This window comes from Streptomyces finlayi (genome assembly GCF_014216315.1).
GTDB lineage: Bacteria > Actinomycetota > Actinomycetes > Streptomycetales > Streptomycetaceae > Streptomyces > Streptomyces finlayi_A.
Window position 1 is genome coordinate 4280452 of sequence record NZ_CP045702.1, and the last position, 459359, is coordinate 4739810.

The window sequence follows — 459359 nt, forward strand, 5'->3', positions numbered from 1 at the left end:
TGCCGGCCTCGCCCCAGCACCGCTGGCCCTGCCGGTAGGACTGCAGGATCGTCATCGGGATGACGCCTCGGCTGCCCAAGTGGCTGTACAGGTCCGGGAGATCGCTGATCTTGCACACATTCGCGGCCTCGTCGAGCACGCACAGCGCGGGGGGATCCAGCCGTCCGCCGGAGCGCTCGGCGACGACCACGGCCGCGCGCATCACGGCGTCGGCCGCTGCGGCGATGATCGCGCTCGCGCTGCCGCCGCCGTCCTTGCTCAGTAGATACAGGGTGTCGCGGGACGTGGCGAAGGCGAAGGGCTTGAACTCGGGGAGATCCTTGGCGGGCGTGACCCAGGCTGCAACGTCCGGGTCGAGCAGGCAGCTCGCGTACTGCCGCGCAGTCTCATAGATGCCGTCGCGGGTCTCGGTCGCGCCGGAGACAGTGCCCTGGAGCTGGGCGGCGACCGCGTCGTGGCCGGCATCGGTGAGGAGGTCGACCGGGGTCCGGTCGGCGGGGGAGGCGAGCCAGGCCAGGACATCGGTGATCGGGCGGCGGTGACTGGCGGCAGCGAGGAACAGCGCGCCGAGCGTGTTGCTCGCGGCGGTCGACCAGAAGTCGGAGCCGTTCGACTCGTCCACGCTGGCGGCGACGAAGTGTCCGGCGAGGCGTTTCGCCCCGGCCAGGTCGCGGGCGTCGGCCAGGATGTCCCACCACATCTCGCGCGGGTGGTGGGCGATCTGCTGGGGGTCGAGGGTCCAGATCGTGCCGACCTCGGCGCGAGCGTCCACCGTCGCGGTGAAGGCGTCGTTCGCGGCCTTGTTACTGGTGAGCAGGACGGGGCCGGGCGCGGCGAGAATCGCGGGGATCGCGAGGCCGGAGGTCTTACCGCTTCGCGGAGCCATGATCGCGACGATCACGTCCTCCCAGGACGCGCGGACATTGGCCCGTCCCGGGGAGAGGGTGCCGAGAAGGATGCCGCGGTCGGCAGGGGCGACCTCTTTTACACTCCCGGTCGCTGAGGGACGGCCGCAGGCTCCTGGCCTTGGCGGTGATCTCCTTGTCCAGCAGCGGGGCGAGGTCGGCCTTCCGGGCGAGGCCGTTCTTCGGGCCACCGCGCAGGCGCATCCACAGAACCAGGCCGAGGATGGTGAGGCAGACGGACAGCAGGCCGGGGATGATCCGCGCGCCGACCAGCAGGGCGGTGGGGCTCAGGTTCGGCCACAGCGCATCGGGGTGAAGCAGCGCATCCGTGGCCCTGAAAGGACCCCAAGACCCGCTCTCAAAGAGCGAGTTGGTGAGATTGCCGCTCAGCCAGGCCAGTGAACCGAAGGCGAGCGCGATGCCGAGTATGCCGAAGAGGAGGTAGAGGAGCGCGTCCGACCCGGTGGTGGTCGAGGGCGCGCTGGTACGCGGTACGGGCATGGTGGGTCCTGGAAGTGAGCGCAGGCGATTGATGGAGGCGGGGCACGCGGCGCTCTTCTGCTGGTCATCGAGGAAGCTCCTGTTTAGGAAGGGGGTCGGCGGTCAGGGCTATCGGGTACGAGGGGCTCGGGGCGGCGGAGTGCTCGGCACCGCGTCGGAGCTGGCCGGGGAGGCCGGGCGCTGGGCGGCAGCCTTCGGCGAGGAGGTACGGGCAGCGCGCTGCCGGTTCGCTTCCGCGTTGCCATCGGCGGCCGGCGGGGCCGGAGCGACCGGACCAGCACCGAGGACGTCGCTGAGCAGCTCCCTGGTCCGCAGGACGTTAACCATCTCGTGGTGCCTGGGATCGGTGAGTTCGGCAGGACACGCGGCGATCCCGTCCTCGGCGATCTCCAACTGCTCCTGGACGTCCAGGAGCATCCCGTGGGCAGCGGCCAGCCGTGTCCAGGTCTCGAAGGTGGGGTTGTGATTCGGGTCGTCAAACGTCAGACGGACACGGGTCCAGTCGGCGGCAGCGGCGACGAGTTCGGTCAGCTGCGGGAGAGCCCCGACCAATGCGCCGTTGACCTCCTCGATGATTCCGGCGACCTCATTGGGCGTCGCGGTCTCGGTGAGCCGGGCGATCATCCCGGGGACGGAGTACGGGTCGGAGGAAGGGTGGGGCAGGTGGCGGACCTGCAGAGGCTTGTCGAGGCCCGGCGTTTCGTTGCCATGGGCGAGCCGGATGTTGTGCTTCATCGCGGCGCCGACGGCCTCGCCGATACTCGGGTAGAACTCGGGCACGGTTGCTCCTCGGTCGTGCGCTGGACTTCCGGGATGGGTGGGGGCACGAGGCTGACGTGCTCCCCACCCGGATGGACGGACGCAGGTCCGCATGCCGGTCTTGTGGCGGAGGAAGGCAGCGGAAGGTTCACGGGGTGATCGACATAGTCACAGCGTCGGCGAGGCACGAGAGAGAGTCCTGGGCCTCTTCGGCGCTGTCGGCGGTGACGATGACGAAGCCGACCCGGCTGGTGTCGAGGTTGCCCGACGGCGGCAGTACGACCCGCTCCCCGACGTCTCGGAGCCAGGTCACCTGGTGAAGCCACGGGTGCTCCGGACCAGGGTGGATCGCCAGGTCGCGCGCGGCGATGGTGCCTGTGGCCAGGGGATAAATGATCTTTATCGCGGCGGTGGTGTGCGCCGTGGGCGTCAGGTCGGGAATCTGTCCGCAGGCGATGTCGGCCGCGATCCGAGGTAGGTCGAGGCCGGTGGCAAGGCGGACGAGCTGCCCGATCAGGTCGCCGCCGATCCGGGAATTGACCTCGATGATCCGCGGACCGGACGCGGTGAGGCGCATCTCAACGTGCTGGACGCCAGCCGTGACACCCAGCGACCGCACGGCCTGGGCGGCAATGGAGGCGACTTCGGGCAAGAGCGGGTCGCCTGCAGTCACGGTGTGGCCGACCTCCTCGAAGTACGGAGGGAAGGCGACCTCCTTGCGGGTGACGGCCAGTGCGGTGGTGACGCCGCGCTGAGTGACGCACTCCACCGATATCTCCGGGCCGGACAGGTACTCCTCGACCAGGACACCGCTGCCTTCCGGGCCTTGCTCACCGGCTCCGGCGGCAGCGAACTCCCAGGCGGCAGGCAGTTCCTCGGGCGTATCGACGCGGATGACGCCGATGCTGGCAGCATGGGAGGACGGCTTGAGGACGACCGGGAAACCGGTGCGGAGCGCGGCGACTTTCGCGTCGGTCAGGTTGTCGACGCGGGTGGACGTGGCTGAAGGCACGTTGTGCTCGGCGAACAGGCGTCGGCTGGTCGCCTTGTCCCGGCAGGCAGTCATCGCCGCCGGACTGTTTCCGGGCACGTTGAGGCGTGCGGCGAGTTCAGCGGTCGGCACGAGCGTGTACTCGTCCCAGGTGACGACTCCGGCGATGGGATGCCGAGCGGCCAGGGCCAGGCCGGCAGCGACCACGGCCTCCGGGTCGAGAGTGTCGGCGACCTCGTGGTCGACCACCAGGTGCTCCTGCCTGGACGGCGGCTTGGTGTCGATCAGCGCGATCGGGTACGCGGCGGCGGCCTGTTCGACGCAGTAGCCGCGATAGACGGAATCGGTGCCGCCGACGACGATCAGCAGCGGGCGAGTAGATCGGGACATGGGGAGCCTCCGTGATGCGGTGGTGGGTATGAGGAGGAAGGGCAAGGTGCACTGGGCCGCTCAGCGACCGTTCACACGGCATCCGCTGCTGGGGCGGGCTCCTTGCGGAGCGGAGAGACCTGTGGGTGGGGCAGGTCGCAGGCGGCGCGGTGCCGTCGCAGACCGGCGAAGCATGCGCTCAGCGCCAGGCCCTGAAGAGCAGCGCACGCCAGCAGCAGGTGCGGAATGCCAGCAGGGGGTACGAGCGCGATCAGGACTCCGGCCAGCGGCAACGGCAGCAACACCAGGATGATCGTCACCGCCAGGGTGGAGCCGAACGCCTGCGCCGGGATGAGACGGGACCGCAGCGTGCGCAGGACGACGGTCATCGCGCCTTCGCCAGCCATGACCGCCGCCACCGCCACGGTGTACGTGGCGAAGCTCGGCGCTAGGGCGGTCGCCAGGCACGCCGTGGTTGAGACAGCAGCCGTCACCGCGCCGACCGGCCAGATGCCGAAGCGATCGATCGCACGACGACTGATCCACACGGCAATCAGGGAGGCAACGGCTGCCGCGCTCCAGACCGAGCCCACGGCGACGGTGGAGTAGTGGAAGTGGTCGATGACCGTGATCGGGGCGGCGGCCTGCAGGACGCCGGTGGCCAAGTTGGAGGCGGCCAGGCCGCCGACCAACCAGGCGAGTGCTGGGGTACGGCGAAGGGTTGCCCACCCGGTCAGAAGACTGCTGGGCTCCGGGCTGTGACCCGTGGCGCCGACATCGCCAGATGTGGTCACGGCAGCGGTCAGGGCCAACAACGCGACCGCGGTCAGGAGCAGGGCGGGGCTGGCCAGAAGCAGCAGGCCGCCCAGAAGCGGACCGACGAGCATCGCGCCCTGGTCGATCCCTGTCTGTGCGGCCTGCACCCGGTGGGCCGCATTGCCCAACCGGCGGCTGGTCTCAGCACCAAGAGTCTCCATCGCGACGAAGGAAACCTCCGCGAGCAGCCCGGAGACAGCACCGAAGGCCAGGACCACACAAGTTGTCATCGTCCCGGCGCCGGGCAGGACGAGCAGCACCGCACCGGCCAGGGTGACCACAGCGGTACGGACCAGGTTGGACTGCCGGAAGACACGGCCGGCACCCCACCGGTCGACCATCGATCCGGCGAAGGAGAAGGCCGCCAGGCGAGGTGCCCATTCGAGAAGGAACGCAAGACCGGTCAGGGCAGTGGAGCCGGTGGTGACCAGGACCAGGAGCGGGATGGCGTAGGTGGCCGTCGCACTGGCCAGGGCGTCGGTGGCCCGCATGAGATAGGTGCGCGGCAGGCCGGCGATGGGAGCGCGTGAAGAGATCATCTGGGTCACCGCGCCCGAGGACCAGGGGCCTGCGACGGACGTACGGCCGCGCTGGCGTCCGATGCCCCAGCACCGGAGGTTGAGGAGACCTTGGCCTTAGCCGCTGCGGGCGATGTGGCGAGAGCTGCGCTTCGGGGGTCGGGGAGCCTCGGAGGGTGCGTCTGCGTCTGGTCCTGGGGCTGCGGCGCAGGGCCGACACGAAACAACTCGGCTTCTGAGCCGCTGAGTTCCGACCGTGCTGCGCTGACGAACTCGGCCGCGACGTCGAACCGGTCGGCGAGCCGGTACGACTCGTCGTCGAGGTCTGTGATCTGCTCGCCCGCCGCCTCCAGCGCTTCGCGGACACGCTCCAGTGCGCCGTGTTCGGGATGAAGAAGGTGGTCGACCGCTCGTCGGAGGTCCTCACCGTTCTCGGCAGACCTGATCTGGTCGGTGAGTCGGAGGAGTTCCGCTCCGGCGGTGTAGGGCCCGAGCGGGTTTGCCGGGGTGGCCGTCCGGGCGGTGTCAAGGGAGGGGTCGAGGTCGACGCCGTAGCGGGCGGCGCGGAGCATCTCGGCCGCGTGGGTGGCGATGGCTGCGCGATCAGAGGCCGGGGTGGTGGTGGGAAGGCGATGGCGTCGGCCGTACCAGTCCTCGATCTGCTGGAAGCCGGCGTGCTTGAGGAGCGTGGCGGAAAGGTCGTCGCTGGCGCCCTTCGCCGAGACGCTGCCGCTGGGCTCGGCGGTGATGGTGATGGAGGGGGCAGGCACGTGGGTCTCCTGGGCGCGGGTTGTCGGGTGCGGAGCGATGGGCAGATGGCCCAGCTCGGTGGCGAGGCGGTGGCACTCGGTCTGGAGGCGGAAGGCGTCGCGGTAGGCGTTGTGGAGGCTGCCGTCCTCACGAGCGAGGGTGGCCACGACGTGCACCTGCCGGGGCTGGTTGCGCAGGGCGATCCACCGGCAGGCGTCCGGATCGCCTTCTGGGGCGATGCCGGTGACGGCCACGAGGCGGCGGGCGACCGTGGCCCACTGCGAGTCGGTGAGGTCCGGTCGGCGAGGGTTGGAGCGGACCGAGCAGATCCAAACCGGCCGTTCGGGTGCGCGGGCCCCGAGGCGTTCGACGGGGGCGTCGAGGGCACGGGCCAAGTACGGCAGCGAGCCAGACTCGGCGAGCAGGTCGATCGGGGCTCCGTGGCCGTCGCCCGCGATCAGCCGGGGGCTGGTGTGGTTACCGCGTTCGCCCGGCCCGTACAGGTACGAGAGCAGGCCGGCGGTGTTGCTGGCGCGCTGCAGGTGGGCGATCACGGCGTCTACCTCGAAGGGGAGTGGCGAACAGGAGCCCGGTCTTCGGGCTGTCAGGGAGAGAGGATCCGCAGAATCCGCGATTTGGCCCGGCCGGAGATCACTGGTAGACGCCGCTCACCCCGGGACGTCGAGGCCGTGGTCGTAGGTAAAGTTCGCGCAGGCGGCGCGAGCGAAGTAGGCGTCGTTGTGCAACCGGGCCCAGCGGCCGTCCTGGCGGATGACGGTCGCGACGATGTCGAGCCCGCTGGCCTGGTTGCGCATGGCCACCCATCGGCAGGCCGCCGGATCGGCGTCCGGCTCAATACCTGTGGCGTCGAGAACCTCGCGCGTCAGCTCGAACCAGTCGTCGTCGTCGAGTTCCACGTCGGTGGTGTTGCGAATGGCGCAGTGCCAGGTGAGCCGCCGGGACGCGGTGTGACCGCTCCGCGGTTTCCGCAGCGCGACCGGTTCATCGAGCAGCGATGCCAGGTGCGGCAGGACGACGGTCTCCTGGGCGGTCAGCTCCGGGGACCAGGCGGTAAGCAGGTATGGGGCGAAGCCTGGCTCGCTGCGGTGGAGGTGGCCGAGGAGGTCCGTGGTGCTCTCGGTGCGCCGCACATCGCAGCGCAGGGGGTACTCGGGCATGGGGTATCCAGGTCCTTGATAGGGGAGCCGGTGCCCCGCCGAAGCGAGGCACCGGGCGGTCAGAAGTGGGGGTTCTCGGTCGGCCGGTCGGCTTCGGTGGCTGCCTGGAGCAGTTCCGAGAGGTCGTCGGGCTCGGAGGAGCGCTGGTCGATCCACCACCCGGCACGGGTGACGGTGCGAGCGGCCTCCTCGATCTCCTCCCACTCCGTCTCGCTGGTCTCGCCTTCGAGGACCAGGGCGGTGTAGGCAGCGGCGAGGACCTGGTGGCGACAGCGCACACCCCAGGCGACCGCTCGCTCGGTCCCCTCCAGAGGAGGCATCCGGTACTGCTGAGACCAGGCGTCGGATTCGGCCTGCTCTTCGGCCCGCTTGACCTCCAGCCAGGCGGCCTTGTCCTGCTCGTCGCCGTCCTTGGCGGCCCGCCAGCAGTCGGTGCACTCCTGCTTTGCGAGCCATTCGGCGAAGCCCGCGCGACGGTCGGCTGCCCGGTCGGACAGGTCGCGCTCGGCCTGATGCCCGCAGGAGTGGGTGATCTGCCAGATGGTCTTCACGGCCATGGGAACTGCTCCTTACGGAAGTTGGGTCAGCGATTGCGGGAGAACGCGATGCGCGGGTCGACCGGCCGGGCCGCCGGAGCGGACGCGGCGGGAGCGGGAACCGGCGCCTTGCCCGGGAGGCCGGCGCGGGCTGGGCTGGCGGCGAGCGCGGCGGCGCTAACGGGGAACTTGCGGGTGGTGAAGCCCTGACTGCGCTCGTGGCGCGCGGCTGGCGCGGGTGCAGGAGGGCGGCGCGCACTCACCTCCTGGGCGAGACGGGGCTGCACCGCGACCTGGAGATCGGATCGGTGCATCGACACCGTGGCGCTGGCGACCTTCTCCAGGGCCTCGCTTCGGTCGGCGGTGATGGGCAGCGTGTAGATATCCAGGTTCGGGTTCAGCCGCCAGCCGTGTTCCTCCAGGATCAGTCGGCCGCCGAGCGCGGAGGAGTGGTCGCTGGTGGCCGCGACGATGCCGAGCCGCGGATGCTCGGCGAACGCGACGTCGGGATCTATGCGCGGGGGCCGGTCACGGACGGGAGTCCCACCGGAGGCCAGCGAGGGGTCAAACGCGGCATCCACGTCGACCTGGTAGCCGGCCTTGCGTAGCAGTGCGACGGCCCGGGTGGCGCGACCCTGTCCGTCACGCTGCTGGTCGGCCAGCGCGTATAGCGTCGGCTGGTCAGGGACCGGGTGAAAGTCGAAGCCCTTCAACATCCATGTGCTGGCAGCGAGTTGTTTCGGGTTCGCAGCGACGATGCCGTAGTCGGGGTGGCGGCCGATTGCGATGTCGGGAAGCGAGTCGTAGTGGGTGGGCATTGCTGATCCATCCGGTGCAAGCTCGGGGGCAGAGGCGGTCGAGGGCCGGGATGGTTCTGCTGGTGCGGGACAAGGCGCACTCCAAGGCGGGAAGCGGTCAGCGACCGGGTACGGACGGGGGACGGGCGGCCGGCAGCGCGGGGCGCACGGCCGAAGCGGCTGGCAGTGGTGCTGGGCTCGTGCGCTGAGCGGTCGGCGAGAGCGCGAGGGCAGCAGTCACGCGCGGCGAGGCAGAGCCCGGCCGTGGAGGGACGTCGAGCTGATCAAGACGCGCGTCGACGGCGGCGAGCATCTTCGGGACACTGCCGCCGTGCCGTGCGTGGGGACCGGCTGGCTCCGAGTCGTAGATCACTTCGTGGAGTGTGGAGTCGTTGGGATGCCCGCGGGTCACCAGCCAGCTCTCGGGATGTCCGGGTGGATGGTCGGTCGACGGCTCCTGGGGTGGCGAGACGATCAACGAACTGCCGTCAGGGAGCGCGACGTGGACGATGTAGTCGCTGAGGCCGTACTCGACGGTGCACTCCAGGCCACGCTGCCGAAGGGGAGCGGTGAGGTGCCCGTACCCGTGCTCCCGTTCCGGGGCGCTGGCAGTGGAGTGCAGAGGAGGAGTGCTGGTGCGAGCGGTTACGGCGGCGACCTCCCGTCGGAGGGAGGACTGGTCGGGGTGCATGAGGCTTCTCCATGGCGGGGTGCCCCAGCAGCCGACGACGCGAGCCGCAGGCGCTGGGGCGATGGGGGTAGCGGCGTTCCATGAGGATCCGGCGAATGACCGGTTTGGTACCGCCAAGAATCAGTGCTAGAGGCGTCAGCGGGAACGACGCGGGGCCGCCGGGTTCGACGCGGGCGGTGCAGGAGGCGAAGCAGGGGGAGTCCCGCAGTTGCCTGGTGTGGACCGCGCGAGCGCTACCTGGGCACGTTCAGCCTGCGGAGGCTGATCTGTGTCCACCCGGTTGGCCAAGTAGTCGCCAGCCCGCGCGAGCGCCGGCCCTTGGTATGACAACTCGTCGGCGTAGTGCCAGCCTTCGGAATTGCGGATTTCCTCCGCCCGGCTCGCGTACATCTCTCGCGAACCGGGTTGTGAGGCGTCCATGAGCGCCAAGACCTGGTCCCACTCGTGCCGGATCTGGCCTGCTCGTTCCAGGCTGGTGTCGATGCCGCGTAGCCGCCGGAGGTCCTCGCTGATCGGCCCCTCGACGTAATCGGCACCGCTGGCGGCGGCGCGGACACCGGCCAGTACCTCGGGGCCGTGGGCGAGGAAGACCTCAACGTGCCTCCACGCCTCGGCGTCACGCTTCACCTTCCCGTCCGCATAGCCCTTCTCGTCGATGGGCCAGTTGTCGGTTCCGCAGAAGGAGTCCGAGACTGCATCCCAGGCGTCGGACGCCTGACCGATGCCGGTGGCGGCAGCAGCTAGGGCCGGGACATGCTGCCGCCACGCCAGGTGATCGGCGGTCGATGCTGGCTGGTCTTCATGGAGTGCGGGAATTTCGGGCACGATGGGTCCTTGTTCTTGTGCCTTTGCTCACCGCGAGCGCGGCAGTGAGCGGACGGCGGAGGGTGGGATGGGTGCAGGAGCCTGGGTCTGCTGGCCGACGGAAGGCCCGCTGACCGCCACGGCCGGGGAGATGCGAGCCGCCGCTGCCGCGCGGTGCGAGCGGGAGTGGATCTCGTGGCCCAGGCCCTCCCCCACGAGGTGCAGCTCGTCGCCGAGATCGGTTAGGCGGTCGGTCAGGGCGTCCAATTCGGAGGCGCTGCCACGGGCTCCGTGGGCGCGGCACCATTCCGAGGCGGTTTCGAGCATCTGGTGCAGCCGGGCCACCGCCCCGAAGTCGTCCGTGAGCGCCTCGTGGAACAGCTCGGCGAACTCCTCGGGACGGGCGGCAGCAAGGCGGTCGACCCAGCCACCAGTCGGTGCGATGGTGCGTGGACTCGCGCCCGAGGCGGCACCTCCCCCGTGGACTCGGTGGTCTGGTCGCGGTACGGTTAACGACACGGCTCAACTCCCTTGTTCAGTGCGGTAGTTGAGCTAGGCCGACATTCGGGCGTCGGTGTCGAACAGCTCTCGCTCGGCGGGGTGCAGGATGTGCTGGGTGATGAAGCTCCGGCCCGCGACCTTCCACAGGCCCCGGCCCTTGGTCAGGGCAGACACGGCCTGGGTCTCTACGCCGGTCAGGCCGAGCAGGGAAGCCGCAGCAGCGAGCTGGTCTGGTTCCTGGCGGTAGATGATGCGGGTGGAGCAGTCGGCCAACAGGCCCTCGGCCAGCACTCGGCCGCGCGAGCCAGCATCGCCTGCGCTGAGCAGGTCGCTGAGGCGGTGGATAACCATCAAGTTCGCGATGCCGAGTCCGCGAGAGAGCTTCCACTGCGACTGCATGCGTTCCAGCAGACCGACGTGCCGCATCACCCGCCACGCCTCGTCGTAGATCACCCAGCGCCTGCCCCCGTCCGGGTCGGCGAGCGCGGATTCCATCCATGCCGAAGCGCAGGTCATCGCCAGCACCAAGGCGGTGTCGTCACCGGACCCGCCGAGACGGGAGAGGTCGATGGACAGCATCGGGGTGGTCGGGTCGAAGGCCACCGTCGAGGGAGCGTCGAACATTCCGCTCAGGTCGCCGTGCACCAGCCGGCGAAGCGCATGCGCGAGGTCCTGTGCAGCGGGCCCCATGTGTCCGACCTGGTCGCCGAGGGCACGGTCGAGGCGCTCGGGCGAACCGAGGGCATGTGCGATCTCGCCGAGCAGCGGCACCGTGCCACAGGCGTCGGCCTCGGCGACGACCAGGTCGAGAGCAAGGTCCAGGGCGGTGTGCTCCATCGGCAGGAGATCGCGCTTCAGCACGGTGCGCGCCAGGCCCGCCAGGAGAAGGAGGCGGCGCTTTCGAACCTCGGTCGACCAGTCGCCCTCGCTCACCGAAGCGGGCCGGGCCGGAGCATCAAGCGGGTTCAGTCGACCCGGAAGCCCTGGTCCCAGCGCGATGCTGTAGCCGCCGAGGGCCTGCGCGACGGCCGTCCACTCTCCCTTGGGATCGCAGGGAACATAGACCCGGTAGCCATGGGCAATCGCTCGGGTAGCTATCGACTTGGCCAGCGCGGACTTGCCCATGCCGATGATCCCGGCCAAGACGGCGTTCGGATTCGTGAAGCCCTCGATCCGCCCGCTGCTGTACAGCGAGAACGGGTCGTAGCAGAACGCCGCCTCCGCGTGTACGTCCCGTCCGATGAAGATCCCTTCGGCGCCCAGGCCGCCCTCTGCGAGAAACGGATAGGCGCCGCTGACGGTGGCGGTGGTCATGCGGTGGGAGGGGAGGTTGAGCTTGCCGCCCCGGGCCGAGGAGGAGCCGGGGCGTCCGGACGGCGGGTAGGTCGGCCGCAGTTCCGGGTCGAGGTGTTCCTCGGCGCGGTGCTTCGGTGAGGCTCCGGCGAGGCGGGCCTGGCGGCGGGCCTCGGCGAAACCTGCGCGGGCGGCACGCTGCTCGGCGCGTGACGCTTTGCGGGGGACGAACAGGTGGGAGGCGCTGGCGCGGGTGCGGGGCATGAACGTTTCTCCAGACGGAAGGCGGGTCAGCGGCGGACGAGACCCGTGAACGGCGCGTGCAGGTCGGCCGGGGTGGTGCGGCGGCGCACCAGGTGCGCGGTGCGCTGGTGGCGCTGGCAGATGGTCAGCTCCGGCGCGCCCTCGGGCAGGCCCGCCTGGCACGCCTCGCGTTCGGGCACCTCGCCGGAGTCCGGGCGGGGTGCCGCGTGGTACGCGGCGTGGACGTGGTCGGCGGCCTGCCAGATCCGGGTGCGGGTGGCGCGGAGCTGGTCTCCTTCGACCGGCACGAGCTGGCCGGTGCGGGCGGCATGCGCATCGAGCAGGCCGTGCAGCGAGACAAGATGGGCGTGCAGGGCGTCCAGCTCCGCGCGCGTGGTGACTAGGGGACCACCCGGAATGTTGAGCGCTCGGTGGAAGTCGAGCGCGGCGGTGGCGAAGGGCACGAAGTCCTGCGCGGTCGGGCTAGCGGTGCGGGACATGGGGGTGCTCTTTCGGGGGGAAGGAGGGCCGGCATCAGGCGGCGAGGCCGAGCGGCATGGCGGCGACGGTGAACGCTTCGGCCTGCTGCCAGGTGAGTGGCCGGAGGTCGAGCTGGGCACCGACGGCGGCGGTCTCTACGACGGCGCAGGCGGAGCGGAGTTCCTCCTCCGAGTCCGCCGAAACGGTCAGTAGGCCGGTCAGGGCGACATCCGCGTGGCCCGCGATGAGCTGACGCTCTCGGGACTTGATGTCCTGGTACTCGATCGAGTCCGCCTCGGAATCGACCTGGCCCCGCCGGGCTCGCTCGGCGGCGTCGGCGATCACGCTGGACTTCTTGCGCTGCACGTCGCGCAGGGCGGCGTCCAGTCCCTTCGGCTCGTACGACAGCGACAGCGTGCGCCGGACCCCGGCGGTGAACAGGAGCTGGTGCAGGAAGCCCGCGCTGGTTTCGGTGCGGGGCCAGTTCTCCACCCAGTACGTGGCGTGGACGGCCGAGTCAGTCATGATGTGATCCGACTTCTCGACGACCACGACCGGACCGGCAGCAGCGGGCTCAGCCTCGGGGCGTCCTGCGGTAGACCAACGGTCGAGCGGTGCAAGGGCCTTGGGGTCATACGCGGTTCGCACGACGGCCGCGATCTCGCGGGCGGTGAGCCAGCCAGTGGGGTTGAGCCCGGCGGTTCGCGCGGCCTGATCGAAGGTCGAGGTCAGTTGCGCCAGGACGCTGAAGGACCCGGTGAGGCCGCCACCGGCCTGATTGATCAGCCGCCGTGCGGCCTTGGCGTCCAGGGACACCGCGACGTAAGCCTCGTGCGGTGCCGCCGCCGGGCCGGCGCTCTGGATCAGCTCGCTGTAGATCGCACCTGCTACGGGAGCATGGGGCTGGCCGTGCTCCTCCCAGTACCGGCGCAGCGCGTCACCAGAGTCCGGGACGGTGCGCTCGATCACCTGGATCCGGGCGACCTGACCGGTACGGGCCAGCGCGGCTATGGCACGCCCCCAGCCGTTGACGTTGGCGTTCTGGGTGCCCGGGTCGAGCAGCGCGTAGGCGCGGGAGGACACCTTGACGACGGCGGTCAGCGTGCCGGTGTGGGGGTTGTGGACCGCGCCGTACCGGCGGTCGGGTGCGGTGACCACGCGCAGGCTGGCGGCGGTACCGGGCAGGTGGAGGAGTCCTTCGCGGACCGGGCGCCGGGAAGGCCGGGTGAGCCAGATCAACTGGCCCCGCATTCGGCGCAGGACGTACCGGGTGACGATCGGAGCCCAGTCGGCCAGGGCGCGGCCTCGGTAGCGGACGAAGACGAGGAGGGCGATGGCGGCCCAGACCGGAATGAGTTCGAGGGCGCCGACCACGCCGCGGGTGAGGATCACGGCGAGCAGAAGAAGGCCGGTGAGGCTGACGACGATCAGTTGCGAGGCGGTCAGGCCGAGCAGGATGCCGCGCCGCGAGCGGTGCGGAAATTTGACGCTGGCCGTGGTGGCTTCGGCCTGGGGCTTGTCGGACATGGTGATTCCAGACGGTGGGAGCGGGCGGGGGCGGGGCGCGCGGCGCTCTTCTGGAGGTCATGGCAGGGCTCCGTTTCTGGTGATCGGTGGTGCGGGGCGTGGGGGCGGGCTGCGGGCGCAGCCCGCCCCCGGATGTGAGGGGTCAGGAACCCGACGGCGGCTGGCTGGGATAGATCCAGTTCGTCGGCGTCGGAGAGCCGGTTGCCGACGGCCCTGTGGAGGACGGCGGCGGTGCTGCAGAACCTGCCGGCGGCGCGGTACCAGCGCGGGTCACGCTGCTGCCCGCAGCCGAAGCGGCAGCGAACTGGCCACCCGCGGAGTCTCCTTCGGAACCTCCCGATTCGCCCTCGCCGGATCGGGTGATGAGCGGCGGGATACCGGGGCGCTGGATCAGGGCTCGACCCTTGTCACCGGAAGCGTTCGAGTCTTCGCCGTACCGGAAGCTGGTCTGCGGCTTGGACGGTCCGCCGTCGATGCCCTCCTTGCTGAGGTTGCCGCCGGAGGGGCTGATGCCGGAGGCGACACCGTCGCTGCCCGCGCCGGGGACCTGGCTCGGTCCCTGCGGTGCAGGCGTGCCGGTGCTGGCCTGCATCGCCAGACTGCCCGCGGTCTTCGCAGCCCCTGCGGCGACCGCCATGCCAGCGACGCCGGTGCGGTGCAGGTCGTCGTGGCCTCCGCCGTCGCTGGCCCAGTGGACGAACTTGTATGTGGCGTAAGGGCACAGCAGGACCAGCACCATCACGACGATGCCTGCCATCGCGTCGGACAGCGCGGCCATGCCGTCGTGGGCATCCGACTTGCCCATCGCCGAGACGCCGATGAGGAAGACCACGGTCATCAGGAGTTTCGAGACGACCAGCGTGGCGGTGGCCTCGATCCAGCCGCGCCGCCACCGCTTGGCGACCTCCCAGCCTCCACCGGCTCCGGCGAAGACAGCGAGGGCGACCAGGACCAGGACGCCGACCTTACGAGCGACCATGACGCCCCAGTACATGAACGCGCCGATCGCGCATCCTAGGGCGACCAGAGCTGGGACTCCCCAGCCGAGGCCGTACATCGCCCCCAGTTCGTTGACCTTCACCACACGGCGGATCGCATCGTCGACTGAGCTGTTGGCTGCTTTGAACAGGCCGTCGGACAGGGCGTCGACCACGGTGATGGCCACGGTCGTGAAGGCGATGGCGCAGAAGCTGAAGAGGATGCCCGTCATGGTGCCGATGGCTGCCTGAGCCAGGGCGCGTTCGTCCCGCCGCCAGGCCGCGAACATCAACTGGATGCAGAACGTACCGACGGTCAGCGCGAGCCCGATGGGAAGCAGTAGTTCGTAGTTGTCCCGGAACCAACCGGCGTTGAGATCGATGGCGGTGGTCTGGTTGACGGCCTTCGCAGCGAGGTCTGCAGCGCTGGCTGCCAGTTCGCCCGCCGACTTCGCGATCCATGCTCCGATGCCGTCGGTGACGGCCCCGGCGGGGTTGGTGGCGAAGTCAACAGCACCGCACACCTTGTCCATCAGCGGAAAGTCGCAGACTCCCATGGCGATACCTCCTTTCTGGATTGGTGGTCACGGCGCGACGGACGGCATGACGCCGGCCAGTGCACACGGGTGGGAAGGGCGGCACTGGACCGCGAGGGTGGTGACGCGGTTCTCCGCACCACCGGCAGACGAGCCCTTCCAGGCGATCGACTGCTTGCCGGAGACGGTCACGGCGTAGACGTACGCCTGTGTGATCGTTCCGGGATTCGCCTGAAGGGCCTGGGTGAACGAGTTCGGGAAGTGACCCTCGTTGACCTTGGCGGTGGCGAACTGGTCGTTGGCGGCCATTTCCTTCCACAGCACGGGCGAGGGAACGACCGCGTCGACCGAGGCGGGGTCGGCGTACTTGGTCTCGGTGGTCAGCCACCGGTGCAGGGCGGTCAGCAGCTCTGCCTGGGAGTACGCGCGGGTGTCGTAGGACCACAACGCCTCTGCAGCCGCCTTGCCGAACGCGATCGGATCGTGGGTGTCCGGTGGAGTCGGGAGGGAGCGATGGTGTGACCTCGGCGAGGGTGACCCGGACGGCGAAGCAGCCGACGAGGAAGGAGAAGACGAACTCGCGGGTGGGGCTTCAGCTTTGGAGGAGCCCCTGCCATCGCGGGTGAGGTAGGCAGCCAAGCCGGCGAGGGCGACGAGCACCACCAGAACGGCAGTGCCGAGCAGCGCCCGGCGGCGCACGCGAGATGCGCCGCCGGGGTTCGAGGAGTGGGAAGGCATTAGTGGACCTGCGTCCCCAGCGTGCTGAAGAACGCGACCACGCCGTTTGCGGCACCCAGCAGAAGGGCCGCGCCAGCGCTGACCAGCACGCCCTTCTTGCCGTTGGCCTCGGCCTGATGGCCGCCGGAGTGGTGGCCCCAGGCCCACACGCCCGCGCTGACGGCGAGCGCGCCGACCACTGCGATGATGCCGAAGAGGTTGACGGAGCCCATCACCTGCTTGAGGACGGCGAGGCCCGGCAGCCCGCCCTCGTTCGGCTTGATCCCCGGGTCGTAGGCGAGCTGGATGACCTTGTCGGCGAGATACATAACGAACTCCAGTTCGATTCATGGCACGCTGAAGCCCGAGCGGGCGGAGCGGCGATGCGAGAAGAAGGGGATGAGGGAAGAAGCGCCGGTCAGACGACTCGGCGGGCCGCGAGAATCTGCGATTTCCAGGACGCGAGAGTCGCGATGCGGACCACGTCACCGGTATGTGGGGCGTTGATGATCAGCCCCTGTCCGATGAACATGCCGACGTGTTCAGGGACGTCCGCCGTTCCTTCGGTGAAGACGAGGTCGCCGGGCTGGAGAGCGTCGGCCGAAGCCGCCTTACCCTCCTTGACCTGTGTGTATGTCGTCCGCGTCAAGGTGACCCCGGCGGCCTTGTACGCCTGCTGCATCAGGGAGGAGCAGTCGCACCGGCCCATGGGGTCGGGCCCGTGAGAGTCGGTGCAACTCCCGCCCCACTGGTACGCCGTGTTGAGCTGGCCGAGCGCCCAACGGATCGCTGTCTGGACCTTCGCCGGAGCATCGGCCCCGATCTTGTATCCGGCCGGCACCGCGCCTGCCGGGATGGTCCCGAAGTCGGTTCCGTCCCCGCCGGTCGTACAACCGCCCGCGGTAGTGGAGGCAGGGGTGCCGGCAGAGCCAGACGGAGAAGGGCTCGGCGACGCGCCGCCGGTCTTCGACAGCAGGGGTTCGATGGCCTTCTGCAGGGCGGTGGCCAGGGGCTCCCACTTGGCGTATGCCTCCGGGAAGCCTGACCGCTGTACCGCCTGAGCGGCCTGGGTGACAGACAGGGACTGCCAGCCGGAGACCTTCTGCAGCCCCTCGTAGAACTTGGTCGAGGAGTGGACCGGATCGAGGATCTCGTTCGCCGTGCCCCATCCCTGCGACGGCCGCTGCTGGAACAGTCCCAGCGAGTCGCGGTCACCGTAGGTCAAGTTCCGAAGGCCGCTCTCCTGGAGGGCGGTTGCCAGGGCCACGACCTGCCCCCGGGCCGGAATGTTCATCGCGACGCCTGTGGCCTGGATCGTCTTGGCGTTGGGTACCTGGCCGGCTGGATCATCCAGACCCGGCACGGAGACTGCACCCTTGTCGCCACCGTCCAGGATGGCCTTCACCTGTGAGGCAACGGCCGCGGTATCCACAGACTGTGCATCGCCGGTCGAGCAAGAGGCCGAAGCCGTACCGGCACCGATGGCGAGGATGGGAACGGCCAGCAGTAGCGGGCCGGAGGCGAAGAGACCGACGACGGCTCCGGTGGTCTTCTTCATCGCCGCTGCCGTTCACCGGCACGGCGGTGCCAGTCGGGCAGCGGTATTGGGTCGGGGCGCGGGGGTGTCAGGGCATGCTGCATCGCAGCGGCTCCTCGTGGTTCGTAGGAGGCGCGGTGCCGACTTCTCGTGCAAAGCCGTCGGCACCGCGCCGATGTGAATCCGCCTCTCAGGGCGGGCCCGGGTCAGGGGAGTTGGTAGCTCCCGGACGCCGGTCTCGGGTCAAGCGCGGCAGCCAGCCGCGCTCGTAATCTCAGGCGGAACACCGGTTCTCCTCACGGCTTCTCGGACGAAGGGCTAACGGGCCTGCCGTGCTGCCCATTCGGACGAGACAACACGGATAAGCACAGGTCAGCGAGGGTGGAGCGCTGCTCTGCCCCGGTGACATGGCGAGACAGTAGACCCGGATTCCGGCCGCGCCAAACGGCTCCCGGGCTCGGCCTCGGACAGAGACAACGGCTCGTTAGGCGCGGCCGGAATTCGCGACTAACCTCCGGCGCAACCCCGCTCGAAACGACCGCTGTTGAGCGACGCCCGGAGCGGGTTCAATCCCGCCGTGCCCTGAAAGAGGCCCCGCACATGAGCTACACGCTGCACCGAGGCGATGCCCTCACCGTGCTGAAGACCCTCCCGGACGAGAGCGTCAACGCCGTCATCACCGACCCGCCGTACAACTCCGGCGGGCGTACCAGTTCGGACCGCACCGGTCGCACCGCGCGAGCCAAGTACGTCACCAGCAACAGTGCGCACGACCTGCAGAACTTCCCCGGAGAGAACCGCGACCAGCGTTCCTACCGATCCTGGCTGACCGAACTGCTCACCGAGGCGTACCGGGCCTCGACCGAGCACGCGGTCGCCATGGTCTTCACCGACTGGCGACAGGAACCGACCACCTCGGACGCCCTGCAGATGGCCGGGTGGACCTGGAGTGGCACCATCCCGTGGATCAAGCCCTCCAGCCGGCCCCGCAAGGGCGGGCCGAAGCAGGACTCGGAGTTCATCATCTGGGGCGTCAAGGGATCCCTCGACAACACCCGCGACCTCTACCTGCCGGGTCATTACATCGCCTCCCAGCCCCGCAAGGGCCGTGTCCACATCACCCAGAAGCCGGTCGAGGTCATGCAGCAGCTCGTCCAGGTCTGCCCCGAGGGCGGCACTGTGCTCGACCCGTTCACCGGCAGCGGCTCCACGGGGGTCGCGGCCCTGCGCGAGGGACGCCGCTTTGTGGGCGTCGAGCTGTCCGCGCACTACGCCGACGTCGCCGAGGAGCGGCTGCGCGCCGAACTGACAAAGGACGACTTCGAGCTGGCCGGTCCGGAGGCATGAGCATGAGAGCGGAGAGCCCGGGGTCCGCGGACCGCAGACGCCAAAGGGCGGCTGGAGCATCGAGTAACCGATGCTCCAGCCGCCCTTCTGTTTGCGTCAAGCCGCCTCGAATGCCCGCCGGATCAACGGCACCGCCTTCTCCAGGTCGGCTGCCGAAGCGAGGCGTACCTCCAGGTCCCCGGTCCCGAGGTGCCCGATGCCGCGCATGTCCCGGGTGAAGCCCTCCTCCAGCGCGACCGAATCCGGGTCGAGTCTGAGATAGACCAGGATCGCCTCGTGCTTTGGGCGGAAGAGCACCGACGCCACGTTCACCAGCCGCCGGTAGGCGATGTAGTGCCGCAGCGGCGCCACCTCGACCTCGCCCCATGCCGTGAGCGCGTCGTCCACCTCCGCGTACAGGTCCCGCAGGCACTCCGGTACGAGGCTGGCATCCGCCGGCGAAGGAGCCACCGGGGCCGCCGCCGCGACGTCGACCGCCGCCTCCCGCTCCCGATTTCGCCGGGACGAAGCGGCGGCCGGGAAGCCGGGCGAGGAGTCGACGAGCAGCAAGCTCAGCAGGCCGCCTTCGAAGATCCGGTAGCGCACCAGGTCGATCCGCTCGGGCAGCCGCTGCACGGCCACACGGTCGTGGTGGGAGAAGCTAGCCGCGATACAGACCATCCGAGGTCGACGCCAGTCAATCGACCCGGCAGCCTCCGCGCCCAGCACCTTCCGCACGAGTGCCTCGAACTCGTGGTGCGCCGACTCCAGCCAGGACAGGTACGAGACGGCCTGCGACAGCACCCCGCTGTCGGAGCCCTTTTTGAACTCGATCACTACAGGGCTGCCGTTCTCGTCCAGCCCGAGGGTGTCGATCCGGCCCCGGTGCCACGGACCGGTCGGGTACTCCGACGCTAGGAACCGGATACCGAGCATCGCCTCCAGGCCGGCCTCGACCCGCCGCTGCAGTTCGACCTCCAGCGCCACCGTCGAACCGGGCAGCTCGACGTCCCGCCCGCCTGCGTCTCGCCGGAACAACATCAGCTCGGCCATCACCGTCCCCCTCCCGTGATCGGTACAAGAGAAGCAATCGAAACGGGCAGAGGGATATTCCAGAGGGAAGGGAGCCGACGGCCTCGGGACGGTGGACCGCACTCGCGCAGCATCACCCACGGTGACGAGAGCGCGGCGTCGCATCAGTGGCTACCCTCCTCAACCCGCGCTGCTGGATGATGATCAGTACAGAGGTCAGGCTGGAATTGACTAGGGGTAGTGGGAAGCATGCGGCAGACCGGGTTGTACTACCCGTACGTGCACGTCCAGAACGATGACTGGATGAAGGTGGCGGCCTTGTACTGGCCGCAGTTGGCTCGCGTGGTTCCCCGGGACTACCCCGTCCGGGATTCAGAGACAGGCAAGGCCCTGGCCGATGGACTCGACTTCTTCGTTCCGGTTGAGCCCGGTGCGGCCCCCGCAGCCGTGGAGGCCCCCTTTCTGGAGACCATCCGCGAACACGCCGGGACGTTGCGCCGGTACTACGAGATCCGCGAATGGCAGATCCGCGAGAGCACGGTCGTACCGCCGTCCTTGCGGCGTACCAACCTCTACGTCCCGAACGCCCATAGAGATACCCATTCCGACGGCCGCCCTGGTGGGTACATCGCTCATTTGTACTGGCAGGAGGTCTCACCGGTCCTACGTGAGGCGCTGATCGCTGAAGGGCTGGCCATCAACGCGGACCGCCCCACGTTCGAGGGGCGGGAGACGTCCGGCACGTGGATCTCTATGGACCCGATGCTGGCGTGGGTCTACAAGTGTGCGCTGACCGATGAGCTTGCGCGGCGTAACCACCTGGTGCCGACAACGGACCAGATGGCGGCGCACCGGGCGAGCCAGGAATGGGACACCGAACGTGTCAGGACCGTTCTGCTGCGGGGCCGGCAACCGCGGGCCGACCAGTCCGTGTCCGCGGTTCTGGGAGAGCTGGCCGTCCGGATGGTCCTGCCAGCAGACCTGGCGAATGTGTCGGTCGGTAAGGTGATCGAACTCCGGCAGAAACACGGGGCCGAGTTCGAGACCTTCATGGATGAGGTCGACAGCGTTGCACGTGAGATGCAGGAGCACCTCGCGGAGATCGAGGATCGCGAAGTTCTCGCCGCCCGCCTGCGACAGTTGCACCGGACCCGCTTCGAGCGCCCACTGAACGACCTCAAGGCCGCGATGAAGAGCCTCAAGATCGACGCGGCCACTGGAGTGCTCAACGTTCAGACGGAAGCGCCTGCAGTCTTGGGAGCCGTGGGCGGCTATGCGGCGGGAGGGCTGCCCTACGCCTCCGCCCTTGGCCTCGCTTTCGGCCTGGTGGGCTACCAGCGGCAGATCAGCAAGCAGCGCGACGAGGCCCTCAGCAATTCCCCGGTTTCCTTCCTCCTTCAGGTGGAGAACGGCCTGCGGCCCACAAGCGTGATGCGCCGCCTCACCCATCGTGCCCCCCGCGTGCTCGGGGCGTGACGGCGGATGCGCGCTGCCTGGAGGTCAGGGCGTTGGGTGAGGTAGTGGCTGTGTCGGCAGGGCGTCACGTCGCAGAGTCCCGCCCGCCGCTTCTGCCGGCAGCGGTACGAGCATGCACGGGGCTGGCCGGAGGAGGAGTACACGGTGTGGCCTGTAGGAGTCCGACAACCCCATCGATACGGCGTCTTGTCGTCTGCTGGGCCAGTCTCGGTGGCCAGCCGGTGGCCGGATGCCTTTGGACAGTGCATCACGAGGTAGCAGGGGTCAACCCGTCGCATGTGCTCTGATCAGGCACGACATCACCCGACGGCATCACGCAGCATCCGGCGGCATGATCGCTCACGGTCTCGTAATGCGTAGGTCTCGGGTTCGAATCCCGAAGGCGGCTCCAAGGTGAACCCCAGGTCAGGCCTCTGACCTGGGGTTTCTTCGTTTCGTTGACCTTGGGATTCGGGCTAATCGGATGCTCATGGTCTACGCATCGTAATGCGTAGGTCTGAGGTTGACGGTCGGTAGTGATTCTGCCCTGCAAGGCTGTGAACTGGCCTTTTGTCGCTCGCCGTCGATCCGCCTCGGCCTGTTCGGAATGGCGTGGTGGCCATTTGGTGGCCAAGCGTGCAGCCACCGTGCAGACCGGCTCCTGCTCAGCCGCACAACTGGAGGCACACAGGGGAACGGCTGTTGTGCCAACCCGATAACCGCGCGTTCCAACTGAGCTGCACCGAAGGACTACTTGCCAGTTCCGCTGAGGTGAGCCGCCCATGGGTAGTAAACGTAGTCGAATGCTGACGGCGCCCCGGTGATCTTGCTCCCGAGCCGCACGTCGTTCGTCAGCTGGATGCCGGAGAACATCGGATTCATCTCATCGTGCAGCTTCTGCTCCATCTGCACGACCAGCTTGGAGCGGGCGCTGTCGTCCTTCGTGCCGATCGCTTTGGAGTAGAGCCCGTCGATGCCGCTGTAGCCGGACTGGTTGAAGGTGCCGCAGGTTCCGCAGCCGGCCGATGGACTCGGGCAGCCCGGTCAGCTGTGCCCCGGCCAGGGTGAGTTCTTCGAGGGAGGCCAGCTCGCCGATCCGCGGGTCGATTGTCTTGAGCTCGGCGTTGCCCGCCAGGGAGAGGACCCGCAGATTGGGGAAGGAGAGGAGTTGCTCGGGGAAGTGCCTCAGCTTGCGTTCGGACAGGTCGAGTTCGGTCACCTCTTCCGCCCGGCCCAGCAGCGCGTCCAGCTCCTCCAGGGTGGCCAGGTGGCTCGGCCGCACCCCCGCCCGCAGCACCTGCCGCCCCTCGCGCAGGGCCTCCTGGATCTTCCGCGCGTCGGCCATGCCGTGGTCGTCGAGGAGCTCGGGCAGCAGGACGGCGTCCAGGGCCTGCGGCTGCTCGGCGAAGACCAGGTTGAAGTACAGCATGCCGATGACGAGTTGGGCGCGGGTGCGGCCGCGCACCGTGAGGATGCCGCCGTCGTCCCCGTGCGAGGTGCAGACGCCGCCCGCCACCTCCAGGTCGCCGTGCACCACTACGTTCGGGCAGCCGGACAGGAACACGTTGCGGGCCCGCAGACTGCCGCTCACCACGTAGAAGTTGCCGCCGCTGTCGTCCCACCAGTCCAGGTCGCCGCGACGGTGAGATCACCGTTCACGATGGTGTTGTACGGCACCCAGTCGCTGTCGCCCTCCGGCTCCAGATGACCCGTGACGTGCAGACCACCCTCGTACAGCCTGATCTCCTGATCTCCTGATCTCCTGATCTCCTGCTCGCCGGCGAAGTCGGCGTACGGGTAGCCGACGTCGGCGGAGACCCGGAACCGCTGCTCCGCCTCCTCGACGGTGATGACGCGGTACCCCGGCGGTGCGTGCACGGTGGTCATCGGGATGGACGCCGGATCGCTGATCCGAGGCTCCTCGTGGGTCATCTGCGGCTGCTCCATGGGCGACGGGTCTGACAGGGGGGCGAATGCGGTGGGGAATGAGGTGGCCGGCGTATGGCACGCGGTGGGCTGTCGCGCCCGGCGGATGCCGTACCGGGGGGCCGCTCGTTCAGTGGCCCTCGGGAGCCGCGTCCACGCGGAAGACGGGCAGCCCTTCGCTCAGCCGGGTCATGAGCAGCCTGCTGTCGAGCATTTCTTCGTCCTCGTCCTCGTCGGCGGCGAAGACGTCGTCCACGAGGAGTTCGCGCAGCTGCTCCTGTACGCCGTCGCCGTACCCCTGCTGGTAGTCGTCTTGGTCGAAGTAGAGGTCCGCTTCCACGGTCGCGATGGTCTCGTGGTCGTCCTCGATGACCAGGCGGGCGTGGATCCTGCCTGCCTGGAGCGTGTGGTCGTTGTAGAAGCCGTAGACGACCTCTGCGTGGATGTCACCGCATTTCACGTCGCCGTCGGTGAACACCCCGCGGGCGGTGACATCGCCGCAGACGGCCACGACCGAAGCGGGGCCGCAGTCCGCCAGCACGCCCTCGACGGTCAGTGAGCCGGTCAGCACGAAGGGCGCAGCCACACGGAGATGTCCCTTCACCACCAGGTCACCGTGGTGGAAGAACGGCGTGTCCACGAGCCGGTCACCGAGCAGGGTGCGGGTGGCCCCGGTGTCGCCGAGGGCCTTGGCGCACATCTCCGGTACTGAGCCGAGCAGGTCGGGGTCGATGCCGTCACTGAACCGGGCGGCGAGCTCCTGGTAGCTGTCGAGGTCCGGCTCCACGAGCTCGGCAAGCCAGCCACTGTCGTCGGGGATCCCGGCGGCCTCGCATACCGCGGCCCGCTCGGCACGCATCACCCCGGCCACCTGACGGACCGCGCCCATGTCGATGGGCAGCGGCCCGCCTTCGACGACGGGGTAGCGCACCCGCGCGGGGGCGCCCGCCGCCTTTAGTACGGCCACGGTCTCCGCCTGTGCCTGGCGCTCCGCGAACCCGAGGGGCGTCCGGCCCAGGCCATCGACCGCGGCGGTGTCGGCGCCGCGCTCCAGCAGCAGCTTCACCAGCTCCGGCCTGCGCGAACGGACGGTCGCGTGGAGCGGGGTGTCACCGCGGTCGTCGACCGCGTCGATCGGTGCGCCGTGGTCGAGCAGGAACGCGTAGACCTGCTGGGTCACGTCACTGTGGTGGGCGAGCGATCCGCCGGTGCGCAGTCCGCTGGGGCCGTCAAGCCGGGCACCGTGCTCCACGAGCAGTGCCAGCACCTCCACCGAACGCCGCACCCGCTGTGCCTCCGCCTCCGCACCGCTGCGCGCGACGACCCATCCAGCGGGCGTGACACCCTTGCTGTCCGTGGCGTGCACATCGGCGCCGCACTCCAGCAGCGCGCGTACGACCTCCAGGGACGGCAGCGGGCCATCGCCGTCGTACGGCGCCTCCACGGCCCGGTGCAGCGGGGCGGCCCCCTGCTCGTCGCGTGCCGAGACATCCGCCCTGTCCGCGATCAGGGAACGGACCAGGGCTGCCCGATCCGAGGCATCGCCGCCATGGGCAGGGGTGACAGCAGCAAGAAGGGATTCACTCATCGATTCACTCATAGTGAGGACCGTAGGACGTACCTCTGACAGTGGGCCGGGCCTGCCGGCCGACCGGCCCTTCACCACGTAGAGCACATCAAAGTCGGCCGTAGGCCGCGATCAGGCCGGTTCCGCGAGTTTCCGTAGCCGATTGGGTAGTTCTACTGATGCTCTCGCCGGACGTAGTAGGGGAATCCCCCGTACTCGGCCGCATGGCCGAGGTCGGGACCGGGGAGGGTCCGGGGCCGGTAAGGGAAGGACGATCGGTTCGCGCAGGGCACCGCGTCCCGGTCATATCCCGTTGGGGGAACGGATCCTCCTGCCGGGCGCGGTCGAGCACTTCGCGCAGGAACTCCACGAAGGTGATGCCGCCGTCCATCCGGTCGGTCCGGGCCTTGTCGTGGTACCAGACGTGGACGCGGTCGTCGTCCTCGGGAGAGCGCAAACGGTATACCGGTGCCCGGTACGCACGTCGTCGATCTCCAGTTCCCGCAGGGCGTCTTCGACCATGACCGCGGTCTCCTGCCGCAGCCCTTCGGTGTCCATCCGCCGCGCACGGCCGTGCCGTGCCGAGCCCGGGCTGTCGAGGAGGGCGACCGCCAGCCGCCCCACGTCCGCCCGCAGTCCAGGCCGCTCGGCGAGTAGGGACTCGAGTACCTGCCCCTTCTCGGCCGCAGTCAACTGACCGTCGTGTCCGGCGGATCGACCGTGTCCGCGTCCCGCGCAGGAGCCGGCGCCCAGCGGAGACCGGAGCGATGGCGTCGAGAGCGAGTGCCACCGCGTGCGGGCAAAGCGTGGTGACCCTGGCATCCGCGCAGTGGCATTCGCCGGTCAGACGGCGGTCGACCAGGCCCACCCAGACGTCGTACGTTCCATCGTCCGTGGTCACCGAGCCGCTCGCGCCGCCGTCGGCGGCCACGGTGTCGGAGACCGTGGCCGCGTCCCGCGTCCCGCAGCCGCAGCCGCGTCCCGCAGCCGCAGCCGCTGCCCGGCGCGGAAGGATTCGTCGGTCGTGGACGTCTTCACGGCTGTCTCGTTCACTACCGCTGCCATGTCCGCCATGCAACAACACCGCCACCGCACGACGCTACCGCGCCCGGTGCCACGGGGGGCATGACGGTGCGAGGCGTACGGCCAGGCAGGACAGTGGCCCGGGTGGGAGGTCTGACAGGATCCCGGGGCGACCCGTTTCCGCTCCGTGCACACTGATCATCTGCGCGATATGCCGGCCCAGGCCCTCGCCGACGTGCTCCGGACCCGTCCCGATGTCGCGGCCCCACCACTGCCCGGACTCCCCGAGCACCTCGCGGTCCGGCTTGCCGATCCTGACCGTGTCCAGGCCGCCGAAGAGTGCCTGGGCCGCCCCGAGGCGCAGGTGCTCGAAGCTGCCAGGGCCTGTGCCGCCGAGATCGTGGCCCCGCGCGCTCCCACCGGCAGGAGGCGTCGTCCATGGATTGACGATGTCGCACGGCGACACGGGCACATTCGCGCGGCCAGCGCACCCAGTTGACTGTGGAGCGAGGACCAGGCGCTCATCTCGGAACTGTCGGCGAACCGGGCGCTGGCTTCCCTGGGACTACGCCGGATCGCCCCGACGGCGCTGCTCGGCGCGCGACCGCTGGGAGAGGCACCGCTCAGCGCCATCCGGAATGATTTTGCGGGCCCCTCGTATGCGTAAGTCTCGGGTTCGAATCTTCCTGTTCGGCCAAAGCCCAACTGGTCCGCGCCGGTGCACCGCGTCAGACATCTCATCGGAGGTGGGGAAGGCCGGCATTCTCATCAGTCGGCGCTGCCTGGCGGGACGACCCATTCGGTGGGTTGGCCGGTGAGGGAGGCGATCATGTCGAAGTCTCCGTCGTAGTGGAGGACCGTTCGCCGGTTCAGTTCCGCTGTGGCGGCGATCAGCAGGTCGGGGAGGGACAGAGCGCGGTGGAAGCCTGCATTGAGGGCATGGCGCTGGATCTCGAGAGCGCGGGTGAAGGTGTCGTCGTCGGTGCGGAGGTAGTCGAAGGCGTGGAGCCAGGTGCTGATCCGTGTTGCTTCTGAGCTGCCCCGTGCGGAGTGGATCATCTCGAACTCGGTGGGCTGGCATACGGCGAGGAGGTAACGCTCATGCAGGGGCTTGAGCACCTCCTTGACACTCGGTTTCGTCCAGCGGGCGAGGGCGGACTTGTCGATCAGGTAGCGGTCCCGCATCAGGCGGCCTGGCCCCCGCTGTGGTCACCGTGGTGCTTGAGGGAGCCGTCGGCGTTGCGGGGGCCGGTGCTCTCGACGATCTCGCTGAAGTCGAGCTCGCCGGCATCCATGGCGTCGAAGAACTCCTGTCGCAGGTGTCGCTTGACGGCGTCTTCCATGGCGAGGCGGACGGCTTTGGCCTTCGTTTTGGTCCCGAAGATGCGCATGGCCTCGGTGACCATGTCTTCATCGAGGTCGATGACGGTTCTGGCCATGTGGATGGTCCCTTCGCAGCTGCTCCTGTCAGTGAAACGATACCATTTATCGGCTATGGTAGATATCGTTTCAAGCGGAGGTCTCGTCGCGGATGGAGGCTGCGGCGTTCGTGGTGAAGTGCCGCGTGGTCGCCCCTTGGGGGAAATGGACAGTCGTCCTCATGCCGGCCTCCGTCCCTGCCAGGGGTCTCGTCAGAAGCGATGGGACGGCGAGGGGTAGCCAGCCAAGCAGCCCGGCCGGTGGACAGCCGGTGGACAGACGCCTTTGGACGGTGCATCAGGGGGTAGTGCAGGTAGACCTGTTACACGTGGCCTGATCAGGAAAAACGTCACTGGGCGGCACAACGGGGCACCTCGCAACATGATCGCTCATGGTCTCGTAATGCGTAGGTCTCGGGTTCGAATCCCGAAGGCGGCTCCGTTGAAGCCCCAGGACTCACTAACCGTGACCTGGGGCTTTTGCTTTTACTGGATGCGGCGACGACGCCGAGCGCGGGCCGCGCGAGTGTCGACGGTCTCAGTTCTGGTCTCAGTGGGGCCCGGATCCGGCTTCGTTGGCGAGGGGACGAAGAACTCGCCCATGCGACGCATGGCGTCCTTCGATAGGTGAGACCGCCCCTTCACGTACCGCCGGGTTTGACTGATCTGGGTGTGCCGAAGGATCTCCATGATCGTGGGCATGTCCACCCCCAACTCGTTCAGGATCGTGCCGGCCGTGTGGCGACTGCCGTCAAACAGGCGGCGGTCGTCGATACCCGCTTCCCCAAGCAATTGCTTGAACTCTTCGTAATCGGCGCGTGGGTCGAGGGGGCGCCCATCCGGCCGTGAGAACACGACGTCCTACTCCTGCCACAGCTCGCCCGCTGCGGCCCGCATTGCCTCCTGCCGGGCCCCGTGGTCGTGAAGGAGGGAGATGAAGACTGGCGGAATCGGGACAGCATTCCGGCTCTTCTTTGTCTTGGGGCGCGTGAAGACGAGACCACCCCCCTTGCGCTGCGGGCACGCGCTCGCATGGCTCGTGCACGTCTTGGGGCATGGCTTCGGGCAACCGCGCTTGTAGCCCTTGTGCGTGGTGCAGGCCGGCGGGCATGGTTCGAAGCGGTGAAGGCGCGCGCCGCAGACGTGAGCCCCGCCGCAGCCGTGGCGCCAGGTGAGGCGCTGAAGCTGCCACTCGGGCCGGAAAAGCTCCGCCTCCAGGTCCACGTACGACCACCGCAGACCGAGGGTCTCGCCCTGCCTGAACCCCATGCCGACGCCCACGATCCACCGCATGAAGGTAGGACGCTGAGCGGCGGCTTCGAGGAACGCTTTGGCCTCTTCCTTGGTGAAGGGATTGGCCTCCGTCTCGTCGACGCTCGGGGGATCCACGAGGGTCGCGACGTTCTCAGCGATGATGCGGCGGCGGTGGGCAATCTTGAGAGCCCTGGACAAGATGCGATGCCGTCGAACCTGGCTGGCACGCCGGTTGCCTCGTCCAGGGAGGGAGCATGCCATGTCGTCATTGCGTGTGACATAGGAGGAACATAGAGACGGCCCGAATACTGGGCGGGCTGGCATTCACCGCTTCGATGGGATGGCATGAACCCGAAAAGACGCAACGTCACGTTACTGGCCGCGACGTTCCTCGCCGCCTCCGCAGTGACTGGCATCGCACCGTCCGCCCAGGCCGCCCCTCAGGCCGCTGCCCAGGCCTGCGCGTACAAGGCGACCCACCTGCCGGTGCCGGAGGGCATCAAGGCCGGGGCCGTGACGGCGACGGCCGGGGCCGGACTGTACGCGGGGGAGGTCGAGTTCCCCGGGGAGGACTCGCTGCAGCATGCCGTCCTCTGGTCGGGCGGTAAGGTCACAGACCTGGGGCCCGCGGCCGGCGCCGACTTCGACCTCATGATCAGCGACGTGAACACCAGGGGCACCGTCGTGGGGCAGGGCGCCGAGATCACCGGTGTGACGGAGGGCTTCCCGTCCTGGTCCTGGTTCCCGGTCGTCTCCCGCAACGGCAAGCTGGAGAAGCTTCCGGTGCTTCCCGACACCCACGACGTGCACACCAGCGCGATCACGGAGAACGGGGACATCTACGGCCACGGCTACGGCGCCGACCCGAACTACACCGAGGTCTACAAGTGGCCGGCCGACCAGCCCGGCACCGTGGTCAAGCTGCCCGGGCTCCCCCGCGGCAGCCAGGTCGAGGGCGTCGACAGCGACGGCACGGTGGCGATCACGGTCGTCGACAACCGAAAGGGCACCTGGCTGCCGTACCTGTGGAAGGACGGCGTCGCCAAGCAGTTGCCGATCCCGGCGGGCGCGGCGCACGCCCAGGTCACGGGGATCTCGAACGGCTATGTCATCGGTAAGGCCTTGACCTCCGACTTCGACCCGTCCGCCGTCCTATGGAACAAGGACGGCAAGGCGACGGCCCTGCCGACGGGGCAGAGCGCCTCCGCCATCAACAGCCAGGGCCTGATCCTCGGTACCGACAAGAAGCTGGTTCCCAGCCTGTGGCAGCTGACCACCGGCGTGGGGGCCGCCCCGAGCGACGGCATGTTCTACGCGCTCACCGGCGACGGGACGCTGGCGGGCGCGAAGGCCCGCACAGGCAGCACCTTCCCGCGGTTCCCGGCCGTGTGGCGCTGCAGCTGATCTGCACCACCACCAGAAGGGCGTCTCGCCGGTCGGCGGGCGCCCTTCGCCGTTCCATGGGCCCGTTGTTGCATGTGCTCACTCCACGAAGCAGTTGACACCTCGCTCTAGCACCTGCAAGTATTTGTTTGCAGATAGAGGAGGGGCATGGAGCTTTCCGAAGTGACGGGTGACCGGCTGGTGCAGATCCTGGCCACGCTCGCCAACCCGCACCGGATGCGCATCCTGGCCACCCTGGCGGGCGGCGAGGACTACGTGAGCCGGCTGGCGCGCAAAATGGGGATCAGCCGTGCGCTGCTCCAGGTCCACCTGCGCAAGCTGGAAGCGGCAGGGCTGGTCACCTCGAGACTCGTGCTCTCCGAGGACGGCAAGGCCATGAAGTACTACGACATCGAGCCGTTCTCGCTGCACCTCACGCCCGAGGCCCTCGCAGCGGCCGCGCTCTCACTCACCGCTGACCAAAGTAAAGGAGACCGTAAATGAGCCCTGTGCGGCTGGCCGCTTACGACGACGGCATGATCTGGTCCTTCGGGTCCATGGGATTCATCCTCTTGTGCGCGGTTCTCGTGATCTGGCCGACGATCGCGGTGTGGCGTGCCAAGACCATGATGTCCAGGGAGAGCGACTACAAGAGCATCGCGGAGAAGGCGGTGATCGCCCAGCAGGACATGGAGCGGGAACTGGTCGAGGTGCGCCTCCAGCTCAACGACGTGAGCGACCGGGTCAAGACCGTCGAGCGGGTCCTCAAGGACGTCGAGTGACTCGACGCCGCCCGGTTGTACGTCTCCGGGAGTCTCTTGAAGATCTTGCTCCGGCCGCCCGGTTCACCCTGGATCGCCGGTAAATGTCAATCCGGTTGAACCGGTGCAAGCCGGACGCATTTTCAAGAGCGTCATCAGACTCCTAGGGGCTCATCCTCAGAGCCCCTCACCCGCACCCCCGGCTGGGCGGACAACTCCGTGTTCAGGAACGCCGTAATGACCGAGACGCCGACGGCCGCCCTGGCGGTGGCCCCCGAGCCGGCGGCCGAGCCCGCACCGCGCCAGGGCGGAGTCCGTCCGCCGGGTGCCGGCGGTGACCTGGTGCTGGCGAACAGCGGCATCGTGGTCCGGCTGGTTCCGAACCCGGCTTTCGACGGCCGCCCCGCACTCGCCCTGCTGTCCGATGACGAACCGGTGGCGCTGACCCCGGCCCTGGCCGGTTCCGGCCGAGTGCTGGCCGGGGCGCTGCACGGCCGGCGCGGTGAGCGGCCGTGGTCACTGACCTGGGGCCGGTTGCTCGCCGGTGAGTTCAGCGTCTGCGCGGAGTTCGTCGGCGAGACGCAAGGAGGCGCCCCGCGCACGGCACCGGACTGATCGCGCGGTACATCCACACCTACCTCACGGGCACCGACTGGTCCTTCGAGGAGACCGGGCCGTACGACCTGTCCGCGGAGTCCGCCGAGGGCTTCCGCTCCTACCTCGGAAGCACCGGCGACGACAGCCGGGTCACTGTGCACGACAGCGTATCTCCCGGACCAGCGACCGATTGTCGTCGCGCTTCCTGCGTTCCTGGAAGTCCCGGCGGATCAGCAGCAGGGTGAGCAGCGACAACAGCTGACCGAGGGCGGCGAAGGCGAATGGCAGCCAGCGGGTCAGGGCGAGCGGCGCGGTCCTCAGCGGCCCGCCGATGAGCCCAGCAGCTGGTGCGACCCGTGCGGCTGAACCCGGCGGATCTGCTCGACGTAGTCGTCGGTCATCTCCTCGATCGTCCGCGAAGTCGGGCCTGGCGCTGGAGCAGCACTGCGAGTCGGCGCTGCGTAGCCGTCTCCTGCTGGAGAGCCGAAGCGCGCATGCCGGCTGTTCTGGCGTCCAACGTGCTGGGAGCTGAGACAGTACGCTGAGCTCAGCGGGATCGGGCCCGCCCGCATGGTGTCCGGGAGGTGCGTCATGACTGCCGAGATGGCAGCCCCTGCGTGGATGCACGAGCAGATCACCGCGGAGCAGTACGACTCCTGGTCCGAGGAGCAGTGTGCGGGGATCGAGATCGTGGACGGGATGGTTGTTGTGAGCCCCAGTGCGTCCAAGCGCCACAACCGGCTTGCTCGGATCCTGGCGAATTCCTTGGAGGAGGCTGCGGGGGCTGAGTGGAATGCCGATACCGACTTCGATGTCCGTCTCCAGGACGTCCCGCTCACGAATCGGCGCCCGGATGTCGTTGTGTACCGTGCGGACTCGATCGACATCACGCCCACCCGTCCTGAGCACGTGCTGCTCGTCGTGGAGGTCGTCTCGCCGGGATCGGAGACCACCGATCGGATCGTGAAGACGGACCAGTACGCCAAGTCCGGTATCGCCTTCTACTGGAGGGTCGAGCAGGCCGCGACCGGCGTCCCTCTCGTCTACACCTACGTTCTGGACCCTGCTGCCAGGGTCTACCGGGACGGGGAAGTGTTCACCGGCGTCGTCAAGGTTTCGGCGCCCTTCGCGGTGGAGGTCGACCTCGGCAGGATCTGATCGCCTTCTGAAGGCGACCCCGGTTCGCGTGAGCGCCGCGTGAGCGGACTGGGTGGCCCTAGGGTGGACTCAGCGTCATAGTGATCAAGGTCAGGCGTCTGTGACCTGGGGAAACGAGATTCTGTGGCACCGCCCGGCACCAACTGGGATGATTTTGTGAGCCCTCGTGATGCGTAGGTCTCGGGTTCGAATCCCGAAGGCGGCTCCATTGAAAGCCCAGCTCGGACTCTGTCTGAGCTGGGCTTTCCTGGTTCTGGTGACCTTGCAGTCCGCTGCCGGTCGTCGCCCCGTGGCCGTGGACGCCGGGAGGGCGACCGGTCGGCCGCCGGGGGTGATCAGGCCGGCACGGGCAGCGTCGCCGTCGTGACGATGATTCCGCGGCGGACCAGCCACCGGCCGCTGAACCCGGACACCGGGTGGCCGTCCGGCGTTTGCCCCTGGAACCGGATGCGTGCGGTGAAGCTCCCCGTTGCCTCTCCGGCGGAAGGTGCGGCCGTGGGCCGGGGGTCCGCCACGGCGTGGACGGTGGCGTCGGCGAAGTCGAGTTCGATGCCTGTCATCGGGAACCACGCCTTGTAGACGCTCTCCTTGGCGCTGAACAGCAGCCGGGGCCAGTGGACCACGCCGTCCCGGGGGGCGGCGTCGAGATGGCGGAGGTCTTCGGCCGTCGCGATCGACCCCAGAACTCCGTCCGGCAGCGCCTCGTTGGGTTCGGCGTCGATGCCGATCGCGTGAAAGGCGGTGCTGTGGGCCACCGCCGCGGCCCGGTAGCCGGCGCAGTGGGTGAGACTGCCGACCACGCCCGTGGGCCACTGCGGGACGTTTCTGACGCCGGGGAGTATGGGCACGGGAGGCAGCCCCAGTCCGGACAGTGCGGCGCGTGCGCAGGCCCGCGCGGTGGCGAACTCGCGCCGCCGGGATTCCACCGCGTTCCGGACCAGCGCCCTTTCCTCGGGGTAGAGGGCGTCCCAGCCGTGGTCCTCGAAGGAATCGGCCGAGGACACGGCCGGGGGTACCAGCTGCGCGATCACCGTCCCACCCCGGTCCCGTCGTAGGGCAGGACCTGCCGGAGCAGCCCCTTGGGGTGGCCGCGACGCCGCCACTCGCGTGGGTAGCCGACGGAGACCTCCTCGAACCGGACGCCGTCGTACCAGGTGGTGCGCGGGATGTGCAGGTGTCCGTACACGACGGCGGTGGTGCTGAACCGGGTGTGCCAGTCCGCCGTCGCCTCCGTGCCGCACCACTGGGCGAACTCCGGATGGTGCAGGACGTCCGTCGGCGCTCTGAGCAACGGGAAGTGGTTGACCAGGACCAGCGGTACGGCCGGGTCGTGGGCTTCGAGCCGCCGTCGTGTCGACTCGACCCTGGCGCGGCACCAGTCCTCGCGGCCCAGGTACGGCTCGGGGTGCAGCAGGTACTCGTCCGTGCAGACGATCCCGCGCTCGTGTGCGATCCGCAGGGCCTCCTCCTTGGTCGCCGCGCCGGCGGGACGGAAGGTGTAGTCGTACAGGAGGAAGAGGGGGGCGACCGCGACCGGACCGGCGGGGTCCGCCCAGACCGGGTACGGGTCCTCGGGCGTGACCACGCCCAAGTCGCGGCAGATGTCCACGAGATGCCGGTAGCGCGCCTCACCGCGCAGCTGTACCGGATCGCTCTTGACCGTCCACAGCTCGTGGTTGCCGGGCGTCCAGATCACCTTGGCGAAGCGCTGCGCGAGCAGCGCGAGGGACCGCTGGATGTCGGCGCACAGCTCGGCGACGTCCCCGGCCACGATCAGCCAGTCATCGCCCGTCGTGGGCCGCAGGGACTCCAGGATCGGGACGTTGTCCGCCACCCCGGTGTGCAGATCGCTGACGGCGAGCAGCCTCGGTACGGGCGCCGCCATCAGCGTGCGCCGAGTTCTTGTAGTGATTCATGGCGACATGTCGATTTCGCGACCATCGGTAACGGCTCCCCCGTGAAACGGCTGGGCTTCCTGGTGCCCAAGAGGTGGTCTACCGGAGCGCATGGGAGAAGCACAAGGTCCTCCTGTCTGCCGGACAGGCCTGAACAGGACCATGGTGATGGCCCTTGTACCGTGGGCGGCGTGTGGGTGGAGCCGTGAGGGCAGTCCGCCCAGGGGAGGTCGAACACATGCGTGCGGTGGGGCTTTCGGCGGATCGTCCCGGGCCTCTGGTCCCGGTGGAGTGGCTCGCGGAGCGGCTCGGTTCGCCGGGCCTGGTAGTGCTCGACGCGTCGGTCAGTGCGCACCGGAGTCCGGACCGGGGTGCGCACCGGGCTGTCGACCGGAGTGTCGACATGGGTGCGGACCGGCGGATCCCGGGGGCGCGGGTCTTCGATCTCGACGGTGCGCTGTCCGACCACTCCGGACCGCTGCCGCACACCATGCCCGGTCCGGAAGCCTTCGCGCGCGAGATGCGGGCGGTGGGCGTCCATGACGCCGACACCGTGATCGTCTACGACGCGGCAGGCGTCTACTCGAGTGCCCGCGCCTGGTGGATGCTGCGGGCGATGGGTTTCGACCGCGTCGCCGTGCTCGACGGCGGGCTGCCCGCATGGTCAGGAGCCGGGCTGCCATGCGAGAGCGGGGACGCGGCCGCGTGGCCGGAGGGTGACTTCACCGCCCGGCCGCGTCCCGGGCTCGTCGTCGGGAGCGATGAGGTCGCGGCGGCACTCTCCGACCCGGAGGCCGTCGTCATCGACGCCCGCGCCCGGGGGCGGTTCACCGGGACGGCACCCGAGCCCCGGGCGGGGCTGCGGGGCGGCCATATGCCCGGGGCGGTGAATCTTCCCTTCGTCGAACTCCAGCGGGAGGGGCGGATGCTTCCGGTCCCGGAGCTGCGAGCCGCCTTCGCCGGCCTCGTGGGAGAGCGCGAGCGGCTGGTGTTCAGCTGCGGGTCCGGGGTCACCGCCTGCGTACTGGCGCTGGGCGCCGAACTGGCCGGATACCGCGCGCTGTCCGTGTACGACGGGTCCTGGAGCGAGTGGGGCCTCCCGTCGGAGCGGCCCGTGGTGACCGGAGAGCGCAACTGACGGTACGTCACTCACTCGCGCATGCCGCCGAGTTCGACGGGCCGGGTGCGCAGGGCCGCCAGCGCCGGAAGTACGGCGGAGACCGTGGCCAGGGCGGTGCTCGCGGCCAGGAGGGCGCTCACGGCGCCCCAGGGCACGAGCACCGGTGAGCTCACGGAGAGCAGTTCCAGGGCGCCCTTGACGCCCAGGAGGTTCAGAGCGGCGACAGCGCCGCCGAGGACCGCACCCACGACCACGACGACCAGGGCCTCGACGGTGACCAGCCACAGGACCTGCGGTTTCGTGGCACCGGTGAGGCGGAGCACCGCAAGGTCGCGGACCCGGTCGGTGGTGGCCATCACCAACGTGTTGGCGAGGGCGATGCCCGTGTACAGAAGGGCGATCCCGAGGATCAGCAGCATGCCCATGCGGGTGTTCTCGCTGGTGCGCGGGTAGTGCTCGCTCACCCAGGTGTCCTTCGTCAGGACCGGGGTCGCGGTGTCCCGTCCGGCCTCCTCCAGGAGGGCGGCTGTGGCCGAACGGTTCGCTTCCGTACGGAGTTTGATGTCGATGCGGTCGATCGCTGCGCCGGCCGCGTTCTTCGGGGTCACATACACCCCGTTCGAGCCGGTGCCGACGCGCAGGACCGCCGCGATGCGCAGGGACGTCTTGCGGCCGTCGCCGAGCCAGACGCTCACCCGCTGTCCGACGGCGCGGGTCTCCCACTCCTGGTTGACGACGATCGAATCGTCGTCGAGGTCGGCGATCCGGCCGGAGACCACGGGCAGACGGGCGACCTGGGCCAGGGCGGCCGGGTCGACGGCCCTCGCCTCGGACCGGATGAGCGCGGTGCCACCTTCCAGGACGGTGACCGCGCCGGAGCGCGAGGCGCTGGTGACCACTCCCGGGATGTTCTGGGCCCGGGCCAGGAAGAGGGGGTCCAGCGTGCGGCCCTCGTCGGCCGCCACGACCCAGTCCGCGCCGGTCTGCGCCGCAGCTTCGGTGGCCTTGGCCCCGTTGACGGTGGCGACGGTGCCCAGCAGAGAGACGGCCAGGGCCACGGTGATCAGGACAGGCGCCGCGACGGCCGCGGTGCGGCGTACCGAAGTGGAGGCGTTCTGCCGGGCCAGCAGGCCCGTAGCGCCCGGGAGCCGGGCGGGCAGCCAGGTCAGGAGACGGGTCAGCGGGCGCACCAGGAGCGGGGCGAAGAGCGCGAAGCCGACGATCAGCCACATCGGCTGGAGGATGTACGTCTTCCGCTTCAGTACGTCCCCCGGGTCGGTGACCAGTGCCCAGACGAGCAACCCGAGGCCGGTCAGCAGGACGGCGGAGCCGCACAGGAGCCCGGGCTCCAGGGGGTGGCCGACCGCGTCTCGGTACTGGACGGCCGCCTGCTATTGTCCAGCCCGCCCGGAGGGCCGACCGTCTTCCGGCTGGACGTTCCCGTGTCCGCCCCGAAAGCCATGTCCCGTACGCCCACTGCCCCATGACATCGAGGATCTGATGGTGCGCATCGTGCTGGCCGAGGACAGCGTGCTCCTGCGCGAGGGCCTCGTCGGTCTGCTGGAGCGGTTCGGCCACCAGGTCGTGGCGGGTGTCGGCACCGCCGGGGAGCTCACCGCCGCCGTCGAGGAGCACGGCCCGGACATCGTCGTGACGGATGTGCGGATGCCGCCGGGATTCTCGGACGAGGGCCTGCGGGCGGCTGTCGCCCTGCGTGAGTCCCGGCCGCGGCTGCCGGTACTCGTGCTCAGCCAGTATGTCCAGCGGGCCTACGCGGAGGAGTTGCTGGACTCCTCCGACGGTACGGGCGTCGGCTACCTCCTCAAGGAGCGCATCGGCAACGTGGAGGAGTTCGTCGACGCCCTCCGGCGGGTCGCCGACGGCGCCACCGTCGTCGACCCGGAGGTCGTACGCCACCTGCTCAGGCACCGCCGCGATCCGCTGTCCCGGCTCACCGCCCGCGAGCAGGAGGTGCTGGCGCTGATGGCCGAGGGACGCTCGAACGCCTCGGTGGCGCAGGCGATGTCGGTGAGCGAGGGAACGGTCAGCAAGCACTTCGGCTCGATCCTGACGAAGCTCGACCTCTCGCTGACGGACGGGACGAACCGCCGGGTGCTGGCCGTACTGGCCTATCTGCGGGGGTAGGTAAGGCGTCGGGTCGGTCCGGCCGTGCCCGTCCGCGGGGGCGGGTACGGCGTCGGGTCAGCCGGCCGCCGAGGCGACCAGCTCGGCCGCCGTGTCGAGTACGTCCAGCTCGGCCCCGGTCAGGCACGGGTCCGCCGCCCGGAGCCTCTTGGCCCGGGCGAGAGCTTCGGGGGGCACGCCGCCGTCCTCGACGAGCAGGCCGACCAGGTCCCCGAGCAGGGCCCGGAGGGCCGGCCACGCAGGGAACGACGGGTCGAGCGATACCTGGGCCAGGATCAGGCACGACATGGCCCGGTCCAGTTCCGGTGGCCCCTCCGAGGCATTGCTCCAGTCGATCACCACCGGCCCATGGGGCGTCAGCATCACGTTCTCGGGATGCAGATCGAGGTGGAGGATCCGGTCGTCGGGGTCGTGGGACAGCCGGGGCGGGATCGTGTGCAGCTCGCGCAGGAGCCGCGCCAGCGTCTCGGCGCCCTCCGGCCCGCTGAGTGTGCCCGTGAGCAGGGCCTCGGCCATGGTCGGCCCGGTCAGCCGTTGCAGGACCAGATCGGAAGCCGACATCGCGGGTCCCACGGGCGGGCCTATGCGCGGGACCGGGAATCCGGTGGCGGCGAGATAGGCCATGACGGCCAGTTCGGGGGTGGCGTCGGTGCCGTCGCGGTAGCGGCGCAGGACCCAGGACTCGTCGATCGCGTACACATCGGCGGTGCGTCCTGAGCCCAGTGGTTGGCCTGTGTGCATGAGGGGAACCTACCCGGGCCGCCGCCGGAGGGGGAGCCCGTACCGCGCCACAGTCCTGCCGGCCGAGTCCGGCCACCACCTGAGCCGCCCGGGCCGCTACCTGAGCCGCCCGGGCCGCTACCTGAGCCGCCCCGGTCGCCTCGGTGGCGCCCCCGAACGCGAAGTGAGGGGGCGGACGGCATCTCCTTTGGCGTCCAACGCGCGGCTACGTTTTCGGCGATCCCTGACCGGACTCCCCGCCCCGGAGCCCGACACCCCTCGCACAAGCAGAGTTACCTGGAGATCACCACACTGCGCAGACGCGCGCTCATCGCGTGCACCGCCACGGCGGCCGTGGGCGCTCCCGCCCTCGCAGGTCTGACCGGAACCGCGTCCGCCGACCCCACGGGCACGGCGACCACCCCCTCCGCCGCCGAGGCCGAGCAGGTGTCGCCCGGGGGTGGACGGCCTACACCATGCGTCCCGACGGCATGCGCGTCGTGGTCACGGCCTTTCGACTCCGGCGACCAGTCTTCGGCCGCGACCCGGCCCGAGCCCGCGGTGACCATGGAGCAGCTCACCACTCCGGCAACCAGCGGGGAGTGGCTGAAGCTCCAGGAGTGCCCACCGGGGTGGCCTCACTTGGCGTCGGAGTACCGCTCCACGACCGCCGTAGTGAACGGGAACCGCACCGGTGTCTCCCCGAAGGCGGTCCGCCCGGCCAGTTCTCCGGCCGCGCGGATCGCCTCAACCACACGCGCGGTCTCTTCTGCCGGACAGTGCACGATCACCTCGTCGTGCTGGAAGAAGACCAGCTCGGCCCGCAGCTGTCCGGCGGCGAGCGTCCGCCGCAACGCGGCCAGGAGCAGCAGTGCCCAGTCGGCGGCGCTGCCCTGGACCACGAAGTTCCGTGTGAAACGGCCCCGGGCGCGGGCGTTCGACGAGGCGTAGCCGGGAGTGGACTCGGTGTGCACCGAGTCCCCGCCCCCGCCGGGCGCCTCCCCTGTCTCCTGGGGAATGCCCGCTTCCTCGGCCTCCCCGGCCCCGGCGGCCGGTGGGCTCGTCCGGCCGAGCCAGGTCCGTACGAGCCGACCCTCCTCGCCCGCCTTCGCCGCGTCGTCGACATACGCGACGGCCTGTGGGAACCTCCGGCGCAGCGCGGCCAGGTTCTTCAGTCCGTCGCCGGACGTCTGGCCGTAGATCGCGCCGAGCAGGGCGATCTTCGCGTGGTCGCGGTCGCCGTGGAACGCCCGGTCGGACAGGGCCTTGTAGAGGTCGCCGTCGTGCCCGGCGACCTCCATCAGCCCCCGGTCGCGGGAGATCGCGGCGAGGACGCGCGGTTCCATCTGGTCGGCGTCGGCGACGACCAGCCGCCAGCCCTCGTCCGCGACGACGGCCTGCCGTATGACCTTGGGGATCTGGAGGGCACCGCCGCCGTTGGTCGTCCAGCGGCCGCTGACCGTGCCTCCCGGCTGGTACTCCGGCCGGAACCGGCCGTCGCGGACCCAGTCCTGGAGCCAGCTCCAGCCGTGTGCCGTCCAGATCCGGTACAGCTTCTTGTACGCGATCAGCGGCTCCACTGCCGCGTGGTCCAGCTCCTCCAGCTCCCAGCGCCGCGTCGACTTCGCCTTGATCCCGGCCTGCGCGAACGCCTTCAGTACATCGGCGGGCAGATCGGGCCGCACCCGTCGGCCGAAGGCCGCCGACACCTCGTCCGCCAGCTCGGCCAGCCTGCGGGGCTCCCCGCCGCCCGCGTACCGCTCGCCCAGCAGCTCGTGCAGCAGGTCCCGGTGCACATCCGCCCGCCAGGGCAGGCCCGCCCTGTTCATCTCGGTGGCGACGAGCATGCCGGCCGACTCGGACGCGGTGAGCAGCCGCATCCGGCCCGGATGTTCCGCCGCCTCATGGCGGCGTACCTGCTCGGCGTAGACGGCGAGGAGCGCGTCGAAGGGCACGTCCGTCCCGGACTGCGGCTCGAAGAGGGAGGACTGCGATCCCGGCTCGGCGGACCGGGGCACAGGGTCCGGAGGTACGGCGGCGTCGTGGAGGCGGGCGAAGGCGGCGGCCGCTGACCTCGGCTCCCCGAAGCGCCCCTCGTGCCCGAGCAGCAGCAGCTCGGCGCACTCCACGTCGTAGCACCGCTCGACGCGGACGCCGGCCGCGAGCAGCCGTGGATAGATCTCGGCGGTGGACCGCCAGACCCAGCGGGCCACATCGGGCCGCGACCGGACGGCCTCCACGAGATCGGGCTCGGCGAGAACGGGACCGGTGGGCAGCCCGTCCGGGCCCAGCGGTGCGAGCAGTGCGCCGCCGCCCTCTGCCGTGGCCAGAGCCCAACGTTCGGTCATGGCCCGAGTCTGGCACCCACCACTGACAACGGCCCGGAGGCGGCCCTGACACGTCCGGGACTCCTCCCCGGACCCCGGCCCCCCTCGCCTGACAGGCACGGGTTACTACCCTGACCTCATGGAACCGGTGATCGACCAGGCATTCGCGGCGGCCCTGTACGCGCACGACGACACGGGCCTGGACACCGGCGCCTCCCTCCTCGCCGCCGCCCCCACCGCCGACGACGAGGCGCACGCCCGCGGCGAGGAGTTCGTGCGGCGTGCCTGGGCCCGTGGCTGGCAGCCCGCCGACGTCATCCGGATCGTCCGGCGGGAGCTCGACGAGAGCGGGGCCGCTCTCGCGGCGGCCCTGATCGCCACCGAGACCGCCAGGTACCCGCACCTCCCGCCCCGCTGGGCCGACCAGCTCGCCGCACTTCCCGCCCCCGCCCCCCGGAACCGGCCCGACCGCTTCTCGTACGCCTCCGCTCTCCTCGGCCTGTACCGCCTGCTGCTGGGCCTCCCCTCCATCGAACCCGTCGGCCCGGCCCCCGGGACCGCCGCCGACCGTCTGTACCAGCCGCCCGCCCACGGCGAATCCCGGATGCTCACACGCATCCGCGCCCTCCTCGCGAAGGCGGAGGGCACCGGCTTCCCGGAGGAGGCCGAGGCCCTCACGACCAAGGCGCAGGAGCTGATGGCCCGGCACAGCATCGACGAGGCGCTGATCGCCGCCCGCACCCACAGCGACGAGACACCGGGCGCCTGCCGGGTCGGGGTCGACGCCCCGTACGAGACGGCGAAGGCGATCCTTCTCGACGCCGTCGCCACCGCGAACCGCTGCCAGGCTGTGTGGAACAGCGAGCTCGGTTTCACGACCGTCGTCGGTTTCGAACCGGACCTGGAGGCCGTGGAACTGCTCTTCACCTCCCTGCTCGTGCAGGGCACGTCCGCGATGACGAAGGCCGAGGCCGGTCAGCGGGCCGGCGGGCGCAAGCGGACCAAGGCGTTCCGGCAGTCGTTCCTGATGGCGTACGCCCAACGGCTCGGCGGCCGCCTCGCGTCCGACACAGCCCGGGTCACCGCGGCGGCGGACGCGGGCGGCGCGGCCGACGACATCCCGGGCGCCACGGAGCACGCCGCTCCCGGCAGTCTCCTGCCGGTCCTGGCCGCCAGGGACGTGGCCGTCACGGACACGGCCGAGCGGATGTTCCCGAAGACGACCACCACCCGGGTGCGCGGCGCCACCGATCTCGACGGCTGGACCCACGGAACGGCCGCCGCGGACCGGGCCCGGTTGGGAAGAGGCGGCCCGGGAATCGACCGCTGACCCGGGCGGAAGCCGCCGAGTTCCGGCAATTCCCTCAAGTCGGCCTTGTCGGATATTGCCGCTAGGCTCGGCCCATGAGCTGGCTCCGGGCGCTGAAGGAGACCGCCCGCTCGGTGCTGACGGTTCGAGCGGCGGCCGCCCGCAGCGCGGCCGCAGTCACCCCCCCGTCAGGCCCGCCGCCGACCCGCCGAACTGCACGGGGCCCGCGGGGTCGCCGAGCGGATCAGACCCGTGCTGGCCTCGCTCGCGGACCCCGCGCTGGGCGTCCCGGTGGAAGGGGCCGAACTGGCCGCCGCCCTGCGGAAGGCGACCGAAAGGAGTGCGAAGGCGGTACGGGAACGCCGCGTACCGGAGTGGGAAGCGGTGCGCGAAACGGTGGCGTACTGGGACAGCGAGGAGTCGGGCTCGCACGCCGTGACGGCCGAGGGTGCCACCGAGGCGATCCCCGCCCCGGTGACCGACCCCGTCGTACGCGAGGGTGCGGGCCTGCTCCTCGAAGCGCTGGAGGAGTTCTCCCGAAGCCTCGACGCACCGGTCACCTCTGACCCACCGGCTACCTCTGACCCACCGGTCACCTCTGACCAGCCCGTCAACCCTGACCGACCCGTCAACCCTCAGGCGCCGGCGCCCTGAGGATGCACAGCCGTCAGGGCGTCGGCATGCCCGGCAGCTCCGTCGGCAGCTGCGTGCCGTCGGTCTTGGTCAGGGTGTCCTTGGCCCCGGCGTTCCACGAGACGACGATGGTCCGGCCGTCGTTGGACTCGACGGACCCCGAGGTGCGGTCGGTGTTGCCGTCCACGCACGTCAGCGTCAGCGTCACCTCGCCCCGGCCCGTCACCTTGCCCTGACAGACGTGTTGTTCCGCGACGAGGGCGGCCTGACCGGAGGCGACGGACAGTGCCACGGCCTTCCCGTCGGTCAGCCCCGCCCAGGTGCCTTCGAGTTTCGCCGCACCGGCACCTGGATTTCCGGCCGAACCGGAAGCCGAACCGGAGGAACCGGAACCGGAACCGGAACCGGAGCCGGAATCGGAACCGGCCCCCTTGCTCGAACCGCCCTTCCGGCCGCCTCCTCCGTCCCCGTCACTGCCGCAGGCCGTCAGTGCGAGTGCGGCCACCAGACTCGCGGCGACTACGGATCCGGTACGTACAAACCTGCCCATGCGGACTTCCCCCTGTTGGTTTTCGGTCGAAAGACCGCGCCAAACTACCAGCGGGGAAGAAGCAACTCCCTTATCAAGGAGCCGAAAAGACCTCCCGTTCGTCTCCTCGGCGGGAGGGTGTGCAGGTGGAGAGGAAAGCTGTAATCAAAGGAACACCCCCCGTGCACGTGCATCTGCTCATGCATTGGCATATGAACACAGCTATGATCCGAGCTAGTTGACACTTGCACCTTGCAACTCGGGGAGCGTCCTGTGCACCACGTGTACAACGGCATGGCAGCCACAGAGCTTCGCGGAGTCGTCTGGCAGAAGAGCAGACACAGCAACTCCCAGGGCTCCTGTGTGGAGTTCGCCAAACTGCCCGGAGGGAATGTGGCGATGCGGAACTCACGCCACCCCGACGGGCCCGCCCTGGTCTATACGCCGGCCGAGATAGAGGCGTTGCTTCTCGGCGTCAAGGACGGGGAGTTCGACCACCTGGCGACAGGCGGCTGACGCACCCACGCGCACAGCTGCCCGTCCGCCCGCACCGCCCTGTCCCGCACGGCCGGCGCCACCGCCGACGCGCTCGCTACGCGCTTCAGCACCCAGCGCTCTGTCGCGCGTCGTCGGCCGTTCCGTCACCCGGCAGCCGGAACAGTGCCCAGACCACCTTCCCCCGCAGGGCCCCGGAGGGCAGTTTCTCCCCGGCCAGTACGGGGGAGGGGTGCCAGCCCCACGAGTCGCTGAAGGACTCCACGAGGAAGAGGCCACGCCCCGACTCCGCCGAGTCCGCCGCCTGACCGGCGACCGGACCGCTCCGGCTGGGATCGCGCACCGCGCACACCAGGCGGGACGTCCAGTGCATCAGGTGCAGCCGCACGGGCGGGTCCTGCGGGTCCCTGGGAGTATCCGTCGGCAGGGCGTGGCGCAGTGCGTTGGTGACCAGTTCGGAGACGACCAGGGCGACATCGTCGAACCGCTCGGTCAGCTCCCACTGGGCGAGCGTCTTCCTGGTGAACCGCCGTGCCCCGCCCACCGCCTCGTAGCAAGCCGGCAACGTGCAGGAGGCCGACCCGGCGACCGCCGAGGGGTCGGTTGGTGGAAGCCCCTGCCGTAACGGCTCGAGCATCGTCGATCCATTCGTCCCCATGCGAGGCACTCCCGGGATTCGCGGCTGTAGCGGCACTGCCTGTAGCGGTACTGCGGGGGGTACAGCGGCACAACACGAACGAGCACGCAGGTGCGCGATGGCCATGGTTCCGAATGCGCACGGCAGATGCAAGGGCAGATGCACGTGCACGCGCCTGACCTGCCCGACAGCGTGCCGGTTCTTACTCATTTCTTCCCCTGGGCAGATTCGCGGCTTTCTGCAAGTCTTCTCATTTCCGTAATCGAATGAGTACGGGCTGAAGCGTTTTGGTGGCAGAATCCGGCACTCGGGGTTCGGGGGAACCTCGGTGTCCGGGAAGCGATGGGGAGGGTTGGACCAGTGCCGGCAGGCGAGTCGAGTGGTTCTGTGGTGCGGCGCATCCTGCTGGGCTCACAGCTCAGGCGCCTGCGCGAGTCGCGCGGCATCACGCGTGAGGCGGCCGGCTACTCCATCCGTGCCTCCGAATCGAAGATCAGCCGCATGGAGTTGGGACGGGTGAGCTTCAAGGCCAGGGATGTCGAGGACCTGCTCACGCTCTACGGTGTCGCCGACGAGGTGGAGCGCGACTCCCTCCTCGGGCTGGCCCGTGAGGCCAACGTGGCAGGCTGGTGGCACAGTTTCGGCGACGTGCTGCCCGGCTGGTTCCAGACGTACATCGGTCTGGAGGGGGCGGCGTCGCTCATCCGGATCTATGAAGTGCAGTTCGTCCACGGTCTGTTGCAGACCGAGGCGTACGCCCATGCCGTGGTCTCCCGGGGTATGCGAGGAGCTCCCGCGGCCGAGATCGACCGCCGGGTCGCGCTGAGGCTGGAACGGCAGAAGGCGCTCGTCTCCGAGCGGGCCCCCCGTTTCCACGCCGTGCTCGACGAGGCGGCGCTGCGCCGTCCGTACGGCGAGCGCGAGGTGATGCGTGCGCAATTGCGGCATCTGATCGATATGTCGGAGCAGCCGAACGTCACGCTCCAGGTGATGCCCTTCAGTTTCGGCGGGCATGCGGGAGAGAGCGGTGCGTTTACGATGCTGCGATTCCCGGAATCCGATCTGTCGGATCTGGTCTATCTGGAGCAGCTGACAAGTGCGCTGTATCTGGACAAGGCCGAGGAAGTCGCCCAGTACGAAAAGGCCATGATTCGGCTCCAGGGGGACAGCCCGGGTCCGGAAGAGAGCCGGGATCTGCTTCGCGGACTCCTCCAACTGACGTGATTTATCGGTACGATGACGCCGTATCAGCCGTAACGGGAGTCTGCGTCTGCAGTAAGGGATTGCATGTCCTACTTCAATGAACTGGCCCACCAGTACATCGACGGCGAGTGGCTGACCGGCAGCGGCTCGTGGGACATCATCGATATCAATCCCTACAACGGTGAGAAGCTGAGCTCGATCACCGTCGCCACCTCGCTGGAAGTGGACAGGGCCTACCGTGCCGCCGAACGCGCGCAGCCGGAGTGGGCCGCTTCCGGTGCGTACGAACGCCGTGCCGTGCTGAGCCGCGCCGTGGACATCATCGCGGAGCGCGCCGAGGCGATCGTCGAAACGATCGTCGACGAGCTGGGCGGTACCCGCTTCAAGGCGGAGTACGAGGTCCGTATCTGTCAGGAGTTCCTGCGCGCGGCGGCCGACCAGGCGCTGCGCCCGATGAGCAGGCTGCTGCCCTCACCGGTTGACGGCAAGGAGAACCGCGTCCACCGGGTGCCCGTCGGGGTCATCGGTGTGATCTCCGCATTCAACTTCCCTTTCCTGGTGACGATGAAGTCCGTGGCGCCCGCCCTGGCTCTCGGTAACGCGGTCGTCGTCAAGCCACACCAGAACGCGCCCATTGTGGGAGGCACCCTGGTGGCCAAGATCTTCGAGGACGCGGGCCTGCCGGCCGGACTGCTCAATGTGGTGGTCACGGACAGCGCGGAGATAGGCGACGCGTTCATCGCGCACCCCGTGCCCAAGGTGATCTCGTTCACCGGATCGGACCGCGTGGGCCGTCATATCGCCGCGACGGCGGGCGGTCTCTTCAAGCGGGCCATCCTCGAACTCAGTGGCAACAGCGCCCTGGTCGTGCTGGAGGACGCGGACATCGACTACGCGGTCCAGGCCGCCGTCTTCAGCCGCTTCCTGTACCAGGGGCAGGTCAGCATGGCAGCCAACCGCATCCTGGTGGACCGGGCGGTCGAGGCCGGCTTCACCGAGCGGTTCACGGCGGCGGTGGCCGGCCTCAGGACCGGCGATCCGCGCGATCCGGAGACCCGTATCGGCCCTGTCATCAGTGACTTCCAGGCGGACGCCCTGACCTCCCTGGTCGACCAGGCGATCACCGACGGTGCCACGGCGCTGGTACGGGGCCGCACGCGCGGCAACCTCGTCGAGCCGACGGTGCTGGCCCGGCTGCCCGAGGACTCCCCGCTGCTGGTCCAGGAGATCTTCGGCCCGGTGGCGCTGCTGGTGCCGTTCGACGGCGAGGACGAGGCCGTACGGATCGTGAACGACAGCCCGTACGGGCTGAGCGGTGCCGTGCACACGAAGGACGTGGAGCGCGGTGTGCGCTTCGCGCGGCGCATTGTCAGCGGGATGTTCCACGTCAACGACTCCACCGTGCAGGACGACCCGCTCGTGGCTTTCGGCGGCGAGAAGATGTCGGGGATGGGCCGGCTGAACGGTGAGGCCGCGGTGGAGGCGTTCACCACGCAGAAGTGGATGTCCATCCAGCACGGACGGACCCGTTTCCCCTTCTGAACCCGCCGCCACTCCCCGTCCTGCGTCCCCGTCCTGAACTCCCCGTTCCGCACCTCACAGTTGAGGACGGAAGCTGACCGCAAGGATTCGTAACCTGGTCGGTGTCAGGAAGCAGGGCACCGGCACGATCCCCAAGGCGGTCACCATGGTCACCCACGTACCTTCCGCGGCGCACGGCGACGAGCGCGGCGCACTTCTGGCCTTCGTCGAGGCGCAGCGCGGCGGCCTCCGCCGCGCGCTCATCGGTCTCTCCGAGGAGCAGGCCGCGAGTCGGCCCAGCGCCAGTGGGCTGTCCCTGTCCGGACTGCTCAAGCACGTGGCCGAGACCGAGCTGAACTGGCTCCGGATGGCTCAGCGGCGACCGAACGAGAAGGAGCGCACTGCGGAGACCTGGGCCGACAGCTTCCGGCTGGTCGAGGGGGAGTCGATCCCCGAAGTCCTCGCCTTCTGGGCGAAGGTCGCGGCGGAGACCGAGGAGTTCATCGCCTCGGTGGACAGCATGGACGACACCTTCCCGCTGCCCGAGGCGCCCTGGTTCCCGAAGGAGGGCCAGGTCTCGATGCGCTGGATGCTGGTCCACCTCGTGGAGGAGATCGCCCGGCACGCCGGGCACGCGGACATCATCCGGGAGACCCTCGACGGCAGGACGGCCTTCGAACTGGTCGCCCTGGCCGAGGGCTACGCTGAGGATGCCCCTAGTCAAAATTGAATAGAAACACTGATGAGAAAGAGTGTGGGAATGTCCGCGATCCGGCTGCTCGTCCTCGGCGCCGTGCGTCAGCACGGCCGTGCGCACGGCTATCAGGTCCGCAACGACCTGGAGTACTGGGGCGCGCACGAGTGGTCCAACGCGAAACCCGGATCGATCTACCACGCTCTCAAGCAGATGGCGAAGCAGGGCCTGCTGGTCGCGCACGAGGTCGCGCCCTCGACGGCCGGCGGCCCGCCCCGCACGGAGTACGAGATCACCGAAGAGGGCACCCGGGAATTCCTGGGCCTGCTCCGCGAGGCGGTCGTCTCGTACGACCAGAAGATGGACGTGCTCTCGGCGGCGATCGGCTTCATCGTCGATCTGGAGCGGTCCGAGGCGCTCGCGCTGCTGCGGCGGCGGATCGCGGCCATCGAGGCGTGGCGGACCGCGGTGACCGAGCACTACACCCCCGAGGACGGCCCGGAAGCACTCGGGCACATCGGCGAGATCATGCACCTGTGGGTGTACTCGGCGGATTCGGGTGCCGAATGGACGCGCGGCCTGATCGCCCGGATCGAGGGGGGCGCCTACACCTTCGCGGGCGAGGGGGAGCCGTTCGTCGGGGTGCTCGGCGAGGGTGAGGAGAACCCCTACGCCACCGGCGTTCCTGATCCCGGAGACAACCACTAATCAAGTTTGACGAATGGATTCGGGTGGGATACCTTCCTCCAGCTAGTCAAATTTGACTACACGAGGGCGGGTGGAGAGTGTGACGGACGCGATCGTCGTGGAAGGCGTGCACAAGCGATACGGGGACAAGCACGCGCTGGAGGGGCTGGACCTCACCGTCCGCCGGGGCACCGTGCACGGCGTGCTGGGCCCCAACGGGGCGGGCAAGACCACGGCCGTACGCATCCTGTCGACGCTGCTCAGGCACGACGAGGGCCGGGCCGAGGTGGCGGGACTCGACGTACGCACCGATGCGCGCGAGGTCCGGCGTCGGATCGGTCTGCTCGGTCAGCACGCGGCGGTGGACGAGGAGCTGGGCGGCCGGCAGAACCTGGAGATGTTCGGCCGGCTGTACCACCTGGGCGCACGCCGGGCGGGCGTACGGGCGGACGCCCTGCTGGAGCGGTTCGGGCTCGCCGACACCGGCCGCAAGCCCGTCAAGCAGTACAGCGGAGGCATGCGGCGACGGCTCGACCTGGCCGCCTCGCTGATCACCGACCCGCAGGTGCTGTTCCTGGACGAGCCCACGACCGGGCTGGACCCGCGCGGCAGGGCCGAGGTGTGGGGCGCGGTGCGCTCCCTGGTCGGCGCCGGTACGACCGTCCTGCTGACCACGCAGTACCTGGACGAGGCGGACCAGCTGGCCGACCGCATCTCGGTGATCGACCGGGGGCGGGCCATCGCGGACGGGACGGCCGACGAGCTCAAGGCGATGGTGGGCGGCGACCGGATCGACGTGGTGCTGCGCGACACGGCCCGGCTCGGGGAGGCGGCGCTGCTCCTCGGGGGCGGGGTGGTCGTGGACGAGGACCGGCGGCTGCTCAACGCGCCGGCCCCGGACCGGATGGCAGCACTGACCCGGGCCGTACGGGCGCTGGAGGACGCGGGGATCGAGGCGGAGGACATCGCGATTCGCCGCCCGACCCTCGACGAGGTCTTCCTCTCCCTCACGGACAAGACGGCGGACGACACGGAGGTGGCGGCATGAGCGCGGATACGGCTACGGCGGCGGCGACGACGAGGATCACGGTGCAGGGGCGCGTCGGCTGGGCGCTGGCCGACTCCTGGACGATGACCCGGCGCGAACTGGCGCACTGGGCGCGGCAGCCGGTCCAGATGGCTGTCGGTCTGGTCTTCCCGGTGATGCTGCTCCTGATGTTCAACTACCTGGTCGGCGGCGGCCGGGGCGTCGAAGGCGACACCGCCGAGTTCCTGGTGCCGGGCATGCTCGCGCTCACGATGGCCTTCGGCCTGGAGGGGACGATGCTCGCCGTCACCCAGGATCTCGGAAAGGGCGTCATCGACCGCTTCCGCTCCATGCCGATGGTCTCGGGTGCGGTCCTGGTCGGCCGGAGTGTCGCGGACATGCTCCAGTCGGTGGCGGCGCTCGCCGTGATGATCGGCGTCGGTTACGCGGTCGGCTGGCGCTGGCACAACGGCCTGGCCGCCGCTCTCGGCGCGATCGGACTCCTGCTTCTGTTCCGGTTCGCGATGCTGTGGGTCGGCATCCAGCTGGCGATGGTGGCGGGCAGGCCGGAGATGGTGCAGGCGGTACAGATCCTGGTCTGGCCGGTGGGCTTCCTCTCCAACGTCTTCGCCACCCCGGCGTCGATGCCGGGCTGGCTGGGCGCGGTCGTCGAATGGAACCCCATGTCGGCGACGGCGACAGCGGTACGTGACCTGTTCGGCAACCCGGGCGCGGCGGGCGGCACGTGGGCCTCGGACCACGCCGGACTCCTGGCGGTGGCCTGGCCGCTGGCTCTGACGGCGGTGTTCTTCCCCTTGGCGGTGACCCGCTTCAAGAACCTCAGCAACTGAAGGCGAGAGCCCGGCCGTCCTCGCAGGGGAGGCCCCCGCAAGGGAGCCCCCCGTCCGGCCACCCCCGCCCGTCCGGCGTCGGAGGACAGGAGCCGGCCACCGGACGTCCCGCCCCCACCCCGCCTCTCAGTGGTGGAACGCCGTGGCCGCCCCCCGGTCGCGGCTCATCGGCCACCGCTGTGCCCGCAGGTCCGGCAGCACTCTCCGCACGTCCTCCACCAGCGACTCCGCGAGATCCGAAGTGAACCCGTTCCGGCACACCACCCGGAGCACCGACAGATCCTCCCGGTGGGGCGGAAACGTGTACGCCGGCACCAGCCACCCGAACTCCCGCAACCGCCGCGACACGTCGAACACGTCGAACGCCGTCACATCCGGCGCCGTCGTGAACGCGAACACCGGCAACTCCTCTCCCCGCGTCAGCAGGTGGAAGTCCCCCAGGCCCTCGATTCCCAGCGCGAGCCCCCGCGCCACGTCCCGCGACGCCTGCTGCACCGCCCGGTATCCCTCCCGCCCCAGCCGCAGAAACGTGTAGTACTGCGCCACCACCTGCGCACCCGGCCGGGAGAAGTTCAGCGCGAACGTGGGCATGTCGCCGCCGAGGTAGTTGACACGGAAGATCAGCTCCTCCGGCAGTTCCGCTGCCGTGCGCCACAACGCCCAGCCCACGCCGGGATACACCAGCCCGTACTTGTGCCCGGAGGTGTTGATCGACGAGACGCGGGGAAGCCGGAAGTCCCACACCAGGTCCTCGTCGAGGAACGGCGCGACCATCGCCCCGGACGCCCCGTCCACATGGACGGGGATGTCCAGGCCGGTGTGCTCCTGGAGCTCGTCCAGTGCCGTGCACAGCTCCGAGATCGGCTCGTACGATCCGTCGAACGTGGAGCCGAGAATCCCGACCACCCCGATCGTGTTCTCGTCGCACAGTTCGGCGGCGGCCTGCGGGTCGAGATGGAAACGGCCGCCCTCCATCGGGACCTGCCGGGCCTCGACCTCCCAGAACGTGCAGAACTTCTCCCAGCACACCTGCACATTGACGCCCATCACCAGATTGGGCCGTGCGGTGGCCGGGTACCGGTCGGCGCTCCGGGCCGCCCAGCGCCGCTTGAGCGCCAGCCCGGCCAGCATGCACGCCTCGCTGGAACCCGTCGTCGAACAGCCCACGGCGGCTACCGGGTCCGGTGCGTGCCACAGATCGGCGAGCATCGACACGCACCGCCGCTCCAGCTCGGCCGTGCGCGGGTACTCGTCCTTGTCGATCATGTTCTTGTCGCGGCACTCGCTCATCAGCACCGCGGCCTGCGGCTCCATCCAGGTGGTGACGAAGGTGGCCAGGTTCAGCCGCGCGTTGCCGTCGAGCATCAGCTCGTCATGCACGAGCCCGTACGCGGTCGACGGCGGCATCGGCCCGTCCGGCAGCCGGTGTCTCGGCGGCGCCGACGTCATCCCCGCCGTCGGATCGGCCTCGCCGAAGAACGGGTTGAGGGCGAGCCTGCGCCGCTCCTCCGGGGGTTCGTCCTCGTACCCGTGGGCACCTTTGTGCAGCGGCATCGGCGGGCAGCCCTTCTCGGCTCGCGGCGGTCGGGGGTCCGCGCCCGGCGGCGTACCGGACGGACGAGACCGAATGAAGCAGACGATACGGACATCCGTCCCAACCGGCGCGCCGGACGGCAGCGACCTGCGGCCACCTCCGCGATCCCTCACCTCAGCGGCGTACCGTCCTCCCGCACCCGCCTCCGCTGCCGACGCGATGTTCGCGGTCGATTCGGGCTTGCACCTCACGTGACGTCAGGGCCCAGGCTGAGGGACGTACCGACCGACAGAAGGGAGCGGGGAGCCGTGAGCCACTCCGTGGGCCGGGTCGCCGAATTCGCCGGGATCACCGTGCGCACGCTGCACCACTACGACGGAATCGGCCTGCTGTCACCCAGCGGGCGCAGCCATGCGGGCCACCGCCGTTACGACGACGGGGATCTCGACCGGCTGCAGCGGATCCTGTTCTACCGGGAGCTCGGATTCCCGCTCGACGACATCGCGGCCCTGCTCGACGACCCGGAAGCGGACCCGCAGGAACATCTGCGCCGGCAGCACGCGCTGCTGTCCGACCGGATCGCCGCACTGCGGAAGATGGCCGCCGCCGTCGAAACAGCCATGGAGGCGAAGCAGATGGGCATCAACCTCACACCCGAGGAGAAGTTCGAGGTCTTCGGGGACAAGGACCCGGAGGAGTACGCGGAGGAGTCCGAGCGCCGCTGGGGAGGCACCGCGTCCTACGCCGAGTCGCAGCGCCGGGTCGCCCGCCGCACCAAGGACGACTGGAAGCGGATGCAGGTGGAGGCCGCCGACTGGGGCGAGCGCTACGGCGCGCTGATGGAGGCGGGCGAGCCGGCCACCGGCGAGCGGGCGATGGACCTGGCGGAGGACCACCGGCAGCACATCTCCACGTCGTTCTACGACTGCACGCTCGCGATCCACCGCGGACTGGGCGAGATGTACGTCTCCGACCCGCGGTTCCACGCCCACTACGAGTCGATGAGGCCGGGCCTGGCCGAACACCTGCGGGACGCGATCAACGCGAACGCCGAACGTCAGGAGTAGCCGCGCCCGTGGGTACGGGGGCGGGACACCCCGCCCCCGTACCGCTCACAGCTTGCTGATCACGGCGGCCGTCCCGTAAGCGCAGACCTCGGTCCCCACGTCCGCGGCCTCGCTCACGTCGAAGCGCATCATCAGCACCGCGTTGGCACCGCGCGCCCTGGCCTGCTCGACGAGCCGCTCCATCGCCTGGTTGCGGGTCTCGACCAGGGTCTTCGTGAGCCCCTTCAGCTCGCCGCCGATCATCGACTTGAGCCCGGCACCGATCTGGCTGCCCAGGTGACGCGAGCGAACCGTCAGGCCGAACACCTCGCCGATCACCTGGGTCACCTGGTGTCCGGGGACATCGTTCGTCGTGACGACGAGCACATCGGCCTGAGCCGTCTGTCCGCCGCCGTAGTTCTCAATGCCCATGGTGGTGGCACCTCCTGCGGGACAGCTTTGCCCCGGTTCGCCCGCTGTGCATTTCCGCGTACGCCGTTGGAACCCGGAGAGGGCCCGCAGCGTTGATAGCTTGGGGCGGCCACGCAGCCGCCAACGAACGATCCTGGAGCCCGGACCCTTGAATACGCTTGCGCTCGGCCCGAGCTGGCTGGACCCGGACTATCTGCTCAACACCTTCGGACTCCCCGGCCTCCTCGCCATCGTCTTCGCCGAGTCCGGACTGCTGATCGGCTTCTTCCTGCCCGGTGACTCCCTGCTGTTCACCACCGGTCTGCTGGTGACGACGGGGGACCTGAAGTACCCGCTCTGGCTGGTCTGCACCCTGGTCGCGCTGGCCGCGATCATCGGGGACCAGGTCGGCTACCTCTTCGGCCGGAAGGTGGGCCCGGCCCTCTTCAAGCGCCCGGACTCCCGCCTCTTCAAGCAGGAGAACGTCGAGAAGGCCCACGAGTTCTTCGAGAAGTACGGCCCGAAGTCCCTGGTCCTGGCCCGCTTCGTGCCGGTGGTGCGTACGTTCACGCCGATCATCGCCGGTGTGAGCCGGATGAACTACCGCTCGTTCATCACGTACAACGTCATCGGCGGCATCGTCTGGGGCGTCGGCGTCACGGCCCTCGGCGCCGCCCTCGGCAAGATCGACTTCGTGCACGCGCACATCGAGAAGATCCTCATCCTGATCGTGCTGATCTCGGTCCTGCCCATCGCTTTCGAGTTCCTGCGCGCCCGCGGCAAGTCGAAGAAGGAAGCCGCGCGCGGCCGGGACGGCCAGGGATACCCCAGTGACGGCGGCCAGGGATACCCGACCGACGGCGGCCCGGGACACCCGGGATACCCCAGCGACGGCGGCCCCGGATACCCCACAGACGGCCCTGGCCACTCCGGTGGTCCCGGCCATTCCGGTGGCGGCCCCGGGCGCTCCGACGGCGGCGGCCCGTCCTCGGGCCAGCGCGGCCGGCACGCCAAGCGCTGACCCGCTCGCCCCCGGGCGGGCCACGGCCCGTCCGGGGCCCCGCCCGCTGGTGTACGGGCTCAGAAGCCGCGCGTCCGCTTGGCCGCGCGGCGCCCGGCACCCCCGACGGCCCCCGGCACCCGCATGAACAGCCGGGAGATCTCGCTTCCCAGGTTCACCCCTATCGCGATGGCCAGCGCCGTCGCCACCGCGGTCGACAGGGAGGCGAGACCCGCGTCCAGCTCCCCCTGCGCCACACCCAGCAGACCGAAGTACGTCGCGGAGCCCGGCAGCAGCGGTCCGATCGCCGCCGTGATGAACGGCAGCGACGAGGTGTACCGGTAGCGCGAGAGCAACTGGCCGAAGAGCCCCACGAGACCGGCCGCCACAGCCGTCGCGGCGACGGGTGAGATCTCGCCCGTGCGGGCCATCGCTCCGTAGATGATCCAGGCCACGCCTCCGTTGAGGGTGACCATGAGGACGGTGGAGCGCTCCTGCTGGAGCAGCAGCGCGAAGGCCAGGCTCAGCGCCATCGACGCCAGGATCTGGAGCACGGGCCGGTCGACGGCCACGAAGCGCGCCTCGGGGTTCAGCCCGACACCCAGCTGGACGCCCAGATAGAGGATCAGCAGCACCCCGGTGACGATGCCGATGAAGAAGTACATGACTTCCAGGAGCCGGGCCGCAGCGGTGATGTAGTAGCCGGTCAGACCGTCCTGCACCCCCGCCACCAGGGCCCGCCCCGGCAGCAGGGCGAACAGCCCACCGGTGATCACCGCGGAGGGGCGGATGTCCGTCGAATGGGTCAGCGTCAGCAGGACGCCCATGGCGGCGGGCGGCATCGCCGCAACGAGGAACTGGTAGAACTCCGGCAGCCCGCGGCCCGCGCAGAGCCAGGCCAGCCGGTCCCCGAGCATCGCGCCGGCGGCCGCCACGAAGAAGACCAGCGCACCACCGCCGACCAGTACCGATGCGGAGCCGGCCAGCAGACCGGCCGCGCACGTCAGCACCCAGCCCGGATACGGATGCCGGTTACGCCGGATCTCCGCGAGACGCCCGTACGCGTCCTCCAGCGAGACCTCGACGCCCTCCGTCGTGATGTCGTCGACCAGCCGGAACACAGCGGCCAGCCGGGTGTAGTCCGTACCCCGTCGGCGTACGGTCCGGCTCGCCGTCACCGGGTCGTCGACCAGCGACGGCTGGTGCGAGATCGACAGCAGCGTGAAGGTGACGGTCGGCTCGGACCGGTCGAGGCCGTACGAACGCGTCACCGCGAACATGGCGGCCTCGACGTCCTCGGCGCCCTCGCCGCCGGCGAGCAGCAGCTCACCGATACGCAGCGTCAGGTCGAGCACGCGCGGTACGGCCGGCCCGGTGTCGTCGGTCTTCTGGACGATCTCGGGCGCGGGCCGTTCGGTCACCGGCATCCGCAGCATGGTGCGCATCCGGTCCTGCCAGGGGGCTTCCTTGGTCAGCCGGATCACCGGGCTGCCGTGCGCCGGGGTGAAGGCGGGCGGAGGATGCTGCGCGCTGTAGGAGCGCGGAGGTACGAAGGCGGACGTCAGCGTGTCCGAGCCGGCACCTCCTCCGGAGCCCCCTCCCGGCGTACCCGAGGGGTCCGTGTGCAGGCCGGGCGGAAGGGCGAACTCCGACGTCGGATGGTCGTCCTCGGCGGGCACGGCGTGCTGACCCACCCCCGCGGGTGGCGCGAAGGCGCTTCTTGCCTCGTCGGACTGGGGCTTCTGGTCCTCCGGACCGCCCTGTTCCGCCACCACTCGACCTCGCTCCTCATCGGCTGCACTTCCTCGGCTGCGCCCAGGGCTCTGTCCGTGCCCAGTATGTGCACGGACATGGCCGGGGACGTGAAACGGGCGGCGCACCGGTGAAGGTGTGCCGCCCGTACGCCGTTCCCGTCCGGGCCGACGGGCCCGGACGGGAACGGAAGCGTTACGTCAGTGCGCGCCGCCCTGCGCCTCAAGGCGCTTGTAGGAGGCCTCGATCTCGGCCTCGGCCTCGGTGCGGCCGACCCAGTCGGCACCCTCGACGGACTTGCCCGGCTCCAGGTCCTTGTAGACCTCGAAGAAGTGCTGGATCTCCAGGCGGTCGAACTCCGACACGTGGTGGATGTCGCGCAGGTGCTCCACCCGGGGGTCGGACGCCGGGACGCACAGCAGCTTGTCGTCGCCGCCGGCCTCGTCCGTCATACGGAACATGCCGATGGCGCGGCACTTGATGAGGCAGCCGGGGAAGGTCGGCTCCTCCAGGATGACCAGCGCGTCCAGCGGGTCGCCGTCCTCGCCGAGGGTGTTCTCGACGTAGCCGTAGTCGGCCGGGTAGCTGGTCGAGGTGAAGAGTCGACGGTCCAGGCGGATCCGACCGGTCTCGTGGTCCACCTCGTACTTGTTCCGCGAACCCTTAGGGATCTCGATAACGACGTCGAACTCCACGAGTGGCTCCTCCATGATCAACACATACGACTGGTGGTTAAGTGTCCCCCACGCAGATGGGTGCTCGCGAAAGGGGCTGGTCAACGGTGGCCGAGCCGGTGGAAAGACCGTCGATCCGTCCGTCGAACCTGTGGGACAGGCTGAAAGACCCGAAGAACCGTACACGGCTGATCGGGTCGGGCAGTCGGCAGTTCGTAGCAGGCTCCGTGGTGCTCGGCCTGCTCGTCGCCACCGGCGCCGTCGTGGCCGCCGGTCCCTGGGACTCCGGTCAGCGTAAGGCCGAGCGGGACCGGGTGGTCGCCCGGGACCACACAGGTGGCGCACATCACCAGCCCAGGACACCCGCCGGGCCCAAGGCCGCACCCAGCGCCCCGGCCGTGCTCACCGCACTGGGCGGCACCGTGACCCGGACGGCCCCCCAGGACGCGGCCGGCCTCACGGCGGCCCTGGAGCCCCTCCTGAACGGCCCCGCTCTCGGTACCCGTTCCACCGGCGTCGTCATCGACACGGCCACCGGACAGCAGCTGTACGGGCAGGGCGCGGGCGCCCCGATGACACCCGCCTCCACCGTGAAGATCGCCACCACCGTCGCCGCGCTCCGGGCCCTCGGCCCCGACCACCGCATCGCCACGACCGTCCGGGCATCCGCGGACGCGCGGACCGTCACCCTCGTCGGCGGCGGCGACCCCACCCTCGACAAGGCCGCCCTGCGCCGTCTCGCCGACGAGGCGGCGGACACCCTGCGGGAGCGGGAGGTCAGCACGGTGAAGCTCACCTACGACACCTCCCGCTACACCGGGCCGCCGCTGCACCCGATCGGCCCCAACGAGAACATCGCCCCCGTCAGCGCCCTCATGATCGACGAAGGCAGGCTCGACGGCTCCGCCTACGGGCCCGCCCCACGCACCGCCGACCCGGCCGGAGACGCCGCGCGCGTCTTCGCCCGCCTGCTCGACGACGCCGGGATCGCCACCGAGGCCGCGCCCGCCCACCACCGCGCCCCGGCCACGTCCCGCACCGTCGCCACGCACCGCTCGAAGCCCCTGTCGGCCCTCGTCGAGCGGGCCCTGACGAACAGCGACAACGACATCGCCGAGGCCCTCGTCCGCGAGACCGCCCTGGCGACGGGCGAGCCCGCAGACTTCGAGGGCGGCCGACGGGCCGTCACCGCGCAGCTGAAGAAGCTGGGCGTGCCGACGGCCGGCGCGAACCTCGCCGACGGCAGCGGCCTGGACCGCGACGACAGGGTGACCGCCGGCCTGCTCGCCGGTCTCCTGGCCCACGCCGCGGACCCCAGGCACCCCGAACTGCGCTCCGTCCTCACCGGCCTCCCGGTCGCCGGATTCAGCGGCACCCTGAGGGGCCGCTACACCGAGACGTCCCCGGGCACCGGCCTGGTCCGGGCCAAGACGGGAACCCTCACCGGGGTGAACGCACTCGCCGGGACCGTCGTCGACACACGGGGCAGGCTCCTGGCGTTCGCCTTCCTCGCCACCGGCACGACATCCCCGTACGAAGCCCAGTCCGCGCTCGACACCCTGGCCACCGCTCTCGTCGACGGTTCCCGCTGAGCGGCCCAACACCCCACCACCGAGCGACCCCCTCACGTACGGTTGACGCATGACGAGCATCGGTGGAGCCGAGATGGTCGACTGGAATCTCGCGGTGGCGACCGCGACCCGACTCGTGCGGCCGGGGCCCGAGATCAGCCGCGAGGAGGCCCGCGCGGTCGTCGCGGAGCTCCGTCGGCATGCCAAGGCTTCGGAGGAGCACGTCCGTTCCTTCACCCGGATGATCCCGGAGGGGCACGAACCGGAGGACACGCCGGTCCTGGTCGTCGACCGGGCCGGCTGGATCAAGGCGAACGTGGCGGGCTTCCGCGAACTGCTCCGGCCCCTCCTGGGGAAGATGCAGGACCGGCGGCCCGGCGGTCCCGGCGGCGCCGTGCTCGGCGCGGTCGGCGGCAAGGTGACCGGCGTCGAGCTGGGCATGCTGCTGTCGTTCCTGGCCTCCCGGGTGCTGGGGCAGTACGAGACGTTCGCCCCCGCCACGCGGGAACTCCCCGCCTCCGCCAAGGGCGGCGGCCGGCTCCTGCTCGTCGCCCCGAACATCGTCCACGTCGAGCGCGAACTCGACGTCGATCCGCACGACTTCCGGCTGTGGGTGGCTCTGCACGAGGAGACGCACCGCACCCAGTTCACCGGTGTGCCGTGGCTCAGGGACCACCTCAAGGGCGAGATCCAGTCGTTCCTGGAGGAGACGGACGTCGACCCGATGACCGTCGTGGAGCGACTGCGCGAGGCCGCCCAGACGCTGTCCGGCGCGGGCCGCCCCGAGGGCGAGAGGGGTGAGGGCGAGGGCCGCAGCCTCGTCGAGATCGTCCAGACTCCCGCCCAGCGGGAGATCCTCGGCCGCCTCACCGCGGTGATGTCCCTGCTCGAAGGACACGCGGACTTCGTGATGGACGGCGTGGGGCCCGAGATCGTCGGCTCCGTCGCCGAGATCCGCGAGAAGTTCCAGCAGCGCAGGGCCAAGGGCGCGAGCCGTCTCGACCAGGCGCTCCGCAAGCTCCTTGGGCTCGACGCGAAGCTCCGGCAGTACCGCGACGGGGAGCGCTTCGTCAGCGCCGTCGTCGGCGAGGTCGGTATGGACGGCTTCAACCGGGTCTGGACCTCGCCCAACACCCTCCCGACGAAGGCGGAGATCGCCAGTCCGGCGGACTGGATCGCGAGGGTGCACCGTAAGCCAGAGTCGTGATCTTGACCGGCCCGCAGCCCGAAGAATGCCCCCTCAATCACCCATCCGAGGGACCATAGGGGCATGGGAAGGCGTGCAATGCTCGATGAACAGCTTGGCTCTGTCACCATCGACGCACTCTGAGTGACGGGACTCACGTTCTGTCTCTTCGAGGCACCCCCCGAAAAACCTTCACGAAGGGCACCGGACATGGGTCCCCATCCTGCGGTCGCGGCGATACGCCTGGCGGTTCGCCGCGTACTCCACGACGTACTCACCGAATACGACCGACACACCGACAAGCCCGGCCGGGCCGAGTTCGCCGAAGCGGGCGTCGGCAGGCAGCGCGCCACACTTCCCGAACGACCCGATACCCCACTCGTGCTCGTGGCATGCTCCGGCGGCGCCGATTCCATGGCCCTCGCCTCAGCCCTCGCCTTCGAGTCCCGCAAGCTCGCCGTCCGCGCGGGCGGAATCACCGTCGACCACAACCTCCAGCCGGGGTCGGCCCTGCGCGCCGCCGAGGTCGTCACCCGGCTCGGTGCCATGGAACTCGACCCGGTCGAAGCGGTCTCCGTGCACGTCGGCCGCGAGGGCGGCCCCGAAGCCGCCGCCCGTGACGCGCGCTACGCGGCCCTGGACGCGGCGGCCGAGCGGCACGGCGCCGCCGCCGTCCTGCTCGGTCACACCCGCGACGACCAGGCGGAAACCGTCCTGCTCGGCCTCGCCCGCGGCTCGGGCATCCGCTCCTTGTCCGGGATGGCCGCCGCCTCCGGCCGTTACCGGCGCCCCTTCCTCCAGCTCGACCGGCAGACCGCCCGCAAGGCCTGTCTGGTCCAGTCGCTGCCCGTCTGGGACGACCCGCACAACATCGACCCGGCCTACACCCGCTCCCGCCTGCGCCACGAGGGCCTGCCCGCCCTGGAGAAGGCCCTCGGCAAGGGCGTCGTCGAAGCCCTCGCCCGTACGGCCCAGCTCTCCCGCGACGATGCCGACGCCCTCGACACCTGGGCCGCCGAGGCCGACCGCTCCGTACGCGACGACGCGGGGCAGCTGGAGTGCGCGAAGCTCCACGTCCTGCCGCCCGCCGTCCGCCGCAGGGTGCTGCGCAGGGCGCTGATCGAGGCCGGAGCCCCCGCCGGTTCGCTGTTCGCCCGTCATATCGAGGAAGTCGACCGGCTCATCACCGGATGGCGCGGCCAGCGCGCCATCAACCTGCCGGGCCGCGTCGAAGCCCAGCGGCAGGGTGGCAGACTGGTCATCCGGCAGAGCTGTAGCGCAAGCGGCTGAAGTGCAGGCGAAACGGCCCACCGGCCCGGGGCACCACTCCGGGACCGGCGGGCTAAGAAAGAGACGCGGGTGAACGAGAAGGACATGGGCACCGACCTTCAGTCGGTGCTCCTCACCAAGGAAGAGATCGACGCGAAGCTCGTCGAGCTGGCCGCGAAGATCGACGCGGAGTACGCGGGCAAGGACCTGCTCCTCGTCGGCGTCCTCAAGGGCGCGGTGATGGTCATGGCGGACCTGGCACGCGCCCTGTCCACTCCCGTCACGATGGACTGGATGGCCGTCTCCTCGTACGGAGCGGGCACCCAGTCCTCCGGGGTCGTCCGCATCCTCAAGGACCTGGACACCGACATCAAGGGCAAGCACGTCCTGATCGTCGAGGACATCATCGACTCCGGCCTGACGCTGTCCTGGCTGCTCTCCAACCTCGGCTCGCGCGAACCCGCGTCGCTGGAGGTCTGCACCCTGCTGCGCAAGCCGGATGCCGCGAAGGTCGCGATCGACGTGAAGTGGATCGGCTTCGACATCCCCAACGAGTTCGTCGTCGGCTACGGGCTGGACTACGCGGAGAAGTACCGCAACCTCCCCTTCGTCGGCACCCTCGCCCCGCACGTCTACGGCGGCTGACGGCATCGGCCACCCGCCCTGCCCGGCCGCCCGCCCAACCGGGACGGGCGGCGGGGAACCCTCACCGGCTTCCCGCCGTTGGAGCTTCGAAGACGGGATTTGTCAGACGTCCCCGGCGGTCGCGGGTGACAATGCTGGGGTACCGTCCGAAGAACAGTCTTTTCTCACAGCAGCATTCACCTACGGGCAGGAGGGACGGGGCGACTTCGCTCCGTATGGATGGACGTGAAGCGATACTTCCGTGGGCCGGTCATGTGGATCGTGCTGGCCGTCCTCGCCGTGGTCGTGTTGATGCAGGTCGTCGGCTCGTCGGGCGGCTACAAGACGGTAGACACCGGCGAAGTGATCCAGGCGATCAGTAAGAACCAGGTTGAGCAGGCCAAGCTCACCACTGGTGACGAGCAGATTCTCAAGATTGAGCTGAAGGACGGCCAGAAGCTCGAAGGCGAGTCCGGCAGCAAGTTCCAGGCGAGCTACATCGGCAACCAGGGCGTCGAGCTGGCGGACACCCTGCAGCAGAAGTTCGAGAGCGGTGAGATCGAGAAGGGCTACACGGTCTCGCCGTCGAAGCAGTCACCGTTCGTCTCGATCCTCCTCTCGCTGCTGCCCTTCGTTCTGATCGTGGTCGTCTTCCTGTTTCTGATGAATCAGATGCAGGGTGGCGGTTCCAAGGTCATGCAGTTCGGCAAGTCCAAGGCGAAGCTGATCACCAAGGACACGCCGAAGACGACGTTCGCCGACGTGGCGGGTTCGGACGAGGCTGTCGAGGAACTCCACGAGATCAAGGAGTTCCTCCAGGAGCCGGCGAAGTTCCAGGCCGTCGGCGCCAAGATCCCCAAGGGTGTCCTGCTGTACGGGCCTCCCGGTACGGGCAAGACGCTGCTGGCCCGAGCGGTCGCCGGCGAGGCGGGCGTCCCGTTCTACTCGATCTCCGGTTCCGACTTCGTCGAGATGTTCGTCGGTGTCGGTGCCTCCCGAGTGCGTGACCTCTTCGAGCAGGCCAAGGCGAACGCCCCGGCGATCGTCTTCGTCGACGAGATCGACGCTGTCGGCCGGCACCGCGGTGCCGGTATGGGCGGCGGTCACGACGAGCGCGAGCAGACCCTCAACCAGCTGCTCGTCGAGATGGACGGCTTCGACGTGAAGGGCGGCGTCATCCTGATCGCCGCCACGAACCGGCCCGACATCCTCGACCCGGCGCTGCTGCGCCCGGGACGTTTCGACCGGCAGATCGCGGTCGACCGTCCGGACATGCTGGGCCGTCTCGAAATCCTGAAGGTGCACGCCAAGGGCAAGCCGGTGACGAAGGACGTCGATCTCAACGCCGTCGCCCGCCGCACGCCCGGCTTCACCGGCGCCGACCTGGCGAACGTGCTGAACGAAGCGGCGCTCCTCACGGCGCGCGGCAACCAGACGCAGATCGACAACGCCATGCTCGACGAGGCCATCGACCGCGTCGTGGCGGGACCGCAGAAGCGGACCCGGATCATGTCCGAGAAGGAAAAGAAGATCACCGCGTACCACGAGGGCGGCCACGCCCTGGTCGCGGCGGCTTCTCCCCAGTCGGACCCGGTCCACAAGATCACGATCCTCTCCCGCGGCCGCGCCCTCGGTTACACGATGGTGCTCCCGGAAGAGGACAAGTACTCCACGACCCGCAACGAGATGCTCGACCAGCTCGCGTACATGCTGGGCGGGCGCGCGGCCGAGGAGCTGGTCTTCCACGACCCGACCACCGGCGCTGCGAACGACATCGAGAAGGCCAGTGCCACGGCCCGCGCGATGGTCACGCAGTACGGAATGACGGAGCGGCTCGGCGCGATCAAGTTCGGTGGAGACAACACCGAGCCGTTCGTGGGCCGGGAGATGGGCCACCAGCGCGACTACTCGGAAGAGGTCGCCGCGCTGGTCGACGAAGAAGTCAAGAAGCTCATCGAGACCGCGCACAACGAGGCGTGGGAGATCCTCGTCGAGAACCGCGACATTCTCGACGCCCTGGTCCTCGAACTCCTCGAGAAGGAAACGCTCGGCAAGGAGCAGATCGCCGAGATCTTCGCTCCGATCGTCAAGCGTCCGGCCCGCCCGGCCTGGACCGGCTCCTCGCGGCGCACGCCGTCGACGCGGCCGCCGGTCCTCTCTCCCAAGGAGCTGGCCCTCACCAACGGCATCACCACCGCCAATGGTTCGGCCGCCCCGGCGGAGATCGCCCCGAAGGACATCGCCCCGGCGACGGAGTCGATTCCGGAAGAGCGCCCGGAGAGCTAGACCCGTACCGACACCCGGTGTGGCCCCCGTCACGGGCGCCTCACCAGGCCCGGAATGGATGCCGCGCCCCCCAGGTTTTAGCCTGTGGGGGCGCGGCTTTTCCGTATGCCTGCGAGGTGTGCGCGAGTACGCGCACGCGACAGCACGAGGAACGAGGACAGATGACCGACCCGGTGACGCTGGACGGCGAGGGCACGCTCGGCGAGTTCGACGAGAAGCGGGCCGAGGCCGCCGTACGGGAACTGCTCATCGCGGTCGGGGAGGACCCGGACCGCGAGGGTCTGCGGGAGACGCCGGGGCGGGTGGCGCGTGCGTACAAGGAGATATTCGCCGGGCTGTACCAGGTGCCCGAGGACGTCCTGACTACGACGTTCGACCTCGGGCACGACGAGATGGTGCTGGTGAAGGACATCGAGGTGTTCAGCACGTGTGAGCACCACCTGGTGCCCTTCAGGGGGGTCGCGCACGTCGGCTACATCCCGGCGACCTCCGGCAAGATCACCGGTCTCTCGAAACTGGCCCGGCTGGTCGACGTCTACGCGCGCCGCCCGCAGGTCCAGGAGCGGCTGACCACGCAGATCGCCGAGTCGCTGATGGAGATCCTGGAGCCACGGGGGGTCATCGTCGTGATCGAGTGCGAGCACATGTGCATGTCGATGCGGGGAATCCGCAAGCCGGGGGCGAAGACGATCACCTCGGCGGTCCGCGGCCAGCTCCGCGACCCCGCGACGCGCGCCGAGGCCATGAGCCTCATCATGGCCCGCTGACCTCGATCGCCGGACGGGCTCGGCTTCCCGAGCCCGCCCGGCGATGAAGGGTGAAGCGGTGATGGAGGGCGAAGCGGCGATCGGACGACCCGGTGGGGCAATCCCGGGCACAGCGCCCTACGCGGACGCCGCGCTCCGGTCGCCGTTGCCGTCGTTCTTGTCGTCCGGGAGCTTGCAGACGCGCTCCAGGAACAGGGCGGCGGCGATGACCGCGATGCCCGCCAGGACCGCGAAGCCGGCGTAGATCGCCTGCTCGCGGCGGGGCGGGATGTCCAGCGAGCCGAGCAGGAAGACACCCGCGCCGCCGTACATTCCGGCGACCAGAGCGGTGACGAGGGCACTGGCCTGGCCGAAAACGACCGCGCGGGCCGCCATCAGCGGCTCGACGCCCTTGGCGCCGGGCCGCCGCTCCCGCTGGGCTCGCAGCCGCGTACGGATCGAGAGCGCCGTCGCGAGCAGGATCACGGCGATCGCCGCCAGGACCACCGGGGCCGCGAGAGGGACGCTCGGCAGGGTCCCCAGGGAGTCCCAGAGCCGGGCCGCGCCCCAGGACAGCACGCCGGCGGCGGCGAAGAGTCCGGCCAGTACCCCGAGCCGTAGTTGCTTCACCGAGAGAGCCGCCCTTCGCCGCCGGGTGTCCTTGGACCGTCCGTGCCGGATCGCCTGTGGATTACCTGTGCTGGATTACCTGTGCCGGATCGCCAGCGCGTCCGTCGAGCCTAACGACTACTCGGGCAGACGGAGTTCCAGGTCGGCCCGGGGGAGTACGCCCGCGTCGCCGATTCCGGTCAGCAGGTCGGCGACCGCACCTGCGCCCGGCAGCTGGGCGTCGGGATCCACGTCGTGCCAGGGGGCGAGCACGAAGGCGCGCTCACGGGCGCGGGGGTGGGGCAGGGTGAGCTGCGGGTCGTCGGAGACCACATCGGCGTACGCGACGATGTCGACGTCGATGGTGCGCGGACCCCAGCGTTCCTCGCGGACCCGGTCGAAGGCCTCCTCGATGGCCTGACCGCGCTCCAGCAGGGAGGACGGGGGCAGCGTCGTCTTCACGACGATCACCGCGTTGAAGTACGAGGGCTGGGAGCCGGGAGCGACGCCCCAGGGCTCCGTCTCGTACACCGGGGAGACCGCCTTGACCCGGAGGCCCGGCGTGTCCTCCAGGGCGTCGATGGCGCCCTGGAGGGTCTCCAGGCGGTTGCCGAGGTTGGAGCCCAGGGAGAGCACGGCCCGCTTCGGGTTCGAGAGGGTCGTGTCCGCGGCGTCCACCTGTTCGACCACGGCGGCGGGAACGGGCTGTACGGTCGGGTCGCTCTGCCCCTCGGTGGAAAACGCAGTCATGCTCGGCTCCGGGTGATGGTGATGGTCACGTCGTCGAACGGGACGGTGATCGGAGCGTCCGGTTTGTGGACGACCACCTCGACCTCCTGGACGCCCTCGTGCTTGAGGCACTGCTGGGCGATACGTTCCGCGAGGGTTTCGATCAGATCGACCGGGTCGCCCTTGACCACGTCGACGACCTCCTCCGCGACCACGCCGTAGTGCACGGTCTTCGTCAGGTCATCGGTGGCAGCCGCGGGCCGGGTGTCCAGACCGAGCACCAGGTCGACGATGAACGTCTGGCCCTCTTCCCGTTCCCTGGGAAACACACCATGGTGCCCACGGGCCTTGAGGCCGCGCAGCGCGACACGATCCACGCGAATCACTCCTGCTGTCGTTGGTCTTGGGGCACCCGGCTGCGTGCGGGCGGCGAAGTGCCATCTTTCGAATCTACCTGCGGGCACCGACAGTGCCCGCCCGTGGGGCTCCGGACAGGGCCCCCCGGAGGGCTGGTAGCCGCCTGTACCCCCGGACCGTGGACCAAACCCCTCATGAAGGCGTACCCACTCAGGCGGGGGTTTCTTCGTCCTCGTCCTCACCGGTTTCGGCGAGTACGGGAGAGCCGTGGTGGGACCACAGCTTCCAGCCGTCGGGTGTGCGGCGGAACACGTTGGTGGCGACGACGAGCTGGCCGACGAGCGGCCCGAGCGCGTTGCCCTCCTCGGCCGGGCCGCCGCTGAGGATGTTCTCGGTGCAGGTCACGAGGGCGGTGTCGCCGGTCATGGAGATGCCGACGTCGGTCAGGAAGAACTGGATGTACTCCGTGTTCGCCATGATCAGCGCATAACTGCGCAGCACGTCGCCGCGTCCGGTGAGCACCGGCCACCCCGGATGGACGCAGGAGACGGTGAGGTCCTCGCCGGGCAGCCAGAGGCCGGTGAGCGTGTCGTAGTCACCGCGCTCCATCGCCTCGTAGAAGGCGGTGTTGGCCTGTTCGACGGCCTCGATGTCGGCCGCTGCCTCCGCGTGCTCGTCGTGCCGTCCGCTCACGCCGCTCCCTCGATGGCGCGGGCGACCCGTACGGCGTCCGCGGTGGCCCGTACCTCGTGCACCCGTACGGCCCACGCGCCCGCCTGGGCGGACAGGGCGGAGACCGCGGCCGTGGCGGCGTCGCGTTCGCGGGCGGGCGGCGGGGCGGCCCCCTCGCCGGCCAGGACGTGGCCGAGGAACCGCTTGCGGGAGGCGGCCACGAGCAGCGGGCGGCCCAGGATGTGCAGCTCGTCGAGGTGGGCGACGAGCGAGAGGTCGTGGGAGGCGTCCTTGGCGAATCCGAGACCGGGGTCGATCACGATCCGTTCGGGGGACACGCCGCCCGCGATCACGGCTTCCATGCGGGCGCGCAGTTCCGCGACGACCTCGGCGACGACGTCGCCGTACACGGCTCTGCTGTTCATGGACTCGCTGAAGCCGCGCCAGTGCATGACGACGAACGGCACGTCCGCCGCGGCGACGACCGGGACCATGTCCGGGTCGGCGAGGCCGCCGCTCACGTCGTTGACGAGCGCCGCACCGGCGGCGACGGCCTGCTCGGCGACGCGGGCGCGCATGGTGTCGACGGAGACAGTGACCCCCTCGGAGGCCAGACCCCGTACCACCGGGACCACGCGCCGCAGCTCTTCCGACTCGTCCACCCTGCTGGCGCCGGGGCGGGTCGACTCACCGCCGACGTCGATCAGGTCGGCGCCCTCGCCGGCCAGCACGAGGCCGTGCTTGATCGCGGCCGTGGTGTCGAACCACCGGCCTCCGTCGGAGAAGGAGTCGGGCGTCACATTGACGACTCCCATGACCGCACACCGGTCCCACTCCGGCAGGTCCTGTACCGTGCCGCGTCCGCGCAACGTACTCATACGCCCAGCGTAGGCCCGCCGGGAGCCCCGTCGCGCCGCGCCGCCCGCGGGCCCGGGGCGCGCCGGGAGCGGGTTGGTGCGGTCATGGGGCCGCCGTCGTCACGCTCGCCACGGTCTCCACCGCGACGGTCGCGCGCGGTACGTCCTGGGCGTCCGCGTCGATCGAACGGCGCAGGGCCTCGTGGAGGCGGGCCGGGGTGAGGACGCCGAGGAAGCGTCCGGTGCCCTCCTTGTCGGTCACCGCGATCCAGCCCGCGTCGTGCTGGAGCATCGTGGCGAACGCCTGCTTGAGCGGCGCGCCCAGGGGGAGCCATGCCTCCATTCGGCGGGCGTGCTCGCGCACGGTGCCCTGGGAGGCGGCCGTGGCGGTGTCGGCCGCCGGAATCCAGCCGTGCAGATTGTCGTCCCGGTCGAGTACGACGGCCCAGCGCGCGCCCTCGGCCCGCAGCCGTTCCGTCGCCTTCGCGAGGGAGTCGTCGAGGTGGACGACCGGCGGCTGGTCCAGGTCGCTCTCCTCGACGGGGGTGACGGAGAGCCGCTTCAGGCCGCGGTCCGCGCCGACGAAGTCCGCGACGTACGGGGTCGCGGGTGCGCCGAGGACGGTGGCGGGGGAGTCGAACTGCTCGATGCGACCCTGCCCGTACACGGCGATCCGGTCACCGAGCCTGACGGCTTCCTCGATGTCGTGGGTGACGAACAGGACGGTTTTGCGGACCTGGGCCTGGAGTTTCAGGAATTCGTTCTGCAGATGTTCCCGTACGACGGGGTCGACCGCGCCGAATGGTTCGTCCATCAGCAGCACCGGCGGATCGGCGGCCAAGGCGCGTGCCACGCCGACGCGTTGACGCTGACCGCCGGACAGCTGTTCCGGATAACGGTCACCATAAACGGAGGGATCGAGTCCGACGAGATCGAGGAGTTCGGCCGCCCGCTCACGCCCCTTTCCGCGTTTCCAGCCCAGGAGATGGGGGACGGTGGCGGTGTTCTCCAGAACGGTCCGGTGCGGGAAGAGGCCGACCTGCTGGATGACATAGCCGATGCGGCGCCTGAGCCGGACGGGGTCGATGGCGGATATGTCGTCCCCGTCGAGGAGTATCCGTCCCCCGGTCGGTTCGATCAGCCGGTTCACCATCTTCATGGTGGTCGTCTTGCCGCAGCCGGACGGTCCGACGAGCGTGACCAGTTCACCCTCGCCGACCTCGAAGGAAAGGTCGTCCACGGCGGTGGTGCCGTCGGCGTACCGCTTGGTGACGTGCTCGAAACGGATCATGGTTCCCCATTGTGACGCGCGTTCTGTGAAGGCCGTGTTGCCGGAATGCGAACGGCCTCGGCGATTGTCAGTGGTCGAGGATAGGGTCGCCAGACATCAGTTCGGTACAAGAAGCGCGAAGGCGAATCAGGGGGTGGGACGGGTGGCCGGTGAGAACTGCCTCGTGGCGAACGACTGGATCTGCGGCGAGTATCTGCGTTCCCGCAGCCAGGAGTTGACCGACGCGACCGTCGAGCACATCTGGATCACGGCTGTCTCGGTCCTGATCGGACTGGCCGTGGCCTTTCCGCTGGCGCTCCTGGCCCGCCGCGGCCGGCACTTCGCCGGGCCGGTCCTCGGGCTGACGACGGTGCTCTACACCGTGCCGTCGCTGGCGATGTTCTCGCTGCTGCTGCCGCTGTTCGGGTTGTCGGCGGCCCTGGTGGTCACCGGCCTGGTGCTCTACTCGCTGACCATCCTCGTACGGAACGTCCTTGCGGGCCTCGAGGCGGTTCCCCCGGAGGCGAAGGAGGCCGCGAAGGGCATGGGCTACGGCCCGGCCCGGCTGCTGTGGGAGGTCGAACTGCCGCTCGCGCTGCCCGCGTTGATGGCCGGCCTGCGCATAGCCACCGTGTCGACGGTCGCGCTGACGACCGTCGGCTCGCTCGTCGGCAAGGGCGGTCTCGGCAACCTCATCGAGGACGCGCTGCCGAGCCTCTTCAAGGCCCAGGTGCTCACCGCCTCGGTGCTCTGCGTACTCCTCGCGGTCGCCGCCGACCTGCTGCTGCTCGGCGTGCAGCGCCTGCTCACGCCCTGGACCCGCATACGCGCGACGGCCGGACCGGACCGGGGAGCCCTCATCGCGAAGGTGGAGGCGGGCTGACCCGTGGGAGTCGTGGGAGACGCCTGGACCTGGCTCACCACCGGGTCCAACTGGTCCGGGGAGAGCGGTGCCGCGCACCGGCTCGCCGAGCACGTGTACGTCAGCGGCGTCGCGCTCGCGCTGGCCTGCGCGATCGCCCTGCCGGTCGCGCTGTATCTGGGACACCTCGGAAAGGGGGGCGCGCTCGCGGTCAACATCTCCAACGTGGGGCGCGCGGTCCCCGTCTTCGCGGTGCTGGCCCTCTTCATGCTCACGCCGCTGCGCAACTCCGGCTACTGGCCCACGATCATCGCCCTGGTGCTGTTCGCCGTGCCCCCGCTCCTCACCAACGCCTACGTCGGGATCACGGAGGTCGACCGCGCCGTGGTCGAGGCGGCCAGAGGCATGGGGATGTCCGGCCCGCAGCTCTTCGCCCGGGTCGAGCTGCCACTCGCCTACCCCCTGATCATGACCGGGCTCCGTTCCGCCGCCGTCCAGGTGGTGGCCACCGCCTCCATCGCGGCGATGGTCGGCCTCGGCGGCCTGGGCCGGATCATCACCGCCGGATTCAACACGTACGACACCGCCCAGGTCTTCGCGGGCGCGGTGCTGGTCGCCGGGCTCGCCCTGGTGGCCGAGGGGACGCTGACGGCGCTGGACCGGCTGCTGTCCCCCCTGCGCCGCCGACGGAGAGCCTGACGCGGTGCAGCTGTCTGTCACCTTTTTTCGCTGTGGACGGAGAACATCATGAGCAGGACCTCGCGCATAGCGGGTGCGGTCGTCGGAGTGGTCGCGCTGGCCGGTTCGCTCGCCGCGTGCGGCGGCGACAGCCTGGAGAAGGAGAAGAGCGGTCCGGGCACCGCGTCGGACTCCAGGAAGGGCTCGCTCGTCGTGGGCGCCGCCTCGTTCACCGAGTCCAAGGTGCTCGCCGAGCTCTACGCGCAGGTGCTCGCCGGCGCCGGGTACAGCACCTCCGTCACCACGGTGAAGAACCGCGAGCTGTACGAACCCTCCCTGGAGAAGGGTGAGATCGACGTCGTACCGGAATACGCGGCGACGATCGCGGAATTCCTCAACGCCAAGGTGAACGGGGCGAGCGAGGCGGCGAAGAAGCCCGTGGCCTCCGGGGACGCCGCCGCCACGGTCGCCGCCCTGGAGAAGCTCGCCACGCCGCTCGGTCTGAAGGTGCTCCCGGCGGGCAAGGCCGTCGACCAGAACGCCTTCGCAGTGACGAAGGAATTCGCCGAGAAGAACAAGCTCACGACCCTTTCGGACCTCGGCAGGTCGAAGATCAAGGTGAAGATCGCCGCCGGGGACGAGTGCGAGGTCCGGCCGTTCTGCGCTCCGGGGCTGAAGAAGACGTACGGGATCGATGTCACCGGAATCGACCCGAAGGGCGTCGGCACTCCGCAGTCGAAGCAGGCGGTCAAGGACGGCAAGGTCCAGCTGGTTCTGACGACCACCACAGACGCGGTACTGGACAGTTACGGCCTGGTGTTCCTGGAGGACGACAAGAAGCTCCAGAACGCCGACAACGTCCTTCCGGTGCTCAATGCCAAGGACGCGGGCGCGCCGGACATTGCCGAGGCGCTCGGGAAGCTCACCGGGGTACTGACCACGGAGGACCTCGCGGAACTGAACCGCAAGGTCGACGCCGAGCGTGCCAAGCCTGCCGATGTGGCCAAGGAGTATCTCCTGGCGAAAGGCTTGCTCAAGAAGTAGAGGCGAGGATTCCGGTCCTTCGGGAGGCCGTCAGGTAACCGGCGGGGAACAGATTGCCGGGCGGTCTCCCAAGTAACCCGTACGCACGGTAAATTTCGAGCCATGCCACGTGGACGTCACCGCCATTCGCCACCCCTGCACAGAATCCTGCCGCCTTCCCTGGTGGCCGGAGTGTCGGTCGTATGTGCAGCCGGCGCCTGGCTGCTCGCCGAACCGCTCGCCCTGCGCGCTCTGGTGGCCGCCACCGCGGCCGCCGCCGTCTCCGGCGCGTATCTGATGCGCAGCTGGGACCGGGCCGCGGGACTGCGCGTCGCGGAACTGACGCGCGCCCGCGCCGGCGACGAGTGGAAGGCCGAGGAGCGCATAGCCGAACTGGAGTCCGACCTCGAGGAGTCCAGGGAGCTGCGTACCCGGCTGGAGACGAAGCTGCGCCGCAAGCGGGTCGAGCTCGCCGGGCTGCGGGGCGAGCACGCCGCGCTGCTGCGCCGGTACGCGAACGCCGAGACCGAGCGGGCCACCGCGCTGGAGGGCCGCAGGCAGCTTGCGCTCGAAGCCGCGGCCTCGCCCCGGGAGCTGCCCGCCGCACGCTCCACGCCCACCCCGGCCGCGTATCTGCGCGCCTCCCAGGCGCTGCGGGACCTCACGCGCAACGCCGCACTCCAGGAGGCGCGTCGCACCGCCGACGGGGCCGGACGGCGTGACCTCGCCGAGCGGGCCAGGACCCGGGACGTGGAGGCGGACGGCCCGAAGGGGAAGCACGCGGCGGCCGCCGGGGCGGGCGGCCACCAGCACCGCCGCCCGTCGACCGCCCTGCCGGCCCCGCAGCTCTCGCCGGTGCCGATGCCGGTACCCGCGCCGCGTCCGATCCAGGCAGCCTCCGCCATCGTTCCGTACGCGGCCGCGCGCCGGCATCTCGTCCCGCAGGGCAGCTTCGACTTCTTCGGTACGCAGAAGGCGAACGCCGCGATCGAGGCCGTACAGAACGAGGACCTGGCCGACGTGGTGGGCGAGGAAGCCCTCGCCCACCACCGGACGGGTGCCACGGAGAACCGGGCCGTGGGCAAGGTCATCGACCTCACCGCACACGACGAGACCGAGCAGCTGGACGTGGCCGGGCTGCGCAGCGCCGTCTCCTCGTAGCTTCGGGCGCCGGCCCCGCGCCTACTTGTCGATGTCGCCGACGACGAAGAAGAGCGATCCCAGGATGGCCACCATGTCGGCGACCAGCGTGCCCGGCAGCAGTTCGGTCAGGGCCTGGATGTTGTTGAACGAGGCGGAGCGGAGCTTCAGCCGGTACGGGGTCTTCTCGCCCTTGGACACCAGGTAGTAGCCGTTGATGCCGAGCGGGTTCTCGGTCCACGCGTAGGTGTGGCCCTCCGGCGCCTTCAGCACCTTGGGCAGCCGCTGGTTGATCGGACCGGGCGCCAGACCAGCCATCCGGTCCAGGCAGGCGTCCGCGAGATCAAGCGCGTTGTGCGACTGCCCCAGCAGGCACTCGAACCGGGCCAGGCAGTCGCCCTCGGTGGCGGTGACGACCTTGAGCGTGTCCTGGAGCTCGCCGTACGCGAGGTACGGCTCGTCGCGCCGCAGGTCGAAGTCGACCCCGGAGGCGCGGGCGATCGGCCCGGACACCCCGTACGCGTGCACGGCCTCGGCGGAGAGCACACCCACCCCGCGGGTACGGGCCCGGAAGATCTCGTTGCCCAGCACCAGGTCGTCGTACACGTCCATCCGGGACCGCACCGAGGCGATCGCGTCCCTGGCGCGGCCGAGCCACCCCGCGGGAAGGTCCTCCTTGAGCCCGCCGACCCGGTTGAACATGTAGTGCATCCGGCCGCCGGAGACCTCCTCCATCACGGCCTGGAGTTCCTCGCGCTCGCGGAACGCGTAGAACACCGGGGTGATCCCGCCGAGTTCGAGGGGGTAGGAGCCGAGGAACATCAGGTGGTTCAGCACCCGGTTCAGCTCGGCGAGCAGGGTCCGCGTCCACACCGCACGCTCGGGGACCTCCATGCCGAGCATGCGCTCGACGGCCATGACGACACCCAGCTCGTTGGAGAACGCCGACAGCCAGTCGTGGCGGTTGGCGAGCATCACGATCTGCCGGTAGTCGCGCGCCTCGAAGAGCTTCTCGGCGCCCCGGTGCATGTAGCCGATGACCGGCTCCGCGTGCTGGATGCGCTCACCGTCCAGGACGAGCCGCAGGCGGAGCACCCCGTGGGTCGAGGGATGCTGGGGGCCGATGTTGAGCACCATGTCGGTGCTCTCTGCCGCGCCGCCGATGCCGACCGTCGTCTCCGTCATGCCGGACAGTATCCCCCGGGTACCCGAGGCTCCGCCCGGGACCCCGGTCCATGACCGCCGGACGGGCTCGAAGACGCCCTCAGCCGCCGGGCGGGCCGGACGCGGGGTGCACCCGTTGCAGCAGCCAGCCGAAATCGCCCAGTCCGCCGCGCGCCGTGAGCTCCGCAGCCTCGCCCGAGGCGGAAAGCGCCCGGACGTACCCGGCGGGGTCGGCCGACGCCAGGGCCAGCGGCGGCCGTTCACCGCTGACACCGAGCTCCCGGAGCACCGCGCGCTGGTCACGGACCTCGGCCGGTACGCCGGCCACGGCGCTCCCCGCCTCCGCGCACGCGTCGAGGGCCACATGGGACGTGAGGTCGCACGTGCCGTCCGGCACCGGACGCACCTCGCGGCCCGCCCGGAATCCGGTCAGCGTCCCGAACGGCGGCCTCGCCTCCCGTACGTGCCCGTAGTCGACCGCCACCGCCAGCCCCCCGGCCAGCGACGCGACCGCCCGCGCCCACGCCTCGTCGCGCGGCCGTCCGATCTCCGCGCGGCCGCCTGGCCCGGCCGTCGGCCACCAGCGCCGCAGCCACTGCGCGTCCGCCCCGCTCACCGGGTCGCCCAGCCGTTCCGTGCCGTCCGCCCGTACGAGGACCCGGCGCGCCACCCCGTCGGCGTCGGCCTCCGCGATGTCCACCGGAACGTTGTCCAGCCACTCGTTGGCGAAGAGCAGCCCGGTGACCCCGTGCGGAGGCTCGGCGCACCACTCGATCCGTGGATCAAGGCCCGGCGGACGCCCGGCGATCTCCACCGCGTACGCCCGCACCTCCAGCCCGGCGGGCACGGCCGCCAGCACCCCCGTCAGCAACTCGCCCCGCCCCGCGCCCACATCCACCAGGGCGACCTCGTCCGTGTCCAGCTCCCGCGCCGTTCCTGCCAGCAGCCGGGCGATCGCGGAGGCGAACAGCGGCGAGGCATGCACCGACGTGCGGAAATGCCCCGCGGGCCCTTCCGGCCTCCGGTAAAAGCCCTCGTCCCCGTACAAAGCGGTCTCAGCCGCTTCTCGCCAACCGCGCCAGTCATCCGTCACGTAGGCAAGTCTCCACCTTGGGGAGTACGGTCCCAGGACCTGGATCGGCCCTCCGGCTGACCCGGGCACCGATCTGCTATCCCTACGCTGGGTTACGTGCAGCGCCTCTACGACTTCATCCGCAGACACCCGACGGGCGTCGACAGCTTCTGGGCTGTCTTCCTCCTCGGGCTCTCCGGCGTGTCGATCGTGGCCGGGCAGTACGGCAGCGGCCGCGAGGCCGTGCTGGCTGTGCCGGTCACGCTCGGTCTGTGCACGGTCGTCGCGCTGCGCCGGCGCGCGCCCGAGAAGATGCTGCTGCTCGCCGTCGCGATGGGCCTCGTGCAGCTGGCGCTGGATGTCAGGCCGGGCATCGCGGACTTCGCCCTGCTGGTGATCACGTACACCGTGGCCACCGTGGGGGAACGCTGGGCGTCCCGGCTCGCCCTGGCGTGCAGCCTCGTCGCGGCCGGCCTCTCGCACCTTCGCTGGCCGGAGGGCCGGCAGGAGCACTGGGCGCAGGCCGTCTTCGTCGTGGTCGTCATGACGGTGCCGTTCGTACTCGCCTGGGTGCTCGGCGACTCGATGCGGACCCGCCGGGCCTACTTCGACCAGCTGGAGGAGCGCGCGGCCCGGCTGGAACGGGAGCGAGAGGCGCAGTCGAAGGTCGCGGTCGCCGCCGAACGTGCCCGGATCGCCCGCGAACTGCACGACGTCGTCGCCCACAACGTCTCCGTGATGGTGGTGCAGGCCGACGGCGCCGCCTACGTCATGGACGCGGCACCGGAGCAGGCGCGGCAGGCGCTGGAGACGATTTCGAGCACCGGCCGGCAGGCACTCGCCGAGATGCGCAGGCTGCTCGGCGTGCTGCGCACCGGCGACGCTCCGGAGAGCGGGGAGTACGTACCGCAGCCCGACGTCGGGCAGATCGAGGACCTGATCGACCAGGTCAGGCAGACCGGTCTGGCGGTGGACTTCAAGATCGAGGGCACGCCGCGCCCCCTGCCCACCGGGGTGGAACTGACCGCGTACCGCATCGTGCAGGAAGCCCTCACCAACACCCGCAAGCACGGTGGTCCGGACGCCGGTGCCAGCGTGCGGCTGGTCTACTTCGACGACGGCCTGGGGCTCCTCGTCGAGGACGACGGCCGGGGCGCCGCGCACGAGTTGTACGAGGACGGCGGCGCCGACGGAGCCGGTCACGGCATGATCGGTATGAGGGAACGGGTCGGCATGGTCGGCGGCACGCTGGACGCCGGACCGCGTCCCGGCGGCGGATTCCGGATCAGCGCCCTGCTGCCGCTGAAGCCCGGCCATTAGGCACCGCCCCTGACCCGTAGGAAGCCCGACCACCCCACTGACCAGGAGAACAGGACACCTCATGGCGATCCGCGTGATGCTCGTCGACGACCAGGTGCTGTTGCGCACCGGATTCCGGATGGTGCTCGCCGCCCAGCCGGACATGGAGGTCGTCGCCGAGGCCGGTGACGGCGCCGAGGCGATCGAGGTGCTGCGCGCCACCGCGGTGGACGTCGTGCTGATGGACGTGCGCATGCCGAGGCTGGACGGCGTCGAGGCGACCCGGCGCATCTGTGCGCAGACCGATCCGCCCAAGGTGCTCATCCTGACCACGTTCGACCTGGACGAGTACGCCTTCTCCGGGCTGAAGGCGGGGGCCAGCGGCTTCATGCTGAAGGACGTGCCGCCCGGCGAACTGCTGGCCGCGATCCGTGCCGTGCACAGTGGCGACGCGGTCGTCGCGCCGTCCACCACGCGCCGGCTGCTGGACCGTTTCTCATCGAGTCTGCCCACCAGCGGCAAGGACCCCAAGCACAAGCACGTCGAGAAGCTCACCGGGCGGGAACGCGAAGTGATGATGCTGGTCGCGCAGGGCCTGTCGAACGGTGAGATCGCCGCGCGGCTCGTGCTGTCCGAGGCGACCGTGAAGACGCATGTCGGCCGCATCCTGACGAAGCTGAACCTGCGCGACCGGGTGCAGGTCGTCGTCCTCGCGTACGAGACGGGCCTGGTCCGGGCCGGCGGCGGGGCGGGCTGAGTACGCGCCGTCTCAGCGCAGGACCCCCTCCAGGAAGTCGCTGCCGAGCCGGCTCACCGCGGTCAGGTCCAGCTGGTGCAGGACGTACCGGCCGCGCCGCCGGGTGGTGAGGAGACCGGCCCTCTTCAGTGCCGAGAGGTGGCGGGACACCTCGGGGGCCGTGATCCCGTGCGAGTCGGCGAGTTCGCCGGTGGAGTACGGGGAGCGGGCGAGGTTGCGGCACAGACGCATCCGCATCGGATGCGCCAGGGCCTCCATCCGGAGCTGGAGCAGCTCTACGGAGGCGGGGGGCGGCAGGTCGGGCCGGTGCACCGGGTAGTGGATCACCGGGCGCCAGCCCGGGGCGTGCAGAGCCGCCCCCGTACGCAGCCGCGCAGGCGACCACCACGCGGCCCGTCGCCCGGCGGCCGCGAGTGCTCCTTCTGCCCATCGGTGTCCGCCATGGGACGATCAGTACCCGGGCGACCGACATCGCCGGACCGGATTTCGCCGGAGCCGCAAAGTTACCCACAGGCTGTGGACGACCGTCAGGTGGCGCGAAACGCTGGCGTAGCATGCAGAGAAATCGTCCGGTACCCCCCGCGGACTGGAACGGAAGGCCATCGCCGCGTGAACACGACAACTTCGCAGGACCCCCTCGACGCGAGGGACCGCCCGGCCCGCCTCACGGTCGGCGTCGTCGGCGCGGGCCGGGTCGGCCCCGCCCTCGCCGCCTCGCTCCAGCTCGCCGGGCACCGCCCGGTGGCCGTATCGGGCGTCTCCGACGCATCCGTGCGCCGGGCGGCCGCGCTGCTCCCCGACGTACCCCTGGTGACGCCCGCCGAGGTGCTGGCGCGCGCGGACCTGGTGCTGCTGACCGTCCCCGACGACGCACTGCCCGGCCTGGTCGAGGGGCTGGCCGAAACCGGTGCCGTACGGCCGGGACAGCTGATCGTCCACACGTCCGGGCGGTACGGGGCCAAGGTGCTCGACCCCGCCAGGCGGGCCGGGGCGCTGCCCCTCGCCCTGCACCCGGCGATGACGTTCTCCGGCAGCTCCGTCGACGTCCAGCGGCTCGCGGGCTGCTCCTTCGGCGTCAGCGCCCCCGTGGAGCTCAGGCTCGCCGCCGAGGCGCTGGTCATCGAGATGGGCGGTGAACCCGAATGGATCGCGGAAGAGTCCCGTCCGCTGTACCACGCGGCGCTCGCCCTCGGTGCGAACCACCTGGTCACGCTCGTCGCGCAGGCCATGGAGCTCCTGGGCAAGGCCGGCGTCTCCGCCCCCGACCGGATGCTCGGCCCGCTCCTCGGGGCGGCCCTCGACAACGCCCTGCGCTCCGGCGACGCGGCACTGACCGGACCCGTCGCCCGAGGCGACGCGGGCACGGTCGCGGCGCACATCGGCGAGCTGCGCGCCCACGCCCCCGAGACGGTGGCCGGATACGTCGCCATGGCCCGCGCCACCGCCGACCGGGCCCTGGCGCACGGGATGCTCAAGGCGGAGCTCGCGGAGGACCTGCTCGGCGTCCTGGCCGACGGCGGACGTACGGCTCCGCCCGGCGGAACCGAGGGCACAGGACCGGGGGAGGCCCGATGAACGCCCAGGACTCCGGGACGAGGGGCACCACCCCCTCCCTCCTGCACACCGCGGCCGAGCTCGACGCCCTGCGCCGCCCGGCCGGGGCACGGCGCGTCGTCGTCATGACGATGGGCGCGCTCCACGAAGGCCACGCCACCCTGATCCGTACGGCGCGGTCCGCCGCGGGACCGGCCGGCCAGGTCGTGGTCACCGTCTTCGTGAACCCGCTCCAGTTCGGCGAGGCGGCCGACCTCGACCGCTACCCGCGCACCCTCCACGCCGACCTCGTGGTCGCCGCCGCGGCGGGCGCCGACGCGGTCTTCGCGCCTTCCGTCGACGAGGTCTACCCCGGGGGCGAACCCCAGGTCCGCATCACGGCCGGCCCCATGGGCGAGCGCCTCGAAGGCGCCGCACGCCCCGGGCACTTCGACGGCATGCTCACCGTCGTCGCCAAGCTGCTCCATCTCACCCGCCCCGACGAGGCGCTCTACGGGCAGAAGGACGCCCAGCAGCTGGCGCTCATCCGCCGTATGGTGCGCGACCTGAACTTCGGCGTCGAGATCACGGGCGTGGCCACCGTCCGCGACCCCGACGGCCTGGCGCTCTCCAGCCGCAACCGCTTCCTCTCCGCCGAGGAGCGCCGCACCGCGCTCGCACTGCCCCGGTCACTGTTCGCCGCCCGGGACCGGCTGGCCGCCCAGCAGGCGCTGCACGAGCGCGCGACGGCCACCACGGCCAACGCGAGCCGGGTCGCCGGGCTCGCCGCGCTCGGTGAGTCCCGCGCGGCCGCCGACACCCAGGCGGTGACCCTGGCCCGGCCGAGCGGCGGCCCCGCCGCGGTCCGTGCCGCGGCCCGTCTGGTCTTGGAGGACGCGTCCAAGGAGCAGCCGCCGCTCGCCGTGGACTACCTCGCGCTCGTCGACCCGGCGGACTTCACCGAGATCCCCGACGACCGCGAGCACGGCGAGGCGATCCTCGCCGTGGCGGCACGCGTGGGCGCCACCCGCCTGATCGACAACATCCCGCTGACCTTCGGAGCCCTCACGTGACCGGAATACGGCTGACCGCCCCCGCCCCCGGCTGGGCCATCGACGCGGACGTCGTCGTGGTCGGCTCAGGCGTGGCCGGTCTCACCACCGCACTGCGCTGCGCCGCCGCGGGCCTCGCCACCGTCGTCGTCACCAAGGCGCGGCTCGACGACGGCTCCACCCGCTGGGCACAGGGCGGCATCGCGGCGGCACTCGGTGAGGGAGACACCCCCGAACAGCACCTGGCCGACACCCTCGTGGCCGGCGCGGACCTGTGCGACGAGACAGCGGTACGGGCCCTGGTCACCGAGGGACCCGACGCCGTACGCCGGCTGATCGAGACGGGCGCGCTCTTCGACAAGACGACGAGCGGCGACATCGCCCTGACCCGCGAGGGCGGTCACCACCGCCGCCGCATCGCGCACGCCGGAGGCGACGCCACGGGCGCGGAGATCTCCCGCGCCCTCGTCGAGGCGGTGCGTTCGGCGGCCCTGCGCACCGTCGAGAACGCCCTGGTGCTCGACCTCCTCACCGACGCCGAAGGCCGTACGGCGGGCGTCACCCTGCACGTCATGGGGGAGGGCCAGCACGACGGAGTGGGCGCGGTCCGCGCCCCCGCGGTCGTTCTCGCCACCGGCGGCATGGGCCAGGTCTTCTCCGCCACCACCAACCCGTCGGTCTCCACCGGCGACGGTGTGGCCCTGGCACTGCGGGCCGGGGCGGAGGTCTCCGACCTGGAGTTCGTCCAGTTCCACCCGACGGTCCTGTTCCTCGGCGCCGACTCGGAGGGCCAGCAGCCCCTCGTATCGGAAGCGGTACGGGGCGAGGGCGCCCATCTCGTGGACGCGTCCGGCACCCGCTTCATGCTCGGGCAGCACGAGCTGGCGGAGCTGGCCCCGCGCGACATCGTCGCCAAGGCCATCACCCGCCAGATGCACCGGCACGGCACCGAGCACATGTATCTGGACGCCCGGCACTTCGGCGCCGAGATGTGGGAGCACCGCTTCCCCACGATCCTGGCCGCCTGCCGGGCCCACGGCATCGACCCGGTCACCGAGCCCATCCCGGTCGCCCCGGCCGCGCACTACGCCTCGGGCGGCATCCGTACCGACCTCACCGGCCGTACGACGGTCCCCGGTCTGTACGCCTGCGGCGAGGTCGCCTGTACGGGCGTGCACGGCGCGAACCGGCTGGCCTCCAACTCCCTCCTGGAGGGGCTGGTCTTCGCGGAGCGCATCGCGGCGGACATCGTGCGGGACCGGCCGGAGCGGACCGAGGCGGTGGAGCCCGTCGGTGGCAGCACCTCGCCGCTCCTGGTCGCCGAGTCCCGGACCGAGATCCAGCGGATCATGACGAAGGGCGCCGGAGTCATCCGTTCCGCGGCCAGTCTCGCCACCGCGGCCGAGGAGCTGGAAGCCCTCCAGCGCACGGCCGCCGACGAGGCGGGCGCGGCCGAACCCAAGGTGGCGGTGCCCGGCGTGGACGCCTGGGAGGCCACCAACCTCCTGCTGGTCTCGCGGGTCCTGGTCGCCGCGGCCCGTGAGCGCGAGGAGACCCGCGGCTGCCACTGGCGCGAGGACCGGCCCGACCGGGACGACGAGCACTGGCGCCGCCACCTCGTCGTACGGATCGCACCCGACCGGCGGCTGGTCGTCAGCCGTACGGAGACCGCCGCGTTCCCGCCCGTACGCGCCACCGAGACACCAGACTGCCCGAGCACCACGAACCACCCCGCCGACGCCCCCGAGGAGCCGCGACCGTGAGCACGCCCGAAGAGAATCCGCGCCCCACACCCGTGGACGTACCGCTGATCCATATCGGCGCGCCCGCTCCCGCCACGGACGGCTGCGGCGACGGCTGCGGCTGTGGTGACGGTTACGACCCCGACGGTCTGGAGTGCGGCCTCGATCCCGCCCTCGCCAAGCTGCTCGCCGAGGCGGGCCTGGACCCCGTCCAGGTCGAGGACGTCGCCCACGTCGCGATCGAGGAGGACCTCGACGGCGGCGTGGACGTCACGACCGTGGCGACGGTCCCCGAGGACGCCGTGGCGACCGGTGACTTCACCGCGCGCGAGGAGGGCGTCGTCGCGGGCATCCACATCGCGGAAGCGGTGCTCTCGATCGTCTGTACGGACGAGTTCGAGGTCGAGCGGCACGTCGAGGACGGCGACCGCGTCGTCGCGGGCCAGAAGCTGCTGACGGTCACCACGCGCACCCGCGACCTTCTCACCGGCGAGCGCAGCGCCCTCAACCTGCTCTGCAGGCTCTCGGGCATCGCGACCGCCACACGCGCCTGGGCCGATGTGCTCGACGGCACGAAGGCCAGGGTCCGCGACACCCGCAAGACGACCCCCGGACTGCGCGCGCTGGAGAAGTACGCGGTGCGCTGCGGCGGCGGGGTGAACCACCGCATGTCGCTCTCGGACGCGGCGCTCGTCAAGGACAACCACGTGGTCGCGGCGGGCGGCGTCGCGGAGGCGTTCAAGCGCGTCAGGGCCGCGTTCCCGGACGTACCGATCGAGGTCGAGGTCGACACCCTGGAGCAGGTCCGCGAGGTCCTCGACGCGGGCGTCGACCTGATCCTGCTGGACAACTTCACGCCTGAGCAGACCCAGGAGGCCGTCGCCCTGGTCGCCGGCCGCGCCGTGCTGGAGTCCTCCGGCCGGCTCTCGCTCGCTTCGGCCCGCGCCTACGCGGAGGCGGGCGTCGACTACCTGGCCGTCGGGGCGCTCACCCACTCCTCGCCGATCCTCGACATCGGCCTGGACTTCCGCGAAACCGACGGGGCCGGCGTCTGATGCTGCTCACCATCGACGTCGGCAACTCGCACACGGTTCTCGGCCTGTTCGACGGCGAGGAGATCGTCGAGCACTGGCGGATCTCGACCGATTCCCGGCGCACGGCCGACGAGCTCGCCGTGCTGCTCCAGGGCCTCATGGGCATGCATCCGCTGCTCGGCGTGGAGCTCGGTGACGGCATCGAGGGCATCGCGATCTGCTCGACCGTCCCCGCCGTCCTGCACGAGCTCCGTGAGGTCACCCGCCGCTACTACGGTGACGTCCCCGCGATCCTCGTGGAACCGGGCGTCAAGACCGGTGTGCCGGTCCTGATGGACAACCCGAAGGAGGTCGGCGCGGACCGCATCATCAACGCGGTCGCCGCGGTCGAGCTCTACGGCGGTCCGGCGATCGTCGTGGACCTCGGTACGGCCACCACCTTCGACGCGATCTCCGCACGCGGCGAGTACACGGGCGGCGTGATCGCACCCGGTATCGAGATCTCGGTGGAGGCGCTGGGGGTCAAGGGCGCCCAGCTCCGCAAGATCGAGCTGGCCAGGCCGCGCAGCGTGATCGGCAAGAACACGGTCGAAGCCATGCAGTCCGGCATCGTCTACGGCTTCGCGGGCCAGATCGACGGCGTCGTGACGCGGATGAGGAAGGAGCTGGCGGCCGACCCGGACGACGTCACCGTCATCGCGACGGGTGGCCTTGCTCCGATGGTGTTGCAGGACGCCACGGTCATCGACGAGCACGAGCCCTGGCTGACGCTCATCGGTCTGCGTCTCGTGTACGAGCGCAACGTCACGCGGCTCTGAGGAACGCGCCCGCACCTGCGGGAATGTCCGGGGCGGCACGGCGGGACACGCCGCGCCGCCACGGCCAGTTAAGAGGATTTTGTCCGTTTAACACGTATTGTCGCGCCATGCCCACGCCCTACGGATCACGCGGCGGCATGGCGTTCAGCGCGGACGAGCTGCGTGTGCTCCGACGCGTCCTCGCCATCGCCCTGCACCCCACGCCCCTGCCCGAAGAGGATGTCCAGGACTGCCTGCGGCTCGCGGAGGCCGTGGACGAGGCGGTCGGTGAGGCGGGCAGGCTGCGCGCCTTCCTCCTCGCCGACCTCGCCCGCTACCGCGAAGCCCTCCCCGGTTCCGTCTCCGGTTATCTGGAGCTCCTCCAGGACGCCCTGGCCGCCGGATACGACCCGCGCCCCGACGATCTGGCCGCCCTGCGCGCCCTGCGCGGGAAACCCCTCGCGGCGGCCCTCCTGGACCGCTGCCAGGTACTCGCCGAACGTTCCGTCCGCGCCCGCCTCGCCGGACGCGCCGTATCCGTGACGGCCCCGGCCCCGCGCAGCCGCCTGACGGCCCTGACCGGCGGCCTCGCCCTCGCGAAGGAGCCCGACCGCCCCGACCGCCCGAAGGCCCCGCCGGTGCCGGCCCGCCCGCCCGCCCCCGGGGAGCGACCCATGCCGAAACCGTCCGAGGTCTTCCCGCCCCGCCGCCGCCCCGTCACCCCGTCCGAGGAGCGCGCCGCGGGCTGATAGCCCGTCGGCCGGGCCCGGACCGGTCCGCCGCGCCCTCCCCGGGAGGGCGCGGACTCCGGCCGCACCGGGCTCGCTACTCTGGACGGTATGGACTACGTATCCGCGCTTCTGCCCCCCGTGGTGATGGCCGCCTTCTTCATCGGCCTCGTCGTGACGATCGTCAAGAGTCAGGGCGGTCCGAACAAGAACAAGGAAGACGCGGCCGTGGACGCCGCGCTCGCCCGCGCGGAGTCGGTCCAGCAGACACCACGGGCCGGAGGCGCCTGACCGCGCCCCACCCGACCCGAGAAGGGCGTACGACTCGTGAGTGACGAGCTGTACGCCCTTTTCGTTGTGCAAATAACCGCTCATTCCAGACATCTAGCACTAAGGTGACGCTGTGCCTCGCCAATTGGGAGAGCTGGAAGACGCCGTGATGACACGGGTCTGGCAATGGAACCGTCCGGTCACCGTCCGGGAAGTTCTCGAGGACCTTCAGCAGGAACGGTCCATCGCGTACACGACGGTCATGACGGTAATGGACAATCTCCATCAGAAGGGCTGGGTGCGCAGGGAAGTCGACGGCCGCGCATATCGATATACGGCGGTCTCCACCCGAGCCGCCTACTCGGCCGCACTGATGAACGAAGCCTGGTCCCGCAGTGACAACCCGGCTGCCGCGCTGGTCGCGTTCTTCGGCATGATGTCGGCCGAACAGCGCGAAGCTCTGCAGGACGCCATGCGCATGGTTCTGCCCACCTTCCCCGAAGCGCCCGCAAGTCCGGCCGGTGAGACGACCCCGGCCGATGACACGGAGCCGGAGACCGGGCGATAGCGTCTGGGCATGTCCTCAGAGCCGTCGCAAACCCAGCCGGATACCGAGTTTCATACCGACCCGTCGGTAAATAGGCCGGCGATCACCGTCCGCCGTGCCAGGACGACCGACATGACGTCGGTGCGCGGTCTCCTTGACGGGTACGTCTCCGAAGGCATCCTGCTCGACAAAGCGACGGTCACGCTTTACGAGGACATCCAGGAGTTCTGGGTCGCCGAACGGGACGCGGACGCCCGGGTCATCGGCTGCGGCGCACTCCACGTGATGTGGGAAGACCTCGCCGAAGTGCGCACTCTCGCCGTCGATCACAGCACCAAGGGTGCCGGAGTGGGGCATCAAGTGCTGGACAAGCTCTTGCAGACCGCGCGCTGGCTGGGGGTCCGCCGGGTTTTCTGTCTCACCTTCGAAGTGGACTTCTTCGCCAAGCACGGCTTCGTCGAGATCGGAGAGACGCCGGTCGACACAGATGTCTACAGTGAGCTGCTCCGTTCCTATGACGAGGGTGTCGCGGAGTTCCTGGGTCTCGAACGAGTGAAGCCGAACACCTTGGGCAACAGCCGGATGCTTCTGCACCTGTGACCGGCAGAAGCAGCCGTAGGTCTATGTCCGAATCGCGCACGTTTCCCGCGTTCTTGCACTCCCGGACCTCTCCCAGGGGTTTGTGTTTTCCGGGGAAAAGCGGTTTCCTTTCCGCGTACTACATTTTCGATGAAAGGAAATCCAGTGGCACAGAAGGTTCAGGTCCTTCTTGTCGATGACCTCGACGGTGGCGAGGCGGACGAGACAGTGACGTTCGCACTTGACGGCAAGACGTACGAGATCGACCTCACCACGACCAACGCGGACAAGCTCCGTGGTCTTCTTGAGCCGTACACCAAGGGTGGCCGTCGTACCGGTGGCCGCGCCGCGACGGGCCGTGGCAAGGGCCGCGCCGTCACCGGTGGCAACAAGGACACCGCCGAGATCCGCAAGTGGGCGCGCGAGAACGGCCACAACGTGAATGACCGTGGCCGCGTTCCCGCGGAGATCCGCGAGGCTTACGAGAAGGCCAACGGCTGAGCTGTCGACCTCTTGGTCAGCAGCCCGGTCCGGGCTCGCGTCAGCCGCGCCCGGTGGCATTCCGTCGCGGCCACGTCCACCAGCCGTGCGAGATCGGGAACATCCCCACACCTGTTCCCGAAGCCGACGAGGGCCGGCAGTACCGGCCCGACCTCCTGCCTCGGCTCGGGGGGCCGCAGCCACAGTGCGGCCCCCGGCGAGCCGACCGCACAGCCGGGCGGTGCCGGGGCGGTGATCCGCCCGCCGGTACCGACGGCGGTCAGGTCCAGAGTGATTCCGCCCCACTCCAGCCAGTCGAGCAACTCCGGCAGCTCATCGGCGCCTCCCGCGGCCACCAGCAGCGCCATGCGCTGCCCGGCCAGTGCCACCGGACCCGTGCGCCCCAGCCTCCGCAGCACGGCGTGTCCGGCATCGGCGGGCAGCTCCAGCACGTCGAAACGCAGCCCGGTCAGCAGGCACACCGGCGCGCCCGCGGTCGCCCAGCCGAGTTCCCGCTCGTACCACAGCGCCCAGTCGTCGATGTCGGGCGACGAGCGGGGAGGCGGAACGGTGAGGGCCATGCCCGATGAACCGTCGAAGCACCTCCGGAGTTACGCGGTGTCCGCGATCGATTGCCGGGCGTGACCGTCGCCGGGGCGTGCGGACGCGTCGGGGAGCGCGAAGATGTTCGCCCGTAGCTGAGGGAACCGGGTCGCGCCGCATGGACTGTCAGTAGTTGCGGGTAAGACATCCCTAGTGGGAGGGGGCGACACGCAGGCCGATACGTCTCACGTTCGCCATCGGCGTACTGGCGAAAGGGGTATCTGTCTGGCCTGCGGGAACATCGTCTCCCACCATCGGGTTGGAGCAGTTGTCGGCGTTCCGGGCAGGAGGCCAAGAACGGGTGTCGGCAGTTGGAATGAGCGGTCCCCGCTTGCGGGACTAAGCTGCGGAAGGACAGGGAGGGGACCGACCCCTTACTGCCTGACCGCTCTGAGGAGCGATTAACGATGTTCGAGAGGTTCACCGACCGCGCGCGGCGGGTTGTCGTCCTGGCTCAGGAAGAAGCCCGGATGCTCAACCACAACTACATCGGCACCGAGCACATCCTCCTGGGCCTGATCCACGAGGGTGAGGGTGTCGCCGCTAAGGCCCTGGAGAGCCTCGGGATTTCGCTCGAGGCGGTCCGCCAGCAGGTGGAGGAGATCATCGGTCAGGGCCAGCAGGCCCCGTCCGGACACATCCCCTTCACCCCCCGAGCCAAGAAGGTCCTGGAGCTCTCGCTCCGCGAGGCCCTTCAGCTGGGCCACAACTACATCGGCACCGAGCACATCCTGCTCGGCCTGATCCGCGAGGGCGAGGGCGTCGCAGCCCAGGTCCTCGTGAAGCTGGGCGCCGACCTGAACCGGGTGCGGCAGCAGGTCATCCAGCTGCTCTCCGGGTACTCGGGAGGCAAGGAGGCGGCCACAGCAGGCGGCCCCGCGGAGGGCACGCCCTCCACGTCCCTGGTGCTCGACCAGTTCGGCCGGAACCTCACCCAGGCCGCTCGTGAATCCAAGCTCGACCCGGTGATCGGGCGTGAGAAGGAGATCGAGCGGGTCATGCAGGTGCTGTCCCGCCGTACCAAGAACAACCCGGTTCTCATCGGCGAGCCCGGCGTCGGCAAGACGGCGGTCGTCGAGGGCCTGGCACAGGCCATCGTCAAGGGCGAGGTGCCCGAGACCCTCAAGGACAAGCACCTCTACACGCTTGACCTCGGCGCCCTGGTCGCGGGTTCCCGCTACCGCGGTGACTTCGAGGAGCGTCTGAAGAAGGTCCTCAAGGAGATCCGCACCCGCGGCGACATCATCCTGTTCATCGACGAGCTCCACACCCTGGTGGGTGCGGGCGCCGCCGAGGGCGCGATCGACGCCGCGAGCATCCTCAAGCCCATGCTGGCGCGAGGCGAGCTCCAGACCATCGGTGCCACGACGCTCGACGAGTACCGCAAGCACCTGGAGAAGGACGCCGCTCTCGAGCGACGCTTCCAGCCCATCCAGGTCGCGGAGCCGTCGCTGCCGCACACCATCGAGATTCTCAAGGGCCTGCGCGACCGTTACGAGGCCCATCACCGGGTCTCCATCACGGACGAGGCGCTGGTCCAGGCCGCGACGCTGGCCGACCGGTACATCTCGGACCGCTTCCTGCCGGACAAGGCGATCGACCTGATCGACGAGGCCGGTTCCCGGATGCGCATCCGCCGGATGACCGCGCCGCCGGACCTCCGCGAGTTCGACGAGAAGATCGCGGGTGTCCGTCGCGACAAGGAGTCGGCGATCGACTCCCAGGACTTCGAGAAGGCGGCGTCTCTCCGCGACAAGGAGAAGCAGCTGCTGGCGGCGAAGGCCAAGCGCGAGAAGGAGTGGAAGGCCGGCGACATGGATGTCGTCGCCGAGGTCGACGGCGAGCTCATCGCCGAAGTCCTGGCCACGGCCACCGGCATCCCGGTCTTCAAGCTGACGGAGGAGGAGTCCTCCCGTCTGCTGCGCATGGAGGACGAGCTCCACAAGCGTGTCATCGGGCAGAAGGACGCCATCAAGGCCCTTTCGCAGGCGATCCGCCGTACGCGAGCCGGCCTGAAGGACCCCAAGCGCCCCGGTGGCTCGTTCATCTTCGCCGGTCCGTCCGGTGTCGGTAAGACCGAGCTCTCCAAGACGCTCGCCGAATTCCTCTTCGGCGACGAGGACGCACTGATCTCCCTCGATATGTCGGAGTTCAGCGAGAAGCACACGGTTTCCCGTCTCTTCGGTTCGCCCCCCGGCTACGTGGGGTACGAAGAGGGCGGACAGCTCACCGAGAAGGTGCGCCGCAAGCCGTTCTCCGTCGTCCTCTTCGACGAGGTCGAGAAGGCCCACCCCGACATCTTCAATTCCCTGCTCCAGATTCTGGAAGACGGTCGCCTGACCGACTCCCAGGGCCGGGTCGTGGACTTCAAGAACACGGTCATCATCATGACGACCAACCTCGGGACCAGGGACATCTCCAAGGGCTTCAACCTGGGCTTCGCCGCCCAGGGCGACGTCAAGACGAACTACGAGCGGATGAAGGTCAAGGTCAACGAAGAGCTCAAGCAGCACTTCAGGCCCGAATTCCTCAACCGCGTCGACGACACGGTCGTCTTCCACCAGCTGACCGAGGAAGACATCATCCAGATCGTCGACCTCATGGTCGACAAGGTGGACGAGCGTCTCAAGGACCGCGACATGGGCATCGAGCTCAGTGCCGAGGCCAAGGCGCTCCTCGCGAAGAAGGGCTACGACCCCGTGATGGGCGCCCGGCCGCTGCGCCGGACGATCCAGCGGGAGATCGAGGACATCCTCTCCGAGAAGATCCTTTTCGGTGAGCTGCGCCCCGGTCACATCGTGGTCGTCGGTACGGAAGGCGAGGGCGAGGAGAAGAAGTTCTCGTTCCGCGGCGAGGAGAAGTCGGCACTGCCCGACGTTCCTCCGATCGAGCAGGCGGCAGGCGGCGCCGGCCCGAACATGACGAAGGACGTCTGACGGCGTCGTAGTCAGCAGGTACGAAGGGGCTGCCCCGGACCGTTCACCGGTTCCGGGGCAGCCCCTTTTCCGTGGCTGCCCGGTCAGAGCGTGACGTCGACGCCCTCGTCGCCGACGATCTCCGAATGCGCGCCGTTGACGGTGACCCGGCAGCCGGGCAGGGCCCGGAGGGGAGCCAGATCGAGTGGGTGCGGCGGATTCGGTCCGAGCCGTATCCGGAGCGAGGTCAGGGACGGAAACGTCCTGACGATCGCATCGAGTTCGCTGCCGTGCAGGGACTCGAAGCCCAGGCCGGTGATGTGGGGGAGGGGCTCCCCGGCGAGGAGCTGGTGCAGCGCGGGCGCCGAGAGTTCGAGGTCGGAGAGGCCGGGACTGGTGCTCAGGGCCCTGGACAGCCCGGTGGTGGGGGATTCGTTGTGCAGTTTGAGCGAGGTCAGTCCCTTCCACGCATCGAGGCCCGCCATCTCGAACGGCCGGTTGAGCTGGAGCGTCAGGCTGGTGACCAGCGGATGCGTGGGGAGGTCGCCCAAACGGTCCGCCGACATCGAGGTCAGCGTCAGTGAGCGCAGGCTGCTGAGCGAGCCCAGCGGCTCCAGAGCGTGATGGGGCAGCTCCTGGGCGTCCAGTAGTAGATCTGTGAGCGCACTGAGACCGACGAGGGGCCCCAGGGTCGCGATGCGGGGGCACTCCTTGATGGACAGCACGGTGAGCCGGTCCCCACAGGCGTTGAGGAAGGACAGGTCCGTGAGTACGGAGTTGAACGCCAGGCGCACCAGCCTCGGACGGACCGCCTGTGCGAACGATCCGAGATCGGTGTCCGTGAAGGGGCCGAGCAACTCCACGAAGACCAGCGCGGGCGTGTGGCGCAGCGAGGCGAGCTGGGTCGTCGTGGCGACCGGCAGCACGGTGCTCCGCGGATCGATCCGGGTCAGGACCTCTCTCGCGTACGGCTCCGCGGGGTACTGGGACCAGCCCCGCGCGAAGTCCGGACCGGTGGACGGGTACGCCTCCACCCACTCCCGCGCGTACGGGACGGCTTCGGCCCCGCCGACCGCGTTGATCAGACGCGTCACCTGAAACAGGGTGTCCGTGTCCTCCGGGACACTGCCCGGCGCCGGTAAGAGGGCCAGGGCCGCCGTCTCGAGCCTGGCCAGGACCGGCACGTGCTCGAATCCGTGGGGCGGGAAGAGGTCCGCGGTGTGCCGGCGGACGCGTTCCCTGACCGACCCGTCCAGCCAGGTCGCATGCTGCTCGCACAGGGCCGCCAGCACATGGAGCTGTGTACGGGCGAGCGAGCCCTTCGCCTCCGCCAGGCCCGCATCGAGCAGCCCTGTGACCAGGAGCGGCAGCTCGCGCCGTCCGCAGTGCCCGGCGGCCAGCAGGATCACGTCCTGCCACTGTTCCTCGGCCGCGTGCCCCAGCAGCTCGTTGAGGTGGTCGTCCTCGACCAGCTCCTTCGAGGCCAGGAAGTCCTGGAAGGTGCGGTGGGCGAACTGGTAGGTGTCGTCGGTGCGTTCCTGGAGGAGACCGCTGCGGTTCAGCAGGTGCGTCAGGATCGCCTCCGGGGGGCCCTGCGCGCGTACGCGTTCCATGCCGGACAGGGCGCGGGCGAGCTGGCGCAGGGCCTGGTCGCGGGAGAACTCCGACTGCCCCTCGCGCACCAGCCACACCGCGATGCGCTGGAGCAGCTGGATCTGCTCCTCGACATCCATCGTGATGCCCTCGGGGGCGTCGATCTTCCGGCGTTTGTCGCGATTGCCGAGCAGCATGTCGAGCGCCGAGCGGTAGAGCTTCCAGCGAGTCTCCGGCAGGAATCCCTGGCGCCTGCGGTGCAGGGCGCAGATCACGGCGCAGAGCAGGGGAGTGCGGGCGAGGTCGCGCAGGGCGGTGTTCTGGGTGAAACGGTGCGTGAGGTCCTGCTCCAGCTCGGTCAGGTGCTCATGGTCGTCACCGTCCAGCCGGGCGGCCCGGTGCCACGCCCCCACAAAGGACCGGATGTCCTCGTTCCGCATCGGCAGGAGCCGTAGCTCCTCGAAGTCCTGCGACCTCAGCCAGTCCGGAGCGACCGCCAGTGGGCGTACGGTCGCCACGCACCGGACGTCGGGGTAGCGCTCCAGTAACTGGGCCAGCCAGTCGCGGGCCTCGTCGCGGTCGTCCGGCGGGACCTCGTCCAGGCCGTCGACCAGCAGCAGCGCGCGGCCGGACGCCAGGACCCGGCCCGCCCAGCCGTCCGGCGGGTCGTCGATCACCAGCCGGGCAGCGGCGGGCAGCCCGGCCGGCCCGGGGAAGGTGCCGCCCCGGGCGCGCAGGGTGCGCAGGGGGACGACGACCAGCCGTCCGGCGGGTCGTCGATCACCAGCCGGGCAGCGGCGGGCAGCCCGGCCGGCCCGGGGAAGGTGCCGCCCCGGGCGCGCAGGGTGCGCAGGGGGACGACGAAGGGCACCAGGCCGTTCAGGGCGTCCAGCCGCCGGGGGAGGGTGCGCGCCGCGGCGTGTGCGGCCAGCCACCAGATCAGGGTGGTCTTCCCGGCGCCGGCGTTGCCCCGCAGCAGCACCCGGGGGCGGTCGGAGAGCAGGGCGTCGATGCGTTGCGGCACCGACGGCGTGTGCTGCCCCGCGCTGTCGTCGGGAGGCTGGGCCTCCAGACTCAGATACGCGGTGTCGAGGTCCCACTCGGTCTCGTTCCTGTTCAGCTCGTCGAGACCGAACACCTTCGTACGCCGGTAGGCGGCACCGACCGAGGCCGCGTACTCCTCCTCGTACTGCCGGTCCCTGGGGTGCTGGCCGTGCACCTTCTCGTACCGCAGGCGCGTGCCGGTGGTCTGCTCGTACAGGGTGTGCAGTGGCCGGGAGGAGAGCGAGGAGAGCGGGACGCACTCCACCCGGCTGCCGCCGCGCTGCCGGGGGATCTGGCGGGCCACCCCGAGGAGGACGTCCCCGGCGAAGACCGGGCCCCCGGACAGGCCCCGCAGCGCGGGGACACCGTGCTCGTCGGTGGCCGGGGGCGGGCCGTCGAGTTCGCAGACCATCAGGCTGCACATCCGGCCCGCCATCGGCAAGACCGTGGCCGTGTACTGGTCGGTCTCCAGATGGCCCCCCGGGCCGTACCGCTGGACGGCGGGGAAGCCGGTGATCTCGCAGTCGTGGAGCGCCTGGCCGCTGTCGAGGGTGCCCATCCGTACGGGTGGGACGGCCAGCACCGGTTCCGCGGTGAGGAGGAGGGCGGCATCCCGGTCGTGGTCGATCCAGGCGACCGTCGCCTCCCTGTGCCCCGTCAGGCCGGGATGCGCCACCCGGCTCCGGCCGCTGCCCCTGACCACATGGGCGCAGGTCAGCACCAGCCGGCCGGTGAGCAGGACCCCGCTGCCCTGGACGGAACCGGTGCCCAGCACCACGACCGTGCGGTCCCCGGGCTGTACGTCCCTCACGGGCGGCCCTGCCCGTGGCCCCGGCCGAAGTGGTCCGTGCCGCCGGGGTCCTCGTGCCCGATCTCCCAGGCGCCGCCGGTCACCGCGTTGCGCGGGGTCAGCGTGAACGCGACCTTGTGGGTGCGGGCCGTCGACAGGGACGCGTCGGTGCCCGCCTCCACCACCCACGCCTTGACCTTCGCGCCGCCCTTGGCCTCCTTGCGCAGCTCCAGCGTGAACTCCATCTGGATGTCACCGACCTCGAAGGAGACGGGCCGCCCCGTGGCGCGCGTGGCGGCGTCGATGAGCTGGTTGCGGATGGACTCGACGGCGTCGGCGAGTTCGATGCCGTGGGCGTCGTGGGCGTCGTGGGCGTCGTGGATGTCGTCGGTGTCGCCGTCGGCCATGGTGTCCCCCCGCGCTTGCCTGCTTTTCCCGTCAGCGTAGTCAGCCCGCAGGCCGAAGGTCCCGAAACGGACAGCCTTTGGGCCCACCGGCGGTGACAAGGCGCACAGCCCCTCAGGGGCCTACTAGCCGCCTTAGGAGGAGTGGCCGTGTCGCGGGAGGGGCTTTCGGCCCGGATGGCGAGGGATCGTCGGGCGAAACAGCCTGATGTGCCCGGAAGGCCGCCCCTTGTCCGTTTGGGGCTGTTTCGAACTGGGCTTAAACCCGATCCCGACCATAGTTTCCGGAGCGTCGCGAGGGGCTGCCGATGGGACCGTCGGCAACGAATTCCCGGCCCCCCTGCTACGGCTTTTCTTCGTAGATGAGGTGTTTGAACCGGGATGGGGGTGCGGGTTACCAAGGTGGAGCACGTCCGGCAGAACGCCGGTTCACCTCACCACCGGAGGACTTCCCCGTATGTCGAAGCGCGTTACGTTCCAGCAGTCCGCCCGCCCGTCCCTGTCCCGAGTCCGTGGCACCGTGGTCGCCGCTTCCGTGGGTGCATCGATGGTGCTCGGTGCGGGCGCGGCGTTCGCGGCCTCCGGTACGGCCAACACCACCGGTACCGCGGTTCTCGCGGGTGCCGCCGACTCCGTCGCCAGGCAGGCCGAGGCGCAGAGCAAGGCGGCCTCGTCCGCGAAGAAGGCCGCGGCCGAGAAGTCGGCGAAGGCGAAGGAGGCGGTGGAGAAGAAGGCCGCCGCCGCCAAGAAGGCCGCCGCCGCCAAGAAGAACGCCGCCGCCAAGAAGAACGCCAAGAAGAAGAACGCTTCCTCCTGGGAGGCCCCCGTCGAGAAGTACACGCTGAGCGCCAGCTACGGCACCGGCGGCGCCCGCTGGGCCGCGAAGCACTCCGGCCAGGACTTCGCCGTCCCGGTCGGTACCAAGGTCGAGGCCGCGCACGCCGGCACGGTCGTCAAGGCAGGCCCGAACGGTGGCGGCGACGGCCCCGCGTACGGCAACGCCGTCGTGATCAAGCACTCCAACGGCAAGTACTCGCAGTACGCGCACCTGTCGACGATCAACGTGAAGATCGGCCAGACCGTGAAGACGGGCCAGAAGATCGCCCTGTCCGGCAACACCGGAAACTCCAGTGGTCCGCACCTCCACTTCGAGATCCGGACCACCCCGAACTACGGTTCCGCGCTCAACCCGGTCGCGTTCCTCCGCTCGGTGCAGGTCTCTCTCTGACGCGGACCTATGCGTGAGGACCCGGGTCGTGTGCCTGGGTGACCAGTTCGAAGGCGACCTCGAGGACAGCACTTCGCTTCTCCTCGGGGTCGCCTTCGACGTCTCTGAGGGCGAACATGCCGGCGTGCATCGTCAGGAGGTCGCTGATGGGCGCACCCGGGAAGGTCACCGGGCCCGCCCGGTCCCCGTTTTGCCCTCGGTCTCCGGACGGGCCCGGTCCTTCGAGCCCGCCCGCTGCCTCCGGACCCGGTCCCGCTTACGGAGACCGTCGGGACGGCGCTGCTCCACCGCCTTGAGGACCGGGAAACTGCCGGTGTCCGTCGGCGCGTGCTCCGGAAGCCACAGCACGGCGACCGCGCCGCCCGCCCCCTCGGCCCCGTCCTCCCGTGCCGTGTTGCGGAACGTGAGCCGCGCGCCCAGGACCCGCGCCTGGCCCGCCGCGATCGTCAGCCCCAGCCCGTGCCCCTGCCCTGCCCGGTCGCTGCTCCCGGTACGGAACCGGCTCGGCCCCTCCCGCAACAGCTCCCCCGGGAACCCCGGCCCGTGGTCGCGTACCCGCACCACGCGGCCCTCGACCGTGACCTCCACCGGCGAGGCCCCGTGCTTGGCCGCGTTCCCCAGCAGGTTGCCCAGAATGCGTTCCAGGCGCCGGGGATCGGTGGAGACCCACGACTCGTGGATCACCCGCACCACGACGGCGGGGCCCAGCAGGGCGATCCGCCGGGTGACGAACTCCCCCAGCTGCAGTTCCTGGAGCTCCGCCCGTTCCGACGCGCTGTCCAGCCTGGCGACCTCCAGCACGTCCTCCACCAGCGTCCGCATCGCCTGCGCCCGGTCGCGTACGAGCTCGGTGGGGCGCCCCGGCGGCAGCAGCTCGGCCGCCGTGAGAAGCCCCGTCACCGGCGTACGCAGCTCATGGGCGATATCCGCGGTGACCCGGCGCTCCGCCTCGATGCGCTCGTTCAGCGCGTCCGTGAGCGCGTCCACCGCCCCGGCCAGCTCATCGGTCTCGTCGCGGACGACCCCGCCGACGGCCTCCCTGACCCGTACCTCCGTATTGCCCTGCGCCACCTTGCCCGCCGCCGCGGCGGCCTTGCGCAGCCGGCGCGACAGCTGTCCGCCGATCAGCACACCCAGCGCGGAGCCGCCCACCACGGCGGAGAGCGAGCCGATGATCAGAGCCCGGTCGAGGTCGCTCATGATCGTGGCGCTGCGGTCGGCGAAGGAGGTGTGCAGCGAGAGGATGTCGCCGTTGGCCAGGGGGACGGCCGCCCAGACGTCGGGCACGCCGTTGTCGTACTCGTCGACATGGGTGGCACGGCGGTTGCCGCGGACCTCGTCGCGCAGGCTCGGCGGCATCGACGGGTCGTTGAGCTTCGCACCGAACTTGGGCGTCTTGTTCTTGGCGTTCGTCGCCTCGTACAGCCGCTGCGCGAACAGGAGCCGCTCCAGCTGGACCTCGCGCGCGTTCTCGATCATCGAGACACGTGCCGCGTTGTGGACGACCAGGCTCAGCGACACCGCGACGAGCGCGCCGACGGCGGCGATCGCGATGCTGATCTTCCAGCGGACTCCGGTCCGCAGGGCCCGCCCCGTCATGCTCTGAGCTTGTAACCGAAGCCGCGGACCGTCTCGATCCGGTCCTGCCCGATCTTGGTCCGAAGCCGTTGCACATGGACGTCGACGACCCGGGTGTCCCCGCCCCAGCCGTAGTCCCATACCCGCTCCATCAGTTTGTCGCGCGAGAGCACGGTGCCGGGTGCGGCGGAGAACTCCAGCAGCAGCCGCATCTCGGTGGGCGTGAGGCCCACCTGCCGGCCCTCGCGGCGTACTTCCATGCCCTCGGTGTCGATCTCCAGGTCACCGAAGACGAGCAGTCCGCCGACCCCGTACGGCGACTCGGTGCCCGTGCCGCCCTGCTGCCCGCCCCTCCCGGCCGCATGACCGAAGCGCCGCAGCACGGCACGGATGCGGGCGACGAGCACCGCGCCGTCGAACGGCTTGGTGACGTAGTCGTCCGCCCCGGCCTCCAGGCCGAGCACCACGTCGATCGAGTCGGCGCGTGCCGACAGCATGATCACGGGCACGGTCGACTCGTCCCGGATGCGCCGGCACAGGCTCACCCCGTCCAGCCCCGGCACCATCACGTCGAGGAGGGCGATGTCCGGGCGGTCGGCCCGGAACGCCTTTAGTCCGGAGAGGCCGTCGGGCATCGCGGTGACGACGAAACCGTCCCGCTCCAGCGCGAGCTGGGTGGCCTCGCGGATCACGTCGTCGTCCTCGACGAAGAGGACGTGGGTCTCGGCCATGCGACTGCTTTCCGTACGGTCGGTTGTCGGTCAGTTCCTGGACGGCTCGACCTGCGCGGGGAGCTCGCCCACCCCACTGCTGACGGCCCGGTTGAAGTCGTTGTGCACCCGGTCGCGCTCGCTGAACCGGTCGTCCGCCCAGCGGTAGGTGATCACTTCCTCGCCGGACGGGTACGCGACCGAGTCCTTCGATCCGTACACCTGCGTCGTCACCACCAGATCACCGCGGTCGATCGTGCCGTAGACCGCGGGCATCTCGGCCGCGAAGACGTTCTCGTACGAGCCGTCGTCGCGCGGCCGGTAGACATAGGTGCCGAGGCCGACCGAATCACCGCAGGTCAGCACGTTGACCACGACGTCGGCCGCAGGGCCGTCGGTCAGTGATCCGTACGAGGTGTCGACGGGGTACTCATCCCCGGAGCAGGGCCGCAGATCGCCCCTGACCGGAAAACTCAACGGTCAGGTGGGTATGGCGGGGTAGCCCCTCGGCGGTGACGGTCGGGGGGCTGTTTCGGTGCGGTGCGGGTGGGTTCGTGTGTCAGGCGGTTGCCGGGGTGAGGGTGACGTCGTGGCCGAGGGCCTTGAGTTGGCGGACGAGGTCTCGGCTCTTGCGGTTCGGGTCGAGATTGCGGGTGTGGAAGTCGGCTCCGAGGTCTCGGTAGCGGGCGGTCGGGTCGTTCATGAGGTGCCAGACGGACACCAGGATGGAGCGGGCGACGGCGACGAGGGCTTTCATGTGGCCTCGGCGTTTGACGATCCTGCGGTAGCGGGCGCCGAGGAAGGTGTCGGTCCGTGCGGCGGAGATCGCTGCTTCGCCGAGGGCGCCGCGGAGCCAGGGGTTGCCCTTGCCGGTGGGCCCGGAGGTGTTCTTGCCACCGGACTGGAGGGTGCGCGGGGAGAGTTTCGCCCAGGACACCAGGTGTCCGGCGGTGGGGAAGACCGACATGTCCGGGCCGATCTCGGCGAGGATGACCTGCGCGGTATGGGGGCCGACGCCGGGGATCTCGTCGAGGCGCTCGGTGTCGGTGATCGGCATGAGGGTGCCCTGTCCGGGGCCTTCGCCGTCCTCGGCGGTGGACAGCTCGGCCAGGCGCACGGTGATACGGGCGGTGAGCTTGTCGATCTGCACGGTGAGGTAGTCGACGGTGTCCAGCAGCATCCGGCACATGAACCCGTGATGCTCTTCGAATCGGCCGGTCAGGGCCTCGGCCAGGGTGGCGTGGCTGGCCTTGATCGTGCCGTGGGCGAGGTCCGCCAACGCCTTCGGACTGCGTTCGCCCGCGATCAGGGCTTCCAGCATCGCGCGTCCGGAGACGCCGAAGATGTCGGAGATCACGGTGGACAGCTTGATCTGGGCGTCCTCGAGGAGTTTCTCGGTGCGCTGCTTGTGGCGGGTGCGCTCATGGGTCATGACCGCCCGGGCCCGGGTCAGGTCGCGCAGTTCACGGACTGGTTTCGGGGGCACGAACGAGGGCCGGAGCATGCCGCGTTCGGTGAGTTTGGCCAGCCAGACCGCGTCCAGGCGGTCGGTCTTGGGCCGGCCGGGGACGTTCTTGACGTCACGGGCGTTGACCAGCCAGCACTCCAGACCACGCGATTCCAGCAGAAAGAAGTACGGCTTCCAGTACGTCGAGGTGGCCTCCATCACCACCCGGGTGACGCCCTGGCAGATCAGGTGGTCGGCCAGGTCCAGGATCGCGCCGCTGGTCGCGACGGTGTTGAAGACCCGCTGCACGCGCTTGCCGGGCTTGTCCTCGTGCGGCATCCGCACACACACCATGCCCGACGCCTTGGCGATATCGATCGCCGCGACACGGGCCACGAGCTCCTCGGCCTGCTCGATCTCCTCCATGCCACCACTGTCGTCGGTGTCCCTCATGCGCCACTCCCAAGCCTTGATCCGTACGGGATGACGCCTGCCCAAGGGGCCGCGGGGGGAGCGAGAATCTGACCGGCGTGCTCGATGGCAACAGTGCGTGGCCCCTCTGCGGCCCCGGCACCAGACTGACCTACGGGCTCAACGTCCCAACGAGCTACCGGCATCGGCGGGCAGGCGCCGCAGCCATGTTTTCACGCCAGCAAGGCGCACCCGAAGGGAACAGAGAGACTGACCTGTGGGCTCACCTTGGAGTCCCGCTTCAGGAGCGCCACGGCGTTCACCCGCCGGGTGGGCTGCGCCGTCGTCGCGGGCGAGGCGAGCGAGGGCGAGACCTGGGCGACCGCCTGCGAACCGGCCGGTCCCTCGTCCCGCGTGCCCGTACCGCCCGCGGAGCAGCTGACGCCGAACAGCGCGAAGGCGGCGAGCCCGGCCATCGCCGTGCTGCTCGCCGCCAGTCCGGCACGGACCCCGGTGCGCCCGCGCGCCGCGCGGGCCGTTCCACGCCCGCCGTCCGGTGCGCCGCCGCCGTCCGTGCCGTCAGCGCTGTGTCTCAGGCCGCGCACCGCTCCCGCCCCCGCTCGTCGTGACGCCCGTCGTGCGGCGCCGGTGTGTGCGCACGCACCGGCGCTCCGGCCGTACGGTTCGCGGCTGCCTCGCGGCTGCGGGCCTCCTGGCTCGCCGCCTCACGGCTCTCCAGTTCCTGACGAAGTCGCGCCAGCGCCCGGTGCAGCGTGCTCTTCACCGTACCCGCCGACATCCCGAGAGCCGCGGCCGTCTCCTCCGTGCTCATCTGCTCCCAGTGTCGCAGTACGACGACACTGCGCTGCTTGGGAGCCAGCACGCCCAGGACGTCCATGAGCAGGGCACGGTCGGCGCGCTGCTCCGAACCGTCCTCGACGCTCGCGTCGGGAAGCTGCTCGGTGGGGACCTCTTCGAGCTTGCGGGCCCGCCACCACTCCGTACGCGTGTTGATCATGACGCGGCGCAGGTAGGCGTCGGCGAGGGACTTGTCGGCGATGCCGTCCCAGCGGCCGTACGTACGCACCAGAGCGGTCTGCAACAGGTCCTGGGCGTCCACGGGGTCGGGAACGAGACGCCGTGCACTGCGCAGCAGGGCGTCCTGCCGGGTACGTACGTAGTCCTCGAATGCGAGCACCTCGCCCTGCGCCATTACAACCGCCTCCGTCCCCGTGGATCCCCGTCTTCACTGCTGTCGGAGACGCTACGGAGGCGTTGTCACGAGGCTGTCCGGAGCAGCCATACGCGGACGCACGGCTGCCCATCGGTTGTGTAACAGCGACAGGTTCGATCCGGCTAGGTCAGCGGCAGCCGGTACTGGCCGTCCGCCAGCGGTTCCACCAGTCCGTCGGCGACCAGTCCGTCGAGTGCCCGCGCCCGCTGTACGGGCTCGTCCCACACCGCGTCGAGCGCGGACTGCCCGACCGGTGCCACCGTCTCGCGCAGGACGGCAAGGAGCCGTCCCCGAACCTGCCGGTCCGTACCGGCGTACGTCTGCCCGCGGCGCGGCGGCCCCTGGTGTGCGGGCTTACCTGCCAGCAGCCAGGCGCACTGCCCGGAGATGGGGCACTTCGAGCAGTCCTCGTTCTTCGCGGTGCACACCAGCGCACCGAGTTCCATCGTCGCGGCGGCCCAGCGCGCCGCACGCTCGTCCTCCTCGGGGAGCAGCGCCCGTGCGAGCTTGCGCTCGGCGGCGGTGGTCGCGTTCGGCGGGTACTGGATGCCGGCCGCGGCGCGGGCGAACACCCGGCGGACGTTCGTGTCGAGCACCGCGTGGCGTTGTCCGTACGCGAACGAGGCCACGGCCGCCGCCGTGTACTCGCCGATGCCGGGCAGTGCCAGCAACTGGTTGTGCCCGCTCGGTACGTCGCCGCCGTGCCGTTCCGTTATCGCCTGTGCGGCCCCGTGCAGGCGCAGGGCCCGGCGGGGGTAGCCGAGGCGGCCCCAGGCACGGACCGCTTCCCCCGGCGCGTCGGCGGCCAGGTCGGCGGGGCGCGGCCAGCGGGCCACCCACTGCTCGTACACGGGGAGAACGCGGCTCACCGGGGTCTGCTGCAGCATGAACTCGCTCACCATCACACCCCAGGCGCCCGCTTCGGGGCGGCGCCAGGGGAGATCGCGGGCGTGCTGCTCGAACCACCCGATGACGGGGGTGTGGAGGGATGCGGGGGGCGTGTGTGTCGAAGTCGTGGCAGTCATCGCACCGACGATCCTGGCATGGAAGGGCGGGCGATGGTCACGGGCGCAGGGGTGTCGCACTCCCGGAGCGCCCAGCGGATGACGACGCCACCCGTTCTGTCCCCCTGTGCCCGCGCCCGGCACCTCGTTTTGAGACGTTCCGTGATGATGATCAGCAAAACTTGGTGATCGGAGCGGCGGGTGGGGCGGGAGTCGGGCCGGATCTCTCGTAGAGTTTGCGCCGTGGGATCTATGCGCAATCCGGTCGGGCCGCTTCCCTCCTCCATCTACTGGCGACGGAGGGCAGTTGCGGCATCGCTGATCGCGCTGCTCGCCTTGCTGGTCGTATGGGCCGTCACCTCCGGCGGAGGCAACGGGGACACGGGTGACGCGAAGGCCAACGGCCCTGATCCCGCCCCCTCGATCACACCCGGACCTTCGGGCTCGGGCCCCGCGATCAGCCAACAGCCGGGCGGACGTGACGAGTCCGGCTCCGGCGAGGACGCGGGCTCGGACGGCAGCAACGGCGATACGGAGCCGCGCGGTTCGGGCGGTGCGGCTGGTTCCGGCGGTGCTTCGGGCAGCGCTTCCGGCTCTGCTTCCGGCGGCTCATCGGGGTCCGCCTCGGGGTCCGCTTCGGGTGCCGAACAGGTGCCGGCCGGTTCGTCGCTCCCCGACTGCAAGCCCGCGGCGCTGACGCTGAGCCTGAAGTCGGCGGTCAGTTACGGCCCCGACGACAAGCCGGTGTTCCGGCTGATCGCCAAGAACACCTCGGCCTCCGCCTGCAAGGCCGACCTCGGCCCGAAGAACACGGTGCTCACCATCACGGAGGCCGGCGGCGAGGACGACCGGATCTGGTCCTCCGAGGACTGCCCGGCCGGGCCCGGCCACCTGTACCTGAAGGTCCCGGCGGGTGCGACGATCGTCCACACGGTGGAGTGGGACCGCAGGAAGAGCAGCCCCCGGTGCGCGTCCGCCCCGACGACGGAGGCGGGCCCCGGCACCTATCTCCTGGAGGCCAGGGCTCCGGGAGAGCCTCTCCAGCGAGCGTCTTTCGTCCTGCCGAAGGACTAGCCCCAATGCCGTTCGGTTAGGGGTTCGGTCAGCGGCGCAAACTCTCGGCGTTTCGGCTGGTGATACGGGTGCAGCCCCTGTAGTGGTTCTCGGGTCCGCCAAGACTCGTGTTCCTCCACAAGGGCTGCAGTGTCTGATTCTGTCATTACGCATGCCCCCGGTGTCTTTGCCGTGGGGCACTTGGGCGAGTTGACCCAGGTTGTCCCGTTCGATCTCGTCGACGAGGCACTCGCATCCGCAGGTGGTCTGCAGCAGCGGGTTCGACGGCTGCCGTCGCGGGTGGTGGTCTACCTCCTGCTCGCAGGCGCACTGTTCACCGGGCTCGGCTGGACCGGGATCTGGTCCCGGCTGACCGCCTCACTGCCCGCGCCGCTGCCCGTGCCAGCGGGTTCATCGATCACGGCCGCGATGCGACGGGTCGGCCCCAAACCATTGAAAGCACTGTTCGACCTGGTCAAAGGCCCCGCAGCGGTGACCGCGACACAGACGACACGGTTCGCGGGCAGGCTGGTCGTCGCGATCGACGGAACCCAGCTCGCCCTGCCGGACACACCCGCGAACCTCGCGGTGTTCCCCAAGGCGAAGGCAGGACAGAACGGGCCGGCCGGATACCCGATGCTGCGCCTGGTCACGCTGGTGGCCTGCGGGACCCGAACCCTCATGGACGCCGTCTTCGGCACCGACGCGACCGGCGAGCTGACCTACGCCCGAGACCTGATCACCACCGCGGGCACGACCGGAGCACTACGGCCCGGGACGCTGCTTCTGGGTGACCGGAACTTCTCAGCCACCGCCTTCGTGCGCACGGTCGCGTCCACGGGCGCGGACTTCCTCATCCGCGCCAAGACCCACAGCACCGCGCTCAAGCTGCCGATCCTGCGTCGTCTGCCCGACGGAACGTTCCTGTCCCGCATAGGCGAAGTCACCGTCCGCGTCATCGACGCCACCATCACCCTCGCCCCCACCGACGGCGCCGACAAGCGTCCCGCCACCCACAGCACCTACCGGCTCGTCACCAGTCTGCTCGACCCCGACGAGGCACCCGCCACCGCTCTGGTCAGGCTCTACCGCGAACGCTGGGAGATCGAGACCAGCTACTGCGAGCTGAAATCGACCATCCTCGGCGGCAGAGTCCTGCGCGGCCGCTACCCGGCAGCCGTCACCCAGGAAACCTGGGCGCTTCTGGTCGCCTACCAGGCACTACGCACCGCGATGAGCGACGCCGTCCTGCACCGGCCCAACATCGACCCCGACCGCACCGCATTCACCATCGCGCTGAACACGGCACGTGACCAGATCATCCGTGCCGCCGGCATCATCCCCCACACCAGGATCGACCTCGTCGGCCGGATCGGCACCGCCATACTCAACGGCCTCCTACCCGCCCGCCGAGACCGGTCCCGGCCCCGCGTGAAGAAACGAGCGATCAGCTCCAAGTACCGCGCCGTCGGCCGCAACATCGACCACCGCACCCACAGGACCACCGTCCACATCGAGATCAACGCATTGCCAAGCCCACCGGACGGCTAACCGAACGGCATTGGGACTAGGTCCTGTCTGGAGTTCCCCCGCGGCGTCGCGGCGTCCGGCACCGCCGCCTCCGGCGTTGTCGTCAGTCGCGAGGGCTCCGCCATCGCTCCCTCCTCCGCCTTGGATTCGACGGCACCGGACGCCGCTCCTTCTCCCGCGCTGGAACTCCAGACAGGACCTAGCGCCGGCCGAACCGGCCCGGCCGGGGCTTCCAGGACGGAGGCGGCTGCCGACGCACCGGCACCCGCCTCACCCCGCCGCTCCCTCGGACGCACCGCTCAAGAACCGGACGCCGCTGAAGAATCAGGCGCCCGCTCAAGTACCAGGCGCCCGCTCAAGTACCAGGCGCCCGCCCAAGAATCAGACGTACCGCTCGAGAATCGACGACTCCGCAAGCCGCGAAAGCCCCTCGCGCACGCTCCGGGCCCGCGCCTCCCCGACCCCGTCGACCGTCTGCAGGTCGTCCACGCTCGCGGCAAGCAGCTTCTGCAGACCGCCGAAGTGCTCCACCAGCCGCTCGATGATCGCCCCCGGCAGCCGCGGCACCTTCGCCAGCAGCCGGAATCCGCGCGGCGACACCGCGGAGTCCAGCGTCTCGGGCGAGCCGCTGTACCCCAAGGCGCGGGCGACGACCGGCAGTTCCAGCAGTTCCGGATGGGACAGCGCGTCCAGCTCGGTCAGCGCCTCGGCGACCGTACGGGATCGTTTCGCCGTCGGTTCCGGCACGTAGTCGCGCACGACGAGCTCCCGCTCCGGCTCCACGCCCGCGATCAGCTCGTCCAGCTGGAGGGAGAGCAGCCGGCCGTCGGTGCCCAGCTCCACCACGTACTCGGCGATCTCCGTCGCGATCCTGCGGACCATCTCCAGGCGCTGGGCGACGGCCGTCACGTCCCGGACGGTCACCAGGTCCTCGATCTCCAGCGCGGAGAGCGTGCCGGCGACCTCGTCCAGCCGGAGCTTGTACCGCTCCAGCGTGGCGAGCGCCTGATTGGCACGCGACAGGATCGTGGAGGACTCCTCCAGGACCCTGCGCTCCCCGTCCACGTACAGCGCGATCAGACGCATCGACTGCGACACCGACACGACCGGGAAACCGCAGGCCTTCGAGACCCGGTCCGCCGTGCGGTGCCGGGTGCCGGTCTCCTCCGTGGGGATCGACGCGTCCGGAACCAGCTGCACGCCGGCCCGCAGGATCTTCGTCATGTCCTTGTCGAGGATCAGCGCACCGTCGAGCTTGCACAGCTCACGCAGCCGCGTAGCGGTGAATTCCACGTCCAGCACGAATCCGCCGGTACACATGGATTCGACGGTCTTGTCCATGCCGAGAACGATCAGCCCGCCGGTATTGCCCCGGAGGATGCGCTCCAGACCGTCCCGCAGGGCCATTCCGGGCGCGACCGCGCTCAACGAGGCGCGCATCAGCGCCTCGTTACCGGTGCCTTGGCCGGACTTTCCGGGCGATGCCGCCCGGTCGTTGGCTGCCACTGCACTCCTCCGGTCACAGGTTTGCGATGCCCTTGCGTCCCTCATACCGTTCGTACGGGCGGGCGAGACCAGGGCAAAGTCTACCGGCGCGCGTTGTCCTCCTGTGGTCCCTCCGGACGAGACCGGCGCGGGAGCACTCTGAGGGCATCGCCTATATCGGCGACTTCCGTGACTTTCATACCGGACGGCACCTTCCCCGGGTCGCTCGGCACGAGTGCGTGCGTGAATCCCAGGCGGTACGCCTCGGCCAGTCGTCGCTGCACCCCCGTCACCCGTCTGACCTCGCCCGCAAGGCCCACCTCACCGATCGCGACGAGGTTCTTGGGGAGCGGGGTGTCGCTCGCCGCACTGGCCAGGGCCAGGGCGATCGCCAGGTCCGCGGCGGGCTCGGTGAGCTTCACACCGCCGACCGTCGCACTGTAGATGTCCCGCTTGCCGAGGGCGCTGATCCGCCCCCTCTGCTCCAGAACGGCCAGCATCATCGACACCCGGGACGTCTCCAGACCGGAGGTCGTGCGCCGGGGCGAAGGGATCTGGGAGTCGACCGTCAGCGCCTGCACCTCGGCGACCAGCGGCCGCTTGCCCTCCAGTGTGACCGTCAGGCACGTCCCGGGAACCGGTGCGTCGCGACGTGTGAGGAAGAGGCCCGAGGGGTCGGCGAGGCCGGTGATCCCCTCGTCGTGCAGTTCGAAGCAGCCGACCTCGTCCGTGGCCCCGTAGCGGTTCTTGACGCCCCGGACGAGACGGAGACGGGCGTGGCGGTCGCCCTCGAAGGACAGCACCACATCGACCAGGTGCTCCAGGAGCCGGGGCCCGGCGATCGTGCCGTCCTTCGTGACATGGCCCACCAGCAGCGTCGCCATGCCACGCTCCTTGGAGGCCCGGATGAGCGCCCCGGCCACCTCCCGGACCTGCGCCATACCGCCGGGCGCACCCTCGATCTCGGGGGAGGCCACGGTCTGTACGGAGTCGAGGACGAGCAGGGACGGCTTGACCGCGTCGAGATGGCCGAGGACGGCCGACAGGTCGGTCTCCGCCGCGAGGAAGAGGTGGTCGTTGATGGCCTTGATCCGGTCGGCGCGCATCCGCACCTGACTCGCGGACTCCTCGGCCGTGACGTACAGCGTGCGGTGGTCCGCGCTCGCAGCCTTGGCCGCCACGTCCAGCAGCAGTGTCGACTTCCCGACGCCCGGCTCACCCGCGAGCAGCACGACGGCGCCCGGCACGAGCCCCCCGCCCAGGACGCGGTCGAGCTCACCGACGCCGGTCGAACGGGCGGTGGCCTGCCGGCTGTCGACCTGGCCGATGGGGACGGCGGCGGTGGAGACGCGTCCCGCAGCCGTCGTGCGCACGGCAGGGGCACCGCCGAATTCCTCGACCGTCCCCCATGCCTGGCATTCGGGGCAGCGGCCGAGCCACTTGGCGGTCGTCCAGCCGCACTCGGTGCAGCGGTAGGACGGCCGGTCCTTCGCGGATTTCGTACGGGCAGCCATGGCGCCACCGTATAGGTGGGGTCCGACAGTCCCGACCGGCGCAGGGGCGCACGCGGGGCTTCCGCCAAAAACCGGAACCGCTGTCCTCTTTTGAGGGATACGTTCACCCGTAAGGATTAAATGTGGTCAAGAGGTACTAAGGGTGTGCCTCCCCCTGCCTACGGTCGCCAGGTGACGAGCACCAGGCTGGAGACCCCCGCACACACCACCGGCGCACACCGGGCGCACCGCCGCGCTCCCCACTCGTCGGCTCAGCGACCGCCCGCACGTTACGAACCCTGTCTCGACGGCCTGTTCACCTACTGCCTCTCCGTCCTGTGCGATCACGAGGCGGCTACGGAGGCGCTCGGCGAGGTCCTCGTCGTCGCCGAACGGCAGGAAAGCCGGTGCCCGGCCGGTGAGGAGGAACGTAAATCCTGGCTGTACGCCCTGGCCAGATGGATGTGCCTGCGCAAGCTCGCCGAGCGCAAGCGCGGCCGCCAGGCCCACCGCCGGCCGGCCGGAGGGGGAGCGCGACCCACGCGCCGCGCGTCCGGGAAAGCACCGGAAGTCCCCGCGCCCGCCCCCTCGGGACCCGAGGAAGCGGCCGTACCCGCGCCTTCCGAGTCCCCCGCCGCCGAAGCGCGCCGCCGCGAACTCGCCCAGCTGGCCTGGCCCGAGGCCGCGGGCACCACCCCCGAGCAGCGCGAAGCACTGGAACTCGCGGTGCGCCACCAGCTCACCCCGCGCGCCGTAGCCGCCGTCCTCGGCCTCGACCCGGTCGTCGCCCGGGAACTCCTGGCCGCCGCCGCCTGCGAGGTGGAGCGGACCCGCGCCGCCCTCGCTGTCGTCGAGACCTGCAACTGCCCCACCGTCGCCAGGCTCACCGGCGACCACCAGGTCCTGCTCTCCGCCGCCCTGCGCCGCGAGCTCGTCCGGCACGTGGACGACTGCCCCCGCTGCCGCCGCGCCGCCGAACGGGCCGACGCCGGGGGCCCCTGGCCCGGTGCGGCCGTCGGCCCCACCGCCGCGCTCCCGGTCGTCGGGGCGCCGCTTCCCTCCGTCCAGGTCGCCATGGCGCACGCCCAGCGGTCCAGGTCGGGCGGCCCGCGCTTCGACCGGGCGGGTTTCCCGCTCGACCCCAAGGACCACGCCGCCCGCCGGGACCGGCTGCGGGCCCGGGTCCTGACGACCACGGTGGTCGCGACCGTCGTCGCCGCACCCGTGATCGCCCTCTGGGCCGCGTACCGGGGGGCGCCGCAGACCGGCGAGGGCCATGCCGGGTCCTCGGTCGCCGCGACGGAGAGGGACGGCGCGGGCGGTCTCGAGGGCGAGGCGTACGACCAGTACGAGAACGCGGGCAACGCCCGCCCCGACAAGAACGGCCGCTTCACCCCCGGCGCCCGCACCCCGGACGTCTCCGCCGAGGTGATCAGCGCCGACGGCCGGCACGGTCCCGGCAGCCTGGCCGTCACGGCCCGTACGTCCGGTGACCTCACGACGATCACCCTCACGGCCTCCGGCAGCGAACAGGTCTCCTGGACGGCCTGGGTGGACGCACCCTGGCTCCACCTCAGCAGCGCGTCCGGCACGCTCGCCCCCGGCCGGAGCGTCACGCTCCGGGTCACCGTGGACCACGCCGCCGAGCCGGACGGACCGTGGCGCGCACGGGTCGGCCTCGACCCCGAGGGAACCGTCGTAGTGATCGACGGGTACGGGGCCACGGCGCCGCCCTCGTGGGACCCGACAGGCCCCCCGAAGCCCCCGCCGTCCGGGCCGACGGAACCCACGCGGACTCCCACGCCCACCGACCCGACGCCGTCCCCGAAGCCCCCGCAGCCCCCGACTCACACGGACCCGGCACCGACGCCCACGCCGACGGAGCCGACCGACCCGCCGTCGTCACCCGGCCCGAGCGACACGACCACGCCCACGGACCCCGGGGACGAGCCCGACGACCAGGGATGATCCCGCGGGCTGACACAGAGCCCGCGAATCACCTCAGCCCGTGGGGTCCGCCGGGTGCGGCGCCATCGGCAGGAGCGAGGAGAGCCGCTCCTCGCACAGCTCGACCAGGCGGTCGTACGCCTGCCTGCCCATCAGCTCGACGAGCTCCGGCCGGTAGGTCACGTACACCGGATCCCCGGCCCCGTGCGCGGACGTCGCCGAGGTGCACCACCAGTGCAGATCGTGTCCGCCCGGCCCCCAGCCCCTGCGGTCGTACTCACCGATCGACACCTGGAGTACCCGGGTGTCGTCGGGCCGGTCGATCCAGTCGTACGTACGCCGGACCGGCAGCTGCCAGCACACGTCCGGCTTCGTTTCGAGGGGCTCCTTGCCCTCGCGCAGCGCCAGGATGTGCAGGGAGCAGCCGGCGCCGGCCGCGAAACCGGGCCGGTTCTGGAAGATGCAGGAGCCCTCCCAGCGCCGGGTCTGCCGCTCACCGTCCTCGTCGACGCCGACCCAGCCCGTCTCCGTGCCGACGTCGTGGAACTGCCACAGGTCAGGCGTCAGCCGGGCGACGTGGCCGGCCACCCGCTTCTCGTCGTCCTCGTCGGAGAAGTGAGCGCCCAGCGTGCAGCACCCGTCGTCCGCGCGGCCCGCCTGGATGCCCTGGCAGCCGCTGCCGAAGACGCAGTTCCACCTGGACGTCAGCCAGGTCAGGTCGCAGCGGAAGATCTGCTCGTCGTCCGCCGGGTCGGGGAACTCGACCCAGGCCCGCGCGAAGTCGATCCCCGTCTCATCGGACCCTGCGGGTCCCTTGGTTTCTGGCTGCTGCGTCTCCCGCTTCGTCTTCTGTTTCTTCGTGACTTTGTCCGGCTTCGCCTTTTTCGTCTTTGGCACGCGCCAAGAGTAAGTCCGTGGGAGCAGTAGCGTTCCGGCTATGAGACTCGGAGTCCTCGACGTGGGATCGAACACTGTTCATCTGCTGGTGGTGGACGCTCACCCCGGCGCCCGCCCGCTGCCCGCGCATTCGCACAAGGCGGAGCTCCGGCTGGCCGAGCTTCTCGACGCGGACGGGGCGATCGGTCCGAAGGGCGTGGACCGGCTCGTGTCGACGATCGCCGGAGCCGTCCTCGCGGCCGAGGACAAGGGCTGCGAGGACGTGCTGCCCTTCGCCACCTCCGCCGTGCGGGAGGCGACCAACGCCGACAAGGTCCTGGCGCGGGTACGGGACGAGACGGGGGTGGACCTCGCGGTCCTCAGCGGTGAGGAGGAGGCGCGCCTCACGTTCCTCGCGGCCCGCCGCTGGTTCGGCTGGTCGGCGGGGAAACTGCTCGTCCTGGACATCGGCGGCGGCTCGCTGGAGGTGGCGTTCGGCATCGACGAGGAGCCCGACGCCGTGGTGTCGCTGCCACTGGGCGCGGGGCGCCTCACCGCGGCCTGGCTGCCCAGTCACCCGGCGGACCCGCTGGAGGTCAAGGCGCTGCGCCGCCATGTGCGGGCCAGGATCGCCCGGAGTGTCGGAGAGTTCACCCGTTTCGGCGGCCCCGACCATGTCGTCGGCACCTCCAAGACCTTCAAGCAGCTCGCCAGGATCACCGGCGCCGCCCGCTCCACGGAGGGCCGGTACGTACAGCGCGTCCTCACCCGCAAGGCGCTGGAGGAGTGGGTCCCCAAGCTGGCGGCGATGACGATCGAGCAGCGGGGCAGGCTTCCCGGGGTCTCCGAGGGCCGCTCCGCGCAGTTGCTGGCCGGGGCTCTGGTGGCCGAGGGGACGATGGACCTGTTCGGCGTCGAGGAACTGGAGATCTGCCCCTGGGCGCTGCGCGAGGGCGTCATCCTGCGGCGGCTGGACCACCTCCCCGCAGAACGGGTCGCTTTGAACTGACAGGGCCACCCGCCATGGCCCTGGTCACTTTCGGTCAAGATCTCCTGGCGACACGCACCGCTGCCCGTACCCTGTTCTGGTGGCAGAACCAGTGGTGCGCGTTCCGGATGCGAAGGTCGCCCTGTCGACTGCTTCGGTCTATCCGGAGTCGACGGCGACGGCCTTCGAGATCGCCGCGCGCCTGGGCTACGACGGTGTCGAGATCATGGTCTGGACCGACCCCGTAAGCCAGGACATCGAGGCGCTGAAGCGGCTCTCGGACTACCACCAGGTGCCGATCCTCGCGGTGCACGCCCCGTGTCTCCTCATCACGCAGCGGGTCTGGTCCACCGACCCCTGGGTGAAGCTCCAGCGGGCGAAGGCGGCGGCGGAGAAGCTCGGGGCGTCGACCGTCGTCGTGCACCCGCCGTTTCGTTGGCAGCGCAACTACGCACGCGACTTCGTCACCGGCATCTGGCGCATGGCCGACGAGACGGACGTCCGCTTCGCCGTCGAGAACATGTACCCGTGGCGCTACCGGGACCGCGAGATGCTCGCGTACGCCCCCGACTGGGACGTCACCAACGACGACTACCGGCACTTCACGGTGGACCTCTCGCACACCGCCACCGCCCGCACCGAGGCGCTGGCCATGGTCGACCGGATGGGCGACCGGCTCGCGCACATCCACCTCGCCGACGGCAAGGGGTCGAGCAAGGACGAGCACCTGGTGCCGGGCCGCGGCGACCAGCCCTGCGCTCAGCTGCTGGAGCGGCTGGCCCACACCTCCTTCGACGGCCATGTCGTCATCGAGGTCAACACCCGCCGCGCCATGTCCTCCGCCGAACGTGAGGCCGACCTCGCGGAGGCGCTGGCCTTCACCCGGCTGCACCTGGCGTCGGCGGCGCGGGCACCCCGCGCATGACACCGGACACCCCCGCCCCCCGCCGCCGGGGGCGTCCCTCGCGTACGGCGGAGACCACCGGCCCGGACGCCCGTACCCGCATCCTCGAAGCCGCCCGCACCGAGTTCGCCGAGCGCGGCTACGACAAGACCTCGGTCCGGGGCATCGCCAAGGCCGCGGGTGTGGACGCCGCACTGGTCCACCACTACTTCGGTACGAAGGACGAGGTCTTCGCCGCGGCCATCGAGGTCTCCTTCGAGCCCGCCCTGGTGATCCCCGCCGTCCTCGGCGGCCCCCCGGACGAACTGGGGGAGCGGCTGGCCCGCTACTTCATCTCCGTCTGGGAGAACCCGGTGACGCGCGCCCCCCTGCTGGCGGTCATCCGTTCCGCCCTCACCCACGAGGCGGCGGCGAAGGTGCTGCGGGGCTTCGTGCTGCGGCGGCTGCTGGAGCGGATCGCGGCGGAGCTGGACGTACCCGATCCGACCTTCCGCGCGGAGCTGGCCGCCTCACACATGATCGGCATCGCGATCCTGAGATACGTCATCCAGGCCGAACCGCTGGCGTCGGCGGACCCGGAGAAGATCATCGAGATGGTGGCCCCGACGCTGCAGAGGTATCTGACCGGGCGCTGAGCGTTTCCAGCCCCGCGCAGCGGCTCGGACCGCCGCCCATCCACCGGGCACCGCATCCCGCATTCCGGACATGCTGTCCAGATCGTGGAGCCGAGGCGTACGCTCGGAGACAGTCTTTTCTGTCGAAGGAGCGAGCGCGATGCCCCAGCTGAGGTCCCGCACTGTCACCCACGGCCGCAACATGGCGGGCGCCCGCGCCCTTATGCGGGCCTCGGGCGTAGCGAGCGAGGACATCGGCAAGCCGATCATCGCGGTGGCCAACTCGTTCACCGAGTTCGTCCCGGGCCACACGCACCTCGCCCCGGTCGGCCGCATCGTGTCCGACGCGATCCTGGCGGCGGGCGCGGTCCCCCGCGAGTTCAACACGATCGCGGTCGACGACGGCATCGCGATGGGCCACGGCGGCATGCTCTACAGCCTCCCCTCCCGCGACCTGATCGCCGACTCCGTCGAGTACATGGTCGAGGCGCACTGCGCGGACGCACTCATCTGCATCTCCAACTGCGACAAGATCACGCCCGGCATGCTGATGGCCGCCCTGCGCCTCAACATCCCGACGATCTTCGTCTCCGGTGGCCCGATGGAGGCAGGCAAGGCCACGCTGGTCGACGGCACGGTCCGCAGTCTCGACCTGGTCGACGCGATGTCCGAAGCGGTCAACGACAAGGTCTCGGACGAGGACATGCTCCGGATCGAGGAGAACGCCTGCCCGACCTGCGGCTCCTGTTCCGGCATGTTCACCGCCAACTCGATGAACTGCCTGGCCGAGGCCATCGGCCTGGCCCTGCCGGGCAACGGCTCGGTCCTCGCCACGCACACCGCGCGCAAGGCCCTGTACGAGAACGCCGGCCGCACGGTCGTCGAGATCACCAAGCGCCACTACGAGCAGGACGACCTGAGCGTCCTGCCGCGCAGCATCGCCACCCGCGCCGCCTTCGAGAATGCCATGGCCCTCGACATCGCGATGGGCGGCTCCACCAACACGATCCTCCACCTGCTGGCCGCCGCCCAGGAGGCCGAGCTGGACTTCGGGCTCGCGGACATGGACGCCGTCTCGCGCCGCGTCCCGTGCCTGGCCAAGGTCGCGCCGAACGTGGCCCCCGGCGGCACGTACTACATGGAGGACGTGCACCGGGCCGGCGGCATCCCCGCCATCCTCGGTGAGCTCCACCGCGGCGGCATGCTGAACGAGGACGTGCACACCGTCCACTCGGCCACGCTCACCGAGTGGCTCAAGACGTGGGACGTGCGCGGCGGTTCCCCGTCCGACGAGGCTGTCGAGCTGTGGCACGCGGCGCCCGGCTGCGTCCGCTCGGCGACCGCCTTCTCGCAGTCCGAACGCTGGGACACCCTGGACACGGACGCCGAGGGCGGCTGCATCCGCTCCGTCGAGCACGCGTACTCCAAGGACGGCGGACTGGCCGTCCTCAGGGGCAACCTCGCCGAGGACGGCTGTGTCGTGAAGACCGCCGGAGTCGACGAGTCGATCTGGACCTTCGAGGGTCCGGCCGTCGTCTGCGAGTCCCAGGACGAGGCCGTCGACAAGATCCTCCGCAAGGAGATCACCCACGGAGACGTGGTCGTCATCCGCTACGAGGGTCCGCGCGGCGGCCCCGGTATGCAGGAGATGCTCTACCCGACCTCGTTCCTGAAGGGCCGCGGCCTCGGCAAGACCTGCGCCCTCATCACGGACGGCCGCTTCTCCGGCGGTACGTCGGGCCTCTCCATCGGCCACGCCTCGCCCGAGGCCGCGTCGGGCGGCACGATCGCGCTCGTCGAGAACGGTGACCGGATCAGGATCGACATCCCGAACCGTTCCATCGAGCTCCTCGTCCCCGAAGCCGAGCTGGCCACCCGCCGCGAGGCACTGGACGGGGTCTACGCGCCGAAGAAGCGCGAGCGCAAGGTCTCGGCCGCCCTGCGCGCCTACGCGGCGATGGCGACGAGCGCGGACCGGGGCGCCGTGCGCGACGTCTCCAAGCTCGGTTGACCAGGAGCCGTACCAGTCGGCGGCGACGGCCCTGGGGCACCGGTCGGACCAACCGGGCTCCAGGGCCTCACCACTCCGTGGGCCTCACCAGTTGGCGGCCTCACCACTCGGTGGGGCCTCGCCCGTCCACCGCGAACACGGAACCGTCGGGCGCCATGCCGTACACGGTCCGCCCGAGGGCCACGGGCGCCGGCAGCGTCGATGCGTACGTGAGCTTTCCGGCCCGCAGCCGGGGCCGCGTCTGGCCCAGCAGCGTCCCGTGCTCCGTATCGACGGCCAGCAGGCGGCCGTCGGCCGCCGAGAAGCACAGCCGGTTCCCCCCTGCCAGTACCGGCCGCGAGGTCCGCCCGGCCGCGGTCGCCAGGCGCCACAGCTCGGCCTTCCCGCCTCCGGCGGTCGTATCACCGGGCCGGCCGGTGTCCATGGCGAGGAGCGTTCCGTCCCGGGCGAGCAGATACGCCGTGTCCCCGCCCATCACCACTTCCGGTTCGTTCATACGGAACGGGAGCGCCAGCCGGGTGACCGCCGTACGCGCGGGCTCGTAGCGGACGAGCCCCACGGTCTGGGCCGCCGCGTTCATGGCCGCCAGCACCAGCGCCCCGCCCGGCGCGCCCACCGGGGTGAGCGTCCCGTCCAGCCGGTGCTGCCAGGCGGTGCGTCCCGTAGCGGCCTCCAGCGCGGTGACCAGAGTCGTCGCGCCGTCGGCCGCGTGCTCGAAGGCGTACGCGATACGGGAGTCCTCGTCGTACAGCGCGTAGTCGGGCCGCAGATGGCCGGGTACCTGCCGCGCCCAGCGGGACTTCCCGGTCCTGCCGTCGAGTCCTTCGGCGGTGCCGTTCTCCCGGGTCATCAGCAGGGTGTCACCGGCCGAGAAGGGGACGCCGAGGTACGCGGACAGGTCCAGGTCCCACAGCTCCCCGCCCTTGTCCGCGTCGTACACCCGGAGCCTTTCGCCGGGATCGGAGGCATGGACGACTCCGTCGGACAGCACCCCCACCGACGGGGACTCCCCCGAGGGTGCGGGACGGGACCAGATCACGCGGCCGTCCACCGGATCGAGCAGCGCCGTACCGAACCCGGCGGCCCCGCAGTACAGCCCGCGGTCCGCTCCCGAACAGACCGGCGTCGCCCCGCCCGCCGACGGCAACGGAGTCACCCACGGTACGAAGGCAGCCGGCGCCGCCCGCCGGGCCGCGCTGCCCGCCCGCACCGAACGGTCCGCGGAACCGTCCCCGCCCCAGAGCCCCACCGTGCCCGCGGTGCCCAGTACGAGCAGCACCGCGCCCGCGGCAGCCCACCGGGACCGGCGGCCCCGCCCCGTCCACCGCTGCGCGAAACCGGAGCCGGACCGGGAGCCGGAAACCGCACCGACCGCCCGTACATGCGTCGACGTCTCCGCCCCCGAGCCCGCCCCCGAGCCCGGCACCAACGTCTGTACCGGCCCGCGCACCGGAGCCGCCCGCCGCTGCGCCGGTATGAACGCGGAGGCCTCGTACGACGGAGGCTGCAACGCGAGCGCCGCCATGATCTCGTCCGGAGTGGGCCGCTCCGCCGGGTCCTTGGCCAGACACCGCGCGACCAGCGGCGACAGATCCGCCGGCACCCCGGCGAGATCGGCCTCGTCGTGCACCACCTGGTAGGCCACGATGTACGGACTGTCCGAGTCGAAGGGCCCCCGGCCGGTCGAGGCATGGACCAGCACGGCGCCCAGAGCGAACACGTCGGCAGCGGGCCCGACCTCGCGGGGCCGCTGGAACTGCTCGGGAGCCATGTACGGCGGCGAGCCGATCAGCTTCCCGGTCTCCGTGCGCAGATCACTGTCGTACGGCCGGGAGATCCCGAAGTCGATGACCTTGGGCCCCGAGTCGGAGAGCAGCACGTTGCTCGGCTTGAGGTCGCGGTGGATGACACCCGCGCGGTGGATGTCGCGCAGTGCCTCGGCCAGGCCCGCGGTGAGCCTGCGGAGCTCGGCGGGGGCCAGCGGTCCGTTCCGCTTCACCTGTTCGGAGAGCGTCGGGCCGGGGACGTACAGCGTCGCCATCCAGGGCAGGGCGGCGGTCGGATCGGCATCGACGACCGGCGCGGTGAAGGCGCCGCTGACCCGTCGGGCCGCCGCCACCTCCTGCCGGAAGCGTGCCCGGAACTCCGGGTCCGCCGCATGCTGGCGGTGCACGATCTTCACCGCGAGCTGGAGCCCGGACGGGGAGCGCGCCAGGTGGACCACACCCATGCCGCCCGCTCCGAGACGTGCCTCGAGCCGGTACTTCCCGGCGTACTCAGGATGCTCCGCTTCCGGATCGAATCCGGTCCCTCGCAGCGGCGGCATCGCCCACCCCCGTGTGTTCGTGCGCAAGCGCGACGCACGGAGCCTAGTCGATGGTGTGTGCGATGGGGGTGGGGCTTGTTAGCCTGCGCGTCGCACGAAATGTTTCCAACGGGGGAGGCCCACATGGCCATTGAAGAGAACGTCGCCGAGGAGAGCGCGACCATCGCGTCGGACGGCGTGACGCGCTATCCGATCGCACCGGGATACCGGGTCAACGTCCGGCGCGGACCGGGCACCAAGTACGGGATCGTCCGGACGCTGCCGTACGGAATGAGCGTCCCGGTCTACTGCCAGAAGCCGGGGGAGTGGATCAGCGGCCCCTACGGCACCAGCAACCTCTGGGACAACATCGCGGACGGCCAGTTCGTCGCGGACGCGTACGTCAAGACCGGCAGCGACGGCTACGTCGCCCCGCGCTGCGACTGACGTACGGCCGCCCGCGCTGCGACTGACGGGTACCGGCTCCGCACGGGGATAATCGACCTCGTGAGCGAGAACAGCGAGACCGGCGCACCATCCGGTACGAGCCCCGGTACGAGCCCCGGTACAACCCCCGGCGCGGCCCCCGGCCCCCGGCCCGCCGGCTCCACCATGGCCGGCCCGCAGCCCGAGCCCATCCGTTTCTTCGGCACGACCTGGGTCGGCCACGACGGCGGTTACGGGCTGCGGCGGGCCGGCGTCGCCGTCGGCTCGCTCGCCGCGGCCGTCGCCGCCTGCTTCGTACTCCGGTTCGCCTACCAGGGCCTGGAGATCGCGGACGTCGGCAGCTTCGTCGGGCTGCTGGTCATCCTGATGTTCGCGATCTGCAGCGCCATCGCCTTCCGCAAGACCTGGGAGGGCTTCGGCAGCCGGCCCGCGGACCCGGCCCGCGAGGACAACCTGCGCGGCCTCAAGTCGATCGGCTTCATCGGCTCCCTGCTCGCCTACTTCTTCCGCTCGCTCACGGAGGCTCCGGGAGAGAAGCTCCGGCGTACGGAGTACGAGACCGCGCTCGCCCAGTACGCGAAGCGCCGCTCGACCCGCACCGGAAACCCGGCAGCCCGAAAGCGCCCCAAGCGCAAGTAGGGGCCACCCCGGTCCGGCCCTATCCCCCGGGCACCACACCCACGCCCGCACCCCGCACCCGCACACCTGCCGCCCGCGCCCCGGCCCACGTCTCCAGTGCGGCCGCGCTCGCGTGGTCGGTGTGCCGCAGCCCGCTCAGATCCAGCTCCACACTCCGCTCACGGGGGAGTGCCTCCAGCGCGTCGAGCAGCTTCGGCAGCCGGAGGAAGGTCGCGTTGCCCACCACCCGTACCCGGAGCGTGCCTCCCGCCTGCTCCACGCCCGTCACCTCCACATGGACATGGCTCGTGTCCCACGCGGTCTTGGCGACGGCCAGCAGCAGTCCGGCGATCACGCCCTCGAAGAGGTTCGTGGCGACGATGGTCCCGGCGGTCGCCCCGAGAACCAGCGCCTCACCGCGATGCTCACGCCAAAGCGGACCCAAGGCCCGCACGGGTACGAGCTTGCAGCCCGCGTGCACGAGCACCCCCGCCAGAGCCGCCACGGGGATCACACCCAGCGCCGAGGGCAGGGCGGTGACGAACACCAGCAGCCACACCCCGTGCAGCACCCGAGAGGCCTTGGTCCGCGCCCCCGCGTTCACATTGGCGGAGCTGCGCACGATGACGGCCGTCATCGGCAGCGCACCCAACGCCCCGCACACCGCGTTCCCCGTGCCCTGGGCGATCAGTTCCTTGTCGTAGTCCGTACGCTTCCCGGCGTGCAGCCGGTCCACGGCCGCCGCGCTGAACAGCGACTCCGCCGAGGCGATCAGCGCGAAGGCGAGGACGGTACCGATGACTCCCGCCTCCAGGAGCCGGGCCCAGTCACCGGGCCCCGGAAGCCGTACGGCGTCGAGCAGCCCGCTCACCTCGACCCGCCGCACCGGCAGCCCGAACAGTGCCGTCACCCCGGCCGCGAGCCCGACCGCGACCAGGGGAGCCGGCACGATCCGCGCGGCCCGCCGCCACTTCGGCCACACGACCAGGACGACGACGGTTCCCACGCCGAGCGCGGCGGCGGTGCCCGTCACCCCCGTACCGAGCAGCAGACCGGGCAGGCCGGTGAGCTTCTCACCCATGGAGCCGGGAGCCGTCGCGTCCGCGAGTACGTACAACTGCCCGGCGACCAGCACGAGCCCGATCCCCGCGAGCATCCCCTGCACCACCGAAACAGATACGGCCCGGAACCACCGCCCGAGCCGCAGCACCCCCAGTGCCACCTGCACCACCCCGGCGGCGAGCACCAGAACCCCGAGTGCGCCGATCCCGTACAGCTGAACCGCTTCGTAGACCAGGACGGTCAGCCCGGCGGCCGGCCCGCTGACCTGGAGACTGCTGCCGGGGAGCACTCCGGCGACCAGCCCTCCGACGATCCCGGTGATCAACCCGAGCTCGGCCGGGACCCCGGAGGCGACGGCCACGCCCACGCAGAGCGGCAGGGCGACGAGAAAGACGACGAGCGAAGCGGTGAAGTCGGCGCGAGAGACCGGGAAGCCACGCACGAAAAGGGCACCTCCATCAGCGGAAGCCATCAAGGACGACGGGTGGGAGATGCGTCGAAAGCGGGCCTGAGCGGTGAAAACGATTCTCCTTCACGGAAGCCGACCACAGGGCTCGTAAGGCGGAGCACCGGACGCGCAAAGGAGTGAATCGATCTCCTCCGCGCACGCCCCCCGGCATCGCACTCCGCCGTTCCCTTGACGAGCGGGCCGGCCGGAACCAAAATTCATCGCATGATGAATTCTATTCACGCCGGTACCCCCGAACCATCCGGGGGACCACCCGCCCCCGCCGTCGAGGCCCGCGCCCTCACCGTCGTACGAGGAGACCGCTCCGTCCTGCGCGACCTCTGCTTCTCCGTCGAACCCGGCAGGATCACCGGCCTCCTCGGCCCCTCCGGCTGCGGCAAATCCACCCTCATGCGCGCCGTCGTCGGCACCCAGGCCAAGGTCACCGGCACCCTCGACGTCCTCGGCCACCCGGCCGGACACCCCGCACTCCGCCCCCGCGTCGGCTACGTCACCCAGGCCCCGTCCATCTACACCGACCTCACCGTCCGGCAGAACCTGGACTACTTCGCGGCCGTCCTCCAGCCCGGCCGACGCCACCGTGACGCCCGCCGCGAAGCCGTCACCCGCACCATCGACGACGTCGACCTCGCCTCCCACACCGACGTCCTCGCCGGCACCCTCTCCGGCGGCCAGCTCAGCCGGGTGTCCCTCGCCGTCGCCCTCCTCGGCACACCCGAGCTCCTGGTCCTGGACGAGCCGACCGTCGGACTCGACCCCGTCCTGCGCCGCGACCTGTGGAACCTCTTCCACTTCCTCGCCGCCGAGCGCGGCACGACGGTCCTCGTCTCCTCCCACGTCATGGACGAGGCCGAGCGCTGCCACCGCCTGCTCCTGATGCGCGACGGCGAGATCCTCGCCGACGACACCCCCGCCGGCCTGCGCACCCGCACCGGCTCCGACACCGTCGAGGCAGCCTTCCTCCGCCTGGTCGACCAGGCATCGGCGACCGACACCCGCCAGGAGACGACCCGATGAACACCGCCGCCCCACGCGCCCTGACCCCCGCCCGCACCACGGCCACCGCCGCCCGCGTCCTGCGCCAGCTCGGTCACGACCCCCGCACCATCGCGCTGATGCTGCTCGTTCCGGTCCTGATGATCACGCTGCTCCGGTACGTCTTCGACGGCAGCCCCCGGACCTTCGACTCCACCGGAGCCTCGCTGCTCGGCATCTTCCCGCTGATCACGATGTTCCTGGTGACCTCGATCGCCACCCTGCGCGAACGCACCTCCGGCACCCTCGAACGCCTCCTCGCCATGCCCCTGGGCAAGGGCGACCTGATCGCCGGCTACGCCCTCGCCTTCGGCGCGGTCGCCGTCGCCCAGTCCCTCCTGGTGACCGCGCTCTCCGTCTGGGCGCTCGGCCTCGACGTCACCGGCTCACCCTGGCTGCTGCTCCTGGTCGCCCTGCTCGACGCGCTGCTCGGAACGGCCCTCGGCCTGTTCGTCTCCGCCTTCGCGGCGTCCGAGTTCCAGGCCGTCCAGTTCATGCCCGCCGTGATCTTCCCGCAGCTGCTGCTCTGCGGCCTGTTCACCCCGCGCGACCAGATGGCCCCCGCACTCGAAGCGATCTCGAACGTCCTGCCCATGTCGTACGCCGTCGACGGAATGAACGAGGTCCTCCTCCACACCGACATCACCGCCGACTTCGTCCGCGACGTCCTCGTCGTCGCGGGCTGCGCGCTTCTCGTCCTCTGTCTGGGCGCTGCCACCCTCCGTCGCCGCACGCCCTGACGGCCCGATGCGAGGATGACGCCGAGAAGACGAACGAGCACCGCCCGGAGGATGAACCCATGACCCAGACAGTCGCAGTCCTCGGCACAGGCAAGATCGGCGAGGCCCTGCTCAGCGGCATGATCCGGGCGGGCTGGCGCCCGGCCGACCTCCTCGTGACCACACGCCGCTCCGAGCGCGCCGAAGAACTCCGCACCAGGTACGGGGTCGAACCGGTCAGCAACGCCGACGCCGCCAAGAGCGCCGACACCCTCATCCTCGCCGTCAAGCCGCAGGACATGGGCAAGCTGCTCGACGAACTGGCCCCCCACCTCACCCCCGACCGCCTGGTCATCAGCGCCGCGGCCGGCATCACGACCGCGTTCATCGAGGAACGCCTCGCCGCTCACACTCCAGTCGTACGCGTCATGCCGAACACCCCCGTTCTGGTGGACGAGGGCATGTCCGTCATCTCCGGAGGCAGCGACGCCACCCCGGAGCACCTCGCCCACACCGAGGAGATCTTCGGCAGCGTCGGCAAGACCCTCCGCGTCCCCGAATCCCAGCAGGACGCCTGCACGGCACTCTCCGGCTCGGGCCCCGCGTACTTCTACTTCCTCGTCGAGGCGATGACCGACGCCGGAATCCTGCTGGGCCTGCCCCGCGCTCAGGCACACGACCTGATCGTCCAGGCCGCCATCGGCGCCGCCGTCATGCTCCGCGACAGCGGCGAACACCCGGTCAAGCTCCGCGAAGCCGTCACCAGCCCCGCCGGCACCACCATCAGCGCCATCCGGGAGCTGGAGAACCACGGCGTACGGGCCGCCCTCATCGCCGCCCTGGAAGCCGCCCGGGACCGCAGCCGCGAGCTGGCCACCGGCAACGGCTGACCGTCACCCCGCGGCGGCCACCAGCTCCGCACTCCGTACCACCCGCGCGAACCCACCGCCGTGCAGCGTCACGGCGGTGGCCCGCGCCAGCTCCCGCGCGCTCAGCTTCCACCCCCAGGGCCCCACCGCGTCGAAGGTGTACGTGGCATCCAGCGGGAAGAAGACCTCGTACCCGAGATTCCCGCCCATGCGCGCCGTCGTCTCCGCGCACATGTTCGTCTGGATCCCGGCCACGACGATCTGCCGCACCCCGGCTTCCCGCAGCCAGGAATCCAGATCGGGCGTTCCGTAGAACGCGGAGTTCACACTCTTCGTCAGGAAGAGCTCCGGCCCGCTCCCCTTCCCCCGCCGCTCCTCCACATAGCGCTTGAAGCCGTTCCCGGGATACCCCGTCCGCAGCGGCGAGCCGGGCTGGGACGAGTCATGCCGTACGAAAACGACGGGCCGCCCGGTCGACTGCCAGACATCGATCAGCCCGGCAATGTTCCGATCGGCTTCGGGATTGTTCCGTGGCCCCCAGTACGCCTCCTCCTCGAACCCTTCCTGTACGTCCACCACAACCAGCGCCGCGTTCTCCGAAATCTCCATGCCCCCGATCCTGCGCCCCCGCACACCGCCCGCACAGAGTCGCAGATGCCATCGATCGATGGTTTACTGCCACGATGTCCGCCGCCACGCGCATCGCACTCCTCACCTTTCCCGGTATAAGGGCCTTCGACGTCTCCGTCATCACGGAGGTCTGGGGCGTGGACCGCACCGACCGCGGCGTACCCGCCTTCGAGTTGCGCCGCGCGGCAGCGGACCCGGCACCGGTCCCGCTCCGCGGCGGCCTGACCCTCACCCCCGACCGCACCCTGGCCTGGCTGCCCCGCGCCGACCTGATCGTGGTCCCCGGCCTCGACGACCACGTGACACCCGCCCCGGCCCCGGTTCTCGAGGCCCTCCGCCGCGCACACACCGCAGGCACCCCGATCGCGGCGCTCTGCGGAGGAGCGTTCACCCTGGCCCAGGCCGGTCTGCTCGACGGCCGCCGAGCGGTCACCCACTGGCATCTCACCCGCCTCCTCCGCATGCACCATCCCCACGTCACGGTGGTCCAGGACGCCCTGTTCCTCCACGACGACAACATCTGGACCTCGGCCGGCACGGCAGCCGGTATCGACCTGTGCCTCCACCTGGTGCGTACGACCCAGGGCGCCGAGGCCGCCGCGACGATCGCCCGCTCGATGGTCACCGCCCCCTTCCGCACCGGGACCCAGGCCCAGTTCATCGAGCACCCCACCCCTCATACCGGTCGAGACGCCGACACCCTGGCCGAAGTACGCACCCACGCCCTGAGCCGGCTGGCCGAACCGCATACCGTCGCGACCCTCGCCGGCCACGCCGGCATGTCCCCGCGCTCCTTCGCCCGCCACTTCCGGGCGACGACGGGCACGACGCCCCTGCGCTGGCTGATCACCCAGCGCATCGCCGCAGCTCAGAAGCTCTTGGAGCGCACGGATCTGCCCCTCCCCGAAGTGGCCCGCCGTACGGGCTTCGGCAGCGAGATCACCATGCGCCAGCACTTCGCCACGCACCTCTCCCTCAGCCCCCGCGACTACCGTCTGGCCTTCCACGACGCGGTGCCACAGCCGGGGGTTGACACCCCCCGCACAGATCCGTAACATGCTCCGAGTTGTCCGACGTGAGCGCCGACCCCGGTCGGTCCCCGGACAGCCATTCCGCAAGAACCAGTCGAGCGAGCGACACCCCGTCGCACGCCTTTCTGTGTGCTTTTGCGAAATGAAGAATCCGCGTTCGAGCGAGCGTGACCCGATTAGCTTCGGGGCCCGGGATTCGCTAAAGTCTCACTCGTCGGAACGGCCCAACAGCCGGGAGGACAGCCCCACTGACTGGGAATCAGGCCCGAAAGGATCTGGTAGAGTCGGACTCGCCGGAAAGGGAAACGCGAAAGCGAGGAACTGGAAAGCGAATCCCGCTTCGACCGGGAATCGGACGCGAAAGAGTCTGATAGAGTCGGAAACGCAAGAACGAAGGGAAGCGCCCGGAGGGCCCCGGTGAAACGGGACCGAAGGAAGCGTCCGTTCCTTGAGAACTCAACAGCGTGCCAAAAGTCAACGCCAGATATGTTGATACCCCGGCCTGCTTCGGCAGGTTGGTGGTTCCTTTGAAAAGTCCTATTCCGGGCCCTCGTGGTCCGGGTAGGCAACACTAGCGAGGACGCTGTGAACGACCGGTCATATTCCGACTCGGTCGTTCCGCTCTCGTGGTGTCGTCCCGATTACGGGAAAACATTCACGGAGAGTTTGATCCTGGCTCAGGACGAACGCTGGCGGCGTGCTTAACACATGCAAGTCGAACGATGAAGCCCTTCGGGGTGGATTAGTGGCGAACGGGTGAGTAACACGTGGGCAATCTGCCCTTCACTCTGGGACAAGCCCTGGAAACGGGGTCTAATACCGGATAACACTCTGTCCTGCATGGGACGGGGTTAAAAGCTCCGGCGGTGAAGGATGAGCCCGCGGCCTATCAGCTTGTTGGTGGGGTAATGGCCTACCAAGGCGACGACGGGTAGCCGGCCTGAGAGGGCGACCGGCCACACTGGGACTGAGACACGGCCCAGACTCCTACGGGAGGCAGCAGTGGGGAATATTGCACAATGGGCGAAAGCCTGATGCAGCGACGCCGCGTGAGGGATGACGGCCTTCGGGTTGTAAACCTCTTTCAGCAGGGAAGAAGCGCAAGTGACGGTACCTGCAGAAGAAGCACCGGCTAACTACGTGCCAGCAGCCGCGGTAATACGTAGGGTGCGAGCGTTGTCCGGAATTATTGGGCGTAAAGAGCTCGTAGGCGGCTTGTCACGTCGGATGTGAAAGCTCGGGGCTTAACCCCGAGTCTGCATTCGATACGGGCTAGCTAGAGTGTGGTAGGGGAGATCGGAATTCCTGGTGTAGCGGTGAAATGCGCAGATATCAGGAGGAACACCGGTGGCGAAGGCGGATCTCTGGGCCATTACTGACGCTGAGGAGCGAAAGCGTGGGGAGCGAACAGGATTAGATACCCTGGTAGTCCACGCCGTAAACGTTGGGAACTAGGTGTTGGCGACATTCCACGTCGTCGGTGCCGCAGCTAACGCATTAAGTTCCCCGCCTGGGGAGTACGGCCGCAAGGCTAAAACTCAAAGGAATTGACGGGGGCCCGCACAAGCAGCGGAGCATGTGGCTTAATTCGACGCAACGCGAAGAACCTTACCAAGGCTTGACATATACCGGAAAGCATCAGAGATGGTGCCCCCCTTGTGGTCGGTATACAGGTGGTGCATGGCTGTCGTCAGCTCGTGTCGTGAGATGTTGGGTTAAGTCCCGCAACGAGCGCAACCCTTGTTCTGTGTTGCCAGCATGCCCTTCGGGGTGATGGGGACTCACAGGAGACTGCCGGGGTCAACTCGGAGGAAGGTGGGGACGACGTCAAGTCATCATGCCCCTTATGTCTTGGGCTGCACACGTGCTACAATGGCCGGTACAATGAGCTGCGATGCCGCGAGGCGGAGCGAATCTCAAAAAGCCGGTCTCAGTTCGGATTGGGGTCTGCAACTCGACCCCATGAAGTCGGAGTTGCTAGTAATCGCAGATCAGCATTGCTGCGGTGAATACGTTCCCGGGCCTTGTACACACCGCCCGTCACGTCACGAAAGTCGGTAACACCCGAAGCCGGTGGCCCAACCCCTTGTGGGAGGGAGCTGTCGAAGGTGGGACTGGCGATTGGGACGAAGTCGTAACAAGGTAGCCGTACCGGAAGGTGCGGCTGGATCACCTCCTTTCTAAGGAGCATCTAGGTTTCCTTCGGGGAATCCAGAGACCATTTCGTCGGCAAATGTTCGACGGTGGTTGCTCAAGGGTGGAACGTTGACTATTCGGCACGACAGGTTGTTTTTGATGAGTACTGCTTCGGCGTGGAAAATTGAAGGTGATCGGTCGGGTCGGGCACGCTGTTGGGTATCTGAAGGTACGGGCATTTTTTTTGTCTGGATCTTCGGTGCCGGCCCCAGTGAACTCGCCTGTAAGGGTGGGGTGATGGGTGGCTGGTCGTTGTTTGAGAACTGCACAGTGGACGCGAGCATCTGTGGCCAAGTTTTTAAGGGCGCACGGTGGATGCCTTGGCACCAGGAACCGATGAAGGACGTGGGAGGCCACGATAGTCCCCGGGGAGCTGTCAACCAAGCTTTGATCCGGGGGTTTCCGAATGGGGAAACCCGGCAGCCGTCATGGGCTGTCACCCACTGCTGAACACATAGGCAGTGTGGAGGGAACGCGGGGAAGTGAAACATCTCAGTACCCGCAGGAAGAGAAAACAACCGTGATTCCGGGAGTAGTGGCGAGCGAAACTGGATGAGGCCAAACCGTATGCGTGTGATACCCGGCAGGGGTTGCGCATACGGGGTTGTGGGATCTCTTTTTCATAGTCTGCCGACTGTGAGACGAGTCAGAAACCGTTGATGTAGGCGAAGGACATGCGAAAGGTCCGGCGTAGAGGGTAAGACCCCCGTAGCTGAAACATCAACGGCTCGTTTAAGAGACACCCAAGTAGCACGGGGCCCGAGAAATCCCGTGTGAATCTGGCGGGACCACCCGCTAAGCCTAAATATTCCCTGGTGACCGATAGCGGATAGTACCGTGAGGGAATGGTGAAAAGTACCGCGGGAGCGGAGTGAAATAGTACCTGAAACCGTGTGCCTACAAGCCGTGGGAGCGTCGCTGTATGTGCTTGCACATGCAGTCGTGACTGCGTGCCTTTTGAAGAATGAGCCTGCGAGTTAGCGGTGTGTAGCGAGGTTAACCCGTGTGGGGAAGCCGTAGCGAAAGCGAGTCCGAATAGGGCGATTGAGTTGCACGCTCTAGACCCGAAGCGGAGTGATCTAGCCATGGGCAGGTTGAAGCGGAGGTAAGACTTCGTGGAGGACCGAACCCACCAGGGTTGAAAACCTGGGGGATGACCTGTGGTTAGGGGTGAAAGGCCAATCAAACTCCGTGATAGCTGGTTCTCCCCGAAATGCATTTAGGTGCAGCGTCGTGTGTTTCTTGCCGGAGGTAGAGCACTGGATAGGCGATGGGCCCTACCGGGTTACTGACCTTAGCCAAACTCCGAATGCCGGTAAGTGAGAGCACGGCAGTGAGACTGTGGGGGATAAGCTCCATGGTCGAGAGGGAAACAGCCCAGAGCATCGACTAAGGCCCCTAAGCGTACGCTAAGTGGGAAAGGATGTGGAGTCGCAGAGACAACCAGGAGGTTGGCTTAGAAGCAGCCACCCTTGAAAGAGTGCGTAATAGCTCACTGGTCAAGTGATTCCGCGCCGACAATGTAGCGGGGCTCAAGCGTACCGCCGAAGTCGTGTCATTCACACATATAGGGCCAACGCCCGTGTGGATGGGTAGGGGAGCGTCGTGTGCCGGGTGAAGCAGCCGCGGAAGCGAGTTGTGGACGGTTCACGAGTGAGAATGCAGGCATGAGTAGCGATACACACGTGAGAAACGTGTGCGCCGATTGACTAAGGGTTCCTGGGTCAAGCTGATCTGCCCAGGGTAAGTCGGGACCTAAGGCGAGGCCGACAGGCGTAGTCGATGGACAACCGGTTGATATTCCGGTACCCGCTTTGAAACGCCCAGTACTGAATCAGGCGATGCTAAGTCCGTGAAGCCGGCCCGATCTCTTCGGAGTTGAGGGAAGTGGTGGAGCCGATGAACCAGACTTGTAGTAGGTAAGCGATGGGGTGACGCAGGAAGGTAGTCCAACCCGGGCGATGGTTGTTCCCGGGGTAAGGGTGTAGGCCGTGTGATAGGTAAATCCGTCACACATCAAGGCTGAGACCTGATGCCGAGCCGATTGTGGTGAAGTGGATGATCCTATGCTGCCGAGAAAAGCCTCTAGCGAGTTTCATGGCGGCCCGTACCCTAAACCGACTCAGGTGGTCAGGTAGAGAATACCGAGGCGTTCGGGTGAACTATGGTTAAGGAACTCGGCAAAATGCCCCCGTAACTTCGGGAGAAGGGGGGCCATCACTGGTGATCCGATTTACTCGGTGAGCTGGGGGTGGCCGCAGAGACCAGCGAGAAGCGACTGTTTACTAAAAACACAGGTCCGTGCGAAGCCGTAAGGCGATGTATACGGACTGACGCCTGCCCGGTGCTGGAACGTTAAGGGGACCGGTTAGTGCACTTTCGGGTGTGCGAAGCTGAGAACTTAAGCGCCAGTAAACGGCGGTGGTAACTATAACCATCCTAAGGTAGCGAAATTCCTTGTCGGGTAAGTTCCGACCTGCACGAATGGCGTAACGACTTCTCGACTGTCTCAACCATAGGCCCGGTGAAATTGCACTACGAGTAAAGATGCTCGTTTCGCGCAGCAGGACGGAAAGACCCCGGGACCTTTACTATAGTTTGATATTGGTGTTCGGTTCGGCTTGTGTAGGATAGGTGGGAGACTTTGAAGCGGCCACGCCAGTGGTTGTGGAGTCGTCGTTGAAATACCACTCTGGTCGTGCTGGATGTCTAACCTGGGTCCGTGATCCGGATCAGGGACAGTGTCTGATGGGTAGTTTAACTGGGGCGGTTGCCTCCTAAAGAGTAACGGAGGCGCCCAAAGGTTCCCTCAGCCTGGTTGGCAATCAGGTGTTGAGTGTAAGTGCACAAGGGAGCTTGACTGTGAGACCGACGGGTCGAGCAGGGACGAAAGTCGGGACTAGTGATCCGGCAGTGGCTTGTGGAAGCGCTGTCGCTCAACGGATAAAAGGTACCCCGGGGATAACAGGCTGATCTTCCCCAAGAGTCCATATCGACGGGATGGTTTGGCACCTCGATGTCGGCTCGTCGCATCCTGGGGCTGGAGTCGGTCCCAAGGGTTGGGCTGTTCGCCCATTAAAGCGGTACGCGAGCTGGGTTTAGAACGTCGTGAGACAGTTCGGTCCCTATCCGCTGTGCGCGTAGGAATATTGAGAAGGGCTGTCCCTAGTACGAGAGGACCGGGACGGACGAACCTCTGGTGTGCCAGTTGTCCTGCCAAGGGCATGGCTGGTTGGCTACGTTCGGAAAGGATAACCGCTGAAAGCATCTAAGCGGGAAGCCTGCTTCGAGATGAGTATTCCCACCCCCTTTGAGGGGTTAAGGCTCCCAGTAGACGACTGGGTTGATAGGCCAGATGTGGAAGCCCGGTAACGGGTGGAGCTGACTGGTACTAATAGGCCGAGGGCTTGTCCTCAGTTGCTCGCGTCCACTGTGTTAGTTCTGAAATAACGAACAGCTGTGTTCATGCCAGCGTTCAAATTTCATAGTGTTTCGGTGGTCATTGCGTCAGGGAAACGCCCGGTTACATTCCGAACCCGGAAGCTAAGCCTTTCAGCGCCGATGGTACTGCAGGGGGGACCCTGTGGGAGAGTAGGACGCCGCCGAACAATTATTCCGGGAAAGCCCCGTGCCCTTGTGGCACGGGGCTTTTCTGCGTTCTGAGCGTCTAGGCTCGAACCATGCGCTACGAACTGGTCATCTTCGACAACGATGGTGTGCTCGTCGACAGTGAGCCGATCGCCAACACCATCCTCGCCGGCTACCTCACCGAGCTCGGTCACCCCACCTCGTATGAGGAATCCGTCCACGACTACATGGGGTCCGCCGTGCACCGGGTGCACGATCTCGTCGAGGAGCGGACGGGGCAGAAGCTTCCCACCGACTTCGACGCCACGCTCCACGCACGGGTCTTCGCCGCCTTCGAGCGGGAACTCGTCGCGGTGGACGGGGCAGCGGACCTTCTGGGGAAGCTGGTCGCCGACGGGGTGGCGTACTGCGTCGCGTCGTCCGCGACCCACGAGCGGATCAGGGTCGGGCACCGCAAGACCGGCCTCGACCAGTGGTTCGAGGAGGAGTGGATCTTCAGCGCCGAGGACGTGGGCCAGGGCAAGCCGTCACCCGACCTGTTCCTCCTGGCCGCCGAGCGGATGGGCGTCGCCCCCGAGCGGTGCGTCGTCATCGAGGACAGCCCGCTCGGCGTCGAGGCCGCCCGTGCCGCAGGGATGGACGTGTACGGATTCACCTCTATGATGCCGGCGGAACGGCTCGTCGGGGTGACGGGGTACTGCTCCGACCTCTCCCAACTCCCGGAACTGCTCTCCTGAACCATCTACCCACCGGTAGACGGTGGCCTTACGCTCGCGGCCATGACAGACGCGCGGCTGCGGCACGGCAGGGCCTCCTTGGTGCTGAGCTTTCTCGTGCAGGGAGTCGCCTTCGCCCTGCTCGTGACGCGCATCCCCGCGATTCAGGACCGATACGGGATATCCGACGGGCTGCTGCCCGCCTTCCTGGCCGCTGTGCCGATCCTCGCGGGGGTCGGCAGCGTCGTCACCGAGAAGGTGGTCGCACGCGTGCGGCCCGGGGTCGTCCTGCGGTGGACTCAGCCCGTCGTACTCCTGTCGCTGCTCGCGGTCGGTGCCGGCGGGGAGCTGTGGCAGGTGGCTGTCGCGCTCGGTGCCTTCGGGCTGGCCGTGGGGGCGCTGGACGCATCCATGAACATGCTGGGCGTCAGCCTTCAGCGGGCGTACGGGCGCAGCATCATGCTCGGTTTCCATGCCGCGTACAGCCTTGGTGGCATCGCCGGGGCGACGATGGCGTGGGCCGGGGCGCACTGGGATCTGTCCCTGCTCGTGTCCTATCTGCCCGCCGTCGTCGTGCTGTTGCCCGCCGCCCTGGTGGGGAGTCGCTGGTACACCGACGGCAGGACCCAGGACACGGTCGCGCCGGCCGGTGAGAAGGGGACACGGGCGGCTGTCTCGTTCAAGCTGATGATGCCGCTGTGTCTGGTGATGTGTTTCGCGTACATCGGGGACTCGACCGTCTCCAACTGGAGCGCCAAGTACCTGCAGGACGTGCTGGGCAGTTCGGAGCAGATGTCGACGCTGCCGTACAACGTCTACATGGTGACGACGCTGCTCGGGCGGGCCGTCGGGGACATCGGGGTGCGGCGGTTCGGAGCGGTCACGGTCGTGCGGTGCGGCAGTGTGCTGGCGGCCGTCGGTTTCGCGGTGGTGGCTGTGGCGCCCGGGGCCTGGACGGGGCTGTTCGGGTTCACTCTGCTGGGGCTCGGGCTGTGTGTCATCGTGCCGCAGACGTTCGCCGCCGCGGGGCGGATGTTCCCGGGGGCCAGCGACGTGGCCGTGGCGCGGCTGAACATCTTCAACTACGTGGGGTTCCTCGTGGGATCACCGCTGGTGGGGGCGCTCGGGGACGTGTGGAGTTACCGCGGGGCGATGCTCGTCCCCATGGTGCTGGTGCTGGCGACGCTCGTGTACGCCCGGTCGTTCGGCCCGGAGCCCGCCCGATACGGTGGCGGGCATGAGCGGCCGCGCACAGTTGATGTGGGATGACGCAGTAACGGGATACGACTTCGGCGACAGCCATCCCATGGATCCGGTCAGGCTTGCCCTGACGATGGCTCTCGTGCGGGCGTTCGAGCTCGACGGCGCGGTGGACGTGCGCGGGGCGAAGGCGGCCGGGGACTCCACACTCAGACTCGTGCACCGCGAGGACTACGTGTCAGCCGTGCGGGCCGCTTCGCGCGACCCGAAGTCCGCCGATCAGGCCTACGGCCTGGGGACCGTGGACGATCCGGCCTTCGCCGGGATGCACGAGGCGTCGGCCCTCATCGCCGGACTCTCCGTGGGGGCGGCCGAAGCGGTGTGGCGCGGTGAGACCGCTCACGCCGTGAACTTCACCGGTGGTCTGCACCACGCGATGCCGGGTGGCGCCGCGGGTTTCTGTATCTACAACGACCCGGCGCTCGCGATCGCGCGGATGCTGGAGCTCGGCGCGGAGCGGGTCGCCTACGTCGATGTGGACGTCCACCACGGGGACGGGGTGCAGGCCGCGTTCTGGGAGGACCCCAGGGTGCTGACCGTTTCCCTGCACGAGCATCCGCGGACGCTGTTCCCGCAGACCGGGTGGCCCGAGGAGACCGGGGGCGGGGCCGGTGAGGGGGGTGCGGTGAACGTGGCGCTGCCCGCCGGTACGGGGGACGCGGGGTGGCTGCGGGCCTTCCACGCGGTGGTGCCCGAACTGCTGGCGGACTTCCGGCCGCAGGTCCTGGTGACCCAGCACGGGGCGGATACGCACTTCGAGGACCCGCTGGCTCATCTCGCGGTCTCTCTGGACGCGCAGCGGGCTGTCATGGAGGCGTGTCACGATCTCGCGCACAAGTACGCGGACGGGCGGTGGGTGGCGCTCGGCGGTGGTGGGTACGCGGTGGTCGATGTGGTGCCGCGGTCCTGGACCCATCTGGTGGGCATCGCCGCGCACGCGCCGGTCGACCCGGAGTCGATGATCCCGGCGTCGTGGAAGGACGAGGTCTACGCGCGGACCCGGCAGTTGGGGCCGGCCCGGATGACGGACGGCCGTACGCCGTCCTGGCAGTCGTGGGAGGCCGGTTACGATCCGGCGGACCGGCTCGACCAGGCGGTGCTCGCGACCCGGCGTTCGGCGTTCCCGCTGCGGGGGCTGCTGCCCTGACGGAGCGTCGGTTGCTCGCCGGCTGGCCGGAGCGCGGCGCGGCGCGAGGCGTGGAACGGTTACGCCAACGGTGGGGCTGGTTCGGGCTTTTGCGGCCGTGGGCCGGACCGGTGCGGGAGCATCGGGAGGGTGTTGAGCATCGGAGCGCTGCGCGCTCATCTGCTGGCGGCCCGGCTGGCCGGACCCGTGGCCACCACGCGGGAGAACAGTCTGCGGAGCTATCGGCTCTTCGCGGCACGGGACCCCAGGGTCACCCTCGGGCTCGACGCGGAGTGGGTCTGGGGCGAGCGGGATCTGCTGCGGCTCATGGCCGACAAGTGCGGGGTCTCGCCCGATCCCGCGTGTGTGTCGGGTTCTGACGTGATCGATCCGGAACTCACCCTGGCCGGCCTGGAGGCGTTCGCCGACCGGTTGGCGGCGGCCGCGAAGCGCCGGGCTCCGGTGTTGTTCGGGACCGGTCATCCGCATCGGCTGCTCGGGTTCTACGCCGAGTTGGCAGACGCCTTGTCGGCGGTGGGGTGCCCCGTACTCACCCCCGCGCAGGGGCGATGTGTCGACATAACGACCCGGTTCGGCGTACGTACGTACAGCATCGACTACGTACGACGAGTCGCGCTGGTGCGCGAACCCGGCGTGCGGGGCGCCGATGATGTAACCGGCGCACACACCCACTCGCCGCTGCCGGTTCGGGCCGTGCTCGAAGAAGCGGCGGACCGGCACGGGCTGCTGCCGGAGCTCGTCATCGGGGACCACGGATGGGTCTGCGGGGCAGGTCAGCTGGGCATCGAGGCGATCGGGCTGGCCGATACGGACGACCCCGCGCTGTTCGTCGGGGAGGCCGAGGGGCGGGTGTCCGTCGCCGTTCCGCTTGATGATGCCGTGCACTCCGACTACTACCGGCCGTTGACGCGCTATGTGCTCAATCAGGCGCGTCTGTCACATTAGGCGCCCGATGGTCTCTCCTCTTCCCCACTCGCATCACCCGCCCCTAATCTGGGGAGTGAGCGCACATCGACGAAGAGTCACCGGAGGGGAAGCCGGTGCGCGTCGCGTGCGGAAGGTACAGGTGGGTCATGGCTGCTGGCAGCGAGGTACCTCTCAACGAGGTCAAATTTCTGACCGTGGCGGAAGTCGCCTCGGTCATGCGGGTGTCGAAGATGACCGTGTACCGCTTGGTGCACAGTGGTCATCTGCCCGCGATCCGGGTGGGAAGGTCCTTCCGGGTCCCGGAGCAAGCGGTGCACGCGTATCTCCGCGAGTCCTTCGTGGGGGTGGATTCGGCCTGACATCGCCCTCGGATTACGCCCCTCACCCAGTGGCGGGTAGGCTAGGCCGACGTAGGTCGTGTGGGCCCAGACGCCCCGCACCAGTGAAGAAGAAGTGAGCGAGGGTAGTCGTGGGCTCTGTCATTAAGAAGCGGCGCAAGCGGATGGCCAAGAAGAAGCACCGCAAGCTGCTCAAGCGCACGCGCGTTCAGCGTCGCAACAAGAAGTAAGCGAACGCAGTTCGTGAAACCGCAGCCCTCCCGCCGATCCGGCGGGGGGGCTGCGGCGCTATTCGGGCCAAGGCTTCGGCAAGGCCCGCCATGGGGTCGTCACAGGGCGACCATCACCCGCTACGGTGACGTTCAGGGGAGTGCCCCGATTCGCAGGGCACCCGCTTCACGTACCGACGGAAGGCGCTGATCTTGGGGAAGGTCGTGCTCGTCACAGGAGTGGCCCGGCAACTGGGAGGCCGCTTCGTGCGGCGTGTCCAGCGTGATCCCGGGGTCGACCGGGTGATCGCCGTCGACGCCGTCTCGCCCGGGCACCGGCTCGGTGACGCCGAGTTCGTCATGGCGGACATCCGGCAGCCCGCCATCGCGAGGGTTCTGGCCGAGCACTCCGTCGACACGGTCGTCCATCTGGACGTCTCCGGGAAGGCGCTCGGCGTGGGCGGCCGGACGGCCGTCAAGGAGAACAACGTCATCGGCACGATGCAGCTGCTCGGTGCCTGCCAGAAGTCGCCGACCGTCCAGCGGCTCGTCATCAAGTCCAGTACCAGCGTCTACGGCTCCGCGCCCCGCGACCCGGCGGTCTTCACCGAGACGACGCCGGCCAAGTCGCTGCCGAGCGGGGGCTTCGCCAAGGATGCCGTCGAGGTCGAGGGGTACGTACGGGGCTTCGCGCGCCGCAGACCCGATGTCGCCGTCTGTGTCCTGCGGTTCGCGAACATCCTGGGGCCCGACCCGGATTCTCCGCTGGCCGACTATCTGGCGCTGCCCGTCCTGCCGACGGTCTTCGGATACGACCCGAGGCTTCAGTTCGTCCACGAGGACGACGTCATCGACGTCCTGCGGATCGCCTCGCACGAACCGCGGCGCGGGACGCTGAACAGTGGCACCTTCAACATCGCGGGCGACGGGGTGCTGCTCCTGTCGCAGTGCTCGCGGCGGCTGGGGCGGCCGACGGTGCCCCTGCTGCTGCCGGCCGTCACCTGGGTGGGCTCGGCGCTCCGCACGATCGGCATGACGGACTTCTCCCCGGAACAGATCAGGCTGCTGACGCACGGGCGGGTGGTCTCCACCGTGCAGATGCGCGAGACGCTCGGATTCCATCCGCGGTTCAGCACCGCGGAGACGTTCGCCGAGTTCGCGCGCAGCCGGGGCCCGGGGCTGCTGCCGCCGGAGACGGTGGGCAGGGCCGTCGACCGGCTCGCGGAGTCGCGCCTCGCGGGCGGGCCACATTCCACGCACGGCGCCAATTAGAGGAGCGCATCGACGATGGCGGATGCCAAGGTCATTCCGTTCGACGACGACCGTACGCGGCCGGGGGGCGCGCAGCGTCCCGCACGGCGCAGGTCGGTGTCCGCAGCGGCCGGTGCGGCGCCTGTGAGCGCCCTTCCGGGCGGAGAGGTGCCCATGGGTGCCGAGGAGGCCGAAGAGGGAGCGGTGACGCCGCAGGAGGCCCAGGAGGCGGCGGGGCGCGGCGACTGGGACCGGCGGATCGCCGGTGGGCTGGCGTTTCTGCGCCGGCGGGTCACCGGTGACTACGAGGTCGACGAGTTCGGCTACGACAAGGAGCTGACCGACCAGGTCCTCATGTCGATGCTCCGGCCGCTCGCGGACAAGTACTTCCGGGTCGAGGTGAAGGGCATCGAGAACATCCCGTCCGACGGCGGGGCGCTCATCGTGGCCAACCACTCGGGGACACTGCCGCTTGACGGGCTGATGCTCCAGGTCGCCGTGCACGACAACCATCCGGCCAACCGGCATCTGCGGCTGCTCGCCGCGGATCTGGTCTTCATGCTGCCCGTCGTCAACGAGCTGGCCCGGAAGGCCGGGCACACGCTGGCGTGTGCCGAGGACGCTCAGCGGCTGCTGGAGAGGGGCGAGGTCGTGGGGGTGATGCCGGAGGGCTTCAAGGGCATCGGGAAGCCGTTCGGCGACCGGTACAAGCTGCAGCGCTTCGGGCGGGGCGGTTTCGTGTCGACGGCGCTGCGGGCCGGGGTGCCGATCGTGCCGTGCTCGATCGTGGGCGCGGAGGAGATCTACCCGATGATCGGCAACTCGAAGACCCTGGCGCGGGTGCTGGGGATTCCGTACTTCCCGATCACGCCGACGTTTCCGTGGCTGGGGCCGCTGGGGGCGGTGCCGTTGCCGACGAAGTGGACGATTCAGTTCGGGGAGCCGATTCCCACGGACAGCTATCCGCCGGAGGCGGCGGAGGATCCGATGCTGATGTTCAATCTGACGGATCAGGTGCGGGAGCAGATCCAGCACACGTTGTACAAGTTGCTGGTGCAGCGGCGGTCGGTGTTCTTCTGACCGGGTGCGCGGAGGGGTGCCGGAGGCGCCCGAGGGGCGCCACCGACCTCAATCGCCGGACGGGCTCGATGCGGCCGGACCGGGATTGCCGGGCTGGGCACGGCCCAGCCCGGCATGGTTCACGGCTTCAGGTCCTCGCCGTTGATGCCGAGGCCCGGGAGCAGGCCGGGGAGCAGGGGCGGGAGGGTGACGTCGGGGGACGGGGGCATGCTGACCTCGCCGCCCGGGGGCGACGGGGTGACCTCGTCCGTCGGGAGGTCGTCGAGCAGGCCGTCCGTGCCGCCGCCGAGCAGACCCTCGGCCGGGCCGCTGCCGGATCCGGACGGTTCGGGCTGGGTGCTCCGGTCCGTGCGGTCCTGCGGTGCGGTGGGTGAGGACGGTGCCGGTGCGCCGCCGCCGGACGGGGCGGTGGCGTCCTGGGGACTGCTGGTACGGCGAGGTTCCTCGCTCCGCTCCGGGGTACGGGGCAGCAGTGACTGGAGGGGTGCGACCTCCTCGTCCATGGCCTCGAAGACCGAGCTGACCTTGTCGCTGATGTCGGTCAGCTGTACGGGCAGCCGGTCCCGGAGGTTGCTCCAGCTCTCGCGGTGCGAGCGGGAGAAGGAGTCCAGGGTCTGGATCGGGCCGATGGAGCCGTCCCGTTGGTAGGCCGTGTGCAGAAGGCGGTGGCCTTCCGTGGCGTCGTGGCTCATGCGGTCGAGCGTGCGCCTGACCTCGCCGAGTGATTCATGGTCCATTTCGCCCGAGCGGCCCCGCTCCATGAGGCGTCGTGCCTCATGGAGCCGGGTGGACGCCTGGTCGAGGTATGCCTCGCCGCGGTCGGCGTCGCCGTTGGCCATACCGAGGTTGATGTCTTCCATGCCGCGCTTCAGCCCGTACAGGGAATCACCCGGCAGGGCGTCCGAACTGGCAGCGGCCACTCCACCGAAGGCTCCGGCGGCCACACCTACGGTGAGTCCGCCGGCGGTGAGTCCTTTCGCCCAGCGTGAGCGGGGGCGCAGTTTCCGGAGCGGGGAAGCCCGGTGGGCTCCCTTGCCCCGTTGCTCGGGCACCGTAGGGCCCGTGGACGCACCGCCCTCGGCGAACATGGCCTCCATGGCGGCGACGAGCTGGGCTCGTTGCGCCACTTTGACCTCGGGGTCCAACTTGGGCTTCGGTAGCTCACCGAGGCCGTTCGCCAGGGCCAACAGCGCTCCGTGGTCGGCCTGTTCGGCCGGCTCCTCGGGCTGTACGGCCGCCGCACCCTGGAGCGACTGCTCCTCCATGGCCTGGGCGAAGGCGTTCGCCCGCCGGTGTGCCGAAACGTTTGCGATCACTGGCGGCACCTCCTCTCGTCATGACGGTCGACTCCCCTGAGCGTCCGGAAGGTTGCATACCTTGAGCGTTTCCACTCGATCGAGTGAGTGGAAGCGGTCATGGTGTGACGACAGGGGGCCTGCAACCGGCACAACGAGCGTCGCGGCACTTGGGTTACGCGCGAAGGATGATCGGACCAGTGCGTGACGGGCCGGTCACCGTGGGCCGGTCTAACGGGCGTCGTCCGGCAGGAGCCGGGCGAGTGTGCGGACGGCGCGGTACTGGAGAGTCTTGATCGCGCCCTCGTTCTTGCCCATCACCCGGGCGGTCTCGGCGACCGAGAGCCCTTGCAGGAAACGAAGGGTGACGCACTCCTGCTGTTGTGGATTGAGTCGGCGCACGGCCTGGAGCAGTGCGGCGTTGGAGAGGGACTCCAGGACGGAGTCCTCGGGGCTTCGCTCGACCTCGTTGGCGTCGAGCATTTCGCCGGTGGTCACTTCCAGTCGGAATCGACTGGATTTGAAGTGGTCGGCGACCAGGTTTCGAGCGATGGTGACCAGCCAGGCACCGAAGTCGCGGCCCTGCCAGGTGAACGTCGAGATACGGCGGAGTGCGCGCAGGAAGGTCTCGCTGGTGAGGTCCTCCGCTGTCGCCTTCCCTCCTACGCGGTAGTAGATGTACCGGTACACGGTGTCGCTGTACTGGTCGTACAGGCGGCCGAAGGCGTCAGCCTCACCGGCCTGTGCGCGCTCGACAAGATCCATCATGCGAGCGCTGTCGCTGTCGGCCGTCGGCCGACGAACGGTTGACGTGGTCGTGGCGCCGCGGTTGCTGCGTCTTCCGACCGCCGCACTCCGTTCGGCCAGGGCATAGCAGGGGCCGACAGGTGCAGGGGCGGCAAAGGCGGGGACGGCGTACGCGGTGGGGACGAAGCCGCGCAAGCGGTCGGCGACCGTTGCGCGCAGCGTAGCCAGGCCCGAGGCGTCAACCCCGACATGTGGGTACACGGGACTCCCAGAGGCAGAGCTTCCATCACGTGCAGTTCGAAATCCGTCACTCGTCGTAGCGGGTGAGGGGCTCCGTCATGCGTCTGAGGAGAATAACGCTTCGTACAGGCGGCACTACACCCAGTTGCTCAAATCACCGGTTACGTCGTTTCCGTGACCTCTAAGTGACTGTTTGAGTAGCGCATGGTGATCGGTTGTTGATCGAATTCCTTCGAGATCTGCCTGTAGGTGCGACGGGTTGTGGTCGGAGGATGGCGATCCGACTGGCCGGAGCGGTGGGTGGGGAGGCGCGGTCCGGCGTACCGATTGGCGGAACAAGCCCGGGCGTGGCCCATGCGGGGCCCGCCGGGCCGCTTTCCGGGGTGCCGGGCGCGGCTGCGCCGGGGGCCCTTCCGTAGCAAGGAGAAGCGGACGGCGCGGGGGAGGGTGCGGCCCGCCGGGTCCCGCTGGGTCAGCGGTGGGTCAGCGGTGGCGGCGGCGCAGGGCGACCGCGGCGACGGTGCCGCCTGCCAGGGCGCCCACGCCGGCGGCTGCCGGGATGCCGACCTTCGCCGCCTTGCGGCCGGTGCGGTAGTCGCGCAGCCGCCAGTCCAGGGCGCGGGCGTGCTTACGGAGCTTGGTGTCCGGGTTGATCGCGTACGGGTGGCCGACCAGCGAGAGCATCGGGATGTCGTTGTGCGAGTCGCTGTAGGCGGCGCAGCGCTCCAGGTCCAGGCCCTCGGCGGCGGCCAGGGCGCGTACCGCCTCGGCCTTCGCGGGGCCGTGCAGCGGCTCGCCGACCAGGCGGCCCGTGTAGACGCCGTCGACGGATTCGGCGACCGTGCCCAGGGCTCCGGTCAGGCCGAGGCGGCGGGCGATGATCGTGGCGGTCTCCACCGGGGCGGCCGTGACGAGCCAGACCTTCTGTCCGGCGTCCAGGTGCGCCTGGGCGAGGGCGCGGGTGCCCGGCCAGATGCGGTCGGCCATGTATTCGTCGTAGATCTCCTCGCCGATGGACATCAGCTCGGAGACCCGGTGGCCCTTGACGATGGACAGGGCGCTGTCGCGGGCGTCCTGCATGTGGTCGGGATCTTCGACGCCGGCCAGCCGGAACCACGCCTGCTGCCAGGCGAAGCGGGTCAGCTCGCGGCGCTGGAAGAACTGCCGCTTGTACAGGCCGCGGCCGAAGTGGAAGAGCGCGGCGCCCTGCATCACGGTGTTGTCGAGGTCGAAGAATGCGGCGGCACGGTCGTCCCCCGCGACCGGGAAGGCGGGTTCCTCGGTCCCGGAGGGAAGAAGGGACTCGTCGGCGGAGTATTCGGCGGCGAGCGACGACTTCCGCGCCGCCTCGGCTGCTGCCTCGCCTGCCAGGACGCTCCGTGCTGTCGCGGAGCGCCTACGGGGTGTGAGCCATCCAAGAGCGGCCATGCCGTGAGCATAGCCAGTCTGTATGTCACTGCCCGACCTGCTGGGACGCGAAGTCGTGAACTCTCCGGAACGGCTTGGTGGAACGGGTGATCCGGGCGCCGGTGGGGCGGGTGCGGACGGGAGCAGAATGTAGGCATGAGTGCACTGCTGCGTCGTACGAAGAAGAAGCCCGCGGACCGCGTGGTGACCCTGGTGGGCAAACCGGGCTGCCACCTCTGCGACGACGCGAGGCTCGTGGTGCGCACGGTCTGCGAGGAGACGGGCGCGTCGTGGGTGGAGAAGGACATCACGCAGGACGAGGCGCTGTACAAGGAGTACTGGGAGCAGATTCCGGTGGTCCTCGTGGATGACGAGCAGCACACGTTCTGGCGGGTGGACCCGGACAGGTTGCGCAGGGCGCTGGGTACCTGACTGAAACCCGGTTAACATCATGGGCGTTTTGAGTGGTCTCGGGGGCGTCGACGTGAGGAGTGTGTACCGCCTTGCCCCCTTCGCGCCCGCAACGGGCTGATGCGGTCCAAGGTTCCGGGATCGCGCAGGGAATGCGCGTGACCCCGGTCACTTTGACCGGACAAAACGGACATCATCTTTGTGCACGCGTTCACAAAGACATAGCCTGCATTCGACGGGGCGGTCCTGGGACATACGGCCGCCTGCAGCCCCGCTCATCCCGCAGGAGCACCGTGGCAACTGGCCGAACTCACCGACCGGCGACCCGTAGCCGAGGAATTCCCGAGGCCACCGTCGCCCGACTTCCGTTGTACCTCCGCGCGCTGACGGGGCTCTCCGAGCGCTCGGTTCCCACGGTCTCGTCCGAGGAACTCGCCGCGGCGGCGGGGGTCAACTCCGCCAAGCTCCGCAAGGACTTCAGCTACCTGGGCTCCTACGGAACGCGTGGTGTCGGGTACGACGTGGAGTATCTCGTCTACCAGATCTCCCGCGAGCTCGGGCTCACCCAGGACTGGCCGGTCGTCATCGTCGGCATCGGTAACCTCGGTGCCGCCCTCGCGAACTACGGCGGCTTCGCCTCCCGTGGCTTCCGCGTCGCGGCCCTGATCGACGCCGATCCCGCCATGGCGGGTACGCCGGTCGCCGGGATCGCCGTCCAGCACAGCGACGAGCTGGAGAGGATCATCAGCGACAACGGTGTGTCGATCGGTGTCATCTCCACCCCGGCCGGTGCCGCGCAGCAGGTCTGCGACCGGCTCGTCGCCGCGGGTGTGACCTCCATCCTGAACTTCGCCCCGACGGTGCTCTCCGTGCCCGACGGCGTCGACGTGCGCAAGGTCGACCTCTCCATCGAACTGCAGATCCTCGCCTTCCACGAGCAGCGCAAGGCCGGCGAGGAAGCGTCGGGGAGCAACGCCGAGCAGGACGACGCGCCGCCCCTGCGTGCCACTCCCGCGAGCCGGAAGGGACCCGACGGGGACATTCCCGCCGTGATGCCGGCATGAGCCTCCTCGTCGTAGGTCTGAGCCATCGCAGCGCCCCCGTCTCCGTACTGGAGCGGGCCTCGCTGGCCGCCGAGATCCAGGCCAAGCTGTTGCAGGACACCCTCGCCGCGGAGCCCGCGACCGAGGCGGCCGTCCTGGCGACCTGCAACCGCATCGAGCTGTACGCCGACGTGGACAAGTTCCACGCGGGCGTCGCCGAGCTGTCCACGCTGCTCGCCCAGCACAGCGGGGTCGGTCTCGACGAGCTCACTCCCTATCTCTATGTGCACTACGAGGACCGGGCCGTCCACCACCTCTTCTCGGTGGCCTGCGGCCTCGACTCGATGGTCGTCGGCGAGGGCCAGATCCTCGGCCAGATCAAGGACGCGCTCGCGCTGGGGCAGGAGCACCACACCGCCGGCCGTCTGCTGAACGACCTCTTCCAGCAGGCCCTGCGGGTCGGCAAGCGCGCGCACAGCGAGACCGGGATCGACCGGGCCGGGCAGTCGCTCGTCACCTTCGGTCTCCAGCAGCTGGCCGACGGTGCGGACGTCACCGACTGGGCGGGCGGCAAGCGCGCCCTGGTGATCGGCGCCGGCTCGATGTCCTCGCTGGCCGCCGCCACCCTGGCCCGTACCGGTGTCGCCGAGATCGTCGTCGCCAACCGGACCAGGGCCCGCGCCGACCGGCTCGTCGAGATCCTCGGGCAGGGCGGTACCGCTGCCCGCGCCGTGGAAATGGCCGCGGTCTCCGGCGAACTGACACGTGCCGACGTCGTCGTCTCCTGCACCGGTGCGACGGGTCTCGTCCTGACCGCCGAGGCCGTCGCCGAGGCGCTCGGAGTGGCGTTCGACGCCGCAGCCGAGGCGCCCGCCGCGCCCTTCGCCGCCACCGCGGAGCTGGACCAGCACGCCGTGTGGGTGGAGAACGGTTCCGCCACGGCGCCGGAACGGACCGTCCGCCGGGCCACCGTGCCCGCCCAGAACTCCGGCCCCGCCCGGCTCGCCCTCCTCGACCTCGCCATGCCGCGCGACATCGACGGTGCGACCCACCGCATCGACGGTGTGCGTCTCGTCGACATCGAGTCGCTCGCCGAGGCGTCGGCGGACGCCCCGATGGCCGTCGATGTGGACCAGGTGCGCACCATCGTCGCCGACGAGGTCGCCGCCTTCGGCGCCGCCCAGCGCGCCGCCCACATCACCCCGACCGTCGTCGCCCTGCGCACCATGGCCGCCGATGTGGTGGCCGGCGAGATCGCGCGGCTCGACGGACGCCTCCCCGACCTGGACGACAAGCAGCGCGCAGAGATCACACAGACTGTGCGCCGCGTCGTCGACAAGCTCCTGCACGCGCCCACCGTGCGGGTCAAGCAGCTCGCCAGCGAGCCCGGCGGCGCCGGGTACGCCGATGCGCTGCGGGAACTCTTCGACCTTGACCCGCAGACGGTCGCCGCCGTCTCCCGGGCAGACCTGAACGACCCGAATAGAGGGCGGTCATGACCGACAACTCATCCCTGGGCGCGCCGGCCCCGGCGCCGCTCCGGCTGGGAACCCGCCGCAGCAAGCTCGCCATGGCGCAGTCCGGCCTGGTCGCAGAAGCGGTCAGGGAGGTGACCGGGCGTGCCGTCGAGCTCGTCGAGATCACCACGTACGGAGACACCTCCAAGGAGCACCTCGCGCAGATCGGCGGGACCGGCGTATTCGTCGCCGCTCTGCGGGAGGCGCTCCTGCGCGGCGAGGTGGACTTCGCGGTCCACTCGCTGAAGGACCTGCCGACGGCCCAGCCCGAAGGCCTCGTCCTGGCCGCGGTGCCGGAGCGCGAGGACCCGCGTGACGTGCTGGTGGCGCGGGACGGGCTGACCTTCGAGCAGCTGCCGTCCGGTGCCCGCATCGGCACCGGCTCGCCGCGCCGCATGGCGCAGCTCAACGCGTACGCCCGGTCCCACGGCCTCGACATCGAGACCGTGCCGATCCGGGGCAACGTCGATACGCGCATCGGATTCGTACGGAGCGGGGAGCTCGACGCGGTGGTACTCGCCGCCGCAGGGCTCAGCCGCCTCGGCCGGACCGGTGAGGTGACCGACTTCCTGCCGGTCGACACCATTCTTCCCGCTCCCGGTCAGGGAGCACTGGCGATCGAATGTGCTGCATCCAGCACGGACCTCGCCGCAGCGCTCGCCGAGCTCGACGACCCGTACACCCGGGCCGCCGTGACCGCCGAACGCGCCCTGCTCGCCGCCCTGGAGGCCGGCTGCTCCGCACCTGTGGGTGCGCTGGCCGACCTCCTGGCCGACGGACAGACTGTCAACGAACTGCGTCTGCGCGGGGTCGTCGGTTCGACCGACGGTTCCTCGCTGGTGCAGTTGTCCACCACCGGTCCCGTCCCCACGTCGCACGACGACGCGGCGGCCCTCGGTCGCGAGCTCGCGGCCGAGATGCTCGCCAAGGGTGCGGCCGGTCTTATGGGGGAGCGAGCACTTTGAGCCCCACCGGCCCCGCCGCATCCGATTTTCCTGTCCTGCCCGCAGGGCACGTCACCTTCCTCGGCGCCGGTCCCGGCGACCCGGGACTGCTGACTCTGCGCGCCGTCGAGGCGCTCGCGAGCGCGGACGTCCTTGTCGCGGAACCACACGTCCTCGACATCGTCCGCTGCCATGCGCGGGCAGGCGTAAGCACGCCTGAGCTGACGGTTGTTGACGTGTCGTCAACAGCCGTCGGGGTGCCCGTTCTCAGGGATGCGGCCAATCTTGTCATGGAGGCCGCCAAGGGCGGCAGGCGGGTCGTGCGAGCCATTTCGGGTGACCCCGGGCTGGACGGGTCCGGGGGCGCGGAGATGCTCGCCTGCGCCGCCGCCGGCGTGCCCTTCGAGGTCGTGCCCGGTGTCGCCAACGCCGTGGGCGTGCCCGCGTACGCCGGCGTGCCGCTGCGCGACGCGCAGGGCGCCGACGTCCGTTTCGTCGACGCGCGTACGGCTTCGGACCGCTGCTGGGCCGAGGTCGGCGCGAGCGACGCCACGGCCGTGGTGTCCACCACGCTCGACTCGGTGGCCGCAGCCGCCGGTGAGCTGGTCTCGGCGGGTCGCAAGCCCGACACCCCGCTGACCGTCACGATCGCCGGTACGACGACCCGCCAGCGGACCTGGACGGCGACGCTCGGCACGATCGCGCAGCTGTTCAAGCAGACGAAGGTGCTCCCGTCGCCCGACGGGCACCAGCCCGTCATAGCCGTGGTCGGCGAGCGCAGCTCCGCCGCCCAGCGCGAGCAGCTCGCGTGGTTCGAGTCCAAGCCGATGTTCGGCTGGAATGTGCTCGTGCCGCGCACCAAGGAGCAGGCGGCTTCGCTCTCCGACCAGCTGCGTTCCTACGGCGCGGTGCCGCACGAGGTGCCGACGATCGCCGTCGAGCCGCCGCGTACGCCCCAGCAGATGGAGCGCGCGGTCAAGGGCCTGGTCACGGGCCGCTACGAGTGGATCGCCTTCACGTCCGTCAACGCGGTGAAGGCCGTCCGGGAGAAGTTCGAGGAGTACGGGCTCGACGCCCGTGCCTTCGCCGGGATCAAGGTCGCGGCCGTCGGTGAGCAGACGGCCGCCGCGCTGATCGACTTCGGGGTGAAGCCGGACCTGGTGCCGTCCGGCGAGCAGTCCGCCGCCGGGCTGCTGGAGGACTGGCCGCCGTACGACCCGGTCTTCGACCCGATCGACCGTGTCTTCCTGCCGCGTGCCGACATCGCCACCGAGACCCTGGTGGCCGGGCTCATCGAGCTGGGCTGGGAGGTCGACGACGTCACCGCGTACCGCACGGTCCGCGCCTCGCCGCCGCCCGCCGACACGCGTGAGGCCATCAAGGGCGGCGGGTTCGACGCGGTGCTGTTCACCTCGTCGTCCACCGTGCGCAACCTCGTCGGTATCGCGGGCAAGCCGCACAACGTGACGGTGATCGCGTGCATCGGCCCGGCCACGGCGAAGACCGCCGAGGAGCACGGCCTGCGGGTCGACGTGCTGTCCCCGGAGCCCTCGGTGCACAAGCTGGCCGAGGCGCTTGCGGCGTTCGGCGCGCAGCGCCGGGACGCGGCCAAGGAGGCCGGTGACCCGGTGACCCGGCCGAGCGAGCGGCGTCCGGGTGCCCGGAGGCGTCGTACGACGACCTGACCGGTTCCGTTGTTGCAGGTGTGGGGGTCCGGTCGCTTCGGCGGCCGGGCCCCCACACCGTTTTCCGGCTCGGGTGTCGGTAAGACGGTGTTGTGTGCGGGTCTATCGTCGAGGGATGACTGTGTACGGAAACTTCCCCGGCTCCCGCCCCCGGCGGCTGCGGACGACGCCCGTGATGCGGCGCATGGTCGCCGAGACCCGGCTCCACCCGGCGAACCTGATCCTGCCCGCGTTCGTACGCGAGGGCATCGCCGCGCCTGTCCCGATCTCGGCCATGCCCGGTGTGCAGCAGCACACCCTGGACACCCTGCGGAAGGCCGCCGTCGACGCGGTCGCGGCCGGTGTCTCGGGGATCATGCTCTTCGGTGTCCCGCTGGACGAGAAGAAGGACGCCACGGGCACAGCGGGCACCGACCCGGAGGGGATTCTGCAGATCGCGCTGCGGGCGGTGCGGGAAGAGGTGGGCGACGACCTCGTGGTCATGTCAGACCTCTGTCTGGACGAGTACACCGACCACGGGCACTGCGGCGTGCTGACGGAGGACGGGCGGGTCGACAACGACGCCACGCTGGAGCGGTACGCCGAGATGTCGCAGGTCCAGGCGGACGCGGGCGCCCATGTGGTCGGCCCCAGCGGCATGATGGACGGCCAGGTCGGCGTCATCCGTGACGCGCTGGACCAGACCGGGCACGAGGACGTGTCGATCCTCGCCTACACCGCGAAGTACTCGTCCGCGTTCTACGGGCCGTTCCGTGAGGCGGTCGGTTCCTCGCTCAAGGGCGACCGCAAGACGTACCAGCAGGACCCGGCGAACACCCGCGAGTCCATGCGCGAGCTGGCGCTCGACCTCGACGAGGGTGCCGACATGGTCATGGTCAAGCCGGCCGGACCGTACCTCGACATCCTGGCGAAGGTCGCGGAGTCGGTGGACGTGCCGGTGGCCGCGTACCAGATCAGTGGTGAGTACGCGATGATCGAGGCCGCCGCGGAGCGGGGCTGGATCGACCGGGACGCCGCGATCCTGGAGAGCCTGACGGGGATCCGGCGGGCGGGTGCGCAGATGATCCTGACGTACTGGGCTACCGAGGTCGCGCAGCGGCTGGGGCGCTGAGCGGGTGGACTGGAGCGGGTCACGACGAGGGCGTGGCCCGCTTTTCAGGTTCTCGACAGATTTCTGCGGTTAGTGAGAACCCGGCTTCTCACAAGTACGCGCTCATATAGCTTCACATCTGGCAGGGGAGGCGCTAGATTGATCTCATCGCGGTGAGGGAGCGTCAGCTCGACTCTCACAGCAGGAACAGTGACGCCCTGCACTGCCTAATTGCGGTGGGCAGTACAGGGCGTATCACCAGGCTCTGCCCTGGGCTGTGTGCTATGCGGCGAAGCAAGCGGTGACAGGACTCCAAGGCGTACCCGGGAACCCTAACACGGTGGCCGGCTGGAAGGAAGTGCGGACGATGACGGAGAGCAGTGAGGAGCAGTTAGTCGAGGCCATCTCTCCGGAGCGGTTCCAGCCGTTCCTGGAGGAGTGCCACGGCGACGTGGTGGTGGCGCTGCGCCTGTACGCCTGGGACGCGGAGGCGGCCCGGGCGCTGCACAGCCCTCTGCGTGACCTGGAGGTGAGCCTGCGCAACAGGATTCACCGCCAGCTCACCGGCAGGTTCGGCCAGAGCGACTGGTGGAACCTGCGGCGGGCGGAGCCCAACCGCTGGGCCATGGAGGACATCCGTGACGCCGAGGCCCGGCTGGCGCGACGCGGAAACGGCGCCGCCCCGTGCGATGTCGTCGCCACGCTGTCGTTCGGCTTCTGGGTAGGGCTGCTCAGCAGGGGCGGCCACGGCAACTACGACATGAAGTACTGGAACCCGGCGTTGCGGCACTGCTTCAAGGGAGTGCGGCGCCAGGACCTGCACGACCGGCTGGAGGTCATGCGGACTCTGCGCAACCGCATCGCGCACCACGAGCGGGTCTCGCACCGCCACCTGGAAGAGGACTTCCGTACGGCCATCGAGCTGACGGCCCTCGTCGCTCCCGAGCTGGCGGCGCGCCACGAGAAGTACAGCCGGGTCCCTGCGGTCCTGGCCCGCAAGGCCCGGGTTCTCTCGGGTGAGGAGGAGATTGTGCTGTGACGGAGCTACGGCGGTACGAGCCGGTCACCCTCGGCGAGATCAAGGAACTCGCCGAGGTCGGCCGGCCCACGGTCAGTAACTGGCGACGCAGGCACGCATCTTTTCCCGACGCGATCGGTGGCACCGAGAGCAAGCCTCTGTTCGACGCGGAGGAGATCGGGAAGTGGCTCGACGAGAGGCCGGTGCCCACTAGCGAGCCGCAACCGGACGGCACACTGCCGACCTACGGGGCGCGATTCCGCGACGGGCTCCGGCTGCGGAGGCTGGTGACTCTCGCACACGGGACACTCGGGGCCGACGAGCTGATCGTCCAGGCGCTGGCTGTCGCAGCGATGGAGGGGGAGGGCGGGGGCAGCATCGAGGAGAGCTTGCCTGCGAGCCTTCTGCCTGATTTCGACCGTGCGGATTCCGAGCTGGTACGTACCGTGCGCGATCTCGTCGCGGAGCTGGGGAGCGCCGGCGCGGCGGCTGAAGCGGTGCTCCAGCTGGCCGGCCGGCTTGAGTCCGACCTTGCGATGGACGCGACGCCTCGGCCGGTTGTCGAGCTGATCGACGCGCTCGCGGGGCCCGTTCTGTCGGTTGCGGAGCCGACGGCTGTGCTCAACCTGTGTGCCGGCACCGGAGACGTACTGCTTGCCCTCGATGCCGATGACGGCGAGAACCGTGTCGCCGCGGTGGAGTCCGACCCGGTGAGGCGGAAGGTACTGGAATACCGGCTGCTGGCGCATTGGGCCGCGGGAGAGATCTTGGTCTGCGCCGAGCCATGGGAGCTGGACGAGCTCCGTCCACGTGCCGAGTGGTCGCTGGTTCCGGGGGCCGCGGACCCGGCGGCATCGAGTTTTCCCGACGGGGACTTCGTGGTCGCCGATCCGCCGTACGCCTCGGGAGAGCACGAACGCGATGAGGAGGGTCCCCTGCGGTGGGCGTGGGAGACGATTCGGCGTCTGGGGCCGGAAGGCCAGGGGCTCGTGGTCGTTCCCTCCTGGACGCTCTCCCGCCCGCGTGGCGGAGTCGTGACGGCCAACGCGCGGATGCGTGAGGATCTGTTCAAGCTGGGTGCTGTCGAGGCGATCGTCCAACTGCCCCGCCGCATCCATACCTTCCGCACCGGCGCCGAGCACGCCCTGCTGGTGCTGCGAGGAGAAGCCCGGCGCTCGCGCGAAGCCGCTCAGGTGCTGCTGATCGATGCCGACCGCCTGGCTCGCAGGGTCGGCGATGCCTGGCCGGAGAATGTCGTGGGGCTGCTGCGGAGCAAGGAGACTCCGGTGTCCCAGGAGGCGCAGTGGATGCCGACGGCCGCCCGCTCCGGCAGCCCATCCCTGTTGGACGGGCGTTCCGTGCTGCCCGCGCATCGGCTCGCGTCCCCGGAGAAGGGCCTTGATCATTTCGCGGCGACAGTGGAGGCACGACAGAGCGCCTTCGCGGCACTGCCCCATCTGAAGCAGTGGATCGGCGATCTCGGGGTCGGGAAGAGGGAGCATCGTGCCGAGCACTTCAAGATCGGTGGGCAGCTGAGGGCAGGGCAGCTCAGGCTCCTGTCCGGGCATCGCATCAGGGAAAGCGACATCGGTGACGCGGGTGTCCCGGTGATCGGCCGGGAGGAGATGCTGGGCGCCCTGCCGATCGGGGAGCGACGGATCATGCTGGAGGATCTCGCCGCCTATCCACAGAGCCTGATGACCGAGCAGGGCGACGTCTTTCTGCTCACCGAGCACGGTGTGCGCACGCAGGTGGACGACGCGGGCGGCTGTGTGTTGCTGGCGCCGGTGCAGGGGCTGCGGATCGCTGCTTACCGGAAGTATCTGATGGACCTGGCGGAGGGTGAGACGGTCCGTCCGGAGCGCCTGTGGATGCGCCCTCATGCGCTGGCCCGCCTGCTGGCCGCACCTCGCAACCAGCAGCGCGGCAGCGGATCGCTCGTACGGCGGGTGAGCGTGAAGGACATGGACCTGCCGCAGCTGCCGGTGGAGGAGATCGCCGACCTCGAAGCCGTCCTGGCCGAAACGGAACGTCACCGTACCGAGGTACGGCGGCAGCTGACGGCGCTGGACATGCTGGCCGAGCGGCTGGCGGCGGGTGTCGCGGACGGCGACCTTCGACTGCGCAAGCGGTCCGATCCGGGACCCCGGGTCTGACGCACCCTTTTGTGAACCACGAGAGAGACGAGTGCCCCGTGCCACCCCGTAAGAAGACCGAACCCGCCGACATGAAGCAGATCCTTTGGCAGGCCGCGGACAAGCTGCGCGGAAGCCTGGACGCCGCCGCCTACAAGCACTTCGTACTGGGCCTCGTGTTCCTCAAATACGTCTCGGCCGCGATGAGCGAGAAGCGCGCCCAGCTGGAGGCAGAGCTGCGGGAGGAGGGCGGCTGGAGCGAGGAGGACATCCTCGTCACGCTGGAGGAGCGGCGCGAGTACACGGGCGCCGGCATCTTCTACGTACCCCAGACCGCACGCTGGGAGGCTGTGCTCGAACGGGCCGGCACGACCGTGGAGGGCCAGACCGTCGGCGAGGCGATCGACGCGGCGATGCTGGCGATCGAGGCGCAGAACCCGGCGCTGAAGAAGACCCTGCCCAAGATCTACGCCAGCGGCCGGGTCGATGAGGAACGTCTCGTCGGACTGATCAGGCTGCTGGACCGGCTCGCCTTCCAGGAACAGCTCGGTGACGACGGCCGCCGCAAGGGCGCGCGGGACATCATGGGGGAGGTGTACGAGTACTTCCTGGCCGAGTTCGCGCTCAAGGAGGGCCGCAAGGGCGGGGAGTACTTCACCCCGGAGAGCGTGGTGCAGCTCTTGGTGGAGGTCCTGGAGCCGCAGCCGGGCGAGCGGGTCTACGACCCGGCGTGCGGGTCGGGCGGCATGTTCGTGCAGGCGGAGAAGTTCATCGAGTCGCACGGCGGCAACCCGCTGAACGTCGCGGTGTACGGCCAGGAACTCAACCAGACCACCTGGCAGCTGGCCCATATGAACCTGGCCATCCACGGAGTCGAGGCCAACCTCGGGGACGAGCCGGCCGACACCTTCCGCAACGACCAGCACCCGGCGCTCAAGGCGGATGTGGTGATGGCCAACCCGCCGTTCAACATCTCCGACTGGGGTGGGGAGATGCTCGGCATGGACCGGCGGTGGGTGTACGGGGCTCCGCCCGTCGGCAACGCGAACTACGCGTGGCTCCAGCACATGATCAGCAAACTCGCGCCGAGCGGCCGGGCGGGCGTGGTCCTGGCCAACGGCTCGATGAGCAGTAAGCAGTCCGGCGAAGGTGACATCCGCCGGGGCATGGTCGAGGACGACCTGGTGATGTGCATGATCGCCCTGCCGGGACAGCTCTTCCGGTCGACCCAGATCCCGGCGTGCCTGTGGTTCCTCGCGGAGGGTAAGGGGCGGCACTCGGAGTGGGTGCGGGGGCGTAAGGGCGAGGTTCTGTTCATCGATGCGCGCGAGTTCGGCGTGATGAAGAACCGGACTCTCAAGGAGCTGACTCAGGAGGAGATCGTCGGCCGCATCGGGGATGTGGTGCGGGCGTGGCGGGGCGCGGAGGGGGCGGGGGCGTACGAGGACGTGCCCGGTTTCTGCGCGAGTGTGGGCCTGGGGACGGTTGCCGAGCACGACTTCGTGCTGACGCCGGGGCGGTACGTGGGTACGACGGAGGTAGAGGTCGATCCGGAGGCGGAGCCGGTGGAGGCGAAGATCGCGCGGCTTTCGGCGTTGTTGCGGGAGCAGTTCGCGGAGTCGGAGCGGTTGGCGAAGATTGTAGATGAGCAGCTGGGGAGGGTGTGATGGGGGAGTTCAGCTTCGTTCCCTTCGGCTCGTTGGCCGCTGCTGCACGGGGAGCTTTCGCTATGGGGCCATTCGGTTCGAAGATCACAAAAGAAAATTACACCACGGTCGGTGTGCCGGTGGTGCGAGGTGTAAATCTCGCGAAAGGCATCTTCGTTGATGAAGAGTTCGTCTATATCTCACATGAGAAGGCTGATGATCTGGCGTCGGCGAATGTTCAACCCGGCGATCTGATTTTCACGCACAGGGGAACAATTGGGCAAGTTTCGATGATCCCGCGCAATCCGCGATTTTCGCGATATGTGATCGGATCGAGTCAAGTGAAGTCTCGCTTGGATGAAAGTCGAGGATGTCCAGAATTCTATTACTACTGGTTTAAGTCTCAGTATGGAAAAAGTAGCATTCTGGCGCACGCGTCGACAGTTGGGGTTCCGGGTATTTCAACTCCTCTAACCTCGATCAAAGGTTTGAATGTCCCGTATCCGCCTTTCGGTGAGCAGCGAGCGATTGCCGAGGTGCTCGGCGCGCTGGACCACAAGATTGCCCTCAATGAGGGCATCCGGAACACCTGCCTGAGCCTCGCCGCAGCCTGCTACGAAGATGCAGAAAAAGGCAGTGCATCGGAGGTGCTCGGCGACCTGGCCAAACTCTTCGATGGTCCGCATGCAACCCCTCAGAAGACGCCAACCGGCCCCTGGTTTCTCAGCATCAGCAGCCTTAAGAAGGGCTACTTGGATCTGGCTGAGTCCGCTCATCTCTCAGAGGGTGACTTTCCTCGCTGGACTCGTCGCGTGCAGCCGCAAGGGGGAGACGTGCTCTTCTCCTACGAAACGCGCCTTGGCGATGCGGCTCTCATGCCGCCGGAAGTTAGGGGAGGCCTCGGGCGTCGTATGGCACTTCTGCGCAGCAAAACGCCGTCGGTCAGTGGCACGTTGCTCCTCCATGCGTACTTGGCGCCCTCGTTCCAGGAGGAGATCAAGCGGCGCACGATTCACGGCGCAACCGTCGATCGGCTGCCGCTCAAGGAAATGCCCGGCTGGCGAATTCGTCTACCTGTCGTCGGTGAACGTGAACGGCTGTCGGCGGAACTCGACGCGCTGCACGCCACCGTAATGCAGACTGCCAACGAAAACCGCACCCTCGCCGACCTCCGCGACACCCTCCTCCCTCAGCTCGTCACCGGAAAGCTCCGTGTCAAGGACGCGACCCGCGTCGTAGAGGGGGCCGTATGAGGAACGCCCACCCCACCGGCGAGCCCCCCATCGACCGGCTCACCGAACAGGAGTTGGAGCTGCACGCCCTCGGGGTGCTCGGTGAAATCGGGTGGCAGCACGTGCCCGGGGCCGAGTTGGGGCCCTCGTACGGGGTGCGGAAGGGGTGGGTGGACCTCGTCCTTTACCCGAACCTCCGCAAGGCGATCCGGCGCCGCTACCCGCAGTTGCCCGAGAGCGTGGCCGACGACGCGATACCTCTGCTCCTCACCCAGCTCACCCAGCACGACCTGCGCGAGAACCACCGGTTCTACGAGCGGCTGACCGGTGGCGTCTCTGTCCCGTACGACGACCCCGCCACCGGCGACACACGGCACGCCGTCATCCGGCCCGTCGACTTCGGCGATCCGCATGCCAACGACCTGATCGCCGCCAGCCAGGTCCGGGTCAAGAGCGTCAAGGACCGGACGTTCATATTCGACGTCGTCCTGTATGTGAACGGTCTGCCGCTCGCCGTCATGGAGTTGAAGAAGGCCGACGGCAACGACAGCGCCCGCACGGCATACGACCAACTCCAGGGCTACCGGCGCGAGCTGAAGCAGACCGGTACGTTCGCCACGTTCCTCGTCATGCTCGCCTCCGACGGGATCACCGCTCGCATGGGCACGCCGTTCACCCCCTGGCAGCACATGGCCCCCTGGCACGCCGATGACCACGACCGCATGTTGCGCAAGCACGAGCGCCAGGACGGGCGGGCCCTGGAGCGCATGTTGTACGGGGCGTTCGAGCCGGCCCGTCTCCTGGACCTGATCGGGCACTTCCTCTCGTACTCCGCCGAGAAGTCAGGCGACGTCAACACCGTCAAGCTCGCCAAGGCGCACCAGTACTTCGCCGTGAACGCGGCTGTCCGGGCCACCGAGTCGGCCCTCGCGACCGACGGCAGGGCGGGTGTCGTCTGGCATACGCAGGGGGCGGGCAAGAGCGAGGAGATGCTCTTCTATGTGGGAAAGGCGGCATCGACGCCCGAGCTGTCCAGCCCTACCTTCGTCATGCTGACGGACCGGATCGACCTTGACGACCAGCTGTACCGGACTTTCATCGCCAGCGACACCCTCCGTAAGAGGATCAAGGAGGAGCCGCAGACGGCCGACGACGCGGGGCAGCTCCGAGAGCTGCTGAACAGCCCGGAGAGCAACGGCGGGGTCGTCTTCGCGACGCTCCAGAAGTTCCGGCTGACCGAGGCCGAGCGCAAGGCCGGTGTCCGGCATCCGCAGATCTCGCCGCGCCGCGATGTGATCGTCGTCGTCGACGAGGCTCACCGCAGCCACTACGACTTCATCGACGGCTACGCCCGCAACCTGCGCGACGCCCTCCCGAACGCCACCTTCATCGCATTCACCGGCACTCCCATCAACAACGGCACGGGTAGCACGCAGGGCGTTTTCGGCGGGAACATCCACACCTACGACCTCACGCAGGCCGTGGACGACGGGGCGACCGTGCCCGTCTTCTACGAGCCCCATCTCGTCAACGTCGATCTCATCAAGGACGTCGACCTCGACGATCTCGACGCCCGCGCGGAGGGGTTGATCGAAGGGCTGGACGAGGACGAGAAGCGAGCCGCCCGTCAGCAGTTCGGGCGGTACGAGGACTTGATCGGTTCGTCCGGACGTATCCGCGAACTGGCCGAGCACCTACTGGATCACTGGGACGCGCGCAGCACAGAGATGAGAAAGCTGACCGGCCGGCCGGGCAAGGGCATGGTCGTCTGTGCCTCCCGCGCGATCGCTGCCCGGCTGTTCGAGGAGGTGATCCGGCGTCGTCCGGACTGGGCCGGGGCACGCGACCCGAAGTCGCAGCTGCTGACCGACGACACCGGGCGCATCCGCGTCGTCTTCACCGGCAACTCCGCCACGGACGGCGAGGAGGTCGCCGACTACGTCCGCACATCCACCCAGCTGAAGAAGATCCAGGAGCGGGTGACCGATGCTGACGACGAACTGGAGTTGGTCATCGTCCAGTCCCTGTGGCTGACCGGCTTCGACGCGCCGCCTCTGCACACGCTCTACCTGGACAAGCGCATGCGCGGGGCCGCACTCATGCAGGCCATCGCCCGCGTCAACCGCACCTGGCCGGGGAAGCCGTCCGGGCTGGTCGTCGACTTCCAGGGCGTCATGCGGGAGATCAAGGAAGCCCTAGCCGAGTACTCCGAACAGGATCAGGCGGACCCCATGCTGGGCGCTGACCTTTCGGGGGCCGTCCAGTTGGTGCGGGAGAGCCATCAGCAGATCGTTGATGTCCTGCACGGTTGCCAGTGGCGCCGTGTCCTCGCGGCGGGTGGCTCGCGTGCCTACCGGGAGGCGCTCACCGCGGTACTGGAGTTCCTGATCACGCCGGAGCCGGGGCTGGAGCCCGAGCAGGCGACGCGCAGACAACGGTTCATGTACCACGCGGGTCTGCTCCGTCAGGCGTTCTCGCTCTGCCCGACCGATCCGCGCGTGCAGGACCTGCTGCCCGACATCCGGTTCTTCGAGACCGTGAGCAAGTCGCGGGAGAAGTACACCGCCGAGGAGAGGGAGGAACAGGGCACCGCAACGGCGGCGGACGTCGAGCTGCTGATCGCCCAGCTCAATGCCTCGGTCGTCGCGGCCGACGGGGTGGTGGACATCTATGACGCGGCCGGGCTCACCAAGCCGGATCTGTCGCATCTGGACGCGTCGATGCTGCAGAAGCTCCAGGCGTCCAAGCATCCGAACCTCGCCATCGAGGCACTGCGGCGGGCGTTGCTCAAGGAGATCAGGGACGCGCATCCCCGCAACCTCACGCGGCAGGAGACCTTCACCAATCGGGTGGGGGCCGCGATGAACAGGTATACGAACGGGCTTCTGACAGCGGCCGAGTTCATGAAGTTCCTCGTAGAACTGGCGCAGGAGGTGTCCGCCGACCGGGGCCGGGCCAAGACGCTCGGTCTGACGGAGGACGAGTTGGCCTTCTACGACGCGCTGGCGGCCGATCCCTCGGCGGTCGAGCAGATGGAGGACTCAATCCTCGCGCGGATCGCGCACGAGCTGTACGAGCAGATCCGCAAGGACGTCACGGTCGACTGGAGGATGAAGGAGCAGGCCCGGGACCGGATCATGGCCCGCGTGCTCCGGCTGCTGCGCAAGTACGGCTATCCGCCGGACAAGCAGCCCGCGGCGATCGAGCGAGTCCTGAAGCAGGCGGAGGACATGGCGGAGTCGCTGGCGTGACTCGAGTGTCACGAGCCATGGGTATCGGCCCCACAGGCGTCGGGCGTCCGGTTCCCGCGTGGGTTCCTTACGGCCAGTCGATCAGGGCCGCGAACGTCACGTAGGTGAGGAACACCGAGGCGGGCGCGAGCACGGTGATGAGCACCCGGCGGGCGGCGTTGCGTTGCTGCCACGGGACTGCCCAGGCGACCACCAGCAGGATCAGTGAGAGCACCAGGCCGCAGCAGAGCACGGTCCATGCCGGGCCGAAGCTCGCGTCGAAGCGGTCCGATTCCGTGTCCGAGCAGGAGTCGCAGGCCATCGGCGAGAGTCCGCCGAAGACGATGGCGAAGAACGCGAGCGGCAGCGTGACGAGCGTGGAGACGAGCGGGGCGATCCAGGCGCGGGAGTCGCGGAGGTCCGTGAGGTCATCGAGCATGCGTACGAGTCAACTCGGCGCCCAGGATCGCCGCATGAGCTGTCGTACTCAGCGCACGAGGACGAATACCGTGCGTGCCTCGGTGCCGTCGGGCAGGGGCGCGTCCGCGGTCACGTGACCCAGTGCCTGGCCTTCGGCGGGGCGGCCCGGCTGGAGTACGCGGTTGATGTGGAGGGTGAGCCGACGGCCGTCCGGCGCGGTCTCCACGACGACGTCCGTGCCGTCCGGGTCGTCGGTCGTGGCCGAGGACGTGATCGACGCGGTGGCGTCCGGTTCCGCGCACCAGCCGCTGACGGACGGGTCGGGGGTGTTTTCCAACAGGCCTTTCGTGTCCTCGGTGTTGAGGGCCTGGGTTCGCAGCATCGCATATTTCTGCGCCAGGATGCTGACCTCATCCGGGTCCGCGACGATCTGGCTGCCCCGCTGGGTTTCGGTGTACACGAGGTGCTGGAAGTTGGGCGTTTCCAGCAGGATGAAGGGACCGGCGAGTGCCGCGTGAGTCTGGCGGCCGAGCGGCATCACTTGGAGTGTGATGCCCGGCAAGCTCGAACACGTGCAGAGGTGGCGCAGGGTTTCTGTGTACACCTCGTTGCCGCCGAGACGGTCCCGGAGAATGGCCTCCGAGATGATGAAACTCGTAGTCGGGGGTACCGGGCGGTGCAGGATCTCCTGGCGCTCCAGTCGGGTGGCCGCCTGCGCGACGATGTCGTCTTCGCTGATCACGGGGACCTTGCTACGGAACACCGCCCGCGCATAGTTCTCGGTCTGGAGCAGGCCCGGCAGAACCTGGTTCTCGAACCAGGACAGCGCCAGTGCCTCCCGTTCCAGATCCAGATACTCCTCCGCCCACGCCGGGATCAGGTCGACCTCCGGCATGTTCTCCACCGCCGTCTCCAGCAGCCGGTCCAACTGGCGTGCCAGGTCCGGCAGCAGGGCACGTCTGCCCTGTTCGATGGAGGCGATCGTCTCCGCCTGGTGGCCCACCAGCTCCGCCAGCTGGGCCTGGGTCAGGCCGGCCGCGGTGCGGAACACGCCGACCAGCTTGCCCACGAGTTTCATCGCCGACGCGCTCTTGCGCTGCCGCTTCCTGGGGTGCATACGGTCCCCACTCCCACCCTCGTCCGTACTTCACGCATGGGCGGCCCGTACAAGAAATCTGTACGGGTGCGCGTACTGCGTCAGCGTAGTCACAGAGTGTGACTGTCGTCCCATGAACGAGACGATGCAACCCTCGCTGCTGCGCGAGCGGTTCTACCGCCGTGAGCGCCGATCGGTACCTGCGGCACGGGAGTTCGTGCGGGCGGCCGCCCTCGACTGGGGGTTCGGGGCGCGGCTGGACGACGTGGTGCTGTGTGTGAGCGAGCTGGCGACCAACGCGCTGGTGCACGGGGTGCCGCCAGGGCGCGGGTACCAGGTGCGGATGCTGTTGCGGGAAGAGGGCCGGGCGCTGCGGGTGGAGGTCCACGACAGCGGTGACGGTGAGCCGGGGGTGCGGGTGCCCGAGGGGGAGTCGGGGCGTGGGCTGCTGCTCGTGGCCGCGCTCGCCGACCACTGGGGGTGGGCGAGCGCGACCCGGGCAAGGTCGTGTGGTGCGCCTTCTCGAAGCCCCGCTCCGGGTGACGGTCAGTGCATCAGGGCGTCGTCCATGGAGGTCTGCCAGTGGGTGACGAACGCGGAGCTGTCGACGTACACGTCCTTGCCGAGCGTGATGTCCGTGGACGGGCCGCTGGAGCCGGATCCCTCGCGGCCCTGGAAGCTGACGGTCACGTCCTTGGTGGAGTAACCGCCAGTGCCGCTTCCGTCCGCGGATTCGGTCATGACACCGGCGTAGGCCGTGGCGCCGGGCGCGAGGGTGACGACGGCCTGCGGCTTGCTCGCCTCGACGGCCCGCGGGGCCGACTGGGCGTCGCCGAAGCGCAGGAACGGGTAGTGGTAGGCGTTGCAGGCCTTCGAGCCGGTGTTGGTCACGGTGAGCAGCATGTGGTTGACGGGGCGGGTCACGGGGGCGAGCGTCACCCTGGTGTTCCCGCCGTCGCAGGCGAGGGTGGCGGGGCCGCTGTCGCCGGTGTTCCGCGGCTGCTTCGCGGCGGGCTGTACGGAGCCCGGACCGGAGCCCTTGGCGTCACCGGAAGCGGAATCCGAACCGTTCGTGTCCTTCGCCGTGTCGGGTGTCTTGGTGGGCGTGGCGGGGCTCTTCGCCGGCTGCTGGGATGCCGAAACCGTCGGTTCGACGGCGGCGTCGTCCGCCGCTGTCGTGCCGTCACCCTGACAGGCGGTCAGTGAGAGGGCGGTGATCAGTGCTGCGGTGCCCAGGGCGGAGGTGCGGGCGGCGCGGCGGAGGCGAAGGTTGCGCATGAGGTGGTTCTCCCCGTTCGAAGGCGTATATGCGGGGCGCCGTTTGGCGCCTTGAGGTGTGGGCGGGTGTACTGGCGTTCAGAGGAGTGCGGTGACGACCGCGACGCAGGCGATCAGCACGCAGGTGGCGAGTACGTCGGTCAGGCCGAAGGCAGGTCGAGTACGCACGGCGGCTCCCGGGACGATGATGGTGGGATGTACGGGTCGCGGGGAACGCCGCGGTGTGTCCACATCATTGCCAGGCCCGGAATTCGGTCGCAACGGTTGCCGGGCCATGCGGGACGCTGGAACGTTCGCACCTCCTCTGACCTGCGCGAACAGCACCTGCCTGGAACGCCGTTCCGGGAAGGAAACAGAGGGGAACGGTCGGGGTGGGCACAGAGATCCAGGACTTCGCGGCGCGGCTGAGGGGGCTGAAGGAGCGGTCCGGACTCAGCTACGGGACGTTGGCCCAGAAGCTGCACATGAGCACCTCCACCGTCCACCGGTACTGCAACGGGGACGCCGTTCCGCACGACTACGCGCCCGTCGAACGGTTCGCGCGGGTCTGCCGTGCGTCGGGGGACGAACTGGTCGCGCTGCACCGGGCATGGATTCTGGCGGACGAGGCGAAGCGGCGGAAGGCACCGGGGGCGGTAGCGGAGGCGGAGGCGGAGGCGGAGACGGAGGCACCGGAGGACGCGGTGTCCGGTGCGGCCGCATCGGAACCGGAGCCCGAACCCGTATCGGAACCCGTACCGGAACCCGAACCGGCCCGTGCTCCTGGCAGGCGCAACCGGCCGTTGCGCCTCACGCTCGTCGCCGCGGCCGTGGTGGCGCTCGCCGTCCCCACCACCGTGGTGCTCACCAGGACGGCGCCCTCGCAGGGCAGCGGAACGGTCGCCTCGGGCAAGGGGCAGGAGACGGGCGCCGGCGCTCCGAGCGGTGAGGGGAAGCCGTCCGGCACGGCGACGGCGGGCGGGAAGGCGTCGGGAAGCCCCTCGCCCTCGGACGCGGGCGCTTCCACGTCAGCTTCCGCGTCGGCCGAGCCGTCCCGGACGGTCAAGCCGGAGACGTCCGGCGGCGCCGGAGCGAGGACCGGCCTGCCGCTCGCCGCGCACATCCGCCCGGAGACCTGGGAGGACAAGTGCGACCAGACCTACATGCTGGACCGGAAGCCGGAGCGGGTGCCGCCGCCGCCCTACGAGCCCGACGCGGGGGTGTGGGCCGGTGCCCTCGGAGCCGTACCTGGCGGGCTGAAGCGCATCGACGTGGTCGTGCAGGGGAAGGAGGCGGACGCCGTCGTCCTCCAGGCCATGCACGTACGGGTCGTGGGCCGCACGGCCGCGCCCGCCTGGCAGGCCTACTCGATGCTGCAGGGCTGCGGGAGCGGGGTGCTGGTGTCCACGTACGAGGTCGATCTCGATGCGGCGCGGCCCCTGTTCAAGGCCGTCCCGACGGACAACGGGGAACGCACGCTGCCCGCGAATCCACTGCCGCTCAAGACGTCCGCGAACGACCCGGTGGTCCTGGTGGTGTACGCCCGCACCCAGACGTACGACGCCCGCTGGCATCTGGAACTGGACTGGAGCAGCGGCGACCGTAGCGGCACGATGCGCATCGACGACAACGGGAAGCCCTTTCGGACGATGAGCCTGAACGACCGGCCGCTGTACGACTACTGGGCCGAGAAGAAGACCTGGGTGCTGCGGGACTACTGAGAGTGACGATGGAGGAGGGAGAGGGCGGGAGTAGAGTCGGTCGGCATCCCCCTTTCCGCCCCCCCTTTTTCTCCACGGCAGGTGGACGATGTCCCGCAGCTCAGGTGAGAGACCGGACCCACTCTTCGCGGAACGCATACTGCGCCTGCGGCGAAGGCTGGAGCGACTGATAGGTATCGCCGCCACGGAGGGTAACGGCCTGCTTCTGCTCCGCAACGGGGACGAGATCTTCCCCGCGATGCTGGGTGCGATCCGAGCCGCGCAGCACACGGTGGACATGATGACGTTCGTGTACTGGCGCGGTGACATCGCCCGTGAGTTCGCCGAGGCGCTTGCGGAGCGGGCGCGCGCGGGAGTACGGGTGCGGCTCCTCCTGGACGGTTTCGGCAGCCGTCTGATCGAGAAGGACCAGCTGGCGATGATGGAGGAGGCGGGCGTCCAGGTCGCCTGGTTCCGTAAGCCGCTGTATCTCTCGCCCTTGAAGCAGAACCACCGCTGCCACCGCAAGGTACTCGTCGTCGACGAGGAGACGGCCTTCACCGGTGGGGTGGGGATCGCCGAGGAATGGTGCGGTGACGCCCGTGACGAGCACGAGTGGCGTGACACGCATGTCCGGTTGCGTGGGCCGGCCGTGGACGGTCTCGCGGCGGCGTTCGCCCAGAACTGGGCGGAGTGCCATGACGAACTCTTCGACGCCCGGGACCGTTTCGTGGAGAGCACCCGGCACGGGGACGCGGTGGTCCAGGTGGTGCGGGGTTCGGCCAGTTTCGGGTGGCAGGACATGCAGACCCTGTTCCGGGTCATGCTGGAGTCCGCCGAGGAGCGCGTGCGGATCTGCACCGCCTACTTCGCACCCGACGCGTACTTCGTCGAACTGCTCTGCGCGGCCGCGCGGCGCGGTGTCACGGTGGAGATCCTGCTGCCGGGGCCGCACACCGACAAACGGGTCTGTCAGCTCGCCGGACAGCACTACTACGAGGAACTCACCGGCTGCGGGGTGAAGATCTTCCAGTACCAGCCGACGATGATGCACGCCAAGGTGGTGACGGTCGACAGCGTCGCCTCGCTGATCGGCTCGACCAACTTCAACCGGCGCTCGCTCGACCACGACGAAGAAGTCATGCTGGCCGTGCTGGACCCGGAACTCACCGCCACGCTGGACGGTCACTTCGAGGACGACCTGCGGCAGAGCGAACTGATCCGGCCGGGCCGGTGGAAGCGCCGGTCATGGACGCAGCGGGCCCGTGAGGCCGCGGTCGTGCCGATACGCCGGTACCTGTGACCCAGGGGCCTGGTACGGGGGTGGCCGGCGCGGGTGTGTCCGGACCGGTGCCGGGCAGATGACGTGCGAAAGTGCGCGCCATCGTGCTCTCGTATGGAAGGGATACCCGTGAGCGAGTCCGCCGGGACATCGCAGGACTGGACATCGGTGATCACCGAGCCGGTCCCCGATCTCCAGCTTCAGCTGCTGATCCAGCTGCTCGACCGTGAGCTGCGGTCGAGCCTGCCGATCACGCTCAACGTCCCCAGCGGAGTGCTGTACGGCGACATCATCGGCCACGAGGCGTGGAAGGCGGAATGGGCGAGGAGCGTGCGTCAGGCGGCGGGCGATGCGGCGAACCTGATCGCCGAGTTTCCCGAGACGGTGGACCAGGGGATCAAGGAACTCCGGGCCGAGGACGACTCCCAGCTGCCACGGTGGATTCACCTGCGGAACGCGACGCTGGTGGTCGGTGCCGTGAATTCCGTGTCGATGCCGCTGTGGCGCGGCCGATTGGCCGATGTGTCCGGCTGGGGGCTGGGACAGCCCCAGTAGCCGCCCGTTCATGGCCGAAGGCCCCGCACGTGCGGGGCCTTCGGTATCCAGCCATGAACAGGGTGAGCACTCAGAGACGCTCGGGGGTGCGGATGCCGAGGAGCTTCATGCCCTGGTGGAGCGTGCGGGACGTCAGCTCGACGAGGAACAGCCGGTTCTCGACGACCTCGGCCGGATTCTCGTCGCTCAGGACCTGGCACTGGTCGTAGAACGTGGTGAGGTGCGACGCCAGCTGGTAGAGGTAAGCGGCCAGCTTGTGCGGCTCGTACCCGGCGGCCACCTCGGACAGGACCTCGCCGAACTGGTCCAGGTGCAGACCCAGCGCGCGCTCGGCCGGGGCCAGTTCCAGCTCCGGGTGCGCGACCGGCTTCGCGTCGCCGGCCTTGCGCAGGATGGAGCGGATACGGGCGTACGCGTACTGGAGGTACACCGACGTGTCGCCGTTCAGCGACACCATCTGGTCCAGGTCGAACTTGTAGTCCCGGACCGCCGAGGTCGACAGGTCCGCGTACTTCACGGCGCCGACGCCGACGTACCGGCCGTTCTCCACGATCTCGTCCTCGGACAGGCCCACCTTCCCGGCCTTCTCCCGGACGACGGCGGTGGCCCGCTCGACTGCCTCGTCCAGCAGGTCCTCCAGCCGGACGGTGGTGCCCTCACGGGTCTTGAACGGCTTGCCGTCCTTGCCCAGGACCGTGCCGAACGCCAGCTGGTGCGCATGGACGTCCTCGTTCAGCCAGCCCGCCCGGCGGGCCGTCTCGAAGACCATCTTGAAGTGCAGGGACTGCCGGGCGTCGACCACGTAGACGAGGGAGTCGGCCTTGAGGTCCTGCACCCGGTCGCGGATCGCGGACAGGTCCGTCGCCGCGTAGCCGTAGCCGCCGTTGGTCTTCTTGACGATCAGCGGGACCGGATTGCCGTCCGGGCCCTTCACGTCGTCGAAGAACACGCACAGCGCACCCTCGGAGCGGACGGCGACACCCGTCTCCTCCAGGATCCGGCAGGTCTCCTCCAGCATGTCGTTGTAGCCGGACTCGCCGACGATGTCGGCGTCGCGGACCTCCATGTCGAGCTTGTCGAAGACCGAGAAGAAGTAGATCTTCGACTCGTCGACGAAGCCCTGCCAGAGCGCCAGCGTCTCCGGGTCACCGGCCTGGAGTGCCACCACCCGGTCCCGAGCGCGGGTCTTGAACTCCTCGTCGGAGTCGAAGAGCACCCGCGACGCCTTGTAGACGCGGTTGAGGGACGACATCGCGGCCTCGCCGTCCGCCGCCGTGCCCTGCTGGTGGCCCAGCTCGCCGGGGTGCTCGATCAGGTACTGGATGAGCATGCCGAACTGCGTGCCCCAGTCGCCGATGTGGTGGCGCCGGATCACGTTCTCGCCGGTGAACTCCAGGATCTGCACCATCGCGTCGCCGATGACAGCCGACCGCAGGTGGCCGACGTGCATCTCCTTGGCCACGTTGGGCTGGGCGTAGTCGATGACCGTCGTGCCCGGGTGCGCGGCGCGCGGCACGCCCAGGCGGCCCTCGCCGTCCGTGGCGCGGGCGGCCAGCGTCTGGATGATCGCCTTGTCCGTCAGCGTGATGTTGAGGAAGCCGGGGCCCGAGACCTCGATGTCCTTGATCAGGTCGCCCGCCGGAAGGGCGGCCGTGACCTGGGACGCGAGTTCACGCGGGTTGCCCTTGAGCTTCTTGGCGAGCGCGAGGATGCCGTTGGCCTGGAAGTCGGCCCGCTCGCTTCGGCGCAGCAGCGGGTCCGCGGTGCCGGCATCCGGCAGCGCTGCCGTCAGGGCGTCCGCCAGCTGCTGCTGGAGCGTGGAAGCGAGGGAATTGACCGAGGCCATCAGCTGGCTGCCGTTTCCGTAGGGGTACAAGGGATCGTCCAAGTATCCCACGGGGTGTAAAGCCGTTTTCGCGCTGTGGGGGGTACCTGGGAGAATGGGCGGTGCCCCCCCCGATGGGATCTACCCGAGAGAAGGACGTGCCGACCGTGGCCGAGAGTCAGACCAGCACCGAGACCGACTGGGTCTCCCGCTTCGCGGACGATGTCATCGCCGAATCGGAGCGTCGTGCGCCTGGCAAACCGGTCGTCGTCGCCTCCGGTCTGTCCCCGTCGGGCCCGATCCACCTCGGCAACCTCCGCGAGGTCATGACCCCGCACCTGGTCGCCGACGAGATCCGCCGCCGTGGCCTCACCGTCCGGCACCTGATCTCCTGGGACGACTACGACCGCTACCGCAAGGTCCCCAACGGGGTCCCCGGCGTGGACACGTCCTGGGCCGAGCACATCGGCAAGCCGCTGACCTCGGTGCCTGCCCCCGCGGGCTCCGCGTACCCGAACTGGGCCGAGCACTTCAAGGCCGCCATGACCGAGGCGCTGGACGAGCTCGGTGTCGAGTACGACGGGATCAGCCAGACGGAGCAGTACCTGGCGGGCACGTACCGCGAGCAGATCCTGCACGCCATGAAGCACCGCCGTGACATCGACGCCGTCCTCGACGGCTACCGGACCAAGAAGGACCCGGCCGGGGCGGCCAAGGGCGGCAGGAAGCCGCAGCAGCAGAAGAAGGTCGACGAGGCCGAACTCGAGGCGGCCGAGGGCTCCGGCGCGGCGGACGAGGACGACGGCAGCGGCAACACCGCCGGCTACTTCCCGTACAAGCCGTACTGCGGCAACTGCGAGAAGGACCTGACGGTCGTCACCTCGTACGACGACGACACGACCGAGCTGAACTACACCTGCTCGTCGTGCGGCTTCGCGGAGACCGTCCGGCTGAACGAGTTCAACCGCGGCAAGCTGGTCTGGAAGGTCGACTGGCCGATGCGCTGGGCGTTCGAAGACGTGATCTTCGAGCCGAGCGGGGTGGACCACTCCTCGCCGGGCTCCTCGTTCGTCGTCGGTGGCCAGATCGTGCGCGAGGTCTTCGACGGCGTCCAGCCGATCGGGCCGATGTACGCGTTCGTCGGGATCTCCGGCATGGCGAAGATGTCCTCCAGCAAGGGCGGCGTCCCGACACCGGCCGACGCGCTGAAGATCATGGAAGCGCCGCTGCTGCGCTGGCTGTACGCCCGCCGCAAGCCCAACCAGTCGTTCAAGATCGCCTTCGACCAGGAGATCCAGCGGCTGTACGACGAGTGGGACTCGCTGGCGCGCAAGGTCGCCGACGGCTCCGTCCTGCCGGCGGACGCCGCCGCGTACGCACGGGCCGTCGGCACGGCCGCCGGCCCGCTGCCGAGCACCCCGCGCCCGCTGCCGTACCGGACCCTCGCCTCGGTCGCCGACATCACGGCCGGGGCCGAGGACCAGACGCTGCGCATCCTCAGCGAACTGGACCCGGAGAACCCGCTCACCTCGCTGGACGAGGCGCGGCCGCGGCTCGACCGTGCCGAGAACTGGATCACCAGCCAGGTACCGGCCGAGGCGCGCACCATCGTCCGCGACGAGCCGGACAATGAACTCCTCGGCTCGCTGGACGAGCAGGGACGGGAGTCGCTGCGGCTGCTCCTGGAGGGGCTGGACTCGCACTGGTCGCTCGACGGGCTGACCACGCTCGTCTACGGCGTTCCGAAGGTGCTGGCCGGTCTCGAGGCCGACGCCAAGCCGACGCCGGAGCTGAAGGTGGCCCAGCGCTCGTTCTTCGCGCTCCTGTACCGGCTGCTCGTCAGCCGGGACACCGGGCCGCGACTGCCCACGCTGCTGCTCGCGGTGGGGGCGGACCGGGTGCGGAAGCTGCTCGGCGCGTAGGGGTGTGAGCGCAGGGCCGTCACCCGGGGAACCGGGTGGCGGCCCTGCGGCGTGCCGGGCCGGACGTCAGTCGCCGGACGGGCCGGGCTTTTGTCGGTTACGCGATGTGCTCCGCTTCGAGTACCGAGTGGTAGCGGTTCTTGAACTCCGGCATCAGGCGGCGGATCAGAGCCGCGCTGCGCGGGTGCGACACGTTGTGGCTGTCCCCGACGTATATGTCCAGGGCCTCGACGCTCGGGTACTCGTTGTTCTGCTGCACGAAGGCGGAGAACGCCTCGTACGCGAGTGCGGCGAAGTCCTCGTCCTCCTGCGCCCATTCCGCCGGATCCTCCTCGGGCTCCTGCGGCTGCTGGGCCTGGGCCTGGGCCTGATCCTGGGGCTGCTGGGCTTCCGCGTTGCGAGGGTGAGGGACCGCGCCGATCGTGCCCACGTCGCCGAGGGGACGGGTGCGGCCGCCGGGGCCCGAGGGGATCATGACGGGGGTCGGTTCGAGGCCCTCGACGTACTGCGGGTTGTACGAACCCTCGTACGCGCCCTCCGGCACCGGCGGCGCCGCGAACCAGGGGCTCTCGTGCCCGTGTTGCCCCTGTTCCTGCGGCAACTGCTCCTGGGGCGACTGCTGGGGGTGGGGCGCGCCGTGCCGCTGCTCGTAGGCCCGGCCGAAGTCCTGCTCGAAGTCCTGGTCGTTCCCCTGCTGGTGTTCCAGGGGGTGCTGCTGGAGCCGCTGGTGCTCCTGGGGTGCGGCGACGGGCAGCTCGGCCTGGGGCTGGGTGGCGGCGACCGGCGGCAGCAGGGCCGGTTCGATGCCCGCGGCGGCGAGTCCGGCCGGGGCGGTCTCGGCGAGCGGGACCCCGTACTTCGCCAGGCGCAGCGGCATCAGCGACTCGATCGGGGCCTTGCGGCGCCAACTGCGGCCGTACCGGGCCTGGAGACGGGCCTGATAGATGAGCCGGTCCTGTTCGAGCTTGATGACCTGCTCGTAACTGCGCAGCTCCCACAGCTTCATCCGGCGCCACAGCTTGAACGTGGGGATCGGGGAGAGCACCCAGCGGGTGAGGCGTACGCCTTCCATGTGCTTGTCGGCCGTGATGTCCGCGATCCGGCCCACGGCGTGGCGCGCGGCCTCGACGGAGACGACGAACAGGATCGGGATGACCGCGTGCATGCCCGTGCCCAGGGGGTCGGGCCAGGCCGCGGCGCCGTTGAAGGCGATCGTCGCGGCGGTCAGCAGCCAGGCGGTCTGGCGCAGCAGTGGGAACGGGATGCGCATCCACGTCAGCAGCAGGTCGAGGGCGAGCAGCACGCAGATGCCCGCGTCGATGCCGATCGGGAAGACGTACGAGAACGACCCGAAGCCCTTCTCGACGGCCAGCTCGCGCACGGCCGCGTACGAGCCCGCGAATCCGATCGCGGCGATGAGCACCGCGCCGGCGACGACGATTCCGATGAGTATCCGGTGCGTGCGTGTCAGCTGCATCGCGGCCACGCGCGATCCCCTCCCCGACTTGTGCCCTGGGCTGCTGCCCGCGCCCGACCAGGACGTCCGGCGCGGGCACAGCCTGGCACATGCGTAGGGCACGCGTTACGCGGGGAGGGGGGAAGCCCGGCTCCCGAGGGAGAGCCGGGCTTCGTGAAAACGTCTGTGGGCAGGGGGGTTGGGGGTTCCGCCGGGGCTACGTCACGATGTGCGGACGGTTTTCGGGCGGCCCGGTTCCTAGGTCCTGGGCTTGGCGGTCGACTTGGAAGGCGCCTTGGACGAGGTGGTGTCCGGCGCTGTCGAGGACTTGCCCTTCGAGGGCACCTTGGTGCCGGCGGAGTCCACGTCGTCGGCCGCGTTGGCGGTGGCGACCGCGGCGACCGCTTCCTTCGCCGCCTTCTCGGCACCCTTCAGGATGTCGGAGGCGGACGGCGACTTGGCGCCCGCGTACCCGGCACCGTTGTAGGTCAGGGTGACGACGACGTTCCCCGTGCGGGCGACGACCGTCGCGTACTCGAAGTCCTCACTCGTCTTGGTGAGGTCGTACGTGATGGCGGTCGCCTGCTCGCCGACGCCGTCGAGGGCCGTCGTCTCGAGCTTCTTCGCGTCCTCGGTGGCCTGGGCCTTGGCGACCTGCTTGGTGTAGTCCTCGGTGGCGCGCGCGGCGCCACTTCCGAGGGACGGGTCCGAGGCGAAGCGGGTGTAGCCGACGTCGAGCCAGCGGTACTGGGAGCCCTTGACGCCGTTGTCGTCCAGGCCGTTCCAGGAACAGCCGGCGCGGGCCTGGACGTCGCTGGACTTGCCCGGTGTGCCGCCCTTGACCTTGGCCTTGGGGACCAGGGACGAGATCGTCTTCTTCGCGAGCGCCTTGCAGGGGTCGGGAAGCTGGGTGAACTTCGCCGGCTCGACCGTCGGCACCGTCGGCTTCGCGCTCGCCGAGGCGGACGCGTCCGCGTCCTTCTTGCCGTCGTCCGACGAGCAGCCGGTGACGACGAGCATCAGCGGGACGGCGGCGCAGGCGAGTATGCGGGACAGGCGCGGAGCTGATCGGTGCATGGTTCCTTCACTCGGATGGCACGGCGGTCTCGTGCGGGTCTTCGGGCGGTTCGGTCGGTTCGGGGCCGGCTTCGGTCCGTCTTCGGGCCGACTTGGGTCCGGCTTGGGTCCGGCGGTGGTGGTCCGGAGGGCCACGGTACGACGGACGGCGGCCGGATGCCGCCTCGGTCGGGGAGCCCGCGAGGGCGTACGGAACGGGTCGCGGGCTGTCGGACGGCGGCTACTCGCTGAGTGTGTCGGCCAGCTTCCGGGCCAGTGCCCGGGCCTTTTCCTGCAGTTCCTTGCTGTCGGGGACCTTGGTGACGAGGGCCGGCTGCTCGCTGTACCGGACGGTCACGATGACGTTCGATGTGCGGAATACCACGCTCACCGTGCGGTGCTGGGCGGTGGAACCTGCCCGTGTGAGTACATCGTCCAGAAACGCCGCATCGCCCAGGTTGTCCAGGATGCGCGGCTGGAGCGCGTCGGCGGTGGCGCCGGAGGCGCCCGTGGGGCCGCCGGCGCCGGTGCCGTTGCCGGCCGACGGGGTCGTGGGCGTCGCGCCCGGGCTCGTCTCCTTCTGCCCGTCGGGGGTGGAGGCGACGGGCAGATCGGCGGCGGTCTCCTTCTTCGTATAGACCTCGCCGGCCCGGTAGTCGTCGCTCACCGCCGGGTCGTACGACACGACGCGCTCGAAGTCGATGACGAGGTTCCGGGACATGTCCGGGGAGTCGGCCTTCCAGCGGCAGCCGACCTTGCGGTCGGTGTCGTAGGTGACGGCGGCCGTGCCTTCGTACACCTTCTCCTGCTGGTCCACGGGCAGTTCGGCGGCGCCCGGCAGCAGGTCCTTCAGGGTGGACAGAGGAACCGCGCGGCAGGGCTCGGGCAGTGTCCGGTACCTGCCGGGCGGGGCGGCCGAGACCGTCGGGCTGCCCGGCTTGCTGTCGGGGTCGTCGGCAGTGCCGTCCGAGCCCGCGCTGCAGCCGGCGACGAGCACTGCGAGCAGTGCGACGCCGGGTGCATACGCCATGTGTCGCACGGTTCCAGGCTCCCTTCGGAACGAAAACAGGTTGCCGCTCGATGGCGGCCGGTGGACACAATGTGTATCGCACGCGCAGCTGTGAATGCCGGTCGACCGACGTGTTTGCCGATCTTGGCGCCAGTTTTGCGTTTTCAGTCTTTACGGGGGAATCGAGGGGTTATGTCGTATGTAGAGGTGCCGGGTCAGCAGGTTCCGATTCGGATGTGGGCCGATCCGGCCTCGGTCGAGGACGGGGCGATGCAGCAGCTGCGCAACGTGGCGACGCTGCCGTGGATCAAGGGCCTCGCCGTCATGCCGGACGTTCATTACGGCAAGGGCGCGACCGTCGGTTCGGTGATCGCCATGCACGGTGCGGTCTGTCCGGCGGCGGTGGGTGTGGACATCGGCTGCGGAATGTCGGCGGTGAAGACGTCCCTGACAGCCAACGACCTGCCGGGGGATCTGTCGCGGCTGCGCTCGAAGATCGAGCAGGCCATTCCGGTGGGCCGGGGGATGCACGACGAGATCGTCGAGCCGGGGAAGCTGCACGGCTTCCCGACGGCCGGCTGGGACGATTTCTGGGGGCGGTTCGACGGGATCGCCGATGCGGTCAAGTTCCGTCAGGAACGTGCCACGAAGCAGATGGGGACGCTCGGAAGCGGAAACCACTTCTGTGAGATCTGCATCGATACGGACGGCTCCGTGTGGCTCATGCTCCACTCCGGTTCGCGGAACATCGGCAAGGAGCTGGCTGATCACCACATCGGTATCGCGCAGAGCCTGCCGCACAACCAGGGTCTGATCGACCGCGACCTCGCGGTCTTCATCTCCGAGACCCCGCAGATGGCGGCGTACCGGAACGATCTGTTCTGGGCGCAGGAGTACGCGAAGTTCAACCGCGCGATCATGATGGGGCTCCTGAAGGACGTCGTCCGCAAGGAGTTCAAGAAGGCCAAGGTCGCCTTCGAGCAGGAGATCAGCTGCCACCACAACTACGTGGCGGAGGAGCGGTACGAGGGCCTGGACCTGCTCGTCACCCGTAAGGGAGCGATCCGCGCCGGGTCGGGGGAGTACGGGATCATCCCGGGGTCCATGGGGACGGGCTCGTACATCGTGAAGGGCCTAGGGAGCGAGAAGTCGTTCAACTCCGCCTCGCACGGTGCCGGCCGCCGGATGAGCCGTAACGCGGCGAAGAAGCGGTTCACGACGCAGGACCTGGAGCAGCAGACGCGGGGTGTGGAGTGCCGCAAGGACTCCGGTGTGGTGGACGAGATCCCGGCCGCGTACAAGCCGATCGAGCAGGTCATCGAGCAGCAGACCGATCTGGTCGCGGTCGTCGCGAAGCTGAAGCAGGTCATCTGTGTGAAGGGGTGAGACCGGCACGGCCGCCGACAGGCGGGTCCGGCGGTCCAGGCGGTCAGGCGGGTCGGGTGGGCAATGGGCCGGGGGCCGGATGCCGTGGCTTCCGGTCCCCGATCCTGTTTCACGGGGTGCGGTGGACCTTGGAGTTGGATGCCTGGGCGCGGGGGCGGACGACCAGGAGGTCGATGTTGACGTGGCTGGGGCGGGTGACGGCCCAGGTGATCGTGTCGGCCACGTCGGAGGCGGTGAGGGGGGCGTCGACGCCCGCGTACACCTTGGCGGCCTTCTCCGTGTCGCCGCGGAACCGGGTGGTCGCGAACTCCTCGGTCTTCACCATGCCGGGGGCGACCTCGATGACGCGGACCGGGGTGCCGACGATCTCCAGGCGGAGGGTCTCGGCGAGGACGTGCTCTCCGTGCTTGGCCGCGACGTAGCCGCCGCCGCCCTCGTAGGAGGAGAGTGCCGCGGTGGAGGAGAGGATGACGATCGTGCCGTCGCCGCTCGCGGTGAGGGCGGGCAGCAGGGCCTGGGTCACGTTGAGGGTGCCGATGACGTTCGTCTCGTACATCTGGCGCCAGTCCGCGGGGTCGCCGGTGGCGACGGGGTCGGCGCCCAGTGCGCCGCCCGCGTTGTTGACGAGGACCGCGAGGGAGCGGAAGGCCGTGGCGAACTCGTCGACCGCTGTGCGGTCGGTGACGTCGAGGGCGTACGCCGTCGCTTCGTGGCCCGCTTCGGTGATCTCGGCGGCGAGCGCTTCGATGCGGTCCTTGCGGCGGGCGGTGAGCACGACGCGGTAGCCGGCGGCTGCGAGCTGCCTGGCGGTCGCGGCGCCGATACCGCTGCTCGCGCCGGTGATGACGGCGATGGGGGTGGCGGCCATGGCGATCTCCTCGGACGGCTGATCGGTACGGGCCAAGGATAGGCAGGCCGGTGGGGCGGGCCTTCACCGGCCGTGGGCGCCCGGACAGGCGGGGCGCGGGGCAGGGGCGGGCGCGGGGCAGAGTTGGGGGAATGCGCGGAGCAGGCGCGGGCAGGGCCTACCGGCCGCGGGGTGCGTACATGATCAAGGCCATCCCGGCCAGGCAGACCAGCGCGCCGATCACGTCCCACCGGTCGGGGCGGTATCCGTCGGCGACCATGCCCCAGGCGAGGGAGCCGGCGACGAACACGCCGCCGTACGCGGCGAGGATGCGGCCGAACTCGCCGTCCGGCTGGAGCGTCGCCACGAATCCGTAGAGACCGAGGGCGATGACACCGGCGCCGATCCAGACCCACCCCCGTCCGCCGTGCGTGTCGCTGCCCCGGACGCCCTGCCAGACGAGCCAGGCTCCGCCGATCTCGAAGAGGGCGGCGACGGCGAAGAGGGCGATGGAGCGCGCGACGAGCATGGGAGGAGCGTTTCACGTGGGGCCCGGGTGGGCCGTGCGGGTGGGGTGAGGCGCGTCGAACCGGTCATCAAATAGGGATGATTGGGGATGATCGGTATATTCGCCGCATGGTAGCGACGCGTAGAGCTCTGCTGGTGGTGTCCGCCGCGGCGGCGATGGCGGCGACCGTGCTGTGGGGGGCGGGGGCCTCGGCCGCAGTCCCGTCCGCAACCCCGCCCGTGCCCCATGGTGTGGTGCCGCAGGCGGATGTGTCCCATCACGGGCATGTCTCCCTCTGGGGTGATCGGCTCGGAATCTGGCTGGAGAGCACGAACAGCGGTCCGTGGGATCTGGTGGACACCACCGTGCGGCTGCGGTTCTCGGCGCCGCTGGAGGGGCGCCAGGGGCTGCCGCAGGGCTGTCTCTGGGGTGACCGCAGCACGGTGCTGTGCCGGACGGGCCCGTTGTCGGCGGACGGGGGGACCCTGCGGGCCGTACTCGATCTGCGGCTCGGGGCGCGGCCTGCGGAGGTGGTCGTGCGGGTCGACACCCTGTGGAGCGGTGGTGTGCCGGACCGCGATCCGCGCAACAACGAGCACGAGGTGCTGGCGCCGGCCACGGGGGACGCGTACGTCTTCTGACGGGGGCTCGGTACGGCCTTCAGCGGCGCATGCCGAGCGCCTTGTCCGGGACCGCGCCAACGGCGGTCGGCAGGTGGGTGGCCGTCCTTATGCCTGGGCGGTCGGGGCCTCGGTGCTCAGTCCGCCGAACTCGCGGACGGCGTCCGCGACGATGGTTTCCAGGTGTGCGTGGTGGGCTCCCCGCCAGTACGCCCGGCCGCACTCCGTGCACTGGGCGAACACGTCGTAGGACTGTCGCGTGCCCTGTTCCAGCTGGGCGCTCACCGAGCTCTTGTCGGCATCCGCCAGCTTCCCGTTGCAGGCGGTGCACCGCGTCCACGGCGCGAGGACCGGGGCGAAGCGCCCCAGTACGTCGCGGAGCTGTGCCTCCGGACGGTCGCTGTAGATGTACGCGCCCGCCCAGATCTCCCGACGCCGCAGCAGCCCCCGGTCCCGGGAGAGCAGCACCCGCTGCTCCTTGGCCGAAAGGGTGGCCAGTGCCGCGTCACCGATGTCCTCGCTCTCGTACGCGGCGTCGACGCCCAGCAGCCGCAGGCGCCGGGCGAGCGTGCCGAGGTGGACGTCGAGGAGGAAGCGCAGCGGGGCGCCGGGTACGCGCTGGGGGCGTTCGACGGGGCGCACCTCGACCAGTTCGCCCGCGCTGGGGATGTGCGACACGGGCACGGGGCGGCCGTCCACGACCAGTTGTCCGGCCTCGGTGAGCGGGACCCCGAGGGACTCCACGACGTGGCCGAGCGTCGACGAACCGTCGGTGGTGACGCTCGTGCGTCCGGCCCGGCGGTCGTGCGCGACGAAGAGTCGCAGCTCAGGGGCGACTTCGAGATCGATCTCCGGTCCGTTCACCTCGTCAGGATGCCATTGCGGGGACGCGGCGGCGAGGGCTTTCCGGGTCCTGGTCAAGGCCCCTGGACAGCCGCGTGAGAGGCGGTGGCGGTGGGTCCGACCGCTGGAGGCGGGGACCGGTGCGGCTCCGCAGAGTGCGGCGGACGGGCCTCCGTCCCTACCCCCGCCCCGTCAGCGGGCGCGGCACCGCTCCCGTCAGCGCGGGGCGAAGGCCGTCGGAGGTGCGCCCACCGTCGCGGTGAAATCCCTGACCAGGTGTGCCTGGTCGCTGTAGCCGAGGTCCGCGGCCAGGGCCGCCCAGTCGGTCTTCGGGTCCGACTCGGCGCGTTCCAGGGCTTCGTGGATGCGGTAGCGGAGGATGACCCACTTGGGGCCGACCCCCACGTACGTCGAGAAGAGCCGCTGAAGCGAGCGAACGGACAGGCCCTCGGCGCGGGCCAGTTGTCCTACCCGGAGCAGTGAGCGGTCAGCACGCACGCGTTCGGCCACGGCCATGGCCCGGTCGGCCCCGGGATCGGGGTGGGGGCCGAGCGACAGCAGACAGCGGTCGAGTGCGGCGATCCGGGCGTCCTCGTCCTCCGGGTCCAGTACGGCTGCCGGAGACGGTGGCGCGGACAGCACCTCGTCTGCGGGAAGCCGCAGGCCTGTCCACTGCGAGACGGGCCGCCCCGGGGCGAACGGGCGGAATCCGCCGGGCCGGAACTGGACGCCGCAGACACGCCCCCGCCCTTCCAGTTTCTGGGCGAAGAGACCGAGGCCGAGGCCCGAGACCTCCGCGAAACCGGCCCGTTCCCCCTCGTCGCCGCTCTCGAACCGCTGGAAGACGAGGTTCACCGAGGGGTGGGGCACCACGTGCGACACGAACGGCTGGGTCAGGTCCCAGTCGATCAGCCAGTAGTGCTCCAGATAGGGCCGCAGAGCGGGGGCGGGCTCCCGGCGGCGGAAGCGTACGTGCGTGAACAGGTCGGAGGCTTCGACGATGCCCCGGGTATCGGGTCGAGGTGCGGCCATGGGGGCGATCCTAGGAGTGCTCCGGGCCCGTGACGCGTTTCTTCAAGACGTCGGCCGCCGCCCGGTGCACGGTCAAAGGCATGCAGAAGATGAGCGAATTGCTGGCAGCCGCCCGCGCACAGGCCCTTCCTGTGGTGGCGGGCATCGATGACGAACGGCTGGGGGACCCCACGCCGTGCAGCGAGTACGACGTCCGCGCCCTGCTCAACCATCTCTTCCACGTGGTCGTCAACTTTCAGGCGCTGGCCGCCAAGCAGCCGACGGACTTCGGCCTGACGCCCGATGTCGTGACGGGCGACTGGCGCGGCGCGTTCGCGCGGGAGACGGGGCAGCTGGTGACGGCATGGGACGCGTCCGGTGCCGAGGACGGCGTCGCGGGCGCGATGGGGCTGCCCGCCAGGACCGTGGGACTCATGGTGCTGGGGGATCTGACCGTGCACGCCTGGGACCTGGCGCGGGCGACGGGCCAGGACTTCCTGCCTGCCGGGGCGGCGGTGGACGAGGCGGGTCCCGCGTTCGCGGCGCTGGCACCGCAGGCCCGGGAGGGCAAGATGTTCGGCGAGCCGGTCCCCGTACCGGCCGGAGCTAGCGCCTTCGAGCAGCTGCTGGCGCTGACCGGCCGTGATCCCGGCTGGCGTCCGCCCCGGGTGTGACGTCGGCGGTCGCCCGGGGGCTGTGTACGCCAGGGGGGTCGTAGAGGGGTGCGAGGGCCTCGTACGCCCCGTCGACGATGCCCTCGGCCCGCGTCAGCATCGCGCGCTCGGCCAGTCGGGCGGCCTGATGGGTGTACGGGGACGGCGGCGCCGGATGGCGGCGCCGCCACCAGGTGTCGCACGCCCCGTAGATGCCGCTCGCGAAGACCAGCACGGGGATGGACAGTGCCAGCAGGGTGTCGTCCATGATGGGCCTCCCTCAATGCCGATGTCCCTTGCATCGGCATGTTCGGCCGGTCAGCTGAAGACGGTTCTTCGGCCAATGACTGGCCGGATCGGGCTTCAGGGGGCGTGCGCCGGGCTCAGGACCGCGGAGCGTGCAGCGCCCAGAGGTGCAGCGCGCCCCCGTCGGGCGACGTCGTGTGCGGAGCGCCTTCGGCGTCCAGGTCGACGACGGCCACCTCGGTGTCACCGCGCTGAACCAGCAGCCGACGGCCGGTCGGCCACCGGAGCACGGAGGGGGCGTCGACCGTGTCCCCGGCCGGGCCCAGGGGCGCCGTGAACGTGGTGACGGGCCGAACGTGCACTGCGCCGGTCATTGGGTCCCCTCCCGAAGTGCCTGATGATCTACGGGAACTGTAGGGCGTGGGTCCGACAGCGGCGTCCGGCGGCGGGGACGGTGACGGTGACGGTGACGCGAGGATTCAGTCGCGCGCAGTGAGCAACTGCCCCATGGCCGCGACGACGGAGGGTTCGACCCGGTAGTAGACCCAGGTGCCGCGGCGTTCGGAGGTCAGCAGGCCCGCGTCCTTGAGCTTCTTGAGGTGGTGGGAGACGGTCGGCTGGGAGACCCCGACGTCGGAGATGTCGCACACGCACGCCTCGCCGCCCTCGTGGGACGCGACCATCGAGAAGAGCCGAAGCCGTACCGGATCGCCGAGCGCCTTGAACATCGTGGCCGTACGGACGGACTCCTCGGCCGTCAGCGGGCGCTCGGAGAGTGGCGGGCAACAGGGAGCGGCGGGGGACTCCAGCAGGGGCAACGCCTTCGCATTCGACATATATCTATGTTGACACACGTCGAATCAGGAGGGGTGTGGAGCGCCTGCGGGGGGAATGTGGCGCGGGCCGGTCAGGGCCACACCAGGCAGTACGCCTGATGGCCCGCGTCGTGCAGGCGGTAGGAGAAGTCCTGCCACTCGTGGAGCAGCTGGTAGACGTTGTACGCGTCGCGGGGGCCGCCCCGGTCCGGGACCGTGGACCAGATGAAGGCGGCAGCGCCGACCGACTCCTCGCCGACATCGCGCAGGGGGTCGACGACGGTCATGGGGAGCTTGACCACCGCGTAATCGGGGTGCAGGACGACCAGTTCGAGCGGAGGGACCTTGTGCAGGGGTATGCCCTGTATGCCGGTCAGGACCATCGCGGCCACCGTCTCCGGCTTGATCTTGCTGAACATGCCGCCCATGCCCAGCTCGTCGCCGCCGAGCTCCTCGGGGCGCATCGAAATGGGCACACGTGCTGCCGTGGCCCCGTCGGGGGCCCCGAAGTACTTGTAGGTCACCCCCACGCGGCCACTGCTCCTGCTTCCGGAACTCCTCGCGTTCCCTGCCTGCGTGCCCTGTACGCGCTCAGCCTCACGCCGGTGCCGCCCTCGCCGGGCAGGCTCGGGCCCCAGGTCGTCGGTCCCTTCGCCCACTCCGCCACCGCGATGCATATCTCATCCACCCGACTACTTCTTAGGAGACGCGGCCCCGGCCGCGCAACCCGATCATCGTGTCAGTGACCTCCCCCACGGGCGTGCGGTGAAACACCTGTCCGCAAGACCGTCCGTGCCTCTGACACCATGGCATGTGTGAGCTTTCCCTAATGTCGCCCCAGTTTCGCAGACGCGAGGGGGCTGTCGCCCTTTCGTGATACGAGGAGAGTGCGCTCCTTGCTCACTGTTGGCCAGGACTTCCGGCCCGGCCCTCCGACCCCCGAATCGCAGATCAGGACCAAAGTGGCGTATTCATACGAAGCCCCAGTTTCACAGTCGCTGTTCGACCGTGCGTCCGTTGTGACGCCCGGCGGCGTGAACTCTCCCGTGCGTGCCTTCCGGGCCGTGGGCGGTACGCCCAGGTTCATGGTGTCCGGTACGGGTCCGTACCTCACAGATGCCGACGGTCGCGAGTATGTCGACCTCGTCTGCTCGTGGGGACCGATGATTCTCGGCCATTCCCACCCCGAGGTCATCGCGGCCGTCCAGGCCGCGGTCACCAAGGGCACCTCCTTCGGTACGCCCGGTGAGGGCGAGGTCGCGCTCGCCGAGGAGATCGTCGCGCGGATCGAGCCGGTGGAGCAGGTGCGGCTGGTGTCGTCCGGCACCGAGGCGACCATGTCCGCGATCCGGCTGGCCCGCGGGTTCACCGGCCGCGCGAAGGTCGTGAAGTTCGCCGGGTGCTACCACGGACACGTCGACGCGCTGCTGGCCGCCGCCGGCTCCGGTGTCGCCACGTTCGGGCTGCCCGACACCCCCGGGGTCACGGGCGCCCAGGCCGGCGACACGATCGTGCTGCCGTACAACGACCTGGAGGCCGTGCGCGCCGCGTTCGCCGCGCAGCCCGGCGAGATCGCCTGTGTGATCACCGAGGCTTCGCCGGGCAACATGGGCGTCGTGCCGCCGCTGGACGGTTTCAACGCCGGCCTCAAGGAGATCTGCGCGGCGAACGGCGCGCTGTACATCTCCGACGAGGTCATGACGGGCTTCCGTACGTCGAAGGCCGGCTGGTACGGCATCGACGGGGTCCGCCCCGACCTGATGACCTTCGGCAAGGTCATGGGCGGCGGCTTCCCGGCCGCGGCCTTCGGTGGGCGCGCCGACGTCATGGCGCACCTCGCCCCCGTCGGCCCCGTCTACCAGGCGGGCACGCTGTCCGGGAACCCGGTCGCGACCGCCGCCGGGCTCGCCCAGCTGCGGCTGCTGGACGACGCGGCGTACGTGAAGATCGACGCGGTCTCCGCGGAACTGCGCGGTCTGGTGGGCGAGGCGTTCACGAAGGAGGGCGTCGCGCACACGGTGTCGGCGGCGAGCAACATGTTCTCCGTCTTCTTCACCGACCGGCCGGTCCGCACCTACGAGGACGCGAAGAAGCAGGAAGCCTTCCGCTACACCGCCTTCTTCCACTCGATGCTGGCGCAGGGCGTGTACCTGCCGCCGTCCGCCTACGAGTCCTGGTTCGTCTCGACCGCCCACGACACGGTGGCCGTCGAGCGCATCGCGGCTGCCCTGCCGGCCGCGGCGCGCGCCGCGGCGGAGGCGACGGCATGAGTGGGAGCGGGAGCGGGAACGCGAGCCGTGACGAGATGACCGTGGTGCACCTCGTGCGCCACGGCGAGGTGCACAACCCGGACGGCGTCCTGTACGGGCGGCGCCCCGGCTACCACCTCTCCGAGCTCGGCCGGCAGATGGCCGACCGGGTCGCCGAGTACCTGGAGAAGCGCGACATCACCCATGTCGCCGCCTCCCCGCTGGAGCGGGCCGAGGAGACGGCGGCGCCGGTCGCCGCCTCGCACGGCCTGGACCTGGCCACCGACGAGCGACTGATCGAGGCGGCCAACGTCTTCGAGGGCAAGGCCTTCGGGGTCGGCGACGGCGCCCTGCGCAGGCCGGGGAACTGGAAGCACCTGACCAACCCGTTCGCCCCGTCCTGGGGGGAGCCGTACGTCGAACAGGTCGTACGGATGATGGGCGCGCTGGACGCGGCCCGGGACGCGGCGCGGGGGCACGAGGCGGTGTGCGTCAGCCACCAGCTGCCGATCTGGATCGTGCGGAGCTTCGTGGAGCGTCGCAGGCTGTGGCACGACCCGCGGCGGCGGCAGTGCACGCTGGCCTCGCTGACCAGCTTCACCTACCAGGGCGACAAGATCGTCTCGGTGGCGTACACGGAGCCGGCGCGGGATCTCGTCCCCGCGCATCTGCTGGCCGGCGCCAAGCCGGTCAAGGGGAAGTCGAAGGCGTTCGGCGCGTAGGGGGTGGCGGGGGCGGATGAGGCGGTGCCCGAGTGCGTCCGGGTGCCGCTTCGTCCTCGATCGCGGACGGGCCCGATGTGGCTGCTGTGGGTGTCGGCCCCAGGCGTTCGGGCGGCTCGAGTTGTGGGGCTGATCTTTCTTGTGTGCGGATTCCGTAAGGGTCCGGTCTCGGCGCGATATTTGTTCCCGTTCTCGGAACCTCCCTGATGCTCTGCTCATCTAAGCCTTCGCCGGTTTGTATGGGCATGAGGTGAACGAGGCGGATGGGGACGGTATGCGGGAGATCAGGCGACGAGGTCTGCTGGGGGCCGGGCTGGGAGCCGCGGCCGCAATCGGGATCGCCGGTTGTGGTTCTACCGGTAAGGGCGAGCCGAGGGCCGGGAAGAGTGCCGGTGGTGGCCACGGAACCGACGGGAACGCTCCGGGCTCCGGGGCGCCGCAGAAGAAGATCAAGCTGATCGGTGACGGTTCGACCGCGGATACCGGTAAGCAGCCGCATCAGCCCTCCGCTCCTGTCCCTCTCGAACCCGGCCAGAAACCCCCGCAGTTCGTGATCTTTTCCTGGGACGGCGCAGGCGAGGTCGGCAACGGGCTCTTCCCGCGCTTTCTCGGACTGGCCAGAGAACACGACGCCGCGATGACCTTCTTCCTCTCCGGACTGTATGTACTGCCCGAGTCGAAGAAGTCGCTGTACCGTCCGCCGAACAATCCGCGCGGTGCCTCCGACATCGGCTACCTCACCGACGGCCACGTGAAGGACACGCTGAAGTACGTCCGTGAGGCCTGGCTCGACGGCCACGAGATCGGCACCCACTTCAACGGCCACTTCTGCGGAGGATCGGGTTCGGTCGCCAACTGGTCGCCGGCGCAATGGCAGAGCGAGATCGATCAGGCGGTCTCCTTCGTCACCGAATGGAAGACCAACACCGGCTGGGAAAACCTTGATCCGCTTCCGTTCGACTACCGCAAGGAACTGATCGGCGGACGTACTCCCTGTCTGCTCGGTCAGGACAACCTCCTGCCGACGGCGAAGAAGATGGGATGGCGTTACGACGCCAGTTCACCCGGCGGCCGTCAGATGTGGCCGGAGAAGCGCCGGGGCGTCTGGGATCTTCCCCTGCAAGGCATGCCGTTCCCCGGCCACTCCTTCGAAGTCCTCTCCATGGACTACAACATCCTCGCCAACCAGTCGCTGAATTCGACCAAGGGCATGCCGTCCCGCTATCCGGGCTGGCGCAAGCAGGCGGCCGGTGCGTATATGAACGGTTTCCAGCGCGCTTACGATTCGAATCGCGCACCCTTCTACATCGGCAACCACTTCGAGGAGTGGAACGGCGGAATCTATATGGACGCCGTCGAAGAAGTGATCAAGCGAATAGCCGGTAAGCCGGACGTCCGGCTGGTCTCCTTCCGGCAGTTCGTCGACTGGCTCGATGCCCAGGACCCGGCGGTGCTCGCGAAGCTCCGTACGCTCGACGTCGGTCAGTCACCCGCAGGCGGCTGGAATGCGTTCTTTAAACAGCCTTGACAAGGGGCTTTACGGGCACCGAGGGGGGTGCGCAAGATCCCCGAAACCCTCATGCGAAACTTTTCACATGAGCCCAGGCCGCGCACCCCGACGCCGCTTCATCCTGCTCGCCGCCGCCACCGCGGCCGCGACACTGACCCTGTCCGCGTGCGGCGGAGAGGGCAACAAGACCGGTGGCGGCGGCAGTACGAACTTCGTGACCGGCAGCGGCGGAATCTCGACCGTGGCCAAGGGTGAGCGCGTCGCCGCACCGAAGCTCGACGGCACCAGCCTGGCTGACGAGCCCCTCGACGTGGCCGACTACAAGGGCAAGGTCGTCGTCCTGAACATCTGGGGATCGTGGTGCGGCCCGTGCCGCGCCGAGGCCAAGCACTTCGCGAAGGTGTCCCAGGAGACCGCGGACCAGGGCGTCCAGTTCATCGGCATAAACACCCGGGACGCACAGAAGTCGTTGGCGGTGAACTTCGAGAAGGACTTCGGCGTCAGCTACCCGAGCATCTTCGACCCGACCGGAAAGCTCATGCTCCGTTTCCCCAAGGGGACACTGAACCCGGTGGCCATCCCGTCGACCGTCGTCCTCGACCGGGACGGGAAGATCGCGGCCCGTACCCTGCAGGGCATCAACGCCGAGGAACTGCACACGATGATCGACCCGCTGATCGCGGAGAAGTGACCCGGTGATCACCCTCGCCGCGTACAACGAGACCGTCTTCAGCGGCGCCCTGCTGGTGGCCGTTCCCATCGCCCTGCTCGGCGGTCTCGTCTCGTTCTTCTCGCCCTGCGTCCTGCCGCTCGTGCCCGGCTACCTGAGTTACGTCACCGGGGTCAGCGGGACGGACCTGGCGGAGGCCAAGCGCGGCAGGGTGGTGGCGGGGGCCTCGCTCTTCGTTCTCGGCTTCACCGTCGTCTTCGCCTCCACCGGCGCACTCTTCGGCTACTTCGGCCAGGAGCTCCAGGTGCACGCCGGGGTGCTCAACAAGGTACTCGGCGTCCTGATGATCCTCATGGGGATCTTCTTCATGGGGCTGCTGCCGGGAGTGACGCAGCGCGAGTTCCGCTTCCACAAGAGGCCGGTGGCCGGGCTGGCCGGCGCTCCGCTGCTCGGCGCCCTGTTCGGGATCGGCTGGACACCCTGCATCGGCCCGACGCTCGCCTCCGTCCTGTCTCTCTCGGCCCAGCAGGCCACCGCCGGACGCGGGGCGATACTGACCGTCGCGTACTGTCTGGGACTCGGTGTCCCGTTCGTCCTGGCGGCGGTCGCCTTCCGCAGGGCACTCGGCGCGTTCGGCTGGGTCAAGCGGCACTACGCATGGGTCATGCGCATCGGCGGCGGCATGATGATCGTGACCGGAATCCTCCTGCTGACGGGTGTCTGGGACACGCTCATGCAGGAGATGCAGGTCTGGTCGACCGGCTTCACTGTGGGGATCTGAGTCCATGAGCAACACGAACACCACGCAAGAGCGCGAGCTCGGCGCGGCCGGGGAGCAGCTCTCCACCGCGCCTCGCGAGGAGTCCGCCGGCACGGTTCCCGCGATGGGTGTCATCGGCTGGGCCCGCTGGTTCTGGCGGCAGCTCACCTCGATGCGGGTCGCGCTGATCCTGCTGTTCCTGCTGTCGCTCGGCGCGATCCCCGGCTCGCTGATCCCGCAGAACAGCGTGGACGAGCTGAAGGTGCAGGACTTCCAGAAGGCCCACACCACGCTCACGCCGGTCTACGAGAAGCTCCAGCTGTTCGACGTCTACAGCTCGGTGTGGTTCTCCGCGATCTACATCCTGCTGTTCGTCTCCCTCATCGGGTGCATCGTCCCGCGCACCTTCCAGTTCGTCGGCCAGCTGCGCAGCCTTCCGCCGGCTGCTCCGAAGCGGCTCACCAGACTTCCCGCGTACACGACATGGCGTACGGACGCCGACCCCGAGCAGGTCCGCGAGGCCGCCGCCGGCATCCTGGGCAGGCGGCGCTTCCGCTCGCACACGGTCGGTGACGCGGTGGCCGCCGAGAAGGGCTATCTGCGCGAGACCGGGAACCTGATGTTCCACATCGCGCTGATCGTGATGCTCGTGGCCTTCGCCGCCGGACAGCTCTTCAAGTCCGAGGGCGGCAAACTGATCGTCGAGGGCGACGGCTTCTCCAACACGCTCACCCAGTACGACGACTTCAAGTCGGGTTCGATGTACGACACCGACTCGCTCGCCCCGTTCAGCTTCACCCTCGACGACTTCGTCGGTACGTACGAGAAGAGCGGCCCCCAGCGCGGCACCCCGCGTACCTTCGAGGCCCGGGTGACGTACGCCGAGGGCGTGGACGGTAAGCCGAAGAAGTCGGTCATCCGCGTCAACGAACCGCTCGTCGTCGACGGCACCAAGGTCTATCTGATCTCGCACGGCTACGCCCCCGTCGTCTCCGTCAAGGACGGCAAGGGCAAGGAGGTCTACCGGACCGCCGTACCGCTGCTGCCCATCGACAACAACATCACCTCGACCGGTGCGATCAAGGTGATGGACGGCTACCGCGACCGGAACGGCGAGAAGACCCAGCTGGGCTTCGAGGCCTTCTTCGTGCCGACGTTCGCCGGTGCGGGCAAGGGCACGATGTTCTCGCAGTTCCCCGGCGCGGAGTTCCCGGTGCTCGCCCTCAACGGCTACCACGGCAGCCTCGGCGTCGACTCCGGCCTGCCGCAGAACGTGTACCAGCTGGACTCCTCCGAGATGACGGAGTTCAAGGACACGAGCGGGCAGAAGCTCAAGAAGCGGCTTCTTCCCGGCGAGACGATGGAACTGCCCGACGGAGCCGGCTCGATCACCTTCGAGAGCGTCGAGGAATGGGCCAGCTTCCAGGTCTCCGAACAGCCGGGCACCGGCTGGGCGCTGGGCGGGTCCATCGCCGCGATCGCCGGGCTCGCCGGGTCGCTGTTCATCCAGCGCCGCCGCGTGTGGGTCAGGGCGGTCCGGGGGACGGACGGCGTCACCGTCGTCGAGATGGCCGGGCTGGGCCGCAGTGAGTCCGCGAAACTCCCCGAGGAGCTGGCCGACCTCGCGGTCGAGCTCAACAGTGCGGCGCCCACCGCGCCCGATGCCGTGAACGACCCGGAGATGGATTCCGGCGCCGGTCCCGATCCCGATCCCGACGTACCTTCCGAAGAACCTGCCGAAGGGGCTGAGAAGTGAATCTCGCCGCCGCAACCAACGAGAGCCTGGCGCACACCAGCAATGTGCTGATCTATTCGTCGATGGCCGTCTACACCCTGGCCTTCTTCGCCCACATCGCGGAGTGGGTGTTCGGCAGTCGCAGCAAGGTCGGCCGCACCGCCGCCGCGCTGGCCGGAACCTCGGCCCCCACCGGGTCCGCGGTGACGGTGCGGGTGGCGCAGAAGGGCGGCGCCACCGCCGTCATGGACCGTCCGGAGATCGTGACGCGCTCCGCCGCCGGGACCCGGGACGTCCCGGACGGTCCGGGTGCGGCCGGCGGCACGTTCAAGGGCGACCTGTGGGGGCGGATCGCGGTCTCGCTGACCGTGGTGGCGTTCCTCGTCGAGGCCGGCGGGGTCCTCGCCCGCGCGATGTCGGTGCAGCGGGCCCCCTGGGGCAACATGTACGAGTTCTCGATCACCTTCTCCACGGTGGCCGTCGGCACGTACCTCGTCCTGCTCGCGCTGAAGAAGAACGTCCGCTGGATGGGCCTGATGCTCGTCACCACGGTCCTGCTGGACCTGGGCATCGCGACCACGACGCTGTACACGGACAGCGACCAGCTGGTTCCGGCGCTGGACTCCGTCTGGCTGTGGATCCACGTCTCCACCGCGATCATCTGCGGCGCCGTGTTCTACCTCGGTGCGGTGGGCACGCTGCTCTACCTGTTCCGCGACAGCTACGAGAGCAAGCTCGCGAACGGCGGGTCGCCGGGGGCGTTCGCCCGGTCGGTGCTGGAGCGGCTGCCGTCGGCGTCGAGCCTGGACAAATTCTCGTACCGCATCAACGCGGCCGTCTTCCCGCTGTGGACGTTCACGATCATCGCGGGGGCGATCTGGGCGGGCGACGCGTGGGGACGGTACTGGGGCTGGGACCCCAAGGAGGTCTGGTCCTTCATCACATGGGTCGCTTACGCGTGCTATCTGCACGCGCGGGCTACCGCGGGGTGGAAGGGGCGGAAGGCCGCGTACCTGGCGCTCATCGCGTTCGGTTGCTGGCTGTTCAACTACTACGGCGTGAACATCTTCGTCACCGGTATGCACTCGTACGCGGGCGTGTAGCGGGGGTGGTGACCGGGGTCGTCCGGTGGCCGCTTTTTTGTCCGCAATCACCGGACGGGCTTGAAACGCCGGTCTGGGCCGGGTTCCTCGGGTGGGGCAGAGGACGCCCTCAATCGCCGGGCGGGGTGGAAACCGGCCGGGGACGGATGTGACGGGTCGGGTCGGTCGTGCCGGACCTGTTCAGGTGCGGCACCCTGGACGTATGAGTGCTATCGAGCGTGGTTTCGGTGAGACGCGCGACGACGGTACGCAGGTGCTGAGATTCACCGTGCGGCTGCCCCATCCCGTTCCGCGGGTGTGGGCGGCCGTTGCCGGTTCCGAAGGGCTGGGGAGCTGGCTCGCCGTCGCCGATCCCTTCGAGCCTCGGATCGGTGGGGCGGTCACCCTGCGGGGACCGGACAGCGAGCGGGACGGGGCGGTCGGCGATGCCTCCGGGACCGTCACCGCCTGGGACGTCGAGCGCGTCGCCGAGTACACCTTCGAGCCGCCGCACGGCCGTATCCGCTTCCATCTCGAACCGCCGCGCGGGGACCACGTCGTACTCCGCTTCACCCACGAGTTCCACGGTGACGACGCCCGGCGCGCGGAGCGGCTCGACGTCTGGCACGCGCGTTTCGAGCGGCTCGCCGCCTCGCTCGACGGCTAGGTCCTGTCTGGAGTTCCAGCGCGGGAGAAGGAGCGGCGTCCGGTGCCGTCGAATCCAAGGCGGAGGAGGGAGCGATGGCGGAGCCCTCGCGACTGACGACAACGCCGGAGGCGGCGGTGCCGGACGCCGCGACGCCGCGGGGGAACTCCAGACAGGACCTAACGGCCCGACGGCGGCAGGCAGCGGCGGTCCGGGGCACGGCCCTCCGGCCAGGCGATCTCCACGAAGCGCTGCACGCCCTCCTCCGTCAGCTCGACCACCGGAACCGCCTTGTTGTACGGGTTCCCGTGGTTGTCCAGGCAGATCCAGCCACTGGCCCCCGCCACCTTCAGCGAGGACTTCACCTGCGGCCACTGGTTGCCCACATCCGTCTTCGTGGGCAGGCGCTCGCCGTCCGGGGTCGCCTGGCGGATGCCGTGCACGGCCGTCGCCATCGCGTCGTACGCGACGATCACCTGGCCGTCCGTCAGCGTGGCCCGGCCCGTCGGACCGATCGGGCCGACCGGCTTCTTCGCCACCCGCGCCAGCAGTTCCTGGAAGGCCCGGAAGTCCTGTGCCGAGCCGCCCGTCTCCGGGACCGGGGCTCCTTTCCTGGGGACCCAGGCGTCCGGATGGGCCAGTGAGGCGTAGCGGACGGTCACCTTCCGGGCGAGTGCGCCCCGGTCCAGCTTCTCGTCCCCGCCGAGGTACGAGCCCTCGTCGCCGGTGAGCACCGTGAACGCCCGGTTCTGGCAGCCGCGCCGCCCCAGCTCGTTGATGAACTGCCGCAGCTGGGTGTGGCGGCCGGCGAAGAACACCGTCTCCGCGTCCGTGTCGCAGATCAGATGCGTGATCTGCTTGAACGTGTTGGACGTGGTGCCCTCGTCCGTCGCGTCCGGCGGCGAGGTGAACAACTGCGGCTCGTACTTCGTGCCCTTCACCAGCGCTGTGAACGCGGCCTTCAGCGTGTCCGTGTAGTGGTCCCCGGTACGCGTGTCCTCGACCAGCAGCGCCTTGTCCGCCTCCACCCTGCCGAACTGCGCAAGCGCCCGCGCCTCGTCCCGGTTGGTGGGCGAGACCCGCGCCAGCCCCGGGAACGGGTCCCCGCCCGGCGCGTTGGCGATGTCGTCGGCCGTGATCGTCGTACCGACGACCGCGATCCGCTCCTTCGTCAGCGCCCGCACCGCGAGCTTCACCTCGGAGCTGCTGGTGGCGACCCCCGACACGGCACGCAGATGGTCCGGCGCGTCCGTCATCGTCTTCAGCCGCTCGACCACCGGCTTCCAGAAGACGTTGTTCCTGCCGGTGTTGGCGAGCACCAGCCGGATCTTCGGCACCTGGGCGTTCGACAGATGATTGGCCCGGTACTGCTCCGCGAACGCACCCTGCAGCTCGCGCCGCATCTTCGTCCCCATGGACGGATCGGGGGAGGTCAGGGGCAGGAGGAGGGCGACCGTGGCGTACTCGCCCGCCTTCAGGGTCCTGTTCTCCCGGCCGATCGCCTCGGCGACCTCCGTGAGGTTCTTCATCCCGAAGTCGTAGCCCGCGCCGGACACCCCGACGCACTCGTCGCTGCCCGCCGGGCGCGCCACCCCCGGCACACAGCTCCGGTCCTGCGGTGTGGTCACCCGGTCCACGCCGTACCAGCCGGCCCCCGTCACGAGCGCGCCCACGACGACGCTCGTGACGATCTTCTGCCGGGTCGTGTACCAGACGCGATAACGCAGCGGATTACGCATCCGAGCCACCGTCCTCCTGTCGGTCCCGCCGGTCCGGTGCCCCGTCCGGCGTGGTCCCCGGTGGCATGGACAGCGCTCGCCATGCCCTGATGTCCCGCGGCCAGTGCGTCGCCGCGTCCCACAGCACCGCGTTGCCCGTCAGATGTCTGCCGGACAACTGCCTCAGCTCGTGCGCCATCCTGTCGGTCACCTCGTCGTCCGGCAGGGCCAGCGGATCGGACAGCAGCCATACGCCGTGCAGCAGCCGCCGCATCCGCAGCTGGAGCTCCGCCGCCTCCTCGTCGAGCCCGGCGAGGCCCGTCCGCTCCTCCGGCAGCGGCCCCGCGGCCACGTCCTGGCCGAGCGCCACCGCCCGCCGCGGATCGGGGCCGTGTGCCCCGCGCTCACGCGGATACGGCGCCGAGGCGATCAGCCGCAGCTCGCCCAGCCAGCCCAGCACGTCGGGACGTGGGAACCGCACCCGCAGATGAGTCACGCACGCCGCCTCCCGGCCCAGCAGCAGTTCCTCGTGCAGCCGGTGCGGGGCGCTCGCCGCACTCCCCGCCTGGTACACCTCGCGCAGCGACTCGTGGACCGCGCGCCACACCGCGTACCGCGGATGGTCGCCGTCCTGGAAGCGCAGCCGGTGCAGCAGCAGCGACCGGAGCAACGGGTCGGCCACGAAGTGGTCGGGGCCCACCTGCCAGTCCTCCGCGCGCAGCACGTCCCGCACCCGCAAGGCCACGTCGCCGTCCAGGGACTCGCCGCGCAGCCGGAGCCTGGCCAGCAGCCTGGCGGACTCCTCGCCGTGCGCGGCGGCCAGCACACTCAGGACGTCCAGGCGCCGACCCGGCAGCAGTCTCCCCAGCAGCTCGTCGGCCAGCCGTACCGGCTCCCGGTCCTCGCGGACCCGCACCGTGCGGTCCAGCAGCGCGCCCGGCACCAGCGAACCCGGCCGGTCCGCCTCGCCGGCCGCCTGCGCGAACAGCGCCACCCCCAGCGGCCGGCCCCCCGTCAGCCGGTGCACCCCGCGAGCCAGACCGGCCGGCGTACGGGCCTCCGGGTCGTGGCGCTCCAACGCCGCCTGGGCGTGCGCGGCGCTCAGCGGGGTGAGGCCCACCGCGAGAATCCCCGAGGTCACCTCCGTACCGCGCGTCCAGTGCGAGGCGTGCGCGACCTCGGGCAGCCGGTGGTGCACGGCGTGCCGCAGCCCCTCGTGGTCACGCGAGCGGGAAGCGGCGAGGAAGACGATCTGGTCGCGGCGGCCCGAGGCGCGCGCCCGCAGCACCGGCTCGACGAGCTGCCGGCCGAGCGCGTTGTGCGCGTTGTCCAGGAGGATCACCGGGCGGCCCCGGCGCATGCCCAGCGCCGTACCCCGGTAGGCGCGGTACAGATCCTCGACCAGCGCTCCGACGAGGTGGTCCTCGGCCCGTCTGCGCAGGTCACCGCCCCGCTCGAAGTCGACCGCGAGCTGCCGCAGCCCGACCCGTCCGTCACCTCCGGCGTGCGGATAGGCGCCGTACCAGTCGACGGTGCGGCGCTGGAACCGGCTGAACGTCTCTTCCAGCACCGATTCTACGGTCGCCTCGGCGATCAGCCCGGCCAGCGGCGCCACCGCGTCGAAGGCCGTCGCCGCCAGCTTCGTCAGCACCTTGGTGACCCAGCCCTGCGCCGCGCCCGGCCGGGAGTCCACGGTAGCGAGCACCGGCCCGAGCGACTGGAGGTCACGCTGCGCCTGCGTCTCGTCCTCACGGCTCCACGCGATGGACGCCACCGCCACGAGACCCAGGCTGAGCCGGGGGAACTGCACCGGCTTCGCCGCACGCACCTTCGGTGTCAGCTGGACGGCCAGCTCGGGCAGCGCCCCGGTGACCGGTGTCCAGCCCGGCCCGGGGTCCTGAGGCGGCGCGACCGCCTCGCAGTCGATCAGGGCGACGGGGGTGATCTCGCGGTACACATGGCGCAACTGCTTGAGCGTCGCGGTCTTGCCCATGCCGCGCCCGCCGGTCAGTACGACCACCGGCGGATCGTCACGGTGCTCGTACGAGGTCTTGGCCGAGCCGTACGGCGTGAGACCCGTCAGACGTGCGGCCAGGCCGTCGTTGCCGAAAATCGCCTCGCGTCCGTACAGTTCTCTGTCCACCGCACCCCCAGTGTCGCCACCCCGTACGACCTGTCACAGCGTCAACACCAGCGTAGTGGCGGGGCGTTGGGGGCGGGGGAGGATTTTCGAACGACTGAACCCAATCGTGACCGGCCGTTCCCGGCCGTGCCCTGGCCGCTCGCACCCGGCCACTGGGGCCCGCGCCCGGCCGCCAGGGCTCAGCCCTTCGGCGGCGCCGGGTCCCCGGGCGTTCCGCCCTCGCCGTCCTGCCGCTTGAGCTCTTCCTCGCGGCGGCGCAGGTCCGCCTCCCAGTCCTTGAGGACGGACTCGTCCTTCTCGTTCTCGTCCCTGAGCGACTTCAGGAAGTCGGGGTTGTCGTCGGGCGCCACCCACTTCTGGCGGTGGGCGCGGTGCCATTCCGAAGGCGTACCGCCTCCGGCGGGAGCCGTGCGCAGCTTTCCCGCGGCGAGCCACACGATCGGGCCCACGATCCAGAACAGCAGGATGATGAAGACCCAGGCCACCTTCGGAAGGTGCTTGGTCTCGTCCTCCGGGGTGTTCAGACAGTCGATGAACGCGTAGATCGTCAGTGCCAGCGGCAGGAGGTAGATCAAGGCCCTGAGCATGGTGGAAGGGTCCCCCGAGGAGAGGTGAGGGGGCGCGGTGTCCCGCCCCGGTGACGGGCCAAGGGTAGCGGGTGGCCGATACTGGGGAGCATGGCTTACGACGATCTTCGCTCCCTGCTCCGGGCTCTGGAGCGCGAGGGCGATCTCAAGCGCATCAAGGCCGAGGTCGACCCCCACCTGGAGGTCGGCGAGATCGTCGACCGGGTGAACAAGGCGGGCGGGCCGGCCCTGCTCTTCGAGAACGTCAAGGGGGCGACCATGCCCCTGGCCATGAACGTCTTCGGGACGGACCGGCGGCTCCTGAAGGCGCTCGGGCTGACGTCGTACGCCGAGATCAGCGACAAGATCGGCGGGCTGCTCAAGCCTGAACTGCCGCACGGTTTCGTCGGGGTCCGCGAGGCGTTCGGGAAGCTCGGCTCGATGGTGCACGTGCCGCCGAAGAAGGTGAAGTCCGAGCAGGCCCCCGTCCAGGAGGTCGTCCTCACCGGCGACGACGTGGACCTGGAGCAGCTGCCCGCGCTCTTCACCTGGCCGAAGGACGGCGGTTCGTTCTTCAACCTGGGGCTCACGCACACCAAGCACCCCGAGACCGGTATCCGGAATCTGGGGCTCTACCGCCTCCAGCGCCATGACAAGCGCACCATCGGTATGCACTGGCAGATCCACAAGGACAGCCACAACCACTACCAGGTCGCAGCGAAGCGCGGTGAGCGGCTGCCCGTCGCCATCGCGTTCGGGGCGCCGCCCGCCGTGACGTACGCCTCCACCGCGCCGCTGCCCGGCGACATCGACGAGTACCTCTTCGCCGGCTTCATCCAGGGCAAGCGGATCGAGATGGTCGACTGCAAGACCGTGCCGCTCCAGGTCCCGGCGAACGCCGAGGTCGTCATCGAGGGGTGGCTGGAGCCGGGGGAGATGCTGCCGGAGGGGCCGTTCGGTGACCACACCGGCTTCTACACGCCGCAGGAACCGTTCCCCGCGCTGACGATCGACTGCGTGACCATGCGGAAGCGCCCGCTGATCCAGTCGATCGTGGTGGGCCGGCCGCCGACCGAGGACGGGCCGCTGGGCCGGGCCACGGAGCGGTTCTTCCTTCCGCTCCTGAAGATCATCGTGCCGGACATCGTGGACTACCACCTGCCCGAGGCGGGCGGTTTCCACAACTGCGCGATCGTCTCGATCGACAAGAAGTACCCGAAGCACGCGCAGAAGGTCATGAGTGCCGTCTGGGGCGCGCACATGATGTCGCTGACCAAACTGATCGTGATCGTGGACTCCGACTGCGATGTCCACGACCTCCACGAGGTGGCCTGGCGGGCGCTCGGCAACACCGACTACGCACGGGACCTGACCGTCGCCGAGGGCCCGGTCGATCACCTCGACCACGCCTCCTACCAGCAGTTCTGGGGCGGCAAGGCGGGTATCGACGCGACGAGGAAGTGGCCCGGGGAGGGCTACACCCGGGATGGCGGCTGGCCCGAGATGGTCGAGTCCGACCCGGGGACGGCCGCGAAGGTCGACCGCCGCTGGAAGGAGTACGGCCTGTGAGCGCCGCGGCCGCCTCGCTGCCCCGGCCCGGCAGGACGAAGGCGTTCCTCCGGCTCGTGATGATCGAGCACTCGGTCTTCGCACTGCCCTTCGCGTACATCGCCGCGCTGACCGCGATGTTCCAGCTGGACGAGAACATCCACTGGGGCACACTGCTGCTCGTCACGCTCGCGATGGTCGGGCTGCGTACGTTCGCGATGGCCGCCAACCGGATCATCGACCGGGAGATCGACGCCCGCAATCCCCGTACCGCGAGCCGTGAGCTGGTCACCGGCGCGGTGTCGGTGAAGTCGGCGTGGACCGGGGCCCTCGTGGCGCTCGCCGTGTTCCTCGGTGCGGCGGCCCTGCTGAACCCGCTCTGTCTGATGCTGGCGCCGCTCGCCGTGGTGCCGATGGTCGTCTATCCGTACGGCAAGCGGTTCACGGACTTCCCGCACGCCATCCTGGGTCTCGCCCAGGCCATGGGGCCGATCGGCGCCTGGATCGCGGTGACGGGCAGCTGGTCGTGGGACGCGGTGATCCTGGGGCTGGCCGTCGGGATCTGGATCGGCGGATTCGATCTGATCTTCGCGTGCCAGGACGTGCAGGCGGACCGCGCGCACGGGGTGCGTTCGTTCCCCGCGCGCTTCGGGATTCCGGCGGCGCTGTGGGGCGCGCGGGTCTGCCACGTGGTGACGACCGGGATGCTGGTCTGGTTCGGCCTCGCGACGGGGGCGGGGCTGCTCTACTGGATCGGCATGGTGATCGTCGCCGTGGCCTTCGTGTACGAGCACCGGGTGGTGCGTCCGCACGATCTGTCCCGGCTCAACCGTGCGTTCTTCTCGGTGAACGGGTTCATCGGCATGGCGCTGTTCGCCTGCGCGCTGCTGGATCTGCTGGTGCGCGGCCTCACGCCGTGACGGTGGTGGCGGGATCGCGGGGGCGGCGGAAGACGAAGGCCGCCGCCACCCCGCCGGTCAGCCCGAAGAGGTGGCCCTGCCAGCTGATGCCCGATTCGGTCGGCAGGACGCCCCAGAGGATCGAGCCGTAGACCGCGGCGATGATCACACCGGTCACGATGTCGAGCGGGCGCCGGTCCACGAAGCCGCGGACCAGCAGATAGCCGAAGAGGCCGAAGACCACACCGGACGCACCGAGTGTGACGGTGTGGGAGGGGGCGGTCAGCCAGACGCCCAGGCCGCCGGTCACGATGACGGTGAGGACGACGGCGGCGAACCGGCGCAGTCCGGCGAGCGCCGCGATGAAGCCGAGGACCAGCAGCGGGACGCTGTTGGACGCCACGTGGTTCCAGCCGCTGTGCAGGAACGCGGACGGCACGACGTCGAGCAGTTCGGACGGCTCGCGCGGGCTGATCCCGTAGGTGTCGAGTGAGTGGCCCGTCGCCGTGTCGACGCCTTCCAGCGCCCACAGCAGGGCGACCCAGCCCAGCATGAGGACGCCGGCCGCGACGGCCCGTGGGCCGGTGCCCGTGCCGGTGGCGGAGTTACGGATGCCGGTCATGGCTCCCCCTTGTCCTGGGCCCGCGGGGTCCTGGCCCTCATCTGTCGGAACGCCCCGGGGCCCTGGCTCGGTTCCTGATGCGGGGTGGCGGATAGGCTCATGGTTGTGAAATCCGGGACTTCGATGAGCCAACAGCAGCGGCGGCCTTGGATTGTCGGGGTGTCCGGCGCGTCCGGTACCCCGTTCGCGGCCTCGGTTCTGCGCGGGCTGCTGGCCGCCGGGGAGAGCGTCGACCTCGTGGTCAGCCGTGCCTCGCGGCTGACCCTGCTGGACGAGACCGGGATCGCCTTCCGGGACGCGCACTGGCGTGAGGATCTGCGCGGCTGGCTGGCCCGGGGGGCGGACGGGAAGCCGGACACCTTCGCGGTGAGCGAGGAGGGTCTCGACGGCGTGCGGCACTGGGCGGCCGGTGACCTGGCGGCCGGGCCTTCCTCGGGGTCGTACCCGGCGAAGGGGATGCTGATCGTTCCGGCGTCGACGGCCTGTGTGGCCGGGGTGGCGCTGGGTCTGTCGAAGGATCTGCTCCAGCGGGCCGCGAGCGTGACGCTCAAGGAGCGGCGGAAGCTGGTCGTCGTGGTGCGCGAGACGCCGCTGAGTGGTCAGACGCTGAAGCAGATGGTCGCGCTGGACGAGGCGGGCGCCGTGGTGCTGCCCGCCTCTCCGGCGTTCTACGCGGGTGCGACGCACATCCAGGATCTGGTGGATTTCGTCGCGGGGCGGGTGCTGGACGCCGCAGGGGTGCCGCATCAGCTCTACCGCCGCTGGGAGGGGGAGCTCGGTGGCTCCCGTTCCTCGTAGCGGGTGGGTGTCAGCGCCGCTTCTTGGGTGCGCGCGGGGTCCGGGCCTTGTCGATCCGGTACGCGGCGGCGGGCTGGTGGGCACGCGAGCGGTTGGCCAGGTCCTGCAGCTCGCGCATCCGGACGTAGGTCATCTCGATCGAGTACACGGTGAAGATCACTCCTGAAGATTCGAAAGCGTTTCTTGGATGTTCTGGAAGATTTGCAGGCTTTGAAGCCTGCATGCCTTAGATTCTATACGTAATCTTGCGGTACTGCTGAACAATGGAAGGTTTCAGTCATATGGACGCGGTGGACAGGCAGCTCATCCAGGCCCTCAGAGAGAACGGCAGGGCCTCATATGCCGAGCTGGGACGGCTCGTAGGGCTCTCCGGGCCCAGCGTCACCGACCGCATCAACCGGCTGGAAACCGCCGGTGTCATCACCGGCTACCGCGCCACCGTCGACTCCGCCTCGCTGGGGCTCGGGGTCACGGCGCTGATCGGCATCTCGCTGTCCGACGCGGCCGACCACGAGGACGTGGCGCACCGGCTGAAGGACCTGGCGGAGATCGAGGACTGCTGGTTCATCGCGGGCGACGACTCGTACATGCTCAAGGTCCGCGTCGGTGACGTGGACGGTCTGGAGAAGACGATCCGCAGGCTGAGCGGTACGAAGGGGGTCTCCCGGACCCGTACGACGATCGTGCTGTCCACGAAGTGGGAGAACCGGGTCGGGGAACTCCCCGAGGAGTCGTAGGCGTACGGTGGTCGAAGCCTGATACACGGAGACATGGGAGGCGCCCTAGTGGACGCGGGACTCAAGCGCGAGCTGGAGGATAAGGTCCGGGCCGGCGAGCGGCTGACCCGCGAGGACGGGATCGCCCTCTACGAGTCCGACGACCTGGCGTGGCTCGGCGGACTGGCCCATGAGGTGCGTACGCGCAAGAACGGCGACGTCGTTCACTTCAACGTCAACCGTCACCTCAACATGACCAACGTGTGCACCGCGTCGTGTGCGTACTGCTCGTTCCAGCGCAAGCCGGGCGAGAAGGACGCGTACACGATGCGCATCGAGGAGGCCGTCCGCCTCGCCAAGGCGATGGAGAACGAGAACCTCACCGAGCTGCACATCGTCAACGGGCTGCACCCCACCCTCCCGTGGCGCTACTACCCCCGCTCGCTCAGCGCGCTCAAGGAAGCCCTGCCGAACGTGGGGCTGAAGGCGTTCACGGCGACGGAGATCCACCACTTCGAGACGATCTCCGGGCTGACCGCCTCCGAGATCCTGGACGAGCTGATCGAAGCCGGTCTGGAATCGCTGACCGGCGGCGGCGCGGAGATCTTCGACTGGGAGGTCCGCCAGCACATCGTCGACCACAGCACCCACTGGGAAGACTGGTCGCGCATCCACCGGCTCGCGCACGAGAAGGGGCTCAAGACCCCGGCGACGATGCTGTACGGGCACATCGAGGAGCCCCGTCACCGCGTCGACCACGTGCTGCGGCTGCGGGAGATGCAGGACGAGACCGGCGGTTTCCAGGTCTTCATCCCGCTGCGCTACCAGCACGACTTCGTGGACATGAAGGACGGCAAGGTCCGCAACAAGCTCCAGGCGCGGACGACCATGGCGACGGGCGCGGAGGCGCTGAAGACCTTCGCGGTCTCGCGGCTCCTGTTCGACAACGTGCCGCACGTCAAGGTCTTCTGGGTGATGCACGGCGTGCAGACCGCTCAGCTCGCCCTCCAGCACGGCGCCGACGACATGGACGGCTCGGTCGTCGAGTACAAGATCACGCACGACGCGGACAACTACGGCACGCCGAGCAAGCTGGGCCGTGAGGACCTGCTGGAGCTGATCCGTGACGCGGGCTTCCGGCCCGTGGAGCGGAACACCCGGTACGAGATCCTGCGCGAGTACCCGGGACCCGAGGCGAACCGGCGCGAAGAGCCGCAGCCGATGCGCCTCTGAGAGAGGACGTTTGTTGTAGCCGAATTGCCGCTTATGCCCCAGCTCGGCGGCGATCGCGCGGATCGTGGCCTTCTCCCGCCAACGGTCGGCGATGTGAAGGCGTTCGCCACTCGCGGCCGGTCCGTTCATTGACGCCCACCAGCCGGGACGCCTCTTCGTTGCTGTAGCCCTGTCGCAGAACTCGCCTGCGGCACCATCTGCCTCCGACGGCTTCGGGCGGCATTCTGAACCTGTACCGGGCATCAGCCGAGCGGTGGAGGGCGGTGTGCGGATGGCAGGTGTGCGACCAAGAGCGCACCTGTCGCACTGTCCGCGATGTGAAGTGTGCCTCCGTGACGCACGGCAATGTCGCGGGCCAGAGTGAGGCCGAGCCCCGCGCCGCCCGCGTCGCGGGCTCGGGCGTCGTCAAGGCGTATGAAGCGGCCGAAGACGCGCTCTCGCTCGGAGACCGGGATTCCGGGACCGTCGTCCAGGACCTTGAGGACGACCACGCCGGGCCGACCTGAGGTGCGGACGGTGATCGTGACGTTGGAACGGGCGTGTCGTACCGCGTTGTCCACAAGGTTTCGGAGTAGGCGCTCCAGTTGCGAGGTGGCACCGGTCACCGGGGCCGGTCCGTCCACTTCGGCCCGTACCCGGGGGCTGTCGGGGTCGAGGGTGCGCTCGGCGGCCTGTTCGCGTGCCACGTCGGCGAGGTCGACGGTGTCGCGCGCCTGCATAGCCTGTTCCGGGTTCGCGGCGAGGTGCAGCAGATCCGCGGTCAGCAGTTGGAGTCGCTGGACATCGTGCAGGGCGCGTCTGGCGGCAAAGGGCCAGTCAACCGTGTCGTCGTGGGTGAGAGCGACCTCCAGACCGGTACGCAGGCTGGCCAGCGGGCTGCGTAGTTCGTGGCTGGCATCGGCGATGAAGCGTTCTTGCTGGTGGTAGGCACGTTGCAGACGGTCCAGGGTGGCATTGGTGGTGTGCGCCAAAACGCTCCTGCACTGTCTCGCCGGACTGGACACACTCGACTCCGGACAGGTGCGGATCGGGGCGACCGATCTGGGCGGACTGTCGGACGCTGCGTTGACCCGGCTGCGTCGCGAGCGGATCGGCTTCATCTTCCAGTCGTTCAACCTGTTGCCGACCATGACGGCGGAGGACAACATCCTGCTCGGCCTGCACCTGGCCGGTCTCCGTCCAGACCGGGCCTGGTTCGACGAGATCGTTGCTGTTCTGGGACTGGGTAGCCGGCTGCGGCACCGGCCGGGCGAACTCTCAGGAGGTCAGCAACAGCGTGTGGCCTGTGCCAGAGCGCTCGTGGGGAAACCGGAAGTGGTGTTCGCCGACGAACCCACCGGCAGTCTGGACTCCCGGGCAGGTGCGGAGGTGCTCGACTTCCTGCGTGCCTCGGTTCGTGACTACGGGCAGACAGTAGTGATGGTGACGCACGATCCTGTCGCCGCGTCCTACGCGGATGAGGGTGTCCTGCTCGCCGACGGCCGGGCGGCCGCCCACCTCAAGCAGTCCGCCTGCGACGGTGGGTTCGCCACGCTCGTCGCACGGGAGGCGACAGCCTGATGCTGCGCGTCATTCTCGCCGGCTTGCGGGCCCGGCCGCTGCGGTTGCTCATGTCGGCGGTCGCCATATGTCTGGGAGTGGCCTTCGTCGCCGCCTCGCTCATCCTGTCCGACTCCGCCGACGCCCGGCTGCGTACCGCCATAGCGTTCGAGACCCGCGGGGTCGACGCCTCGATCAGCGCGATCGGCGGCTCGAGCGCCCTCGACGACGCGCTGTTGGCCCGCGTGCGCCAGGTGCCCGGTGTCGCTGCGGCCGAGGGCCGCAGCACGGTGAGCACGCCCCTGAGAGGAGGCGATGGCCGCCCGACGGACACGGTGGCCCTCGCTTTGCCCACCGACGCACAACTGCGGCCTTTCGACCTCGCCTCGGGGCGCTTTCCCCGAACGGCGGGGGAGATCGCGATGGAGCACTCACGCGCGCACGCGCCGGGTCGCACCGTGACCCTCCTCGAGCAGGACGGTGAACCGAGGTCTTTCACTCTGGTGGGCACGTTTCGCCGGCCCACCGATTCCGGCATCGGCTCAGCTTCGCTGGTACTGCTGCCGCAAGACGTCCGTCGGTTCGCTCCCGGACAACCCTACGGAGAGATCGTCGTACGAGCCACATCGGACACCGAGCAGCAACAGATCGCCGACACACTGACGCGGGCCGTGGGAAAGAACGGCGTCACGGTGGTCACCGGGCAGGAGGCCGCCGCACGGCTGCTGTCCTCCACGGCACCCAGCGGAGCCCAGACCGCGACGTTCCTCACGGCGTTCGCGGTACTCGCGATGGTGGTGGCGGCCATGGTGATCACCAACTCGTTCAGCATCCTCATCACCCAGAGGGCCCGCGAGGCGGCACTGCTGCGCTGCATCGGAGCCCGGAGGCGGCAGGTGTTCGCCGGAGTGCTCGGGGAGGCCGCGGTGGTGGGGGCAGTGGCCTCGGCGGCAGGACTGGTCGTCGGGCTCGGTATGGCCGCCGCCCTCCAGACGCTGCCCACCGGCGAGGAGTCGGCCGTGCACGTCCCGCTCACCACCCGAACCATCGTGATGGCACTGGTCCTCGGTGTCCTGACGACCCTCGCAGCAGCCGTGCTGCCGGCCCGGGCGGCGACCCGGACACCTCCCGTCGAGGCACTTCGATCACCACAGCAGCGCATGGCCACCACTGCCATGCGGTACCGCAGCGCGGCCACCGTCCTCCTGCTGGCGGTCGCGGTGACGTCCGCTGCGTACGCAATGCGGGCCGCCCCCCAGGACGGTGCCGCCCTGTCCGTCATGGCGATGGTGGCTCTGCTCGGGGCGACGCTCGTCGCGGGCCCGCTGCTGGTCGGCCCCTTCGTACGCGTACTGGGCGAGGCGTGTACCCCGCTGCTGGGGCAGCCCGCGAGGATGGCCGCGCTCAACGCCGCACAGCACCCCAGGCGCACTGCCGCCAGCGCCGCCGCGCTCACCGTCGGCCTCGCCGTTGTCTCCCTGGCCACTACGGTGACAGCAGGCGTGGAAGCAGGCCGCACCCACGGTCTGGAGGACCAGGTGGCCGCCGACTTCACCGTCACCTCGGTGGTCTCCCACCGCCCACTGCCCGCCGCCCTGCCTGCGACCCTCACCGCACTGCCGGGCGTCGCGTCCGTCGCTCAGCGCCAGTCGTTCTCCGGCGATCTCGGCAAGTACGGACTGCACGGCATGGCAGCAGTACGCGGCGACGCGGTCGGTACCCTCCTGCGCCCGGTTGTCCTCTCCGGCCGCCTCGATCAACTCCGCCCCGGTGAACTCGCCGTGAGCGATCAACTCGCCAAGGAGACCGGGCTCGGGACCGGTGACACCGTACGGGCCGGTTCTCCTCACCACCCGGTCACACTGCGGGTGGTGGCCGTCTATGACGCAGTCGCCGCCCCCGGCGCAGACCTCGGCCTCGCCCTGGTCGATCTGACCCAGCTGTCCGCTCTGGCAGCCGAAGGCAGCACCATCCACGACCCCAGCCTCCTGATCGGACTCACCGCCCACGCCGACCCGCAAGAGATCCGGCCGCGCCTCGAAAAGGCGCTCGCCACGGCCCCGCTCGCCCGGCTCGACAGTTCCGCCGATGTCAAGGAGCAGATGACGGCACCCCTACGCAGCACGCTGGACCTGCTGTGGGCACTGACGGCATTGTCCGTGCTCATCGCGTTCGCAGGCATCGCCAACACGCTTTCACTGTCCGTCCTGGAACGCACCCGGGAGTCCGCACTGTTGCGCACGCTGGGCCTGACCCGCAATGGGCTGCGTGCCACCCTCGTCACCGAGTCGATCCTCATCGCTCTTCTCGGCTCGGTGTGCGGACTGCTCGTCGGCATCGGCGCGGCATGGCTTCTTGCCGAGGTCGCGTCCACCGATGCCGAACCGGTGCTCTTCACCTTGCCGTGGGGACGCCTGGGCACGCTGCTGGCAGCCGCGCTGCTCGCTGCACCACTGGCGGCACTCGCCCCGGCTCGCCGCTCAGCACGTACGTCATTGACAGAGGGGATGGGGGAAGCCTGAGTGGGTGCTGCCCGGCTTCTTGCCGGCGCCGCCGAGCACCTTCCGCCGGCGCCCGCATCGGTGGTCCGCGAAGCCCTCAGACACCGCTCACGGAGAGCTCCCCCGACGGTTCGGGCGAACCGGACGACGAGGTGCCCGGCGCCTCCCAGGAGTGCGACGTCGAAGGCGCGGCGCCGGCCCTCTCGCTCTTCCCGGGCGACGTGGGTGAAGAGACCCGGGTCCGCGGCCACGGCTGGCTCGCCGTGACGCGGCCCGGCATCGGCCACGGTCCGTTCACCGGCGCCCTGCGGATCTGACACCGGGCACCGGCGAACGGCCGCCCGTCGAAGCGGCCCGCTCGTCGTGACCCGACCCTCGCGGCCCGGCGATGCGGGAGTGCGCGGCATCGTCCGCACGGCGCACCCCCTGCACGCGGTGATGGTGCGCGGTTGCCCGGGAGGGAGGAATCTCCCTCCCGACGCGGACATCGCGGGCCCGGAGCGGCAGGCAGAGCTGTTCGAGAGGCGGGGCGCCGAGGGCGCGGTGAGGGCCGGGTGCGGCGCCTCCCCGCCCCTGCGTTCTCCGGGCGGGACCGGGAGGCGCGGCAAAGGGCCCGGGTGATCGTGAAGCACTGTGTCCGCCTCTGCGGTCTGCGAGCCGACCCTCGTCAGTCGCCGAGCGCCGCTCGTGCCCGGTCGACGACGCGCAGCGCAGCGGATCGTTCGGCGATCAGTGTGTCCTTGTCGCGCTCGATCGCCGCTTCCTGGTATTCCGCCTCGACCGCGAACCACTGGCGAACGACGCCGGAGGACCGGTTGCACCGTACGTCCGCGGTGGCCTGTGCCCGTTCCGCGGCCTTGCCGGCAAGTACCTTGCCGGGTGTGTCCACGGGAGAGGTGCGGCCGGGATAGCCGCGCGCACTCATGCACGACGACCATTTGGCCACCGCCGCGACTACCCGGGGATCCTTGGCAGAGGCGTCCCACGTCCTGCGCTGCAGTTGCATGGCGAAGGGCGTGTCCCGTGCCCTGGAGTTGTCACCGAGTTGCCGTACGGCCCAGCCCACACAGCCTTGTGGCCGCCCCTCGGAACCGCCGTCGTAGACGCGGCGCTGGGCCGTCGTCAGCTTCGGCACGGTGGGGGGCGCGGCGTCTCCGGACGGAGGAAGCCCGTAACCGTACTGCTCGGCCTGTTCCAGGTCGGTCAAGCCGTAACGGCGTCCCAGGAAGTCCTTCAGCGGCGGGCGTACGTGCGTCAGCGCCTTCACCGGCGCGCCCTGTTCGCGCATACAGCGCTCCACCAACCTTTCGTACGCCCTGTTCAGGTCGTCACGCTGCTGGTAGCTGAGCAGGAACGCCTGCACGGGAAGTTGCGCCCGCTCAGTCCTGGCCTCCTCCGTACCGCCGGCGGTCGTCGCATATCCCACGGCGCCGCCGACAGACACACACACGGCAACAGCACATGCCGTGATCACGGTCCTTCTCGTCACGGGCCGAACCGGACCGACGCGTCCTCGTTCTTCGTGTTCGGCAGACCACTGAGGTAGTTGGTCGGCACGAAGTCGCTCGGTCCGAGGTAGTTGAACCGGTAGAAGACGGTGGCAGCGTAGAAATCGTTCGTATTCCGCGCCGATCCGGCGTTGTTCCAGACGCTCTGCCCGATCCCGTTGCAGTTCGTACCGCAGGCGTTGAACTTGGTGTTCGTCAGGTTGGGGATGTCCCCGCCGATCCTGACGAACGCTCCGCCTCCGCCCGAGTTGTAGTAGAGGCAGAACCACCCGTCGACGCAACTGTCCGCGCTCGCCGGGGCGGCCGCCGCTACGGAGCCCGCTGTGAGACTCAACGTGGCCAGTGCCGTCAGTAACAGACCTCGTCTGCGCATCTTCACTCCCTGCTCGTGAGATGGGCTCTGGCCGTGACGAACGAGCCATCTCGCGCGCGGCCTCGTTCCTTCCGCACCCAGACGCATGTCGTGCACTGCCTTTGCCCCCTGCGAGAAGTCTGCGTTCGGCCGCTCGCCGGCGTCATTGCCTGCCGGCGCAGTCTTTCTTGGTTCTGAGCGCAGGGGGGGTAGGGCCGTCGGGGGCGGGAGCGAGGGCAGGGGGAACGGGCAGCGTCGATCGCCGGTGCTCCCCGGGGGTGATTCCGTAGGTGCTGCGGAAGGACCGGCTGAAGGTGACGGCGTCGGCGAAGCCCCAGCGCGCGCCGATGGCGTAAACGGGCAGCGCACCCAGCGCGGGATCGCCCAGGGCCAGGTGGCAACGCGCCAGCCGGCGGCGCCGGATAGTCGCCGCGACGGTCTCCCGCTGCTGCCGGAAGAGATAGTGGAGCGTCCGTATCGAGATGCCGTGATGGGCCGCGACGGCCGCCGGAGACAGACCGGGCTCGGCCAGATTGTCCTCTATGAACGCGTTGACCCGGGCCAGCAGCATACGGCTGCGGGCCTCGGGTGGCAGCCGGTCGTGCGTGCCGAGGTGGTGGGCGAGAAAGGCGGCGGTCAGTTCCCAGGCCGCTGTGCCCATCCGTTCCAACTCCGTCCGCTCCAGCGACGGCGCCTGTTCCACGACGTTCCGCAAGAAGGCGGCCAGCACCGCGCCGGCACCGGTGCGCCCCGCCATGGCGCGTGCCAGGATCGTGTTCACTCTGCCGCTCGGCAGCGGGAACCCGGAGCGCGGTAGGTGCAGCACGATGCCCCGCAGGAGTGCGTCGCCCGTTCCGCCCAGTCCTCGCCCCTCGTACGGCAGCGACGTGCTCCACAGGGCGAAGTCACCGGTCGACAGGCGACTCTCCTGCCTGGACTGCGAGATCCACATCTCGCTGTCCAGGATGAGCGCCAATTCATAGTCCTCGGGATCGGAATGCCGTATCAGCGCCGGCGTACGCAGGGACCTGATGGGAGGAAAGGACATGGCGGTCAACTGGACCGCTCCCAGATCCAGGGCACCCGCGTCGGCCAGGAAGTCGGAGGTGTGCCGACTCTGGACCCGTACCGGTGCGACATCACGGTTTATCAGCTCGCACCACCAGTCGAAGCGTTGCTCAGGCGGCACGCTCGTGCTGTGCAGAACGGTGTATCCCACAGGACCCTCCGCTGATCGCTTTTCCGTTCGGTAAGCCTGCCCTGCGGCAAATGGGCAGCACACCCGTGTTCTCGCCAATCCGTCCGACACGCCTCCGGAAGGCGGTGTCATCGCCTCCGCGCTCCCGGCTCACCCTCACACCCAGGCCGGCGTGGTCGGGGCGCGGCGGCGGGCCCCTGCGCCCCTCGGATCAGAGCAGCCGGGCGGTGACCTCACACCGCTTGACCTCGGAAGCTTTCTCGCCTTTCGGACACCGTTTGAGGCGGTACACGCGTAATGGCTAACCTTGCGCTATGGCACTTACCTTCGAGGTGGATCCCGTCTTCGGCCGGTCCCTGCGCGACGGCATCACCGCACTCTGGGCCGATGTCACCGACGCGGGTGGAGCCGTCGGATTCGTGCCGCCCGCGAACCCGGACGAGATCCGGCGCGAGCTGCTCAAGCACCTCACCGCGATCACCGAGGGCCGCACCCGTCTGCTGGTCGGCCGCGACGAGGACGGCACCGTCGCCGCCACCGCCTTCCTCGCGCGCACCACTCACCGGCTGATGACCCACTGGGTCCTCCTGCACACGGTGATGGTCCACCCCCGGCTCCAGGGCCGGGGCCTCGGCCGGGAGCTGATGGCCGCCGTGGCCGACGCGGCCCGCGCGATGGACGGCATCGAGGCCATCCGCCTCGGCTGCCGGGGCGGTACCGGAGCCGACCTCTTCTACGCCTCCTGCGGTTACAAGGAGGTGGGGCGGGTACCCGGCGCGATCCGGGTCGCTCCGGGGGACGACCGCGACGACATCACGATGCTGCTCCCGCTCTTTCCCCGATCCGTGTCCGCCGCGGATCGGGGAAAGAGCGGGAGCCCCCTGAACCACGTGAATTCGGGTCATGCTTCACTGGTCGGGCAGGATGTGTGACGTGTCGTACGTAGAGAGAGGGTCAGCCGTGTCCGCTGCCAAGCCGAGCGCAACGATCCGGTACACCGCGTTCCGTCTGTTGATCTTCGTCGGCTGCTTCTTCGCCGCCGGTGTCGCGGTCCACTTCGGGATCCTGCCGGCCGGACTCAAGGGCTCCAACTTCATCTGGGTCATGCTGCTCGGCCTGCTGCTCTCGGCGCCGCTGAGCTACGTCCTCCTGCGCAAGCAGCGCGACGAGATGTCCGAGCAGCTCGTCACGAAGGTCGACCGGACCAAGGCCCGCCTGGAGGCCAACCGGACCCGCGAGGACGCGGTCCAGCAAGGCCGCAGCCGGTAAGCGGAAAGTAAGCGGAACGTAAGCTTCCTCACACCGCGCGTCGAACCCCAGCCAGGAGCCACCGCTCCAGTGCTGGGGTTCCGCCGTTTCCGGAGGGTATGGCGGGCGTCGGGGCGCCCTCGTGCCAAAGAAGTCCTTTGAGGTTCTCAAAGTACAAGTGTTAACGTGTTCGGCATGACGACAGCAGTGCGCCCCCGCCTTGCCGCGAGCATTCCGCTCGTGGCGCGCCTGCACGTCGATCTCTGCCGCTGTATGTCCGCGGTCTGTTGCCGCAACGTCTGAATCGGCACCATGCAGCGGCGCCGCCCCTTTCGCGGGCGCTGCACCCCGTCCCCGTTCGACCGCACGACCGTACGTCTGTCCTCGTACGTCCCCGTCGCGTCCTCACAGGAGTGTGTCCGTGTCCGCGAACTCCGCGTCCACCACCACCGGCACCGGTGAGCCCACCGGCTCCGGTACCGGCTTCCGCATACCCAAGGTCCCGTTCTGGGCCCAGATCGTCTCCGGTCTGGTCCTCGGTGTCCTCCTCGGCTGGCTCGCCCGCAGCCAGGACATCGGCTGGCTCCACACCACGCTCGACCAGGTCGGCCACATCTTCGTCCAGCTGCTGAAGCTGGCCGTCGCGCCCCTCGTCTTCTTCGCGATCCTGGTGTCGATCACCAACCTGCGCAAGGTCAACAACGCCGCGAGGCTGGCCGGCCGTACGCTGCTCTGGTTCATGATCACCTCGCTGATCGCCGTCGCCATCGGCCTCGCGATCGGCCTGATCACCAACCCGGGCTCGGGCACCGGCCTCACGCCGAAGGACGGCAAGCTCCCCGAGAGCAACGGCTCCTGGCTCGACTTCCTGACCGGCATCATCCCGACGGACGTCATCACGCCGTTCACCGAGCTGAACGTCCTGCAGATCGTCTTCATGGCGGCCGTCGCCGGTATCGCCGCGCTCCAGCTCGGTGACAAGGCCAAGCCGATCCTCGCCCTCAGCGAGTCGGTCCTGGCCCTCCTCCAGAAGGCCCTGTGGTGGGTCATCCGCCTCGCCCCGCTCGGCACCGTCGGCCTCATCGGCTACGCGATCGCCGACTACGGCTGGGACCTGATCGGCAAGTACGCGACCTTCACCGCCGACGTCTACATCGGTTGCGCCCTGGTGATGTTCGGCGTCTACCCGCTGCTGCTCGCGACGGTCGCCAAGGTCAGCCCGCTCCAGTTCTTCAAGGGAGCCTGGCCCGCGATCCAGCTGGCCTTCGTCTCCCGCTCCTCGGTCGGCACGATGCCCGTCACCCAGAAGGTCACCGAGCGTCTCGGTGTCCCGAAGGAGTACGCGTCCTTCGCGGTGCCGTTCGGCGCCACCACGAAGATGGACGGCTGCGCCGCGATCTACCCGGCACTGGCGGCGATCTTCATCGCGCAGATCTTCGACGTGCAGCTGGGCATCGGCGACTACATCCTGATCGCGTTCGTCTCGGTCATCGGTTCGGCGGCCACCGCCGGCCTCACCGGCGCGACGGTCATGCTGACGCTGACCCTCTCGACGCTGGGCCTGCCGTTGGAGGGCGTCGGCCTGCTGCTGGCCATCGACCCGATCCTGGACATGATGCGCACCGCCACGAACGTGGCAGGACAGGCGCTGGTCCCGGTGATCGTCGCCTCCCGCGAGGGCATCCTCGACCACGACGCGTACAACTCGGCCTCGGCCTCCCCGGTCGACGCGTTCGAGAAGGACGCCGTTGAGCCGGGTGCGGACGCCGACGCGGACGCGGAGCGTAAGGACGCGGTACCGGTTCCCGCGTAACGCCCCGCGCAGTGCCACCGAGTGCCCCGGACCGATCGGTCCGGGGCACTCGGTGCGTCTGGGCCGTGTGTCAGGGGCTGGCGAAGCTGACCTCCGGGTTGCCCGGCGTGGGACCGTCCAGGAGCGGTCGGTGGATGCCGCGCAGATGCTGGTCGAAGAAGGCCGTCACGTACTCCCGGGTGAGGGTCATCGACCGGTCGCCGGGGATCGGCGCGTCGGCGTCCTCGATGCCGAGCTGCTGGGCGAGCACCGGGGTGTCGGTGAAGGTGAAGTGCCCGGAGCCGTCGACCGTCAGCCAGCGCTAGAGGTACGCCGTGTCCGACCGTGGGGCGGACGGTGAGGGGCCGCTTCCGGCCAGGGAGCGGGGCTGTACGTACGGGGGGCGGGGGTCCCGCGACATACTCTTGCCGAGGAGCGGAACAGCCGGGGGTGGGAGGATTATGTCGTGGGTGTTGTGAAGAGCAAACGGATGCCACGCGCCGTGCGCGAGCAGATGATGATGGACGCGGCGGTACGGACGTTCGGGCAGCTCGGCTACCGTGCCGCCTCGATGGACGAGATCGCGGACTCGGCCGGTGTGTCCAAACCGCTGGTCTATCTGTACCTGAACTCCAAGGAGGAACTCTTCACCGCCTGCATTCGCCGTGAGGCGAAGGCGCTGGTGGAAGCGGTACAGGCAGGGGCGGAGCCGGGGCTTTTGGCCGACCGTCAACTGTGGGCGGGGCTCCGGGCGTTCTTCACGCACACGGCGGAGAATCCGGACGGCTGGGCGGTGTTGCACCGTCAGGCGCGGACGCACGGGGAGCCGTTCGCCGCCGAGGTCGCGGCGATGCGGGACGAGATCGTTGCTTTCGTGACGGGTCTGATCGTGGCCGCGGCACGTGAGGCACACAGCGATCCCGCGCTTTTGGACCGGGATGTCGCCGGGCTGGCGCAGGCGCTCGTGGGAGCCGCGGAGGCGCTGGCCGGGTGGGCGAACGACACTCCGGGTGTCTCGGCGAAGGAGGCTGCCGCGACCCTGATGAACTTCTCATGGGCCGGCCTGGAGAACCTGATGAACGGCAGGCCCTGGCAGCCGCAGGTCTGAGCGGCCCCGCTCAGGGCGCGTCCTGGGCCGTCCTCCCGGTGAGGTGGACGCGACCGGTGGCGTCGCGCAGCTCGAAGGCGCTGCCGGGGGTGCTGCCGGGGGTGCTGCTGCCGTCCACCGCGTACGTCACGGTGGACGGCAGCAGGACGGGGGCCCTGAAGTCCGCCCGTACGAAGCGGACGCGGCCCGGTTCACCGAGTTCGGCGAGGCAGCGGGCAACGGTCCACATGCCGTGCGCGATGGCCCTGGGGAAGCCGAACAGCCGCGCGGTGAGCGGATACAGATGGATCGGGTTGCGGTCACCGGACACGGCCCCGTACCGCCGGCCGAGGTCGGCGGTGAGCGGCCACTCGGCAACAGCGGTCAGCGGTAGGGCCGTTGGCTCCGCTACGGGTGGTTCCGTGGTCTCCGTACCGCCCGGTGTCCTGTGGCGCGAGAGGTAGCCGCTCCGCGACTCCCACACCAGCTCGCCCGCGATCCGCGCCTCGGTCACCATCGTGACCTCGGTGCCCCGCCGGTGACCGCTCAACCCGGCTGCGTACACCGCGAGTTCAAGCGCGTCCTGCGGCCGCAGGGGCCGGTGTCGGGTGATCTCGATCCAGGTGTGGACGAGCCCGACGACGGGCAGCGGGAAGGCGCGGTCCGTCATCAGCCGCATGGCCGGGGCGAAGCCCAGGACGTGGGGGTACGTGAGGGGCAGCGCGCCCGACTCGGAGAAGCCGCAGATCCTGCTGTACGCGGTGAGGTGGCCGGGTGCCACGGGAGCGGGCGGGAGGGTGATCCGGGTGGCGGGCAGCTCGGCGCCGGGCCGGCCGGCCTGCTTGAACGGCGAGGTGACGGCGCCGCGTACGAGGGAGGCGATCGGGCTCGGCATCCGTGTCACGCCCCCAGCAGGCTCTGGCCGCAGACCCGCAGGACCTGGCCGTTGACGGCGCTGGACGCGGGATGTGCGAACCAGGCCGTGGCCTCGGCGACGTCGACAGGAAGCCCGCCCTGGGAGAGGGAGTTCATGCGGCGGCCCGCCTCCCGGATGAAGAAGGGCACGGCGGCCGTCATCTTCGTCTCGATGAAGCCGGGGGCGACCGCGTTGACCGTGATGCCGTGGCCGGCGGTGGCACGCGGAGCGAGGGAGCGGACGAGGCCGATGATGCCCGCCTTGCTGGTCGCGTAGTTGGTCTGGCCGTCGTTGCCCGCGATCCCCGCGATGGAGGCGGTGGCGACGATCCGGCCGCCCCGGTTGAGCGTGCCCGCCTTGAGCAGGGCGTCGGTGGTGCGCAGCACGCTGTCGAGGTTGACCTCGATGACGGCGGCCCAGCGTTCGGCGGGCATGTTGGCCAGCCGTCGGTCGCGGGTGATGCCCGCGTTGTGGACCAGGATGTCGAGGCCCTCCGGGGCGGCGGCCGCGATGCGGTCGGCGGCGTCGGGTGCGGTGATGTCCAGGGGGAGTGCCGTGGCGCCCAGCCGGGCGGCGGTGCGCACGAGTTCGTCCTGCGCCTGGGGGACGTCCAGGCAGATCACGGTGGCTCCGTCCCGGGCGAGCACGGAGGCGACCGAAGCGCCGATCCCGCGTGCGGCGCCGGTGACGACGGCGGTGCGGCCGGTGAGGGGGGCCGCCCGGTCGGCGACCGGGCCGGGGGCGGCGGCGGTGAGTTCGATGACCTGGCCGCTGACGTACGCGGACTTCGGGGAGAGCAGGAAGCCGAGGGTGGATTCGGCGGCGGTGACACCCTCGGACCCGGGGGCGATGCGGAGGAGCTGCACCGTGGAGCCCTTGCCCGCTTCCTTGCCCAGGGAGCGGACGAACCCTTCCAGTCCTTGCTGGGCGGCGGCCTGGTGGTGGTCGTCGGGGGAGGGGTGGGCGCCGAGGAGGACGACGCGGCCGCCCGGGGCGAGGGAGCGTATGACGGGGTGGAGCGCGGCGTGCACGTCCCCGAGCCCGGCGGGGGTGGTGACGGCCGTCGCGTCGACGACGATGCCGGCGGGGCGCGCCGAGTTGTCCGTGACCTCCAGGCCGGTTCTGCCGAGGAGCGCGCCGAGTTGGTCCGTGACCGTCGAGGGGCCTGCGGTGAGGTGCAGCAAGGGGCCGTCGAGGGAAGGAGTCTCCAGGGACCACCGTCGCAGGTGAGCCGGTTGAGGCAGGCCGAGCCGACGGGTCAGGAATCGGCCGGGTGCTGTGCCGGTGACGTGCAGATAGCGGTCGGCCATTGTCCTGACTCCTGCTCAGTCGTAGATTTACTCCTAAGTAAGGTTACTCAGGAGTCAGGAGTAGGTCGAGATGAGACGCCCGAGAACGATCGAGACGAGCTGCCCGAGGGTGATCGGGACGAGCTGGTGCCGGTGATTCCCCTGGCACTTCCGCAGCCGCGCAGGGTCGCGGTCATCGGCGGCAGCCGTATCCCGTTCGCCCGCTCCGACGGACCGTACGCGCAGGAATCCAACCAGGACATGCTGACCGCCGCTCTCGACGGGCTGGTCGAGCGCTACGCCCTGGCGGGGGAGCAGGTCGGCGAGTTCGTCGCCGGCGCGGTCCTCAAGCACAGCCGGGACTTCAACCTGGCCCGGGAGACCGTCCTCGGCTCCCGTCTCGACCCGCGTACCCCCGCCTACGACATCCAGCAGGCGTGCGGCACCGGGCTCCAGGCCGTCATCGCCGCCGCGAACAAGATCGCACTGGGGGCCGTCGACTCCGCGATCGCGGGCGGCTCGGACACCACGAGCGACGCGCCCCTCGGCGTCAACGACGAGCTGCGGAGGATTCTGCTGGCGGCCCGTCGCGCGAAGTCGGCCGGCGGCCGTGTCAAGGCGCTCGCGAGGGTACGGCCCCGGCATCTCGTCCCGGACATCCCGCGCAACGCCGAGCCCCGGACCGGCCTCTCGATGGGCGAGCACGCGGCCGTCACCGCCCGGCGGTGGTCGGTGAGCCGTGAGGACCAGGACCGGCTGGCGGCCACCAGCCACCAGCGGCTCGCCGCCGCGTACGAGCGGGGGTTCCTGCACGACCTCGTCGTCCCGCACGGCGGTCTGGCCCGCGACCAGAACCTCCGGCCCGGCTCGACGGTGGAGAAACTCGCCACGCTGAAACCGGTGTTCGGCGCCGATCACCCCGAAGCGACCATGACGGCGGGCAACTCGACACCGCTCACCGACGGGGCCGCGACGGTCCTGCTGGCGAGTGAGGAGTGGGCGCGGCGCCGCGGTCTGGAACCGCTCGCGTACCTCTCCCTCTACGAGACGGCGGCCGTCGACCACGTGAACGGCGAGGACGGGCTGCTGATGGCACCCGCCCACGCCGTACCCCGCCTGCTGGAGCGCGCCGGTCTCACCATCGGGGACTTCGACCTGTTCGAGATCCACGAGGCGTTCGCCTCCCAGGTGCTGGCCACGCTCGCGGCCTGGGAGAAGCGGGGGCTCGCCCCCGTCGACCGGGACAAGCTCAACGTGGCGGGTTCCTCGCTGGCCACGGGGCACCCGTTCGCGGCGACGGGAGCCAGGATCGTCGCCACCCTCGCCAAGCTCCTCGCGGAACGGGAGGGACCGGGCCGCGGCCTCATCTCGGTCTGTGCCGCGGGCGGTCAGGGAGTCACGGCCATCCTGGAACGGCCCTGAGACCTGGAACGGCCCTGAGACCTGGTACGGCCCTGAGACCTGGTACGTCCCCCTGAGACCTGGAACGCCCCTGAGGACGCAACCGCCGCCGGACGGACCGGCGACCGCCCCGCCCCACCCTGATGAGGAGCCGCACGTGCCGACGCCAGTCTCCGCACCCGCCAACGCCACCCCTTCTCGCCCCGTCCTCGTCGAGCCGACCAAGGTCAGGGCGGCCGACGGTACGGTACGGGAGGTCTCCGTACCCGCGTTCGCCCCGCCCGTCCGGCGCGGCTCGCTCGCCGAGATCCCCTTCGACAACGCCCGCGAAGCACCCGGCGAGGCGGTGCTCAGCCGCAAGCAGTCCGACGACAGCTGGCAGGACCTGACGGCCGCCGAGTTCGCCGACGAGGTGACCGCCGTGGCCAAGGGGCTGATCGCCGAGGGCCTCCAGGCCGGCGACCGGGTCGCGATCATGGCCCGTACGACGTACGAGTGGACACTGCTCGACTTCGCCTCCTGGGCCGCGGGGCTGGTCACCGTGCCCATCTACCCGACCTCGTCCGCGTTCCAGGCACGCTGGATACTCCAGGACGCGGGCGCCGTCGCCTGCGCCGTCGAGACCACCGAACAGGCGCGGCTGATCAGCCAGGAGCGCAAGCAGCTCGGCGACCTCACGCACCTCTGGCAGTTCGACACCGGGTCCATCGGCCGGCTCAAGACGCTCGGGAAGGACGTGCCCGACGCGGCCGTCACGGCCCGCCGGGCCACTCTCGGACCGGACACCCCGGCCACCCTCATCTACACCTCGGGCACCACGGGCCGCCCCAAGGGCTGCGTCCTCACCCACGGCAACTTCTTCGCCGAGGTCGACAACGCCATCGAGCTGCTGCACCCGGTCTTCAAGTCCGTCTCCAAGTACCCGGCGTCCACCCTCCTCTTCCTCCCCCTCTCCCACGTCTTCGGCCGGATGGTCGCCATCGGCTGTCTGCGGGCCAGAGTGCGGCTCGGGCACGCGCCCTCCATCCGGACCGAGGACCTGCTGGCCGACCTCGCGGGCTTCAGACCGTCGTTCCTGCTGGCCATCCCGTATGTGCTGGAGAAGGTGTACAACACGGGCCGGGCCACGGCCGAGAAGATGGGCCGCGCCTCGTCCTTCGACCGGGCCGCCCGTATCGCCGGGCGCTACGGGGAGGCGGTCGAGGCCGCCGAACACGGCACGGGCCCCGGCCCCGGACTCGGCCTGCGCATGGCCCGCGCGCTCTACGACCCGCTGGTATACCGGCGTATCAGGGCGGCGCTCGGTGGGCACGTGCGGTACGCGATCTGCGGCGGCTCCCCGCTCGGCCACCGGCTCGCGGCGTTCTACGCGGGCGCGGGCATCGAGATCTTCGAGGGGTACGGCCTGACGGAGACCACCGCCGCCCACACGGTGACGCCGCCGCTCAAGCCCCGCCTCGGCACGGTCGGCTGGCCCCTGCCGGGCACCGCCGTACGGATCGCGGACGACGGGGAGATCCTGCTGCGCGGCGGCCAGGTGTTCCAGGGCTACTGGGACGCGGAGCGCCGGACGGCGGTGCCGCACCTGGAGGACGGCTGGTTCGCCACCGGTGACCTGGGCGCGCTCGACGAGGACGGCTACCTCACGATCACCGGCCGCAAGAAGGACATCATCATCACGTCGGGCGGCAAGAACGTCACCCCGGCCCCACTGGAGGACTGGCTGCGGGCCCACCCGCTGGTCGGCCAGTGCATGGTGGTCGGCGACAACCGCTCCTTCATCACCGCACTGCTCACCCTGGAACCGGACGGCCTCGCGCACTGGCGCCAGATGCGCAAGAAGCAGGACATCCCGCTGCGGGACCTCGTGAACGACGAGGAACTGCGCGCCGCGCTGCAACGCGCGGTGGACGAGGCGAACCGGCTGGTGTCGCGCGCGGAGTCGATCCGCAAGTTCACCATCCTGCCGGCGGAGTTCACGGAGGAGAGCGGCCATCTGACGCCGTCCCTGAAGCTGAAACGGGACGCGATCGCGAGGGACTTCGAGGCGGAGATCGAGGCGCTGTACCGGAAGTAGGGCCGGGCGGTTCTCCTGAGGGCGGGCCCGGCCGGGCCCGCCCTCAGGGTCTGCCGGTGCTCCCCGGGTCTAGGTCCTGTCTGGAGTTCCCCCGCGGCGTCGCGGCGTCCGGCACCGCCGCCTCCGGCGTTGTCGTCAGTCGCGAGGGCTCCGCCATCGCTCCCTCCTCCGCCTTGGATTCGACGGCACCGGACGCCGCTCCTTCTCCCGCGCTGGAACTCCAGACAGGACCTAGTGGTGAAGCCGCAGCTCCGACACTCTTGAGTCCGTTCCACACGGACTGACGCACGGATTGACGCATAACTCGATGTCCCGCTCGATGTTCCGCACCGCTCTCTCACGTCTCGACCCGGAGGACGCATGCGCACACGTACAGGCTCGGTACGTCTCTCGCTGCTCGCCCTGTTCTCTCTCCTCGCCGGCCTGCTCACCGTCACGGCCACGGCGACCCCCGCGGCGGCGGCGCCGAACTTCAAGGCGCCGTTCGGCTGCGGCCGGCAGTGGACCTACAGCCATCACTCGGCCGAGGTCAGACAGGCCCTGGACTTCGTCCGCACGGACGGCGGCGCCACCGCGGGATCGGCCGTCCTGGCCTCCGCCGGTGGCACCGCCTACCGCTACTCCCAGCCGACCGGTGCGGGCAACTACATCGTGATCGACCACGGTGGCGGCTGGAAGACGTACTACTTCCACCTGGCCGCGTACTCGGTCGCCAACGGAGCACAGGTCGGCCAGGGCCAGCAGATCGGCACGACCGGCTCCACCGGCAACAGCTCGGGCGCCCACATCCACTACGAGCAGCTGTACAACGGCGTCGGCCAGAACATCGTGATCAACGGCCAGTCGCTCGCCCCGTACCCCGGCTCGTACTACAGCAAATACCTGACCAGCGACAACGGCTGCGGTGGGGGCGGCGGCACGTTCTGGGTCGACACCTTCGCCAACGCCACGGGCTACGCGGCAGCCAACACGAACGACGCCCAGGGCGTACTCAACGCGGGCACGAACTACGTGTACTGCAAGGTGTGGGGCCAGCAGGTCGGCTCGGGCAGCAGCTACAACCACTGGTGGCTGAAGACGGACCTGGACACGGTCTACGCGGGCAAGAACGGTTACGGGGCGTACGTCTCGGCGTACTACCTCTCCCGCTGGGGCAACGACGAGGCCCGTGACAACAACGGCACGGTCATCCCGAACTGCTAGGGGCCTTCGCCGCCATGACCGCACCGTGCGCCTCCGGCCCGCAACGAGGAGCTCTGAGGGATTCGAGGCGGTCGTCGAAGATCAGTTCGCGTGGTGCGGGAGGAAAAGTGTGCGATACGGTGACGAGGCCATCACGCTCCGTGCACTTTGTGCTGGAGCGGTCCCCGGCGGTGCGCCAACACCTACCGAGGACCTTCATTCTCAGTGGAAGAGACCCACCAAAAATGCTCCGTCATGCTATCGCTCCGTCTGCGCGCTACACGAAGGCCGCGAACGATGTCGTACGTCACAAGCGCCTGAACAGCGACGCGAAGATTCTTGTTCTGTACGTGCAGGGACTCCCCGGGGAGTGTGCCTCTCGGCCGCTCGGTGAGCTCGCCGAGAAGGTGGGCATCAGGGGGCGCGCGTACCAGAAGGCCAAGCAGCAACTGGTCGCGGACGGATACGTGCACGAGTGGCGCGGTCAGGACGGGCGGGGGCGCTGGGTCACCCGGCAGCTGATCTCGAACGAGCCGCTGACGGCCGAGCAGGCGCGGGCCCTGCGAGAGCATCCGGCCGCATCGCCGCCGCCGGGTGTGCGGATTCCGACGGTCGGTGGGCCGACCGGCCGGGGGGTCGGTGGTTATAAACCCGCAGAAGACAACAGTGATAAAACCACTTCCCACCCACCCTCCGAAGCGGAGCCGGTGGCGGAGGCGGTGGCGGAGGCGGCGGGTGCTGAACCGGTGGGTGGGGCTCCTGATCCTTTCCTGCTGGCCCAGGCGGAGAGAGTGCTGCTCTCGCTGCGGCACACCCGCCGCGAACTGCATCTGGGGGTGCGGGAAGCGCGCTCCCTGGCCGTTGAGGCCGTCAAGTGGCTTGAGCGGGGGCTCAGTTCCGCCGATCTGCGGCTGGCCCTGCTCGCCGAACGGCCGGACGGCGGGGTGCGGTCGGCTGTGGGCTTCCTGCGGTACCGGCTCGTGCAGAAGCTGCCCGAGGATCCGATGCCGGGGGTGTCGCGACCGGATGCGGGCAGGGTCCGCGCTGTTGGTGTTCCCATCCCCGCGCCCAGCGAGCCACCGCCGCCCTACGTGCCATGGCGTGAACGGTTCGCCGGGGGCGCTCCCGCCTGATCCTGATCCTGACCCTGATCCTGATCCTGCTCCTGATCCGTTGTTGCGGAGCGTGTGTTGCGTTGATCGCTACTCTCGCCACCCACGCCGTCGGCGGGGGTGAGCAAAAGGGGTGGGGATCACGCGTAACAGATGGGCCGTTGCGGCGTTGTCGGCTACGTCTCGACCTCCCATGGCACCAGCGGGTCTGCGCTCAACCGGGCCGCCCGGCTGACCACCAGCGCCGCACCGGAGCCGGTTGCCAAGGGGGCGCGCTCACCGCCACCGGGCGAGGCTGTCGGCTTTTCGCGGGGCGCGACTCCCTTGCCTGATGGGCCGTCAGGTATGACGATGTCCCCGCCCGTCGCGTTCGTGATGGGGCGTCAGGTGAGCGAGGGGAAGGAGGCCGGTCGGTGCCGATATCGTCCGCCGGGCCGCTGTCGTACGGGATGCAGCTGCCGATTCAGTCGCAGAGCACCATCTACGCGGAGAGGTGGGAGGCCGGGGCCACCCCCGCTGATCTGGTCGAGATCGCGCGTACCGCCGACCGGGCGGGGTTCGGATACCTGGCCTGTTGCGAGCACGTAGGGGTGCCGCCGAGGCTCGCCGAGGCCATGAGCACGGTCTGGTACGACCCCGTGGCGACCCTGGCGTTCCTCGCGGGGGTCACCGAGCGGGTGCTGCTCATGAGTCATATCGCCGTCGTCGGGCTGCGGCATCCGCTCGTCACCGCCAAGCAGTACGCCACGCTCGACCACCTCAGCGGCGGGCGGCTGATCCTCGGGGTCGGGGCCGGGCATGTGCGCGAGGAGTTCGAGGCGCTGGGTGTGGACTTCGACGGGCGCGGGGGGCTGCTGGACGAGAGCATCGATGCGCTGAAGGTCGCGCTGGGGCCGGCTGAGTATCCGGAGTTCGCCGGGGAGCGGTTCACGTTCGGTGGGCTCGGGCAGCTCCCGCGCCCTGCGCAGGAACGGGTGCCCGTGTGGGTGGGCGGCTCTTCGCCCGCGGCCGTCCGGCGGGCGGCCGTGCGGGGTGACGGGTGGCTCCCTCAGGGAGATCCCCGGAGCAGGCTGCCCGCGCAGATCGCCCGGCTGCTGGCGCTGCGCGAGGAGGCGGGGGTCGGGGAACCGATCGTCGTCGGCGCCATCACCGAGCCGCTGTACGTGGGCGAGCCGGACTGGGCTGTGGGCCGGCGCGCGCTGACCGGGAAACCGGAGGTGATCGCGGAGTCGCTGCGGGAGTACGCGGCGATGGGCGTGCATCAGATCCAGGTGCGGTTCCGCAGCCGGAGCCGTGACGAACTCACCGACCAGATGGCGGCGTTCGCCGCCGAGGTCGCACCTCATCTCGACAGGTAGGGAGACCGGGCATGGGCAAGCTGGACGGGCGTGTCGTGATCATCACTGGTGCGGCACGCGGGCAGGGCGAGCAGGAGGCGCGGCTCTTCGTCGCGGAGGGTGCGCGGGTGGTGATCGCCGATGTGCTCGACGAGCGGGGGGAGGCGCTGGCGAAGGAGCTGGGGGAGGAGGCGGCGCGGTTCGTGCACCTGGACGTGAGCCGGGAGGGGGAGTGGCAGGCCGCCGTGGAGGCGGCGAAGGAGGCGTTCGGGAAGGTCGACGGGCTGGTCAACAACGCGGGGATCCTGCGCTTCAACGAGCTGGTGAACACGCCGTTGGCGGAGTTCGAGCAGATCGTGCAGGTCAACCAGGTCGGGGCTTTTCTCGGGATCAGGACCGTCGCTCCGGAGATCGAGGCCGCGGGCGGCGGGACGATCGTCAACACGGCCTCGTACACCGGGCTCACCGGGATGGCCTTCGTGGGCGCCTACGCCGCCACCAAGCACGCGGTCGTGGGGCTGACGCGGGTGGCGGCGCTGGAGCTGGCGCCGAAGGGGATACGGGTCAACGCCGTGTGCCCCGGGGCGGTGGACACCCCGATGACCAATCCGTCGGCGCTGGATCCGGCGGCCGACCCGGAGGAGACGGGTGCGGCGGTGGCCGAGCTGTACCGCAAACTCGTGCCGCTCGGGCGGATCGGGCGGCCGGAGGAGGTGGCGGCGCTCGCGCTGTTCCTGAGCTCCGAGGACTCCTCGTACATCACCGGGCAGCCGTTCGTCATCGACGGGGGGTGGCTGGCCGGCGTGAGCCTCTTCTGACGGGGCGTCAGGTATTGACGGGTCGGGTGGTCGGTGGAACAGTCGGTCGCATCGTGAACTGACGGTCTGTCAGAAATGATTGAGGACGGTGAACCTCCGTGGAATTCGGGCTCTTTGTGCAGGGGTACGTGCCTGCCGCGCGCGCCAAGACCGACCCCGAGGCAGAGCACAAGGCACTGATCGAGGAGACCGAGTACGTCATCCAGGCGGACAAGTCCGGCTTCAAGTACGCCTGGGCCTCCGAGCACCACTTCCTGGAGGAGTACTCGCACCTCTCCGCCAACGACGTGTACCTGGGCTATCTCGCGCACGCCACCGACCGGATTCACCTGGGGTCCGGCATCTTCAACCCGCTCGCCCCCGTCAACCACCCGGTGAAGGTGGCCGAGAAGGTCGCCATGCTCGACCACCTGTCGGAGGGACGCTTCGAGTTCGGTACGGGGCGGGGGGCGGGCAGCCACGAGATCCTGGGCTTCATGCCGGGCATCACCGACATGAACCACACGAAGGAACTCTGGGAAGAGACCATCGCCGAGTTCCCGAAGATGTGGCTCCAGGACGAGTACGCCGGCTTCCAGGGCAAGCACTGGTCGTTGCCGCCGCGGAAGATCCTGCCGAAGCCGTACGGGAAGTCGCACCCGGCGATGTGGTACGCGGCCGGGTCGCCGTCCTCGTACGCCATGGCGGCGAAGAAGGGGCTCGGCGTGCTGGGCTTCAGCGTGCAGAAGGTCGCGGACATGGAGTGGGTCGTCGACTCGTACAAGACGGCGGTCAAGGAGGCCCGGCCGGTCGGGGACTTCGTCAACGACAACGTGATGGTGACGTCCACGGCGATCTGTGCAGAGACGCATGACAAGGCCGTGGAGATCGCGGTGAGCGGCGGGCTGAACTATCTGCAGTCGCTGCTGTTCCGCTACCACGACACGTTCCCCCGGCCGGAGGGGGTGCCCGAGTGGCCCGAGCTGCTGCCGGAGTACTCCGCGGAGATCATCGAGCTGCTGATCGCGGAGGAGCTGATGATCTGCGGCAGTCCGGACGAGGTGCTGAAGCAGTGCCGGCGGTGGGAGCAGGCGGGGGCGGACCAGCTGAGCTTCGGGCTGCCGATCGGGGTTTCGCCGGAGGACACGATGAACTCGATCAGGCTGATCGGTGAGCATGTGATTCCGAAGATCGATACGGACCCGGTGCATCGGACGAGTCGGTTCCGGGGGGCGGCGGGGGGCGGGGTGTAGGAGGTTGCGAGGGCGGGGCGGGGCGGGGCGGGTGCGCGTGGGGGTGCGCGTGGGGGTGCGCCTGCGGCGGGCCTGTTCCCCTACCCGCCCCTTCCCGAACCAGGGGCTCCGCCCCCGGACCCCCGCGCCTCAAACGCCGGCGGGGCTGAAAGGGGCCGGGGCGGGGCCCCGGTTCGGGAAGGGGCGGGGTGGGGAACGCCCCCGCCGCAGGCGCACCCCCCCCCGGCCCCGACCCCCGCATACCGGGCGGCGTCTTCCCGGACCGTCGCCCCCGCCGCCGGGATGCGTATCGCGGCCAACCCGTACGCACCCCGGCGGCACACCCACCACGAAGGGAAGCGTCATGCTCGACCACCTCATCCGCGGAGCGACCGTCGTGGACGGCACCGGTGCTCCCGCGTACACCGCCGATCTCGGCATCCGCGACGGACGTATCGCCGTCATCGCCGAGCCGGGCACCCTCACCGAGGGTGCCGTCACCAGTGAGGACGCCACCGGGCTGGTGCTCGCGCCCGGTTTCGTCGATCCGCACACGCACTACGACGCCCAGCTCTTCTGGGACCCGTACGCCACGCCTTCCATGAATCACGGTGTCACCACCGTCGCCGGGGGCAACTGCGGGTTCACCCTCGCCCCGCTCCACCCGGACCGGCCCGAGGACGCCGACTACACGCGGCGGATGATGTCGCGGGTCGAGGGCATGGCCCTCGCCGCGCTCGAAGAGGGCGTCGACTGGTCCTGGTCCGGTTTCGGGGAGTACCTCGACGCCCTCGACGGGCGGATCGCCGTCAACGCCGGGTTCATGGTCGGGCACTGCGCCCTGCGGCGGTATGTGATGGGGGCGGAGGCTGTGGGCGGGCAGCCCACGCCCGAGCAGCTCGACGCCATGCTCGCGTTGCTCCATGAGGCCATGGACGCCGGGGCCTGGGGACTGTCCACCACCCAGTCCTCCACCCACGCCGACGGCGACGGGCAGCCCGTCGCCTCCCGGTACGCGCTGCCCGAGGAACTCCTCGCCCTCTCCCGGGCCGTGGGGGAGCACGAGGGCACGCAGTTGGAGGCGATCGTCGCGGGGTGCCTCGATCAGTTCTCCGACGAGGAGATCGAGTTGTTCGTGGACATGACGGCCGCTGCCGGGCGGCCCCTCAACTGGAACGTCCTCACCATCGACGCCGCCGTGCCCGAACGCGTACCCCGCCAGCTGATACCCAGCGAACGGGCCCGCCGCGCGGGCGGCAGGATCGTCGCCCTCACCATGCCGATCCTCACGCCGATGAACATGTCGCTCGGCACTTTCTGCGCCCTCAACCTCATCCCGGGCTGGAGTGACATCCTCGCCCTCCCCGTCCCCGAGCGCATCGAGCGGCTGCGCGACGCCGCTACCCGTGCAGAGATGCTCCGTCGCGCGGACAGCAGGGAGGCCGGTGTGTTCCGGCGCCTCGCGCACTTCGGCCGGTACGTCATCGGGGACACGTACAGCGCGGCGAACGAAGGGCTCAGCGGTCGCGTCGTCGGCGACATCGCCGCCGAACGCGGCCTCGACCCCTTCCACTGTCTCGTCGAGATCTGCGCCGCCGACGATCTGCGCACGGTGCTGTGGCCCATGCCCTCCGACAACGACCCGGCCTCCTGGGCCCTGCGGCAGCGGACCTGGGCGCATGAGGACGTCCTGCTCGGCGGGTCCGATGCGGGCGCCCACCTCGACCGGATGTGCGGGGCCCCGTACACCACCCGCTTCCTCGGTGACTGTCTGCGCGGCCGGAAGCTCCTGCCTCTGACCGAGGCCGTCAGGATGCTCACCGACGACCCCGCCCGGCTCTTCGGGCTGCGGGAGCGGGGGCGGGTGCAGGAGGGCTTCCACGCCGACCTCGTCCTCTTCGATCCCGAGCGCATCGACGCGGGGCCCGCCACCCTCGTCCACGACCTGCCGGGCGACAGTCCGCGCCTGGACTCCAAGGCCCTCGGCATCGTGTCCGTCCGCGTCAACGGGGTCGAGACCCTGCGCGACGACAAGGTGACCGGCGCGGTCCCCGGCACGGTCCTGCGGTCCGGCCGCGACACCCGGACGGTGAGCACCGCATGAGCGACTGGGAGCAGCGGCTGTTCGTCGGCGGGGAGTGGGTCGAGCCCGGTCACGGGTACTACGACGTGATCAATCCGGCCACGGAGGGTGTGGTCGGACGGGCGCCCGAGGCGAGCCGCGAGCAGGTGTACGCGGCGGCCGCCGCAGCCCGCGAAGCCTTCGGAGCCTGGTCCCGGAGCCGTCCCGAGGAGCGGGCCGGGATTCTCGCCCGGGCGGCCGGGATCATCCAGCGGGACGCCGCCGAGCACACCGCGCTCGCCTCGGCGGAGAGCGGCGCGACCACGGCTACGGCCGCCGGGATGCAGGTGGCCGTCGGAGCGGCCCGCTTCCGGCGGTACGCGAAGGGCGCGCTGGAGCCCGTCGAGGAGGCCGTGCCGCCGCAGATCAACGAGGCCGGGCCGATGGGGCGGGCCGGCGTCTTCGGCGCGCTCGCCGTCCGCCGGCCGGTGGGGGTCGTCACCTGCATCACCTCGTACAACAACCCGTGGGCCAACGCGGCCGGCAAGGTCGCCCCCGCGCTGGCCATGGGCAACACGGTCCTGGTGAAACCGGCCCCGCAGGACCCGCTCTCCGTCTACGCGATGGCCGCCGCGCTCGAGGAGGCGGGCATTCCGCCGGGCGTCGTCAACGTCGTCACCGGTTCGGGACCCGGGGCGGGGGAGGCGGCCGTCGACTCGCCCGATGTGGACATGGTCAGCTTCACCGGTTCGACCGCCGTCGGGCAGCGCATCGCCGAGGTGTGCGGTCGCTCGATGAAGCGACAGCTGATGGAGCTGGGCGGCAAGGGGGCCGCGCTGGTCCTCGACGACGCCGATCTGGACTCGGCGGTGGCGGGCATCGGCACGACGTTCTCGTTCTACAGCGGCCAGATCTGTACGGCCCCGACCCGGGTGCTGGCGCAGCGCGGGATCTACGAAGGGCTCGTGGCGAAGCTGGCGGCGTACGCGAGGCGTCTGAAGGTCGGGGATCCGTCGGAGCGGGGCACCGTCGTGGGGCCTGTCATCTCCGCCGCCCACCGCGACCGTGTCGAGTCGTACGTCGAGCTGGGCAGGAAGGAGGGAGCGCGCGTCGTGGCGGGCGGCGCGCGTCCGGCCTGTCCCGGCCGTGGCTTCTACGTCGCCCCCACCCTGCTCGCCGACTGCGCGAACGGCATGCGCGTCGTACGGGAGGAGATCTTCGGCCCGGTCGTCGTGGTCGTCCCCTTCGACGACGAGGAGGAGGGCATCGCCCTCGCCAACGACAGTGACTACGGGCTCCTGGACTACGTCTGGTCCGGGGACGTCGCACGGGCCTTCCGGATCGCCGGGCGGCTGCGTGCGGGCGGGGTCGGCGTCAACACCGTCGGCCGGAACATGGAGGCCCCGTTCGGCGGGTTCAAGCAGAGCGGGGTGGGGCGGGACGTGGGTTCGTACGCCCTGCACGCGTACAGCGAGACACAGGCGATCGTCTGGCCGGGGTGAGGCCGGAGGGGGCGTGGTGTGCAAGGGGGTTGTTCGCAATGCGGACAGCCGTGGGAAACTTTTGAACCCGGACATAACGGACAGTGCTGCGGTTCTCGTACGCGCCTGGGTTTGCCCGTGGATCTCTCATCGAGAGGCGATCTCTCTCGTGGACCTTGAATTCCTCAACTCTTAAGCCGATATTCACGTTCAATCAAAGGGTGAGACAGCGGAGTCTCACCCTCCGGATGTGGATATCGCAGCGCATAACGTCCTCTCCATGACTCAGCTGGACACGCGGCCACAGGCCGGAGACACGGTACGGGGAACGACCCCTGCCGACGGCGGTGTACGCGGCAAGGGCCTCGGTGGCAACTCCGTGGGTCTGATGGGCAGCGCCGTCATCGGTGTCTCCACCGTCGCCCCCGTGTACTGCCTGACGTCCACGCTCGGCGCCACCGCCGGTGAGGTCGGCGTGCAGATGCCCGCCGTCTTCCTCGCGGGCTTCCTGCCGATGCTGCTGGTCGCCTTCGCCTACCGCGAGCTCAACAGGGCCATGCCGGACTGCGGCACCTCCTTCACCTGGACGGTGAAGGCGTTCGGTCCGCGCGTCGGCTGGATGTGCGGCTGGGGCCTGGTCATCGCGACGATCATCGTCCTGTCGAACCTGGCGGGCGTCGCCACCTCGTACTTCTGGCTCCTGGCGGGCGAGATCAGCGGCAGCGGCGCGGTCGCCGCCCTGGACGACAGCAAGCCGGTCCACATCCTCACCTGTCTCGTCCTCGTCGCTGTCGCCACGGCGATCAGCTATCGGGGGATGACGGCCACGAAGGGCATCCAGTACGCCTTGGTCGGCCTCCAGCTCGTGGTGCTCGCCGTCTTCGTGGTGATGGCGTTCCAGAAGGCCGGCAGCGGCACGTTCGACACGGGTCTCGACTTCTCCTGGTCCTGGATGAACCCGTTCGCCGTCCAGTCCTTCGCCGCCTTCACGGCCGGTCTCTCGCTCTCGATCTTCATGTACTGGGGCTGGGACGCCTGCATGACGACGAACGAGGAGACCGTCGGCAGCGCCAGGACCCCCGGCCGGGCCGCCCTCATCGCGATGGTCGTCCTCGTCGGCTCCTACCTGGCCACCGGCATCGCCGCCCAGATGATGGTCGGATCCGGCGACAAGGGCCTCGGCCTCGCCAACCCGGAGACCTCCGACAACGTCTTCGCCGCACTCGCGGGCCCGGTCATGGGCCCCGGCCTCGGCATCCTGCTCTTCGTCGCGGTCCTCGCGTCGGCCGCCGCGAGCCTGCAGACCACGTTCATCCCGGTGGCCCGCACGGTGCTGGCGATGTCCGCGTACGAGGCACTGCCCGCCTCGTACGCCAAGGTCCACCCGCGCTTCAGGACCCCGGGCCGCGCGACGGTCACGGCGGGCGTCGCCACCGGCACGTTCTACACGGTCATGACGCTGGTCAGCGAGAACGTCCTCGTCGACACGATCTACGCGCTCGGCCTCATGATCTGCTTCTACTACTCGATCACCGCGTTCGCCTGCGCCTGGTACTTCCGCGACGAACTGTTCCGCTCCGCACGCGACTTCGTCTACAAGGGCCTGTGCCCGGTCCTCGGCGGCGTCCTGCTGGGCGCGGTCTTCGTCAAGACCCTGTACGACATGTGGGACCCGGCGTACGGGTCCGGCTCGTCCGTCCTCGGTATGGGATCGGTCTTCGTCATCGCCGTCGGACTGCTGCTGCTCGGCGGAGTCCTGATGACCGTGATGCGGCGGCGCAGCCCGGCGTTCTTCCGCGGCGAGGTGCTCAGGCGGGAGACCCCGGCGCTGGTCGTCGCGGACTGAACGAGCGGTGCCGGGCCCCCTCGACGGGGGCACGGCGGCCCCGGGGTCCGGGAGCGCTCAGCTCGCGCGCCAGTAGCCCAGGGCGTTCACACGGTCCTTGGGGACGGCCAGGTCCTTGCGGGCGAACGTGCTCAGGGCCCTGGTCGTCGCCGTGTCGCAGGCGATCCAGACGTACGCGTCGGACGGGTCCTCACCGAGCAGCCCCGGCAGGGCTTCCTTCACCTCGGCCACCAGGTGCGCGCCCGCGTCACGGCGCGGGACCCGGTGCAGCGTGTGGTGGGCCGGGTCGAGGCGGAACGGCAGCTTCTCGTCGGAGGCGTGTGCCGTCTCGAACCAGATCGTCGCCGGGGTCCCCGGGACCGCGGCCAGCAGCGAGTTGACCGCCGGGAGCGACGCCGCGTCACCGATCACGAAGAGCCGGGCGGGGCCGGGGTCGGGAAGGCTGAAGGCGGTGCCCTGGAGGGTCGCGTCGATGGTGTCGCCCGGCGCGGCGGTACGCGCCCAGTCGCTCGCGACACCGTCGTGGAGCGCGAACTCCAGGCTGAACGTTCCGGCGGCCGGGTCCGGGTCGACCAGGGTGTAGGCGCGCTGGTGGGGCTTTCCGGCGTCCTCGAACCAGATGCGCACCCACATCGTGGGGTGTGCGCCGCCGGTCGCGGCGAGCAGTCCGCCGTCCTTCATATGCACCCGGTGGAAGTCCTCGGTGACCTGTTCGGCCCCCGTCACGGTGAACGTGAAATCGCGCCCCCGCATCAACTTGAGGACGACGCCCTCCCAGCCATGACCCACGACTGTTCCCTTCCCTGTTCCCCGCCCGAAATACGCTTTAGGTTAGGCTAACCTAAATTGCAGGGTCCGGGGAGTGGCTGAAAAGCGCCGGAAAGCGGCGCCGGGAGTGGGGCGAGGACTGTGGGCGGACCAGGGGCCGGGGAGTCGGGATTCGACGTCTTCAGGGACGACTGGGGGATACCCCACCTCCGGGCCGGCGGTCCTCTCGCGCTGGCCCGCGCGCAGGGCCACAACGCGGCTGCCGACCGCGCCTGGCAGATCGAGACCGAACGTCACCGGCTCCAGGGCACGACGGCCGCGTTCCTCGGCGAGGAAGCGCTCGCCTGGGACCGGTTCGCCCGGCAGGCCCGCCTCCAGGACACCGCCCGCCGCTGTTTCGGCCGCCTGTCCCGCACCGACCCGGAGACCGCCGCCTGGGTATCCGCGTACGTCGACGGGGTCAACGCCGGACTCGGTGAAGGCGCCGCGTCCGCACCGGAGTTCGCCGCCGCGGGGATCGCTCCCGGCCGGTGGGAGCCGTGGACCCCGCTCGGCGTCTGGCTCTCCACCCACATCCTGTTCGCCGGCTTCCCCACGAAACTGTGGCGTGAAGAGGTCGCCCGAAGACTCGGCGACGACGCGATCACCCTCTTCGCCATGGACGGTCCAGGCACCTCGGGAAGCAACGGCTGGCTCCTCGCCGGGGAGCGCACCGTCTCCGGCGCCCCCGTCATCGCGGGCGACCCGCACCGCTTCATCGAGGACCCCGGGGTCTACCAGCAGATCCGCCTGGCCTGCCCGGAGTTCGACGTCGTGGGCCTCGCCGTCCCGGGCGTCCCCGGCCTCGCGCACTTCGGCCACACGGGCGGCGTCGCCTGGGCCATCACCAACGCCATGGCCGACTACCAGGACCTGTACCGGGAGCGGCTGCGGCGCACGGAGGGCGGCGGTGTCGAGGCGCTCGGCCCCGACGGCTGGGAGACGGCCGGCACGCACACCGAGACGATCGCCGTGGCGGGCGGCGCACCCGTGACGGTCGAGATCGTCGAGACCGCGCGCGGCCCGGTGATCGCCGGAGGCCCGGACGCCGGGGCCGACGGGGCCTCGCTCGCTCTGCGCCACCCGCCGCGGGTCACCGGGGAGCTCGGCTTCGAGGTGCTGCCCGCGCTCCTGCGGGCCCGTACCGTCGCCGACCTCGACACCGCACTCGACGGCTGGGTCGAACCCGTCAACGTCGTCCTCGCCGCCGACACGGCCGGCGCGACCCTGCACCGCGTCGCCGGGTACGTACCGCTGCGGCCACGCGACAACCAGCTGCGGGTCGTCCCCGCCCACGACCCCGCGTACGCCTGGCGCGGCCGTCACACGCCCCTGCCGCGCACCGGGTCGGGCGCGGATGCGACCGGCACGGCGGTCATGGCCAACGAGCGCGGGCTCGCCGCCCCGCTCGGCGTCGAGTTCGCTCCCGCGCACCGGGCCGAGCGCATCCGTGAGCTCCTCGACGGGAAGGAGCGCTGGACCGCCGAAGGCATGGCCGGAATCCACGTCGACACCCACCTCGCGTCCGCACGGCCCCTGTTGGGCCTGCTGGCCGAGACGGCCGCCCTCGGTCAGGAGGCGGCGGTACTGCGGGGCAGGCTGCTGCGCTGGGACCGCCACATGGACGCCGACAGCACGGACGCCACGCTCTACTCGGCGCTCCGCGCTGAGGTCGTCCACCGTCTGGCCGCGCATCCCGCCCTCGCCGCCGTGACGGGCGACGCCGACCCCGTCCGCGGCACGGCGCACCCCGAGCTGTTCCGCCCCTGGCTCGCCGCCGTGCCCAGGATCGGTTTCGCCCTGGAGACACTGATCGGCCACCAGCTCTTCCCGTACGAGGACCGGTTGGCGGCGGTCACCGAAGCCGTGGAGGCCGTCGCGGCCCGGTACGGCGACGGGAATCCGCCCCCGCCCTGGGGCGAGGTGCACCGCCTCGCGCCCTGGCAGGCGTGGCCCGGCACGGACCCCGACCCGGAGGCGAGCCGGCCGGGACTGGCGGGCGACCACGACTGCGTGCTGTCCACCTCCAGCGTCCCCGGCATCACCGACCGCAGCGCCCGCGGCCCGGCCGCCCGCTACGTATGGGACCTGGCGTGCCGCGAGGACAGCCTGTGGGTGACCCCGTTCGGGGCGTCCGGGATACCCGGCGACGCCCACCACCGTGACCAGCTCCCGCTCTGGACCCGGGGAGAACTCGTCCCCGTCGTCACCGACTGGAGTCTGCTGCACCGCGACGACCGACCCGAGGAGACAGCCGAAGTGACCGCAGCCGCCCGCGCCTTTGTCCCGGCCCAGCGCGAGACCGTGTACGAGCAGGAGGTCGAGGGCCTCGGGACCGTACGCCTCGTCGCCATCGACCCGGCCGCCGACCTCGACCTGATCCACAGCTGGGTCTCCGAGGAGCGTGCCCGCTTCTGGGGCATGACCGACTCGACCCGCGAAGAGGTCCTGGAGGCGTACACCTTCCTGGACTCGCTGACCACGCACCACGGCTTCCTGGCGCTCCGGGACGGCGTACCGGTCGCGATCTTCCAGACGTACGACCCGGCGGAGGACCCGCTGGGCGAGTGCTACGAGGTGCTGCCCGGCGACTTCGGCGTGCACCTCCTCGTGGGCCCCGGTGACACCGTCGAGCCCGGTTTCACCGGCCACCTGCTCTCCGTGCTCGTCAGCCACGTCTTCAGCGACCCGGCGCATCTGCGGGTGGTCGTCGAGCCGGACGCGCGCAACGAGCGGGCGGTCGCCCGGATGGCCAGGGCGGGGTTCGAGCTCGGCCCGGAGATCGAGAAGCCGGAGAAGCGGGCGCGGCTGGCGTTCCTGCGCAGGCCCGCGGGCGTCTAGGTCCTGTCTGGAGTTCCCCCGCGGCGTCGCGGCGTCCGGCACCGCCGCCTCCGGCGTTGTCGTCAGTCGCGAGGGCTCCGCCATCGCTCCCTCCTCCGCCTTGGATTCGACGGTACCGGACGCCGCTCCTTCTCCCGCGCTGGAACTCCAGACAGGACCTAGGCTCAATGCCGTTCGGTTAGGGGTTCGGTCAGCGGCGCAAACTCTCGGCGTTTCGGCTGGTGATACGGGTGCAGCCCCTGTAGTGGTTCTCGGGTCCGCCAAGACTCGTGTTCCTCCACAAGGGCTGCAGTGTCTGATTCTGTCATTACGCATGCCCCCGGTGTCTTTGCCGTGGGGCACTTGGGCGAGTTGACCCAGGTTGTCCCGTTCGATCTAGTCGACGAGGCACTCGCATCCGCAGGTGGTCTGCAGCAGCGGGTTCGACGGCTGCCGTCGCGGGTGGTGGTCTACCTCCTGCTCGCAGGCGCACTGTTCACCGGGCTCGGCTGGACCGGGATCTGGTCCCGGCTGACCGCCTCACTGCCCGCGCCGCTGCCCGTGCCAGCGGGTTCATCGATCACGGCCGCGATGCGACGGGTCGGCCCCAAACCATTGAAAGCACTGTTCGACCTGGTCAAAGGCCCCGCAGCGGTGACCGCGACACAGACGACACGGTTCGCGGGCAGGCTGGTCGTCGCGATCGACGGAACCCAGCTCGCCCTGCCGGACACACCCGCGAACCTCGCGGTGTTCCCCAAGGCGAAGGCAGGACAGAACGGGCCGTCCGGATACCCGATGCTGCGCCTGGTCACGCTGGTGGCCTGCGGGACCCGAACCCTCATGGACGCCGTCTTCGGCACCGACGCGACCGGCGAGCTGACCTACGCCCGAGACCTGATCACCACCGCGGGCACGACCGGAGCACTACGGCCCGGGACGCTGCTTCTGGGTGACCGGAACTTCTCAGCCACCGCCTTCGTGCGCACGGTCGCGTCCACGGGCGCGGACTTCCTCATCCGCGCCAAGACCCACAGCACCGCGCTCAAGCTGCCGATCCTGCGTCGTCTGCCCGACGGAACGTTCCTGTCCCGCATAGGCGAAGTCACCGTCCGCGTCATCGACGCCACCATCACCCTCGCCCCCACCGACGGCGCCGACAAGCGTCCCGCCACCCACAGCACCTACCGGCTCGTCACCAGTCTGCTCGACCCCGACGAGGCACCCGCCACCGCTCTGGTCAGGCTCTACCGCGAACGCTGGGAGATCGAGACCAGCTACTGCGAGCTGAAATCGACCATCCTCGGCGGCAGAGTCCTGCGCGGCCGCTACCCGGCAGCCGTCACCCAGGAAACCTGGGCGCTTCTGGTCGCCTACCAGGCACTACGCACCGCGATGAGCGACGCCGTCCTGCACCGGCCCAACATCGACCCCGACCGCACCGCATTCACCATCGCGCTGAACACGGCACGTGACCAGATCATCCGTGCCGCCGGCATCATCCCCCACACCAGGATCGACCTCGTCGGCCGGATCGGCACCGCCATACTCAACGGCCTCCTACCCGCCCGCCGAGACCGGTCCCGGCCCCGCGTGAAGAAACGAGCGATCAGCTCCAAGTACCGCGCCGTCGGCCGCAACATCGACCACCGCACCCACAGGACCACCGTCCACATCGAGATCAACGCATTGCCAAGCCCACCGGACGGCTAACCGAACGGCATTGGACCTAGGCTGACCTAGGCTTTCGTTTGGATCATGCCGGGCTCGCGGCCTGATCCAGACGAAAGACCCCAGCGCCCTGACCGGGCAGGGTCACTTGAGATACGGCTCAAGGGCCTTGCCCCAGGTCTTCGCCACCTCCTTGTAGGCCTGCTCGCAGCCCTTGCTCCGCTTCTCGGGCAGCACGTCCGGAGCGATCAGGTCCGCGTACCCCTCGGGGTCGGAGCCGTACACCCAGCAGGCCCAGGCGTGGAACCGCTTCTCGTCCACGGCGTGGTCATCGGCGAAAGCGGTCCGGGCGTCGCTCCGCGCGTCCTGGCGCGCCATCACCGCCCAGCCGTCCACGATGCCGCTGACGAGCCGCTTGTCGTCGTCGCCCGTGGTGAGGAGTGTGGCGGAGAGCTGGTCCACGGCCTCCTCCTCGTCCCCGTCGGACGACAGGCCGTTCATCGCGATCAGCCCGTGGCCCAGTGCGTGCACGACGACGCCCTGGGTCAGGCCGACGAGACCGGGTCCTGGGGGCGTCCCGAAGGCCGGCTCGACCCGGCCCAGGAACTCGTAGCAGTAGGTGATCGCCCGCGCCGTCGGGTCCCAGTACGCGTCGGTCGTGCCGCAGCTCTTCGCCTCGACGGGCACGTTGTAGGGGAGCGCGACGCGGCGGTTCACATACGCGGCGATGTCCTCCAGGGCCTTGTTCTTCCGGAGGAACGCCTCCGTCTCCCGGTCGGCCGCCGTCAGCCCCTCCGTGAACGACACGACCAGCTCACCCTTCCCCGCGGGCGCGGCAGCCCTCGCCTGGGCCGCCGCGGTGTCCGCGGAGGGCTCGGCGGCGCCGCTGCCGCTCCGCGCGCCGCCGGAGGAGCAGCCCGCCGACGCCAGCCCCAGTACGGCGGCCAGCACCGCAGCCCCGGCCGCCCGCCGTACCGCCCGCGTCCCGGCCGGCGCACCCCTCCACGAGCCGTTCCAGGTCCGTGCCCGGGTTCGCATCGAAACTCAGCCCCTCACGATCGGCGATCGGTCCCTCCACGAAGGTCCGGGACACCACCGGTGAGGGCCAGCGTTCGGGGACTGTTCGGGTGAACGCCCGGACTCCGGGAATCCGGCGGCATACGTTTGAGCCCCACCGGTCGACGACGGAGGTGTCCTCGCATGAGGCTCGCCACAACGATCTTCCTCACCGACGAGACGATCACACCGGTCGCGCTCGCACGTGAACTGGAACAGCGGGGGTTCGCCGGGCTCTATCTGCCCGAGCACACCCACATCCCGGTGAGCCGGGAGTCGCCCTACCCGGCGGGCGGCGAGCTGCCCGCCGAGTACGGCAGGACCCTGGACCCCTTCGTCGCCCTCGGCCAGGCGGCGGCCGTGACGGAACGCCTCACGCTCGGCACCGGCATCACGCTGATCGCCCAGCACGACCCGATCGACCTGGCCAAGCAGGTCGCCACGCTCGACCACCTCTCCGGTGGCCGCTTCACCCTCGGGATCGGCTACGGGTGGAACGTCGAGGAGGCCGCCGACCACGGGGTCGACTGGTCGAAGCGGCGGGCTCTCGGCCATGACCGGCTGGCTCTCATGCGGGCGCTGTGGGCGACCGAACCGACGGCGTACGAGGGCGAGTACGGCTCCGTGCGGGCGAGCACGGCGTATCCGAAGCCGGTCCAGGAACCGCGCGGGCCCGTGACCGGACCGCGCACCCTGATCGGCGGAGCCGCGGGTCCCAAGCTGTTCGCGCGGATCGCGGAGTCCGCGGACGGCTGGCTGCCGATCGGCGGGCGGGGCCTCTCGCAGTCCGTACCGGAGCTGCGGAGGGTCTGGGAGGCGGCGGGCCGGGACCCGCAGCACCTCCAGGTGGTGCCGTACGCGGTCCTCCCGAGCCCGGGGAAGCTGGCGCACTACGCGGACCTGGGCATCGAGGAGGTCGTCCTCCAGCTGCCTCCGGAGCCCGCGCCGGGGGTGCTGCGGGTGCTGGACGCCTACGCGGCGCACCTGTAGCGGGGCGGGCCGGACCGCGGGTGCGGTCCGGCCCCTGTCGTGCACGGGCTTCGCCCGGTTCGTGGAGGTGCGCCGACGGGAATGGCGCCGATCCGACCGCCGCGACAGGAACCTGACAAGCGCTTGACCTCGAGAGAACGGTCATAGCAGGACAAAGGTCGGTATCTGTGACCGGGCGAACCCCTCCCGCTGCAACCGGGTGAACCGAAGTGGCATCCTTCAACACTGAGATCGAAGCGCGGACCGCCTCACCTCACGTGAGGGGCCGCCTGGGAGTAGGGGGAGCCGTTGAACAGGCCGCTGCGGCACATCGCCATCTTCTGCGGGCTGTTGATGCTGGCCCTGTTACTGCGCGCCAACTGGCTGCAGTTCGCCGAGCGCGAGGAGCTCGCCAACCACGAGTACAACCGGCGCGTCAAGATCACGCAGTTCGCCACCCCGCGCGGTGACATCATCGTCGGCGGCGAGGCGGTGACCGGGTCGAAGGCCGTGGACGGCGCCGAATTCAAGTACAAGCGCACCTTCAAGAACGGACCGATGTACGCCCCGGTCACCGGGTACGCCTCACAGGCGCAGGGCATGTCCCTCCTGGAGAACACGTACGACGAGGTGCTCAGCGGCCAGGACGAGCGGTTCGCCTTCCGGCATGCCAAGGACATCCTCACCGGGGATCCGCGGCGCGGCGGCGATGTGATCACGACCATCGACCCGAAGGCGCAGGAGGCCGCGTACAAGGGGCTGACCGCCATCGAGGCCCGTGGCGCGGTCGTCGCCCTCGACCCGGCCACCGGCAAGGTCCTCGCGCTCGCCTCCACCCCCTCGTACGACCCCGGGGTCTTCGCCGGGAACTCCTTCAAGGAGGGCGACAAATACCAGGCGCTCGAGAAGGACAAGGGCAAGCCGCTCGCCAACCGTCCGCTGCGCGAGACCTACCCGCCCGGCTCGACCTTCAAGATCCTCACGGCCGCGGCGGCCCTTGAGCACGGTGTCGTCACGGATGTCGACGCCAGGACGGACGCGGTCTCCCCGTACCCCCTCCCGCTCTCCACGAACAAGATCAGCAGCGAGGCCGGCGACGCCGCCTGCAACAAGGCGTCCCTGAAGACGGCCATGCAGTACTCCTGCAACAACGTCTTCCTCGACGCGGCGGCCAAGCTGGGTGACGACAAGATGCGGGAGACGGCGGAGAAGTTCGGATTCAACTCCGACGTCTACTCCGAGGACTTCGGTGACCTGCTCGCCACGAAGAGCCTCTACCCGGAGGAACTGGACAAGCCGGGCACCGCGCTGACCGGCATGGGCCAGGGCTCGCTCACCAGCACCCCGATGCAGATGGCGATGGTCACGGCGGCCATGGCCAACAACGGCAAGCTGATGCAGCCGTACATCGTCGACGAACTCCGCGGCCCCGACGTCTCCTCCCTGGAGCAGAACGAGCCGCAGCTCATGAGCCAGGCCGTCTCCGAGGAGACCGCGAAGAAGGTCCAGGAGATGATGGAGTTCACCGCCAAGGAGGGCAGCGCCCAGCGCGCCCTGATCGACGGTGTGACGGTCGGCGGCAAGACCGGCACCGCGCAGCGGGGCGTGGACGTGCGCAAGGAGGTCCCGTACGGCTGGTTCGTCTCGTACGGCAAGAAGGCCGACGGGCAGTCGGTGGCGGTCGCGGTCTTCATCGACCCGACGGCGATGGACATCTCCCGCGAGCAGATCTCGGGTGGCAGCCTCGGTGCCCCGATCGCGAGGAACGTGATGAAGGCGGTGCTGGGGAAGTAGGCCCCCCGACCTACTTCCCCAGCGGTGCCCCAGGGCCTCCCTCGTAGGGCGCTGCCGGGTTTCCCCGGCCGGCGCCGCCCTGGGCTCTTCCCCCCTGGCAGGTGCCGCGCCTGGCTTCCCCCTCGCCGGCGCGGCACCGGGTCTCTGTACGGCCTAGCTCTGCCTCGTCCAGCGCTGCGACGCCTCTCCGGCGCACGTCGACGTCACCAGGAAACTGGTCGTACCCAGGTCGAGGCAGCCGCCGTTGTAGACGCTCACGAGGCTTCCGCCGGAACCGGTGCGCCAGTTCCGGCCGGCGTCCTGGGCACAGTCGCCCACGAAGACGGCCTGGCCGGGCATGTTGGCGTACAGGCACTGGCCGGTCTGCTGGTTGACGAGCTTGAAGCTGCCGTCCGAGCCGCTCCGTGTGGTCCACCGTGCGGTCGAATCCGAGCAGGGGCCGAGATCCGAGCCGCCGTACGTCTGCGTGATGCAGCCGTCGGTGTCGCCGTTGCGGTAGCGGTGGGTGCCGGAGGAGGGCGGTGGGGCGGCCGAGGACGGCGCCGAACCGCCTCCGCCGGAGGCGGCGCCGGAGTCGCCCGAGCCTGCCGGGTCGTCGGAGCCCCCGGGATCGTCGGAGCCGCCGGGGCTGCCCGAGCCGTCGTTCCCGTCGTCGCCCGCGCCGCCGGCCGAGACCTGGGAGGCCCCGTCCTGCTCCCTGCCTCCGCCGCCGGCCGCGTCGTTCGCGTCGGCCTCGTTCTTGAGGGCCCCGTTCTTGTCGCCGGCCTCGTCCCCCGCTTTGTCCTTGCCGTCCGGCTTCCCCGGTGACGCCGTGCCGGAGGAGCTCCCGCTCGACGTCGCCGCGGGATCGGCCGGTGCGGAGACGGAGGCCGACGGGTCGGTCTTCTCCGTGGCCCCGGGTGAGGAGATGTACGGGAGTAGCTGGAGCGCGAGGGTCGTGCCGCCCACCGTGACGACGACGGGGACGACGGCGAGGAAGGCGCGCTTGCGGCGGCGTTCGGGCCGTTCGGGGCGCTTGGAGCCTTCGACGACCGGCTGCGGCTCCTGTTCCGTTTCCGGCTTCGCCTTTCCGCCCGCCAGCGGGACGGTCGGTGTGTCGATCTTCTGCGTGACCGCGGCGAAGGCGGCCCGCTCGGCCAGCCGCTCCGAGATGACCGCAGGCCACGGCGGACCGGTGAACGGGCCCTGCCGGGCGGCGTGTTCGAGGAGCTCGGCGGCGGTCGGACGCCCGTCGGGGTCCTTGTCCAGGCAGGCCGCGACGAGGTCGGCGAGCGCCGGGTCCAGCTCCCGCAGGGGCTCAAGGACGGGCTCTTCGTGGACGATGCGGTAGAGCACACCGTGGCCCGAGTCCTCCCCGAAGGGCGGCCGGCCGCACGCGGCGTACGTGAGCGCCGAGGCGAGCGCGAAGACGTCGGTGGCGCCGCTCAGCCCCCGTGACCCCGAGGCCTGTTCGGGGGCCATGTAGGCGGGCGTTCCCACGACCATGCCGGTCCTGGTCAGCTGGCTCTGCTCGGTGGCCCGGGCCACGCCGAAGTCGATGAGGGTGAGCCCGTCGAGGGTCAGCATCAGGTTGGACGGTTTGATGTCCCGGTGAACCATGTCCAGTGCGTGCACCGAGGCCAGGGCGGCTGCCGTCTCCCGCAGCAGGAGCCACAGCGCCCGCGCGGGCAACGGGCCGCCGTGCAGGTCGACGGCCTGCCGCAGGGTGAGCCCGGGGACGTACGCCGTGGCGAACCACGGAGGCATGGCCGCGCGGTCGCTGGCGAGCAGTGGCGCGGTTGCCTCCGCCGGCAGCCGGGCCAGATTGTCGAGCTCGTGCCCGAACCGGCGCAGGAAGTCCCCGTCCTCGCCGACGACGGAGGAGAGCAACTGCTTGACGGCCACGTAACGGCCCTCGTGGACACCGAGGTAGACCCGCCCCATGCCACCGGCCCCGAGCCGCCCCGCAAGCGGGATGGACCCGATCCGGAGCGGGTCGCCGGCCTCCAGGGGCTCGGCCCCGCTTCCCTCCAGCTCGAACACGTCAGCCCCGTAGAATTGGAATCAGTTTCTAGAAATCTACTCTAGAACCGGTAAGGATCTCTATGACCCCCAAACAGCAACGCGGCACGGTGACGGCCGACTTGCTCCTCGACGCCGCTCTGCGCCTCTACGGCGCCGAGGGCGAACGGGGCATCACGGTGGGCGCGGTCACCAAGGCGAGCGGGGTCAGCCTGGGCAGCCTGTACCACCACTTCGGCAGCATCGACGGACTCGTCGCCGAGCTGATGCACCGCTGGCTGACCCGGCTGCTGGGCGATCTGTTCACGGCCTTGCAGGAGGCCCGCACCACGCAGGCGGCCATCCACGGTCTCGTGCGGGCCTATCTGGCCTTCGTCAAGGAACACCGGGATGCCGCGCTGCTCCTGCACTCCTCCACGGCCGACCAGCACAACATGTCCCGCGGCAAGGAGATCCGCGATACGCAGGAGGCCAGGCTCTCGGCCTTCGGCCTGTGGCTCGATCCACGCATCGAGAGCGGTGAACTCGCCCCGCTGCCTCACGCGTTGATCGAGTCCTTGGTCCTCGGTCCGGTCGTGGCCGTCGCCCGCCGCTGGCTCTCCGGCATCGACGACGTCGACCTCGACGAGGCCGCCCGCCTCCTGCCCGACCGGATCTGGCGATCACTGGCCCCGTGAGGGGTGCCTCCGGAGCGGCCCACGAGCGGGCGGGCCGGTCGGCGATCAGCAGGGCGGCGCCGGCCGGGCGGAAGCCGAGCCGGGCGAGCCCCCGCTGTTCGGCGAGGCGTTCCTGTGGACAGGGCTGTTCCGCCGGGCCGCCTCGACCGAATAGGCGGGACCGGACAGGAGGGGCGTGCTGGGCGGTACGTGTGCGATCGGCCGGGCGCGTCCCTACACCGACCTGAGCGCCCGGGACCGTGCGGGGGCCGGGGTCTTGTCCGTGACGGGTTCGGCGAGCAGCGACGGGAGTTCCGTCAGTGTCGTGAGGTGCCAGTCCGCCGTCTCCGTCACGTCCGGGTGCTCCGCCCACCAGTGGCCGTACGGGCCGCGCCGGATGTGCGCAGTCCGCAGGCCCAGGGCCTTGGCGGGGAACAGGTCGTTGGCCGGGTGGTCGCCCACGTACAGCGTGGCCCGGGGGTCGGCTTCCGCGGCGTCCAGTACGTGGGCGAAGAAGCCCGGATCCGGTTTGGCGACGCCCCACTCCTCCGAGGTGACGACCAGGTCCGCGGGGAGATCCAGGGCGCGGAGCAGTTCGCCCGCGCGCGCGGTCCGGTTGCCCGCGATCACGACCCGCAGGCCCAGCGCGCGCAGCTCGGCGAGGGCGGGGCGGACGTCGGGGTAGAGGTCCGACTCGTCCAGGTGCTCACCCCGGCCGGCCGCCGCACGGGCGTGCGCGGCCGCGGCGACGTCCATGCCGGGGCGCAGCAGCCGCAGCGCGTCGGTGCCCTCGCCGCCCTGGACGACCGCGGCGCCGACCATGGCGCTGAGTGTGTGCGGGGGGATGCCAAGCCAGTTGGCCCAGGACGCCCAGTAGCGGTCGTCGCGGATGAGTGTTTCGCCGATGCCGAGGACGATCGTTTCCATCACCGGGCCGAGCCTACGGGGCAAGCGGGGCATATCGGTCCAGGCGCCAGGGGTGCGGAGGAGGTCCCACCCGCCGGAGTGCCGGTCGGGGGCGGGTGCCTCGCTCGTATGCTCGGTTCATGACCGATCCTCAGCGCGGACGCCCGACCACCAACGCCATGCGGCGCGCACTCAAGCGCGCCCGGGACGGCGTCGCCCTCGATGTGACCGAGGCCGCCGTGCTGCTCCAGGCGCGCGGCGACGATCTGACGGACCTCGCCGGGTCCGCCGCCCGGGTGCGGGACGCCGGGCTCGACGCGGCGGGCCGGCCAGGCGTCATCACGTACTCCCGCAAGGTCTTCATCCCGTTGACGCGGCTGTGCCGCGACACGTGCCACTACTGCACGTTCGTGACCGTGCCGGGGAAGCTGCGGCGCGAGGGGCACGGGATGTTCCTGTCGCCCGACGAGGTCATCGACATCGCCCGCAAGGGTGCCGAAACGGGCTGCAAGGAGGCGCTGTTCACGCTCGGCGACCGGCCCGAGGACCGCTGGCCCGAGGCACGGGAGTGGCTGGAGGCCGAGGGGTACGACGACACGCTCGCGTACGTACGGGCGATGGCGATCCGGGTCCTGGAGGAGACGGGTCTCCTTCCGCACCTCAACCCGGGCGTACTGACGTGGACCGACCTTCAGCGGCTCAAGCCCGTCGCACCGTCCATGGGCATGATGCTGGAGACGACGGCGACCCGCCTGTGGTCCGAGCCCGGCGGCCCGCACCACGGCTCACCGGACAAGGAGCCCGCGGTGCGGCTGCGGGTGCTGGAGGACGCGGGCCGTTCCAACGTCCCGTTCACCACCGGCATCCTGATCGGGATCGGCGAGTCGTACGAGGAGCGCGCCGACTCCCTCTTCGAGCTGCGCAAGACGGCCCGCGCCTACCACGGCATCCAGGAAGTCATCGTGCAGAACTTCCGCGCCAAGCCGGACACGGCGATGCGCGGGATGCCGGACGCCGAACTGGAGGAACTGGCGGCGGCGATCGCCGTGGCCCGCCACATCCTCGGCCCGTCCGCCCGCATCCAGGCCCCGCCGAACCTCGTCGACGCGGAGTACGCCCTTCTCATCGGCGCGGGGATCGACGACTGGGGCGGCGTCTCGCCGCTCACCCCCGACCATGTGAACCCCGAGCGCCCCTGGCCGCACATCGACGAACTGGCCGCGAAGACCGCCGAGTCGGGCTTCCAGCTCCGTGAACGCCTCACCATCTACCCGGAGTTCGTCCAGCGCGGCGAGCCATGGCTCGACCCCCGACTCCTCCCGCACGTGCGGGCCCTCGCCGACCCGGAGACCGGGCTCGCGAAGGAGGGGGCGATCCCGGCGGGGCTGCCCTGGCAGGAGCCCGACGAGGGCTTCAGCGCCTCCGGCCGTACCGACCTGCACCGCACGATCGACACCGAGGGCCGCACCGGCGACCGGCGCGACGACTTCGACGAGGTGTACGGGGACTGGGAGGCCCTCCGTGAGGCGGCGGCGCCGGGCATGGTGCCGTCCCGCATCGACGGGGACGTACGCCAGGCCCTGAGCCAGGCCGCCGACGACCCGACGAAGCTCACCGACGAGCAGGCGCTCGCCCTGCTGCACGCGGACGGCCCGGCGCTCGACGAGCTGTGCCGGATCGCGGACACGCTGCGCCGGGACGTGGTCGGGGACGACATCACGTACATCGTCACGCGGAACATCAACTTCACCAACGTCTGCTACACCGGCTGCCGGTTCTGCGCCTTCGCCCAGCGGCGTACGGACGCCGACGCGTACACCCTCTCGCTCGACCAGGTCGCCGACCGTGCCGCACAGGCGTGGGACGTCGGCGCGGTCGAGGTCTGCATGCAGGGCGGCATCCACCCCGACCTGCCGGGCACGGCGTACTTCGACATCGCGCGGGCCGTGAAGGAACGCGTCCCCGGCATGCACGTGCACGCGTTCTCGCCGATGGAGGTCGTCAACGGGGCCACCCGCACCGGGCTCTCCGTCCGCGACTGGCTGACCGCCGCGAAGGAGGCGGGCCTGGACTCGATCCCCGGCACGGCGGCCGAGATCCTCGACGACGAGGTCCGCTGGGTCCTCACGAAGGGCAAACTGCCGACGGCCACCTGGCTCGAGGTCATCAGGACCGCCCACGAGGTGGGTCTGCGTTCGTCCTCGACCATGATGTACGGGCATGTCGACCAGCCGCGCCACTGGCTCGGACACCTGCGGACGCTGGCGAACCTCCAGCAGGAGACCGGCGGCTTCACCGAGTTCGTGACGCTGCCGTTCATCCACACCAACGCGCCCGTCTACCTGGCGGGCATCGCCCGACCCGGCCCGACCGACCGCGACAACCGCGCGGTCACCGCGATGGCCCGGCTCCTCCTGCACCCGCACATCACCAACATCCAGACGAGCTGGGTGAAGCTGGGCGCGGAGGGTGCGGCGGAGATGCTGCGCTCGGGCGCCAACGACGTGGGCGGCACCCTCATGGAGGAGACCATCTCCCGGATGGCCGGATCGGGTTACGGCTCCCACCGCTCCGTGCAGGACCTCGTCGCCATCGCCGACCTCGCGGGCCGCCCGGCGAAGCCGCGTACGACGCTGTACGGCGAGGTGCCGGCCGAGCGCGTCGCGTCGGCCGCCGCGTCGGACGGGCACCTGCCGGAGCTGCTGCCGCTCCTGCCGGAGAAGCCGTGATCACGCGTGGCACATGTGCTGCGCTGTGGCGCTGTGTGCCTACGCGGGCGAAGAGGACCTCGCGCTGATCAAGGAGGTCGCGGTCAGGACCGGCGCATCCGCGACAGCACCGGCCGGGAGATCCGGATACGGGTACGGGGAAGGGCTCGGCCGGCACGCTGAATGCGTCGCGGCCGGGCACGCCTCCCATTCCGGAAAACCATGAGGAATGCCGTTCAAAAGCTGCTCCGGCGAGCTACTGCGTACATTCCGTTCCACCCCTGATCGCGCCGTTCCCGTTCGATTACAGTGCTTGCGCAGTCGCACGCCGGCATTCGGAGGGAAGGGGCACGGTGAGCACAGGGACCACAGCTGTCTGGGGCCGTGTCGAACAGCAGGACTTCCGCAGCCGGGTCCGCGGCGCACTGCTCGGCGGCGCCATCGGGGACGCGCTCGGCGCGGGCGTCACCGGGCTCACGCTGGAGCAGATCCGCGAGGCCCACGGTGCGGAGTCGGTCACCGATTTCGTACCCGCGCACGGCAGACGCGGTGCCGTCACCGCCGTCACCCAGCTCACCCTGTTCACCGTCGACGGGCTGATCCGCGCCCAGGTCCGCCGCGACACCGGCGCCTGGCACCCGCCCACCGACGTGCACCGCGCCCATCTCCGCTGGTCCGCGACCCAGCGCGACTGGGGTCCCGACGAACGCCGCGCCGGAGACGGCTGGCTCGCCCGCGAGGAGTGGCTGTACGCCCGCCGGGCCCCCTCCCGCGCCTGCCTCACCGGCTTCGGCGACGCCGTGATGGGCACGCTGGACCAGCCGAAGAACCCCACGGCCCGGGACGCGGCCGCCCTCACCCGCTCCGCACCCTTCGGGCTCCTGGTCGGCTGGGAGCCGCAGCTCGTCCTCCAGCTGGCCGTCGAGTGCGCCGCGCAGAGCCACGGTCACGCCACCGCCCAGCTCGCCGCCGGAGCCCTGGCCGTCATGGTGCACGGACTGGCCCGCGGTGAGACGCTGGACGGCTCCGTGCAGCACGCCCTGGGCCTGCTGGCGGGCCGTCCGGGCCAGGAGCCGGTCACCGAAGCGCTCAAGAAGGCCCTCGGCTCCGTACGCCAGGGCATCCCGGGCCCGGCCCTCATCGAGGCACTCGGCGCCACGGACTCCGCCGAGGAGGTCCTCGCCGTGGCCCTGTACTGCGCCCTGGTGGGTGAGGACGTCCGACACGGTCTGCGCCTCGCCGTGAACCACGGAGGTCCCTCCACGTCCACCGGGGCCGTCTGCGGCGCCCTGCTCGGCGCCCTGCACGGCGAGACGGCCCTGCCGCCCGCCTGGCTCGCCGAGCTGGAGGGGCGGTCCACCCTTCTCCAGCTCGCCGACGACTTCGCGATGGAGATGACCCAGGGTCCCGCACTGCACAGCCCGACCGCCGTCGCCGCCGGCTGGCTGGCCCGCTACCCGCGGGCGTGAGCGCGGCATGAGAGAGGGGATGGCGGCCCCCGGCCCGTCACCCCCTCCCGGTCATCCGGCCTCCCGGTCATCCGGCCTCGCGGCCGTACGGAGGTCAGTCCTTCACACCCTCACGGACCACCGGGTCCGCGGGTCCGGCCTGCGCGGGAAGTCCCGCGCCGCCCGCCGCGTCCCCGCCGTCGCCGTCCGTGTTGATCCGCTCGATGATCGCGTCGCGCTCCGGGGTGTCCTCCGGCTTGACGAAGCCGATGACGACGTAGAGCACCAGCGAGATCGCCAGCGGCAGGGCCACCTGGTACTGGAGCGCCACATCCGTCTTCACCGAACCGTCGAGGTTGTAGTTGGTGACCTGGCAGCGGACACAGGATGGGCGGGCACTTCGTCAGGCTGCGCAGAGGCCGGAAACCCGTCCTGGATGAGCACGTACGACGAGGCCGCACGGGATGCGGGTCCCGTGCGGCCTGGCGAGGAGGAGAACTGCCCCTGCTGTCAGCGCATCAGCTCTCCGGCGTTGACCAGAAGCGACTGCCCGGTGATCGACCGCGCCCGGTCGGAGGCCAGGAACACCACGGCCTCCGCCACGTCCCCGTCGGTGGCCGGTTCGGGCAGCACCATGCGTGCCGTGAGTCCGGCCAGCACCTTCTCCTCGGACACGCCCTCGGTGTGCGCGGCGAACTTCACGTACGCCTGCACCGGCGGACCCCACATCCAGCCGGGCAGCACCGTGTTCACCCGTATCCGGTGCGGCCCCAGTTCCTGCGCCAGTGAGTACATGGCGGACGTCAGCGCCCCCTTCGAGGCCGCGTACGCCGCCTGCCGCACCTGCGTCGGGGCGGCCACCGCGGACTGCGTACCGATGATGACCACCGACCCGCCGCGCTCCTTCAGGGCGGGCAGGCAGGCCCGCGTCATCCGCAGCGTCCCGAGCAGGTTGACGTCGAGCACCGACCGCCAGGCGGCGAAGTCGGCATCCTCCAGGCCGCCGAAGTGGGTGTCCAGGGCGGCCACGTGGACCACCGCGTCGATCCCGCCGAACCGTGCGACCGCGAGTGCGGCGAGGGACCGGCACTGCTCCTCGTCGGTGACGTCGGCCGTCAGTGAGGCCGTGTGCAGGCCCGCCGGATCGATCTCGGTGGCGGTCCTGGTCAGATTCGCCGCCGTACGCGCCCCGAGAACCGCGCGGCCCCCGTCCCGCACCACGGCGGCAGCGACCTGATGCCCGAGGCCCGCGCCGACGCCCGACACGACGACGGTCTTCCCCGCGAGCAGCATGGGCGCCTCCCGGCTCTGGCAGTTCTTCTGACGGAGCGTCAGAGTAGGGCGACCTGGCGAAGCAGGGAAGGGGAACGGCATGAGCGAGGAGACACGCGGCGACCTGTACGCGGAGCTGGCGGCGGTGGGGCCGTACGGAGTCCACCCCGGGCACGCGCTGATCACCATGGTGGAGCCGCATCAGGGCCATGAGTACGCGTACAACCGCTGGTACGAGGACGATCACTTCTACGGCGGCGCGATGGCGATGCCCTGGATGTTCGCGGGCCGGCGCTGGGTCGCCACCCGGGAGCTCCAGGAACTGCGCTACCCGGAGAAGTCGGCGGTGGCCCAGCCGGTCGGGGCCGGGTGCTATCTGTCCACGTACTGGGTGACGGACGGGCGCTACGAGGAGCACATGAAGTGGACCGTGGCGATCAACAAGCGGCTCAACCGGGACGGCCGCGTCTACCAGGGCCGCACCCACGTCTTCACCGCGTTCCAGGACCACGAGGCGACCGTCTACCGCGACGGGGCCGCGGGCCCGCGCGACGTCCACGCGCTCGATCATCCGTATGAGGGGCTCGTGCTCCAGGTCGTCGATACCGAGGGACCGGAGCAGCGCGCGGAACTGCTGGAGTGGCTGCGCTCGCGGCATCTGCCGAAGCTGCTCGCCGGGTCACCGGCGGCGATGGTCACGGTCTTCCGTCCCACGCCGCTGCCGGGGGACCGGATGACCTACGTGAAGCAGGTCGAGGGCGTGGACACCCGGCTGACCCTGCTGTGGTTTCTCCAGGAGGACCCGCGTGCCTGCTGGACGAAGCACTTCATGGGGCTCGACGGGGCGGTCGCCGCATCGGGCCTGGGGCGGGTCGAACTGGTGGCGCCGTTCCTTCCGACTGTGCCGGGGACGGACCGGTACGTCGATCAGTTGCGCTGACGGGCGGGCGGATCGGGCCGAGCCCTCTCGGCCAGGACGGCGGACCAGTCGAGAGGGCTCCAGTCGTTGATGCGCCTGTGTTCTAAGGGCAGCACCGGTCAGGCGTTGACGGTGCCCGTAGCGACATCCCGCACGAAGGCATTCCACGCACCGGACACGAAGGTGAGCGAGGGACCCTCCGGGGCCTTCGAGTCACGCACGGCAATGGCCTGCGCGAGCGGGGACTTGACCTCGACGCACGCGCCGTTGCCGCCCGAGTAAGAGGACTTCGTCCAGATATCCGTAGCACCCTGAAGAATAGCCATTTTCACTCCGGTTCAGAGAGTTGTGCGAGCGGAACAAACCGTGTTCCTGTTGGCGCGATCGACGCTACTCGCCAACTTCTCTGGATGCCGGGGCCCCTCACTCGTCCGGATGGTATATGCCCTGCGAGCCTTCCGCCGAGAGGTGGCGGCGGTGTACTCTTCCGCCACCTCTCGGCGGGCATCGCCTATTTCTCACAAAGCGGGCGCCGCAGGGTGACTGGAATCAGCTGGTGTACCCCTTGGCGATCCCGCTGATGAAATCGCGGGTCTGTTCCACATTCAGCGCCTGTGCCCGCAAGTGCTCGTACATGACGCTGTATCGCTGCACATCATGGGCTTTCTCCAGGTAGAGGTCGCTCGTGACTCCCTCGATGTAGACCACGCTGGAGTCCGCGGCGTCCGGGAATTCCAGAATGGCGTACTGCCCGTTGATGCCGGGGTGCGCGCCCATGCTGAACGGCAGCACCTGGACCGTCACATGGGGCAGGCTCGACTGCTCGATGAGGTGCTCCAGCTGGTCGATCATCACCTGCTTGCCGCCGACCATCCGGTGCAGCGCGGACTCGTCGATGACGGCCCAGAGGCGCAGCGGATGCTCCAGCGCGTTGATCCGGTCCTGCCGGCGGGCCCGGACGCTGACCCGCTTCTCGATGTCGGTCGCGGCTGACTCCGGCAGCGCGCCGTTGATCAGCGCCTCGGCGTACTGCCGGGTCTGCAGCAGGCCCGGGACGACCTGGGGCTCGTACACCCGCAAGGACTCCGCATCGGTCTCCAGACCGATGTAGACGCTGTACGGGATGTCGCCGAAGGCATGCCACCAGCCCTGCTGGCGGGAGTCCTTGGCCATCTGCATGAGGGAGTCGACGACGCGGTGGTCCTCGACCTCGTACACCCCGCAGAGGTCGCGGACGTCACGCTGGCTGATGGAGCGGCGGCCGTTCTCCAGGCGGCTGATCTTCGACTGCGAGACCAGCAGGCGCTCCGCCACCTCCTCGGCCGTCATGCCCTTGATCTCGCGCAGGCGGCGCAGTTCCTGGCCCAACCGGCGTCGCCTGACGGTGGGATTGACGTTGGACGGCACGGAAAGTGCACCTCCGGCTATGTAGCTGTGCGTATCTACTGCTCAGCAGATTGCCACCTGTGACCGTGGGCGCGCTGGGAAACGGCCACACGCAGGCGCGCGGGGCAGCCGGTGGACCGGCTGCCCCGCGCATGGTGCGGCTCCCGAACCGGGTCTGTGGGGACGTCGGTGCGGCGGTATTCGGTTGTCCGCGCGGTCCTCTGCGCGGTCAGTGGACGGACGTGTGCGCCATGCTGCCGCGGCGCGCTTGCGCCCCGGGCTGCAACGGCACGCCTGCCGCCTGCTGGGTGCGGCGTGGCTGTACGGCCACCCCGTTCTGGACGTCCATCACGGCATGCGCCACGAGTCCGCCCATGGGGTCGTGTCTGATCAGGTCCCGGAGCCGTGAGCGCGATGAACGCCCCTCGTTCCCGGGGTACAGGTGCTTGCCGAGTCCGACCGCGTGGGCCAGTGCGGCGAGCGCCGCGGTCCGCGGGTCCGGCGGTACGCCGGTGCGGATCGCGCTGTCCAGCCGGTTTCTGATGTCCCGGCTGATTGCCGTGTCCGTCGCTTGGTAGCGAGTCGTCGGCAGCACTCCGCACATCTGGCCCGAGACGGCATGCACCATGCCGCACCGCTCCAGATGAGCGAGGTAGATCTGGCGCAGCCCCAGTCGGGGCCCGCCTATCCAGTGGACGGCCCGGACCGGGCTGCCGCGACGGCGCAGCAGTTCCAGTGCGGAGTCCAGAGTCGGATCTCCTGTCGGCCGTGGCATCACCACGGCGATACGATCCCCGTCAGGGGCTATCCGTCCTGCCAGAGCCAGCTCTACTAGCTGTGCCCCGGCCAGGCCGAGGTCGAGCGACTGCGGCTGCGCTGTGGTACCCGTGGTCGGGTCCAGAGCGAGCAACAGAAGCTCCTCCGGAATTGTTCTGCGGCTCCTGCCCATCCATGCCTCCCCGCGTGGATGAGTGACAGGGTGACCCCTCTCACATTGGTCTGTCGAGAGCGCCTGGGTGCTTTGTATGGGAACCAGTAGGTATGTCGTTCTCGTCTAGCAGCCAGGCCAGGGGTTCACACAGGACACTGGTAGATGGTTCGGACAGCGCGGGGTTGCTCCCGCAGCGCATGGAGGAGGCATCGGTGGCGGGCGAGTCCCCCGACAAATCGGAGCAGCGGACGTCTTCGGGGACGGCTCCGGAGGAACGTGATCCGCGACTCGCCGTGTTCCGAGAACCGGCCGCTCCGGCGGACGACGCGACGGCGGTCTTCCGTACGCAGCACCCCAGGGGTGCCGCGGACGATGCCGCGGAGCGCTCCGAGAGCCCCGATGGAGCCGAGCGCTCCGAGAGCCCCGCGGAGGATTCCGTGGGTCCGGGAGAGGCCGCCGGCGGCCCCGAGGGGGGCTCCGTGCCCTCCGGTGGGACCGGGGAGCCTTCCGGGGCCGACGAAGCCTCTGAGGCCGAGGTGACGGCTGAGGCCGCGGTGACGACTGAGGTGGACGTCGAGCCGGATGCCGACTCGGAGCCGGGTGACGCGAGACTGCGTGAGGCGGTCGCGGCGTGGGTCGCGAGCGGTGGCGAGGAGGGCGAGGCGGAGGCCGCGGATTCGGGGCCGGTTTCGGAGCCGGGATCGGTTTCGGACCTGTCTGCGGAGACCGTCGAACCGAGGGATTCGGCCACGCCCGACGCGCTGGACGACTCCGATGACTCGGACGAGTCGGATGAGTCGGATGAGCCTGCTGAAACTGCGGCTGACGACGACGGCCCTGCCGATTCTCCGGCCTCACCCGACGCCGACACGGCGGCCGATGCCGACACGGCCGCCGACGCCGTCGACGAGTCCTCCGAGCCGGCCAGGCTGCCCAGGCCCTCGGAGTCGTCCGAGTCGGTGAAGCCCGCCGACGCCGACGGACCGGCCACACCCGCCGCCCCCGTGGGGGAGCAGCGCGGAATCGATCAGCCCACGGCCGTCTTCAAGGCGGTCAAGCCCGCCCAGGTCGATCAGCCGACCACGGCGCTGAAGATCCTCCCGCCGATGCCGGACACGTCGAAGCCGGGCGCAGCGAAGCCGGACACGTCGAAGCCGGACGCAGCGATGCCGGACGCGCCGAAGCCGGACGCGCCGAAGCCGGGAACATCGAAGCCGGAATCGCCCGCCGAGCGGACCAGCAAGTTCGTGCCGCTGCGCTCCGACGTCGCGCGGCCCGCCGCCGCGCCCGGCATCGGGCCCACGGTCACCCCGAACGTCACGCCGGGCCGGAGCGACGGCCCCGGGCGCCCCGCGGCCCCCAGCTGGGCGGCCACACCGTCGGAGTTCGAGGCTCCCACTCCGGCGCTCGACGGCGCCGAGCGGACCCGGCAGCAGCCCTTGCCGCCCAAGCCGCCGCTCGACCTGCTCGCCGAGCTCACGAACACGCCTCCGCCGGAGGAGACCCCGGTCCGTACCGCGGTCCGCCGGGTCAAGATCTGGACGCCGCTGCTCCTGCTCGCGGTGATCATCTTTGCGATCGCGCAGATGGTGCGCCCGCTGCCGGCCCCCGAGCTCAGGCTGACGGCGGAGCCGACGTACACCTTCCGGGGCGACCCGCTGAACCTCTCCTGGCCCGACCAGGGACAGTCGGCCGTGATGGTGGACGGCGTCGGTTCGATGGGCTCCGCTGGGGCGCAGAAGCCCGCGCCGATCGCCAGCGTCGCGAAGGTCATGACGGCGTACGTCATCCTGCGCGAGCACCCGCTCAAGGGGGACGAGACCGGCGAGACGATCACGGTGGACCAGCGCGCGGAGGACGAGTCCAAGCTGACGGAGGAGTCGACGGCCCCCCTGAAGAAGGGCCAGAAGCTCAGCCAGCGCGACCTGCTCCAGCTGATGATGATCCCGTCCGGCAACAACGCCGCCCGGCTGTTCGCCCGCTGGGACTCCCCGACGGAGGCGGAGTTCCTCGAGAAGATGAACGACGCGGCCAAGGACCTCGGGATGACCGAGACCACGTACACGGACCCCAGCGGGCTGAAGAAGTCCACCATCTCCACCCCGGCCGACCAGTTGAAGCTGGCCCAGGCGGTCATGAAGTACGACGTCTTCCGAGAGATCGTGGACATGCCCGAGGTTGATATCGAGGGCATCGACATCAAGATCTACAACAACAACTCGCTCCTGCTGGAGCCCGGTGTGACCGGCATCAAGACGGGTTCCTCCACCCCGGCCGGCGGCTGCCTGCTCTGGTCCGCGAACACGGTCGTGGACGGCAAGACGCACCGGATCTACGGAGTCGTCATGGGGCAGCAGGCAGGCACGGGCCAGTCGTACGACAGCCTCACGCTCTCGCTGACCAACGGGCTCAAGCTCATCAAGGACTCCCAGGAGGCCGTCACCTCCGCCACCGTCGTCAAGAAGGGTGACGTCGTCGGGTACGTGGACGACGGCTTCGGCCGCAGCACGCCCGTCGTCGCCACCAAGAACCTGAAGGCCGTCGGCTGGTCCGGACTGGACGTCGAACTGTCCGTCACCGACAGCGGCAAGGCGATCTCGCACACGGCCCCGGCCGGTACGGAGGTCGGCATGGTGACCGTCGGCACCGGTGCCGGAAAGGTCAGCGCGCCCGTCGCTCTCCAGGGGAACCTGACTGGGCCCGCCTTCGGCGACAAACTGACGCGTATCGGCTGACTCGCTCGGCGAACAGGCGGGAGGGGAGGCGCCGCCATCGGCGCCTCCTTCTCCCGCTGGGGCACGTGTTAGCGTCCCCAGGCAACTCAGGGCCCCGCAACGGCGTCTTCACGGGACGTACGGGGCCGGCGGAGGACGGGGAGAGAGCTGTAGTGACCACCGCTGAGCCGAGACCCGGCCGTGCGAGGGACCACGGAACCGGAGCCACCGGTGCCGAGGCGGGTGGTACGGGCAACGGGACGACGCGAATAGCGCTGTCTGCCGCGCGTGTCCCCGGGCCGGTGGCCGCGCCGCCGCTCCCGAGCCGCCGGCAGCGCCTGCTCCGTCACCCCGTGACCCTGGCGACGGCCGCCGCCGCGGTCACACACGTCCTCTGGTTCTTCTTCTTCGCGAACAGTGGCGGCGACATCGCCGCGCAGGACGCCTGGGCCGAGTTCGTGGGCCGTCATCCGGGGACCGCGTACAACCTCGCCTGGTACGGGGGGATGCACCCGGTCTCCTACAGCGTGGTGTCGCCCTATCTGATGTCCGTCCTCGGCGTCCGTACGACGATGATGATCGTCGGCACGGTGTCGGCGGCGCTCACCGCACTGATCCTCGTGCGGGTACCGGCGGTCCGTAACCCTCTCGCCTGCTCCCTCGCCGGAGCCTTCGCGTATCTGTGCAACGCCCTCTCGGGGCGGGTGACGTTCGGTCTCGGCATGATGTTCGCGCTGGGAGCGGTCGCCGCCGTCTTCTGCTGGCCGCACCGCTGGCGGTACAAGCGCTGGGCGAAGGCGGCCGTCGCCGCCCCCCTCGCCGGACTCGCGACCGCGGGCAGCCCGGTCGCCGGGCTGTTCCTCGGAGTGGTCGCCGCCGCCCTGTTCCTGAACAAGCGGCGCCCAGGCGCCTACGCACTCGGTCTCGCGCCGGTCGCCGTGGTGGCGCTGTCCTCATGGCTGTTCCCCTTCTCCGGTACGCAGCCGATGTCGCTCGGCACACTCTCGCTGCCGTTCCTCTTCTCGGTCCTCGTCTTCGTGCTCGTGCCGAAGGACTGGGCCTCGGTCCGCACCGCCGCCGCCGTGTACGGCGTGGGCACCCTGCTGACGTACGTGGTCGATTCGCAGATCGGCTCGAACGTGTCGCGCATGGCGATGCTGTTCGCCGGCGTCGTGCTGCTCGCCGCGCTGCCGTACACGGCGCCGCGCAGCCGCCGCTGGTACGCCCTGGTCCTGGCCTTCGCCGGGCTGAACTTCTGGATCGGCTACAAGGGCGTCGACGACATCGTCCGCACCGCTCCGGCCGCCTCCTGGACCCGGGAGCTCGCCCCGCTGGTCAACCAGCTCCAGCGGGTGGAGGCCGAGCGGGGCCGGGTGGAAGTGGTCCCGGCGAGCAGCCACCGGGAGGCGTCCGCGTTCCCGTCGTACGTCAATCTGGCCCGCGGCTGGAACCGGCAGGCCGATATGAAGCGCAACCCGATCTTCTACGACGACACGCTGAACACCGAGAACTACCGGCAGTGGCTGGACCGCTGGGCCGTGCACTACGTCGTGCTGCCCGAGGGGGCGCCGGACGCCAGCGGAGCGGTGCAGGAAGCGGCGCTGGTCAAGACGGGCCTGCCGTATCTGACGGAGATCTGGGGCGACGCCAACTGGCGGCTCTACCGCGTCCTCGATCCGGTGCCGATGGCCGATCCGCCCGCGACCGTCGAGCGCGCCGGGGCCGACAAGCTGACCATCCGTGTGGAGGAGGCGGGCCGGGTACTGATCCGGATTCCGTACTCGCGCTGGCTGGCCGTCGTCGACGACGACGGCAACAGCGTGGAACGCCCGCAGGAGACCGAGGAGTCCAAGCGCCGTTCCGCGCAGGACGGGGACGCCGAGAAGTCCTACGAGAACCTGCACGGCTGTCTGATCAAGCTGGAGGAGGACCCGGACGGCGACGAGTGGGTCGAACTGCTCGCGCCCCGGCCGGGCGTGTACCGGCTCGCCGCTCCCTACCAGTTCCCGCCGGGCACCCAGTGCCCCGAGGAACTGGGCTGAGCTTCGTCCGCCTCCCGGGGGTGACCCCGTCCGTGCGATGCGGATCGGACACGTACATCGTGCGCGATGTCTCCCTCCGGGCGGGCGCCCCTGGCAAGGTGTGCTGCCATGAGGTGCCAACACTGCGGCGGTGACCGGCGGGGCACGTTGCCGGGGATGGTCTGTTCCGGCTGTGGCTCCGTGGCCCGTGCCGCGGCCGGGGACGGTTCGTGGATCGCGCGCGAGACGCTGACCGGCCGGATGTCCACCCTGCCGGGGCGGCGCAAGGCGCTGCTGGCGGCGGGGGCCGTGGTGGCGGCCGGCGGTCTGTTCACCGCCGTCTCGTTCCTCGCGTCGGCGGACCGGGGAGAACTCGGTGGAGGCCGGCCGGACGCGGCGGGCCGTGCCGACGCGCTGCCGGATCCGGTCGGCGGAGCGCCGAGCCTGATCGGGCGGGGCACCGAGAGCCCGGAGACACCGCCCGATGCGTCGACGCCGCCGCCGGACGGGCCCCGTTACCGCTACACGGCGTGGGCGGGACCCGGCTGTCCACAGGGCTCGGGGGACTCGGCGGCTCCGGGGGGCTCGGGGGGCTCAGGGGACTCGGCGGGCTCGACCGGTGAGTACCGCGAACGCGGGCGCTTCGAGAACGGGCAGGCGGGCTGGTACACCGTCGGCTCCGGTGGTTTCACCGGTGGTTCGTGCGACGGGCGGTTCAGTGCCGTCCCGATGTCCGGCAGTCCCACCGAGGACCGGGGCGGCACCGCCATCTGGTCCTGGCACCTCGGCAAGGGCTTCCGGGAGTGCGCGCTCACCGTCTTCGTGCCGAGCAGCGGCCGGGACCGCGATGTGGCGGGCGACCCGACCTTCTACCGGGTGCTCTCCGACCCCGACGACACGGACTCCGCCTATACGGGCTTCGCCGTCCGTCAACCGGAGCACCGCGGCTCCCCGGTCGATGTGAGGAGCTTCCCGGTCAAGGGCGCCGTCTTCGCCGTGCAACTGATCGACCGGGGCCGCGACTGGGGCGACGAGGAACTGGCCGGCGCGCATCACGCGGCCGCCCAGCTGAAGGTCTCCTGCCGCTGAGCGCGTCCTGCCGGGCCGGGTTTCCCGCTCCGGTGCCGGCGGTGACGCCCCCTGACGTGCGCATTACCTCCCGGGTAATCGACCCGTTCCGCGGTGAGCGGCATGGTGGTCGCACCGGGTTCCGAGGCGGCTTACCCCGTCTCGGGGCCCGGCCACCGACCAGCGTGCACATCCCCGACGGAGGCTGATTCCCATGTCCGCGACCACCCTCTCCGGCCTGGCCCGCACCGCCGAGCCGCTCACCATGCTCCGCCGGTTCCTCGTCCTCGACGCCGTGGTCACCGGAGTCAACGGACTCGCCTATGTGGCCGCGTCCGGACCGCTGGGCCGCCTGCTGGGCGTCGATCCGACGCTGCTCCTCTGGCTCGGCGTCTTCCTCCTGGCGTTCGCGGCCGACGTCGGCTGGCTCGCCTCCCGGCGCGAGCCCTCCGCCTTCCTGACCCGTCTCGTGATCGACGTGAACGCCGTCTGGGTGGTGGCGAGCATCGCCGCACTCGCCCTCTGGCTGACGCCCACCACCGTCGGCGCCGTGTGGGGGCTCATGCAGGCCGCCACCGTGGGTGGGTTCGCGGCACTGCAGTTCGGTGCCCTGCGGCTCAGGCGCTGAGCGAGCGGAGGTACGCGGCGGTCTCCCGGTCAGCGGGCAGGAAGGTCTCGATGGCCAGCTCGGCCACCGTCACATCCATGGGTGTGTTGAACGTCGAGATCGACGAGATGAACGACAGCACCCGGCCGTCGTGCTCGATCCGCAGCGGCAGCGCGAAGTACGGGACCGGCTCGGCCGGCTCCACGCCCGCGTCCCGCACCGGATACGCCGACACCTCCTCGTACAGCTCGCGCAGCGCGTCGGAGCGGACCAGGGCGATCTGCCGTTCCATCTGGGCGAGGAGGTGACCACGCCACTCCCGCAGATTGCGGATCCTCGGCGCCAGGCCCTCCGGGTGGAGGGTCAGGCGCATCGCGTTGAGCGGGGGAGCGAGCAGCCGTTCCGGTACGCCCTCCAGGAGCATCGTCATGCCGTTGTTCGCGGCGACCACGTCGTAGGTCGCGTCGACCACGAGCGCCGGGTACGGCTCGTACCCGGTGAGCAGCTGCAGGAGTCCGGTGCGCAATGTGTCCAGTGCCGGGTCGTCGAGCGGGGTCTCCGGATAGGTGGGGGCGTAACCCGCCGCCAGCAGGAGGGAGTTGCGCTCCCGCACCGGGATGTCCAGGTGCTCGGCCAGTCGCAGGACCATGTCCTGGCTGGGGCGCGAGCGGCCCGTCTCGACGAAACTGATGTGCCGGGCCGAGGAGTCCGCGCGCAGCGCGAGTTCCAGTTGGCTGAGGCGGCGGCGCTCACGCCAGCCGCGCAGCAGGGGCCCTACTCCCGTACCCACCGCGACGGTTGTGGTCATGCGGTCACCGTATCCGCGTATCCGGCCGTTTCCTGCTCCAGGAAGTGAAAGCCGGGCCGCGGGTGCATCAGGAAGTCGTGGTGCGAGATGTTCCAGGCGTACGCGCCCGCCAGGGCGAAGGCCACCCGGTCACCTGCTCGGAGCCCTGGGGCGGGAACGGAGCGGGACAGCACAGCGCCGGTTTCGTAGGGCTGCGCGGCCGACTGCTCCTCTCGGCGGCGTATGTGGTCCATTCCGCGAACGAAGCAGATTCGTTCTCGGAGACGTTGGGGCGCACTGACGCCTTGTACTTCACCGTCGTGGCGGCGGGTGGCACCCTGTTCTCCCACCTGCCAGGGCTGAGCCCGGTCGCGGGGTTCGTGATGGGTACCGGAGCGATGAGCGCCGCGATGCTGAGGCTTCCGCTGGTCTCCGTACCGCTCGCCACACTGCTGATCGGGACACAGGGGCTCACCGTCATGCCGCTGGTGATCGTCGCAGACGTGGTCTCGTAAGTCACGACGGCGAAGCTCACACCTCCGCCCGCCCCGGAGCCGGGGCAGGAACCGAAGTCGGGCCGGAAACAGCTGTGAGCTCGCCGGGCGTGCGGCGGCCAGGTTTGGTCCAAGTCGTCCGGAGCACCGTCCGGAGTTAGCTTTGTAGGTGGATGCGCCTATCTCGTTCGGCCGGGCCGCAACACCGTCGGTTGTGGCAGTGCCCCGGCCGGTTCCGCCGCCGACGTCAACGGCAGGACCCGCGAACCGGCGACCCCGCTGCCGTCGGTGCGAGCTTCGTCCCGAGCACCGAAACAGTCGATCCGTTCCTGACGGCCATGGCCAACACCCTGCGCGTAGGCCACCACATCGTGGAGCGTCCACAATGAACGACAACCATCTTTCCGGCGACGAGACACGGCACCTCACCCCGCGGGAGCGGGTCGCCCGCGGCAAGGCAGCACGCGCCGACGTACCCCGTTCCAGCCACGCCGAGTTCAGGCTCCCACCGAAGCGCACGGACCCGGTGAAGATCATCGAGAAGCAGTCCGCGACGCGAGTGCCGGAACTCGTGCCGATCCGCTACGGCAGGATGAGCGAGGCGCCGTTCCGCTTCTACCGCGGGGCCGCCGCCATCATGGCGGCCGACCTCGCGGAGACGCCGCGCAGCGGGTTCAGGGTGCAGTGCTGCGGCGACGCGCACATGCTGAACTTCCGGTTGCTCGCCTCTCCGGAGCGCCGCCTGATGTTCGACATCAACGACTTCGACGAGACGCTGCCCGGACCGTGGGAATGGGACGTCAAGCGGCTGTCGGCCAGCCTGGTCATCGCGGGCCGGGCGAACGGCTTCGGTTCCAAGGAGCGGGCGTCGGTGGTGCGGGCGGCCGTGCGGTCCTACCGCGAGCGCATGCGGAGCTACGCCGGACTGGGCAATCTCGACGTCTGGTACACCCGCTTCGACGCGGACGAGTTGCAGGAGCAGTTCGCCCCGGTACTGAGCGCCGGGCAGCGGGATCGCTGGGAACGCACCCGGGAGCGGGCCCGTGCGCGCGGCACGCTGCAGGTCTTCGACAAGCTCACACACGTCATCGACGGAAGGCGCCAGATCGCTCCCGATCCGCCCCTGCTGGTACGGCTCCAGGATCTGCTGCCGGACACCGAACGCGGCAGGCTGGAACAGAAGATCAGTCGGATGATCGAGCGCTACGGGCAGACCCTGCAGACGGACCGCCGGTTCCTGCTGGAGAGCTTCCGCCTTGCCGACATCGCCCGCAAGGTCGTCGGCGTGGGCAGTGTGGGAACCCGCTGCTGGATCATCCTCTTGCTCGGCAAGGACGACGAGGACCCCCTGTTCCTCCAGGCCAAGGAGGCCGACGAGTCGGTTCTGGCGCCTTACGCCGGAGACAGCGCGTTCAGCACGCAGGGCGAGCGCGTCGTCGCCGGCCAACGGCTCATGCAGGCCACCAGTGACATCTTCCTGGGCTGGGACCGCGTCCAGGGCCTCGACGGCAAGCGGCGGGACTTCTACGTACGCCAGCTGCGCGACTGGAAAGGTATCGCTGAGACCGAGAGCATGTCGCCGAAGAGAATGGGCCTGTTCGGCCGACTGTGCGGAGCCACGCTCGCCCGCGCCCACGCCAGGTCCGGGGACCGGATCGGGATCGCCGCGTACCTGGGGGGCGGCGATGTCTTCGACCGTGCGCTGGCGACGTTCGCCGAGCTGTACGCGGACCAGAACGAGAAGGACCACCAGGCCCTTGTCGATGCCGTCCAGGCCGGACGGGTCACGGCCGAAGCGGCCTGACGGCTGCGACCGGCACGGGTTGCGCGCCTTTACCGGCGGGCCATGTGCATACGGATCTCGCTCTCTCGGGGTTGTTCGAAGATGACGTCTGCGGGTGCGTGGAGATCTCGTGTGCGTGTGCGTCGGGCGGGAGCACGTTCGAGGAAATCAAGGCCCTACCGCGTCGTGGAGGAGTGCCCCGCCTCTCCGCCCTCGGGCAGATGCGGTCTTCGTTCGGCGGCCTTTATGTGCCAGGCGCCATACCGCTTCGCGAGGACGACGGCTGACATTCCGTGCAGGAGGATGCTGAGGGCGACGGTGACCGTGATCACCCGGCCGAGGAGCTGAAGGCCCGGCAGCGGGAGGCGCGGTGGCGCACCCCGCCATCCACCCGTGCGCCGACCGGGGGAACCGAAGGCGAGGTGGCGCTCACGTGGCATGCGGTCCCGCCCGGCGCGCAGCACCCTCTGCCTGAACTCTCAGCGATCATGAAACTCCGATCCCGGCATCGGTACGCCCATCAGGAAGGGAACGTGCGGGCCCGTTCATGATCAGACATCGGCACTTCCGCACCCGGCACCGACGCGGCCCGCTCGACCTTCAACCTCGGGGCTGACCGGGATCAGCACAATGGGCAGGTGTTGATCGCTCCTGGGGGAAGGCGGCCGGACACAGGACTCGGGCGGCAGGTCGCCCCGCATGTGCGGACGGGGTAACCGGCCGGGAAACCGCGCGGCGGCTCCGCAACGGTGCGGGCCTTGAGCCGCCCGCCCCGTTGCGGAGCACGCGCACGGGGTCAGTGAAGGATCTTCTCCTTGGCCCGGCGGAACTCCTCGTCGGAGATGTCGCCGCGGGCCCGGATCTCCGAGAGCTTGGCGAGTTGTTCCGCCGCGCTGGCTGGACCGGTGGTGCCGAGGGTCTCGCGGATGTAGCGGTTCGTCTCGTCCAACTGGGCCTTGGCGTGCTCCTGTTCACGCCTGCCCATGTCCTTGCCGCGGACGATGACATAGACGAAGACGCCCAGGAAGGGGAGGACGATCGTGAAGACCAGCCATCCCGTCTTGGCCCATCCGCTCATGGAGTCGTCGCGGAAGATGTCGACGATGATGCGGAAGAGCAGGAAGATCCACATGACCCACAGGAAGATCCACATGACCGTCCAGAAGGCTCCGAGGACCGGATAGTCGTAGGCCAGGTTCACATAGCCGTCCATTGCTTCTCCTGTTTGGATTCGCCTGTGTCGAGGGCCCGTCGCGTGTGAGAGGGAGTGCGGCAGACCCCTTGTCGGCCCGGCCGGGGCTCGCCGCCACGGCCGGGCCGGTCGTCACTGCTCCTCTTCTGTGGGGAGTTCCAGCCCGAAGGCGTCGCCGATGGCGCGGGCGGCGGAGACGACCCGGGCGCTGCCGACCACGGGGGCGATCGCGACAAGCGTTCCCTGGATCTTCTCCAGCGGCACGCCGGCTTCCGCGGCGGTACCGACGTTGAGCAGGTACGAGGGTGCAGAGGCGTCCATGGCCACCAGAGCCGCGATGCGTGCCAGCAGGTACGTCTCCTGATCCAGCCCCGACCGCTCGAACGTGTCGAGCGTCATCTGGACGAGTTCCTCGAACACGGGCGCGTTCGCTTCGGCGAGGGCGGCGACGCCGCCCGCTCCTGTGTGTTCTGCAGCCATCTCAGGCTCCATTCTCTTCGGTTGGGGTGACGTGCGCTTTCGGAGAGCCCCGGCGCGCGCCGGACCGCGTTACCCGGGGCGGGCGACCTGCCGGTCGCCTGCGGCCGGGCGTTCGGATGTGCCGGAGGCCGCGGCGAGGGTGCCGAGGAGAGCCAGCACGAGGACGACGATGCCGAGGACCAGTGCCACGGCCCCGGGGGTGGGGTGGTTCCACAGCACCAGGGCGAGCGCGCCGCCGGCGATGACGATGCCGGTGATCCACTTGGTGTGTGTGCCCAGCCAGCGGCCGGTGGCACCAGTGCGCAGGCCGCGCCGTGCAACGGCCCGCCCGGTGGCCCCGGTTCCACCCGCCGCCGTCCGTCTGACCCACCGGGCACCGCGTCCGGGCCCGTAGAGATAGGCGGAGAACGCGGTGATCACCGCGAGGACCAGGACTGTGACCGTGCTGTTCTTCAGGAAGCGGATGAAGGTGTCATAGATGTCGGCGGCCGTGCGCTGTGGCAGGGCGGTCGTGGAGACGGAGTCCAGGTACACCTGGCGCATCACGGCGAGGGCGACGAGCAGCACGATCATCATGACCGCGACGCCGATGGCCGCGGCCATCAGCGCGGCGCGGTGCGCCGGTGCGCTCCAGACGGCGAGCGCCGCCAGGGCCAGGACCAGGACCGGCAGCCAGGTGCCGATCGCGTTCAGGAGGCGCATGGCGCCCTGGGCCTCATTGAGTTTGTCGGTCTCGAACAAGGTGATTGTCTTGTCGACGTCGGGGATCTTCGCAGCCTGGTCGAAACCCGCGTCCACAAGCTTCTGCTGGACGTTGTCGATGACGGCGCCGAGGTTCAGGTCGATGCTGTCGTCGCCTGTCCGGATGGCGCTGCTGCCCTCGCCGGTGAGGACCTTGACCACGGCGGCATGGGCCTGCCGGTTGGCGTCGCTCCACACGTCGGCGAACCGGTCGCTGGTCACCACCCTGTGCACGATGTCGTGGACGGTCGAGTTGAGCACGCTCGTCAGCGGGCCGGTCAGCGCCTCGGCGCCTTGGACCACGCGAGGGGGTGCCCCTTCTCGCTCCAACGTCTGTGCGACGGCCGTGGTGAAGGCGGCGACGTCTACGTTGTCGACCACGCGCTTGGTGAGCCGGTCGGTCACGGTGTTCTGCACGGAGGGCTCGGTGGCGATGGGAGCGACGGTCTGGACGTACCGGTCGGTGTCGGATACCTCGGAGTCAACCCAGGCCCCGACCACGGCAAGCGGTGCCAAGAGGAAGGCAAGCAGCAGCAGTACGGAGGCTGACGTACAGCGCAGACGCCGGTGGTGAACGGAGGCCGCCTTGCGCAGCCGTTCGTAATCGTCCCGTTCCGTGGCGCTCAACGAAGTCGCGGGGACCGGACGGTCACGACCTTCCGAAGCTGACGACGAACCACCGGACGGACCACCGGACGGACCACCAGACGGACCACCAGAGGAATCCATGCGAGCTTTCCTTCGGCTCGGCGAGTGACGACGCACGGGACGAACGCCAGACTGCGAGGCCTCCTGCGGTGACGGTTGATGCGGGCACGGTTGCCAGCCGCTCCAGCATTGACCACGGGCCCGTCAGTAATGCGTTCTTAATGCCTTTTCCCTTCTGGTCAACCATAACCACGGCGTGGAAATGGCGCACTGTCGATTGGTGGCTCGGCCTTTCTGTTACCCGCCCCGTCTCATAGGGAGGTGTCGCGGTGACGATTCGAGCCGGACGCCGCGCCCCATGGCCGCTGCGAGCAGTTCTTCGAGCGCCGGCTCCAGCGCCACTCTCCGCAGCACCGAACTGTTCCCGGAGCCGCCCAGGCATGAGACGGCATGAGGGAACCGCTGGGCCCGACCAACATGCGCCTCACCCAGTCGGGTGGTCCACTGAGTGAGGGGACGGTCCTCGCCCCCATTCTCGTGGTCACAGCAGCCGAGCTCTCGGCTGAGGCAGGGTGTGAGTTCTCCGCATCAGGAGGAGTTGCCGTGAGAGACGAAACCAATGACATCAACGGCATCGACGAAATCGACGACGTGGGCCCTATCGATTACCTGGTGGTCGAATACCCGGGCAAGAGCCCCACAGGCGAAGCCCTTCCGTACCTCGTCGACCTGGTCGACCAGGGCCTGATCCGCATTCTCGACCTCGTCTTCGTCCGAAAGGACCCCGACGGCTCCGTCGCGGCGATCGACATGGCGGATCTCAGCCAGGACAGAAGCACGAGCCTCGCGGTGTTCGAGGGAGCCAACTCCGGGCTGCTGGGTCAGGACGACATCAAAGAGGCGGGAAAGGCGATCGACCCCGGCAGCACGGCAGCCATCGCGATGTACGAGAACCGCTGGGCCGCACCACTGGCCCGCGCTCTGAGACGCAGCGGTGCCCGACTGGTGGCCGTCGGAAGGATCCCCGTACAGGACGTCATCGCGGCACTCGACTCGGCGGAGGCCGCGGCGGCCGCCACTCGGCCGTGAACAGCATGCAGATCACAGGAGGCTCGACATGCCAGGTCTCATTCGCGGCGTGGCCCGCACAGCTGCCGTAGCCGGTACGGCGACCGCCGTGTCGAACCGGGTGTCCCGGCGACAGGCGGGCCGGTGGGCTCAGCAGGACGCCCAGCAGGCCGCACCCGCACCGGCACCGTCCGCGCAGCCTCCGCCCGCATCAGGATCGACCGAAGGCAAGATCGCCCTGCTCAAGGAGTTGGGCGAACTGAAAGCACAGGGAGTGCTGACGGAAGAGGAGTTCGAGGAACAGAAGCGTCAGGTCCTCGGGGGGTGACAGCCCGTCAGGCTGGCTTGTGTCTGAGAGTGATCCGCGAGTGGCTCGCAGAGGGGCCCGCGCAAGGGAACAGGAGACGTCATGGCTAAGGGAACACCTCAACGGCGACAGCGGTCCGCGGCATGGGCCGGCGGCCTGGTGGCATTCGGTGCGGTCATGCTGATCATTGGAGGCACTCTCGACGTGCTTCGCGGCATCATGGCCATCGCCAACGACGACGTCATCGTCAACACGCCGAACTACGTGTTCAAGTTCGACACGACCGGCTGGGGCTGGATACACCTGCTGCTCGGTGCCCTGGCCGTACTGGTGGGCGTCAGCCTCTTCAACGGCCGGACCTGGGCCCGCCTTGTCGGCGTTCTGGTGGCGGGACTGCTCCTCATCACCAGCTTCCTGACCATTCCGTACTACCCGGTCTGGTCGGTTGTGTTGATCGCGGTCTACGGCTTCATCATCTGGGCCCTTTGTGTCGTCCAGCCTCAGGACGCATGACGGGACCAGGCCAGGAGCTCTTCCGCTGGGCGGAAGGGCTCCTGGCCTTGTGTTTCTCGTGGGAGCGGACCCGCGCGCCGATCGCCAAGGAGCTGTTGTTCGTCGGCTCGGTGAAGTGGCTGGAGAACTCCCCTTCGACCGGCGCGATCTCGCGGCGCTGCACCGACACCGCGCCGCGCTCACGCCTGCTCCTGTGCCTGTGATCGCTGTCTCGCGCAGCGGGACCGACTGCGCGGTGCTCGACGCTGCGTACGGCCCGGCGGTGCTCCTCGCTGCGTGGCCCTCCTGAGTACGCCGCCTCCTGAGTACGCCGGGCGACGTGTTGGGCCGGAGGCGTACGGCCGGCACGGACCGCCGGCCGTACCCAGGCCGTGCCGACACCCTCGACGAGGACGCCCTGCCGCTCACGCAAACGGCCCCGGACGAGAAGTCCGAGGCCGAAACACCTTCCTGGGGGTGTAACCCCAGGTCAGCGGCTTATTGCGCTGTGCCCCCGGCAGGATTCGAACCTGCGACACCCGCTTTAGGAGAGCGGTGCTCTATCCCCTGAGCTACGAAGGCGGGGGCTTGCGTGGTGCCGTGCTGAGGACCCTGGGGTGGGATCGTCGGCCGGTGTGGCAAGCCTCCTGGTCAGCTGACGTGCAGACGCCGCTGGGATGCGCCCTTGCGGACCCCTCCCGAGCAGCGGGCTGGTAGTCCGCTGACCGCAGACAGCGTAGCGGATCAGGCTGTGCGGATGCGCCCCCCCCCGTATGCGTTGCCTCCGGGTCGGCGTGTGTGCACGTGTGGCGCTGACCTGCCGCGGCAGCGTCCAGGGAGCAGGGTCGGAAGCGTGCGGACCGGAAGGGAGCAGGGCCGGAAGGGGGCGGGCCGGAGGCGTCCAGAGGCGGAAGAGGGCGGGGGCGAATCCCGGGTCGGTTCAGCCTCGACTGACATCATTGCGTGCTGATACTGTCGCATCACTCGGGGCTGATGTCAGCCTGGGTGGGTCACTGGACCGACACGAGCGCCAAGAAGCAGGAGAGCTGACCGCATCATGACGCATGACGACGTACGCGAGGTCATCATCATCGGCTCCGGCCCCGCCGGTTACACCGCCGCGCTGTACACCGCCCGGGCGCAGCTGAAGCCGCTGCTCTTCGGCAGTTCCGTCTTCGTCGGCGGGTCGCTCACCACGACGACCGAGGTCGAGAACTTCCCGGGCTTCCCCCGCGGCATCGATGGCCCGGACCTGATGGACAGCATGCGGGCCCAGGCGGAGAAGTTCGGCGCCGAGATGGTCGACGACGACATCGTCTCCGTCGACCTCAGCGATGACGTCAAGCTGCTGACGGACTCCGAGGGCACGGTCCACCGCGCGAAGGCCGTGATCATCGCGACGGGCTCCGGCTACCGCAAGCTCGGTCTGCCCAACGAGGACGCGCTCTCCGGCCGCGGGGTGTCCTGGTGCGCCACCTGCGACGGGTTCTTCTTCCGCGACCGGGACGTCGTCGTGGTCGGTGGCGGCGACACCGCCATGGAAGAGGCCACGTTCCTGACGCGCTTCGCCCGCTCGGTCACCGTCGTCCACCGCCGCTCCGCCCTGCGCGCCTCCAGGGCCATGCAGGACCGGGCCTTCGCCGACGACAGGATCGACTTCGCGTTCGACAGCGAGGTCGCCGAGATCCAGGAGGACGGCGGCATGGTCTCCGGCGTCGTCCTGCGCGACGTCGTGACCGGTGGGACCCGCGGTCTTGACGTGACGGGCCTGTTCGTCGCCATCGGCCACGACCCCCGTACGGAACTCTTCGCCGGCCAGCTCGAACTGGACGCGGAGGGCTACCTCAGGACCCAGGCCCCCGCGACCCGGACGAGCATCCCCGGTGTCTTCGGCGCGGGGGACGTGGTGGACCACACCTACCGCCAGGCCGTCACCGCGGCCGGTTCCGGATGCGCCGCCGCCCTGGACGCCGAGCGGTACCTGGCCGCCCTCGGTGACGCCGTGCCGGCAGGCGAACCGGAGCGCGTGGCGGCGGGCTGAACGTCCGGCAGGCCAGGGCCTCTCGACGGCCGGGCTCGCCCGGCCGTCGAGAGCGCCGCGCGGGCTACTTGAGGGCCAGGCTGTGATTCGCTCCCGCCGAGATCGCGGTGACGCCCGAGGTGGCCGCGGCAGGTACGTACGGGCTGCTGGGAAAGCTGCCGCCCCAGGCGATGACCTTGCCGTTCTTCAGCGCCAGGCTGTGGAACTGGGCGGTGGCGATGGCGCTCACACCCGACTGGGCCTCGGCAGGCACGGTGGAACGGCCGTTGCGGTTGTCCCCCCAGGCAAGGACCTTGCCACCCTTCAGCGCCACGCTCTGCCCGAACCCGGCCGCGACGTCGCTCACTCCGGTGGTGGCGTCCGTCGGGACGTTCTTCTCGCCGAAGTAGTTGTCACCGCCCCAGGCGATCGTCCTGCCGTTCCTGACCACCAGATTGTGCGAGTGGCCTGCGGAGATCGCGGTCACCCCGGACCGGGCCTCCAGCGGCACGTCGAGGATGCCGTCCAGATTGGTCCCGCCCCAGGTGATGACCTTGCCGTTCTTGAGTGCCAGGCTCCGGTCACCGTTGGCGTCGATGGCCGTCACCCCGGACTGGGCCTCGACCGGCACGTTCAACTGGCCCTTGGCGTTGCTCCCCCAGGCGATCACCTTGCCGCCCTTGAGCGCGAGACTGTGGTCGTGTCCGCCCGCGACGGCGGTGACTCCGGACTGGGCCTCGACGGGGACGTAGATCTTGTTCGTCGTGCAGTCGGTGACCTGCCAGCAGATCCAGGTGCCCCACATCAGGACCTTGCCGTTCTTGACGGCGAGGCTGTGGTAGTCGCCCCCGCCGATGGCGGAGACCCCCGACTGCGCCTCGGCCGGGACGGTGGCCTCGCCCCAGTTGTTCTCCCCGGACGCCCAGGCCACGACGGTGCCGGTGCCGGCCGCGCCGCCTGCCGTCGCCTGGGCCGGGGCGGCGCCCAGGGTGATCAGCAGGCCCGCCCCGGCGGTGGCCGCCAGTCGCAGTGAGAGTCCTGTGCGCGGGTGCCAAGCGATCGGCATATCAAGGTCCTTGTCGGTAGAGGGTGCGAGGACGTGGCGAAGGCCGGCCCCCCGGAAAAGGGGGGCCGGCCCACTCCCGTGGGGGAACCGGTCAGCGGCGCGGGCTGAACGAGATCACATCGCCTGCCCGCTCTCCACCGGAGAGCTGGCCGTTGCGGTCCGTACGGATGTAGACGCGGTGCAGCCACCGGTCCTTGCCGTCCCACCGCGGCGAGAACGGCGTACGAGCGTGCGTCGTACGGAAGTTGTCGATGATGAGTACGTCACCGGGGACCAGGCTGACTTCCTCGGTCACCTCGTCGAGAGCCGCGGACAGCGCCGCCACGGCTTCCTTGTCCGCGGGGTCCTCGGGGGCGAGGAGCTCACGGTCGTACCCCAGCAGCGGGTCCTTCTCGTCCCCGTACAGCGGCTTCACCTGGGCGATCGCACCCGGGTCCTCCACCCCGCCACGGAAGGCCACGTCCACGCAGCACGGCATCTTCCGGTCGAAGAGACGCGCGCGCACCTCCTCCGAGAGCAGCGGCAGTGCCTTGCGGACCGAACCGACGAGCGTCTTCGCCCTGTGCTCGTGGTCGGCGCGGGAGCAGGCGAGCATCACGTAGTTCGGCTGGAGGACGTGGTACGCCATCTCCGTGTGGAACTCCAGCAGGGTCTCGGAGGTCTCCGACGACAGGTGGTGGGCACCCGGCGACGGGTACACGTCGTGGTAGACGGTGCCCGAGCGGAGCTCCTGGTAGCCCGTGTGGAGTCCGAGCCTGCGCCCGACGAGCGCGAGCATCGCCTCCATGGTCAGCAGACCCCGGTCCACCGGGGCTGGGGTGCTGGTCGGGGTGGCGGGCAGGGCGTCGCCCTGGTCCACCGGGAGCCCGCGCAGCAGGAGGTAACCGTCGTTGTTGCCGTCGGCGTTGAAGGCGTCGAGCGCTGCCCCGATGTGCGGGGGCAGCTCCTCCGAGTGCTTCTTGGCGGTGTCCAGGAAGGCGTACAGATCGGCGCGTGGGACCTTCGGCAGCCGCGCGGCGAGCGCGCGGAGCTGATCGCCGTCCTGTGTGCAGTCGATGATCGGATCGGTCATGGTGCGTTGTCTCCTTCGCTTCTGGGGCGATGGGCGCGGGCGTACTGGTAGAGCAGCTCCGCGCCGATCTCGGTGGCCAGGACGGAGGTGATCCCCCCGTGGTCGTAGAGCGGGGAGACCTCCATGACGTCGAAGCCGACCGGTTTGAGGTCCCCGATGCAGCGCAGCAGCGCGAGGACTTCGCGCGAGGTCAGTCCTCCCGGGGCAGGCGTGCCGGTACCCGGGGCGAAGGCCGGGTCGAGTACGTCGATGTCCACCGACACGTACACGGGGCGCTTGCCGACCCGCTCGCGGATGAGGTCCGCGGTCCGGGCCACCGGGTTGTCGGCGAACTCGTCGGCGGTGACGATCCGGACGCCGTGCCCGCGCGCGTAGTCGAGCGAGTCCGGCTTCGGGTTGTGGCCGCGGATGCCGATCTGGACCATCGCCGACGGATCGACGATCTTCTCGTCGATGGCGTGGCGGAACGGGGTCCCGTGATGGAACTCGCCGCCGTAGAAAGCCGGGTTGGTGTCGGAGTGCGCGTCCAGGTGCACCACCGCCACCGGACCGTGCTGGTCGGCGACCGCCCGCAGGGCGGCCAGGGTCAGCGAGTGGTCGCCACCGAGCATCAGGAACGTCGCGTTGTCCGCGAGGACCGCCTTGAGGTGCTGCTCGGCCGTCTCCATGGCGATGTGCATGTTGAACGGCGTCAGGTCGATGTCCCCGGCGTCCGCGCAGCGGATGAGGTCGAAGGTCCCCGGACCCCGGTCGATACCGACGCCGTGGATGAGCCCCGACTCGTTGCGGATGGCACGCGGGCCGAAGCGGGCGCCGGGACGGTAGCTGGTGCCGCCGTCGTACGGGGCGCCGATGACGACCACGTCGTATCCGCTCGGCTCGGTGTCGTGCGGGAGCCGCATGAAGGTGGGGATCTGTGCGTAACGGGGCGAGACGTGCGAATCGATGCGCTGCACTGGTTCACTCCCCTTCCGGGGCCGGCTGGTCGGCGGGGACGGGCGCGGCGTGCAGATGCGGCGAGCCCTCGGGCCGTCGCGCGGACGGCACGGTACGGCGCTCCGTGAACTGGTCCGCCACCTCACCGACCACGTCCCACGTGGAGACGTGGTCCGGATGCTCGCCGTTGACGACGGTGCGGTCGAACAGCTCCTGCACGACCTGGCGCTTGGCGCTCGGTACGGACTCCTCCGGTACGCCGTGCTCCGAGAGGACCAGGCTGAACGCGGACGTGGTGCCGGAGCCCTCGTGGACACCGAGCTTGGGCCGGGTGACGGTCTCGTGCGGCAGCAGCTCGGTCATGGCGGCCCGCAGCACCCATTTGTCGCGCCCGTACCGTCGCTTGAGCCCGGCCTCCAGCGAGACCAGGTGGTCGAGCACCTCGCGGTCCCAGTACGGGTGGGTGGTCCAGTGCCCGTACATCGTCGACAGCACCGGCGACATCTCGTTGAGCCCGTCGAAGGTGGCCATGTCGTACGCCACCGCCGAGTCCAGGTCCGGCAGCCGGTCCTCACGGTGCATTCCGGCGAGCGGGATGTCGGCGCCGTACCCGGTGAGGATGCGGCGCTGTGGTCCCTTGAGCGTCCCGTAGAGGGCGTTCAGGGGCAGCAGGTACTCGATGATGTCCGGGTCGAGCGACTCCGCGGACCAGATGGTGTGCGGTAGCCGGCTCAGCAGATCCGAGGTCTGCAGGGTCAGTTCGCGGTGGTGCGAACCGAGGTGGTCCGCCACGACGCGGGCCTGCGGGAACTCGTCCGAGGTCTCGGTCCCCATCGATACGGTGTCCAGGGCGCCGGCGGCCCGGTGCGCGAGCGCCGCGACCCCCGAGGAGTCGATGCCGCCGGAGAGCACCACGAGCGGAGGCCCGTCCGGGCCCAGCCGGGAGCGGACAGCGGTGTCCAGGACCTGGCGCAGCGACTCGACCGCCTCGTCCTCGTCGACGATGCGGCGGGACAGCGCCGGAGCCCAGGTGCGGTGGGCGTCGGTGGTGCCGGTCTTGAGGTCGATGGCCAGCACGGTGCCGGCCGGTACCTGGTAGACCCCGGCGAGCCGTCGTACGCGGCGGGCGGATGGGACCGGCAGGCCCATCGGTCCGCCGTGCCGGGCCAGCGTCTTGGCCTCGGTGGAGGCGAAGACCTCACCGCGGCCGGGCCGGATGTACAGCGGGACGGAGCCGGCGTGGTCGGTCGCCAGGTAGACGCTCTGCCCGGTGGCGACGACGGCGGCGAACCGGCCGTTGACGAGACGGAACGCGTGCATTCCGTACCGGTGGAACAGCTGGAGCAGCAGGTGGGCGTCGCCGGCGTCGGCGTCCGCGGACGGGAGAACGGACCGGAGGTCGTCCCCGTTGTAGATCTCTCCGACGGCCAGTACGGCGACGTCCGCGTCGCGGGCGAGCGCGGGTTCGGGGGAGATGGCGGGGGCATGGACCAGCGACGCGGTGACGGTCTGCGTCCGCAGACGTTCCCGGAAGCCGGTGGTCGTGCCCTGGGTGGCATGGGCCGCACCGAGGACCCGGTCTCCGTCCAGTTGGGCGGAGACCAGGAATCCGTAGGCGGCAGGAGACTCCTGCGCTGACATGATCAGATGCTCAGTGCCCCGAAGCCACCGGTCGTGAAGTCATAGTTGACCGGTACTTCGATGAGGAAGGGGCGGCCCAGCTCGGCTCCCTTGCGCAGCGCGGCGAGCAGCTCCTCGCGCGAGGTCGCGCGGGTCGCGTCGACACCGTTCGCCTCCGCGAGGGCGACGAAGTCGACGCTGCCGAACTTGACCGCCGGGTCGTGGCTGCGGCGGTGGCCGAGGTTCTGGTAGAGCTCGATGAGACCGTTGGTGTCGTTGTTCACGACGACGGTGACGATCGGCAGGTTGAGACGGGCGATCGTCTCCAGGTCGGCGCTGTTGGAGTGGAAGCCGCCGTCGCCCGCGATGAGGAAGGTGGGCTCGTCGGGGCGGGCCATCTGGGCGCCGATGGCCGCCGGGATGCCGTAGCCGAAGCTGGAGCAGCCGGCCGAGGTGAGGAAGCCGAACGGCTGGTCCGCGCGGGCGAACAGCACCCCGTAGTGACGGAAGAAGCCGATGTCGGAGACGATCGTGCCGCGGGCCGGGCCCGCGGCCTCGGCCATGACCTCGTTCATGGAGTCCATGACCTGGTGGACGCGCATGCCGTCCTCGTACTCCGTGGGGTCGGCGAGGAACTCCGCGATCCGCGCGCGCAGCGGGGCGATGTCGTGCCGGTCCTTCGCGGCGAGGTCGGCGGTGGCCGCTTCGACGTGCTCGACGAAGGCCAGCACGTCGGTGACGACGTCGATGGTGGGGCGGTACACCCGGGGGATCGGGTTCGGGGTGGGAGAGATGCGGACGGTCTTCTTCTCCTGGCCGCGCGCCCACATCGAGGGCCGCAGGTCCTCGGCGTAGTCGTAGCCGACGGTGAGGACGACGTCCACCGGGGCGAACAGGGTCTCCAGGGCCGGGAAGCCGAGGATGCCGTCCATGTAGCCGGTGACGGCGCCGTAGTTCAGCTCGTGCTCGTGGGGCAGGACGCCCTTGGCGATGTACGTCGTGATGACCGGGATGTTCAGGCGCTCGGCCAGGGCCCGGATCGCGTCGACCGCACCGGAGCGGATCGCCGCGGCACCGACGGCCAGGACCGGGTGCTTGGCACCGCGCAGCAGCTCGACGGCCTCGTCGGCGGCGCTCTTCCAGTCGGCGTCGACCGTGCCGGTGGGCTTGGCCGGGGTGCGGGCGGGCGGGTTGTTGCCGAGGGTGATGCCCTCACTGGAGCCCAGCAGGTCGACGGGGAGGGAGATGAACGACGGGCCGACCGGCTCGGTCATGGCGGCCGACACCGCGGAGTCCACCAGGTCGGTGATCTCGTGCGGGCGCTCCAGCTCCACCGCGTACTTCGTCATCGGTTTGGCGATGGCGACCAGGTCCAGGCACTGGTGGGTGTCGTTGGGGAAGATGTCGTGCGACTCGGACTGGGCGGCCAGTGCGATGACCGGCGAACGGTCGAGCATCGAGGTCGCGATGCCGGTGGACAGGTTCGTCATTCCGGGGCCGAGCGTCGCCCAGCACGCCTGCGGGCGGCCGCTGATCCGGGCGAGCACATCGGCGGCGACACCGGCGGTGAACTCGTGCCGGGTGAGCACGAACTCGATCCCCTCGACCTCGTCGAAGAGGATCGAGGCGGCCTCGCGGCCGACGACTCCGAAGACCTTCTCCACACCGTGCTCGTGCAGCCGGGTCAGCAGTGCGTGGGCAGCTGTCGGTTCGTTCTTGGGGCCGGTCGATACGCGGGACATGGGTCTCCTGGTCGGTCAGCGATGGGCAAGACCTGAGAACCGTGACGGTCGCCGCTCTTCGCCCGCTCTCTCCCGGATATTCGAGGAGGGGCCGGAGAGAGAGCGGAGACGGACGGGAGTGACGCGCCCCGAACTCTGATGCGGAAGCCGGCCCCCCAGTGCCGGTCGGTCTCCGTCGAAAAGGGATGTCCACGTGCCTTTTGAGCGAGTTTTGGCGTCTGTTCCCGTTCCGCCGGCGCAGTTTCCCTTCTCCCGTGCGGACCTGCGGCTTCTGGACGCGGTGGCGGGATGCGGAGACCTCGCGGAGGTGGCACGGCGGCTGGGGCTGCGCCAGGGGTCGGTCGAGCGCAGGCTGGACCGGCTGGACAAGGACGTGGACCTGGCACTGACCCGGCGCGGCTGTCATTCGGCGCAGCTGACCCCGGCCGGTTCGCGGCTGCTGGTGGCCGGGCGCCGTTTCTTCCGGCAGGTGGACCTCGCCGCGCGTACGGAGATATTCGGCAGCGGCCCCGAGGCCCTGGACGCGCCGGACGTCCTGTCGATCGCCTCCGCCGAACCGTTGCTGGAGGACGTGGTCGAGGACGCGTCGGCCACGCTGGGGGTGCTGCTGTCCATCAGCCACGACACCCCGCACGGAGCGCTGCGGCAGCTGGCCGACTTCTCGGTGGACGCCGTGCACACCTGGGGACTCGACACCCCGCACGCCTCGGTCGAGCGGGCGGTCCGGGCGTACGACGTGCTCGACGACGCCCTGTGGGTCACGCTGCCGTCCGGCCATCCGCTGGCCGACCGCGAGTCGCTCGCGCTGGCCGATCTGCTGGACGAGAACTGGGTGAGCGAGGCGGGGCCCGGCTCGGAGGTGCTGGTCGAGCGGGTCTTCCACGCCGCGGGTCTGCCCAGGCCGGCGCGGCTCCAGGTGGCCGGGGCCTCGGTCGTGCGGGGCATGCTGCACCGGGGGGATGTCGTCGGCCTCGGTTCGCCCACGGGCCCGGCCCTGCACACCCCGAACCTGGTACGCCGGTCCGTCGTCGAACGCCCCCGCCGCACCTGCTCGCTGATCGTCGACCCGGCCGTGGTGCCGGGGGCGCTGGCCGAGCAACTGGCCACGCTGCTCACGGCCCGCTATCTGGAACGGTTCGCCGAGCACCATCAGGACATGCTCCGCGACCCCTGGTGGGCCCAGTGGTACGGGGAGCAGCTGGACCGCCAGGACGCGGGAACCGCGCACCACTCGACGGAGCCTTCACCGGCCTCCCCGCCCACGGATTCCGGCCGGCTCGATGTCGAGGACCTTCATCTGCTGCGCGCGGTCGCCCAGCACGGCAGCATCAACCGGGCCGCGGCGGTCCTCTCCATCAGCCAGTCCGCGCTGACCCGCCGGATCCACCGGCTGGAGTTCCGGCTGGGCGCGCGGCTGCTGTTGCGCAGTTCCCGGGGAACATCACTGACCAGCTCCACCCGCAAGTTCCTGCGCCAACTGGATTCCTTCGAGCGGGAGTTCCACGGCGCGGGCACTGCGGCCCGCCGTCACCCGGGCCGTGTGGGCCACCCGGGCCGGCCGGCGCCGCAGAGCCGGTGGACGAAGGCGGGGTGAGGCATGGGCTGCCCGCTGGAAGGCATCTACTGCCGGGAGAGTCCAGCCGGATCGATCGAGATGGGGAACGGGGCGTCCAGGTGGGTGGTCGCGCCCGCGAGTGCCGTGGTCCGCTCTACGTAGCGACCGCACCGCAGTTCGTAGATGACGAGCATGGGGGCGGGGTCGAACTCCAGACGCCAGAAGTGCGGGATGGCGGCCTCTGCGTACAGCATGGGCTTGACCTTGCGGTCCATGGTGCTGTTGCCGGGGGAGACGAGTTCGACGACAAGCTGGACCGCGTCGATGTCGATGGTGACGGGGTCGTCGGCGGTCGCTCCGGCGTCGGCCACGACCAGGTCGGGCACGACCAGCCCGGACGGCAGGACGACGTTGACGCCTTCCAGGATCTCCACCGGCGCGCCGACGGCTCGGGCGGCCGCGTCCAGGGCGACGTGGAGGCGGAACGAGGCCCGCTGGTGGCGGACGCCGGGGGCGGGGGACATTACGAGGGACTCCCCCAGCAGCTCGTAGCGGGTGGTGCGGTCTTCGGGCAGAGCCAGGACATCGGCGACGGTCCAGGGACCGGTGTGGTCGGTGGCAACGCTCATTCCCCTTCACCTCCTCATCCGACCGGCGGTCTCGGTGTGACCTCGACAGGCGGTACACGACCAGCATACGGGCGCTCCCACCTGCTGACACGGGTTCGCCGCCATGAGCGACTTATCGAACACGCGTGCCGCTCAGTCGCTCGCCCCAGGGGTGTCGGCATGGCTCGCCCATGTCCGGTCCGGGCATGGGCACGCGAGCCCGGCATGATCAATACATCCAGGGGAGGGGCCCTCCGCCCACCAGTGGCCCGCGTCGAGCGCCAGGAGCGCGAGGACCAGGCGGTTACGCCACCCCATCGATCGCCCCTCCCTCAGCAGGCAACGGCGTAGCCCGCAGGAACCCGGTGCGAATCTCCCTGTACCCGGTGTGCCCGGTTCCCTGCGTGTGCTACGTCGTGCACTCCGCCTCGAAGATCAGCGGGGTACCGGATGTGTCCTCGCTCAACGCCCAGTCCCTCCGCGTCGAACTCACCCACAGTTGTGTGAAGACGGGCACCCGCAACGGACGCTCTGCCTCGAAGGTGAGGACGACGACGGCGCCGCCGGTGGCGAAGCGGTCCAGGTGTGCCCGCTTCACTTCAAGCCACCGTCCACGGAGACCGACTCGGTCTCCCGTCCGCACCAGGACAGCACACCTCTGCGTCTCAGCCATGGCGCACCCCGTCGTCCGTAGTGGCGCCGAGCCGCAGTTGCGCCCACACGACCTTCCCCGGGCCGATCCGGTCGCCGAACCCCCAGGTGTCGGCCACGGCAGCCACAAGGAGCAGCCCTCTTTGGCCGCACGCTTCCAGGTCCGGCTCGGACACCTTGGGCAGTGCCTCCGAGGCGTCGTGCACCTCGATGCGCAGATTGCCGTTCACCACGAGGAAGCGGGTTTCGATCTCCCGCCCAGGCGAGACCTTGGCGTGCTGTCCGGCATTGGTCATCAGCTCCGAGAGAACGAGCAACGCATCGTCCGACAGCAGGGCCAGACCCCAACGGTCCAAGGCCGTACGCAATTCGCTACGCGCCTGCCCCACGCAACGCGGGTGCCGACTCCAGCGCCGGATCACGGCGCCGTCTCCACTGCTCATCAGCGCACCACCATGTCGTGGATCAGGCGCGGCCCGGTGTCGATGCCATGCACCGCCAGCCAGGGCGACCGCCGCCGCTCCTGCCTCAGCCGGCTCTCGGCCCGCTGCCACCGCTCGTACGCCGCCTGCGAGTACGGGCCGTCCACGGGGCGGGGAACGATCGTGACTGGCAGCGCGGAACGGCATACCAGCAGGCGGCGGTTGCGAGCTGCGACGGGTGGAGAAGCCGGGACCGTGTCCGCCTTCCGGCCGAGTCCGGCAGGTGGGGCTAAGCGACGCACCATCGGGTCGAAGAGACGGGAGATAAGCTTCAGCATGTCGACGCTCCTTCAAAGCGTTGTCCACGCCCCCGGACCGCCCAAGCGGTCGCGGGGGTCTCTGCTTCATGCGGCAGTCACCAGATGTGCCGAACGCCGACACGCTGAGTGATGCTGGGACAAGATTGCTCTGCTCGTGCTCGATATGCAAGTGACTCTTTGGAACTTGTTCCAAGATCTTTTATGGTCGCTACAGTTGCTCAAGTGGAATCGATTGAGGGGTAGTTATGGCTGGATCACGCCCGACAGTCCGTCGTCGCCGCCTTGCTACGTTGCTGATTGAGCTACGGGAACAGGCAGGCAAGACCCCGGAAGCGGCGGCCGAGCGCATTGGCTGCCATCGAACGAAGATCAACCGCATCGAGAATGCGCGACTCGGCATCTCTCTGGGCGAGCTGCGCGACCTGCTGACGTTCTACGGGGTGGAGGACGCGTCCCAAGTTGACGAGGCCGTCTCTCTGGCTCAGCGAAGTCGGGAGCCGGGCTGGGTGCAGCGCGCTGGGCTGGCGCGACCGTCGTATGCCGACTTCATCGACTACGAGCAGACGGCTGACTACATCAGGTCGTATCAGAGCAGCCTCATCGCTGGACTGCTACAAACGCCGGACTATGCGAGGGCGGTTCTCTCCGCGGCGCCCTCCACCCTCGGGCATGACGAGGTGGAGGCACTGGTCACGGCACGGATAAGGCGGCAAGAGGTACTGCAGCGCTCCGAGCCGCCCCGCCTGTGCGTGATCGCGGGAGAAGCATCTATCCGGCTTCAGGTCGGTGGAACTCAGGTGATGCGTAAGCAACTTGACCACCTGGCGACGATGGCGGAGCAAGCAGGCGTCGAGGTCCAGATCATCCCTGATCGGGCCGGCGCGCATGCTGGGCTGGCCGGTTCGTTCGTGCTCTTCGGGTTCCCCAACCCGTCTTTCTCGGACGTCGTTTGCGTGGAGCACCGGACCGGGACGCTCTACATGGAGACGCCAGAGGAGACCGAGGAATATACGCTCATCTTCGACTCGCTGCGGTCCATCGCCTTGAGTCCCGGAGACAGCCTCGATGTGATCGCCAAAGTGCGACAGGAGCTGTAGCAGCATGGAACTTAGAAAGGGTAGTAAGGGATGATCACACCCAATCTTGAGGTCGCAGCGTGGCGCAAGAGCAGTTACAGCGGCCAGGGAGGCGACTGCATCGAAGTCGCAGACGGGCTTCCGGGCGTCATGCCCGTGCGAGACAGCAAGGTCCCTCATGGCCCCGCGCTATCCTTCAGTGCCCACTCGTGGTCGGCGTTCGTCGGTGCGGTGAAGTCGGGTCCCTTGCTCGGCAAGTGAGCCACCTACGGCCCCAACAGCAGCCCCGGCCCGAACCGGCCGGGGCTGTCAGGTGTCGCTACGCCCCTCAGTGTGCCTCGCACCCCGGTTGACCAGCTCTGTTCCTTGTTCTTCTGCGTGTTTAGTCCCCTCTTGCGAGGGTGCGGCCTTGACGCTGATCACGTGCAGGGTGAGGCTCGTGCCCATCCGTGCAACCGACTCGGTAGAGGATTGCCCAATGGCCCTGCAGTTTCTGGGAATTTGGCCCAACACCCCCGATGACGGATCGCCCACGATCTGGCTGGACGACGCGACCGGAGACCTGATCATCCAGTCGTGGACGGCGGACGAGGAAACCGTCCGGGCGGCACAGGAAGTGGGCTCGGTTCCGGGCCACTCCACGGACGTTCCGGACCACGAGACGATGATCCGGCTGCCCGCGAGCATGCTCCAGTTCATCCCCCGCCCGGACAGTGAGGACAACGGTGGCAACAGCGGTACGTGAAGCCCTCGTAAAGGCGCAGCGCTCAGCGATGCACTTGGAGATGCGGGACAGCTATATGCGGGACGACCCCGAGTTCATCCGCTGGCAGGAAGGACACCGGTACGACCCGGCCGATCGCACATCGTGGTGGCGCTCGTGGCTGGACGTGGTGGCCGAGACGACCGGCCGGGGTGTGGTCATGCGGCGGCTGCGAGTCGTCTCCGAGCCGCTGAGCGACTACGTCCGGTACGAGTACGACGGCACCTTCACCAACGTCGCGGCGGGTGAGGACGTTCGTTGGCTGCCCCGTTCGCGGGCGCGTGACCTGCTGCTCCCCGCGCTGGACGGGTGGGTCATGGACAGGGAAACCGTGATCCTTCATCACTTCAGCGGAGAGGGGCAGTGGACCGGCCCTCGCATGGAGGTGCACCACGATCCGGCGTTGGCCGCGCAGTACGCGACGGCCTATGAGGCAGCGTGGGAGCGCGCGATCCCTCACACGGAGTACCGGCCGGACTGATCACGCACCATGGCTCTTTCTGCATCTTCCAGTGCCCAGCAGGCCCGGCGGGCTCTCGCGGATCGTCTCGCGGAACTCTGCCGGGATGCCGGCCTGTCCGGGCTCGACCTGGCTGAGCGCTGCGCGTGGAGCCGGTCCAAGTCGTCCCGGATCATGAACGCCAGAACACCCCCGTCCGCTGACGACATCCGGGCATGGTGCAAGGCGTGCGGGGCCGAGGAGCAGACCGAAGACCTGATTGCCATGCTGCGGTCGGCCGAGGGCATGTGGGTTGGCTGGCGGCGCATGGAGCGGGCCGGGCTCAAGCAGGCGCAGGAGGCCCGCCTACCTCTGTACCAGCGGACCCGCCGTTTCCGGTCCTACTCGTCGTGGCTCGTGCCCGGGATGATCCAGACGCAGCCGTACACAACCGCAGCCCTTCAAGCGATCCAGCGACGGCGCGGCCTGGTGGACGACGTGGCCGATGCCGTCGCCGCCCGCATGGAGCGTCAGCGGGTGCTGTACGAGGGGGACCGGCGGTTCGCGTTCCTCGTTGAGGAGTCGGTGTTGCGCGCCGGAATTGGTGGCGCTGAGGTCATGTCCGGGCAGCTTGGCCACCTGATCTCGATGGCCTCACTTCCCCATGTCAGTCTGGGAGTTGTGCCTATGGCGCCGGATCGGGAGCGCTGGCCGGCAGAGGGATTCTGGATCTATGACGCGGCGCAGGTCAACGTCGAGTTGGTCTCTGGCTACCTCACGATCACGCAACCCGGCGAGGTAGCGATGTACGCCGAGACGTTTGCGGAACTGGCAGCGCTGGCCGTCTACGGAACCCGCGCTCGTGCGCTGATCGCATCGGCCGTGGATGTCCTCGGGTAACTCGCGTGCAACCTCATGCAACCGCCTGTGTGTTCAGGCTCCACTCTCCCTAGCGTGGTCGTCATCGGACCAGGTTAGGGGCAGCAGCCGATGGCGAGAACGACCAGCGACACCGACGCACGCAGGGACGAATACGCGACGTTCGCCCCGACCGGGGAGACGTGCCCCGAATGCGACAAGCCGATCGCGGCCCTTGCGATGTGCCGCCGAGGCACCGTGGAACGGCAGTCCGGCCCGCCGGTCGTCGTCTATCGCCACAGCGAGTGCGCCAAGCCGTACCTGCGGACGGCCACGCGGTGACTCCCGTCCGGCGGCACACCCGCCCGCCGGACGGGTCCACGGAATGCATCACCCGAGAGGAGAAAGACATGGGCTGGGGTACGGGTAAGGGCGGAAGCGGAGGCAACGGGCAGCACTCCGGAGGGAAGGACCCGGGGACGAGCAAGCCGTCGAGCGACACGGCCAAGCCGAAGGATCCGCCGAAGCACAAGAAGGACCAGTGACGGTGACCACACCGAATCTCGCAGCGTCCGAGCGAATCGCCATCCGCGATCTGCTCGGCGCGGTGAGCGCCGACATGGGCACGCCGATGCGACCTGAGTGGGAGCGCGCGGCATGGGTCGTTCCCCGTTCCGCGTTTGTTCCCGAACGTGTCTACCTGGGTGACAAGTTGGAGTCGTGCGACCGCGCCAGCTCCCCGGAAGCATGGCTGAGGGCTGTCTACGCCGACGACAGTGTCGTGACGCAGGTGAACGACGGATCGGACCCGGACGACGGGGAGCGTTGGGCGTCGTCCTCCGCTTCGGCCCCGTCGATCGTGTTCCGAATGCTGCACATGCTCGACGTGCACGACGGACACAGGGTCCTGGAGATCGGCACCGGGACCGGGTGGAACGCGGGTCTGTTGGCCCACGTCGCCGGCCCGGGGAACGTAACCACCGTCGAAGTGGACCCCGTGTTGGCGTCCGAAGCAGGGGGACGTCTGCGGGAGGAAGGAGTCACCGTGGATGTGGTGACCGGGGACGGAGCCGAGGGGTACGCGGGCAATGCTCCGTATGACCGGCTCGTGGCCACGTGCTCCGTGCGCTCCGTCCCTCACCCCTGGCTCGAACAGGTCAAGCCCGGGGGCGTCATCCTCACCCCGTGGGAAAGCCCCTGGATCTGCTACGGGCTGTTGCGCATGACCGTGGACGACACCAAAAGCGCGTCGGGTCCGTTCTCGCCGCACTCCGCGTTCATGCTCATGAGAAACCAGCGAACCGATCTACGGATCTTCCGGGACGTGGTGCGCGACGACCATCAGCCCGACGAGTCGACCACCACCCTGCCGCCGTGGCGGGTGACCGGGGACGATCTCGCCGCGCAGTTCGCCATGGGAATGCAGCTTCGTGACGTGTGGTGGACGTGGCACGACAACCCGGACGTGGAAGGGGTGGCGTCCCGGCTGTGGCTCTCCACGACCGACGCCACGTCGTGGGCAGCCGTGGACTGGGACGGGAAAACGGACGCCCGGTTCACGGCCTGGCAGTACGGACCACGGCGTCTCTGGAATGAAGCGGAGACCGCGTACGCATGGTGGACGCTGCACGACCGTCCCGGGCCCGAACGGTTCGGGCTGACCGTGACCGCCACGGGTGAGACTCCGTGGCTGGACGACCCTGATCAGCTGGTCCCGACGACTGGCTGACTGCGGGCCTCATCAAGCCGGGAGGGAGGCGGAGACCACTACGGGGCGGGAGCCTTTGGACGAGACAGCTGTCCACTGCGCAGTCCGACGGCACCTTGGTATCCGGTCTCACCCCGTGCAGAAAGCCGCGCCGCACTCCCCACAAGGGGAATGCGGCGCGGCGCACAGTCGACGGCGTAGACGTACGAGCCTGTCAGTCCTCGGCCCCGAGCGCCGCGTAGTCGTACATGCCGAACGACCCCGTGACGAAGACGTTCCTGGCGTCCGGGTGCCGGTAGAGCAGCGAGCGCGGGTAGAGGTACGGCACGATCACCGCGTGCTCCATCGTCAGCCGGTCGATGCGCTGCCAGATCTCCGCGCGCTCGACCGGGTCGGAGCAGGTGGCGCCCCGGTCCAGGAGATCGTTGATCTCGGGGTCGTCGAGCTCGCCCATGTTCTGGTTGCCGCGCTCCTTGATGGCCCGGCCGTCGACGATCTGCTGGAGGAAGCCGTAGCCGTCGGGGAAGTCGGCGCCCCAGCCGAACATGATGATCCCGATGCCGTGCTCTGCCAGGTAGGACGGCGAGCCGCCGTAGACCTCGAAGTAGTCGCCCGACGGGAAGTCCAGCACCTCGGCCTCGATGCCGACGCGTGCCAGCCCGGCCGCGAGCGCCTCGGCGGCCCGGTACTCCTTGAGCCGGTCCTTGCGGGCGGCGATCTTCGTCTTGAAGCCGTCCGGCATGCCGGCCAGGGCGAGTTCGGCGCGGGCCGCCGCCAGGTCGCCGGTGCCCTCGTCGCCGACCGGGTAGCGGTCGAAGGGCTCGTACCCGTCGATGGTGGGCGGGAGGATCGTCGTCGCGATGTCACCGCCGACGGAACCGCCGTACGCCTCCTGCATGGCCCGCTTGTCCGTGGCGAACTGGACGGCGCGGCGGCAGTGCACGTTGTCGAACGGTGCGATGTTGCTCGACAGGCAGTAGATCCAGGTGAAACCGGTCAGCGGGTTGTCGGCGTTGGCCCGCAGCTCCGGGTCGGCCAGGATGCGTTCCTGGGCCAGCGGCTGGACGCCGAAGCCGGCCAGGTCGATGTGGGCCTCGCCGGAGATGAGCATCCGGTCGACCTCGTGCGGCTCGACCCCGAGGTGGACCTCGATCCGCCGGGCGCGCTGGTGGCGTACCGGGTCGGTGGCCTTGTCCCAGTGCGGGTTGGGCTCCAGGACGGCCAGCTTGCCGCGGTCGTAGGAGGCGACCCGGTAGGGGCCGGTCGCGACCGGGCCCGCCGCGTATCCCGCGCCGGTGTCCAGACGGCGGGGGACCGGGGTGGTGCTGGGCATCGTCGCCAGCAGGTCCATGCCCGCGAACGGCTCGCGCAGCCGGAAGACCAGAGTGCGGTCGTCCGGGGTCTCCAGCGTCACGGGGCCGTCGATGTCGGGCTCCCGCCAGGGGCCGCCGTACTCGGTGCCCAGCAGCTGCCGGAAGTACGTCGGCCCGACGCCGAGGACATCGGTGCCGTAGTTGCTCCTGGCGATCGCGTACTTGACGTCGCCGGACGTGACGGGGGAGCCGTCCTCGTACGTCAGCCCCGCGCGCAGCCGGTACGTCCAGGTGCGCCCGCCGTCGGACGACTCGCCCAGGCTCTCGGCCAGGTCGGGCACGAGCCGCTGCCCCGCCTTGCCCGGCGCGGTGTCGAACGTGACCAGGGTCCGGCCGATGAGCCGCAGGAAGTTCCAGGTGTAGGCGTAGTAGGTGTTCCCCGGGTCCAGTGAGTCGAAGTCGTCGGTGCGTACCAGTCGGAGCGTGCCTCCCGTCGCGGTGGTCGGCCGGACCACACCGTCCACTCCGGCATTGAAACCGCTGCCGTTCTCCGTCGGCTTACTGGTCGTCATTTCCTGCAACCCTCCATCGCGTTGGCCTTTCGCCCACATCCTGTGCGCGGTGCCCTGTGCGGCGGAGCGAGTGCCGGGGCCGCGCATAGCGGGCAGCGGGTCGGCATAGCGTCCGCGGGAATCCGGCCCGCTCAGGCCTGGTCCGTCGGACGGATGAAGATCTCGTTCACGGTCGCGTGCTCCGGCGCCGTGACCGCGTACCGCACCGCCTCCGCGATGTCCGCGCTCTGGAGCTGACGGATCTTCGTCACCCGCTCCTGGATCGCGGCCTTCGACGGGGCGTGCGTGATGTGGTCGCGCAGCTCCGTCTCGACGGTGCCGGGCTCGATCATCACGACCCGGACCCCGCGCTCGGTGACCTCCTGGCGCAGACCCTCGCTGAAACCGTTCACCGCGAACTTGCTGGCGTTGTACGCGGCACTGCCCCGGCCCACCACCCGTGCGGCGATCGAGGAGATCTGGACGACCGTGCCCCGGCTGCGCAGCAGATGAGGCAGCGCCGCGTGCGTCATGTACATCAGACCGAGGACGTTGACGTCCATCATGCGTGTCCAGTCCGTCGTGTCCGCGCCCTCCACGGGGCCCAGCAGCATCAGGCCGGCGCTGTTCACGAGGATGTCGAGCGAGCCGAGCGTCTCCACGGTCGAGGCGACCGCGGCGTGTACCGCCTGCTCGTCGCCGACGTCGAGCGGCAGCACGAGCACGGTGGCGCCTCCGGCCTCCAGCTCCGCGCGCAGCGCTTCCAGCCGGTCCGTACGGCGTGCCGCGATCGCGACCTTCGCGCCCTCGGCGGCCAGCGTGCGTGCCGTGGCCTCACCGATGCCGGAGCTCGCGCCGGTGACGAGTGCGACCTTTCCCTGCAGAATTCCGGACATGTGTAACCCCCAGTGTGCGAGCCGATGTATTTGCTTGAATTGTCTGTGCGCCCGGGCGCGGAATCGGTGACGTTATCAGCCCGTTCGGCGCGCGTGAATACCCGCGGTCACCACGGGTTATGTGCACTCCGCGCCGGTTATGCACAGTGGGGCGGGGCGGGGGACGGCGGTCCGTCATATCGGGCAGATTGCGACAGTGATCCCACGTCGGCCTGACCTGTGTGTACTGATGGGCGGAACATGATGCGAGACGATGTAGCGGTCCGGGACGGGAAGGCGGCACCGTCCTACCCGATGCGCCGGGGCTGCCCGGTCGATCCTCCGCCGCAGCTCGCGGAGTTGCGGGCGGGTCCTGCGGCGAGCCGGGTGACGTTGTGGGACGGCAGCGAGGTGTGGCTGGTGACCGCGCACGCCCACGTCCGTGCCGTGCTGGGCGACCGCAGGTTCACCGCGGTGACCAGCGCTCCCGGATTTCCCATGATGACGCCCACCTCGCAGCTGGTACGGGCCCAGCCGAAATCCGCCTCGTTCATCCGCGCGGACGATCCGGAGCACTCGCGGCTGCGTTCGATGCTCACGCGTGAATTCCTACAGCGTCGCGCCGATGAAATGCGTCCGATGCTCCGGGAGATGCTCGACGGCATTCTTTCGGAACTCGTGTCCGAGGAGCGTGGGGGTGGAAGTCCGGTCGATCTCGTCGCGGAACTGACGATCCCGGTGCCTTCCCGCGTCATCGCCGCGATGTTCGGGATACCCGCCGGTGAGCGGGCCCTGATGGAGGACCGCAGCGCCATCCTGATCGACCGCGGCTACACCCCGCAGCAGGTGGCCGCCGCCCGTGACGAACTGGACGCCTTCCTGCGCGAGCTCGTCGAATCACGTATCCGCGAGCCCGGCGACGACCTGATCAGCCGGCTCGTCGTCGACCAGGTGCGCCAGGGCGCGCTGGACATCGACGAGATGGTCCCCATGTGCCGGCTGCTGCTGGTCGCCGGACACGGTACGACCACCAGCCAGGCAGGTCTGAGCCTGCTGAGCCTGGTCACCGACAAGAACCTCGCCGCCTCCCTGCGCGAGGACCCGGAGCTGCTGCCCGCGGCCGTCGAGGAGCTGCTGCGCTTCCACTCCATCGTGCAGAACGGGCTGGCCCGTGCGGCCACCCAGGACGTCCAGCTCGGTGACGTGCTCATCAGGGCGGGTGAGGGCGTCGTGCTGTCGCTGTCCGCGGGCAACCGCGACGAGCAGCTCTTCCCGTCCCCCGACACCCTCGACCCGCACCGCGACGCCCGCCGGCACCTGGCGTTCGGCCACGGCATCCACCAGTGCCTCGGCCAGTGGCTCGCCAAGGCGGAGATCGAGGAGATGCTCGCCGCCGTACTGCGCTGGATGCCCGGCGTACGCCTCGCCGTACCCTTCGAGGAGCTCGACTTCCGTCATGAGGTGTCGAGTTACGGTCTCGGCAGCCTCCCGGTGACGTGGTGAGCGAACCCGTACGGCTGACCGTCACCGTCGACACGGTTGCCTGCTGCGCCATGGGCCGGTGTGCGGCGACGGAGCCCGCGGTCTTCGGCCAGGACCCCGACACAGGCACCGTGGTGCTGCTCGACCCCACCCCGCCGCCCGCGCTCCACGAAGGAGCGCGGCTGTGCGCGGACCTGTGTCCGTGCGGCGCCATCACGGTCACCGAGAACTGACCGGACAAGGAGCGAAGATGACCGACGTCCCTGGTACCACCACGTCCGTCCGGACCGCGGCCGAGGAGGAACTCGCCGAGGACAGCTCCGCGCTGGCCGGACCCTGCCGCTGGGCGATGGGCCTGCTGACGGCGCCGGACCTCCCGACGGAGGAGGAGCTGGCGCCCTCCCTGGTGCCCGGATTCCTCGACAAGTACCCGCGGGGATTCGCCGCGACCCTCGACGAGTGGCGCAAGCTCGGCCCTTTCACCGTGAAGATCTACCAACCGGTCGCGCACAAGGGCTGGTTGGTGCTCACCGACCCGTCCGGCCGGGACTTCTCGCTCACCGTGATCATCGACTCGACCGGTCTGGTCCGCATCCTGCACCTCCAGCCCGACATCTTCGTCCCCGAGATACACGACTGGGCCGACCTCGACGAGGCCCTGCGCATCGAGGGTGTCACCTCCTCGGTGCTCGCCGTCCGCATCGAAGAGGGCCGGCCCCTCGTGCTGCACGAGAAGGACGCCCACCGGGCGCTGCCGACCGGTTCGGCGTACAAGCTCTATCTGATGCGGGCCCTTGTCCACGCCATCGACAAGGGTGAGCTCGACTGGGACGACGAGGTGGTCACCCGGGCCGACCTGCGCAGCCTGCCCACCGGAGACATGCAGGAACTGCCGGACGGCACCCGGGTGTCCGTCCGCGAGACGGCGCACAAGATGATCGCGATGAGCGACAACACGGCCGCCGACCTCCTCGCCGACAAGGTGGGGCGCGAGGCCGTCGAGCGGACGGTGGTGGCGTCCGGCCATCACAACCCCGGCCTCCTGCGGCCGTTCCTCTCCAGCCGCGAGGTCTTCGAGATCGGCTGGGGCGCACACGGACTCCGCGGCGACTGGGCCGAGGGGGACGACGCGGCCCGCAGGGAACTGCTGCGCCGGGTCGCCCGGCCCCTCACCGTGCGCGGCTCCGACCTCGGGGAGACGGTCCACCAGCTCGGTCTGGACTGGCACATGAGCGCGTACGACGTGTTCCGGGTCCTCGAAGCCCTCGTACAGGACGGCGCACGGGACGCGAGCGGGACCGTCGACGCCATCCTGACCGCCTACCCCGGCATCCTCGTCGACCGTGCGAAGTGGTCCAAGGCTGTCTTCAAGGGCGGCTCCTGCCCCGGCGTGATGATGTTCTGCTGGCTCCTGGAGGACCACCGGGGCACCCCGCACGTCCTGGTGCTGCAACAGGCGGCCGACGACCAGAAGCTCATCGGCGACGGGCAGCTGCTGCGCAGGCTCGGGGCGAAGGTCATCGAGTCGGGGCTCCTGGAAGGCGAGAAGGACACCGCTCAGTGAGCACCCGGGACCGGCTGCTCGCCGTCCTCGTCGCGGTGCTGTGGGGGCTGAACTTCCTCGCCGTGCGCGTGGGGCTCGACCACTTCCCCCCGTTCTTCCTCGCCGCGCTGCGCTTCCTGGTCCTCGCGGTGCCCGTGGTCCTGTTCGTGCCCCGGCCGCAGGTGCCGCTGCGCTGGCTGCTGGGGTACGGCCTGGGCTTCGGTGCCCTGCAGTTCGGGCTGCTCTTCCTCGCCATCGACAACGGCATGCCCTCGGGGCAGGCGTCCGTGGTGGTGCAGGCATCGGCCCCGCTGACCGTGCTGCTCGGCGCGCTCCTGCTGCACGAGCGGCTGTCGCGGCACCAGCTGGCCGGGATGGCGGCGGCGGTCCTGGGGCTGACGGTGATCGCCGTGGACCGGGCCAGGACGGCGGCCCTGCTGCCGCTCGTCCTGACCCTGCTGGCGGCGCTCGGCTGGGCGCTCGGCAACCTCGCCAGCCGACAGGCCAGGCCGGATCACCCGCTGCGTTTCGCGCTGTGGATGTCCGTGGTGCCGCCGCTGCCGCTGCTGGCCCTGTCCGCCGTCATGGAGGGCCCGGCCACCGGCTGGCGGGCCTTCGGCGGCGCTTTCGACGCGGAGGGCTGGCCAGGCCTGGTGGCCCTCCTCTACATCGCGCTGGCGGGTTCCGTCGTGGGCTCGGGCATCTGGACGACGCTTCTGAAGCGGTACGAGGCCGGGACCGTGGCCCCGTACTCGATGCTCGTGCCGGTCGTCGGCCTCGCGGTGGCCTGGCCGGCGCTCGACGAGCGGCCGAGTGCCCTGTCGCTGGTGGGCGCCGCGATCGTGGTCGTCGGAGTGCTGGCGGGAATGGGGACCGGCCTGGCGAAGCGCCCCCACGGCAAGGGGACCGGCCTGGCGAAGCGCGCCCACGGCAAGGGCCCCGGCCCCGCCCCGGGAGGGGAGCGAGGGCCGGAGCCCGGCACGGTCGTGGCTCAGTCGGACGAACCGGCCCCGAAGGTCCAGGACACCCAGCGGTCCTGAGGCACGAAGCCCATCGCGCGGTTGACGGCGATCATCGAGTGGTTGTCCTCGGCGTTCGCCGTCTCCAGCAGCCGTACGGCGGGCTCCTGCCGCAGGACGTTCTCCAGGTTCGAGAGCTTCAGGAGCAGCCCCAGCCCGTGGCCGCGGTGGCCCCGGTGGACGACTGTCATGCCCTGGAGCGCGTACTGCGGGTTGCCGGTGGTCTTGGAGACGCTGGTGTACCCGGCCAGTGTTCCGCTCGCCCTGTGGACGACCCCCGTGTGGTACGCCCGTCGGCCACGGCCCACCCGCATGGTCTCGAAGGCGCGGGCATAGCTCGTCTCGACCTCCTGGTCGGGCTCGGGCTCGGCCCCGGAGTCACCGAGCGACTGCTCCAGCAGCGAGACCGGCACCGCGTAGGCGTCGGGGGTGACCGTGCCCCAGCGGACCAGGCCGTAGCCCTCGGGCAGCGCGGGGACACCGTCGGCCAGCGGGTCGTGGCGGCGGAGGTCGAGCCACTGGTGCAGCCCCGACGGGCCGTCGGCCCGCACCCCGCCCAGCGCGGCGACGAACGCCGCGGGCGCGGGATCGCGCGCCGGACCGCCCTCCAGCGGCTCGACGGTCATCCCGGCCAGGGTGGTGCGCCCGTGTGCGGCCGCCAGTTCACGGGCCTTGCCGAACAGGGCGCGGCCGACACCGCGGCGACGCAGCTTGGGGTGCACGAGGAGCTGGTCCACCCGGGCCACCGGCGCGCCGTTGGGCAGGGCGATCCGCAGCGCGCCGACCACCTGCCCGTCGTGCAGAGCCGCCCAGTCCTCCAGCACGGTGGCGGGCGGCGCGAACCGCAGGGAGCCGATCATGTCGACGGAACAGGGCGGCGCGGCCCCGGGGACGTCGTCGGCCTCCGCCATCAACTGGAGCCACTGGCCCGCCGTGTCGTCGTCGTCCGCACTCAGCGGGACGAAGCTGAGCTCCGGTGCGAGGTCGGTGCTGTCGGTCATGAAGTGATCTCCCGGTCGGGGCGGTCGGGGCGGTCGGGGCGGTCGGAGCGTGCGGAACGTTCGGGGCGGTCGGCGGTGGGATCGAGACCCATGGCCTGGATGTCGTACAGCCCGAAGGCCGGCTGGACATAGACGTTGGTGACCCAGGGATTGCGGAAGGACAGGGTCTTGTCGTGGACCAGCGGGAGGATCACGGCGTGTTCCATGACCAGTCTCTCGACCACCCGCCACAGCCGGGTGCGCTCGTCCGGATCGGTCGTGTGCAGGCTCCGGTCGATCAGTTCGTTGATCTCCGGGGCGTCCAGCTCGGCGATGTTCCAGTTGCCGCCGTTCCGCTTGATCTGCCGCCCGTCGACGAGCGGGGCCAGGAACCCGTACTCCGTCGGGAAGTCCGCACCCCAGTCCGTGACGATCATCCCCAGGTTGTGCTTCCGGATCGTCTCCGGCGAGCCCGCGCCCAGACTGAAGTAGCTGGCCACGTCCAGTTCCTTGACCGTCAGCCGGATGCCGACCCTGGCCACCGACTCGACGACCGCGTCGGCCACCAGCCGGAACTTCCCGCGCTGGGTGCCGATCACCGCGTCGAAGCCGTCGGGCAGCCCGGCGGCCGCCAGCTCCTCCCGTGCCCTGTCGAGATCGCCCCGCAGATCCGGCCCGGCCGGATAGCGGTCGAGCCCCTGGTGGGCGGGGAGCCGGGGCGGGAACAACGCCGGTGTGAGGTCGCCGCCGGTGACGGGACCGCCGCGGGCCTCCTGGAGGAGCAGCCGGTCCGCCGCGTAGTGCACCGCCCTGCGCACGTGCACGTTGTCGAACGGCGGGATGTGCGGCTGGAGCGAGACGAAGTGCAGGAAGCTCGTCCGGGGGTTGTCCGTGTGCGTACGCAGGACCTCGTCCGCCGTGACCCGTTGCTGCGCCGCGTGCTGGAGCCCGCGCCCTTCGAGGTTGATGTCGAAGACCCCGTCGATCAGCTGCGCGTCGAGGTCGTCGAGCCCGACCCCGATGGTCAGTTCCACCCGGTCGGGCAGGGCGGGCCGCACGGGGTCGGTGGCCCGGTCCCAGTACGGATTGCGCTCCAGGTGCAGATACGCGCCCGGCCGGTGCTCCTCGATCCGGTACGGACCGCTGCACCGGGGGTCCTCCCCGTACCGGGCGCCGGTGTCGGCGTGCCGGGGCACGGGGGACACACAGGGCTGGGCCATCAGATGGTCGAAGTCGGCGAACGGGCCGCGCAGCCGGAAGACGATGGTCCGGTCGTCGGGCGTCTCCACGGACTCCAGGGGCGCGCTGCTCCGGTACGGCCCCGGGTAGGGCCGCGCCGGGTCGTCCAGCAGCGGCACGAGATACGTCGGGCCGCCCGGCAGCACGTCCTGGGCGAAGATCCGCTGCACGGCGTACCGCACGTCGTCCGAGGTGATGGGGGAGCCGTCGTCGAAGCGCAGGTTCTCGCGCAGCCGGTACGTCCACGTCCTGGCCCCGTCGCTCGCCTGCCCGGGGCTCTCGGCGAGGTCCGGGACGGGGACGAGCCCGGCGGGTCCGGGGTCGGTGGGGTAGGCCATCAGCGTCCGGTTGAGCATCCGCTGGAGCAGCCAGACCCACACGTAGTACGTACGGGCGGGGTCGAGGGAGTCCACGTCCGCCGACGACACCAGGCGCAGCGTTCCACCGCGCCGGTCGCAGGGGTTGACCATCGCTCCGACGGCGGCGTCCCAGCCGGCGCCGGGAACCGTCGCGGTGGGGTGTCCGGTGTGGGTACTCATCGGGGTGCGGTCCTCCGGTCCTTGTCCGTACGGGGAATGCGCAGCACGTACGAGCGCTCCTCGCTGGCCTGACAGCCGCGCGCCAGCTTCGCCTCGACGCTGCCGATCCCGGCGTGCAGGACGGAGACCCCGGCCGCGGCGGCGGCTTCGAGCACCCGGTAGTACAGGACGTCGTAGTAGAGCGGCAGCTTGCCCTGGGCCTCGTAGTCGAAGCCGGCGCGGTGGCCGAACCAGTGCTCCTCGCCGCGGGCCCTGGAGCGCAGGACCATGCCGAAGCCGATGACGGCGCCGTTCTGCCGGGCCACGGAGACCATGACGTCGTCGCCCATCACGTCGGCGATCCAGGACAGCAGCCCGGCGGAGTGCTCGGGGCTCGCCGGATTGCCGTACTTCTTCAGGAGGTTGGAGTCCAGCTCGCCGAGGCGCGGGACCAGTTCCTGGGTCAGCGGTTCGACGGTGACCTCCACCCCGGCCTCGGCCAGGGCCCGGCGCTCCAGACGCACCCGGCGGCGCCGGTGCTTGCTCATCCCGGCGAGGAACTCCTCCCAGCCGCCGGGCGGAATGGGCAGCCAGGCGTAGTGCGCGGAGGTGTGCGAGCGGTAGCCGCGGCTCTCCAGCAGCTCGACGAGTGAGAGGTCGCGCACGTCGACGTGCGGGAAGCAGACCGAGGCCGCCTTCCGCTCCTCGGCGAGTCCTTCGGCGTGGTCGAGGAGCGCCGCGAGGTCCTCGGGCCGGGCACCGGGGGCGGCCAGCAGCCGCGTACGGCCCAGGTGCCGGCCCCCGCACACCAGCGAGGGAAGCAGGGACGCCGCTTCGCCGTCCGCCACCTCGGCGAGGATGCCCGCCGCGCCCGGAACCTCCTCGTCGGCGGCCCGGGAGAGCAGCGCGTCGGGGCGGGCGAGCAGCCAGGGCACGGAGTCGGTCGCCCAGGCCGCGACGAGCCCGGCGACGGGAGCCCCGTCGCGGTGCCGCACCAGGAAGTCCATCGTCGTACCGGAGTTGCGCTCCTGCACCGCCAGCCAGCGAGGCGTCTGGAAGAAGTCCTCCACGCCGGCGAGGTCGTTCCACCCCATGTCCACGAGTGCGGCGGCGTCCGGGGCCGCCAGGACCCCGTCCCCGGTCTGCGCATAGTGCGGGAGGCTCACGCCTGCTCCTCCTCGACGACGAAGTCGAGGTAGGCGGCCGCCTTGTCGGCGAGCGCCTGCGCTTCGAGCCGGTCGGGCCCGTTGCAGTAGGTGAAGCCGACGCAGGAGGAGTTGTCCATGCGCTGGAGGAGCGCGTCACCCTTCTCCACGTGCAGCAGCACCTGGACACCCGGCACCGCCTCTGCGGCCTCCACCCCGTCGACCCGCTTCAGCGTGCCGCGCCTGGCCGGGTAGATCATGCGGACGGCGGCGCCGCCGGAGTGCGTGACGGGTTCGATCGCCGGGGTCGCGCCGACGGTGAGCAGCCAGGCGTCCAGGATGGGGCTGCGCCCGGTGACGTCGGTGACGAGCATCGTCATACAGCTCGACGGCGTACGGGGGTTGGCCTCGATGATCCGCCAGCCCGACTCGGTGAGCCGCGCCTCGGTGTGGCAGGGCCCGTGCCGGTAGCCGATGGCCTCCAGCGTCTTGCGGACGACGGAGTACAGCTCGTCGCGGGACTCGTCGGAGAGCGGCACGGGGAAGGTGTGCCCGCACTCGATGTACGCGGGGTCGCCGAACAGGTCCTTCGACGTCACCCCGAAGACGTGGGTGTAGCCGTCCACGGTCATCGTCTCGACGCTGACCTCGACGCCCTCGACGTACGTCTCCAGCAGGACGTCGCCGGAGCGCCGCTGGCCGCGCAGGCTCTTGCGGATTCCGGACAGCTCGTTCCACGCCTCGGTCAGCTGTGCCATGTCGTCGACGCGGCGGACCCCGTAACTGATCGCCTCCGCCGGGGGCTTGGCGATCATCGGGAAGCCGAGCTTCCGTGCCGCGGCCTCCAGCTGGTCCTCGTCACTGACCAGCACGTGAGGGATGTTGAACGGTACGTCGCCGAGCGCGACCCGCAGCCGGTCCTTGACGTTGGCCGTCTCCACCGCCTCCGGGTCGGGCCCCGGCAGACCGAGCCGCTGGGCCGCCTGCGCGGCGATCACGGTGTGGTAGTCGGAGAACGAGGTCAGCCCGTCGACCAGGGGCGCGCCGTCCTCCCCGGTCACCGAGGCGAGCACCGCGTCGAGGTCGGTGGTGTCGACGTCGATCACCCGGTCGACGGCCTGGGCGAGCGGGTGGGATTCCCAGTCGTGGCCGTGGGTGTACCAGGTGCGGTCACCGGTAAGCAGCCACACCTCCAGGCCGTGCTCCCGGGCCTGGTGCAGGCCGAGGACGAAGGGATGGTTCTGCATGTGCTCGACGATGGCGATCCGCTTGTCCGCGAACTGCGCGTAGTCAGCCAGGGGTGTTGTCATCGAACCGCCTCCATGCGTCGGCCGTCGCTCACAGCGTGGGTATGGGGATCAGTTCAATGGCAGGCCGGCGGCGAGGGCCATGGAGCGGCAGGTGTGCGCATAGGCCGTCCGCGAAGCGCATAGGCGGCGGACACGATCGATTCTCGGTCAAGTTCCCCGGAGCGGCGCGGAGGAATCGGGGGACAAGAGGGAGCGAATCCGGCGGAGGGAACGGCGAGGGAATGGCGGTGGCCGGAACCTTTCAGCAATGAGAGGACGGAAAGAGCACCCGCGTATACCGTTCGTGCATGGCTCGACAGAACGATATCTACAGTCCTGCCCCGCAGGGAAAGCGGGGATCATCCACCGGAAGCCGTGTGCTGGTGGCCCTCTTGGTGCTGGCGGTGGTGTCAGGCGTCGGTTACTGGGGATACACGGCTCTGGCCGGTGACGAGGGTGAGGGCGATCCCGAAGTCACCGCGGCCGCTGCCCAGCTGGAGAAGTTCATCGGCGCCTGGGAGACCGGCGACGCGAAGGCGGCGGCCTCGTTCACCGACACCCCGTCGAATGCGGAATCGCTCATCACGTCCGTCACGAAGAACCTTGAACCGTCGAAGACGGAGATCACTCCCGGTGACGGGGAGAAGAAGACATCCGGCGATGTTCAATTCCCGTTCAACGTGGCGATGAGGATTCCGGGGGCCGCGGACTACATGTGGGACTCCCGGGCCAGGGTCCTGAAGAAGGACGGCGCCTGGCTGGTCGAGTTCACCACTCCCATGATCCATCCCAAGATGGAAGCCGGGCAGACGCTGGCCCTCCAGTCCCAGGAGCGCGCCTCCGTCCTCGACGTGAACGGGGACGAGCTGCGGGCCGCCTCCGTGGTCGGCGCGGTCGATCCGAAGACGGGCAAGGGAATCTCGGGACTTGAGGCCCGTTACGACAAGCAGCTCTCAGGCGGAGCCGGCGGTGCGAAGTCCGTGGTGGTGGTCGACCGCAATTCCGGTCAGGTGGTGAAGCGGCTCACGAAGAAATCCGGAGCGAAACGCGAACCGGTCAGGACGACCATCGACCCGACGGTCCAGGAAGCGGCTGCCGATGCTCTGGAGGGTGTGTCGAAGAATGCGGCCATTGTCGCGATCGACCCCTCCACCGGGAACATCCTCGCGGCAGCCAACAAACCGGGCGGACAGAACCGTGCGCTGAGCGGCCAGTATCCTCCGGGTTCCACATTCAAAGTCGTTACGACGGCCGCCCTGCTCAAGCAGGGTATGCGCCCCGACGACGCGGCGGAATGCCCGAAGTTCGCCTATGTGGACGGCCAGCGGTTCGAGAACCAGGACCAGTTCGTCCTTCCCGGCGGATCGACCTTCCGGGACTCCTTCGCCCACTCGTGCAATACCTTCTTCGTCAATTCGGCCGGAAAGCTGTCGGAGTCCTCGCTGAACGAGACCTCGAAGGCGTTCGGTATCGGCGGCTCCTGGGACGTCGGCGTCACCACGTACGACGGAAGCGTGCCGGTGGCCAACGGTGTGAACGACAAGGCGGCCTCGACCATCGGCCAGGCCCGCGTGCTCGCCTCACCGCTGGTGATGGCCTCGCTCGCCGCGACGGTGAAGGCGGGGGAGTTCAGGCAGCCGGTGCTCGTGCCGGACGCGGTGAAGAAGAAGTACGAGGCCACCGCCGCGCTCGACCCGGGGGTGACGTCGGCGCTCCGCGAGATGATGCGGGCCACCGTCACCGAGGGCGCGGGCAAGGCACTCCAGGGCGTCGCGGGGGAGCCGCACGCGAAGACGGGCACGGCGGAGTTCGGCAACGACACCCCGCTGCGCACCCACGCCTGGATGATCGGCTACCAGGGTGAGGGGAACGTCGCCTGGTCGGTACTGCTGGAGGACGGCGGCTCGGGCGGTGCGGACGCGGGCCCGATCGCGGCGAAGTTCCTGAAGAACCTCGGATGACAGGCCGGGTGTCGCTCAGCCGCCGGGCGGGCGGGCAGGTCGAGCCCGTTCAACGACGCAGGACAGCACGGGGCCGGACGACGCGGAACCGGGTACGGCATCCGCACGGCAGCCGCTCAGCGCAACGCCCCCGTGATGTCCAGCGCCACCATCGGCTGAGGCGTGAGCACCCGGCTCCCCATGACCACCCGCCCCGACGCGGCCGAACCCAGCGCTTCGACCGCGGTCTTCGTCGGCGCCGCCCACAGACTGTGCGTGGCGCCGGCCCGGAGGTCGGAGACCATGTCGTCGTGGTGGCTGGGAATGATCAGCGGCGGATCGCCGAGCACCTCGAGCAGCCGGTCCAGATAGCGGTGGATGCCGGAGTGCGCGGTCATGCTGATCACGGCGACGTCCGGGCGCAGCCCTTCCAGCTCCCGTTCGATGTAGTTGGTGGCACCGGAGAGCAGCACGGAGGGTCCGCCGTCGAAGGAGACCAGGTACATCAGCGTGCTGCCCTCGGGCAGCTCGCCGAGGGTCGCGGGCCGCTTCGCCAGGGGCGCGGCGAGGGGGCCGGGGGCGAAGTAGCCGTGATCCGCGGCCTGGCTGTGCAGGCTGGGGATGACCTGCACGGTGTAGCCGTCGAACTGGAGGTACTCGCCGCCCCGTACGGGGATGATGTCGGCGACCCGCTCCGCCGGCGCGCCGAGCGCGGTGAGCAGATGCCGCGAGGTCAGGTCGCACAGGGTGCGGATGCGGCGCTTGCGCCACTGCGGGTACGCCAGCAGTTCGGGTACGTCGGCGATGTGGTCGAAGTGCCCGTGGCTGACGAGGATCAGCTCGGGAGGTCCCGCCAGCTGCTCGCCGGCCACCCGCGCCACCGCGGCCCGGTCCACGCGCAGGGGGAGCCGCGGATCGAGTGCGCCGTCATCGCCCTGGTAGGGCATACGGCTCAGATAGGGGTCGAAGAGCAGGCTCCGGCCGCCGAACGCCAGCTCCCAGCCGGCCACTCCGAGCCAGCGCATACTCAGCCGGGTGGACAGGAGGTCGCGATCCGGCCGCCTTGGTGCCGACGCCGGCCCCACCGGGGCCGCCCCGGCCGTCAGGAGACCGGCGCTGCCGACCGCCAGCATCCTCTGGAGCACCGATCGCCGCATCCGCAGCATGCGTACACCCTCCATGTCCCCGTGCAATCACCAAGTGTGATCAGGAGAGTACAGACGGTATGCGGCGAGTCGGCGGCTTTCGGCCACGGCGCGGCGCGGTGCCGGGCGCCACGGTGCCGGGCAGCACGAAGCCCTGCGGCCCCGGGCGGGCGGCAGGGCATCGTGGGGTCAGGGCATCGTGGGGTCAGGGCCTCGGCATCAGGGCCTCGTGCGGTCGGGCGGAGGGACCGGTCAGGTCGTGTACTCGGAGTTGAGGCGGACGTATCCGGGGGTGAGGTCGCAGCCGTACACGGTGAAATCACCCTGTCCGATGCCCAGTCCGATACTGATCAGCACCTCGTCGCCGCGCAGGTGGTCGGTGATCTGCTTACGCACCAGGGTGTCGTCCTCCGCGCTGCCCGCCGGGTAGACGTCGGTGCCGCCGAAGCCGATGGAGACCTTCTCGGGGACGATGTCGGTGTCGTCCTGGCACTTGCCGATGGCCATGGCCACCCGGCCCCAGTTGGGATCGCTGCCGTGTACGGCCGTCTTGACGAGCGGGGAGTTGACCACGGTCTTGCCCACCCGCTTGGCCTGGGCGGTGTCCCGTGCGCCGGTGACCCGGACCTCGATGAGCTTGCCCGCGCCCTCGCCGTCCTTGGCGATCATCCGGACCAGCGCCAGTGCCACTTCGTGCAGTGCCGCTTCGAAGGCCTCCTCCTCGACCGGCCCCGCGAGCCCGTTGGCGAACACGGCGGCGGTGTCACTGGTGGAGGTGTCGGTGTCGATGGACACCGCGTTGAAGGTGACGTCCATGACCCGGCGGAAGATCTGGTCCAGCGCCGGCTGCGGCAGTTCGGCGTCGGTGGCGAAGAACGTGAGGAGCGTGGCCATGTCCGGCTCCAGCATCCCCACCCCCTTCGCGATCCCGGTGACCGTCGCGGCGCCGCAGCGCGCCGTGACGATCTTGGAGTGGGTGTCCGTCGTCATGATGGCCTCGGCGGCCCGCTCCAGCCCCCTGCTCTCCGCGTCCTGCGGGGGCCAGCTCAGCGAGTCGAGGTGGAGGCGGATGTCGTCCATCGGGTACTGCTTGCCGATCACGCCGGTCGAGGCGATCAGCAGCTCGTCCTCCCGCAGCCCGGCGATCTCGGCCGTCCTGCGCCGGACCTCCCGCGCGTTGCGGTCCCCTTCGGGGCCGGTGGCCACATTGGCGTTACGGGCCACGACGACCACGCCGCGTGCCGCGTCGAGCCTGGTCTCGTCCCGGCACAGGACCACGCTGGGTCCGGCGAACCGCGACCGGGTGAACACCGCCGCGGAGACGGCGGGCACGGTGGAGACCAGGACGGTGAAGTCGTCGCGGCCGTCGTGGGCGAGTCCGGCCGGAGCCGTGTGGACCAGAAAGCCCTGGGGTGCGGTCACTTCTGATGTCCCCTTTCTCTTCATGAGGTGTCGAGTCTCTTCATGAGGTGTCGAGCCCGTTCCGTCCCATCTTCTATGCGGACAGGGCCGGGCGCAGGGGAAGGGCGGGGGCTTTCGCCGTCCTGGGGAAGGCGGAGGTGCTGGCCGGGAAGAACTCGTCCTGGTGCAGGACGGACTGGAGCGCGTTCTTGAGCCTGACACCCGGACTGATGCCGATCTGCTCGCGCAGCATCTCCTTGGCCCGGTGGAAGACCTGGATGGCGTCGGCGGGGCGGCCCGCTCCGTAATACGCCTTCATCAGCCAGACGTAGAGGTCCTCGCGTAGCGGGTCGTGGTCCAGGAGCTCGGTCAGCTGGCCGATCGCCTCTTCGTACCGCTGCATCTCGATGTCGATCTGGGTGCGCAGTTCGGCGGCGGCGGCGCGCTCCCGGTCGAGGCCCTCGGCCTGGAGGCGGAGCCGTCCGGAAGCCACGTCGGCGAGGGCCGAGCCCTTCCACATCGAGAGGGCGGCATCGAGCTTCACGACGGCGGCGTCGTACTCGCCGCGTGCGCACAGGGCGCGTACGTCCCGGAGTGTGTCGCGGAAGCGGAACAGGTCGATGCGCTCGACGGGAACGTGCAGTTGGTAGCCGAGGTGGTTGGAGGTGAGGACGTCCTTCGGGAGTCCCGCTTCCCGCAGCGCGGCCCGTATCTTCCATGCCGAGGTCTGGAGCTGCCCCGACACGGTGCGCGGCGGCTCGCTGTCCCAGGAATCCTGGATGATCGCTTCCTTGGTGACGAACTGCCCGGGCCTGAGGGCCAGAGAGGTCAGGAATCTGAGCTGCCGTTGACCCTGGACCAGGATGGGTACGCTCGCGTTCAGCAAGGTCACAGGACCGAGGAGCTGGACCGTCAATCGCTGTACCGCGCTCATGAAGCTTCCCCTTCGCGATGATCATTCGATCGAGTTCGACTGAGATTCGACTGACGTGGGTTTGAATATGCCACTGTCCAACGTGAGTTGACGATCAAGCGGCGATGCTACTCGCGTGGATTCTGGCCGTCAACGCGCGTGGATGTGACCCAGCTTGGACGCCAACATCAGTCGAGAGTACGGTGATCCGCACGAAAGGCGGTGCAACGATGAGCAGCACGGACGAACCGGAGAGCGCTCTGGCCGACAAGCTGAACCACCTGTTCACGAACGTGGTTCCCGCCGGTCGGCCCCCGTACAGCTCCGAGGAGGTGGCGCGCGCCATCTCCGCCGACGGGACGTCCATCTCCGGCAGTTACATCTGGCTGCTGCGCAAGGGGCAGCGTGACAATCCCACGCTGCGGCATCTCGAAGGACTGGCCAAGTTCTTCGACGTGCCGCCGGCCTACTTCTTCGATGACCAGGTCGCCGCGGCCGTCGACACGGACCTCGAACTGCTCACCGCTCTGCGCGACGTAAGGGTGCAGAAACTCGCCCTCAGGACGGCCGGGCTCTCGCCCCGGAGCATCAACTCCATCTCCGAAGTCGTAGAGCGGGTGCGCGAGTTGGAGGGGCTGTCGAAAGGACAGTCTGTGAACGAGGAGTGACTTCCGGGCTCGGCGGAGCCGGGGTGCGATGAGCCGGACTCCGCCGAGCAGCGGAAAGAGGAAGCCAGGCCATGCACAAAGCGTCCCCATGCGGAAGGCCTCCCTCCTCTGGCCGGAAGTTGCCCTAGACCCTCCATGGGCACGCGTGTTTGGATCTTTACGGAACGTAAGTGGGACCTGCCACCGAAGCGTTCCGCGTCGGCACTGATCGACCCCAGGGGGCTGGAGGGCACGTGGAACTTCGGCATGCGTGTAGACGGCGATCCCGGCGATCCCGGAATCCGTTACCAGCTCACGGCGCCATCGCCGCAGCACGCGATTGCGGCACGGACGGGTCGAGGTGATCTCCGTGCGATGGCCTGTTCCGTTCGGACGCCGAGGGAGGAACACCCGTGACGAACGCTGCGAACGGAGGGTGCGGGCCCTGGGCCTCCCCGTCGACGCGACACTGACGATCGAAGAGCTCTGCCGACACGTCGGCCGCCTGCGCGGCCGCCCGGTTCAACTGCTCTCCCTCACACTGCCGCTGGGCAGCCCGCACGGGCTGTGGGTCTCCACGGAGAGCCGCGAGTACGTCGTCTTCGAGAAGCGGCTCGCTCCCGTGCACCAGCGCCAGGTCATCCTGCACGAGATCGGTCACATCGTCTGCGACCACGCCGCCTCGCCCTCGCTGACCGCGCAGGACGCCGGGATGCTGCTTCCGTCGCTCAGTCCCGACCTGGTACGACGCGTGCTGGGCCGGGAGCACGGGCAGTCCGAGGTGGAGATCGAGGCGGAGCTCGTCGGCTCGCTCATCGGCGGCCGCATCGGCGCCTGGACCGCCGACCCGGAGTGGCCGGTGGCCCCGGAGGCCCGGAGGCTCGCCGCGCGGCTGGCGGAACTGGAGCCCCCGGCCGTGCCGGGCAGGGGATGAGCGCCGGCCCGAACCTGGTCTGTGCCGCGCTCGCCCTCTCGGCCTTCGTGGAGAAGGCACGGGTGATGCGAGTCGGCTACTCGGCGGTCCGGCTCGCCCTGGCCGAGAGCTACTTCCTGCTTCTGGTGATCGGTCTCCTCTCGGTGCCCGTGGTGTGGGCGGAGACGAACCGGGTCGTCGGCACCGAGAACTTCTCCGGACTGGTCACCCAGACCTGCGTGATCCTCGTGACGGTCTGCCAGCAGCTCGTCCTGCTCCGGCTGTCCCACGAAAGGCTCACGGCCTACCGTAAGGCGATTTTCCCGCTGATCGGTCTCGGTGTGACGCTGACGGCCATGACCACGCTGTTCTTCGCCGTTCCGATGAAGTCGGCCGAGCCCTCCGGCTTCGGTACGCAGGCGGCGGCACAGAACCCGTGGTACCTGGCTTTCTTCCTCGTCGCCTTCGCGGTGGGACAGACGAACATCGGCATCACGTGCCGACGTCATGCGCATATTCCCCCGTCTGTCTGGCTGCGCCGGGGCCTCGGTCTCATCGCGATGACCCTGCCGCTCAGCCTGGTGTTCGTCGCGTGCGGTGTCATCGGCATATTCGCCGAACGCATGGGCGTCCCGGCCGCCCGGTGGGAGCCGATGGCCCAAGTCTCGCTGATCATGGTCGGGATCATGCAGGCCGTGGGCTGGGTGCTGCCCGACATCGGCAAGCGCGTCGCCGCCGTACGGCAGTGGGCAGGACACCGGCGCGCCTTGCGTGTCCTGAAGCCGCTGCACCACGCGGTGACGGCCGGGGCGCCCGAGCTGGTCATCCCCATGAAGTGCAGCGCGGGCCTGAACGCCCGGCTGTACCGGGTGATGATCGAGATCCGGGACGCCCAATGGGCTCTGCGGGCCTGGATGGACCCGGCGCTCGCCGATACGCTCCGGCGGCTCGGCGCGGACGCGGGACTCTCCGGTGAGGAGCTGGCCGCCGCTGTCGAAGCGGCTCAGATCCGGGCGGCGATCGAGGCGAAGGACGTAGGCGACCTGCCGCCGGAACCGGTGGAGACCCCGCTGTCGGCGGAACCCGGCGATCTCGCGGCCGAGCTGGTGTTCCAGTGCCGACTGGCCCGCTTCTTCGCCTCCCCGCAGGCGGGGGTGGGGCGTCTTGACGGCATGCGGGTGCGGACATAGCGTCGCCGGGCTACTGAGCATGTGCTGAGGAAGGTCGCTGTGCCGCACGCCGCATCACCCGCATCCGCATCACCCGCATCCGCCGGCGACCCGGACGCCACCGCCCGTATCGCGGCGGAGCTGACCGCGCCCGGAGCACCCTTCGCCGTCGTCCGCGGCGAACAGGGAACGCTCGTGTACGAGGGCGGGCCGCGCACGCTCCGGGAGTTCGTGGAGACCACCTGGGCCCTCGGCGACCGGCCGTTCCTGATCGGCGGGGAGCGCTCCTACTCGTACGCGGAGTTCTTCGCCGCTGCCTCGTCCCTGGCCCGGCGCCTGACCGGTACCTACGGTCTGCGGCCCGGCGACCGGGCCGTCGTCGCGATGCGCAACCACCCCGAGTGGCAGATCGCGTTCTGGGCGACGCAGCTGGCCGGCCTCGTCTCCGTACCCCTCAACGCCTGGTGGACCGAGGACGAGTTCACGTACGCCCTCGACGACTGCGCGCCGCGTGTCCTGCTCGTCGACGGGGAGCGGCTGCCCAGGGTGGCCGCCTGGCGCGCGCGCACCGGGGTCCGGGCGGTCGTCTTCCACGCCGATGACGACGGGAGTCCCGCGGGCGAGGGCATCGAGCGGTACGAGGACCTCCCCGCCCCGGACCCGCTGGCCGCACCGCCCGAGGTGGAGGTCCGGCCGGAGGACGACGCCACGATCATCTACACCTCCGGCACCACCGGGCGGCCCAAGGGCGCCGTGGCCACGCAGCTCGCCCAGATCGGCGCGGCCGTCAACCCGCGCTTCCACGCGGCGGTCTCCGCGCTGGGCCGGGGCCTCTTCCCGGGCCAGGGCCCCGCACCCGTCCAGCTGATGACGTTCCCGTTCTTCCACGTCGCGGCCTTCACCAGCTTCTACGCGACCATGGCCGCGGGCGGCACCGTCGTCCTGATGCGTGCGTGGGACGCCGACGAGGCGCTGCGGCTGATCGGCCGCCATGGGGTGACCCACTACGCGGGCGTGCCCGCCACCGCCCTCCAGCTGCTCGACGCCGCCGAGCGGGCGGGCGACGGCCTGGAGAGCCTGCGGATGCTGAACACCGGGGGAGCCGCCGCCCCGCCCGACCTGGTCGCCCGGCTCACGGCACGCCACGGGGAACGGATCGAGCCCCGCAACGGCTACGGGCTGACCGAGACCAGCGGTGGGGTGACGGCGAACTTCGGCGCCGACTACCGGAGGCACCCCGGCAGTGTCGGACGCCCGACCCCCGTCACCGAGGTGCGGATCGCCGGCCCGGCGGGTGAGGAGCTGCCGGACGGCGAGGTCGGCGAGCTGTGGCTGCGCGGGCAGTCGCTGATCCGCGGCTACTGGCGGAACGAGGCGGCCACCGCCGCGGCCTTCACCGACGGCTGGTTCCGCACGGGCGATCTCGCGGTGCTGCGCGAGGGACGTGTCAGTGTCGTCGACCGGATCAAGGACATGGTGATCCGCGGCGGCGAGAACGTGTACTGCGTCGAGGTCGAGGCGGCACTGCACGGCCATCCCGCGGTCGAGGACGCCGCCGTGCTCGGCGTTCCGCACCCCGTACTGGGCGAGGAGGTCGCGGCCGTCGTCCGGCTGCGCCCCGGCGCCGGGGTGACGGTGGAGGAGCTGCGGGCGCATGTCGGCCGGAGCCTCGCAGCGTTCAAGGTCCCCGCCCACGTCCTGGTGAGCGAGGAGCCGCTGCCCCGGAACGCCACCGGGAAGATTCTCAAGCGTGAGCTGCGCGGCCCGGTCGGGGACCACGTCGCGAGGGACTGACCGGGCTGTCAGGGCCGGGTGACGCGCACCCGGTAGTTGTCGTCCGTGCCCTTGCCGAGCACGGATATGCGTATGCCGTTGGCGCGGTCGGTGAACGTCTCACCGGGCCGGAACGGGGCGTCGGAGAGCTCGGCGTGCACGTTGGGCTGCCGGGTGCAGCCGCCGCTGTCCTGGGTGCTGTCGGCGACCGACACCGGCCCCTGCCCGGTGTCCACGTCGGAGCTGACCTTGTAGATCAGTACGCCGGGCCGGCAGACCGCCGCGTCGTTGCCGTCCGGCGTCCGTACCTCGACCGCGTAGCCCGTCTCGGCGCTCAGGGGTATGAAGGCCAGTTTGGTGCCGCCCTCGGTGGCCAGCGGGCCGAGGGTGTGTTCGCTCGTGCCGGTCCGGTCCGCGCAGTCGATCTGCTCGTTGTCGAGCCAGCCGAGCTTCCACTTGTGCCAGCCGAGGAAGTCGTTGTTGGCCCCCCAGTCCTCGGACATGATGTCCCAGTGCCCGACGGAGCCGCCGCCCTCCATGGTGTAGAGGTCGGGCAGGCCGAAGACATGGCCGTTCTCGTGCGGCAGGACGCGGTAGCCGGTCTCGACGTACGAGCCCGAGCCGTCGTCCTGGCGGCTGTAGACGAACGAGGTGTTGGCGAGCGGGACGCCGTCCGCGTACGGGGCGTCCTCGTTGGCGGAGAAGGTCACCGACAGCACGGTGTCCAGCGCGGAGGGGCCGGCGTTCGGTGTGACCAGCACGTTGACCAGGTCGTACGCGGAGAAGTCGACCTTGGGGTCGGCCGTCGCGACGAGGTCCTTCACGAGGTCGCGGTAACCCGGCTCGTAGGGGGAGCCGCGCTCGATCCCGTACTCGGCGAACGGCAGCGGCATCCGCAGCCAGCCCTTCACCGGTGCCTCCGGCAGATAGGTGAGCCGCCCGTAGGAGCTGGTGCGAAACCATTGCGAGGTCTGCGGGAAGAACTCCGCGAGGCGTTCCTCCGCGGTCCCCGAGCCCGGGGCGTCGGAGAAGTCGATCATGAGGTTGAGGGCCTTGATCCGACCCGTGGAGCGCGCGTAGCCGGGCGCGGTCGGCATGCCCTCCGACATCTGTACGCCCATGGCCGCGGTTATCCGGCAGGCGCCGAGCGGGGAGTCCTCGGCGGCGGCGGACGGGCCCGCGGAGGCGCGGCTGGGGGCGGGGAGGTTGCTGCTGGCCGTGGCCATGACCGCGATGACCAGGGCCGTCGCCCCGGCGAGTGCGATCGGGTGGCGGTGTCTGCGTATCCGGTGGCGGGGCTGCTGCATAGAGGCGCCTTCGGGTTCCGCGGCAGTCGGCCGGCTCTGACTGCGCTCTGGCGATCAGCCTGTGCCGGGCGCCTCGGGGCCGCGCGCTGACTGCGCCGATCGGTGGATTTCCCCGTCGTAACTGTGACCCAAGTCACACCCGAAGCCGAAATACCGGGGACTCCCTCCCCGTTTGACTCTATGTCCCCCCGCTAAACGGGGAAGAGTTCCCCGCTTGCGCCGAGTGCATCGAGGCGGAACCACACATCGAAGGGGAAGGGCAGACGTCGTGAAGACCGGCACCGATACCGAGAACTGCGTCGTCCGGCGCCGTGCGTCCCGTCCGCGGGCCGACGCGCTGCGCAACCGGGAACGGATCGTGACGGCCGCACTGGAGATGTTCGTCGAGTTCGGACCCGACGTGCCTCTCGACGAGGTCGCGCGCCGGGCGGGCGTCGGTAACGCCACGCTCTACCGGAACTTCCCCGACCGGGCGGCCCTCACGCACGAGGTCGTCCTCTCGGTCACCTCCCGCACCACAAACCGGGCCGAAGAGGCCGTCGCGGCGGAGTCCGACCCGTTCGCCGCGCTCAGCCGCTTCGTGCACGCCGCCGCCGACGAGCGGATCGGTGCCCTGTGCCCGATGCTCTCCGGCAGCTTCGACCAGAACCATCCCGAACTGCTCGCCGAGCGCGACCGCCTGGAACAGGCCGTCGAAGGACTCGTGGAGCGCGCCATGACCGCGGGGCGCCTGCGTACCGACATCGCCGTCGGTGACGTACTGGTCGCCCTCTCCCAGCTCACCCGGCCGCTGCCCGGCATCGCCTGCCTGGACATCGACCGGTTCACCCACCGTCATCTGCAGCTGTTCCTGGACGGGCTGGAAACCCCGGCCCGGTCCGTGCTGCCCGGTTCGGCGGCGACCCTGGAGGATCTGCGGCGCGGGCCCGACGCCCGGCCGACGACGACGTGAACCACCCGGTGTAACCCACCGCCGCACCGAGACTTCCGAACCGGGTCCGACGGCACAGGCCCCGGCCCCCGGCACCGCACGCCCGTTCTTCGCCGACATCACGACTCCCGCGCCCCGATGCGCCCTTAGGTGGCTCTCCCATGTCTAAGACAGCCGACACACGGCTCCCCGATCCCAGTCGCTGGAAAGCGCTGGCCTTCATCGCCCTCGCCCAGCTGATGGTCGTGCTCGACGCGACGATCGTGAACATCGCGCTGCCTTCGGCCCAGACCGACCTGGGCATCTCCGAAGGCAACAAGCAGTGGGTCATCACCGCCTATGCCCTCGCCTTCGGCGGGCTGCTCCTCTTCGGCGGACGCCTCGCCGACCTCTGGGGCCGTAAGCGCGTCTTCGTGATCGGCCTCCTCGGCTTCGCCGCGGCCTCCGCCCTCGGTGGCGCCGCGCAGAGCGAGGCGATGATGTTCGCCTCCCGCGCGCTGCAGGGTGCCTTCGGCGCACTGCTCGCCCCGGCGGCACTCTCGCTCCTCGCCGTGATGTTCACGGATGCCAAGGAGCGCGCCAAGGCGTTCGGCATCTACGGTGCGATCGCCGGTGGCGGTGGCGCGGTCGGCCTGATCCTGGGCGGCTTCCTCACCGAGTATCTGAACTGGCGCTGGACGTTCTTCGTCAACATCCCCTTCGCCATCGTCGCCGCCGCGGGTGCCTACTTCGTCATCCGTGAGCCGGCCGGCGGCCGCAACCGCTCGCCCCTCGACATCCCCGGCGTCATCCTGTCCACGCTGGGACTCGTCGCGCTCGTGTACGGCTTCACCCGCGCCGAGTCCTCGAGCTGGACGGACGGCCTGACCGTCACCATGTTCGTGGCCGCCGTCGTGCTGCTGCTCGCCTTCATCGTCACCGAGTCACTGGTGAAGTCGCCGCTGCTGCCGCTGCGCGTCCTCGCCGAGCGCAACCGCGGTGGTGTCTACCTCTCGCTGGGTCTCGCCGTCATCGCGATGTTCGGGCTCTTCCTGTTCCTCACGTACTACCTCCAGATCGTCAGGGGCTACTCGCCGGTCAAGACCGGCTTCGCCTTCCTGCCGATGATCGTGGGCATGATCACCGGGTCCACCCAGATCGGTGCCCGCCTCATGACCCGGGTGCCGCCCCGCCTGCTGATGGGCCCCGGCTTCCTGGTCGCCGCGCTCGGCATGCTGCTGCTCACCCAGCTGGAGACCGACTCCAGCTACGCGGGCGTCATCCTCTTCGGTCAGCTGCTGCTCGGCCTGGGTATGGGTACGGCGTTCATGCCGGCGATGTCCCTGGCCACGCACGGCATCGAGCCGCGTGACGCGGGTGTCGCCTCGGCGATGGTCAACACCTCGCAGCAGGTCGGCGGCGCCATCGGCACCGCGCTGCTGAACACCATCGCGGCCGGCGCCACCACGGCGTACATCGCGGACCACGCCGCGGGAGCCACGGACCCGAAGCTGCTGCAGTACCAGGCCATGGTCGCCGGCTTCACCAGCGCGATCTGGTGGGCGGTCGGCATCCTCCTCGCCTCCTCGGCGATCGCGGTGTGGCTGATCAACACGGGACGCCCGGGCACCGGAGCGGACGGCTCGGTCACCGAGTCCGCGGACGGCGTCCAGGACGACATCAAGATCCCGGTCATCGCACACTGACGCGGGCGGTGCGCCCGACGTGATCTGCGACCTGCGCCCCGGCTCCGTCATCGGAGCCGGGGCGCACGCGTAGGCCGGTCGTGCCGGTGCTCCGGCCGGTTCAGCGGAGCCAGGGAAGGTCCGCCCCGGTGTCCTCGGGTTCGAGTCCGGCGGCCATCACCCGCATGATCTCGCCGAGCCCGCGCACCTGGTCCGGCGTGAGCCGGTCGAACATCGCCTGGCGCACGGCGGTGACATGGCCCGGTGCGGAACGGCGGAGCATCGCGAAACCCTCCTCGGTGAGCACCGCGTTCTGGCCGCGCTTGTCCGAGGGGCAGTCCTCGCGCCGCACCCAGCCGTTCTTCTCCAGCCGGGCGATGGCGTGTGAGAGCCGGGACCGGGTGATCTTGGCGTCCTTGGCCAGCCCGGTCATCCGCATCTGCCGGCGGGGCGCCTGGGAGAGCTGGACGAGCAGACCGTAATAGATGTGAGGCATGCCGGCATCGCGCTGCAGCTGGCGGTCGAGGTGATCCTCCAGGAGCGTGGTGGCGTCGCGGTAGGCACGCCAGACGCTCTGCTCCTCGTCCGTGAGCCAGCGCGGTTCGCCGGTGGTTGCCGTGGTCATGGAGTCCACTCTACGACCCTTTCTTGAAAGTTGAACTAGATAGGGCTAAGGTCTCTTGGTATTGGAACTTGAAGTTTCAATGGAGTGGTGAAGTGTTCAACGGAGTGTCGGGACGAGTTCGGACGGATTGCCGGCAGCGAGCCGAACCGCAGAGGAACGGGAGTGTCATGACTGTCACCGTGGAGCGCATGCCCGCCCTCTACCTCTCCCACGGGGCGCCCCCGCTCGCCGACGACCCGGTCTGGCCCGGCGAACTGGCCGCCTGGTCCGCCACTCTGCCCCGCCCCACCGCCGTCCTCATGGTCTCCGCCCACTGGGAGGAGGCCCCGCTCGCCCTCGGCGCCATCGAGACCGTGCCGCTCGTGTACGACTTCTGGGGCTTCCCCGAGCACTACTACCAGGTGCGGTACGCGGCCCCGGGTGCGCCCCGGCTCGCGGAGAGCGTCCGCAGGCTGCTGCGGGGCGCCGGTACGCCGGTCCAGGACATCCCGGACCGGGGACTCGACCACGGGGCCTACGTGCCGCTCGTGGAGATGTTCCCGGGTGCCGACATCCCCGTGCTCCAGATCTCCATGCCGACCCTCGAGCCGCAGAAGCTGATGGACATCGGGCGCAGGCTCGCGCCGCTGCGGGACGAGGGTGTGCTGATCGTCGGCAGCGGCTTCTTCACCCACAACCTGGCCGCGCTCCGGCACCCGGGCGGCGGTACCCCCGGCTGGTCGGCCGAGTTCGACGACTGGGGGGACCGGGCGCTGCGGGCGCAGGACATCGATGCCCTGCTGGACTTCGAGAACAAGTCCCCGGCGGGCCGGCTGGCCCACCCGCGTACGGAACACTTCGCACCGCTCTTCGTGGCGCTGGGCGCCGCGGAGCACGAACTCCATCAGGGGCGGAGCGTCATCGACGGCTTCTGGATGGGTCTGGCCAAGCGCTCGGTGCAGTTCGGCTGAGCGCTTCCGGGGGCCCGGGGGTCCAGGGGTCCGGCGGGGCTCAGGACTCCCAACCCAATGACTTCTCGTACCAGGCCACGTCCCAGTAGCGGCCGAACTTCCGGCCCACCTCCGAGTACGTCCCGATGTGGCGGAAGCCGAAGGCGTCGTGCAGCCGGGCGGACGGCTCGTTGGGCTGGGCGATGCCCGCGTAGGCGCGGTGGACGTGCTCGTCGGTCAGTGCTTCGAACAGGGCCTTGTACAGCAGGGTGCCCAGTCCGCGCCCTCTCGTGTCCGGTGCGCAGTAGACGCTCACCTCGACGGATGTGCCGTACGCCGCCTTGGGGCGGAAGGGGCTGCTGGTCGCGTATCCGAGGACACGTGGCATGTTCCCGCTTTCCCGGGCAACCAGGAGACGGTGGGGGCCGTCCTCAGGGTGGGAGCGCAGCCAAGGGAGGCGCTGTTCGGGGGTGAAGGGGACTGTGTCAAAGGTGAGGGCGGTCTCACGGACGTAATGGTTGTAGATGTCGGTGAGGGCCACCACGTCCCCCTCCGATCCCGCGCTGACCTGCACTTCTGTGGGTATCTGCACCATGTGTCCTCCCGCTGGGGCCGACAGGGTACTGCATGAACTCGAAAGTGAATGCGCCCCAGGGGAATTCTGTCCGGATTCCAGTCGTTGTTTCCATCGGATGCAGGGCACCCGTAGAGGGTGTCGCGACCTACTCAGCAAGGGAGCACGCATGGCAACCCGTGCCGTCGCCCGTCGTTCGTCCACCACCGGTGGGACAAGCCGGGCGAGCAGTGTTCGCGCCGTGGGCGGGGAAATCGCCGATCGCGACCTGGTCGGCATGTACCTGGAGGAAATCGCCCGTACGCCGCTGCTCGACGCCGCCAAGGAAGTCGAGCTGTCGCAGATCCTCGAGGCGGGTGTCTACGCCCAGCAGATCCTCGACGGTGCGGTGGAGGGCGAAGCCGGCGGGGCGAAGCGCGAGGAGCTGGAGGCGCTCGTCACCGAAGGCGAGCGCGCGAAGGACGTGTTCATCCGGTCCAACCTCCGGCTGGTCGTCGCCGTGGCCAGACGCTACCCGCGAGCGGGTCTGCCCCTGCTCGACCTGATCCAGGAAGGCAACGCCGGCCTGGTGCGCGCGGTCGAGAAGTTCGACTACGCCAAGGGGTTCAAGTTCTCCACGTATGCGACGTGGTGGATCCGCCAGGCCATCACCCGTTCCATAGCCGACCAGTCCCGCACGATCCGGCTTCCCGTCCACCTGGTGGAGGAGCTGGGCCGGATCCGCCGGGTGCAGCGCGAGTTCAACCGCGAGCACGGGCGCGACCCGGAGCACGCGGAGATCGCCGCCGAGCTGGACTCGACCACGGAGCGTGTGGGGAACGTCCTGGACTGGGCCCGTGACCCGGTCAGTCTGAACATGCCTGTCGACGACGAGGGCGACACCCAGTTCGGTGACCTCCTGGAGGACACCTCCGCCGTCTCGCCCGAGACATCCGTGATGACGCTGCTGCGCAGCGAGGAGCTGGAAGACCTCATCGGCAAGCTCGACAACAGGACCGCCTCGATCATCCGTATGAGGTACGGCATCGAGGACGGCCGCGAGCGGACCCTCACCGAAGTCGGCAAGCAGCACGGCCTCACACGGGAGCGGATCCGCCAGATCGAGAAGCACGCACTGCTCGAATTGAAGCGAATGGCTCACGACACGGGCTTTGACGCTGCGGCGTGAGCCAATAACCCGTAACCTCACCATCAAGACCGGTTCACACCGGCACCTGAGCTGAGTCCCGGCGCCCACCCCCCCCCCCGGCGCCGGGGCTCATTCATGTCCGGGGGTCTTTCCTCACCGCTCCCGACCGCTTCAGGAAGCTGTGGACGCCCGCGTCAGCCGGGCTCCCAGGCCGCTCAGGTACTCCACCAGCTGAGGCGGCCCGTGTGCCGTGAACTCGCAGTCGACGAGTGCCAGCCTCAGCGCCACCCACTCCAGCGAGTCCGTCGACACCGCCCGCAGCCGGCAGCTGTCCTCACCGGTCGGCTCCGGTACGCCGAGCCATCGAGGCAGCCGCGCCGCCACGAAGTCGGCCGGGGCCCGGAAGACGACGTCGACCGGCAGCTCCGCCTGCATCCGGGACATGGACCGGGCGAAGAACCGGGCGGCGTCCCCGTCCTCCCCGGGCAGCTCGCGCGGAGTGAAGCGGGCCCCGGTCGTCGTCGGCTCACTGACCCGGTCCACCCGGAACGTACGCCAGTCCTCGCGCTCCAGGTCGTACGCGACGAGGTACCAGCGGTGCCCCGTGCTCACCAGCCGCTCCGGTTCGACCAGCCGCTTGGTCTCGGCACCATCCTTCGCCCGGTACGCGAACCGCAGCCGCTCCCGCCCGGTGACCGCCGACGCCATCACCGTCAGTGTGCGCGGGTCGATCGTGGCGCCGTCGCCCCGGGTGAGCGGCAGGGTGGCGTTCTGCAGCGACGAGACCCGCTGGCGCAGCCGGGAGGGCAGTACCTGCTCCAGCTTCGCCAACGCCCGGACGGATGCCTCGTCCACGCCCTCGATGGCGTGCCCGGCCCCGGCCCGCAGCCCGACCGCGATGGCCACCGCCTCCTCGTCGTCGAGCAGGAGGGGCGGCATGGCGGTGCCCGCGACGAGGCGGTAGCCGCCGACCGAGCCGCGCGTCGCCTCGACCGGATAGCCGAGGTCGCGGAGCCGGTCGATGTCGCGGCGGATCGTGCGCGGGCTGACCTCCAGGCGGTCGGCCAGTTCGGTGCCCGGCCACTCACGCGGCGTCTGGAGGAGCGACAGCAGATTCAGCAGGCGTGCCGGGGTATCTGTCATGCCGTCCAGGATGCCCGTTCATCAGGTCACGAACTGTCCTAATGCCCCTCTAGTTTCTTCCCATGACTTCTTCCCAACCGCTGCCGTCCGCGACGGCCGCCCGCACGGCGACCGAGGGCCCTGCGGCCCCGGCCGACCGGCGCCGCTGGTACGCGCTCGCCATCGTGATGACCGCGGCCTTCATGGACCTGGTCGACGTCACGATCGTCAACATCGCCATCCCGAGCATCAAGCAGGACACCGGCGCCTCGTTCAGCGCGATCCAGTGGATCACCGCGGGATACGCCCTCGCCTTCGCGGCCGGGCTGATCACGGGTGGCCGGCTGGGCGACATCTACGGCCGCAAGCGGCTCTTCCTCATCGGCATCGGCGGCTTCACCGTCTCCTCGGCCCTCTGCGGCTTCGCGGCCGACCCGGAGATGCTGGTCGCCTCCCGCATCCTCCAGGGCGCCATGGCGGCGCTGATGGTCCCGCAGGTGCTCTCCATCGTGCACGCCACCTTCCCCGCGCACGAACGCGGCAAGGTCTTCGGCCTCTTCGGCGCGGTCGTCGGGCTCGGCGCGGTCTCCGGACCGCTGCTCGGCGCGCTGCTCACCGGCTGGAACCTCTTCGGTCTCGAATGGCGTCCGATCTTCCTGATCAACCTGCCGGTCGGTATCGCCGGCCTGATCCTGGGCAGCAAGTTCATCAGTGAGTCGAAGGCGCCCAAGGCGCTCCGTCTCGACCTGGTCGGTGTGGGCCTCGTGACGCTCGGCCTGCTGATGCTGATCTTCCCACTGACCCGGGGGCACGAGCTGGGCTGGCCGCTGTGGGGTCATCTGTCGATGGCGGGCAGCCTTCTGGTGCTCCTGGTGCTGGTCGCGTACGAGCGGCACAAGACGGCCAAGGACGGCTCGCCGCTCATCGAGCTGTCCCTGTTCCGGGTCAGGAGCTTCGCCGCGGGCGTCGCCGTACAGCTGACCTTCGGTATCGTCCTCGGCATCTTCTTCCTCGTCTGGACGCTCTACATGCAGATGGGGCTGGGCTGGAGCGAGCTGCGGGCGGGCACGACGGGCGTCCCCTTCTCGATCGCCGTCTCGGCCGCCGCCGGGCTCTCCGTGCAGAAGCTGGTGCCCCGCTTCGGCCGCAAGGTCCTCCAGGTGGGCGCGCTGCTGATGATCGCCGGACTGCTGCTCTACATCTGGGAGTCCGAGCGCTACGGCATGGACATCACCCCGTGGCAGATGGCACTGCCGCTGGTCGTCATGGGAGTGGGGATGGGGCTGATCGTGGCCCCGCTGACGGACGCGGTGCTCTCCGAGGTGCCCAAGGAGCACTCGGGGTCTGCGTCCGGGCTGTTCAACACGATGCAGCAGATGGGTACGGCGCTGGGGCTCGGTCTCGTCTCGGTGGTCTTCTTCGGAGTGGTCGACGACGGGGCGGCGCGGGGCGTCATGGGACCGGCGTTCGTCGAGGCGTTCCAGCAGTCGCTGTGGTGGGTGGCCGGTGTGCTCGCTGTGATCTTCCTGCTGATGTTCGCTCTGCCGGCCAGGCCGAAGGCCCATGCCGAGGACCCGGCCGAGGACCCGGCCGACGCCGCTCCGGGGCCGGAGGGCGACGCCGTCACGGAGCCCGTGCTGACGCACTGAGCGAGTCCGGTCCGCGGACCGCACGGGTCCGCGGACCGCACGGGTCCGCGGACCGCACGGGTCCGCGGGCCTCACCGGTCCGCGGGCCGCACGGGGGCATCACCGCACGCGCGTCAGCAGATGCGCGTGCGGCTCTCCATGGCCTGGCGTGCGGCGTGCTCGTCCCCGTAGACCTCGCACATGTGACGGCCGTCGGGGGTGGCGGTGTGCTCGACCTCCCAGAGGCAGAGCTCGCTGCCGTCCAGGAGCAGGAACGCGTGCTCGTAGAGCGTGAAACCGGCGTCCCGGCCGTCGACGGGGCACTGCCGGCCGAAGATCTGGGTGATGTGGTGGGCGAAGGCGGCCCGCAGCAGACGCGCGGTCTCCTCGCCCGGCCGGTCGCTGTTCTCCGCGCGGCGCAGGACCCGGCGGGCGTGGTCCGCGGAGTTGTCCGGGGCGTACGTCCGGGGCAGCGGGACCGGGGGAGCGGACATCAGGACCGTGAGGATCTCCAGGTCGCCGTGCGGACTCTCGTCGCCGAAGGCCGGGGCGTCGGAGAAACTGCCGGCCAGCCGCACCGCCGCGACGTGCGCGTCGGACTCGTCGTCGTACAGCTCGTGGCGGCGAGGGGCCGTGAGGTCCCGGCCGCTGCTGTGGACGAGCTCCCAGAGGGAGAGCGCGGAGCCGTCGGGAAGCAGATAGGTGTGCCGGTAGGTCTCGCGGTGCAGGACCGAGCTGTGGTGGGAGGAATGCAGGGAGCTGCTGTGCGCCAGCGCGCCTCCGAGCTGTTCGACCGTGCTGTCGGGCAGGTCGAAGGAGTTGAGGGCGCGTCGCAGGAGTCGCTCGAGGTGCTGCTCGGTTGTCTCGTACGGATCGCTCAAGGTGCTGTCTCCAGGCCGTCGCCGCGTGTTACTTGGTGCGTGCTTAACGTAGTCCCTGGGTCTGACATCGTGACCGGGGATCGGGAAAACGTAGGGCACACGCGAAAAGTTCCCGGTACTTTTCGGATGCTTCGGGTGAACTTCCCTGTGTCGAGGGGGAGTCGGACCTGCTTGCTCGTCGCGCCGGTCGCGCGGCGCGCTCACTCCGCAACCACCCGAAACAGGATCAATCGCCTTTTACGGTCATACGGTAGCCGGGTGACCGAGCCATCAGAAACCTCAGCGGGATCCAGCGAGGAGCTCCGGGGCTTCAGCCCCGGGAAGTATCGCTTCTCTGGACTGCTCTGGCGTGCGGGTACACGTCGGACGTTCCTGCTGCTCGATGTACTCCTTGATGACGGACAACGGTGCTCCGCCGCAGAAAGCCGTGGCGGAGCCTGCGGGCGGAGACGCCCTTGAGGGAGCCCACCAGCTTGGAGAGGGACACCTTGGGCGGGTAGTACACGAGAAGGTGGACGTGGTCGCGTTCGCCGTTGAACTCGACCAGCTCGGTTTCGAAGTCCGCACAGACGGATCGCATGACTTCCTCGCAGCGTGGAAGGATCTCGTCGGTGAACGGCCCACGCCGGTACTTGGGGGTAAAGACCAAATGGGCGTGGAGGATGCAGACGACCGTACGACCCCTGCGGATACTGGGGTTTGGTTCCCATCGCGGTGAGCACCGGTACCGCCTGGTGGGGCACCGGCTTCCTCTGTCTCTCGTTCCTCGTGGTCCTCGGACTGTGGCTGCTCGATCCGAAGGACCGTTGACCACCGCCGTATCCTGGAGACATGAGCACCGCCCCCGCCCACGGACCGCGAGATTCGAAGCCGCAGCAGCAGCAGCCGCACGAGCAGCAGCCGCAGGAGTCCGAACCCACCTCGGCTCTCGTCTTCGACGATCCGTTGGACAGGCAGTCCTCGGACGATACGGACCGAGGGTGGGGTGAGCGGACTCCGAGCGGTGGCAGCGCCGCGGATCTGGCGCGCTTCCTCGACGAGAAGCCGCCTCACCACGTCTGAGCCCCGCCGCCTCGCCCGTCCCGGCTCCGCCGCGGCGGGACGCGCCGTCTCCCGTGCTACTCGTCGGTCCCCCTGTCACTCGCCGCGCCGTCCCCGGCCGTATCGCCGCGCTGCTGCACCAGGAGCGCGTCCCGGATCTAGTGCGCATCTGCCACCGCCACGGCCAGTTGCCCCGAGACCCCGGCGCCGACCAGCGCCGTCGCGGTGTCCCGGTCCACGGTCAGCACGACCAGGGCTCCGCCGCCCGCGTCCGGCCCGTCCGCGACCGTGTTGTCCGGCGGGCGCGGCACGGACGCCACCCGTACCCCCTTCGCCACCACGCGTGCGTCGGATTCCGCGTCGTCGGCGGCGATCACATCGACGCGGTCGCCGGGCCGCAGCAGCCGGACCGTCGCCGCATCGGCGATCCGGACCGGCGCCGACACCAGGCGCCCGTGCCGCCGCACCGCCGCTCCCGGCACGGCCGCCGCTTCCCCCGCGACGCCCGGACCGGCGGCACTCGCCCCCGGGGCGGCGAGTCCCGGGGTGGCGAGTTCGGGGGTGGCGAGTCCCGAAGCGGCCAGCGCGGCAGCGGTCAGAGCCAGCCCCGCCGCCATGGTGCGACGCTGCCTCCGCAGCGCCCGCCGCAGCCGGTGTGCGCCACCCCCACGCAGCCGCAGAGGAGGGAACGGAGGCACCCCGCACGGGGCCGGTGCCACCACCGGCAGCCACGGATGCCGCGCATCGGCCGCGGACGGGAGCGAAGGAGTTCGTACGTGGGGTGCGGACGGGGACATGGCTGACACCACCTGCCGTGACGGGAGAAAGAACGAGGGGAGTGCGGCGGGCCGACCCGCCGAACTCCCCTCACCCTCCACCGTCCGAGGACATCCTGCTGAGCCCTGTGGACAGCGCACAGCTTGTGGAAATCTCCGACACCCACACGTGCCGCACCAGCCCCACAGCTCGCCCTGGCACGCTCGTCCCGGCACGGCACGGCCCCGCTAAGGCAGTTCGACTCCCGTATCGATGCCGTCCAGCGCGTGCGCGCAGGCGCAGTCGCGGTCCGCGGTCTTCGGCAGCCCGGTCACCGCGTCGAACAGCACCGACCGCAGCCGGTCCACGTTGGCGGCGAACACCTTCAGCACATCCTCGTGGGAGACGCCCTCGCCGGCCTCGGCGCCCGCGTCGAGGTCCGTCACCAGCGTCAACGTCGTGTAGCAGAGGGCGAGTTCGCGGGCGAGTACGGCCTCCGGATGTCCGGTCATCCCGACCACCGACCAGCCCATCGCCGCGTGGAAGCGCGACTCGGCCCTGGTTGAGAAGCGCGGTCCCTCGACCACGACCAGCGTCCCGCCGTCCACGGCGTCCCAGTCGCGCCCACGCGCTGCGGCAAGGGCGGCCTTCCGGCCGTGGGGGCAGTACGGATCGGCGAAGCCGAGGTGGGCCACCTTCGGCTCCACGCCGTCGGCCCGCGTCACTCCGTCGTAGTACGTCTGTGTGCGGGCCTTGGTCCGCTCCACCAGCTGGTCCGGCACGAGCAGCGTCCCCGGCCCGTACTCCGGCCGCAGTCCGCCCACCGCGCACGGCGCGAGCACCTGACGTACACCGACCGAGCGCAGCGCCCACAGATTGGCCCGGTAGTTGATGCGGTGCGGCGGCACGTGGTGACCACGCCCGTGGCGGGGCAGGAACGCGACACGGCGTCCGGCGACCTCGCCCAGGAAGAGCGAGTCGCTGGGCTGCCCGTACGGGGTGTCCACACGGACCTCGGTGACGTCCTTCAGGAAGGAGTACAGACCCGAGCCGCCGATCACTCCGATGTCCGCGCCACCCGCCGGAACGCCGGCCACGTTCCCTGCCTCTGCACCAGCTTCTGCGTTAACCATGCGGTCACACTAGGCCCTCCGTACGGCACGGGGACGCACACGAAGACCCCGCCGGTCCGAAGATCGACGGGGTCCCGTTGAAGCTTGTCCGTACGACGGCTCAGGCAGCCGACGTACCACTCGACGAAGCCGACGCGGACGAAGCCGCGGCGGACGAGGAGGACGACGAAGACGCCGTCGACTTCGAGTCCGACCCGGTCGTCGACGACGACGAGGAAGCGGAATCTGACGCCTTCGCGGGCGACGAAGCCGGCGTGCTGCTCGACGAGGAGCCGCGGCTGTCGTTCCGGTAGAAACCGGAACCCTTGAAGACAATGCCGACCGCCGAGAACACCTTCTTCAGGCGTCCCTCGCAGTTCGGGCACACGGTCAGGGCATCATCGGTGAACTTCTGCACCGCCTCGAGGCCCTCGCCGCATTCGGTGCACTGGTACTGATAGGTCGGCACTTGCTCCTCCTGGCACTCTCACTCAATGAGTGCTAACGACGCTCCATACTGACGTATTCCGCTCGATCAGTCCACCGTGACCGGCTCGCGGTGACCGACACCACGTGCGACCAGCCGTCCGGAGGCCCGCGGGGCGAGTCGCGAGCGCAGTGCCAGCAGGGTCGCCAGCGCCAGCGCGGTCCCCACCAGCGGGACCACGAAACCGGTGCTCGCGCCTTGGCGGTCGGCGAGCTGTCCGGCCACGGTCACCGCTCCCGCCTGGCCGAGCGCGACCGCGCCCGTCAGCCAGGTGAACGCCTCGGTCCGCGCGGATGCCGGAACCAGTGCGTCGACCAGGGTGTACCCGCTGATCAGTGCGGGCGCGATGAAGAGACCGACCAGGAAGCCGAGCCCGGCGAGCAGCGGCACCGAGTGCACGGCCCACAGCCCGGACGCGGCCAGCGTCAGGGCCATGTACCCGATGATCAGGCGACGCCGGGGACTGCTCTTCCAGACGATGGCGCCGCACGCGACCCCGGCCAGCATGTTGCCCGCGGCGAAGACCCCGTACAGCAGTCCGTTCACACCCGGACGGCCGATCTCCTCGGAGAACGCCGTCAGGGAGACCTGCATCCCGCCGAAGACCGCGCCGATGCCGAGGAACGTGATGGCGAGCACCCGGACGCCCGGAACGGACAGGGCGGACCTGTGCGGGGCCTCGGCGGTGGCAGCGCCTCGCGGCACGGGCTGCGTGGAGCGCTGGGCCGCGAAGAGCAGGCCGCCGACGAGTGTCAGTGCGGCCTCCGTGAGCAGACCGGCCGCCGGGTGTACGCCGGTGCACAGGGCGGTCGCGAGAACCGGGCCGACGACGAACGTGAACTCGTCCGTCACCGACTCGAAGGCGGCGGCCGTCGACATCAGCGGCGAGGCGGGACGCCCGGGGGCGGCACCCAGCAGGGCGGCCCAGCGGGCCCGGACCATCGGTCCGACCTGCGGGATGGAGGCGCCGGTGGGCACGGCGGCGAGGAACAGCACCCACAGGGGTGCGTCGGCCAGCGCGAGCGCTGGCAGCGCCCCCACGGACGCCGCGTGCACCAGCACACCGGGCAGCAGGACCGCCCGCTGGCCGAAGCGGTCGGCGAGTTTGCCGCCCTGCGGGGCGAACAGCGCCATGGAGACGCCGGAGACGGCCGCCACGGCGCCTGCGCTGCCGTACGAACCGGTGGTGTGCTGCACGAGAAGGACGATGCCGATGGTCAGCATCGCGAAGGGCTGCCGTGCGGCGAAGCCCGGAAGGAGGAAGGTCCACACACCGGGGGTGCGCAGCAACTGCCCGTAACCGGGGCGGTCGGAGACCGTGGACGCCACGGTCCTTGCCTTTCTGCCGCCTGGTGGCTTGGCTCCTGCGGCACGTCCACCACGCAAGATGCGCGACTCGTGCGGGAGCTGCCGAGAGCTGTCCTCTTCGCGCGGAACTGCGGTAGATGCCGGGCGGCTCGCTACAGAGGCGGAGGGACGCCACGACCGCCATACGGTCGCGCCAGCTCTGCGTCAGGCAGAGGTGGTCGATCAGATTGGGTCGATGATATTTCCTTCATGCTACAGGCAGCGGCACCTGTACTCCTGCGATTGCGTACAGGTGCCTCTGCTGAGCCTGGGATCGCCGGGACCGGGATCACTGAGGACCGGGATCAGCGATGCGTCTTCGTGGAGTCGGACCGCTTGTCACCGGATTCGGATACCGAACCGATGCCCCTGACGAGCTTCTTCGCCAGGTGCGCCAGGTGCGGCGTACTGTCGACCCGCGTCGACCCACCGGGACTTCCAAAGCGCCCGGAACGACCCGAACCGCCGGAGCCTTCCGGGCCACCCGGCCGCCTGGTACGCCCCGGTCCGCCACGCGCTCCGGTGCGCGAACCGGCCCGGGAGCCGGGCTTCCCCGAGCCGCCCCCGGTGCCCAGCCAGCCCGCCAGCTTGCCGCCCTCGCCGACCGCCCGCAGCCGGGCCTCGGCCGCGTCGCGCACCGGGTCGGTCGCCACCACCAGCAGTTCGTCGCGGCGCCGCAGCACGGTGGACGGTGCCGGTACGAAGCTCTTGCCGTCCCGGACCACGAGCGTGACCGCAGCCCCGGCGGGCAGTCGCAGCTCGCCGACCTCCACCCCGTGCATCTTCGACTCGGCGGGGATCGCGACGGACAGCAGATGCCCGCGCAGCCGCTCCAGGGGCGCCGATTCGATGCCCAGGTCCGCCGCTTCCGACGGATCGTCGGAGATCTTGAGTGCTTTCGCGAGCCAGGGCAGGGTCGGCCCCTGGAGCAGGGTGTAGACCACGACAAGAACGAAGACGATGTTGAAGACCCTGGTGCTGCCGGAGATCCCGGAGACCATCGGAATGGTCGCGAGCACGATGGGTACGGCGCCGCGCAGTCCGGCCCAGGACATCAGCGTCTTCTCGCGATGCGGCAGTCTGAACGGTGCCAGGCTGACGAAGACCGAGAGCGGTCGCGCCACCACGGTCAGGACCAGCCCCACCATCATCGCGGGCCAGAAGTCGGCGACCAGGTCGTGTGGTGTGACCAGCAGGCCGAGCAGCACGAACATGCCGATCTGGGCCAGCCAGCCGAGCCCGTCCGCGAAACCGCGGGTGGCCGGCCAGTGCGGCAGCTTGGAGTTGCCGAGGACCATCGCCGCGAGATAGACGGCTAGGAATCCGCTGCCGTGCGCCAGCGCGCCCGCCGCGTAGGCAGAGACCGCGATGGCCATCACGGCGATCGGGTACAGACCGGACGCGGGCAGCGCCACATGGCGCAGTCCGAGGGAGCCGAGCCAGCCGACCGCAAGACCGATGGCCGCACCGATCGTCAGCTCAAGGGCTATCTCACCGACGAGTACGTACCAGTGCTCCACGGGGCCGATGGCGGAGAACGCCACCACGAGGATGACGACCGGGGCGTCGTTGAAGCCGGACTCGGCCTCCAGGACGCCCGTGATCCGGGACGGCAGCGGCACCTTGCGCAGCACGGAGAAGACGGCGGCGGCGTCGGTGGACGAGACGACCGCGCCGATGATCAGCGCCTGCCGCCACTCCAGGCCGACGAGATAGTGCGCTCCGGCCGCGGTGACACCCACGCTGATGCCCACGCCCACGGTCGAGAGCACCGCGGCGGCCGGCAGGGCGGGACGGACTTCCTTCCACTTCGTGCCCAGACCGCCCTCGGCGAGGATGACGACCAGTGCGGCGTAGCCGATCACCTGCGTCAGTTCGGCGTTGTCGAACCGGACGTCGAAGATGCCGTCCTGGCCTATGGCGACACCGATGCCGAGGTACAGGAGCAGGCTGGGGAGCCCGCTGCGGGACGAGATGCGCACCGCCACCACGGCGACGAGCAGGACGAGTGAACAGACGAGCAGGAGTTCGTTGAGCATGTGGACTGTCAGTGTTCGTCCCTTCCCTGCGTGCGCCTGTCGGTCCGTGCGCCGACGGTCGGTACTTCGTTACCTTACCTAATCTTTTACGCTTTCTTGATGCGCTCGAGTGTTCGTGCGAACGGTGCGCATATGGATGCATCTCCATACCGCGTCCGAGTGGCTTCCGCGCTGCGCCTATGGTTGCTCCTGCACTCCCAGGACCACCCTGCCCCTCGAAGGACAGCGATGCCCGCCAACACAACCGCCTCTTCCGGTTCTTCCGATGCGAAGAAGCCAGGCAGGAAGAAGGGGCGACGCGCCCGTCTGCTCGTGATCGTCCTGGTGCTGGCGCTTGTCGCGGGTGTCGGCTATGGCGCGTTCTGGTCCGTCTCCACGGTGCGGGCCTCGTACCCGCAGACCACCGGTTCGATCGACCTCGACGCTCTCGACGCCGACGTCGACGTCCGACGCGACAGTTACGGAATCCCGCAGATCTACGCGGACTCCGACGCCGACCTCTTCCGCGCCCAGGGCTTCGTCCAGGCTCAGGACCGCTTCTGGGAGATGGACGTCCGCCGTCATATGACGTCCGGCCGGCTCTCCGAGATGTTCGGCTCCGGCCAGGTGGCGACCGACTCCTTCCTGCGCACCCTCGGCTGGCGCCAGGTCGCGCAGAAGGAGTACGACACCGTCCTGGACGAGTCCACCAAGAAGAACCTCCGGTCGTACGCGGAGGGGGTGAACGCGTACCTCAAGGGCAAGGACGGCAAGGACCTGTCCGTCGAGTACGCCGCCCTGGGGCTCACCAACGACTACAAGCCCGCCGAGTGGACCCCGGTCGACTCGGTCGCCTGGCTGAAGGCGATGGCCTGGGACCTGCGCGGCAACATGCAGGACGAGATCGACCGCTCCCTGATGACCAGCAGGCTGAGCGCGAAGCAGATCAAGGAGCTGTACCCGGACTACCCGTACGAGAAGCACCAGCCGATCGTCGGGCAGGGCGCGGTCTCCCCGGTCACCGGAGAGTTCGACCCGGCCGCCGTGCCCTCGGACGACATCGGCGCCGGTGCCGGTGCCGGTGCCGGGACCGCGGAGGGAGCGACGCAGGGCCTCGGTACCCAGCTCTCCTCCCTCGCCGACACCCTCGACGAGATCCCCGCGCTGCTCGGCCCGAACGGCAGCGGTATCGGATCGAACTCCTGGGTCGTCTCCGGCGACTACACGACCACGGGCAAGCCGCTGCTCGCCAACGACCCGCACCTGGCGCCGATGCTGCCCTCGCTCTGGTACCAGATGGGTCTGCACTGCCGGACCGTCTCGGAGTCCTGCCGGTACGACACCGCCGGATACACGTTCTCCGGGATGCCCGGTGTGATCATCGGCCACAACCAGGACATCGCCTGGGGGCTCACCAACCTCGGGGCCGACGTCACCGACCTCTTCCTGGAGAAGGTCTCGGACGACGGCTACCAGTACGACGGCAAGGTGAAGCCCTTCGTCACCCGCGAGGAGACCATCAAGGTCGCGGGCGGCAGGGACCGCCACATCACCGTCCGCGAGACCAACAACGGCCCCGTGGTCTCCGACCGCAGCAACGAGCTGGAGAAGGTGGGCCAGAAGGCCCCCGTCACCAACTCGGCCCCCGACCGCGCGGAGGGGTACGCGGTCGCCCTGAAGTGGACCGCCCTGGAACCGGGCAGGTCCATGGACGCAGTCTTCGAGATCAACCGCGCCAAGGACTTCAAGTCCTTCCGGGCGGCGGCCGAGCACTTCGAGGTCCCCTCGCAGAACCTCGTCTACGCCGACACCAAGGGCCACATCGGCTACCAGGCCCCCGGCAGGATCCCGGTCCGCACAAAGGGTGACGGCACGCTGCCGAGCCCCGGCTGGACCTCGGAGTACGGCTGGGAGAAGAAGCCGGTCCCGTTCGACGAGCTGCCCTACGAGTACAACCCGAAGCGCGGCTACATCGTCACCGCCAACCAGGCCGTCATCGACGAGAAGTACCCCCACCTGCTCACCAAGGACTGGGGATACGGCGCCCGCAGCCAGCGGATCAACGACCTGATCGCGAAGAAGATCGACGGCGGCGAGAAGATCTCGACCGACGACATGCAGAAGATGCAGATGGACAACAGCAGTGCGATCGCCGCCCTGCTGGTGCCCAAGCTGATGAAGACCGGCGTCGCCGACCAGCACGTCCGTGAGGCGCAGAAGCTGCTGGAGGGCTGGGACTACACCCAGGAGTCCGACTCGGCGGCCGCCGCGTACTTCAACGCGGTGTGGCGCAACATCCTCAAGCTGGCGTTCGGCAACAAGCTCCCCAAGGAGCTGCGCGCGCAGGGCGACTGCCTCAACGTTCCGCCGGCGAAGAGCACCGGCCCGCTGGACGAGCAGAAGCGACTCGTACGCGAGTGCGGGCAGCGTGACGCGGACTCGGCGCAGCCGGACGGCGGGGACCGCTGGTTCCAGATCGTCCAGAACATCGTGGATGACCAGGACAACGAGTGGTGGAAGGTGCCCGCCAAGGGCCGCGAAGAGGCGCTGGAGAGCCGCGACGACCTCTTCGGGCGTGCCATGGAGGACGCCCGCTGGGAGCTGACCGCCAAGCTCGGCAAGGACATGTCCACCTGGAGCTGGGGGCGCCTGCACCAGCTGACCCTGAAGAACCAGACCCTCGGTACCGAGGGCCCCGGCCCTCTCCAGCGGGCGCTCAACCGCGGCCCGTGGAACCTGAGCGGCGGCGAGGCCGCGGTCAACGCCACCGGCTGGAACGCGGCAGGCGGTTACGAGGTCATCTGGGTGCCCTCGATGCGGATGATCGTGAACGTGGGGGACTGGGACAAGTCACGCTGGATCAACCTCACCGGCGCTTCCGGGCACGCGTTCAGCTCGCACTACACCGATCAGACGGACAAGTGGGCCGACGGTGAACTGCTGGACTGGTCCTTCGGTACCAATGCGGTGCAGCAGTCCACCGTCGACCACCTGACGCTCAAGAAGCCATGAGGCCCGGCCTCGGCGCCTCTAGGTCCTGTCTGGAGTTCCCCCGCGGCGTCGCGGCGTCCGGCACCGCCGCCTCCGGCGTTGTCGTCAGTCGCGAGGGCTCCGCCATCGCTCCCTCCTCCGCCTTGGATTCGACGGCACCGGACGCCGCTCCTTCTCCCGCGCTGGAACTCCAGACAGGACCTAGGTGAAACGCCGCGCTCCGGCCGGCGTCACCACGGCGTCCACGGGGTGGTCGTGCGGTTCCTCCGGGACCCGCGCGACCACCTCGTTCCCGTACAGCAGGACGACCAGCGCCGGCCGCGCGCCCGCCGCGGCCAACCGGGCGAGGACCCGGTCGTAACTGCCGCCCCCGCGCCCCAGCCGCATCCCGCGCCCGTCCACCGCGAGACCGGGCAGCAGGACGGCGTCGGCGCCGAGGACGGCGCCGGGCCCCAGGCGTACGCCGTCCGGCTCACGCAGTCCGCGACCCGCCCGGGCGAGATGCTCCGGTCCTTCGTACACCGCCCAGTCGAGGTCGTTGTCCGGGAGGAGCACCGGCAGCAGGACCCGGACGCCCCGCTCGCGCAACGTGTCGATCAGCGCGCGGGTCCCCGGCTCGCGCCCCACGGACACGTACGCGGCGACCGTTCGCGCGTCCGCCAGTTCCGGGAGCTCCAGTGCCGAGGACGCGAGGGCCGCGGCGGTCTCCTCAATGCTCTGCGAGGTCAGGAGGGCCCGGACGGCGAGCAATTCGCGTCGCAGGGACGCCTTTCCTGATGTTTCGTCATTCAACGGGCGCTCACACTATTCTCGTATGGGTATAAGTGAGTACAAAATTAACCGGACGCTCATCTTCCGCCCATCCTCACCGGTTAAGGTTCTGGGCATGACTCAGTCGTTTCCCAGGATCAGCAAGGCCGTCATCCCGGCCGCAGGTCTCGGCACACGCTTCCTGCCGGCCACCAAGGCCACTCCCAAGGAGATGCTGCCGGTCGTCGACAAGCCCGCGATCCAGTATGTCGTCGAAGAGGCCGTCGCAGCCGGTCTCTCCGACGTGCTGATGATCACCGGCCGTAACAAGCGTCCCCTTGAGGACCACTTCGACCGGAATTACGAACTGGAGAACGCGCTCACCCGCAAGGGCGACGGCGAACGGCTCTCCAAGGTTCAGGAGTCCAGCGACCTGGCCACCATGCACTACGTACGCCAGGGCGACCCGCGCGGCCTCGGCCACGCGGTCCTCTGCGCCGCGCCGCACGTCGGTGACCAGCCCTTCGCCGTGCTTCTCGGTGACGACCTGATCGACCCGCGCGACCCGCTGCTCGCCCGGATGATCGACGTCCAGGAGCGTGAGGGCGGCAGCGTCATCGCTCTGATGGAGGTCGAGCCCTCGCAGGTCCACATGTACGGCTGCGCGGCCGTGGAGCCCACCGCCGACGGGGACGTCGTGCGCATCACCGGCCTCGTGGAGAAGCCCGACCCGGCCGACGCACCCAGCAACCTCGCCATCATCGGCCGGTACGTCCTGGACCCTGCCGTCTTCGGAATACTGCGTCAGACCGAGCCCGGCCGGGGCGGCGAGATCCAGCTCACGGACGCGCTGCAGCTCCTGGCGGAGGACGAGAAGGTCGGCGGTCCGGTGCACGGAGTCGTCTTCAAGGGCCGCCGCTATGACACCGGTGACCGGGGCGACTATCTGCGTGCCATTGTCAGACTCGCGTGCGAACGTGAAGACCTGGGACCGGACTTCCGGACCTGGCTGCGCAGATACGTCACCGAGGAGATGTAACCCCGTGAGCAGCACGATCTGGTCGGTGGACGAACACCTGGACGACATCCTGGGCTCGGTGAAGCCGCTCGAACCCATCGAGCTGCAACTGCCCGACGCCCAGGGCTGCGTCCTGGTCGAGGACGTCATGGTGGAGGTCGCGCTGCCGCCCTTCGACAACAGCTCGATGGACGGCTACGCGGTCCGGATCGCCGATGTCGAGGGTGCGAGCCAGGAGTTCCCCGCCGTCCTCACCGTCATCGGTGACATCGCGGCGGGCAGCGACGGACTGACCGGCGATCAGATCGTGGGCCCCGGGCAGGCGGCCCGCATCATGACCGGTGCCCCGCTGCCCGAGGGCGCCGAAGCGGTGGTCCCGGTCGAGTGGACGGACGGCGGTACGGGCGAGGGCCCGGCATCCACCATGCGGGCCCACAGCGACGCGCCCGAGGGCGCGAGCGGTGAGGTCCGCGTCCACCGTTCCGTCGAGGCCCGCGCCCATGTCAGGGCCCGGGGCAGCGACGTCCAGCCCGGCGACCTGGCCCTGCGCGCCGGCTCGGTCGTAGGACCGCCGCAGATCGGACTGCTCGCCGCGATCGGCCGCGCGACGGTCAGGGTGCGCCCGCGCCCCCGTGTCGTCGTCCTGTCCACCGGCAGCGAACTGGTCCAGCCGGGCGAAGAGCTGACCGGCGGCCAGATCTACGACTCCAACAGCTTCGCGCTGACGGCCGCCGCCCGGGACGCGGGAGCCATCGCGTACCGGGTGGGCGCCGTCGCCGACGACGCCGGGACACTGCGGGCCACGATCGAGGACCAGCTGATCCGCGCCGACATCGTCGTCACCACCGGTGGCGTCAGCGTCGGTGCGTACGACGTGGTCAAGGAGGCCCTGTCCTCGGTGGGCGACGAGGACGAGCCGGGCAGTGGCATCGACTTCCGCAAGCTGGCCATGCAGCCGGGCAAGCCCCAGGGCTTCGGCTCGATCGGCCCCGACCACACCCCGCTGCTCGCGCTGCCGGGCAACCCGGTCTCCAGTTACGTCTCCTTCGAGCTGTTCGTCCGGCCCGCGATCCGTACGCTGATGGGTCTCGAGGACGTTCACCGGCCCACGGTGACCGCGACGCTCGCGATCGAGAAGGCGCTCGCCTCACCGGCCGGCAAACGCCAGTTCCTGCGCGGGACGTACGACGCCGAGGCGGGCACCGTCACCCCGGTCGGCGGTGCCGGATCGCATCTGATCGCCGCGCTCGCCCAGGCCGACGCGCTGATCGTGCTGCCCGAGGACGTCACATCCGCCGAGCCCGGCACGACGACCCAGGTCATCCTGCTCCGCTGACTTCCGCCCGGTGGCTGTACGGTATCTGCCGCTGTGCCTTCCCGGGGGATACCCCCCGGACCCCCTTCCCGCACCACGGTGCGGGCCGAGCGGGCAACCGGCGCCCTACCGCTAGGCGGAGTTCAGTGAGTACGCAGAACAGGCTGACGCACATCGACGAGGCGGGCGCCGCCCGGATGGTCGATGTGTCCGACAAGGACGTCACCACGCGCGTCGCCCGCGCCAGCGGCCGGGTCCTCGTCTCCCCACGCGTCATCGAACTGCTCAGAGGCGAGGGCGTGCCCAAGGGAGACGCGCTCGCCACGGCGCGGATCGCGGGAATCATGGGCGCCAAGCGCACCCCGGACCTGATCCCGCTCTGCCACCCGCTCGCCGTCTCGGGTGTCAACGTCGATCTGAGCATCGCGGACGACGCGGTGGAGATCACCGCCACGGTGAAGACCACCGACCGCACGGGCGTCGAGATGGAGGCCCTGACCGCCGTCTCGGTGGCCGCGCTCACGGTCATCGACATGGTCAAGGCGGTCGACAAGGCCGCAGTGATCACGGACGTCAGGGTCGAGGCCAAGTCGGGCGGCAAGTCCGGCGACTACCGGCGCCAGGCGCCGGAAGGAGCCGGGGAATGACCGGCTCCGGTACCGGTGGGGCAGCCAGCGCCCCGTACCGCGCACTCGTGGTCACCGCGTCGAACCGGGCGTCCGCCGGCGTCTACGCCGACAAGGGCGGCCCGCTCATCGCCGAGGCGCTCACCGGTCTCGGGTTCACCGTCGACGGACCGCAGGTCGTCCCGGACGGTGACCCGGTGGAGGCCGCGCTCCGTGCCGGAGCGCAAGCCGGGTACGACGTGATCGTGACCACCGGCGGTACGGGCATCTCGCCCACCGACCGCACCCCCGAGGCCACCCGCCGCGTCCTCGACCACGAGATCCCCGGCATCCCCGAGGCGATCCGGGCCGAGGGCCGCGACAAGGTCCCCACGGCAGCGCTCTCCCGCGGTCTCGCGGGCGTCGCGGACCGCACGCTCATCGTGAACCTGCCGGGCTCCACCGGTGGCGTACGCGACGGACTCGCGGTCCTCGGCCGACTCCTGGTGCACGCCGTCGACCAGCTCCGCGGTGGCGACCACCCCCGACCGGGGAGCGCGAGCTGAACGTTCCGACCTGGCCGGTGACGCTTCGCGACGGCGAGATCGTCCTGCGCCCCATAAAACTGCGTGACCAGCGCGAATGGCGTGAGATCAACCGCCGCAACCGCGACTGGCTGCGGCCCTGGGAGGCGACCGTGCCGCCGCCCGCGCCGGGCGGACCGATGGCGCAGCGCCCTACGTACCGTCAGATGATCCGTCATCTGCGCACAGAGGCGAACGCCGGCCGGATGCTGCCCTTCGCTATCGAGTACGAGGGCAGGCTCGTCGGGCAGTTGACGGTCGCCGGGATCACCTGGGGCTCGATGTGTTCCGGTCACGTCGGCTACTGGGTCGACCAGGGGGTGGCGGGCCGGGGTGTCATGCCGACCGCGGTCGCGCTCGCCGTCGATCACTGTTTCCGTACGGTCGGGCTGCACCGCATCGAGGTGTGCATTCGCCCGGAGAACGCGCCGAGCCGCAGAGTCGTGGGAAAACTCGGATTCCGCGAGGAAGGGCTTCGTCCACGTTATCTCCACATCGACGGTGCGTGGCGGGACCATCTGATCTACGCGCTCACCGCGGACGAGGTCCCCGAGGGGCTGCTGCGGCGCTGGCACCAGTCGAGACCCGGCACCCCGCACCCGCCCCGCGAAATGAAATAAGTGTTCGAAATTGATCGCTGTCTGACCGCTAACGAACGTGCAAACGTCGACTGTTGATCCGAACAATCACAAAAAAAGTCCGTGATATCAGCTAGATCGTGCGACACACCGGGCCAATTGGCGGATGCCTCCGCACAAACCCCTCTACGGTGTGAGCGTGAGCAGCAGCGGCCTCATCTACGCAGTCATCGTCGGGGCCTGGGCCGCCTACTTGGTGCCGATGTGGCTTCGCCGGCAGGACGAGCTCAACGAAGCACGTCCGACAGAACGCTTCAGCACCGCCATCCGGCTGCTGTCCGGACGGGCGGCCATGGAGCGCCGTTATGCCAAGGAGCTGGAGGAGCGCGCCGCCGAGGAGGCGACACCCGACGTCGACCCGGACGCGGCCACGGACCGACTGGGTTCCGCGGACGTCCGGGCCTTTGCCGCGCCTCCGGCGCACACCGAGGCCCGGATGCACGACCCGGCGCACGCTCCGGACCGGGCGCCTGGCCGTCCGGTCCATGAGCACCAGGCGCCCGATTCCACGTATAGGGAGCGCCGGGAGGCGCAGGGGCGCCCGGGGCAGGAGCGGTCCGCTCCCACCAGACGCCCGCGCACGTCCAGCGCGGATGCCGAGCGGGCCCGGCGGGCCCAGCGCTCGCAGCTCCTGGCCCGCCGTCGTCGTACCACCGTCGTCCTCTTCCTGGCCTTCACCCTCGGCGCGGTCGTCGCGGCGGTCGGCGGACTCGGCTTCCTGTGGGCCCCGGCCGTGCCGGCCGTGCTCCTGAGCACGTACATCGTGCATCTGCGCGCCAAGGAGCGGCACCGGTTCGCGTTCACGATGGACCGGCGCCGGGCGGAGATGGCCGCCCAGCGGCTGCGCGAGAACCGCCCCCGCAGGCACCAGTCCACGACGACGGCTCCCACCGAGCCCGACGAGGAGCCCGAAGCGCGCCACCCCCAGCCGGAACCCGCGCCCACCGTCTCCCCGCAGGAGGCCGGCCGCCGCGCCCTCGTCGAGCAGACGGACCACGCGGAATGGGTCGACCAGCAGCGCGAGCGCGGCCGGGTCCAGGGCGACAGCTGGGAGCCGGTCCCGGTTCCCCTCCCCACGTACGTCACCGCCCCGGTCGCCCCGCGCGCCTCGGGCGGCGTCGAGGTCAACGACCCGGAGACGTGGAGTGCGGCACGCTCCAGCACGGCGGAACCCACCCAGACGGGCACCTCGCACCCCGTCGCGCCCCCGGCGGACCCGGCGCCACGCCAGCGCGGCAACCCGTCCCGCCGCAACCGCGAGCGTGGCCGTACCCCGCTGTTCGACCAGTACGACGAGGACGACCGCCCCCGCGCTGCCAACGAGTGAGACGCCCGGAACGCCGACTCGCTGACCAGCGGGGAACGGATTTCCAAGCACCCCTGTGGGGATGCTAAAGTTTCACTCGTTGCAAGGGCCTGTGGCGCAGTCTGGTAGCGCACCTCGTTCGCATCGAGGGGGTCTGGGGTTCAAATCCCCACAGGTCCACCGCAGCTCAGAGCCCCTACCGGGGAAACCCGGTAGGGGCTCTTTGGCGTCGTACAGCAACTACGTACGGCCAGAAACATGCGACGTCCCGGCCTGGTGATCGGCGACTAGGATGCCGTCCGGGTACGGCCCCGTACGGGTATGGCGATCGTGGTGGATCGTGCCCTTCGCACTCTGCTCCTGCCCCGCCCATGCCGACCAGATCCAGGAGGTCTTCCGGTGACGTCAGGCCCCCGGCAGTCCGCCCCGAAGCCCGGTCCTCCTGCTCGCCGCGAGCGCTGGTTCCAGCCGCGTCGCTCCGGCTACCGGTGGGAGCAGGAAGGACTGGACCATGTGCGGCAGCTGATGCCTCAGGCTGAGCCGTACCGGGCGTGGGCGACGTTCCAGTTCACCAGTGCCTCCGGGCGGGTCAACGAGTGTGACCTGCTGATCGCCGTACCGGGCGGGCTGTACCTGCTGGAGCTGAAAGGCCACCCGGGCCGAGTGGTCAACCACGGGGACACCTGGCAGTTCCACGCCGACCGGGTGCGGACGCTGAAGAATCCGCTGCATCTCACCGACCTGAAGGCGAAGGAACTCAAGAGCCAACTGGAGCGCGCGGCACGAGCCTCGGGGGACGATCCGAGGCGGGTTCCCTTCATCAAGCCCGCCGTTTTCCTCCACGACGCGGATCTGGTGAGCGAGCTGGACGAGTTTCAGCGCACCGCGGTCTTCGGCCGCAACGACAGCGCGAGCGGGCTGCCGGGTGTCTGAGTCTGCCGCCCGAGCGGGAGAGCTGGCGGGTCACCACCCAGGACAGTCAGCTGCTCGAAAAGCTGATGAAGCGCATCGGGGTCAGCCAATCGACGGCGCACCTGCGCTTCGGGGACGGCTGGCGGCTGGAACCACGCGCCCTGGACGCGGGCTCCGGTCGGCCGCCTGCCGACCGGCGCAGCACCCTGGTGGACCGGCTTGCCGCCGAGGGCGGCCTCCACCCGTACGCGGTTGCCGACAGCATCTCCGCAGCCCTGGACGCTGTGGTGTTCCAGTCCACCGCCGCCGATCTGCAGGAGCGGCTGGCCTCACCTGACGATTTCCTGCGTCTCCTGGACGCTGCAGAGGCTGACACGGCAGCGGCCGAGCAGCCGGGTGGCGCAGTCGCGGACCCGTTGGCCGTGCTGCCCGGCCAGCCCCTGGACAGTACGTGGACGGTCGCCAGGGTGCTCGGTACCGGAGCCGCCGCCCGCGCGCTGCTGGTGCGCCGCACGGCGGACGAAGGAGCGGCCGAGCCGGACTCTCCCCGTGTCTTCAAGGTCGCCCTCGACCGTGAGAAGGACGCCCGCCTGTATGCGGAGGCCGAGGCTCTCAAGGAGGTTGGCGGCGGCCGCATCGCCAAGCTGCTCGCCGAGCCCCGCGAACTGGCCGGTCGCACCGTGCTGGAGATCGAGTACGCAGGTGGCTTCCGTTCGCCCGCAGACCGGGACCCGGTCAGCCTCGGATCGCGGCTGCGCGGGCAGGGTTCTCTGGGCTACGACCAGTTGGAGCGGTTCGGCAACGACCTGTTCGACGCTCTCGACAGCCTGGCCGCCCGAGGGGTGCGCCACCGGGACATCAAGCCGGACAATCTGGGTCTGTTCAAGCGCAACGACGGTTCCTGGCAGTTGATGCTGTTCGACTTCTCTCTAGCCGAGGCGCCCGACCAGGACATCCATGCGGGGACCCGCGGCTATCTCGACCCCTTCCTGGGAGGCAGCCGCCGCGCACGCTATGACGATCACGCCGAGTGGTACGCCGCCGCCGTGACACTCCATGAGATGGCTTCGGGTGAACGCCCGGTGTGGGGTGACGGCCAGAGCGACCCGCTCACCGTCGTCGACGCCGAGCTGTATGTCGCCCGTGAACTGGTCGACCCGGCACTCAGTGAGGGTCTCACCCGCTTCTTCGAGCGCGCCCTGCACCGGGACGTCGAGCAGCGGTACGACAGTCTGCGCCAGATGGCCGAGGGGTGGCGGCAGCTGTTCCGTACGGCGGACTCGGCTCGCCCGGCCACCACCCCGGCCACCGTGGGCATGAACGCCGAGGACATCGACGATGTACGCGAGCAGGTCGCCGCTGCTGCCGGTCTGACCACTCCACTGGAGGCTGCCGGGCTGTCTCCGCGGGCCGTCTCGGTCGCGGCAGGCCTGGGCGCAGCCACTGTCAAAGCCCTGCTGGACATCCCGCCCCACACGATCTCCCGTGCCCGGGGCGCCGGCAACGTGATCCGCAAGGAGCTCAACCGGCGTCATCGCCAGTGGACGCACGACCTGCGCAAGAGGTCCGCGGCCAAAGCACCTGTGCCTGTTGCGTCGGATGCTTCCGAGGAGGCTCTGGAGTCGGTGGACACGCTGGCCGCTCGGCTCACCCCGGCAGAGGGGAACCGCCGTACCAAGCCGCGCCCCGACGTCGTACGCACCACGCTCCAGCTGCCCGGCGCTGAGCCGCTGGATCCCTGGCCGGCCCAGCCCGCCATCGCCAAGGCGCTGGGCATCAGTCAGCCCACCGTCTCGCAGCATCAGCTCGCGGCGATCGAGCAGTGGGCAGCCCTGCCGTGGCTTCGCCGGATCCGCGACGAGCTGGTGACCATCCTGTCCGAGCAGGGCAGGGTTAGCGCGCGTCTGGATACCTCCCGCCGACGCGGTGGCTTCCTCGCGCTCACTCTCAAGGGTGCGGAACTTCCCGGTATCGCAGCCAGGCTGGCATCCCGCTTCGCTGTCGTGCCGGTCTCGCTCGACGAGCTGTTCCTCACCGCCCTGCGTGAGCTGGCGGAGGAGCAAGGTGTGCGGTGGCAGGCCTTGTTGAAGGCGGATGCCACGTTCGCGGCCTCCGGTGTCCTTGGGCCCGCGCTCGCTTCCTACACCCGTCTCGCGTCGGAGCGCGTCGCCGTACGCGTCACTGCTGTCGCCGAGCAGGCGGGGCCGCGCACCATCCTCCTGGCCCACCAGGCCGGACTGCCCGCCCGTTACTGGGAGGCCGAGGCCGGGAACTCCTGGTCACGCTGCAAGAGGCGGCCCGCCGCCCCGCGGACGCTCCGCATGGTCTGTGGCTCCTGGTTCCCGCCGAGGACCCGCAGGCGACACCGGCTCTGGACGGCCGCACGGTGGATGTCGTGGACCGGGTGAGCGAGTGGGCGGTGCTGGACGGTCTGTCGTTGAAGGAGCTGCGGGCGGAGGGCGGTAACGCGGGGGAGTGGGCTTCGGTGTGAGGCGTGAGGCGCACGCGTCACCACCCGGAGCTCGGTCCTCGGCCCTCGGCGCTCGAATCCCGGGACCCGAGCTTCGGGACCGGCCGTTCACTCTTCGGGTGGTACGAACAGAGGGCTGCGCCCGACGCTTGAGCTTCGGGATTCGGGCGTCGGGATACGAGGTCCGAGGGCCGAGCGCCTTCTTTAACCCGGTAGGGAAAGAGGGTTAGGGAAAACCTTTCCCCCCTCCCTGCCCCGTCACGGCCAGCAAGTATGACTAATCGTGGCCAACTTGCAGCGAAGCGTCACGGTTGCTTACGGTGCGACAACGAAACGACCCCGACGCGGTGTTGACCGCACCATGCCGGGGTCTCACCCCAAGATCGAACGGACCCGATCTCGTGGCTACTCAGCACCTTAGCGCTGCCCTGTCCGGGCCCACATCCTCGCGCCCGTACCCGAAGGCCAGTCCCGGCTACGGCAAGCGAACCGCCCCGCACCAACCCGCGCCGACGGGACGGGAGTTCTCGCTGCTGCCCGAACGGGAGCGGTACGTCGCCGGGTTCGTGGACCATCTGCCCGACGGTTCGGCCATGGACGTCAAGACGCTGGCCAAGCAACTCCCGCTCTACGGCCAGCAAGCCGTCGCCTCCGCCCTGACCGCTCTGTCCGTCGCGGGTCACCTCCGTCGCGTACGCCGCCTCGCCGGTGAAGGCGACCAGGTCCGCTGGGTCTTCCACACCTACTGGTCCCGCACCGCACGCGACAACGAATGGTGGGCCGCCTTCCTCGCCGCCCTCGACCACCGGGACGCCCCGGAAGCACCGGCCCCCGGGACTGCGTCCCCGCAGCCCTGGACCCTCACGGAGCCCTCCACGCCCGTGCCCGCCGTGCCGGCCGCCGCCGAGGTCCCGCCGGCCCTCCCGCCGGAGGAGCCGCTCGTCGCACCTGAGCCTGTACGCGGCCCCGCCGTGCCTCAGCAGCCGGGCCCCGGGTGCCCCTCGCCTGCGTACCTGGCCCTGGCGCAACTCGGCCGCGTCGAACCGCGCCTGGCCCTCTCCGCCGCCGACTGCGAAGCCCTGCAAGAGCTGGCCAACGGCTGGTTCGCACGCGGTGTGGACGCGAACTACCTCATCCGGGCGCTGGCTGCGGGCCTCCCCGAAGCGGTCGGCTCACCCGTCGGCTTCATCCGGCGCCGCCTCGTCACGAAGATCCCGCCCCAGCTGCCCGCCACCCGCGCCCCGGACGCGACCGTCGGGCCCGTTCGACGCCTCACCGTCGAGTGCACCGAATGCGGGGCCCCCGGCCGGCCCGAAGCCCTTCCCGACGGCCTCTGCGGCCCCTGCCGCCGCACCACGCAAGGCCTCGGCTCCACCCAGGAGCCGTCCACCGAACCGACGCCTGGACCCGACGTCCATGCCTACGTCAGCCGCATCCGCCGGGCAGTTCTCGACGCCCGTTGACGGCTACCGCCCGGGTTCGTGGGCCCGCGAGTGCGCTGATCACGATCGTGTGATGAGCGCTACGGGCCTGTGCTCGCCGGAGGTGGGGTCACGGACGGCTCGATGGTCGACCTGGCAAAGATCCGCTAGGGCAGGAGACTGATGCGCTCGCTGCACGCCGGCATGATCGTGTTACTGGACCGGGGCTTCTCCGGCAACGCGTTCCTGGCCGCGGAGGCCGCCTTCCTCGCCCGCGTCACCGCGGCACGCAGACCGCCGGTCCTGGCCCGCTACGACGACGGCTCCTACCTCTCCCGCTTCGGCGACATCGAGGTCCGCATCATCGAGTGCGAGATCACCATCACCACCAGCCAGGGCTGCCGGACCGGCCTCTACCGACTGGCCACCAACCTCCTGGACCACCACCGATATCCGGCATCCGACCTGGTCAGCATGTATCACGAGAGGTGGGAAGTGGAGTCGGCCTACTTCGCGATCAAGAAATCGATGCAGGGTCGCCGGGTCCTGCGCTCCAAGACCTGGGCCGGCATCGCCCAGGAGGTACCCCGGGAACGGCGCACCGCCCTACGATCCCCATCGCGGTACGGGTGAATATCGGCCGAATATTGGCCGAGAGGGGGCAGCCTCGTCGCACTCGTTTTCACCGTTGCTAGACATCTAGCTCACGCAACGGCCACGACATATACACATTTTGAACCCTGGCTACCCGTGTGATCCCTTTCGTTTCAGGGCGTTCCTCCGGTGCGATCACCTCCTGCTTCGATTCGCCTACCTATGAGTAAGGTGACCGCCGTGCGCGTCGGAGGATCTTGACCGATCCGTCGTGACGCGCACACGTTATTCGGCGGCCGGGGGAACAGTGCCGCCACGGGGGCAGGGCGGATAAGTGTGCCGTGACATTGGTTCATCGCGCATATGCCTTGGCTCCGCATCGGTTCTGCATTCTCCGTCGGGCCTGACCCGCCCGGACGGCGGGCTGATCCCATCACCGCTCCGGGGCGTCGGACGGTCGCCCTCGCCTGCCCTCGTTCGCTATGAAGGATGCTCCTTTGCCACCCAAATCATGGTCAACCGGATGCAGATCGCGCAGATCCGCGCTGCTCACTACGCTCGTCACATCCGTTACGGCCTTGGCCGTTCTCGTCGGCCTGGCCACCCAACCGGGCCCACTCGCCGGCAACGCCTCACCGGCGATCGAGCCGGTCGCCGACTACGGCTGGTCCAAGGACACCGCAGCCGAGCAGCTTCGGCAGGACCAGTGCCTGATGAGCGACGTGCTGCGGCTCGGCGGACCATCCATGTCCGACACGGCGCAAGGCGGACTCGGCCAGACGCCCGAACAGCTCCGTATGCTGGCCAACCGCGACCACTGGGAGGAAACGCCCCTCGCAACGGCCTATGGCAAGGACCGGAACGCCGCCGAGGCGGAGCTCGCGGCCATCGACACGCTCCACAACAGCTGGAAAGCACCGCTCGCCGGGCTGGAGAACCCGGCAGGCTTCACCCAGGCGGCTTTCCTCTGGCCGCCCGGAACCAGTGACGACGGTCAGAAGGACTTCCACTCGCAGACCGGTCTGAGCCAGTGGGTGGCCGACCGGTTCTGGAAGGAGGAGGGAGACTTCTACGAGGACCCGACCCCCGCGGCGGACGACCAGACCCTCAAGGCCGTCAAGGACTTGGGCGCACCGCTGTACGGGCAGGATCCCGATCCGGGACTTCCCACCGATGAGTGGAACCGTGCGATCGCCGAACGGGACGCCTACGAACATCTGACGGACTGGCCCCTGGAGCAGCCCGGTGCGGACAACGCCCGTCTCTTCCTGGGCTCGGGCGGATTCCCCCGCACCGCCCCTCTGCCCGGCACAGCGGAACACCGCATCGCGGTGGAGGACCTCAAGTCCCGCTTCTCCGCCTGCGCATGGCGCGACCCGTTGGATCCGAACAGTGTGCTGGGCAATATCTCCGCCACCGCCGCCGCTGAGTGGCAGCAGGAGATCGCCTCGCAAGCCCCCCAGCGCAACCAGATCCTGAACGCCAACAAGGCCGCCACCAATGCGCTCGCCACCGGTTCCAAGGCGCTGGGACAGATGCTGGGCCATTCGTGGGTGGCCGACCACCTGACCCGCTGGCAGGACTACTGGTCCGCCGGAGGAGTCGGCTGGATAGGCACGTCGCCGACGGTGATCCAGATACCGGGGGCAGCGGGCAAGTGCCTGGAGGCCGCGGGCGGCGGGAAGACCAACGGCACGGCCGTCCAGATGTACACGTGCAACAACACCCCGGCCCAGCAGTGGGAGGTATGGGGTGACGACCCGGGTCTGCACCTGCGCAACGTGAACTCCCAGAAGTGCCTCGACGTGGCGTCCAACAACACGGCGAGCGGCACGAAGATTCAGCTGTGGACGTGCGGCAGTACGCCGGCGCAGACCTGGGAGTACAACGTCCGGGCCGCCACGACCATCAAGAGCGTCGGTACGGGCAAGTGCCTGAGCCTGTCGTCGCTCGCCAACGGCCAGGACGCCCTGACCGACACCTGCAACACCACCACCGCGCAGAAGCTCACCATCAAGGTCTCAGCCCACAACGGCCCCGTCACCTCTGCGGCCCAGTTCACCAAGGCGAGCGCGTCCTTGTCAGCCGCCCAGGCGGCATCGAAGTCGCAGCTCGGCATCATCAAGGCACAGGCGGCCGCCGCGGCGAACGCCGCCACCACCAGTGAGACGGCGGAGAAGGCCGCCTACGCGGTGGCGGACGCCAAGGGCACGCCGCGCGGTCGCGGGCTCCTGGTCGGTCAGCAGAAGGCCCAGGTCACCCAGGGCGCCGCAGCGGCGCTTGCCGCGCTGGTGAAGGCCGGTGAGACCGCCGAAGCGGCCACCCGTGCCGCGGCGAGCGACAGTGCGACGATCGCCCAGCGCGCGCTGGCCCAGGCCGCGCAGTCGAAGGCCGAGTTCCGCAAGGAGGCGGCGTACACCGCCGAGCTGCAGGCGAAGGCCGCGGCGGATGCCGCCAAGCTGCACCGGGACAAAGCCAAGAAGGACAAGGAGACGGCCGAGGCCAAGCTGGCCCAGGCACTGGCGGCGGAGTCCGATGGGAAGGTGGCCGCCGCCGACGCGCACGCCAAACGGCTCGCGGCCGAAGCGGAAGAGGCGAAGGCGAAGAAGGAGAAGGCGACTGCCGAGGCCAAGCAGGCGGAGACCGCCCAGCACCGGCAGACGGCCGAAGCGGAAGCGGCGAAGGCCAACGATGCCAAGGGCAAGGCGCAGACCGCCGAGGCCACGGCGGTAGCCCGCAAGGAGGACGCGGAAGCGGCCAAGGATAGAGCGCGCGACCTGCGCGACGACGCCTGGGACGCGGAGCAGAAGGCTGACGCGGCGCGTGCCAAGGCGGACGCGAAGGAGGCGCTCGCCGAGGCGCACTCGGCCGACAGCGATGCGGGGGAGTCCAGGGCGGCGGCGGACGCCGCGTCCGGATTCGCCGATGACGCCGAGGCGGCGGCCGGCCGGTCCCGGACCGCGGCCGACGCCGCGACCAGCTCGGCAGCCGAAGCGGACGCCGCAGCCACCCGCGCCGAGGCCGCCGCCAAGAGGTCCCGAGCGGCGGCGGACGGCGCCCAGGCGGCCAAGCTCCGGGCCGATGCGGCGGTGCGGACCGCGACGAGCGCCGCGGCCGACGCCATCGACGCCGCCGAGCACGCCGCAGCCCCTCTCTGTCAGCCTTGGGTGAGACGTCTCGCTTCGGCGGGTTAGCCTGAGAGGGCACTGACAGGAGAACTATCCCCTCATGACCAGTACCAATCCCACGGGATCCGACCCGGCCCCCAGGCCGAAGCGCCGTTCGTTCAGTCCGGAGTACAAGCTGCGGATCGTCGCCGAGTACGACGCCGCGCCCAAGAACGAGAAGGGCGCGGTCCTGCGCCGCGAGCGCCTGTACCACTCGCACGTCACCGAGTGGCGGGCCGCGCGGGATGCCGGGGCCCTGGAAAAGCTGGTCGACAAGCGCACCAGCCCGGCGAGGCCGAAGAAGCCGGCCGCCGAGACGGAGAACGAGAAACTGCGCCGCCAGGTGGAACGGCTGGAGAAGGAACTGGCCCGGAACAAGGCCGCACTGGAAGTCATGGGAAAAGCTTCCGCGCTCTTGGAAATGATCTCCGAGAGCGCGGACTGAATCCTGCCGCCGGCCCTGTCGTGGACGAGGCGTTCACCGGCGTCGAGGCCCAGCTGGGCATCACGGCCGCCTGTCGGCTGACCGGTCGGTCCAGGGCCACCCATTACCGCCGGCTCCGGCCCCCGCCACCACGCGAAGAACGTGCCCCGCAGGTGCAGCCGTCGGCCCTGTCGGACGAAGAGCGTGCCGTGGTGCTGGAGTTGATGAACGGCGAGGAGTACGCCGAGCTTGCGCCCGCGCAGATCTGGGCCCGCGAGCTGGACGCGGGGCGCTATCACTGCTCGGTCTCGACGATGTACCGGATCCTGCGCGAACAGGGGCAGAGCGGCGAGCGCCGACGGCAGGCCACCCATCCCGCCAGGACGGTGCCCGAGCTGGTCGCCACCGGGCCCTCGCAGGTGTTCACCTGGGACATCACCAAGGCGGCCGGACCGGTCAAGGGCGTCTGGTATCACGCCTACGTGATCATCGACATCTTCAGCCGGTACATCGTCGGCCACACCGTCGAAGCGGCCGAATCAGCGACACGGGCCGAGGAACTGATCCGCGAGACCATCACCCGCAACGGCATCGTGCCCGAGACCGTGCACGCGGACCGCGGCACCTCGATGACCAGCAAGAAGGTCTCCCAGCTGCTGATCGACCTGGGGGTGACGCGGTCGCACTCGCGGCCGAAGGTCTCCAACGACAATCCTTACAGCGAGGCCCACTTCAAGACCACGAAGTACATGTCCGACTACCCCGAACGGTTCGACTCGCTGACCCACGCCCGCGAGTGGTTCGACGCCTTCATCGCGTACTACAACCACGAGCACCGGCATTCCGGCATCGGCTGGCACACCCCCGCATCCGTCCACTTCGGGACCGCCGAGGAAGTCCGCGACCAGCGCGCGGTCACCCTCGCCGAGGCATACGCCCGCCACCCCGAACGCTTCGGCCGCCGCCCCCGACCACCCCAGATACCCCAAACGGCCTGGATCAACGACCCGGCCAAGCGCCGCGAACCCGCACCACAAACCCCATAGCGATACGACCGTCTCACTGGACTTGAAATCTTCCGGCCGAGGCGAAGCTGGCGGTCAAGATGGCTGACGAGGCCGAGGCCCAGGCCAAGACCGCCAAGTCGCACGCCGACGTGGCCCAGACAGAGGCCGACAAGGCCGTGGTCGCCTCGGCGAAGGCAGCGGGCCTCGCCCACGTCACCGCCCAGGCCGCCGTGGACGCGGGTAACGCCGCCGCCCAGGTTGCCGCACCCGCCAACGACGCGATCCAGCTTGGCTCGCCCTACGTCACCAAGGACTCGGCCGCCGGGCTCGTGGTGCTGACGGGGCAGGCGTCCAAGAGCATCGCCGAGCAGCAGAAGGCCGTCGCGGACGCCCACGCCAAGAACGCCGCGGAGGAGGCGGCAGCCTCCAAGGTCATCGCCGCCGCGGCACAGGGCGACGCCAAGGCCGGCTACCAGCACGCGGCGAACGCCGCCGGCTACGCGGCCACCGCCCGCGGCTACGCCAAGGAAGCTCTCGGTTACGCGGCAGCCGCCGCCGAGGCCGCCGCGAAGGCGCAGCTGTCACTGGCCCGCACCATCGAGTACGACCGGCAGGCAACGGCCGACGCGATAGCGGCCGAAAAGGCGGCCGGTCGGGCTGAGGGGCATGCCACCCAAGCCCGCAGTTCAGCGGACCATGCAGCCCTCGACGCCGACGCGGCCCGCACCGCCGCGACGCAGGCCGAAGAGGCCGCTGAGGACGCCAGGGCTGCCGCGACGCGCGCCGACGAGGCTGCCACGGCAGCCGAGGAAGCCGCCAAGGACGCCCAGAAGTACGCGGAGTCCGCACAGGAGGCGGCTGAGTCCGCAGAACGCAAGGAGGCCAATCAGCAGGTCAACAGCGGAGCCGGCACCGGGATCGGCGGTGCGTTCTATGTCATCGACAAGATCACACAGGCGGGCCCGGCCAAGCAGCTCAACCCTTGCGACTACGTGCCCCAGGGCTGCACCGTCACGTACGAGCTGCACGTCGATGTCACGGTCAGCTACTACTACTGCGTCAACCCCGAGGTCCCCGCCACCGAGTCCGGCTGCCCGAAGTCGGACACGGTCTTCCTCGGCACGGAGACACTCAAGGACCAGACGAACAACTGGACCCACCACTTCAGCTTCGGTGACATCACCCGGCTCGGCTGGCAGAACCTCTTCGGGGACACGGCCGGCACGATTCTGTACGAACTGGTGCTGGGTGACGTCGCCCGGTGCTATCACCGCGACAAGTCCAGCTGTGCCTGGGTCGCCGCGATGTTCGTGCCGACCTCGGTCGCTACGAAACTCGCCGAAGCGGTCAAGCTCGCCGCGCGAGCCGAAGTAGCGGCCAAGACCGGGGTGAACGCCGCGCAGGTACTGGCGGACCTGAAGAAGATCTTCGGGGAGAAGGGCGTCCTCCAGATCGGCGACCCCACGTCCGCGGCAGGCATGGGCCTGCGCATCGCGGTCGGTTCGGCGGAGCGGGCCAAAATCGCCCGCGGCACACTGGACCCGAAGCTGCTGGAGCAGCTCACCGCGTCCGGCGTGAAGTTCAACAAGGCCGACACGATCTGGGTGGCCACGTACGCCAAGCCCGGCCTTCCCCTCGCCTGGCTCGAGAAGGGCAACGCCCACGCGGGCCTGATCCACATCGTGTTCCGGCACGCGGGGGAGTTCGCCACTGCCGGCGTCCGGGTGGAAGACATCCCGGCCCTCGTCAAGACGGTGCTGACCCACGGCACGAAGGTCGGCACCCAGGGTGCGGGGAGGCCGATTTTCGAGGTCACGTTCAACGGCAAGACCCAGAAGGTGGCCATTAGCGTGGGGGACAACGGATACGTGATAGGAGCGAACCCCGTATGACCCACGACGAAGTGTGGCCCATGCCCGTGCTGGTGCAGCCACGGGGTGACGTGTCGCCGCTGCACGAGCCGGAGGACCCCGGAGCCTGGGAAGAGCCTGACACCTACACCCGCAACATCCCGCTGGACGACGTCCGGCTGGACCTGCCTGCGGATCTGGTGGACATGCTGCGCTCCTGGACGTCGGCCCATCGGCCGGAGGGGTTTGCCTCCCGCTCGGACCGGCGTGCCCACATCAAGCAGGGGCTGGCGGCGGCTCGGCGACTCGCCGTACACCTCGGGCCGTCGTGGGGGGTGCGCTACTGGGACGAGGACCTCCGGACAGCGAAGTGGGTTTGCTGGGGCTGCGACCGCCTCCACTGGGAGCGTGACGAACACGGCACGCCCCCGCACCCGCTCGACATCACGGTCGAGGGCGAGTTCAAGTTCGGGCCGCTCCGCTCCGACGGATTCGGGGACTTCTTCCCGGACGACCCTGCCGCCGGCTTGTCCCTGTCCGACAGCCTCGTCGCCGATCTGTATACCTGGGCGCGGAGCATCGACACCACGCTGAACCTGGAGATCACCTACCGGGAGGAAGGCAAGTACGACGACGAGTGGCCGCGGCTGTTCCGGGAGGGAGCGCAGCTCGCGGAGCGGACCGCCCACGAGCTCGGACCGCTCCGGACCGTGACGTACAAGGGTCTGGCACATGGTGGCCTGGCTGTGCTGACGTCGGTCGCCTGGCGAGGAGACCGGAAGCTGTAGCCGCGAGCGAACACGGCACCCAGCGCGCCCGCCCTCCCGCACCGCGGGAGGGCGGGCGCGCTGGGTTCAGCCGTTGGCCGATACGGGCGGGCGCCCCGGGACAGCAGTATCATCAGTGGATCCGCAATCACGTGCAGCCCTACCTGCCCGACATCACCTTCACCACCCTGCCCTCACCTGGCCCCGACCCACGTCTACGGGACCGCGCAGGAGGGACAAGGACCAGCAGGCCGCCGTCGTCCCGTACCGGAGACGGACCACACCGTGTGGGGCTGAAAGACCAGACAGAACGCGACTACCGCGACCGCTTCGCCCGCACCGAAAGCGCCGAGGAAGAAGTCCCGCGCCTCTTCGACCACACGCGCGAGTGCCCCGGTGTCGGAAGATTTCAAGTCCAGTGAGACGGTCGTATCGCTATGGGGTTTGTGGTGCGGGTTCGCGGCGCTTGGCCGGGTCGTTGATCCAGGCCGTCTTGGGTATCTCGGGTGGTCGAGGGCGGCGGCCGAAGCGTTCGGGGCAGGGCTCCGGCAAAGTTGTTGATCACGCTGTCAGGAGCAGGTTGATGGGGCGGTCAGTGTTGCGGGCGTGATGTCGTAGGCGGCGGCGATGTTGTCGTGTCCGTCCAGTCGGAGCAGGGTGATCGCGGTGTTGCGCAGGCCCGCCATGACGCGGGGGGCGTTGCCGGTGCGGACCTGGGAACGGTCTTCGTCGAAGGTGACGTCGCGGACCCAGTGCAGGCGGTTCTCGATCTCCCAGTGCGACTGCACCCATGTGGCCAGGACGGTGTGCGTCGAAGAGGTCGACGCCCGGCCCGGGTCGTCGCGCCCCATCTGGTCGAGCGATCAGGAGAGGCAGCGGCAACGGCGGCACAGCCCCCTGGCGACATCGAGCTCGACTACGTCGGGTCCATCGCGAATGCCGCAACCGTCATCACGGCTCTGCACCGGGGCGAGAAACGGCTGGTCTTCTGCGAAAGCCGACGCACCGTCGAGGAGCTGGGTGAGAAGCTGCGCCTCAAGGGCGTGACGACCTTCCTTTCCCACACCTCACTGTCCGTGGACGAGCGGCGGCGCGCAGAGACCGCTTTCGCCGAAGCCCGCGACTGCGTGATCGTTTCCACAAGCACTCTGGAACTGGGCATCGACGTCGGAGACCTGGACCGCGTCATCCAGCTCGACGCACCGTCAACCGTCGCCTCCTTCCTCCAGCGCCTCGGCCGTACAGGGCGCCGCCCCGGCAGTCGACGCAACTGTCTCTTTCTCGCCCTCGACGACCAAGGACTGCTCTCCGCAGCTGCGGTCCTTCATCAGTGGTCCAGCGGCTGGGTGGAACCCGTCACTGCTCCTCCCGAGCCACGCCACCTGGTCGCCCAGCAGCTACTCGCGTTGTGTCTGCAGGAGCGCCGGGTGGGTGAGAACCTGTGGCACGAGTGGTGTGGAGGCCTCGGCCCCTTCGGTCCGGGCGCGGCCCCAGTCGTACGCCACCTCGTGGAGCAGGGATACCTGAATCAGGACGGCGGGCTGCTGTTCGTCGGACCGGAGGCCGAACGCCGCTACGGTCACCGCCACTTCATGAACCTCACGGCAGTATTCACCGCCCCACCGGAGTTCACTGTTCTCAACGGCCGCACGGAGATCGGTCGCACCGACCCGGACCTGCTCACCGAAGAGATCGAGGGCCCGCGCAAACTTCTGCTCGCAGGTCGCAACTGGCTGGTGACGTACGTCGACTGGAGCCGCAAGCGCTGTTTCGTGGAGCCGGCCGACGAGGGTGGCCGCGCCAGATGGAGCGGTTTCGGCTCCGAGCGCATCCGCTCGTTCGCCCTCACCCGCGCCGCCCGTGACGTCCTCCTGGGCAATGATCCGCCGATCCGCGTGACCAAGAGGGCAGCCGCAAAGCTCGCCGAGGCTCGCGACGCGCACCTGCATACCGTCCACCCTGGTGGCACGGTCGCCATTCGGAGCTCGGACGGTGACATCCGCTGGTGGACCTGGGCCGGCCACCGCGCCAACGCCACCCTGGCCGCCACACTTCCCTCGGTGGTGGCCCCGCACCGGCGCGTCAACGATCAATGGATCCGGCTCCGCGACGACGTCACTCTTGAGGCCTGGACGATGGCCCGCGCGAATACCGGGGCGGGACTCTGCCTGCCCGAAGTCGACAGCCGCGCGGTTCGTGGTCTCAAGTTCGGAGAAGCTCTCCCGCCCCGCCCCGCCCCGCCTGGCCGAAGCCACTCTCGCCGCGCGCACCGCGGATGAGCAGGGGGCCCGCAAGGTTCTCGCGGAGCCTGCGCGCTTTGTCACACTCAGCAGTGAGTAGCCGGGCCGGCCGGTCAGCGGCGGCGGGGCGCAGATGGGTGCGGGGCGGGGTGATCAGCCAGGTGCCGCCCACGAGCAGGAGGGTGAAGACCGCCAGGCCCGCGCCGAGGGCCACGATCAGCCAGATCCTTTCGCACAGCGGGAACGTGCCGCTCAGGGTGACCTGGAGGGAGCCGACCGCGAAGGGGACGGCCGCGGTGAGGACGGCGACCAGTTCCACGGCGTGTACGCAGGAGGGCTGCAGGGTTTCCCTGGAGATGGCAGCAATTCCCTTGTGAGACAGGCATGTTCGCGACTGGACCGTGTGCCTGTCATTCGATCAGGCGGGTAAATGAGGACGCCCGGGTGACGCACGGGCTGATCCCGGGCGCGGGGCTGGCCGTCGTCGAGGGGCCGGGCCACATGCCCAATCTGGAGCAGCCGGAACGGTTCAACGCGGCTCTGCTCGGGTTCCTCGCCTGCCTGTGAGGCAGCGGTCAGGCAGCTTGCGGTCAGGCGGCTTGCGGTGAGGCAGCTTGCGGTCAGGCGGCTCAGAGCTGTGGCTGCCGGAGCGGCTTGGCCATGCAGATGCTGTTCTCGTACGTCCGGTAGTGGCCGAACTTCGAGCAGGGCGTGTAGCCGCTGGAGGTGTACAGGGCGACGGCCTCGGGCTGCCTGTCGCCGGTCTCCAGGACCATGCGCGTACGGCCCGCCGCGCGTGCGTCGGCCTCCAGTGCGGCGAGCATGCGCCGGGCGAGGCCGTGGCCCCGGCCTTCAGGGATCACGTACATCCGCTTGATCTCGGCGTCGCCGTCGGAGTAGCCCTCGTCGTTCCGCTCCTGGGAACGCCAGCCGCCCGTGGCGACCGGGTGGTCCGACTCGTCGTAGGCGAGCAGATACAGCCCGTGCGGCGGATCGAACATCGTGGCGTCCAGGGGGGTGACATCGCCCCCGTCCCCGTACCGCTCGATGTATTCGAGCTGGACCTGGTCGTTGAGTTTGACGGCATCGGGGTGATCGAAAGGCCGCGACTGGATATTCATACGGGTGATGGTACACGTATGCGGCCTGGGTCTGTCGGTATTGTGCCCTGATGCTCACTGTGACCTCCGTAAATGTAAACGGCCTCCGCGCCGCCGCGAAAAAGGGCTTCGTCGAGTGGCTGGCCGGGACCGAGGCTGATGTGATCTGCCTCCAGGAGGTCCGGGCCGAGCCGCAGCAGCTCCCCGCCGAGGTGCGGGAGCCCGAGGGCTGGCACACCGTCCACGCGCCCGCCGCCGCCAAGGGCCGGGCAGGCGTCTCCCTCTTTACGCGGCACGCGCCGGAGCGGGTGCAGATCGGCTTCGGCGGCTTCGGCGGGACCGAGGGTGCGGAGTTCGACGCGAGCGGCAGGTACGTCGAGGTCGATCTGCCCGGTGTCACGGTCGCGAGCCTGTATCTGCCCTCGGGCGAGGTCGGCACGGAGCGGCAGGAGGAGAAGGAGCGGTTCATGGCCGCGTTCCTCCCGTATCTGGAGGGGCTCAAGGGGCGCTCGGCGGCCGAAGGGCGCGAGGTCCTGGTCTGCGGTGACTGGAACATCGCGCACCAGGAGGCCGACCTGAAGAACTGGAAGGCCAACAGGAAGAGCTCCGGCTTCCTCCCGGAGGAGCGCGCCTGGCTGACCCGGGTCTTCGACGAGGCGCGGTACGTCGACGTGGTGCGAGCGCTGCATCCGGACGTCGAGGGGCCGTACTCCTGGTGGTCCTACCGCGGGCGGGCGTTCGACAACGACTCGGGATGGCGGATCGACTATCAGGTGGCGACCCCGGGACTGGCCGCGCGCGCGGTCAAGGCGTGGGTCGAGCGTGCCGCCACGCACGGGGAGCGGTGGAGCGACCATGCCCCGGTGACGGTCACGTACGAGCGGTAGCCCCGGCCGGGTTCCCGGCGCGCCGCGTGGTCAGTCCGCCTTCGGGGGGTGCGTTCCGTCGGCGCGGCGCAGCTTCCGGTCGAAGGCCATCGAGAGCTCGGCGTCCACCACCGCCCGTGCCAGCGGGCGGAGTTGGGGCGGTTCCTGCTCGGTACTGTGGGCACGCAGGACTTCCACGAAGAGTTCGGCGAGGGCGTCGGCGTGTTCGCGGACGCGGCGGCCGGCGGCGAGCACCGTGGCGAGCGGTACCCCTTCCCGTACGAGCTCCGCCGACACGTCCAGGAGCCGGCGGCTGATGTGCACGATCTCCTCGCCGTCCACAGCGAGGTAGCCCAGGTCGAGCGCTGCCGCGAGGTTCTCCGGGGTGGACTCGCCCTCGAAGTAGTCGGCGAGCTGCTCGGGGCTGAGCCGGACCGGGGTCTCCTCGGTCGGTTCGCCCAGGCCGAGCACTTCGGCGACATCGCGGCCGCTGTCGAAGGTGGCGGCGAGGTCGGCGATGCCGTTGAGGGTGTGGCCGCGCTCCAGCAGGCCCGTCACCGTGCGGAGCCGGGCCAGGTGGCGGTCGTCGTACCAGGCGATACGGCCCTCGCGGCGCGGCGGCGGGATGAGTCCGCGCTCCCGGTAGAAGCGCAGGGTCCGTACGGAGATGCCGGCCTCCTTGGCCAGCTCCTCCATGCGGTATTCACGATGCTCGCGTCCTTCGGCCACAGAGGCACCCTATGTTGTACCGCCGGTAACTTTCCTCGGTCCGACCTCTACCCATCAGTACGGCGCTGCTCTACCCTCCCAACAATGCCAGTGATTGCTGGCAGAGTCGTGTGACGTACCGCGGGAGGCGGCAGCATGGCCCAGCACGAGCATGTACGAGTGGCGGTGATCGGATCCGGTTTCGGGGGCCTCGGCGCCGCTGTTCGGCTCCGCCGCGAAGGCACCACCGATTTCGTCGTCCTGGAACGGGCCGGTTCCGTCGGCGGTACCTGGCGAGACAACAGTTATCCGGGCTGCGCCTGTGACGTACCGTCCCACCTCTACTCCTTCTCGTTCGCACCCAACCCCGAGTGGCCGCGCACCTTTTCAGGGCAGGAGCACATCCGCGCCTACCTGGAGCACGTCGCCGACACCTTCGGGCTGCGCCCGCATCTCAGGCTCAACCACGAAGTGACCGTGATGCGCTGGGACAACGACGAGCTGCACTGGCGCATCGAGTGCGCCAACGGGGCCACGATCACCGCCGACGCCGTCGTCTCCGCGACCGGTCCGCTCTCCGACCCGAAGACGCCCGACATACCCGGGCTCGCCGATTTCCCCGGCAAGGTCTTCCACTCCGCCCGCTGGGACCACGACTACGACCTCACGGGCAAGCGCGTCGCGATGATCGGCACCGGCGCCTCCGCCATCCAGATCGTCCCGGCCATCCAGCCCAAGGCCGCCAAGGTGACGCTCTTCCAGCGCACCCCGCCCTGGGTCATGCCCCGCATGGACCGCGCCATCAGCGGCGCCGAGAGGTGGCTCCACCGCACCCTGCCGCTGACCGGCACCGCGCGCCGCGGACTGCTCTGGGGCATAAGGGAGTTGCAGGTAAGCGCCTTCACCAAGCACCCGAACCAGCTCGGCCTGGTGGAGAAGATCGCCAAGTCCAACATCGCCCGGTCGATCAAGGACCCGGCACTGCGGGCCAAGCTGACGCCCTCGTACCGCATCGGCTGCAAGCGCATCCTGCTGTCCAGCGCCTATTACCCGGCGCTCGCCCAGCCCAATGTGGATGTGGTCGCCTCAGGTCTGACCGAGGTGCGCGGCTCCACGGTTGTCGGCGGCGGGGGCACCTCCCAGGACGGAGTCTCTGGGGGAGGTACGGAGACCGAGGTCGACGCGATCATCTTCGGCACCGGTTTCCATGTGACGGACATGCCGATCGCCGAACGGGTCGTCGGCGCGCAGGGCATCACGCTCGCCGAGCACTGGAAGGGAGGCATGGAGGCGCTGCGCGGCGCGACCGCGGTCGGCTTCCCCAACTGGATGACGATCATCGGCCCCAACACCGGGCTCGGCAACTCCTCGATGATCCTGATGATCGAGTCGCAGCTGAACTACATGGCGGACTATCTGCGCCAGTTGGATGTCCTGGGCGGGCGCGCCGCACTCGGCGCACGCCAGTCGGCGGTGACGGCGTGGAACCACCGGGTCCAGGAACGGATGAAGCGCACCGTGTGGAACACCGGCGGCTGCACCAGCTGGTACCTCGACGCCGAAGGGCGCAACACCACGGTCTGGCCGGGGACGACGGCCGAGTTCCGCAGGGCGACGCGGTCGGTCGACCTGGCGGAGTACGAGGTGATCCGGGTAGCGAAGCCCGGGTCCGCCGAGGACGGCAAGGCACCGGCCGAGGAGGCTGTCGCATGAGCAGGCTGCTGCGGCGCGAGGACGCGCCGCCCGTGCCCGTAGGCGAACTGACCGCGGTCTCGGCCGACGGCTCGCGCCTCCATGTCGAACTGCACGGGCCCGAAGGCGCCCCCGCGGTCGTGCTCGCGCACGGCTGGACCTGCAGCACCCACTTCTGGGCCGCCCAGATACGTGACCTCGCCGTCGACCACCGGGTCATCGCCTACGACCAGCGCGGACACGGGAGGTCGCCCGAGGGCGGTGTCGCCGGCTACAGCACGAACGCCCTCGCCGACGACCTCGAAGCCGTCCTGGCGGCCACGCTCGCGCCGGGGGAGAAGGCGGTACTCGCCGGGCACTCCATGGGCGGCATGACGCTGATGGCCGCCTCGCGGCGGGCCGGACTGCGGGAGCACGCGGCGGCGGTCCTGCTGTGCAGCACCGGAGGTTCGCGGCTGCTCGCGGAGTCGCTGGTCATACCCCTCAAGGCCGGTGCGGTCCGGACCCGGCTCACCCGCGCGGTCCTCGGTGCGCGGGCACCGCTCGGGCCGGTCACGCCGCTCTCGAAGAGGATCCTCAAGTACGCCACGATGGGCGCCGGTTCGGCTCCCGAACGGGTCGACCTGTGCGCCCGCATCGTGCACGCGTGTCCCCGGCGGGCGCGGGTGGCCTGGGGCCATGTGCTCGCCGACCTCGATCTGGACACGGGGGTACGGGAGTTGCGGGTGCCGACCGCCGTGATCGCGGGTGCGGAGGACCGGCTGACGCCGCCCGTACACGCGCGCGCCATCGCCGCGGGGCTGCCGCAGAGCCTGGGACTGACCGAGCTGACGGGCATGGGCCATATGACACCGGTCGAAGCGCCGGAGATCGTCACAGCGAAGATCCGCGAACTGGTGACCGAGTACGTCACGGTGGCCGCCACGGGCAAGGAGGAGGTCGCATGAGCAACAAGCGGAATCTCGAGGGACAGGTCGTCGTCGTCACCGGCGCGGCACGCGGGGTGGGCGAGCTGCTGGCCCGCAAGCTGTCGGCGCGCGGTGCGACGCTGGCACTGGTCGGCCTTGAGCCGGACGAGCTGAAGCAGGTCTCCGACCGGCTGCACGGGGAGAGCGACCACTGGCACGCGGACGTCACCGACCATGTCGCGATGGCCCGGGTCGCGCAGGAGGTCAAGCAGCGCTTCGGCAAGGTCGACGTGGTCGTCGCGAACGCGGGCGTCGCCGCGGGCGGGCCGTTCGTCGACTCGGACCCGGAGGCGTGGCGGCGGGTCATCGAGGTCAACCTGATCGGCGGGGCGGTGACCGGCCGGGCGTTCCTGCCGGTGCTCATGGAGAGCCGGGGCTACTTCCTCCAGATCGCGTCGCTGGCCGCGATCACCCCGGCACCGATGATGACGGCGTACTGCGCGTCGAAGTCGGGCGTCGAGGCGTTCGCGCACAGCCTGCGGGCCGAGGTCGGCTACCGGGGCGTACGGGTCGGGGTCGGCTATCTGTCCTGGACGGACACGGACATGGTGCGCGGCGCGGACGAGGACGACGTGATGCGGGAGCTGCGGCAGCGGCTGCCGTGGCCGTCGAACCGCACGTACCCGCTGGGCCCGGCCGTGGACCGGATCGTGGCGGGCATCGAGCGGCGTTCCTCGCACGTGTACGCGCAGTGGTGGCTCCGGGGGATGCAGTCGATACGTGGCTGTCTGCCGACGGTCATCGGGATCGTGGGGCAGCGCGAGATGGCGCGGTTCGGGGACCGTCTCTCGGGCGTCGGCACGGGTCTGGTGGGGGCCGGAGGCGCGGCTGACCAGGAGGCGCGCACGCAGAGTAAGTGATCGAAATGCGCGGAATGTCCTGGCGTGTAAATCTGGTCGAGGCCCCGGCCAACGGGGCCACCCCCACGCATCCCACATAGGAGTGAACAGCATGGGCATCGCCGACCAGTTCAAGGACAAGGCGCAGGAACTTGCCGACGAGGGCAAGAAGAAGACGGGCCACAAGAAGGGCGAGGCGCGCGAGCGTTCGTCCGAGCGGTCGGAACGGGGTCGGGAGCAGTCCGGCCTTCGCGACCGCACCGAGGACATGACGGACGAGGCCCGCGAGCGCCTCGACCGTTGATCTCCGCGGCAGCCTGAACCCTGCGCGCTTGCGCGTCCGCGCGCCCGCGCCTGTGAAGGGCGCACCCGGCTCACCGGGTGCGCCCTTTCGCGTGCGCGAGGCCTTGTTCCCTCGGCCCGCCGAAGGTGCCCTCACGCGCGGGACGGGCTTGGATTCCGGATGGGGCTTCGTTCGGCTCGGCGCTCAGGATGCCCTCAATCGCCGGGCGGGCTTGATCTCGCCGGTCCCGGTCCCGGTCGTGAGGTGCAGGGCCCCGGGGGCGAGCAGGACTGGGGGCGAGGAGGACCGGGCCGGAGGAGGACCGGGCCGGAGGAGGACCCGGCCGCCCCACCCCCTACCGCGGCGGCAGCGGCGGACGTCGCAGCATCGGGGCCGTCGCATACGCCGGCGGTGTCGACGCGGGGTGCTTCGCCAGCAGGCTCAACGCCACCCGCACCGCGTCGTCCAGCACCGCGTGACGGCCCTCCGCCCAGTCCAGCGGGGTGCGCAGCGCCTCCAGATCCGGCTCCACGCCGTGGTTCTCCACCGACCAGCCGTACGTGTCGAACCACGCGGCGTTCATCGGCACGGTGATCACCGTGCCGTCACCCAGACGGTGGCGCCCCGTCATTCCCACCACCCCGCCCCACGTCCGCTGCCCCACCACGGGCCCGAGCTTCAGCAGCCGGAACGCGGCGGTGATCATGTCGCCGTCCGAGGACGTCGCCTCGTCGGCCAGGGCCACCACCGGACCCCTGGGCGCGCTGGACGCGTACGAGACCGCCTGGGCGTTACGCGTCAGGTCCCAGCCCAGAATCCTGCGGGTGAGCTTCTCCACGACCAGCTCGCTGATGTGGCCGCCCGCGTTGCCCCGTACGTCCACGATCAGCGCCGGCCGCGACACCTCCAGCCGCAGATCGCGGTTGAACTGGGCCCACCCCGAGCCGCCCATGTCGGGGATGTGCAGATACCCGCACTTGCCGCCGCTCAACTCCCGTACGACGTCACGCCGTTTGGCCACCCAGTCCTGGTAGCGCAGCGGCCGCTCGTCGATCAGCGGCAGGATCGCGATCCGGCGCGGCTGCCCGCCGCCCGCCGGGCGGAACGTCAGCTCCACCGTCGTGCTGCCCGCCGCCGTCAGCAGCGGATACGGACCCGTCACCGGATCGACGGGCCGCCCGTCGACATGGGTGAGGACCGCGCCCTCCCTGATCCCCGTACCGGCGAGCGGCGAGCGCGCCTTGGAGTCCGAGGAGTCGCCGGGCAGGATGCGCTGGATCAGCCACTCCCCGTCCCTGCACACCAGATTCGCGCCGAGCATCCCGATGGCCCGCTGGTAGTGCGGTGGCCCCTCGTTGCGGCGGGCCGGGGAGACGTACGCGTGCGAGGTGCCCAGTTCGCCGAGGACCTCGCGCATTAGGTCGGCGAACTCGTCCGGGGAGGCGACCCGTTCGACCAGCGGCCGGTACTGGTCGAGCACCGCCGGCCAGTCGATGCCGCACATGTCCGGCTCCCAGAAGTAGGACCGGATGATCCGCGACGCCTCCCCGAACGCCTGACGCCACTCCGCCGGCGGGTCGACCTCGTGCAGGATGCGGCGCAGATCGAGATAGACCGTGGAGTCATTGTCACCGGCCTCGGTCGCCGGTACGGCCCTCAGCTCGCCCTCGTCCATGACGACCAGCCGGCTCGCGTCGCCGCTGACCGCGAACCAGTCGAGGTGGTCGACGAGTTCGGTCTTCCGGGCCTTGGCGATGTTGAAGTGCTCCAGGGTGGGCCGCCCCGACATGTCGGCCGGGTTGGCGAACGTCTCGCCCAGCGCCCCGGAGATCGGCCAGCGCAGCCAGACGAGCCCGCCGCCGCTGACCGGGCGCAGCGCCGAGTACTTCGACGCCGAGACCGGGAACGGCGTCACCCGGCTCTCCAGGCCCTCGAACTCGACGCTGACCGCCGCTCCCTCGCCCGTACCTCCGTCGGCGATGTCCACCGGGTCGAGTCCGCCCGCCGCCGGGCGGCCGTCCGGCAGGAGGGCGAACGGCGACGGGGTGGCCGAGGACAGCGGGACGAGGTAGGGCCGGCAGCCCAGAGGGAAGGAGAGGTCGCCGGTGTGGACGTCGTACACCGGATCGAAGCCGCGCCAGGAGAGGAAGGCGAGGTAACGCCCGTCGCCCGTGAAGACGGGGTTCTCGTCCTCGAAGCGGCCGTTGGTGACGTCGACGACGACGGGGGAGCCGGGGCCCGTGATCCGTGCGAGTTTGATCTGGCGCAGGGACCGGCCGACGCCCGGGTGCGACCAGGTCAGCCAGTGGCCGTCGGGTGAGAAGGCCAGATCACGGACCGGGCCGTTCGTGGAGCGGATCAGCTCGGTGACCTCCCCCGCGGGGGAGGCCTCGGCCACGGCTCGCACCAGATCGGCCCGGGTGGACCCGGTGCCGGCCGGCTCCACGGCGTCCGCGGCCACCGCCTCGGCGACCACGGCCTCCGCCGTCTCCAGGAGCAGCAGCCGTCCGTCGTTCGAGGCGATCGCGAGCCGCTCGCCCTCCGGGTCGGAGGTCATCTCCTCGACCCGGCCCAGCTGCCCCGCGGCCAGCAGCCGGGGTTCGCGGTCGCCGCTGGCCCGTGGCAGGTAGGCGATCTCGACGGCGTCGTCGCCGTTCACGTCCGTCACGTACGCGACCTGGCCGCCGCTGCCGAGCATCTCGGGCAGCCGCACCCGGACCCCCGGGGTGTCGGTGATCGTACGGGCGGGGCCGTCGCGGTGCGTGAGCCAGTACAGGCTGCCGCGTACGGCGACGGCGCTCGCCCGGCCCGTCTCGTCGACGGACAGCGAGTCGACGTTGCTCGCGGCGGGCACCTGGTACGAGCGCCGCCCGGTCCGCGGTCCGCCGAGCCGTACCTCCAGCTTGCGGGGCCGGGCGTCCGGCGCTTCGAGGTCGTCGACCAGCCACACCTCGCCGGCGCACTGGTACACGACCCGGTGGCCGTCGCTGGAGGCGTTGCGGGCGTAGAACTGGTCGTGGTCCGTGTGGCGGCGCAGATCACCACCGTCCAGCGCGCAGGAGTACAGGTTGCCGACGCCCTGGTGGTCGGAGAGGAAGGCGATGCGGCGCCCGATGATCATCGGCGAGCCCAGGTGGCCGCCGATGTCCGGCAGCAGCCGCTCGCCGTGCAGCCAGAGCCGCCCCATCGCGCCGCCCCGGTACCGTTTCCACGCTGCCGGTTCGTGCGGCGGCGTACCGGTGAGCAGCAGGGTGCGCCGCTCCCCGTCGATGTCGGCGACCGCGATGTCGGAGACGGGGCCCCAGGGCAGCTTGCCGCCCGGGCTGCCGTCGGTGGGGACGCTGTAGGCCCAGGAGAAGTACGAGAACGGCTGGTTGTGCGAGGAGACGGCGAGGATCTGGGAGGAGTCGCCCGGATCGGGAGTCCAGCCGCAGACCCGGGCGTCGGTCGAGCCCCAGTAGGTGAGTCTGCGGGCGGCCCCGCCGTCGACGGGGGCCAGGTGGATCTCGGGGTCGAGCGTGCGCCAGGTCGTATAGGCGATGCGGCTGCCGTCGGGGGAGAAGCGCGGATGGCTGACCCGCGTCCGGTCGACGGTCACCCGCCAGGCGCGGCCGGGTCGGTGCCCCGCCGGGGCGAGGGGGGAGACCCATAGGTCGTCCTCGGCCGCGAAGCACAGCAAGTCCTTGTGGAGGTGCGGGAACCGGAGATACGCGACGTCGTCACTCACCCCCCAATGCTTTCGGTGTGCAGGGCCCGCGGCAACTTGTGGTGCAGCCCACAAGCGAAACGATTTCGTTTCGCTCCGGGGCGGAGGTACGGTTCAGGTGTACGAAACAGTTTCGTTCGATGGGCTGGTGATCCACTCAGGATCGCCGGACGATCGGCGGACGTACGGATGGGAGGTCGACACATGGCGCGCACCAGGCTCACGCCCGAGCGTGAGAGCGAGCTGTACGCCGCCGTCCTCGACCTGCTCCGCGAAGTGGGCTACGACGCCCTGACCATGGACGCCGTCGCCCAGCGCACCCACTCCAGCAAGGCCACCCTCTACCGCCAGTGGGGGAGCAAGCCCAAGCTGGTCGTCACCGCTCTTCGGCACAACAAGCCGGTGAGTCTCGCCGAGATCGACACCGGTTCGCTGCGCGGGGACTTCCACGCGGCACTCAGTCGTAGTGACGACTGCCAGATGGAGAAGGACTCCGCCCTGATGCGGGGTCTGGGCCATGCCATCCACGAGAATCCCGATCTGCACCAGGCGCTGCGCGAGCTGCTGATCGAGCCGGAGATGACCGGCCTCGCAACGCTGCTCAACCGGGCCGTGGACCGGGGTGAACTGCGCGCGGACAATCCGGCGCTGAAATATGTTCCGCACATGCTGATCGGCGCTTTCGCCGCCCGGCAGCTGGTCGACGACCGCGCGGTCGACCAGGCGTATATCCGTGACTACTTCGACGCCGTGGTCCTCCCCGCCCTCGGCGTCTGACGTCCCCAGCTCCTCCCGCACGGCCCTCTCCCCGTAGCCCTGCCTGACACGCCGCTCTCGTCGTCGGGTGGTTCCTCACGCCCTTTTCCACTCAACGACCTGACCGGGAGTACGCCCCCGTGGCCACTTTCCTTTACAAACTCGGACGGCTCGCCTTCCGGCGCCGCCGCTTCGTCGCCCTGATCTGGGTGGCGTTGCTGACGATCGCCGGGGTCGGTATGGCCACCGCGTCCACCGCCACCTCGAGCTCGTTCTCGATTCCTGGTACGGAAGCGCAGCGCGCCTTCGATCTGCTGGAACAGCGCAACCCCGGCGCCAGTGCTGCCGGGGCCACCGCCCGCGTCGTCTTCAAGGCGCCCGAGGGCGAGAAGGTGACCGACCCCGCCAACAAGCGCGAGATCACCGGCATCGTCAAGGAGTTGCAGTCCGGCTCGGATCAGATCGTCTCCGTCGCCGACCCGTTCCAGACGAAGGCCGTGAGCCGGAACGGTTCGACGGCGTACATCTCGGTCTCCTACGAGGTCAGCTCCATGGAACTGACCAAGAAGACCACCAGCGCCCTGAAGGACGCGGGCAAGGACGCGCAGGACAGCGGTATGACGGTGGAGATCGGCGGTGACGCCCTCCAGGTCATGCCGCACACCGGGACCGCCGAGGTCATCGGCGTGGCCATCGCCGCCGTCGTTCTGGTCATCACCTTCGGTTCGATGGTCGCCGCCGGGCTGTCGCTGCTGACCGCGATCGTCGGGGTCGGAATCGGGGTCGGATCGATCACCGCGCTGGCCAGTGTGCTGGACCTCGGCAGCACCACGGCGACCCTCGCCACAATGATCGGTCTCGCGGTCGGCATCGACTACGCCCTCTTCATCGTCTCCCGCTACCGCGCCGAACTGGCCGAGGGCCGGGAGGGCGAGGAGGCCGCCGGGCGGGCCGTCGGCACGGCCGGATCCGCGGTCGTCTTCGCGGGCCTGACCGTGGTCATCGCCCTGGTCGGGCTCTCCGTCGTCAACATCCCGATGCTGACGAAGATGGGCCTGGCAGCCGCCGCGACCGTCGCCATCGCTGTCCTCATCGCGCTCACCCTCGTCCCGGCCGCCCTCGGCTTCGCGGGCAAGCGGGTCATGGGACGCAAGGCGCGCAAGACCGCAGACGCCCTCGCCGAGTCCGGCGACAAGGCCGAGGCGAGGCCGAACATGGGCACTCGCTGGGCGAGGTTCGTCCTGCGCAAGCCGGTGTGGGTCATGCTGGTCGGCGTCCTCGGACTCGGCGTCATCGCCGTACCGGCCGCCTCGCTGGAGATGGGTCTGCCCGACGACGGCTCCCAGCCGAAGTCGACCACGCAGCGCCAGGCGTACGACATGCTCTCCGACGGCTTCGGCCCCGGCTTCAACGGGCCCCTGCTGGTCGTCGTCGACACGCGGAACAGCTCCGACGGGAAGGCCGCAGCCGCGCGGGTCTCCGAGGAGATCGAGTCAATCGGCGTCAGTGCCGTCACTCCGGCCAAGTTCAACAAGGCCGGCGACACCGCGACGATCACGGTCATCCCCAAGGACCGGCCCTCCTCCGTCGCCACGGAGAACATCGTCCACTCCATCCGCGACGCGGGCGGTGACATCAAGAAGGACACCGGAGCCGAGGTACTGGTCACCGGTGCCACCGCGATGAACATCGACTTCTCGCAGAAGATGAACGACGCGCTGCTGCCCTATCTGGCCCTCGTCGTCAGTCTGGCCTTCCTGCTCCTGATGCTCGTCTTCCGTTCGATCCTGGTGCCCCTGAAGGCGGCTCTCGGCTTCCTGCTCTCGGTCGTCGCGGCCCTGGGCGCGGTCGTCGCGGTCTTCCAGTGGGGCTGGCTCGGCTCGGTCTTCGGTGTGGAACAGACCGGCCCGATCATGAGCATGATGCCGATCTTCATGGTCGGTGTGGTCTTCGGTCTCGCCATGGACTACGAGGTCTTCCTCGTCACGCGGATGCGAGAGGCGTACGTCCACGGGGAGTCGCCCGGCCAGGCGATCGTCACCGGCTTCAAGCACGGTGCCCGCGTGGTGACGGCAGCCGCGGTGATCATGATGGCCGTCTTCTCCGGCTTCATCGGCTCCAGTGAGTCGATGATCAAGATGATCGGCTTCTCCCTCGCCATCGCCGTCTTCTTCGACGCTTTCGTGGTGCGGATGGCGATCGTGCCGGCCGTACTCGCCCTGCTCGGCAAGCGTGCCTGGTGGCTGCCGCGCTGGCTGGACCGTGTGCTGCCCAATGTGGACGTCGAGGGCGAGGGGCTCCGCAAGGAGCTCACCGACACTCCCGGCGCCTCCGCCGGGGAGGCGGGCGGTGAGCGCGAGCTGACCCGGGTCTGACCCGGACAGAGCCCCGGGGGCCGCGCATGAGCGGAGCACGGCCCCCGGCAGCACCGGTTACCTGTGGGGACGGGGGACCGGGGCGACAGGAAGCCCCCGTGCGAGCGGCACGGGGGCTTCCGTCATGTGTGGGCGTTGTATGCAGCGCCTGCGCGCCTGTCGTCAGGGCGTGCTCGTGGAGGCCGTCGTGGCGGCCGGCGCCGGGGCCGGCTCCGTGGGCTCCGTCGCCTCGTAGGTCCGGTGCAGGAAGCGGATCAGTGGCGCGTTGTCGATCTGGAACACCTCGACACCGTCGGCCGAGTGCAGTTCCACGATGAGCTGGGCGCGCCCGCAGGGCCAGACCCGGACGTTGCCGCGCTCGGCGGGGAAGCGGAGTCCGCTCTCCAGGAGATCGCGGCCGACGGCCCAGTCCGTTCCGCTGGCGAAGGACACATGGACGGTCGGTGACGCGTCGGCGGGGTCGAACCGCAGGTCGACGGGGACAGGGCGGGTGAGGGGGCCGTCGGTGATGAGCCGGGCTCGGGCGTGCTCTTCGATCACGGGGGACATGGGCCGGCTCCTCCTGTTTGTCTTACTTCGCACTCTAATGTCCCATATTTTGCGCCAAGGGCACCGGGTGCAGGTCTGCGCAGGTGTGACAAACCTGCTCTTGCAAGTGATGCGCAACAAGGCTCTATTCTTGGTGGGTCCTGACACCGCCCCCGGGAACGCAGGAAAGCGGAGCCTCCCATGCATGTACCCGACGGATTCATCAATGCACCCGTCTCGGCCGTTGCGGGAGTCGTCGCCGCGGGCGCGGTCGCCGTCAGCCTCCGTGGCGCCCGACGAGAACTGGATGAGCGCACGGCCCCGCTCGCCGGGCTCGTCGCGGCCTTCATCTTCGCCGTGCAGATGCTCAACTTCCCGGTCGCCGCCGGCACCAGCGGCCATCTTCTGGGCGGGGCACTGGCCGCGATCCTGGTAGGCCCGTACACCGGAGTGCTCTGTATATCGGTCGTCCTGCTGATGCAGGGCATCCTCTTCGCCGACGGCGGCCTCACCGCCCTCGGCGTCAACATCACCGTGATGGGCGTCGTCACGACCGTCGTCGCGTACGTCCTGTTCCGCGGTCTGACCGCCGTGCTCCCGCGCACCCGCAGGTCGGCGACCGTCGCGGCCTTCGTCGCCGCGCTGGTCTCGGTACCGGCCGCGGCCGGCGCCTTCACACTGATCTACGCGGTCGGCGGCACCACCGACATCCCCATCGGCAAGGTCCTCACGGCCATGGTCGGCGTGCATGTGCTGATCGGCATCGGCGAGGCCGTCATCACCGCGCTGACCGTGGGCGCCGTGATCGCCGTACGCCCGGACCTGGTCCACGGCGCCCGAGGGCTCGCCACCCCCCTCAAGCTCCGTATCGGCGGCGAACTGGTCGACGCCCCGGTCGCCGCCCCCGCCCCCGTGGCCGTGGCCGCCCGCTCCACCCGCAAGGTCTGGGCCACCGGCCTGGCCACCGCGTTCGTCCTCGCGGGCTTCGTCTCCTTCTACGCCTCCGCCAGCCCCGACGGCCTGGAGAAGGTCGCCGCGGACAAGGGCATCGACACACAGGTCGAGGAGCACGCCGCCGCGGACTCCCCGCTCGCCGACTACGGCGTCAAGGACGTCAGCGACACCCGCCTCTCGGGCGGCCTCGCCGGAGTGATCGGCGTCGGCGCCACGGTGGCCGTCGGCAGCGGGGTCTTCTGGGCGGTCCGCCGCCGCCGAACCGACGAGCCGGCCGCCACCACCGTCACGGAGACCGTCTGACATGGGCGCCGGCCACGCCCACAAGCTCTACCGGCACGCCCACTCCCCGGTCCACGACCTGCCGCCGCACTGCAAGCTCGCCGCCGTCTTCGGCTTCGTGCTCGTCGTCGTCTCCACCCCGCGCGAGGCGGTCTGGGCGTTCGCGCTCTACGCGGCGCTGCTCGCGGCTGTCGCTGCCGCGGCCCGTATCCCGGCCGGATTCCTGCTGAAGCGGCTGGTCATCGAGGTGCCGTTCGTGGCGTTCGCGGTACTCATGCCGTTCGTGGTCCCCGGTGAGCAGACCGAGATCCTCGGCGTCTCCGTGAGTGTCCCCGGCCTCTGGGGCGCCTGGAACGTCCTGGCCAAGGGCACCCTCGGCGTCGCCGCCTCGGTGATCCTCGCGTCCACCACCGAGCTGCGCTCCCTGCTGCTCGGCCTCCAGCGGCTCAAGCTGCCACCGCTGCTCGTCCAGATCGCCTCCTTCATGATCCGGTACGGGGATGTGATCACCGGCGAGATGCGCCGGATGTCGATCGCCCGCCGCTCCCGCGGATTCGAGGCCCGGGGTGTACGCCAATGGGGTGTCCTCGCGAAATCGGCGGGCGCCCTCTTCATCAGGTCCTACGAGCGCGGCGAACGCGTCCACCTCGCGATGGTCAGCCGCGGCTACACCGGCACCATGCCGGTCATCGACGAGGTGACGGCCTCCCGCACCCAGTGGGCGTACGCCGGCGCACTCCCCCTGCTCGCCCTCGCTATCTGTCTGCTGGGATGGACCCTATGAGCAGCCCGACCCCCGCCTCTCTCGAAGTCAGCGGCCTCGCCTACGCCTACCCCGACGGCCATCAGGCCCTCTTCGGCGTCGACCTCACCGTGGAACGCGGCGAACGCGTCGCGCTCCTCGGCCCCAACGGCGCGGGCAAGACCACGCTCGTCCTGCACCTCAACGGCATCCTCGACGCCGGCGCGGGCACCGTCCGGGTCGCCGGTCTCCCCGTCGCGAAGCGCAACCTCGCGGAGATCCGCCGCCGCGTCGGCATCGTCTTCCAGGACCCCGACGACCAGCTCTTCATGCCGACCGTCCGCGAGGACGTCGCCTTCGGACCCGCCGCCTCGGGGCTGCGCGGACCCGAGCTGGAGGAGCGCGTCCACAGCGCCCTGAAGCAGGTGGGCATGGAGGAGTACGCGAACCGTCCCCCGCACCACCTCTCCTTCGGGCAGCGCCGCCGGGTGGCCGTGGCCACCGTCCTCGCGATGGAGCCGGAGATCCTCGTCCTGGACGAGCCCTCCTCCAACCTGGACCCGGCGTCCCGGCGCGAACTCGCCGACATCCTGCGCTCCCTGGACGTCACCGTGCTGATGGTCACCCACGACCTGCCGTACGCCCTTGAGCTCTGCCCGCGGGCCGTCATCCTCAGCGACGGGGTCATCGCCGCCGACGACCGCACCCAGGACCTGCTCGGCGACGAGGACCTGATGCGCGCCCACCGGCTGGAGCTGCCGTTCGGCTTCGACCCGCGCTCCGTGACAATGGGCGCGTGACCAAGGACGCTCCGGACGACAATGGGCGCGTGACCAAGGACGCTCCCGACACCGCCGCGCGAGGCCCCCACCCGCCGGCGGCCTCGCTCCTCCTCGACGAACAGCTCTGCTTCGCGCTGTACGCGGCCCAGCGGGCCGTCACCGCCGCGTACCGGCCGCTCCTCGACGAACTCGGCCTCACCTACCCGCAGTATCTCGTGATGCTGGTCCTGTGGGAGCGCGGTGAACTACCCGTCAAGGAGCTGGCCCGCTCCCTCCACCTCGATTACGGGACCCTCTCGCCCCTCCTGAAACGGCTGGAGGGCGCCGGTCTCGTACGCCGCGTCCGCTCACCCGCCGACGAACGCTCCGTGCTCGTCGAACCGACCGCCGACGGCGCGGCCCTGCGCGAGCGGGCGGCCTGCGTACCCGGGGAACTGATCGAAGCCGCCGGGATGGCATCCGCCGACGTGGCCAGGCTCCGCACCGAACTGCACGGGCTGACGGCCCGTCTGGAGCACCCGGGAGACGGCTGACGAAACATCTTGTCCACGGCCCCGGCACACCGTTCACCTGCGGCGCGATGCACCATGGGGGGATGAGCGGGAGTGCGGGAACAGGCGTGGATGTACGGGGCACGGTGGCGCCCGGGTTCGAACCGGTAAGGGACGCTTTCGTCCGCAACTTCGAGCGCCGGGGTGAGCGCGGGGCGGCGGTCACCGTCTACCGGCACGGCCGCAAGGTCGTCGATCTGTGGGCCGGTACGAGAGATGTCGACGGCGTCGAGCCGTGGGCCGTCGACACCGTGCAGATCGTCCGCTCGGCGGGCAAGGGCATCGCCACCGCCGTACCGCTGCTGCTGCACCAGCGCGGCCAGCTCGACCTGGACGCCCCGGTCAGCACGTACTGGCCGGAGTTCAAGGCCAACGGCAAGGAACGCGTGCTCGTACGCCACCTCCTCGCCCACCGGGCCGGTGTGCCCGCGCTCGACCGGCCCCTGACCCCGGCCGAGGCGGCCGACGGTGTGTCCGGACCTCTGGCGGTCGCCGCCCAGGGCCCCCAATGGGAGCCCGGCACCGACCACGGCTACCACGCCCAGACGTACAGCTGGCTCCTGGGCGAACTGGTGCGACGGGTCACCGGACGCACCGTGGGCCGCTGGATCGCCGAGGAGATCGCGCGCCCCCTCGGCCTGGACTTCTGGTTCGGCCTCCCGGTCGACGAGGCCCACCGGATCGGCCGGGTCGGCCCCGTCGAGCCGCCCGCCGTCGTGGGCGGCGGCACCCTGCGGCTGCGCCCCAAACGCTCGGTCGCCGAGGCATACCGTGACCCGGACTCCCTCACCCGCCGCGCGTTCGGCGCGATCGACCCACTGCCGGACGAGAACGACGGCGTCTACCGCGCGGCCGAACTCCCCGCCTCCAACGGCATCGCCACCGCCCGCGGTCTGGCCCGCTGCTACGCCGCGATGATCGGCGAGGTCGACGGCCACCGGCTGTTCGCCCCGGCCACGCTCACCCTGGCCCGCACGGAGGAGTCCACGGGCCCGGACCGCGTCCTGGTCGTCAGCACCCGCTTCGGCCTGGGCTTCATGCTGCACGGCCCGGCCGCCCCGCTCCTGGCCCCCGGCTCCTTCGGCCACCCCGGACGCGGCGGATCGCTCGGCTTCGCCGACCCCGAATCGGGCATTGCCTTCGGGTATGTGACGAACGGTCTGCAGAAGGGAGTTACCGCCGATCCCCGTGCCCAGGCACTGGTCAGAGCAGTACGGTCGGCCCTATGACTCCTCCTCCTGCCGCGGCCACCGCACGGTTCGACGGCTACGCCGTACTCATCACCGGAGCCGGCCAGGGCATCGGCGCGGCCACGGCCCGCCGCCTGGCATCGGAAGGCGCCTCGGTCCTCGTCACCGACCTCGACGGGGCCCGGGCGGAGTCCGCCGCCGCGGAGATCCGCGGGACAGGCGGCACGGCCGACGCCTTCCCCTGCGACGTGGGCGACCGGCCGGCCGTCGAGGCCGCCGTCGCCCACGCGGTCGCCACGTTCGGCCGCCTGGACGTCCTGGTCAACAACGCCTGTTCGGCGGGCGCCGACGCCCCGCTCTTCGAGGACGAGACGGACGAGGTCTGGCAACGCGACCTGGACATCACCCTGTCCGGCCCCTTCCGCTGCTCCCGGGCGGCCCTGCCGCACCTGGTGGACTCCGGCAGGGGCGCGATCGTGAACATCGGCTCCGTCAACGGCGAACAGGACTTCGGCGGTCACGCCTACAGCGCCGCGAAGGCGGGCCTGGCCGGTCTGACCCGTACGCTCGCGGGCCACGCGGCCCCCCGCGGCGTCCGCGTCAACCTGGTCGCCCCCGGCACGGTCCGCACGGACGCCTGGGCAGGCAGGGAAGCCCAGTTGGACCGGATGGGACCGCTCTATCCCCTGGGCCGCGTCGGCGAACCGGACGACATCGCGGCAGCGGTCGCCTTCCTCGCCTCCCGCGACGCGTCCTGGATCACGGGCACGACCCTGCGCGTGGACGGCGGTCTGCTGGCCGTGAACACGGGGTTCCGCCAGGCGATCTGAACGACCGCGTCGAGGTCGCATCCGGCCCAGGCCTCATGCACGCCCGCTAGGTCCTGTCTGGAGTTCCCCCGCGGCGTCGCGGCGTCCGGCACCGCCGCCTCCGGCGTTGTCGTCAGTCGCGAGGGCTCCGCCATCGCTCCCTCCTCCGCCTTGGATTCGACGGCACCGGACGCCGCTCCTTCTCCCGCGCTGGAACTCCAGACAGGACCTGAGGCCGGACACCGAGGCACATGATGTCGGGGTCCCGGCCGAGCAGGACCAGGAGCGGCCGACCGGTCCTGCAGCTGCACCGGGGCCGCAACCGGCGGCCGTGCTACGCCCCCGGGTGCAGCCTCGCCTCGCCCGTGACACCGACGCCCGTGCGGTCACCGGTCGCCACCCGCACCGGGCCCGCGACGCGGACGTCCACCGGATCGCCGTGGCCGTCCACCGCGACCGTCACCATCGCGTCGTGGCCGTAGAAACGCACGTCCACCACGGTGCCGCGGCTTGGGCCGTCGGAGACCGGGACCAGCCGGAGTTGCTCCGGGCGCAGCAGCACCTTGCCGGCGTCGCCGTTCATGCGGGTGCCCGCCAGGCGTACGTCGCCCAGCGGCGTGGCCGCCGAGCCGTCGGCCGTCGGCGTGCCCGGAAGCAGGACGGCGTCGCCGACGAAGCTCGCCACCCACGGGTCGGCAGGCTCGCGGTAGACCTCCTGCGGAGTGCCGCATTGAGCGACGCGCCCCTCACGCACCACGGCGACGAGGTCGGCGGTGGACAGGGCCTCCTGCTGGTCGTGGGTGACCAGCACCGCCGTCGCCCCGGTGGCCCGCAGTGCGGCGCGCACATCGGTTCTGACCCCGGCACGCAGCGCACTGTCCAGTGCGTTGAACGGCTCGTCGAGCAGCACCAGGGCGGGGCGCGGGGCCAGGGCCCGGGCCAGCGCGACGCGTTGCTGCTGGCCTCCGGAGAGCTCGTGCGGCATCCGTTCGCCGTATCCGGCCAGGCCCACCAGCCCGAGCATCTCCTCGACGCGGGAGCGGCGTTCCGCCCGGCTCTCGCCGGTCAGGCCGAAGGCGACGTTGCGGGCCACGCTCAGATGCGGGAACAGCGCGCCCTCCTGCGGGACGATGCCCACCCGGCGCCGCTCGGGCGGCAGATGCACCCCGGGACCACTGAGCACCGTGCCGCCGACCGTCACCGTCCCGGCGTCCGGCCGCAGGAAGCCGGCGATGATGCGCAGCATCGTGGTCTTGCCGCAGCCGGACGGGCCGAGTACGGCGGTCAGCGTCCCTGCCGGTACCGACAGGTCCAGCCCCTGGAGCACCGGGGCGCCTCCGTAGGACTTGGCCAGGCCGTGGATCCGAAGGTCGGTCATGAGCGGTGTCTCCCGAGGAGGTAGGAGGGGATCGCGGCGAGCAGGATCAGCGTGGCGGCGTACGGGGCGGCAGCCGCGAACGAGCCCGTGCCCGTTTCGGTCCACAGCCGGGTGGCGAGCGTGTCCATGCCGGTGGGGCGCAGCAGCAGAGTCGCGGGGAGCTCCTTCATCACGACCACGAAGGTGAGCGCGGTGCCCGCCGCTACTCCGGGGGCGGCGAGCGGCACGGTCACCTCGCGCAGCACGCGCAGCGGGGAGCGCCCCAGCGACCGTGCCACGTCCTCCAGGACCGGCGGCGCCTGGAGCACCGCCGCCCGGGTCGCGGCGACCGCGAGCGGCAGGAAGAGGACGGCGTAGGCGGCGATCAGCAGCGGGAGCTGCTGGTAGAGCGGGTAGGCGTAGCGGACGGCGAAGAACACCAGCGACAGCGCCACCGTGATGCCGGGCAGGGCGTGCCCGGCGTACGCCGCCTGCTCCAGCAGATGCGCGGCGCGCCCCCGGTGCCGGGCGGACAACACGCCCACCGGCAGGGCCAGGAGCGTCGTCAGTGCCGCCCCCGCCGCGGCGACGCCGAACGTGGTGACCGCGGTGTCGAAGAGGATGGAGCCGTTCCAGGTGGCGGAGTTGCCCACGGCCAGCCAGTAGGCGAGGACGCCGAGCGGGAAGGCGACGGCGACGGCCGTCACCGCTCCGCACCAGGCCAGCGCCGGGAAGCGCAGCCTGCCGAGGGCCACGGGTTGGGCGGGCCGCACCGTTCCCGAGCCGGTACGGACATGGCCTGCCCGGCCGCGGGTACGGACCTCGGCGGCGACCAGCGCCACTGTCAGCACCACCAGCACGACGGAGAGAGCGGCGGCCGGTGTGCGGTCGAAGCTGGCCCGGTACGAGGTGTGGATGGCGCGGGTGAAGGTGTCGAACCGCATCAGGGACACCGCGCCGAAGTCGGACAGGACGTACAGCGTGACCAGGAGCCCGCCGCCGGCCGCGGCCGGCCGCAACTGGGGCAGCGTGACGCGCCGGAACACCGCCGCGGGGCGGTGGCCGAGGGAGCGGGCCGCCTCCTCCTGAGCCGGGTCGATGCCGCGCAGCGCGGCGGCCACCGGGAGGTAGACGTACGGGAAGCTCACCAGCGTCAGTGCCAGCGCCGCCCCGGTGAAGCCGGCCAGCTCCGGTGCGGCCGACAGCCAGGTGAAGGCCGCGACGTAACTGGGCACGGCGAGGGGCAGGGTAGCCAGTACGGACCAGGCGCGGGCGCCCGGCAGGGTGGTGCGTACGGTCAGCCAGGCCAGCGAGATCCCGAGCACCAGGCAGGCGAAGACGACGACGGCGGCCAGCCCGAGGCTGCGCGCGAGCAGGGTGAGGGTGCGCTCGTCGGCGACGATGGCCCAGGCGTGGGCGGGGCCGCGTTCCAGGGCCCGGACGCCGAGGTAGCCCAGTGGCAGCAGTGCGAACACTGCCGCCGCACAGGCGGGGACGAGGAGGACGAGCGGGGGCCGGCGGCCGGCGCGCTGCCGCCCGCCGGCCGCCGCGGTGACGGCGCCGGCCGGGCGGGCGGGGGCCGGCGGACGCGTCTTGGCGCCGGTGGTGCTCATCCGGGTCAGACCAGCCCGACGGCCTGCAGCATGGCAAGCGTCTCCTGCAGGGAGTCGAGCTCGCCCAGGTCGATCTTCGGGGCCTGGAGGGTGTCCATCGCGGGGACGCCCCCACTCGGGCTGACGCCGTTGATCAGCGGGTACTCCTTGGTTTCGTCGGCGAAGTAGTGCTGGGCCTCCTTGGAGAGGAGGAAGTCGACGGCCTCGGTAGCCGGCCCGCTCTGGTCGCTGCTCTTGAGTACGCCCGCTCCGGCCACGTTGACCAGGGCGCCGGCGTCGCCGCCGGGCAGGAAGTGCAGCTTGGCGGTGAGCTTGTCCGCGCCCTTCTCCGCCGCCCGCTCGTACCAGTAGTAGTGGTTGATCAGGCCGAGGGTGACCTCGCCGGACTCCACGGCGTCCAGGACGCGCAGGTTGTTGTCGTACGGCTTGCCGACCTCCTTGAGGCCCTTCAGCCACTCCCGGGTGGCGTCGTCGCCCTCGAGTACGCGCATGCCGGTGACGAAGGCCTGGAACGAGGCGTTGGTCGGGGCGTAGCCGACCTTGCCCTTCCACTCGGACGTGACGACGTCGTGCACGCTGTCCGGCGCCGCGTCCGTCCGGTCCGGGTTGTAGGCGATGACCCGGGAGCGCCCGGAGACGCCGGTCCAGTCGCCCGTGCTGCCGCGGTAGGCCGCGTCCACCTTGTTCAGCGTTCCCTTCGGCAGCTCGGCCAGCAGGCCGTCCTTGGAGAGTGCGCCGAGGGCTCCGGCGTCCTGGGAGAAGAAGAGGTCGGCCTTGGTCTTGTCGCCCTCCTCCAGGATCTGCGCCGCCAGCTCCGCGCTGTCGCCGTAGCGGACGTCGACCTCGGTTCCGATGGCCTTCTCCAGCTTCTCCAGGAGCGGCTTGACCAGCTTCTCGTTCCGGCCGGAGTAGATGACGAGCGCGTCGCCGTCCCCCGCGTCGCTGCCGCAGCCGGTGAGGACGGGGACGAAGAGGGCCGCGGCAGCTATCGCTGCGAGCGGGCGAGTCAGCGGGCTACGCATACGAGGGCCTTCCTGAGGGGTCTTCCGACCTTGCCTATGAATAAGGTAAAGCTAACCTAAAAGCCCGTTCCCCATTCAGGCGCACCCCTTCGCCGTCGAAGAAGGCAGCAACCGTGCAACCTCCCCCGCTCTCGCCCGCATCCACGGGGTTTGTGCCTTTTGTCAGAAACCTGACGGTGCACGGGGACCGGCCGGCGCTGATCACGCCCGACGGCGAGCTGACGTACCGCGAACTGGCCGCGCAGGTCGAGGACACCGCCCGCCGCCTGGGCAGCCGGCCCCGCCTGGTGCTCCTGGCCGGGGCCAACAGCCCACAGGCGCTCGTCCACTACCTGGCCGCCCTGTCTGCGGGCCACCCGCTGCTGCTCGTCCCCGGCAGCAGCGAGGAGGCCGTACGGTCACTGACCGCCGCCTACGACCCCGATGTCGTGGTCCGGCCCGCGGCGGACGGGCGGTGGACCATGGACGAGCGGCGGAAGGTGAGCAATCACACCTTCCATCCGGATCTCGCGCTCCTGCTGAGCACGTCCGGTTCAACCGGTTCTCCCAAACTCGTCCGCCTCTCGCGGGAGAACCTGCAGAGCAACGCGGCAGCCATCGCCTCGTATCTCGGCATCCGGGAGACGGACCGGGCCGCGACCACCCTGCCGATGCACTACTGCTACGGCCTCTCCGTCGTCAACAGTCATCTGATGAGCGGTGCGGGCCTGATCCTCACCGGGCTCTCCGTCGCCGACACGTGCTTCTGGGACCTCTTCCGCACCGCACGCGGCTCGTCCCTCGCCGCGGTCCCCTACACCTTCGAACTGCTCGACCGCGTCGGCTTCGCGGACATGGATCTGCCGCATCTGCGGTACGTGACGCAGGCGGGCGGACGGCTGGCTCCCGAGAAGGTCCGGCGCTACGCGGAACTGGGCCGGCGAGGTGGCTGGGACCTGTTCGTGATGTACGGCCAGACAGAGGCCACCGCGCGGATGGCCTACCTCCCGCCGGACCTGGCCCTCACTCACCCGCAGACCATCGGTGTACCCGTCCCCGGCGGTTCCTTCCGGATAGACCCGGTCGAGGACGAGACCGCCGGGACGCTGCCTCCCGGCACCGGGGAGCTCGTCTATTGCGGTTCCAACGTCATGCTGGGCTACGCCGATTCGCCCGCGGACCTGAGCCTCGGCCGTACCGTGCAGGAGCTGCGCACGGGGGACCTCGCCCGGCGTACGCCCGAAGGACTGTACGAAGTCGTGGGCCGGCGCAGCCGGTTCGCCAAGATCCTCGGGGTGCGGATCGACCCGCAGCGGGTCGAGGAGCTCCTCGCGCGACAAGGGGTCGCGGCGTACTGCGTGGGGGGCGACGACGAACTGCTCGTCGGGACCGTCGCGGCGGCCGGGGAGGCAGCAGAGGACGGGGCGGCCGGGCAGGACGAGGACGTACGAGCCCGCCGGATACGCCGCCTGGTGGCCGAGGAGTGTGCGTTGCCGACGCGGTCGGTGCGGGTGCTGTTCCTGCCGGAGCTGCCGCGGCTGGCCACCGGGAAGCCGGACCACGAGGCGCTGCGGCGCGCCGCGGGCCGGGAGGGCCCGGTCACCGGCACCTCCACCACTCCGGCGCCTGCCGCCGTGGCGTCCGCAGGAGGGCGCAGCGAACCTGCGGACCTGCTCGCGCTGTACGCCGAGATCCTCGACATCCCCCGCGGCGACGTGACCGAGGACAGCAGTTTCGTCTCGCTGGGTGGGGACTCTCTGGGCTACGTGGAGATGTCGATCCGCCTGGAGGAAGCCCTCGGCCAACTGCCCCAGGGCTGGCACGTCCTGCCCGTCGGTGAGCTGACGCGTATGACGGCGGCGTCCAAGCCGCGGCGCGCCCGTGCCCTGCACGCCCTCGAGACCGGTGTGCTGCTGCGTGCGGTCTCGATCATCCTGATCGTGGCGGGGCACATACCGCTGTTCCTGGTGCAGGGCGGGGCGCACACGCTGCTGGGGGTGGCGGGCTTCAACTTCGCCCGCTTCCTGCTCACCGACGCCCCGCGGCGCGTACGCGTCAGGAACATCTGGCGCAGCACCCTGCGGGTCGTGGTCCCGAGCGTCGTGTGGATCACCGCGGCCCTGTTCGTCTTCGGTGAGTACCACGTCCCCCACGCGTTCCTCGTGAGTTCGGTGATGGGGCCGTTCGGGGACCGGACGACCTTCCACTTCTGGTTCCTCGAATCCCTGGTCTACTTCCTTCTGGTGGCGGCCGCGCTGCTGGCCGTCCCGGCGGTCCACCGGGCCGAGCGGCGTTTCCCGTTCGCCCTGCCCATGGCGCTGGCGGGCGTCGGACTGGTCACGCGGTACGAACTGTTCGGCCTGGACATCGCCGCCCATTTCCTCAAGCCGGTGGGAGTCTTCTGGCTCATCGCCCTGGGGTGGGCGGCGGCGAGGGCCACGGACATCCCACGGCGGCTGCTGGTCACGGCCGCCGTCGCGGCGACCGTCCACGACCTCTTCCCGGGCGCGCAGACCCAGCGGGAGATCCTGGTCATCATCGGGCTCGCGCTGCTCGTCTGGGTCCCCAGCATCCCGAGCCTTCCGCTGGTCAACCGGATCGCGGGCGTGCTGGCCGGAGCCTCCCTCTACATCTACCTGACGCACTTCATGATCTACCCGCACTTCGACTCACCGGTCGTGGGCCTGCTGGCCTCCCTGGCCGTCGGCATTGCCTATGGCGCGTCGGTGAACCGCACGGCACGCGCCTTCCGCCGGCGGAGCCGTGCCCGCCGGACGGCTCGCTGCGAGGGCCGGGTTGGTCCTTGAGTGCATGTCCGAACATTGAGGACTCACCACACGAACACGGCAGAGGGCCATGCCCTGCGGGCATGAACTCAGAGAGCCCCGCCCGCAGGGCCGTTGAGACCGCGTGGGCGGGGCGCAGAGGCCCTACAGGGCAGCGCTCAGGGTCTCGCACACCTCGGCGCTCGACGGCCGGTCAGTGGGCGAACGACTGAGCATGTGGGGGATGAGGGAGCCCAGCACTCCGGGCACGTCCACGGGGCGGTGAGGGCCCGCCACGATGGCTCGCCGCTGATCCTCGCGGGACGCGTCGTCCGGATAGTCGACGTGCCGCCACCCGGTCGCGCTGATGAACAGTGAAGCCCCGAGCGCGTAGACGTCCGCCTCACGCGTTGGCGTCGCCGTGCCGGATTCCAGGACGCTCGCCGAGATTTCCGGCGCCTCGTAGTGGACGAGACACCCCCGGTACGGGAAGTCATATCCTCGGGGAACTGCCCCGCCCCGGGCGAGGGCGAGATCAATCAAGAATGATTCGGCCGTCCGTCCGAGGATGAAATGGGCGGGTTGAACATCCCCGTGCACCCACCCCTTTTCATGCAGCGCAGCGAGGGCGACGGCACACGAAAGGGCCTCGCCGACGTCCGGCGCCGTCGACGCATTCTCGAACCGATGCGGTTCCCACAGCTCGTATAGGCTGTCGCCCTTCCGCCATGGCTGAGCGCTCCACGTGCCTCGCTCCCATTCCCCGCTGAGAATCCGCTCACGGCTCAACTGCCGGAGAATGGCGGCTTCTCGGGCAGGCGCAAGAGCCGTCCAGGCGTGAGTCCTACTGGCGTAGCCAACTTTCACGGCGTAGGGGCCAAGCTCTGTTTTCACCTCCCACACAGTGGATCCGCGCCGGTTGAGAACGAGGCTCAAAGGGCCGGGGTTGAGGGAATTCAGTGCACCCTCGGGCGGCTCGTACGGTCCATCGGAATTCATGAGTTCACCTTCCAACGGCGGAGCCGACCCCCGGGTTGGAGATCGGCTCCACGCACTTCACGGGCCGGACACTACCGGCGGTCAGACATTGCGGTAGTCGCGCCCGCAGTCGGAGTCACACTGCGCCGCGTTCTCGCCGTTCACGGTCCACAGGTCGTCCATGACCATGAAGCCGGCGGCCTTGATCGCGTGGGCGGTCGCCTGCACCTCGGCCGGCACTCGACCACCACCGCCGGGGCGCGGGTTGTGTTCCAGGAAGCGGCCCGCGTACTTCTCGCAGAACTCGCGGTAGTCAGCGGTGTGCAGGATGAACGAGTGAAGCGCGCCGTCGACGTCGTCGCTTGGAACCATCTTCACCGTGGCCGTGGCGACCGTGGCGAGGAAAGTGATGGCCTGATCGGTTGCGCGTTCCGCCTTCTCCTTGTCGTACCCGAAGTGCACCATGGTGAATTCCGCGATGCTGTCGAAAAGTTCTGAATCGACCAGCGCGCGGCCGGTCCGAAGGTCGTTACTGATAGCCGTCATGGCTGCTTTCCTCCTGATTGGTTTGGAGAGCTGTACTTGCCGCCCACTCGCGCTGTTGGCGGGTGGGAGTGGTACCCGCTCTCTGCCCGGAGCCGCCGTTGTGAACTCGCACGCAGAAAACGGAACTTGTGGGTCTGATAGCTCAGTCGGCGGTCCTACTCAGGCAGCCCCGCGCAGCGCTTTCGATGGAGCTTTGAGAGTGCGGTGAGTTGGCGCTGCTCGGCTTCCGTTGCGGGACGGACACGGGTCCATGGCGCCTGCCAACGAAATCCGGTCGGTCGGATCATGTGGACGACACCGCCCGGAGCGATGTGGGCAATGACGCCAACCATTTCGTGGGTGGACTCGTAGACCCGCATACCAACCCACAGCCCGGTCTTTCCGTACGGCTTGGGGTGGCGCCTCACAGCAGGAGTCGGTATTCCCGGCTGCGACGATTCGCGTCGGCGACGTCCGGAGGCAGCGCGTCCGACTGCTGTGTCGGAAGCATTGCCGACGGGTCGACTTCCCATTCCTTGCCTCCATTCAGCGGACGGAGTTGGTAGCGCGGCCCCTCGTGGCCCATAACGCGGCCCACACGACCCGTTCTCGCGTCCCGGGCGACTTCCCCCGGCTCCCACACTCGCGGGTGCTCACGCGGACTTTCATGGCCGTTTCATGGGGCAACCGTCTTTCGAGGCCCTCCCGCACCATGAGCAACAACGGCGCCGACGGGCCCATGTAGCCACCTCGGGGCACCCATTCCGGCGCGAGCCGCCAGAACCCACCCGCCTCGATCAGGCCGGCGAGTAAGGCCGCGTCGTCGCGCTCGGGGGTAGCTCTCTCGTCCATCGCTCCGGGCCCCTTGCTGTGGCGTTCGTCCCTTGTGGTGATCTCTGCTCGCTCTAGGCAACCGTCCCGCTACCGGCGGCGGTACCGTTGTGACAGCGGCAGGACTTAAGAGCTTTAAGCGGCTTCACAGCGCGGGGAGTTGAGGACCAGTGGCTACGCCGGAACCGAACGAGGGGCTTGAGCGCCTTTACCGGGAAACCGGCTGGACGCTGCGTCAGTTCGCGCAGGAGATCAACCGGCTAGGGACGGAACGTGGGACCCCCCTCCGATACCGAGAACCATCGGTGCACCAGTGGCTCAAGGGGCACAAGCCGAGAGAGGACGTGCGTCCGCTGATCTTGGAAGCCCTCGCCCGCAGGTTGCGCCGCCCCGTGACGGCCGGCGAGGCAGGGCTCCCCCCGGCGGCCGGAGATCAGCAAGCCGACCACCCCAGTACGGTGGAAGGGCTGTTAGATCTGGGGAGGCAGGACATGGACCCATCCCGTCGGAGCATTCTCGGGGTCGGCCTGTTCTCCGTCGCGCTGACAATTCCCAACTGGCCCGATGTCATCGGCCGAATGCAAGCCGTTCAGAAAGGCCATGTTCAGCGGATAGGGATGACGGACGTTCAAACCGTCGCCGCCATGACCGAGCGAATCTCTGACCTCGACGACCAGTTCGGCGGGCGGACCGCGCGGCCCATGGCTGCGGCATTCCTCGTGAACACAGCGGCCCCGTACCTACGCGCAGAGGCGCCGGCCGACGTGCGTAAGGCCATGATGGGTGCCGTCTCTGACCTCTGCTACCTCACGGGATACATGGCGGTGGACGAGGGGCTGCACGGATTGGCCCAGCGCTATTACCTCAAGGCGCTTGAGCTTGCCGGGGCTTCCGAGGATCACCTGACGTTCTGCACCACGCTGCGGGGCATGAGCGTTCAGGCCGTCGACATGGGGCACGGCGCGGAGGCGATGAGGCTTGCGGATGCCGCTGCTGCTGCCTCACCGAAAGCGGGCCCTCGAATGCGCGCGTTCCTTGCCGGACAGCAAGCCCATGCGGCAGCGCAGACGGGGGCGCGAGTGGCTGCCCGCGCATACCTCCGCGAAGCCGAAGTGGCCATGGAAAAGGCAGAGTCCCAGTCCAAGGCTTTCGGCTCGTACGACCCTTCCTCATTGCTCTACCACACGAGCCAAGTGCGCTTTGTGTTGGGCGATGTCGCCGGATCGATTGCGGCAATGCAGCAGTCGGACAACATCCGCCAGAGCGTCTATCGGCGCGCTCGCGTCCGGCACCGCTGCACCCTCGCTGAGCGTCAGCTCGACCTGGGCCACCTTGAGGCAGCCTGCCAGACTTGGACGCTCGCGCTGGACGACTACCCGAGTCTGCAATCCGGTCGGGCAGATGAGCGGATCAAAACCATGCACAGCCGCATTAGGCCGTACCTCAGGAATCACGCTGCCCGAGACCTTTTCGAGAAGGCGCGGTTGGTTACACCAGCGGAACTGCTTCCTCGATAGCCTGAGGTGGCAGAAGACAAGGAATCAATCTGGGGGATTGTGGATCAGGGCGTGGCCGCAATTCTGGGGGCCGCCGTCGGAGCTGTGGCCACTGGAGGGCGGCGTATATGGCCTCGGCGTCGGCCCACCGGATGCAGCGTCGGCAAGCGCGCCGCGAAGCGTATTCGAACTTTCTCAATGAGCTCCAAAAGTGCGAAACGCTCTGGCGTGCGTGACCGCGGTGATCAGGACCGCGACCGTGACCAACGGTGTCACTCGCTCCGCTCGCGCACATCCACGAGGGTGCCGCCCGCGTGCCCGATCAGGGTCTTCGGGTCGAGGGGGAAGACGGTGTACGGGGTGCCCGCCGCCGCCCACACCACCGCGTGGTCGAGCAGTCCGCGGTCGGCGAGGACCCGGGTCTTCGTACGGTGGCCGAAGGGCGGCACGCCCCCGATCGCGTACCCGGTCGTCTCCCTGACCAGGTCGGCCCCGGGGCGGGTGACCTTCGCCGCGCACAGTTCGCGGCGCACCAGCTCCACGTCCACCCGGGAGGAACCGTCCACGAGGACGAGCACCGGTACGCCGTCGGCCTCGAAGACGAGCGACTTCACGATCGCGCTGAGCTCACAGCCGATCGCGGCGGCGGCTTCCGCCGCTGTGCGGGTGGCCTCGGGGAAGCGGCGGACCTCGACCTCCAGGCCCAGTTCGCGCAGGGCCTCGGCGAAGCGCGGGTGGGCCTCGGACGGGGTGGCCGGAGTGGCCTCGGGTGTACTCATCCCCGCACGCCAGCGGTCGGTGTACGGCACATGCGACATGGTTTCGGAGTGTGGGCCACCGTGACGACGTGCCTTCAGCGCCCGGCGCGCAGGACCGCCGCCACCACCGGGCCCGCCGCGTCGCCGCCGTGGCCGCCCGACTGGACGACCGCGGCTGCGGCCAGGTCGTCGCTGAATCCGGTGAACCAGCTGTTGGACACGCTCTGTCCGTCGACCTCCGCCGAGCCCGTCTTGGCGCCCTTGTCGCCGCCGACCGAGGCCATGGCGGCCTTGCCGGTGCCCCAGGTCGCCGTCGCCCGCATCATCGTGTTGAGCTGCGCGGTGACGTAGCCCGGGAGCGAGCGGGACGCCTTGGCGAGCTGCCGGCCGTCCAGGGACTGCGGCACGATGACCGGCTGGCGGAAGGTGCCGTTGCGGGCGGTGGCGGTGATGGACGCGATGTTGAGGGCGTTCATCTGTACCGTGCCCTGGCCGATGTACTGCGCCGCGGCTTCGCCGCCGACCGCCTCGGGAATGCTGCCGTCGGTCGAGAAGATGCCGGTCTTCCAGTCGAGGCCGATCCCGAAGACGTCCCGTGCCTCCTTGCCGAGCGCCGAGTCGTCGGCCACCTCGTCGATCTTCTTGATGAAGGCCGTGTTGCAGGAGCGCGCGAAGCTCGTCGTGAACGTGTCGGTCGGCGGGAGGAGGAAGTGGTCCAGGTTGTGGAAGGTGTTTCCCTCGTACAGCACGTCCTTGGGGCATTCGACCGGGGCGTTCGCGGAGACGAGACCCTTCTCGATCAGCAGCGCCGCCGTCACGATCTTCAGCGTGGAGCCGGGCGCCTGCTTGCCCTGCATCGCCGCGTTGAAGTCAGTCACCGGGTTGTTGGCGACCGCGCTGATCGCGCCCGTCGAGGGCTGCACCGCCACCACCGACGCCTGGTCGAACTGCATCACCGCCCGCTCGGCCGCCGCCTGGGCCCCGGCCTCGATCGTCGTCCGGAGCTTGCCGGGCTTCCCCTTCGTCAGGTTCAGCAGCGTCGTCTTCGGCGCCGACTCCCCGGCCGGTTCGATCCAGGTCTCGATGCCCGCCGTGCCGCCGCTCTTCGCCCCGTACTTCTCCCGCAGCGTGGCCAGCACCGGCGCCAGCGACGGGTACGTCTCCTTGTCGAGGACCTTGTCGTTGCGGTCGACGGCCTCGATCTCCGGCGTCGACGCCTGGCCCGTCCGCAGCGTCGCCCCGTCGGTCAGCTGCGGGTGGATCACCGTGGGCTCCCAGTCGACGAGTGCCTTGCCGCTGGTCAGACCCCGCACCACGGTCAGTTCGGAGGCGTACGACAGGGTCTTCGACGTGCCCTCGTACGACACCGTCGCCTTCACCGTGTACGGCACCTTCGAGCCCACCGCGGCACCCGGAGTGATCACGGCCTTGGTGACATGGGCGTCCTCGGTGTAGCCGGTGAGCAGCTGTGCGGCGCCTGCCTCGTTGTTGGTGAGCAGGGACGCGGCCGTCGCGTCACCGGCTGCCCACGCCTTCAGGAAATCCTTCGAGGTCCCGGCTATCTCCGCCTCGCTGAGCGGCCCGGTCTTCACCTCCGAAGAGGTGCCCGTGGCTCTCAGCCCGTCGTCCTCGCTGCCGCCCCCGACCACGGTGTACGCGCCGTATAAGGCGCCGCCGGCCATCACTGCGAACACGCCGCCTATGACGGCGACCTTTCCCCCACTGCGCATCGTGCGGTCCCCTCCCCAGGAGTCCCCCTTGAACGTTTTCAAGGGGGATTTTCCGGCACTCTACGGGAGAGCGGAGACAGGCGGGGCGGCTGTTATGGGACCGGGATCAGACCCACGTATCGAGCCACATCCGGTCCCGCCAGGACGTGTCCGGGAGGGACGTGCCCGTGTACAGCGGCCAGAAGTACACGAAGTTCCACACGATGAGCAGCACCAGAATCCCCGCGGCCACCGCCCCCAGCGTCCGGCGGCGCTCTCCGGACGGATCGCCGGCCGGCAGGCCAGGGTCCTCCGGGTCCTTCCCGGTCCGGGCCTCCGCGGCGGGCCCGATCAGCGCGCCGGTCATCATCGCGACCGCCAGGCACAGGAACGGCACGAAGACGACCGCGTAGAACAGGAAGATCGTCCGCTCCTGGTAGAAGAACCACGGCACCCAGCCCGCCGCCACCCCGCACGCGATCGCGCCGGCCCGCCAGTCACGCCGGAAGAACCACCGCCACAGCACGTACAGCAGGGCGAAGCACGAGGCCCACCACAGCATCGGAGTGCCGATCGCCAGCACCTCGCGCGCGCACTTGCCGGTCGCCGACGCCGCGCAGCCCGCCTGCTCCTCGTAGAAGTAGGAGACAGGGCGGCCGAGCACGATCCAGCTCCACGGATTGGACTCGTACGTGTGCCCCGACGTCAGCCCGACATGGAATTCGTACACCTGGTACTCGTAGTGCCACAGGCTGCGCAGCCAGTCCGGCAGCCAGGTGAACGAGCCGCCCTTGCCCTCCGTCGCCGCCCAGTTCCGGTAGTACCCCTTGTCCGTGACGATCCAGCCCGTCCACGTCACGAGATACGTGCCGATCGCGACCGGCACCGTGGAGAGGAACGCGGGCAGCAGATCCCGGCGCAGTACGGCGACGTACGGCTGCACCGCACCCGCCGTGCGCCGCGCGCCCACGTCCCACAGCACCGCCATCACACCGAACGCGGCCAGGATGTACAGACCGTTCCACTTGGTCCCGAAGGCGAGCCCCAGCATCAGGCCCGCCGCGAGCCGCCACGGCCGCCACCCCAGTCGCAGCGTCTTTGCGATCCGGGCGTCGGGGCGCGTGACCCCCTCCGCGTCGACCGGCAGCGCGTCCGCCAGTCTGCGGCGCGCCCGGTCCCGGTCGGCCACCAGGCATCCGAAGGCCGCGAGCACGAAGAACATCAGCACCAGGTCCAGCAGCGCGGTGCGGCTCATCACGAAGTGCAGTCCGTCCACGGCGAGCAGCAGCCCCGCCAGACAGCCCAGGAACGTGGAGCGGAACAGTCTGCGGCCGATGCGGCACAGCATCAGCACGGAGAGCGTGCCCAGCACCGCCACCATGAAGCGCCAGCCGAACGGCGTGAAGCCGAAGAGCTGCTCACCGGCGCCGATGATCCACTTGCCGACCGGCGGATGGACGACATAGCCGGGATCCACCGGGATCGGCACCTTCGAAGGATCAGCGAGAATCGACTTGTCGATGTCCTTGGGCCAGGCGCCCTCGTAGCCCTGGTTGACGAGCGCCCAGGCGTCCTTCGCGTAGTACGTCTCGTCGAATATCACCGCGTCCGGCTTGCCGAGGTTCCAGAACCGCAGCAGCCCGGCGACCAGCGCCACCAGCAGCGGTCCGCCCCAGGCGGACCAGCGGACCAGACGGCCCGCCAGGGCCGGAGGCGCCCCGAGCACCGCCCAGAACCGGCGTCCGGGACGTGTGTACGGCGGTACCAGCCGTTCACGAAGCCCTGTCTCCTGCCGGGGCACGTGGCCGAAGCGGCGCAGCCGCTGCTGCCAGGCAGGCGGCTGCGCACCGTAGGGTTCCCCGGCGTCCTGGCCCTGCCGCGCTTCGGGTGCAGTACTCGTCACCGCGCCATCGTAGGGAACGCATCTGTGCGAAGGGTGCCGCCCGTGCTGGGAGGATGGCTCCTGTGACTGGATCGACTGGAACGCTGGTACTCGCAGGAACCCCCATCGGCGACATGGCGGACGCTCCGCCACGACTCGCCGCCGAGTTGTCGACGGCCGACATCGTCGCCGCCGAGGACACCCGGCGGCTGCGCCGTCTCACCCAGGCGCTGGGGATCCGGACCACGGGGCGTGTCGTCTCCTACTTCGAGGGCAACGAGACGGCCCGTACGCCGGAACTCGTCGAGGCACTGGCCGCAGGCGCCCGCGTCCTGCTCGTCACCGACGCCGGAATGCCGTCCGTCTCCGACCCGGGCTACCGGCTCGTCGCCGCGGCCGTGGAGAAGGACATCAAGGTCACCGCCGTTCCGGGACCCTCGGCCGTGCTGACCGCGCTCGCGCTGTCCGGTCTGCCCGTGGACCGTTTCTGCTTCGAGGGCTTCCTGCCGCGCAAGGCGGGTGAACGCCTCGGCAAGCTCCGTGAGGTCGCCGGCGAGCGCCGCACGATGGTCTTCTTCGAGGCCCCGCACCGGCTCGACGACACCCTCGCGGCGATGGCCGAGGTGTTCGGAGCGGACCGCAGGGCGGCCGTGTGCCGCGAGCTGACCAAGACGTACGAGGAAGTGAAGCGCGGCCCGTTGGGGGAGCTCGCCGTCTGGGCGGCCGAGGGCGTACGCGGCGAGATCACCGTCGTCGTCGAGGGCGCCACGGCCTCCGGCGACGAGGGCCTGGACGCCGAGGAGCTGGTGCGCAGGGTGCAGGTGCGCGAGGAGGCGGGGGAGCGCCGCAAGGAGGCCATCGCCGCCGTCGCCGCCGACGCGGGCCTTCCCAAGCGCGAGGTGTTCGATGCGGTGGTAGCGGCAAAGAACGCGGCTCGAACTGCCCCCGCCGAGGGCAAGCATTAATCTGAGAGGTAAAGCCCGAGTCGCGTACCGGGCCCCTTGGCCACGAGGAGGCCAAGACCGCTCAAATACTCGGCTCGACCTGGTGCGCTCACGCCGGGAAAGGCGTCCACTGGATGGTGGGACGCATTCCCCGGAGTGCTTGTCCGCCGGACAAGAGGAGCAGGCATGAGCGAGATCGCAGCAACCACCGTGCATGAGGCGTACGCGTTCGCCTGCATGAGGTGTGGTTACGGCTGGGAACAGGCGTACGAGATCGAGCACCACGTCGACGGTTCCGGCCACGAGTTCGTCGTCTACAAGGCGGACGGGCAGCGCGTGCCCTCCCCGCTGTCCACTCCGACCTGCGCGAACTGCGGTGCGCACGTCGTCAGGATCATGCGGGCCGGCCGGGTGTCGACGGTCCAGCATCTGCTCGAGAACGAGTCTCCCGAGAGGACCGCGTCGGCCCCCGCACCGGTCGCGGCGTCGGTCGCGTCTGGGTCCGCGTCGGGGACCACGCCAGGGTCCATGCCAGGGTCCACGCCGGGACCGTCGACGGGTTCCTCGACCGAGCCGGAGCACCACTGGCGCTTCTCCCACCTGCTGCACCCCTTCCACCGCAGGTGAGCCGCTGCCCGTGATCCTCGTACGATCGTGGGCATGAGCCGTACGGAAGCCCCGCCACTGCCCGAGCCCCTGCGGGTGCCGGTCGCCGATTCGCACACCCACCTCGACATGCAGGACGGAACCGTCGAGGAGGCCCTGGCCAGGGCCGCCGCCGTCAATGTGACGACCGTGGTCCAGGTCGGCTGCGACGTGGCGGGCTCGCGCTGGGCCGCCGAGACCGCGGCGGCCCACGCCGCCGTGCACGCGTCCGTCGCCCTTCACCCCAACGAGGCGCCCCGCATCGTGCACGGCGACCCGCAGGGCACCGCGCGCCAGGGCGTCAGGGAGCCGGGCGGGAAGGCGGCGCTCGACGAAGCGCTCGCCGAGATCGACGCGCTGGCCGCCCTCGACCACGTACGCGGCGTCGGCGAGACGGGCCTCGACCACTTCCGTACGGGCCCCGAGGGCATGGCCGCCCAGGAGGAGTCCTTCCGCGCCCACATCGAGATCGCCAAACGCCACGGCAAGGCCCTCGTCATCCACGACCGCGAGGCGCACGCGGACGTCCTGCGCGTCCTCGCCGACGCCGGCGCCCCCGAGCGGACCGTCTTCCACTGCTACTCCGGCGACGCCGACATGGCCCGGATCTGCGCGGACGCCGGCTACTTCATGTCCTTCGCGGGCAACGTCACCTTCAAGAACGCCCAGCCGCTGCGCGACGCCCTGGCCGTCGCGCCGACGGAGCTGGTCCTGGTCGAGACGGACGCCCCCTTCCTGACCCCCGCCCCGTACCGCGGACGACCCAACGCGCCCTATCTCATCCCGGTCACGCTGCGCGCGATGGCCGAGGTGAAGGGCGTCGGCGAGGACGTCCTGGCAGCGGCGATCGCGGACAACACGGCACGCGCATTCGACTACTGAGCGGTTCCTGAGCGATTATCCGAGTCTCTGTCGAGGGCGAGGGGACACGCTGGACGGCCGGAAGGCTTTGGAGAGTCACCCGACCTCCGCTATCGTCCCCGCGCATTCGGATCGCAAGGCCGATCTTCTGGAGCGTCGTGAGCAATTCGCAGGGCAGTCACCGTGCAGGGCGCGGCGGTCGTCGGTCGTCGGCCGCACCGGTCGCCGCCGCACCCCCCGTCTCCCTCCACGAAGAGCCGACGCTCGTGGACGCGTCGTGGGCCGGCACGGCCGTCCATGACCCGACCATGGTCGACACCCCCCTGGTGCCCCGTCAGACGGCAGGCACCGAAGGCGCCACCGGTCGCGCGGCCACCGTCGGCGGCGGTGGCGGACGTGCCACCGGCACCGGGCGTGCGACCGGCACCGGTCGTGGCTCCAGGCGCCGCAAGAGCACCCGGAGCACCGCGGGCGCCGAGGGCCTGCGAAGATTCGTTCCGCAGGCCCTGGTCGTCGCGTTCCTGGCCGGCGGCACCTCGGCGTTCGTCGTCCACGACAAGGCCATCCGGCTGAGCGTCGACGGGAAGCCCCGCACCCTGCACACCTTCGCCGACGACGTCGGTGAACTCCTCAAGGACGAGGGCGTCGCCATCGGCGAACACGACCTCGTGGCCCCGGCCCCCGGAGCCGAACTGGACAGTGGCGACGAGGTCGTCGTCCGCTACGGGCGCCCCGTCACGCTCACCCTCGACGGCCACCGCCGCCAGGTGTGGACCACCGCCGAGACCGTCGACGAGGCCCTGCGCCAGTTCGGGGTACGCGCCGAGGGGGCGTACCTCTCGGCCTCCCGCTCCTCCAGGATCGGCCGCAGCGGCCTGACCCTCGACATCCGCACCGAACGCACCGTGACGTTCATGGCCGACGGCCGAGAACGCACTCTGCGTACCAACGCCTCCACCGTCCGCGAGGCCGTCGCCCAGGCCGGTATCACGCTGCGGAACCAGGACACCACCTCCGTGTCCCCCGACAGCTTCCCGCGCGACGGCCAGACGATCTCCGTCATGCGGGTCACCGACTCCCGCGAAGTGCGCGAGGAGACCATCCCGTACAAGGTCGAGCGCAGCGACGACGCCACCCTGGCCGCCGGCACGGAGGTCGTCGAACGCAACGGGCGCAACGGCGTCCGCCGTGTCACCTACGCCCTGCGCACCGTCAACGGCGTCAAGCACAAACCGCGCAGGACCGGCGAGGAGACCCTGCGCGAACCGGTCAGCCGGATCGTGCGCGTCGGGACCAAGAAGCTCCCGGACTCGGTGGCGGGCGCCGACGGCCTGAACTGGAGCGGGCTCGCCGCCTGCGAGTCCGGCGGCCGCGCGGACGCCGTCGACCCCAGCGGTACGTACGGCGGGCTCTACCAGTTCGACACCCAGACCTGGCAGTCCCTCGGCGGCACCGGAAGACCCCAGGACGCCCCCGCCTCCGAGCAGACGTACCGGGCGAAGAAGCTCTACGCGCAGCGGGGGGCGAGTCCGTGGCCGCACTGCGGCAGTAGGCTCAGTGGGTGAGCAGCACTGAGCCCGACGCCCTCCTGGGCCCCGCAGACATCCGCGACCTGGCAGCGAAACTGGGCGTACGCCCCACCAAGCAGCGCGGTCAGAACTTCGTCATCGACGCCAACACCGTCCGCCGGATCGTGCGCACCGCCGAGGTGCGCCCCGACGACGTCGTGGTCGAGGTGGGGCCCGGACTGGGTTCGCTGACCCTGGCGCTGCTGGAGGCCGCGGACAGGGTCGTCGCCGTCGAGATCGACGACGTGCTCGCGGGGGCGCTGCCGGCCACGGTCGTGGCCCGGATGCCGGAGCGCGCCGACCGGTTCGCGCTCGTCCACTCCGACGCCATGCTGGTCCGCGAGCTGCCGGGCCCGCCGCCCACCGCGCTGGTGGCCAACCTGCCGTACAACGTGGCCGTGCCGGTCCTGCTCACCATGCTGGAGCGCTTCCCGAGCATCGAGCGGACCCTGGTGATGGTGCAGGCCGAGGTCGCCGACCGGCTGGCAGCCAAGCCGGGCAACAAGGTCTACGGTGTGCCGTCGGTCAAGGCCAACTGGTACGCCGACGTCAAGCGCGCCGGGTCCATCGGCCGCAAGGTCTTCTGGCCCGCGCCGAACGTCGACTCGGGGCTGGTGTCGCTGGTGCGGCGCGCGGAGCCGGTCAGGACCAGCGCGAGCCGTACCGAGGTCTTCGCGGTCGTCGACGCCGCGTTCGCGCAGCGCCGCAAGACGCTGCGCGCCGCCCTGGCGGGCTGGGCGGGTTCCGCGCCCGCCGCCGAGGCCGCGCTCGTGGCGGCCGGTGTCTCGCCGCAGGCCCGCGGCGAGGCACTGACGGTCGAGGAGTTCGCCGCGATCGCCGAGAACAAGCCGCAGAGCACGCCGGAGCCGTCCGCATGACCCGCAGTGTCACCGTCCGCGTCCCCGCCAAGGTCAACGCGCAGCTCGCCGTGGGCGCCCCGCGCCCCGACGGCTTCCACGGCCTGGCCAACGTCTTCCTCGCCGTCGGCCTGTACGACGAGGTCACCGTCACCCCCGCCGACGGGCTGACGGTCACCTGCTCCGGCCCGGACGCCGCGCAGGTCCCGCTGGACACCACGAACCTCGCCGCCCGTGCCGCGATGGCGCTGGCCGGGCGCTACGGCCTCGCCCCCGACGTGCACCTCCACATCGCCAAGGACATCCCCGTGGCCGGCGGCATGGCGGGCGGCAGCGCCGACGGCGCCGCCGCCCTGCTGGCCTGCGACGCGCTCTGGTCCACGGGCGCCTCCCGCGAGGAACTGCTCGCGCTCTGCGCCGAGCTGGGCAGCGACGTCCCGTTCAGCCTGGTCGGCGGGGCCGCACTCGGTGTCGGACGCGGCGAGCGGCTGACCCCGATCGAGGTCGGGGGCAGCTTCCACTGGGTCTTCGCCGTCGCGGACGGCGGGCTGTCCACCCCGGCGGTCTACGGCGAATTCGACCGGCTCACCACGGGTACGGACGTCCCGGAGCCCACCGCGTCCGCCCCGCTCCTGGCCGCCCTGCGCGCCGGGGACACCACCGCGCTCGCGGACGCCCTGAGCAACGACCTCCAGGCCGCCGCACTCTCCCTGCGCCCCTCACTGGCCGACACCCTCGCCGCGGGCACCGCCGCCGGCGCGCTGGCCGCCCTGGTCTCGGGTTCAGGCCCCACCACCGCGTTCCTGGTGGCGGACGAGGAGTCGGCGCGGAAGGTGGCCGAGGCACTGATCACCTCGGGAACGTGCAGGACCGCGCGGGCAGCGGTGTCCCCGGCACCGGGGGCGACGATTCAGCGGCCGTAGTGGTAACGGCACGAGACGATACGTACCTCGTGCCACACGTAGTCCGTCCAGGCGGATTCGTGCCGGACGGGCTTCAATCGACGAGCTCCTGGACTGTGCCGCCACCGTTCTCAAGATCGTCGATCGCCGCCAGGACGCGACGCGCGTTCTCGGGGCTGCGGTACAGGCAGGCCGTCTCCTTCATGGACTCGTACACATCGAGCGCCACGATCACCACGGGCTCGTGGCCGGCGCGCGTCACTATGGCTTCTTCGCGGTCATCGACAACAGCGCTCAGGGTCTCTGCGTACTTGGCACGCGATTCGGTGTAGGCCATGGTCCACAAGGCAGCCTCCCGATCCAGGACGTACGGAATCCTGTACGTACAGGAAAAGGTACGCATGCGTCGAGTCGTGGAACAAGCGAACCAGGGCCCTCAGCCGAGCTTCAAAGTCTTCTTCGCCAGCTCGTACGCGGGCAGCATCCGCTGGTGCTCGGCGGAGTCGAGTCCGCCCAGGTGCACCACGACCGGGCCGTCCGGGGTGGCGACCGCGAAGGCGCGCTCGGTCTTCGGCTCGTCCTGCAGCTCGCTGCTCACGGTGTACGTGACCTCCGCGGCGGTCAGGGAGCCGGCCTCCGACGCGGTGTACGCGGCCTTGCCGGCGGTCGGGTCGGCGGCGAGGAACGCCTCCAGCACCGCGCGCGGCTCACTGTCGGACGGTTCACCGGCCCACACCCGGAGGTAGCCGATGTTCCCGGCCGGCTTGGCGTCGATCTCGCAGACCATCCTGACCGGGCCCTGCTCGCCCAGCGCGGCGAAGTCGGAGCCGGGGTCCACCTCGACGGCCTCCGGCGTCCAGGACGCCGCGAAGTCGAAGGTGACCGGCATCGGGCAGGCCGAACCGGCGGCGCCGAGCGTGCCGCCCTTGGTGACGGGCTTCCCGGCAGGGGTGTCCTTCGTCTCCCGCGACGACGGCGTGCCGGCCTCCGCACCGCCGTCCGGAGACCCGCAGCCGGTCAGGACCAGCGCCGTCAGGACCGCCGGGGCCACAGCCCGTACCGCGTACCGCTTCTTCATGAAGTCCCCACCCCTGAGAAGTTCCGCACCGCTCCGACCTGGGACGACTTCCCAAGATCGATTGCCGCACGCTATCGCACCTCCGGCGGCGACTACCCTGGGACTTCGAGCGGTCCCCGACGCAGGGACCCCCCAGGCAGGAGTGAAATGGCCGTCAATCTGGTCAATGTCGAGCAGGTCAGCAAGGTGTACGGCACCCGTGCCCTGCTCGACGGTGTATCCCTCGGGGTGTCCGAGGGCGACCGGATCGGTGTGGTCGGCCGTAACGGCGACGGCAAGACGACCCTCATCCGGATGCTCGCCAAGCTGGAGGACGCGGACACCGGCCGAGTCACCCACAACGGCGGGCTGCGCCTCGGTGTCCTCACCCAGCACGACTCCCTCGACCCCACGGCGACCATCCGCCACGAGGTCATCGGCGATCTCGCCGACCACGAGTGGGCGGGCAGCGCCAAGATCCGTGACGTGCTCACCGGACTCTTCGGCGGCCTCGCTCTCCCCGGCTTCGAGCACGGCCTCGACACGGTCATCGCCCCTCTCTCCGGTGGTGAGCGGCGCCGTATCGCGCTCGCCAAGCTGCTCATCGGCGAGCCTGACCTGATCGTCCTCGACGAGCCCACCAACCACCTCGACGTCGAGGGCATCTCCTGGCTGGCCGGTCATCTGCGGACCCGGCGCTCGGCGCTGGTCTGCGTCACTCACGACCGGTGGTTCCTCGACCAGGTCTGCACGCGCATGTGGGACGTCCAGCGCGGTTCGGTCCACGAGTACGAGGGCGGCTACAGCGACTACGTCTTCGCGCGGGCCGAGCGGGAGCGGATCGCCGCCACCGAGGAGGGCAAGCGGCAGAACCTGATGCGCAAGGAGCTGGCCTGGCTGCGGCGCGGTGCCCCCGCCCGTACGTCCAAGCCGCGCTACCGCATCGAGGCGGCCAACGAGCTGATCGCCGACGTGCCGCCGCCGCGCGACACCAGCGCGCTGATGAAGTTCGCCAACGCCCGGCTCGGAAAGACCGTGTTCGAGCTGGAGGACGTGACCGTCCAGGCCGGACCCAAGACGCTGCTCACCCACCTCACCTGGCAGCTCGGCCCCGGCGACCGGATCGGCCTGGTCGGCGTCAACGGCGCGGGCAAGACCTCGCTGCTGCGGGCGCTCGCCGAGGCGTGCCGCACACAGGGCGACGTGCAGCCCGCCGCGGGCAAGGTCGTCGTCGGCAAGACGGTGAAGCTCGCCTACCTCTCGCAGGAGGTCGCCGAGCTCAACCCGACCCTGCGGGTGCTGGAGGCCGTGCAGCAGATCCGCGACCGTGTCGACCTCGGCAAGGGCCGGGAGATGACCGCGGGGCAGCTCTGCGAGCAGTTCGGCTTCACCAAGGAGAAGCAGTGGACGCCCGTCGGCGACCTGTCCGGTGGTGAGCGCCGCAGGCTCCAGATCCTGCGTCTGCTGATGGACGAGCCCAACGTCCTCTTCCTCGACGAGCCCACCAACGACCTGGACATCGAGACCCTGACGCAGTTGGAGGACCTCCTCGACAGCTGGCCCGGGTCGATGATCGTGATCTCCCACGACCGCTTCTTCATCGAGCGGACCACCGACAAGGTGATGGCACTGCTCGGCGACCGTGCGCTGCGGATGCTGCCGCGCGGCATCGACGAGTACCTGGAGCGCAGGCTGCGGATGGAGGAGACCGCCACCCCGGCCTCCCACTCCATGACGCCCGGCGTGAAGGCGCCCCCGGCCGAGGCCGTTTCGCCGCAGGCCGCGCGTGCCGCGAAGAAGGAGCTCCAGAAGGTCGAGCGCCAGCTGGAGAAGATGTCGACGAGGGAAACGACCCTGCACGCGCAGATCGCCGACAACTCCACCGACTTCGGGAAGGTCGCGAAGCTCGACGCGGAGCTGCGTGAACTGGTCGCGGAGCGAGATGTTCTGGAGCTGCGCTGGCTCGAACTGGCCGAGGACGCCTGACACGGCCAGGTCGATGATCGTCTACGACGACTGACGGGCTCTCAGGTCCGGCCGAGGCGTAACGGGGGCATCACGGGGCGGTTCTCCCTTGGAAACAGGGGGTGGACCGACCCCGTGTTCGAAGCGGTGCGGGTGGTAAAAAGAAGCCCCGCTCGACTGTCGTAACACTGCGGAAGCCATGCCCGTTTCGCTCCTTTCCAAGGGGTATCAGCCCAGCGGAAACGCGGGGGAGACCGAAACGGGCACCGGACCGCACCCCACGAAGGGGGACGTGCTGATGACCCAGCCGCCCAGCCAGCAACCGCCGCAGGGAGGCTTCGGGGCTCCGCAGGAGCCGCCGCAGGGAACTCCTCAGCCGCCGCCCTACGGGCAGCCCCCGCAGACTCCGCCGCCCGCGCAGCCGCCGCAGATGCCGGCCGGCGCCCCGCAGCAGCCGCCGGGCGAGCCCGGCTACGGCTATCCGCAGGCGCCGGGCCAGGCGCCGGGCCAGGCGCCAGGCCAGGCGACCGGGCCGTACGCCCAGCAGCCCGGCCCGTACGGTCAGCAGCCGGGACCCTACGGCCAGCCCGGTCCCTACGGTCAGCAGCCGGGGCCGTACGGTCAGCCGACGCAGCCCGGTTACGGCTATCCGCAGCAGCAGTACCCCGGTGCGCCCGCCCCCGGTGGCCCGGCGGGTCCCGGCGGCGGCAGCCCCTTCAAGGGCAAGCCCGCGGTGATCATCGCCGCCGCGGTGGCCGCGCTGCTCGTCATCGGTGGCGTGGTGTTCGCTACGGCCGGCGGCGACGACGACAAGAAGCCCGTCGCCAAGAAGACCACCGACGCCAAGCCGAGCGCGTCCCCCACGGTCGACGAGGGCGACGGCACGGGCGACGGCCGCGAGGTCGACGACGACCTGAACGCCGGCCGCAAGCCGGGCGAGGCCAAGGTCCTCTGGCTCCAGACGAACGGCGTCGACCTGCCCCGCAGCGGCGCGAACGTGTACGGCCCCTGGATCGTCGGAGACACCGTCGTCAAGGGCATGTACCGCACGGTCTCCGGGTATTCCGCCGCCGACGGCAAGCAGAAGTGGACCCTGCCCCTGCCGGCCGATCTGTGCGCGGCGCCTCCGCAGCCCACCGCCGACGGCAAGATCGTCATCGGTGTGAAGGACAGCACCAAGGACGGTGCCGACTGCGCGCTGCTCCAGATGATCGACCTCAACACCGGCAAGCCCGGCTGGAAGAAGACCGTCAAGAAGACCGGCACCTGGGACCTGATGTCCGACATCGGGCTGGCCATCAGCGGGGACACCGTCACCGTCGGACGCATGAGCAACTCCAACGGCTACCGCGTGAGTGACGGCAAGGAGTTGTTCGGCAAGCCGGCGGGCAACTGCCAGCCGTTCGCCTTCGCGGGCGGCCCCAAGCTGATCGCCGCCGGCAACTGCCGCACCGGCGACATCGAGAACCCGCAGCACCAGATCCAGGAGATCGACCCCGCCACCGGCAAGGCCAAGTGGACGTACAAGCCCGCGCGGGGCTGGGAGATCGACAAGGTCTACTCGGTGAGCCCGCTGATCGTCTCGCTGACCCAGGCGGTGAAGGGGAAGGACAAGAAGTGGTCCATCCTCGCCATCAAGGAGAACGGCACGCTCCGTTCCCAGCTGGCCGGTGACGCCGAGGACAAGTTCTCGCCCAGGTGTGGCGGAGGCTTCTCGATCTTCGGCGAGAAGCTCGAAGGGTGCACCGGCATCGCGGCCGACGCCAACACCTTCTACATGGCGACCGAGGCGGACTCCAGCGGCACCGGCCGTACGAACAAGGTCGTCGCCTTCAACCTGAACACCGGCAAGCCCAAGTGGAAGGCCGCGGCCCCCGCCGAGCGCGTCATGACGCCGCTGCGGATGGAGGGCGGCAACGTGCTGCTCCACATGGAGGCCTCGTACGACAAGGGCGGGGCCATCGCCACGCTGTCTCCGGCCGGTGGCGCCCCCACCGTGGTGCTCCAGCACCCCGAGTCGACGACGGCCATCGAGCGCACCTTCTACTCGTCGAAGATCGCCTACGCGGGCGGCCGTTCCTTCATCCTCAGCGGGCGCATCAGCGCGAGCAACGACAAGGAGGAGAAGGAGCAGAAGACCATGATGGTCTTCGGCAAGTGACGGTTCACGACGGCACTCGACCCCACAGTCCCCTTCCTCCAGAGGTAAGCACCCCATGACCCAGCCGCCCCAGCCGTCCAACGAGCCGCCCCAAGGCGGATTCGGTGCTCCGCAGGACCCTCCGCCCGGTGGGTTCGGCGCTCAGACCCCTCCGCCGGCCGACGGCTTCAGCAAGCAGCCGCCGCCCGCACCGCCGGCCCCGCAGGCCCCCACTCCGGGCGGCTACGGCACCCCGCAGGCGCCGCAGCCGGGCATGCCGCCGCAGAACCCGGGCTACGGCTATCCCCAGGCCCCGCCCCAGGGCCCGCCGCAGACCCCGCCGCCGGGAGCGCCCCCCGCGCAGGCCGGCTACGGCTTGCCGCAGGGACCGCCGCCGGGGCAGCCGGGTATGCACCCGCAGCAGGGGTACGGATACCCGACCGCGCCCATGCAGCCGCAGTACCCGGGCGGGCCCGCCGGGAACGCGAAGAAGTTCTCCACCCAGACGCAGATCATCGTCGCGGCGGCGGCCGCCGTGGTGCTGATCATCGGCGCCGGAGTCGTCTACTCCGTCACCAGCGGTGACGACGACTCCGGCCAGGGCACCGAGGCGTCATCGGCCGGTACGAGCGGCGGCGAGAACAAGGGCGGCGAGGACGGCGGACTGGCCGGCGGCGACGAGAAGGCGCCGGCGAACACCAAGTCCGCCGTCGGCTTCCAGCTGCCGAAGCCGAAGGTCACCGACGTCACGACGGTCGCGGGCTCCTGGATCACCGACAAGGCGTACGTGAAGACCGGCATCCACGAGGTCGTGGCCTACGACCCCGTCAAGGGCACGAAGCTCTGGTCGATCCCGCTGCCCGGTCAGCTCTGTGCCGCCACCAAGCACATGACCAAGGACTTCAAGACGGCCATCGCCTTCGAGCCGGGCAAGCGGACCAACACGGCCAAGTACCAGGACTGCAACCAGGTCGGGGTGCTCGACCTCGACACCGGCTCGCTGAAGTGGAACAAGCAGGTCACCGCCGCCACCGGAGGTGACGAGCCGCTGTCGTTCGACGAGATCACCCTCAGCGGCACCACGGTCGCCGCGGGTGGCACCGACGGCGGCGCCGCCTTCAACCTGGAGACCGGCGCCGAGCTGTGGAAGCCGACGGCCGACGCCGACGGTTGCTACGACATGGGTTACGGCGGCGGCGAGGCCCTGGCCACGATCCGCAAGTGCGGTACGTACGACAACCCGCAGCTGACCGTCCAGGCGCTGAACCCGACCACGGGCGCCCCGGTCTCCTCGTACAAGATGCCGGCCGGTGTCGAGTACGCGAGCATCGTCTCGACCAAGCCGCTCGTCGTGGCCGCCGACGTCGGTGACACCGCCGGTGACGGCAGTGGCATCTCGGACTTCTTCTCGATCGACGCTGCCACCGGCAAACTGCTCGTCCGGATCTCGGCCGACGCCGACAAGTACGCGGCGCGCTGCGCTTCCACCGAAGTGGAGACGTGCCGGCATCTCGCCGTCGGCAACAACAGGCTGTACGTGCCGACCGAGGAGCACGAGGGCGGTGGCGAGTACGGCGACACCAACGAGATCGTCGCCTTCGACCTGACGACCGGCAAGCTCGTCGGCGGCAAGGCGGACGCGGGCGACCGCTACACGCTGAAGCCGCTGCGCATGGACGGCACCAGCGTCATCGCGTACAAGGAGCCCCCGTACGACAAGGGCGGCCAGATCGTCTCCATCGACGGCGCCACCTTCAAGGAGACGCTGCTGATGGAGAACCCGGGCGACGAGGCGGTCCGTGACGCGGAGAGCATGTTCTCGGGGGACCACTCCGAGGTGCTGTACTCCAAGGGCCGGCTGTACATGTCCGAGGTGCTGATCAGTGAGCCGCGCGGCAGCTCGCTGGACGAGAAGGAGTACCTGGCGGTCGCCTTCAACGTGGGGTGACCCCGGACGCACAACTTCCGCAATCGGTCCGTACCGATCGGCCGCAACAGCAACAGCGGTGATACCGGACATGACGCGGCGTCAAATCGACTTCTTCGGACGGAAGACAGCGAATTGAAGGCGTCTGGCCGGTAAGAGGCGCGCTGGGGCGAACAAGCGTGTAGCTTGCCGGGTCACGGCCGGGGGGTCGGGCTCGCAGGGGCATACGGGGTACATGGGGGTTGCTCGATGAGCGTGCGGCTCATGGTGGTCGACGATCACCGCCTGCTCGCCGAGGCACTCGCCTCGGCGCTGAAGCTGCGCGGCCACCGGGTGCTCGCCGCGGCCGCGCCCACGTCCGGGGCCGCCGAACTGGTCATCAGCCGCGCGCCGGAGGTCTGCCTGTTCGGTACGGCCACGCCCGCGGAGCCGGGCACGTTCGACCCGATCGCCCGGATCGGGCGGGAGCGCCCCCAGGTGGCGGTCGTGGTGCTCGGACCCGTACCGAGCCCGCGCGGCATCGCGGCCGCGTTCGCGGCGGGGGCCGCCGGTTACGTCCGTCACGACGAGCGCATAGAGGGCGTCGAGCGGGCGATCACCAAGGCCAGGGCGGGCGAGGCGGCCGTCGCGCCGCAACTGCTCAGGTCGGCGTTCGCGGAGCTGCTCAACCCGGCGGCGCAGCCGGACGACGAGGGTCAGCGGCTGCTGCGGATGCTCACCCCGCGCGAGGTCGAGGTGCTGGTGCGGGTCGCGGAGGGCGAGGACACCCGGCTGATCGCGACCGGCATGGGTATCGCGTCGAGCACCGCGCGTACGCACGTCCAGCGCGTACTGATGAAGCTGGGCGTCGGATCCCGCCTGGAGGCCGCGGCGCTCGCCGCCCGTACCGGGCTGCTGGACCGGGCGGTCCTGGACACGCCGCAGGGGCCGGACCTCCCCGCCTGAGCCGGCGGAACGACTGTGAGGCATCGAGCGGTCTTCGCTCTGCCCACGCGCCTGACCTCACCCATCCACGCACAGCCACACACGGCACACGCAGGCCCATGTGCGCGGGCTCGTTGACGCGCCTGTTGGATTGTGATTCATTGTGTGCGGTTATGTTTGGAGGAACCTGGTGAAGAAGACGGTTACGAGTCTCGCCGACGGCCGTGAGCTCATCTATTACGACATCGCTGACGACATCGTCCGCGATGCCGTCGACCGCAGACCGCTCGACGCCGTCTCGACCTCGTCCGAGGTCCGCCGCGACGCGCTGCTCGGTGACAGCGTCGCCATCGCCTCGCACCGGCAGGGGCGCACCTACCACCCGCCGGCCGACGAGTGCCCGCTCTGCCCCTCCGAGGACGGCCGACTGAGCGAGATCCCCGACAGTCACTACGACGTGGCCGTCTTCGAGAACCGCTTCCCGTCCCTGGCGGGGGACGCGGGCCGCTGCGAGGTCGTCTGCTTCACCTCCGACCACAGCGCCTCCTTCGCCGACCTCACCGGGGAGCAGGCGGCCGTGGTGCTGGAGGCGTGGACCGACCGCACCGCCGACCTGGCCGAGCTCGACCAGGTCACCCAGGTCTTCTGCTTCGAGAACCGGGGCGCCGAGATCGGCGTCACCCTCGGCCATCCGCACGGGCAGGTCTACGGCTACCCCTTCGTCACGCCGCGCACCGAGCTGATGCTTCGCTCGGCGCGCGAGCACCGCGAGGAGACCGGCCGCAACCTCTTCGACGACGTGGTGGCCCGCGAGCTCACGGACGGGGACCGTGTGGTCCTGTCCGGCGAACACTGGGTGGCCTTCGTGCCGTACGCGGCGCACTGGCCGTACGAGGTGCATCTGTACCCGCGCCACCGCGTCGCCGATCTGCGGGACCTCGGCGAGGCGGCCCGCACAGAGTTCCCACAGATCTATCTGGAACTCTTGAGGAGATTCGACCGGATCTTCGGCCCCGCCGAGCCGCCGACCCCGTACATCTCCGCCTGGCACCAGGCCCCGTTCCGGGTGCCGGGCCGAGAGGACTTCGCGCTCCATCTGGAGCTTTTCACCATTCGGCGGACCTCGGGCAAGCTGAAGTTCCTCGCGGGCTCCGAATCCGGTATGAGCGCATTCATCAACGACGTGCCGCCGGAGGCCGCGGCCCAGAGACTGCGAGAGGTAGCGAGCGAGTGAGCAACTCCCGGAAGAAGTACCTGGTGACCGGCGGTGCGGGATACGTCGGCAGTGTGGTCGCCGCGCACCTGCTGGAGGCCGGTCACGCGGTGACCGTGCTGGACGACCTCTCGACCGGTTTCCGGGAGGGCGTGCCGGCAGGGGCCGAGTTCATCGAGGGCCGCGTTCAGGACGCCGCCAAGTGGCTGGACGCCTCGTACGACGGCGTGCTGCACTTCGCCGCGTACTCCCAGGTCGGCGAGTCCGTCGTCGACCCGGAGAAGTACTGGGTGAACAACGTCGGCGGGACCACCGCCCTGCTCGCCGCGATGCGCGACGCGGGCGTACGGACCCTGGTCTTCTCCTCCACCGCGGCGACCTACGGCGAGCCCGCCTCCAGCCCCGTCACCGAGGCGTTCCCGACCGCGCCGACCAACCCGTACGGCGCGAGCAAGCTCGCCGTCGACCACATGATCACCGGGGAGGCCGCCGCCCACGGTCTGGCCGCCGTCTCGCTGCGCTACTTCAACGTGGCTGGCGCGTACGGGAGTTCGGGCGAGCGCCACCATCCCGAGTCGCACCTCATCCCGCTCGTCCTCCAGGTCGCCCTGGGCCGGCGCGAGACGATCTCCGTGTACGGGAACGACTACCCGACCCCCGACGGCACCTGCGTCCGCGACTACATCCACGTCGCCGACCTCGCCGACGCCCACCTCCTCGCCCTGGACGCCGCCGCCCCCGGCGAGCACCTGATCTGCAACCTGGGCAACGGCAACGGCTTCTCCGTACGCGAGGTCATCGAGACCGTCCGGCAGGTCACCGGCCACCCCGTCCCCGAGACCCCGGCCCCCCGGCGCGCCGGCGACCCGGCCGTTCTCGTCGCCTCCGCCGCCACCGCCGGGGAGCGCCTCGGCTGGCAGCCGTCCCGCGCCGATCTGGCCGGCATCGTCGCCGACGCCTGGGACTTCGCCCGCCGAGAGGAGCACCGCGCCCCATGACATCCGAAACCGCTTCCTCCAAGGTCTCCGAGGTCTCCGACACGGTCGAGGCCGTCGAGGCCGTCAGGGCCACCTTCACCGAGCTGTACGGAAAGGCTCCCGACGGGGTCTGGGCCGCGCCCGGACGGGTGAACCTGATCGGTGAGTACACCGACTTCAACGACGGCTTCGTGATGCCGCTCGCACTCCCGCACACCGCGCTCGCCGCCGTCGCCCGCCGCACCGACGGGGAGCTGCGGCTGCACTCCACCGACGTACCCGGCGGCGTCGTCCAGCTCCGCGTCGACGAGCTGGCCCCGCACGAGGGCCACGGCTGGGCGGCCTACCCGGCCGGCGTCCTCTGGGCCCTGCGCGAGGCGGGCCACCTGGTCACCGGCGCCGACATCCAGCTCACCTCCACCGTCCCGACCGGCGCCGGGCTCTCCTCGTCCGCCGCTCTCGAAGTGGTCACCGCGCTCGCCCTGAACGACCTGTTCGAGCTGGGTCTGAGCCCCGCCGAACTGGCCGTGCTCGGGCAGCGCGCGGAGAACGCGTTCGTCGGCGTCCCCTGCGGCGTCATGGACCAGATGGCCTCGGCCTGCTGCACCGACGGTCACGCCCTGTACCTCGACACCCGCGACCTCACCCAGCGCCAGGTCCCCTTCGACCTGGCCTCGCACGGGCTGCAGCTGCTGGTCGTCGACACCCGGGTCAAGCACGCCCTGGGCGACGGGGCGTACGCGGAGCGGCGCGCCGGCTGCGAGGAGGGCGCCCGGCTGCTCGGCATCCGGACGCTGCGCGAGCTCCCGTACGAGGGACTCGGTGCCGCGCTCGACACGCTGGCCGAGGCAGGCGCCGACGAGTCCGTCGTGCGCTACGTACGGCATGTCGTCGGCGACAACCACCGGGTCGAGCAGGTCATCGCGCTGCTCGACGCGGGCGAGGTGCGTGCGGCGGGCCCGGTCCTCAACGAGGGCCACATCTCCCTCCGCGACGATCTGCGGGTCTCCTGCCCGGAGTTGGACCTGGTGGTCGCCACGGCGAACGCGGCGGGGGCGCTCGGCGCCCGGATGACCGGCGGCGGGTTCGGCGGTTCGGCGATCGTGCTGGTGGAGGAGGCGGACGCCGAGCCGATCACCAAGTCCGTTCGGGAGGCGTTCCTTTCGGCCGGCCACGCAGCGCCCGGCGTCTTCCCCGCAGTGCCGTCGGCGGGGGCGCGCAGGCTCAGCTGACGAGCTGCTTGACCAGGATGAACTCGGTGACGCCGGGCGGGTAGTCGTCGATCCGCCCGGCCACCTCGTACCCCTGCCTCCGGTAGAAGACGGGGGCCTGGAAGTCCCAGGTCTCCAGCCGGGAGCGCGTGCAGAACCGTTCGGTGCGGGCCACTCGTTCGGCCTCGGTCAGCAGTCGCGCCCCCAGGCCGAGCCGGCGGTGGCTCGCCTCCACCCAGAGCAGATGGACATGGAGCCAGTGCGCCCAGGTCCGTCCGGTCAGGCCCCCGACGATGCCGCCTTCCTGGTCCAGCACCCATACTTCCAGGGGCCCTTCGTGTTCGGCGGGGGTGGCGAGCAGGGCGCGGAGCTCGGGTGACGCCGCTTTGTTGTCATCACGCAGTCGACCGCTCAGCAGAATGCGACGTTCTTTGTCTACTTCTGTCTCAAGACGGAACATGAAACACACCCTAAACATCGCGGCCGACCAGTTCCGCGAATTCGCTTCCGCTCCCGGCCCCCGCCCGTACGCTGATGCTCAGCACCGGTGGGGGCCGGTGCCGATTCAGGGGAGCGAGACAGCCGGGTGCGGCGCCCGGGACTGGTGGCAGCCGGTGTACGGCGGCGGCCGTGTACCGGGGTCCACCGGAACGTTCAGGGCGTCGCACCCGTAGCTGTCGGTCCCCCACGATGGGGGTTTCTGTGGCTCGTATCCGGGTTCTGGTGGTCGATGACCACCGCATCTTCGCCGAGTCGCTCGCGGCGGCCCTCGCGGCCGAACCGGACGTCGACGTGGCGGCTGCGGGCAGTGGTCCGGCCGCGCTGCGCTGTGTGGAGCGCGCGGTCGGTGAGGGCCGTCCGTACGACGTGCTGCTGATCGATGCCGAACTGGGCATCCTGGCGGCGGGGGCCGCCCGCGCCGTCCCCGCACCGAAGAGCGGGGAGAACGGCCTGGTCGACGGCATCTCGCTGGTCGCCGGAGTCCGCGCGGGCCGGCCGTCCGTGCGTACGGTGGTGCTCGCCGAGCGGGACGATCCGCGCCGCGCGGCGGCGGCGCTCCAGGCCGGCGCCTCCGGCTGGGTGGCCAAGGACTGCTCGCTGCAGCGGCTGCTCGCGGTGATCCGGGGTGTTCTGCGCGACGAGACCCATCTGCCGCCCGCGCTGCTCACCGGTGTCCTGCGGGAGCTGACGGCGGCGCGCAAGCACCGTACGGAGAGCGAGCGGCTCATCGGGTCGCTGACCCCGCGCGAGTGCGAGGTGCTGCGGTGCATGGTGGCGGGGCTGGGCCGCAAGGCGGTCGCGGAGCGTCTCTTCCTGTCCCCGCACACGGTGCGTACGCATATGCAGAACGTGCTGGGGAAGCTGGGTGTGCACTCGACACTGGCCGCGGTGGCGCTGGCGCGCCGGGCGGGTGTCGGACCGGCCGACCTCTCGGCCGCCCCGGCCCTAGGTTCTGTCTGGAGTTCCAGCGCGGGAGAAGGAGCGGCGTCCGGTGCCGTCGAATCCAAGGCGGAGGAGGGAGCGATGGCGGAGCCCTCGCGACTGACGACAACGCCGGAGGCGGCGGTGCCGGACGCCGCGACGCCGCGGGGGAACTCCAGACAGGACCTAGCCGGGCACGTTGTCGAACGGGGCGGTCAACTGGCGTAGCAGTCCGGCCAGTTCGCCGCGCTGCTGGCGGGAGAGCTGCCCCAGGATCGCGCGTTCCTGATCGAGGAGGCCGGCCAGTGACTGGTCGGCCTTGTCCTGGCCCTCGGCGGTCAGCCGTACGAGTACGCCGCGCCGGTCGCTCGGATCGGGGAGGCGCTCGACGAGATTCTTCTTGGTCAGCCGGTCGATGCGGTTGGTCATCGTGCCCGAGGTGACCAGGGTCTGGGTCAGCAGCTGGCCGGGGGAGAGCTGGTACGGGGCGCCCGCGCGCCGCAGCGACGTCAGGACGTCGAACTCCCACGGCTCCAGATTGTGCTCGGCGAAGGCGATCCTGCGGGCCCGGTCGAGGTGGCGGGCCAGGCGGGAGACGCGGCTCAGCACCTCGAGTGGTTCCACGTCGAGGTCGGGGCGCTCACGGCGCCATGCTGCGACCAGTCGGTCGACCTCGTCCTCCATGTGGATCAGTGTAGAGGGTCTGTCGACATGGAGTCTCTTGAATTCGAGTCTCTTGACGTCAAGATGCTTGGGGATCATCCTGGCCCCATGACCGCACCCCTCTGGGATCCGCAGCAGTACCTGCGCCACACGGACCACCGCACCCGCCCCTGAGGCCGCCTCCCACCCCGCGAAGAAGGCCCACCCCGGCCTACGGGTCAACGGCCCCGCCCCTCGTCGATCACACTGACGACGGCCGCCTGAGCGTTACGGGACAGCGCAACGGTGATGGAGCGGCTCATGCCCAGTTCGGGCATGGTGAGGTCCTGGCGCGACGGGACGCGCCTGCTCGCCTCGTACTCGACGAGACGGGCCGCGCACCCCCGGGAACCAGGGGGTACGCGGCCCGTCGCCGACGCCCGAGGCAGGGGTCGTCAGTTCTTGCGGTGGCCTATCAGACGGGGCTTGGCTTCGAGGTTCTCCAGGCCGTGCCAGCAGAGGTTCACGAGATGCGCCGCGACCTCCGCCTTCTTCGGCTTGCGGACGTCCAGCCACCACTGACCGGTCAGCGCGACCATGCCGACCAGGGCCTGCGCGTAGAGCGGCGCCAGCTTCGGATCGAAACCGCGTGCTTTGAACTCCAGGCCCAGAATGTCCTCGACCTGCGTGGCGATGTCACTGATCAGCGACGCGAACGTACCGGTGGACTGCGCGACGGGGGAGTCCCGGACCAGGATCCGGAAGCCGTCCGTGTACATCTCGATGTAGTCGAGCAGGGCGAACGCCGCCTGCTCCAGCAGCTCCCGCGGGTGACCGGCGGTCAGGGCGCCATTCACCATGTCCAGGAGCTGGCGCATCTCGCGGTCCACCACGACGGCGTACAGGCCCTCCTTGCCGCCGAAGTGTTCGTACACGACCGGCTTGGAGACCCCGGCGCGGGCCGCGATCTCCTCGACGGACGTGCCTTCGAAACCCTTGTCGGCGAAGAGGGCGCGGCCGATGTCCAGCAGCTGCTCGCGGCGCTCCTTGCCGGTCATCCGGACCCGTCGGGTCCGGCGGACGGGGGAGGGTCTGCTCTTCTCGCTGCCTGTGCTGCCGTCGGTCGCCACGTCGTCAATCATGCCGCGTCGGCGGGCGCGGGGTTGCGGCGGGCGTCGATACGGGCCTGGTCCGGCCAGCGCACGTCGGACGCCCAGCCCAGCTGCTCGAACCAGCGGATCAGGCGGGCACTTGAGTCGATCTGGCCCTTCATCACTCCGTGGCGCGCGCTCGTCGGGTCCGCGTGGTGCAGGTTGTGCCAGGACTCCCCGCAGGACAGGACGGCCAGCCACCACACGTTCCCCGACCGGTCACGGGACTTGAAGGGGCGCTTGCCTACCGCGTGGCAGATCGAGTTGATCGACCACGTGACGTGGTGCAGCAGGGCGACCCGTACCAGGGAGCCCCAGAAGAACGCCGTGAAGGCACCCCACCAGGACATCGTCACGAGACCACCGACGAGCGGCGGGATGGCCAGCGACACGATGGTGAAGGTGAGGAAGTGGCGGGAGATGCCGCGGATCGCCGGGTCCCTGATCAGGTCGGGCGCGTACTTCTCCTGCGAGGTCCGCTCCTCGTCGAACATCCAGCCGATGTGCGCCCACCACAGCCCCTTCATCAGGGCCGGCAGCGTCTCGCCGAAGCGCCACGGCGAGTGGGGGTCGCCCTCGGCGTCGGAGAACCGGTGGTGCTTGCGGTGGTCGGCCACCCAGCGCACCAGCGGACCTTCGACCGCCAGCGAACCCGCGACGGCCAGGGCGATACGGAGCGGACGCTTCGCCTTGAAGGCGCCGTGCGTGAAGTAGCGGTGGAAGCCGATCGTGATGCCGTGGCAGCCGATGTAGTACATCGTGACCAGCAGACCCAGGTCGAGCCAGCTGACGCCGCGGCCCCAGGTCAGCGGCACTGCCGCCAGGAGGGCCACGAACGGCACCACGATGAACACGAGCAGGGCGATCTGCTCTACGGATCGCTTCTTGTCGCCGCCGAGCGTGGCGGGGGGAAGGACAGGATCGTCGGTCACATTGGGGCGGGTGGGCATGGGGAGTCCCCTGTGGGGTGAGAAGTGCGACGGATTGTGCAGGCTACGCTTCCGTAACCTACGGCCTGGTAAGTATGGCAGCGCTAAAGGCCGCAGCACGAGAGCAGCGGGCCGCGGCCGTTACGAGGACACCCGAGCGGACCCCGGGTGCGGACACCCGTAAGGGCTGCGCGGCATGCCGACGGCCCGGCCACCTATCCTGAGAGAGTCGGACAGCGCGGTCCGCACTCTGCATTCCCGGGGTGGCGACGCACCGCTGCACCCCGGACCCCCTGACAGACGTGCCCACCCGTCTCCCGCCACCACCCTTACGGGGAGACGCTTGCGCGACGCACCTCCTCTATTCACTGCAAGGAGCCGCACCTGTGAGCAGTGCCGACCAGACCCCCGCCGCCAGCCCCGAGCTGCGTGCCGACATCCGCCGCCTCGGTGATCTGCTGGGCGAGACGCTCGTACGGCAGGAGGGCCAGGAGCTCCTCGACCTCGTCGAGCGCGTACGTGCCCTGACCCGTACCGATGGAGAGGCCGCCGCCGAGCTGCTGGGCGACACGGACCTGTACACCGCCGCGCAGCTCGTGCGCGCCTTCTCCACCTACTTCCACCTCGCCAACGTCACCGAGCAGGTCCACCGCGCCCACGAGATGCGCGACCGCCGGGCCGTCGAGGGCGGGCTCCTCGCCCGCACCGCCGACATGCTCAAGGACGCCGACCCGCAGCACCTGCGCGAGACCGTCAAGAACCTCAACGTGCGCCCCGTCTTCACCGCGCACCCCACCGAGGCCGCGCGGCGCTCCGTACTGAACAAGCTCCGCCGCATCGCGGAGCTGCTCGACACCCCCGTCATCGAAGCCGACCGGCGCCGCCACGACCTGCGGCTCGCCGAGAGCATCGACCTCATCTGGCAGACCGACGAGCTGCGTGTGGTGCGGCCGGAGCCCGCCGACGAGGCGCGCAACGCGATCTACTACCTGGACGAACTGCACGCCAACGCCGTCGGCGACGTCCTGGAGGACCTGGCCGCCGAGCTGGAGCGCGTCGGCGTCGAGCTGCCCGCGGGCACCCGCCCGCTCACCTTCGGCACCTGGATCGGCGGCGACCGCGACGGCAACCCGAACGTGACGCCCGCCGTCACCTGGGAAGTGCTGATCCTCCAGCACGAGCACGGCATCACCGACGCACTCGAACTCATCGACTACCTGCGCGGCCTGCTCTCCAACTCCATCCGTTACACCGGCGCCACCGACGAGCTGCTGGACTCCCTCCAGGCGGACCTGGAACGCCTCCCCGAGATCAGCCCCCGCTACAAGCGGCTGAACGCCGAGGAGCCCTACCGCCTCAAGGCCACCTGCATCCGGCAGAAGCTCGTCAACACCCGCGAGCGCCTCGCCACCGGCACCCCGCACCGTCCCGGCTGCGACTACCTCGGCACCGCCGAGCTCATCACGGACCTGGCCCTGATCCAGACCTCGCTGCGCGAGCACAAGGGCGGGCTCTTCGCCGACGGCCGGATGAACCGCACCATCCGCACCCTGTCCGCGTTCGGGCTGCAGCTCGCCACCATGGACGTACGCGAGCACGCCGACGCCCACCACCACGCCCTCGGCCAGCTCTTCGACCGGCTCGGCGAGGAGTCCTGGCGCTACGCCGACATGCCGCGCGACTACCGGCAGAAGCTCCTCGCGAAGGAGCTGCGCTCCCGTCGCCCGCTCGCCCCGACCCCCGCACCGCTGGACGCCGCGGGCGAGAAGACCCTCGGCGTCTTCCACACCATCAAGGAAGCCTTCGAACGCTTCGGCCCCGAGGTCATCGAGTCCTACATCATCTCGATGTGCCAGGGCGCCGACGACGTCTTCGCAGCCGCCGTCCTGGCCCGCGAGGCCGGACTGCTCGATCTGCACGGCGGCTGGGCCAAGATCGGCATCGTGCCGCTCCTGGAGACGACCGACGAGCTGCGCGCCGCCGACGTCATCCTCGACGAGATGCTCGCCGACCCCTCGTACCGCCGGCTCGTCTCCCTCCGGGGCGACGTCCAGGAGGTCATGCTCGGCTACAGCGACTCCTCCAAGTTCGGCGGCATCACCACCTCGCAGTGGGAGATCCACCGGGCCCAGCGCAGGCTGCGTGACGTCGCCCACCGCTACGGCGTACGGCTGCGTCTCTTCCACGGCCGCGGCGGCACCGTCGGCCGCGGCGGCGGCCCCTCGCACGACGCGATCCTCGCGCAGCCGTGGGGCACGCTGGAGGGCGAGATCAAGGTGACCGAGCAGGGCGAGGTCATCTCCGACAAGTACCTCATCCCCGCGCTCGCCCGGGAGAACCTGGAGCTGACCGTCGCGGCCACCCTCCAGGCGTCCGCGCTGCACACCGCGCCCCGCCAGTCCGACGAGGCCCTGGCACGCTGGGACGCGGCCATGGACACGGTCTCCGACGCCGCGCACGCGGCCTACCGCAAGCTGGTCGAGGACCCCGACCTGCCGACGTACTTCCTCGCCTCCACCCCGGTGGACCAGCTCGCCGACCTGCACCTGGGCTCGCGGCCCTCCCGCCGCCCCGGCTCGGGCGTCTCGCTCGACGGCCTGCGCGCCATCCCGTGGGTCTTCGGCTGGACCCAGTCGCGGCAGATCGTGCCCGGCTGGTACGGCGTCGGCTCCGGTCTCAAGGCTCTGCGCGAGGCCGGTCTGGGCTCCGTCCTGGAAGAGATGCACGGCCAGTGGCACTTCTTCCAGAACTTCATCTCCAACGTCGAGATGACGCTCGCCAAGACGGACCTGCGGATCGCCCGGCACTACGTCGACACCCTCGTGCCGGACGAGCTCAAGCACGTCTTCGACGACATCGAGGCCGAGCACGCGCTCACCGTGAGCGAGGTCCTGAAGGTCACCGGCGGCACCGAGCTGCTCGGCACGAGCCCCGTGCTCCAGCAGACGTTCGCCATCCGTGACGCCTACCTGGACCCGATCTCCTACCTCCAGGTCTCGCTGCTGGCCCGCCAGCGCCAGGCGGCCGAGCGGGGCGAAGCGGCCGACCCGCTGCTCGCACGGGCCCTGCTGCTCACCGTGAACGGTGTCGCGGCGGGTCTGCGCAACACCGGCTGACCGGTACCGGCCGACCGGCTACCGGCTGATCCACTCAGGCGCGGGTGCGGTTCTGTCAGAGGGCGAGGAACGTCGCCGTCAGCAGGGCCGCGCCCGCGGCCGCGGTCCCCCAGGCGGCCCGGGGCATCCGCAGACCGCCCGCGATCAGGAGGGCGGACAGCAGCAGCGCACCGCCGAACGGCACCCAGGCGTGCAGGAAGCCCGCCGTACCGGTGCGGACGACCTCGCCGGTGCCGGGCTTGACCACCACCGGGAACCGGTCGCCCTTCTCCGCGGCGACGGACTTCACGATCGTCACCCGGGCACGCTGCGGCGAATCCCGATCCGGTACGTACGACCCGGCGCACGCCGTCTCGCCGCACCCGGTCACCGTCATGGTGCCGTGTTCGCGGCCCTTGGACAGCACGACATGGTGCGCGGTGTTCCACGACGACCACACACCCGCGACGAGCATCAGCAGCACGATGCAGCCCGCGGCGGCGATACGCCCGTGGGACACCAGGCGGTGGGAGGAGCTCCGCTTCATGGGGGCAGATCTTTGGGCAGACACATGCTCTCGGTCAACCTGTGGCCGGAATTGATCCCGGGATCGGCGCCAATGTCAGGTGTTGTACGTGGTCTGCGCCCGCTCCAGACCATCGGCGAGCAGCGACTCCACCGAGTCCGCCGCCCGGTCCACCTCGAAGGCGAGTTCCTTGCGCTCCGTGGACGAGAAGTCCTTCAGTACGAAGTCGGCCACCTGCATCCGGCCCGGCGGCCGGCCGATCCCGAACCTGACGCGGTGGTAGTCGGGGCCCATCGCCTTCGTCATCGACTTCAGCCCGTTGTGCCCGTTGTCACCGCCGCCCAGCTTCAGCCGCAGCACGCCGAAGTCGATGTCCAGCTCGTCGTGCACGGCCACGATGTGATCCGTCGGCACCTTGTAGAAGTCCCGCAGCGCCGTGACGGGTCCGCCCGACAGATTCATGTACGACATGGGCTTGGCCAGGATCACCCGGCGGCTCGCGGGTCCGGGCGGTCCCATCCGGCCCTCGACGATCTGCGCCTGGGCCTTTTGCGCCCGCTTGAACTTCCCGCCGATCCGTTCGGCGAGCAGGTCGGCGACCATGAAGCCGACGTTGTGCCGGTTCGCGGCGTACTCGGGACCCGGATTGCCCAGGCCCACGATGAGCCAGGGGTCGGTGGCATCGGACATCTGCGCTCGGTCTCCTCGCGTACGTCGGCTGATCGCGCCGGTTACAGGCGAACGGGGCGGCGGGCCCGGTAAGGGTCCGCCGCCCCGTAAGTGAAGCAGTGAAGCAGTGGCGCTACTTCGCGCCGGGTGGGACTCAGGCCTCGGTGGTGGCGGCCTCGGTGCCCTCGGCGGCCGGCTCCTCGGCCTGCGCGGCGACGATCTGGAGCACGATGGCGTCCTCGTCGCCGGCCAGCACGGAACCCTTGGGCAGCGGGATGTCCTTGGCGAGGATCGAGTCACCGGCGTCGAGGCCCGCGATGGAGACCGTGACGGACTCGGGGATGTGGGTGGCCTCGGCCTCGACGAGCAGGGTGTTCTGCACGTACTCCAGGAGGTTGCCGCCCGGGGCCAGGTCGCCCTCGACGTGCACGGCGATCTCGACGTTGACCTTCTCGCCGCGCGTGACGGTCAGCAGGTCGACGTGCTCGATGTTGCCCTTGATGGCGTTGCGCTGCACGGCCTTCGGGATGACCAGGGCGTCCTTGCCGTCGATCTCGAGACCGATGAGGACGTTGGCGGTGCGGAGCGCGAGCTGCAGCTCGTGGGCCGGCAGGTTGATGTGGACGGACTCGGCGCCGTGGCCGTAGATGACCGCGGGAACCAGGTTGGCACGGCGGGTACGGCGGGCGGCGCCCTTGCCGAACTCGGTACGGACCTGAGCGGCGAGCTTGATCTCGGCCATGGTGCACTCCTCGTGAGATGACGAAAAAGTCGGACGTCACCCGGCCCGGTACGACAGGCCGCCTGCTACGAAGAGCGCGTCGATAACGGATCGCCGTACCAACGGGTACGGCCTCCCTCGCCGAGCAACTCGCTGAGTCTACCCGGCGGGGAGGCCGCACCCAAAGTGGATCTTCCGCACCGCTTCGGCGCCTCTTCGGCGCCGCGGTTGCGCTAGTAGTTTTCCTGCTCCTCGAAGAGGCTCGTCACCGAACCGTCCTCGAACACCTCACGCACCGCGCGGGCGATCGTCGGCGCGATCGACAGCACGGTGATCTTGTCGATCTCCAGCTCGCCCGGGGTCGGCAGGGTGTCCGTGAAGACGAACTCGCTGACCTTGGAGTTCTTCAGACGGTCCGCGGCGGGACCGGACAGCACACCGTGCGTCGCGGTCACTATGACGTCCTCGGCACCGTGCGCGAACAGGGCGTCGGCGGCGGCGCAGATGGTGCCACCGGTGTCGATCATGTCGTCGACCAGGACACAGACCCGGCCCTTCACGTTGCCGACGACCTCGTGGACGCTGACCTGGTTCGGTACGTCCTTGTCGCGGCGCTTGTGGACGATCGCCAGCGGGGCGTCCAGGCGGTCGCACCAGCGGTCGGCGACCCGTACGCGGCCGGCGTCCGGGGACACGATCGTCAGCTTCGAGCGGTCGACCTTGGCACCGACGTAGTCGGCGAGGATCGGCAGCGCGAAGAGGTGGTCGACCGGGCCGTCGAAGAAGCCCTGGATCTGGTCGGTGTGCAGATCCACGGTCAGGATGCGGTCGGCACCCGCCGTCTTCATGAGGTCGGCGATCAGACGGGCCGAGATCGGCTCGCGGCCGCGGTGCTTCTTGTCCTGGCGGGCGTAGCCGTAGAACGGCACGATCACCGTGATCGAACGGGCCGAAGCGCGCTTCAGCGCGTCCAGCATGATCAGCTGCTCCATGATCCACTTGTTGATCGGAGCCGTGTGGCTCTGGATCAGGAAGCAGTCGGCGCCGCGGGCGGATTCCTGGAAGCGCACATAGATCTCACCGTTGGCGAAATCGAAAGCCTTCGTCGGCACGAGACCGACACCCAACTGGTGTGCGACCTCCTCGGCCAGCTCGGGGTGGGCGCGGCCGGAGAAGAACATCAGTTTCTTCTCGCCGGTCGTCTTGATCCCGGTCACAGCACAGTCTCCTCAGACGTGTATCTGGCGCCGCACGCATAGGTCCCGATGTGCAACGAGCCAGCCGAAATGGGTGAGCATCTATCACGGTACGCCGTGTCCGGCGTGCCTGTTTCCGGTCAGCTTTCGCCGTCGGTGTCCTGGGCAGCGGCCTGGGTGGCCTGGGCGGCCTGCGCGGCGGCGCTTCCCGGACGCTTCCTGGCCACCCAACCCTCGATATTCCGCTGCTGGCCCCGGGCGACGGCCAGCGAACCGGCCGGTACGTCCTTGGTGATGACCGAGCCCGCCGCGGTGTAGGCGCCGTCCCCGACCGTGACAGGCGCCACAAACATATTGTCGGAGCCGGTGCGGCAGTGGGAGCCGATGGTGGTGTGGTGCTTGGCTACGCCGTCGTAGTTCACGAAGACGCTGGCCGCGCCGATGTTGGTGTGGTCGCCGATGGTCGCGTCACCGACGTAGCTCAGGTGCGGGACCTTCGTGCCCTCGCCGATCGTGGCGTTCTTCATCTCCACGTACGTACCGGCCTTGGCCTTCGCGCCGAGCCGCGTGCCGGGCCGCAGGTAGGCGAACGGGCCGACCGTCGCACCGGGCCCGACCTCCGCCCCGTCCGTGACGGTGTTGTCCACGCGGGCGCCCGCGTGGACGATCGTGTCCTTGAGCCGGGAGTTGGGGCCGACCTCGGAGTCCTCGGCGAGATGCGTCGTGCCGAACAGCTGGGTGCCGGGGTGCACGATCGCGTCCGGCTCGTACGTGACGGTGGCGTCGATCAGGGTCGAGGCCGGGTCGACGACCGTCACGCCGGCCATCATGGCGCGTTCCAGGAGCCGTTCGTTGAGCAGCCGGCGGGCCTCGGCCAGCTGGACCCGGTTGTTGATGCCGAGGATCTCGCGGTGGTCCGCGGCGATCGAGGCACCCACGCGGTGTCCGGCCTCGCGCAGGATGGACAGCACGTCGGTGAGGTACTCCTCGCCCTGGCTGTTGTCCGTGCGGACCTTGCCGAGCGCGTCCGCGAGCAGACGCCCGTCGAAGGCGAACACTCCGGAGTTGATCTCCAGGATGGCCCGCTGGGCGGCGGTGGCGTCCTTGTGCTCGACGATCTCGGTGACGGCTCCGCTGGCCGCGTCGCGGACGATGCGGCCGTAGCCGGTGGAGTCCGGGACCTCCGCGGTGAGCACGGTGACGGCGTTGGCGTCGGCGTCGTGCGTGGCGGCGAGTGCGGCGAGGGTCTCGCCGGAGAGCAGCGGGGTGTCGCCGCAGACGACGATCACGGTGCCCCCGACGGTCCCGCCGAGTTCTTCGAGGCCCATCCGGACGGCGTGTCCGGTGCCGTTCTGCTCGGCCTGGAACGCGGTGCGTACAGGGGCGTCGCCCGCGGAGAGATGGGCGGTGACCCGCTCGGCGGCGTGGCCGACGACCACGACGAGGTGCTCGGGGGCGAGTTCACGGGAGGCGGCGACGACATGTCCGACGAGCGAGCGCCCGGAGATCTCGTGCAGGACCTTGGGGGTCTTCGACTTCATGCGGGTGCCCTCACCCGCTGCGAGGACGACTACGGCTGCCGGGCTGGTGGCGCTCACGGATGTGCCCTTCGGCTTCGGGTGGTGGACATCCGCAGGATACCGGGGGTGTGCGTGCCGGAAACGAGTGCGGGCCCCGACCGTGGAGGTCGGGACCGCGCAGAAGGGCTCCCGGGGAAGGAATCGAACCCTCATTCAATGGACCAAAACCATTTGTCCTGCCATTAGACGACCCGGGATAGCTTGCGCTTTATGCCCGATTTCTCTGCTCGGGTGTGAGCGCAGCCCCTACTATGCCGTACCACCAGCCTTCGATGCGACGGTAAAGGTCAGCACTCTGCAACACGTGAATGACCAGGCATCCCCGATAGTTTTCGCCCACGTTCTTCCGGTTGGTCTTGGGGTTGTGGGTCTTCAGTGACGTCTTGCCGAAACGTGAACTGTCCGCATGGACGAACTCTCTCCAGAAGCGCTCCGCTTCGGCCGCGTCGGCTGACTCGTGAATGTGAACGTGGAACCTGAGTCGCTCGGTCGTCACGCCGAGCAGGCGGAGCCATGCGAGATAGACGCCGATCATGTCGGGGTCGCTGTTGATGAAGCTGACGCGTTCCTGGCGGCGGTGGGGCTTGGACTTGGTCCCTTCGGCCCAGTAGAGGCCGACGCCGAGAAGGAACAGTTCGCGATCGCTCAGGGGGGCCGTTTCCTTGCGGGCGGCTTCCTGAGTCTGCTTGCGCTCGACCTCGCGGCGTTCGAGCGTGGCCGCCCAACCCTTCTTGGCGATCGCTGATGCCGCTTCTCGCGTCCGTGGTGCGGGCTTCGGCAGGTCCCGCACCCACAGGGAGACCGAACTCTTCGAGCACCCCAGCTCCACCTGGATCTGGTCGTACGTCATGCCCTGAAGTCGCAGCTCGCGCGCCTGCTCGCGCAGGTCGTCCTTGGCGTTGGGGCGCTTCGTCCATTCCGGGGCGGGCTCGCCCTCCAGGAGGCGGTTGAGGATTTCGTTGTTGTGCAGTCGCATGCGGTCGCGGATCTGGCGGCGGCTGAGCCCCTCCCGGCGCAGGGCTACCGCCTGTGCGCGGAGCCCCTCGAAGTCGGCGTACTTGCTGGCGATTTCCGTCATGTGACAAGCGTCGTCCGGAATGCGGACGTCCGGGTCGAATGGGTGGTCGATTCACCATTTCCGGCGATCAATCCCTGTTCTGCTTCTGTTCGACTGCGGTACGTGCTGTTCGCGTCACCCGAAAATGAGGTGCGTCCGCCCGTAGGCTGGACGCCATGACCGCAACGGGGGCAGACCGGGAAGCGGCGGGACCGACCACCCGCGGCTACTGGTGGTGGGGGCGGCGGCGCAGTGTCGCCCTGGACGTGGGACTGGCGTCGGCTTCGGCGCTGGAGTGTGCGCTGGAAGGGGTGGTGTTCGCCGGCGACACCGGGTTGCCGGTGCCGGTCGGTGTGCTGTTCGGGCTGGTGGCGGGGTCGGTGCTGCTGGTGCGAAGACGGTGGCCGATCGCCGTGGTGCTGGTGTCGATCGCGATGACACCGGCCGAGATGGGCTTCCTGATGGCCGTCGTCGGCCTCTACACGCTGGCCGCGTCCGACGTGCCGCGCCGGATCACCGGCGTGCTGACGGGGATGTCGCTGGTCGGCACCTTCGTCGTCACCTACGTACGGCTGCGCCAGGGCGTTGCCGAGGGCGCCGATTTCGGCCCGGGTGACTGGTACGTACCGCTGGTGTCCCTCTTCATGTCCCTGGGGCTGGCCGCGCCGCCCCTGCTGTTCGGCCTCTATATAGGGGCGCGAAGACGGCTCATGGAGAGCCTGCGGGAGCGCGCGGACTCGCTGGAACGCGAGCTGTCGCTCCTGGCCGACCGCGCCGAGGAACGGGCCGAATGGGCGCGCACGGAGGAACGGACCCGGATCGCCCGCGAGATGCACGACGTGGTCGCGCACCGGGTGAGCCTGATGGTCGTGCACGCGGCGGCGCTCCAGGCGGTCGCCCCGAAGGACCCGGCGAAGGCCGTGCGGAACGCGGCTTTGGTGGGCGACATGGGCCGGCAGGCACTGACGGAACTGCGCGAGATGCTGGGTGTGCTGCGCAGCGGGGACACGCTGTCGGCCCCGCCCACGGGCCGGGTCCCTCTCGCGTCGGTGGGCCGCGCGGCGGCTGCTGCGGCGGCGGCCGCAGCCGAGGACGGGCCCCGGCTGGACGAGGTCGAGTCGCTCGTCGCTCAGTCCCGGGAGGCCGGGATGACGGTCGAACTGTCGGTGCAGGGCGAACTGCGCCCGTACACGCCGGAGGTCGAGCAGACCGCGTACCGGGTGGTGCAGGAGGCCCTGACGAACGTGCACAAGCACGCGGCGGGCGCGAAGGCCTGGGTGAGGCTCGCGCATCGCGGTGCGGAGGTCGCCATGCAGGTGGAGAACGGCCCCTCGGACGGCGGCACGGCCGACGCCGGGCTGCCCAGTGGCGGGAACGGCCTGGTGGGCATGCGGGAGCGGGTGCTCGGGCTCGGCGGCGTCTTCGTGTCCGGGCCGACGGACGCGGGCGGCTTCCGGGTGTCGGCGGTCCTGCCGGCCGAGCCCGGCGCGTAGACCGCCGACGGAACTGACGGGACGACGGAACTGTCGGAGCCGTCGGCCGTCAGCCCGAGGTCAGACGGTCCGGCTGGACGCCCGTGACCAGCGTCGCCAGCGCCTGGTCGATGTCCGCGCCGAGATACCAGTCGCCGGTGTGGTCGATGCTGTAGACGCGGCCCTCGATGTCGATCGCGAGCACCGCCTGCCCGTCGCCCTCCTCGCCCAGCGGGCTGATCTCGGTCTCCAGCGCCCGCCCCAGATCGCCGAGGGTGCGGGCCAGGTGCAGCCCGCTCAGCGGGTCGACGCGTACGGCGGCGGGCGCGATCTGCCGGCCGGGCGCGGCCGCCGAGATGTGCAGGGCGCCGAATTCGGCCCAGGCCTCGACCGCCGCCGGGAACACGGCGTGCCGGTGGCCGGCCGGAGAGGTGTGGGAGCGCAGTGCGTCGGCCCACTCCTCGGCCTGCCGGATGTCCCAGCGCCCCGGCTGCCAGCCCGCCTGGCGCAGGGCGGCGTCGACCGCGACGGGGAAGCGGGTGGTGGCGTGCCGGTCGGTCGGGGTGTCGAGGGGGGCGGAGCGCCCGGTTCGGTCCTGCATCGGGGTGCCGTCAGCCCTTCTCTGCGGTGGTGGCGGCCCCGGCGGCGGTGAGGTCGACGGGACGTACGCCGAAGTGCGCGAGCATCGCCGAGCAGGAGCGGCAGGGTGCGGCATAGCTGCCGTGCAGCGGGTCGCCGTCCTCGCGGATGCGCCGGGCGGTGATGCGGGAGTGCTTCAGGGCGCGCCGCGCCTCTCCGTTGGTCAGCGGCTTGCGCTGGGCCCGCTTGGACCGGCTGTCGTCGGTGGCGGTGAGCTGCCGCGACAGCAGTATCGCTTCGGGGCAGCGGCCGGTGAAGCGTTCGCGCTGTCCGCTGGTGAGGGTGTCCAGGAAGTCCTGCACGAGCGGATGGAGCACCGGCGGGCGGTCGCCCTTGCCCGCCGTGCAGGTCAGTGTCTCGCCGCGGACGGACAGGGCGGCGGCCACGGCCGGCAGGATGCCGTCGCGGCGGTGGTGCAGATGCGGTGTACGGCCGGCCTCGGTGCTGCTCCAGCTGAGCCTTGGATCCCCGGATGTGACTGGCGGTGCTGCGTTCATGGTGCTTGCATCCCTCCCGTGCCGGCAGCGGTAGCTGCAGGTGTGCACGCCCCCGAGTTGCGGTGACAGCCTGCCAAATGTGCTGGGGGCTGGGGAAGCTGGGTCGGTGAAACGTGTCCGCGTGTCGCCCGAAGTGGCAGACCCGTCGCTCGTCCGTCACACGGCTGTGACGGTTGGTGACCGAAGCGGAGGGGCGGGTCCCCCTGTTGCCCCACCGCATAGGCTGGGGGGAATCACCGGACGCAGCAGGGGGCAACCGCCATGACGACAGGTCGGCTCGGGCAGCAAGCCGCGCCACCGAATGCGGCCTACGCCGGGCAGGTCGTACATTTCCCGGACCCGGTCCGGGCGTCCCGCCACCCCAGAGGTGTGCGCATGGACGGGAACGGCTGTCCGGAACTCACACCGTACGCGCGTGCCGCCACCGAGATCGCCGATCCGCCCCCGGGCTTCGGCATCGACGAGCTGCGGCTCACCGACTACGTGTCGGCGAACGCCGCGATGGCGGCGAGCGGCCATGAGCTGTGGGGCACGATCGCCCCGGTGGCGACCCCGCACGGCTGGACCTGGCATCACGTGCCGGGCGGCCGGCGGATGGAGCTCGTGCCGGTCGAGGTGAAGGCGCTGCTGCGTCATCACGGCGGCATGGCGACGGCTCAGGTCGATCACAACCGGCGCGGCACCCGGCCGCTCCAGGAGACGCGGCCTCCGCATTTCCGGCTGCCCAAGGGTTCGGTGGCGGTGAGCGAGCAGCAGGTGCTGGGCATCGAGGAGGACCTCGGGTACAGGCTGCCGGGTGCGTACCGCTCGTTCCTCAAGGCCGCGGGCGGTTCGGCTCCGGTCGGCGCGGCGCTCGACGCCGAGCTCGGTCTCCTGGTCGACCAGCCGTTCTTCACGGTGCGTGAAGAGGCCGCGGTGAACGACCTGCTGTACGTCAACAAGTGCTTGCGGGACCACTTCACGAAGGACTACCTGGGCGTCGGCTTCGTCCAGGGCGGCATCCTCGCGGTGAAGGTGCGGGGCCAGGACACCGGCTCGGTCTGGTTCTGTCCGTACGACGACGCCCGGGACCAGGACGGCTGGAGCGTGCAGGACCGGGTGGACCGGCTGCTGCTGCCCTGCGGTGCGGACTTCGACGCCTTCCTCCAGCGGCTGGCGGGCAATCCGCCGGAGCTGGAGACCGTGGCGAACCTGATGGTGGACGGCGGCTTCGCGCGCGCCGTCCCGGTGGAGGGGTGAGCGCGGTGGTGACCTTCGCGCAGGCGCAGGAACGAGCGGACGAGTGGGTCAACGGCGACGTGCCCGCTTATCAGCACCGCGAGGTGCGGGTACGCGAGTTCGAGCTGGGCTTCGTGGTGTGGGCCGAGGACCGGGCGGAGGGCCCCGTCTCGGACGGCGGGCGCCAGCGGCTCGTGATCGCCCGCGACAGCGGTGAGGCCACGCTGTGGCCCGGGCTGCCGGTGGGTGAGGTGATCCGGCGGTACGAGGAGGAGTACGGCGCGTCCGGCGGGGCACCGGCCGCTCCGGTGCCGCCGCAGCGGATCGACCTGAACCAGACGTCGTTCCTGCTGAGCCCTCCCGAGTGGCTTCAGGAGGCCGCCGACAAGCTGGGGATTCCCGACCGGCGGGCGGAGCCGGGCGGCGGTGACGGGGTGCCCTCCGTTGGTGCGTCTTCGGGTGGTGCGTCTTCGGGTGGTGCGTCTTCGGGTGGTTCGCCGGGTGGTGCGTCTTCTTCCGGGGGTTCGGCGACGGCGTGGCCCGCCGGAGGCGGTCAGGGCGACTACGAGCCCACGGCCGCCGACGGTGTGCCCGCCACCTCACCCGCCGCGTCCGCCGGGGCCACCCCGTGGGCGGGTACCGACACCAACGCCGACCCGGACGAGGGTGCGGTAGGCCTGCCGGTCACGGTGTTCGCACCGGCGCTCTCGGGAGCCGACGACGAGGAGACCCCGCCGCCGGTCGTACCGGCCGAGGCACCCACCGCGCTGATTTCCGGCGGCAGTCAGCTGCCTCGGACCGCGGTGTCCCCTGCGCTGGGTGCGCCCGGTGCGGGTGGACCCGGTCCTGCCGTGCCTTCTCATCCCGGCGGTGACATCGCGGACGCGGCCACCAGCAAGGCCGTCGTACCTCCGCGTGGGGCGCGGGGGACGGGTTCCGCGCCCCCGCCGCCGCCCGGTGCCCCCGGCACCCCGGGCATGCGTCCGGGACCCACGCCGCCGCCTTCGGGACCGGGTACGCCCGGTGTTCCGGCGGGCGGCTACCTGCCGACCCAGCTCGTCTCGCAGCTCGGCCCGCCCGGTGCGCCGCAGCCTCCCGGGCCGCCCGGTCCGCCCGGTTCGACGCCGCCGCCCGGTGGCGGGATGCACCATGCGGCGACGATGTTCGCCGACGCCGGACCCGGCGGACCCCGCCCGCCCGGCCCGCCCGGCGTGCCCGGTGCGCCGCAGCCTCCTGGGCCGCCCGGTCCGCCCGGTGCGCCGCAGCCTCCCGGTCCGCCCGGTCCTCCCGGCGCCCCGGGTGCTCCTGGTTCGACGCCGCCGCCCGGTGGCGGGGTGCACCATGCGGCGACGATGTTCGCCGACGCCGGACCGGGCGGCCCCCGGACCCCGGCCCCGCCCGGTCCGCCTGCTCCGCCCGGTCCGCCCGGGATGCCGCGGGGCGGGGCCCCGGGTCCCGTACCGCCGAATCCGCGCACCCCGCCGCCTCCGGCGTACGGCTATCCGCAGCAGCAGCCCGGTGTGCCGACGGTCGGGCCCGGCTACCAGGCCGTGCTGCGGTTCCGTGCGCCCGACGGCAGCGAGCAGCAGCTGATCCGCCGCTCGGCGCCGGGCACACCGCACCCCGAGTGGCAGATGCTGCACGAGCTGCGGGCCATGAACGTGCCGCCGCAGCAGGTCATCGAGCTGCACACCGAGCTGGAGTCCTGCGAGCTGCCTGGCGGTTACTGCGCGCGGATGATCCGTGAGACCTGGCCGCAGGTGCGGATCACCAGCGTCGCGCCGTACGGGGCCGATCACGCGAGCCGTCAGCAGGGCATGCGGCACCTGCTGACGCATCAGGGCGAGCTGCACCAGGTCGCCGACGGCCCGGCGCGGCCGGGGCCGGTGCGGGCACCGCTGCCGCAGGTGCAGCCCGCCGTGCCCGTGCCTCCGGAGGCACTCGCGGAGGAGCTGGTGCGGGTCTTCGGCCCGCAGGGCGTCCTCCGCTTCGATCAGCGGGCCGTGTCCCGGCAGGGTGTGCCCGACATCGTGGGGCGGACGCTGGTGTGGGCGGGGCTGCCCGCAGACTTCGGGCCGTTCTTCTGGGCGCAGCCGGGCCGGCCGGTCGTGCCGACGCTGGCCGAGCTGGCCGCGCAGCGTCAGGTGCAGGCGGCGCCCGACGCGGGTTCCTACCTCGTGATGGGGTCCGACTTCGGACGGGCGATCTGTGTCCAGTACGGGACCGCGAACATCGTGGCCGTGCCGGTCGAGGCGGGGCCGGGCGGGCAGTCGGTGGCGCCGCAGTTCGTGAACACCGGGCTGCCGGAGTTCGTGCGCTCGATGGCGCTGCTCGGCCGGATGTGGCGGCTGCGCTTCGGGCTCAACCCGGAGCAGGCGGGCCGCTGGACCGTCGACTTCCAGGCACAGTTGGCGGCCCTCGATCCGGCGGCGCTCGCGTCGCCGGAGAGCTGGTGGTCGGTGCTGCTGGAGCAGATGTGGGACGGACTGCTCTGACCTGTCCCGTTGTGTGAGAGGCGCGGCGGAGGCGCCCGGTACCCGGAAGGGGCCGGGCGCCTTTCGGTTCGCGCTCCGTGATGCCCGTCGCTTCCGTCCTGAATACGGCTGATCGATTCCGACTTCTTTATCAATTGCCGCATCCTTGACGAGTTGCTGGTGGTCGGAGTGACGGAGCGACGGATAGGGAAGGGCTTCAAGGATGAGTGCTGCACCGGTGTCCGGGCATGGCTTCGACGGCGTGCGGGGGCGCGGCTACCGTCCGGAGCAGGTGGACCGGACCGTCGCCGCCCTGTCCGCGGAGCGCGACGCCGCCAGGGAGCGGCTTTCCCGGCTGACGGATCTTGCCGAGGAGCTGACGGCGGAGTCGGGCCGGCTGGCCGAGGCCGTCGCCTCGCTGGCTCCGCAGACGTACGCGTCCCTGGGTGAGCGGGCCCAGCGGATTCTGTCGCTCGCGCAGAGCGAGGCGGAGGCCCTGCGCGGGGCCGCCCAGGAGGACGGGCAGGGGCTCCGGGACGCGGCGGACGCGGCCGGGCGGGCGGCCCGGGAAGCGGCCCGTGAGCACTCCGGGACGGTACTGGCGGCTGCCGAGGCGCACGCCCTCGCGGTGCTGACCGCGGCGCGCGAGGCCGCCGACGGGGCCGTCGGCGCGGCACGCGAGGAGGCCGCCGGGGTACGCGGGGCGGCGGACGAGGTGATGGCGCAGACCCGGCGCCGGACGGCCGGTGTGCTGGCCCGTCAGGAGCAGGAGCAGGCCGAGCGGTCGAAGGCGGCGGCGGCCGCACTGGGGGCGGACGAGACGGCGGCGCTCGTGCGCGAGACGGAGCTGGACGAGCGGGCGGAGGCCGTCCTCGCGGAGGCGAGGCGCGCGCTCGCGGAGACCGAGGAGGCCGCCCGGCACGGCCAGGAGGACGCCGAGGCGCGGGCGGCCGAACTGCTCGCGGAGGCCCGGGTGCGCGCGGAGCGGGTGGTGCGGGAGACCGAGCGGATTCTGCGGGAGCACGAGGAGGGCCGCGAGGAGGCACAGGCGCACATGGCGCACGTGCGCAACACGCTCGCGGCGCTCACGGGCCGTGCGGCCGGCGGGGCGGACGACGAGAGCTGACCCGCGTCCGGTGGGCAGGCCCAGCGGCGGAGCGCGTCAGCGCCCGCATCCGGGCGCCGGCCTGGTCGGGCTCTCCGCCGCGGGACAGGAGCTGCTGGAGGAGGCGCGGGGGCGCGGGGCGGATTGGCTCGCGCGGCGATCGAGGCTGAACTCAGGCCCCAGGAGCGGGAGTTGCTGGCGCGCGAGCCCGGCATGATCCAAACGAAGGGCCTAGAAAGCTGCTGAAGATCTTGTGTGGGGGCTGTCCGGCCGTGGGCCGGGCGGCCCTTTCGCTATGCGGTGGGCGGGGTGAGGGCCCAGGTGTCGCCGGTTCGGGTGAGTCCGAGGTGGATCAGTCGGCGGAGGTTGAGGGCTGCTGCGCGGTGGTGGAGCCAGGTGTCGTTCTTCAGGACGCCGCGGTAGGGCACTCTGCGGTTGCCCCGTGCGACGAGCCAGGCGATGGCCCGTTCGACCGGTGGCCGCCAACGCCGGTACTCGGCTTGCCAGCCGGGGCTGGTGGCAGCCTCGTCACGGGCGGCCTTGAGCAGGTCGTACTTGGCGTGGACGGTGAAGACCCGGCCGGTCTTGGACTTCGTGCAGTGTTCCCGCAGCGGACAGCCGGTGCACAGTTTCTTGAACTGGGCCTGGCGTTCGCCGCCCCGGCGGACCTGGCCAAGGGGAACGGTGTGTCCGGCCGGGCAGGTGACCTGCCCGTTCGTGGTGTCGACGTCGAAGTCGTCGGCGGTGAAACCGCCGGGGACGGCCGGCCGCAGCGGTGGTGGCTTGAGGACCAGGTGGTGTCCCTGCTCTTGCAGGTGCTCGCGTAACTCGCCGGTGCCGTAAGCGGCATCGCCCAGGACTGTGACCGGGGATTCCTCGTCGGCGAGGAGATCCCGGGCGACGGCTGCCTCGTGGTTGTGGGCTCCGCTGCCGGCGGTCAGCGCGACCTCGGTGAACAGCCCTTCCTCGGGCTCGAACGCCACATGGGCACGGAAACCCTCCTGGTGGCGGGAGCGGTTCTTGTGGATGTGCCGGGCCTCGGAATCGACCGTGGAAACGGTGCGGTCGTAGACCGTGCGACGGGCGATGCGCCACCGCCCGTCCCGCCCGTCGGAGCCGTCGACGGGTTCCACGTCCTGCCCGGCGACCAGCGCGAGAAGGCCGACCGCGTGCGCCGCAGCCTCTCCCAGCTCCTGCTCGGGCAGCCGGCCCAGCAGGTTCAGTGCGTCGGTGACCAGGGCATCGACCAGATCGGCGCGGGCCTGCTCGTCGTTCCAGACGATCTTCGGTTTGCCCGGATCGGTGTAGTCGTGGGCGGTGCACCACCGGTCGGCGACCTGCTGGGCGCCCGGGACCTCGCGGACCACCCGGCGGACCGCGGCGACCAGCTGAGTGACCGTGTCCTGGGTGGCGACCGCGTCGTCCAACACCGTCGAGTCCAGCGCCCGGCGCTGCTTCCCCTTGAGCACACCGGTGGCCGCGACGACCTCCCTGACCTTCGCGAACAGCCGGTTCGGGTCACCGGAGCGCTGCAGTCGACGACGGAAATACGTCAACAATGACGGATCAAACGCAGTGTCATGCAGCCCGAGTCCGCACGCGGCCTTCCAGCGCAGATCGCAGCGCAACTCCTGCACCGTCTCGAAATCCGAGAGCCCGTACAGGCTCTGGAGCACCACCGTGGCGGCCAGCACCTGCGGCGGCAACGAGGGACGCCCGTTCGTCGAGGGATACATGTCCGTGAACATGGCACCGGGGAAGATGACCTCGCGATGCTCAGCCAGAAACGCGAACACACTCCCAGCCGGGATCAACTCCCGGCACGTCTCCCACACGTCCTCGCCGACGCTCTCCCCAGCCCATTCCCCCTGCATGAACACAAGACTGGCCCCACTCCACCCGGAGCGGGGCCAGAACCCAATATTTTCAGCAATCTTCTAGGTCCTGTCCGGGCTCTCGGAGCCTTCCTCCAGGACCGGGAAGCGGCGCGGAGCCATGAAGACGAGCACGAGCAGGGCGAGTGCCGCGGCTCCCGCGGCGCCGAGATAGACGTAGTCGACGGCGGCGTCGACGGCCCGTCGCAGATGGTCCGTTGCGGCGGCGGAGAGCGACCCGGGGTCGTCCAGGGCGTGCGCGACCGCGTCCAGGTCACCGGGCAGCCCGGGCACCGGGGCGTCGGCCAGCCGGGAGGCGAGCACCCCGTTGGCGACCGCGCCGAAGAGCGCGGCGCCCAGACTCTGGCCGACCTGGCGGCAGAACAGTACGGAGGCCGTCGTCGTACCGCGCTCGGACCAGCCGACCGTGGACTGGACCCCGACGATCAGCGGGAGCTGGAACAGGCCGAGCGCCGCGCCGAGCAGCAGCATGATCAGGGCGGGCTGCCAGGCCGAACCGGGGTACGGCAGCAGGGGGAAGGCGAGCAGGATCAGCAGCGTGGCACTCATGCCGATGACGGCGGTGAGGCGGAAGCCGATGCGGTTGTAGACCCGGTTGGAGAGGGCCGCCGAGACCGGCCAGCTCAGCGTCATGACGGAGAGCACGAAGCCGGCGGCGATCGGGCCGAGGCCCAGCACCGACTGCGCGTACGTGGGCAGGAACACGGTGGGCGCCACCATCAGCAGTCCCATCGCGCCGAGCGCCAGGTTCACGGAGGCGATGGTGCGCCGCTTCCAGACCCAGCCCGGAATGATCGGGTCGGCGGCACGCCGCTCGATGACGACGGTCAGCGCGGCGAGGGCGGCGCTCGCGGCCAGCAGCCCGAGCGAGGGTGCGGAGAGCCAGGGCCAGGCCACGCCGCCCTGGACGAGAGCGGTCAGCATGAGGACCCCGGTCGCGAAGACGGCGAGGGCGCCCGCCCAGTCGATACGGAGCCGGGCACCGGTGCGGGGGCGGGCCGGTTCGTGGAAGTGGCGCACCACGAGCCAGAGCGCGACCGCGCCGACCGGCAGGTTGATCAGGAAGATCCAGCGCCAGTCCGCGTACGCCGCGAGCAGCCCGCCGACCGCCGGCCCCGCGACCGCGGACGTGGCCCACACGGTCGACAGCCTGGCCTGGATCCTGGGGCGTTCCCTGAGCGGGTAGAGGTCGGCCGCGACGGTCTGGACGGTGCCCTGGAGCGCGCCGCCGCCGAGGCCCTGGATGACGCGGAAGGCGATCAGGGCCGCCATGTTCCAGGCCAGCGCGCACAGCACCGAGCCGACCAGGAACACAATGATGCCGGCGACCAGGACCGGCTTGCGGCCGAAGGTGTCGGAGAGCTTCCCGTAGACGGGGAGTGTGACGGTCACGGCCAGCAGATAGCCGGAGAACAGCCAGGAGAACACGGCGAACCCGCCGAGATCGCCGACGATCTGGGGAACGGCGGTCGAGACGATCGTCCCGTCGATGGCGGCGAGCGCCATGCCGAGCATGAGCGCGGCGACGACGGGCCGCCGGCCCCGTGGTGTGAAGGCTCCCGCGCCCGAGGTCTCCGGGCGGGGGCTCTGCGGGCCGCCCTTGTCCGTACCGACGCCTGTGCCGGCGCCCCCGCCTCCCGTGCCGGTCACAGATTTTCCTTTCCCTATGCATGTATTTCCCGGGACACTGTCTCATCCGCCTCCGCGCGGGGGGAGGGGTTCGGTGAGCCCTACCCAGGGCTCATCCCCGGGGCGGAAACCCTTAGGGGTAGCTCCGTACTTGTGGCCAGGGGTCGTTCCTCCCGCCGGAGGACGTGGCGGCGGGGGCCCGTTCCTTATCGTGGTCATACACCGCAAGGGTGGCTGACCGCCGAGGGTGGGGTGGGGTAAACCCCACCCGAAGACTGCGCTGGGCACCAGCGCGCAGAGCCCTCTCCTGCGACAAGACTCAGGACGTACACGAAGACGTCCAGTTCATCCACTGACATAGGAGAGTTACCGTGACAACGGCTGTGACCATTCCCAGGCACGGGGGCACTGGAGGGCGTACGGCCGTCGCTGCGCGAGCGCGGCAGGTCGTCAAGGCGTACGGGGCCGGGGAGACCCGGGTCGTCGCGCTCGACCATGTCGATGTCGACATCGCTCGCGGGCAGTTCACGGCGATCATGGGGCCGTCCGGTTCGGGCAAGTCCACCCTGATGCACTGCCTCGCGGGCCTCGACACGGTGACCTCGGGCGAGATCTACCTCGACGAAACCGAGATCACGAAGCTCAAGGACAAGAAGCTCACCCAGCTCCGCCGGGACCGGATCGGCTTCATCTTCCAGGCGTTCAACCTGCTCCCGACGCTCAACGCGCTGGAGAACATCACGCTGCCCATGGACATCGCGGGCCGTAAGCCCGACGCCGCCTGGCTGCGCCAGGTCGTCGAGACGGTCGGCCTCGCCGACCGGCTGAAGCACCGGCCGACCGAGCTCTCCGGCGGTCAGCAGCAGCGCGTCGCGGTGGCCCGCGCCCTCGCCTCGCAGCCGGACATCATCTTCGGTGACGAGCCCACCGGAAACCTGGACTCACGGGCCGGCGCCGAGGTGCTGTCCTTCCTGCGCAGGTCCGTCGACGACCTGGGCCAGACCATCGTCATGGTCACCCACGACCCGGTGGCGGCCTCCTACGCGGACCGGGTGCTGTATCTCGCGGACGGTTCCATCGTCGACGAGATGCTGAACCCGACCGCCGACCAGGTCCTCGACCGCATGAAGCACTTCGACGCACGGGGGCGTACGTCGTGACTGTCCTCAAGACCTCGATGCGCAACTTCCTCGCGCACAAGGGACGCATGGCGCTCTCCGCCGTCGCCGTCCTCCTGTCGGTGGCGTTCGTGTGCGGCACGCTCGTCTTCACCGACACCATGAACACCACTTTCGACAAGCTCTTCGCCGCCTCGTCGGCCGACGTCACCGTCAGCCCGAAGAAGGCCGGTGAAGCCGACGAGATGCCGGAGAACGGCAAGCCGGATTCGCTGCCCGCCTCCGTCGTCGACCGGGTCCAGAAGGCCGACGGGGTGGAGCAGGCCGAGGGTGGCGTCTCCAGCTTGTCCGTCACGGTCGTCGACGGCGACAACAAGAACATGGGCTCCGAGACGGGTGCCCCCACGATCGCCGGCAACTGGACGCGCAACGACCTGCGTTCGATGGAGATCGCCTCCGGCCACGCACCGCGCGGCCCCACCGAGGTGATGGTCGACGCGGACACCGCCGACAAGCACGGCCTGAAGATCGGCGACGAGCTGCGCACCATCGCCGTCACCGGTGACATCAAGGCGAAGATCAGCGGCATCGCCGCCTTCACCGTGACCAACCCGGGCGCGGCCGTCGTCTTCTACGACACGGCCACCGCCCAGCAGAAGCTGCTGGGCGCGCCCGATGTCTTCACCCACATCTCCGTCGCCGCCGAAACCGGCGTGGCCGACACGCAGTTGAAGAAGAACGTCGCCGCCGCGCTCGGCGGCGCGGAGGCTTTCAAGATCCAGACCCAGGACGAGGCCGCGGCGGCCAACAAGGACTCCATGGGCTCCTTCCTCGACGTGATGAAGTACGCGATGCTCGGCTTCGCCGGGATCGCCTTCCTCGTCGGCATCTTCCTGATCGTCAACACCTTCTCGATGCTGGTCGCCCAGCGGACCCGCGAGATCGGCCTGATGCGGGCCATCGGCTCCAGCCGCAAGCAGGTCAACCGGTCGGTGCTCGTCGAAGCGGTACTCCTCGGGATCGTCGGTTCCCTCCTCGGGGTCGGCGCGGGAATCGGGCTCGCCATCGGCCTGATGAAGCTCATGGGCGCCATGGGCATGGAGCTGTCCACCAAGGACCTCACCATCGCCTGGACGACCCCGGCGATCGGGCTCGTGCTCGGCGTCGTCGTCACCGTCCTCGCCGCCTACGTTCCGGCCCGCCGGGCCGGCAAGGTCTCCCCGATGGCGGCCCTGCGCGATGCCGGAACCCCGGCGGACGCCAAGTCCAGCTGGATCAGGGCCGGTATCGGTCTGGTCCTCACCGGTTCCGGTGCGGCGGCCCTGTGGGCGACCACGCAGGCCGACAAGGCCACCGAGGGCTCGCTGTTCCTGGGCCTCGGCGTGGTCCTGACCCTCATCGGCTTCATCGTGATCGGCCCGCTGCTCGCCGGGATCGTGGTGCGGGCGCTCAGCGTGGTCGTGCTGCGGATGTTCGGCCCGGTCGGCCGGCTCGCGGAGCGCAACGCGCTGCGCAACCCGCGGCGTACCGGCGCTACCGGCGCCGCCCTGATGATCGGCCTGGCCCTGGTGGCCTGCCTCTCGGTCGTCGGCTCGTCCATGGTCGCCTCGGCCACCACCGAGCTCGACAAGTCGGTGGGCGCGGACTTCATCGTCCAGTCCTCCAATCCGGGCCAGCTGATCGTCCCGCAGGCCGCGAAGGCCCTGGAGACGGCGCCCGGTATCGAACACATCACGAACTACAAGGTCGTCAGCGCGACACTGACCGCCCCCGACGGTTCCAAGGAGGACGAGGGAGTCGTCGCGGCCGACCCGACGTACAAGGACGATCTGCGGCGCGAGACCGTGTCCGGCGATCTGGCCGACGCCTACGGCGAGGACGCCATGTCGGTCGGTGACGACTACGCCACCCGCCACAAGATCAAGGTCGGCGACGAGATGACGGTCGCGTTCAAGGGCGGTGAGACGGCGAAGCTGAAGGTCGCCGCGATCACCTCGGACGAGACCAACGTCGACAAGGGGGCGATGTACACCCACACCAGGACCGCCGAGAAGTACGTCCCCGCGGACAAGATGCCGCAGAACATGATCATGTTCGCCAAGGCGGAGGACGGCAAGGCGGACGAGGCGTACGCCGCCCTCAAGTCCTCGCTCGCCGAGTATCCGACCTACAAGGTGCAGAACCAGGCGGACTTCAAGCAGGACCTGAAGGACCAGATCGGCCAGCTGCTCAACATCGTGTACGGCCTGCTGGCCCTGGCGATCATCGTCGCGGTGCTCGGTGTGGTGAACACGCTCGCCCTGTCGGTGGTCGAGCGGACCCGCGAGATCGGCCTGATGCGGGCCATCGGCCTCTCGCGCCGGCAGCTGCGCAGGATGATCCGGCTGGAGTCGGTGGTCATCGCCCTCTTCGGCGCACTGCTCGGCCTCGGCCTGGGCATGGGCTGGGGCACCTCGGCCCAGAAGCTGCTGGCTCTGGAGGGCCTCAACGTCCTGGAGATCCCGTGGCCGACGATCCTCACGGTCTTCGTCGCCTCGGCCTTCGTCGGACTGTTCGCCGCACTGGTTCCCGCTTTCCGGGCGGGCCGGATGAACGTCCTCAACGCGATCGCCACCGACGGGTGACGGTGACCGTCATAGGATGACGGAGCCGGCCCCGGGACGTTCCTCCAAACGTCCCGGGGCCGGCTCCGTCGTGTCCGCCTCGCGAGCCGGGGGTACGCGGCCGGGGAGACCTGGGGGTACGCGGCCGGGGGCCGGGAGGTGCACGGCCGGGGGCCCGGCGCCCGGCCCCCGGCAATCGGCTCACCGTCGGCGGCCGGCGGCCCGGGCATGAGGCGGTTGCGGGCGCGCCTGTCGTAGGGGAGTCGTAGTCTGGGACCCCGGCCCGTCCTACGTGTCGGGCCCTTCGCGTTGTCCCCTGCCCGGGGCGGCGCGTCGCCCCTGGCAGCAGCCGGCTGTCAGTACACCCCCGTACCCCGGACGGAAGCCCTTCATGAGCCTGCACGGTCTGCTGGATGTCGTCGTACGTGACCCGGCGCTCGCCGAAGCGGTGAAGGCCGCCGCCGACGGCCACCGGATGCACGTCGACCTGGTGGGCCCGCCGGCCGCCCGGCCGTTCGCCGTGGCCGCGCTGGCCCGTGAGACGGGCCGCACCGTGCTGGCCGTCACCGCGACCGGCCGCGAGGCCGAGGACCTCGCGGCGGCGCTGCGCACGCTGCTGCCGCCGGACACGGTCGCGGAGTACCCGTCCTGGGAGACCCTGCCCCACGAGCGGCTCTCGCCGCGCTCGGACACCGTCGGCCGCCGCCTCGCCGTACTGCGCAGGCTGGCGCACCCCCGGCAGGACGACCCGGAGACCGGCCCGGTCAGCGTGATCGTCGCGCCCGTGCGTTCGGTGCTCCAGCCGCAGGTCAAGGGGCTCGGCGACCTGGAGCCCGTGGCACTGAGCAGCGGTCGCACCGCCGATCTGGGTGAGGTCGTCGAGGCGCTCGCGGCCGCCGCGTACTCCCGGGTCGAACTGGTCGAGAAGCGTGGCGAGTTCGCGGTACGCGGTGGAATCCTGGACGTTTTCCCGCCGACCGAGGAGCACCCCCTGCGGGTGGAGTTCTGGGGCGACGACGTCGAGGAGATCCGCTACTTCAAGATCGCCGACCAGCGGTCGCTGGAGATCGCCGCGCACGGTCTGTGGGCGCCGCCCTGCCGTGAGCTGCTCCTCACTGACCAGGTCCGCGGCCGGGCCGCCGCCCTCGCCGAGGCCCATCCGGAACTGGGCGAGCTGCTGAACAAGATCGCCGAGGGGATCGCCGTCGAGGGCATGGAGTCCCTGGCCCCGGTGCTGGTCGACGACATGGAGCTGCTGATCGACGTCCTGCCGAAGGACTCGATGGCGGTGGTCTGCGACCCGGAGCGGGTGCGGACGCGGGCGAGCGACCTGGTGGCCACGAGCCAGGAGTTCCTCCAGGCGTCCTGGGCGGCCACGGCGGGCGGCGGCGAGGCCCCGATCGATGTCGGCGCGGCCTCGCTCCGGGGCATCGCGGACGTCCGCGACCGGGCCCGGGAGCTGAACATGATGTGGTGGTCGGTCTCCCCGTTCGCCGCCGACGACGAGCTGGACGAGGACACCCTCAAGCTCCGGATGCACGCCCCCGAGGCGTACCGGGGCGACACCGCCCGCGCGCTCGCCGACACCAAGGGCTGGCTCGCGGAGGGCTGGCGCACGGTGTACGTCACCGAGGGGCAGGGCCCGGCCTCCCGTACCGTCGAGGTCCTGGGCGGCGAGGGCATCCCCGCCCGCCTGGACCAGGACCTCGCCGAGATCTCGCCGTCCCTGGTCCATGTGTCGTGCGGCGCCATCGACCAGGGCTTCGTCGACCCGGCGCTCAAGCTCGCCGTGCTGACCGAGACCGACCTGACCGGCCAGCGCACGGCCACCAAGGACCTCGGCCGGATGCCGGCCCGCCGCCGCAAGACCATCGACCCGCTGACGCTGGAGGCGGGCGACTACATCGTTCACGAGCAGCACGGTGTGGGCCGCTACGTCGAGATGGTGCAGCGCACGGTGCAGAACGCCACACGTGAGTACCTCCTCGTCGAGTACGCCCCCGCCAAGCGCGGCCAGCCGGGCGACCGCCTGTACATCCCCACCGACCAGCTGGAGCAGGTCACCAAGTACGTGGGCGGCGAGGCCCCCACCCTGCACCGGCTCGGCGGCGCCGACTGGACCAAGACCAAACAGCGCGCGAAGAAGGCGGTCAAGGAGATCGCCGCCGACCTGATCAAGCTCTACTCGGCGCGGATGGCGGCCCCCGGCCACGCCTTCGGCCCGGACACCCCGTGGCAGCGTGAGCTGGAGGACGCCTTCCCGTACGTGGAGACGCCCGATCAGCTGTCCACGATCGCCGAGGTCAAGGAGGACATGGAGAAGACGGTCCCCATGGACCGGCTGGTCTGCGGTGACGTCGGTTACGGCAAGACGGAGATCGCCGTGCGCGCGGCGTTCAAGGCGGTCCAGGACGGCAAGCAGGTCGCCGTCCTCGTGCCCACCACGCTCCTCGTCCAGCAGCACTTCGGTACGTTCACCGAGCGGTACGCCCAGTTTCCCGTCAACGTACGGGCGTTGAGCCGGTTCCAGTCCGACACGGAATCGAAGTCCACCCTGGAGGGCCTGAAGGACGGTTCGGTCGACCTCGTCATCGGCACGCATCGCCTCTTCTCCGCCGAGACGAAGTTCAAGGACCTCGGCCTGGTCATCGTGGACGAGGAGCAGCGCTTCGGCGTCGAGCACAAGGAGCAGCTGAAGAAGCTCCGTGCCAACGTCGACGTGCTGACCATGTCCGCGACGCCCATCCCCCGTACGCTCGAAATGGCCGTCACCGGCATCCGCGAGATGTCGACGATCACGACACCGCCGGAGGAGCGCCACCCCGTCCTCACCTTCGTCGGGCCGTACGACGAGAAGCAGATCGGCGCCGCCGTCCGCCGTGAACTGCTGCGGGAGGGCCAGGTCTTCTACATCCACAACCGGGTGGAGTCGATCGACCGCGCGGCTGCCCGGCTCCGCGAGATCGTGCCGGAGGCCCGTATCGCCACGGCGCACGGGCAGATGGGCGAGAGCGCGCTGGAGCAGGTCGTCGTGGACTTCTGGGAGAAGAAGTTCGACGTCCTCGTCTCCACGACGATCGTCGAGTCCGGCATCGACATCTCCAACGCCAACACCCTGATCGTGGAGCGCGGTGACAACTTCGGCCTCTCGCAGCTGCACCAGCTGCGCGGGCGCGTCGGCCGTGGCCGGGACCGGGGCTACTCCTACTTCCTGTACCCGCCGGAGAAGCCGCTCACCGAGACCGCCCACGAGCGTCTGGCGACCATCGCCCAGCACACGGAGATGGGCGCGGGCATGTACGTGGCCATGAAGGACCTGGAGATCCGCGGCGCCGGAAACCTGCTCGGCGGCGAGCAGTCCGGGCACATCGCGGGTGTCGGCTTCGACCTCTACATCCGCATGGTCGGCGAGGCGGTGGCCGACTACCGGGCCGCGGTCGACGGCAGCGTCGAGGAGGAGCCCCCGCTGGAGGTCAAGATCGAGCTCCCGGTCGACGCCCACGTGCCGCACGACTACGCCCCCGGCGAGCGGCTCCGCCTCCAGGCGTACCGCTCGATCGCCTCCGCCAACACGGAGGACGACATCAGGGCGGTACGCGAGGAACTCACCGACCGCTACGGCAAGCTCCCCGAACCGGTCGAGAACCTCCTCCTGGTCGCCGGCCTGCGCATGCTGGCCCGTGCCTGCGGGGTCGGCGAGATCGTCCTCCAGGGCCCGAACATCCGCTTCGCCCCGGTGGAACTGCGCGAGTCCCAGGAACTGCGCCTGAAGCGCCTCCACCCGAAGACGGTCATCAAGCCGACCGCCCACCAGATCCTGGTCCCCCGCCCCACGGCGGGACGCATCGGCGGCAAGCCGGTGGTCGGCCGCGAACTCCTGGCGTGGACCGGGGAGTTCCTTACGACGATCCTGGGGTAGTGGCGCCGTCGGCGAAGAGCAGCCCCGCGAGTGAGCGGAAGGTCTCCTCGGGGTCGCGGCCGTCCAGGGGGCCGGTCAGGTTGCCGCTGAGGAGCAGGGTGGCGAAGCCGTGGGCCAGGGACCAGGCGGCGATGCCCGCGTCGGTCCGGCCCTCGGTGGGGAGAGCGCTGACGCCCGCGCGCAGGGAGTCGACGGCGCGGGCCTTCGCCGTGAGCAGGTCCGGGTCGTCGGGGCGGTGGAGTTCCGGGCGGAACATCACCTGGAAGTGGGCGGGGTGTTCCCTTGCGAACCGCAGGTACCGCACGCCCCGTTCGTTCAGGGTCGGCGCCTCGTCCAGCGCGTCCGCGAACAGGGTGTAGCCCTCGGCGGCGATCGCGGTGAGCAGGCCGGTCCTGTCCTTGAAGTGATGAGCCGGTGCGGCGTGCGAGACGCCCGCCCGGCGGGCCAGGTCGCGCAGGCTCAGGGCGTCGGGGCCGTCCGTCGCGACGACGTCCAGGGCGGCGGTCAGGACGGCACGCCGCAAGTCGCCGTGGTGGTAGGTGCGCTCGCTGCTCATGGCAGCACAGTACGCGGAATCTAGTCATTGACAAGTTGGGAGGCAGGGTTCACTGTGGAGGCAGGAAGGAATCTAGTCACTGGCAAGATTCCTTGGTCGCCCGGGAAGGCGGAGGTATGTCCGGAGAGTTGGGTCGTGTGCGTCAGATGTGGCACCTTCTGGAGCCCCTGCACGCCGTCCTCTACTACGCGCCCGAGGCCCGCGAGGAGGCTGCGGCGCTCGGGTACGCCGTCGACGAGCGCTGGCCCGGCTACTTCGCCTGGCGTGCCGCACCGCTCGGGGAGGCGGGGGAGGCGCAGGTCGTCGACACCTTCCACAGCTTCAGCCCGGCGATGGTCCGGGAGTACGTCCCGGCCGTCTGGTCCGTCGCCACACCGGAAGCGGTGCTCGCGGCCCGGACGAGGGCGGTCGACCGTACGTACAGGGGGCTGCTCGCGGAGTGGACCGACGGTCCGGAGCTCGCCGAGATCGCCACGCTGGTCCGCCGCGCGGCCGAGGCGGCGGACGTGACGGGCCGGCCGCTCGCCGCGGCGAACGCCGCACTGCCCTGGCCCGACGCCCCGCACCTGGTGCTCTGGCAGGCCGCGACCGTCCTGCGCGAGCACCGGGGCGACGGTCACGTCGCCGCGCTTGCTGCCGCGGACCTCGACCCGGTCGAGTCGCTGGTCTCCTTCGCGGGGATCGGCGCGGCGCGCCCCGAGGTGTTCGAGAGCCGGGGGTGGAGCGCGGACGCGTGGACGGCCGCGCGCCAGCGGCTGGGGGAGCGCGGGCTGTTGCGGTCGGACGGCCTGGCCACGGAGGCGGGCCGGGTGCTGCGCGCCGAGGTGGAGCTGCGCACCGACCAGGAGGCCGCGGGACCGTGGGCGGCCCTCGGCGAGGACGGCCGGCTGCGACTGGTGGAGTTGCTGGGACCGCTGTGGGTGGCGGTGCTCGGAGCCGGGCTGCTGCCGTCCGAGACCACGCTCGGTATCGGCAAGGCGTGAGCCTCCGGGGGCCGCGGAAGACGTGCGTGAGATGTGATCCCGGACCCAACGGGGCGGGACACCTGCCGTGAACGGTCCCTGACGGGGAAGACCTCCGTAGGATTCCCGCGTTCGGCTTTCTCCCCGTCAGGATGGCTCCGAGTGATATCTCCCCGTGTTTTCCGAGTGGTGCTGCCCGCCGTGAGCGCGGCGGTCGTGCTGTCCCTTACCGGCTGCGACCCCCTGACGGCGGAGGGCGGGAGCGCGGGTGCGAGCAGTGCGGCGAGTGGCGGCGGGCAGCAGGGCGGGGGCGCCGGAGCCAGCCCCCTGGCCAACCAGGACGGTACGAAGCCGGGGCTCGCCCCGCTCGCCTCCGAGGGCGACCGGGCCGCTGCCCGCGAACTCATCGGGAACGTGGCCACCAAGGGGCGCGGACCGCGCACCGGCTACGAGCGGGAGGAGTTCGGCTATGCGTGGATGGACACGGCGGACGGGGTACCGCTGGCGAGGAACGGCTGTGACACGAGGAACGACTTGCTGAAGCTCCATGGCCGGCACGTGCAGTTCCGTTCGGGTTCCGACTGCGTCGTCGTCGCGATGGACCTGGACGACCCGTACACCGGCAAGGACATCGCCTGGAAGAAGGCGAAGGCCACCGAGGTGCAGATCGACCACGTGGTCCCGCTGTCCTACAGCTGGCAGATGGGCGCCGCGCGCTGGTCGGAGAGCAAGCGCGAGCGGCTGGCCAACGACGTACTCAATCTGCTTCCCGTCGAGGGGCGCGCCAACTCCTCCAAGGGCGACTCCGGCCCGGCGTCCTGGCTCCCCCCGAACAAGCGCGTTCGCTGTGCGTACGTGGTGCGGTTCGCGCAGGTGGCGCGGAAGTACGAGATGCCGGTGACGGCGGCGGACAAGGACATGATGCTCGCCCAGTGCGGCGGCTGACGCCTCGTACCGGTCCCGCTCGCGCGCGGCCAGGACGAACAGTCCACCGACGGCGCGTGGGGGCCGGGGCAGGGCCGGAATGGTCCGGTGGACGGCCGGCGCTCGCTCACTGGCGTGTGGTCTACACGGAGCCGAACGTGTGGGTGCGCCACCGGGTGTGAAGGAGTACGCCGATCGCTCGCCCCTCGTACACCGTTGGGCACGAGGGACGAGCGACGGGGACGGGGGACGGGCAGGATCAGAGGGCGGCGGGTCGCTTCGCCGGGACGGGCTCGCCGAATGCGGAGAACTCCACGGTCAGCGGTGGGCGTCCCCGGTCGGTGACGCGCATCTTCAGGACGTAGGGCGTGCCCTCCGCGGCGACGCTCGCCGTCCAGGAGCCCCCGGCGGGAGTGCCGGTCAGAGTGAGCGTCGGCCTGCCACCGGCAGACACCCGCGCCCCCATGTGCGCGGAGCCGCTCGTCGCCGCCAGGCGGTCGAGCAGGCGCTGCGGGTCGCAGTAGCGCAGGCTCTCCGCCGTGCGCCGGTCGTCGGGGCGTGCCTTCACCCAGCGACCCGTGAGCTTCTTGACCTCGGCGTCGTCGGCGGCGTCGCCGGGGCTGTCCGCCGAGGCCGCCCGCAGCATCGCCTCGTCGGACTTGGTGTAGACCGCGCCGTCGGCCCGGATCGGTTCCATGGTCCCCGCCGACCCCATGGAGAACGTCCCCGTGCAGGCGCCGCGCGCCCCGGCCGCGACGAACACCTGGACCGAGCCGTCCGCCGACTCCGTCGTCACGGCCAGTCGTACGGACGTGGCGGCCCGGGTCGCGGCGATCGCCTTGTCGGTGACCTCCGGAGCCGTGAGGCCGGCGAACGGGCTCTGCGGCCCGGAGCCTTCGAGGAACGCGTCGCAGGCGGTGAGGCCGAGCATCGCGACGGTGCAGAGAGCGGCTGCGGCGGTGCGGGCTACGGGACCCCTGGTTCCTCGCCGGCTTCCTGCGTGGCACCGCCAACAACCGGCAGGCCAGCAGCTACGCCTCCACCGCCACCCGGCTCGACGCCCGGCGGCTCCAGCTGCCACGGCTGCCGCTGTCCGAACAGCGGCGGTACGGGGAGCGGTTCCGGCAGCTCGCCGCGTTCGAGGAGGCGCTGCGGACGGCGGGGCGGCTCGGCGGGCTCCTGGTACAGGGCATGTACGACGGGCTGACGGACGGCACGGTCGCCCCGAAGTGACGTGAACCACAACGGTTGTGCACAACCCGGGACCGGGTGTCCGTGTCGGTGTATACGCTCACTGCACACGTCCGACATACGCCTTCCAGGAGCGTCACATGCACGGCTACGGCTATCCGCCGGAGCAGCCTCCGAAGAGTCGCCCGTCCTCGGCGGCGCTGACGGCACTGCGCGTGCTTTTCGTGGCGCTGACCGTGCTGAGTTGCGGTTTTCTGGCCTGGGCCGCGATGCTGCGGCTCGCGATCGTGACCCGCAAGGGGCGTGACTTCGGGCTGCTCGCGCTCGTGTTCGCGCTCAACACGGGCCTCTTCGCGTTCATGATCGCCATGCCGGAGGACCCTGAGGAGACGTCCGACGCCGAGGCGCTCATCGGCGTCTCCTGGATGTTCGGCGTGATGTTCGCCGTCGTCGCCTATTACCTCTACGCGGAGATACGCCACTACGGCCCGGCGGGACCCCACGGCAGCCCCCGCCCGCCGCTGCCGCAACCGCGGTCCCAGCCGCAGCCCCAGCCGCAGGGTCACGGTCAGGGACAGTACGGCGGATACGCCCCCCGGCAGCACACCCCGTCGCCGTCCGACCGGCAGCCCCCGCCCCCCGGCTACGGCTACCCGCCCACCACCGCGCCCCAGCCGGCGGCCCCGCCCCTGCCGCCCACGCGCACCCCGCCGCCCGCCGCACCCCTGCCCACGCACACCCCGCCGCCCGCCGCGTCCCAGCGGCTGGACCAGGTCCGCGCCGAGCTCGACGAGCTGAGCGACTACCTCCGTAAAGAGGGCGAGGGCCGGTGACCGGACGCGTCATCGCCGGGCGGTACGAGCTGGCGACCATCCTGGGCCAGGGCGGTATGGGCCAGGTGTGGACGGCGTACGACCGGCGGCTCGACCGCCGGGTCGCCGTGAAGCTGCTGCGCCCTGACCGGGTGGCCGGGCCCACCGGCAGCGACGCCGCCGACGAGCTCCGGCGCCGCTTCGTGCGCGAGTGCCGGGTCACCGCGCAGGTCGACCACCCCGGGCTGGTCACCGTCCACGACGCGGGCAACGACGCCGACGACCTCTTCCTGGTCATGCAGTACGTCGAGGGTGCCGACCTCGCCGACCATCTCGCCGAACACGATCCGTACCCATGGCCCTGGGCCGTCGCGGTCGCCGCGCAGCTCTGCGCCGTGCTGTCCGCCGTGCACGCGGTGCCGATCGTGCACCGCGACCTGAAGCCCCGCAACGTGATGGTGCGCCCCGACGGCACCGTCACCGTCCTCGACCTGGGCGTCGCCTCCGTCCTCGACACGGACACGACCCGGCTCACGCACACCGGTTCACCGATCGGCTCCCCGGCCTACATGGCCCCCGAGCAGGCGATGGGCGGCGCCGTCGGCCCGTACACCGACCTCTACGCCCTCGGCGTCCTCCTCCACGAACTTCTCAGCGGAGACGTCCCCTTCGCCGGGTCGACCGCGCTCGGCGTCCTGCACCGCCACCTCTACGAGCCACCGCTCCCGGTCCGCCACCTCAGGGCCGAAGTCCCGGCGCAGCTCGAAGCGCTCGTCCTGCGGCTGCTGTCCAAGGACCCGCAGGCCAGGCCCGCCTCCGCCCAGGAGGTGTACGAGACGCTCGCGCCCCTGCTGCCCGCCCGGGGCGCGCCGGCCGGTCCGCTCGACCCGACCCGCCCCTTCCTGCGGCCGCACGCCCCGTGGCCCGACCGGGCCGCCGCAGACCGGGCCCCCGCACCCGTGGCGCGGCCCTCCGCGCCCGACCCCCGCTCCCCGGCCCACGCCCGCCCGGATGTCGCCCGCGCCGTCGACGAGGTGAAACAGCTCCTCGTCGAGGGCCGGATCACCCAGGCCGTGGACATCCTCGGAGGCATCCTCCCGGCCGCCGCGGCCGAACACGGCGAGCACTCACCCGTCGTCCGCATCCTGCGCAAGCAGTACGCGGCCACGCTGATGGACGACGGGCAGTACCGGCGCGCCCTGCCCGAGCTGCGCAGACTCGCCGACGACCGCACGGCGGGTGCGGGCCCGGCCGACGCGCAGACGCTCCAGTTCCGTTACGACGCGGCGCAGTGCCTGGAACAGCTCGGCGAGCCCGCCGCCGCACTCGCCGAGTACCGAGCGGTTCTTCCGTACTACGAGAACACGTACGGGGCCTTCACCTCCGACCCCGGCCGGGCCTTCGACATCAGGCACCGCATCGGTCATCTCCTGCTCGCGGTGGGCGATCACGCCGCAGGGCGCGGACAGCTGCAGACCCTGCTGTACGACGCGGAGCGGGTCTACGGTCCGCACCACCCGCTCCCGGTGGAACTGCGCAGACAACTGGAGCATCAGCGGGACGTCCGGGGCGGCTGACGGCCCTGTCCGGTGGCCGAACGCGTGCCCCGAAGGCCCCGCCCGCGCGCCGCATCCCCAACTCCTCCCGAATCGTTGGTCGAATCAGTGGCCCCAACCCCGTCCACTGCCTAACATCGATCACCGCAAGGCTTTGTGCACTGATGCACAAACTCTCCCCGGGAGGCTCCTTTGCACCGCCGCCGTCGCACCGCGCTCTCCGTCTCAGCCGCACTGCTCGTCGGGGTGCCGCTCCTCTCCGCCTGCGGGAGCGAAGCCCATCCGGGCGCCGCGGCCCTGGTGGGCGGGGACCGCATCGAGGTGTCGACGCTCCAGGCACAGGTGGCGGACGTACGCAGCGCCCAGGAGAGCTCGGCGCAGTCCGCGGAGCTGGTGAAGGGCTCCGGGCAGCTGAGCCGCGCCACCCTGCACGGAATCATCTTCGGGCGGATCCTGGACCGGGCGTCGAAGGACGCCGGGGTGACGGTCAGCCGCAAGGAGATCCAGGAGATGCGCCTGGCGGCCGCCGCCCAGTCCGGCGGTGACAAGCAGCTCCAGGAGATGATGCTCCAGCAGCGCTGGGTGGCCCCCGGCCAGATCGAGAGCAACCTGCGCCGGGAGGTCCAACTTCCGAAGCTGGCCCAGGCGCTCGGCACCGATCTGTCGTCCCCGGATGGCCAGAAGGTCGTCGGGCAGGCGCTCGCCAAGGCGTCGAAGGCCCTCGACATCGACGTCAATCCGCGCTTCGGCGTCTGGGACGACGAGCAGATCCAGCTCGGCAACTACAAGGCCCCGTGGATCACCCAGGTCACCGAGTTCGAGCAGCCGGCCCCCGAGACAGGCGCCTGACCGGGGCGGGCGCGGGCCGAGGTAGGTTCGGGGGGTGAACGCTGAAGCCCCCGGCGACCCCGGCCGTATCGTCCTGCTCACCGCCAGCCACCGGGTGGCCCCCGGGCTGCTGTCCTGGCCCGCCTGGCAGACCCTGCACGCGGCGGACCGGGTGGTGTGCGGTGAGCAGGCCCATCCGCAACTGCCGTATCTCCGAGAGGCGGGCGTCACGGTCGAGCACGGCGTTGCCTCAGCCCAGGAACTCGTCGACGACTGCGCCGGCGGCCGGACCGTGGTGGTGCTGGTGGGCGGCGAAGGGAACCAGCCGCTGACCGACGGGCTCGCCCGGCTCGGCGGATCGGGCCGGGTGCAGATGCCGGACCTGGAGCTGCTGCCCGGTTCGTACGATCTGCCGGGCGCCCGGCTCCTCGATCTCGTCCAGGTCATGGACCGCATCAGGCTCGCCTGCCCGTGGTCCTCGCAGAAGACGCACGAGGGCCTCGCCAAGTACGCCATCGAGGAGGCGTACGAGCTCGTCGAGGCGATCGAGGACGGCGACCGGGACGAACTGCGTGAGGAGCTGGGGGACGTCCTGCTCCAGGTCGTCTTCCACGCCCGGATCGCGCAGGAAGATCCCGACGAGCCGTTCGACATCGACGACGTCGCGGCCGGCCTCGTGGAGAAGCTGATCCACCGCCACCCGCACGTCTTCGGCGACGAGAGCGCGGAGACTCCCGAGGACGTCCACGCGCACTGGCAGCGCACCAAGGCGATCGAGAAGCAGCGCGACTCGGTCACCGAAGGTGTCCCGCTCGGCCAGCCAGGCCTGGCCCTGGCCGCCAAGCTGGGCAGCCGGGTCCGCGGTGCCGGGCTCGATGTCCCGCTTCCCGCGGGTGACTCCGTCGGATACGAACTCCTCGCCCTCGCCGTGCGGGCCGAACAGGACGGAACCGACCCGGAGGCGGCCCTGCGCGCGGCGGCCCGCACCTACCGCGACGCGATCCTGGCGGCGGAGGGCAACGCCCGTTAGCACGGTGTCCCCAGGACCGGTCGAGGTGTGAGGGGACAGGGCGTGGACGGGGAGTTCGCCCCGCGGCGGCCGAGGAGTGGTTCGCCAAGGCGCTGGAGATCGGACACCACGCCGCCGAGCGGATGATCGCGGAGCTGCGGTCCAAGGGCGGTGAGGCGGCGGCTAACGTCGAGGGGTGAACGAGAGCCCCGCCGACGCCGCCGCAGACAGCCCCGCCGAAGGCCCCGCGAGCAACCCCTCCGAGGCTCTCGGGGGCAGCTCCGCCGAGGCACCGACGGGCAGCCCCACCGGCCCCCGCCCCGATCCGGCCCCCGCCGGCTGTCCCGTGGGCCACGCGGCCGTGCCTCCCGCGCTCCCCGTCCCCGAGCTCTTCACCTGGGAGTTCGCCACCGATCCGTACCCCGCGTACGCCTGGCTGCGCGAGCACAGCCCCGTGCACCGGACGACGCTGCCCAGCGGGGTCGAGGCCTGGCTCGTGACCCGGTACGCGGATGCCAGGCAGGCACTCGCCGACGCCCGGCTGTCCAAGAACCCGGCGAACCACACCGGATCGGCGCACGCCAAGGGCCGGACGGGCATCCCGGGGGAGCGCAAGGCGGAGCTGATGACGCATCTGCTGAACATCGACCCTCCGGACCACACCCGGCTGCGCCGCCTCGTCGCCAAGGCGTTCACCCCGCGCCGGGTCGCCGAGTTCGCGCCACGCGTGCAGGAGCTGACGGACCGCCTCATCGACGATTTCATCGCAGAGGGGAAAGCGGACCTCATCCACGACTTCGCGTTCCCGCTGCCCATCTACGCGATCTGCGACCTGCTCGGCGTCCCGCCGGAGGACCAGGACGACTTCCGCGACTGGGCGGGCATGATGATCCGGCACGGCGGCGGCCCGCGCGGCGGAGTGGCCAGATCCGTGAAGAAGATGCGTAACTACCTCGCCGAACTGATCCACCGCAAACGGGAGAATCCGGGTGACGACCTGATTTCGGGTCTGATCCGGGCGAGCGACCACGGCGAGCACCTCACCGAGAACGAGGCCGCCGCGATGGCCTTCATCCTTCTCTTCGCCGGTTTCGAGACAACCGTCAACCTGATCGGCAACGGGACGTACGCCCTGCTGCGCAACCCCGGCGAGCGCGAAAGGCTTCAGCGTTCGCTCGCCGCGGGCGAGACGGACCTCCTCGCCACCGGCCTGGAGGAACTGCTGCGGTACGACGGTCCGGTGGAGCTCGCGACGTGGCGGTACGCGACGGAGCCCGTCACGCTCGGCGGGCAGGAGATCGCCGCGGGGGACCCCGTACTGGTGGTCCTCGCGGCCGCAGACCGGGACCCGGAGCGATTCCGCGATCCGGACACCCTGGACCTTGCACGGAGTGACAATCAGCACGTGGGATACGGGCACGGCATCCACTACTGCCTGGGAGCGCCGCTCGCCCGTCTGGAAGGGCAGACCGCGCTGGCAACGCTGCTGAGACGCCTCCCTGACCTGCGTCTTGCGGTGGAACCTGACGATTTGCGATGGCGTGGCGGGCTCATCATGCGCGGACTGCGCACCCTTCCGGTGGAGTTCGCATCCGGATTGCCGTCCGCGCAAGGTGACACTCCGTCAACTCTGTGACTTTCACGTGATCTCCGCTGCATCGACTTGTGACACACGTTCGAGTCCCGCTAGGTTCACCGTTCACCACAGCAGTCACTTGTTCGTCACACGGAAGGCAATCCCATGGGCTCCGCGAACGGCAGACACCGCCGCCCTCGCCAGGCACCCGCCATCGTCGTCGCCGCAGGCGTGACGGGGTCGGCCATCGCCATCCCGCTGCTCGGCGCGACCGGTGCGCACGCCGCAGACGCCTCGACCTGGGACCGGGTCGCCGAGTGCGAGAGCGGCGGCATGTGGAGCGCGGACCTGGGCAACGGCTACTACGGCGGCCTCCAGTTCTCGCAGGACACCTGGTCGGCGTACGGTGGCTCGGCGTTCGCGCCCCGCGCCGACCTCGCCAGCCGCTCGCAGCAGATATCCGTCGCGGAGAAGGTCCTGGAGGACCAGGGCCCGCAGGCGTGGCCGAGCTGCGCGGTGATTTCCGGGCTCGCGCTGGACGGGGCCCTGCCGGGCGTCGACCCGGGCGGTCTGCCCTCCGCCGACCCTTCGGACTCGCTGCTCCCAACCGACGACGCCTCCGACGCCCCGTCGGGCGACGCGACGGACGAAGCGAACAAGAAGGATAAGTCCGACAAGTCCGGCGGGACCGCCGGGTCCGGTGAGTCGGACACGGCGAGTGAGTCCGACAAGAACGGCGAGACCGGCGAGTCGGGCGGGTCCGGCGACTCCGGCGCGACGGCCCCGCCGGCCACCACACCGACGCCCGAGGCGTCCGAGGCGTCCGCGATCCCGGACGGCACGGACCAGCGTGGCGGCAAGCACCGCGGCACGCCGGCCCCCGAGGCGAGCCTGGACGCGGATCAGGGCGGCGGGCGCGACTCGGGCCGGCACGCCTCGCGCGGTGGCGACCAGGGGCGCGACACCGTTGCGGTGAGCCCCGACGGCGACTACACCGTCCGGCCCGGCGACAACCTCTGGGCGATTGCTGACGCACAGAAGGTTCCCGGCGGCTGGACCGAGCTGTACGAGGCCAACAAGGGCGCGCTCGGCTCCGACCCGGACCTGATCCTCCCCGGCCAGAGCCTCGATCTGGGGCTGCCGGACGTCGCGGAGGACTCCAAGAGCAACTGATCCAATTCGGGAAAACACCCCAAATTCGGGGGTAGTTCAGAGGCCTATGTCCACTTATGCGTAAGTGAGACATGGGTCTCTTTGCTTCAACTGGCCCGGCATGTCCGGGTGATGCGTCTGTGGCCCCTCCGACCTGCGAAAACGTTCTTCCCTCCAGGACGACAAATACCCGAATGGCCGGTATGTCCCTCTTTGAATGTCGAGGGTGCCTGTGTTTACGGTCGGAACCGCTCGCACCGCGGGCCCCGTCGACCGTCACGCCGAATCCTGCCGTCGGTCGAAGGGAACAGACGCGTAAAGCGCCGTAGGCAGGAGCGGGGGACCCAGGTAAGCGCCGGGCCCGATCGTCGAAGGACGACTCAGGGACCGGCTTGGGGTGAAGTCGCGTGCTAGGACGTGCGACCGGGCAACTCACTTGGCCCGAACCCGACAGCTCACCTCGTAGGCGTCGGTGAGGAGAAGCTCCATGCTGATTTCCAGCAAGGCCAAGCACCGCCGCCCGTCCAGGGCCGTCCGTGTCGCCACGCTCGCCGGTGTCGCCGGCGCCGCGGTCGCCATGCCGCTGATGGGTGCGACCAGCGCCTCCGCCGCCTCCGTCTCCACGTGGGACGCCGTCGCCCAGTGCGAGTCCGGTGGCAACTGGTCCATCAACACCGGCAACGGCTACTACGGCGGTCTGCAGTTCTCGCAGTCCAGCTGGGCCGCCGCCGGCGGTACGCAGTACGCCCCCCGCGCCGACCTCGCCAGCAAGTCGCAGCAGATCGCCACCGCGGAGAAGCTTCTCGACATGCAGGGCCCGGGCGCCTGGGCCTGTGCCGGCGCCGGCAACCTGACCAACGACGGCGTGGACCCGGGTGTCGACACCGGCTCCACGCAGGAGAGCGGCGACGAGCGGGAGCCGCAGCAGCAGGCCCAGCCGGAGCGCCAGGCCGAGCAGCCCACCACGCGCAGCGAGCAGCGCACCGCGCCGAAGACCGAGGCGCCCAGGACGGTCACCACCCCGACCGGCGAGAAGGTCGAGAAGGGTGACGGCGAGTACAAGGTGAAGGCCGGCGACACTCTCAGCAAGATCGCCGCGAAGCGCGACGTCAAGGGCGGCTGGGAGAAGCTCTTCGACCTGAACGACGACATCGTCAAGGACGCCGACCTGATCTTCCCGGGTCAGCAGCTCCACCTGACGAAGTAGTACCTGGGACTCTCCTCCCCTCCGGGAGGGTGTCCGGCGGCATCCTCCCCGCCCTGCTCCCGACCCGGTGCGCTCTCCCCCGTGCGTACCGGGTCGGGGTCTTTTCCGGCCGGTGGAGTCCACCTGCCGACGTCGATCGTTCAAGTGTTGTGGTTACTCGTCAGTAATTTTCTGGACCTTTGCCCGTGAATGCATACCCTTGGGTCCTTTTTCGTCCCAGGGGACGGGCGCCCGGCTGGCCGATGGAGCCCGGCCGGATAGGCTCAGGTCGCAAGGCCACAGTGACCACAGTGGCCCTGCGCAACCAGTGTCATATCCAGAAGGAGATGCCTCGTGCCGTCCATCGACGTCGTCGTAGCCAGGGAAATCCTCGACTCCCGGGGCAACCCCACGGTCGAGGTCGAGGTTGGCCTCGACGACGGCAGCACGGGACGTGCTGCCGTTCCGTCCGGCGCCTCCACCGGTGCGTTCGAGGCCATCGAGCTTCGCGACGGAGACCCCAACCGTTACATGGGCAAGGGCGTGGAGAAGGCCGTCCTCGCCGTCATCGAGCAGATCGGCCCGGAGCTCGTCGGGTACGACGCCACCGAGCAGCGCCTCATCGACCAGGCGATGTTCGACCTGGACGCCACCGAGAACAAGGGCTCGCTCGGCGCCAACGCCATCCTCGGCGTCTCGCTGGCCGTCGCGCACGCCGCCTCCGAGGCGTCCGACCTGCCGCTCTTCCGCTACCTCGGCGGCCCGAACGCGCACCTGCTGCCCGTTCCGATGATGAACATCCTGAACGGCGGCTCGCACGCCGACTCCAACGTGGACATCCAGGAGTTCATGATCGCGCCGATCGGCGCGGAGTCGTTCTCCGAGGCCCTGCGCTGGGGCGCGGAGGTCTACCACACGCTGAAGAAGGTCCTGAAGACCAAGGGCCTGTCCACCGGTCTCGGTGACGAGGGCGGCTTCGCCCCGAACCTGGAGTCCAACCGCGCCGCCCTGGACCTCATCGTCGAGGCCATCAAGGAGGCCGGTTACGTCCCCGGCCGCGACATCGGCCTCGCGCTCGACGTCGCCGCGTCCGAGTTCTACAAGGACGGCGTGTACGAGTTCGAGGGCAAGTCCCGCTCGGCCGCCGAGATGACCGAGTACTACGAGGAGCTCGTCTCCGCGTACCCGCTCATCTCCATCGAGGACCCGCTGTACGAGGACGACTGGGCCGGCTGGAAGGTCATCACCGACAAGCTCGGCTCCAAGGTGCAGATCGTCGGTGACGACCTGTTCGTCACCAACCCGGAGCGTCTGGCCCGCGGCATCGAGGAGGGCTCCGCGAACGCCCTGCTCGTGAAGGTCAACCAGATCGGTTCGCTGACCGAGACCCTGGACGCCGTCGAGATGGCCCAGCGCAACGGCTTCAAGTGCATGATGTCGCACCGTTCCGGTGAGACCGAGGACGTCACGATCGCCGACCTCGCCGTCGCCGTGAACTGCGGTCAGATCAAGACCGGCGCCCCGGCCCGCTCGGACCGTGTCGCCAAGTACAACCAGCTGCTGCGCATCGAGGAGATCCTCGACGACGCCGCGGTGTACGCGGGCCGCTCGGCGTTCCCCCGCTTCAAGGGCTGATCACCGGCCCACAGGGCTGACCACCGGCCTTCCGCGGGCCGAAGTCACCAGCCTCCGTCCGTCCCCGCACTCGGTCCCGTACCGTGTGCGGGGACCGACGTGTGTGATGGGGAGGCGTGAGAGATGGCCGGGAAGGACCGCGACCGGTTCTCCACCGCGACCAGGCTGCGACTGCTCGGCGAGCAGACCGCGGCCCGCGTCTACCGGTCCCAGAGCAAGCGTCAGGCCCGCCGCTCGCGGCTCACCGGCCGCGCCGCGTTCCTCGCCCTGGTCGTCTGTTCCCTCGTGGTCGCGCTCGCGTACCCGATGAGGCAGTACGTCTCCCAGCGCGACGAGATCGCCGACCAGGAGCGTCTGTCGCAGGAGGCGCGCCGGCGGACCGAGGAACTGCGTGACGAGAAGGCGCGGCTCAAGGACGACGCGTACATCCGGCGGCTGGCCCGCGAGCACCTTCACTACGTACTTCCGGGGGAGACCGGCTACACCGTGGTCGATCCCGGCGCGGCCGAGGACCGTAGCGGGGAGCCGGGCACGACGGACCGTGCCTGGCACTCGAACCTCTGGGACGGCGTGGACACCGCGGACCGTGGCTGACCGGCCTCACCAGTAACCCGCACGACCGCTTGATCCGCACGCCCGCACGACCCGCACCATCTGAGAAGCACCTTCGAGCAGAACCAAGGCAGGCATGGAAACCCCCCCTCCGCAGACCGAGTCCACCACGCCCACCGACGCGGACATCGCCGCGTTCCAGCAGCAGCTCGGGCGCCCGCCGCGCGGACTGCGCGCCATCGCGCACCGCTGCCCGTGCGGCAATCCGGACGTGGTCGAGACGCAGCCCCGTCTGGAGGACGGCACGCCGTTCCCGACGACCTTCTACCTGACCTGTCCGCGTGCCGCTTCCGCGATCGGCACGCTGGAGGCCAACGGGGTCATGAAGGAGATGACCGAGCGTCTGCAGACGGACCCGGAACTCGCCGCCGCCTACCGCGCGGCGCACGAGGACTACATCGTCCGCCGTGACGCCATCGAGGTCCTGGAGGGCTTCCCGAGCGCGGGAGGCATGCCGGACCGGGTGAAGTGCCTGCACGTCCTGGTCGGCCACTCGCTGGCGGCCGGCCCCGGGGTGAACCCGCTGGGCGACGAGGCGATCGCGATGCTGCCGCAGTGGTGGGCGAAGGGGCCGTGCGTGTCGCCGTGCGGCGCCGACGAGGCCTGACCTCCCGCACCCCCGGGGTGCTCCGCCCCGGGCCCCGGTCCTCGACCGGCAGGTCCAGCCCCTCCGGCGTTCGAGGAGCGGGGGTCCGGGGCGGAGCCCCCGTAACCACGACCACAGGAGCCCCATGACCCGCGTTGCCGCCATCGACTGCGGTACCAACTCCATCCGCCTGCTCGTCGCCGACGTCGATCCCGCCACGGGTGAGCTCACCGAACTCGACCGCCGGATGCAGATCGTGCGCCTCGGTCAGGGCGTCGACCGGACCGGGCGGCTGGACCCCGAGGCGCTGGAGCGCACCTTCGGGGCCTGCCGCGAGTACGCCGCGGTGATCCGGGAGCTGGGCGCCGAGCGGCTCCGCTTCGTCGCCACCTCGGCCTCGCGGGACGCGGAGAACAGCGACGAGTTCGTCCGGGGCGTCCTGGACATCCTGGGCGTCGAGCCCGAGGTCGTCACAGGCGACCAGGAGGCGCAGCTCTCCTTCGACGGCGCCACCAAGGAACTGACCGGCAGCGACCATCTGGCGAAGCCGTATCTCGTGGTGGACATCGGCGGCGGCTCCACCGAGTTCGTGGTCGGCGACGACGAGGTCCGCGCGGCCCGGTCCGTGGACATCGGCTGCGTACGGATGACCGAACGTCACCTGGTCCAGGACGGCACCGTCGTGGACCCGCCCACCCCCGAGCGGGTCGCCGCCGTCCTCACGGACATCCACGCCGCACTGGACCTCGCCGAGGAGACCGTGCCGATCTCCGAGGCCGCCACCCTCGTCGGCCTGGCCGGCACGGTCACCACGGTGGCCGCGATCGCCCTGGAACTGGCGGAGTACGACCCCGGGGCGATCCACCACTCCCGGGTCTCCTTCGAGCAGGTCCGGGAGATCACCGCCCGGCTGACCGGCTCCACGCACGAGGAACGCGCCGCGATCCCCGCGATGCACCCGGGCCGGGTCGATGTGATCGCCGCCGGGGCGCTGATCCTGCTCGCCGTGATGGAGCGGACCGGGGCCCGTGAGGTCGTGGTCAGCGAGCACGACATCCTGGACGGAATCGCGCTCTCGGTGGCGTAGGGCCGGTTCGGCCGCAGCCGCCCCTGACGCTCGCTCAAACGCACTCCGGCCTGCACCTCTGAGCTGCTCGGAGGGGTCCGCGAGGCCCCTGGGGAGGCACGCCGCGACGAACTTCGTGAACTTCTTCACAAGGAATCGGGTCCGGTTGGGTGCGGTTCGGCCGGTCGGGGGCCGCAACAGCTGCCGGACGGCCCTCACCGCGCCGCGGCGGACAGGTTCCGGGCATGGGGCGCGTGGATGAACCGAAGTGGTGGTTCAGCTGCTTCAGAGCGATAACGGCCAGCTCACAGCGGTGTACAACGTCCGCTGAGGTGCCGTGGTTCCCCCGGGGCGTCATGACCTGGGTCACGTGGGCGGCGGAGTGTAGCAGAGGGGCGCGGATACCTTGTGAAGGGGCTCACGAGCAGGTGCCCTGAGGGGGGTGGATACTCGATGGCATGAGCACCACGGAGCGTCCCAGGATCCTCGTTGTAGGCGGTGGGTACGTAGGCCTGTACGCAGCTCGTCGCATTCTGAAGAAGATGCGCTACGGGGAGGCGACCGTCACGGTTGTCGACCCTCGCTCGTACATGACGTACCAGCCCTTCCTCCCCGAAGCTGCTGCCGGCAGCATCTCCCCTCGGCATGTCGTCGTCCCGCTGCGACGCGTCCTGCCGAAGGCCGAGGTGCTCACCGGCCGCGTCACCACGATCGACCAGGACCGCAAGGTCGCCACGGTCGCGCCGCTCGTCGGCGAGGCCTACGAGCTGCCTTTCGACTACCTCGTCATCGCGATGGGCGCGGTCTCCCGTACCTTCCCGATCCCGGGCCTCGCCGAGCAGGGCATCGGTATGAAGGGCATCGAGGAGTCGATCGGCCTGCGCAACCACGTCCTCGAGCAGCTGGACAAGGCTGACTCGACGACCGATGAGGACGTCCGCCGCAAGGCGCTCACGTTCGTCTTCGTGGGCGGCGGTTTCGCCGGCGCGGAGACCATCGGCGAGGTCGAGGACATGGCCCGCGACGCGGCGAAGTACTACACCAACGTGAAGCGCGAGGACATGCGCTTCATCCTGGTCGACGCCGCCGACAAGATCCTTCCCGAGGTCGGCCCGAAGCTGGGCGCGTACGGCAAGGAGCACCTCGAGAGCCGCGGTGTGGAGATCTACCTCTCCACCTCCATGGACTCGTGCGTCGACGGTCACGTCGTGCTGAAGAACGGCCTGGAGGTCGACTCCAGCACCATCGTGTGGACGGCCGGTGTGAAGCCGAACCCGGCGCTGGCCCGTTTCGGGCTGCCGCTCGGACCGCGCGGTCACGTCGACACCACCGAGAAGCTCCAGGTGCGGGGCACCGACTACATCTGGGCCGCGGGCGACAACGCCCAGGTTCCGGACCTGGTCGGCCGCAAGGCCGGCAACCCGAACGCCTGGTGCCCGCCGAACGCCCAGCACGCGCTGCGTCAGGCCAAGGTCCTCGGTGACAACGTCATCTCCGGGATGCGCGGCTTCCCGCAGGGCGAGTACAGCCACGCCAACAAGGGTGCGGTCGCCGGTCTGGGCCTGCACAAGGGCGTCGCGATGATCGTCGTGGGCAAGGTGAAGATCAAGCTCAAGGGCCGTCTCGCCTGGTACATGCACCGCGGCTACCACGGCATGGCGATGCCGACCTGGAACCGTAAGATCCGCATCTTCGCCGACTGGACGCTTGCGATGTTCCTCAAGCGCGAGGTCGTCTCGCTGGGCGCCATGGAGACTCCGCGCGAGGAGTTCTACGAGGCCGCCAAGCCGGCGCCTGCTCCGGCCGCCGTCAAGTCCGAGGGCGAGAAGGCCAAGGCCTCCTGACCCGGGCCACACCGTTTCACCCCGAAGGGGCCGTCCGCCATCCGTGGTGCGGGCGGCCCCTTCGGCGTACGCGGTTCCCGCCCGGCTTCCGCGTTCCGCCGTTCCCCGGGCGGTAGCGGGATGGCGTGCGGTGCGGGCACAGTTGAACCGGGTGTACCTCGTCACGGCTCCGAGGTTCACGGCTCCGGGGTTTACGGCTCCGGGGTTCACGGCTCCGAGGTTCACGGTCGAGGTGTCGTGACGTGGTTTGAGGCATGTTTGTGGAAATTTGAGCATGTTGGGAAACACCACCACGGAGGTGTGCGCCATGCCAGACGCCGCATCGCGGCTGACCGTTCTCGCCGAAGAGTTGCTGGGAGAACCCCTGCCGGTCCGCATCCGGGCCTGGGACGGTAGCGAGTCCGGGCCGCCGGGTGCCCCCGTCCTCGTGATCCGCCACCGCCGTGCCCTGCGCCGGGTGTTCTGGAAGCCGGGCGAACTGGGACTCGCCCGCGCCTGGGTGGCCGGTGAGATCGACATCGACGGGGACCTCTACGAGGTCCTGGACCGGCTGGCCGCCCTGCTCTGGGAGCGCGGCGCCGACGCCAAGGACACCGTCCACCCGGTCCGCGACCCGAAGGTCCGCGCCTTCGCACGCGGATTCCTGAAGGCGGCGGGCCCCTGGCCGCCGCCCGCCCCGCCCGTCGAGGAGGTACGCCGCCGGGCCGGACCGCTGCACACCAAGCGCCGCGACAGGGCGGCCGTCAGCCACCACTACGACGTGGGCAACGACTTCTACGAACTGGTCCTCGGCCCGTCCATGGTGTACTCCTGCGCCTACTGGGAGCAGGGCGGCACCCTGGAGGACGCCCAGCGCGACAAGCTCGACCTGGTCTGCCGCAAACTCGGTCTGACGCGGGGCGACCGGCTCCTGGACGTCGGCTGCGGCTGGGGTTCGATGGCCATCCACGCCGCCCGCGAGTACGGAGCGCAGGTCACCGGAGTGACCCTCTCGGCCGAACAAGCCGCCTACGCCCGCAAGCGCATCGCCGAAGAAGGTCTCACCGACCGGATCGAGATCCGGGTCCAGGACTACCGGGACGTCAGGGACGGTCCGTACGACGCGATTTCCTCGATCGGCATGGCCGAACACGTCGGCACGGTCCGTTTCCGTGAGTACGCCGACGCCCTCCACGCCCTCCTCAGGCCCGGCGGCCGGCTGCTGAACCACCAGATCGCACGCCGCCCCGAGAAGGACGAGACCGCCTACCGCATCGACGAGTTCATCGACGCCTACGTCTTCCCCGACGGCGAACTGGCCCCGGTCGGCCGGACCGTGGCCACCCTGGAGGAGGCCGGCTTCGAGGCCCGTGACGTCGAGGCGATCCGGGATCACTACGCGCTGACCCTGCGCCGTTGGGTCACCAACCTGGAACGGCACTGGGACGCCGCCGTACGGGCCACCTCGCCCGGCCGGGCGAGGGTCTGGCGGCTCTACATGGCCGCGTCCGCGCTGTCCTTCGAGCGCAACAGGATCGGAGTGAACCAGATCCTCGCGGTGCGCCCCGAGAAGGGCGGGTCCGCCCGTATGCCCCTGCGCGTCCGCGACTGGCGGACGACGGAGGGCTGAGCCCGCACATGGCGAGGGGCCGGTGTCCGCACCCGCGGACACCGGCCCCTCGCTCTCCCCGACGAGCGCTATTCGGTCTTGATCGCCGTCAGCATGTTCAGCTTCGCGGCGCTGCGGGCCGGCCAGAGCGAGGCCAGCACGCCCACCAGTCCTGCCAGCGCCAGGAAGAGCGCGAGCCGGTCCCACGGGATGACGAGTGCGTACTCAGGGATGGACGGGGCGAGTGTCTGGCCGATCGCCCAGCCGAGGAACGTACCGAGTCCCACGCCGACCAGTGCACCGAAGACCGAGATGACCACGGCCTCCAGCCGGATCATGCGCTTCACCCGGCGCTTGTCCAGGCCGATGGCCCGCACCATGCCGATCTCCTGCTGCCGCTCGAACACCGACATCGCCAGGGTGTTGACGACCCCGAGCACCGCGATGATCAGAGCCATCGCCAGCAGGCCGTACATGATGTTCAGCGCCATGTTGACGAAACCGCCGAACATGTCCCGGATGTCCTGCCGGTCCATGATGCTCATCGCCGGGTTGTCGCCCAGGGCGTCGACCACCAGCTGCTCGTTGGCCTCGCTCGCGCCGCCGTCCATCTTCAGGTAGATCTCGCGGATCTCCGGGTGGGGGGTGTGCGCGTCGGCCACCGCCTTCGGCATGAGGATGGGGGAGAGGAACTCGTTGTCCTCGTAGAGGGCGCCGACCTTCAGCTTCCCCTTCTTCTCGTCCTCGTACGTCACGGCGATCGTGTCGCCGGTCTTCCAGCCGTTCGACTTCGCCGTCTTCTCGGAGACCGCGATCCCGCCGTCGGCGAGCGTGTCCAGTGAACCGGACAGGGTGTTGACCGCCAGGACCTTCTGCACGTCCCCCGGGGTGACCCCGGAGGCCGAGTAGCCGGAGCTGCCCGTTTCGAGCCAGACGGCCTGCTGGGGGGAGACCGCCGAGATGCCGTCGGCCTTCTCCAGCGCCTTGAGCGCCGACTCGTCGAGCGAGTCGCCGTTCGCCATCGAGACCATGTAGTCGGCCTTGATGTTGTCCGTCGTCATCCGGTCGACGGCCTGGCCGAGCGTGGCACCCAGCACCGAGATGCCGGTGACGAGGGTCAGCCCGATAGCCAGTGCGGAGGCAGTCGCCCCGGTACGGCGGGGGTTACGGACCGCGTTCTGCGCGGCCAGCTTCCCGGAGACGCCGAACAGCTTCATCAGCAGCGGACGCACCACGGCGATCACCGGGCGGGACAGCAGCGGGATGAGGATGATGACGCCGATCAGCGAGAGGAAGGCCCCGCCCGCGATGAGCATCTTGCCGTCCTTGCCGACCGCCGCACCCGCGACGATCCCCGCCGTGCCGAGCAGGGCGATCACTCCGCCGATCGAGTTGCGGACGATCAGCGACTTGGTGGTGGCCACCGCGTGCACGCTGCTCATCGCCGCCACCGGCGGGATCTTCGCGGCCCGGCGTGCGGGCAGCCAGGCGGCCAGCACGGTCACCAGGATGCCGACGCCGAGCGCCGCGGCGATCGCGGTGGGGGAGACCACCAGCGGACCTGCGGGGATCTTGGCACCGGTCAGGCTCATCGCGGAGCGCAGCCCGACGGCGAGGCCGAGGCCGAGCAGGAAGCCGGTCACGGACGCGATCGCGCCGACCACGCCCGCCTCCAGCAGCACGGAGCGCTTCACCTGACGGCGGGAGGCACCGACGGCCCGCATCAGGGCCAGCTCCCTGGTGCGCTGGGCGACCAGCATGGTGAACGTGTTGGCGATCAGGAAGACGCCGACGAAGAGGGCGATGCCCGCGAAGGCGAGCAGCATGATGTTGAGGTTGTTGAGCTCCTTCTTGATCTGCGCGGCCTGGTCGGCGGCGAGGGCCTGGCCGGTCTCGGCGTAGGCGAACTTCGGCAGCAGCGGCTTGACCGATTTCAGCAACTGCTCGGCGCCGGCACCGGGCGCCGCGGAGATCATGACCTTCTGGAAGACGCCGGGCTGGAGGTAGAGCTGCTGGGCGACCGCGGTGTCGAACAGCACCAGGCTGCCGCCGGCGTTGACTGCGCCGTCCTCGGTGGTGAACACACCGGAGAGGGTGTACTCCTTCACCGGTCCGTTGGTGGCGACCCGCACCGGGTCACCGACGCGGTAGTCGCCCTTGGCCGCGGAGTCCTTGTCCAGCGCGACCTGGCCGGCCTGGGCGGGGCCCGAGCCGTCGACGAACGTGTACTGGCCGTCCTTGCCCTTCCTGCCGGGGGAGAAGTTGGCCCCGGTGTTGGACCAGCCGTTGCCGATGAGCTTGCCGTCGGCGTCGGCGACGCCCGCGAAGCCGGAGACCCGGCCGGTCGCTTCGTCGACGCCCTCCAGGTCCTGGATCTTCTTCAGGGTGGCGGTGTCGACGCCTTCGAACTCCTTTTCCTGCTGGGAGGCGTAGGTGGTCACGGCGACGGCGACGTCGTCGTAGCTCTTCGCCGACTGCTTGCGGAAGGCGTTGCCGAGGGTGTCGGTGAAGACCAGGGTGCCGGAGACGAAGGCCACGCCGAGCATCACGGCGAGCACGGTCATCAACAGCCTGGCCTTGTGCGCGAGGACATTGCGCAGAGCGGTTCGGAACATGTGTGTAGTCCTGGGATGGGTTCCGGAAGGGGGACGGGACAGCCGGCGCTACGTCAGCTGGTGCGGCCCTTCGCGTCGAACGCCTTCATCCGGTCGAGGACCCCGTCGGCCGTGGGGTGCAGCATCTCGTCGACGATCGCGCCGTCGGCCAGGAAGATCACACGGTCCGCGTAGGAGGCGGCCACCGGGTCGTGGGTCACCATCACCACGGTCTGGCCGAGCTCGCGCACCGAGTTGCGCAGGAAGCCGAGGACCTCGGCGCCGGAGCGGGAGTCGAGGTTTCCGGTGGGCTCGTCACCGAAGATGATCTCGGGCTGGGAGGCGAGGGCGCGGGCCACCGCGACGCGCTGCTGCTGGCCGCCGGAGAGCTCGGTGGGCCGGTGCTTGAGCCGGTCGGCGAGACCCACCATGTCGATGACCTTCTGGAGCCACGCGGCGTCGGGCTTGCGGCCCGCGATGTCCATGGGCAGCGTGATGTTCTCCAGTGCCGACAGGGTCGGCAGCAGGTTGAACGCCTGGAAGATGAAGCCGATCTTGTCCCGGCGGAGCTGGGTGAGCTGCTTGTCCTTGAGGGAACCCAGTTCCGTGTCGCCGATCCGGACGGAACCGCTGCTGAAGCTGTCGAGCCCGGCCACGCAGTGCATCAGGGTGGACTTGCCGGAGCCGGAAGGTCCCATGATCGCGGTGAACTCGCCCTGCGGGAAGTCCACGGTGACCCGGTCCAGGGCGACCACCTGGGTCTCACCCTGGCCGTAGACCTTCGACAGCTCCGTGGCGCGGGCAGCCACCGCGGTGGCGCGATGGGCGGTGGGGGTGGTGGTCACAGGGACACTCCTGGTTCGGGCTTCGTTCGGGGACTCCTTCATCGTCTCTGCCGAAGCCCACCGGGGCGTCAGCCCCCGTGCCCGTTCCCGGGGCCGTCTTGAGTCGCACCGGCAGGGGCCCGGCGTACTCCTGGGGTATGACACCGACCCTGAGAAGGTCCGTCCTCAGCGGGGCGGGGCGGCCTGTTCCGAGCGGGGCGGGGTCTGTGCCGAGCGGGGCGGGGCGGTCGAGCCGCGCGGTACGAGGCGGGCGGTGACGTCCTGGAACCCCGGCGCCGCCCCCTCCGTCACCATCGTCAGCAGGGTGCGCGCCGCGTGGGTTCCGTACGCCGGGATGTCCCGGCTCAGTGCGGTCAGAGGGGGACGGACGACCCGGGACAGCTGGGAGTCGTCCCACGCCACGAGGGAGAGGTCGCCGGGGACGTCGAGTCCCATCTCCTGGGCTACGGAGAGTCCGGCGACGGCCATGATGTCGTTGTCGTAGACGACGGCGGTCGGCCGGGACCGTGAGCTGATCAGCTGCCGGGTGGCGTGCGCGCCCTCCTCACCGGAGTAGTCGGTGTGCACCACCACGGGTGCGTCGAGACCCAGTTCCGCGGAGATCTCGTGCTGGGCGTGGTCGCGCAGCCGGGTGTGCGTCAGCTCGGGCAGCCCGGCGACGCGGGCGACGGAGCGGTGGCCGAGCGCGCTGAGGTAGGTCAGGGTGTCCCGGAGGGCGGCCGAGTCGTCGGACCAGACGGGGGTGAGGGAGCCGGCCGCCGAGGGATGGCCGATGACCACGGCGGGCATACCGAGCTCGGCGACGCCTTCGATACGCGGGTCGGGGGAGCGCACGTCGGCGACGAACACTCCGTCCACCCGGCCCTCGCCCCACCAGCGACGGTAGGCCTCCAGCTCCTGGGCGGGGTCGGTGACGACCTGGAGGAGCAGGGCGCAGCCACGGGCGGACAGTTCGGTCTCGATGCCGCTGATCAGCTCCATGAAGAACGGTTCCACCCCGAGCAGTCTGGCCGGCCGGGACAGCGCGAGGCCGACGGTGTCCGCCCGGGCGTGCGTCAGGGCGCGGGCCGCGCTGTTGGGGCGCCAGCCGATCTCCTGGGCGATGGCCTTGATGGTGGCGCGGGTCGCCGGGGAGACCCCTGGCCGGTCGTTGAGCGCGTACGACACCGCGACCTTGGAGACCCCGGCGCGGCGCGCGATATCGGCGATCGTGGGGCGGTGCTTGGGCATACGACCTCGCTTAACCGGTTCGTTGTCAGTAGGCATTCTATCCCCAGGTCCGGCGCCTGTGTCTTCCTCCAGGTGGTCAAGACCCTTTCCTGAGGTCGCAAAAATATGTAATGGGAGCGCTCCCGCACCCTTGACACGGCTGTGGGTCGCCCGTGACTTCACGGCGCTTACCCGGTTCAGTGACTCTGCTCGGCACAGGGACGGCGGGGGAAGAGGAGCCGGGTCCGGCGGAGCTCGGCGAGCTGACGCCCTGGCTGGCGGAGTCGGGCGGCTGGACCGGCGACAGGACCTACGACGTGAAGCTGCGGGCGGGGATCACCTGGGCCGACGGCAAGCCTCGTCTGGGAGCGGCGCGAGACTGGTGGGGCGTCAGGACGCTCGACAGGACCCCCGTACTGCATGGGCTCGATCGTGTGGCAGCTCAACGACTGCCGGCCGGTCGTGTCCTGGGCTGCCGTGGACGGTCACGGCCGCCGCAAGCCGCCCTGGTACGCGCTGCGCACGGTGTACGCGGACCGGCTGATGACCGTGCGGGACGGGGGCCTGCACCTCGGCAGCGACTCGGCACGGCCCTGGGAGGGCACGCTGCGGCTGAGCCGGCACGGCCTGGACGGCTCCCTGCCGGCCGAGGAGGAGACGGTGGCCGGCGCGGGCGGCGCGCGGGGTGAGCAGGGTGCCGCTGCCGCCGTCCGTGGCGCGGCTGGGGGACGGCAGCCGCGAGGTGCCGGTGGCGCGCCTCGGCGAGCTGCGGACGTTCCACTTCTACGCGGAGGACACCCGGCTCGCACTGCCCCCGGCACGGTACGAGGCGACGGTCACGCAAGGTGACGGACCGGAGGTCGGATACCGGGTGAAGGTCACTGCCAAAACGTTCCTGCGCCCCTCGCCCTCTTCCCCGACCGGCTGGACCCGGCCGCCGTCGTGGACGACATGCTCGTCGGTCTGCTTCCCGGTGAGAGCGCTGCGTTCCATGTCACCGGAGCGGTGCTGGAGAACCCCTCGGCGCTGGGGGCCCGGCCGGTTCTGCGGTGCGTCAACGATCTCCTCACCGGGTGAGGTGGCGGAGCCATGGCGAACGGTGGCGCGACCCTGGCGCGCTGGGCTGTCCGAGTGCGGCGACTTTCCGTCAATCCCATGCGAGTGGGCTTGTGGGCCCCGGTCCGGACCGGGCATGTGGTGAGGGGGTGCGAATATGCTGACGCACCCTCAAACGGTCAATAAAATAAGACAACATCGCGCCATTGTTCGGCTGATCGGGGGACGCCCCCGACTAGGGTCATGTGCCAACGCGGAGCGGCGCGCCATGCCCGGATGGTGGAATGCAGACACGGCGAGCTTAAACCTCGCTGCCCCTCGGGGGCGTACCGGTTCGAGTCCGGTTCCGGGCACCACTTCCTGCTCGGGGCCCGGTCCGGGCCACCGGCCCGCGGGGCCCGCCGCGGTGAGCGGTCACACACCGGGAGCGACCGTCCTCACCGTGCGTGTGCGGGGGCCCGGCGCCGGTCGGCTGCCACGGGTCACCCGCACGGCCGATCGGCGGGAGCCCGGCGCGATCACCGGTGCGCGGGGCTGTCCGGGCACGCGGTCCGCCGAAGATCCTCCCCGAGCATTACGGTGTTTGTTTTGCCTACCCATTACTCTTGTCGCAAGGCCGCGCAGTGCGGCCATGGAGGAGTGAGATGAGGAGCAGCAACCCGGTCTTCTCGCGACGGGGGTTCAGCCGCGACAACGGCACCGCGGGCTTCAACGCGGCACCGCAGGCCGGGGCCCCCGCGACGGGTACCACCCCGTACGCCGAGGGCACCGCCGCCAACCCGTACGCCACGAACCCCTACGCCCAGCAGGACACCCAGTACGGCGCGCCGCAGGCGCCCGCGCGCTCCGGCGCGATGACGATCGACGACGTCGTCACGCGCACGGCGATGTCGCTGGGCACCGTGGTGCTCGGTGCCGTGCTCGCCTGGGTCCTGCTGCCCGTCGACGAGTCCAACCTCGGTACGTCATTCGGTATCGCGATCGGCGCCGCCCTCGTGGCGTTCGTCCTTTCGCTCATCCAGTCCTTCAAGCGCAAGCCGGTACCGGCGCTGATCATCACGTACGCGGCCTTCGAGGGTGTCTTCCTCGGGGTCCTGTCCAGTGCGGTCAGTACCTACATCAGCCCCGGTGTGGTCGCGCAGGCGGTGCTGGGCACGATGTGTGTCTTCGCCGGTGTGCTCTTCGCGTACAAGATGCGCTGGATTCGCGTCACCCGCCGTTTCTACGGCTTCGTGATGGCCGCCGCCATGGGCTTCATGCTCCTGATGGTGGTCAACCTGCTGTTCGCCCTCATCGGCGGCGGCGACGGCCTGGGCTTCCGCAGTGGCGGCCTCGGCATCCTGTTCGGTGTCATCGGCATCGTCCTCGGCGCGTGCTTCCTGGCCCTGGACTTCAAGCAGGTCGAGGACGGCATCGCCTTCGGCGCCCCGCGCGAGGAGTCCTGGCTGGCCGCGTTCGGCCTCACCATGACCCTGGTGTGGATCTACCTGGAGATGCTGCGCGTGCTCTCCATCCTGAGCGGCGACGACTAGACCGCGGGAATCCCGTACGACGGAACGGCCCGCAGGCTCGTCGCCTGCGGGCCGTTCCGTTTTCCCGGGACTACGACGTGGGGCGTGTTCCGTGGCGCGGACGGCTACCCGAGCTTCCGGGCGGCCCGCCGCAGGTCGTACTCGTGGATGATCGCCTTGGCGTGGCCGTAGGCCAGATCGTGTTCGCTCCGCAGCCAGCTGACCTTCTCCTCGAAGCGGAAGAGGGACGGGCCTTCGTCGACCGCGCGGAGCCAGTCGGAGATCTCACGGCCGGTGCAGCTAGGGATTCGGGAGAGCAGGTTGCGATGGGTTTCCTCGGAGAAGACTTGGGACATCGGCGCCTCCGACGCAGTGCGCGTTGCTGGTCCTTCCCGACACCGTGCCCGAGCGTCCGCCCGTTGGCAACCATCGCGGCGGGGCGCGTAGGGTCGCGGCGTGCTTGATACGACTCCGCTGATCACCGCCGTCGACCGGTTCGCCGACCGCCTGCGCTCCGCCCCGCAGAGCCGGCTCCGGCGCGGCGCCGCCGCCGAGGGGCTGGCCACGGCCAGGGAACTCGCCGTACGGGCCCAGCGGATCGAGCGGCCCGGCGAGGAGCCGCGCGTCATGCCGGACGCGGGCGTGTTCAGCGTCGGCGACCAACTCGCCGTCGCCGGGCGGGATCTGGCGGCGGCATTGGTGATGGCCCCGCCCGTGGAGCTGGACGAGGCCGTGCGGTACGTCGAGGAAGCTGCGGCGCGGGCGTTCGGGTAGGGCCCGCGCCAGGGGTGAACCGCGTACTAGAACGAGGCGATGACCCGGTCGGCCAGGATGTAGACGTTGTCCTGGCCGCACGCGAAGGTCAGCGCGTAGGCGCCGGAGACCCCGGAACCGCCCAGCAGGAACGGCGTCTCACCGGCGCGCAGGGAATCGGCGAGGCGCTCGGCCGTCTCCCGGTGGCCCGGTGTCATGCAGAGCGTGGTGCCGTCCGCGAAGACGTACACGTCGAGGGTGCCGAGCGGGCCGGGACGGACGTCCGTCAGCTCGACGGCCGTGTCGGCGAGCTCTTCCAGCCGGCTCACGGTGCGCTCGTGGTCGGTGACCACGGGTGTCTGCACGGGGACGAAGTCCGGGTGCGAGGGGTGCCGGCGGCGGGCCGCGGCCAGCTCGGGGGAGTCCTCGGGATAGTCGGAGATCTCCGGAAGTTCGGTGACCTCGGCGAGCTCGCGCTCGCCCAGGGCCCGCTCGCTGAGCTCCGTCAGCTCCTCCAGGGCCTCGGTCGCTTCGAGGTCCATCGCTTCCAGTCCGGCGAAGTCGGCCTGACGCGGAAGGAAGAACGGCACGTCGTCGCCGAGACCGGACAGCCCGCCCAGCAGGGACGGGGCGTCGGCGGCGTCGCGGGCCTCCTGCGCGGCCCAGAAGGCACGCGCCTCGGCGAGCTCGCGCTCCCGCTCCTCGGCGAGTGCTTCGGTGACGGCCGCGCGTATCTCCGCGACGGGGGTGGCTGTACTGCGACTCTGCGGTGGCACGGTGGCCGCGTCGAACCGGCTCGCGGCCAGCTCGGTGCGCAGGGCCGCGACCTGCTTGCGCAGCCCGTGAGCGGCGTGCAGAGCGGCGGCGCCGGCAGCCGTGGCAGCGGCGGTGGTCAGCAACAGGGCAAACGACATGGCGCTCACTGACATACTCCCGGTTTCAATCGATCCCCCGACTTCCTACATCAGCTTGTCCTGTACCTGGGCCGGCTGTCAGTGCATTACGTCACGAATTGGACAGGTCTTTGGGCCTGGTGTTTACCCCTGTGACCAGCGTGACCTGGGGAAACGACTCTCCCCCGGGACGCAGATCACATCCTGGGGGAGATTCGGTCACGGTCGGGGCTCGGAACGGTTCGCACCAGCCGTTCCACGGGAGGGGCGCAGGCGGCCTGATCCGAGCGGGAGGCCCCTCGGGTCTTTCGTCTGGATCATGCCGGGCTCGCGGGGGCCGGCACGCGCATCTGCGGCGTTGTCGGCAATCACCAACGCTCCGCGTTGCCTCGATCCTCCGCCTTGCAGCTGCACGCACCGGCCCCCGCTCCCTGATCCCGGCCTGATCCAGACGAAAGGCCCTTGGTCCTGTCTGGAGTTCCCCCGCGGCGTCGCGGCGTCCGGCACCGCCGCCTCCGGCGTTGTCGTCAGTCGCGAGGGCTCCGCCATCGCTCCCTCCTCCGCCTTGGATTCGACGGCACCGGACGCCGCTCCTTCTCCCGCGCTGGAACTCCAGACAGGACCTAGCTGAGGCGCTCGATGACCATGGCCATGCCCTGGCCGCCGCCCACGCACATGGTCTCCAGGCCGAACTGCTTGTCGTGGAACTGCAGGCTGTTGATCAGCGTGCCGGTGATCCGGGCGCCGGTCATGCCGAAGGGGTGGCCGACGGCGATGGCGCCGCCGTTGACGTTGACCTTGTCCAGCGGCAGGCCGAGGTCGCGGTACGAGGGGATGACCTGGGCGGCGAACGCCTCGTTGATCTCGGCCAGGTCGATGTCGTCGACGGTCAGGCCCGCGCGCTTCAGCGCCTGCTTGCTGGCCTCGACCGGACCGTAGCCCATGATCTCGGGGGACAGGCCGGAGACGCCGGTCGACACGATCCGGGCCAGCGGGGTCAGGCCCAGCTCGCGCGCCTTGGTGTCCGACATGATCACCAGGGCGGCGGCGCCGTCGTTGAGCGGGCAGCAGTTGGCCGCGGTGACCAGGCCGTCGGGGCGGAAGACCGGCTTCAGGCCCTGGACGCCCTCAAGGGTGACGCCCGCGCGCGGGCCGTCGTCCTGCGAGACGACGGTGCCGTCCGGCGTCGTCACCGGGGTGATCTCGCGCTCCCAGAAGCCGTTCTTGATGGCCGCTTCGGCGAGGTTCTGCGAACGCACGCCGAACTCGTCCATGTCCTGGCGCGTGACGCCCTTGAGCCGGGCCAGGTTCTCCGCGGTCTGCCCCATCGAGATGTACGCGTCCGGGACGACGCCGTCCTCGCGGGGGTCGTGCCAGGTCGCGCCCTCCTGCTCGGCGCGCGCCGCGGTGCGCGCCTCGGCCTCGGCGAACAGCGGGTTGTGCGTGTCCGGCAGGCTGTCGGAGTTGCCCTTCACGAAGCGGGACACCATCTCGACACCGGCCGAGATGAACACGTCACCCTCGCCGGCCTTGATGGCGTGCAGCGCCATGCGGCTGGTCTGCAGCGAGGACGAGCAGTAGCGGGTGACCGTGCAGCCGGGAAGGTGGTCCATCCCCATCTGCACGGCGATGATGCGGCCCAGGTTGTTGCCCTGCTCGCCGCCGGGGAGGCCGCAGCCGAGCATCAGGTCATCGATGTCCCGGGGGTCCAGCTCGGGGACCTTGGCCAGCGCGGTCTGGATGATGGTGGCGGTCAGGTCGTCCGCGCGCAGGTCCTTGAGGGACCCCTTGAAGGCCCGGCCGATCGGCGAACGGGCAGCAGAGACGATCACGGCTTCGGGCATCACGCGGCTCCATGAGGGCTGGAAGGCAGGCTGGAAGGCTTGACTGACTTGGAAGCTACCCGGACGTATCGCTGAGGTCACCCGGCAGGCCGTGTGATGCGGGCCTCTTTTCTAAGCAACCGCTCAGTCGCTCCGGGGCTCAGTGCTGTGCATCTGCTCAGTCGGTCTGCCGCGCCTCCCGGTGTGCCGGGCCCTTCTCCGTGTCCGTGGCCTCGTCCGTGGCGTCGTTCGTGACCTCGTGCATGACCGGCTCCCCCGCCGGTACCGCGGTCGCGGGCAGACGCCGCCGCCTGCGGTGCTTGAGGAGGGCCCAGGGTGCCCGGGCGCCCGTGACCTCCGTACCGGCCTCCCGTGCCGCCCTGGAAGCCGCCTTGGCCACCGGCAGCATGCCCTCGCGCCGCGCCCCGTCCAGCCGGTCCGTCTCCGGCCACAGGCCCAGCGCCGCGCACACGGTGGGCAGCATCGCCATCGCAGCCGTCGCGTACCCCTCCGCCGACGGGTGGTAGTTGTCCGGGCCGAACAGCTCGCGCGGATTCGCCGCGAACTCCGGCCCCAGCAGATCGCCCAGCGACACCGTGCGCCCGCCCTGCTCCACGGCGCCGATGGTCTGGGCGGCCGCCAGCTGTCGGCTCACCCGGCGGGCCAGCCAGCGCAGCGGCTGGTAGACCGGCTCGATCGTCCCCAGGTCCGGGCACGTACCCACGATGACCTCGGCGCCGGCGGTCCGCAGCCTGCGGACCGCCGTGGTCAGACACCGCACCGACTGCGTGGCGGGCATCCGGTGCGTCACGTCGTTCGCCCCGATCATGATCACGCACACATCGGGCACCCGCGCCGGATCGGCCAGCACCAGCGAGACCTGGCGCTCCAGGTCGTCGGACCGCGCACCCGGCAGCGCGACGTTCCGCAGATCCACCGGCCGTTCGGAAACGGCCGCCAGTCCCGACGCGAGCAGCGCGCCCGGCGTCTGCCCGGCCCTGCGGACCCCCTGGCCGGCCGCCGTCGAGTCACCGAGCATCGTGAGCCGCAACGGGTCGGCGGGGCTGGTGAACGCCACCCCGTACCGCCCGTCCGCGGGCGGGGGCACCGGTGCCGTACCCCCGCCCACCTGCTTCTTCGCCAGCTGGACCTCGGCCAGCACCACACCTACCGTCGCGGCTCCGATCAGCCCGATGCTGCCGCCACCGTAAGCAGCGCCCGCAGCGATCCGCCGTGCCACCCTCGCACTCGACACAGTCGGGTCCACCTCCTCTTCGCCGTACGCAGTACTGACGTCTACCTGCCCCGTGGGTGGCAGAGCCCAATCGCTTCGCCCAATCACGGGCCCGTAGGCATACTCTGGCCGGACCATCTCGGAGATCCCGGAGTACACGGTGCAATTCCACGATTCGATGATCAGTCTTGTCGGCAACACCCCGCTGGTGAGGCTGCGCAATGTGTCGGCAGGCATTCAGGCGACGGTCCTGGCCAAGGTCGAGTACTTCAACCCAGGCGGGTCGGTGAAGGACCGCATCGCGCTGCGCATGATCGAGGCGGCCGAGCAGAGCGGTGAGCTCAGGCCCGGCGGCACGATCGTCGAGCCGACCAGCGGCAACACAGGCGTCGGCCTCGCCATCGTCGCCCAGCAGAAGGGCTACCACTGCATCTTCGTCTGCCCCGACAAGGTGTCCACGGACAAGATCAATGTGATGCGTGCGTACGGTGCGGAGGTCGTGGTCTGCCCGACGGCCGTCGATCCCGAGCACCCGGACTCGTACTACAACGTCTCCGACCGCCTCGTCCGTGAGACGCCGGGGGCCTGGAAGCCGGACCAGTACTCCAACCCGAACAACCCGCGCTCCCACTACGAGACCACCGGTCCCGAGATCTGGGAGCAGACGGACGGCCGCATCACGCACTTCGTGACGGGCGTCGGCACAGGCGGCACGATCACCGGTACCGGCCGCTACCTCAAGGAGGCCAGCGGCGGCGCCGTGAAGGTCATCGGCGCCGACCCGGAGGGTTCGGTCTACTCGGGCGGCTCCGGACGCCCGTATCTGGTCGAGGGCGTGGGTGAGGACTTCTGGCCCACCGCCTACGACCCCACCGTCACGGACGAGATCATCGCGGTGTCCGACAAGGACTCCTTCCAGATGACCCGCCGTCTCGCCAAGGAGGAGGGCCTGCTCGTCGGCGGCTCCTGCGGCATGGCGGTCGTCGCGGCCCTGGAGGTCGCCTCACGTCTGGGACCGGACGACGTGGTCGTCGTCCTCCTCCCCGACAGCGGGCGCGGCTATCTGAGCAAGATCTTCAACGACGAGTGGATGGCGGACTACGGGTTCCTGGAGAACACCGGTCCGTCCGCCCGCGTCGGTGCCGTCCTGGACTACAAGGAGGGCCCGCTGCCGCACCTCGTCCACATGCACCCCGAGGAGACGGTCGGCGAGGCGATCGAGGTGCTCCGCGAGTACGGCGTCTCCCAGATGCCGATCGTGAAGCCCGGGGCGGGACACCCGGACGTGATGGCCGCCGAGGTCATCGGTTCCGTCGTCGAGCGTCAGCTCCTGGACGCCCTGTTCACCCAGCGCGCCCAGCTCTCCGACGCACTGGAGAAGCACATGTCGGCCCCGCTGCCGCAGGTCGGCTCCGGCGAGCCGGTCGAGGACCTGATGGCCGCGCTCAGCGGCGCGGACGGCGCGGACGCGGCGATCGTGCTGGTGGAGGGCAAGCCCAAGGGTGTCGTGAGCAGGCAGGACCTGCTGGCGTTCCTCGCCAGGGACGCGGGTACGAAGGCGTAACACCGTGTGTCCGGGCTTCGTGAAATCGGTACGAGCGCGTCACGTACGCGCAGCGCCCGCTTAACACGGCTCGGGCAGATTGGCGGGTGTCGGCAGGGGAACCCGCCGGCACCCGAGACGGCGACACGGACTACGGAGCGGCTCCCGGACCTCCACCGTCGCCAGGACGCGGCACCCGGCCCTGACCCGGACCGCGTCCCTCGCGGGGACCGTCGTCGTCCCGCCCTCCGGGCAACCGGGGGTGCGGCGGTCCCCGCGACCGTCTCCCGCACATCGCCCGTACGGCTTCCGTGCGTCCGGCCTCTGCCCGCACCGGCTGCGTCCGCGTACCCGTTCACCCCTCCCAGTCGGAGGCCGTCCTGCGCCCGGCCCGCCGGGTGCGGGACCAGGGCAGGCCGTGAGCCGCGTGCACCGCGTTGACACCGACGATCCCCGCCCACGCCACGACCAGCCCGTCGATCCCCGCGTTCGCGACGCCGATCGCGGACAGCGGGATCGCCAGGACCAGCGAGAGCGCACCGAAGCCGAAGCGCTCGCCGAAGGTCCGCATGCCTTGGGGCGTACGTGTTTCCCGGACCGTGCTCGTGCGCTGCTCGGCGAGATGGCGCCGCGCCCGCCGGTCGAGCGTCCCGTCGAGATGGCGCTCGACCTTCTCCAGGAACGAGTCGACCAGCGCCGACTCGTACTCCGGCCCGAGCTCGCTGCGGGCCTTGAGCATGGCGTCGAGTTCTTTTCTGAGTTCAGGGTCGCGGGCTTCCACGCCCGTACGGTACGAAGCCGGGGGCGCCCTGGGCAGTGGGGCTACCCCCCCTGTTTGCGGCCCCCGGTCCGTTCGCGGCCTCGGCGGGCGGGCCTTCGGTGGACGGCTGGCCTTCGGCGAACGGGCCTCCGGCGGACCGGCCTGTATATGGACATGCAGCCCGCTTGCTGGCTGAATAGATCTGTCGGCGCCGGACCGGCGCGGTGGATCTCTGGAGGGTCAGCATGAGCGGGAGCAGCCCGGCCGCGCGGTTGCAGCGGCTCTTCGAGGGGCATCGGCTCACGCCCACCCAGCGCCGGATCGCCCACTCCATGGTGCGCAGGGCCGGAGACGCGCCGTTCCTGTCCAGCGTGGAGCTGGCCGAGCTGGCCGGGGTCAGTCAGCCGTCCGTCACCCGGTTCGCCGTGGCGCTCGGCTTCGACGGCTATCCCGCGCTGCGCAGGCACCTGCGGGAGGTGGCTCCCGCCGAGACGGCCGCCGGCACCGAGGACACGTACAACGAGTACCAGCAGGCCGTCAGGGCCGAGATCGAGAACCTGCGGCATCTGACCGAACTGCTCGCCGACCCCGGGCCCGTGGAGCGGGCGGGGCGCCTCCTGGCCGGTTCACGGCCGCTGCCGGTGCTGGGGCTGCGGGCCGCTTCCTCGCAGGCGCGGGGATTCGGATACTTCGCCGCCAAGGTGCACCCCGATGTCCGGGTTCTCGACGAGGGCGGCAGCGCGCTGGTCGACCGGATCGACGCCGTCCGGCGGGCGGGTGCCACGGCGCTGGTGTGCTTCGCACTGCCCCGCCATCCCAGGGAGGTCGTGGACGGACTCGCGTACGCCCAGGAGCAGGGGCTGACGGTGGTGACCGTCGCCGACTCCGCGTTCGCCCCGGTGGCCAAGCACAGCGACCTGCTGATTCCCGGCGCTGTCGGAACCGGGCTCGCCTTCGACACCGCGTGCGCGCCGATGCTGCTGGGGCGGGTGCTGCTGGAGGCCATGTGCGACGCCCTGCCCGAGGCCCAGGCCCGGCTGGAGGAGTTCGACGCGCGGGCCGCGGCCCGCGGTCTCTTCGTCGAGTAGGTCCGGTGCCGGACCGGCCGGGAGCGCCACGCCCGGCCGGCGCTCCCGGCGAGCGGGTCAGATCTCCAGTTCGGCTTCGATCCGCTTCAGCTGGTGGCGGGCCATCGCCAGGTTGGCGCGGGTGGAGTCCAGCACCAGGTAGAGGAACAGGCCGTTGCTGCCACGGGTCTTGAGGAGCCGGATCAGGTGGTACTGGGTGCCCAGCGTGATCAGGATGTCCTCGATCTCGTCCTGGATGCCGAGGTGCTCCATGGTGCGGAGCTTGGCGCGTACGACATCGGTGTTGCCCGCGGCCGCGACCTCCAGGTTGAAGTCCTTGCTGCCGCCCAGCGTGCCCAGAGCCATACCGCTCGTGTAGTCGACGAGGGCGACACCGGTGGTGCCCTCGATGGACGTCATCGCTTCCTTCAGTGCCGCTTCGGTGTTCGCCATGGTGCTCGTTTCCTTTCCTGGCCGGTCGGGGTGACCGGAGCTGTTTCCTCGTGTGTGCGGGGTCCGTCCCCGCGGGGGTGCTACGTGAGGGGGCGGTGCGGCAGGGGTCCGCCCGGCGGGGCCGGTTGCCGCGGGGCCGGTTGCCGCGGGGCGGGTTGCTGCGGGGGGCTCACGGTGCGGGCCGGCCGGTCGGTGCGGGTTAGCGCCGTGTCGATGAGTTCGCCGATACGGGTGCCGGAGCGGCGGCCCTCCAGATGGAGACGGCCGACGTTGATGCGGTCCTCGGCCAGCAGCGTCAGGACGGCGGAGGTGCCTGCCGCGTAGGTGGCGATGTAGCCGGCGTCGCCGCGTACCAGGAGTTCGCGGAAGCCGCCGCGGCCGGTGGCGTCGGTCATCCGGATCGCCACGCCGAGTGCGGCGGCGGTCAGCGCGGCCACTCCCTCGGCTTCCACCTCCGGCGTGTCATGAGCCACGACCAGGCCGTCGGTGCTGGCGGCCAGTGCGCCGGAGAGGAGGGGGACGCGGGCCCGTAACCGCTGGAGTTCGTCGAGGACATCCTGCACTTCGGCCTCGGGCACCATCAGTTGTCTCCTCCCGGCACGCTGTCTGAGCGCGCGTATCACAGGGCCTCCAATGCGTCTCGGAGCCGGCGCAACAGGGCGACGTCGGGGTCGGCCGTGACCTCGGGCAGGACGGCCCGGCCGGGCGTCGCGGCGAACGGTGCCGCTCCCCGCCCGACCGCTTCGACCAGCCCGGCAGCCGCGAGCCGCCGCAGGTCGACCAGGATGTGGAACGCCGAACGGCCCAGTTCGCGGGCGATGTCCGAAGCCGTCCGCACACCGTCGGCCAGCTCCAGGACCCGGAGCCGGCCGGGCGGGACCGGAGCGTCCACCGGATGGGCGGTGCGGGTCACCGGCGCGGTGTCGGTCAGCGCATCGGGCCAGATGCGGTCCAGCAGTTCGCGGCGTCGGTGGGTCTCGCGCTGCACGGCGTCGACGGCCACGGGGCGGACCGGGCCGATCCAGTGCGAGACGCCGTAACGGAATCTGGCCGGGGTCCGGGTCGGGGCGAGGGCGAAGAACGCGGCGTCGTACAGGGCGCCCAGGTGGCACAACTCCAGTGCACCGCCCGGAACATGGCCGCTGTCCACCAGGTAGCGGCCCACCCGCTGTCCCGCGCCGGCCTTGGCGACGGCGTCCCACCAGCCCTCGTGGCGTAACGCCCCGCCGGTGGTGAGCAGGATGTCGATGCCGGGAGTGGCGGGGCTCTCGGCGTGCACCACCTGGCCGTCCGCGAGGTAGAGGGTGCCGCGGTCCCGCATCAGGGCGCCGGTGGCACGCTCGGCCGCCAGACGCTGGAGCATGGGGGAGGGTGCGGAGGGCCGCACATCCCCCTCGGAACCGGCGGTGGAGGATCTCATGCCAGGACCAGCCGCTCCGCCATCTCGCCGAGCCGCAGGCGGGCGAGGGCGAGATTGCCTTCCGCCCGGTCCAGCCACAGATGCAGGAAGACGCTGCTGTCGAAGGCCGTCTCGACGAAGCGAAGTATGTGGTAGCCGGAGTGCGTCGTGATGATGACGTCCTCGACCGGCGGGCCGGGTCTCGCGCCGGTCGTCCTTCCGGTCGTCCCGCCGGGCGGCTGGAGAGAGAACGCCGGCTGCTCGGCCGCCATCCGCGCCACCTCCGCCGTCTCGGCCGCGGTGGCCTCGTGGTCGCCGTTGGGCGATTCACCGGCTGTGCCGAGGGCGAGGCCACTCGTCCAGTCGACCACTGCGGCACCCCTGGCGCCGGGCAGTTTCATGACTTCGAGCAGGCACTCGTCGATTCCGGGCACGCGGACTCCCTTCCCGACGTCGCGTACGGCTGTGACCCAGAGGTTACGCAACGTGCCCGCTTCAGGGGGGAGTTCTGGCATTTTCCATTGGTACATGCGCCGGTCGGTGTAGAGGCGATCGGCGGGAAGCTGCCGCTCATCCCGTGCGGCCGTTCCCGTGCGCGTCGCGGGCCACCCTGTTGACTACAAGTATTCAGACCCTCAGGATGTGAATAGAAGTTTCACAGTCGCGAGGAGGCATCGCCATGTCAGGACCCCGCCCCGTACGGGCACCGCGCGGTACCGAACTGAGCACCCTGGGATGGCAGCAGGAAGCCGCCCTCCGCATGCTGCAGAACAACCTCGACCCCGAGGTCGCCGAGCACCCCGACAAGCTCGTCGTCTACGGCGGCACGGGCAAGGCGGCCCGGGACTGGCGCTCGTTCGACGCGATGGTCCGTACGCTGCGGACGCTCAAGCAGGACGAGACGATGCTCGTCCAGTCCGGGCGGCCGGTCGGTGTCATGCAGACCCACGAGTGGGCACCGCGCGTCCTGATCGCCAACTCCAACCTGGTCGGCGACTGGGCGAACTGGGAGGAGTTCCGCCGCCTGGAGTCCCTCGGCCTCACGATGTACGGGCAGATGACCGCCGGGTCCTGGATCTACATCGGCACGCAGGGCATCCTCCAGGGCACGTACGAGACGTTCGCCGCCGTCGCCGCGAAGAAGTTCAACGGCACGCTCGCGGGGACGATCACGCTGACCGCTGGCCTCGGCGGCATGGGCGGCGCCCAGCCGCTGGCCGTGACCATGAACGACGGCGTCGCGATCTGTATCGACTGCGACCCGCGCGCCATCGAGCGCCGGATCGAGCACCGCTTCCTGGACGTGCGGGCCGACAGCCTGGAGCA

General features: G+C 70.0%; 398 protein-coding genes, 4 tRNA genes, 3 rRNA genes, 23 pseudogenes and 1 riboswitch (2 of these 429 only partly in view). Of the genes and pseudogenes, 242 read left to right on the forward strand and 186 right to left on the reverse strand.

What is annotated here, in order from left to right:
- The 18 genes and pseudogenes from F0344_RS19815 to F0344_RS19905 form a co-directional block, all read right to left on the reverse strand.
- Positions 1-1406: pseudogene (locus tag F0344_RS19815) on the reverse strand (type IV secretory system conjugative DNA transfer family protein) (it extends 383 nt beyond the left edge of the window).
- Positions 1407-1514: 108 nt separating this feature from the next.
- Entirely contained in the window at positions 1515-2186 is a 672-nt protein-coding gene (locus F0344_RS19825; RefSeq protein WP_185300053.1) for a hypothetical protein, read from the reverse strand.
- 127 nt (positions 2187-2313) lie between these two features.
- Entirely contained in the window at positions 2314-3546 is a 1233-nt protein-coding gene (locus F0344_RS19830; protein WP_185300054.1) for an ATP-grasp domain-containing protein, read from the reverse strand.
- A gap of 71 nt (positions 3547-3617) precedes the next feature.
- The gene (locus F0344_RS19835; protein ID WP_185300055.1) at positions 3618-4880 is read right to left on the reverse strand and encodes an MFS transporter; all 1263 of its coding nucleotides are present in this window, start codon (positions 4878-4880) and stop codon (positions 3618-3620) included.
- A 5-nt stretch (positions 4881-4885) separates the two neighbouring features.
- Positions 4886-6163 carry a hypothetical protein gene (locus F0344_RS35960; RefSeq protein ID WP_258050015.1) on the reverse strand — a complete coding sequence of 426 codons (1278 nt, stop codon included), beginning with the start codon at positions 6161-6163 and terminating at the stop codon, positions 4886-4888.
- Between the two features lie 114 nt (positions 6164-6277).
- On the reverse strand, positions 6278-6787 hold the full coding sequence (locus tag F0344_RS19845; RefSeq protein WP_185300056.1) for a hypothetical protein: 510 nt from the start codon (positions 6785-6787) through the stop codon (positions 6278-6280).
- Positions 6788-6846: 59 nt separating this feature from the next.
- The gene (locus F0344_RS19850; RefSeq protein WP_185300057.1) at positions 6847-7344 is read right to left on the reverse strand and encodes a hypothetical protein; all 498 of its coding nucleotides are present in this window, start codon (positions 7342-7344) and stop codon (positions 6847-6849) included.
- A 26-nt stretch (positions 7345-7370) separates the two neighbouring features.
- Positions 7371-8141, reverse strand: a complete 771-nt coding sequence (locus F0344_RS19855) for a hypothetical protein (protein WP_185300058.1) — start codon at positions 8139-8141, stop codon at positions 7371-7373.
- Between the two features lie 97 nt (positions 8142-8238).
- Complete coding sequence (locus F0344_RS19860) at positions 8239-8811, reverse strand: hypothetical protein (RefSeq protein ID WP_185300059.1); 573 nt, start codon at positions 8809-8811, stop codon at positions 8239-8241.
- 135 nt (positions 8812-8946) lie between these two features.
- Positions 8947-9582 carry a hypothetical protein gene (locus F0344_RS19865; protein ID WP_185302778.1) on the reverse strand — a complete coding sequence of 212 codons (636 nt, stop codon included), beginning with the start codon at positions 9580-9582 and terminating at the stop codon, positions 8947-8949.
- A gap of 81 nt (positions 9583-9663) precedes the next feature.
- Entirely contained in the window at positions 9664-10134 is a 471-nt protein-coding gene (locus F0344_RS19870) for a hypothetical protein (RefSeq protein WP_258050016.1), read from the reverse strand.
- A gap of 33 nt (positions 10135-10167) precedes the next feature.
- On the reverse strand, positions 10168-11673 hold the full coding sequence (locus tag F0344_RS19875) for an ATP-binding protein (protein ID WP_185300060.1): 1506 nt from the start codon (positions 11671-11673) through the stop codon (positions 10168-10170).
- 26 nt (positions 11674-11699) lie between these two features.
- Complete coding sequence (locus F0344_RS19880) at positions 11700-12152, reverse strand: DUF6238 family protein (RefSeq protein WP_185300061.1); 453 nt, start codon at positions 12150-12152, stop codon at positions 11700-11702.
- 34 nt (positions 12153-12186) lie between these two features.
- On the reverse strand, positions 12187-13659 hold the full coding sequence (locus F0344_RS19885) for an SCO6880 family protein (RefSeq protein ID WP_185300062.1): 1473 nt from the start codon (positions 13657-13659) through the stop codon (positions 12187-12189).
- A 142-nt stretch (positions 13660-13801) separates the two neighbouring features.
- The gene (locus tag F0344_RS19890) at positions 13802-15193 is read right to left on the reverse strand and encodes an SCO6881 family protein (RefSeq protein ID WP_185300063.1); all 1392 of its coding nucleotides are present in this window, start codon (positions 15191-15193) and stop codon (positions 13802-13804) included.
- A gap of 27 nt (positions 15194-15220) precedes the next feature.
- A complete protein-coding gene (locus tag F0344_RS19895) occupies positions 15221-15910 on the reverse strand; it encodes a hypothetical protein (protein WP_185300064.1) in 690 nt (229 codons plus the stop codon).
- Positions 15910-16218, reverse strand: coding sequence for a DUF6112 family protein (locus F0344_RS19900; protein ID WP_185300065.1), 309 nt, complete (start codon positions 16216-16218; stop codon positions 15910-15912). Before F0344_RS19900 ends, F0344_RS19895 begins: the two co-directional genes overlap by 1 nt.
- Before the next feature lie 89 nt (positions 16219-16307).
- Positions 16308-17447 carry a C40 family peptidase gene (locus tag F0344_RS19905; protein ID WP_185300066.1) on the reverse strand — a complete coding sequence of 380 codons (1140 nt, stop codon included), beginning with the start codon at positions 17445-17447 and terminating at the stop codon, positions 16308-16310.
- A gap of 579 nt (positions 17448-18026) precedes the next feature.
- Here F0344_RS19905 and F0344_RS19910 point away from each other — a divergent pair.
- On the forward strand, positions 18027-18773 hold the full coding sequence (locus F0344_RS19910; RefSeq protein WP_185300067.1) for a DNA-methyltransferase: 747 nt from the start codon (positions 18027-18029) through the stop codon (positions 18771-18773).
- Between the two features lie 96 nt (positions 18774-18869).
- Here F0344_RS19910 and F0344_RS19915 read toward each other — a convergent pair whose 3' ends face one another.
- Positions 18870-19805, reverse strand: a complete 936-nt coding sequence (locus F0344_RS19915) for a DUF5655 domain-containing protein (RefSeq protein WP_185300068.1) — start codon at positions 19803-19805, stop codon at positions 18870-18872.
- A gap of 228 nt (positions 19806-20033) precedes the next feature.
- Here F0344_RS19915 and F0344_RS19920 point away from each other — a divergent pair, with 228 nt between their 5' ends.
- Positions 20034-21260 (forward strand): DUF6236 family protein, encoded by a 1227-nt coding sequence (locus tag F0344_RS19920; protein WP_185300069.1) that lies wholly within the window; start codon positions 20034-20036, stop codon positions 21258-21260.
- Between the two features lie 729 nt (positions 21261-21989).
- Here the strand turns inward: F0344_RS19920 and F0344_RS19925 are convergent.
- The 4 genes from F0344_RS19925 to F0344_RS19940 form a co-directional block, all read right to left on the reverse strand.
- On the reverse strand, positions 21990-22145 hold the full coding sequence (locus tag F0344_RS19925) for a hypothetical protein (RefSeq protein ID WP_185300070.1): 156 nt from the start codon (positions 22143-22145) through the stop codon (positions 21990-21992).
- Entirely contained in the window at positions 22123-22830 is a 708-nt protein-coding gene (locus F0344_RS19930; RefSeq protein ID WP_185300071.1) for a leucine-rich repeat domain-containing protein, read from the reverse strand. The genes F0344_RS19925 and F0344_RS19930 overlap by 23 nt, the downstream gene beginning before the upstream one ends.
- On the reverse strand, positions 22827-23186 hold the full coding sequence (locus tag F0344_RS19935; RefSeq protein WP_185300072.1) for a hypothetical protein: 360 nt from the start codon (positions 23184-23186) through the stop codon (positions 22827-22829). Before F0344_RS19935 ends, F0344_RS19930 begins: the two co-directional genes overlap by 4 nt.
- Positions 23187-23295: 109 nt before the next feature.
- Positions 23296-24753: an ankyrin repeat domain-containing protein gene (locus F0344_RS19940; RefSeq protein ID WP_185300073.1), complete on the reverse strand. Its 1458-nt coding sequence runs from the start codon at positions 24751-24753 to the stop codon at positions 23296-23298.
- A 447-nt stretch (positions 24754-25200) separates the two neighbouring features.
- On the opposite strand from F0344_RS19940, the gene F0344_RS19945 reads away from it, so the two are divergent.
- Positions 25201-25389, forward strand: coding sequence for a hypothetical protein (locus F0344_RS19945; protein WP_185300074.1), 189 nt, complete (start codon positions 25201-25203; stop codon positions 25387-25389).
- 442 nt (positions 25390-25831) lie between these two features.
- On the opposite strand, the gene F0344_RS19950 is transcribed toward F0344_RS19945, so the two are convergent.
- The 4 genes and pseudogenes from F0344_RS19950 to F0344_RS19965 form a co-directional block, all read right to left on the reverse strand.
- Positions 25832-26221, reverse strand: coding sequence for a hypothetical protein (locus F0344_RS19950; protein WP_185300075.1), 390 nt, complete (start codon positions 26219-26221; stop codon positions 25832-25834).
- 302 nt (positions 26222-26523) lie between these two features.
- Entirely contained in the window at positions 26524-26940 is a 417-nt protein-coding gene (locus F0344_RS19955) for a PIN domain nuclease (RefSeq protein ID WP_185300076.1), read from the reverse strand.
- Positions 26940-27194 carry a type II toxin-antitoxin system VapB family antitoxin gene (locus F0344_RS19960; RefSeq protein ID WP_185300077.1) on the reverse strand — a complete coding sequence of 85 codons (255 nt, stop codon included), beginning with the start codon at positions 27192-27194 and terminating at the stop codon, positions 26940-26942. The genes F0344_RS19955 and F0344_RS19960 overlap by 1 nt, the downstream gene beginning before the upstream one ends.
- A 465-nt stretch (positions 27195-27659) precedes the next feature.
- Positions 27660-28643 (reverse strand): annotated as a pseudogene (locus F0344_RS19965) (tyrosine-type recombinase/integrase); the annotation flags it as partial.
- A 129-nt stretch (positions 28644-28772) separates the two neighbouring features.
- Here F0344_RS19965 and F0344_RS19970 point away from each other — a divergent pair.
- The 6 genes and pseudogenes from F0344_RS19970 to F0344_RS19990 all read left to right on the forward strand — a co-directional run bounded on the left by F0344_RS19970 (position 28773) and on the right by F0344_RS19990 (position 32326).
- Positions 28773-29831 carry a hypothetical protein gene (locus F0344_RS19970; RefSeq protein WP_185300078.1) on the forward strand — a complete coding sequence of 353 codons (1059 nt, stop codon included), beginning with the start codon at positions 28773-28775 and terminating at the stop codon, positions 29829-29831.
- Between the two features lie 147 nt (positions 29832-29978).
- Positions 29979-30314 (forward strand): ArsR/SmtB family transcription factor, encoded by a 336-nt coding sequence (locus tag F0344_RS19975; protein ID WP_185300079.1) that lies wholly within the window; start codon positions 29979-29981, stop codon positions 30312-30314.
- Positions 30311-30592: a hypothetical protein gene (locus tag F0344_RS19980; protein WP_185300080.1), complete on the forward strand. Its 282-nt coding sequence runs from the start codon at positions 30311-30313 to the stop codon at positions 30590-30592. The genes F0344_RS19975 and F0344_RS19980 overlap by 4 nt, the downstream gene beginning before the upstream one ends.
- 216 nt (positions 30593-30808) lie before the next feature.
- On the forward strand, positions 30809-31186 hold the full coding sequence (locus F0344_RS19985; RefSeq protein WP_185300081.1) for a hypothetical protein: 378 nt from the start codon (positions 30809-30811) through the stop codon (positions 31184-31186).
- Positions 31162-31335 (forward strand): annotated as a pseudogene (locus tag F0344_RS35965) (2,3-diaminopropionate biosynthesis protein SbnB); the annotation flags it as partial. The gene F0344_RS19985 and the pseudogene F0344_RS35965, both read left to right, overlap by 25 nt.
- A 424-nt stretch (positions 31336-31759) precedes the next feature.
- Positions 31760-32326, forward strand: coding sequence for a Uma2 family endonuclease (locus F0344_RS19990; protein WP_185300082.1), 567 nt, complete (start codon positions 31760-31762; stop codon positions 32324-32326).
- 335 nt (positions 32327-32661) lie between these two features.
- On the opposite strand, the gene F0344_RS19995 is transcribed toward F0344_RS19990, so the two are convergent.
- On the reverse strand, positions 32662-33357 hold the full coding sequence (locus tag F0344_RS19995) for a 4'-phosphopantetheinyl transferase family protein (protein ID WP_185300083.1): 696 nt from the start codon (positions 33355-33357) through the stop codon (positions 32662-32664).
- Positions 33354-34211: a metallophosphoesterase family protein gene (locus tag F0344_RS20000; protein WP_185300084.1), complete on the reverse strand. Its 858-nt coding sequence runs from the start codon at positions 34209-34211 to the stop codon at positions 33354-33356. Before F0344_RS20000 ends, F0344_RS19995 begins: the two co-directional genes overlap by 4 nt.
- Before the next feature lie 248 nt (positions 34212-34459).
- Here F0344_RS20000 and F0344_RS20005 point away from each other — a divergent pair, with 248 nt between their 5' ends.
- On the forward strand, positions 34460-35359 hold the full coding sequence (locus tag F0344_RS20005) for a sulfurtransferase (protein WP_185300085.1): 900 nt from the start codon (positions 34460-34462) through the stop codon (positions 35357-35359).
- A gap of 11 nt (positions 35360-35370) precedes the next feature.
- Here F0344_RS20005 and F0344_RS20010 read toward each other — a convergent pair whose 3' ends face one another.
- On the reverse strand, positions 35371-36642 hold the full coding sequence (locus F0344_RS20010) for an FtsX-like permease family protein (protein WP_258050018.1): 1272 nt from the start codon (positions 36640-36642) through the stop codon (positions 35371-35373).
- A 199-nt stretch (positions 36643-36841) separates the two neighbouring features.
- On the opposite strand from F0344_RS20010, the gene F0344_RS20015 reads away from it, so the two are divergent.
- Positions 36842-37486, forward strand: coding sequence for a response regulator transcription factor (locus F0344_RS20015; RefSeq protein WP_185300086.1), 645 nt, complete (start codon positions 36842-36844; stop codon positions 37484-37486).
- A gap of 57 nt (positions 37487-37543) precedes the next feature.
- On the opposite strand, the gene F0344_RS20020 is transcribed toward F0344_RS20015, so the two are convergent.
- Together F0344_RS20020 and F0344_RS20025 are read right to left on the reverse strand one after the other, a co-directional pair.
- Positions 37544-38227, reverse strand: a complete 684-nt coding sequence (locus F0344_RS20020) for a phosphotransferase (RefSeq protein WP_185300087.1) — start codon at positions 38225-38227, stop codon at positions 37544-37546.
- A 617-nt stretch (positions 38228-38844) separates the two neighbouring features.
- Positions 38845-40554: a bifunctional 3'-5' exonuclease/DNA polymerase gene (locus tag F0344_RS20025; protein WP_185300088.1), complete on the reverse strand. Its 1710-nt coding sequence runs from the start codon at positions 40552-40554 to the stop codon at positions 38845-38847.
- A gap of 118 nt (positions 40555-40672) precedes the next feature.
- Between F0344_RS20025 and F0344_RS20030 the strand changes: the two genes are divergently transcribed.
- On the forward strand, positions 40673-41863 hold the full coding sequence (locus F0344_RS20030; RefSeq protein WP_185300089.1) for a DUF2786 domain-containing protein: 1191 nt from the start codon (positions 40673-40675) through the stop codon (positions 41861-41863).
- A gap of 137 nt (positions 41864-42000) precedes the next feature.
- Positions 42001-42199 (forward strand): annotated as a pseudogene (locus F0344_RS36860) (hypothetical protein); the annotation flags it as partial.
- 310 nt (positions 42200-42509) lie between these two features.
- Here the strand turns inward: F0344_RS36860 and F0344_RS20040 are convergent.
- Positions 42510-43025 (reverse strand): hypothetical protein, encoded by a 516-nt coding sequence (locus tag F0344_RS20040; RefSeq protein ID WP_185300091.1) that lies wholly within the window; start codon positions 43023-43025, stop codon positions 42510-42512.
- Positions 43026-43277: 252 nt separating this feature from the next.
- Between F0344_RS20040 and F0344_RS20045 the strand changes: the two genes are divergently transcribed.
- A complete protein-coding gene (locus F0344_RS20045) occupies positions 43278-43520 on the forward strand; it encodes a DUF397 domain-containing protein (protein ID WP_056793446.1) in 243 nt (80 codons plus the stop codon).
- 85 nt (positions 43521-43605) lie between these two features.
- Here the strand turns inward: F0344_RS20045 and F0344_RS20050 are convergent, their stop codons facing one another.
- On the reverse strand, positions 43606-44157 hold the full coding sequence (locus tag F0344_RS20050) for an ATP-binding protein (RefSeq protein ID WP_258050019.1): 552 nt from the start codon (positions 44155-44157) through the stop codon (positions 43606-43608).
- 321 nt (positions 44158-44478) lie between these two features.
- Between F0344_RS20050 and F0344_RS20055 the strand changes: the two genes are divergently transcribed.
- The 6 genes from F0344_RS20055 (at position 44479) to F0344_RS20080 (ending at position 50119) form a co-directional block, all read left to right on the forward strand.
- Entirely contained in the window at positions 44479-45360 is an 882-nt protein-coding gene (locus tag F0344_RS20055; RefSeq protein WP_185300092.1) for a helix-turn-helix domain-containing protein, read from the forward strand.
- Positions 45361-45423: 63 nt separating this feature from the next.
- Positions 45424-46881 (forward strand): aldehyde dehydrogenase family protein, encoded by a 1458-nt coding sequence (locus F0344_RS20060; protein WP_185300093.1) that lies wholly within the window; start codon positions 45424-45426, stop codon positions 46879-46881.
- 145 nt (positions 46882-47026) lie between these two features.
- Positions 47027-47590, forward strand: a complete 564-nt coding sequence (locus F0344_RS20065; protein ID WP_185300094.1) for a DinB family protein — start codon at positions 47027-47029, stop codon at positions 47588-47590.
- Positions 47591-47620: 30 nt separating this feature from the next.
- Positions 47621-48262 (forward strand): PadR family transcriptional regulator, encoded by a 642-nt coding sequence (locus tag F0344_RS20070; protein ID WP_185302782.1) that lies wholly within the window; start codon positions 47621-47623, stop codon positions 48260-48262.
- 79 nt (positions 48263-48341) lie between these two features.
- Positions 48342-49289, forward strand: coding sequence for an ATP-binding cassette domain-containing protein (locus F0344_RS20075; protein WP_185302783.1), 948 nt, complete (start codon positions 48342-48344; stop codon positions 49287-49289).
- Entirely contained in the window at positions 49286-50119 is an 834-nt protein-coding gene (locus tag F0344_RS20080; protein WP_185300095.1) for an ABC transporter permease, read from the forward strand. The genes F0344_RS20075 and F0344_RS20080 overlap by 4 nt, the downstream gene beginning before the upstream one ends.
- Positions 50120-50245: 126 nt before the next feature.
- Here F0344_RS20080 and F0344_RS20085 read toward each other — a convergent pair whose 3' ends face one another.
- Positions 50246-51673: a glutamate decarboxylase gene (locus tag F0344_RS20085; RefSeq protein WP_185300096.1), complete on the reverse strand. Its 1428-nt coding sequence runs from the start codon at positions 51671-51673 to the stop codon at positions 50246-50248.
- Between the two features lie 288 nt (positions 51674-51961).
- Here F0344_RS20085 and F0344_RS20090 point away from each other — a divergent pair, with 288 nt between their 5' ends.
- Positions 51962-52720 (forward strand): MerR family transcriptional regulator, encoded by a 759-nt coding sequence (locus tag F0344_RS20090; protein ID WP_185300097.1) that lies wholly within the window; start codon positions 51962-51964, stop codon positions 52718-52720.
- Between the two features lie 45 nt (positions 52721-52765).
- Here the strand turns inward: F0344_RS20090 and F0344_RS20095 are convergent, their stop codons facing one another.
- Entirely contained in the window at positions 52766-53131 is a 366-nt protein-coding gene (locus F0344_RS20095) for a YbjQ family protein (protein WP_185300098.1), read from the reverse strand.
- Between the two features lie 148 nt (positions 53132-53279).
- Between F0344_RS20095 and F0344_RS20100 the strand changes: the two are divergent.
- Positions 53280-53957, forward strand: a pseudogene (locus F0344_RS20100) (DedA family protein); the annotation flags it as partial.
- 233 nt (positions 53958-54190) lie between these two features.
- Here F0344_RS20100 and F0344_RS20105 read toward each other — a convergent pair.
- Entirely contained in the window at positions 54191-55885 is a 1695-nt protein-coding gene (locus F0344_RS20105) for a threonine/serine exporter family protein (RefSeq protein ID WP_185300099.1), read from the reverse strand.
- A gap of 177 nt (positions 55886-56062) precedes the next feature.
- Complete coding sequence (locus F0344_RS20110) at positions 56063-56557, reverse strand: inorganic diphosphatase (protein ID WP_185302784.1); 495 nt, start codon at positions 56555-56557, stop codon at positions 56063-56065.
- An 86-nt stretch (positions 56558-56643) separates the two neighbouring features.
- On the opposite strand from F0344_RS20110, the gene dacB reads away from it, so the two are divergent.
- From dacB to folE, 6 genes are all read left to right on the forward strand, one after another.
- Positions 56644-58128, forward strand: coding sequence for a D-alanyl-D-alanine carboxypeptidase/D-alanyl-D-alanine endopeptidase (gene dacB, locus F0344_RS20115; protein ID WP_258050020.1), 1485 nt, complete (start codon positions 56644-56646; stop codon positions 58126-58128).
- A gap of 49 nt (positions 58129-58177) precedes the next feature.
- On the forward strand, positions 58178-59314 hold the full coding sequence (locus F0344_RS20120; protein ID WP_185300100.1) for a zinc-dependent metalloprotease: 1137 nt from the start codon (positions 58178-58180) through the stop codon (positions 59312-59314).
- Positions 59315-59503: 189 nt separating this feature from the next.
- The gene (tilS, locus tag F0344_RS20125) at positions 59504-60583 is read left to right on the forward strand and encodes a tRNA lysidine(34) synthetase TilS (RefSeq protein ID WP_185300101.1); all 1080 of its coding nucleotides are present in this window, start codon (positions 59504-59506) and stop codon (positions 60581-60583) included.
- Positions 60584-60667: 84 nt separating this feature from the next.
- Complete coding sequence (gene hpt, locus F0344_RS20130; RefSeq protein ID WP_030593143.1) at positions 60668-61207, forward strand: hypoxanthine phosphoribosyltransferase; 540 nt, start codon at positions 60668-60670, stop codon at positions 61205-61207.
- Positions 61208-61426: 219 nt separating this feature from the next.
- Positions 61427-63472: an ATP-dependent zinc metalloprotease FtsH gene (ftsH, locus tag F0344_RS20135; protein ID WP_185300102.1), complete on the forward strand. Its 2046-nt coding sequence runs from the start codon at positions 61427-61429 to the stop codon at positions 63470-63472.
- 161 nt (positions 63473-63633) lie between these two features.
- Complete coding sequence (gene folE / locus F0344_RS20140; protein ID WP_185300103.1) at positions 63634-64239, forward strand: GTP cyclohydrolase I FolE; 606 nt, start codon at positions 63634-63636, stop codon at positions 64237-64239.
- 117 nt (positions 64240-64356) lie between these two features.
- Here folE and F0344_RS20145 read toward each other — a convergent pair whose 3' ends face one another.
- The 6 genes from F0344_RS20145 to F0344_RS20170 all read right to left on the reverse strand — a co-directional run bounded on the left by F0344_RS20145 (position 64357) and on the right by F0344_RS20170 (position 68733).
- The gene (locus tag F0344_RS20145) at positions 64357-64848 is read right to left on the reverse strand and encodes a DUF3180 domain-containing protein (protein WP_185300104.1); all 492 of its coding nucleotides are present in this window, start codon (positions 64846-64848) and stop codon (positions 64357-64359) included.
- 117 nt (positions 64849-64965) lie between these two features.
- A complete protein-coding gene (gene folK / locus F0344_RS20150; RefSeq protein WP_185300105.1) occupies positions 64966-65577 on the reverse strand; it encodes a 2-amino-4-hydroxy-6-hydroxymethyldihydropteridine diphosphokinase in 612 nt (203 codons plus the stop codon).
- Positions 65574-65933 carry a dihydroneopterin aldolase gene (gene folB / locus F0344_RS20155; protein WP_185300106.1) on the reverse strand — a complete coding sequence of 120 codons (360 nt, stop codon included), beginning with the start codon at positions 65931-65933 and terminating at the stop codon, positions 65574-65576. Before folB ends, folK begins: the two co-directional genes overlap by 4 nt.
- Positions 65934-66123: 190 nt before the next feature.
- Positions 66124-66606: a nuclear transport factor 2 family protein gene (locus F0344_RS20160; protein ID WP_185300107.1), complete on the reverse strand. Its 483-nt coding sequence runs from the start codon at positions 66604-66606 to the stop codon at positions 66124-66126.
- Positions 66603-67463, reverse strand: coding sequence for a dihydropteroate synthase (gene folP, locus F0344_RS20165; protein ID WP_445585675.1), 861 nt, complete (start codon positions 67461-67463; stop codon positions 66603-66605). Before folP ends, F0344_RS20160 begins: the two co-directional genes overlap by 4 nt.
- A gap of 82 nt (positions 67464-67545) precedes the next feature.
- On the reverse strand, positions 67546-68733 hold the full coding sequence (locus F0344_RS20170; protein ID WP_185300108.1) for a betaine/proline/choline family ABC transporter ATP-binding protein: 1188 nt from the start codon (positions 68731-68733) through the stop codon (positions 67546-67548).
- A 142-nt stretch (positions 68734-68875) separates the two neighbouring features.
- Here F0344_RS20170 and F0344_RS20175 point away from each other — a divergent pair, with 142 nt between their 5' ends.
- From F0344_RS20175 to F0344_RS20190, 4 genes are all read left to right on the forward strand, one after another.
- Positions 68876-69595, forward strand: coding sequence for an ABC transporter permease (locus F0344_RS20175; RefSeq protein WP_185300109.1), 720 nt, complete (start codon positions 68876-68878; stop codon positions 69593-69595).
- Positions 69596-69598: 3 nt separating this feature from the next.
- Positions 69599-70273: an ABC transporter permease gene (locus F0344_RS20180; protein ID WP_185300110.1), complete on the forward strand. Its 675-nt coding sequence runs from the start codon at positions 69599-69601 to the stop codon at positions 70271-70273.
- A gap of 48 nt (positions 70274-70321) precedes the next feature.
- Positions 70322-71296, forward strand: coding sequence for an ABC transporter substrate-binding protein (locus F0344_RS20185; protein WP_185300111.1), 975 nt, complete (start codon positions 70322-70324; stop codon positions 71294-71296).
- A 102-nt stretch (positions 71297-71398) separates the two neighbouring features.
- Entirely contained in the window at positions 71399-72436 is a 1038-nt protein-coding gene (locus tag F0344_RS20190) for a hypothetical protein (RefSeq protein WP_185300112.1), read from the forward strand.
- A 21-nt stretch (positions 72437-72457) separates the two neighbouring features.
- Here the strand turns inward: F0344_RS20190 and F0344_RS20195 are convergent, their stop codons facing one another.
- Positions 72458-73600: an NADH-quinone oxidoreductase subunit D gene (locus F0344_RS20195; protein WP_185300113.1), complete on the reverse strand. Its 1143-nt coding sequence runs from the start codon at positions 73598-73600 to the stop codon at positions 72458-72460.
- A gap of 79 nt (positions 73601-73679) precedes the next feature.
- Positions 73680-74672, reverse strand: a complete 993-nt coding sequence (locus F0344_RS20200; RefSeq protein ID WP_185300114.1) for an SAM-dependent methyltransferase — start codon at positions 74670-74672, stop codon at positions 73680-73682.
- Positions 74673-74768: 96 nt separating this feature from the next.
- Here F0344_RS20200 and F0344_RS20205 point away from each other — a divergent pair, with 96 nt between their 5' ends.
- The gene (locus F0344_RS20205; protein WP_185300115.1) at positions 74769-75971 is read left to right on the forward strand and encodes a sensor histidine kinase; all 1203 of its coding nucleotides are present in this window, start codon (positions 74769-74771) and stop codon (positions 75969-75971) included.
- A 61-nt stretch (positions 75972-76032) separates the two neighbouring features.
- Positions 76033-76707, forward strand: coding sequence for a response regulator transcription factor (locus F0344_RS20210; protein ID WP_185300116.1), 675 nt, complete (start codon positions 76033-76035; stop codon positions 76705-76707).
- A 12-nt stretch (positions 76708-76719) separates the two neighbouring features.
- Here F0344_RS20210 and F0344_RS20215 read toward each other — a convergent pair.
- Positions 76720-77058 (reverse strand): annotated as a pseudogene (locus F0344_RS20215) (metalloregulator ArsR/SmtB family transcription factor); the annotation flags it as partial.
- 258 nt (positions 77059-77316) lie between these two features.
- Between F0344_RS20215 and F0344_RS20220 the strand changes: the two are divergent.
- The 10 genes from F0344_RS20220 (at position 77317) to F0344_RS20265 (ending at position 85490) form a co-directional block, all read left to right on the forward strand.
- Positions 77317-78282 (forward strand): Rossmann-like and DUF2520 domain-containing protein, encoded by a 966-nt coding sequence (locus F0344_RS20220; RefSeq protein WP_185300117.1) that lies wholly within the window; start codon positions 77317-77319, stop codon positions 78280-78282.
- A complete protein-coding gene (gene panC / locus F0344_RS20225; protein WP_185300118.1) occupies positions 78279-79313 on the forward strand; it encodes a pantoate--beta-alanine ligase in 1035 nt (344 codons plus the stop codon). The genes F0344_RS20220 and panC overlap by 4 nt, the downstream gene beginning before the upstream one ends.
- Positions 79310-81055, forward strand: coding sequence for an L-aspartate oxidase (locus F0344_RS20230; protein ID WP_185300119.1), 1746 nt, complete (start codon positions 79310-79312; stop codon positions 81053-81055). The genes panC and F0344_RS20230 overlap by 4 nt, the downstream gene beginning before the upstream one ends.
- The gene (nadC, locus tag F0344_RS20235; RefSeq protein ID WP_185300120.1) at positions 81052-82089 is read left to right on the forward strand and encodes a carboxylating nicotinate-nucleotide diphosphorylase; all 1038 of its coding nucleotides are present in this window, start codon (positions 81052-81054) and stop codon (positions 82087-82089) included. The genes F0344_RS20230 and nadC overlap by 4 nt, the downstream gene beginning before the upstream one ends.
- On the forward strand, positions 82089-82886 hold the full coding sequence (locus F0344_RS20240) for a type III pantothenate kinase (protein WP_185300121.1): 798 nt from the start codon (positions 82089-82091) through the stop codon (positions 82884-82886). The genes nadC and F0344_RS20240 overlap by 1 nt, the downstream gene beginning before the upstream one ends.
- A 137-nt stretch (positions 82887-83023) precedes the next feature.
- Positions 83024-83614: a hypothetical protein gene (locus F0344_RS20245; RefSeq protein WP_185302787.1), complete on the forward strand. Its 591-nt coding sequence runs from the start codon at positions 83024-83026 to the stop codon at positions 83612-83614.
- A 90-nt stretch (positions 83615-83704) separates the two neighbouring features.
- Positions 83705-83884, forward strand: a complete 180-nt coding sequence (locus F0344_RS20250; protein WP_185300122.1) for a hypothetical protein — start codon at positions 83705-83707, stop codon at positions 83882-83884.
- 112 nt (positions 83885-83996) lie between these two features.
- Entirely contained in the window at positions 83997-84431 is a 435-nt protein-coding gene (locus F0344_RS20255; protein WP_185300123.1) for a BlaI/MecI/CopY family transcriptional regulator, read from the forward strand.
- Between the two features lie 9 nt (positions 84432-84440).
- A complete protein-coding gene (locus F0344_RS20260) occupies positions 84441-85010 on the forward strand; it encodes an amino-acid N-acetyltransferase (protein ID WP_258050021.1) in 570 nt (189 codons plus the stop codon).
- A 144-nt stretch (positions 85011-85154) separates the two neighbouring features.
- Positions 85155-85490, forward strand: coding sequence for a histone-like nucleoid-structuring protein Lsr2 (locus F0344_RS20265; RefSeq protein WP_173313782.1), 336 nt, complete (start codon positions 85155-85157; stop codon positions 85488-85490).
- On the opposite strand, the gene F0344_RS20270 is transcribed toward F0344_RS20265, so the two are convergent.
- Positions 85469-86050, reverse strand: a complete 582-nt coding sequence (locus tag F0344_RS20270) for an SCO3374 family protein (RefSeq protein ID WP_185300124.1) — start codon at positions 86048-86050, stop codon at positions 85469-85471. The two genes, F0344_RS20265 and F0344_RS20270, sit on opposite strands and share 22 nt — an antisense overlap.
- Before the next feature lie 429 nt (positions 86051-86479).
- Between F0344_RS20270 and F0344_RS20275 the strand changes: the two genes are divergently transcribed.
- A complete protein-coding gene (locus tag F0344_RS20275; protein WP_185300125.1) occupies positions 86480-89008 on the forward strand; it encodes an ATP-dependent Clp protease ATP-binding subunit in 2529 nt (842 codons plus the stop codon).
- 83 nt (positions 89009-89091) lie between these two features.
- On the opposite strand, the gene F0344_RS20280 is transcribed toward F0344_RS20275, so the two are convergent.
- The 3 genes from F0344_RS20280 to F0344_RS20285 are packed head-to-tail and all read right to left on the reverse strand — an operon-like array spanning position 89092 to position 92821.
- Positions 89092-91341 (reverse strand): NACHT domain-containing protein, encoded by a 2250-nt coding sequence (locus F0344_RS20280; protein ID WP_374940160.1) that lies wholly within the window; start codon positions 91339-91341, stop codon positions 89092-89094.
- Positions 91254-92435 (reverse strand): serine protease, encoded by a 1182-nt coding sequence (locus tag F0344_RS35980; RefSeq protein WP_258050023.1) that lies wholly within the window; start codon positions 92433-92435, stop codon positions 91254-91256. The genes F0344_RS20280 and F0344_RS35980 overlap by 88 nt, the downstream gene beginning before the upstream one ends.
- A complete protein-coding gene (locus F0344_RS20285) occupies positions 92432-92821 on the reverse strand; it encodes a trypco2 family protein (RefSeq protein WP_185300126.1) in 390 nt (129 codons plus the stop codon). Before F0344_RS20285 ends, F0344_RS35980 begins: the two co-directional genes overlap by 4 nt.
- 454 nt (positions 92822-93275) lie before the next feature.
- On the opposite strand from F0344_RS20285, the gene F0344_RS20290 reads away from it, so the two are divergent.
- Complete coding sequence (locus F0344_RS20290) at positions 93276-94046, forward strand: M23 family metallopeptidase (RefSeq protein WP_185300127.1); 771 nt, start codon at positions 93276-93278, stop codon at positions 94044-94046.
- 7 nt (positions 94047-94053) lie between these two features.
- On the opposite strand, the pseudogene F0344_RS20295 reads toward F0344_RS20290, so the two are convergent.
- From F0344_RS20295 to F0344_RS20330, 8 genes and pseudogenes are all read right to left on the reverse strand, one after another.
- Positions 94054-94194 (reverse strand): annotated as a pseudogene (locus F0344_RS20295) (TetR family transcriptional regulator); the annotation flags it as partial.
- A 17-nt stretch (positions 94195-94211) separates the two neighbouring features.
- Entirely contained in the window at positions 94212-95753 is a 1542-nt protein-coding gene (cseC, locus tag F0344_RS20300) for a two-component system sensor histidine kinase CseC (RefSeq protein ID WP_374940161.1), read from the reverse strand.
- A complete protein-coding gene (gene cseB, locus F0344_RS20305) occupies positions 95642-96355 on the reverse strand; it encodes a two-component system response regulator CseB (protein WP_185300129.1) in 714 nt (237 codons plus the stop codon). Before cseB ends, cseC begins: the two co-directional genes overlap by 112 nt.
- Before the next feature lie 30 nt (positions 96356-96385).
- Positions 96386-96799, reverse strand: a pseudogene (locus tag F0344_RS20310) (hypothetical protein); the annotation flags it as partial.
- Positions 96800-96893: 94 nt separating this feature from the next.
- The gene (locus F0344_RS20315; protein WP_258050003.1) at positions 96894-98234 is read right to left on the reverse strand and encodes an IS110 family transposase; all 1341 of its coding nucleotides are present in this window, start codon (positions 98232-98234) and stop codon (positions 96894-96896) included.
- A gap of 191 nt (positions 98235-98425) precedes the next feature.
- Positions 98426-98797, reverse strand: coding sequence for a hypothetical protein (locus tag F0344_RS20320; RefSeq protein ID WP_185300130.1), 372 nt, complete (start codon positions 98795-98797; stop codon positions 98426-98428).
- Positions 98785-99405, reverse strand: a complete 621-nt coding sequence (locus F0344_RS20325) for a SigE family RNA polymerase sigma factor (protein WP_185300131.1) — start codon at positions 99403-99405, stop codon at positions 98785-98787. Before F0344_RS20325 ends, F0344_RS20320 begins: the two co-directional genes overlap by 13 nt.
- Before the next feature lie 143 nt (positions 99406-99548).
- On the reverse strand, positions 99549-100451 hold the full coding sequence (locus tag F0344_RS20330; RefSeq protein WP_185300132.1) for an A/G-specific adenine glycosylase: 903 nt from the start codon (positions 100449-100451) through the stop codon (positions 99549-99551).
- A 231-nt stretch (positions 100452-100682) separates the two neighbouring features.
- On the opposite strand from F0344_RS20330, the gene F0344_RS20335 reads away from it, so the two are divergent.
- On the forward strand, positions 100683-101504 hold the full coding sequence (locus F0344_RS20335) for a hypothetical protein (RefSeq protein WP_258050284.1): 822 nt from the start codon (positions 100683-100685) through the stop codon (positions 101502-101504).
- 171 nt (positions 101505-101675) lie between these two features.
- Positions 101676-103034, forward strand: a complete 1359-nt coding sequence (locus F0344_RS20340) for an IS4 family transposase (protein ID WP_258050263.1) — start codon at positions 101676-101678, stop codon at positions 103032-103034.
- A 360-nt stretch (positions 103035-103394) separates the two neighbouring features.
- Here the strand turns inward: F0344_RS20340 and disA are convergent, their stop codons facing one another.
- Both disA and radA read right to left on the reverse strand, forming a co-directional pair.
- Complete coding sequence (gene disA / locus F0344_RS20345) at positions 103395-104519, reverse strand: DNA integrity scanning diadenylate cyclase DisA (RefSeq protein WP_185300133.1); 1125 nt, start codon at positions 104517-104519, stop codon at positions 103395-103397.
- A gap of 80 nt (positions 104520-104599) precedes the next feature.
- Complete coding sequence (gene radA / locus F0344_RS20350) at positions 104600-106012, reverse strand: DNA repair protein RadA (protein WP_185300134.1); 1413 nt, start codon at positions 106010-106012, stop codon at positions 104600-104602.
- A gap of 171 nt (positions 106013-106183) precedes the next feature.
- Between radA and F0344_RS20355 the strand changes: the two genes are divergently transcribed.
- Positions 106184-107959 carry a BACON domain-containing protein gene (locus F0344_RS20355; protein WP_445585676.1) on the forward strand — a complete coding sequence of 592 codons (1776 nt, stop codon included), beginning with the start codon at positions 106184-106186 and terminating at the stop codon, positions 107957-107959.
- Between the two features lie 33 nt (positions 107960-107992).
- Here the strand turns inward: F0344_RS20355 and F0344_RS20360 are convergent, their stop codons facing one another.
- Positions 107993-108835: a hypothetical protein gene (locus F0344_RS20360; protein WP_185300136.1), complete on the reverse strand. Its 843-nt coding sequence runs from the start codon at positions 108833-108835 to the stop codon at positions 107993-107995.
- A gap of 40 nt (positions 108836-108875) precedes the next feature.
- Between F0344_RS20360 and F0344_RS20365 the strand changes: the two genes are divergently transcribed.
- The 4 genes from F0344_RS20365 (at position 108876) to ilvD (ending at position 113331) form a co-directional block, all read left to right on the forward strand.
- Positions 108876-109823, forward strand: a complete 948-nt coding sequence (locus F0344_RS20365) for a Ppx/GppA phosphatase family protein (RefSeq protein ID WP_185300137.1) — start codon at positions 108876-108878, stop codon at positions 109821-109823.
- Between the two features lie 91 nt (positions 109824-109914).
- Positions 109915-110727, forward strand: a complete 813-nt coding sequence (locus tag F0344_RS20370; protein ID WP_185302790.1) for a sugar phosphate isomerase/epimerase family protein — start codon at positions 109915-109917, stop codon at positions 110725-110727.
- Positions 110724-111341: a TetR/AcrR family transcriptional regulator gene (locus F0344_RS20375; protein WP_185300138.1), complete on the forward strand. Its 618-nt coding sequence runs from the start codon at positions 110724-110726 to the stop codon at positions 111339-111341. The genes F0344_RS20370 and F0344_RS20375 overlap by 4 nt, the downstream gene beginning before the upstream one ends.
- Before the next feature lie 139 nt (positions 111342-111480).
- A complete protein-coding gene (gene ilvD / locus F0344_RS20380; RefSeq protein WP_185300139.1) occupies positions 111481-113331 on the forward strand; it encodes a dihydroxy-acid dehydratase in 1851 nt (616 codons plus the stop codon).
- Between the two features lie 100 nt (positions 113332-113431).
- Here ilvD and F0344_RS20385 read toward each other — a convergent pair whose 3' ends face one another.
- Complete coding sequence (locus F0344_RS20385) at positions 113432-115657, reverse strand: protein kinase domain-containing protein (protein ID WP_185302791.1); 2226 nt, start codon at positions 115655-115657, stop codon at positions 113432-113434.
- A gap of 123 nt (positions 115658-115780) precedes the next feature.
- Here F0344_RS20385 and F0344_RS20390 point away from each other — a divergent pair, with 123 nt between their 5' ends.
- Together F0344_RS20390 and F0344_RS20395 are read left to right on the forward strand one after the other, a co-directional pair.
- The gene (locus tag F0344_RS20390) at positions 115781-116083 is read left to right on the forward strand and encodes an SH3 domain-containing protein (protein WP_185300140.1); all 303 of its coding nucleotides are present in this window, start codon (positions 115781-115783) and stop codon (positions 116081-116083) included.
- A 60-nt stretch (positions 116084-116143) separates the two neighbouring features.
- Entirely contained in the window at positions 116144-116722 is a 579-nt protein-coding gene (locus F0344_RS20395) for a hypothetical protein (RefSeq protein ID WP_185300141.1), read from the forward strand.
- Positions 116723-116741: 19 nt separating this feature from the next.
- Here F0344_RS20395 and F0344_RS20400 read toward each other — a convergent pair whose 3' ends face one another.
- On the reverse strand, positions 116742-118235 hold the full coding sequence (locus tag F0344_RS20400; protein WP_185300142.1) for a SulP family inorganic anion transporter: 1494 nt from the start codon (positions 118233-118235) through the stop codon (positions 116742-116744).
- A 201-nt stretch (positions 118236-118436) separates the two neighbouring features.
- Here F0344_RS20400 and F0344_RS20405 point away from each other — a divergent pair, with 201 nt between their 5' ends.
- Genes F0344_RS20405 through proC form a run of 3 tightly spaced genes read left to right on the forward strand, consistent with a single transcriptional unit; the run spans position 118437 to position 120876 of the window.
- Positions 118437-119249: an ABC transporter ATP-binding protein gene (locus F0344_RS20405; RefSeq protein ID WP_185300143.1), complete on the forward strand. Its 813-nt coding sequence runs from the start codon at positions 118437-118439 to the stop codon at positions 119247-119249.
- Positions 119246-120007, forward strand: coding sequence for an ABC transporter permease (locus F0344_RS20410; protein ID WP_185300144.1), 762 nt, complete (start codon positions 119246-119248; stop codon positions 120005-120007). Before F0344_RS20405 ends, F0344_RS20410 begins: the two co-directional genes overlap by 4 nt.
- Before the next feature lie 59 nt (positions 120008-120066).
- Positions 120067-120876, forward strand: a complete 810-nt coding sequence (gene proC, locus F0344_RS20415) for a pyrroline-5-carboxylate reductase (protein WP_185300145.1) — start codon at positions 120067-120069, stop codon at positions 120874-120876.
- A gap of 3 nt (positions 120877-120879) precedes the next feature.
- On the opposite strand, the gene F0344_RS20420 is transcribed toward proC, so the two are convergent.
- Positions 120880-121464 carry a cysteine hydrolase family protein gene (locus tag F0344_RS20420; protein WP_185300146.1) on the reverse strand — a complete coding sequence of 195 codons (585 nt, stop codon included), beginning with the start codon at positions 121462-121464 and terminating at the stop codon, positions 120880-120882.
- Between the two features lie 74 nt (positions 121465-121538).
- On the opposite strand from F0344_RS20420, the gene F0344_RS20425 reads away from it, so the two are divergent.
- The 12 genes from F0344_RS20425 to F0344_RS20480 all read left to right on the forward strand — a co-directional run bounded on the left by F0344_RS20425 (position 121539) and on the right by F0344_RS20480 (position 135228).
- Positions 121539-122540: a GlxA family transcriptional regulator gene (locus F0344_RS20425; RefSeq protein WP_185300147.1), complete on the forward strand. Its 1002-nt coding sequence runs from the start codon at positions 121539-121541 to the stop codon at positions 122538-122540.
- Positions 122541-123170: 630 nt separating this feature from the next.
- A 16S ribosomal RNA gene (locus F0344_RS20430) occupies positions 123171-124696 on the forward strand.
- Between the two features lie 304 nt (positions 124697-125000).
- A 23S ribosomal RNA gene (locus F0344_RS20435) occupies positions 125001-128127 on the forward strand.
- A 76-nt stretch (positions 128128-128203) separates the two neighbouring features.
- A 5S ribosomal RNA gene (gene rrf, locus F0344_RS20440) occupies positions 128204-128320 on the forward strand.
- Together the 16S, 23S and 5S rRNA genes form the textbook arrangement of a ribosomal RNA operon.
- 72 nt (positions 128321-128392) lie before the next feature.
- Positions 128393-129037 (forward strand): HAD family hydrolase, encoded by a 645-nt coding sequence (locus F0344_RS20445; protein ID WP_185300148.1) that lies wholly within the window; start codon positions 128393-128395, stop codon positions 129035-129037.
- 42 nt (positions 129038-129079) lie between these two features.
- Positions 129080-130285, forward strand: coding sequence for an MFS transporter (locus F0344_RS20450; protein ID WP_185300149.1), 1206 nt, complete (start codon positions 129080-129082; stop codon positions 130283-130285).
- The gene (locus tag F0344_RS20455; protein WP_185300150.1) at positions 130254-131423 is read left to right on the forward strand and encodes an acetoin utilization protein AcuC; all 1170 of its coding nucleotides are present in this window, start codon (positions 130254-130256) and stop codon (positions 131421-131423) included. The genes F0344_RS20450 and F0344_RS20455 overlap by 32 nt, the downstream gene beginning before the upstream one ends.
- Positions 131424-131552: 129 nt before the next feature.
- Positions 131553-132368, forward strand: coding sequence for a phosphatase (locus F0344_RS20460; protein WP_185300151.1), 816 nt, complete (start codon positions 131553-131555; stop codon positions 132366-132368).
- A 128-nt stretch (positions 132369-132496) separates the two neighbouring features.
- On the forward strand, positions 132497-132709 hold the full coding sequence (locus F0344_RS20465; RefSeq protein WP_185300152.1) for a helix-turn-helix domain-containing protein: 213 nt from the start codon (positions 132497-132499) through the stop codon (positions 132707-132709).
- Positions 132710-132819: 110 nt separating this feature from the next.
- Entirely contained in the window at positions 132820-132918 is a 99-nt protein-coding gene (locus F0344_RS20470) for a 30S ribosomal protein bS22 (protein WP_003948845.1), read from the forward strand.
- Positions 132919-133110: 192 nt separating this feature from the next.
- Positions 133111-134169, forward strand: coding sequence for an NAD-dependent epimerase/dehydratase family protein (locus F0344_RS20475; RefSeq protein WP_185300153.1), 1059 nt, complete (start codon positions 133111-133113; stop codon positions 134167-134169).
- A gap of 15 nt (positions 134170-134184) precedes the next feature.
- On the forward strand, positions 134185-135228 hold the full coding sequence (locus F0344_RS20480; protein WP_185300154.1) for a lysophospholipid acyltransferase family protein: 1044 nt from the start codon (positions 134185-134187) through the stop codon (positions 135226-135228).
- 119 nt (positions 135229-135347) lie between these two features.
- Here F0344_RS20480 and F0344_RS20485 read toward each other — a convergent pair whose 3' ends face one another.
- The 3 genes from F0344_RS20485 to F0344_RS20495 form a co-directional block, all read right to left on the reverse strand.
- Complete coding sequence (locus F0344_RS20485) at positions 135348-136544, reverse strand: DUF5667 domain-containing protein (protein ID WP_185300155.1); 1197 nt, start codon at positions 136542-136544, stop codon at positions 135348-135350.
- A gap of 210 nt (positions 136545-136754) precedes the next feature.
- On the reverse strand, positions 136755-137531 hold the full coding sequence (locus tag F0344_RS20490; protein WP_185300156.1) for an ECF subfamily RNA polymerase sigma factor, BldN family: 777 nt from the start codon (positions 137529-137531) through the stop codon (positions 136755-136757).
- A 462-nt stretch (positions 137532-137993) separates the two neighbouring features.
- Positions 137994-138938 (reverse strand): HAD family hydrolase, encoded by a 945-nt coding sequence (locus F0344_RS20495; protein WP_185300157.1) that lies wholly within the window; start codon positions 138936-138938, stop codon positions 137994-137996.
- A gap of 135 nt (positions 138939-139073) precedes the next feature.
- Between F0344_RS20495 and F0344_RS20500 the strand changes: the two genes are divergently transcribed.
- From F0344_RS20500 to F0344_RS20550, 11 genes are all read left to right on the forward strand, one after another.
- On the forward strand, positions 139074-139349 hold the full coding sequence (locus F0344_RS20500; protein ID WP_185300158.1) for a glutaredoxin family protein: 276 nt from the start codon (positions 139074-139076) through the stop codon (positions 139347-139349).
- A gap of 272 nt (positions 139350-139621) precedes the next feature.
- Positions 139622-140392 carry a redox-sensing transcriptional repressor Rex gene (locus F0344_RS20505; protein ID WP_185300159.1) on the forward strand — a complete coding sequence of 257 codons (771 nt, stop codon included), beginning with the start codon at positions 139622-139624 and terminating at the stop codon, positions 140390-140392.
- Positions 140389-141870, forward strand: a complete 1482-nt coding sequence (locus F0344_RS20510) for a glutamyl-tRNA reductase (RefSeq protein WP_185300160.1) — start codon at positions 140389-140391, stop codon at positions 141868-141870. Before F0344_RS20505 ends, F0344_RS20510 begins: the two co-directional genes overlap by 4 nt.
- Positions 141867-142853, forward strand: a complete 987-nt coding sequence (hemC, locus tag F0344_RS20515) for a hydroxymethylbilane synthase (RefSeq protein ID WP_185300161.1) — start codon at positions 141867-141869, stop codon at positions 142851-142853. The genes F0344_RS20510 and hemC overlap by 4 nt, the downstream gene beginning before the upstream one ends.
- Positions 142850-144517, forward strand: coding sequence for a bifunctional uroporphyrinogen-III C-methyltransferase/uroporphyrinogen-III synthase (locus tag F0344_RS20520; protein WP_185300162.1), 1668 nt, complete (start codon positions 142850-142852; stop codon positions 144515-144517). The genes hemC and F0344_RS20520 overlap by 4 nt, the downstream gene beginning before the upstream one ends.
- Positions 144518-144632: 115 nt before the next feature.
- Positions 144633-145628: a porphobilinogen synthase gene (gene hemB / locus F0344_RS20525; RefSeq protein ID WP_185300163.1), complete on the forward strand. Its 996-nt coding sequence runs from the start codon at positions 144633-144635 to the stop codon at positions 145626-145628.
- A 346-nt stretch (positions 145629-145974) separates the two neighbouring features.
- Positions 145975-146646, forward strand: a complete 672-nt coding sequence (locus F0344_RS20530; protein WP_185300164.1) for an Abi family protein — start codon at positions 145975-145977, stop codon at positions 146644-146646.
- Entirely contained in the window at positions 146643-148781 is a 2139-nt protein-coding gene (locus F0344_RS20535) for an N-6 DNA methylase (RefSeq protein ID WP_185300165.1), read from the forward strand. The genes F0344_RS20530 and F0344_RS20535 overlap by 4 nt, the downstream gene beginning before the upstream one ends.
- An 11-nt stretch (positions 148782-148792) precedes the next feature.
- A complete protein-coding gene (locus F0344_RS20540; RefSeq protein WP_258050025.1) occupies positions 148793-150427 on the forward strand; it encodes an HsdM family class I SAM-dependent methyltransferase in 1635 nt (544 codons plus the stop codon).
- The gene (locus tag F0344_RS20545; protein ID WP_185300166.1) at positions 150427-151659 is read left to right on the forward strand and encodes a restriction endonuclease subunit S; all 1233 of its coding nucleotides are present in this window, start codon (positions 150427-150429) and stop codon (positions 151657-151659) included. Before F0344_RS20540 ends, F0344_RS20545 begins: the two co-directional genes overlap by 1 nt.
- A complete protein-coding gene (locus F0344_RS20550; protein ID WP_185300168.1) occupies positions 151656-154889 on the forward strand; it encodes a type I restriction endonuclease subunit R in 3234 nt (1077 codons plus the stop codon). Before F0344_RS20545 ends, F0344_RS20550 begins: the two co-directional genes overlap by 4 nt.
- A gap of 67 nt (positions 154890-154956) precedes the next feature.
- On the opposite strand, the gene F0344_RS20555 is transcribed toward F0344_RS20550, so the two are convergent.
- Together F0344_RS20555 and F0344_RS20560 are read right to left on the reverse strand one after the other, a co-directional pair.
- Positions 154957-155307 (reverse strand): hypothetical protein, encoded by a 351-nt coding sequence (locus F0344_RS20555; protein WP_185300169.1) that lies wholly within the window; start codon positions 155305-155307, stop codon positions 154957-154959.
- Positions 155308-155355: 48 nt separating this feature from the next.
- Entirely contained in the window at positions 155356-156405 is a 1050-nt protein-coding gene (locus tag F0344_RS20560; protein ID WP_185300170.1) for a helix-turn-helix domain-containing protein, read from the reverse strand.
- A 112-nt stretch (positions 156406-156517) separates the two neighbouring features.
- Between F0344_RS20560 and F0344_RS20565 the strand changes: the two are divergent.
- Positions 156518-156927 (forward strand): annotated as a pseudogene (locus tag F0344_RS20565) (ATP-binding protein).
- Positions 156928-156930: 3 nt separating this feature from the next.
- Here F0344_RS20565 and F0344_RS20570 read toward each other — a convergent pair.
- Positions 156931-157662: a DUF4232 domain-containing protein gene (locus F0344_RS20570; protein WP_185300171.1), complete on the reverse strand. Its 732-nt coding sequence runs from the start codon at positions 157660-157662 to the stop codon at positions 156931-156933.
- 371 nt (positions 157663-158033) lie between these two features.
- On the opposite strand from F0344_RS20570, the gene F0344_RS20575 reads away from it, so the two are divergent.
- From F0344_RS20575 to F0344_RS20585, 3 genes are all read left to right on the forward strand, one after another.
- Positions 158034-159362, forward strand: a complete 1329-nt coding sequence (locus tag F0344_RS20575) for a helix-turn-helix domain-containing protein (protein WP_185300172.1) — start codon at positions 158034-158036, stop codon at positions 159360-159362.
- Between the two features lie 88 nt (positions 159363-159450).
- Positions 159451-160644, forward strand: coding sequence for a phospholipase D-like domain-containing protein (locus tag F0344_RS20580; RefSeq protein WP_185300174.1), 1194 nt, complete (start codon positions 159451-159453; stop codon positions 160642-160644).
- Between the two features lie 108 nt (positions 160645-160752).
- On the forward strand, positions 160753-161178 hold the full coding sequence (locus F0344_RS20585) for a hypothetical protein (protein ID WP_374940106.1): 426 nt from the start codon (positions 160753-160755) through the stop codon (positions 161176-161178).
- A gap of 70 nt (positions 161179-161248) precedes the next feature.
- On the opposite strand, the gene argS is transcribed toward F0344_RS20585, so the two are convergent.
- Positions 161249-163024 carry an arginine--tRNA ligase gene (gene argS, locus F0344_RS20590; RefSeq protein WP_185302793.1) on the reverse strand — a complete coding sequence of 592 codons (1776 nt, stop codon included), beginning with the start codon at positions 163022-163024 and terminating at the stop codon, positions 161249-161251.
- 137 nt (positions 163025-163161) lie between these two features.
- On the opposite strand from argS, the gene lysS reads away from it, so the two are divergent.
- Positions 163162-164925: a lysine--tRNA ligase gene (lysS, locus tag F0344_RS20595; RefSeq protein WP_185302794.1), complete on the forward strand. Its 1764-nt coding sequence runs from the start codon at positions 163162-163164 to the stop codon at positions 164923-164925.
- Positions 164926-165022: 97 nt separating this feature from the next.
- Here lysS and F0344_RS20600 read toward each other — a convergent pair whose 3' ends face one another.
- The 3 genes from F0344_RS20600 to F0344_RS20610 all read right to left on the reverse strand — a co-directional run bounded on the left by F0344_RS20600 (position 165023) and on the right by F0344_RS20610 (position 168467).
- Positions 165023-166411 carry a DUF2637 domain-containing protein gene (locus F0344_RS20600; RefSeq protein ID WP_185300176.1) on the reverse strand — a complete coding sequence of 463 codons (1389 nt, stop codon included), beginning with the start codon at positions 166409-166411 and terminating at the stop codon, positions 165023-165025.
- 228 nt (positions 166412-166639) lie between these two features.
- Complete coding sequence (locus F0344_RS20605; protein ID WP_185300178.1) at positions 166640-167458, reverse strand: DUF3558 domain-containing protein; 819 nt, start codon at positions 167456-167458, stop codon at positions 166640-166642.
- 220 nt (positions 167459-167678) lie between these two features.
- A complete protein-coding gene (locus F0344_RS20610) occupies positions 167679-168467 on the reverse strand; it encodes a DUF3558 domain-containing protein (RefSeq protein ID WP_185300180.1) in 789 nt (262 codons plus the stop codon).
- 171 nt (positions 168468-168638) lie between these two features.
- On the opposite strand from F0344_RS20610, the gene F0344_RS20615 reads away from it, so the two are divergent.
- Positions 168639-169832: an RtcB family protein gene (locus F0344_RS20615; RefSeq protein ID WP_185300182.1), complete on the forward strand. Its 1194-nt coding sequence runs from the start codon at positions 168639-168641 to the stop codon at positions 169830-169832.
- Positions 169833-169941: 109 nt separating this feature from the next.
- Here the strand turns inward: F0344_RS20615 and F0344_RS20620 are convergent, their stop codons facing one another.
- Positions 169942-170700: an SDR family NAD(P)-dependent oxidoreductase gene (locus tag F0344_RS20620; RefSeq protein ID WP_185300183.1), complete on the reverse strand. Its 759-nt coding sequence runs from the start codon at positions 170698-170700 to the stop codon at positions 169942-169944.
- 157 nt (positions 170701-170857) lie between these two features.
- The gene (locus F0344_RS20625; protein ID WP_185300185.1) at positions 170858-171208 is read right to left on the reverse strand and encodes a YnfA family protein; all 351 of its coding nucleotides are present in this window, start codon (positions 171206-171208) and stop codon (positions 170858-170860) included.
- Between the two features lie 107 nt (positions 171209-171315).
- On the opposite strand from F0344_RS20625, the gene F0344_RS20630 reads away from it, so the two are divergent.
- Positions 171316-171828, forward strand: a complete 513-nt coding sequence (locus F0344_RS20630) for a hypothetical protein (protein WP_258050026.1) — start codon at positions 171316-171318, stop codon at positions 171826-171828.
- An 87-nt stretch (positions 171829-171915) separates the two neighbouring features.
- Here the strand turns inward: F0344_RS20630 and F0344_RS20635 are convergent, their stop codons facing one another.
- Both F0344_RS20635 and F0344_RS20640 read right to left on the reverse strand, forming a co-directional pair.
- Complete coding sequence (locus F0344_RS20635) at positions 171916-172671, reverse strand: Mut7-C RNAse domain-containing protein (RefSeq protein ID WP_185300187.1); 756 nt, start codon at positions 172669-172671, stop codon at positions 171916-171918.
- A 195-nt stretch (positions 172672-172866) separates the two neighbouring features.
- Entirely contained in the window at positions 172867-173682 is an 816-nt protein-coding gene (locus F0344_RS20640) for a helix-turn-helix domain-containing protein (RefSeq protein ID WP_185300189.1), read from the reverse strand.
- A gap of 80 nt (positions 173683-173762) precedes the next feature.
- On the opposite strand from F0344_RS20640, the gene F0344_RS20645 reads away from it, so the two are divergent.
- Positions 173763-174335: a TIGR03086 family metal-binding protein gene (locus tag F0344_RS20645; protein ID WP_185302796.1), complete on the forward strand. Its 573-nt coding sequence runs from the start codon at positions 173763-173765 to the stop codon at positions 174333-174335.
- Here F0344_RS20645 and F0344_RS20650 read toward each other — a convergent pair.
- The 4 genes from F0344_RS20650 to F0344_RS20665 form a co-directional block, all read right to left on the reverse strand.
- Complete coding sequence (locus F0344_RS20650; RefSeq protein ID WP_185300191.1) at positions 174268-174582, reverse strand: hypothetical protein; 315 nt, start codon at positions 174580-174582, stop codon at positions 174268-174270. The genes F0344_RS20645 and F0344_RS20650 overlap by 68 nt on opposite strands.
- 115 nt (positions 174583-174697) lie before the next feature.
- Complete coding sequence (locus tag F0344_RS20655) at positions 174698-174934, reverse strand: hypothetical protein (RefSeq protein WP_185300193.1); 237 nt, start codon at positions 174932-174934, stop codon at positions 174698-174700.
- Between the two features lie 105 nt (positions 174935-175039).
- The gene (locus F0344_RS20660) at positions 175040-175396 is read right to left on the reverse strand and encodes an ArsR/SmtB family transcription factor (RefSeq protein ID WP_185300194.1); all 357 of its coding nucleotides are present in this window, start codon (positions 175394-175396) and stop codon (positions 175040-175042) included.
- Positions 175397-175467: 71 nt separating this feature from the next.
- Positions 175468-176052: a hypothetical protein gene (locus F0344_RS20665; RefSeq protein WP_185300196.1), complete on the reverse strand. Its 585-nt coding sequence runs from the start codon at positions 176050-176052 to the stop codon at positions 175468-175470.
- Between the two features lie 285 nt (positions 176053-176337).
- Here F0344_RS20665 and hemL point away from each other — a divergent pair, with 285 nt between their 5' ends.
- From hemL to F0344_RS20705, 8 genes are all read left to right on the forward strand, one after another.
- Complete coding sequence (gene hemL / locus F0344_RS20670) at positions 176338-177645, forward strand: glutamate-1-semialdehyde 2,1-aminomutase (RefSeq protein ID WP_185300198.1); 1308 nt, start codon at positions 176338-176340, stop codon at positions 177643-177645.
- Positions 177642-178346 (forward strand): histidine phosphatase family protein, encoded by a 705-nt coding sequence (locus tag F0344_RS20675; protein WP_185300200.1) that lies wholly within the window; start codon positions 177642-177644, stop codon positions 178344-178346. Before hemL ends, F0344_RS20675 begins: the two co-directional genes overlap by 4 nt.
- Positions 178347-178620: 274 nt before the next feature.
- Complete coding sequence (locus F0344_RS20680; RefSeq protein ID WP_185302797.1) at positions 178621-179874, forward strand: hypothetical protein; 1254 nt, start codon at positions 178621-178623, stop codon at positions 179872-179874.
- 67 nt (positions 179875-179941) lie between these two features.
- Complete coding sequence (locus F0344_RS20685; RefSeq protein ID WP_185300202.1) at positions 179942-180547, forward strand: TlpA family protein disulfide reductase; 606 nt, start codon at positions 179942-179944, stop codon at positions 180545-180547.
- A gap of 4 nt (positions 180548-180551) precedes the next feature.
- The gene (locus F0344_RS20690; RefSeq protein ID WP_185300204.1) at positions 180552-181307 is read left to right on the forward strand and encodes a cytochrome c biogenesis CcdA family protein; all 756 of its coding nucleotides are present in this window, start codon (positions 180552-180554) and stop codon (positions 181305-181307) included.
- Between the two features lie 4 nt (positions 181308-181311).
- Complete coding sequence (resB, locus tag F0344_RS20695; RefSeq protein ID WP_185300205.1) at positions 181312-183042, forward strand: cytochrome c biogenesis protein ResB; 1731 nt, start codon at positions 181312-181314, stop codon at positions 183040-183042.
- The gene (gene ccsB / locus F0344_RS20700; RefSeq protein ID WP_185300207.1) at positions 183039-184124 is read left to right on the forward strand and encodes a c-type cytochrome biogenesis protein CcsB; all 1086 of its coding nucleotides are present in this window, start codon (positions 183039-183041) and stop codon (positions 184122-184124) included. The genes resB and ccsB overlap by 4 nt, the downstream gene beginning before the upstream one ends.
- A 202-nt stretch (positions 184125-184326) precedes the next feature.
- Positions 184327-184770, forward strand: coding sequence for an SRPBCC domain-containing protein (locus F0344_RS20705; protein ID WP_185300209.1), 444 nt, complete (start codon positions 184327-184329; stop codon positions 184768-184770).
- A 158-nt stretch (positions 184771-184928) separates the two neighbouring features.
- Here F0344_RS20705 and F0344_RS20710 read toward each other — a convergent pair whose 3' ends face one another.
- From F0344_RS20710 to F0344_RS20720, 3 genes are all read right to left on the reverse strand, one after another.
- Positions 184929-186488, reverse strand: a complete 1560-nt coding sequence (locus F0344_RS20710; protein WP_185300211.1) for a hypothetical protein — start codon at positions 186486-186488, stop codon at positions 184929-184931.
- The gene (locus F0344_RS20715) at positions 186481-188610 is read right to left on the reverse strand and encodes a hypothetical protein (RefSeq protein ID WP_185300213.1); all 2130 of its coding nucleotides are present in this window, start codon (positions 188608-188610) and stop codon (positions 186481-186483) included. Before F0344_RS20715 ends, F0344_RS20710 begins: the two co-directional genes overlap by 8 nt.
- A 179-nt stretch (positions 188611-188789) precedes the next feature.
- Positions 188790-189197, reverse strand: coding sequence for a PLD nuclease N-terminal domain-containing protein (locus F0344_RS20720; protein ID WP_185300214.1), 408 nt, complete (start codon positions 189195-189197; stop codon positions 188790-188792).
- A 90-nt stretch (positions 189198-189287) separates the two neighbouring features.
- Here F0344_RS20720 and F0344_RS20725 point away from each other — a divergent pair, with 90 nt between their 5' ends.
- Together F0344_RS20725 and mqnP are read left to right on the forward strand one after the other, a co-directional pair.
- Positions 189288-190745 (forward strand): menaquinone biosynthesis decarboxylase, encoded by a 1458-nt coding sequence (locus F0344_RS20725; protein ID WP_185300216.1) that lies wholly within the window; start codon positions 189288-189290, stop codon positions 190743-190745.
- Complete coding sequence (gene mqnP / locus F0344_RS20730; protein ID WP_185300218.1) at positions 190742-191644, forward strand: menaquinone biosynthesis prenyltransferase MqnP; 903 nt, start codon at positions 190742-190744, stop codon at positions 191642-191644. The genes F0344_RS20725 and mqnP overlap by 4 nt, the downstream gene beginning before the upstream one ends.
- On the opposite strand, the gene F0344_RS20735 is transcribed toward mqnP, so the two are convergent.
- A complete protein-coding gene (locus tag F0344_RS20735) occupies positions 191634-192245 on the reverse strand; it encodes a rhomboid family intramembrane serine protease (protein WP_185300220.1) in 612 nt (203 codons plus the stop codon). The genes mqnP and F0344_RS20735 overlap by 11 nt on opposite strands.
- Before the next feature lie 123 nt (positions 192246-192368).
- On the opposite strand from F0344_RS20735, the gene F0344_RS20740 reads away from it, so the two are divergent.
- A complete protein-coding gene (locus F0344_RS20740) occupies positions 192369-193043 on the forward strand; it encodes a UbiX family flavin prenyltransferase (protein ID WP_185300221.1) in 675 nt (224 codons plus the stop codon).
- Between the two features lie 10 nt (positions 193044-193053).
- Here F0344_RS20740 and F0344_RS20745 read toward each other — a convergent pair whose 3' ends face one another.
- A complete protein-coding gene (locus F0344_RS20745; protein WP_185303039.1) occupies positions 193054-193203 on the reverse strand; it encodes a hypothetical protein in 150 nt (49 codons plus the stop codon).
- 121 nt (positions 193204-193324) lie between these two features.
- Here F0344_RS20745 and F0344_RS20750 point away from each other — a divergent pair, with 121 nt between their 5' ends.
- Entirely contained in the window at positions 193325-193780 is a 456-nt protein-coding gene (locus F0344_RS20750; protein WP_030803885.1) for an Lrp/AsnC family transcriptional regulator, read from the forward strand.
- Positions 193781-193828: 48 nt separating this feature from the next.
- Entirely contained in the window at positions 193829-194992 is a 1164-nt protein-coding gene (mqnE, locus tag F0344_RS20755) for an aminofutalosine synthase MqnE (protein ID WP_185302798.1), read from the forward strand.
- A 36-nt stretch (positions 194993-195028) separates the two neighbouring features.
- Here mqnE and F0344_RS37060 read toward each other — a convergent pair.
- Both F0344_RS37060 and F0344_RS20760 read right to left on the reverse strand, forming a co-directional pair.
- Positions 195029-195176 (reverse strand): annotated as a pseudogene (locus tag F0344_RS37060) (IS30 family transposase); the annotation flags it as partial.
- A 58-nt stretch (positions 195177-195234) separates the two neighbouring features.
- Positions 195235-195963 carry a sensor histidine kinase gene (locus F0344_RS20760; RefSeq protein WP_219732145.1) on the reverse strand — a complete coding sequence of 243 codons (729 nt, stop codon included), beginning with the start codon at positions 195961-195963 and terminating at the stop codon, positions 195235-195237.
- Between F0344_RS20760 and F0344_RS20765 the strand changes: the two genes are divergently transcribed.
- From F0344_RS20765 to F0344_RS20775, 3 genes are all read left to right on the forward strand, one after another.
- The gene (locus F0344_RS20765) at positions 195950-196552 is read left to right on the forward strand and encodes an ABC transporter ATP-binding protein (protein WP_258050027.1); all 603 of its coding nucleotides are present in this window, start codon (positions 195950-195952) and stop codon (positions 196550-196552) included. The two genes, F0344_RS20760 and F0344_RS20765, sit on opposite strands and share 14 nt — an antisense overlap.
- Positions 196552-199053: an FtsX-like permease family protein gene (locus F0344_RS20770; RefSeq protein ID WP_185300224.1), complete on the forward strand. Its 2502-nt coding sequence runs from the start codon at positions 196552-196554 to the stop codon at positions 199051-199053. Before F0344_RS20765 ends, F0344_RS20770 begins: the two co-directional genes overlap by 1 nt.
- A 131-nt stretch (positions 199054-199184) precedes the next feature.
- Positions 199185-199349, forward strand: a complete 165-nt coding sequence (locus F0344_RS20775) for a hypothetical protein (protein ID WP_185300226.1) — start codon at positions 199185-199187, stop codon at positions 199347-199349.
- Positions 199350-199699: 350 nt separating this feature from the next.
- Here F0344_RS20775 and F0344_RS20780 read toward each other — a convergent pair whose 3' ends face one another.
- The 3 genes from F0344_RS20780 to F0344_RS20790 all read right to left on the reverse strand — a co-directional run bounded on the left by F0344_RS20780 (position 199700) and on the right by F0344_RS20790 (position 202111).
- Positions 199700-200482: a hypothetical protein gene (locus tag F0344_RS20780; protein WP_185300228.1), complete on the reverse strand. Its 783-nt coding sequence runs from the start codon at positions 200480-200482 to the stop codon at positions 199700-199702.
- Between the two features lie 35 nt (positions 200483-200517).
- Positions 200518-200913: a peptidase inhibitor family I36 protein gene (locus F0344_RS20785; protein WP_185300230.1), complete on the reverse strand. Its 396-nt coding sequence runs from the start codon at positions 200911-200913 to the stop codon at positions 200518-200520.
- Positions 200914-201055: 142 nt separating this feature from the next.
- A complete protein-coding gene (locus F0344_RS20790; protein WP_185300232.1) occupies positions 201056-202111 on the reverse strand; it encodes an AraC-like ligand-binding domain-containing protein in 1056 nt (351 codons plus the stop codon).
- A gap of 293 nt (positions 202112-202404) precedes the next feature.
- Here F0344_RS20790 and F0344_RS20795 point away from each other — a divergent pair.
- The 3 genes and pseudogenes from F0344_RS20795 to F0344_RS20805 form a co-directional block, all read left to right on the forward strand.
- A pseudogene (locus F0344_RS20795) lies at positions 202405-202923 on the forward strand (GNAT family N-acetyltransferase); the annotation flags it as partial.
- A gap of 127 nt (positions 202924-203050) precedes the next feature.
- Complete coding sequence (locus tag F0344_RS20800) at positions 203051-203359, forward strand: DUF4229 domain-containing protein (protein WP_185300235.1); 309 nt, start codon at positions 203051-203053, stop codon at positions 203357-203359.
- A gap of 400 nt (positions 203360-203759) precedes the next feature.
- On the forward strand, positions 203760-205151 hold the full coding sequence (locus tag F0344_RS20805) for a dicarboxylate/amino acid:cation symporter (protein WP_185300237.1): 1392 nt from the start codon (positions 203760-203762) through the stop codon (positions 205149-205151).
- A gap of 70 nt (positions 205152-205221) precedes the next feature.
- Here the strand turns inward: F0344_RS20805 and F0344_RS20810 are convergent, their stop codons facing one another.
- A complete protein-coding gene (locus F0344_RS20810) occupies positions 205222-205401 on the reverse strand; it encodes a hypothetical protein (protein ID WP_185300239.1) in 180 nt (59 codons plus the stop codon).
- Positions 205402-205620: 219 nt separating this feature from the next.
- Here F0344_RS20810 and F0344_RS20815 point away from each other — a divergent pair, with 219 nt between their 5' ends.
- A complete protein-coding gene (locus F0344_RS20815; protein ID WP_185302800.1) occupies positions 205621-206238 on the forward strand; it encodes a TetR/AcrR family transcriptional regulator in 618 nt (205 codons plus the stop codon).
- 10 nt (positions 206239-206248) lie between these two features.
- Here the strand turns inward: F0344_RS20815 and F0344_RS20820 are convergent, their stop codons facing one another.
- Both F0344_RS20820 and F0344_RS20825 read right to left on the reverse strand, forming a co-directional pair.
- Entirely contained in the window at positions 206249-207112 is an 864-nt protein-coding gene (locus F0344_RS20820; RefSeq protein ID WP_185302801.1) for a MaoC/PaaZ C-terminal domain-containing protein, read from the reverse strand.
- Between the two features lie 5 nt (positions 207113-207117).
- On the reverse strand, positions 207118-208443 hold the full coding sequence (locus tag F0344_RS20825) for a 3-oxoacyl-ACP reductase (protein WP_185300241.1): 1326 nt from the start codon (positions 208441-208443) through the stop codon (positions 207118-207120).
- A 123-nt stretch (positions 208444-208566) separates the two neighbouring features.
- Between F0344_RS20825 and F0344_RS20830 the strand changes: the two genes are divergently transcribed.
- The 10 genes from F0344_RS20830 to F0344_RS20875 all read left to right on the forward strand — a co-directional run bounded on the left by F0344_RS20830 (position 208567) and on the right by F0344_RS20875 (position 222949).
- Entirely contained in the window at positions 208567-209844 is a 1278-nt protein-coding gene (locus F0344_RS20830) for an acetyl-CoA C-acetyltransferase (RefSeq protein ID WP_185302802.1), read from the forward strand.
- 136 nt (positions 209845-209980) lie between these two features.
- Positions 209981-211900: an AMP-dependent synthetase/ligase gene (locus F0344_RS20835; RefSeq protein WP_185300243.1), complete on the forward strand. Its 1920-nt coding sequence runs from the start codon at positions 209981-209983 to the stop codon at positions 211898-211900.
- Positions 211901-212260: 360 nt separating this feature from the next.
- Positions 212261-213103, forward strand: a complete 843-nt coding sequence (locus F0344_RS20840; protein WP_185300245.1) for a M23 family metallopeptidase — start codon at positions 212261-212263, stop codon at positions 213101-213103.
- A 224-nt stretch (positions 213104-213327) separates the two neighbouring features.
- On the forward strand, positions 213328-214215 hold the full coding sequence (locus F0344_RS20845; protein WP_185300247.1) for a hypothetical protein: 888 nt from the start codon (positions 213328-213330) through the stop codon (positions 214213-214215).
- A gap of 392 nt (positions 214216-214607) precedes the next feature.
- Positions 214608-215552 (forward strand): LLM class F420-dependent oxidoreductase, encoded by a 945-nt coding sequence (locus tag F0344_RS20850; protein WP_258050028.1) that lies wholly within the window; start codon positions 214608-214610, stop codon positions 215550-215552.
- Positions 215553-215563: 11 nt separating this feature from the next.
- Complete coding sequence (locus F0344_RS20855; RefSeq protein ID WP_185300249.1) at positions 215564-216349, forward strand: SDR family NAD(P)-dependent oxidoreductase; 786 nt, start codon at positions 215564-215566, stop codon at positions 216347-216349.
- Between the two features lie 98 nt (positions 216350-216447).
- Positions 216448-217581: an LLM class flavin-dependent oxidoreductase gene (locus tag F0344_RS20860; protein WP_185300251.1), complete on the forward strand. Its 1134-nt coding sequence runs from the start codon at positions 216448-216450 to the stop codon at positions 217579-217581.
- A gap of 343 nt (positions 217582-217924) precedes the next feature.
- Complete coding sequence (locus F0344_RS20865; RefSeq protein ID WP_185300253.1) at positions 217925-219664, forward strand: N-acyl-D-amino-acid deacylase family protein; 1740 nt, start codon at positions 217925-217927, stop codon at positions 219662-219664.
- Positions 219661-221124 carry an aldehyde dehydrogenase family protein gene (locus F0344_RS20870; protein WP_185300254.1) on the forward strand — a complete coding sequence of 488 codons (1464 nt, stop codon included), beginning with the start codon at positions 219661-219663 and terminating at the stop codon, positions 221122-221124. The genes F0344_RS20865 and F0344_RS20870 overlap by 4 nt, the downstream gene beginning before the upstream one ends.
- Before the next feature lie 259 nt (positions 221125-221383).
- Positions 221384-222949 carry an APC family permease gene (locus F0344_RS20875; protein ID WP_185300255.1) on the forward strand — a complete coding sequence of 522 codons (1566 nt, stop codon included), beginning with the start codon at positions 221384-221386 and terminating at the stop codon, positions 222947-222949.
- Between the two features lie 57 nt (positions 222950-223006).
- Here F0344_RS20875 and F0344_RS20880 read toward each other — a convergent pair whose 3' ends face one another.
- Positions 223007-223738: a siderophore-interacting protein gene (locus tag F0344_RS20880; RefSeq protein ID WP_185300256.1), complete on the reverse strand. Its 732-nt coding sequence runs from the start codon at positions 223736-223738 to the stop codon at positions 223007-223009.
- Between the two features lie 120 nt (positions 223739-223858).
- Between F0344_RS20880 and F0344_RS20885 the strand changes: the two genes are divergently transcribed.
- Complete coding sequence (locus tag F0344_RS20885) at positions 223859-226597, forward strand: GNAT family N-acetyltransferase (RefSeq protein WP_185300257.1); 2739 nt, start codon at positions 223859-223861, stop codon at positions 226595-226597.
- Between the two features lie 333 nt (positions 226598-226930).
- Positions 226931-228289: an IS4 family transposase gene (locus F0344_RS20890; RefSeq protein WP_258050223.1), complete on the forward strand. Its 1359-nt coding sequence runs from the start codon at positions 226931-226933 to the stop codon at positions 228287-228289.
- A gap of 102 nt (positions 228290-228391) precedes the next feature.
- Here the strand turns inward: F0344_RS20890 and F0344_RS20895 are convergent, their stop codons facing one another.
- Positions 228392-229285, reverse strand: coding sequence for a DUF4344 domain-containing metallopeptidase (locus tag F0344_RS20895; RefSeq protein ID WP_185300258.1), 894 nt, complete (start codon positions 229283-229285; stop codon positions 228392-228394).
- 162 nt (positions 229286-229447) lie between these two features.
- On the opposite strand from F0344_RS20895, the gene F0344_RS20900 reads away from it, so the two are divergent.
- Positions 229448-230293, forward strand: a complete 846-nt coding sequence (locus F0344_RS20900; RefSeq protein WP_185300259.1) for an LLM class F420-dependent oxidoreductase — start codon at positions 229448-229450, stop codon at positions 230291-230293.
- A gap of 288 nt (positions 230294-230581) precedes the next feature.
- Positions 230582-232066 (forward strand): peptidoglycan D,D-transpeptidase FtsI family protein, encoded by a 1485-nt coding sequence (locus tag F0344_RS20905; protein ID WP_185300260.1) that lies wholly within the window; start codon positions 230582-230584, stop codon positions 232064-232066.
- A 153-nt stretch (positions 232067-232219) separates the two neighbouring features.
- Here F0344_RS20905 and F0344_RS20910 read toward each other — a convergent pair whose 3' ends face one another.
- The gene (locus tag F0344_RS20910) at positions 232220-234088 is read right to left on the reverse strand and encodes a serine/threonine-protein kinase (protein ID WP_185300261.1); all 1869 of its coding nucleotides are present in this window, start codon (positions 234086-234088) and stop codon (positions 232220-232222) included.
- Between the two features lie 62 nt (positions 234089-234150).
- On the opposite strand from F0344_RS20910, the gene F0344_RS20915 reads away from it, so the two are divergent.
- Positions 234151-234744 (forward strand): TetR/AcrR family transcriptional regulator, encoded by a 594-nt coding sequence (locus F0344_RS20915; RefSeq protein ID WP_185300262.1) that lies wholly within the window; start codon positions 234151-234153, stop codon positions 234742-234744.
- 213 nt (positions 234745-234957) lie between these two features.
- Here the strand turns inward: F0344_RS20915 and F0344_RS20920 are convergent, their stop codons facing one another.
- On the reverse strand, positions 234958-235650 hold the full coding sequence (locus F0344_RS20920; protein WP_185302804.1) for an HAD family hydrolase: 693 nt from the start codon (positions 235648-235650) through the stop codon (positions 234958-234960).
- Positions 235651-235769: 119 nt separating this feature from the next.
- Here F0344_RS20920 and F0344_RS20925 point away from each other — a divergent pair, with 119 nt between their 5' ends.
- Entirely contained in the window at positions 235770-238358 is a 2589-nt protein-coding gene (locus F0344_RS20925; RefSeq protein WP_185300263.1) for a bifunctional FO biosynthesis protein CofGH, read from the forward strand.
- A gap of 332 nt (positions 238359-238690) precedes the next feature.
- Positions 238691-239806, forward strand: a complete 1116-nt coding sequence (locus tag F0344_RS20930) for an ADP-ribosylglycohydrolase family protein (protein ID WP_185300264.1) — start codon at positions 238691-238693, stop codon at positions 239804-239806.
- 94 nt (positions 239807-239900) lie between these two features.
- On the opposite strand, the pseudogene F0344_RS20935 reads toward F0344_RS20930, so the two are convergent.
- A pseudogene (locus F0344_RS20935) lies at positions 239901-240152 on the reverse strand (Na+:solute symporter); the annotation flags it as partial.
- A 143-nt stretch (positions 240153-240295) separates the two neighbouring features.
- Complete coding sequence (locus tag F0344_RS20940) at positions 240296-241078, reverse strand: SDR family oxidoreductase (protein WP_185300265.1); 783 nt, start codon at positions 241076-241078, stop codon at positions 240296-240298.
- A 79-nt stretch (positions 241079-241157) separates the two neighbouring features.
- Between F0344_RS20940 and F0344_RS20945 the strand changes: the two genes are divergently transcribed.
- Positions 241158-241997 carry a hypothetical protein gene (locus F0344_RS20945; protein ID WP_185300266.1) on the forward strand — a complete coding sequence of 280 codons (840 nt, stop codon included), beginning with the start codon at positions 241158-241160 and terminating at the stop codon, positions 241995-241997.
- A 98-nt stretch (positions 241998-242095) separates the two neighbouring features.
- On the opposite strand, the gene F0344_RS20950 is transcribed toward F0344_RS20945, so the two are convergent.
- The 3 genes from F0344_RS20950 to F0344_RS20960 form a co-directional block, all read right to left on the reverse strand.
- On the reverse strand, positions 242096-242302 hold the full coding sequence (locus F0344_RS20950; protein WP_185300267.1) for a DUF397 domain-containing protein: 207 nt from the start codon (positions 242300-242302) through the stop codon (positions 242096-242098).
- Between the two features lie 223 nt (positions 242303-242525).
- The gene (locus tag F0344_RS20955; RefSeq protein ID WP_185300268.1) at positions 242526-243383 is read right to left on the reverse strand and encodes a helix-turn-helix domain-containing protein; all 858 of its coding nucleotides are present in this window, start codon (positions 243381-243383) and stop codon (positions 242526-242528) included.
- A 208-nt stretch (positions 243384-243591) separates the two neighbouring features.
- Complete coding sequence (locus F0344_RS20960) at positions 243592-244311, reverse strand: GOLPH3/VPS74 family protein (RefSeq protein WP_185300269.1); 720 nt, start codon at positions 244309-244311, stop codon at positions 243592-243594.
- 194 nt (positions 244312-244505) lie between these two features.
- On the opposite strand from F0344_RS20960, the gene F0344_RS20965 reads away from it, so the two are divergent.
- The 4 genes from F0344_RS20965 (at position 244506) to F0344_RS20980 (ending at position 250724) form a co-directional block, all read left to right on the forward strand.
- The gene (locus tag F0344_RS20965) at positions 244506-247028 is read left to right on the forward strand and encodes a D-alanyl-D-alanine carboxypeptidase family protein (protein WP_185300270.1); all 2523 of its coding nucleotides are present in this window, start codon (positions 244506-244508) and stop codon (positions 247026-247028) included.
- A gap of 254 nt (positions 247029-247282) precedes the next feature.
- Positions 247283-249049, forward strand: a complete 1767-nt coding sequence (locus F0344_RS20970) for an MFS transporter (protein ID WP_374940162.1) — start codon at positions 247283-247285, stop codon at positions 249047-249049.
- 108 nt (positions 249050-249157) lie between these two features.
- On the forward strand, positions 249158-250117 hold the full coding sequence (locus F0344_RS20975; RefSeq protein ID WP_258050029.1) for an adhesin: 960 nt from the start codon (positions 249158-249160) through the stop codon (positions 250115-250117).
- Between the two features lie 193 nt (positions 250118-250310).
- On the forward strand, positions 250311-250724 hold the full coding sequence (locus F0344_RS20980; RefSeq protein WP_185300272.1) for a hypothetical protein: 414 nt from the start codon (positions 250311-250313) through the stop codon (positions 250722-250724).
- Here the strand turns inward: F0344_RS20980 and F0344_RS20985 are convergent.
- Positions 250714-251511: a helix-turn-helix domain-containing protein gene (locus F0344_RS20985; RefSeq protein ID WP_185300273.1), complete on the reverse strand. Its 798-nt coding sequence runs from the start codon at positions 251509-251511 to the stop codon at positions 250714-250716. The two genes, F0344_RS20980 and F0344_RS20985, sit on opposite strands and share 11 nt — an antisense overlap.
- Positions 251508-251684: pseudogene (locus F0344_RS20990) on the reverse strand (type III PLP-dependent enzyme); the annotation flags it as partial. The gene F0344_RS20985 and the pseudogene F0344_RS20990, both read right to left, overlap by 4 nt.
- A gap of 123 nt (positions 251685-251807) precedes the next feature.
- Here F0344_RS20990 and F0344_RS20995 point away from each other — a divergent pair.
- Together F0344_RS20995 and F0344_RS21000 are read left to right on the forward strand one after the other, a co-directional pair.
- Positions 251808-252083 (forward strand): annotated as a pseudogene (locus F0344_RS20995) (chloride channel protein); the annotation flags it as partial.
- A 286-nt stretch (positions 252084-252369) separates the two neighbouring features.
- The gene (locus F0344_RS21000; RefSeq protein ID WP_185300274.1) at positions 252370-253788 is read left to right on the forward strand and encodes a DUF2252 domain-containing protein; all 1419 of its coding nucleotides are present in this window, start codon (positions 252370-252372) and stop codon (positions 253786-253788) included.
- A gap of 155 nt (positions 253789-253943) precedes the next feature.
- On the opposite strand, the gene F0344_RS21005 is transcribed toward F0344_RS21000, so the two are convergent.
- The 4 genes from F0344_RS21005 to F0344_RS21020 all read right to left on the reverse strand — a co-directional run bounded on the left by F0344_RS21005 (position 253944) and on the right by F0344_RS21020 (position 256807).
- The gene (locus F0344_RS21005) at positions 253944-254207 is read right to left on the reverse strand and encodes a hypothetical protein (protein WP_185300275.1); all 264 of its coding nucleotides are present in this window, start codon (positions 254205-254207) and stop codon (positions 253944-253946) included.
- A 356-nt stretch (positions 254208-254563) separates the two neighbouring features.
- On the reverse strand, positions 254564-254980 hold the full coding sequence (locus F0344_RS21010; RefSeq protein WP_185300276.1) for an SHOCT domain-containing protein: 417 nt from the start codon (positions 254978-254980) through the stop codon (positions 254564-254566).
- 111 nt (positions 254981-255091) lie between these two features.
- The gene (locus tag F0344_RS21015; RefSeq protein ID WP_185300277.1) at positions 255092-255439 is read right to left on the reverse strand and encodes a carboxymuconolactone decarboxylase family protein; all 348 of its coding nucleotides are present in this window, start codon (positions 255437-255439) and stop codon (positions 255092-255094) included.
- A 69-nt stretch (positions 255440-255508) separates the two neighbouring features.
- Complete coding sequence (locus F0344_RS21020) at positions 255509-256807, reverse strand: hypothetical protein (RefSeq protein ID WP_185300278.1); 1299 nt, start codon at positions 256805-256807, stop codon at positions 255509-255511.
- A 624-nt stretch (positions 256808-257431) separates the two neighbouring features.
- On the opposite strand from F0344_RS21020, the gene F0344_RS21025 reads away from it, so the two are divergent.
- From F0344_RS21025 to F0344_RS21040, 4 genes and pseudogenes are all read left to right on the forward strand, one after another.
- A complete protein-coding gene (locus F0344_RS21025; RefSeq protein ID WP_258050030.1) occupies positions 257432-257917 on the forward strand; it encodes a DUF1269 domain-containing protein in 486 nt (161 codons plus the stop codon).
- Between the two features lie 28 nt (positions 257918-257945).
- A complete protein-coding gene (locus tag F0344_RS21030) occupies positions 257946-258224 on the forward strand; it encodes an SHOCT domain-containing protein (protein ID WP_185300279.1) in 279 nt (92 codons plus the stop codon).
- 81 nt (positions 258225-258305) lie between these two features.
- Positions 258306-258716, forward strand: a complete 411-nt coding sequence (locus F0344_RS21035; RefSeq protein ID WP_185300280.1) for a DUF7144 family membrane protein — start codon at positions 258306-258308, stop codon at positions 258714-258716.
- 71 nt (positions 258717-258787) lie between these two features.
- A pseudogene (locus F0344_RS21040) lies at positions 258788-259005 on the forward strand (ATP-binding protein); the annotation flags it as partial.
- 199 nt (positions 259006-259204) lie between these two features.
- On the opposite strand, the gene F0344_RS21045 reads toward F0344_RS21040, so the two are convergent.
- Positions 259205-259277: transfer RNA gene (locus F0344_RS21045), tRNA-Arg, on the reverse strand.
- A gap of 475 nt (positions 259278-259752) precedes the next feature.
- Between F0344_RS21045 and trxB the strand changes: the two genes are divergently transcribed.
- A complete protein-coding gene (trxB, locus tag F0344_RS21050; RefSeq protein WP_185300281.1) occupies positions 259753-260736 on the forward strand; it encodes a thioredoxin-disulfide reductase in 984 nt (327 codons plus the stop codon).
- A gap of 64 nt (positions 260737-260800) precedes the next feature.
- On the opposite strand, the gene F0344_RS21055 is transcribed toward trxB, so the two are convergent.
- From F0344_RS21055 to F0344_RS21075, 5 genes and pseudogenes are all read right to left on the reverse strand, one after another.
- Positions 260801-261781: an RCC1 domain-containing protein gene (locus tag F0344_RS21055; protein WP_185300282.1), complete on the reverse strand. Its 981-nt coding sequence runs from the start codon at positions 261779-261781 to the stop codon at positions 260801-260803.
- Between the two features lie 91 nt (positions 261782-261872).
- Positions 261873-262853 (reverse strand): clavaminate synthase Cs1, encoded by a 981-nt coding sequence (gene cs1, locus F0344_RS21060; protein ID WP_185300283.1) that lies wholly within the window; start codon positions 262851-262853, stop codon positions 261873-261875.
- Complete coding sequence (speB, locus tag F0344_RS21065) at positions 262850-263809, reverse strand: agmatinase (RefSeq protein ID WP_185300284.1); 960 nt, start codon at positions 263807-263809, stop codon at positions 262850-262852. The genes cs1 and speB overlap by 4 nt, the downstream gene beginning before the upstream one ends.
- Positions 263810-263918: 109 nt before the next feature.
- Positions 263919-265430 (reverse strand): annotated as a pseudogene (locus tag F0344_RS21070) (asparagine synthase-related protein); the annotation flags it as partial.
- A gap of 2 nt (positions 265431-265432) precedes the next feature.
- On the reverse strand, positions 265433-267151 hold the full coding sequence (locus F0344_RS21075; RefSeq protein WP_185300286.1) for a thiamine pyrophosphate-binding protein: 1719 nt from the start codon (positions 267149-267151) through the stop codon (positions 265433-265435).
- A gap of 193 nt (positions 267152-267344) precedes the next feature.
- Between F0344_RS21075 and F0344_RS21080 the strand changes: the two genes are divergently transcribed.
- The gene (locus F0344_RS21080; protein WP_185300287.1) at positions 267345-268745 is read left to right on the forward strand and encodes a LysR family transcriptional regulator; all 1401 of its coding nucleotides are present in this window, start codon (positions 267345-267347) and stop codon (positions 268743-268745) included.
- 26 nt (positions 268746-268771) lie between these two features.
- On the opposite strand, the gene F0344_RS21085 is transcribed toward F0344_RS21080, so the two are convergent.
- From F0344_RS21085 to F0344_RS21100, 4 genes are all read right to left on the reverse strand, one after another.
- Positions 268772-269335 carry a Uma2 family endonuclease gene (locus F0344_RS21085; RefSeq protein ID WP_185300288.1) on the reverse strand — a complete coding sequence of 188 codons (564 nt, stop codon included), beginning with the start codon at positions 269333-269335 and terminating at the stop codon, positions 268772-268774.
- Between the two features lie 388 nt (positions 269336-269723).
- Complete coding sequence (locus tag F0344_RS21090; protein WP_185300289.1) at positions 269724-269912, reverse strand: hypothetical protein; 189 nt, start codon at positions 269910-269912, stop codon at positions 269724-269726.
- A 67-nt stretch (positions 269913-269979) separates the two neighbouring features.
- Positions 269980-270408 (reverse strand): ATP-binding protein, encoded by a 429-nt coding sequence (locus F0344_RS21095; protein ID WP_185300290.1) that lies wholly within the window; start codon positions 270406-270408, stop codon positions 269980-269982.
- Positions 270408-270725, reverse strand: a complete 318-nt coding sequence (locus tag F0344_RS21100) for a hypothetical protein (protein WP_185303040.1) — start codon at positions 270723-270725, stop codon at positions 270408-270410. The genes F0344_RS21095 and F0344_RS21100 overlap by 1 nt, the downstream gene beginning before the upstream one ends.
- 272 nt (positions 270726-270997) lie before the next feature.
- On the opposite strand from F0344_RS21100, the gene F0344_RS21105 reads away from it, so the two are divergent.
- From F0344_RS21105 to F0344_RS21135, 8 genes are all read left to right on the forward strand, one after another.
- Entirely contained in the window at positions 270998-271804 is an 807-nt protein-coding gene (locus F0344_RS21105; RefSeq protein WP_258050031.1) for a helix-turn-helix domain-containing protein, read from the forward strand.
- A 30-nt stretch (positions 271805-271834) separates the two neighbouring features.
- Positions 271835-272044, forward strand: coding sequence for a DUF397 domain-containing protein (locus F0344_RS21110; protein WP_185300292.1), 210 nt, complete (start codon positions 271835-271837; stop codon positions 272042-272044).
- A 217-nt stretch (positions 272045-272261) separates the two neighbouring features.
- Positions 272262-272528: a hypothetical protein gene (locus F0344_RS21115; protein WP_185300293.1), complete on the forward strand. Its 267-nt coding sequence runs from the start codon at positions 272262-272264 to the stop codon at positions 272526-272528.
- Positions 272509-273027: a DUF6879 family protein gene (locus F0344_RS21120; protein ID WP_374940107.1), complete on the forward strand. Its 519-nt coding sequence runs from the start codon at positions 272509-272511 to the stop codon at positions 273025-273027. The genes F0344_RS21115 and F0344_RS21120 overlap by 20 nt, the downstream gene beginning before the upstream one ends.
- Before the next feature lie 9 nt (positions 273028-273036).
- On the forward strand, positions 273037-273885 hold the full coding sequence (locus F0344_RS21125; protein ID WP_185300294.1) for a helix-turn-helix domain-containing protein: 849 nt from the start codon (positions 273037-273039) through the stop codon (positions 273883-273885).
- Positions 273886-273975: 90 nt separating this feature from the next.
- Positions 273976-274185: a hypothetical protein gene (locus F0344_RS21130; RefSeq protein WP_185300295.1), complete on the forward strand. Its 210-nt coding sequence runs from the start codon at positions 273976-273978 to the stop codon at positions 274183-274185.
- A gap of 68 nt (positions 274186-274253) precedes the next feature.
- A complete protein-coding gene (locus F0344_RS35985; RefSeq protein ID WP_258050032.1) occupies positions 274254-274388 on the forward strand; it encodes a hypothetical protein in 135 nt (44 codons plus the stop codon).
- A 2-nt stretch (positions 274389-274390) separates the two neighbouring features.
- Complete coding sequence (locus tag F0344_RS21135; RefSeq protein WP_258050033.1) at positions 274391-275572, forward strand: methyltransferase domain-containing protein; 1182 nt, start codon at positions 274391-274393, stop codon at positions 275570-275572.
- 193 nt (positions 275573-275765) lie between these two features.
- On the opposite strand, the gene F0344_RS21140 is transcribed toward F0344_RS21135, so the two are convergent.
- Together F0344_RS21140 and F0344_RS21145 are read right to left on the reverse strand one after the other, a co-directional pair.
- Positions 275766-277436 (reverse strand): ABC transporter substrate-binding protein, encoded by a 1671-nt coding sequence (locus F0344_RS21140; protein ID WP_185300296.1) that lies wholly within the window; start codon positions 277434-277436, stop codon positions 275766-275768.
- Positions 277437-277567: 131 nt separating this feature from the next.
- A complete protein-coding gene (locus F0344_RS21145) occupies positions 277568-278311 on the reverse strand; it encodes an SDR family oxidoreductase (protein WP_185300297.1) in 744 nt (247 codons plus the stop codon).
- A 240-nt stretch (positions 278312-278551) separates the two neighbouring features.
- Between F0344_RS21145 and F0344_RS21150 the strand changes: the two genes are divergently transcribed.
- Genes F0344_RS21150 through F0344_RS21165 form a run of 4 tightly spaced genes read left to right on the forward strand, consistent with a single transcriptional unit; the run spans position 278552 to position 282355 of the window.
- Positions 278552-279793, forward strand: coding sequence for a cytochrome P450 (locus F0344_RS21150; protein ID WP_258050034.1), 1242 nt, complete (start codon positions 278552-278554; stop codon positions 279791-279793).
- Positions 279790-280005 (forward strand): ferredoxin, encoded by a 216-nt coding sequence (locus tag F0344_RS21155; protein ID WP_185300298.1) that lies wholly within the window; start codon positions 279790-279792, stop codon positions 280003-280005. Before F0344_RS21150 ends, F0344_RS21155 begins: the two co-directional genes overlap by 4 nt.
- A gap of 17 nt (positions 280006-280022) precedes the next feature.
- The gene (locus F0344_RS21160) at positions 280023-281336 is read left to right on the forward strand and encodes a serine hydrolase (protein WP_185300299.1); all 1314 of its coding nucleotides are present in this window, start codon (positions 280023-280025) and stop codon (positions 281334-281336) included.
- Complete coding sequence (locus F0344_RS21165; RefSeq protein ID WP_185300300.1) at positions 281333-282355, forward strand: EamA family transporter; 1023 nt, start codon at positions 281333-281335, stop codon at positions 282353-282355. Before F0344_RS21160 ends, F0344_RS21165 begins: the two co-directional genes overlap by 4 nt.
- Here F0344_RS21165 and F0344_RS21170 read toward each other — a convergent pair.
- From F0344_RS21170 to F0344_RS21185, 4 genes are read right to left on the reverse strand one after another with little or no spacing between them, the layout of a single operon-like run.
- Positions 282307-283335, reverse strand: a complete 1029-nt coding sequence (locus F0344_RS21170) for a GNAT family N-acetyltransferase (RefSeq protein ID WP_185300301.1) — start codon at positions 283333-283335, stop codon at positions 282307-282309. The genes F0344_RS21165 and F0344_RS21170 overlap by 49 nt on opposite strands.
- On the reverse strand, positions 283332-285092 hold the full coding sequence (locus F0344_RS21175) for an ABC transporter substrate-binding protein (RefSeq protein ID WP_185300302.1): 1761 nt from the start codon (positions 285090-285092) through the stop codon (positions 283332-283334). The genes F0344_RS21170 and F0344_RS21175 overlap by 4 nt, the downstream gene beginning before the upstream one ends.
- Positions 285089-286237 carry a GNAT family N-acetyltransferase gene (locus F0344_RS21180; RefSeq protein WP_258050035.1) on the reverse strand — a complete coding sequence of 383 codons (1149 nt, stop codon included), beginning with the start codon at positions 286235-286237 and terminating at the stop codon, positions 285089-285091. Before F0344_RS21180 ends, F0344_RS21175 begins: the two co-directional genes overlap by 4 nt.
- Positions 286234-287526 carry an ATP-grasp domain-containing protein gene (locus F0344_RS21185; protein ID WP_185300303.1) on the reverse strand — a complete coding sequence of 431 codons (1293 nt, stop codon included), beginning with the start codon at positions 287524-287526 and terminating at the stop codon, positions 286234-286236. Before F0344_RS21185 ends, F0344_RS21180 begins: the two co-directional genes overlap by 4 nt.
- A gap of 287 nt (positions 287527-287813) precedes the next feature.
- Between F0344_RS21185 and F0344_RS21190 the strand changes: the two genes are divergently transcribed.
- Positions 287814-289466 (forward strand): penicillin-binding transpeptidase domain-containing protein, encoded by a 1653-nt coding sequence (locus tag F0344_RS21190; protein WP_185300304.1) that lies wholly within the window; start codon positions 287814-287816, stop codon positions 289464-289466.
- 116 nt (positions 289467-289582) lie between these two features.
- Here the strand turns inward: F0344_RS21190 and F0344_RS21195 are convergent, their stop codons facing one another.
- From F0344_RS21195 to F0344_RS21205, 3 genes are all read right to left on the reverse strand, one after another.
- Positions 289583-290638 (reverse strand): MBL fold metallo-hydrolase, encoded by a 1056-nt coding sequence (locus F0344_RS21195; protein WP_258050036.1) that lies wholly within the window; start codon positions 290636-290638, stop codon positions 289583-289585.
- Between the two features lie 204 nt (positions 290639-290842).
- On the reverse strand, positions 290843-292036 hold the full coding sequence (gene argJ / locus F0344_RS21200) for a bifunctional glutamate N-acetyltransferase/amino-acid acetyltransferase ArgJ (protein ID WP_185300305.1): 1194 nt from the start codon (positions 292034-292036) through the stop codon (positions 290843-290845).
- Positions 292037-292085: 49 nt separating this feature from the next.
- Positions 292086-292925, reverse strand: a complete 840-nt coding sequence (locus tag F0344_RS21205; protein WP_185300306.1) for an AfsR/SARP family transcriptional regulator — start codon at positions 292923-292925, stop codon at positions 292086-292088.
- A 209-nt stretch (positions 292926-293134) separates the two neighbouring features.
- Between F0344_RS21205 and F0344_RS21210 the strand changes: the two genes are divergently transcribed.
- The 4 genes from F0344_RS21210 (at position 293135) to F0344_RS21225 (ending at position 297427) form a co-directional block, all read left to right on the forward strand.
- The gene (locus tag F0344_RS21210) at positions 293135-293572 is read left to right on the forward strand and encodes a helix-turn-helix domain-containing protein (RefSeq protein WP_185300307.1); all 438 of its coding nucleotides are present in this window, start codon (positions 293135-293137) and stop codon (positions 293570-293572) included.
- A 349-nt stretch (positions 293573-293921) separates the two neighbouring features.
- On the forward strand, positions 293922-294485 hold the full coding sequence (locus tag F0344_RS21215; protein ID WP_185300308.1) for an ImmA/IrrE family metallo-endopeptidase: 564 nt from the start codon (positions 293922-293924) through the stop codon (positions 294483-294485).
- Positions 294482-295654, forward strand: a complete 1173-nt coding sequence (locus tag F0344_RS21220) for an MAB_1171c family putative transporter (protein ID WP_185300309.1) — start codon at positions 294482-294484, stop codon at positions 295652-295654. The genes F0344_RS21215 and F0344_RS21220 overlap by 4 nt, the downstream gene beginning before the upstream one ends.
- Before the next feature lie 39 nt (positions 295655-295693).
- Positions 295694-297427, forward strand: a complete 1734-nt coding sequence (locus F0344_RS21225; RefSeq protein ID WP_185300310.1) for a class I adenylate-forming enzyme family protein — start codon at positions 295694-295696, stop codon at positions 297425-297427.
- 8 nt (positions 297428-297435) lie between these two features.
- Here the strand turns inward: F0344_RS21225 and F0344_RS21230 are convergent, their stop codons facing one another.
- Positions 297436-298713 (reverse strand): M6 family metalloprotease domain-containing protein, encoded by a 1278-nt coding sequence (locus F0344_RS21230; protein ID WP_185300311.1) that lies wholly within the window; start codon positions 298711-298713, stop codon positions 297436-297438.
- A 268-nt stretch (positions 298714-298981) separates the two neighbouring features.
- Between F0344_RS21230 and F0344_RS21235 the strand changes: the two genes are divergently transcribed.
- Both F0344_RS21235 and F0344_RS21240 read left to right on the forward strand, forming a co-directional pair.
- Positions 298982-299665, forward strand: coding sequence for a TetR/AcrR family transcriptional regulator (locus F0344_RS21235; RefSeq protein WP_185300312.1), 684 nt, complete (start codon positions 298982-298984; stop codon positions 299663-299665).
- 140 nt (positions 299666-299805) lie between these two features.
- On the forward strand, positions 299806-301329 hold the full coding sequence (locus F0344_RS21240) for an MFS transporter (RefSeq protein WP_185300313.1): 1524 nt from the start codon (positions 299806-299808) through the stop codon (positions 301327-301329).
- Between the two features lie 100 nt (positions 301330-301429).
- Here F0344_RS21240 and F0344_RS21245 read toward each other — a convergent pair whose 3' ends face one another.
- On the reverse strand, positions 301430-301942 hold the full coding sequence (locus tag F0344_RS21245; RefSeq protein ID WP_185300314.1) for a MarR family winged helix-turn-helix transcriptional regulator: 513 nt from the start codon (positions 301940-301942) through the stop codon (positions 301430-301432).
- 158 nt (positions 301943-302100) lie between these two features.
- Between F0344_RS21245 and F0344_RS21250 the strand changes: the two genes are divergently transcribed.
- The gene (locus F0344_RS21250) at positions 302101-302883 is read left to right on the forward strand and encodes a dioxygenase family protein (protein ID WP_185300315.1); all 783 of its coding nucleotides are present in this window, start codon (positions 302101-302103) and stop codon (positions 302881-302883) included.
- A gap of 40 nt (positions 302884-302923) precedes the next feature.
- On the opposite strand, the gene F0344_RS21255 is transcribed toward F0344_RS21250, so the two are convergent.
- Positions 302924-303457 carry a GNAT family N-acetyltransferase gene (locus F0344_RS21255; RefSeq protein ID WP_185300316.1) on the reverse strand — a complete coding sequence of 178 codons (534 nt, stop codon included), beginning with the start codon at positions 303455-303457 and terminating at the stop codon, positions 302924-302926.
- A 148-nt stretch (positions 303458-303605) separates the two neighbouring features.
- Here F0344_RS21255 and F0344_RS21260 point away from each other — a divergent pair, with 148 nt between their 5' ends.
- Positions 303606-304604 (forward strand): sigma-70 family RNA polymerase sigma factor, encoded by a 999-nt coding sequence (locus F0344_RS21260; protein WP_185300317.1) that lies wholly within the window; start codon positions 303606-303608, stop codon positions 304602-304604.
- Between the two features lie 132 nt (positions 304605-304736).
- Here F0344_RS21260 and F0344_RS21265 read toward each other — a convergent pair whose 3' ends face one another.
- Positions 304737-305708, reverse strand: a complete 972-nt coding sequence (locus F0344_RS21265; protein WP_185300318.1) for a helix-turn-helix transcriptional regulator — start codon at positions 305706-305708, stop codon at positions 304737-304739.
- 62 nt (positions 305709-305770) lie between these two features.
- Here F0344_RS21265 and F0344_RS21270 point away from each other — a divergent pair, with 62 nt between their 5' ends.
- Positions 305771-307336 carry an MFS transporter gene (locus tag F0344_RS21270; protein WP_185300319.1) on the forward strand — a complete coding sequence of 522 codons (1566 nt, stop codon included), beginning with the start codon at positions 305771-305773 and terminating at the stop codon, positions 307334-307336.
- A 113-nt stretch (positions 307337-307449) separates the two neighbouring features.
- On the opposite strand, the gene F0344_RS21275 is transcribed toward F0344_RS21270, so the two are convergent.
- Together F0344_RS21275 and tnpA are read right to left on the reverse strand one after the other, a co-directional pair.
- A complete protein-coding gene (locus F0344_RS21275; RefSeq protein ID WP_185300320.1) occupies positions 307450-308196 on the reverse strand; it encodes a DUF6227 family protein in 747 nt (248 codons plus the stop codon).
- Positions 308197-308475: 279 nt separating this feature from the next.
- A pseudogene (gene tnpA, locus F0344_RS21280) lies at positions 308476-308887 on the reverse strand (IS200/IS605 family transposase).
- Positions 308888-309027: 140 nt separating this feature from the next.
- Between tnpA and F0344_RS21285 the strand changes: the two are divergent.
- A complete protein-coding gene (locus F0344_RS21285; protein ID WP_185300321.1) occupies positions 309028-309258 on the forward strand; it encodes a hypothetical protein in 231 nt (76 codons plus the stop codon).
- Between the two features lie 137 nt (positions 309259-309395).
- Here the strand turns inward: F0344_RS21285 and F0344_RS21290 are convergent, their stop codons facing one another.
- The 5 genes from F0344_RS21290 to F0344_RS21310 form a co-directional block, all read right to left on the reverse strand.
- Positions 309396-310034 (reverse strand): RcpC/CpaB family pilus assembly protein, encoded by a 639-nt coding sequence (locus tag F0344_RS21290; protein ID WP_185300322.1) that lies wholly within the window; start codon positions 310032-310034, stop codon positions 309396-309398.
- 207 nt (positions 310035-310241) lie between these two features.
- Complete coding sequence (locus F0344_RS21295; RefSeq protein WP_185300323.1) at positions 310242-311126, reverse strand: S-methyl-5'-thioadenosine phosphorylase; 885 nt, start codon at positions 311124-311126, stop codon at positions 310242-310244.
- A gap of 100 nt (positions 311127-311226) precedes the next feature.
- Positions 311227-311574 carry an FmdB family zinc ribbon protein gene (locus tag F0344_RS21300; protein ID WP_185300324.1) on the reverse strand — a complete coding sequence of 116 codons (348 nt, stop codon included), beginning with the start codon at positions 311572-311574 and terminating at the stop codon, positions 311227-311229.
- A 66-nt stretch (positions 311575-311640) separates the two neighbouring features.
- Positions 311641-312921: an MFS transporter gene (locus F0344_RS21305; protein WP_185300325.1), complete on the reverse strand. Its 1281-nt coding sequence runs from the start codon at positions 312919-312921 to the stop codon at positions 311641-311643.
- A 323-nt stretch (positions 312922-313244) separates the two neighbouring features.
- Positions 313245-314978 carry a potassium/proton antiporter gene (locus F0344_RS21310; RefSeq protein WP_445585677.1) on the reverse strand — a complete coding sequence of 578 codons (1734 nt, stop codon included), beginning with the start codon at positions 314976-314978 and terminating at the stop codon, positions 313245-313247.
- Positions 314979-315206: 228 nt separating this feature from the next.
- Here F0344_RS21310 and F0344_RS21315 point away from each other — a divergent pair, with 228 nt between their 5' ends.
- On the forward strand, positions 315207-317969 hold the full coding sequence (locus tag F0344_RS21315) for a penicillin acylase family protein (RefSeq protein ID WP_185300326.1): 2763 nt from the start codon (positions 315207-315209) through the stop codon (positions 317967-317969).
- Positions 317970-318149: 180 nt separating this feature from the next.
- On the opposite strand, the gene F0344_RS21320 is transcribed toward F0344_RS21315, so the two are convergent.
- The gene (locus F0344_RS21320; RefSeq protein ID WP_185300327.1) at positions 318150-318740 is read right to left on the reverse strand and encodes a 5-formyltetrahydrofolate cyclo-ligase; all 591 of its coding nucleotides are present in this window, start codon (positions 318738-318740) and stop codon (positions 318150-318152) included.
- Between the two features lie 94 nt (positions 318741-318834).
- On the opposite strand from F0344_RS21320, the gene galU reads away from it, so the two are divergent.
- From galU to F0344_RS21395, 16 genes and pseudogenes are all read left to right on the forward strand, one after another.
- Positions 318835-319737, forward strand: coding sequence for a UTP--glucose-1-phosphate uridylyltransferase GalU (gene galU / locus F0344_RS21325; protein WP_185300328.1), 903 nt, complete (start codon positions 318835-318837; stop codon positions 319735-319737).
- Positions 319738-319741: 4 nt separating this feature from the next.
- The gene (gene glp / locus F0344_RS21330; protein WP_185300329.1) at positions 319742-321052 is read left to right on the forward strand and encodes a molybdotransferase-like divisome protein Glp; all 1311 of its coding nucleotides are present in this window, start codon (positions 319742-319744) and stop codon (positions 321050-321052) included.
- A gap of 125 nt (positions 321053-321177) precedes the next feature.
- A complete protein-coding gene (moaC, locus tag F0344_RS21335) occupies positions 321178-321678 on the forward strand; it encodes a cyclic pyranopterin monophosphate synthase MoaC (protein ID WP_185300330.1) in 501 nt (166 codons plus the stop codon).
- Positions 321675-322202 (forward strand): MogA/MoaB family molybdenum cofactor biosynthesis protein, encoded by a 528-nt coding sequence (locus F0344_RS21340; RefSeq protein ID WP_185300331.1) that lies wholly within the window; start codon positions 321675-321677, stop codon positions 322200-322202. The genes moaC and F0344_RS21340 overlap by 4 nt, the downstream gene beginning before the upstream one ends.
- 17 nt (positions 322203-322219) lie before the next feature.
- Entirely contained in the window at positions 322220-322840 is a 621-nt protein-coding gene (locus tag F0344_RS21345) for a GNAT family N-acetyltransferase (RefSeq protein WP_185300332.1), read from the forward strand.
- A 157-nt stretch (positions 322841-322997) separates the two neighbouring features.
- Positions 322998-324185 (forward strand): divisome protein SepX/GlpR, encoded by a 1188-nt coding sequence (gene sepX / locus F0344_RS21350; protein WP_445585678.1) that lies wholly within the window; start codon positions 322998-323000, stop codon positions 324183-324185.
- Between the two features lie 85 nt (positions 324186-324270).
- Positions 324271-324344 (forward strand) — tRNA-Ala (locus F0344_RS21355).
- 219 nt (positions 324345-324563) lie between these two features.
- Complete coding sequence (locus tag F0344_RS35170) at positions 324564-325097, forward strand: NERD domain-containing protein (RefSeq protein WP_219732147.1); 534 nt, start codon at positions 324564-324566, stop codon at positions 325095-325097.
- A gap of 65 nt (positions 325098-325162) precedes the next feature.
- Positions 325163-327484 (forward strand): protein kinase domain-containing protein, encoded by a 2322-nt coding sequence (locus F0344_RS21360; protein WP_219732148.1) that lies wholly within the window; start codon positions 325163-325165, stop codon positions 327482-327484.
- Positions 327485-327947: 463 nt separating this feature from the next.
- Positions 327948-329009, forward strand: a complete 1062-nt coding sequence (locus tag F0344_RS21365) for a MarR family transcriptional regulator (protein WP_185300334.1) — start codon at positions 327948-327950, stop codon at positions 329007-329009.
- Positions 329010-329150: 141 nt separating this feature from the next.
- On the forward strand, positions 329151-329600 hold the full coding sequence (locus tag F0344_RS21370) for a hypothetical protein (RefSeq protein WP_185300335.1): 450 nt from the start codon (positions 329151-329153) through the stop codon (positions 329598-329600).
- 443 nt (positions 329601-330043) lie between these two features.
- Positions 330044-332710: pseudogene (locus F0344_RS21375) on the forward strand (RICIN domain-containing protein); the annotation flags it as partial.
- Positions 332711-332789: 79 nt separating this feature from the next.
- A complete protein-coding gene (locus F0344_RS21380) occupies positions 332790-333173 on the forward strand; it encodes a transposase (protein ID WP_185300336.1) in 384 nt (127 codons plus the stop codon).
- Between the two features lie 20 nt (positions 333174-333193).
- Entirely contained in the window at positions 333194-334198 is a 1005-nt protein-coding gene (locus tag F0344_RS21385; protein WP_185300337.1) for an IS3 family transposase, read from the forward strand.
- Between the two features lie 38 nt (positions 334199-334236).
- A pseudogene (locus F0344_RS35995) lies at positions 334237-336051 on the forward strand (virulence factor); the annotation flags it as partial.
- Positions 336048-336797, forward strand: coding sequence for a hypothetical protein (locus F0344_RS21395; RefSeq protein WP_185300338.1), 750 nt, complete (start codon positions 336048-336050; stop codon positions 336795-336797). The pseudogene F0344_RS35995 and the gene F0344_RS21395, both read left to right, overlap by 4 nt.
- A 548-nt stretch (positions 336798-337345) precedes the next feature.
- Here F0344_RS21395 and F0344_RS21400 read toward each other — a convergent pair.
- Positions 337346-337582: pseudogene (locus F0344_RS21400) on the reverse strand (transposase); the annotation flags it as partial.
- 12 nt (positions 337583-337594) lie between these two features.
- On the opposite strand from F0344_RS21400, the pseudogene F0344_RS21405 reads away from it, so the two are divergent.
- Both F0344_RS21405 and F0344_RS35180 read left to right on the forward strand, forming a co-directional pair.
- Positions 337595-339116, forward strand: a pseudogene (locus tag F0344_RS21405) (helicase-related protein); the annotation flags it as partial.
- A 344-nt stretch (positions 339117-339460) separates the two neighbouring features.
- Positions 339461-339583 carry an alpha/beta hydrolase gene (locus F0344_RS35180; protein WP_219732149.1) on the forward strand — a complete coding sequence of 41 codons (123 nt, stop codon included), beginning with the start codon at positions 339461-339463 and terminating at the stop codon, positions 339581-339583.
- A 62-nt stretch (positions 339584-339645) separates the two neighbouring features.
- On the opposite strand, the gene F0344_RS21410 is transcribed toward F0344_RS35180, so the two are convergent.
- Positions 339646-340137: a GNAT family N-acetyltransferase gene (locus tag F0344_RS21410; RefSeq protein ID WP_185300339.1), complete on the reverse strand. Its 492-nt coding sequence runs from the start codon at positions 340135-340137 to the stop codon at positions 339646-339648.
- 50 nt (positions 340138-340187) lie between these two features.
- On the opposite strand from F0344_RS21410, the gene F0344_RS21415 reads away from it, so the two are divergent.
- Positions 340188-341003, forward strand: a complete 816-nt coding sequence (locus F0344_RS21415; RefSeq protein WP_185300340.1) for an exodeoxyribonuclease III — start codon at positions 340188-340190, stop codon at positions 341001-341003.
- A 30-nt stretch (positions 341004-341033) separates the two neighbouring features.
- On the opposite strand, the gene F0344_RS21420 is transcribed toward F0344_RS21415, so the two are convergent.
- Positions 341034-341678, reverse strand: a complete 645-nt coding sequence (locus F0344_RS21420) for a MerR family transcriptional regulator (protein ID WP_185302812.1) — start codon at positions 341676-341678, stop codon at positions 341034-341036.
- Between the two features lie 168 nt (positions 341679-341846).
- Here F0344_RS21420 and F0344_RS21425 point away from each other — a divergent pair, with 168 nt between their 5' ends.
- From F0344_RS21425 to F0344_RS21440, 4 genes are all read left to right on the forward strand, one after another.
- A complete protein-coding gene (locus tag F0344_RS21425; RefSeq protein WP_185300341.1) occupies positions 341847-343403 on the forward strand; it encodes a flavin-containing monooxygenase in 1557 nt (518 codons plus the stop codon).
- The gene (locus F0344_RS21430; RefSeq protein WP_185300342.1) at positions 343400-344329 is read left to right on the forward strand and encodes an alpha/beta fold hydrolase; all 930 of its coding nucleotides are present in this window, start codon (positions 343400-343402) and stop codon (positions 344327-344329) included. Before F0344_RS21425 ends, F0344_RS21430 begins: the two co-directional genes overlap by 4 nt.
- Positions 344326-345210, forward strand: coding sequence for an SDR family oxidoreductase (locus F0344_RS21435; RefSeq protein ID WP_185300343.1), 885 nt, complete (start codon positions 344326-344328; stop codon positions 345208-345210). Before F0344_RS21430 ends, F0344_RS21435 begins: the two co-directional genes overlap by 4 nt.
- A gap of 91 nt (positions 345211-345301) precedes the next feature.
- Positions 345302-345493 carry a hypothetical protein gene (locus tag F0344_RS21440; protein ID WP_185300344.1) on the forward strand — a complete coding sequence of 64 codons (192 nt, stop codon included), beginning with the start codon at positions 345302-345304 and terminating at the stop codon, positions 345491-345493.
- 334 nt (positions 345494-345827) lie between these two features.
- Here F0344_RS21440 and F0344_RS21445 read toward each other — a convergent pair whose 3' ends face one another.
- Entirely contained in the window at positions 345828-349199 is a 3372-nt protein-coding gene (locus tag F0344_RS21445) for a S41 family peptidase (protein ID WP_185300345.1), read from the reverse strand.
- A 183-nt stretch (positions 349200-349382) separates the two neighbouring features.
- On the opposite strand from F0344_RS21445, the gene F0344_RS21450 reads away from it, so the two are divergent.
- On the forward strand, positions 349383-349955 hold the full coding sequence (locus tag F0344_RS21450; protein ID WP_185300346.1) for a TetR/AcrR family transcriptional regulator: 573 nt from the start codon (positions 349383-349385) through the stop codon (positions 349953-349955).
- Between the two features lie 119 nt (positions 349956-350074).
- Positions 350075-352309, forward strand: coding sequence for an MMPL family transporter (locus F0344_RS21455; protein ID WP_185300347.1), 2235 nt, complete (start codon positions 350075-350077; stop codon positions 352307-352309).
- A 162-nt stretch (positions 352310-352471) separates the two neighbouring features.
- Here F0344_RS21455 and F0344_RS21460 read toward each other — a convergent pair whose 3' ends face one another.
- Positions 352472-352858 (reverse strand): SsgA family sporulation/cell division regulator, encoded by a 387-nt coding sequence (locus F0344_RS21460; RefSeq protein ID WP_185300348.1) that lies wholly within the window; start codon positions 352856-352858, stop codon positions 352472-352474.
- Positions 352859-353038: 180 nt separating this feature from the next.
- Between F0344_RS21460 and F0344_RS21465 the strand changes: the two genes are divergently transcribed.
- The 6 genes from F0344_RS21465 (at position 353039) to F0344_RS21490 (ending at position 358168) form a co-directional block, all read left to right on the forward strand.
- Positions 353039-354094, forward strand: a complete 1056-nt coding sequence (locus tag F0344_RS21465; RefSeq protein ID WP_185300349.1) for an energy-coupling factor ABC transporter permease — start codon at positions 353039-353041, stop codon at positions 354092-354094.
- A gap of 1 nt (position 354095) precedes the next feature.
- Positions 354096-354857, forward strand: coding sequence for a cobalt ECF transporter T component CbiQ (gene cbiQ, locus F0344_RS21470; RefSeq protein ID WP_185300350.1), 762 nt, complete (start codon positions 354096-354098; stop codon positions 354855-354857).
- Positions 354845-355615, forward strand: coding sequence for an energy-coupling factor ABC transporter ATP-binding protein (locus F0344_RS21475; protein ID WP_185300351.1), 771 nt, complete (start codon positions 354845-354847; stop codon positions 355613-355615). The genes cbiQ and F0344_RS21475 overlap by 13 nt, the downstream gene beginning before the upstream one ends.
- A 29-nt stretch (positions 355616-355644) precedes the next feature.
- On the forward strand, positions 355645-356130 hold the full coding sequence (locus F0344_RS21480) for a MarR family winged helix-turn-helix transcriptional regulator (protein WP_185302813.1): 486 nt from the start codon (positions 355645-355647) through the stop codon (positions 356128-356130).
- A gap of 86 nt (positions 356131-356216) precedes the next feature.
- Complete coding sequence (locus F0344_RS21485; RefSeq protein WP_185302814.1) at positions 356217-357377, forward strand: serine hydrolase domain-containing protein; 1161 nt, start codon at positions 356217-356219, stop codon at positions 357375-357377.
- The gene (locus tag F0344_RS21490; RefSeq protein WP_185300352.1) at positions 357374-358168 is read left to right on the forward strand and encodes an SDR family NAD(P)-dependent oxidoreductase; all 795 of its coding nucleotides are present in this window, start codon (positions 357374-357376) and stop codon (positions 358166-358168) included. The genes F0344_RS21485 and F0344_RS21490 overlap by 4 nt, the downstream gene beginning before the upstream one ends.
- Positions 358169-358481: 313 nt before the next feature.
- On the opposite strand, the gene F0344_RS21495 is transcribed toward F0344_RS21490, so the two are convergent.
- Genes F0344_RS21495 through F0344_RS21505 form a run of 3 tightly spaced genes read right to left on the reverse strand, consistent with a single transcriptional unit; the run spans position 358482 to position 362139 of the window.
- A complete protein-coding gene (locus F0344_RS21495; protein WP_185300353.1) occupies positions 358482-359525 on the reverse strand; it encodes an ABC transporter ATP-binding protein in 1044 nt (347 codons plus the stop codon).
- Positions 359522-361117: an ABC transporter permease gene (locus tag F0344_RS21500; protein WP_185300354.1), complete on the reverse strand. Its 1596-nt coding sequence runs from the start codon at positions 361115-361117 to the stop codon at positions 359522-359524. The genes F0344_RS21495 and F0344_RS21500 overlap by 4 nt, the downstream gene beginning before the upstream one ends.
- Positions 361118-361122: 5 nt before the next feature.
- Complete coding sequence (locus F0344_RS21505) at positions 361123-362139, reverse strand: iron ABC transporter substrate-binding protein (RefSeq protein ID WP_185300355.1); 1017 nt, start codon at positions 362137-362139, stop codon at positions 361123-361125.
- 152 nt (positions 362140-362291) lie between these two features.
- Between F0344_RS21505 and F0344_RS21510 the strand changes: the two genes are divergently transcribed.
- Positions 362292-364925, forward strand: a complete 2634-nt coding sequence (locus tag F0344_RS21510; RefSeq protein ID WP_258050038.1) for an AMP-binding protein — start codon at positions 362292-362294, stop codon at positions 364923-364925.
- A gap of 123 nt (positions 364926-365048) precedes the next feature.
- Here the strand turns inward: F0344_RS21510 and F0344_RS36865 are convergent, their stop codons facing one another.
- Positions 365049-365882, reverse strand: a complete 834-nt coding sequence (locus F0344_RS36865) for a protein kinase domain-containing protein (RefSeq protein ID WP_185300357.1) — start codon at positions 365880-365882, stop codon at positions 365049-365051.
- An 81-nt stretch (positions 365883-365963) separates the two neighbouring features.
- Positions 365964-366407: a glycine-rich domain-containing protein gene (locus tag F0344_RS21520; RefSeq protein WP_185300358.1), complete on the reverse strand. Its 444-nt coding sequence runs from the start codon at positions 366405-366407 to the stop codon at positions 365964-365966.
- Positions 366408-367387: 980 nt separating this feature from the next.
- Between F0344_RS21520 and F0344_RS21525 the strand changes: the two genes are divergently transcribed.
- The gene (locus tag F0344_RS21525) at positions 367388-368734 is read left to right on the forward strand and encodes a tetratricopeptide repeat protein (RefSeq protein WP_185300359.1); all 1347 of its coding nucleotides are present in this window, start codon (positions 367388-367390) and stop codon (positions 368732-368734) included.
- Positions 368735-368985: 251 nt separating this feature from the next.
- Here the strand turns inward: F0344_RS21525 and F0344_RS21530 are convergent, their stop codons facing one another.
- From F0344_RS21530 to F0344_RS21540, 3 genes are all read right to left on the reverse strand, one after another.
- Positions 368986-369492, reverse strand: a complete 507-nt coding sequence (locus tag F0344_RS21530) for a YbaK/EbsC family protein (protein WP_185302815.1) — start codon at positions 369490-369492, stop codon at positions 368986-368988.
- A 74-nt stretch (positions 369493-369566) separates the two neighbouring features.
- Positions 369567-371201, reverse strand: a complete 1635-nt coding sequence (locus tag F0344_RS21535) for a penicillin-binding transpeptidase domain-containing protein (RefSeq protein ID WP_185300360.1) — start codon at positions 371199-371201, stop codon at positions 369567-369569.
- A 106-nt stretch (positions 371202-371307) separates the two neighbouring features.
- Positions 371308-373083, reverse strand: a complete 1776-nt coding sequence (locus F0344_RS21540; RefSeq protein ID WP_185300361.1) for a dolichyl-phosphate-mannose--protein mannosyltransferase — start codon at positions 373081-373083, stop codon at positions 371308-371310.
- A 53-nt stretch (positions 373084-373136) separates the two neighbouring features.
- Between F0344_RS21540 and rsmI the strand changes: the two genes are divergently transcribed.
- The 6 genes from rsmI to F0344_RS21570 all read left to right on the forward strand — a co-directional run bounded on the left by rsmI (position 373137) and on the right by F0344_RS21570 (position 378860).
- Positions 373137-374027 (forward strand): 16S rRNA (cytidine(1402)-2'-O)-methyltransferase, encoded by an 891-nt coding sequence (gene rsmI, locus F0344_RS21545; RefSeq protein WP_185300362.1) that lies wholly within the window; start codon positions 373137-373139, stop codon positions 374025-374027.
- A 165-nt stretch (positions 374028-374192) separates the two neighbouring features.
- Entirely contained in the window at positions 374193-374633 is a 441-nt protein-coding gene (locus F0344_RS21550) for a hypothetical protein (RefSeq protein ID WP_185300363.1), read from the forward strand.
- A gap of 33 nt (positions 374634-374666) precedes the next feature.
- Positions 374667-375533: a TatD family hydrolase gene (locus F0344_RS21555; protein WP_185300364.1), complete on the forward strand. Its 867-nt coding sequence runs from the start codon at positions 374667-374669 to the stop codon at positions 375531-375533.
- 137 nt (positions 375534-375670) lie between these two features.
- Positions 375671-377077, forward strand: a complete 1407-nt coding sequence (locus F0344_RS21560) for a ubiquitin-like domain-containing protein (protein ID WP_374940109.1) — start codon at positions 375671-375673, stop codon at positions 377075-377077.
- Positions 377074-377958 (forward strand): 16S rRNA (adenine(1518)-N(6)/adenine(1519)-N(6))-dimethyltransferase RsmA, encoded by an 885-nt coding sequence (gene rsmA, locus F0344_RS21565; protein ID WP_185300365.1) that lies wholly within the window; start codon positions 377074-377076, stop codon positions 377956-377958. Before F0344_RS21560 ends, rsmA begins: the two co-directional genes overlap by 4 nt.
- Complete coding sequence (locus F0344_RS21570) at positions 377955-378860, forward strand: 4-(cytidine 5'-diphospho)-2-C-methyl-D-erythritol kinase (protein ID WP_185300366.1); 906 nt, start codon at positions 377955-377957, stop codon at positions 378858-378860. Before rsmA ends, F0344_RS21570 begins: the two co-directional genes overlap by 4 nt.
- A gap of 73 nt (positions 378861-378933) precedes the next feature.
- On the opposite strand, the gene F0344_RS21575 is transcribed toward F0344_RS21570, so the two are convergent.
- Both F0344_RS21575 and F0344_RS21580 read right to left on the reverse strand, forming a co-directional pair.
- Complete coding sequence (locus F0344_RS21575) at positions 378934-379185, reverse strand: type II toxin-antitoxin system Phd/YefM family antitoxin (protein ID WP_185302817.1); 252 nt, start codon at positions 379183-379185, stop codon at positions 378934-378936.
- A gap of 90 nt (positions 379186-379275) precedes the next feature.
- Positions 379276-379917 (reverse strand): lipoprotein, encoded by a 642-nt coding sequence (locus F0344_RS21580; RefSeq protein WP_185300367.1) that lies wholly within the window; start codon positions 379915-379917, stop codon positions 379276-379278.
- 147 nt (positions 379918-380064) lie between these two features.
- Between F0344_RS21580 and F0344_RS21585 the strand changes: the two genes are divergently transcribed.
- The 7 genes from F0344_RS21585 (at position 380065) to galK (ending at position 390274) form a co-directional block, all read left to right on the forward strand.
- Positions 380065-381882, forward strand: coding sequence for an ABC-F family ATP-binding cassette domain-containing protein (locus F0344_RS21585; protein ID WP_185300368.1), 1818 nt, complete (start codon positions 380065-380067; stop codon positions 381880-381882).
- Positions 381883-382159: 277 nt separating this feature from the next.
- Entirely contained in the window at positions 382160-384022 is a 1863-nt protein-coding gene (locus F0344_RS21590) for an outer membrane protein assembly factor BamB family protein (protein WP_185302818.1), read from the forward strand.
- Positions 384023-384077: 55 nt separating this feature from the next.
- Positions 384078-385949 (forward strand): outer membrane protein assembly factor BamB family protein, encoded by a 1872-nt coding sequence (locus F0344_RS21595; protein ID WP_185300369.1) that lies wholly within the window; start codon positions 384078-384080, stop codon positions 385947-385949.
- A 228-nt stretch (positions 385950-386177) separates the two neighbouring features.
- Complete coding sequence (locus F0344_RS21600; protein WP_185300370.1) at positions 386178-386873, forward strand: helix-turn-helix transcriptional regulator; 696 nt, start codon at positions 386178-386180, stop codon at positions 386871-386873.
- A 169-nt stretch (positions 386874-387042) separates the two neighbouring features.
- On the forward strand, positions 387043-388086 hold the full coding sequence (gene galT / locus F0344_RS21605) for a galactose-1-phosphate uridylyltransferase (protein WP_185300371.1): 1044 nt from the start codon (positions 387043-387045) through the stop codon (positions 388084-388086).
- Positions 388083-389063, forward strand: a complete 981-nt coding sequence (gene galE / locus F0344_RS21610; RefSeq protein ID WP_185300372.1) for a UDP-glucose 4-epimerase GalE — start codon at positions 388083-388085, stop codon at positions 389061-389063. Before galT ends, galE begins: the two co-directional genes overlap by 4 nt.
- Positions 389060-390274 (forward strand): galactokinase, encoded by a 1215-nt coding sequence (galK, locus tag F0344_RS21615; RefSeq protein WP_185300373.1) that lies wholly within the window; start codon positions 389060-389062, stop codon positions 390272-390274. Before galE ends, galK begins: the two co-directional genes overlap by 4 nt.
- Here galK and F0344_RS21620 read toward each other — a convergent pair.
- Positions 390267-390713, reverse strand: a complete 447-nt coding sequence (locus F0344_RS21620) for a GNAT family N-acetyltransferase (RefSeq protein ID WP_185300374.1) — start codon at positions 390711-390713, stop codon at positions 390267-390269. The genes galK and F0344_RS21620 overlap by 8 nt on opposite strands.
- A gap of 230 nt (positions 390714-390943) precedes the next feature.
- On the opposite strand from F0344_RS21620, the pseudogene F0344_RS21625 reads away from it, so the two are divergent.
- A pseudogene (locus F0344_RS21625) lies at positions 390944-391711 on the forward strand (LuxR C-terminal-related transcriptional regulator); the annotation flags it as partial.
- A gap of 150 nt (positions 391712-391861) precedes the next feature.
- On the opposite strand, the gene F0344_RS21630 reads toward F0344_RS21625, so the two are convergent.
- The 3 genes from F0344_RS21630 to F0344_RS21640 all read right to left on the reverse strand — a co-directional run bounded on the left by F0344_RS21630 (position 391862) and on the right by F0344_RS21640 (position 394418).
- A complete protein-coding gene (locus tag F0344_RS21630) occupies positions 391862-392359 on the reverse strand; it encodes a MarR family winged helix-turn-helix transcriptional regulator (protein ID WP_185300375.1) in 498 nt (165 codons plus the stop codon).
- 413 nt (positions 392360-392772) lie between these two features.
- Entirely contained in the window at positions 392773-393459 is a 687-nt protein-coding gene (locus F0344_RS21635) for a TetR/AcrR family transcriptional regulator (RefSeq protein WP_185300376.1), read from the reverse strand.
- The gene (locus F0344_RS21640; RefSeq protein WP_185300377.1) at positions 393456-394418 is read right to left on the reverse strand and encodes an acyl-CoA desaturase; all 963 of its coding nucleotides are present in this window, start codon (positions 394416-394418) and stop codon (positions 393456-393458) included. The genes F0344_RS21635 and F0344_RS21640 overlap by 4 nt, the downstream gene beginning before the upstream one ends.
- Before the next feature lie 365 nt (positions 394419-394783).
- Between F0344_RS21640 and ppc the strand changes: the two genes are divergently transcribed.
- On the forward strand, positions 394784-397513 hold the full coding sequence (ppc, locus tag F0344_RS21645) for a phosphoenolpyruvate carboxylase (protein WP_185300378.1): 2730 nt from the start codon (positions 394784-394786) through the stop codon (positions 397511-397513).
- A 55-nt stretch (positions 397514-397568) separates the two neighbouring features.
- On the opposite strand, the gene F0344_RS21650 is transcribed toward ppc, so the two are convergent.
- The 7 genes from F0344_RS21650 to F0344_RS21680 all read right to left on the reverse strand — a co-directional run bounded on the left by F0344_RS21650 (position 397569) and on the right by F0344_RS21680 (position 403262).
- Positions 397569-398039: a hypothetical protein gene (locus F0344_RS21650; RefSeq protein WP_185300379.1), complete on the reverse strand. Its 471-nt coding sequence runs from the start codon at positions 398037-398039 to the stop codon at positions 397569-397571.
- A 75-nt stretch (positions 398040-398114) separates the two neighbouring features.
- A complete protein-coding gene (gene pth / locus F0344_RS21655) occupies positions 398115-398708 on the reverse strand; it encodes an aminoacyl-tRNA hydrolase (protein ID WP_185300380.1) in 594 nt (197 codons plus the stop codon).
- Between the two features lie 133 nt (positions 398709-398841).
- A complete protein-coding gene (locus F0344_RS21660; protein WP_185300381.1) occupies positions 398842-399429 on the reverse strand; it encodes a 50S ribosomal protein L25/general stress protein Ctc in 588 nt (195 codons plus the stop codon).
- A gap of 212 nt (positions 399430-399641) precedes the next feature.
- A complete protein-coding gene (locus F0344_RS21665) occupies positions 399642-400625 on the reverse strand; it encodes a ribose-phosphate diphosphokinase (RefSeq protein ID WP_185300382.1) in 984 nt (327 codons plus the stop codon).
- 119 nt (positions 400626-400744) lie between these two features.
- Positions 400745-402202: a bifunctional UDP-N-acetylglucosamine diphosphorylase/glucosamine-1-phosphate N-acetyltransferase GlmU gene (gene glmU / locus F0344_RS21670; RefSeq protein ID WP_185300383.1), complete on the reverse strand. Its 1458-nt coding sequence runs from the start codon at positions 402200-402202 to the stop codon at positions 400745-400747.
- Between the two features lie 108 nt (positions 402203-402310).
- Positions 402311-402381 (reverse strand) — tRNA-Gln (locus F0344_RS21675).
- Positions 402382-402392: 11 nt separating this feature from the next.
- Positions 402393-403262, reverse strand: coding sequence for a hypothetical protein (locus F0344_RS21680; RefSeq protein WP_185300384.1), 870 nt, complete (start codon positions 403260-403262; stop codon positions 402393-402395).
- 155 nt (positions 403263-403417) lie between these two features.
- Between F0344_RS21680 and F0344_RS21685 the strand changes: the two genes are divergently transcribed.
- Positions 403418-404734 (forward strand): sensor histidine kinase, encoded by a 1317-nt coding sequence (locus tag F0344_RS21685; protein ID WP_185300385.1) that lies wholly within the window; start codon positions 403418-403420, stop codon positions 404732-404734.
- A 49-nt stretch (positions 404735-404783) separates the two neighbouring features.
- Here F0344_RS21685 and F0344_RS21690 read toward each other — a convergent pair whose 3' ends face one another.
- Both F0344_RS21690 and F0344_RS21695 read right to left on the reverse strand, forming a co-directional pair.
- On the reverse strand, positions 404784-405314 hold the full coding sequence (locus F0344_RS21690; RefSeq protein ID WP_185300386.1) for an SUKH-3 domain-containing protein: 531 nt from the start codon (positions 405312-405314) through the stop codon (positions 404784-404786).
- A 10-nt stretch (positions 405315-405324) separates the two neighbouring features.
- Positions 405325-405849, reverse strand: a complete 525-nt coding sequence (locus F0344_RS21695; RefSeq protein ID WP_185300387.1) for a YwqJ-related putative deaminase — start codon at positions 405847-405849, stop codon at positions 405325-405327.
- Positions 405850-406110: 261 nt separating this feature from the next.
- Between F0344_RS21695 and F0344_RS21700 the strand changes: the two genes are divergently transcribed.
- The 3 genes from F0344_RS21700 to F0344_RS21710 all read left to right on the forward strand — a co-directional run bounded on the left by F0344_RS21700 (position 406111) and on the right by F0344_RS21710 (position 410667).
- Positions 406111-407088 carry an SMI1/KNR4 family protein gene (locus F0344_RS21700; protein WP_185300388.1) on the forward strand — a complete coding sequence of 326 codons (978 nt, stop codon included), beginning with the start codon at positions 406111-406113 and terminating at the stop codon, positions 407086-407088.
- The gene (locus tag F0344_RS21705) at positions 407085-409562 is read left to right on the forward strand and encodes an SUKH-4 family immunity protein (RefSeq protein WP_185300389.1); all 2478 of its coding nucleotides are present in this window, start codon (positions 407085-407087) and stop codon (positions 409560-409562) included. Before F0344_RS21700 ends, F0344_RS21705 begins: the two co-directional genes overlap by 4 nt.
- Before the next feature lie 202 nt (positions 409563-409764).
- On the forward strand, positions 409765-410667 hold the full coding sequence (locus F0344_RS21710) for a cellulose-binding protein (RefSeq protein WP_185300390.1): 903 nt from the start codon (positions 409765-409767) through the stop codon (positions 410665-410667).
- A 272-nt stretch (positions 410668-410939) separates the two neighbouring features.
- On the opposite strand, the gene F0344_RS21715 is transcribed toward F0344_RS21710, so the two are convergent.
- Together F0344_RS21715 and F0344_RS21720 are read right to left on the reverse strand one after the other, a co-directional pair.
- Positions 410940-412520, reverse strand: coding sequence for an IS1182 family transposase (locus F0344_RS21715; RefSeq protein WP_185300391.1), 1581 nt, complete (start codon positions 412518-412520; stop codon positions 410940-410942).
- Between the two features lie 63 nt (positions 412521-412583).
- Positions 412584-414191 (reverse strand): MFS transporter, encoded by a 1608-nt coding sequence (locus tag F0344_RS21720; RefSeq protein WP_258050039.1) that lies wholly within the window; start codon positions 414189-414191, stop codon positions 412584-412586.
- Positions 414192-414541: 350 nt separating this feature from the next.
- Here F0344_RS21720 and F0344_RS21725 point away from each other — a divergent pair, with 350 nt between their 5' ends.
- From F0344_RS21725 to mfd, 3 genes are all read left to right on the forward strand, one after another.
- Positions 414542-415330 (forward strand): ABC transporter ATP-binding protein, encoded by a 789-nt coding sequence (locus tag F0344_RS21725; protein WP_185300392.1) that lies wholly within the window; start codon positions 414542-414544, stop codon positions 415328-415330.
- Positions 415327-417912 carry an ABC transporter permease gene (locus F0344_RS21730; protein ID WP_185300393.1) on the forward strand — a complete coding sequence of 862 codons (2586 nt, stop codon included), beginning with the start codon at positions 415327-415329 and terminating at the stop codon, positions 417910-417912. The genes F0344_RS21725 and F0344_RS21730 overlap by 4 nt, the downstream gene beginning before the upstream one ends.
- A 370-nt stretch (positions 417913-418282) precedes the next feature.
- Entirely contained in the window at positions 418283-421810 is a 3528-nt protein-coding gene (gene mfd, locus F0344_RS21735) for a transcription-repair coupling factor (RefSeq protein ID WP_185300394.1), read from the forward strand.
- Here mfd and F0344_RS21740 read toward each other — a convergent pair.
- Positions 421791-422366: a TetR/AcrR family transcriptional regulator gene (locus F0344_RS21740; protein ID WP_185300395.1), complete on the reverse strand. Its 576-nt coding sequence runs from the start codon at positions 422364-422366 to the stop codon at positions 421791-421793. The two genes, mfd and F0344_RS21740, sit on opposite strands and share 20 nt — an antisense overlap.
- A 116-nt stretch (positions 422367-422482) precedes the next feature.
- Here F0344_RS21740 and F0344_RS21745 point away from each other — a divergent pair, with 116 nt between their 5' ends.
- Positions 422483-423349 carry an SCO6745 family protein gene (locus F0344_RS21745; protein ID WP_185300396.1) on the forward strand — a complete coding sequence of 289 codons (867 nt, stop codon included), beginning with the start codon at positions 422483-422485 and terminating at the stop codon, positions 423347-423349.
- 141 nt (positions 423350-423490) lie between these two features.
- Positions 423491-424273: an HNH endonuclease family protein gene (locus F0344_RS21750; RefSeq protein WP_185300397.1), complete on the forward strand. Its 783-nt coding sequence runs from the start codon at positions 423491-423493 to the stop codon at positions 424271-424273.
- A gap of 238 nt (positions 424274-424511) precedes the next feature.
- Here the strand turns inward: F0344_RS21750 and F0344_RS21755 are convergent, their stop codons facing one another.
- On the reverse strand, positions 424512-425183 hold the full coding sequence (locus F0344_RS21755; protein WP_185300398.1) for a hypothetical protein: 672 nt from the start codon (positions 425181-425183) through the stop codon (positions 424512-424514).
- A 41-nt stretch (positions 425184-425224) separates the two neighbouring features.
- Here F0344_RS21755 and F0344_RS36000 point away from each other — a divergent pair.
- The 14 genes and pseudogenes from F0344_RS36000 to F0344_RS21820 form a co-directional block, all read left to right on the forward strand.
- A pseudogene (locus tag F0344_RS36000) lies at positions 425225-425485 on the forward strand (N-6 DNA methylase); the annotation flags it as partial.
- Positions 425486-425583: 98 nt separating this feature from the next.
- Positions 425584-426276, forward strand: coding sequence for a hypothetical protein (locus tag F0344_RS21760; protein ID WP_185300399.1), 693 nt, complete (start codon positions 425584-425586; stop codon positions 426274-426276).
- Positions 426273-427832, forward strand: a complete 1560-nt coding sequence (locus F0344_RS21765; RefSeq protein ID WP_185300400.1) for a serine/threonine-protein kinase — start codon at positions 426273-426275, stop codon at positions 427830-427832. The genes F0344_RS21760 and F0344_RS21765 overlap by 4 nt, the downstream gene beginning before the upstream one ends.
- Positions 427833-428003: 171 nt before the next feature.
- Positions 428004-428660 carry a SurA N-terminal domain-containing protein gene (locus F0344_RS21770; protein ID WP_185300401.1) on the forward strand — a complete coding sequence of 219 codons (657 nt, stop codon included), beginning with the start codon at positions 428004-428006 and terminating at the stop codon, positions 428658-428660.
- A gap of 34 nt (positions 428661-428694) precedes the next feature.
- Complete coding sequence (locus tag F0344_RS21775; protein WP_185300402.1) at positions 428695-429669, forward strand: nucleoside triphosphate pyrophosphohydrolase; 975 nt, start codon at positions 428695-428697, stop codon at positions 429667-429669.
- Positions 429670-429994: 325 nt separating this feature from the next.
- Positions 429995-431284, forward strand: a complete 1290-nt coding sequence (locus F0344_RS21780; protein ID WP_185302819.1) for a cytochrome P450 family protein — start codon at positions 429995-429997, stop codon at positions 431282-431284.
- Positions 431285-431389: 105 nt separating this feature from the next.
- Complete coding sequence (locus F0344_RS21785; protein ID WP_185300403.1) at positions 431390-432397, forward strand: LysM peptidoglycan-binding domain-containing protein; 1008 nt, start codon at positions 431390-431392, stop codon at positions 432395-432397.
- A gap of 290 nt (positions 432398-432687) precedes the next feature.
- A riboswitch (cyclic di-AMP (ydaO/yuaA leader) is annotated at positions 432688-432860 on the forward strand.
- 3 nt (positions 432861-432863) lie between these two features.
- A complete protein-coding gene (locus tag F0344_RS21790) occupies positions 432864-433583 on the forward strand; it encodes a transglycosylase family protein (RefSeq protein ID WP_185300404.1) in 720 nt (239 codons plus the stop codon).
- 333 nt (positions 433584-433916) lie between these two features.
- On the forward strand, positions 433917-435197 hold the full coding sequence (gene eno / locus F0344_RS21795) for a phosphopyruvate hydratase (RefSeq protein ID WP_185300405.1): 1281 nt from the start codon (positions 433917-433919) through the stop codon (positions 435195-435197).
- 123 nt (positions 435198-435320) lie between these two features.
- Positions 435321-435791 carry an FtsB family cell division protein gene (locus F0344_RS21800; protein ID WP_185300406.1) on the forward strand — a complete coding sequence of 157 codons (471 nt, stop codon included), beginning with the start codon at positions 435321-435323 and terminating at the stop codon, positions 435789-435791.
- Positions 435792-435885: 94 nt separating this feature from the next.
- Positions 435886-436416, forward strand: a complete 531-nt coding sequence (locus F0344_RS21805) for a DUF501 domain-containing protein (RefSeq protein ID WP_185300407.1) — start codon at positions 435886-435888, stop codon at positions 436414-436416.
- Positions 436417-436540: 124 nt separating this feature from the next.
- Entirely contained in the window at positions 436541-437482 is a 942-nt protein-coding gene (locus F0344_RS21810) for a Ppx/GppA phosphatase family protein (RefSeq protein WP_185300408.1), read from the forward strand.
- 437 nt (positions 437483-437919) lie between these two features.
- A complete protein-coding gene (locus tag F0344_RS21815) occupies positions 437920-439305 on the forward strand; it encodes an NAD(P)/FAD-dependent oxidoreductase (RefSeq protein WP_185300409.1) in 1386 nt (461 codons plus the stop codon).
- 307 nt (positions 439306-439612) lie between these two features.
- Positions 439613-440914, forward strand: coding sequence for an SAM-dependent methyltransferase (locus F0344_RS21820; RefSeq protein ID WP_185300410.1), 1302 nt, complete (start codon positions 439613-439615; stop codon positions 440912-440914).
- 68 nt (positions 440915-440982) lie between these two features.
- Here the strand turns inward: F0344_RS21820 and F0344_RS21825 are convergent, their stop codons facing one another.
- The 3 genes from F0344_RS21825 to F0344_RS21835 all read right to left on the reverse strand — a co-directional run bounded on the left by F0344_RS21825 (position 440983) and on the right by F0344_RS21835 (position 445562).
- Entirely contained in the window at positions 440983-443508 is a 2526-nt protein-coding gene (locus tag F0344_RS21825; protein ID WP_185300411.1) for an ABC transporter permease, read from the reverse strand.
- Positions 443509-443561: 53 nt separating this feature from the next.
- On the reverse strand, positions 443562-444332 hold the full coding sequence (locus F0344_RS21830; protein ID WP_185300412.1) for an ABC transporter ATP-binding protein: 771 nt from the start codon (positions 444330-444332) through the stop codon (positions 443562-443564).
- A 165-nt stretch (positions 444333-444497) separates the two neighbouring features.
- Positions 444498-445562: a LacI family DNA-binding transcriptional regulator gene (locus tag F0344_RS21835; RefSeq protein WP_185300413.1), complete on the reverse strand. Its 1065-nt coding sequence runs from the start codon at positions 445560-445562 to the stop codon at positions 444498-444500.
- A 399-nt stretch (positions 445563-445961) separates the two neighbouring features.
- Between F0344_RS21835 and F0344_RS36005 the strand changes: the two genes are divergently transcribed.
- The 4 genes from F0344_RS36005 to F0344_RS21850 all read left to right on the forward strand — a co-directional run bounded on the left by F0344_RS36005 (position 445962) and on the right by F0344_RS21850 (position 448129).
- Positions 445962-446390: a hypothetical protein gene (locus tag F0344_RS36005; RefSeq protein WP_258050040.1), complete on the forward strand. Its 429-nt coding sequence runs from the start codon at positions 445962-445964 to the stop codon at positions 446388-446390.
- Positions 446391-446483: 93 nt separating this feature from the next.
- Positions 446484-446618: a hypothetical protein gene (locus F0344_RS36010; protein ID WP_258050041.1), complete on the forward strand. Its 135-nt coding sequence runs from the start codon at positions 446484-446486 to the stop codon at positions 446616-446618.
- Positions 446619-446867: 249 nt separating this feature from the next.
- Positions 446868-446953, forward strand: a tRNA-Leu gene (locus F0344_RS21845).
- Positions 446954-447241: 288 nt separating this feature from the next.
- Complete coding sequence (locus tag F0344_RS21850; RefSeq protein WP_185300414.1) at positions 447242-448129, forward strand: Bax inhibitor-1/YccA family protein; 888 nt, start codon at positions 447242-447244, stop codon at positions 448127-448129.
- 104 nt (positions 448130-448233) lie between these two features.
- Here the strand turns inward: F0344_RS21850 and F0344_RS21855 are convergent, their stop codons facing one another.
- Positions 448234-448464 carry a DUF4287 domain-containing protein gene (locus F0344_RS21855; RefSeq protein ID WP_185300415.1) on the reverse strand — a complete coding sequence of 77 codons (231 nt, stop codon included), beginning with the start codon at positions 448462-448464 and terminating at the stop codon, positions 448234-448236.
- A gap of 100 nt (positions 448465-448564) precedes the next feature.
- Between F0344_RS21855 and F0344_RS21860 the strand changes: the two genes are divergently transcribed.
- A complete protein-coding gene (locus tag F0344_RS21860; protein WP_185300416.1) occupies positions 448565-448882 on the forward strand; it encodes a hypothetical protein in 318 nt (105 codons plus the stop codon).
- 26 nt (positions 448883-448908) lie between these two features.
- Here F0344_RS21860 and F0344_RS21865 read toward each other — a convergent pair whose 3' ends face one another.
- The 3 genes from F0344_RS21865 to F0344_RS21875 all read right to left on the reverse strand — a co-directional run bounded on the left by F0344_RS21865 (position 448909) and on the right by F0344_RS21875 (position 452817).
- Positions 448909-449790, reverse strand: coding sequence for a hypothetical protein (locus F0344_RS21865; protein ID WP_185300417.1), 882 nt, complete (start codon positions 449788-449790; stop codon positions 448909-448911).
- Between the two features lie 587 nt (positions 449791-450377).
- Positions 450378-451598, reverse strand: coding sequence for an acetyl-CoA C-acetyltransferase (locus tag F0344_RS21870; protein WP_185300418.1), 1221 nt, complete (start codon positions 451596-451598; stop codon positions 450378-450380).
- A gap of 157 nt (positions 451599-451755) precedes the next feature.
- Positions 451756-452817, reverse strand: a complete 1062-nt coding sequence (locus tag F0344_RS21875) for an SGNH/GDSL hydrolase family protein (RefSeq protein WP_258050042.1) — start codon at positions 452815-452817, stop codon at positions 451756-451758.
- 154 nt (positions 452818-452971) lie between these two features.
- Here F0344_RS21875 and F0344_RS21880 point away from each other — a divergent pair, with 154 nt between their 5' ends.
- Complete coding sequence (locus F0344_RS21880) at positions 452972-454375, forward strand: cystathionine beta-synthase (protein WP_185300419.1); 1404 nt, start codon at positions 452972-452974, stop codon at positions 454373-454375.
- Between the two features lie 334 nt (positions 454376-454709).
- On the opposite strand, the gene F0344_RS21885 is transcribed toward F0344_RS21880, so the two are convergent.
- Complete coding sequence (locus F0344_RS21885) at positions 454710-455135, reverse strand: hypothetical protein (protein ID WP_185300420.1); 426 nt, start codon at positions 455133-455135, stop codon at positions 454710-454712.
- Positions 455136-455359: 224 nt separating this feature from the next.
- Here F0344_RS21885 and F0344_RS21890 point away from each other — a divergent pair, with 224 nt between their 5' ends.
- A complete protein-coding gene (locus tag F0344_RS21890) occupies positions 455360-456202 on the forward strand; it encodes a MurR/RpiR family transcriptional regulator (RefSeq protein WP_185300421.1) in 843 nt (280 codons plus the stop codon).
- A gap of 57 nt (positions 456203-456259) precedes the next feature.
- Here the strand turns inward: F0344_RS21890 and F0344_RS21895 are convergent, their stop codons facing one another.
- The 4 genes from F0344_RS21895 to F0344_RS21910 form a co-directional block, all read right to left on the reverse strand.
- Entirely contained in the window at positions 456260-456634 is a 375-nt protein-coding gene (locus F0344_RS21895; protein WP_185300422.1) for a hypothetical protein, read from the reverse strand.
- An 80-nt stretch (positions 456635-456714) separates the two neighbouring features.
- Entirely contained in the window at positions 456715-457215 is a 501-nt protein-coding gene (locus tag F0344_RS21900) for a roadblock/LC7 domain-containing protein (protein WP_185300423.1), read from the reverse strand.
- 38 nt (positions 457216-457253) lie between these two features.
- On the reverse strand, positions 457254-458054 hold the full coding sequence (locus F0344_RS21905) for a winged helix-turn-helix domain-containing protein (RefSeq protein WP_185300424.1): 801 nt from the start codon (positions 458052-458054) through the stop codon (positions 457254-457256).
- A complete protein-coding gene (locus tag F0344_RS21910; protein ID WP_185300425.1) occupies positions 458051-458467 on the reverse strand; it encodes a hypothetical protein in 417 nt (138 codons plus the stop codon). Before F0344_RS21910 ends, F0344_RS21905 begins: the two co-directional genes overlap by 4 nt.
- 245 nt (positions 458468-458712) lie before the next feature.
- Between F0344_RS21910 and hutU the strand changes: the two genes are divergently transcribed.
- Positions 458713-459359, forward strand: partial view of a urocanate hydratase gene (gene hutU, locus F0344_RS21915; RefSeq protein WP_185300426.1) — the beginning only. 1012 nt of this gene lie beyond the right edge of the window; the window shows 647 of its 1659 coding nt (coding positions 1-647); it begins with the start codon at positions 458713-458715; the stop codon falls past the right edge of the window.

Excerpts from the sequence above, each read along its gene's own strand:
- F0344_RS19830 (WP_185300054.1), bottom strand. The coding sequence starts at position 3,546 with ATGTCCCGATCTACTCGCCCGCTGCTGATCGTCGTCGGCGGCACCGAT.
- F0344_RS19835 (WP_185300055.1), bottom strand. The coding sequence starts at position 4,880 with ATGATCTCTTCACGCGCTCCCATCGCCGGCCTGCCGCGCACCTATCTC.
- F0344_RS19845 (WP_185300056.1), bottom strand. The coding sequence starts at position 6,787 with ATGCCCGAGTACCCCCTGCGCTGCGATGTGCGGCGCACCGAGAGCACC.
- F0344_RS19850 (WP_185300057.1), bottom strand. The coding sequence starts at position 7,344 with ATGGCCGTGAAGACCATCTGGCAGATCACCCACTCCTGCGGGCATCAG.
- F0344_RS19855 (WP_185300058.1), bottom strand. The coding sequence starts at position 8,141 with ATGCCCACCCACTACGACTCGCTTCCCGACATCGCAATCGGCCGCCAC.
- F0344_RS19860 (WP_185300059.1), bottom strand. The coding sequence starts at position 8,811 with ATGCACCCCGACCAGTCCTCCCTCCGACGGGAGGTCGCCGCCGTAACC.
- F0344_RS19875 (WP_185300060.1), bottom strand. The coding sequence starts at position 11,673 with ATGCCCCGCACCCGCGCCAGCGCCTCCCACCTGTTCGTCCCCCGCAAA.
- F0344_RS19880 (WP_185300061.1), bottom strand. The coding sequence starts at position 12,152 with ATGTCCCGCACCGCTAGCCCGACCGCGCAGGACTTCGTGCCCTTCGCC.
- F0344_RS19885 (WP_185300062.1), bottom strand. The coding sequence starts at position 13,659 with ATGTCCGACAAGCCCCAGGCCGAAGCCACCACGGCCAGCGTCAAATTT.
- F0344_RS19890 (WP_185300063.1), bottom strand. The coding sequence starts at position 15,193 with ATGGGAGTCTGCGACTTTCCGCTGATGGACAAGGTGTGCGGTGCTGTT.
- F0344_RS19895 (WP_185300064.1), bottom strand. The coding sequence starts at position 15,910 with ATGCCTTCCCACTCCTCGAACCCCGGCGGCGCATCTCGCGTGCGCCGC.
- F0344_RS19900 (WP_185300065.1), bottom strand. The coding sequence starts at position 16,218 with ATGTATCTCGCCGACAAGGTCATCCAGCTCGCCTACGACCCGGGGATC.
- F0344_RS19905 (WP_185300066.1), bottom strand. The coding sequence starts at position 17,447 with ATGAAGAAGACCACCGGAGCCGTCGTCGGTCTCTTCGCCTCCGGCCCG.
- F0344_RS19910 (WP_185300067.1), top strand. The coding sequence starts at position 18,027 with ATGAGCTACACGCTGCACCGAGGCGATGCCCTCACCGTGCTGAAGACC.
- F0344_RS19915 (WP_185300068.1), bottom strand. The coding sequence starts at position 19,805 with ATGGCCGAGCTGATGTTGTTCCGGCGAGACGCAGGCGGGCGGGACGTC.
- F0344_RS19920 (WP_185300069.1), top strand. The coding sequence starts at position 20,034 with ATGCGGCAGACCGGGTTGTACTACCCGTACGTGCACGTCCAGAACGAT.
- F0344_RS19925 (WP_185300070.1), bottom strand. The coding sequence starts at position 22,145 with ATGGAGCAGAAGCTGCACGATGAGATGAATCCGATGTTCTCCGGCATC.
- F0344_RS19935 (WP_185300072.1), bottom strand. The coding sequence starts at position 23,186 with ATGGAGCAGCCGCAGATGACCCACGAGGAGCCTCGGATCAGCGATCCG.
- F0344_RS19940 (WP_185300073.1), bottom strand. The coding sequence starts at position 24,753 with ATGAGTGAATCCCTTCTTGCTGCTGTCACCCCTGCCCATGGCGGCGAT.
- F0344_RS19955 (WP_185300076.1), bottom strand. The coding sequence starts at position 26,940 with ATGCGGGACCGCTACCTGATCGACAAGTCCGCCCTCGCCCGCTGGACG.
- F0344_RS19960 (WP_185300077.1), bottom strand. The coding sequence starts at position 27,194 with ATGGCCAGAACCGTCATCGACCTCGATGAAGACATGGTCACCGAGGCC.
- F0344_RS19970 (WP_185300078.1), top strand. The coding sequence starts at position 28,773 with ATGAACCCGAAAAGACGCAACGTCACGTTACTGGCCGCGACGTTCCTC.
- F0344_RS19975 (WP_185300079.1), top strand. The coding sequence starts at position 29,979 with ATGGAGCTTTCCGAAGTGACGGGTGACCGGCTGGTGCAGATCCTGGCC.
- F0344_RS19980 (WP_185300080.1), top strand. The coding sequence starts at position 30,311 with ATGAGCCCTGTGCGGCTGGCCGCTTACGACGACGGCATGATCTGGTCC.
- F0344_RS19985 (WP_185300081.1), top strand. The coding sequence starts at position 30,809 with ATGACCGAGACGCCGACGGCCGCCCTGGCGGTGGCCCCCGAGCCGGCG.
- F0344_RS19990 (WP_185300082.1), top strand. The coding sequence starts at position 31,760 with ATGACTGCCGAGATGGCAGCCCCTGCGTGGATGCACGAGCAGATCACC.
- F0344_RS20000 (WP_185300084.1), bottom strand. The coding sequence starts at position 34,211 with ATGGCGGCGCCCGTACCGAGGCTGCTCGCCGTCAGCGATCTGCACACC.
- F0344_RS20005 (WP_185300085.1), top strand. The coding sequence starts at position 34,460 with ATGCGTGCGGTGGGGCTTTCGGCGGATCGTCCCGGGCCTCTGGTCCCG.
- F0344_RS20015 (WP_185300086.1), top strand. The coding sequence starts at position 36,842 with ATGGTGCGCATCGTGCTGGCCGAGGACAGCGTGCTCCTGCGCGAGGGC.
- F0344_RS20020 (WP_185300087.1), bottom strand. The coding sequence starts at position 38,227 with ATGCACACAGGCCAACCACTGGGCTCAGGACGCACCGCCGATGTGTAC.
- F0344_RS20025 (WP_185300088.1), bottom strand. The coding sequence starts at position 40,554 with ATGACCGAACGTTGGGCTCTGGCCACGGCAGAGGGCGGCGGCGCACTG.
- F0344_RS20030 (WP_185300089.1), top strand. The coding sequence starts at position 40,673 with ATGGAACCGGTGATCGACCAGGCATTCGCGGCGGCCCTGTACGCGCAC.
- F0344_RS20040 (WP_185300091.1), bottom strand. The coding sequence starts at position 43,025 with ATGGGCAGGTTTGTACGTACCGGATCCGTAGTCGCCGCGAGTCTGGTG.
- F0344_RS20050 (WP_258050019.1), bottom strand. The coding sequence starts at position 44,157 with ATGGGGACGAATGGATCGACGATGCTCGAGCCGTTACGGCAGGGGCTT.
- F0344_RS20055 (WP_185300092.1), top strand. The coding sequence starts at position 44,479 with ATGGGGAGGGTTGGACCAGTGCCGGCAGGCGAGTCGAGTGGTTCTGTG.
- F0344_RS20060 (WP_185300093.1), top strand. The coding sequence starts at position 45,424 with ATGTCCTACTTCAATGAACTGGCCCACCAGTACATCGACGGCGAGTGG.
- F0344_RS20065 (WP_185300094.1), top strand. The coding sequence starts at position 47,027 with ATGGTCACCCACGTACCTTCCGCGGCGCACGGCGACGAGCGCGGCGCA.
- F0344_RS20070 (WP_185302782.1), top strand. The coding sequence starts at position 47,621 with ATGTCCGCGATCCGGCTGCTCGTCCTCGGCGCCGTGCGTCAGCACGGC.
- F0344_RS20080 (WP_185300095.1), top strand. The coding sequence starts at position 49,286 with ATGAGCGCGGATACGGCTACGGCGGCGGCGACGACGAGGATCACGGTG.
- F0344_RS20085 (WP_185300096.1), bottom strand. The coding sequence starts at position 51,673 with ATGCCGCTGCACAAAGGTGCCCACGGGTACGAGGACGAACCCCCGGAG.
- F0344_RS20095 (WP_185300098.1), bottom strand. The coding sequence starts at position 53,131 with ATGGGCATTGAGAACTACGGCGGCGGACAGACGGCTCAGGCCGATGTG.
- F0344_RS20120 (WP_185300100.1), top strand. The coding sequence starts at position 58,178 with ATGACGAGCATCGGTGGAGCCGAGATGGTCGACTGGAATCTCGCGGTG.
- tilS (WP_185300101.1), top strand. The coding sequence starts at position 59,504 with ATGGGTCCCCATCCTGCGGTCGCGGCGATACGCCTGGCGGTTCGCCGC.
- hpt (WP_030593143.1), top strand. The coding sequence starts at position 60,668 with ATGGGCACCGACCTTCAGTCGGTGCTCCTCACCAAGGAAGAGATCGAC.
- ftsH (WP_185300102.1), top strand. The coding sequence starts at position 61,427 with ATGGACGTGAAGCGATACTTCCGTGGGCCGGTCATGTGGATCGTGCTG.
- folE (WP_185300103.1), top strand. The coding sequence starts at position 63,634 with ATGACCGACCCGGTGACGCTGGACGGCGAGGGCACGCTCGGCGAGTTC.
- folK (WP_185300105.1), bottom strand. The coding sequence starts at position 65,577 with ATGACTGCGTTTTCCACCGAGGGGCAGAGCGACCCGACCGTACAGCCC.
- folP (WP_445585675.1), bottom strand. The coding sequence starts at position 67,463 with ATGAGTACGTTGCGCGGACGCGGCACGGTACAGGACCTGCCGGAGTGG.
- F0344_RS20170 (WP_185300108.1), bottom strand. The coding sequence starts at position 68,733 with ATGATCCGTTTCGAGCACGTCACCAAGCGGTACGCCGACGGCACCACC.
- F0344_RS20185 (WP_185300111.1), top strand. The coding sequence starts at position 70,322 with ATGAGCAGGACCTCGCGCATAGCGGGTGCGGTCGTCGGAGTGGTCGCG.
- F0344_RS20190 (WP_185300112.1), top strand. The coding sequence starts at position 71,399 with ATGCCACGTGGACGTCACCGCCATTCGCCACCCCTGCACAGAATCCTG.
- F0344_RS20195 (WP_185300113.1), bottom strand. The coding sequence starts at position 73,600 with ATGACGGAGACGACGGTCGGCATCGGCGGCGCGGCAGAGAGCACCGAC.
- F0344_RS20210 (WP_185300116.1), top strand. The coding sequence starts at position 76,033 with ATGGCGATCCGCGTGATGCTCGTCGACGACCAGGTGCTGTTGCGCACC.
- panC (WP_185300118.1), top strand. The coding sequence starts at position 78,279 with ATGAACGCCCAGGACTCCGGGACGAGGGGCACCACCCCCTCCCTCCTG.
- F0344_RS20240 (WP_185300121.1), top strand. The coding sequence starts at position 82,089 with ATGCTGCTCACCATCGACGTCGGCAACTCGCACACGGTTCTCGGCCTG.
- F0344_RS20245 (WP_185302787.1), top strand. The coding sequence starts at position 83,024 with ATGGCGTTCAGCGCGGACGAGCTGCGTGTGCTCCGACGCGTCCTCGCC.
- F0344_RS20250 (WP_185300122.1), top strand. The coding sequence starts at position 83,705 with ATGGACTACGTATCCGCGCTTCTGCCCCCCGTGGTGATGGCCGCCTTC.
- F0344_RS20260 (WP_258050021.1), top strand. The coding sequence starts at position 84,441 with ATGTCCTCAGAGCCGTCGCAAACCCAGCCGGATACCGAGTTTCATACC.
- F0344_RS20270 (WP_185300124.1), bottom strand. The coding sequence starts at position 86,050 with ATGGCCCTCACCGTTCCGCCTCCCCGCTCGTCGCCCGACATCGACGAC.
- F0344_RS20275 (WP_185300125.1), top strand. The coding sequence starts at position 86,480 with ATGTTCGAGAGGTTCACCGACCGCGCGCGGCGGGTTGTCGTCCTGGCT.
- F0344_RS20285 (WP_185300126.1), bottom strand. The coding sequence starts at position 92,821 with ATGGCCGACGGCGACACCGACGACATCCACGACGCCCACGACGCCCAC.
- F0344_RS20290 (WP_185300127.1), top strand. The coding sequence starts at position 93,276 with ATGTCGAAGCGCGTTACGTTCCAGCAGTCCGCCCGCCCGTCCCTGTCC.
- cseB (WP_185300129.1), bottom strand. The coding sequence starts at position 96,355 with ATGGCCGAGACCCACGTCCTCTTCGTCGAGGACGACGACGTGATCCGC.
- F0344_RS20315 (WP_258050003.1), bottom strand. The coding sequence starts at position 98,234 with ATGAGGGACACCGACGACAGTGGTGGCATGGAGGAGATCGAGCAGGCC.
- F0344_RS20325 (WP_185300131.1), bottom strand. The coding sequence starts at position 99,405 with ATGGCGCAGGGCGAGGTGCTCGCATTCGAGGACTACGTACGTACCCGG.
- F0344_RS20330 (WP_185300132.1), bottom strand. The coding sequence starts at position 100,451 with ATGACTGCCACGACTTCGACACACACGCCCCCCGCATCCCTCCACACC.
- F0344_RS20335 (WP_258050284.1), top strand. The coding sequence starts at position 100,683 with ATGCGCAATCCGGTCGGGCCGCTTCCCTCCTCCATCTACTGGCGACGG.
- radA (WP_185300134.1), bottom strand. The coding sequence starts at position 106,012 with ATGGCTGCCCGTACGAAATCCGCGAAGGACCGGCCGTCCTACCGCTGC.
- F0344_RS20365 (WP_185300137.1), top strand. The coding sequence starts at position 108,876 with ATGAGACTCGGAGTCCTCGACGTGGGATCGAACACTGTTCATCTGCTG.
- F0344_RS20375 (WP_185300138.1), top strand. The coding sequence starts at position 110,724 with ATGACACCGGACACCCCCGCCCCCCGCCGCCGGGGGCGTCCCTCGCGT.
- ilvD (WP_185300139.1), top strand. The coding sequence starts at position 111,481 with ATGCCCCAGCTGAGGTCCCGCACTGTCACCCACGGCCGCAACATGGCG.
- F0344_RS20385 (WP_185302791.1), bottom strand. The coding sequence starts at position 115,657 with ATGCCGCCGCTGCGAGGGACCGGATTCGATCCGGAAGCGGAGCATCCT.
- F0344_RS20390 (WP_185300140.1), top strand. The coding sequence starts at position 115,781 with ATGGCCATTGAAGAGAACGTCGCCGAGGAGAGCGCGACCATCGCGTCG.
- F0344_RS20400 (WP_185300142.1), bottom strand. The coding sequence starts at position 118,235 with ATGGCTTCCGCTGATGGAGGTGCCCTTTTCGTGCGTGGCTTCCCGGTC.
- F0344_RS20405 (WP_185300143.1), top strand. The coding sequence starts at position 118,437 with ATGATGAATTCTATTCACGCCGGTACCCCCGAACCATCCGGGGGACCA.
- F0344_RS20410 (WP_185300144.1), top strand. The coding sequence starts at position 119,246 with ATGAACACCGCCGCCCCACGCGCCCTGACCCCCGCCCGCACCACGGCC.
- proC (WP_185300145.1), top strand. The coding sequence starts at position 120,067 with ATGACCCAGACAGTCGCAGTCCTCGGCACAGGCAAGATCGGCGAGGCC.
- F0344_RS20420 (WP_185300146.1), bottom strand. The coding sequence starts at position 121,464 with ATGGAGATTTCGGAGAACGCGGCGCTGGTTGTGGTGGACGTACAGGAA.
- F0344_RS20425 (WP_185300147.1), top strand. The coding sequence starts at position 121,539 with ATGTCCGCCGCCACGCGCATCGCACTCCTCACCTTTCCCGGTATAAGG.
- F0344_RS20445 (WP_185300148.1), top strand. The coding sequence starts at position 128,393 with ATGCGCTACGAACTGGTCATCTTCGACAACGATGGTGTGCTCGTCGAC.
- F0344_RS20450 (WP_185300149.1), top strand. The coding sequence starts at position 129,080 with ATGACAGACGCGCGGCTGCGGCACGGCAGGGCCTCCTTGGTGCTGAGC.
- F0344_RS20455 (WP_185300150.1), top strand. The coding sequence starts at position 130,254 with ATGAGCGGCCGCGCACAGTTGATGTGGGATGACGCAGTAACGGGATAC.
- F0344_RS20465 (WP_185300152.1), top strand. The coding sequence starts at position 132,497 with ATGGCTGCTGGCAGCGAGGTACCTCTCAACGAGGTCAAATTTCTGACC.
- F0344_RS20480 (WP_185300154.1), top strand. The coding sequence starts at position 134,185 with ATGGCGGATGCCAAGGTCATTCCGTTCGACGACGACCGTACGCGGCCG.
- F0344_RS20495 (WP_185300157.1), bottom strand. The coding sequence starts at position 138,938 with ATGGCCGCTCTTGGATGGCTCACACCCCGTAGGCGCTCCGCGACAGCA.
- F0344_RS20500 (WP_185300158.1), top strand. The coding sequence starts at position 139,074 with ATGAGTGCACTGCTGCGTCGTACGAAGAAGAAGCCCGCGGACCGCGTG.
- F0344_RS20510 (WP_185300160.1), top strand. The coding sequence starts at position 140,389 with ATGAGCCTCCTCGTCGTAGGTCTGAGCCATCGCAGCGCCCCCGTCTCC.
- hemC (WP_185300161.1), top strand. The coding sequence starts at position 141,867 with ATGACCGACAACTCATCCCTGGGCGCGCCGGCCCCGGCGCCGCTCCGG.
- hemB (WP_185300163.1), top strand. The coding sequence starts at position 144,633 with ATGACTGTGTACGGAAACTTCCCCGGCTCCCGCCCCCGGCGGCTGCGG.
- F0344_RS20530 (WP_185300164.1), top strand. The coding sequence starts at position 145,975 with ATGACGGAGAGCAGTGAGGAGCAGTTAGTCGAGGCCATCTCTCCGGAG.
- F0344_RS20545 (WP_185300166.1), top strand. The coding sequence starts at position 150,427 with ATGGGGGAGTTCAGCTTCGTTCCCTTCGGCTCGTTGGCCGCTGCTGCA.
- F0344_RS20550 (WP_185300168.1), top strand. The coding sequence starts at position 151,656 with ATGAGGAACGCCCACCCCACCGGCGAGCCCCCCATCGACCGGCTCACC.
- F0344_RS20555 (WP_185300169.1), bottom strand. The coding sequence starts at position 155,307 with ATGCTCGATGACCTCACGGACCTCCGCGACTCCCGCGCCTGGATCGCC.
- F0344_RS20560 (WP_185300170.1), bottom strand. The coding sequence starts at position 156,405 with ATGCACCCCAGGAAGCGGCAGCGCAAGAGCGCGTCGGCGATGAAACTC.
- F0344_RS20570 (WP_185300171.1), bottom strand. The coding sequence starts at position 157,662 with ATGCGCAACCTTCGCCTCCGCCGCGCCGCCCGCACCTCCGCCCTGGGC.
- F0344_RS20580 (WP_185300174.1), top strand. The coding sequence starts at position 159,451 with ATGTCCCGCAGCTCAGGTGAGAGACCGGACCCACTCTTCGCGGAACGC.
- argS (WP_185302793.1), bottom strand. The coding sequence starts at position 163,024 with ATGGCCTCGGTCAATTCCCTCGCTTCCACGCTCCAGCAGCAGCTGGCG.
- F0344_RS20605 (WP_185300178.1), bottom strand. The coding sequence starts at position 167,458 with ATGCACCGATCAGCTCCGCGCCTGTCCCGCATACTCGCCTGCGCCGCC.
- F0344_RS20610 (WP_185300180.1), bottom strand. The coding sequence starts at position 168,467 with ATGGCGTATGCACCCGGCGTCGCACTGCTCGCAGTGCTCGTCGCCGGC.
- F0344_RS20615 (WP_185300182.1), top strand. The coding sequence starts at position 168,639 with ATGTCGTATGTAGAGGTGCCGGGTCAGCAGGTTCCGATTCGGATGTGG.
- F0344_RS20620 (WP_185300183.1), bottom strand. The coding sequence starts at position 170,700 with ATGGCCGCCACCCCCATCGCCGTCATCACCGGCGCGAGCAGCGGTATC.
- F0344_RS20625 (WP_185300185.1), bottom strand. The coding sequence starts at position 171,208 with ATGCTCGTCGCGCGCTCCATCGCCCTCTTCGCCGTCGCCGCCCTCTTC.
- F0344_RS20630 (WP_258050026.1), top strand. The coding sequence starts at position 171,316 with ATGGTAGCGACGCGTAGAGCTCTGCTGGTGGTGTCCGCCGCGGCGGCG.
- F0344_RS20640 (WP_185300189.1), bottom strand. The coding sequence starts at position 173,682 with ATGGCCGCACCTCGACCCGATACCCGGGGCATCGTCGAAGCCTCCGAC.
- F0344_RS20645 (WP_185302796.1), top strand. The coding sequence starts at position 173,763 with ATGCAGAAGATGAGCGAATTGCTGGCAGCCGCCCGCGCACAGGCCCTT.
- F0344_RS20650 (WP_185300191.1), bottom strand. The coding sequence starts at position 174,582 with ATGGACGACACCCTGCTGGCACTGTCCATCCCCGTGCTGGTCTTCGCG.
- F0344_RS20655 (WP_185300193.1), bottom strand. The coding sequence starts at position 174,934 with ATGACCGGCGCAGTGCACGTTCGGCCCGTCACCACGTTCACGGCGCCC.
- F0344_RS20660 (WP_185300194.1), bottom strand. The coding sequence starts at position 175,396 with ATGTCGAATGCGAAGGCGTTGCCCCTGCTGGAGTCCCCCGCCGCTCCC.
- F0344_RS20665 (WP_185300196.1), bottom strand. The coding sequence starts at position 176,052 with ATGCATCGCGGTGGCGGAGTGGGCGAAGGGACCGACGACCTGGGGCCC.
- F0344_RS20675 (WP_185300200.1), top strand. The coding sequence starts at position 177,642 with ATGAGTGGGAGCGGGAGCGGGAACGCGAGCCGTGACGAGATGACCGTG.
- F0344_RS20680 (WP_185302797.1), top strand. The coding sequence starts at position 178,621 with ATGCGGGAGATCAGGCGACGAGGTCTGCTGGGGGCCGGGCTGGGAGCC.
- F0344_RS20685 (WP_185300202.1), top strand. The coding sequence starts at position 179,942 with ATGAGCCCAGGCCGCGCACCCCGACGCCGCTTCATCCTGCTCGCCGCC.
- resB (WP_185300205.1), top strand. The coding sequence starts at position 181,312 with ATGAGCAACACGAACACCACGCAAGAGCGCGAGCTCGGCGCGGCCGGG.
- F0344_RS20705 (WP_185300209.1), top strand. The coding sequence starts at position 184,327 with ATGAGTGCTATCGAGCGTGGTTTCGGTGAGACGCGCGACGACGGTACG.
- F0344_RS20710 (WP_185300211.1), bottom strand. The coding sequence starts at position 186,488 with ATGCGTAATCCGCTGCGTTATCGCGTCTGGTACACGACCCGGCAGAAG.
- F0344_RS20720 (WP_185300214.1), bottom strand. The coding sequence starts at position 189,197 with ATGCTCAGGGCCTTGATCTACCTCCTGCCGCTGGCACTGACGATCTAC.
- F0344_RS20725 (WP_185300216.1), top strand. The coding sequence starts at position 189,288 with ATGGCTTACGACGATCTTCGCTCCCTGCTCCGGGCTCTGGAGCGCGAG.
- F0344_RS20735 (WP_185300220.1), bottom strand. The coding sequence starts at position 192,245 with ATGACCGGCATCCGTAACTCCGCCACCGGCACGGGCACCGGCCCACGG.
- F0344_RS20740 (WP_185300221.1), top strand. The coding sequence starts at position 192,369 with ATGAGCCAACAGCAGCGGCGGCCTTGGATTGTCGGGGTGTCCGGCGCG.
- F0344_RS20750 (WP_030803885.1), top strand. The coding sequence starts at position 193,325 with ATGGACGCGGTGGACAGGCAGCTCATCCAGGCCCTCAGAGAGAACGGC.
- F0344_RS20770 (WP_185300224.1), top strand. The coding sequence starts at position 196,552 with ATGCTGCGCGTCATTCTCGCCGGCTTGCGGGCCCGGCCGCTGCGGTTG.
- F0344_RS20785 (WP_185300230.1), bottom strand. The coding sequence starts at position 200,913 with ATGCGCAGACGAGGTCTGTTACTGACGGCACTGGCCACGTTGAGTCTC.
- F0344_RS20815 (WP_185302800.1), top strand. The coding sequence starts at position 205,621 with ATGCCACGCGCCGTGCGCGAGCAGATGATGATGGACGCGGCGGTACGG.
- F0344_RS20820 (WP_185302801.1), bottom strand. The coding sequence starts at position 207,112 with ATGCCGAGCCCGATCGCCTCCCTCGTACGCGGCGCCGTCACCTCGCCG.
- F0344_RS20825 (WP_185300241.1), bottom strand. The coding sequence starts at position 208,443 with ATGGCCGACCGCTATCTGCACGTCACCGGCACAGCACCCGGCCGATTC.
- F0344_RS20840 (WP_185300245.1), top strand. The coding sequence starts at position 212,261 with ATGCGCACACGTACAGGCTCGGTACGTCTCTCGCTGCTCGCCCTGTTC.
- F0344_RS20845 (WP_185300247.1), top strand. The coding sequence starts at position 213,328 with ATGCTCCGTCATGCTATCGCTCCGTCTGCGCGCTACACGAAGGCCGCG.
- F0344_RS20855 (WP_185300249.1), top strand. The coding sequence starts at position 215,564 with ATGGGCAAGCTGGACGGGCGTGTCGTGATCATCACTGGTGCGGCACGC.
- F0344_RS20865 (WP_185300253.1), top strand. The coding sequence starts at position 217,925 with ATGCTCGACCACCTCATCCGCGGAGCGACCGTCGTGGACGGCACCGGT.
- F0344_RS20870 (WP_185300254.1), top strand. The coding sequence starts at position 219,661 with ATGAGCGACTGGGAGCAGCGGCTGTTCGTCGGCGGGGAGTGGGTCGAG.
- F0344_RS20875 (WP_185300255.1), top strand. The coding sequence starts at position 221,384 with ATGACTCAGCTGGACACGCGGCCACAGGCCGGAGACACGGTACGGGGA.
- F0344_RS20895 (WP_185300258.1), bottom strand. The coding sequence starts at position 229,285 with ATGCGAACCCGGGCACGGACCTGGAACGGCTCGTGGAGGGGTGCGCCG.
- F0344_RS20900 (WP_185300259.1), top strand. The coding sequence starts at position 229,448 with ATGAGGCTCGCCACAACGATCTTCCTCACCGACGAGACGATCACACCG.
- F0344_RS20915 (WP_185300262.1), top strand. The coding sequence starts at position 234,151 with ATGACCCCCAAACAGCAACGCGGCACGGTGACGGCCGACTTGCTCCTC.
- F0344_RS20920 (WP_185302804.1), bottom strand. The coding sequence starts at position 235,650 with ATGGAAACGATCGTCCTCGGCATCGGCGAAACACTCATCCGCGACGAC.
- F0344_RS20925 (WP_185300263.1), top strand. The coding sequence starts at position 235,770 with ATGACCGATCCTCAGCGCGGACGCCCGACCACCAACGCCATGCGGCGC.
- F0344_RS20940 (WP_185300265.1), bottom strand. The coding sequence starts at position 241,078 with ATGCTGCTCGCGGGGAAGACCGTCGTCGTGTCGGGCGTCGGCGCGGGC.
- F0344_RS20945 (WP_185300266.1), top strand. The coding sequence starts at position 241,158 with ATGAGCGAGGAGACACGCGGCGACCTGTACGCGGAGCTGGCGGCGGTG.
- F0344_RS20950 (WP_185300267.1), bottom strand. The coding sequence starts at position 242,302 with ATGGCTATTCTTCAGGGTGCTACGGATATCTGGACGAAGTCCTCTTAC.
- F0344_RS20960 (WP_185300269.1), bottom strand. The coding sequence starts at position 244,311 with ATGGGCAGGAGCCGCAGAACAATTCCGGAGGAGCTTCTGTTGCTCGCT.
- F0344_RS20975 (WP_258050029.1), top strand. The coding sequence starts at position 249,158 with ATGAGGTGCCAACACTGCGGCGGTGACCGGCGGGGCACGTTGCCGGGG.
- F0344_RS20980 (WP_185300272.1), top strand. The coding sequence starts at position 250,311 with ATGTCCGCGACCACCCTCTCCGGCCTGGCCCGCACCGCCGAGCCGCTC.
- F0344_RS20985 (WP_185300273.1), bottom strand. The coding sequence starts at position 251,511 with ATGACCACAACCGTCGCGGTGGGTACGGGAGTAGGGCCCCTGCTGCGC.
- F0344_RS21000 (WP_185300274.1), top strand. The coding sequence starts at position 252,370 with ATGAACGACAACCATCTTTCCGGCGACGAGACACGGCACCTCACCCCG.
- F0344_RS21005 (WP_185300275.1), bottom strand. The coding sequence starts at position 254,207 with ATGCCACGTGAGCGCCACCTCGCCTTCGGTTCCCCCGGTCGGCGCACG.
- F0344_RS21010 (WP_185300276.1), bottom strand. The coding sequence starts at position 254,980 with ATGGACGGCTATGTGAACCTGGCCTACGACTATCCGGTCCTCGGAGCC.
- F0344_RS21015 (WP_185300277.1), bottom strand. The coding sequence starts at position 255,439 with ATGGCTGCAGAACACACAGGAGCGGGCGGCGTCGCCGCCCTCGCCGAA.
- F0344_RS21030 (WP_185300279.1), top strand. The coding sequence starts at position 257,946 with ATGCCAGGTCTCATTCGCGGCGTGGCCCGCACAGCTGCCGTAGCCGGT.
- F0344_RS21035 (WP_185300280.1), top strand. The coding sequence starts at position 258,306 with ATGGCTAAGGGAACACCTCAACGGCGACAGCGGTCCGCGGCATGGGCC.
- trxB (WP_185300281.1), top strand. The coding sequence starts at position 259,753 with ATGACGCATGACGACGTACGCGAGGTCATCATCATCGGCTCCGGCCCC.
- F0344_RS21055 (WP_185300282.1), bottom strand. The coding sequence starts at position 261,781 with ATGCCGATCGCTTGGCACCCGCGCACAGGACTCTCACTGCGACTGGCG.
- cs1 (WP_185300283.1), bottom strand. The coding sequence starts at position 262,853 with ATGACCGATCCGATCATCGACTGCACACAGGACGGCGATCAGCTCCGC.
- F0344_RS21075 (WP_185300286.1), bottom strand. The coding sequence starts at position 267,151 with ATGTCCCGCGTATCGACCGGCCCCAAGAACGAACCGACAGCTGCCCAC.
- F0344_RS21085 (WP_185300288.1), bottom strand. The coding sequence starts at position 269,335 with ATGAGCGTTGCCACCGACCACACCGGTCCCTGGACCGTCGCCGATGTC.
- F0344_RS21095 (WP_185300290.1), bottom strand. The coding sequence starts at position 270,408 with ATGAGCAGTGGAGACGGCGCCGTGATCCGGCGCTGGAGTCGGCACCCG.
- F0344_RS21100 (WP_185303040.1), bottom strand. The coding sequence starts at position 270,725 with ATGCTGAAGCTTATCTCCCGTCTCTTCGACCCGATGGTGCGTCGCTTA.
- F0344_RS21110 (WP_185300292.1), top strand. The coding sequence starts at position 271,835 with ATGATCACACCCAATCTTGAGGTCGCAGCGTGGCGCAAGAGCAGTTAC.
- F0344_RS21115 (WP_185300293.1), top strand. The coding sequence starts at position 272,262 with ATGGCCCTGCAGTTTCTGGGAATTTGGCCCAACACCCCCGATGACGGA.
- F0344_RS21125 (WP_185300294.1), top strand. The coding sequence starts at position 273,037 with ATGGCTCTTTCTGCATCTTCCAGTGCCCAGCAGGCCCGGCGGGCTCTC.
- F0344_RS21130 (WP_185300295.1), top strand. The coding sequence starts at position 273,976 with ATGGCGAGAACGACCAGCGACACCGACGCACGCAGGGACGAATACGCG.
- F0344_RS35985 (WP_258050032.1), top strand. The coding sequence starts at position 274,254 with ATGGGCTGGGGTACGGGTAAGGGCGGAAGCGGAGGCAACGGGCAGCAC.
- F0344_RS21140 (WP_185300296.1), bottom strand. The coding sequence starts at position 277,436 with ATGACGACCAGTAAGCCGACGGAGAACGGCAGCGGTTTCAATGCCGGA.
- F0344_RS21145 (WP_185300297.1), bottom strand. The coding sequence starts at position 278,311 with ATGTCCGGAATTCTGCAGGGAAAGGTCGCACTCGTCACCGGCGCGAGC.
- F0344_RS21150 (WP_258050034.1), top strand. The coding sequence starts at position 278,552 with ATGATGCGAGACGATGTAGCGGTCCGGGACGGGAAGGCGGCACCGTCC.
- F0344_RS21160 (WP_185300299.1), top strand. The coding sequence starts at position 280,023 with ATGACCGACGTCCCTGGTACCACCACGTCCGTCCGGACCGCGGCCGAG.
- F0344_RS21170 (WP_185300301.1), bottom strand. The coding sequence starts at position 283,335 with ATGACCGACAGCACCGACCTCGCACCGGAGCTCAGCTTCGTCCCGCTG.
- F0344_RS21175 (WP_185300302.1), bottom strand. The coding sequence starts at position 285,092 with ATGAGTACCCACACCGGACACCCCACCGCGACGGTTCCCGGCGCCGGC.
- F0344_RS21185 (WP_185300303.1), bottom strand. The coding sequence starts at position 287,526 with ATGACAACACCCCTGGCTGACTACGCGCAGTTCGCGGACAAGCGGATC.
- F0344_RS21190 (WP_185300304.1), top strand. The coding sequence starts at position 287,814 with ATGGCTCGACAGAACGATATCTACAGTCCTGCCCCGCAGGGAAAGCGG.
- argJ (WP_185300305.1), bottom strand. The coding sequence starts at position 292,036 with ATGAAGAGAAAGGGGACATCAGAAGTGACCGCACCCCAGGGCTTTCTG.
- F0344_RS21205 (WP_185300306.1), bottom strand. The coding sequence starts at position 292,925 with ATGAGCGCGGTACAGCGATTGACGGTCCAGCTCCTCGGTCCTGTGACC.
- F0344_RS21210 (WP_185300307.1), top strand. The coding sequence starts at position 293,135 with ATGAGCAGCACGGACGAACCGGAGAGCGCTCTGGCCGACAAGCTGAAC.
- F0344_RS21220 (WP_185300309.1), top strand. The coding sequence starts at position 294,482 with ATGAGCGCCGGCCCGAACCTGGTCTGTGCCGCGCTCGCCCTCTCGGCC.
- F0344_RS21230 (WP_185300311.1), bottom strand. The coding sequence starts at position 298,713 with ATGCAGCAGCCCCGCCACCGGATACGCAGACACCGCCACCCGATCGCA.
- F0344_RS21240 (WP_185300313.1), top strand. The coding sequence starts at position 299,806 with ATGTCTAAGACAGCCGACACACGGCTCCCCGATCCCAGTCGCTGGAAA.
- F0344_RS21250 (WP_185300315.1), top strand. The coding sequence starts at position 302,101 with ATGACTGTCACCGTGGAGCGCATGCCCGCCCTCTACCTCTCCCACGGG.
- F0344_RS21255 (WP_185300316.1), bottom strand. The coding sequence starts at position 303,457 with ATGGTGCAGATACCCACAGAAGTGCAGGTCAGCGCGGGATCGGAGGGG.
- F0344_RS21260 (WP_185300317.1), top strand. The coding sequence starts at position 303,606 with ATGGCAACCCGTGCCGTCGCCCGTCGTTCGTCCACCACCGGTGGGACA.
- F0344_RS21265 (WP_185300318.1), bottom strand. The coding sequence starts at position 305,708 with ATGACAGATACCCCGGCACGCCTGCTGAATCTGCTGTCGCTCCTCCAG.
- F0344_RS21270 (WP_185300319.1), top strand. The coding sequence starts at position 305,771 with ATGACTTCTTCCCAACCGCTGCCGTCCGCGACGGCCGCCCGCACGGCG.
- F0344_RS21285 (WP_185300321.1), top strand. The coding sequence starts at position 309,028 with ATGAGCACCGCCCCCGCCCACGGACCGCGAGATTCGAAGCCGCAGCAG.
- F0344_RS21290 (WP_185300322.1), bottom strand. The coding sequence starts at position 310,034 with ATGTCCCCGTCCGCACCCCACGTACGAACTCCTTCGCTCCCGTCCGCG.
- F0344_RS21295 (WP_185300323.1), bottom strand. The coding sequence starts at position 311,126 with ATGGTTAACGCAGAAGCTGGTGCAGAGGCAGGGAACGTGGCCGGCGTT.
- F0344_RS21310 (WP_445585677.1), bottom strand. The coding sequence starts at position 314,978 with ATGCTCAACGAACTCCTGCTCGTCTGTTCACTCGTCCTGCTCGTCGCC.
- F0344_RS21315 (WP_185300326.1), top strand. The coding sequence starts at position 315,207 with ATGCCCGCCAACACAACCGCCTCTTCCGGTTCTTCCGATGCGAAGAAG.
- galU (WP_185300328.1), top strand. The coding sequence starts at position 318,835 with ATGACTCAGTCGTTTCCCAGGATCAGCAAGGCCGTCATCCCGGCCGCA.
- F0344_RS21340 (WP_185300331.1), top strand. The coding sequence starts at position 321,675 with ATGACCGGCTCCGGTACCGGTGGGGCAGCCAGCGCCCCGTACCGCGCA.
- F0344_RS21360 (WP_219732148.1), top strand. The coding sequence starts at position 325,163 with ATGAAGCGCATCGGGGTCAGCCAATCGACGGCGCACCTGCGCTTCGGG.
- F0344_RS21370 (WP_185300335.1), top strand. The coding sequence starts at position 329,151 with ATGCGCTCGCTGCACGCCGGCATGATCGTGTTACTGGACCGGGGCTTC.
- F0344_RS21380 (WP_185300336.1), top strand. The coding sequence starts at position 332,790 with ATGACCAGTACCAATCCCACGGGATCCGACCCGGCCCCCAGGCCGAAG.
- F0344_RS21395 (WP_185300338.1), top strand. The coding sequence starts at position 336,048 with ATGACCCACGACGAAGTGTGGCCCATGCCCGTGCTGGTGCAGCCACGG.
- F0344_RS21410 (WP_185300339.1), bottom strand. The coding sequence starts at position 340,137 with ATGAATATCCAGTCGCGGCCTTTCGATCACCCCGATGCCGTCAAACTC.
- F0344_RS21415 (WP_185300340.1), top strand. The coding sequence starts at position 340,188 with ATGCTCACTGTGACCTCCGTAAATGTAAACGGCCTCCGCGCCGCCGCG.
- F0344_RS21420 (WP_185302812.1), bottom strand. The coding sequence starts at position 341,678 with ATGGAGGAGCTGGCCAAGGAGGCCGGCATCTCCGTACGGACCCTGCGC.
- F0344_RS21425 (WP_185300341.1), top strand. The coding sequence starts at position 341,847 with ATGGCCCAGCACGAGCATGTACGAGTGGCGGTGATCGGATCCGGTTTC.
- F0344_RS21430 (WP_185300342.1), top strand. The coding sequence starts at position 343,400 with ATGAGCAGGCTGCTGCGGCGCGAGGACGCGCCGCCCGTGCCCGTAGGC.
- F0344_RS21435 (WP_185300343.1), top strand. The coding sequence starts at position 344,326 with ATGAGCAACAAGCGGAATCTCGAGGGACAGGTCGTCGTCGTCACCGGC.
- F0344_RS21440 (WP_185300344.1), top strand. The coding sequence starts at position 345,302 with ATGGGCATCGCCGACCAGTTCAAGGACAAGGCGCAGGAACTTGCCGAC.
- F0344_RS21450 (WP_185300346.1), top strand. The coding sequence starts at position 349,383 with ATGGCGCGCACCAGGCTCACGCCCGAGCGTGAGAGCGAGCTGTACGCC.
- F0344_RS21460 (WP_185300348.1), bottom strand. The coding sequence starts at position 352,858 with ATGTCCCCCGTGATCGAAGAGCACGCCCGAGCCCGGCTCATCACCGAC.
- F0344_RS21465 (WP_185300349.1), top strand. The coding sequence starts at position 353,039 with ATGCATGTACCCGACGGATTCATCAATGCACCCGTCTCGGCCGTTGCG.
- cbiQ (WP_185300350.1), top strand. The coding sequence starts at position 354,096 with ATGGGCGCCGGCCACGCCCACAAGCTCTACCGGCACGCCCACTCCCCG.
- F0344_RS21475 (WP_185300351.1), top strand. The coding sequence starts at position 354,845 with ATGGACCCTATGAGCAGCCCGACCCCCGCCTCTCTCGAAGTCAGCGGC.
- F0344_RS21490 (WP_185300352.1), top strand. The coding sequence starts at position 357,374 with ATGACTCCTCCTCCTGCCGCGGCCACCGCACGGTTCGACGGCTACGCC.
- F0344_RS21495 (WP_185300353.1), bottom strand. The coding sequence starts at position 359,525 with ATGACCGACCTTCGGATCCACGGCCTGGCCAAGTCCTACGGAGGCGCC.
- F0344_RS21500 (WP_185300354.1), bottom strand. The coding sequence starts at position 361,117 with ATGAGCACCACCGGCGCCAAGACGCGTCCGCCGGCCCCCGCCCGCCCG.
- F0344_RS21505 (WP_185300355.1), bottom strand. The coding sequence starts at position 362,139 with ATGCGTAGCCCGCTGACTCGCCCGCTCGCAGCGATAGCTGCCGCGGCC.
- F0344_RS36865 (WP_185300357.1), bottom strand. The coding sequence starts at position 365,882 with ATGAATTCCGATGGACCGTACGAGCCGCCCGAGGGTGCACTGAATTCC.
- F0344_RS21520 (WP_185300358.1), bottom strand. The coding sequence starts at position 366,407 with ATGACGGCTATCAGTAACGACCTTCGGACCGGCCGCGCGCTGGTCGAT.
- F0344_RS21530 (WP_185302815.1), bottom strand. The coding sequence starts at position 369,492 with ATGAGTACACCCGAGGCCACTCCGGCCACCCCGTCCGAGGCCCACCCG.
- F0344_RS21535 (WP_185300360.1), bottom strand. The coding sequence starts at position 371,201 with ATGCGCAGTGGGGGAAAGGTCGCCGTCATAGGCGGCGTGTTCGCAGTG.
- rsmI (WP_185300362.1), top strand. The coding sequence starts at position 373,137 with ATGGCTCCTGTGACTGGATCGACTGGAACGCTGGTACTCGCAGGAACC.
- F0344_RS21550 (WP_185300363.1), top strand. The coding sequence starts at position 374,193 with ATGAGCGAGATCGCAGCAACCACCGTGCATGAGGCGTACGCGTTCGCC.
- F0344_RS21555 (WP_185300364.1), top strand. The coding sequence starts at position 374,667 with ATGAGCCGTACGGAAGCCCCGCCACTGCCCGAGCCCCTGCGGGTGCCG.
- F0344_RS21570 (WP_185300366.1), top strand. The coding sequence starts at position 377,955 with ATGACCCGCAGTGTCACCGTCCGCGTCCCCGCCAAGGTCAACGCGCAG.
- F0344_RS21580 (WP_185300367.1), bottom strand. The coding sequence starts at position 379,917 with ATGAAGAAGCGGTACGCGGTACGGGCTGTGGCCCCGGCGGTCCTGACG.
- F0344_RS21585 (WP_185300368.1), top strand. The coding sequence starts at position 380,065 with ATGGCCGTCAATCTGGTCAATGTCGAGCAGGTCAGCAAGGTGTACGGC.
- F0344_RS21590 (WP_185302818.1), top strand. The coding sequence starts at position 382,160 with ATGACCCAGCCGCCCAGCCAGCAACCGCCGCAGGGAGGCTTCGGGGCT.
- F0344_RS21595 (WP_185300369.1), top strand. The coding sequence starts at position 384,078 with ATGACCCAGCCGCCCCAGCCGTCCAACGAGCCGCCCCAAGGCGGATTC.
- F0344_RS21600 (WP_185300370.1), top strand. The coding sequence starts at position 386,178 with ATGAGCGTGCGGCTCATGGTGGTCGACGATCACCGCCTGCTCGCCGAG.
- galK (WP_185300373.1), top strand. The coding sequence starts at position 389,060 with ATGACATCCGAAACCGCTTCCTCCAAGGTCTCCGAGGTCTCCGACACG.
- F0344_RS21620 (WP_185300374.1), bottom strand. The coding sequence starts at position 390,713 with ATGTTCCGTCTTGAGACAGAAGTAGACAAAGAACGTCGCATTCTGCTG.
- F0344_RS21630 (WP_185300375.1), bottom strand. The coding sequence starts at position 392,359 with ATGGAGGACGAGGTCGACCGACTGGTCGCAGCATGGCGCCGTGAGCGC.
- F0344_RS21635 (WP_185300376.1), bottom strand. The coding sequence starts at position 393,459 with ATGATTGACGACGTGGCGACCGACGGCAGCACAGGCAGCGAGAAGAGC.
- F0344_RS21640 (WP_185300377.1), bottom strand. The coding sequence starts at position 394,418 with ATGCCCACCCGCCCCAATGTGACCGACGATCCTGTCCTTCCCCCCGCC.
- F0344_RS21650 (WP_185300379.1), bottom strand. The coding sequence starts at position 398,039 with ATGAAGCGGAGCTCCTCCCACCGCCTGGTGTCCCACGGGCGTATCGCC.
- pth (WP_185300380.1), bottom strand. The coding sequence starts at position 398,708 with ATGTCCGATGCCACCGACCCCTGGCTCATCGTGGGCCTGGGCAATCCG.
- F0344_RS21660 (WP_185300381.1), bottom strand. The coding sequence starts at position 399,429 with ATGGCCGAGATCAAGCTCGCCGCTCAGGTCCGTACCGAGTTCGGCAAG.
- F0344_RS21680 (WP_185300384.1), bottom strand. The coding sequence starts at position 403,262 with ATGACGGAAATCGCCAGCAAGTACGCCGACTTCGAGGGGCTCCGCGCA.
- F0344_RS21685 (WP_185300385.1), top strand. The coding sequence starts at position 403,418 with ATGACCGCAACGGGGGCAGACCGGGAAGCGGCGGGACCGACCACCCGC.
- F0344_RS21690 (WP_185300386.1), bottom strand. The coding sequence starts at position 405,314 with ATGCAGGACCGAACCGGGCGCTCCGCCCCCCTCGACACCCCGACCGAC.
- F0344_RS21695 (WP_185300387.1), bottom strand. The coding sequence starts at position 405,849 with ATGAACGCAGCACCGCCAGTCACATCCGGGGATCCAAGGCTCAGCTGG.
- F0344_RS21700 (WP_185300388.1), top strand. The coding sequence starts at position 406,111 with ATGACGACAGGTCGGCTCGGGCAGCAAGCCGCGCCACCGAATGCGGCC.
- F0344_RS21710 (WP_185300390.1), top strand. The coding sequence starts at position 409,765 with ATGAGTGCTGCACCGGTGTCCGGGCATGGCTTCGACGGCGTGCGGGGG.
- F0344_RS21715 (WP_185300391.1), bottom strand. The coding sequence starts at position 412,520 with ATGCAGGGGGAATGGGCTGGGGAGAGCGTCGGCGAGGACGTGTGGGAG.
- mfd (WP_185300394.1), top strand. The coding sequence starts at position 418,283 with ATGAGCCTGCACGGTCTGCTGGATGTCGTCGTACGTGACCCGGCGCTC.
- F0344_RS21740 (WP_185300395.1), bottom strand. The coding sequence starts at position 422,366 with ATGAGCAGCGAGCGCACCTACCACCACGGCGACTTGCGGCGTGCCGTC.
- F0344_RS21745 (WP_185300396.1), top strand. The coding sequence starts at position 422,483 with ATGTCCGGAGAGTTGGGTCGTGTGCGTCAGATGTGGCACCTTCTGGAG.
- F0344_RS21755 (WP_185300398.1), bottom strand. The coding sequence starts at position 425,183 with ATGCTCGGCCTCACCGCCTGCGACGCGTTCCTCGAAGGCTCCGGGCCG.
- F0344_RS21760 (WP_185300399.1), top strand. The coding sequence starts at position 425,584 with ATGCACGGCTACGGCTATCCGCCGGAGCAGCCTCCGAAGAGTCGCCCG.
- F0344_RS21785 (WP_185300403.1), top strand. The coding sequence starts at position 431,390 with ATGGGCTCCGCGAACGGCAGACACCGCCGCCCTCGCCAGGCACCCGCC.
- F0344_RS21790 (WP_185300404.1), top strand. The coding sequence starts at position 432,864 with ATGCTGATTTCCAGCAAGGCCAAGCACCGCCGCCCGTCCAGGGCCGTC.
- F0344_RS21800 (WP_185300406.1), top strand. The coding sequence starts at position 435,321 with ATGGCCGGGAAGGACCGCGACCGGTTCTCCACCGCGACCAGGCTGCGA.
- F0344_RS21805 (WP_185300407.1), top strand. The coding sequence starts at position 435,886 with ATGGAAACCCCCCCTCCGCAGACCGAGTCCACCACGCCCACCGACGCG.
- F0344_RS21810 (WP_185300408.1), top strand. The coding sequence starts at position 436,541 with ATGACCCGCGTTGCCGCCATCGACTGCGGTACCAACTCCATCCGCCTG.
- F0344_RS21815 (WP_185300409.1), top strand. The coding sequence starts at position 437,920 with ATGAGCACCACGGAGCGTCCCAGGATCCTCGTTGTAGGCGGTGGGTAC.
- F0344_RS21820 (WP_185300410.1), top strand. The coding sequence starts at position 439,613 with ATGCCAGACGCCGCATCGCGGCTGACCGTTCTCGCCGAAGAGTTGCTG.
- F0344_RS21825 (WP_185300411.1), bottom strand. The coding sequence starts at position 443,508 with ATGTTCCGAACCGCTCTGCGCAATGTCCTCGCGCACAAGGCCAGGCTG.
- F0344_RS21835 (WP_185300413.1), bottom strand. The coding sequence starts at position 445,562 with ATGCCCAAGCACCGCCCCACGATCGCCGATATCGCGCGCCGCGCCGGG.
- F0344_RS36005 (WP_258050040.1), top strand. The coding sequence starts at position 445,962 with ATGGGCTCGATCGTGTGGCAGCTCAACGACTGCCGGCCGGTCGTGTCC.
- F0344_RS21850 (WP_185300414.1), top strand. The coding sequence starts at position 447,242 with ATGAGGAGCAGCAACCCGGTCTTCTCGCGACGGGGGTTCAGCCGCGAC.
- F0344_RS21855 (WP_185300415.1), bottom strand. The coding sequence starts at position 448,464 with ATGTCCCAAGTCTTCTCCGAGGAAACCCATCGCAACCTGCTCTCCCGA.
- F0344_RS21865 (WP_185300417.1), bottom strand. The coding sequence starts at position 449,790 with ATGTCAGTGAGCGCCATGTCGTTTGCCCTGTTGCTGACCACCGCCGCT.
- F0344_RS21870 (WP_185300418.1), bottom strand. The coding sequence starts at position 451,598 with ATGCCCGAAGCCGTGATCGTCTCTGCTGCCCGTTCGCCGATCGGCCGG.
- F0344_RS21890 (WP_185300421.1), top strand. The coding sequence starts at position 455,360 with ATGAGCGGGAGCAGCCCGGCCGCGCGGTTGCAGCGGCTCTTCGAGGGG.
- F0344_RS21895 (WP_185300422.1), bottom strand. The coding sequence starts at position 456,634 with ATGGCGAACACCGAAGCGGCACTGAAGGAAGCGATGACGTCCATCGAG.
- F0344_RS21900 (WP_185300423.1), bottom strand. The coding sequence starts at position 457,215 with ATGGTGCCCGAGGCCGAAGTGCAGGATGTCCTCGACGAACTCCAGCGG.
- F0344_RS21905 (WP_185300424.1), bottom strand. The coding sequence starts at position 458,054 with ATGAGATCCTCCACCGCCGGTTCCGAGGGGGATGTGCGGCCCTCCGCA.